The organism is Streptomyces sp. NBC_00727 (assembly GCF_045161745.1).
Classification (GTDB): Bacteria; Actinomycetota; Actinomycetes; order Streptomycetales; family Streptomycetaceae; genus Streptomyces.
In genome coordinates this window covers 3,149,376-3,606,529 of sequence record NZ_CP108981.1, presented here as the reverse complement: position 1 = coordinate 3,606,529, position 457,154 = coordinate 3,149,376, and the positions used below count along the sequence as shown (strand labels likewise).

Genomic DNA, 457,154 nt, shown 5'->3' with positions numbered 1-457,154 from the left:
AGCCGGGCCCGTTGAGCGCGGCGACGGCGACCCGCTCCCCGAGGAACGGAGCCACCTCCTCCTCGGTGGCCTGGACGGCGATCATCGCGCCCCCGGCCGGGAGTTCCTGCATCAGCCGGCCCCGGGCGCCGACGAGGATCGCCGCGTCCTCCAGGTTCAGCACCCCGGCGACATGGGCGGCCGCGATCTCCCCGATGGAGTGGCCGGCGAGGAAGTCGGGCCGGATGCCCCACGACTCGACGAGGCGGAACAGGGCGACCTCGACGGCGAACAGCGCGGTCTGCGCGTACCGCGTCTGGTCGAGCAGGGCCGCTTCCCGCGAGCCCTCCTCGGCAAACAGGACGTCCCACAGCGAGAGGTCGAGCTGCAGGTCGAGCCAGCCGATGGCGTCGGCGAGAGCGTCCGCGAAGACCGGGAAGGCGTCGTACAGGCGGCGGCCCATCGCGAGGCGCTGGCTGCCCTGGCCGGTGAAGAGGAACGCGAGCCGGCCGGCGGGCAGCGTGCCCGTGTGCGTGTCGGTGATGGCGGTGCCTTCGCCGAGTGCGCGCAGCTTGTCGAGCAGTTCGTCGCGGCCGTCCGCGACGACGGCGGCGCGGTGTTCGAGTGCGGCGCGGCCGGTGCCGAGCGCGTGCCCGAGGTCGGCGGCGGTGAGCTCGTCCCGCTCCGCCAGGAAGTCCGCCAGCCGGGCGGCCTGGGCGCGCAGCCCGTCCTCGGAGCGCGCGCCGACGGGCACGAGCACGGGCCCGGCAACGGACTCCCCGGCGACCGGACCCTCGTCCTCGGCCGGCGGTTCCTCCACGATCACATGGGCGTTGGTGCCGCTGATCCCGAAGCCGGAGACGCCCGCCCGGCGCGGCCGGTCCTCCGTCTGCGGCCACGCGACGGGCTCGGTGAGCAGTTGCACGGTCCCGGCGGACCAGTCGACGTTGCCGGTAGGGGTGTCGACGTGCAGGGTGCGGGGAAGGACCCCGTTCCGCATCGCCATGATCATCTTCATCAGCCCGGCCACTCCGGCGGCCGCCTGGGTGTGCCCGAGGTTCGACTTGACCGAGCCGAGCCACAGCGGCCGGTCCCCGGGCCGGTCCTTGCCATAGGTGGCGATGAGGGCGCTCGCCTCGATCGGGTCGCCGAGGGTGGTGCCCGTGCCGTGTGCCTCGACCGCGTCCACCTCGGCGGGGGTGAGCCCGGCGTCGGCGAGGGCCTGGGCGATGACGCGCTGCTGGGCGGTGCCGCTGGGGGCGGTGAGGCCGTTGCTCGCGCCGTCCTGGTTGATGGCCGAACCCCGGACGACGGCGAGGATCTTGTGGCCGTTGCGCCGCGCGTCGGAAAGCCGTTCCACCACGAGCAGCCCGACACCCTCCGCGAAGGAGGTCCCGTCGGCGCCGTCCGCGAACGCCTTGATGTGCCCGTCCGGGGCGAGACCGCGCTGCCGGCTGAACTCCGTGAACAGGCCGGGCGTGCTGAGGACGGTGACCCCGCCCGCCAGCGCCATCGAGCACTCGCCCCGGCGCAGCGACTGGACGGCGAGGTGCAGGGAGACCAGGGACCCGGAGCAGGCGGTGTCGACGGTGAGCGCCGGACCCTCAAGGCCGAGCGCGTACGCGACCCGCCCCGAGGTGACACTGAGCGCGCCACCGGTGACGAGGTACCCGGTCAGGTTCTCGGGCGCGTCCTGCACCCGGGGCCCGTACTCGGAGGGACCGGCGCCGATGAACACGCCCGTACGGCTGCCGCGCAGCGAGGTCGGGTCGATCCCCGTACGCTCCAACGCCTCCCAGGCCGTCTCCAGGAGCAACCGCTGCTGCGGGTCCATGGCCAGCGCCTCGCGCGGGCCGATCCCGAAGAACTCGGCGTCGAACTCGGCGGCATCGTGCAGGAACCCGCCGGTTTGCGTGTAGCAGGTGCCGGGAACGGTGGGGTCCTCGTCGAACAGCGCGTCCAGGTTCCAGCCCCGGTTGTCGGGGAACGGACCGACGGCGCTCGCACCCGCGTCGACCAGGTTCCACAGGTCCTCGGCCGAACGGATCCCGCCGGGGAAACGGCCGCTGATCCCGACGACCGCGATGGGCTCACCGTCGAAGGCCGGTGCCGGCTCCGCGACGGGTGCGGCGGCTGCCCGCCCGGCGGGTGTGCCGAGCAGCTCGGTACGGACGCGGTCGGCGAGCAGTTCGGGGCTCGGGTGGTCGAAGGCGGCGGTCACGGGCAGCGCGAGCCCGGTCGCCGCGTTGATGCGCGCGTGCAGGTCGACGAGGGCGATGGAATCAAGCCCCAGTTCCCGGAAGGAGGTTTGGGCGACGACCACCGGCTCACTGTCGGGGCGCACCTTGCACAGGCACTCCGCGGTCTGCTCGCAGACGAGGTCGGTCAGGAGCCTGGACTGCTCGCTCCCCGGAAGCCCGGAGAGCCGGCCGGCCAGGGCGGCCCCGGGGTGCTCCCCCGGACGGACCTCCGAGCGTCCCTCCGGGCGGACCTCCGCGCCGGACATGTCATCAGCGACAGGATCGAAGCCCGCGGACATCTGCACGCTCCCAGCTCGTATCGAATCCCCCGAGTCATTCCAGCCACGGGGTGTCCGCACGCTAGGTCGCCCGCGGAGGACGGCGACACCCCTATCCCCCCAGGTGTTGACCCTGCCCGCGCGACCCCCGCGCCCCTGCGAAACCGCCGGTGGCAGGGGTTGTGGCGGACGAGATGCCTGTTGGGCCGGGGTCCTGCCGGGCCGGGGAGCGGTCAGGGGGGTGGTCGGTGTTCTCCACGCACGCCCCGGGCCCTTCAATGACACGCACTGCCCAGGGCGCCGCCATCGGCGGGCCCGATGGCCGAAGAGACGGGTGGATCATGACCGTTGCCGATGTCAGTGTCCGAGTGGCCGAACGAGGAGCGATCAAGGAGGCCGTGGAGCTGGGCCCTTCGCCGAGCGCCACCGAGGCGCAGCGCGCGCGGGGCAAGCTCACGGTGCGCGAGCGGCTGGACCTGCTGTTCGATCCGGGTACCTTCCGCGAGATCGAACAGCTGCGCCGCCACCGCGCGGCGGGATTCGGCCTTGAGGACCGCAGACCGCACACCGACGGCGTGGTGACCGGCTGGGGCCAGGTCGAGGGCCGGAGGGTGTTCGTGTACGCACACGACTTCCGGATCTTCGGCGGCTCACTCGGTGAGGCGCACGCCCAGAAGATCCACAAGGTGATGGACCTCGCGCTGGCGGCCGGTGCCCCGCTGGTGTCGCTCAGCGACGGCGCGGGCGCCCGTATCCAGGAGGGTGTGACCGCACTCGCCGGTTACGGCGGCATCTTCCGCCGCAACGTCGCCGCGTCCGGGGTGATCCCGCAGATCAGCGTGATGCTCGGCCCGTGCGCCGGCGGCGCCACGTACTCCCCGGCGCTCACGGACTACGTGTTCATGGTCCGCGACATCTCACAGATGTACATCACGGGCCCCGACGTCGTGCAGGCCGTCACCGGCGAGAAGATCACGCACAACGACCTCGGCGGCGCGCAGGTGCACTCCACGGTGTCGGGCGCGAGCGCGTTCCTGTACGACACCGAGGAGGAGTGCCTGGAGGAGGTACGCCACCTGCTCTCCCTCCTCCCGTCCAACAACCGCGAACTCCCGCCGGTCGTCCCCTGCGAGGACCCGGTCGACCGCCCCGGCGACACCCTGTCCCGGCTGGTCCCGGCCGACCCCAACCTCTCATACGACATGCGGGCCGTGATCGAGGAGATCGTCGACGACGGCGACCTCTTCGAGGTGCACGCCAACTGGGCGACCAACATCATCTGCGGTCTGGCCCGCCTCGACGGCCATGTGGTCGGCATCGTCGCCAACCAGCCCGCCTCCCTCGCCGGCGTCCTGGACATCCACGCCTCCGAAAAGGCCGCGCGCTTCGTGCAGACCTGCGACGCGTTCAGCATCCCGCTGGTCACCCTGGTCGACGTGCCCGGCTTCCTGCCCGGCAGCGACCAGGAGCACAACGGGGTCATCCGCCATGGCGCGAAGCTCCTGTACGCCTACTGCAACGCGACGGTCCCCCGCGTACAGGTCATCCTGCGCAAGGCGTACGGCGGCGCGTACATCGTGATGGACTCCCGGTCCATCGGCTGCGACCTGTCCTTCGCCTGGCCCACCAACGAGATCGCCGTCATGGGCGCGGAGGGCGCCGCCAACGTCGTCTTCCGCCGCGAGATCGCCGCCGCCGACGACCCGGAGGCGGCCCGCGCCCAGCGCGTCAAGCAGTACCGCCAGGAGCTGATGCACCCGTACTACGCGGCCGAACGCGGCCTGGTGGACGACGTCATCGACCCCGCCTCCACCCGCCAGGTGCTGGCCGACGCCCTGGACGTCCTGCGCGCCAAGCACGTGCCGCTACCCGAGCGCAAGCACGGCAACCCTCCGTTCTGACATGGCCGACTCCTCCATCCGCATCGAAGGCGGAAACCCGACCCCCACCGAACTGGCCGCCGTCCTCCTGGTCCTCCTCTCCGCGACGAGGACCCAGGAGGCGCCCGAGAACCCCGCCGCCCCACCCCGGTCCAACTGGGGCCCCACAAGAGGCTGGCACCCCCCGGGCACCTGGCCGGCGGCCCGATGACAGCACTGCGTAAGGACACCGCACCCAGATGACCACCTCAACGCGCCCCGCCACGAGCTGGCTACGCCGCTTCCACCCGGCCGAACAGGCCCCCGTACGCCTCTTCTGCCTGCCCCACGCGGGCGGATCGGCGAGCTACTACTTCCCGGTCTCCCGAGCCCTGACCCCGGCCGCGGACGTGATCGCGGTCCAGTACCCCGGCCGCCAGGACCGCCGCAACGAACCGTGCGTGGACGACGTCCGCCGCCTGGCCGACCTGGTCACCGCCGAAATGCTCCCCTGGTGCGACCGCCCCATCGCCCTCTTCGGCCACAGCCTCGGCGCGACCCTGGGCTTCGAGGTCGTCCTCCGCCTGGAGGCCGCCGGCACCACCCCGCGCGTCCTCTTCGCCTCGGGCCGCCGCGCCCCTTCCCGCCCTCGCGAGAACGAAAACGTCCATCTCTCCCCGGACGCCCAACTCCTGACCACCATCCGCCGCATGAGCGGCACCGACCCCGCGGTCCTGGCCGACGACGAACTCCTCCGCTCCGTCCTCCCGGCCATCCGAGCCGACTACAGAGCCGCAGAAACGTACCGCTACCAGGGCTCAACGCCTCTGAACTGCCCGATCGAGGTCCTGAACGGCACAGAAGACCCCGAGGTAACCGACGAGGAAGCCACAGCCTGGACCACCCACACCACGTCAACGACCACCTTCCACACCTACAAGGGCGGCCACTTCTACCTGAACGACCACGCCCCCGCGGTCATCAACCTGATCCGCGAACGCCTGGCGTAGAGAAGCGCGGTGGAGGCCCCCGGGGCATGCGCCTGAGGGCCTTCACCGTGGAAGCTCTACGATCACCCCGTCTGAAGGCGCGACCGGGCCAGTACACGACAGGGAGCTGAACGATGCCAGGCGATCTCGACTTCAGCTGGGAACTCAGCGGATCGGGCTGGGCCACCTGCCGCATAGCAGACAGCACGTCCGAGACGAAGCACGTCGTCAGCTACTGCACCGACGCTCTCGCCGACCTGATCCGTCGCGTAGCGGGCCTCTACGACCCCGCACCCTCCGTCCAGCGAGTCTCCTTCGACCTCGAACCCATCGAGATGAGGTGGGTCCTTCGCAGCCAGGACGCCGACGTGACCATCGCGATCTACGAGTTTCCCGACATGGACGCGAGCTACGACAAGCCCGACTCAGCCGGAAAGCTCGTATGGCGGTCGAAACAGCCCCGCGCCTTTCTGACCCACGCCATCACGGAGGCGGCACAGAACCTGCTGCGCCTGTACGGCGAGGACGGATACCGAGCCAAGTGGGTACAGCACCCCTTCCCCACCACCGCCCTGCATGACCTCCGGATCCTTCATATGAAGCACGACGCGTGCAAGCTCCCGCACGACGCAGCGACTCCATGAGAACGGGGGCCGGCGCGCCACTCCCGCAGCAGCTCCCCGAAAACGCCTGAGGCCCCGGCCCATTGTCACAGCCACTTGCTAGCTTGCCAGTGGATAGAGACCGGTCAGAGAACCTTCGAGGTCCGCGGTCAAGAGGGGCGGGCACAAAGGTCCCCGGGAGCCACCTCGGGACTATGTTGCAGGCCGTGGATCCCCGCCCCTCTCATCCTCCAAGAGGCCGACGGTCGGCACCTTCACTGAGCCGCAGTCCCGGGCAGACTCCCCTTCGCTGCTGTTCGGGAAACGCCAGGGGCCGGGATCGGTCTGCGATGGTCACACCGGCCGCTGCGAGGCCCCGCATGAGCGCTATCGGTCAGGGTCGGTTGCTGAGGTTGCGGTATGGAGTTGCTGTACGGACGCCCCTTCATCCCGCAGCGGCTCCGCGCTCGATCCGACGCGATTCGGGCGGAATTTGACGCCCCCAACGGAAAGTCCGTTCGCGAGGCGCCTCCAGTTGTCGTGGCGACGCGAGTTCTGCTCGGAAGGCTGCTTCCAGCTCTTCCATCGCGTCTTCGACGCTCTTGAGCGGCCAGCCGTCCCTTTCGTCAGGCCGCCTGAGAATGATGGGCTGGGCGTCATGCATGAAGGACCGCTGCACTTTTACGAGTGCTGAGCGGACATCGTCGTTGGCTATGAGCGAGGCTTCAATGGACCACTTGTAGGCAGCCGTGCGATGCTCGGCCAGATCGCTGCCATCCTCGTTCTTCCAGATGGCGACCAGAGAGTCGTGCCACCCGTGCAGAGCGATCGTGAGATCGCGATAAAGAGGCTTCTTCTCACCTAGCCACCTCACCTGTTCAGCGTGCACACGCTGCTCGCGTTGAAGCCGTACCTGCCCACGCTGAGCCAGCCAAGCGCCCGCAAAGCCTGCGAAGGCACCCACGGTTGTACCTCCGAGTCCGACAAGCGCAGCATCCATGCCTGTTTCCTAGCAGAGAGTCACCTCAGCAAGCAGGGAAAGGGCCAGGTCCGTTACCCGGGTCCAGATGGGACATCCAGCTCAGCGTCTCTCACCGTCCGTTAAAAAAGTCAGGTGCACTTGGCCACCGTGTACGCGGTCGGCCCTGTGAGCCTGGCTCCGGAACTGTCCATCATGTCCAGGACCTCGAAGCCGGCCCGCTCCGCGTACTGTTCGAGCTCCCTCGGAAAGAGGACGCGTCTGCGGATCTCGTCCTGGGCCTCGTCCCCTGAGGGGAGTGCCCAGTGCCGGTGCATGGTGTTGATCTGGGTTTGCAGGTCCCACTCGTGGCGGATCGTGACGGTCGCCAGGCCGCGCGGGGTGTCGACCGTGGCGGTCACCGGTTCGGTACGCGTGATGGGTGCGACGGGGGAGCAGAGAATGAGCAGGCTGCCCCGGTGGGCGTGGGCCGCGAACGTGGCGAAGACCTGGGTGATCTCGTCGTTGTCGTGGACGTAGGCGAGGCTGTTGCCCAGGCAGGTCACGACGTCCACGCACCGCCGGAGTCGCGCGGTGCGCATGTCTCCGATGCGGATGTCCAGCTTCGGCCGGACCTGGCGGGCGTAGTCGACCATGCCGGGCTGGAGGTCCAGGCCGGTGCACTCGTAGCGCTTCGCCAGGATCTCCAGGTCCCTGCCGGTGCCGCATCCGAAGTCGAGCAGCGTCCGGGCGTCCGGCCGATGCGTATCGATCAAGGTCTGACACATGTCGGCGCCGGTGCTGTCGGACTGGATCACGTCGTACAGGGCCGGGTCCCGGTAGAGGAGGTTCGTCGCTTCCACTGGTTCCGCTTCCGTGTCGTGGCCGGTCACATGAGGCTCCGCAGTCCGACCTCAAGGGCGAGGACATCGCACAGCAGATCAGGGACGGTCAAAGCGGCACCGGCGTCCCTGCGGGCCTGAGCGAGTGCCTTGCCGTCAACGTAGCCGAGATCGACCAGGGCGGATTCCTTGAGCATGTCGTCCAGTACGGGTAGGCCGTAGGAGCGCAGCCCCTTCTCCAGGACAGCCAGGAAGTTCTCCGGTTCGGCCGGTGACGCCACCGACTCCGGCAGTCCTGCCCGCCTGATCCGCTCTCGGAACAGCGCCTTGCCCCGTTTGTACTCGTGAGGCAGCTGCTCCATGAACCGGACGATCCGCGGGTGTACGAGCGGGCTCACCGGCCAGACGCCGACTCGCAGGAAGCCGGGATTGTGCATGCCGAATGCCATCAGGGTCGGCACGGGCAGGACGGGAATGGGCGCCAGGTGCTCGTTCACCTCGCCCAGGGCGCCGACCGCCTTCGGACCGAGCCACGGAACGGCTTCCGGCGTCGGCAGCTCCGCGGACGTCCTTGAGTGGTGGGCGTTGACCTCGTCCCCTCCACCGCCGGTGAACATGATCTCGCACCGTCGGGTGGCTGCCTGCTCGCGTACGGCGTCGAAGGCTTCCTGGTAGAACGCCCCCGCCGGATCATGCGGGCGGCGCAGAGCGCGTACGCCGCCGGGGCAGAACGGCGGGTACCGCAAGGCGGGAATGGCCACATCTCTGAAGCCGCAGTGATCGGCGTACGCGTTGCGGCGCTCGCTCTGCTGCCTGCCGATGCTTCCCCCGACCAGTAAGCCGAAGCTGTGCACCTGCGGAATGCGCGCCGCCTTCACGGCCAGGGCTACGTTCCCGGAGTCGGCGCCACCCGACAGTTCGAGGCCCACACACCCCGTAGCGCTCGGCGCTTCACGGATCACGTCGGTCAGCAACTCGTCGAGCATGGCGAGTGGATCGACACCGGGACGCAGCGCGCGGGGCTCCAGGACGTGTTCGGCAGGTTCCGGGTAGCGGATGCCGATTCCGGCAGCGGTGAACGTGGCCGACGCCCGCTCCGTCAGACGGTGGACACCCTCGAACAGCGTCTCGGATGTGTAGCGATGCTGCCTGGTCAGCGTCCGCGCCACAACACGCGGCGCCAGGCGGTCAGCCGACAGGTACGGCCCCAGTGCTGCCACGTCCCATGAGGCGTGCAGCTCGCCGGCCTTCTCCAGCAGGTACAGCGGGGCTGTCCCGAAGGCGCCCGCTGTGAGTCGGGCTTCGCCGGTCGTCATGACGACCTCAACGAAGTCGGCCTCGCCCCTCTTGCATTCCTTCACCCTCATCCGCACACATGACGCCTGGTCGTCGCGTACCTCCATGACCAGCGTGGGCACGTTCGCGGGCTCGATCCAGCTCTCGCCGTTGACCCAGCGGCCTCCTTCCGGTTTCCATCGCGGCTGCTGGAGATCGGCCAGGCGCAGACGCATCGACAACATGTCGTCCCTTTCGAAGTCATGCGGCGGGGCGGGGCCGCGAACGACCCCGCCCCGCCTGGCTCAGCCCTCGGCTACTTGGAGCAGTGGTCGCCGTTGTTGTCGCCACCGCCGGGCATCTTGTCGAGCAGCGTGGCCTCGACGGCCGGGACGCCGGTGATCAGATCCCCGGTGAACAGTTCGTCCACGTTCATCGTGTTCTCCTCTTACGGTTGAAACGGGCCCCGCGGCTGATGCTGCGGAGCTGAGCCCGTCCGGCTGCCGGCCCTGACGAAAGAAGGCGGCCGGACGGGTGCCCACCCCTTTCGGCAGTGGGCCCTCCCTCGCCACACGTGGAACTGAATGTGTGGGGAGGGAGGAGTCAGGTGGGGGTGGAGGCAGATGTCACGCCTAGGACGAAGCCGATCGACGCGGAGACGGCGATGATCAGCAGCGCTGCGGCGTGACGGCCGACGACTGCGGATAACTGCCTCACAGCCGCTCGCCGCGACTGCGCTCGTTCGCCTCGCGCACTGCGATGCTCAGCCCAGCCGCAGCGTCCTGAGGATCGGGACGGCTGTGCAGCGGGCACTCGCACAGGGGGAACAGGTTCGAGCCCGGCGGCGGGTCCGCGCCCTCGTAGGCGCCGATCCTCAGCGCCCCGTCCACTCCACGCTCTTCGATCAACTGGGCCAGTCGGGCCCGCGCTTCGCTCTTCATCCCTCAGTCCCTCAGACGTTGGCTGCGGCGAGGTCTCGCCGTCCCCTACTGCCTCTACGCAACCGTGTGACCACGCACAGCGGTACCGTTGGAGCGACGCCGGGACTTGAAAGCCTTGAAAGTTCGCAAGGGCACGGGGAGTTGAGGGCATGGCCGAGCGTGAACCGAACGGGGCGCTCGGGCGTCTGCTCACCGAGAGCCGCTGGACTTACCGCCAGTTCGCTCGGGCGGTGAACCGTGTGGGAACCGAGATGGGCACACCCCTGCGATACGACGAGTCGGCAGTGAGTCATTGGCTGGGCGGCACCGTGCCTCGCGGGGCCGTGCGGGTGTGCGTACTGGAAGCCCTCTCTCGGCGTCTGGGGCGGCCCGTAACGCACGCTGAGGCCGGTCTGCCCGTTCCCCGCGATCACTCCCCGACAGCCGCGGATACCGTGGAGGGGCTGATCGACCTCGGGAGGCAGGACATGGACCCATCGCGCCGCAGCGTCCTGGGGGCCGGCCTGTTCTCCGTCGCCCTCACGATTCCCGGGTGGCCGGATGTCATCGGCCGTGCCGAAGCGGTCCAGTCCGGCCGCGTCCGCCGGATAGGCATGAATGAAGTGGACATGGTCATCGCCATGACCGAGCGCGTCTCGGAACTCGACGACCAGTTCGGTGGTCGCCACGCACGCCCCATGGCCGCCTCGTTCATGGTGAACACCGTGGCGTCCTATCTGCGCGCCGACGCCCCCGAAGACGTACGGAAGGCCATGCTGTCCGCAGCTTCGGACCTGCTGTACCTGACCGGTTACATGGCCGTGGACGAGGGGCTGCACGGCCTCGCACAGCGCTACTACGTCAAAGCACTGGAACTGGCGGGCACCGCCGAGGACCACTTGACCTACTGCACTACTCTGCGCGGCATGAGCGTCCAGGCCATCGACCTCCGCCACGGGGGCAAGGCCATGGAACTGGCAGACGCCGCAGCAGCCGCCTCCCCTAAAGCAGGACCTCGCATGCTGGCCTTCCTCGCCGGCCAGCAAGCACACGCCGCCGCACAGACCGGCGACCGAACCCGGGCACTGCGGTACATCCGGGAGGCCGAGACCGCCATGGACCGTGCCGAGTCGCGCGGCAAGGCATTCGGCTCGTACGACCCAGCGTCACTCAACTACCACATCAGCCAGGTGCGTTACGAACTCGGCGACGTCACCGGCGCCATCGAAGCCATGCAGCAGTCCGACAAGGTGCGCTACAGCGTCTATCGCCGTGCCCGCGTCCGACACCGCGCCATGCTGGCCGAACGGCAACTGGAGGTCGGCCACCTGGAAGCGGCCTGCGACACCTGGCATCAGGCGCTCGACGACTACCCCATGGTGCAGTCCGGCCGAGCCGACGACCGGGTCAGAACCATGTTCGGCCTTCTCCGGCCGCATCTGAAGAACGCCACCGCGCGAGACCTCTACGACCGCGGACGAACGATCGCGCCGCCTTCCCTGGTCAGCTGAGCCGTGCCGTTGGCGACCTCAGCCACAGAAGTCAGCCACGACGGCAGGTGCGCCGACCGATGCCTGCGGAAAGACGACGACATGAAGTAAGCGAGTAGACGGAGGCGAAACAGAAGCCGGGAACCTCACCGATCGAGATCCTCGTCGGCTAGGGGGTGAGTCCCGCCTGACGTCGGCGAGGTGAACCACTCTTCATTTCTGCGAGGGGACCAGCACGATCGAAGCGGTGGCGGTCAATCACTGCCGTCACGACATACGACAGAGACCCCCGGGATTTCTCCCGGAGGCCTCTCGTCTGCTGTGCACTCGGCAGGATTCGAACCTGCAACCTTCTGATCCGTAGTCAGATGCTCTATCCGTTAAGCTACGAGTGCTTGTGCTTCTGGGGTTTTTTCTGCCCCGTCGGCGTTGCGAGAACAACATTACATGACCTGCGCCGGGACGCGAAATCCATTGCCCGGACCCGGCCTGAGCTGGGAAGACGCCGGGAACGGGCGAAGCCCCGGTCCTGGGGACCGGGGCTTCGGTGGTGGTGCGGAGGCGGAGGGATTTGAACCCTCGATGGGGGGTAAGCCCCAAACCGCATTAGCAGTGCGGCGCCATAGACCGGACTAGGCGACGCCTCCAGCGCAGCGCCCGCGCGAGCGCGGGTGGTGCGTGCAGATGATGACACAGCTGCACGCTGCGCCACCAATCGCGGCCTACGGTACTAGGCGGTCGGCCAGGAGGGCAAAGCGGTTGCCGTGCGCAACGCCGGGGCGGGTGGCGCGTTAGGCAGGGCGGGGGCGCCGCCCCCGCAGGTTCTTCCGCCACAGGAGTCCGCAATGATGCGCCGTCTCGCTCTCACCGCTGTCGCGTCCCTCGCCGCGCTGTCCGCCGCCGCGCCCGCCGCCACCGCCGCGTCCGGGCCCCTCCCGTTGCCGCTGTCCCTGCCCCTGCCGCTCCTCCAGGACGACGGCGCGGGCACCCGGCTCACCGTCGTCGTTTCCGGCTCCGGCAACCCGGAGGCCGACGGGAGGTACGAGCTGGAGTGCGGGCCGGCCCGCGGGACCCACCCGGTCGCGGCGCAGGCGTGCGAGCGGCTGGGGCAGCTGGAGGGGGAGGGGGCGGACCCGTTCGCACCCGTGTCCAGGGACGCGATGTGTACGCAGCAGTACGGCGGGGAAGCGACCTCCCGCGTCACCGGGACCTGGCACGGGCGCCACGTCGACGCCTCGTTCAGGCGGACCAACGGGTGCGAGATCGCCCGGTGGAACGGCCTGCGCCCGGTCCTGCCGAACGTGCGGTGACCCCGCCCGAGGCCCTGCGGCGGGTCCCTGCGGGGCCCGGCGCGGGTCGGAGCCGTACACCGAATGCACCAAACCTTGGTGAGAGCTCCCCCTCATCCGCAGCCCCACGCCCCTCCCCTGCCTTTAGACTCCTTCAGTGACAGCCTGAGGCCCGAGGGGCAAGATGGGGCCCGCTGTCGGCAAGGTGCAGTAATCAGGGAGGAAGCGTCGTCGTGAGCAGCAGGCCATCCCGAGGCGCTGCTCGCCTCGCAGCCATACTCGATGCCCTTCCGGACGGGCTTCTGCTCGTCAATTGCAACGGTACGGTCGTCAACGCCAACACCATCGCCCTCGAAATGTTCGAGACGCCGGGCACCGCGCTCGTCGGTCGCGGGCTGCTCGATCTGCTGCCGGAGTTCGACTCCAAGCTGATCCCGGGGTCGATGCGCCGGCCGGAGGCTGCGGACGAGCGGGGCCGTACGAAGCCCACGCGCATGATCGCGCGCCGTACCGACGGCAACGAGTACCCCGTCGAGGTGACGAGCGCCAGCCTGGAGGACGGGCAGGCGGCGTACAAGGACGTCCAGGGCTCCTACGGGGGCAGCTACACGGGTGACGAGCTGCTGATGCTCGTCGTGCGCGACCTCTCCGGCACCGTCGACACCGAGGCCGAGCTGGCCCGCTCGCAGCGCCAGACCGAGATGATCCTGCGGGCCGCGGCCGAGGGTGTCGTCGGTACGGACACGGACGGCCGGGTCGTCCTGGTCAACCCCGCCGCCGCGCAGATCCTCGGCTTCCGGGCCAGCGACCTCGGCGGCCAGGAGCTGCACCCGCTGATCCTGCATTCCCGTGCGGAGGGCGAGCCCTTCCCGTACGAGGAGTCCCCACTCGCCGACACGCTGAAGTCGGGACGCAAACATCGGGTGCGCGGGCAGGTTCTGTGGTCCAAGAGCGGGGAACAGGTGCCGGTCGACCTGACCACCGCGCCCGTCCGCGACGGTGACCAGCTCGTCGGTGCCGTGATGACGTTCACCGACCGCCGCCCCTACGAGGAGCTGGACAAGCAGCGCAAGTCCGAGGTCACCGAGCTGACCGCGAGCCACACCGCCGAGGTCACCGAGCTCACCGAACGGCACGCCGCCGAGCTCGCCGCTCTCAAGGAGGCGCACGCCGCGGAGCTGGCCGACCGCACCGAGCGGTACGCCTCCGAGCTGGAGGAGCAGACCGAGCGGCTGACGGACCTCACCGCCCGGCACACCCAGCTCACCGCCGTGCTCGGCGAGTCGCTGCGCGGGCCCCTGGAGGAACTGCGCGGGGAACTCGCCGCACTCGCCGCCGACCCCGCCGGCCAGCTGTGGCCCGAGGCGAACCAGATCCTGCACCACCTGGCCGCGGGCTACGCGCGTATGACGACGCTCATCGACAACGTGCTGGGCTACCAGCGCCTCGACGGCGGCGCGGAGGCGCTCGTCAAGACGCGGGTGCTGCTCGACGGGGTCGTCACGGCCGGTATCGACGCCTCGGTCGAGCTGATCGGGCCGGGGCGCGCACAGTTCGCGGTGCACGCCCCGCCGATCGAGGCGGAGGTCGACGCCGGACGCCTGGTGACCGCCCTCGCCCATCTCGTCGCGGATGTCGCCGGCGTCGATTCGACCGGCAAGGCACGGCTCGTGCCCGGTGGCGGTTACGTCGACTCGACCATCGTGGTCGCCGCCGCCCAGCGCGGTGAGGTCGTACGCATCGAGGTGCGCGGGCCGTTCGCCGGGGGAGACCCGGTGCACGTGCCGATCGTCAGCGGCATCGTCCGTGCGCACGGCGGTGTGCTCCAGACGCACGAGATGCCGGGCATGAGCGGCAGTGCGTACGTCCTTGAGGTGCCGATCGGCGCCGGGGCGGGCACGGTGGCGCCGCCGGAGCCCCAGGTGGAGGCGGCTCCTCCGGTGGCGCCCGAGTCCGATCATGCGGGCCCCGCGCCGGCGGTGTCGGACGCCCCCGAGGCGGGAAGGGGCCGGCGCCGGGCGCGGCGTTCGTCCACCGATGCCTTCCTGGACAGCCCCGTGGGCGGCTCCGACGGTACCGGCGAGCTGGAGGCGGCCCCCGGGGACACCGGCGCGGCCGCGCCGACCGGGCGCCGGCGTGCGCGCCGTGCGGCCCCCGCTCCCGAAGCCGCCCCGAACGAGCTGATCCCCGCACAGCAGGCCACCCAGGGCTCCGGACGCCGTCGCGGGCGCCCCAGCCCCGCCGAGACGGGCCCCGGCTCCGCCGTCGCGGGCGCCCCGGGGCAGGCCCTCGCGCTGCCCTCGGCCGCTCCGTCGGAGGGGTCCGTGGTGACCGCCGCCGAGGGTGCGCAGGGCGTGGGTGCCCGGCCGCAGCGCGGGCAGACCGTGCCGCCGCAGGGCGTCCCGGCCGAGGCGCAGGTCCCGGTGGCGGCCGGCGGACACCGGAGGAACCCGGGCGAGGAGGGCCGGCTGGCCCTGCCCCCCGTCGTGAACGCCGTCGAGTCCACCGCCCCCGCCGCCTTCTCGAACCTCGACCAAGCCGCCCGTCCGGCTCCCGGCGCGATGGCCCCTTCTCCGGAGCTGCCCGCACCGGCACCGCAGCCGTCCGGCCGACGCGCCCGCCGCGCGCTGGCCGCCGCCCAGGACCGCGCCGCCGCCGACGCCGGCCCCCGCGTCCCCTTCGCCCTGCCGCCCGCCGACGCGGACCGCGCGCCGGCGGAGGGCGGGGAGCCGGAGGGCGGGGAGCCGGAGGGCGGGGAGCCGGAGGGCTCGGGGCTCGCTGGCGGTACCCGTGGAGCCTCCAGCGGTTCGTACGAGGTCGGCGTGGGTACGCGTGAGGCTTCCGGCGGTACGTACGAGCCCGGGGCCGGGGCGCCTGGTACGCCCGACACCGCCGCGCCCGATGCTCTGGCTGTTGCGCCGGAACACGCCCCCGTTCCGCCGCAGGCGCAGCCCGCGCCCACCGGCCGGCGGCGCGCCCGCCACGGGGACACCGGTGCGCAGGAGGTGCCGCCGGCGCCGTTCGCACTGCCTGGGCAGATGGCGGGGGCCCCGGGGGCTCCGTCCACGCCGGCGGCCCCGGGGGCTCCGTCCACGCCGGCGGCCCCGGGCGCCCCGTCCACGCCGGCGGCCCCGTCCGCGCCGGGCGCCCCGGTCGTGCCACCGGCCCCGGGCATCCCGGTCGACCGGCCCGCGCCCTTCCCGCATCCCGCGCAGGCCACACCGCCCGCAGGCACACCGATTGCGCCGCCCGCAGCGAACACCCCGGGCGCCCAGGCCATGCCCTTCCCGCATCCCGCGCAGAGCACATCGTCCGCAGGCACCCCGGTCGCCCCGGCCGAACCGGACGCCCCCGGCGACCCGGGCCTCGGCGCGCCCGACGCGCCCCCCGCACACCCCGGCGCCTGGGACGACGACGCCTCCGGGCAGGGCCCCGCCGCGCCGGAGACGCAGAGCACCGGCGCGACCGCCCACACCACCGGTGCGGTGGCGCCCACCGCGGCCGCGCCCGCCGCACCTCCGGCCCGCCCCCGCACGCTGGCGCCCGCACCCGACGCGCGGCGGCAGCCGTTGCCCGACGAGGCGCCCATGCCGGGGTCGCCGGACTCGACGCAGGGGCGCGCGTTCAGCGTGCGCACGCTCGGGCAGGGCGTGCCGTTCGCCCAGCACATCGCCCACCAGCAGAACCAGACACTCGGCGGCAGCAGCAGCGTCGGGCGGCGCCGCAAGCTGGCCGCGCCGCCCGAGCCCGAGGCGGGCCAGGAGGAGCGCCCCGCGCTCACCGGCCCCGCGCCCACCACGCCGGCTCCTGCCGCCCCCCAGCCCGGCCCAACGGCCCCGGCGACCGGCGGCACCGTGCACGGGCAGGGGTCGGGGCAGCTGATGTCCGCGCCGCCCGCCGAGGGACGCGCGTACGCCATCGGGGCGCCCGACGAGGGCGCGGCCGAGGGACCCGAGCCGCTGGACGGCCCGGGTGGCGCGGTCGAGGTCGCCAACCGGCCCTCCCCGCAGCCCGTCGACGACGAACTGCCCCCCGAGCCGCTGGACAACCCGCGCCGCCTGCTCGTCTGGCCCGCGCCCGACGTTTCCACGCAGCAGGCGCTGAGCGACCGCGGTTACCGGCCGGTGATCGTGCACTCGCGCGAGGAAGTGGACGCGCAGATCGCGGCGTTCCCCGCCGCGCTGTTCGTAGACCCACTGACCGGGCCGATCACCCGAAAGGCGTTGCAGTCCCTGCGACAGGCGGCGGTGGCCGCCGAGGTGCCCGTGCTGGTGACGGCCGGTCTGGGGCAGGCCTCGCGGGAGGCGGCGTACGGCGCCGACCCTGCCGTACTCCTGAAGGCGCTCGCACCGCGCGACAGCGAACAGCACCCGCCGCGCGTCCTGCTGATCGAGGAGCACGAGGACATCGCGGCCGCGCTGACGGAGACGCTGGAGCGACGGGGCATGCAGGTGGCGTGCGCCGCGACGGACAGCGAGGCCGTGTCACTGGCGACCCGGATTCGGCCGAACCTCGTGGTGATGGACCTGATGCAGGTGCGCCGCCGCCGGGCCGGCATCGTCGACTGGCTGCGCGCCAACGGACAGCTCAACCGCACCCCGCTGGTCGTCTACACCTCGGCCGACATCGACCGGTCCGAGCTGCCCCGGCTCGGCTCGGGCGAGACCGTGCTGTTCCTGGCGGAGCGCTCGACGAGCGACGAGGTGCAGTCCCGCATCGTCGACCTGCTCGCGAAGATCGGCACGAACTGACGGCGTACGCACGGGGTGCGCCCCGCGTGCACGCCAGCTGACCGGCGTACCGAGGCATACGGCGAGGGCGGTACGGGAACGCACCCGTGCCGCCCTCGCTCTGTCCGGACAGTGACTCAGAGCTGCGTGATGTCCAGCTCGCCCTGCGCGTACTGCTTGCGGATGACCTTTTTATCGAACTTTCCGACGCTCGTCTTCGGCACGGACGGGATGACCGACCACCGCTCCGGCAGCTGCCACTTCGCGATGCCGGACTCGGCGAGGAAGGCGCGCAGCGACTCGTAGTCCGCGGTGGCGCCCTCCTTGAGGACGACCGTCGCGAGCGGGCGCTCGCCCCACTTCTCGTCCGGGACGGCCACGACGGCGGCCTCCGCGACGTCCGGGTGCGCCATCAGGGCGTTCTCCAGCTCGACGCTGGAGATCCACTCGCCGCCGGACTTGATGACGTCCTTGGCGCGGTCGGTGAGCGTGAGGAAGCCGTCCTCGCTGATGACGCCGACGTCACCGGTCTTCAGCCAGCCGTCCTCGCTGAACTTGTCCGCGGGGCGCAGCGCCTCGCCGTCCGCGCCGCCGTAGTACGCGCCCGCGATCCAGGTGCCGCGTACCTCCAGCTCACCGGCCGACTCGCCGTCCCACGGCAGGTGCTCGCCGCCCGGGCCGGCCAGGCGTGCCTCGACGCCGGCGGGGAAGCGGCCCTGGGTGATGCGGTAGGGCCACTCCTGCTCCTCCGTCAGGCCGGCGGGCGGGTTGGCCATCGTGCCGAGCGGGGACGTCTCGGTCATGCCCCAGGCGTGACAGAGGCGCACGCCGAGCTTGTCGTACGCCTCCATGAGCGAGGGAGGGCAGGCCGCGCCGCCGATCGTCACGTTGGCCATGGAGGTGAGGTCGCGCGGGTTGGCGGTGACCTCGGCGAGCAGGCCCTGCCAGATGGTGGGGACGGCGGCGGCGTGCGTCGGACGCTCGCGCTCGATCATGTCGGCGAGCGGGGCGGGCTGGAGGAAACGGTCCGGCATCAGCATGTTGACGCCTGACATGAACGTCGCGTGCGGCAGGCCCCAGGCGTTCACATGAAACTGCGGGACGACGACGAGGGTGGTGTCCTTGTCGGTCAGACCCATCGACTCGGACATGTTGACCTGCATGGAGTGCAGGTAGATCGAGCGGTGGGAGTAGACGACGCCCTTGGGGTCGCCGGTCGTGCCGGAGGTGTAGCACATGGCGGCGGCCTGCCGCTCGTCCAGCTCCGGCCAGTCGAAACTGGTGGAGCGGCCGGCGAGCAGCTCCTCGTACTCGTGCACACGCACCGACGCTCCGTCCAGGACGGAGCGGTCGCCGGGACCGGACACGATGACGTGTTCGAGCGACGTCAGCTGGGGAAGCAGCGGCGCGAGGAGCGGCAGCAGGGAGCCGTTGACGATGACGACCTTGTCGTCGGCGTGCTTGACGATCCAGACCAGCTGCTCGGCGGGGAGGCGGAGGTTGAGCGTGTGGAGGACGGCTCCCATGGACGGGATGGCGAGGTACGCCTCCACGTGCTCGGCGTTGTTCCACATGAGGGTCGCAACGCGCTGATCAGCGTCGATGCCGAGTTCGTCGCGCAGGGCGTTGGCGAGCTGCGTGGCACGCCGGCCGATCTCGGCGAAGCTGCGCCGGTGCGGCTCCGGCTCTCCGGTCCAGGTCGTGACCTGCGACTTCCCGTGAATGGTCATCCCATGCGTCAGGATGCGGGTGACAGTCAGCGGTACGTCCTGCATGGTGCTGAGCACGGCGTCCTCCCGGTGGGCGCTACGCGGCAGTAGGGTTCCGCTGATTCTGCGCACATACCAAGTGGTATGTCACTACTCCCGAGGGTACGAATCGATGTCGTCCCGCAATGTCACACCGGCCGGGGCGGTGGGGGACGGGTCGATTCCGTTTGCGTGGGGCTCGTGTACGGGGAGACTCGGCGGCCGCACTCGGAGTCAGCGGACCAGGGTCAGCTCGGGGTCCTGCCGCAGCTTGCCGAGCGCCCGGGAGACCGCGCTCTTGACCGTGCCGACGGACACCCCGAGCACCTCGGCGGTCTGCGCCTCGCTCAGATCCTCGTAGTACCTCAGGACGACCATGGCCCGCTGCCGGGTCGGCAATTTCAACACCGCGCGCCACATCGCGTCGTGCAGCGACTGCTGCTCCGCGGGGTCGGGGCCGGGAACGGCCTCCTGCTCGGGCAGTTCGTCACAGGCGAACTCGTCGACCTTGCGCTTGCGCCACTGCGAGGTCCTGGTGTTCAGCAGGGCCCTGCGCACATAGCCGTCGAGGGCCCGGTGGTCCTCGATCCGGTCCCAGGCGACGTACGTCTTGGTGAGCGCCGTCTGCAGCAGGTCCTCGGCGTCGCTGGGATTGGCGGTGAGCGAGCGCGCCGCCCGCAGCAGCACCGGGCCGCGCGCCTGCACGAACGACGTGAACGAGGGGTACGGGAGGTGCGGCGCCGCCGACGCGCGCACACCGTGCGAGGCGCGGGCGCCCGGCGTGCGTACCGGGCCGGATGCGCGCGCCGGCGCGAACGTGCGTACCGCAGCCGACGTGCAGGCCGGCGCGGCTCCCCCGGAGGTCCTCGTGCGGACTGGCGTGGTCATGGCTCCACGCTAGGAGCGGGGCCCGTCGCCCGGATCGCCCCCAAGTCCCGAAACCGCGTCCGCCTCAGGGTGTAGGACCGGGCGCCCGTCCACCTCCTGTAGGTGGAGGGCGCCGCACTCCAGGAGTCGGGGTCACCCCTGAGGTGCGCACCCCGTGCGCGGTCCGGCCCCCCGACCGGGCCGCGCACGGGGCCGGGACTCACCAGAGGTTGGTGAAGTTCACCGCCAGGTTGTACGTGGACTGGTCGATGTCGGTGAAGCCGGAGCCGTTCACCTGGGCGGAGTTGCTCTGGTTCGACGCCCCGGCACCGGTCGCCTGCTGCTGCGAGGTCGACGAGTTGCCCGCGTTGTCCCTGCCGACCCCGCTGCCGCTGATCGTGGCCACGCCCGCGTTCGATCCGTTGCTCGCGAACGAGCCGTTGTCCGCCTGGGCCACTCCGCCGAGGAGAACGGCGGCGAGAGGCAGCGCGGCGACGACGGCGAGGGCACGAGCGGTACGGATGCTTGCCATGTCTGTTCCTCCAGGAACCGGAATTAGGGCTGAGGCTGAACCCGGGCGGGCGGCCGCCCGCCCGGGTGTCGATCACGACGTCGCGGACCAGAACTGCCCACCGCCCCACCGCCGAACCACCCACAGCTTCCGATTCCCCCGCAAGCGTGAGGAACGAAAAACAAACCCCTGACCTGGGGCGAACCATGCGCCCGACGCACGCGTAAGCGCCCCTCGAAGCGGGAAAGGCGGAGGCGGAGCCGACCGGATTCGAACCGGCGTCCTCACGGTTTTGGAGACCGCGCGCGACGACCTCTGCGCTACGCCCCCGCCCCCGCAGGCCATCCTAGAAGCCCTGCGCACACGACGACGGCCCCCTACCGGTTCGCCCGGTCGGGGGCCGTTCACCCGCGGTGGGTGTGGGATTTGAACCCACGGTGACTCGCGCCACGACGGTTTTCAAGACCGTTCCCTTAGGCCGCTCGGGCAACCCACCCCGCGCCGGCGCGGTCGGTGAGGACCGGTTCGGCGCGGGAACAGCCTAGCCGGTCAGCTGTCGCCCTTGCGCTGCCCCAGGGTCACTTCGGCCGTCGCCGACTTGCCGTCGCGCTCGTAGGTGAGGGTGACGCGGTCGCCCGGCTTGTGGGTCCAGATCTCGCCGATCAGGGTCGGGCCGCTGTCGATGGGGGTGTCGTTGAACTTCGTGATGACGTCGCCCGCGCGCAGGCCCGCCTTGGCCGCCGGGCCGTCCTTCGTGACCGCGTCCGTGCCGCCCGTACCGCGGTCCGAGATGACGGCGCCGCCGCTCTTCTCGTCCATCGTCACCGTGGCGCCGATGACCGGGTAGACCGGCTGGCCGGTCTTGATCAGCTGCTGGGCGACGGTCTTCGCCTGGTTGATCGGGATCGCGAAGCCGAGGCCGATGGAGCCGGCCTGGCTCTGGCCGGAGCTGCCGGTCGACTGGATCGCCGAGTTGATCCCGATGACCGCGCCGCCCGAGCTGAGCAGCGGGCCGCCGGAGTTGCCCGGGTTGATCGACGCGTCGGTCTGCAGGGCGCTCATGTACGAATTGCTGCCGCCGCTGGCGTCACCGGAGGCGACCGGGCGGTTCTTCGCGCTGATGATGCCCGTGGTGACCGTGTTGGACAGGCCGAACGGGGCGCCGATCGCGATCGTCGAGTCGCCGACCGCCACCTGGTCCGAGTTGCCCAGCGGCAGCGGGGTCAGGGACTGCGGCGGGTTCTTCAGCTTGATGACGGCCACGTCGTAGCCCTGGGCCCGGCCGACCACCTCGGCGTCGTACTTCTTGCCGTTCGAGAACGTCGCCGTGAGCTGGCCGCTGTCCGCCGCGGAGGCCACCACGTGGTTGTTCGTGAGGATGTGGCCTTCCTTGTCGTACACGAAGCCGGTGCCCGTGCCGCCCTCGCCGTCACCGCCCTGCGCCTCGATCGTGACCACGCTGGGCAGCGCCTTGGCGGCCACACCGGCGACCGTGCCCGGGTCGCGCTTGAGGTCCTGCGGGTTGGCCGAGGCCGAGACCGTCGTCGAACCGGAATCGTCGTTCCTGTCCGCCGCCCAGAATCCGAGGGCGCCGCCGATGCCGCCGGCCACGAGTGCCGCCACCACCACGGCCGCCACCAGACCGCCCGCGCCCCGCTTGCGCGGCGCCTCGGGCGTGTGCGTTCCGCCGGGCGGGCCCCAGACCGGGCCGCCGCCACCGCCGCCGTGCGCGCCATGGGCGTACGCGGGGACAGCGGGCGGAGGCGGGGGCCAGCCCGCTTCGGCCGCGGACTGCGGCGGGGCCGGGGGCGCGTACTGCGGGGACGTCGGGAACGCGGCAGTCTGCTCCGGCGCGGGCGCCGGAGCGGCGGGCTGCTGCTCGGGCGCGGGGTGGACCGGCTGCTGCCGGGTCTCCGTGGCGTCCGGGTGCGACGCGGCGGGGGGCGTGTCCTGCGGGTGCGCCTGGGGAGCGTCGGCCGGCACGGGAGGTGCGGACGGAACGGACGAGGCGGACTCGGCCCCGGTGCCCTCGTTGCCCTCGTTCTCTGTGCTCACAGCTCTTTACTCCTCGGTTCCACATCAGTCATTCGGCAAGAGATCCGCTGTGCACGTGTCTGGAGTCAGCTTTTCCCACAACACGTCAGGCCACTGTAAACAGGAGCTGTGCATCTGCGCACGACCCTTACATCGGACAAAACGGCCCCGCGTCGCAAGGTGCGCACGGCCGTGTTCCCGCGGTGACACCATGACCCGGGTGAACCGAGCACGGCAGCAGCACCCCATCCAGGTCATCGCCCACCGGGGCGCGTCCGACGAGGCCCCCGAGCACACGCTCGCCGCGTACCGGAAGGCCATCGAGGACGGTGCCGACGCCCTGGAGTGCGATGTACGCCTCACGGCCGACGGCCACCTCGTCTGCGTACACGACCGCAGGGTGAACCGTACGTCCAACGGCCGCGGCGCGGTCTCCGCCCTGGAGCTGAACGCGCTCGCCGCCCTCGACTTCGGCTCCTGGAAGGACCACGACGAGACGGAGTCGCCGGACTGGGACCCGGTGCCGGGCGAGCTCACCTCCGTACTCACCCTGGAGCGGCTGCTCGAACTGCTCGTCGAGACGCGGGCGGCCGGGCGGCCCCTCCAGCTGGCCATCGAGACCAAGCACCCGACGCGTTGGGCGGGGCAGGTCGAGGAGCGGCTCCTGCACCTGCTGAAACGCTTCGGGCTCGACGCGCCCCCACCGGCGGACATGCCCGCCCCGGTACGCGTCATGAGCTTCTCGGCCCGCTCCCTGCACCGCGTCCGGGCGGCCGTACCCCACCTGCCCACCGTGTACCTGATGCAGTTCGTGTCGCCCCGGCTGCGCGACGGGCGGCTGCCGGCCGGTGCTCGGGTCGCCGGCCCCAGCGTGCGGATCGTGCGCAGCCATCCCGGTTACGTCGAGCGGCTGCACCGGGCCGGGCACCGGGCGCACGTCTGGACGGTCAACGAACCGGAGGACGTCGAGCTCTGCGTACGGCTCGGGGTCGAGGCCATCATCACCAACCGCCCCAAGCAGGTCCTGGCCCAGCTGGGCCGTTCGTAACATCAGCGGACCGTTACATATGCGCATCTGTGCATGAACCCATGTGCGCATCACCGGATCAACTACGGGGAGTACACCGGCGCACTCGGACTGTGCCCGTTCGTGTCGAGTGCGTCACTGGCAGACCATTGGCCGGTTTCCGGCACAGCTCAGGAGGGCATCCACTCCGTGGCGTGGGGGCAAAGGAGGTCTCGGGGGTGGCGTTGGTGGTGGCACAGGAGGTGCCCACGTCGTCGAGCATGGCCGTTCCCCATGGTCCTGCGGGCGTGGGCCAGGCGCGACACCGGATGCGCGAGCAGTTGCGCAGCCACGGGGTGTCGGATTCGGTCGTCGACGATGCAGTGTTGATTCTTTCCGAGCTGCTCAGCAATGCCTGCCGGCACGGCAGACCGCTGGGGTGGCAGACCGAGAGGGGAGACGGCGCCGTGCGCGCCGCCTGGCGCGTCGACAGGACGGGCGGGCTGACCGTCGAGGTGACGGACGGTGGCGGCCCTACCCGGCCGGTTCCGGCCACGCCTTCGGTGACCGCCCGCGGCGGCCGGGGGCTCAACATCATCGGCGCGCTGGCCGAGGAGTGGGGCGTACGCGACGACGCCTCGGGCGAGGTCACCGTCTGGGTGCTCGTCGACGGGGGTCACGGCTCCCACGGGGGCCACGGCTCCCACGGGCGCCCCGGCGAACGACGCGGCAACGGCCGGACAGCCGGTATCGGCGGACTGCCGAGTGCGCAGCGGGCCACCGTCGTCCCGGGCTTCGACGGGCTGGATTTCTCCAGCGCGTTCGATGACGCGTTCGACGACGTGGGCTGACGAAGCGGACCGGGCCGGGCGGGCCCGAGAAGGCCGGTGACGCGGGCCCGGACGGGCGTGTGTCCGAGTGGTGCGCCGGTGGGCGGCCGGGCGGCTAGGCTCGCGGGCCAGACCGCACTGTCGCAATCGGGAGTATGCCCACCATGGCGAAGAAGCGCCCTCAGACCAAGGCCGGGAAGCAGCAGCTCAAGGACGGCGAGATCCCGGTGGTCGGGGCTCGTGAACCCTGCCCGTGCGGTTCGGGCCGCCGCTACAAGGCGTGTCACGGCCGCGCCGCCGCCCAGGCCGTGACGGAGCTGGTCCAGCGCCCGTTCGAGGGCCTGTCCGGGGAGTGCGACTGGGTCGCGCTGCGCGAGCTGGTCCCCGCGGCCACGGCCGAGCTGACGCTCAAGGGCGGCCTGCCCGACGGTGTGCCGTCGGTGACGCTGGCGACGGTCCTTCCGATGGCGTGGCCCGCGCTGCGCCGCGACGACGGCTCCGTCCTGCTCGCCCTCCAGAACGACACCTCCTCCGGCGACCTCAGCCGGGACCTCGCGGACACCCTGCAGCGCGCACTGGATTCGGAGCCCGGTTCGCCCGTCGCCGCCCGCCGCGTGCCGGCCGACGGGCCCCGGCTGCAGGACCTCCTGGACGCCGACGCGCCGTTCGAGCCGGTCGTCCACTCCGGCTTCGAGTTCTGGGTGCCGGACGCGGAGAACGCCACGGCCGAGGTGACCGCGTCGCTGGAGCGCGCGAACGACGCGGCGATCCCGACCACCCTGCTCTCCGGGGTGGACGCCGCGTACTGGTGCGAGACGCCGGAGAAGAACCACCTGCGCTGGGTCATGCCGCACGCCGAGGAGCAGCTCCTCGACGCGCTCGCCCGGCTGCACGCCGCGGGCGAGTCGTCGCTCGGTGACGACACCCGGCTGGTCGGCTCGTTCCGGGCGCACGGGCTGATGGTCCCGGTCTGGGACCTGCCGAGCTCCATGGGCGCCGAGGACTGCGAGAAGCCCGCCGCCGCGTTCGCGGAGCGGCTCGCGACGGCGCTCGCTTCGGACGCGCCGCTCACCGCCGAGGAGCGCCGGGCGCGCGGAGGGCTCACCAACCGTCAGGTGACGCTCAGCTGACCGTGACCACCACCCGGGCCGGACGGTGACTCCCGTCACAACTCGCCGTACTGGCAGGTAAATCGCTGTCCGGATACGCGAGATCGAATTTGCGAACGGCAGATCTCTTGTTACGGTTCTAGAAGCCCGGTCGCTGGTGCATCCCCCGTCGCCAGCGATCGGGCGTCCTCATTTCCGGGTACGGCGCGTACCGCGCACCTGGGGACGCGCAGGCCCGCGTACGGGCCCCGCACAGGCGGTGCACAGACCCGCCGCCCCTCCTCCCGCCCGGGCCCCCTCCGCTTCCTCCCGCACGATGGCTTGCCGTCAGCCCTGCTGCTGATGACGCCGGTTGGGCACGCGGCCGTCGGGGAACGCCGCCCGAAGCCCAGCAGAAAGCCTGAACGGCGCCCGTTTTTCGGCCGACCGAATTCACGCGCCGACCCCTCGCGGAACAAACGGATGACACACGAGCAGTCCGGTCGTTTACGCGGAAATCGTGAAGCGGAGGGAAGAGAGCGGGGGAAGAACGTGAGGGTTTCGCCGGAGATCGGACAAGGAAGCGACAGAACTCCGTATTGAATGGCGCCCGAAAGAACAAGTGCGCATCAGGTTCTGGCCGACTCCGACGCCAATCGCTCAATGGGCGAGTCTGCTGCCGCCGTCCGGGGCACTCGTGCTCGCCTCGACCAGCGCGTCCAGCACAACCCCCACGTCCGGCAGCCAGGGCGACGCGGCGGCGCGCTCACGGCGCGGGCCGGTAGCGCGCCCCGGCGCACGCTCCCAGCGCACCTGTCCCGTACCGACCTCCGAGGGCGGCAGGACGACATAGCCGCCCTCCCCGTGGAATCGCAGCGAGCTGGGCACCCAGTCCTGCGCGTACAGCAGCTCACCGAGCCGTTCGAGGGTGTACGGAGCGACCAGCAGCGCCCACCGGGTGGGCGTCGCCACCACGGGCCCCAGCCGCAGCCCCGCCCGGTCGAGTGCGGCCAGTGCGCGTGCACCGGCCGCCGCCGGCAGGCTCAGCGCGCACGGTGCCTGCCCACCCGTCGCCAGCAGCACCGGCGCGGCGGGCCGGTTCGTCCACCACCAGCGCACCATGCGGGCGTCGGTCGTCGCGGCGAGCAGTCCGGGGTCGAAGGGGTGCGCGCCTGGTACCGCGCAGTCGGGATCGGGGCACGCGCAGCAGCGGTCGCGGTCACCGCGGCCGCCCGCTCCCCGCAGCCCCGCGCCGGGGACCACGGGCCACTGCCACTCCATGGCGCAGGTCAGGGCCGCGTCGAGCCGGGCGGAACCGCCCCTGCGGCCGAGCCTGCGTCGCCTTCCGAGGATCTCGCGCATGAACGCTCGTTCCTTTCCGTTGAACGCCGAGGGTCCGCCTCGCATCGTGCGCGGTCACACCATGCCTGCGGATCTTCTGGGTGTACGTGCTCGTCGAGCCTGCGGTACGGGCTGTCCGTCGGTACCGAGCGTGAGCTGTGCTGAGCCGGATCGAGCTGCTTGCAGTCGACAACGTGGCGAGTGCGGGGCGCACGGCGCGCCTGCCGTCCGTACGGCCTCACCACTCAGGGGTGGGGCGCGGCCGTCACAGGAGAGGACGTCCGGGCCTGCTGCCAGGTTCCGGGGGCGGGCGGGGCCACCCCTGGCCATCCACAGAATTACGTACCCAGCATGCCCGGAATGACGCTCCCCCTGGGACTCCACCCGGAGGCGTACCCCCGTCGGGCAGACCCAGTCGACCTCCAATGGTCACCGCAGGGTGCGGTTTTTGGCCAAGTTGATTAAGGCACGGACACCGCGTTTCCCGAGGTGACAATGCTGGACATCGCCTCACTTGTACGTGTACATGTGGATGCACTGGTAGCGGCGCAAAATGACATGGGGGTTTGCGATGCTATTCGACGGAACACACCGCTCGGAAAGCCGACGACCATGAGCGCTCCGCACCTGCCAAAAGTGGCTGGAATCGATCCGACAGTTCCGGTTTCGGCGCAGACTGCAGCGCCGATCGACGAGGCCCCCGCAGCACCCGGCGTCTTCATCCAGGACCGGCTGGCCGGCTGGGTCTCCGACCTCACCACCCTCCACGAGCTCACCGAGCGGCTGGCCAGAACCAACACCCTCGACGACGCACTGCACGAGTTCCTCGACGCCGGGGCCGCCCTGGTCGGCGCCCGCCGGGGACTGGCCGCCTTCGAACCGTCCGACCGCCGCGGCCCCGTCTCCACCATCGGGCTCGGCCTCGCCCACGCCGAACTGGGCCAGATCCAGACCGTGCCGCGCAGCGCCACCTCCTACGGCCGCGTCCTGGAGGGCCTGCCCAACCCGGACGGCCCGCTGACCACCCCCGACCTGCTCGGCGACAGCAGCCTGGACCCCCGCAGACGCGAGGTCGCCGCCCGTCTCGGCTATGCCGCCAGCTACGCGCTCCCCCTCACCACCGACACGACCGGCCTGCTCGGCGCCGCCGTCTGGCTCTACGACGAACCCGCCGAACCGACGGAGCGCCAGCGCCATCTCGCCGGGCTCTACGCCGGATACGCCTCCGAGCACCTGGCCCGCCTGCTGGAACTGGAACGGGCCAGGACGGATGTCGCCACCGTGACCGAGGAACTCCTGCCCACCCGGCTGCCCCGGATCCCCGGCGTCCAGCTCGCCGTCCGCCATGAGGTGGCCCCGCAGGGCGGCAACGACTGGTACGACGCGCTGGCCCTCCCCGAGGGCGCGCTCGGTCTCGCCGTCGGCTCGGTGGACGGCTCGGGCCCCACCGCGCTGGCCGCCATGGGACGGCTGCGCGCCGGACTGCGCGCGTACGCGGTCATGGAGGGCGAGGACCCGGTCGCCGTACTCTCCGACCTCGAACTGCTCCTCCGGCTGACCGAACCGGCCCGGTCGGCGACCGCGCTCTTCGCGTACTGCGAACCGGCCCGCCGCAAGATGCTGCTGGCCGGCGCCGGGCACACCCCGCCGCTGATCATCGGCGAGCGCCGCACCTCGTACGTGGAGACCACGCTGTCCGCGCCGCTGGGCATGCTGTCCTGCTGGGAGGCGCCCAGCGTGGAGGTCACCCCCGCGCCCGGCGAGACGGTTCTGCTGTACACCGACGGGCTGCTGCACCGGGCGGGCGACTCGATGGACCGCGCGTACGCCCGGCTCCACGCGGCGGCGGCGAGCGTCCCGAGGGCGCTGCGCCGGGACGCCGCGGCGGTGGCCGACCACGTGGTGCGCACTGTGCTGCCGCAGGGCGCCGGGCGTGCGGACGGCGCCGAGGACGTGGTGGTGCTCGCGGCCCGGTTCGACTGAGCCGCGCCCACAGGCCCCTTCCCGTGTAAGAGGTCTTCCGGCCCTGGGCCCCCTTCCGTACGCCCGTACGATGGAGGAGGTCCAGTGTCGTATCAAGGAGAACAGTCGTGTCTGAGGAGTTCCCGGAGACCCCGGAGACCGAAGAGACAGAGCCGGTCAAGCAGCGGAAGAACGGCCTGTACCCGGGCGTTTCCGATGAGCTCGCCGCCAGCATGAAGTCCGGCTGGGCCGACACCGAGCTGCACGGTCTTGAGCCGATCGCCCAGGCCTCTCACACCGCCGGCCGCCGCGCCGCGCTGTCCGCGCGCTTCCCCGGCGAGCGGCTGGTCATTCCCGCGGGACGGCTGAAGACCCGTTCCAATGACACCGACTACGCGTTCCGCGCCTCCACCGAGTACGCGTACCTCACCGGCGACCAGACGGAGGACGGCGTCCTCGTCCTGGAGCCGACGGCCGACGGCCACGAGGCGACGATCTACCTGCTGCCCCGTTCGAACCGGGAGAACGGCGAGTTCTGGCTCGACGGCCAGGGCGAGCTGTGGGTCGGCCGCCGCCACTCCCTCGCGGAGGCCGAACAGCTGCTGGGCATCCCCGCCAAGGACGTGCGCGAGCTGTCCGCCGCGCTCGGCGAGGCCACCGGCCCCGTCCGCAACGTCCGCGGTCACGACGCCGGCATCGAGGCCGCGCTCACCGACAAGGTCACCGCCGAGCGCGACGAGGAGCTGCGGGTGTACCTCTCCGAGGCGCGCCTCGTGAAGGACGCCTTCGAGATCGCCGAGCTGGAGAAGGCCTGCGACATCACCGCGCGCGGCTTCGAGGACGTCGTGAAGGTCCTCGACAAGGCCGAAGCCACCAGCGAGCGCTACATCGAGGGAACGTTCTTCCTGCGCGCCCGCGTCGAGGGCAACGACATCGGCTACGGCTCGATCTGCGCCGCAGGACCGCACGCGACCACCCTGCACTGGGTGCGCAACGACGGCGCCGTCCGCTCGGGCGAACTGCTGCTGCTCGACGCCGGGGTGGAGACCAACGACCTCTACACCGCCGACGTGACCCGCACCCTTCCCATCAGCGGCACGTTCACACCGCTCCAGCGCAAGATCTACGACGCGGTGTACGAGGCGCAGGAGGCGGGTATCGCCGCGGTCAGGCCCGGCGCCGAATTCCGCGACTTCCACGATGCCGCGCAGCGCGTGCTCACCGAGAAGCTCGTCGAGTGGGGCCTGCTCGGCGACCTGTCGGTGGAGAAGGTCCTGGAGCTGGGCCTCCAGCGCCGCTGGACCCTGCACGGCACCGGCCACATGCTCGGCATGGACGTCCACGACTGCGCCGCCGCGCGGACCGAGACGTACGTGAACGGAACGCTGGAGCCGGGCGTCTGCCTCACCGTCGAGCCCGGTCTCTACTTCCAGGCCGACGACCTGACCGTGCCGGAGGAGTACCGCGGCATCGGCGTCCGGATCGAGGACGACATCCTGGTCACCGAGGACGGCAACCGGAACCTCTCGGACAAGCTGCCCCGGCAGGCCGACGAGGTCGAGGCGTGGATGGCCCGCCTCAAGGGCTGACCCCTCGCCCGCCGTACGTACGCGAGGGCGCCCCGCTCAGGACACCATGAGCAGGGCGCCCTCGCGCCGCTTCAGGACCTTGTCGAAGCTCACCACCGCGCCGGCGCACCCCGGACGGTTGCCGAAGTGGACGTGGTCCGCGAGCTGTTCGATCAGGCACAGACCCCGCCCCTCCTCGGCGGTGACGGGCGGATACGACGCGTACTGCGGGTCCGGCAGCCCGCTCACGGGCTTCCGCTTAGACGTGTGCGACCCACCCGCGGTGGGGAAACCGGGCCCCGAATCGGCGACTTCGATACGGCACTTCTCGCCGTCCAGATACGCGGTGACCCGGTACTGGCCACTGGCCGTGGCCGACGGCTCCTCCCAGGCGTCCCGGCCATCGCCGGTGCCGCCCGGGGTGCCGTCGTGCTCCCCGCCGTGCTCGACCGCGTTCGCACAGGCTTCGCTGAGCGCGAGAGACAGGTCGAAGGAGATGTCCGGGTCCACGCCCGCGGATTCCATCGTGCCGAGCAGGAACCGACGGGCGAGCGGGACACTCGCAGCATCGCGCCGCAAATGGAGTGACCACCAGATGCTCATGCTCCGGCCTCCTGGCTGCGGCTAGACATACCGATACGTATTGCCGCACCGGGGCGGTCGTAAGCACACGTGCGCCCTGATACCGCTCAATCGGCGGATAGCCGGATGCGCCACACCGGTGTAGCCCCGCCCCACCGGTCCGTCCCGCCTCACCCGCGCCCCTCCTGAACCCGCCCCAACAGCCCTGGTCACACCCAATCCACATAGAAGACGACCTTCCGGACCTGCCGTACGGGGGCGGGGGGCCGGGTGCGATGATGGGCCCGCCATGTCTGTGTCTGTGGGACGCGCCGGAGCCGGTCTACGGCTACTGAGGGCCGCGGTGTTCGCCGCGGTCTGCGTCGCGTTGTCCGCGGCCGGGCATGCGCTGGCGGCCTGCGCGACGGTCCCCTGGTGGAGCCTGCTCGCCGCGTTCGCGGGTGTCCTCGCCGTCGCCGTCCCCCTCGCGGGGCGCGAACGTTCCCTGCCCTCCATCGCCGCGGCCCTGGCCGGCGGACAGCTCGCACTGCACACCCTGTTCGGATTGGGCTCGCACACCACCACCGCGTCCGCGGCCACGGGGGGCGAGGACGCGCTGATCCGGTTCGCGGCGAGCCTCGTCTGCGGCGCCGGACCCCATCAGCTGAACGCCGCCGACGCGCGGCACATCGTCGGCACCGCGGGCATCGACCCGGCGACGGTGACCGTCCAGGCGCACCAGCACCTGGCCGCCGCCCCGTCCGGCGCCATGTCCGGCTTCTCCAGCACGCTGCCCAGCCTGCCCATGCTGCTCGGGCACCTGCTGGCGGCCCTGGCCACCGGCTGGCTGCTGCGGCGGGGCGAGGTCGCCCTGTTCCGCCTCGCCCGGCTGTCGGCCCACGGTGCCCAGCAGGTGGCGGCCGGGGCCAGGCTCCGGGCGCTGCGGGACGCCTTCCGTCTCGTCGCCGCCCTGCGCGCCGGACTGCCCGGCGGGCCGACGACCGGGCCGCGCACCCCTCGTACCGCCGTGGACGCGCCGCGCCCGGCCACCGGGGACCCGCTGCAGCACATGGTGACCAGGCGCGGCCCGCCCTCCGCACTCGCTCTCGCAGCCTGACGCGACACCCTCGACGCGATGCGTACCGGCCTCTCCGTACAACCACGGGCCCGGCACGCGTCCCACACGTACGGGAGTGGTGTCGCGATGCCGGTGCGCATCCGCGCGCCGGAGCACCTTCCCTTCGTGCCTCTGTGGAGTGATCCCTGTCATGAACGTTTCCCGCATCGCCCTCGCCGGCGGCGTCGCCGCTTCCACCGTGCTGCTGCTCGCCGGTACGGCCTCCGCCCACGTCAGCGTCCAGCCGCAGGGCGAGGCCGCCAAGGGCGGCTACGCCGTCATCAACTTCAAGGTCCCCAACGAGCGTGACAACGCCTCGACGACCAAGCTGGAGGTCAGCTTCCCGACCGACCACCCGCTGGCGTCCGTCATGCCGCAGCCGGTGCCCGGCTGGGACATCGAGGTGACGACGAGCAAGCTGGCCAAGCCGCTGGAGATGCACGGCAAGACGATCAACGAGGCCGTCTCCAAGGTCACCTGGACCGGCGGCAAGATCGAGCCCGGCCGCTTCCAGCAGTTCCCGCTCTCCGTCGGCCAGCTCCCCGAGGACGCCGACCAGCTGGTGTTCAAGGCCGTCCAGACGTACTCCAACAAGGAGGTCGTCCGCTGGATCGAGGAGCCGAAGGAAGGCGCCGAGGAGCCGGAGACCCCCGCCCCCGTCCTGAAGCTGACGGCCGCGGCCGGTGACGCGCACGGCGCCACCGCCGCATCCGGCTCCGACTCCTCGAAGACCTCGGCCTCGTCCGAGAAGAAGAGCGAAACGACTGCTTCGTCCTCCTCCCAGGACGGCACCGCCCGGGTGCTCGGCATCGTCGGCATCGTCATCGGTGTCGCCGGCGTGGCCTTCGGTGTCCTGGCCGGGCGCCGTCGTACGACCTGACCGGCTCCAAGGGGCCGGGACTCTTCCCGGCCCCACCCCCTCCACCGACCCACCAGGAAAAGTGCTCCATGGTTAAGAAGATCGTGCCGGCCGCGGCGCTCGTCGTCGCGGCCGCGCTCGCCCTGTCCGCCTGCGGCGGCAGTGACAACGACAGCAAGAAGCCCATCGCCGATGTGTCGGTGGAAGCGAAGACGCAGGCCGCGACGGTGCTCGACCAGCCGTTCACCAAGCCGGCCCTCGTCCTGACCGACACCCACGGCAAGAAGTACGACCTCCGCAAGGAAACCCAGGGCAAGCCGACGCTCATCTACTTCGGCTACACCAACTGCCCCGACGTCTGCCCGCTCATCATGAGCAACATCGCCGTCGCCAAGAAGTCCCTGCCCGAGGCCGACCAGGACAAGCTCCGGGTCGTCTTCGTCACCACCGACCCGGAGCGCGACACCCCCGCCTCCCTCGGCAGCTGGCTCAAGGCGCAGGACCCCTCCTTCATCGGGCTCACCGGCGACTTCCCGGCCATCCAGGCGGGCGCCCGGCAGATCGGCATCGGCATCTCCGCGCCGAAGAAGGAGAAGGACGGCACGGTCGTCTCGATGCACGGCTCGCAGGTCATCGCGTTCTCCCCGAAGACCGACAAGGGGTACGTGCTGTACAGCGAGGACACCACGCCCGACGACTACACCAAGGACCTCCCCAAGATCGTCAAGGGGGAGAATCCGTGAACCACCGCACGGCCCTCGCCGGCGCCCTGGCCCTGACCACGGGGCTGGCGCTGGCAGGGTGCTCGTCCTCGTCGGACAGGCCCGAACTGAAGGTCATCGGCGGCTTCATGCCGCAGCCCGTCAACGACATGGCGGCCGGCTTCCTCGTCGTGCAGAACCACGGCACCGGGAACGACCGCCTCACCTCGGTCACCAGCCCGCTCTCGGACGACGTCACGATCCACGAGACGAAGGACCAGGTCATGCGCAAGGTGACGTCCTTCGACGTACCCGCGGGGGGCGAGCTGGACCTCGAACGCGGTGGCAGCCACATCATGTTCATGAAGCTCAAGCGGCAGCCCAAGCAGGGCCAGAAGGTGTCCGTGGAACTGCACTTCGAGAAGGCCGGCGCGATCGAGGTCGACCTTCCCGTGAAGGAGACCACCCACAACCCGAAGAAGCAGTGAGGGACTGACACGCCATGACCGCCACCGCCCCGCCCTTCGGACCGCCCCCGTCAGCCCTGCGACGGCCGCTCACCGCGGCCGGACTCCTCACCGCGCTGCTCGGCGCGGTGTTCGGGCTGCTGCTGGCCGTCGCGGCCCCCGCGTCGGCCCACGCCGCACTCACCGGGAGCGATCCGCAGGATGGGGCGGTGGTCGCCACGGCACCCCAGCAGGTCACCCTCACCTTCTCCGAGCAGGTCGCCCTCGGCGCGGACTCCATCCGCGTCCTGGCCCCGTCGGGCAAGCGCGCCGACACCAACACCGCCCCGCGCGACCTGCACAGCGGCTCCACCGTGAAGTACGGCGTCGCCCTGCGCGGCGGCCTGCCCGACGGCACGTACACCGTGGCCTGGCAGGCGGTCTCCGCGGACAGCCACCCGGTCTCCGGCGCCTTCACCTTCTCGATCGGGGCGCCCTCCGAGACCAGCGTTGCCCTCCCCGGCACCGAGGCCGGCGGCGGGGTCGTCGGCACGCTCTACGACATCGCGCGCTACGCCGCGTACGCCGGATTCATCGTCCTCGCGGGCGGCGCCGCCTTCGTCCTGGCCTGCTGGCAGCGCGGTGCGGGGGCGCGTCCGCTGCAGCGCCTGGTCGTACGCGGCTGGATGACCCTCACCGCGGCGACCCTCGCGATGCTCCTCCTGCGCAGCTCGTACACCGGTTCCGGAAAGCTCGGGGACGTCACCGACCTCGACGGCCTCAAGGCGGTGCTCGACACCAAACCCGGCGCCGCGCTGGTCTCCCGGCTCCTGCTGCTCGGCGCGAGCGCGCTGTTCGTCGCGGTGCTGTTCGGTACGTACGCCAAGCGCGAGGACCCGCGCGAGAAGAAGGACCTCACCTTCGGCCTCGCCATCGGCGGCGCGGTCATCGCCGCCGGAATCGCCGGCACCTGGGCACTGGCCGAGCACGCGTCGACCGGCATCCAGCCCGGCATCGCCATGCCCGTCGACGTGCTCCATCTGCTGGCCGTCGCCGCCTGGCTGGGCGGTCTTGCGGCACTGCTGACCGCGCTGTACCGCACGCCCGACCTGACCTCGGAGGCCGTACGCCGCTTCTCCACGATCGCCTTCGTCAGCGTGGTCGTCCTCGTCGCGACGGGGATCTACCAGTCATGGCGCCAGGTCGGCACGTGGTCGGCGCTGACCGGTACGGGTTACGGGCAGCTGCTGCTGGTCAAGGTGGGGCTCGTCGCCGTCCTGGTGGGGATCGCGTCCATGACGCGCCGGTGGACGGGGCGGCTCGCGGCGGGCAGCGGTGCCTCGGCCTCGGTGGCGCCCGAAGCCGACGAAGAGCCCGAGGCCGAGGCGGAGGCCACCGAGGCCCCCGAGCGCGCCGCCCAGCTCGCCCGGCAGCGGGCCGCCGTGGCCACCGCCGAGAAGAAGCGGATACGCGACGCCGACCCCGGCCGGTCGGGGCTGCGCCGCTCCGTGCTGGCCGAGGTCGGCGTCGCGGTGGCGCTGCTGGCGGTGACCACGATCCTCACGTCGACCGAGCCGGGCCGTACGGAGGAGGAGGCGGCGCGCTCGTCGGCGGCGGCCGCGCCCGTGCAGAGCGGCCCCGTCAGTCTCGCCCTGCCCTTCGACACGGGCGGCGAGAACGGCAAGGGCACGGTACGGATGGACATCGACCCGGGACGCACCGGCGCCAACGTGATCCACCTGTGGATCGAGGACCCGGACAAGAAGCCCATGGACGTACCCGAGGTGAAGCTCGCCTTCACCCTCAAGTCCAAGGACATCGGCCCCCTCCCGGCCGTCCCGGTCAGGTTGACCGAGGGCCACTGGACCGCCACCGGCCTCCAGATCCCGATCGCGGGCGACTGGGACGTCGCGGTGACGGTGCGGACCTCGGACATCGACCAGACGACGGTCACCAAGAACGTGAAGATCGGCTGAGCAGGACCGTGAGCGGAACCAGCACACACAGCAAGGACAGCGAGAACAGCGCGGCCGGGGCCCTCACCCGGCGGCGGCTGCTCGGCACCGCCGGCGCGGCCGGGGCCACCGGCCTGGTGCTCGGCGCGGCCGGCGGTGCCACCGGCTATGCCGCGACCCGTGAGGAGGCGCCGACCGCTCTGTCCACGGTCGGCGCCACCGAGGTGATGTTTCACGGGAAACATCAACCGGGGATCACCACTCCGCTTCAGGCCTGCGGCCATCTGATCGCGTTCGACCTCGCCCCCGGCGCCGGGCGCAAGCAGGCCGCCGCCCTGATGCGCCGCTGGTCCGCGGTGGCTCAGCGGCTGATGGCCGGCGAACCCGCCGACGGCGCGGCGGACGGCCCCGGACACGACACCGGTGTCGCGCTGGACGCCGGCCCGTCCTCGCTGACCGTCACCTTCGGCTTCGGCGCCACCTTCTTCGAACGCACGGGCCTCACCAAGCGCCGTCCGCCCGGGCTCGACCCGCTCCCGCCGTTCTCCTCCGACCACCTCGACGCCGGCCGGTCCAACGGTGACCTGTGGGTCCAGATCGGCGCGGACGACTCACTCGTCGCCTTCCACGCCCTGCGGGCCGTCCAGAACGAGGCCGCCTCGACGGCCACCGTGCGCTGGCAGATGAACGGCTTCAACCGCACCCCCGGCGCCACCGCGAAGCCGATGACGGCCCGCAATCTGATGGGCCAGATCGACGGCACCGGCAACCCGAAGCCCACGGACGGCGACTTCGACAAGCGCGTCTTCGTCCCCGGCGGCCAGGACGCGGCGTACGACTGGCTCGCGGGCGGCTCCTACGCGGTGGTCCGGCGGATCAGGATGCTGCTCGACGACTGGGAGAAGCTGTCGGTGGAGCGCCAGGAACGGGTCATCGGCCGGCGCAAGGCGGACGGCGCACCGCTCAGCGGCGGCACCGAGACCACCGAGATGGACCTCGACAAGGCGGGCCCGGACGGCAAGCTGCTGATCCCGGACAACGCGCACGCCCGGATCTCCTCCCCCGAGCGCAACAGCGGTGCGGCGATGCTGCGCAGGCCGTTCTCGTACCACGACGGAATCGCCCCGGACGGCACCCCGGACGCCGGGCTGCTGTTCATCTGCTGGCAGGCCGACCCGCTGCGCGGATTCGTCCCGGTGCAACGCAAGCTGGACCGGGGGGACGCGCTCTCGCCCTTCCTGCGCCACGAGGCGAGCGGCCTGTTCGCGGTACCGGGTGGCGCGTCGGCCGGGGAGTACGTGGGCCAGCGGCTGCTGGAGTCCTGAGCCGCGGCGGACAGGGCCCCGGCCTTCCGGGGCCGTCACCGTGCATTGCCGTCCGGGGCTTCCGGGCCGTCACCGCGCATTAGGGTGACGGTATGTCCGCCACGCGCTACGCCTACCTCGGCCCCGAGGGCACCTTCACCGAAGTCGCCCTCCGTACGCTCCCGGAAGCCGCCACCCGCGAACTGGTCCCGATGGTCTCCGTGCCGGCGGCTCTGGACGCGGTGCGCAGCGGTACGGCCGCCGCGGCGCTCGTACCGATCGAGAACTCCGTCGAGGGCGGCATCACCACCACTCTCGACCAGCTGACCAGCGGCGAACCGCTGATGATCTACCGCGAGGTGCTGCTCTCCATCACCTTCGCGCTGCTCGTCCGGCCCGGCACCAAGCTGTCCGACATCAAGACGGTCACCGCTCATCCGGCCGCGCAGCCCCAGGTGCGCAACTGGATGGCCGCCCATCTCCCGCAGGCCGTCTGGGAGTCGGCGGCGTCCAACGCGGACGGCGCGCGGCTCGTGCAGGAGGGCCGGTACGACGCGGCGTTCGCGGGGGAGTTCGCGGCGGCGACGTACGGGCTCGAACCGCTGGTGACCGAGATCCACGACGCGGAGAACGCGCAGACCCGCTTCGTGCTGGTGGGACGGCCTGCCCGGCCCGCGGCGCCGACCGGTGCGGACAAGACCTCCGTGGTCATCTGGCTGGGCGACGACCACCCCGGCGCCCTGCTGGAACTGCTCCAGGAGTTCGCGGTGCGCGGGGTGAACCTGATGCTGATCCAGTCGCGGCCCACCGGGGCGGGCATCGGCAACTACTGCTTCGCGGTGGACGCCGAGGGCCACATCTCCGACCGCCGGGTCGGCGAGGCGCTGATGGGGCTCAGGCGCATCTGCCCCAACGTGCGGTTCCTCGGCTCCTACCCGCGTGCCGGTGTGACGCCGGCTGATGTCCGTCCCCTGCGCGCGGGCACGTCCGACGCCGACTTCACCGAGGCCTCCGACTGGCTGGCGCGCAACCAGGACGGGCGCGCCTGACAGCATCGCGTTGCCCGGCCGCGCGCGGTCGGGCGGCCGGGCGTCCTGGTGCCTTCGCGACCGGTGAGATCAGCGGATTGTCTTCATCGGAAAGTTATCCACAGGTCTGAGCCGGAACCTGGGGACAAGTCGACACCGCAATCCGACATGGTCGACAAATCAACGCAGCACTCCCAGATCCGTTCACAGAGCTTCGAGTCGCCTCCTGTCAGCCCAATTCCGTTGATCAACCCTTTAGGGCTATCAATTCCCACCCGAACGAGCGCGCGAAGTGGGTTTGAACTCTGAATCCATGTGCTTTCACCGGCCCGCCGGAATGATCTCCTCCACGTCCACAGACTTTCCCCACAGCCTGTGGATAACTTCGCCGAGCCGCCCACTCCTGTGGACAAGCGACGACCAACTGCCCCGCCACGCACGGCCGATGCCTTCAGAGGCCTGCCCCTTCTGCCCCTTTTAGGGGAATAGGGCCCTTTCTTTGCGCACAACCGGCCTCCCGCCCCGTCGACCGCTCCCAGAATGCCAAATGCTGCCAATTCGGGCAAAACTCCACGCTTGTCCCTATCGGTTCAAGTGGGCGAAGCCGACACCGGTAGCCTGGAGCGGTGATTGACCTTCGCCTGATTCGTGAGGACCCCGACCGTGTTCGCGCCTCCCAGCGCAGCCGGGGAGAGGACGTCGCACTCGTCGATGCCCTTCTCTCCGCCGACGAACGGCGCAGGTCGTCCGGGGTGGCGTTCGACGAGCTCCGATCCGAGCAGAAGTCGCTCGGAAAGCTCATCCCCAAGGCCTCTCCCGAGGAGCGCGCCGAACTCCTGACCCGCGCCGAGCAGCTCAAGGGCGACGTCAAGGCGGCCGACGCGGCCCGGGACGAGGCCGACGCGGAGACCAGGAACCTGCTGCTCCGGCTCGGCAACATCGTCCACCCGGATGTGCCGGTCGGCGGCGAGGAGGACTTCGTCGTCCTGGAGACGCACGGGACGATCCGCGACTTCGGAGCCGAGGGATTCGAGCCCAAGGACCACCTGGAGCTCGGCGAGGCACTGGGCGCGATCGACATGGAGCGCGGCGCCAAGGTCTCAGGCTCGCGCTTCTACTACCTGACGGGTGTGGGCGCGCTGCTGGAGCTCGCGCTCGTCAACGCGGCGGTCGCCCAGGCCACCGAGGCCGGCTTCACCCCGATGCTGACCCCGACGCTGGTCCGCCCGCGCGCCATGGAGGGAACCGGATTCCTCGGCCAGGCCGCGGACGACGTCTACCACCTGGACAAGGACGACCAGTACCTCGTCGGCACCTCCGAGGTACCGCTCGCCGCGTACCACATGGACGAGATCATCGACGCGGACACGCTCCCGCTGCGCTACGCCGGCTACTCGTCCTGCTACCGCCGCGAGGCCGGGACGTACGGCAAGGACACCCGCGGCATCTTCCGGGTCCACCAGTTCACCAAGGTCGAGATGTTCTCGTACGTCGACCCGGCGGACGCGGAGGCCGAGCACCTGCGCCTGCTGGACTGGGAGAAGCAGTGGCTCACCGGTCTTGAGCTGCCCTTCCAGGTCATCGACGTCGCCAGTGGCGACCTGGGGGCATCGGCCACCAGGAAGTACGACTGCGAGGCGTGGATCCCGACCCAGGGCAAGTACCGCGAGCTCACGTCCGCGTCCAACTGCGGTGAGTTCCAGGCGCGCAGGCTCTCGGTCCGGATGCGCGACAACCGCGACGGCAAGAAGGTCACGCAGCCCCTGGCCACGCTGAACGGCACCCTCTGCGCCGTCCCGCGCACCATCGTGGCGATCCTGGAGAACCACCAGCTGGCCAACGGTTCGGTGCGGGTGCCCGAGGTACTCCGCCCCTACCTGGGCGGCCGCGAGATCCTGGAGCCGGTCGCCAAGTGACCTTTCCCTACAAGCTCGTCGCCACCGACCTCGACGGCACCCTGCTGCGCGACGACCACACCGTATCCGCACGGACGCGCGAGGCCCTGGACGCCGCCGCCGCGGCCGGTGCGGCGCACATCATCGTCACCGGGCGCGCCGTCCCGTGGACCCGGCACATCCTGGACGACCTCGGCTACGAGGGCCTGGCCGTCTGCGCCCAGGGCGCGCAGGTCTACCACGCGGGTGAGCGCAGGCTGCTGACTTCGCTCACCCTGGACCGGCAGCTCGCCGGGCTCGCCCTCTCGAAGGTCGAGGCCGAGGTCGGTCCGCTGGCGCTGGCCGCGAGCCGTGACGGGCTCGACGGCGATGTGCTGGTCGGGCCGGGCTACCGCGTTCAGGAGGGGCCGCACCCCGCCGTCTTCGTCCAGGAACCGGCCGAGATGTGGGCCGCTCCGCTGAACAAGGTGTACATACAGCATCCGGAGCTCGACGACGACGCACTGGCCAAGGCCGCGCGGGCGGCGGTCGGGAATCTGGTGGACGTGGTCATGGCGGGCCCGGGGGTCGTGGAGATCCTTCCGCTGGGGCTGAGCAAGGCCACCGGCCTCTCGCTGGCGGCGCGCCGGCTGGGCGTGAAGGCGGCGGACACGATCGCCTTCGGCGACATGCCCAACGACATCCCGATGTTCGCCTGGGCCAGGCACGGTGTGGCCATGGCCAACGCCCACGACGATCTGAAGGCCGTCGCCCAGGAGACGACCGCGTCGAACGAGGACGACGGCATCGCGGTGGTGCTGGAGCGGCTGCTCCGGGAGTCGTAGACCGCCCGCTTTCTTCGCGCGGCTCAGGGACCGGGGCGCCGCCTCGGTCCCTGAGCCCTTTTCTACGTCTGTCGGGTCCAGATCAACGCTGGTTGCGCCGGTTCAGCTCCTTCAGATTGCGGGCGAGTGCGTCCATGCGGTCGTCGAGCCGGACGACGTCCTCGGACACCCCGCTCAGCCGCACGCTCATGGCGCCGACGACCTGGTGGGTCGCCTCCAGCCTGCGGTCGAGGCTGTCGAGCCGGTGCGACATCCGGTTGAGGACCGGGCCCAGCTCCTGGAGCGCGGTACCCACGCCTGCCAGATGGCTCTCGACCCGGGTGACGCGGTGTTCGAGCGACGCGTACCCGGCGCGCAGGTCCTGCTCGGCGTCGAGCAGATACGTACGCACGCACCGTGCGACGTCGCTGTCGCGAAGAAGCATGGCGACGTTGAGCACGGTCCGGCGGGTGAACAGACGGAGCTGAGTGGCCGCCTGTGGATAACTTCCGGCACCTTCACCGCCCCATAGGGACAACATGTCCCTATGGAAGGCTTCCAGGTCAGAGCCTCGAAGTGTCCTGAGCCCGTTCTCCTCCAGCTCGACCCGATGGCGGTGGGTCACCTTTTTGACCACCTCTGTGGACACTTCGAAGTAACGAGCCACGTCCGCTGTGCGAAGGTGAATCCCATCCGGGAGCATGACAAGGCTTTTCACCTTGTCCAGGACGTCGACACGCCCCATCTGTTCGACGCGCAGTGAGCGTGATTCGAGCAAGGCGACTTCCGTCGGCATGAGCTGCCTTCCGTTCGTGAAAACTACGCGGAAATGGACAGCCCTCTCCCCGGGCTTCAGGGGCGGAGGACGCTCACGGTTGCCACTCACTCAAGGAACCGACCGGCGGGTGCTACCTCGCCGTATCGGCCATCTGCTCTTTCACGAACGCTACGACGCCACGGATTCCAGTTGCCTCCACGCGCCGTGAACAACGAACCGATAACCGTACAGTTACGCGTAGGACTGTCCGACATGTGAAAACCCCCGGCCGTTCGGCCGGGGGTTTTCACATCGGAAGGGCGGGCACTCACTCCTCGCCGGCGAGCTTCAGCGTGCGCAGCTTCTGCCCCGCGTACCAGGTCGCCGCCACGGTGACCACGGCCAGCAGGATCGTCGCGAGCGGCAGCCCCACGTCCGAGGTGATCGCGCCGTTGCCACCGGTCTTCTCCGCCAGCGCGAGCGACCACTGCTGCACGCTGAGGGTGCGCGCACCCGGCACCAGGCTGCCGAACAGCGCCTCCCACACGAGCGCGTAGACGAGACCCAGCACCACCGCGTGCCGGCTGACCGTGCCCAGCAGCAGGAACAGCGCGCTGTAGGCGATCGAGGCGACCAGGGCGGCGATCGTGTACGCCACCGCGATCTGCTGGCCGTTGCCGTTCAGGATCAGACCGGCGAGCAGAGTCGGGACCGCCGAGAACACCATGGTCACCGCGACAGCGACGATCAGCTTGGTGAAGATGATCGTCGGGCGACTCACCGGCTTGGCCAGCAGGTAGACGATCGAGCCGTCGTCGATCTCCGGGCCGATGGCGCCCGTACCGGCGATCACGCCGATCAGCGGCACCATGGTGGCGATGGCGAATCCGCCCAGCACGTCCGAGGCCACCTGGTCGTCGGCCCCCGCGAACATCCGTACCGCGACCGCGATGACGATCAGCAGCGCGGGCAGGACGAAGAGGATGGCGGCCCGGCGCCGGCCGAGCAGCGCCCGGTAGGTGAGCCGGGCGACTGTGGGGTCGTACATGACGTCACAGCTCCTTGTCGGCCTCAGGCCGCTACGAGATAGGAAAAGACCGATTCGAGGGACTCGTCGGACGGCGAAACGGTCAGAAGACGAATGCCCTGCTCGCGTGCGACCTTGGGCAACAGTGTGGTGAAGCGGCCGAAATCGATCGCCTGGATACGCAAGGCGTTCTCACTCAGGTCCACTTCGATCCCTGCCGTCGACGGATCGGCGATGAGCGCGGCGGCCAGGGCCCGGTCGTCACTGGACCGTACGAGATAGCGGTGCGGGCGGTCCGTCATCAGCCGGCGGATGCGGCGGAAGTCACCGGAGGCCGCGTGCCGTCCCGCGACGATCACCTCGATGTGCGAGGCGAGTTGCTCGACCTCTTCGAGGATGTGCGAGGAGAAGAGGACCGTACGGCCCTCCGCGCCCATCCGGCGCAGCAGTTCCATCAGCTGCATCCGCTGACGCGGGTCCATCCCGTTGAACGGCTCGTCGAGCAGCAGCACGGACGGGTTGTGGACGAGCGCGGACGCCATCTTCACGCGCTGGCGCATGCCCTTGCTGTACGTCGAGATCTTGCGGTCCTGCGCGTACTCCATCTCGACCGTGGCCAGCGCGGCGGCCGCCTCGGCGTCGCCCAGTCCGTGCAGCTCGGCGTTGGCCACCACGAATTCGCGACCGGTCAGGAAGTCGTACATCCCCTCCCGTTCCGGCACGATGCCGATCTCGTGGTACACCGCCTCGTTGCGCCAGATCGGCTTCCCGTCGAGCGTGACCGTGCCCGTGGACGGGGCGAGAAATCCGGCCATCATGTTGATCAGCGTCGACTTGCCTGCGCCGTTGGGGCCGAGCAGACCGGTGACTCCGGGTCCCACGGTCATGCTCACGTCGTTGACGGCGACCACGTTGCCGAACCAGCGGGAGGTGTGGTCGATCTCGATGGTGGTCACAGCCCGACCCTCCGGTAGCGGCGCATCAGCACGGCGTACGAGCCGGCGACGAGCGCGAGAACAACGAGCAGGTAGACGACGCCGGTGCCGGCGCCCGGCCCGTTCCCACCGGGGAAGGCCGACGTCGCCCCGAGGAACGCGGTCTGCACTCCGTCGATCAGCGTGATCGGGGAGAAGAGCCCGAGATACGGCACCGCTCCCTCGGAGCCGGTCGACCAGGCGATGCCCTGGACGGTGGTGACCGCGCCGTACGTGATGGTCAGCAGTGCGATGACCGCCGCGACGCCGAAACCGCGACGCGGCGTCAGCGCCGCCATCACGAGACCGAGACCGGCGAAGAGCACGGAGAGCAGCAGCACGGACACCATCCCCTGGGCGAACCACTCGGTCTGGTCGCCGAAGTCGAACTTCCCCAGCAGCGCGCCGATGTAGAGGATCACGACCGGCGCACCCGTGAGCACGAAGACCGCGGAGGCCATGGCGGCGAACTTGGCGAGGACGTAGTCCCCGTGCTCGATCGGCCGCGAGAAGTACAGCGGTACGGTCTTGAACCGCAGGTCCCTGGAGACCGCCTGCGGTGCCTGAGCGGCGATGAAGAGACCGATGACGGCCTGCAGGTAGATCGCGAACGACGTGTACTTGATCGGAAGTTTCGTCGTCCCCGGCGTGGCAATGGCGACGGCCACGATGATCGCCGCCACGAGGCACATCACGCCGAACAGCAGCATGGGCAGCACCTTGGACTTGGCCGAGCGGCCGAGCCCGAAGGAGCCCCGCAGGGTCTGCGAGTACAGCGAGCGGCGGGCGTAGGCACGCCCGAGCCGTGGTCCGTCGTAGGCGCGGTAGCCGATGTTGTGGATCCGGGAGGTCTCGCTCCCGGCCGCGGCGCCGGTCTCAGTGCTCATCGAGTCCGCTCCCCTTCTGCAGTACGGGTCCGGCCGGCACGGCCGCGGGCCGCGCCTCGTCGCTGCGGAACACCTCGGCGATGTGGTGACGGCGCTGTTCCATCCGTACGAGGCCGAGTCCGAGCCCCGCCACGCTGTCGCGTACCAGGTCGTACGTCTCCTCGCCGGTCGCCTCGATCAGCAGGATGTGGCCGGCGCCGGGCAGTCCCTCGGTGTCCAGCCCGTCCAGACCGACGAGTTTGACGCCCGCCTCGGTGAGGGAACGGCGCAGGGCGCCCGTGCCGTCGGGGTGGGCGTCGCTGTCGGTGACCTCGACCGCGAGCGTCGTGGTGGTCTGCGTGAAGTCACTGGTGGAGCTGGAGCGCAGCAGCGTGCCGCCGTCGATGACGACGACGTGGTCGCAGGTGCGTTCCAGTTCGCCGAGCAGGTGCGAGGTGACCAGGACCGAGATGCCGAAGTCGGTGTGGATGCGGCGGATGAGGCCGAGCATCTCGTCGCGCCCGACCGGGTCGAGTCCGTTGGTCGGCTCGTCGAGCAGGACCAGTTGCGGGTCGTGGACCAGCGCCTGGGCGAGCTTGACCCGCTGCTTCATGCCCGTCGAGTAGCCGCCGATGGGGCGGTAGCGCTCCTCGTACAGCCCGACGTGGCGCAGGGTGTCGGCCGTGCGTTCGCGGGCGGCGGTCGGCGGCAGCCCGGACATGCGCGCCATGTGGACGACGAACTCGGTGGCCGAGACGTCGGGCGGCAGGCAGTCGTGCTCCGGCATATAGCCGACCCGCTCGCGGATGGCGGCCCCGCTGGTCGACACGTCGAGCCCGAGCACCGCGGCCCGGCCCTCGGTCGCGGGCGACAGACCCAGCAGGATCTTGATCAATGTGGACTTGCCGGCTCCGTTGGCACCCACCAGCCCGGTCACACCCGGGCCGATGTCCAAGGAGAGCCGGTCGAGCGCGGTCACCCGGGGGAACCGTTTGCTCAGGCCTTCGGCAGCAATGACATTCACAGGTCCGACGGTAGTGGCGCGGGCCACAGCGGTCGTCAGACCTGACGGCTGGATCGACGTCAGACTCGAGTTGTAGGGGACCCGTAAGGGGACCTCAGGAAGGACTACCCGGATCACCCGGCGAAAGCCGCCGCGGCCTGCACGAAGGGTTGTCCACAGGCCATGTGCGCCCCTTGACGCAGCCGCCGGTCATTGTCACATTCATCAGTGTCACGTTACGAGCACGTACCGCACACGGCAGGGAACGGACGGTCGCATGGCGTCACGAGGAAAAGACCAACGGCCTACGGACACCGGGGAGCCCGGAGGGAGCGGCGACGTGCGTCTGCGTGACCTGCCGGGGGCGCGGGATCGCCGGGTGGCCACGGGCGGCATCGAGCTGTGCGTGGTCGAGCTGGGAGACGCCGAGCGGCCGACGATCGTGCTCGTGCACGGGTATCCGGACAGCAAGGAGGTCTGGACACAGGTCGCCGCACGGCTCGCCGAGGAGTGGCACGTCGTGCTGTACGACGTACGCGGCCACGGCGCTTCGACTGCCCCCAAGCCACTGCGCGGCGGCTTCACGCTGGAGAAGCTGACGGACGACTTCCTGGCCGTGGCCGACGCGGTGAGTCCGGATCGCCCGGTGCACGTCGTGGGGCACGACTGGGGTTCGGTCCAGTCCTGGGAGTTCGCCACGGTCGGGCGTACGGAGGGCCGCATCGCGTCCTTCACCTCGATGTCCGGCCCGTCCCTGGACCACTTCGGCCACTGGATCAAGCGCCGGGTGAACCGCCCCACCCCGCGCCGGGTGGGCCAGCTGCTCGGCCAGGGCGCCAAGTCCTGGTACGTGTACATGCTGCACACCCCGGTCCTGCCCGAGCTGGCCTGGCGCGGGCCGCTCGGCAAACGGTGGCCGGGCATCCTGGAGCGGCTGGAAAAGGTGCCTCAGGGTGACTACCCGACGTCCTCGCTGCCCAACGACGCGGCGCACGGGGCCTGGCTGTACCGGGACAACGTGCGTACCAGGCTGCGCAGGCCGCGCGACGACGCCTACGCGCACGTGCCGGTGCAGCTGATCACACCGACGGGGGACGTGTTCCTCTCGGAAAGGCTCTATGACGGACTCGAGAACTGGGTCCCGCAGTTGACCCGCCGCTCGCTGCCGGCCAAGCACTGGGTGCCGCGCACCCGGCCGGGCCGGCTGGCGTCCTGGATCGACGAGTTCGTGGCGGCCACCGAGGCGGCTCGGGAGACCGGTGCTCCGGTGGAGGTCCGCCCGCAGGGGCCGTACGCGGAGCGGTTCAGCGGTCAGCTCGTGCTGGTCACGGGTGCCGCGGCCGGGATAGGGCGCGCCACGGCCCTGGCCTTCGCCGAGGCGGGGGCCAGGGTGGTCGCCGTCGACCGGAACGCCGAGGGCGCCGAGCGGACCGCGGAGTCGGCCCGGGAGGCCGGGGCGTCCGAGGCCTGGGCCGAGGCGGTGGACGTGAGCGACGAGCAGGCCATGGAGAAGCTCGCCGCCCGGGTGGCCGCCGAGTACGGCGTCGTGGACGTGCTGGTCAACAACGCGGGCATCGGGCTGTCCGGCCCGTTCCTGGAGACCACCTCCGAGGACTGGAAGAACGTCCTCGACGTGAACCTGTGGGGGGTCATCCACGGCTGCCGTCTCTTCGGCCGGCAGATGGCGGAGCGCGGACAGGGCGGCCACATCGTCAACACCGCGTCCGCGGCCGCGTTTCAGCCGTCCCGTGCCCTGCCCGCCTACAGCACGTCGAAGGCCGCCGTGCTGATGCTCAGCGAGTGCCTGCGCGCCGAGCTGGCCGAGAAGTCGATCGGGGTCAGCGCGATCTGCCCAGGGATCGTCAACACCGAGATCACGTCCACGGCACGGTTCGTGGGGACGGACGCGGCGGAGGAACAGCGGCTGCGCAAGCGGGCCGGCAAGCTCTACGGCGCCCGGAACTACCCGCCGGAGAAGGTCGCGGCCGCGGTTCTCCGGGCGGTCGTGCGTAACCAGGCCGTCGTCCCGGTGACGCCGGAGGCCCACACCGCACGCTTCCTGTCCCGCGTCGGCCCCGGCGTGCTGCGGGGCGTCGCCCGGCTGAAGCCGCCGCTGTGAGCCGGGCCGGGACCGGGGGCGGCCCCCTCCCCTCGTCCGGGGGACGAGGCGCTGCCGAGTACCGGATCGAGGGCTTGGCGCAGGCCAGTGGCGCCACGGTCCGCACGATCCGCGCCTACCAGGACCGCGGGCTGCTGCCCGCCCCGGAGCGGCGGGGACGCGCCAATGTGTACGGAGATGCCCATCTCACCCGGCTCCGCCGGATCGCCGTTCTCCTCGACCGCGGCTACACCCTGGCCAGCATCAAGGAGTTGCTGGACGCCTGGGACGCGGGGCGCGGCCTCGGCGGGGTGCTGGGGCTCGTCGCCGAGGTGCACGGTCCCTGGACCGACGAGCGGGCCGACCGCATCAGCCGAGCCCAACTGGCTGCTCGGTTCGGGGGTATCGCCGATGAGCAGGCCATTGCCGAGGCTGTGGAGCTGGGCGTCCTGGAACGTGTTCCCGGGCAGGACGAGTTCGTCGTCCCGAGCCCGCAGGAGCTGGCAGTGGCCGTCGAGTTGTACGCGGCGGGTGTGCCGCTCCACGCAATCGCCGGACAGCTGAGGGAGGTTCGCGGGCAGGTCGAGCAGATAGCCTCCCGGTTCCTGGAGTTCACCACCCAGCACGTCTTCGCGCGATGGCTCGGTCACCGGCCGCCCACCGACGCGGACGCGGCCGATGCGGCGTCGATGGTGCGGCGGCTGCGACCGCTCGCTCAGCGGACGGTCGACGCGGAACTGGCCCGTGCGATGCGCATGTTCGCTACACGCCACCTGGAGGAGCACCTCACTGCGGACGGGCCCTACACCCCGGGTTCCGTCGGCGCGCCCGACGTGCCCCTCGCCTTGCCGGCCGCCACAATCGACGCGGTGGAGAAGCTGGTTGGAAGAGCTCATGTCGCGGCCTTTGTCACGGCTGCTACCCAACGGGAGGTGCAAAAGCGCGCATTGGATGCGCTGGCTGCTTCCACCCACAAGTAGTCACAAGTTGGGCAAAGATCCCATTGCGCAGGTCGGTTGTCCACAGAATCCTCAATCACCCTGTGGATAAGTCGAGTTGGCTGTGGATCAAACCTCCGAGCGAAAATCGTTCCGGTGAAGTCCGGCCGAAATGCGGATGCAGCCGGATCACGTCAGGGGCACGCTGAAGGAATGGATGAAAGACGCACCGTCAAGGTGTCCAAGTACCTCTCCAAGCACCTGCGGCACCAGCCCGAGCGGATCGGGCTCACGCTCGACGCCCAGGGATGGGTGCCGATCGATGACCTGCTGAACGCGGCGGCCCGCCATCATTTCCCGATCAGCAGGGCGGAGCTCGACCACGTCGTGGCCGCCAATGACAAGCAGCGCTTCGCCGTGGCCGACGACCGCATCCGGGCGAGCCAGGGGCACACCGTGGCCGTGGACCTGGGGCTGCCGCCGGCCGAGCCGCCCCCGTACCTCTACCACGGCACGGTCGGCCGGGCCCTGGACGCGATCCGCGTCGAGGGGCTGCGCCCGATGAACCGCACCCATGTGCATCTCTCGCCCGACCGCGAGACCGCCACCCGCGTGGGGGCCCGGCGCGGCCGCCCCGTCGTGCTATCCGTGGACGCGGCCGGGATGCACCGCGCGGGCCACACGTTCTGGGTCAGTGCCAACGGGGTGTGGCTCACAGATGCCGTGCCCGCCGAGTTCCTGCGCCTGCCGGGCTGAGGCGGGGCCCGTGAGCGCGCGGGCCCTGGACCGCTGTCAGCCGGCCAGTTGGGCCGCGCCCCGCACCGCGATCTCCTCGAACAGCTTCTCGTCCGGCGCCGCCGCGTCGAACCCCGGCCCGTCGGCCGGCACCGGCGCGTGGACGACGATCTCGGTGAACCCCAGCTCCGCATGCCTGCCCGCGAAGTCCACGAACGCGTCGACCGAGTCGAGGGGCCGGCCACCGCCCGAGGCGAGGGCCGGGTTGAACTCCGGGGTGAACCCGGTGAGCAGGACCTTGTCGAGCTCCGCCCCGTCCCGCCCGGCATCCGCGCAGGCGCGGGCCAGGCCGTCCAACTGCCGGCGGATGGCGTCGAGCGACTCTGCGGCGCTGCCCGCCTCGTACAGCTTCGGGTCCCCCGTGGTCACCCACGCCTGACCCTGGTGCGCGGCGAGCGCCAGCCCGCGCGGCCCCGTCGCGGCGACGGCGAAGGGCAGACGGGGGCGCTGCACGCAGCCGGGCAGGTTCCGCGCCTCGGTGGCCGAGTAGAACTCCCCCTCGTACGACTTCCCGGCCGGCTCGCGCAGCAGGGCGTCGAGCAGGGTGACGAACTCGCCGAACCGGTCGGCGCGCTGCCGCGGCGTCCACGGCACCTCGCCGCTCCGCAGCAGGGTCGTCGCGTCGAAACCGTTGCCACCCGCGCCGATGCCCAGGGTGACGCGGCCGGCGGAGATGTCGTCGAGCGTGATCAGCTCCTTGGCCAGGGTGACCGGGTGGCGGAAGTTCGGCGAGGTGACGAGGGTGCCCAATCGCATGCTCCGCGTCACCGCAGCTGCTGCCGTCAGTGTGGGGATCGCCCCGAACCACGGCCCGTCGCGGAATGACCGCCACGACAGGTGGTCGTAGGTGTAGGCCGCGTGGAAGCCGAGTTCCTCGGCGCCCTTCCACCTCTCCCGGCCTTCGGCCCAGCGGTGGATCGGCAGAATGACAGTGCTCAGACGCATGGGACGATTCTACGAGCGCCGGACTGCACACCAGCGGCGAAGCGCAACCGTGCCAGTGGTCTCGGAAAGACGGACGACCGAGCACGCACAGGCTCGCTAACCTGGTGGTGTGGACAAGAGGACCGACTCCGAACTGGAAGCGCTCATCGCAGAAGCGACCGTCGACACGTACGACGAGGTCGAGGCGTCAGCGGATTCTTCACGGTCATCGATGAGCACCTGCACGTTCCGTTCACCACGAACGTCCTGGGTGTCGAGGTGACCGTGGCCGAGATCGCCCTCACGAACGACTCCCGCATCATCGCCCGCTGCGTTCGGAATGGGCTCCGGCAGGACATCGGCCTGGCCGAACTGCCCCTGCCTCAACCGTCCCCGAGGGGAGCGCACTGGATCGATGCGTACCGGCGCTGGTCCGGTTGCTGAGCAGCGAGCCGAACGAGGCCCGAAGGGCATGAAAGCACGAAATGAACACGGTCACTGGGCTCGCACATCTTCTGCGCCGTAGCGCCGAACTGAAGGAAGAACTCGTGGCGTTCGGGGAGAGTCGCCCCTTCGAACGTTTCCTCGATCCACTCCTGTCCGAGGCCCTCGGCGTCGAAGGTGTATGGGACGAGGGGACCGCGACCAACGTCATCGACCACTTCCTGCTGCAGTACCGCCTTCCGGACGGCAAGACGGTCGCCGACCGCTTCGTCGCACGGCGAACGGCCCTGACCGATACCGACCGACGGATGATCCTGGCCTGGCGTGACCCCGTGGAGGGGCTCTTCGAGGTGAGGAGCAAGCACGACGACTCGCTGCTCCTGCTCAATCTGCTCGACGACCTCGAGTACCGCGCCTACACCAACGCCGGGCGCACGGCCCTCCGCGCGGTCAGGAAGGGAGGCTTCCTCAGCGCTCGACTGGTAGCGCTGGCACCAGTGCCCGACGTGTGGCTCTTCTCCGGCACGATGTCCTCCTACCCTCGCACCGCCGCGCCGGAGATCGGCGCGGCAGCCCTTGACCTGGCCACCAGCCGACCCGACCTCGTCTTCCGCAACCCTAGGAAAGTCGAGCAGGGATGGCACTCGATGCGTGAGGACCGGGCCGCCTTCGCCGAGTTCTTCGGCAGCGATGAGCTCATCCTCACGCCCGAGGAAGCGGAGGACTCTCTCAACGCCTACTACCGCCATCGGCAGCACGACGCCGCGAACCCGTCCCTGTTCACGTTGGCACCCGAACTGGCGCAGGCGGGGACTGTAGGCGTCATCTACGACCAGGTCGAGGGGCTCAACTTCTACGCGGACTACGGATCGTTGCGGGACCTGTTCGCGAACCCCGGCCTCCCGGGCCGCAAACACCACCAGGACCTGCTCCGCACGTATCTGCGCGAGGAGTCGATCACACCGCTGCCCGTCCGCCGACTGGCCGCCGCACACCCGGAGACCGTAGACACCGTGTTCCAGAAACTCCTGCGGCAGCCCGACTTCACCTGGAGCGAGCACGGCGACGCACTCCTGCGGCGACGCAAGCCCTGGTACGTCGAGTCCGAACAGCGCCCCGGAGTGTCCGTCATCGGTGACCGGCTCAGTGAACTCCTCCGCAGCCGGCCACTCTGAGCATGCACGCCATCACGCTCCCCACCAAGCGGATGCCCGGACTGTGGAGGCCGCCGGACAGCCGCTCAGGTACGTCACCGCGGCACTGCCCGCCCTACGTGGTGCGCGGACGAGGATTGACCGAGGTGACGAGGGTGCCGATGCGCATGCTTTCCGTAGCCGCGGCTGCTGCGGTGAGAGTCGGCACAGCGCCGAACCACGGCTGATCTCGAAAGCTCCGCCCGGACAGGTGGTCGTAGGTGTACGCGGTGTGGAAGCCGAGCTCCTCGGCCCGGCGCCAGACGTTCCGGCCTTCGGCCCAGCGGTGGATAGGCAGGATGACAGTGCTCAGACGCATGCCGTGACCTGAATCCGTGTGGGCGGACGGCTTGTGGCGGTCAGCCGAGCCAACGGACATCGCGCATGCGGTCGAGCAATACGAGACCGACGTCCGCCGCCTGGAACTGGGCATGACCGACGCGGCCGAGACGATGGTCCGCAGCTGTCCGCTGGGCTCATCGCTGCCGCCCGGTCGACACCGGGCGGCAGCAATACCTGTGACCCAGGTCTCAGTCCAGCCGTGCAGCAGATGAGGCGGTGTTCACGTCGAGGAGGGGTGACAGGAAGGGAGGAGCGTATGGAGACGGACTTCCAGGTTTTCGTCGCCGCGAGGTCGACCGCGCTGTTCCGGGGCGCCTTCGTCCTGACGGGCAACCGTGAGGCGGCGGAGGACCTGGTCCAGGAGACCCTGGAGCGGGCCTGCCGCAAATGGCGCACCATCGCGGGGAAGGACGCTCCGGACCTCTATGTGCGGCGGATCATGGTGAACCTGGCCAACGACCGCTGGCGCAGGTTCCGCCGCCTGGGCATGACCTCCGATCCGGAGAGCGGCGACAAGGCCGCCCCTGGAGACGAGTTCGGGCAGGTGGACAACCGGGACCAGTTGGTGCGCGCCCTGCAACAACTGCCCATGCGGATGCGCACGGTCGTGGTGCTGCGGTACTTCCACGACCTCTCCGACACCGAGATCGCAGCCGACATGGGCATATCGCCCAGCACGGTGCGCTCCCAGCTTGCTCGTGGGATCGAGAAACTCAGAGGTCAGATCCCCGTGCTCTCCGCCCCTTCGCCACGGCAGCACACGGAAGGAATCCGATGACCTCGTACGACGACGCATGGCCTTCCGGCTGCACACCTTTCGAAGAGGAACTGATGAACGCCATGAACCGATTCGCGAACTCCGCCGAGGCCCCCGCCTTCGACGCGCCCCAGATCCTGCGCCGCACCCGGCGCAGGCGCACCATCGGCATCGCCGCCGTCGCCGCCACCCTCATCGCGGCGGGCGGGGGCACCGCCCTGGCCACCTCGGTCGCCGGCAGCAGCAGTTCGACCCCGGTGGCTACCAGCAAGGCCACCAACAGCGACGCCACCACCATGCTGTATCTCTTCCCCGACGGCCAGAGCATCCCGATCGACTTCGCGGGCTGGAGCCTGGTCGAGGCCACGGCGTACATGCAGAAGACGCAGACGAAGCTCGGCACCGTCACCAAGAAAGCCGTCAAGGGCTGCAAGCCCGGCTCGGTGCTCGGCGTGTCCCCGCACGCCCCGAAGACCGTCAAGAAGGGCGACACGGTCGCCTTCACCGTCTGCGCCGGCTGACCAGGCCTGAGCCGATACGACGCCCGCCCCTGCGTCAATCAGGGGCGGGCGCCCGTCACAACATCGCACGGGGGCCCCCTCGTGTCAGCGGTGGATCGGCAGAATCACAGTGCTCAGTCGCATGCGGCGACCCTATGAGAGCCGAGAAGGTGCCGCATCGACTCGGCTGCGCGGACGGCGGCGTCACCGCAGCAGTTGTTGAACAGCACATGCACCTCATCGGCCTGCTCGGCCATCCTGCGGATGCGCGGTACCCACTCGCGCAGCTCCTCAGTCGTGTAGGTGTGGCGGAACCTCTCCTCCTTCGTACCGGCCCCCCAGGCGCTGTTGCGGCCGTGCAGCCGCACCAGGGCGAGGTCCGGCCGGGTGACCCGTACGACAGGCGGTACGGAGGTGGGCAGCGTCCGGACCATGTCCACGGCCACGGCGGCCGCGTCCAGATCGGCCAGCAGGGCGGCCGTCGTATTGGCCTGCTCCTCGCGCCACCAGCCCGGATGCCGGAACTCCACAGCCACCGGCCAGCCGGCCGCCCGCTCACGGCACCGGCGCAGGAACTCCTCCGCCGGCCTCCCCGGTACAAGACGGGCAGGGAACTGGAAGACCAGCGTCCCCAGCCGCCCCGCGGCACGCAGCGGTTCCAGGGCCGCGCTGTAGCGCTGCCACACCTCGTCGAGCAGCCCGGGCTCGACGCCCGCCCCGCGTTCGCGCACGAAGGCCGGGCGCAGGTCTGCGGGCAGCGCCTGGGACCGCGTGGGGTGGCCGGTGAGCAGGGAGAACGCCTTCACGTCGAACCGGAAGCCGTCCGGGGTGCGGTCGGCCCACAGGAGGCTGTTGCGGGTGCTGGGCAACCCGTAATACGTGGAGTCCACCTCGGCCACCGGGAACTGTGCGGCGTAGTGCCGCAGCCGGCCCTCCGCGTCGCGGCTGCCCGTGGGGTACCAGCCGCTGGCCACCAGGGCCTTGTCCGTCCACGAGCAGGTGCCGACCCGGATCTCTCCCATCCCGCCCGCCTTCCCCGCACGGGCGAGGGATACGCGGGAATGCGGGACGGGCGGACTCAGGGTCTGGTACGTCCTTCTCGACGCTGTCATATGCCTGTGGAATGTTCGGCAGGTCAGGGGCGCGAGGTCTCAAATGTGCGCCCCTCCGCACGCCCGTGCGCCTGCGTACGCGAGAATGTACGGGTGACCACCGTTATCGAACAGTCCGCCCCCGTCGCTCCCCGGCTGATCGCCACGGATCTGGACGGCACTCTTCTGCGCGACGACAAGACCGTCTCGGACCGCACGGTCCGTGCGCTCGCCGCCGCCGAGGAGGCGGGGGTCGAGGTCTTCTTCGTCACCGGGCGCCCCGCTCGCTGGATGGACGTCGTCAGCGACCACGTCCACGGCCACGGCCTGGCGATCTGCGCCAACGGCGCGGCCGTCGCCGACCTGCACGACGGCGGCCGGCTGCTGAAGATCCGGGGACTGGAGCGGGAGACGGCCCTCGACGTCGTCCACACGCTGCGCGCCGCCGCGCCAGGCACGTCCTTCGCCGTCGAGCTGGCCACCGGCATCCACTACGAACCCGCCTACCCGCCCTTCCACCTCGACCCCGGTGCCACCGTGGCGGTCGCGGAGAAGCTGCTGCACGAGGAGGCCCCCGGCGACGGCGCGCCTGTGCTGAAGCTGCTCGCGCGCCACGGCGAGCTCGACCCGGACGAGTTCCTGGCCCTGTCCCGTGCGGCCGCAGGGGAGCGGGCCACCTTCACCCGGTCGAGTCCCGCCGCGCTCCTGGAGATCAGCGGGCCCGGCGTCTCCAAGGCCAGCACCCTGGAGCTGTGCTGCGCCGAGCGCGGCATCTCGGCGGCCGAGGTCGTCGCCTTCGGCGACATGCCCAACGACGTGGAGATGCTGAGCTGGGCCGGGTCCTCCTACGCGATGGGCAACGCCCACCCGGCCGCCCTCGCCGCCGCCTCCGGCCGCACCGTCACCAACAACGAGGACGGCGTGGCCGTCGTCATCGAGCGCATCCTCGCGGAACGGGCGGAGAGCCTGACGAGGCGCTGAGCCTCGCGGTTGCCCGCGCAACACCGCTGGCGGAAGGCCGCACGCCTACTCACAACGGCGCCTGCCACACAACCGTCGTGCCTCCCCCGCCCTCCCCGATGCCGGGCTCGAACCAGCTGGCCCCGCCCAGCGACCCCGCCCGGCGGGCCAGATTCCGCAGACCGCTGCGCCGCCCTCCCTCCGGCATGCCCACCCCGTCGTCGGCGACCGAGAGCCGCACGGCGTCCCGCCCGTCGTCCAGCGTGACGGTCGCGTCGACGACCACCTCGATGCGCGCCGCACCGGCGTGCCGGAAGGCGTTGGACAGCGCCTCCCGCAGCGCCGCGATCAGGTTCTTGCCCGTCAGCTCGCCCACCAGGGAATCGACCGCCCCCACGAAGCGGTGGGACGGTTTGAAGCCCAGCGGCACGGCCGCCGTGTTGATCTCACGGAGGACCCGGGTGCGCAGCCCGGCCGGCGCCTCGGCCGGCTCCTGCTGGAGCGCGAAGATCGCGGTGCGGATCTCCTGGATGGTCACATCCAGCTCGTCCACCGCCCGGCCGACGCCGGTCTGCACCTCCGGCACGTCCGACCGCCGCTGGGCGCTCTCCAGCATCATCCCGGTCGCGAACAGCCGCTGGATGACCAGATCGTGGAGGTCGCGGGCGATTCGGTCGCGGTCCTCGTAGACCGCGAGGCGCTCCCGGTCGCGCTGGGCGTCGGCCATCATCAGGGCCAGCGCGGCCTGCGAGGCGAACTGGGTGGCGAGCGTCCGCTCCGTCTCCGTGAACGGCCTGCCGCCCCTGGCCCGGGGCGTGGCGAGCGCCCCCAGCACCCGGCCCCCGCTGTGCAGGGGCAGCAGCATGTTCGGCCCGAACGGGTCCGCCAGCCTGGTGATCAGGCGGGTGTCGGTGGCCGAGTCGTCGACGAAGACGGCCTCGCCGCCCAGGAGCATCCCCACCACCGGGCTCTGGGCCGGAACGATCACCCCGAGCGAGTCCGTCGGGTCGTCCGCCGATACGGCGACGATCTCCAGGCCCCCGCCCTCGGCCGGCAGCAGCACGATGCCGGCGGCGGCAGCCGCGAGACGGCGGGCCTGCTCGGCGACGACCGTGAGCGCGTCGTCGGCGTCCCCGCCGGAGAGCAGGGCGGTCGTCACGGCGACCGAACCGTCGATCCACCGCTCGCGCTGCCGGGCGGCCTCGTACAGCCGGGCGTTGCCGATGGCGATCCCGGCCTCCGTCGCCAGTACGCGCACCAGGTGCAGGTCGTAGTCGCTGAACCCGCCGCCGCCGTCCTTCTCGGCGAGGTACAGGTTGCCGAAGATCTCGCCCTGGACCCTGATCGGAACGCCGAGGAAGGTGCGCATCAGCGGATGGCCGGGCGGGAATCCGTCGAACCTCGGATCGGTGGTCAGGTCCGCGAGCCGCAGAGGGCGGGGGTCATGGATGAGGGCGCCGAGCAGCCCCCGGTGGCCGTCCGGCCGTCGGCCGATCTCGCGCGCGACGGGCTCCGGGACGCCATAGGTGACGAAGTCGGAGAGGCCCTCGCCCTCCTCGTCCACGACGCCGATCGCGGCGTACCGGGCGTGGGCCAGTTCGGCGGCCGTCTCGCAGATCCGGTCGAGCGTGGAGTGCAGTTCGAGGCCGGTCCCCACGGAACGCATGGCTTCCAGCAGGCGTGGCACCCGGGCCGTGAGTTCCGTGGACAGGCCCCGCAGACTACGAGTCACCTCGGCCGTCTCCGCTGCTTCCGTCACATCGTCGCGCGCGTCCCGCGAGGGCTCCGAGTCCTTCGAAGGCTCTGCGTCCCGCGAGGGCTCCGAGTCCTTCGAAGGCTCTGCGTGTTCCGGATCCTCCGCTGCCATACCCAGAGCGTAATTAGTCCCATTTACGGGGGAAAGTCGGGAGCCGTGTACCTTCGCGCTCAGAAGTGCGCGCCCACGGCCGCGACCGGTCCGCCCACGCTCTCGCGTTCCCGCGCCAGCATCCGGCGCAGCGGCCCGTCGACAGCCGCCAGTACCTCATACGGGCCCCGCTGCACGATCGCGCCCGCTTCCAGGACCACCACCTCGTCCACCGCTTCGAGACCGGCGAGCCGGTGCGTGATCAGGACAGTCGTACGCCCCCGGGTCGCCGCCAGCAGGTCCCGCGTCAGGGCGTCCGCGGTCGGCAGGTCGAGGTGCTCGGCGGGCTCGTCCAGCACGAGGACCGGGAAGTCGGCGAGCAGGGCCCTGGCCAGGGCGAGGCGCTGGCGCTGTCCCCCGGAGAGGCGGGCGCCGTGCTCACCGACGAGGGTGTCCAGCCCGTCCGGCAGCGCGTCCGCCCAGTCGAGGAGGCGGGCCCGGGCGAGCGCGTCGCGCAGTTCGGGCTCGGTCGCGGCGGGGCGGGCGAGCCGCAGGTTCTCCCGGAGCGAGCTGTCGAAGATGTGGGCGTCCTGGGCGCACAGCCCGACGAACCGCCGGACGGTGTCCCCGTCCAGCGCCGAAGCATCGACCCCGCCGATCCGGTACGTGCCCGTCCGCGCCTCCAGGAAGCGCAGCAGCACCTGGGCCAGCGTGGTCTTGCCGGACCCCGAGGCCCCCACGACGGCGACGCGGCGGCCCGCCTCCAGGGTGAGGTCGACGGAGGTGAGCGCGTCGTGGGCGGCGGCCGCGTACCGGGCCGAGAGCCCCCGCACCTCCAGCGGGAAGGGGCTCGCCGGAGTCGCGGCCGGGGCGGCCGGCTCCCGTACGGGCACGGGGGCGTCCAGCACCTCGTACACGCGCTCCGCGCTCCGGCTGACCCGCTGCCGGTACTGGGCGGCGAGCGGCAGCCCGGTCACGGCCTCGAAGGCGGCCAGCGGAGTGAGGACGACGACTGCGAGCTCCACGCCGGCGAGCCGGCCGTCCGCCACGGCGGGCAGCGCGACCAGGGCGGCGGCCACCACGGTGAGGCCTGCGATCAGTGCGATGAGGCCGCCCCCGAGCGCGGTCGCGGTCGCCGCGCGGGAGGCGATCCGGGTGAGCACGGCGTCGGCCGCGCGCGTCCGGGCCACGCGCCCGGGGAGGGCGCCCGCGACGGTCAGCTCGGCGGTGCCGCCCAGCAGATCGGTGATCCGGGTGGCCAGGTCGGCGCGTGCCGGGGCCAGGCGCCGTTCCGCGCGGCGGGCGCAGGCGCCGCTGACGAGCGGGACGCCGACGCCCGCGAGCAGCAGTCCCGCGGCCAGGACCAGGCCCGCCTGGGGGAGCAGCCAGCCGGTGAAGCCGACGGTCGCGGCGCCCACGAGGACGGCGGTGCCGGCGGGCAGCAGCCACCTCAGCCAGTAGTCCTGGAGGGCGTCCACGTCCGCGACCAGCCGCGAGAGGAGGTCGCCGCGCCGGGCGCCGCTCAGGCCGCCCGGTGTGATGCGCTCCAGGCTCCGGTACACGGCGACGCGCACTTCGGCGAGCATTCTCAGGACCGCGTCGTGCGAGACGAGGCGCTCGGCGTAGCGGAAGACCGCCCGGCCGATTCCGAAGGCGCGGGTCGCCGTCACCGCGACCATCAGATAGAGGACGGGGGGCTGTTCGGAGGCGCGGGAGATCAGCCAGCCGGAGACCGCCATGAGCCCGACGGCGGAACCCAGGGCGAGGCTCCCCAGCAGCAGGGCGAGCCCGAGCCGGCCACGCTGGGCACCTGCGGCGTCCCGGACCCGGGTCAGCACGTGGCCGCGCTCCGCCGCGGTCTCCTCGGGCGCCTCGGCTGCGGGTGCCGGTCCTTCGGTGGGCCGGATGTCCTCGGGCGCCCTCGCGGGACGGGGCGGCTCGGCCAGGGCTGCTTCCGGGGCCGGTTCCGTCAGTGTCACCACCCGGTCCGCGACCGCCAGCAGCGCCGGCCGGTGCACCACCAGCAGCACGGTCCGGCCGGCGGCCAGCCTCCGTACCGCCTCGACGATGCCCGCTTCCGTCTCGCCGTCCAGGCTCGCGGTCGGCTCGTCGAGCAGCAGCACCGGCCGGTCCGCGAGGAAGGCCCGGGCGAGCGCGATCCGCTGACGCTGACCGGCGGAGAGCCCGGCGCCGTCCTCGCCGAGAAGGGTGCGGTCGCCGTCCGGGAGCCCCTGCACGAAGTCGTACGCCCCCGCGTCGCGCAGCGCCGCCGTCACCGCGCTGTCGTCGGCGGCGGGCCGGGCCAGCCTGACGTTCTCCGCGATGGTGCCCGCGAACAGATGCGGCCGCTGCGGCACCCAGGCGGTGTGCTCCCGCCAGCGTTCGAGGGAGAGGCCGGCCAGATCGGTGCCACCGACGCGCACTCGGCCCGCATCGGGTGCGGTGAAGCCCAGGACCACGTTCAGCAGGGTGGTCTTGCCGACCCCGCTCGGGCCGACCAGGGCAACGGTCTCGCCCTCCTCGACGGTGAGCGAGACGGGGGCGAGCGAGGGCTCGGAGCGGCCGTCGTGCCGGACGGTCACCCCGTCCAGCTCCAGCTCCAGCGACGCGGGGACCTCCCCCGTACCGCCGGCGCGGGGTTCAGTCTCCAGGACGGCGAAGACCTCCTCCGCCGCGGAGAGCCCCTCGGCGGCGGCATGGAACTGCGCGCCGACCTGGCGGATGGGGAGATAGGCCTCGGGCGCGAGGATCAGGACCAGCAGGCCGGTGTACAGGTCGAGTTCACCGTGCACGAGCCGCATGCCGATAGTGACGGCGACGAGGGCCACCGAGAGGGTGGCGAGGAGTTCGAGGGCGAAGGACGACAGGAACGCGATCCGCAGGGTGCGCAGGGTGGCCTGCCGGTACTGCGAGGTGATCCTGCGTATCGATTCGGCCTGGGCCCTGGCACGGCCGAACACCTTCAGCGTCGGCAGTCCGGCCACCACGTCGAGGAAGTGACCGGAGAGCCGGGAGAGCAGCTTCCACTGACGGTCCATGCGCGACTGGGTCGCCCAGCCGATCAGGATCATGAAGAGCGGGATGAGCGGCAGCGTGACGACGATGATCGCCGCCGACACCCAGTCCTCGGTGACGACCCTTGCAAGCACGGCCACCGGCACGACCACCGCGAGCCCGAGCTGCGGCAGATAGCGCGCGAAGTAGTCGTCGAGCGCGTCGATCCCCCGGGTCGCGAGCGTCACCAGCGAGCCGGTGCGCTGCCCGCTCAGCCAGTCCGGCCCCAGCTCCGCCGCCCGGTGGAGCAGCCGCCCGCGCAGTTCCGACTTGACCGCCGCACCGGCACGATGGGCCGCCAGCTCGGTGAGCCAGGCGACCAGGGCCCGGCCCAGCGCAACCACCGCGAGCAGCAGGAGCGGCGTACGCAACCCGCCGGCCGTGAGCCCGTCCTCGAAGCCGCCCACCACGATCTCGGCGACCAGCATGGCCTGGGCGATGACCAGCGCCGCTCCGGCCAGGCCGAGAACCACCACGGCCACTATGAACAGGCGCGTGGCACGGGCGTGGCGGAGCAGACGCGGGTCGATCGGTTTCACGTGAAACACCCCATGCGGCTCGGGTCGGTCGGAACACTCACTGCGTCAGTGCGCATCGGCGATGTGCTGGGTGCCGATCCGCTTGCGGAACACCCAGTACGTCCACCCCTGGTAGAGCAGCACGACCGGGGTGGCGATCCCGGCGCACCAGGTCATGATCTTCAGCGTGTACGGGCTGGACGAGGCGTTGGTGACCGTGAGGCTCCAGGCGTCGTTCAGCGAGGAGGGCATGACGTTCGGGAAGAGCGTCAGGAACAACATGGCGACCGCTGCGGCGATGGCCACGCCGGAGAGCGCGAAGGACCAGCCCTCACGCCCCGCCGCGATCATCACGATCGCCCCGACCAGCGCCACGGCGGCGACGATCATCGCGAGCAGGCTCCGTCCGTTCCCGTTGTCAAGCTGGGTCCAGACGAGAAAGGCGAGCGCGAGCACCGCCGTGACGGCACCCAGCTTCAGGGCCATGCCGCGCGCCCGGGCCCGGATGTCACCGGCCGTCTTCAGCCCGGCGAACACCGCGCCGTGGAAGGTGAAGAGGGTGAGGGTGACCAGGCCGCCGAGGAGTGCGTAGGGGTTGAGCAGGTCCAGGACGCTGCCCGTGTACTCCATGTGCGCGTCGATCTTCACGCCCCGCACGATGTTGCCGAAGGCCACGCCCCACAGCACGGCGGGGATCAGCGAGGCCCAGAAGATCGCGTGCTCCCAGTTGGTCTGCCACTTCTCCTCAGGCCGCTTCGCCCGGTACTCGAAGGCGACACCGCGCACGATCAGGCAGAGCAGGATGACCAGGAGCGGCAGGTAGAACCCGGAGAACAACGTGGCGTACCACTCGGGGAACGCGGCGAAGGTCGCTCCGCCGGCGCTGAGCAGCCAGACCTCGTTGCCGTCCCAGACCGGGCCGATCGTGTTGATCAGTACCCGTCGTTCCTTACGGTCCCGGGCCAGCAGCTTGGTGAGGACGCCGATCCCGAAGTCGAATCCCTCCAGGAAGAAGTAGCCGGTCCACAGGACGGCGATGAGCACGAACCAGACGTCGTGGAGTTCCATTTCTCGGCTCCCGCTCTCAGTAGGAGAAGGCCATGGGCCGGTCGGCGTCTTCGTGATCGCCGCCGATCCGGGTGGGCGGGTTGAGGTCGTCGTCCGTGAGCTCCGGGGGCCCGGCCTTGATGTACTTCAGGAGGAGCCGGACTTCGATCACGGCGAGCACCGCGTACAGCACGGTGAAGACGATCAGCGAGGTGAGCACCTCGGCCTGGGAGACGCCGGGGGAGACCGCGTCGCGGGTCTGGAGCACGCCGTAGACGACCCAGGGCTGACGGCCCATCTCGGTGAAGATCCAGCCCCAGGAGTTGGCGATCAGCGGGAAGAGCAGGGTCCACAGGGCGACGATCCAGTAGCACCGGGCGAGGCGTGGACTGAGGGCCTTGTTCTTGAAGAGGACCAGATTCGGCACCTCGTCCTCACCGGTGCGCATCGCCTCGGGCAGCATGAACTTCTTACGGGTGAGCCACAGACCGAGGATGCCGAGGCCGAAGGAAGCCATGCCGAAGCCGATCATCCACCGGAAGCTCCAGAAGGCGACGGGGATGTTGGGCCGGTAGTCACCGGGACCAAAGCGCTCCTGCTCCGCCTTGTTGATGTCGTTGATGCCGGGCACGTACGAGTGGAAGTCGTCGTCGGCGAGGAAGGACAGCACCCCGGGGACGGAGATCTCCACCGAGTTGTGGCCCTTGCTGACGTCCCCGTAGGCGAAGATCGAGAACGGCGCGGAGTTCTGTCCGTCCCACAGCGCCTCGGCGGCCGCCATCTTCATCGGCTGCTGCTTGAACATCACCTTGCCGAGCTGGTCGCCGCTGACTGCGGTCAGGAGGCCGGAGATCACCACGGTGATCAGTCCCAGCCGCAGCGAGGTCCGCATCACCGGGATGTGCTTCTTGCGGGCCAGGTGGAAGGCCGCGATGCCGACCATGAACGCCCCGCCGACCAGGAAGGCGGCGGTGATGGTGTGGAAGAACTGGGCGAGTGCGGTGTTCTGCGTGAGCACGTGCCAGAAGTCGGTGAGTTCGGCGCGTCCGCGTTCCTTGTTGATGCGGTAGCCGACCGGGTGCTGCATCCAGGAGTTGGCCGCCAGGATGAAGTAGGCGGACAGGACGGTGCCGAGGGACACCATCCAGATGCAGGCGAGGTGGATCCTCTTCGGCAGCTTGTCCCAGCCGAAGATCCACAGGCCGATGAAGGTGGACTCGAAGAAGAACGCGATCAGGGCCTCGAAAGCGAGCGGGGCCCCGAAGACGTCACCGACGAACCGCGAGTAGTCGGACCAGTTCATCCCGAACTGGAACTCCTGCACGATGCCGGTGACGACACCCATCGCGATGTTGATCAGGAAGAGCTTTCCCCAGAACTTGGTGGCCCTGAGGTACTTCTCCTTGTTCGTCCGCACCCAGGCGGTCTGCAGGCCGGCGGTGAGCGCCGCGAGAGAGATCGTCAGAGGAACGAAGAGGAAGTGGTAGACGGTCGTCGTACCGAACTGCCATCGCGCCAGGGTCTCCGGCGCCAGAGCTAGCTCCACGTCGTCTTCTCCTTACGTCACCGCCGTCACACCGGCGATTTGTCCGTGAAATCCAACGGATCACGGGAGGAAGCAGGACACGCTTGTGAACGCGTTCACATTCACAAGCAATTATGGCGCACACGTTTTCGGGCCGTTCGACCGGGGTCCCCCGTCACCCGTCGCCCCGAGCGCCGGGCATACGAAAGGGCCCCGCACCTCTCGCGAGGTACGGGGCCCGGTTGCCGGGAGGCGCCGGTTACAGCTCCTTGCGGAACGACTCCGTCACCTTCAGGAACAGGTCATTCGCCTCGTCCTCACCGATCGTGACGCGCACGCCCTCGCCTGCGAACGGGCGGACCACCACGCCGGCCTTCTCGCAGGCCGCCGCGAAGTCCAGGGTGCGGTCACCCAGCCGCAGCCAGACGAAGTTCGCCTGGGACTCGGGCACGGTCCAGCCCTGCCGCACCAGCGTCTCGTGCACCCGGTCCCGCTCGCACACCAGCGAGCCGACCCGGCCGAGCAGCTCGTCCTCGGCTCGCAGCGAGGCCACCGCCGCGTCCTGGGCGAGCTGACTGACACCGAACGGCACCGCCGTCTTGCGCAGCGCCGCCGCCACCGGCTCATGGGCCACCGCGAAGCCGACCCGCAGCCCGGCCAGGCCGTACGCCTTGGAGAACGTCCGCAGCACCGCCACGTTGGGGCGGTCCCGGTAGATCTCGATGCCGTCCGGGACCTCGACGTCGCGGATGAACTCCTTGTACGCCTCGTCCAGCACCACGAGCACGTCGCTCGGCACCCGGTCGAGGAACCGTTCCAGCTCGGCCCTGCGCACGACGGTGCCGGTCGGGTTGTTCGGATTGCAGACGAAGATCAGCCGCGTCCGGTCCGTGATCGCGTCCGCCATCGCGTCCAGGTCGTGCACCTCGCCGTCGGTCAGCGGCACCTTCACCGAGGTCGCGCCGCTGACCTGCGTGATGATCGGGTACGCCTCGAAGGAACGCCAGGCGTAGATGACCTCGTCACCCGGGCCCGAGGTGGCCTGCAGCAGCTGCTGGGCCACGCCGACCGAACCGGTCCCGGTGGCCAGGTGCGACACGGGCACACCGAAGCGGTCGGACAACTCGTTCATCAGACCCGTGCAGGCCATGTCCGGGTAACGGTTGAAGGACGCCGCCGAGGCCGTCGCGGCCTCCATCACTCCCGGCAGCGGGGGATACGGGTTCTCGTTGGAGGACAGCTTGAACGCGGCCGGTCCGTCCGCCGATGCCGGTTTGCCCGGCACATAGGCGGGAACACCGTCCAGCTCGGCACGCAGCTTGGGGCTCGTCTCGCTCACCGCAGGTCCTCCTCGACCATCCGTATACATCAATACTGCTCACCTTATGAGGATTGGGCGCCGCTGCGAACGGGTGGACAGCGGATTCGTCCGGTGGACCCCGGAATGAGGGGGAGCGCGCCCGGTCATGGCGCGCGCCGGTGGCTCACTCCGTGGCGCGCGTCCCTCGAAGAGGTGAGTTGAGACCTCTTCGAGACCTCGCTCCGCCAGCAGGCCCGTCCCGCCAGATGCATGACACATGACGGTGGACCCCACCAACCCCCTTGGGAAGCAATGCCTTTGGCACCCGATGACCTTGCAGAAACGTGCCTGTCAACGGGTGAATATGCGACCGGGCCAACTGTCCTTCCGAGCCCTACTATCGGCTCGCCATGACAGCAGCAGGGAAGCACCAGGTGAGCCGGACGGAGACCCCCCGGCGCGGCGGCAGGCAGGGACGTGCCGGTATCCGGGATGTCGCCGCGGCCGCCGGCGTCTCCATCACGACCGTCTCCGACGCGCTCAACGGCAAGGGCAGGCTCCCGGACGCCACCCGCCGCCATGTCCGCGAGGTCGCAGAGCGCCTGGGCTACCGCCCTTCGGCGGCGGCCCGCACGCTCCGTACCGGCAAGTCCGGCCTCATCGGCCTGACCGTGACGACGTACGGGGATGAACCTTTCACCTTCACCGAGTTCGCGTACTTCGCGGAGATGGCGAGAGCGGCCACCTCCGCGGCGCTAGCCCGCGGCTACGCCCTGGTCATCCTCCCGGCCACCTCGCGCCACGACGTGTGGTCGAACGTGGCCCTCGACGGCACCGTCGTCATCGACCCCTCCGACCAGGACCCGGTCGTCACCGAGCTGGTCCGCCAGGGCCTGCCCGTGGTCTCCGACGGCCGCCCCGCCGGGTCGCTGCCGGTCACCGCCTGGGTGGACAACGACCACCGGGCCGCCGTCCTCGACCTCCTCGACCATCTCGCCGCCGCCGGGGCACGCCGTATCGGACTGCTCACCGGTACCACCACCGACACGTACACCCGGCTCTCCACCACCGCCTACCTGCACTGGTGCGAGCGCGTGGGGCAGGACCCGGTCTACGAGTCCTATCCGGCGCACGACCCGTGTGCGGGCGCCGTGGCCGCCGACCGGCTGCTGGCCCGCCCCGACCGCCCCGACGCCGTCTACGGGCTCTTCGACCCCAACGGCACGGACCTGCTGGCTGCCGCCCGGCGCTACGGTCTGCGCGTCCCCGAGGACCTGTTGCTGGTCTGCTGCAGCGAGTCCACGGTCTACGCGACGACCGAGCCGCCCATCACGACGCTCTCGCTGAAGCCGCGGCGTATCGGCACGGCGGTCGTCCAGCTGCTCATCGACGCGATCGAGGGCGTCGACCAGGACGGCCCGGTGGAGCGGGTGATACCGACGGAGCTCATCGTCCGGACGTCCTCGCAACGCCGTCCGCCCCGCACCACGGTCAGTGCGCCGCGTTCCCCGGCAGGGGATTGATCAGCCCAATTGGGACCAATCGACCGACGAACCTGGCATGCGGAAGGATTCACCACCCCTGGTGCGTCCCAGAGCACGATCCGCATTCCTATGATGGACGCACGACACCGCGGACCAACCCGACCAGCAGGGCCCGTCAGGTGTGCGGCGGCGCGACGGTGGTGTGGAGGGGTCGATGACACAGGGGGCCGGTCAGGAACCCGTGGTGCGGACGGCGACGTTGCGCGACTTCCGCGTACCGCCCTATGCGCAGTCCCCTGCGCCGCCCGCCTCGCCGCACCCGGGAAGCGCCTTCCCGGAGGGCGACGCACCCGAGGGGTACACGCCGACGGCGCGCGACCTTCCCGTCATCAGTGCCGACAAACCCGCCCAGGTGCAGCCCGTACCCGAACCGCGTCCCGTCGCCACACCGGGTCTCGGCCCGCTGTACGTGGTCGGTGACGTCCACGGGTACCTGGACGAGCTGCTCGCCGCGCTCGCCGAGCAGGGCCTGATCGACGCCGAAGGCCGCTGGGCCGCCGGCAACGCGCGCCTGTGGTTCCTCGGCGACTTCACCGACCGGGGCCCCGACGGCATCGGCGTCATCGACCTCGTCATGCGGCTCTCCGCCGAGGCCGCGGCCGCCGGCGGCTACTGCAAGGCCCTGATGGGCAACCACGAGCTGCTGCTGATCGGCGCCAAGCGGTTCGGCGACACCCCGGTGAACTCCGGCGCGGGCACCGCCACCTTCCAGGCCGCCTGGCTCCTCAACGGCGGCCAGAAGGCGGACATGGAACGCCTCCAGGACGTCCACCTCCAGTGGATGTCCCGGCTCGACGCGGTCGTCGAGGAGGACGGGCACCTCCTGATGCACTCGGACACGACGGCGTACCTGGACTACGGCTCCACCATCGAGGACGTCAACGACACGGTGCACGCCATCCTCACGCGCAACGACGCCGACGAGTGCTGGGACCTGTTCCGCAAGCTCACCAAGCGGTTCGCCTTCCGGGACGACCAGGGCCCCGAGGCCGTCCAGGAACTGATGGCGGCGTACGGCGGCCGGCGCGTCGTCCATGGTCACAGCCCGATTCCCTACCTGACCGGCGAGGTCGGCTCCGAGGACAGCGAGGACGGTGCCGGGCCCCAGGTCGACGGCCCCCATGTGTACGCGGACGGGCTCGCCATCGCCATGGACGGCGGAGTGACCATGGCCGGAAAGCTACTGGTCGTCCAACTGCCGCTGCATGACTGACGTTCGGCAGGGAAGACGAATCCCGACCTGACAACGCCGAGCACTGGGCCTATTTCCGGAAACCCTCTGTCACCCCGTGCTGTGCGCGCTCTACCATCGGCGTATCAGTAGCAGGCTCTCCTCCGTTTCCGCCCAACTGCCCGGCCAGAGCGGGCACACAGGCCCGACGGAGCATCGGGGGATGCACATGAACAGCGCTCCGCACCTGCTGACCGAGGACCGGCCCGAGTACGAACGGCTCCTCGACGACGCACTGCGTCACGCTCATGAACGACCGGAACTGGCCGCCGTCGGCGAACGCCTCAACGTCGCCCAGCTCCGCACCATGGCGATGGCTGCCGTCGCCCTGATCACCGCCACGGCCGCCGCCGAGTACGAGCAGTACGTGAAGGCACGTGACGAACTGCGCGCCCCCGAACGTGACGCGGACCCCGGCACCACGCCGGACGGCCTCAGCCAGTCGGGCGCCGGCATAGGCGCGGTCGTCACCGTTCTGGCGCCGATGCTGGCGGGTACGGCGGCGACCATCTTCCTGCTGGCCGGCTACCTCCTGAAGATGCTGGAGCCACCACCGGCGTTCGCCACGACCATGGTCGGCGCGGGCTGGTTCTTCGCCGCCGTCACCGCCGCCGCCATCTTCGTCGCGGCCATCGGCCTGCTCATCACCGCCCTGCGCAACGGCTCTACGTCCCTGACGGCCCGCGAAGCCGGCGAGGACCTGCCCGACGAAGTCGCCCGGGCCAAGGAGGCCTGGCGGCAGGCGCTGCTGGAGCGGGGCATCGTGCCCTTCCTGCGCGACGCGCTCACCGAGCCCGCCGCCGGCCCCACGGCCCCCGCACCGCACCGCCCGGTGGGCCGTCTCCCGAAGATCGGTTACAGCAGGCCGGACTTCGCGGGCCCGGACCAGGGCCCTGCCGCCGCGCCCCGCCCCACGTACAGCAGCCCGGACTTCACGAGCCCCGACTTCGGCGGCCCCGAACACGAACTGGACTGAGCGGGGCTGAGGCGGAGGCGTCCGGACGCGGCCCGGGGAAGGGCCGCGTCCGTCTGCTTATCGGGCCACCACCAGGTCAGTCGGCCAGTGGCAGGTAGACCCGGTTACCACTCGCCGCGAACTCGCGCGACTTCTGGAGCATCCCTTCCGCGACCTCCTCGGCCGTCGCCTCCGCGCTCTCCGGGCCGCCGAACTGCTCACTGATGCTGTGGCTGATCTTCATCGAACAGAACTTCGGACCGCACATCGAGCAGAAGTGCGCCGTCTTGGCAGGCTCGGCGGGCAGCGTCTCGTCATGGAACTCCCGCGCCGTGTCCGGGTCGAGCGCCAGGTTGAACTGGTCCTCCCAGCGGAATTCGAACCGGGCGTCCGACAGCGCGTCGTCCCACTCCTGTGCGCCCGGGTGCCCCTTGGCCAGGTCGGCGGCATGGGCCGCGATCTTGTACGTGATGACCCCGGTCTTCACGTCGTCCCGGTTCGGCAGCCCGAGGTGCTCCTTGGGCGTCACGTAACAGAGCATCGCCGTACCCCACCAGGCGATCATCGCCGCACCGATGCCCGAGGTGATGTGGTCGTACGCCGGCGCGATGTCGGTGGTCAGCGGGCCGAGGGTGTAGAACGGCGCTTCCTCGCAGATCTCCTGCTGGAGGTCGATGTTCTCCTTGATCTTGTGCATCGGGACATGCCCCGGCCCCTCGATCATGGTCTGCACCCCGAACCTCTTGGCGACCGTGTTCAGCTCACCGAGCGTGCGCAGTTCGGCGAACTGGGCCTCGTCGTTGGCGTCCGCGATCGACCCGGGGCGCAGTCCGTCGCCCAGTGAGTACGTCACGTCGTAAGCGGCGAGGATCTCGCAGAGCTCCTCGAAGTGCTCGTACAGGAACGACTCCTTGTGGTGCGCCAGGCACCAGGCCGCCATGATCGAGCCGCCGCGGGAGACGATGCCGGTCTTGCGGCGAGCGGTGAGCGGCACGTACGGCAGGCGTACGCCGGCGTGCACCGTCATGTAGTCCACGCCCTGCTCGGCCTGCTCGATGACGGTGTCCTTGTAGATCTCCCAGGTCAGCTCCTCCGCCCTGCCATCGACCTTTTCCAGGGCCTGGTAGAGAGGAACGGTTCCGATCGGTACGGGTGAATTGCGAAGAACCCACTCACGGGTGGTGTGGATGTTGCGGCCGGTGGAAAGGTCCATGACCGTGTCCGCGCCCCACCGGGCCGCCCACGTCATCTTGTCCACCTCCTCCTCGATGGAGGACGTCACCGCGGAGTTGCCGATGTTGGCATTCACCTTCACCAGGAACCGCTTCCCGATGATCATCGGCTCGCTCTCCGGGTGGTTGACGTTGGCGGGCAGCACCGCGCGCCCTGCGGCGATCTCCTCGCGAACCACCTCGGCCGCCACGTTCTCCCGGACCGCGACGTACTCCATCTCCGGGGTGATCTCGCCCCTGCGGGCGTACGCGAGCTGGGTGACGGGCCGCCCGTCCCGGCTGCGCCGCGGTCGGCGCGGGCGGCCGGGGAAGACCGCGTCCAGGTTGCGCAGCCCGCCCCGTGGCGAGGTGTGCTTCAGCCCGTCGTCCTCGGGACGGGCGGGGCGGCCCGCGTACTCCTCGGTGTCGCTGCGGGCAATGATCCAGTTCTCCCGCAGGGGCGCGAGTCCGCGGCGGACGTCGGTCGCGGTGGCGGGATCGGTGTACGGCCCCGACGTGTCGTACAGCGTCACGTCCTTGCCGTTGGTGAGGTGCACCTGACGGACCGGCACCCGGATGTCCGGGCGCTGCCCCTGGACGTACCCCTTGTGCCAGCCGATGGACTTCCCGGCCTCGTCGCCCTGATTGGAGGCAGGCGTGCGTGTGTCCGATGTGGTCATGAGACCTACTCCCTACGCCGGCATTACCCGGTAACAGGTTCGGCGGTCGGCGCAGCATCACTGCCGTACGGACGTACGGCGGTCAGCGCCCTCTCAGCCCGGTGCTCCGAGCTCCCGCGTGTGCAAAGGTGCCACCACGCTAGCCCCTGGACGGGCGAGCTGAACAGAGGGCCTCTTCCTTCTTGCGATGATCGGCCGGTGACGCCCCCTCATCGCGACCCAGACCCGCAGGGCCATCAGCAGGCCCACGCACACAGCCATGGCCCGGCCGCGCCTGTATCCGCCCATCTGCGCAAGGTGATCGCCGCGGTGCTGATCCCCTTCGCAGCCGCCGTGATCGTCGGTCTCGTCGCGCTATGGCCGGGTGGTGCGCCGGCGCACGAACGGACCGGCGTCGGCTTCGACCGGCAGACCCAGCAGGGAAAGGTGGTGGGTGTCGTCAAGGTGGACTGCAAGGACGTGAACGCCGCCCAGCTCCCCGTCGACGGCGCGACCGACCCGCCCGACGGGGAGCCGAAGGCCGACGGGGGGCTCTGCGAGAAGGCCACCGTCGAGGTCACCAGTGGCCCCGACAAGGGACGCCGGTTCGTCGAGGTGGTCCAGCCGGACGCCCCCAGACAACTGCGGGAGGGCCAGGGAGTGGTGGTGGCGTACGCCCCGGACGCGCCCCATGACCTCCAGTACTCCGTGACGGACGTGAACCGGAAGTTCCCCCTGATGCTGCTGGCCGGGATCTTCGCCCTCGCGGTGGTGCTGGTGGGCAGGATGCGCGGGGTCATGGCCCTGGTGGCGCTCGCGCTGTCGTTCGCGATCCTGACCCTGTTCATCCTTCCGGCCATCCTGCAGGGCTCGAACCCGCTGGTGGTGGCGGTCGTCGGGGCGGGCGCGATCATGCTGATCGCTCTCTACATCTGCCACGGACCGACCGCCCGCACCTCCGTCGCCGTCATCGGCACCCTGGTCTCGCTGCTCCTGATCGGGCTGCTCGGCTCACTCTTCATCGGCTGGGCGAGCCTGAGCGGGAACACCGACGACAACACCGGCCTCATCCACGGCCTGTATCCGCACATCGACATGAGCGGCCTGCTGCTGGCCGGTGTCATCATCGGCTCCCTCGGGGTGCTCGACGACGTCACCGTCACCCAGACCTCGGCGGTCTGGGAGCTGCGCCAGGCGAACCCCACCATGACGGCGAAGCAGCTCTACCGGGCAGGGACCAGAATCGGACGCGATCACATCGCCTCGGTGGTCAACACCCTGGTGCTCGCCTATGCCGGCGCCGCGCTGCCCCTCCTGCTGCTGTTCACGGTCGCGCAGAGCAGCGTCGGCACTGTCGCCAACAGCGAGCTGGTGGCGGAGGAGATCGTGCGCACCCTCGTCGGCTCGATCGGGCTGGTCGCCTCCGTACCGGTGACGACCGCGCTCGCGGCAGTGGTCGTCACAGCGGACCGCACGGGGCTCGGCGCGGAAGCCGGAGCTTCGGCACCCGTGCGGAGCGGCCGGGGCCGACGACGGCGGGCGAGGTCCTGACTGGAACACGGAGCGTGATTCACCCGATCGGCAGGTGTCTTGTTCGAGTGGCATGGAGGGCCCGAGAACACCGGGCTTCTTCAGCCGGCGTTCTGCTCTTCGGCCAGAATGCGCCCCAGCTCCTCCTCCAAGTCGCCGTCGAAGTCATCCAGCGTGCACTCCTGCCCGAGCGGCACCAGCTTGTCCGTACGGTCGAGAAAGGCGACAAGAGGTGCCGTGCCCGCCCGGAAGAGCGCACGGTCGGCGCCCACCTGCAGCCGGATGTGGACATCGGACAGGCCCTCGGGCTCGGTCGGCGCGATGTGCACATCGCCGTCACCACTGGGGCTGTTGAGGCCGTCGAGCAGCAGCTCGCGACCGAAGGCCCAGGTGACGGGGGCGTCGCCGGGCAGATGGAAGGTCATCCGGATCGCGTACGGATCGCACACTTCGTACCGGAGCTCCACCGGGATACGGAATGAGAGCTCCTCGGAGACGAGGAAGCTCATCATGACCTCAGCTTGAACCGACTCACGCATCGTTCAACCCCGCAGTAGATGAATCTGGCCAGGAATGATCCCCCGTGGCCCTATTGACGCCATCGTGGTGCACGCGATAGCAGATCACAAGGAGTGATTTTTCAGATACTGATAGAGAACACGAACGAACGCAAGAGGCTGGCCACTTCAGCGCGTAACCGTTCGACTGCGGGGAGCAACCGTTCTTCCTCGTCGAGGGGGAGAGAAATGGCCATCGCGGCGGCGGTGAATCCGGCCACGATCGGGATGGCCGCACAGACCGTCCCGAGCGCGTACTCCTGTCGCTCGATGACCGGTTCCGTACGCTCCAGCGACCGCAGCCGCGCGAGGAACGCCGAGCGGTCGCGCACGGAATACCGGGTCAGCTGGCGGACCGGGTGCCGGTCCAAGTGGTCCTCGCGGGCCTTCTCGTCGAGCCGGCTCAGCAGGCACTGGCCGATCGCGTGCGCGTGCCCGGTCTCCCGGAAGGCCGCCCACTCGTCCACCGCCGGCTGCTCGGGGGTGTCGGCCACGGCGAGGAGTTCGATCTCACCCTCGCGGTAGATCGCGCAGTACACCGGAGCCCCGACGAGGTCCCGCCAGCGGTCCAGTGACTGGGTCATGGCGCCGCGGCGGCTCTGCAGGGCGCCGTCACCCATCAGCCGTTCGGCGGCGGCGCCGAAGAGGAAGACGCCGTTCTCCCGGCGCAGGTATCCCTCGTGGGTCAGGGTCCGCAGCAGGTGGTAGGCGGTGGGCAGGGGCAGCCCAGCTTCCCTCGCCAGCTGTTTGGCCGGGGCCCCGTCGCGATGGGTGCCCACAGCCTCCAGCAGCCTCAGCGCCCGCTGAACCGACCCGATGAGCGTCGGAACAGCCGTACTCGATGCCGTGGTCAACGGTCACCCCCAGGCGTGGTGACGGGCGGTCAGCCCGCCCGTGGGGGCCGCCCCCACAGGTCCGCCGCGGACCTGGGGGTTCGGAGGCCGGATCCCGTACAAACCACTGGTCGGGGTGGTGACTTACGGTGCTTTTCCCAGGCGGCGGCAGCGGACTTTCACTGTATCGGCAGCCCTGTGACCGGGTGCCGATTCGCCTTTCCCTTAGCTCAGCTGGGCTAATCCCCCGTCGGGCGTGCGGTCACCAGCCGCTACCGGAGGACGACGACAGGAACTTCCGTACGACGAAGACGAGCCCGCCGACCAGGATCACGAAGACCAGGATCTTGAAGAGCAGACCGACCACGAACGCGACCAGGCTGGCGATCAGCCCGCCGAACACGACGATCGCGATGACGGGTACCGCGATCCACTTCACCCACCAGGGCATACCAGCGAATATCTCCCGCACGGCCATCGTCCTACCTCGTCTCTGTGAGTTCCTGCTTCGATGCTAGAGGCGAAGGGGCGGTCACCGGGCCCCGGGAATCCCTTGTCCTCCCCTGAACGATCCCCTAGGGAACCCGGGGAGGCTCCGGGCGCGGACTCATCCCTCGGGCGGGGAGAAGACCACCATCACCCGCAGGTCCTCGGTGATGTGGTGGAACTTGTGGGCCGTTCCGGCGGGCACATACACGACACTTCCTCTTCCCACCTGTGTCGTTTCCATGCCGACAGTGATCGACGCGCGACCACTGACCACGAGATAGACCTCGTCCTGGCCGTGCGGATTCTGCGGGTCGAGCTCTCCGGCGTTCAGGGCGTACAGGCCGACCGACATGTTCCGCTCGCGGAGGAACTGCAGGTACGCACCGTCGTTGGCGGCCCGTTCCGCCTCCAGTTCGTCCAGCCTGAATGCCTTCATACCCGTCCGCCCCTTGCCTCTGTCCAGCCGGTGTTCGCCACCGATCATGTCTGCCACGATCAGACACATGAAGAATTTCGTAGTCAAGACGATCGCCAACGCGGGTGCGCTGGCCGTTGCCATCTGGCTGGTCCAGGACATCACGCTGACCGGCGGCAGCACCGGCCGCAAGGCCCTGACCCTGGTCCTCGTGGCGCTGGTGTTCGGCCTGGTCAACGTCGTGGTCAAGCCCATCGTGAAGCTGCTCACCCTGCCCCTCTTCATCCTCACCCTGGGCCTGATCACCCTCGTGGTGAACGCCCTGATGCTGCTGCTCACCTCGTGGCTGGCCGATGTGCTGGACCTGAGCTTCCACGTCGACGGCTTCTGGACCGCCGTCCTCGGCGGCCTGATCGTCTCGATCGTGTCCTGGGCGCTGAACGTCGTCCTCCCGGACGAGGACTGATCCGCCCGGCGGGGAACGATCCCCCTCCACCTGAAACAGTGCGACCAGGACCGGTGACCGGCCGGGGAGAGAAGCGAGGACGAAGCATGAGCACCAAGGGCGACGGCACCCGGGCGGTACGCGCGGGACTGCCGGAACCGCAGCAGTACGAGCCCACCCTCCCCGGGCCGGTCTTCGCCGCGCACTACCACCTGTCCGGCGAGCCGACCGGCCCCTACACCTACGGTCGGGACTCCAACCCCACCTGGACGCACCTGGAGCGGGCCATCGGGGAGCTCGAAGCACCGGGAGAGGAGGTGGAGACCACCGTCTTCGCCTCCGGAATGGCGGCGATCTCGGCCGTCCTGCTCTCCCAGGCGCGCAGCGGCGACGCCGTCGTGCTCCCCGACGACGGCTATCAGGCACTTCCCCTGCTGCGGGCCCAGCTGGAGGCGTACGGAGTCGGGGTACGGACCGCGCCGACCGGCGGAGACGCACAGCTGACCGTTCTGGAGGGCGCGAAGCTCCTGTGGCTCGAGACACCCTCCAATCCGGGCCTCGACGTCTGCGACGTACGGCGGCTCGTCGAGGCCGCGCACGCCGGCGGCACGCTGGTGGCCGTCGACAACACCCTCGCCACTCCGCTGGGCCAGCGGCCGCTGGAACTGGGAGCCGACTTCTCCGTGGCCAGTGACACCAAGGGCATGACGGGACACGGAGACCTCCTGCTCGGCCACGTGACCTGCCGCGATCCGGAGCTTGCGGCCGGGGTACGACGCTGGCGCAAGGTCGTCGGTGCGATCCCCGGCCCCATGGAGGCATGGCTCGCGCACCGGTCGCTGGCCACGCTGGAGCTGCGGAACGAGCGGCAGTGCGCCAACGCCCTCGCCCTCGCCGAGGCGCTCGCCAAGCACCAGGCCGTGTCCGGTCTGCGCTACCCCGGCCTGCCCGCCGACCCCTCGTACGCGAACGCGGTACGACAGATGCGGCGCTTCGGCTCCGTGGTGTCATTCGTGCTGGCCGACCGGGAGACCGCGGAGCGCTTCCTGTCGGCGCTGCATCTGGTCGAGGACGCCACCAGCTTCGGCGGCGTGCGCTCCACCGCCGAGCGGCGGGGCCGCTGGGGCGGCGACGCCGTACCGGAAGGGTTCATCCGCTTCTCCGTCGGCGCCGAGGACGCCGCCGACCTGGTGGCCGATGTCGAGCAGGCGCTGGCCGCCGCCACCGGCGAGAAGTAGTCCCGCTTCCGTCTCCCGTGGTGCGGTAAGGGCGGTCCGAGCCTCCCCCCTCGTGGCTCGGACCGCCGCGGCCCTTCGCGTTCTCCTCGTGAAGAACCGCCTCGACAAGGCTAGTTGACTCTGCGTCAGTGTCCAATCACAGTAGCGACAGCGACCTATCGACATATTTATAGTTGTCCGGGTCCGATCGGACGCGTCACTGCGCGAGGGCAGGAGGGACGGGACGTGGATCTGGCCCTGCTGCGCACCTTCGTCACCGTCCACCGAGCCGGCTCCTTCACCCGCGCCGCCGCGCTCCTCGGCCTCTCGCAGCCCGCTGTGACCTCGCAGATCCGCACCCTGGAACGACAGCTGGGCCGCCCGCTGTTCCTTCGCAGGGCGCGCGGGGTGACTCCGACGACGATCGGCGACGAACTCGCGCACCGGGCCGCGCCCCATCTGGACGCGCTCGTCGAGATCGCCGAGACCGACCTCGACGAGGACTCGGGCGTACGGACCCTGCATCTGGCGGGGCCCCCGGAATTCCTCTCGTTACGGGTGCTGCCCGCGCTCACCCCGCTGATCGCCCAGGGTCTCGCGCTGCGCGGTTCGTTCTCCGCCGATACGGACGAGACCTTGGACGCCCTCGCCGCCGGGCACCACGACCTGGCTGTCGTGACGGCCCGGCCGCGCGGGGAACTGCTCACCGCCACCCCGCTCTGCGACGAAGAGCACGTCCTGGTCGCCGCCCCGCGCTGGGCCGGCCGCCTGGGGCCGGGGACACTGCGGCGCAACGGGCCCGTGGTCCTGGAGCAGCTGCCCGTGGTCGAGGTGCACGAAAGCCTGCCGCTCGTCTCCCGGTACTGGGCCGCCGTCTTCGACAGCTCGCCCGCGGCCGCCGGTGCCGTCATCGCACCCGACCTCCGGGCGGTGCTCAAGTGCGCGGCCGCCGGTGCCGGGCTCGCTGTGCTGCCGCGCTATCTGTGCGAGGACGCGCTGGAACACGGCGAGGTGGTGGCGCTTCTCGACCCTCCGGTCCCGCCCCTGCGCACGTACTTCCTGGCCGCGCGGACCGGCACGCTCTCCCTGCCGCATCTCTCCCGGGCCCACGAGTGGCTGCTGCGGGCCGCAGCCGACTGGTGACCTCAGGGGCGCCCGACAGCGCCCCGGTGTTTCAGAACGGCTCACGTGGGCCACGCTTCTGCCATGACCGAACGTCCTGTGGTCAAGCGCACCGCACGCGCCATCCTCCTCGACGGCGACGACCTCATCCTCATCAAGCGCACCAAGCCCGGAGTGGACCCGTACTGGGTCACCCCCGGTGGCGGGGTGGAGCCCGAGGACGCGACCGTCGTCGACGCCCTGCACCGCGAGGTGGACGAGGAGCTCGGCGCGAAGATCACCGATGTGGTGCCCTGCTTCGTCGACACCGTGGAACACATCGAGGAGGGCGGGGTGAAGGGCGTCAAGGTTCAGCACTTCTTCGTCTGCCGCCTCGACTCCATGGACGTGTCCCTGCGCCACGGCCCGGAGATCGAAGCCCCCTGCGGGGAGTACGACGTCGTACGGGTGCCCTTCAGCCGGGTCGGCATCGCCGCGGTGCACCTCGTACCGCTGTCGCTGCGGCACTATCTGGACGGCAATATCGAGGGGGTCCGGGCCCTGCACGCCGCCGACCTGGGCTGACATGCCGACTGGTTCACGCGGGCGCGGCCCTCACCTGCCGTGCCGTGTTTCACGTGAAACCGTTCGTTCACCCGGCCTGGGCACAATTTTCGGCTGCGGGTCTCGGCCAGATCCGGTAAAGCGGTGGACGGCGATCATCGCGTCGGACAGCCTGGCCCGTATGCCCAGCTCATTGCCCCGCCCGCTGTCCGATCTGCCCATCCGGCGCCTCACCCGGGACGACTTGATCGCCTGCGCCGACCTCAGCGAGGACCGCGGCTGGCCGCGCGACGAGGAGCGCTGGGCCCTGCTGCTCGCCGCCGGGACGGGCTACGGCATCGACGACCCCGACAGCAAGGGCCTGATGGCGAGCTGCGTGGTGGTCTCGTACGGGCCCGGGATGGCCGCCGTCGGGATGCTGCTGGTCGCCGGACGCCATGCTCGGCGCGGGATCGGCCGGTACGTGATGCAGAGGGTGATCGAGGCTTCCGGGGGCACCCCGCTCAGCCTCCATGCGACATCGGCGGGCCGCCCGCTCTACGACGAACTCGGCTTCGTCCCGGTGGGCCGCGCCGTACGCCTGCTCGGGCAGTTCCGGCCGACGGCGGTCTCCGGGTCGCGGTCTCCCGGCGGCCCGGACATCGTCATCCGGTCTGCTTCCGCCCAGGATCTGCGGGCCCTGGTGCAGCTGGACTCCGTCGTCTTCGGGCTCGACCGTACCCATCTGCTGACCCGGCTCCCGACGTTCGCCGACCACATGCGGGTCGCCGAGCAGGACGGGGAGCTGATCGGGTACGTCACGCTCTCACCTAGCGGCGCCAACCACGCGGTCGGGCCGCTGATCTCCAGGGACACCGCCGTGGCGAAGCGGCTCCTGGCCTCGCTTGCCGAGGTGACGGACCGGCCGTTGCGTGTGGACGTCGATGCCCGCCACGAAGAGCTGCTCGACTGGCTCGGGGGCTGCGGGCTGCGGCCCCGCTCGGAGACCACGATGATGACCCTCGGCGGGCGGCAGCACGGGGACTGGTCCCGGTACTTCGCCCCCCTGAGTCTGGCGACGGGCTGAAGCCCCGGCCCTCCCTCCGATCACACGCGCTGCGGCCCGGAGGACGCGGAAGCCGTGGCTCAGCTCCGGGTCACCGGAACCGCCGTCGGATCCGGGGTATGGGTGGCGGCGAGACGGCTCGGGGTGGCCGTCCGCCGCTCCAGCACGCTGGACACGAGGGCAAGTACCAGCGCCGATGCGGCGAGCGCCGCCCCGACCCAGTTCGGGGCGGTGTAGCCGAGGCCGGCACCGATGACGATCCCGCCGAGCCAGGCCGAGAGCGCGTTACCGAGGTTGAAGGCCCCGATGTTCATCGCGGACGCCAGCGTCGGGGCGTCCACCGCCTGGTCGAGCACCCGCTTCTGCAGCGGGGGCACGGTCGCGAAGCCGAAGGCACCGATCAGGACGAGGGTGACCGCTGCCGCGATCTTGTTGTGGGCGGTCAGGGTGAACAGGGCCAGGACCAGGGCGAGGCCGCCCAGAGACACACGGAGCAGCAACGTGGGGCGGCGGTCGGCGAACCTGCCGCCGGCCAGGTTGCCGCCGACCATGCCGAGACCGAAGAGGACCAGCAGCCAGGTGACGGCGGAGGCCGAATATCCGGCGGTCTCCGTCATCATCGGCGTGATGTAGGTGATCGCCGCGAAGACGCCGCCGAATCCGAGGACTGTCATCGCCATGGCGAGCAGGACCTGCACATTGCGGAAGGCCGCGATCTCCTGCCGCAGTCTGACGCCCTCGGCGCGGGGCTGTCCGGGCACGAGCCGGGCCACGCCGAGCAGGCCGAGGACGCCCAACGCCGCAACGACGTAGAACGTGGAACGCCAGCCGGCGTTCTGCCCGATGTAGGTGCCCACCGGCACACCGATGACGTTGGCGACGGTGAGCCCTGTGAACATCAGGGCGATGGCGCCCGCCTTCCTCTCAGGGGCGACCAGATCGGCCGCCACGACTGCTCCGATGCCGAAGAAGGCGCCGTGGGCAAGTGAGGCGATCACGCGGCCGACGACCATCACTTCGAAGACGGGTGCGGCCGCGGTGACCACATTGCCGACGATGAACAGGCCCATGAGGATCATCAGCATCCGTTTGCGGCTGACCTTCGTGCCGAGCACGGTCATCAGCGGGGCCCCGAGCACGACGCCGAGCGCGTAACCCGTGGCCAGGAAGCCGGCAGCTGGAATGGACACCTGGAATTCGGCGGCCACCTCGGGGAGCAGCCCCATGACCACGAACTCGGTGGTTCCGATACCGAATGCCCCGATGGCCAGGGCGAGGAGTGCGAGCGGCATGGGTTCCCTCCAGATGGTTGCTGCTGCGCCTAACAAGCGTAGACAATAATTGCAGACGCCCTTTAATTGCAAGCGCCGACTATTGCGGCCGTCGGCTACTCTTGACGTAAGCAACTCCGGCACGGAGGAGAGACCATGACAGCCACGGACCCGGCCCTGACCGCCCTCTCCCAGGGCTGGATCGCGCTCTCCCTGCTCCACGGCAAGATCGAGACGCGCATCGAACGGGCCCTGCAGAGCGGCCACCACCTCAGCGTGCGGGAGTACTCCCTGCTGGACGTGCTCAGCAGGCAGCACAACGGGCCGGGCGGGCACCTGCAGATGAAGCAGGTGGCGGACGCCGTCGGGCTGAGCCAGAGCGCCACCACCCGTCTGGTCACCCGCCTCGAAGACCGAAGACTGCTGACCCGGTACCTCTGTGACACCGATCGCAGGGGCATCTACACCGACGTCACCGACAGCGGGCTCGCCCTGCTGTCCGAAGCCCGGCCGACCAATGACAGCGCCCTGCGCGCCGCGCTCGACGAGGCTGCGGCGAACCCCGAGCTGGCACCCCTCGTCAGGGCGGTCGAGGAACTGAAGGCCGTTCCCGTGTAGCAGCGCCCGCCGACTGCGTAGGCTGCGGATCATGAGCGATCTGGACATACGCCGGGCGACCGCCGACGACCTGGCGGAGATAGTGGCGCTGCTCGCCGACGACCCGCTGGGGACCCGGCGCGAGTCGCCCGACGACCTCGCGCCCTACCGGACGGCGCTCGGGCGGCTGACCGACGACCCGAATCAGCACTTGATGGTCGCCGTGCGTGCCGAGCGCGTCGTCGGGACCCTGCAGCTGACCGTGATCCCGGGGCTGTCCCGGCGCGGCTCGACCCGTTCGGTGATCGAAGGCGTGCGCATCCACGCGGACGAACGGGGCAGCGGCCTCGGCACCCGCCTGATCCAGTGGGCCGTGGACGAATCACGTCGGCAGGACTGCCAACTGGTGCAGCTCACCTCCGACGTGTCCCGCACCGACGCGCACCGCTTCTACGAGAGGCTCGGCTTCGTGGCCAGTCATGTGGGCTTCAAGCTCGCCCTCTGACCCTGCCGCCTCCCCGAGGAGCCGACGTGCAACGCATCAGTGACGAACAGCGGCGCATCCGGATCGGCCGCCGCCATCTGCTGGCACCCGGTGTACGGGCCTCATCGCCCGTCGCCGTGGCCGACGCCGTCGTCGGTCTCCATGCGACCGATGCGGCCACCGTCTTCCTCTCCGCCTGCGCCAGGCTCGCCGAGCCCAGCGTCGCCGCAGTGGAGCGGTGCCTCTACCAGGACGTCTCACTGGTGCGGATGCTCTCCATGCGCAACACGCTCTTCGTCGTCTCGGACGAGATGGCTCCACGGGTCGAGGCCGCGAACGCGCGTGCTGTGGCCGCCAAGGAACGCCGCAACCTGCTCAAGCACTTGCGGGAGGACGGCAACGGCCTGGACGAACGCTGGCTCGACGGTACGGAGAAGAGCGCCCTGGCCTTCCTGGACGGAAGTGGACCGGTCTCAGGCAGCGAACTGGCCGCCGGGGTACCCGCCCTCCGCACCAAGATCACGGTCTTCCCCGGAAAGAAGCAGGAGACGGTGCAGGGCGTCGCGACCCGGGTCATCCGCGTACTGGCCGCGGAGGGACGGATCCGCCGGGACCGGCCGCGCGGCTCCTGGACCTCGAGCCAGTTCCGCTGGGCACCTGCCCGCCCACGCCCGCAGGAGGAAACCGGTCCGGCCCAGGCGGAGCTTGCCCTCAACTGGCTCCGGGCGTACGGGCCAGGCACCGAGACAGACCTCAGATGGTGGACCGGGTGGGGAACGCGCGAGGCCCGTACGGCGCTGGCGGCGGTCGGAGCCGTGGAGGTGCGACTCGACAACGGGGCCGTCGCCTGGGTCGCCCCCGGGGACACGGAACCCGACCCCGAACCGGCCCCCTGGGCCGCCCTGCTGCCCGCGCTCGACCCGAGCGGAATGGGCTGGGCGGACCGCGGCTTCCATCTGCCTGCCGAGCACCGGGCAGCGCTCTTCGACCGCTCGGGCAACATCGGCCCCACGGTGTGGTGGAACGGCGGGATCGTGGGCGGCTGGGCACAGCGCGGCAACGGCGAGCTGACCTGGCGGCTGCTGACCGACCCCGGCCGGGAGGCGTCATCGGCGATCGAGGCCGAGGCGGCCCGGCTGGCGTCCTGGGTGGGGGACGCGCGGATCACGCCACGCTTCCGGACCCCGCTGGAACGGGAGTTGACCGCCTGAGCCGCTGGGCTGCCCCGTTTCAGTGAAACGGGAAGGCTCTCAACGCCCCAGCCCGCGACCGCCTTCCGGACCGCGCTCAGTCCCCCAGCCCGCGCCAACCCTCCTCGTCCACGCCACCGGGTACCGCAGCCGTCGGGTCGTACGGCTCACGCGTGAAGACGAAGGACCCGAGATCGAGATGGTTCACACTGCCATCGGCGTTCCGCACGATCCGCAGCGTCTCCCCCGCGTAGTAGCCGTCCAGGCCGACCCACGTGCCGTCGGGACGTGCGGTGAAGCGGGCCCCCCGGCCCTGGCCGTTCGACGGCCGCAACTCAAGACCTCGGTCGGCGGTCAGCCGCAGGACGTTGGGGCGTGTGGCCCAGTACCACTGACCGGTCAGGGCAAGCAGTTCCGCGTCGACCTCCGGCAGCGGGCGCCACGGCTCCGGGATGCGGGGCTCGGCCTCGGCGACGATGTCCACGAGGTCGGCGGCCACCTCGCCGATCGCCACCCCGGAAGTCGCGTTGACGAGCACCACAGCTGCCACGTCGTCCTCGGCACTGACCCACAGGGCGGCCAGGAAGCCGGGGAGCGAGCCCGTGTGTCCGGTGAAGATGCGTCCCTTCCGCCGGACCAACTGCAGCCCCAGGCCGTAGCCGTTGTCCCAGTCGCCGGCCTCCGGAGCGGCCGAGGGGCGCTTCATCTCCTCCACCGAAGCGGCGCACAGCAACCGGTCGTCGCCCTCGGCGAGGAAGGCCGCGAAGCGAAGCAGATCCGCGGTGGTGGACCAGAGCTGTCCGGCAGGCGCCATCAGCCCCAGGTCCTCCGCCGGTTCGGGAAGAATGGCGTCGGCCCACGGGTGCACCGCCCAGCCGCCGGCGTGCGGAGCCTGCGGGAGGGAAGTTGTACGGTGCATACCGAGGGGCTCCAGCACCTCGCGGCGCAGCACCTCGTCCCAGGACGCCCCGCGGACGGCCTCGATCAGCGAACCGAGCAGCGTGTAGCCCGGGTTGGAATAGTGGTGGCGGTGGCCGGGCGGGTGCATGGCGATCTGCTCATCGAGCACGTCCGCGACGGTGGGGCGCATACTGCCGGGAGTCCGCTCCCACCACGGCGCGGTCGTCTCGGCACCGAGACCGGCGTTGTGGCCCAGGAGCTGGTGAATGGTCACGTCGCCCGCACCGGTGCCGGGCAGATGCTTCTCCAGCGGATCGGACAGATCGAGCAGCCCCTCGTCCCGCAGCCGCAGCACCAGCACCGCCGTGAACGTCTTGGTGAGGGAGCCGATCCTGAACTGCGTGTCGGAGTCGGGAGCATGGCCGTCGACACAGCTGCGCGAGCCGTCCCAGACCCTCTGCCCCTGCCGCTGCACGGCAGCGACCAGAGAGGGTGCGCGCCCTTCGGCCTGAGCCGTGGCGACGCGGTGCAGCAGGGCACGCCGGGTTCCGGGAAGCAGCTGTTCAGCAGGAGAAGTCATCGTCAACAACTACCGCCCGCGCGGGCGTATGGCGACTCCATTTCCGGGTCCGCAGCCGGTCAGGTCTGTGCCATGTCCACAAAGCGGGAGTAGTGCCCCTGGAAGGCGACCGTGATCGTGGCCGTCGGGCCGTTTCGGTGCTTGGCCACGATCAGATCCGCCTCGCCGGCACGCGGCGACTCCTTCTCGTACGCGTCCTCGCGGTGCAGCAGGATCACCATGTCGGCGTCCTGCTCGATGGAGCCGGATTCACGGAGGTCGGAGACCATCGGCTTCTTGTCGGTGCGCTGCTCGGGGCCACGGTTCAGCTGGGAGAGCGCGATGACCGGCAGCTGCAGCTCCTTGGCGAGCAGCTTGAGGTTTCGCGACATGTCGGAGACTTCCTGCTGACGGCTCTCGGCGCGCTTGGAGCCACCGGACTGCATCAGCTGGAGGTAGTCGATGACCACCAGCTTGAGGTCGTTGCGCTGCTTGAGGCGACGGCACTTCGCCCGGATCTCCATCATGGAGAGGTTGGGGGAGTCGTCGATGTAGAGGGGAGCCGCGGAGACGTCCGGCATCCGCCGGGCGAGCCGGGTCCAGTCCTCGTCGGTCATGGTCCCGGAGCGCATGTGGTGCAGCGCCACCCGCGCCTCGGCGGACAGCAGACGCATGGCGATCTCGTTCCGCCCCATCTCCAGGGAGAAGATCACGCTGGGGAGGTTGCTCTTGATGGAGCAGGCGCGGGCGAAGTCCAGCGCGAGGGTCGACTTACCCATGGCGGGACGTGCCGCGATGACGACCATCTGGCCCGGGTGCAGCCCGTTGGTCAGGGCGTCGAGGTCGGTGAACCCGGTGGGCACACCCGTCATCTCGCCGCTGCGGGAGCCGATCGCCTCGATCTCGTCGAGGGCGCCCTCCATGATGTCGCCGAGCGGCAGGTAGTCCTCGCTGGTCCGCTGCTCGGTGACGGCGTAGATCTCGGCCTGCGCGGAGTTGACGATGTCGTCGACATCGCCGTCGGCCGCGTATCCCATCTGCGTGATCTTCGTGCCGGCCTCGACGAGCCGCCTCAGGACCGCGCGCTCGTGGACGATCTCCGCGTAGTACGAGGCGTTGGCCGCCGTCGGCACCGACTGGACCAGGGTGTGCAGATAGGGCGCCCCGCCCACCTTGGTGATCTCGCCGCGCTTGACCAGCTCGGCGGCCACGGTGATCGGGTCGGCCGGCTCGCCCTTGGCGTACAGGTCGAGGATCGCCTGGTAGACGGTCTCGTGCGCGGGGCGGTAGAAGTCGTGGCCCTTGATGATCTCCACGACGTCGGCGATGGCGTCCTTGGAGAGGAGCATGCCGCCGAGCACGGACTGCTCCGCGTCGAGGTCCTGGGGCGGCACCCGCTCGAAGCCCGAGGAGCCGCCTTCCCAGTCGTGGCTCTCCCGGCCGCGGTCGTGGCGCTCGCCCCGATCCCGGTCCTCACCCCGGCGCTGGCGGGAGACGGGCAGCCGGTCGCTGGGGCCGGTGTCCGCCCAGGGGTCGTCCAGGGGTTCGGGAATGCTCACCCGGCCACCTCCTCCCGTCCGCTCCGCGGACCTAGCCGTGCTTCTCTTTCTTACGGCACGGCACCGACAAACAAGAGCCCCGACTCCGGTTCCGGTGTGTCGAGTTCTGCGTCGTCGCAGAGCCGAAACGGGGTGGGGGCGCCGGACTACGGTAGGCGGCTCGGCACCGTCAGCCAATCTGGTTATCCACAGGCCCTGTGGACGACGGCCCAGATGCTGTGGAGAACCCCCCGGAACCTGTGCACGGACCGGGGGACAGCACTGTGGACAAACTCATAACCCAGCTGCAAATACGGTCATGACCTGGCCTTTTCCCATCCACGGGCTGTGGGGGAGAAAAATTTCTGCACTCGGGCGAGGATCAGGGCGCGCCCCGCAAAGGAGTTACCCACAGGTGAGCAAATGTAAGGGCTCCAAGCCGATTGCATCTCTTACCTGTGGAAGATTAGATTGGCTGCCATGATCCAGCCACCGGGAACCCCTTCTTCCGGTCGTCGACGGCATGACCGCGAGATCGTCGCGCTCGCCGTGCCGGCCTTCGGCGCGCTCGTGGCCGAGCCGCTGTTCGTGATGGTCGACAGTGCGATCGTCGGCCATCTCGGCACCCCGCAGCTGGCCGGCCTGGCGGTCGCGGCCGCCCTGCTGACGACCGCGGTGAGCATCTTCGTCTTCCTCGCCTACGCCACCACCGCGGCGGTCGCCCGCCGGGTGGGCGCCGGCGATCTGGCTGCCGCGATCCGCCAGGGCATGGACGGCATCTGGCTGGCGCTTCTGCTCGGCCTCGCCGTCATCGCGCTGATACTCCCCCTGGCCCCCTGGCTCGTCGACGTGTTCGGTGCCTCTCCCACAGCGGCCCCCCATGCCGTCACCTACCTCCGGATCTCGAGTCTCGGCATCCCCGCGATGCTGGTGGTCATGGCCGCGACGGGCGTGCTCCGGGGTCTCCAGGACACCCGCACCCCGCTCTACGTGGCCATCGGCGGCTTCGCCGCCAACGCGGCCCTCAACGCCGGCCTCGTCTACGGCGCCGGTCTGGGCATCGCCGGATCGGCCTGGGGCACGGTCATCGCCCAGCTCGCGATGGCCGCCGCCTACCTCGTCGTCGTCGTACGCGGCGCCCGACGGCACGGCGCGTCGCTCCGCCCCGACGCCGCGGGCATCCGGGCCTGCGCACAGGCAGGTGTGCCCCTACTGGTCCGCACGCTGTCACTGCGCGCCGTCCTCCTCATCGCCACGGCCGTCGCCGCCCGGCTCGGGGACACCGACATCGCCGCACACCAGATCATCCTGTCGCTGTGGAGCCTGATGGCCTTCGCCCTGGACGCCATCGCCATCGCCGGGCAGGCCATCATCGGGCGGTACCTGGGAGCAGGCGATACGCGGGGTGCCCGCGAGGCCTGCCGCCGGATGGTGGAGTGGGGCATCGCGTCCGGTGTGGTCCTGGGCGTACTGATCGTCCTGGCCCGCCCTCTGTTCGTGCCCCTGTTCACCAGCGACGCATCGGTCCAGGACGCTCTCCTGCCGGCCCTGCTGGTGGTGGCCGCCACCCAGCCGATCGCCGGCGTCGTCTTCATCCTGGACGGCGTGCTGATGGGGGCCGGCGACGGACCCTACCTCGCCCGGGCCATGCTCGTGACGCTGGCCGTCTTCGCCCCTGCGGCCCTCCTGGTCCCGGCTCTGGGTGGCGGGCTCAGCGCCCTGTGGTGCGCGATGGCACTGATGATGATCGTGCGGATGGCGACGCTCTGGCTCCGTACCCGCTCCGGGAAGTGGCTGGTCACCGGGGCAACCCGCTGACCCTGCCGCGTACCACCGAAACAGCCTGGGTGGTCAAGAGAACCAGCGCCCGCCCCGGCAGCATGTTTCACGTGAAACGGCGAAGGGCCGCACCCGGAGGTGCGGCCCTTCACTGTTCTGCTGAGGTGCGGCCCGATCAGGCAGCAACGACCTCGACGCCGAGCTTCGCAGCGACCTCGGGGTGCAGACGAACGGACACCTGGTGCCCGCCGAGCGTCTTGATCGGCGAACCGAGCTCGACGCGACGCTTGTCGACGTCCGGACCACCGGCAGCCTTGATCGCCGAGGCGATGTCGGCCGGGGTGACGGAGCCGAAGAGCCGGCCGGCGTCGCCGGAGCGAACGGCCAGACGGACCTTGACGGCCTCGAGCTTGGCCTTGACCTCGTTGGCCTGCTCGATCGTCGCGATCTCGTGGATCTTGCGGGCGCGGCGGATCTGCGCCACGTCCTTCTCGCCGCCCTTGGTCCAGCGGATGGCGAAGCCACGCGGAACCAGGTAGTTACGGGCGTACCCGTCCTTGACGTCGACGACGTCGCCAGCGGCGCCGAGGCCGGTGACTTCCTGGGTGAGGATGATCTTCATGATTCGGTCACCCTTCCCTTATCGCGCGGTGGACGTGTAGGGCAGCAGCGCCATCTCACGGCTGTTCTTGACTGCCGTGGCGACGTCACGCTGGTGCTGCGTGCAGTTGCCGGTGACGCGGCGGGCACGGATCTTGCCGCGGTCGGAAATGAACTTCCGCAGCATGTTCGTGTCCTTGTAGTCCACGTACTGGGTCTTGTCCTTGCAGAACGCGCAGACCTTCTTCTTAGGCTTGCGCACAGGCGGCTTCGCCATGGTGTTTCTCCTGTGTGATCAAGAAGTGGGGGTACGAGCTTCCCTAGAAGGGGGGCTCGTCCGAGTAGCCGCCGCCGGAGCCGCCGGAGCCGCCGGAGCTTCCGCCCCAACCGCCTCCGCCTTGCTGGCCCCCGCCCTGGCCGCCGGCCGGCGCGCTCGTGGCCCACGGGTCGTCGGCGGGAGCGCCGCCACCACCCTGCTGGCCACCACCGGGACCGCCGCCCCAGTTACCGCCGCCCTGCTGGCCGCCGCCGTATCCACCCTGGCCGCCCTGGCCACCGCGACCGGTGGTCTTGGTGACCTTGGCCGTGGCGTTCTTGAGGCTGGGGCCGACTTCCTCGACGTCCAGCTCGTAGACCGTGCGCTTGACGCCCTCGCGGTCTTCGTACGACCGCTGCTTCAGCCGGCCCTGCACGACAACGCGCATGCCTCGCGTGAGCGACTCGGCGACGTTCTCCGCCGCCTGCCGCCAGACCGAGCAGGTGAGGAACAGGCCTTCGCCGTCCTTCCACTCATTGGTCTGCCGGTCGAAGATGCGGGGAGTGGACGCGACACGGAACTTCGCGACCGCCGCACCGGACGGGGTGAAGCGCAGCTCGGGGTCGTCGACGAGATTGCCGACGACCGTGATGACGGTCTCGCCTGCCATGGATGAACCTCTCGGCGGGGATTTCTTGGCTGCTTGCTGCTACTCGGACCCGATGACCACTGAGCTAGAAGCTCAGTGGATCTCGGGACGGAGGACCTTGGTCCGGAGGACCGACTCGTTCAGGTTCATCTGGCGGTCGAGCTCCTTGACGACCGCAGGCTCGGCCTGCAGGTCGATGACCGAGTAGATGCCCTCGGGCTTCTTCTTGATCTCGTAAGCGAGACGACGACGGCCCCAGGTGTCGACCTTCTCAACCTTTCCTTCGCCCTCACGGACGACGGAGAGGAAGTTCTCGATCAGCGGGGAGACTGCGCGCTCCTCGAGATCGGGGTCGAGGATGACCATCACCTCGTAGTGACGCATGTGGAACCCACCTCCTTTGGACTCAGCGGCCACGGTCGTTCCGTGGCAGGAGGGTCGTGAATGCGTAAGCATCAGTGTCTCCGAGTGAAACAGCCGCCACTGACAACGCCCGTCTTCGAGAGTCGAGGGGAGCTGTAGTGCTGGCTCAGGGCAGACACCGGTGCAGACCGTACAGACTACCCGCAGAGGTGCTCCCGGTTGAAATCCGGTGTTCAGGGCGCACAATCAAGACAGATGCGGTGTGAGAGGCGCTACATCGCACCGCCCTTTCCGCCAGGAGGTACTCCATGGCACAGACAGTCCGGACTGCTGGCAGCCGACCCGCCCCCAGCCACGTGGCCCATGCCCGCCCGGCCACCGGTTCCCTCTTCGCGACGGATGGCAGGCCGCATCCGCTGCAGGAAGCGCTGATGGTGGTGACGGGGGTACTCGGCATCCTCGCGTTCGTCACGGCGATGTTCCACAGCCTGCATCTGATCAGCTCGTGGGCCGGGCTGATCGGGATCCTCACCGGCCTCTACGGGCAGTACATCTCCAGGACCACCTGGGAGCGTTTCGGCCTGATCATGGGGATCGGCGCCTCCGCCGTCGGCTTCTACCTCGGCATGGCGCACGGCGGCCTCTTCGGCGGCGTCGTCACCTGACCGGCAGATCCGAGGCCGGCCCACACGGTGCACGGCCGGGCAATCCCGCACGGTGGCGCCGGGTCCGGTCCTGACGGGCCGGACCCGGCGCCCCTCGGTCACAGTAGGCTTCGGCGCGAGAGCCGGAGCCCCTGACCGATGGGGACACACCTGCCGAGGAGCGCCCCGCATGAGCCTGACCCTGAGGACCATCAGCCGAGAGCAACACCTGGCCTACATCCAGAGTCTGCCCGCGGCCAGTCACATGCAGGTCCCGGCATGGGCGGATGTGAAGGCCGAGTGGCGCTCGGAGAGCCTGGGCTGGTTCGACAAGACCGGCCAGCTCGTCGGCGCCGGCCTGGTGCTCTACCGGCAGCTCCCCAAGATCAAGCGGTACCTGGCGTACCTGCCCGAGGGCCCGGTCATCAACTGGTACGCCCCCAACCTCAGCGACTGGCTTCAGCCGATGCTGACGCACCTCAAGCAGCAGGGTGCCTTCTCCGTGAAGATGGGCCCGCCGGTGATCATCCGCCGCTGGGACGCCTCGGCCATCAAGGCCGGCATCCAGGACCCGGACGTGAAGCGCCTGCGCGACGTCGAGGCCACCCACATCGAACCGCGCGCCTTCGAGGTCGCCGACCGGCTGCGGAAGATGGGCTGGCAGCAGGGCGAGGACGGCGGCGCCGGATTCGGTGACGTACAGCCCCGCTACGTGTTCCAGGTGCCGCTGGCGAACCGCTCGCTGGAGGACGTCCACAAGGGCTTCAACCAGCTCTGGCGGCGCAACATCAAGAAGGCCGAGAAGGCCGGCGTCGAGGTGGTCCAGGGCAGCTACGCGGAGCTCTCCGAGTGGCAGCGGCTGTACGAGATCACGGCGGAGCGCGACCACTTCCGCCCGCGCCCGCTCGGCTACTTCGAGCGCATGTGGACGGCCCTCAACAGCGAGGACCCCAACCGGATGCGGCTCTACTTCGCCCGTCACGAGGGGGAGAACGTCGCAGCCGCGACCATGCTGATCGTGGGCGGCCACGTCTGGTACTCGTACGGCGCCTCGGCCAACCACAAGCGCGAGGTCCGCCCCTCGAACGCGATGCAGTGGCGGATGCTGCGCGACGCGTACGCCATGGGCGCCACGGTCTACGACCTGCGCGGCATCTCGGACTCACTGGACGAGACCGACCACCTCTTCGGTCTGATCCAGTTCAAGGTCGGCACCGGCGGCCAGGCGGCGGAGTACCTCGGCGAGTGGGACTTCCCGCTCAACAAGCTCCTGCACAAGGCGCTCGACATCTACATGTCGCGTCGCTGATCGGCGCCCCACAGCTGACGAAACCGGCTTCATTCGTTTCAATGGGGCCTGAACACGCTTCTCCCCTCGATTCACCGCAGCCACCAGAAGGGTCCCGGACCGGCCATGGCGCTCTCCCTGTACGTCGACACCGCGCGCTGGCGGGCGCACCAGAAATCCGTTATGGACCAGTTCCCCGGCATCGTTCCGGTCTGCAAGGGCAACGGATACGGCTTCGGCCACGAGCGGCTGGCCGACGAGGCGATCCGCTTCGGCTCCGACATCCTCGCCGTCGGTACCACGTACGAGGCGGCCCGCATCAAGGACTGGTTCAGCGGTGACCTGCTGGTCCTCACGCCCTTCCGGCGCGGGGAGGAGCCGGTTCCGCTGCCCGACCGCGTCGTCCGGTCCGTGTCGTCCGTGGACGGGGTACACGCCCTGGTGGGCGCCCGGGTCGTCATCGAGTGCATGAGCTCGATGAAGCGCCACGGCGTCAAGGAGGAGGAGCTCGGGCTGCTGCACGCCGCCATCGAGGACGTACGCCTCGAAGGCTTCGCCCTCCACCTGCCGCTGGACCGTACGGACGGCTCGGACGCGGTCGAGGAGGTCATCGCGTGGATGGACCGCCTGCGGGCGGCCCGGCTGCCGCTGCACACGATGTTCGTCAGCCACCTGCGCGCCGATGAGCTGGCCCGGCTGCAGCAGCAGTTCCCGCAGACCCTGTTCCGCGCCCGCATCGGCACCCGGCTCTGGCTCGGGGACCACGAGGCGACGGAGTACCGGGGCGCGGTGCTCGACGTCACGCGGGTCGCGAAGGGCGACCGGTTCGGTTACCGGCAGCAGAAGGTCGCGTCCGACGGCTGGCTGGTCGTCGTCGCCGGCGGCACCTCGCACGGCGTGGGCCTGGAGGCCCCGAAGGCCCTGCACGGCGTGATGCCGCGCGCCAAGGGCGTCGCCCGGGCGGGCCTGGCCACCGTGAACCGCAACCTGTCGCCGTTCGTCTGGGCGGGCAAGCAGCGCTGGTTCGCCGAGCCGCCGCACATGCAGGTGTCGATCCTGTTCGTGCCCTCGGACGCCGAGGAGCCCCGGGTGGGCGACGAACTGGTGGCCCACCTGCGCCACACGACCACCCAGTACGACCGCATCGTCGAACGCTGAGCCCGCGCGCCCGCCCCGCTCAGTCGGCGGCGGGCGTGCCGGCCGTACCCCACTCGACCCGCGCTCCGGCCCCCGCGGGAGCCGCCTCGCGGCGCGCGGTACCGGCCTCGACGAGGCGGGACAGCGCGAAGACGTCCTCGGCACCGTCGAGCACTCCGCCCGAGGGATCGTCCGAACCGTCGCGCCGAACCGGGTCGCGTTCCGGCAGCAGGATGTCCCGTACGACGACGGCGCACAGGTACAGCGTGCCCAGCAGGTGCAGCACGATCGCCAGTTGGTAGCCCTCCGTCGGCAGCCCCTGGTGCTTGTCCCCGCTCGTCGTGTACGCGAGGTACATCCAGATCCCCAGGAAGTACAGGACCTCGCACGTCTGCCAGATCAGGAAGTCCCGCCAGCGGGGCCTGGCCAGCGCGGCGAGGGGGATCAGCCACAGGACGTACTGCGGTGAGTAGACCTTGTTGACGAGGATGAACACCGCGACCACGAGGAACGCGAGCTGGGCGAACCGCGGCCTGCGGGGTGCCGTCAGGGTCAGGACGCCGATCGCGGCGCACAGGGCGATGGTGGTCACCGTCGAGACGGCGTTGACCGTGCCGACATCGATGGACTCACCGGTGCGCTGCGTGATGACCAGCCAGAACGACCCGAAGTCGATGCCGCGTTCCTCGCTGAAGGTGTAGAACTTCTTCCACCCCTCGGGCGCGAAGAGCATGACCGGCAGATTGACCACCAGCCAGGAGCCGGCGGCTCCCAGCACCGCGGCCCCTAGCTCGCGCCACTTCCCGGCCCGCCAGCACAGGACGAACGCGGGCCCCAGCAGGAACACGGGGTAGAGCTTGGCGGCCGTGGCGAGGCCGATGAGGACACCGAACGCGAGCGGGCGGCTGCGGGACCACATGAGCATCGCCGCGGCCGTCAGCGCGACGGCCAGCAGATCCCAGTTGATCGTGGCGGTCAGGGCGAACGCGGGGGCCAGCGCCACCAGCAGGCCGTCCCAGGGGCGGCGGCGGTGCGTACGCGCGACGCAGACGGCGATCACGGAGGTACAGATCATCAGCATGCCCGCGTTGACCAGCCAGTAGGCCTGCTCCTGCTCCTGGACGGAGCCGCCCGGCGTCAGCCAGGCCGCGACCTGCATGAACAGCCCGGTGAGAACGGGGTATTCCAGGAATTGCATGTCGCCCGGCAGCCGGTCGAAGTACGGCACCAGTCCGTCGGCGAAGCCGCGTCCGGAGTACAGGTGCGGGATGTCCGAGTAGCACGCGTGGGTGTACTGGGAGCCGGCGCCCCTGAACCACGCCCAGTTGTAGCAGGGCAGCTTCTGGACCATGCCGAGCGCGAACATGCCGATGGCCACCAGGGCGATGGCTCCCACCGGGGTAAGAGCGGCGCTGCCGAGCCGCGACCAGCGCCCCGACCTCCCGCCGATCAGCTCGCTGCCGGCCGCCGCGACCTCGTCCCGGTGCGTGGGCCGTACGACGGAACGTTCCTGGTGCACGCTCGTGTCCTCTGCGCTTGGCATGCCGCACATCCTGCCGTACGGCGCTGTGGAAACGACGAGGGCCGCCGCACCGGGGGTGCCGCGGCCCTCGTCTCGCGTTCGGATCACCTCGCGCGGGGCTGTTCGCCGGGCGCTGGGCGCTGTGCGGGCGCTACCCGCCCGTGCCGCCGAACCAGCTTCCGGTGGTGTCGCCGTTGGTATTACCGCCATTGGTATTACCGCCATTGGTGCCGTTGGTATTACCGCCGGTGGCAGCGCCCCCGTCCGTACCGTCGTCACCGCCGGTCGTACCGGTGGCGGTGCCGGTGTTCGCACCGCCGTCGTTGCCCTGGCTCGTGCCTGTGTTCGCACCGCCGTCGTTGCCCTGGCTCGTGCCCGTGTTCGCACCGCCGTTGTCCTGGCAGTTCCAGCCCCACGTACCGCAGGTGTCGGTCGGGTCTGGGGTCGGGACCTCAGGGGTGGGCGTGGGCGTCGGGGTGGGGGTCGGCGACGTGGTCTCGGACTCGGTCGGGGTGGGCGTCGGGGTCGGCGTGGGCTTCTTGGACGCGCCGCCGCCGTACACCTTCTCGCCGATCGGCTCCGCCTCGGGGAAGTCCTCGGCCTTCACGCCCTTCATGGCCTCGGCCATGAAGTCGTGCCAGACCTGTGCGGGGAACGAGGCGCCATGGATCTTTTCCTTGCCACCGGTGCCGTACATCTTCTCGAACTCGCGGTTCTTGTGCTTCTCGTTGTCGTCCAGCCGGTACATGCTGATCGCCGTCGACAACTGCGGCGTATAGCCGACGAACCACGCCGACAGGTTGTCGTCGGTCGTACCCGTCTTGCCCGCGACCTCACGGCCGGGGAGCTGGGCGGACGTACCGGTCCCCTTCTCGACGACGTTCTTGAGCACGTCCGTGACGTTGTCGGCGATGACGTTGTCGAAGGCGCTCTTGGTGACCACCTTGTGCCGGTAGACCGGCCCGCCCCCCTTCTTCACCTCGGTGACCGAGTAGGGCTCACGCTGCTGGCCCCGGGCGGCGAAGGTGGCGTAGGCACCGGCCATGCTCGTCGCGCTGGGCGAGGACGTGCCGATGGAGAAGGACGGAACGTGCGCGTCCGCCATGTACCGGTCGTCCTTCAGGCCGGCCGCGATGGCCGCCGCCTTCACCTTGTCCGTACCGACGTCCATGCCGAGCTGGACGTAGGGGGAGTTGGCCGACCACTGCATGGCCTCACGGAGGGTGATGGGACCGTACGACTCGTGGTCGTCGTTGGTCTGCAGCCACTCCTTGCCGTTCTCGTCGGTCCAGGTGTCGCCGTTGTACTTCTTGATCTTCAGCTTGTTGGCACCGTTGTAGATGCTGAGCGGCGAGACCTTCGTACGCTGCGACTCGTCCTGCTCCGTGCCACCGGACGGGTCCCGCTTGCCGTACTCCATGGCGGCTGCCAGCACGAACGGCTTGAAGGTGGAACCGACCGCGGCGCCGGTGGGGCCGGCATTGCTCTGGAAGTGCTTGGTCGCGTCCTCACCGCCGTAGATGGCCTGGATCGCACCGGTCTTGGGGTCGACCGACGAGCCGCCGAACTGGACGTGGGTGTCGTACAGCGGGCGCTTCTTCGGGTCGATGTTCTCGTCGTAGACGCGCTTGACGGCCTTGCTGAGCTGATTGACCTTCTTCTTGTCGAAGGTCGTGTGGATCTCGTAGCCGCCCTGGTCGAGCATGTCCTTGGTGATGTCGGTCTTGGCGAAGATCTCGGCCTTGGCGGTGTTGACGAGGTAGCCGATCTGGCCGCCCAGCTGGGCGTTCCGCTTCGGCTTGTCGGGCATCGGGAACTTCGTGTACCCGTCCCGCTCCTTCTTCGTCATGCGGCCGTCCTTCACCTCCTCGTCGAGGATCCACTTCCAGCGCTTCGTCGCCCGCGCGAGGTTCTTCTCCGGAGTCGCCTGCACCGGATCGACCTCCGGCGCGCCGGCCGGGTCGTAGTAGCTGGCGCCCTTGAGGAGGCTGGCCAGGAAGGCGCACTGGCTCGGGTCCAGGTCCTTGGCGTCCTTGCCGTAGTACGTACGGGCCGCGGCCTGAAGGCCGGAGGCACCGCGTCCGTAGTACGAGACGTTCAGGTACCCGGCCATGACCTCCGACTTCTTCATCTCGCTGCCGACCTTCAGCGTGATGAAGAGTTCCTCGAACTTGCGGGTCAGGGTCTGCTCCTGCGACAGCCGCGAGTTCTTGACGTACTGCTGGGTGATCGTCGATCCGCCCTGGGTCTCCCCGCCCTTGGCCATGTTGAACACGGCGCGGGCGATACCCATGGGGTCGATCCCGTGGTCGCTGTTGAAGGACTTGTTCTCCGCGGAGATGACGGCGTTGCGCATCGCCTCGGGGATCTGCGCGTAGTCGATGACCTGACGGTTGACCTCACCGCCGGTGGCCACCATCTGGCTGCCGTCCTTCCAGAAGTAGACGTTGTTCTCCGCCTTCGCGGCTTCCTTGATGTCCGGCTTGGCGACCATCGCGTACGCGAGACCGGCAAGGCCCATCAGCAGGCCGAGGAAGCCGATGCACAGGCTGGAGACCAGCTTCCACGACGGAATCCAGCGGCGCAGGCCCTGTCGGCCGGCCCGCGGGTAGTCGATGAAGCGCTTCTTGGCCGGGCGCCGCCCACCGCGGCCTTCCGGCCCGCCGTCCCCGTCACCGCGGCGCCGGCCACCGCCGCCGCCGGAATCCCCCCGGCCCCCACCGCCTCGCTGGGCCGCCCGTCTCGCGGCGGCGCGGCCCTCGTAGGGGGCTTCCTCGCTCTGCGCGTCGGAAGGTGAGACTGAAGTTACTCCGCGTGACGGTGCCGTGCGGCGTCCGGAGGACTGCTGGGCGGCTCGTCGGGCCGCGGCACGTCCGCCACCTTGCGGTTGCGACGTTTTGCGACGGTGCTCGCTCATCGAACGACTACTCCTCGGGCAGGCGAGAGCGCCTGGAAGCGGCAGGTGAGATCCGGTCCCCCGAATGACGGACCAGCCCGGCGACAGGCCCGTCCGCAGTGCATCCGGCTGGTCCGCGAGCACACACGCACGCGCGCGTCTCGCGGTTCCCGGTGGTCTGCATGCCGCACAGACTACGCACGGTCAAAACCCTCCCGGGACCGAACTTCACCTCAAATAACGCAAGTCGGTTCCTACGAATTGGCGATGTGACGCCGCTCACTGAGGCTCCCCTTGTCGGAGCGGTCGGTCCGATCTATCGTGCTGATGTATCGACTCGATACATCAGCTCGGTACATCGACTCGGTACAAGGGACCGCGAGGGCACTCGGAGAAGGAGGGGCGAGGTTGAGCAGACGTTCCGGCATCCTCGAGTTCGCCGTCCTCGGACTGCTCCGCGAATCCCCGATGCACGGCTATGAGCTGCGCAAACGCCTCAACACCTCGTTGGGCATCTTTCGCGCCTTCAGTTACGGAACCCTCTACCCCTGCCTCAAGACGCTGGTCGCCAACGGCTGGTTGATCGAGGAACCGGGGACTGCTCCGGCAGAGACGGTGCCCGGCTCCGGCCGACCCGTCGCTCCTGCCTCGTCCCTGGCGGGGCGTCGCGCCAAGATCGTCTACCGGTTGACGGCCGAAGGTAAGGAGCGCTTCGAGGAGCTGCTCTCGCACACCGGCCCCGACTCCTGGGAGGACGAGCACTTCGCGGCTCGCTTCGCCTTCTTCGGGCAGACGGAGCACGAGGTGCGCATGCGGGTGCTGGAAGGCCGTCGCAGCCGGCTGGAGGAGCGCCTGGAGAAGATGAGCGCCTCTCTGGCCCGCACCCGCGAGCGCCTCGACGACTACACACTTGAGCTGCAGCGACACGGCATGGAGTCCGTGGAGCGCGAAGTGCGCTGGCTGAACGAGCTCATCGAGAGCGAGCGGTCGGGACGGGATCAGCGACGATCCTCGCCCGAGGGCTCAGCTCAGCAGAAGACCGCAGGAGAGCCTGGCGGCCTGCCCCGGCGGGGAGACAACCCGCCGGATCCGTCCGGCGACACCGCCAAGTGAGTTCACCGCAGATCCGCGGCGGACTCATCAGAAACATCCATTACACACAGGGAGCAACCGGAATGGGTTCGGTTCGCGTAGCCATCGTCGGCGTGGGCAACTGCGCCGCCTCGCTGGTCCAGGGCGTCGAGTACTACAAGGACGCCGATCCGGCCGGCAAGGTGCCCGGTCTGATGCACGTCCAGTTCGGCGAATACCACGTGCGGGACGTCGAGTTCGTCGCCGCCTTCGACGTCGACGCGAAGAAGGTCGGCCTGGACCTCTCGGACGCCATCGGCGCGAGCGAGAACAACACCATCAAGCTCTGCGACGTGCCAAACGCCGGCGTCACCGTCCAGCGCGGCCACACGCACGACGGCCTGGGCAAGTACTACCGCGAGACCATCGAGGAGTCGGCCGAGGCCCCGGTCGACATCGTCCAGATCCTCAAGGACCGCAAGGTCGACGTCCTCGTCTGCTACCTCCCGGTGGGCTCCGAGGTCGCCGCGAAGTTCTACGCGCAGTGCGCCATCGACGCCAAGGTCGCGTTCGTCAACGCCCTCCCGGTCTTCATCGCCGGCACCAAGGAGTGGGCGGACAAGTTCACCGAGGCCGGTGTCCCGATCGTCGGCGACGACATCAAGTCGCAGGTCGGCGCCACCATCACGCACCGCGTGATGGCGAAGCTCTTCGAGGACCGGGGCGTCATCCTGGACCGCACGATGCAGCTGAACGTCGGCGGCAACATGGACTTCAAGAACATGCTCGAGCGTGAGCGCCTGGAGTCCAAGAAGATCTCCAAGACGCAGGCCGTCACCTCGCAGATCCGTGACCGCGAGCTCGGCGCGGACAACGTCCACATCGGCCCGTCGGACTACGTGGCCTGGCTGGACGACCGCAAGTGGGCGTACGTGCGCCTCGAGGGCCGCGCCTTCGGTGACGTCCCGCTGAACCTGGAGTACAAGCTCGAGGTCTGGGACTCCCCGAACTCGGCCGGTGTCATCATCGACGCCGTCCGCGCCGCGAAGATCGCCAAGGACCGCGGCATCGGCGGCCCGATCCTCTCGGCTTCCTCCTACTTCATGAAGTCCCCGCCGGTTCAGTACTTCGACGACGAGGCCCGCGAGAACGTCGAGAAGTTCATCCGCGGTGAGGTCTCCAACTGACTCACGTGAGTCGGTCGGGCAGGTAAGCAGCGGCCACGCTTCTCGGCTGCCGCGCCATTGAGGGTCCCCGGGCAATGCGCCCGGGGACCCTCTGCGTGTGTGACCCTTGCTCCCATGTCCGTCGTGCTTGACCTGCGCGTACTCCTGCGCCTTCGGAACTTCCGCCGCCTGCTGGCCGTGCGGATCCTGTCCCAGTCGGCCGACGGCGTCTATCAGGTGGCTCTGGCCACGCACGTGGTCTTCGCTCCGGAGAAGCAGACGTCCGCAGGCGCCATCGCCTCCGCGATGGCCGTCCTCCTGCTCCCCTACTCGCTCATCGGCCCCTTCGCGGGTGTGCTGCTGGACCGCTGGCCCCGCCGCCAGGTCTTCCTCTACGGCAACCTGCTGCGCTCCGCGCTCGCCTGCTGCACCGCGCTCCTCATCATCGGGGCGGCTCCCGTCTGGCTCTTCTACACCTCCGCGCTCTGCGTCACCGCCGTCAACCGCTTCGTCCTCGCCGGCCTCTCCGCCGTGCTGCCGCGCGTGGTCGACCGGGAGCGCCTGGTGCTCGCCAACTCGCTTTCGCCGACCGCGGGAACCCTCGCCGCGACGGCGGGTGGCGGGCTCGCCTTCGTGGTGCGGCTGCTGCTGGCGGACTCCGACGCCGTCGTGGTGTTGCTGGGCGCCGCGCTCTACCTCGCATCGGCACTGGCGGCGCTGAGTCTGGCGTCGGGGTTGCTCGGGCCGGACCGCGGAGCCGGCCGAGTACCGCTACGGGCGGCGCTCGCCGCCGCCGCCGGCGGACTCCTCGACGGACTGCGGCACTTGACGGAGCACAGGAGCGCCTCCCGCGCGCTGACCGCGATGACGGTGATCCGCTTCTGTTACGGGGCACTGACCGTCATGGTCCTGATGCTCTGCCGGTACGCCTGGGCAGACAGCGAGGACGACGGTCTGGCCCTGCTCGGCCTGGCGGTCGTGGTGTCGGGTGCCGGCTTCTTCGCGGCGGCCGTTCTGACCCCGTGGGCCGCGGCGCGGCTCGGGCGGTTCCGCTGGATGGTGGTGTGCGCGGCGGCCGCCGCAGTCCTCGAACCGGCCCTGGGGCTGTGGTTCGCCCCGGCGCCGATGCTCGTGGCGGCGTTCGTCCTCGGACTCGTCACCCAGGGGGCGAAGATCGCCACCGACACCGTGGTGCAGACCGCGGTGGACGACGCCTATCGCGGCAGGGCCTTCTCGTTCTACGACGTGCTGTTCAACGTCGCTTTTGTCGCCGCCGCGGCAGCGGCCGCATTGATGCTGCCTCCTGACGGGCGGTCGGCCGGGCTCGTGATCGGCGTGGCTGTGCTCTACGCAAGCGCTGCCCTGTACCTGGCGCATTGGAGTCGGGATGAGGATGTCCTATAGCGTGCCCGCGTCAAGCCAGACACGTTAATCACGGGGGCACTCAGATGACTTACCCGCCGCAGCCGGGCAACGGTCCATACGGCCAGCAGCCTGCTCAGCCCTACCCTCCGCAGCAGGGCGGATACGGCTCCCCGCAGCAACAGCCCCAGCAACCGCAGCAGGGATGGGGCGCGCCCCAGCAGCCCTACCCTCCGCACCAGGGGCAGCAGCCGCAGGGGTGGGGAGGCGGCCCCCAGGGGCCCCAGGGCCCTGCACAGCCGTCGGGCGGCAAGAAGGCCTTCCTCGCCACGCGCAACATCATCATCATCGTGGTGGGCCTCGCCGTGCTCGTCGGGCTGAAGTTCGGCCTGGGTGAGATATTCGAGTCCGACGCCAAGGCCGCTTCGGTCGGGGACTGCCTGGAGAACAAGGGCACCAACTTCGACCCGGACATGAAGTCCGTCGACTGCTCCTCGTCCGCCGCCGAGTACAAGGTCGCGGAGGTGCACGACAACACGACCGACACAGACCTCTGTGACGCGGAGAAGTACTCCGCCTACACCGAGAGCTCGGGTCGGCGTAAGAGCGGGAGCAGCGTGGTGCTCTGCCTGACGCCACTCAAGACGGCCAACTGAGCCTCCGCATCAGCCAGCACACCGACCGAGGGCGTTGTTTCACGTGAAACAACGCCCTCGGCGTATGCCTCGGCGCTCATGTTTCACGTGAAACATGAGCGCCGAGGCATCGACCGGAAGCGAGAGCGTCAGCTCTGCCCCTCCCACCACTTCTTCAGTTCCGCGACCGCTTGGTCGTGCTCCAGTGGGCCGTTCTCCAGACGCAGTTCCAGCAGGAACGCGTACGCCTTGCCGATGACCGGGCCCGGCCCCACGCCCAAGATCTGCATGATCTCGTTGCCGTCCAGGTCCGGCCGGATCGCGTCCAGCTCCTCCTGGCTCTTCAGCTGGGCAATGCGCTCTTCCAGCCCGTCGTAGGTGCGCGAGAGAGCGGCGGCCTTGCGCTTGTTGCGCGTGGTGCAGTCCGACCGGGTCAGCTTGTGCAGCCGCTCCAGAAGCGGACCGGCGTCCCGTACGTAACGGCGCACCGCGGAGTCGGTCCACTCACCGTCGCCGTAGCCATGGAAGCGCAGATGCAGTTCCACCAGCTTCGAGACGTCCTTGACCATCTCGTTGGAGTACTTGAGCGCCGTCATGCGCTTCTTCGTCATCTTCGCGCCCACCACCTCGTGATGGTGGAAGGAGACCCGCCCGTCCTTCTCGAAGCGGCGCGTCCTCGGCTTGCCGATGTCATGCAGGAGGGCGGCGATACGCAGAACGAGGTCCGGCCCGTCCTCCTCCAGGTCGATCGCCTGCTCCAGGACGGTCAGGGAGTGCTCGTACACATCCTTGTGCCGGTGATGCTCGTCACTCTCCAGTTGGAGCGCCGGGAGCTCGGGCAGGACCTGCTGGGCCAGCCCCGTATCAACAAGGAGGGACAGCCCTTTCCGGGGATGCGCGGAGAGAAGGAGCTTGTTCAGCTCCTCACGTACGCGCTCGGCGGAGACGATCTCGATCCGGCCGGCCATCTCGGTCATGGCGGTGACGACCTCGGGGGCCACCTCGAAGTCGAGCTGTGCGGCGAACCGTGCCGCGCGCAGCATGCGCAGCGGGTCGTCCGAGAACGACTCCTCAGGCGTCCCGGGGGTGCGCAGGACCCGCCCGGCCAGGTCCTCCAGGCCCCCGTGGGGGTCGATGAACTCCTTCTCGGGCAGCGCGACCGCCATGGCGTTGACCGTGAAGTCGCGTCGCACGAGGTCGTCCTCGATGGAGTCGCCGTAGGACACCTCCGGCTTGCGCGAGGTCCGGTCGTACGCCTCCGACCTGTACGTCGTGACCTCGATCTGGTAGCCGTGCTTCTGCGCGCCCACCGTGCCGAAAGCGATCCCGACCTCCCATACGGAGTCGGCCCACGGCCTGACGATCTTCAGCACGTCCTCGGGGCGGGCGTCGGTCGTGAAGTCCAGGTCGTTCCCGAGCCTGCCGAGCAGTGCGTCGCGGACCGAGCCGCCGACCAGTGCGAGACTGAATCCGGCATCCTGGAATCGGCGGGCGAGGTCGTCGGCGACCGGGGAGACCCGCAGCAGTTCGCTGACTGCGCGGTGCTGCACCTGGGTCAGGGCGCTGGAGTTGTCTTCGTTGGCGTTCGGCACAACAGAAAAGGGTACGTGCCCCCGCCGGTCCGGGCGTCACGCATTTTCTCGCCCCTGCGAGACTCTCACGATCATGCAGCGCACTCCCCAGCACTTAGTCCCCGCGAGCCTCGTTACCATGCGGGGACGCAGCGACGGACAACGATCGACAGCAGCCGACGATGACGAGGGACGGGTACGCGTGGCCGAGGCGGCAGACATCCAGGGGATGCATCCCTCTCCTGCCCGCCGGTGGCTGCGGCGCACAGCCGCCGTGCTCGCCGGGGCTCCGCTCGTCGCCGCCCTGCTGGCCGGAGCAGCCGCCCCGCAGGCCAGGGCAGACGCGCCCGCGAAGGCACCGACGGGTTCCAGCACGGTCACGGTGTCACTCGACGAGATCACGCCCAGCGCTCCCGAGAAGGGGGACACGCTGAGGATCTCGGGCACCCTGACCAACAAGGGCAAGGAAACGGTCACCGACGCGCAGGTCGATCTGCGGGTCGGCCCCCGGCTCTACAGCAGGACCGCCATGGACGCGGCCGCCCGCCGTACGGGATACCTGCCCGGCACCGACCCCTATCCCCTCGGGGGCAAGTACACGGTCGAGATCGACAAGCTGCGTTCGGGCATCAGCCAGGACTTCACGCTGTCGGTCCCGGTCAGCAAGCTGGGGCTCGGGGACGACGGGGTCTACCAGCTGGGCGTCTCGCTGTCCGGGCGTACCTCGCACACGATGTACGACCAGGTGCTCGGCATCAAGCGGACCTTCCTGCCCTGGCAGGACGGGGAACGCGACTCGAGGATCGGCCTCAGCTACCTCTGGCCGCTCATCGCGTCCGCCCACCTCACGGCGGAGACCGGTTCCGACGAGCAGCAGACACCGGTGTTCGCCGACGACGACCTCGCCGCCGAGATCGCCCCGGGCGGCCGGCTCGAACAGATGGTGTCGCTGGGCAGGCAGCTGCCCGTGACCTGGGTCATCGATCCGGACCTGCTGGCCAGCGTGGACGCGATGACCAAGCCCTACCGGGTCAGGTCTGGCGACACCACGGTTGCCGGGACGAACCAGGCGGTGGCCAAGAAGTGGCTCACCTCGCTGGAAGCGGCCGTCTCCGAGGGCAAGGTCGTGGCCCTGCCGTTCGGCGACCCGGACCTCGCCTCGATCGCCCACCGCGGCAAGACCGTCTCGGGCACCCTCAGCCATCTGCAGACCGCCAGTGAGGTCGCCGGGATGACAGTGGAGACGATCCTCCACCTGAAGCCCTCGACCGACTTCGCATGGCCGGTGGACGGTGCGGTGGACCCGTCGATCGTGGACGTCGCCACCTCGGCCGGTGCCCACAACGTGATCGCCCGCAGCGACAGCCTCGAAGAGACCGGGAACCTGGTCTACACGCCCTCCGCCGCCCGCCCGATCGGCGGCGGTACCACGGCGGTCGTCGCCGACGCCCGGCTCTCCACGGCCTTCCAGGGGGACATGGGCAACGCGGGCAGCTCCACGCTCGCCGTACAGAAGTTCCTCGCCCTGACCCTCGCCCTGGCCGAGCAGGACACGGACAAGGGCCGGTCCGTCGTCGTCGCGCCCCCACGCACGCCGACGGTCGCCCAGGCCCAGTCGATGGCCCGCGCCCTCCATGCACTGGACGGCGACCGCTGGACGCAGCCCCAGGGGCTCACCCAGGCCTCGGCGACCAAGCCGGACGCGGAGGCGACCACCACCGTGCCCCCGGCCTCCCGGTACCCGAAGCAGCTGCGTCGCCAGGAGCTGCCGACGCAGGCCTTCCAGGACATCAAGTCCATCCAGTCCTCGCTCGACAACTTCCAGGTCATCCTCACCCACCCCGAGCGGGTGGTGACGCCCTTCGGCAACGCAGTCAACCGGTCCATGTCGACGTCGTGGCGGGGCAGACCGCTGAAGGCCCAGCAGTACCGGGACTCGGTCCGCACCTATCTCCAGGGGCTGGTCGGCGAGGTCCAGCTCGTCTCGAAGTCGGACATCACCCTGTCCGGTCGCAGCGCCACGATTCCCGTGACCGTGCAGAACAGGCTGCTGCAGGACGTCGAGCACCTCGTGCTGCGGCTGAAGTCGGACAACGCGACCCGTCTGAAACTGAACGACGGCGGCAGCATGGCGGAGCAGCCCATCCAGATCGACGCCGGGCACAGCCAGTCGGTGAAGTTCGACGCGGCGGCCAACATCAACGGCCAGGTCCAGATGACCGCGCAGCTCTACACGGAGGACGGAACTCCGTACGGTGAGGAAATGGCCTTCACCGTGAAGGTCTCCGAGATCACCCCGACGGTGCTCCTGGTGATCGCCGGCGGACTGCTGCTGCTGGTCCTGGCCGGCATCAGGATGTATGCACATCGCAAGCGCGCCAACACGGGCGGCGCGGCGGGCGACGACGGCAGTGAACCCGAGCAGCCGAGTGACCCGACGCCGGACACCGGTCCCGAAAGCGCGGAGCCGTCGGGCACGGGTGAGAAAGTGGACCGTTGAGCGATGTCTGTCGTGGCCGGTCGGCCGGGGACGATGAGGTGGGGTTTCGATGAACGCGCCGTACGACGGTGACCGCGGTCAGGGTGCGGGCGGGGCCGGGTACCCCGGCGGCCCTCCGGCACCCCCTGGGCCGGAGCAGGAGCCGGTGCCGGACCCGTATCTGCAGTCCACGTACGACTACGACCCGTACCGGGCCCAGGACCTCTCCGCGCAGGACCCGGTGGACGAGGCGTTGTACGACCGCGCCGCGCACCCGCCACCGCCGCCCGGCACCTATCAGCAGCCGCAGCCGCTGTACCAGCAGCCCCCGGCATCCCAGTACGCCCCCGACCCCCGCATCTGGGCCCAGACCCCACCGCCCGAACCCGCCGGGCCCTCGCGTCACCTCCCGTACGGCGACAACGCCGCGACGACCCAGTTCGTGGGCGTGGACGACCTCGTCACCCAGGCTTCCGCCCACCGCGACGAGCCCGACGCCTTCGCCCACCTCTTCCGGGACCAGGAGGGCCCCGCAGGCCCTGCCGCCTCCCCGGCGCCCGCCCGGCCCGAGCCCGCCCCGGCTCCCGCGCCACCCAAGTCCGCCGGCCGTGCCTCCGGCCTGCTGAAGTCCAGTGCGGTCATGGCGGCCGGCACGCTCGTCTCGCGTCTCACCGGCTTCGTCCGCAGCCTCGTGATCACCGCGGCGCTCGGCGCGGCCGTGCTCGGCGACAGCTTCACGATCGCCTACACGCTGCCCACAATGATCTACATCCTCACCGTGGGCGGCGGCCTGAACTCCGTCTTCGTCCCCCAGCTCGTCCGCTCCATGAAGGACGACGAGGACGGCGGCGAGGCCTACGCCAACCGGCTGCTGACCCTGGTGATGGTCGTCCTCGGCCTCATCGTCGCCGTGGTGGTCTTCGCGGCACCGTGGCTCATCCGGTTGATGTCGTCGACGATCGCGGACGACCCGGCGGCCAACAACGTCGCCGTCACCTTCGCCCGCTACTGCCTGCCCACCATCTTCTTCATGGGTGTGCACGTCGTGATGGGCCAGATCCTCAACGCCCGCGGGAAGTTCGGCGCGATGATGTGGACCCCGGTCCTCAACAACATCGTCATGATCTTCACGTTCGGCATGTTCATCTGGGTCTACGGCACGTCCCACGAGTCCCACATGGGCGTGCAGACCATCCCGCCGGATGGCGTGCGGCTGCTGGGCATCGGCACTCTGCTCGGGCTGGTCGTCCAGGCGCTGGCCATGGTCCCGTACCTGCGCGAGGCCGGCTTCCGTTTCCGTCCGCGGTTCGACTGGAAGGGCCACGGTCTCGGCAAGACGGTCAAGCTGGCCAAGTGGACGGTCCTGTTCGTCTTCGCCAACCAGGCCGGCGTACTGGTCGTCACCCAGCTCGCCACCTCGGCCGGCAAGGCGTCCGGAAAGGACGGCGCGGGCTTCCTGGCCTACTCCAACGCCCAGCTGATCTGGGGCATGCCGCAGGCGATCATCACCGTCTCGGTCATGGCCGCCCTGCTGCCCCGGATCTCCCGGGCCGCGCACGACAACGACCCGGGCGCCGTCCGCGACGACATCTCGCAGGGGCTGCGCAACTCCGCCGTGGCCATCGTGCCGGTCGCCTTCGCGTTCCTGGCCCTGGGGGTGCCGATGTGCACCCTGCTCTACGCGTCCACCGGCCCCGAGGCCGCCCGCTCCATGGGCTTCATCCTGATGGCCTTCGGCCTCGGCCTGATCCCGTACTCCGTGCAGTACGTGGTGCTGCGCGGGTTCTACGCGTACGAGGACACCCGCACGCCGTTCTACAACACGGTCATCGTCGCCCTGGTCAACGCGGCCGCCTCGGCCCTCTGCTACGTGGTGCTGCCCGCCCAGTGGGCCGTGGTCGGCATGGCCGCCTCGTACGGACTGGCGTACGCCGTCGGCGTCGGGATCGCCTGGCGCCGACTGCGCAACCGCCTGGGCGGCGACCTGGACGGCGCCCAGGTGGTCCGCACCTACGCCCGGCTGTGCCTGGCCGCACTTCCGGCCACCGTGGTCGGCGGAGCGGTGGGCTTCGGGCTCCTGAGCGTGCTCGGGGAAGGCGCCTTCGGCTCGCTCGTCGCGCTGATCTGCGGCGGCATCATGCTGCTGGGAGTGTTCTTCGTCGCGGCCAAGAGGATGCGGATCGAGGAGATCAACGGCATGGTCGGCATGGTCAGGGGCCGACTCGGCCGCTAGGACGGCCGGCCCGCACAACCATCGCCGGCCTCCGCGTGTCGTGCATAGCGCCGGAGTGTGGGCACAATTGGCGTGACTGTGCAGAGCTGGCTGGCATCGCGCAACGGATGGGGAGGCAGGAACGACGGTGGCGGAACGTAGCACGGCTGCCGTCGACGTGGCCGACAACAGCGGGGACGATCCGCTGACCGCCAAGGCGGACGAGGCCACGACCGACGGTACGGCAGAAGCGCAGGACGCGGCGGACACGGACTCCGCGAAGGAGGACGGTGACAAGGCCGCTCCCGAGCCCTCCCCGGCCACCCCGGACCTGCACAGCGGACACAAACTGGCCGGCCGGTACCGGCTGGAGGAGTGCGTCACCCGTCTGGACGGGTTCAGCAGCTGGCGGGCCGTCGACGAGAAGCTGCGTCGGGCGGTCGGCGTACACCTCCTTCCCGCGGACCACCCACGGGCGCGCTCCGTCCTGGCCGCAGCCCGGTCCTCCGCGCTGCTGGGCGACCCCCGCTTCGTACAGGTCCTCGACGCCGTCGAGGAGGACGACCTCGTCTACGTCGTCCATGAATGGCTGCCCGACGCCACCGAGCTCACCGCCCTGCTGGGCGCGGGCCCGATGGAGGCCCACGACGCGTATCAGCTAGTCGGCCAGGTTTCCCAGGCCATGGCCGCCGCGCACCGGGAGGGACTGGCCCACCTCAGGCTCACGCCGGGGGCCGTGCTGCGCAGTTCGTCGGGCCAGTACCGCATCCGCGGCCTCGCGGTGAACGCCGCACTCAGGGGCATCGCCTCGGACAGCCCCCAACGAGCCGACACGGAGGCCATCGGCGCCCTGCTGTACGCCGCGTTGACGCAGCGCTGGCCGTACGAGAGCGACGCGTACGGGCTCACCGGCCTGCCCAAGGGCATGGGACTCCTGCCGCCCGACCAGGTACGGGCAGGAGTCCACCGGGGGCTCTCCGAGATCGCCATGCGGGCCCTCGCCAACGACGGCGCCACGGCCTCCCGCCAGGAACAGCCGTGCACCACCCCCGACGAGCTCGCCAAGGCCGTCGCGGCGATGCCTCGCATCCGCCCGCCCGAGCCCGTCTTCACCGCCCCGCCCGAGTACCAGCAGACCACCTACCAGCAGGGCACATACGGCAGGCCGGCCGTGCCCGGGGCCGCCGTGACCCAGCCCGTGGTGCCGGTGCCCCCCGCGCCCTTGCAGAGCCGCACCGGCAAGGCCCTGAAGTGGGCCGTGTCCGCGCTGCTGATCGCCGCCCTGGGCCTGGGCAGCTGGCAGCTCGCGGAAACGATCATCGACCGCGACAACAACTCGGGCGGAGGCCCCGGCACTACCCAGTCCAACCCGGAGAACAACGACCCCCCGCCGGTCGAGAAGAGCAAGCCCGTCCCGATCGTCGGCGCCCAGGACTACGACCCGCTCAGCGACGACGGCAGTGAGAAGCCGCAGAGCATAGGCAAGGTCTACGACGACGACCCGAGCTCGTACTGGTACACGGACTGGTACGCGACGGCCGGCTTCGGCAATCTGAAGGACGGCGTCGGCGTCGTCCTCGACCTCGGCACGACACAGCGCGTCGGCGAGGTGGACGTGTCCTTCCTCGGCGGCGCCACCTCGGTCGAGCTGCGGACCACCGACGGCTCCACGGTGCCGACCAGGCCCACCGGCTTCGACACGGTCGCCCAGGGGTCGGGAACCCAGGTGTCGCTGAAGCCCGTCAAGCCTGTCCAGGCGCGGTTCCTGCTCGTCTGGCTCACCAAGCTCCCACCGAGCGGCGAGGGGAACTTCCGGGGGAAGGTCTCGGACATCAAGGTCACCAGCTGACAGCGCCGAACACAAGAATGGGGCTGGGCCGGATCCTCCGATCCGGCCCAGCCCCATTTCCTTGCCTGCGAGCCGATTCAGCGGTCAGTACGAAGGCGTCTTCGAGTGGAGGCTCACGTTGTCGTACTGGGACCAGCCTTCCGCGTATGCGGAGAGCGGGTCCTTGTCGTAGACCATTGCCGTGTAGCAGGTATAAGTGCCGAGCGACGAGCTGTAGGAAAGCTTCGTGCAGTCATAAGATCTGCCGTCCGAGTTCCGCACGATCTGGGCCTTGCCCCACACGTCCTCGGAGAGGCTGATCCGTGCCCACGCGGTGTGGCACTTGACGCTGTACCTCAGCTCAATGGCGCCGAGCGTCCAGCTGGAGGTACCGATCAGCGCGCGCTTCACGGTGGCGGCGTCGCCGGAGCACCCGGCGGAAATGGGGTTCTTCCCGTCCATCGAATAGGTGGCCGCCTGTGCGCTCCCCGGGAGCAGCGCCACGAGCACGGGTGCGGTGAGAACGGCCGGGAGCACCTTTCCCAGGTATCGCTTCACATGCTTCTGCATCACATGGTCCCCTTTCTGATTTCCCTCAATATAGGGCGGCCAGAGGACCTCCGAAGCACGATCGAATCGCGCCTTTTATCATTCATACAATCCAACCGACCTCGCCATTTACTTCCCGGCGTGGATCGGTTTGAATACACGGATGGCGACAGCTGAGGGGGGAGACCGCGAGCACCACGGTGCCGATGCCGACGCACCGAGCGACGCGGACCTTCTCGCCAGCCATGTGGCCGGCGACCCCGACGCCTTCGGCGAGCTGGCACGACGCCATCGCGACCGGCTGTGGGCCGTGGCCCTGCGGACTCTGGGCGATCGTGAGGAGGCGGCCGATGCCGTACAGGACGCCCTGATCTCCGCCTTCCGGGCCGCGCACACCTTCCGGGGCCAGTCCGCCGTCACCACCTGGCTGCATCGCATCACGGTGAACGCCTGCCTCGACCGCGTCCGCAAGGCCGCGTCCCGGAGGACCTCGCCGGTCGACGACCCGGAACGGCTCGACCAGCTTCTGGAGCCCCACGAGTCGGCGGAGGCTCCGGCAGAGCGCCACGACCTCCACCGTGAACTCCTCGCCGCTCTCGCCACACTCCCCGCCGAACAGCGCGCGGCGCTCGTCCTGGTGGATATGCAGGGGTACCCGGTGGCAGAGACCGCCCGCATCCTTGAGGTGCCCGTGGGCACGGTGAAGAGCCGTTGCGCGCGAGGCCGAGCGCGCTTGGCTCCTCTGCTGGCCCATCTCCGAAGTGACGGCGGCGGCGAGGAGATGCCCGACACGGAAGGGAACCGGACACCCAGAGCATCCGTCCCACCGGCAGCCGGGCCACGAGATGCGGCCGGCGACCCCACAGCGACGAAGGGCGGAGGTGGACACCGATGACATCAGCAGCCGACATGACCCAGCACCCGGATGTCTCGGAGATCTCCGACCTGACCGAGGGCCTGCTCACCGAGTCCCGTGCCGCCGAGGTCCGCAGCCATACGGACACGTGCGACCTCTGCGGTGACGTCCTCGCCTCGTTGGACGAGATCCGCGACTTGCTCGGCGGCCTCCCCCCTCCTCAGCCCATGCCCGAGGGCATCGCCGACCGTATCGATGCCGCGCTCGCCGCCGAGGCGGTGTCCCGCCGCACACAGGCCGATGCGACAGCCGAGGTTTCACGTGAGGCGACAGATGTTTCACGTGAAACAGAGCCCGAGTCCATAGCCGCAGCCGTTTCACCACAGCCCGGCCCCCCGGACCGTCCCACCGGGCACGCCCGTGCGGGCACAGGCCCCGGTCGGCACCCCGGCCGGAGGCGGCGCCGCGCCACCGTGCTCGCCACCGCGCTCGGGGCCGCTGTCCTGACCGGCATGAGCGTCTTCCTGCTGCAGAGCGTCCCGGCGTCACAGAGCAGCAGCGACACCGGCGCGATGAGGAAGGATGCAACGGCCCCGGAAAGCCGCTCGCGGGTGTACTCCCAGGCCACCCTTGAGGGCCGGGTGGACGCGCTGCTGAATGGACGCACCGATGCGGCCAGCCCCCCGGGCCCCGGCGTCAAGGAACAGGCGCCGTCCATCGGTTCCAAGTCCTCGCCCCAGTCCGAGCCCTCGGACTCCGTGTCTCCCGAGGCCCCCCTCCGCGCACCCGCGGTGCCTGTCCCCGCCTGTGTGGAAGAGGGCATCGGGCGGAACAGCGACGCCCTCGCCATCGAGAAGGGCTCGTACGAGGGCACCGACGCGTACCTCGTCGTCCTGCCTCACCCCACGGACCCGGCCAGCGTCCAGGCCTATGTCGTCGCCGCGGCCTGCGTCGGCGCCGAGCCCCCCGCCAAGGGGAAGCTGCTGCTGACGCACGCCTACAACCGTCCCTGAAAAGCACGCCGCCAGCCGCCCCGGCACGTCGGGAATGCATCCCCCGTAGGATCCGTTGGGTGGGGTGAGAGTCGTTGAACCGGCCCCAGTAGGCGTGGACAGTAGGCAGTCTGCAGAGACGAGGAAGAAACCCGTGAGCGACGTGCGTAATGTGATCATCATCGGCTCCGGCCCGGCCGGCTACACAGCCGCCCTTTACACCGCGCGCGCCTCGCTGAAGCCGCTGGTCTTCGAGGGCGCCGTCACCGCCGGTGGCGCGCTCATGAACACCACCGACGTGGAGAACTTCCCGGGTTTCCAGGACGGCATCATGGGACCCGAGCTCATGGACAACATGCGCGCCCAGGCCGAGCGCTTCGGCGCCGAACTGGTCCCGGACGACGTGGTCTCCGTCGACCTCACCGGTGACATCAAGACGGTTACCGACACCGCCGGTACCGTCCACCGCGCCAAGGCGGTCATCGTCACGACGGGCTCCCAGCACCGCAAGCTCGGTCTCCCCAACGAGGACGCCCTCTCCGGACGCGGCGTCTCCTGGTGCGCGACCTGCGACGGCTTCTTCTTCAAGGACCAGGACATCGCCGTGGTCGGCGGCGGCGACACCGCGATGGAGGAGGCGACCTTCCTCTCGCGCTTCGCCAAGTCGGTCACGATCGTCCACCGCCGCGACACGCTGCGCGCCTCCAAGACCATGCAGGAGCGCGCGTTCGCCGACCCGAAGATCAAGTTCGCCTGGGACAGCGAGGTCGCCGGGGTCAACGGCGAGCAGAAGCTCTCCGGCGTGACCCTGCGCAACACCAAGACCGGCGAGACGTCCGAGCTGGCCGTGACCGGTCTGTTCATCGCCGTCGGACACGACCCGCGCACCGAGCTCTTCAAGGGCCAGCTCGACCTGGACGACGAGGGCTACCTGAATGTGGCCGCCCCCTCGACGCGCACCAACCTGAGCGGTGTCTTCGGTGCGGGTGACGTCGTCGACCACACCTATCGCCAGGCGATCACCGCAGCCGGCACGGGCTGCTCCGCCGCCCTCGACGCAGAGCGCTTCCTTGCCGCGCTCGCCGACGACGAGAAGGCCGCTCCTGCGGCCGCCGTCTGACCCACGCCTCATTCACGTCCCCACACACCCCGCGAAGCTAAGGAGGCCGCCGTGGCCGGCGCCCTGAAGAACGTGACCGACGACTCCTTCGAGGAGGTCGTCCTCAAGAGCGACAAGCCCGTACTGGTGGACTTCTGGGCCGCCTGGTGCGGTCCGTGCCGCCAGATCGCCCCGTCGCTGGAGGCCATCGCGGCCGAGCACGGCGAGATCGAGGTCGTGAAGCTCAACATCGACGAGAACCCGGCCACCGCCGCCAAGTACGGCGTCATGTCCATCCCGACGCTGAACGTCTACCAGGGCGGCGAGGTCGCCAAGACCATCGTGGGCGCCAAGCCGAAGGCCGCTATCCTGCGCGACCTCTCGGACTTCATCTCCGAGTAAGGCTTCGCGGAGTAAGACGCAGCCTGCGTCTGCTGTTTCACGTGAAACGGGCCCGTCCTCCCCAGGACGGGCCCGTTTCGCATGCACTGGTGACTGCGCCTCACAACGGCCGCAGTGCAGGCTCCTTCTGCACCGCGCCCAGGAGTCGGTCCAAGGCCATTTCGACGTCCTCCTTCCAGGAGAGCGTCGTACGCAGCTCCAGCCGCAGCCGGGGGTTCACCGGATGCGGCCGCACCGTCTTGAACCCCACGGACAGGAGATGGCCGGCGGGCAGTACACAGGCCGGCTCCTTCCACCGCGCGTCCCCGAAGGCCTCGATCGCCTTGAAGCCCCGCTGGATCAGGTCCTTGGCGACGGTCTGCACCATGACCCGGCCCAGTCCCTGCCCCTGGTATCCCGGCATGATCAACGCAGTCATCAGCTGGACGGCATCGGGGGACACGGGGCTCGTCGGAAAGGCGGTCGCGCGCGGGACGTACGCGGGAGGCGCGTAGAGCACGAAGCCGGCCGCTACGTCATCGACATAGACCACACGCCCGCAGGAGCCCCACTCCAGAAGAACACCGGAGATCCAGGCTTCCTTCTCCCGGGCGGCTGTTCCGCCCTTGACGGCGGCCTCGCCACTGACCGGGTCGAGTTCCCAGAACACACAGGAGCGGCAGCGCCGGGGGAGATCGGGAAGGTTGTCCAGCGTGAGCGGTACGAGCCGACGCCCCATGAAGGCTGTTCCTCACTTCTCTCGCCCACGTCCTGGACCGAAATGCCCTGCCAGAACGCATCGTAACCACCACCCGATCAAGCCGACACCGTGACAATGCAAAGGGCGGGCTGTATCCGTGAACCGGATACAGCCCGCCCTCGGCGATCGGCGGGTCAGCTCTCGTCGCCCTCTGCCGACTCCTCGGACTGGGCGCGGTCCAGCACACGGCCCTCGCCCGGCGCGAAGGTGCCGAGGATGCGGTCCAGATCCTCCATCGAGGCGAACTCGACGACGATCTTGCCCTTCTTCTGACCGAGGTCGACCTTCACTCGGGTTTCGAACCGGTCGGAAAGCCGCGATGCCAGGTCGGTGAGGGCCGGAGAGAGCCGGCTTCCCGCGCGGGGCCCCTTGGCCTTCTTGGCGCTCGTGGGCCTGGAGCCCATGAGCGTCACGATCTCCTCGACCGCACGCACAGAGAGCCCCTCGGCCACGATGCGATGCGCCAGCTTGTCCTGCTCCTCCGAGTCGTCCACCGACAGCAGGGCGCGCGCGTGGCCTGCCGACAGCACTCCGGCTGCGACCCGGCGCTGCACCGGAGGCGACAGCCGCAGCAGACGCAGGGTGTTGGACACCTGCGGCCGGGAACGTCCGATCCGGTCGGCCAGCTGGTCATGCGTGCACTTGAAGTCCTTGAGCAGCTGGTCGTAAGCGGCCGCCTCCTCCAGCGGGTTCAGCTGAGCCCGGTGAAGGTTCTCCAGGAGGGCGTCCAGGAGCAGCTTCTCGTCGTCGGTGGCCCGGACAATGGCGGGGATACGCTCCAGGCCGGCCTCCCGGCAGGCCCTCCAGCGCCGCTCGCCCATGATGAGCTCGAAGCGGTCGGCCCCGGTCTTGCGCACCACGACCGGCTGGAGAAGGCCGACCTCCTTGATGGAGGTGACCAGCTCCGCCAGCGCGTCCTCGTCGAAGACCTCGCGGGGCTGACGTGGGTTCGGCGTGATGGAGTCGAGCAGCACCTCGGCGAAGTACGCACCGGCCACCTCGTTGGGAACCGTCGACTCGGCCCCCAGGGGCGTGCTCGGCTCCGGAACAACGGGGTTGGACCCGAGCGTCGTCACCTTCGCGGCGGCCACGCCCCGCTCCGTGGTGAGGACGGGAGCGGAAACCCCGGTCCCGGTGGACGACAGCTGCTTCTCCTGCGGAGCGGCTGGGATCAGGGCACCGAGCCCTCGCCCCAACCCTCGACGACGCTCACTCACTGGATCCCCTCCGAATTGCTCTGCTGACTGATCGAACCGCCCGTGTGGGCGTGCTGTCCCTCGTAGTGCACCCCGACTCCGCGCAGCGCGATCTCCCGGGCCGCTTCGAGGTAGGAAAGCGATCCACTGGAACCGGGGTCATAAGTGAGCACGGTCTGCCCGTAGCTCGGCGCCTCGGAGATGCGGACCGACCGGGGGATGCTGGTCCGCAGCACCTCCTTGCCGAAGTGGCTGCGGACCTCCTCCGCCACCTGCGACGCCAGCCTGGTCCGGCCGTCGTACATGGTGAGCAGGATCGTGGATACGTGGAGGGTGGGGTTCAGATGGCCCCGCACCAGTTCCACGTTGCGCAGGAGCTGGCCCAGGCCCTCCAGCGCGTAGTACTCGCACTGAATGGGGATCAGCACCTCAGCGCCGGCCACCAGTGCGTTGACCGTCAGCAGGCCCAGCGAGGGCGGGCAGTCGATCAGGATGTAATCCAGCGGCTGCTCATACGCCTGGATGGCGCGCTGGAGTCGACTCTCCCGCGCCACCAGCGACACCAGCTCAATCTCCGCACCGGCGAGATCGATGGTCGCCGGGGCGCAGAAGAGACCTTCGACGTCCGGGACGGGCTGAACCACGTCGGAGAGCGGCTTGCTCTCCACCAGGACGTCATAGATCGAGGGAACTTCGGCGTGGTGATCGATACCCAGAGCCGTGGAGGCGTTGCCCTGCGGGTCGAGGTCGACCACCAGGACCCGTGCACCGTGAAGTGCCAGCGACGCGGCGAGGTTGACCGTCGAGGTGGTCTTGCCCACCCCGCCCTTCTGGTTCGCCACGACCATGACGCGGGTCTGCTCGGGCCGCGGCAGTCCCTCGCCGGCTCGGCCGAGGGCCTCCACCGCCAGCTGGGCCGCGCGACCGATGGGTGTGTCGTCCATCGGCGGCGGTGTTTCACGTGAAACACCGTCCCCCGCCGATTCGGTTCGGGGGCCGGGGACCGGATCGGTCATCGGCCCCGCGATGTTGGCGTCGGACCGCAAGGATTCACTCTCCTCGACTTCAGGCTCGCAATGAGCAGAGCCTGTCATGGTTTCGGGGTCGTGAACCAGCGAGGCCCGCTCTTCTGTGGATGAAACCACTTCTGTGGACAACTCCGTAGCCCTAACGGGCCTGCGATGGGGTGGGGCGGCCGCCTCATGACCGCGGCCGATGATTCCATGCAGCAGAGAACGACGTTTCACGTGAAACACGATGCCTCCGCAGCGTAGCTACAAAGGCACGACACTCCGCGCAGAGCGCGTCCGGCTCAGCGGCGACGACGCGTCCGGCTGGTCCGCGCGGCCTTGGCTCGCTTTGCGGCGAACCTCACACCCCCCGGGCTCTCACCGACCACCACGCGCACCACGGTGGACATCGGGTCGACCACGCCCTCGCCGACGTGCAGCACCTCGGTGTCCACCACACCGAGTTTGCTGAGCGCCGCACGTGCGCCGCTGATCTCTTCCTCGGCGGTGTCTCCCTTGAGCGCGAGCATCTCGCCGTACGGCCGCAGCAGGGGCACGCCCCAGCCGGCCAGCCGGTCCAGCGGGGCAACCGCCCGAGCGGTCACCACGTGCACCGGCTGGAGGGAGCCGAGGACCTCCTCGGCCCGGCCGCGGACGACCGTCACATGGTCGAGCCCCAGGAGCTCGACGACCTCCTGGAGGAAGTTCGTCCGGCGCAGCAGCGGTTCCAGCAGGGTGATCTTCAGGTCTGGGCGCACCAGCGCCAGGGGAATCCCCGGTAGTCCGGCCCCCGAACCCACGTCGCAGACCGTGACCCCCTTGGGAACCACCTCGGAGAGCACCGCACAGTTCAGCAGGTGCCTCTGCCACAGACGCGGAACCTCACGCGGACCGATCAGCCCGCGCGTGACCCCCGCGTCCGCCAGCAGTTCCGCGTACCGGACAGCCTCGGGAAAGCACTCACCGAACACTTCCCGGGCCTCGTCGGGCGCCTGGGGAAGCGCTACTTCCTCCGTCACGGGGGACCGTCCTTCCATACCGCACTACCGCACCATGGTGGCTGTCTATCAGGCTGACAAAGATCGGCCCCGTCTGCGAACAGACGGGGCCGACAGGTAAGGAGCCGGTCAGGCCGGCAGGACGACGACGAAGCGCTGCGGCTCCTCGCCCTCCGATTCGCTGCGCAGGCCCGCGGCCGCGACCGCGTCATGCACGACCTTGCGCTCGAACGGCGTCATCGGGTCCAGCTTCACCGGCTCACCGGTGCTCTTGACCTTGTCCGCCGCCTCGGCACCCAGCTCGGCGAGCTCCGTGCGCTTCTTGGCCCGGAACCCGGCGATGTCCAGCATCAGACGGCTCCGGTCGCCGGTCTCCCGGTGCACGGCGAGCCGCGTCAGCTCCTGGAGCGCCTCCAGGACCTCGCCGTCGCGCCCCACGAGCTTCTGCAGATCGCGCGCCGATTCGCTGATGATCGAGACCGCGGCCCGGTCCGCCTCGACGTCCATGTCGATGTCACCGTCGAGGTCGGCGATGTCGAGCAGGCCCTCGAGGTAGTCCGCTGCGATCTCCCCTTCCTGCTCGAGGCGGGTCAAGGTGTCGCTGCCCTCAGCGGCCGTGGAGGTGGTGCCTTCCGTCACGGATGGACTCCTTCTTACTTCTTGGACGGGTGCTTGGGCCGCTGCGGGCCCTTGCGCTGTCCGGACTTGGCTTGGCGTGAGGAGCCGGACGCGGTCTTGCCCGCCGGCTTCGACTTGTCGTCCCGAGCTGTGCTCTTCTGCAGGGAGGTCTTGGGCTCCGACTCATCGGAGTCGCCGTCCTTGGCTCCACCCTGCTGGGCCGCACCGGTGTGGCGCTGCGACTTCGTCTGCCGCTTGGGCTGCTGGCGTCGCTGCGAAGCGCCACCCTCCGCTTCGGCGACGGCGGTGTCACTCTTGACCACCGTGCCGTCCTCCTGCGGAGCGAGCCCGAGCTTGGCAAGTGCGACCACGAACTTCCGCTCGATGTCATTGCGGTCCGGGCCCTTGGCCACGATCCGCTTGACGGTGTTGCGCCGGGTCCGGCCGCGGACCTCGCCGTGCGCGGTGACGCTCTTCAGAAGCCGTCCGAGGTACTGCTCCTGGGCCTTGCTGCCCGGCGTCGGGTTCTGGTTGATCACGTACATCTGCTGACCCATGGTCCAGACGTTGGTGGTCAGCCAGTAGACGAGGACACCGACGGGGAAGTTGATACCCATGACCGCGAAGATCAGCGGGAAGATGTACATCAGCATCTTCTGCTGCTGCATGTACGGCGTCTTGACCGTGAGGTCGACGTTCTTCGTCATCAGCTGGCGCTGCGTGAAGAACTGCGAGGCCGACATCATCACGATCATGATCGCGGTGACGACCCGGACGTCGGTCAGCGAAGCGCCGAGGGCGTCGACCTTCTCCGCGCTGTCCATGAACTTGGCAGCCAGCGGAGCGCCGAAGATGTGGGCCTGACGGGCGCTGTCCAGCAGCGACTGGTCGATGACGCCGATCTTCTTGTTCGAGGCGATCGCGGAGAGTACGTGGTACAGCGCGAAGAAGAACGGCGACTGCGCGATGATCGGCAAGCACGAGGAGAGCGGGTTGGTACCCGTCTCCTTGTACAGCTTCATCATCTCTTCGGACTGACGCTGTTTGTCGCTCTTGTAGCGCTCCTGGATCGCCTTCATCTTCGGCTGGAGCAGCTGCATGTTCCGCGTCGACTTGATCTGCTTGACGAACAGCGGGATCAGACAGATGCGGATGAGCACCACGAGGGACACGATGGACAGGCCCCAGGCCCATCCCGTGTCGGGGCCGAAGATCGCCCCGTACAACTTGTGGAACTGGACGATGACCCAGGAGACGGGCCAGGTGATGAAGCTGAACAGACTGGCAATCGTGTCCACTAATCAGGCTCCTTGAGCATTGGGCGAAGTCTCTGCGGCCGAACTCGGGAGCTCGGTGGCCGAGCCCCCGGGAGGCACGTCAGCGGCGGAGTCCCCGCCCTTGCTGCCGCGTAGCGCGCTGCGCAGCATTTCGTGCCAACGCGGACGTTTGCGTGGTGGTACGTAGTCCACGCCGCCGGGTGACCACGGATTGCATCGCAGGATGCGCCAGGCCGTCAGCGCCGTTCCCTTGATCGCTCCGTGCCGGTCGATCGCCGTATATCCATAGTGGGAACACGACGGGTAGTAACGACAGACAGGCCCGAGAAGGGGGCTGATTGTCCACTGGTACAGCTTGATGAGAGCCAGCAGCGGGTACTTCATCGCACGCCCCCTCCCAGCAGCCGCTGCAACGCGGCGTCCAGGTCTCGGGCCAGCTGTTCATGGCCGGCGTCGCCCGCTCCGGGCAACGCTCGTACGACAACCAGGCTACCGGGGGGCAGCAGGGCGAGTCGTTCTCGGACCAGGTGGCGAAGCCTGCGCTTCACCGCTGTGCGGACGACCGCACCACCCACGGCTTTGCTGACAACGAAACCCGCACGCGGCGGGGGAACGTTCTCCCCAGTCACGTGCGGGCCGGTTGCACCGCTTCGTAGATGGACGACGAGGAGCGGGCGACCGGCCCGGCGTCCTCGTCGTACTGCGGTCGCGAAGTCCTCGCGCCGCCTCAGCCGATTCTCGGAAGGCAGCACGTCATGACGACCTGTACGCGATCAGGCGGACAGGCTGGCGCGACCCTTGCTGCGGCGGGACGCGAGAATCGCGCGGCCGGCACGGGTGCGCATCCGCAGCCGGAAGCCGTGGGTCTTCGCGCGACGACGATTGTTCGGCTGGAAGGTGCGCTTGCTCACTCGGGGGCTCCAGAAAAGACTCGTGTGTTGGCGGGACATCGCCTGGCTGTCACCGTGCGCCCACGAGAGACTCGCGTAAACGCTCTAGTGCACCGCTTCACGATCACAGATCGTGATCTTTGCCCATCGGAGGCAGGCGGCAGCAGCCATCGACAACTCGACCTGGTCACGGTACGCGCGGCTACGCCATCCGGTCAAACCGACCCTGTCGGGCCCCCCATTGTGCACAGCCTGTGGACAACGACTTGAACCACGCGGGTCGGGCTGACTACCGTGGCTGAACCCCGGTTCTTTTTCTTCCCGCCTGCCGGTCCTCACCCACCCCGACCCATACCGTCCCGAGAACCACACATTCGTGGGACCAGCGAGAGAGCGTGCCTTGTGGCTGACGTACCTGCCGATCTTGCCGCAGTGTGGCCGCGAGTGCTGGAGCAGCTCCTCGGGGAGGGGCAGCAGGGCATCGAGCCCAAGGACAAGCAGTGGATCGAACGCTGTCAGCCGCTCGCCCTGGTAGCCGACACCGCACTGCTCGCCGTCCCCAATGAATGGGGCAAGCGCGTCCTCGAGGGCCGCCTCGCCCCCCTCATCAGCGAGACGCTGAGCCGCGAGTGCGGGCGCCCCATCCGGATCGCGATCACCGTCGACGACTCCGCGGGTGAGCCGGCCGGTCCTCCGGCGCCCCCCATGCACCAGTCGCCGCAGCCGCCCCACCGCTACCAGGGCCATCGGCACGACGAGGACCGGCCCGGCGACGCGTACGAGAACTACGGGGCCCGGCCCTCGGACGACGGCATGCCGACCGCGCGGCCCGCCTACCCGGACTACCAGCAGCAGCGCCCGGAGCCCGGCGCCTGGCCGCGCACCCAGGAGGACCTGTCCTGGCAGCAGCCCCGGCTCGGCGGATTCCAGGACCGCGAGCCGTCTGCCGACCAGTGGCGCGAGCCGTACGGCGGCCGCTCCCCGCAGCACGACTACCGTCAGCAGCCGCCCGAGCGCCAGGGGTACCAGCCCCAGCACACCGAGCGCTCCCGCCCCGAGCGCCACGAGCTCCCGGAGCCGCAGCACCGCACGGGCGCCGGCACCGGGAGGCCCGGCGGAGGAGCCCACGGGCCGATGGGCGCCCAGCCCGCACCGGCCCCCGGCCCCGGCGAGCCGCACGCCCGGCTGAACCCGAAGTACCTCTTCGACACCTTCGTCATCGGGGCCTCGAACCGCTTCGCGCACGCCGCGGCCGTCGCAGTGGCCGAGGCGCCCGCGAAGGCGTACAACCCCCTGTTCGTCTACGGGGAGTCGGGGCTCGGCAAGACCCATCTGCTGCACGCCATCGGGCACTACGCGCGGAGTCTGTATCCGGGGACCCGGGTGCGGTACGTGAGCTCCGAGGAGTTCACCAACGAGTTCATCAACTCGATCCGTGACGGCAAGGGCGACACCTTCCGCAAGCGGTACCGCGATGTCGACATCCTGCTCGTCGACGACATCCAGTTCCTGGCGAGCAAGGAGTCGACCCAGGAGGAGTTCTTCCACACCTTCAATACGCTCCACAACGCCAACAAGCAGATCGTGCTCTCCTCCGACCGGCCGCCGAAGCAACTGGTCACTCTGGAGGACCGGCTGCGGAATCGTTTCGAGTGGGGGCTGACCACCGACGTACAGCCCCCCGAGCTGGAGACCCGCATCGCGATCCTGCGCAAGAAGGCGGTGCAGGAGCAGCTCAACGCCCCTCCGGAGGTGCTGGAGTTCATCGCCTCCCGCATCTCGCGCAACATCCGTGAGCTGGAGGGCGCTCTCATCCGGGTCACGGCCTTCGCCAGCCTCAACCGCCAGCCCGTGGACCTGGGGCTCACGGAGATCGTGCTGAAGGATCTGATCCCGGGCGGCGAGGACACGGCTCCCGAGATCACGGCGACCGCCATCATGGCGGCGACCGCGGACTACTTCGGGCTGACGGTCGAAGACCTCTGCGGATCGTCGCGCAGCCGCGTGCTGGTGACGGCCCGGCAGATCGCCATGTACCTGTGTCGCGAGCTGACCGACCTCTCCCTGCCGAAGATCGGTGCGCAGTTCGGCGGCCGGGACCACACGACGGTGATGCACGCGGACCGCAAGATCCGGGCTCTGATGGCCGAGCGGCGCTCGATCTACAACCAGGTCACCGAGCTCACCAACCGCATCAAGAACGGCTGACGGCGCCCCGCGCCGACTCCCGCACGCGTACCTCGAGGGCGCTGTGCGGACTCGTCAGGAGTCCGCACAGCGCCCTTCTGCGTTCCCCGAAAAGCAGCTCGCAACCCCTCACAACGGCTTCGGACAGCGGCCGGCCGTCCACCGCGGCCTCTCCCGGAGGCCCCGGCCTGTTCGATTAGTTGGGAGGACACGGGTGTTCTCCACAGATCCGGGCACTTTTTTCCCTCCACAGCCTGGGGATCCAAAAGTTGTCCATACTGCATCCACAGGCAGAACCACCGGGAGGGCATCAGGGCAGCTCAGAGGGCTGGGGATTTGTGGTCAACGATGATCCACAGGCTGTGGACAAGATTTTCGTCCACAGGGGCCTCGCCGCGTTGTCCACCGACTGCCCACAGGTCTGGGGCTGTTTTCCCCAGCGGGGGGCCGCTTCTCCACACCGCTGTCCACTGTTCGGCAACACAACAGTCCCTGTCACCGCCCCGAGTGAAAGGCGTCACACCAAGAGGCGGGGTCGGCCTGTGGGGAACGGGGCTAAAGCTGGGGACAGACCTGGGGAGAAACTCCCCTCTCCTGTGTACGGGTTGTGCACAACTTCCGGGTATCCACAGAAAGCCCGGGTTGTCCACCGGTGCCACCCACAGGGCCGGTGGATAAAAAACGGGCCCTGACCTGCGAAAACGGGGTTATCCACGGTTTCCACAGGCCCTACTACTACCACCACTCATAGTTAGCCCGGAATCCGTTTCGAAGTGGGGCCTGTGCACAACTCGGCCTCGGAGCGCTCCGGGGCTCCCGCCGCGATTTGACCCCGAGCAGCACCGAGTGTCGGTGCGGTGCGTCAGACTGGTCCCCGGCGTCCTCCCCGTCTTCGGCGGAGCGACCCGACCAGACGACGAAGGCCAGCAGGGCGAGAACAGCAGGAGGCGGTTCCGGTGAAGATCCGGGTGGAGCGCGATGTACTCGCGGAGGCGGTGGCCTGGGTGGCCCGCAGCCTTCCGGCCCGTCCGCCGGCGCCCGTTCTCGCGGGCCTTCTGCTGAAGGCCGAGGACGGAGCGCTCAGCTTCTCCAGCTTCGACTACGAGGTCTCGGCGCGGGTCTCGGTGGAGGCCGAGGTCGAGGAGGACGGCACCGTCCTCGTCTCCGGCCGGCTGCTCGCCGACATCTGCCGCGCACTTCCCAACCGGCCGGTGGAGATTTCCACAGACGGTGTACGGGCGACCGTCTCCTGCGGCTCCTCGCGATTCACACTCCACACCCTTCCTGTGGAGGAGTACCCGGCACTGCCGCAGATGCCGACCGCGACCGGCACCGTGCCCGGTGAGGTCTTCGCCTCCGCCGCCTCCCAGGTCGCCATCGCCGCCGGCCGCGACGACACGCTGCCCGTCCTGACCGGTGTGCGCATCGAGATCGAGGGCGACACCGTCACCCTCGCCTCCACCGACCGCTACCGCTTCGCGGTCCGCGAGTTCCTGTGGAAGCCGGAGGACCCGGAGGCCTCCGCCGTCGCGCTGGTGCCCGCCAAGACGCTGCTGGACACCGCCAAGGCCCTCACCAGCGGTGACACGGTCACCTTGGCGCTCTCCGGCTCCGGCGCGGGCGAGGGGCTCATCGGTTTCGAGGGCGCCGGACGGCGTACGACCACCCGACTGCTCGAAGGCGACCTGCCGAAGTACCGGACGCTCTTCCCCACCGAGTTCAACTCGGTCGCCGTGATCGAGACCGCCCCCTTCGTCGAGGCCGTCAAGCGCGTCGCCCTGGTGGCCGAACGCAACACCCCGGTCCGGCTGACCTTCGAGCAGGGCGTCCTGATCCTGGAAGCGGGCTCCAGCGACGACGCACAGGCTGTGGAAAGGGTCGACGCCGTGCTGGAGGGCGACGACATCTCGATCGCCTTCAACCCGACCTTCCTGCTCGACGGCCTGAGCGCCATCGACTCCCCGGTCGCCCAGCTCTCCTTCACGACCTCCACCAAGCCGGCGCTGCTCAGCGGCCGCCCGGCCGTGGACGCCGAGGCGGACGACGCGTACAAGTACCTGATCATGCCGGTCCGCCTCTCCGGCTGACCTCCCCCGGCCCCGCCCCGGCGGGGCCCGACGGGCGTGTTCAGCGCCGAGCACGCCCGGCGTCCTGTCCCCTTCCGGGCGTAGGCTCGGACTTGGGTACGAATCGGCACAACGCTAAGGAATCTCTGATGGAGCTCGGTCTCGTCGGCCTCGGCAAGATGGGCGGCAACATGCGCGAGCGCATCCGCCGCGCAGGCCACACCGTCATCGGTTACGACCGCAACCCGGATCTCGCCGATGTCCACAGCCTGGAAGAGCTTGTGGGCAAGCTCAAGGGTCCCCGGGTCGTGTGGGTGATGGTCCCGGCCGGAGCCGCGACCCAGTCCACGGTCGACGAGCTGGCCGAGCTGCTCTCGCCCGGCGACATCGTCGTGGACGGCGGGAACAGCCGCTGGACCGACGACGAGAAGCACGGGGAGGAGCTGCGCCGCAAGGGCATCGGCTTCGTCGACTGCGGCGTCTCCGGCGGCGTCTGGGGCCTGGAGAACGGCTACGCGCTCATGTACGGCGGCGACGCCGAGGACGTGGCGAAGGTCCAGCCGATCTTCGACGCGCTCAAGCCCGAGGGCGACTTCGGCTCGGTCCACGCGGGCAAGGTCGGTGCCGGCCACTTCGCGAAGATGGTCCACAACGGCATCGAGTACGCCATGATGCAGGCCTACGCCGAGGGCTGGGAGCTCCTGGAGAAGGTCGACTCCGTCACCGACGTGCGCGAGGTCTTCCGCTCCTGGCAGGAGGGCACGGTCATCCGTTCCTGGCTGCTCGACCTGGCGGTCAACGCCCTGGACGACGACGAGCACCTCGACCAGCTCCGCGGCTACGCCGCCGACTCGGGCGAGGGCCGCTGGACGGTGGAGGCCGCGATCGACAACGCCGTTCCGCTGCCCGCGATCACCGCGTCGCTCTTCGCGCGTTTCGCCTCGCGCCAGGACGACTCCCCGCAGATGAAGATGATCGCCGCGCTGCGCAACCAGTTCGGCGGTCACGCGGTCGAGAACAAGAAGTAACCCGCAACGGGGAGCGGGAGGGGCCGCCCCTCCCGCCCGCCGGAGCACGAAGCAGGAAGCCGGGAAGGTCGGCGCACATCATGCACGTCACGCATCTGTCGCTGGCCGACTTCCGCTCGTACGCCCGGGTCGAGGTGCCTCTCGACCCGGGCGTCACCGCGTTCGTGGGGGCCAACGGCCAGGGCAAGACGAACCTCGTCGAGGCCGTCGGCTATCTCGCCGCGCTCGGCAGTCACCGCGTCTCCTCCGACGCCCCGCTCGTACGGATGGGCGCCGAGCGCGCCGTGATCAGGGCGGCCGTCACCCAGGGCGAACGCTCACAGCTGGTCGAGCTCGAGCTCAACCCGGGCCGGGCCAACCGCGCCCGCATCAACAGGTCCTCGCAGGTCAGACCGCGTGACGTGCTCGGCATCGTGCGGACGGTGCTGTTCGCGCCGGAGGACCTGGCCCTGGTGAAGGGCGACCCCGGCGAGCGGCGGCGGTTCCTGGACGAGCTGGTCACCGCGCGGTCGCCCCGGATGGCCGGGGTGCGCTCCGACTACGAGCGGGTGCTGAAGCAGCGGAACACCCTGCTGAAGTCCGCGGCGATGGCCCGCAGGCACGGCGGCCGCTCAATGGACCTGTCCACGCTCGACGTGTGGGACCAGCATCTGGCCGGAGTCGGCGCGGAGCTGCTGGCCCAGCGCCTGGACCTGATCGCCACGCTCCAGCCCCTGACCGACAAGGCGTACGGGGACGTGGCGCCGGGCGGAGGGCCTGTGACGCTGGACTACCGCAGCTCCGTCGGCGCCGAAGCGGGCCCCGCGCGCACGCGCGAGGAGCTGTACGCCCAGATCGTCGAGGCCCTGGCCGGCGTCCGAAAGCAGGAGATCGAACGCGGAGTGACGCTGGTCGGCCCGCACCGCGACGACCTGGTGCTGGGCCTGAGATCGATGCCCGCCAAGGGGTACGCGAGCCACGGGGAGTCCTGGTCGTACGCGCTGGCGCTGAGGCTGGCCTCGTACGAGCTGCTGCGCGGCGAGGGGAACGAACCGGTGCTAGTGCTGGACGACGTCTTCGCCGAGCTGGACGCGCGCCGCCGGGAGCGGCTGGCGGAGCTGGTGGCACCGGCCGAGCAGGTGCTGGTCACCGCCGCGGTGGACGACGACGTGCCCGGAGTGCTCGCGGGGACGCGGTACGCGGTGAGCGCCGGTGAGGTGGAGCGGGTGTGAGCGGCGACGGCGAGGGGAAGGCCCCGGACGGCGACCGGGCGAAACCGGCGGAGCCGTCCGGCGTGGACCTGGCGCGGGTGGCCCTGCGCGCGGCGAAGGAGCAGGCACGGGCCCGCGGCGCGGCGGCGCAGCAGAAGAGGCAGGCGAGGCGAGGCGGCGGGCTGCGCTCCGGGGCGCGGGCGGACGGCCGTGATCCGCTGCCGCTGGGCGCGGCCATCAACCGGCTGATCACCGAACGCGGCTGGGAGACCCCGGCCGCGGTGGGCGGGGTGATGGGCCGCTGGCCGCAGATCGTCGGTGACGACCTCGCCCTCCACTGCGTACCGGTGCGGTACGACGAGGAACCGGACCAGCGCGTGCTGACGGTGCAGTGCGATTCGACGGTGTGGGCGACACAGCTGCGGCTGCTCGCCCCCCAGCTGGTGGCCCGGCTCAACGCGGACCTGGGCAACGGCACGGTGCGGATGATCAAGGTGCTGGGGCCGGGTGGCCCCCCGCGCCGGTTCGGCCCGCTGCGGGCCCCCGGAAGCACGGGCCCGGGCGATACCTATGGCTGACCCGGCCTGACCTGGGCTTTCCGTATCCATGGGCGCTCGCTCGCCGGTGTACTCACCGTGTTCCGGGCGCTTCGGACCGCGATTACGTGGTGGTTGAAACCAGGTGGCGGTGAGCGGACGTCCCTCACCGTAGTGGGAGGCTGACAGGCCGAAGCGCTCAACGCCCTCGTGAGCCTCCTGAGGCCCCTTCCCGGATATGGGGAGTCGTCAGCCGCTCATTCAGGGCGGCACATGCGGACTCAGGTGCCCGCAAACCCCCATTCGGGTCGTCGCTACCGGTAGACTGATGAACAATCCCGCGTCTGGCGGGAGTCGTCGATACAAGCCGAACGACGCAGCCGCTCCCGCCTGCCCGGAGAACGGCCTGTGCTGTGCCAGAAAGGGCGCTTCGTGGCCGATTCCGGCAACCCCAACGAGAACATTCCGTCCACCCAGGGCGAGGGCGACGCCGCTCCCGCCATGGCCGAGGCGAAGGCCTCGTACGACGCCAGTGCGATCACCGTGCTGGAGGGTCTGGACGCGGTCCGCAAGCGACCTGGCATGTACATCGGCTCGACCGGTGAGCGCGGTCTCCACCACCTCGTGCAAGAGGTCGTCGACAACTCCGTCGACGAGGCCATGGCCGGGCACGCGGACTCCATCGACGTCACGATCCTCGCCGACGGCGGGGTGCGTGTGATCGACAACGGCCGCGGTATCCCGGTCGGCATCGTGCCGTCCGAGGGCAAGCCGGCCGTCGAGGTCGTGCTCACCGTCCTGCACGCGGGCGGCAAGTTCGGCGGCGGCGGCTACGCCGTCTCCGGTGGTCTGCACGGCGTCGGCGTCTCCGTCGTCAACGCCCTGTCCACGCGGGTGGCCGTCGAGGTGAGGACGGACGGCTACCGCTGGACCCAGGACTACAAGTTCGGTGTCCCGACCGCCCCGCTGGCGCGTAACGAGGCCACCGACGAGACCGGCACCAGCGTCACCTTCTGGGCCGACGGCGACATCTTCGAGACGACCGAGTACTCCTTCGAGACGCTCTCGCGCCGCTTCCAGGAGATGGCCTTCCTCAACAAGGGCCTCACCCTCAAGCTGACCGACGAGCGCGAGTCGGCGAAGGCGACAGCCGGCGCGGACAGCGCCGAGGCGGTGGACGTCCCCGAGGAGGAGACGACCCGCACGGTCACGTACCACTACGAGAACGGCATCGTCGACTTCGTCAAGTACCTCAACTCCCGGAAGGGCGATGTCATCCACCAGTCGGTGATCGACATCGCGGCCGAGGACAAGGACCGGCTCCTCTCGGCCGAGATCGCCATGCAGTGGAACACGCAGTACAGCGAGGGCGTCTACTCCTTCGCCAACGCGATCCACACGCATGAGGGCGGTACGCACGAGGAAGGCTTCCGTGCCGCGCTGACCTCGCTGGTCAACCGGTACGCGCGCGACAAGAAGCTGCTGCGCGAGAAGGACGACAACCTCACCGGCGAGGACGTCCGCGAGGGTTTGACGGCGATCATCTCGGTGAAGCTGGGCGAGCCGCAGTTCGAGGGCCAGACGAAGACCAAGCTGGGCAACACGGAGGCCAAGACCTTCGTGCAGAAGGTCGTCCACGAGCAGCTGACGGACTGGTTCGACCGCAACCCCAACGAGGCGGCCGACATCATCCGCAAGGGCATCGCCGCCTCGACCGCCCGTGTGGCGGCCCGCAAGGCGCGCGACCTGACCCGGCGCAAGGGCCTGCTGGAGAGCGCCTCGCTCCCCGGCAAGCTCAGTGACTGCCAGTCGAACGACCCCACCAAGTGCGAGATCTTCATCGTCGAGGGTGACTCCGCCGGTGGTTCGGCCAAGTCCGGCCGCAACCCGATGTACCAGGCGATCCTGCCCATCCGCGGCAAGATCCTGAACGTCGAGAAGGCCAGGGTCGACAAGATCCTGCAGAACACCGAGGTCCAGGCGCTGATCTCGGCGTTCGGCACCGGGGTCCACGAGGACTTCGACATCGAGAAGCTCCGCTATCACAAGATCATCCTGATGGCGGACGCCGACGTCGACGGCCAGCACATCAACACCCTGCTGCTGACGTTCCTGTTCCGCTTCATGCGCCCGCTGGTCGAGGCCGGCCACGTCTACCTGTCGCGTCCCCCGCTGTACAAGATCAAGTGGGGCCGCGAGGACTTCGAGTACGCGTACTCGGACCGCGAGCGCGACGCCCTGGTCGCACTCGGCAAGCAGAACGGCAAGCGGATCAGGGAAGACTCGATCCAGCGCTTCAAGGGTCTCGGCGAGATGAACGCCGAGGAGCTGCGCGTCACCACGATGGACGTCGACCACCGGGTGCTCGGCCAGGTCACGCTCGACGACGCGGCGCAGGCCGACGACCTGTTCTCGGTGCTCATGGGTGAGGACGTCGAGGCGCGGCGCTCGTTCATCCAGCGCAACGCCAAGGACGTCCGCTTCCTCGACATCTGAGTCGGCCGTACAAGCAAGCCGCAGCGCGAAAGGACTTTGACCAGCAATGGCCGACGAGAACAACCCTGTCCCCGTGACGCCCGAAGAGGTTCCGCCCGTCGAGGGCGTGGGTATGCGTGTCGAGCCCGTCGGGCTCGAGACGGAGATGCAGCGCTCCTACCTCGACTACGCGATGTCCGTTATCGTCTCGCGTGCGCTCCCCGACGTACGGGACGGCCTCAAGCCCGTCCACCGCCGGGTGCTGTACGCGATGTACGACGGCGGCTACCGGCCCGAGAAGGGCTTCTACAAGTGCGCCCGCGTCGTCGGTGACGTCATGGGTACGTACCACCCGCACGGCGACTCCTCGATCTACGACGCCCTGGTCCGCCTGGCGCAGCACTGGTCGATGCGCATGCCGCTGGTGGACTCCAACGGCAACTTCGGTTCCCCGGGCAACGACCCGGCCGCCGCCATGCGGTACACCGAGTGCAAGATGATGCCGCTGTCCATGGAGATGGTCCGGGACATCGACGAGGAGACCGTCGACTTCCAGGACAACTACGACGGCCGCAACCAGGAGCCGACGGTCCTGCCGGCGCGCTTCCCGAACCTGCTGGTCAACGGTTCCGCGGGCATCGCGGTCGGCATGGCGACCAACATCCCGCCGCACAACCTGCGCGAGGTCGCGGCCGGCGCGCAGTGGTACCTGGAGAACCCGGAGGCCTCGCAGGAGGAGCTCCTGGAGGCCCTGATCGAGCGGATCAAGGGCCCGGACTTCCCGACCGGCGCGCTGGTCGTGGGCCGCAAGGGCATCGAGGAGGCGTACCGCACGGGACGCGGCTCGATCACGATGCGCGCGGTCGTGGCGGTCGAGGAGATCCAGAACCGCCAGTGCCTGGTCGTCACGGAGCTTCCGTACCAGACCAACCCCGACAACCTCGCGCAGAAGATCGCCGACCTCGTGAAGGACGGCAAGATCGGCGGCATCGCCGACGTGCGCGACGAGACCTCCTCGCGTACGGGCCAGCGCCTCGTCGTCGTACTGAAGCGGGACGCGGTCGCCAAGGTCGTACTGAACAACCTGTACAAGCACACCGACCTGCAGTCGAACTTCGGCGCCAACATGCTGGCGCTGGTGGACGGGGTGCCGCGCACCCTGTCGATCGACGCGTTCATCCGCCACTGGGTGACGCACCAGATCGAGGTCATCGTCCGGCGCACGCAGTTCCGCCTGCGCAAGGCGGAGGAGCGCGCGCACATCCTGCGCGGCCTGCTGAAGGCCCTGGACGCCATCGACGAGGTCATCGCCCTCATCCGGCGCAGCAACACCGTGGAGATCGCGCGGGAGGGCCTGATGGGCCTGCTGGAGATCGACGACATCCAGGCGAACGCGATCCTGGAGATGCAGCTGCGCCGGCTGGCCGCGCTGGAGCACCAGAAGATCACCGCCGAGCACGACGAGCTCCAGGCGAAGATCAACGAGTACAACGAGATCCTGGCCTCGCCCGTGCGGCAGCGGCAGATCGTCAGCGAGGAGCTGGCGGCGATCGTCGACAAGTTCGGCGACGACCGGCGCTCCAAGCTGGTGCCCTTCGACGGTGACATGTCCATCGAGGACCTGATCGCCGAGGAGGACATCGTCGTCACGATCTCCCGCGGCGGCTATGTGAAGCGCACGAAGACGGACGACTACCGCTCGCAGAAGCGCGGCGGCAAGGGCGTTCGGGGCACGAAGCTCAAGGAAGACGACATCGTCGACCACTTCTTCGTGTCGACGACGCACCACTGGCTGCTGTTCTTCACCAACAAGGGCCGGGTCTACCGCGCCAAGGCGTACGAGCTGCCGGACGCCGGCCGGGACGCGCGCGGCCAGCACGTCGCGAACCTGCTGGCCTTCCAGCCGGACGAGCGGATCGCGCAGATCCTGGCGATCCGCGACTACGACGCGGCGCCGTACCTGATCCTGGCCACCAAGGGCGGCCTGGTGAAGAAGACCGCGCTGAAGGACTACGACTCCCCGCGCTCCGGCGGTGTGATCGCCATCAACCTGCGTGAGACGGCGGATGGCTCCGACGACGAGCTGATCGGCGCCGAACTGGTCTCATCCGAGGACGATCTGCTGCTCATCAGCAGGAAGGCGCAGTCGATCCGGTTCACCGCCACGGACGAGGCGCTGCGTCCGATGGGCCGCGCGACATCGGGCGTGAAGGGCATGAGTTTCCGCGAAGGAGACGAACTGCTGTCGATGAATGTCGTCAGGCCCGGTACCTTCGTGTTCACTGCCACCGACGGCGGGTACGCGAAGCGGACCGCGGTCGACGAGTACCGAGTCCAGGGTCGGGGCGGCCTCGGAATCAAGGCCGCCAAGATCGTGGAGGACCGGGGCTCGCTGGTCGGCGCGCTGGTGGTCGAGGAGACCGACGAGATCCTCGCCATCACGCTCGGCGGTGGTGTGATTCGTACGCGAGTCAACGAAGTCAGGGAGACGGGCCGTGACACCATGGGCGTCCAACTGATCAATCTGGGCAAGCGCGACGCCGTCGTAGGCATCGCTCGCAACGCCGAGGCGGGCCGCGAGGCCGCAGAGGTCGACGACTCCGTCGACACCGACGCCGAAGGCGGGACGACCGCGGCAGCCGAGGCCACCACGGCCGAGGCGGACGCCGGCAGCACGGTCGACAGCAATGTCGAGGACACGTCGTCCTCGACCGGGGAGCACGAGGAGTAGAGCGTGAGTGGAGCCACGGGCGCCGGTTCGGCCGCTTCCGGAGCGGGAGGTAACGGTGCCCGTGGCCCCGCCACGGACTCCCAAGGGGGCACTGTGACGGATACCCGGGGCCCTCAGCCCCAATACGAGGGTTACGCGACCGGGCCGCTGCCCGGTGAGCGGGAACCCGCACCGGGCCAGGCGGGCCCGTACCACCCGCCGCAGGCGTACCCCTCGCCGCCGGGCGGGACCGAGGGCGGCGGCCGTACCTACGGCGGCCAGCAGCAGGGCATGGGGCCGGCGCAGACGGCCCGTAAGCCGCGGACGGGGGCGCGGACCACTCCGCGTACCCGCAAGGCGCGTCTGCGCGTCGCCAAGGCCGATCCGTGGTCGGTGATGAAGGTCAGCTTCCTGCTGTCCATCGCGCTCGGCATCTGCACGGTGGTGGCGTCGGCGGTCCTGTGGATGGTGATGGACGCGATGGGCGTCTTCTCCACCGTGGGCGGCACCATCAGCGAGGCGACCGGTTCGAACGAGGGCAACGGTTTCGACCTGCAGGCGTTCCTGTCGCTGCCGAGGGTCCTCGTCTTCACCTCGGTCATCGCGGTGATCGACGTGGTCCTGGCCACCGCGCTGGCGACGCTGGGCGCCTTCATCTACAACCTGTCGGCCGGTTTCGTGGGCGGTGTCGAGCTCACGCTGGCCGAGGACGAGTAGCCCGGCAGGTATCGATTTTGGGACTGGCCCCGACGTGCGCTAATCTTCAGAAGTCAGCGCGACGCAAAAGCGCGGCGGGGCTATAGCTCAGTTGGTTAGAGCGCATCCCTGATAAGGATGAGGCCACAGGTTCAAATCCTGTTAGCCCCACCAGCACGAAGGCCCCTCACCGGTAACGGTGGGGGGCTTTCGCCGTTCCGGGACGGCGTCCCGAGAATGCGGTGTCATCTCGTGGCCGTGCGGCGCAGGCGGCCGTGCGGTGTCTCGGTGAGCGCGCCGATGACGAACGACTGGACCAGGGCGCTGACGACGAGCCCGCCGGTCGGGAGGAAAGGCCGGACCCGACGAATCCGGGGTCCCAGAACGTCGCGACGAGCCCTTGCGGCGAGCGGTCTTCCGGGCGTGAGTTCACCTACTCATTCGGTGTGTGTGGATGCGCGGGCGCACGGGAAAGCTCCCGTCCGGTGTGTACCGGGCGCGGGCGCACGGGAAAGCCCCCGTCCGGTGTGTACCGGCCCGGGGGCTCAGGGGATCAGCGGCGGCGCTGTCACGGTGGGAGGAGCGAGGCGTCCTGCGCCGTGGTGCCGTGTGAGGTGCGGGCGGTACCGGTGGTGTTCACGGTGTTCTTCGCGTCGGACGACAGGTGCCGGGTGGCGGGTGAGGAGCCGTGGGCCTCGGCCCGGATGCGCTGCTTCATCGTCGGCGGCAGGGCCCGGTCACGCGGAAGGGTCCATCGCACCGAAGGACCGGTCGCGGTTGCGCGGGCCGCGGGGGTGTGCTCCTGGGTCGTCGCCGCCGGCTCCGTGTTCGTGGTCGTGGTTTCCGCGGCGGCGGCGGCGGTGGAACCCGCGAGGCCCAGGGAGGCGAGGAGGGCGAAGAAGGCGGTGATGAAGGCGGTCCAGATGCTCTTGGCCTTGAAGGTACTCATGGCCCCTCACTTTCGGGTGGTCCGGTTTGCTTACCTTTCCGATGATGTGGATCCGGCCCGCGATTTCGTGGACCGACGCCGCGCAAGCGCCGATCTTCAGATGAACACCACTCTTATGGTTCAACCGGCCGCCACCGGCTTCCGGGAGGCGGCTCGCGCGGCGGTCGTACCGGTACGCACAGGGCGGCGCCGACCGCACTTCCACAGGCGCCAATTGGGTTGCGGGGAGGTCACCGGCCGATATCGGCCGGTGTGTATAGTCGGGCGGCAGAAGTCCCCTACGCCAACGAAAGACGAGGTCGCGCGGTGAAGAAGCTTCTCCTGGTCGCACTGGCCGCCATCGGCGGGCTCCTCGTGTACCGCCAGATCCAGGCGGATCGCGCCGAGCAGGATCTGTGGACGGAGGCGACCGACTCCGTGCCCGCAGGTTCGGGTGTCTGAGACGGAACAGCCTGATACGAGCCCCGGTCGCTGACGCGGCCGGGGCTTCGTGCTGTTGCGGGACCGTGACAGCTGTGCTCTTGAGTTCACTCAAGCAAATCAATAGCTTGCTTGAGCAAAGAGTATGGCGGTCCGGTCGAGGGGGGCACGGGTGGGGACAGGTCATCACCGCGGCGGTGTGCGGACGGGGACATTGATCGGCGGGGCACTGTTCGCCCTGGTGGCGAGCGTGCTGCCGGCCCTGGCGGGACCGGCGGACGCCCAGGGGGCACCGGCGGCCGCGCGGTCCGGTGGGCACGGCAGCCTGGTGATGGTGCTCGACTCCTCCGGCTCCATGGGGGACGACGACGGCACCGGGCACACCCGGATGGAGAGCGCCCGTGCGGCGGTCTCCACGGTGGTGGACGGGCTGCCGGAAGGATTTCCGACCGGGCTGAGGGTCTACGGCGCCGACAGGCCGCGCGGCTGCACGGACACCAGGCTCGTCCAGCCGGTGCGCAAGCTGGACCGGGGCGCGCTGAAGCGGGCGGTCGGGGCGGTGCGGCCCCGGGGCGACACCCCCATCGGGCTCTCGCTCCGCAAGGCGGCCGACGATCTGCCGGAGCCGGCGGACGGCGCCATCGGCACGCGCACGATCCTGCTCGTCTCGGACGGCGAGGACAACTGCGGTGCACCGGAGCCCTGCGAGGTTGCCGAACAGCTCGGCGGGGAAGAGCTCGGGCTGCGGATCGACACCGTCGGCTTCCAGGTGAAGGGCCCCGCCCGCGAGCAGCTGGAGTGCATCGCACACGCGGGCAACGGCCGCTACTACGACGCGCCGGACGCCGATGCGCTGGCCCGTCAGCTCCAGCGAGCCGCCCAGCTCTCCGCGGACGGCTACCGGCTGAAGGGCCGCCGGGTGACCAGTGCGGCCACCGCCGACCGGGCACCCGTACTCGCGCCCGGTCAGTATCTCGACACCATCGGGCCGGGCGAGAAGCGGTACTACGCGGTGGACCTCGGCGACGCCTCCACGGCGGACTTCGCCGCGACGGCGGTCCCGCAGCCGGGGGCGGCCGTCGACACGTTCGACGCGCTCACCACCAGGATCGAGCAGGCCGGACACGGGTACTGCGCCACGGACACCGAGAGCTTCTCGCAGAAGGAGGGCGCGGTTCCGCTGACGGCCGCCGTCGCCCGCATCCCCTCACCGGACGGCGGCCGTGCCTGCGACCGCGCGGGGCGCTACCTGCTCGTGGTGGAGCGGGCGAGCAAGAAGGGCTCCGACGCGGCCCGTTGGCCGCTGGAGCTGGTGTTCGGGGTCGAGGAGGCGCTGGCGGACGGTGTGACGCCCGCCCAGTCGGAGGCGGAGTACGGCGAGGGCGGGAGCGCCACGCTGCCCACCGGTGACCCGCGCGACGTGCGGGGCGGCACCGGATTCAACGACGCGCGGGAGCTCGGCCGGGGAGTGTGGCGCGACCGGATCCTGCCGTCGCAGACGCTCTGGTACAAGGTCCCGGCGGGCTGGGGCCAGCAGGTCGTGTACGGCGTGGAGTTCGCGAACGAGCCCACGGTCGACCGGCCCGGCTCCACCTACTCGTACGGTGCCAGCCGGCTCTACACCCCGGCCCGCTTCCCGCTCGGCGGGGGCGGTGGATTCCGGGCGAGCACGATGTACGACGGCCGCCCCGCGGAACTCCGGATGGGCGGCGTCCCGGTCGCCTGGACCAACCGCTACGAGAGCCGGTCCGAGGTCCAGCCGGTGCACGTCGGGGGCGACTTCTACATCTCGGTGACCCTGGGCGCCCGCGCCGCGGAGATCGCGGAGAACCCGGAGATCGGTGTGGTGCTGCGCGTCGCGGTGCTCGGCGAGGAACGCTCCGGGCCGGGCCGGGACGCCCCGGCGGTTACGGGGACGCCGGGCGGGAACGCCGACGGCGACCGGGGCTCCGGTGCGGACAACGGGGGCGATTCGGCCGCCTTCGCAGACAGCGGCGGTACGGGAGGGGCAGGATGGGCGGTCGTTGCGGCCGCGGGCGCGGGGGCCGCCGCCATGGCCGTGGTTCTGGCCGTGTTCGTATATGTACGCGGCCGCCGCGCGGCAGCCGCCCGGATGACGAGGGGAAGCGCGTGATGAGGCGGCGCAGCAGGATGCGGGGGGCGCTCGCGGCGGTGGCGGCGGTGTTCGCGGTGGCGGCGCTGCCCGGGCAGGCGTACGCGGCGGGCGAAGCCGGCACGTACACCTTCGATCCGGACGCCGAGTCGGTCACCGGTGCGGAGGTCAGCGCCGACGCCGTGGCGCTGAAGCCCGACACCGTCTACAAGAGCGCGATCTCGGGCACGCAGAAGCTTTACTACCGGCTGAACCTGGACGCGAAGACGAACGCGTATGTCTCCGCCGTGGTCGTGCCGAAGGGCGCCGGCAAGGTGTCGTACGCGGACGGCTTCACGGTGAGCATCCGGGACAGCTCGGACGCCGAATGCAGCTCGCAGGACACCATGTTCGGGCCCGCGGAGTACCCGCGTCCCCTCGCCGCCTACGCCTCCCGGCGGATCGAAGAGGACGGCAACTGCCAGGACGCCGGAACGTATTACGTGCTCGTCGAGCGGGACAGCAAGGCGACGTCCGACCAGGGGGAGTGGGACCTGGAGCTGCGTTACGTCTCCGAGCCGGAGCTCGCGCACCCCTCCTCCGGGCCGACCGACGCCCCCACGTCCTGGCCGTCCGCCTCACCGCCGCCGCCCGCCGCGGCCACGGACAACACCAGGCGAGGGGGCGCCGGTTACTACGACGCCACGAGTCTGGAGACCGGGGAGTGGAAGGACCGCATCGAGCCCGGGCAGACCCTCTTCTACCGGGTCCCGGTGGACTGGGGACAGCAGTTCTTCGCCACGGCCGGGCTGAGCAACAGCACCTCCACGAAGAACCCGTACGTCAGCAGCGCGCTGGCGATGTCCCTGGAGAATCCCGCGCTGGGGCACGTCGGCGAGGTGTCGCCGATGTCGTATGCGGGAAAGCCGGCCTCCGTCTCCTTCGACCCGCTGCCACCGGTGGCGTACGAGAACCGCAACGACTCCAGCGACGACGTCAGGGGCATGAGGTTCGCAGGCTGGTACTACCTCACCGTCTCGCTGAGCCCCGCCGTCGCGAAGGAGTACGGCGACAAGCCGATCACGCTGACGCTCCAGATCAGCGTGAAGGGACAGGCCGCCAAGACGCCGTACAAGGGTGACGCCGGGATCTTCGCCGTGACGCAGGGCGACAAGGACGCGGCGCGGGAAGGGCAGAGCGGTGCGCAGGCCGCGGCCGACAGCGCGAGCAGCGGAACGATGAAGCTCGTCGCGGCTGCCGGGATCGGCGCCGGTACCGTGCTGGTGCTCTGGATGGGCGTGTGGACGGTGATCGCGCGGCGCCGCGCGGCCGCCGTACCCGCCGCGCCCCCGGGCGGGGGGCAGTACCCGTACGGAGGACCGCCCCAGGCCTGGTAGCTCTCAGGCCTGGGTCAGCGCCCAGATACCCACGGCGAAGCAGACCAGCGCCACCAGCAGGACCGGGACCGCCACCTTCGGGGACGGTCCCGGACGCGTTCCCGGGGCGGTCGCCGATGGCTGCACGGGGGCCCCCGGCTGCGGGGCGGTGTAGGGACGGGTGAACGCCTGGTCGTGCGGGCCGGGAGCCGGTGCGTGCGCCGGGTCCCCGTAGGGGGCGGAGTATCCAGCCGCTGCGGGGCCCGGATAGCCGTACGCACCACCCGGAGCGGCGGTTTGCGGGGCGTGGTGGGCGGGAACGGCCGGCTCGGGCGGCGGGAGGTGGAAGCTGCCCGTCTCGGACATGGAAGCGGGCGCGGAGGGGTAAGGCTGCGGCTGCTGTACGCCGGGGTGCGGGGCGAACTGCCCGCCGGTGTCCGGCGCATTGGTCTGGGGCGCCGAGGGCTGCGGAGCGGGGGACTGCGGAGCCGGAGCGGGGACTTCCGGGGACGGGAGGGGGCCTTCGGGTCCGAAACCCTCGGGCAGCGGGCCGATCTGGTCGAAGACCTCCACCGGTTCCTCGGCGTCCGAGGGGTCGGGCAGCATCTCCACAGCGGCGTTCAGCGCCTTGCGCGCGCCCGTGGCAGTACGGAAACGGTCCTGCGGGTCCGGCTGCAGCAGCCCCGCGATGACCTGCCACAACGGCTCCGGGACGCCGTCGGGGGCGCTCGGCGTGCCGTGCGCGGCGAAGTGCTCGATGAGCGCCTGGGAGTCGGGCTTGGTGCCCTGGAGCAGATACAGGGCGACCAGGCCGACCGCGAAGAGGTCCGCGGGGAAGTCCGGTTCCGCGCCCATCATCTGCTCGGGCGCGAAGTAACCGAGCGTCCCCACCACGTAGTTCGTCTCGGTGAGACGGGGCTCGCCCTTGCGCATGGAGATACCGAAGTCGGACAGCCGCAGATGCGGCCGGCCCCGGCCGGTGGCCTCCATGAGGATGTTGGCCGGTTTGATGTCCCGGTGCACGACGCCCTCGGCGTGCACCGTCGAGAGGCCGGACAGCAGCTGGTCGAGCAGGGTGCAGACGAACCGTGGGGGCAACGGGCCGTAGTCGCCGATGACATGGGCGAGCGACCCGCCGCTGACGAGGTCCATGGTGAACAGCACCTGGTCGTCGTCGGCGGCCCAGCTGGCCGGTGCGAGAACATGCGGGTGCTCGATGCGCAGCGCCTGTTCACGGACGAAGCGCAGCAAGGTGTGCGCGTCGCTCTGCTGGAGCACCTTGGCCGCCACGTAGCGGCGGCGCCGGTGGTCCCAGGCGCGCCAGACGGCACCGACCCCACCGCGTCCGATCGGATCGACCAGTTCGTACCGTCCGGCGAAGACCTCACCCATGGCGCTGCGCTCGCTCCCCGTTCCTGTTTCGGCCCGTGCCCCCGTATCGCGAGGGCCTAGGGGGTGTCTGACACCCCCTAGTTCTGGTGGCTCTCGTAGTGCGCCACCGCTTCCGCGGTGCGCCCTGCCCCGTACACCCTGAGGAACTCTGCCAGTTCCGGGTGGGTCGGGGCGAGGGAGTCCGCCGCATCGATGATGTCACCGGCGGCCGCGACCGAGCGCAGCAGCGACTGGATCTCCCGGACCACCCGGCGCACGGTGGGCGCCCCGCCGCTCGACGTGGTCTGGCCGGTGGCCGAGAGCACCGAGCCGCCCTGGGACTTCTTGATCTCCTCCATGCGGTCGGTGGCCTCCCCGGCGCTGACGCTGCCGTCGGCCACCTGACCGGCCAGTTCCTGGAGTGCCTGGACGCGCTGGACGACAGCCGGGTTGCCGATCTTCGCGCGCTGACCGCTCATGAGCTGGGAAAGCATGGGGGCGGACAGCCCGAGTGCCGCGGCGAGCCGCGCCTGGTTGAGACCGAGATCGTCGATCAGACGGCGGAAGAGCGCGCCCAGCGGCTCTCCGTACCAACTGCGCTGAAGCTCTCTGGCTCTGGCCGTAGCCTCTTGTTGCGCTGCATCCATTGCGTCTCCCCTTCGCATGAGCTTCGCTGCTGCGAACCTCGACCAGCATCTTACGGAGCGTGGTCGCGCACGGGGAGTCCCCGTAATTTTGCAGGATCACGGGGGTGAGCCGGTACTCTGTTCTGCGGCGGTGGCCCGAACGTCGAGGCGTTCGGGGCTGCGTGCTGTCGGGGCCTTAGCTCAGTTGGTAGAGCGCTGCCTTTGCAAGGCAGATGTCAGGAGTTCGAATCTCCTAGGCTCCACATTTCAGATCCCCCCTGACCTGCGAAAACGCGGGTCAGGGGGGATCTTTTCACGCGCCCGTGCCCGGGCCGGGGCGGGTCAGGGGCGGTCGTCCAGATCGGTGCCGCCCACGGCGTCCGGGCCGTCCTCGCCCGCCGCCTCGGCGTCCGCCTGCTTGGCCTCGACCTCCGGGTCCAGGATCGCCGAGGCGCTCGGGCTGCCGTCGACGGAGGAGAGCGGGGCGCGGTCGTCGACCTCGGTGGGGGCCGGCGGCTCCACCAGCCACTCGGGGTTGGCCTGCTTGTCCCACCAGCGCCACACGGCGTACCCGACGCCCGCGAGGATGCCGGTCACGGCCAGGCCCTTGAACGCCTTGCCGGCCCTGGCGCGCCGCTGCTGCTTCCGGGCGAGCTTGCGGATCTGCTTCGCCGTGACCTGGCCGCGCAGGGCGGCCACCGCGGCGGCACTGCGGGCCGCGGCTTCCTCGGCCACCGGCTGGGCGGCGGCCCTGGCGCTCTCGATGCGCGGGACGGTGTAGTCCGCGGCGCTGCGGGCGGCCTGACGGGTGGCGAGCGCGGCGCGCTGCGCGACCTCGTCGACCTTCGGGGGTACGTGCGTACGAGCGAGTTCGATACGGGGGGCGACGTGCGCGCCGTACTGGACACGGGCCTGCTTGGCTGCCTTCGACACCTTCGGCGCGAGCAGCGTGCGGGCCTCGTGCGCATAGTGAACGGCTTGGTCCTTGGCCGAGTCGGCGTAGGGCGCCACCACGTCCGCGGCGTGCTGCACGCTGTCCCTCGCCGAGTCGGTTGCGGCACGCACGCTGTCGATGCGGGTCACGGGATCCTCCTCCTTGGTGGCGGGTTGGTACTCCGCCTTTCCACCCATTTCGAGATCATGCCTGCGCGGTGCCGGTGGGGCACGTGGGGCGGGCATCCGGGTCATACCGCGAACAGAGGATGTCCCGGGCGATGTGGTGCAAGGGGAGCCTTCCGCCGACCATGCCACGCATCGGCCCGCCGCGCGCCGGTTCGGCACGCACGTGGCGGCAGGTTCGGCACGCGCATGGCGGCATCGGTTGCGCCGGGCGGCACGGAAGGGCACCGGCGCTCGCCTCGGACGCCGTGGGGGCGGTGCGTGCGAGTATCGGGGCGTCGGGGCCGGCCGGTTGCCGGAGCGGGGCCGACGCGCAGCGCGGCTGCGCAGAGCACATGTGCAGACTCACGGAAGGCAGATCGTGGCCGAGCAGCTTTACGCCACCTTGAAGACCAACCAGGGCGACATCGAGATCCGGCTCCTGCCGAACCACGCTCCCAAGACGGTCAGGAACTTCGTCGAACTCGCCAACGGCGAGCGCGAGTGGATCAACCCCGAGACCGGCCAGAAGACGGCGGACCGGCTGTACGACGGTACCGTTTTCCACCGTGTGATCAGCGGTTTCATGATTCAGGGCGGGGATCCGCTGGGGAACGGCACGGGCGGTCCGGGCTACAAGTTCGCGGACGAGTTCCACCCCGATCTCGCCTTCACCAAGCCTTATCTGCTCGCCATGGCCAACTCCGGCCCCGGTACCAACGGCTCGCAGTTCTTCATCACGGTCTCGCCGACGGCCTGGCTGACCGGCAAGCACACGATCTTCGGTGAGGTGGAGGGCTCCAAGAGCCGGGAGGTGGTGGACGCCATCGCCGGCGCCGCGACCAACGCGCGTACCGACCGCCCGGTGCAGGACGTCGTCATCGAGTCCGTAGCCGTCGAGAAGCGCTGAGCGCCCTTCGTCACTTCTCGATCACTCTCCGGCTTCACGTTCGGGAACCAACCGCCCCGCTCGTCCGTATCTCATGACAGAACGGACACGCGGGGCGGTGTCGTGTGCGTCGCCGCGACGAGGACCGAACGACGAGGACCGAGGGGACCGGGAAGCCATGGGACCGATGGACCAGCAGCCGCCGGGTGCGTCCGGACCGCGCCCGCCCGTCGAGGGGCCGCCCGTCTGCTACCGCCACCCTGACCGCGAGACGGCGGTCCGGTGCGTCCGCTGCGACCGCCCCATCTGCCCGGAGTGCATGGTCAGCGCATCGGTCGGCTTCCAGTGCCCCGACTGCGTCCGCCAGGGATCCGGTACGGGACACGGCGCGTCCGTCACGCAGCCGCGCACGCTGGCCGGCGGCGTCGTCGCGGCCGACCCCCGGCTGATCACCAAGATCCTGCTGGGGATCAACGTCGCGGTGTTCGTCGCGGTATGGGTGAACGACGCGCTGCTCGACAGGCTGGTGCTGCTCGGCCGGGCCAGTTTCTACTACGGCGGGCCGCCCGAGGGCATCGCCGAGGGCCAGTGGTACCGGCTGGTGACGTCGATGTTCCTGCACCAGGAGGTGTGGCACATCGCCTTCAACATGCTGGGGCTGTGGTGGCTGGGCGGACCGCTCGAAGCGGTGCTGGGCCGCGTCCGCTACCTGGCGCTGTATCTGCTCTCAGGGCTGGCCGGCGGCGCGCTGACCTACTGGCTCGCGGAGCCGAACCAGCCCTCGCTGGGAGCCTCTGGCGCCATCTTCGGTCTGCTGGGCGCGACCATCGTGCTGATGCGTCGGCTGAACTACGACATGCGCCCGGTCTTCATGATCCTCGCGCTCAACCTGGTGATCACCTTCAACCCCTGGGGCGGGATCGCCTGGCAGGCGCATGTCGGGGGACTGGTCGCCGGAATGCTGATCGCGATCGGCATGCTGCACGCCCCGCGCGAGAGGCGTGACCTCGTGCAGTTCGGGGCCTGCGCCCTGGTCCTGCTGGCCACCGTCCTGATCGTGGTGACCAGAACGGCCGCCCTGACCTAGAGGCCGCCTCCGGCATCCTCCGCAGGGCGGTTGTGGACCATTTGTGACCGAAGTTGTCCACAGGGTTCCACTGCGTGATCCCGATCTTGTGCATAGTGGGGGCACAGCTGTGCCCCTTGTCCCTGAGCTGGCTTTTTCCAGTCGGGACAAGGGGCGTGCCGCCCCCGGGCGGGAGCGGCTGCAGTCACACCGGCGTCAACGGCCGGAGAGTTATCCACAGATCGTCTGACCTTTTCCCCCACCTGTGGATAACGCTGTGGGTAACTCAGGGCAGGGGTTGCGCGGCAGCGCCGACGTGTGGTCTACCGGGTCGTGCGGGCTACTTCCACTGGGTGGAGACGCCGAAGCCGCCGGCGATGAAGCCGAAGCCGACGACGATGTTCCAGTTCCCCAGCGACTTGACCGGCAGGTCGCCGTCGGTCACGTAGAAAACGACGATCCAGGCCAACCCGATCAGGAACAGCGCCAGCATTACGGGCGCGACCCAGCTGCGGTTGGTCAGCTTTATGTTGGTCGCCTGCTTCGCCGGAGGCGGCGTGAAGTCGGCCTTCTTGCGGATACGTGACTTCGGCACGAGGAACTCTCCTGTCGATGCGCTGCGTGACCGCGCAGGGAACTGTGGCTGGCGCCGGGGCGGGGCGCGAGGGGGAATGTGGCCTCCCCCGGGCGTCCGTTAGCGTAGTGCTTCCGTGGCACCGAAGGAGATAAGGGTACGTTGAGCAATTCTGCCGACTCTCCCCCCGGGCCGGTCCGGCGCACCTTCCGGCACCCGGTCAGAGTGCTCACGGCTGCCGTTTTCGCCCTTGCCGGTCTTATCTTCGTGACCAGCGCGAATACGGCGAAGGGCACCAATATCCGCACCGACGCCTCGCTGCTGAAGCTCTCCGACCTCATCCAGCAGCGCAGCGAGAAGAACGCCGCCCTTGAGGAGTCCGCCGCCTCCGTGCGCGGGGACGTCGACAGCCTCGCCCAGCGCGACAACGGCAGCACCAAGGCGGAGGCCGCCAGGCTCAAGGCGCTGGAGCGGACCGCAGGCACCACCGAGCTGTCCGGCCGGGCGGTGTCCGTCACGCTCAACGACGCCCCGCCGAACGCCACCGCGAGCCCCGGCTACCCCGACCCGCAGCCCAACGACCTGGTCATCCACCAGCAGGACCTCCAGGCGGTCGTCAACGCCCTGTGGCAGGGCGGCGCCAAGGGCATCAAGGTCATGGACCAGCGGCTGATCTCCACCAGCGCCGTGCGCTGCGTCGGCAACACCCTGATCCTCCAGGGCCGGGTCTACTCACCCCCGTACAAGATCACCGCGGTGGGCGATCCCGGGGCGCTGCGGCGGGCGCTGGACGCCTCGCCGGCGATTCAGAACTACCTGCTGTACGTGAAGGCGTACGGGCTCGGCTGGAAGGTCGACGAGCACGGGGCGGTGACGCTTCCCGGCTACTCCGGCACGGTGGATCTGCACTACGCGGAGCCGGTGGAGTAGCAGAGGGCTTTCGGCCGCCGCACAGCTTTCCACAGGCTGCCCACGCCGGGCCCCCGGCCCTTTAGTCTGGTCCCGTACCGAATGGAGGGTCTGGATGTACAGCTGGATCTGGCGGCATCTGCCGGGCAACGTGTGGGTGCGTGCGTTCATTTCGCTCGTGCTCGCCGTGGCGGTCGTCTATGTGCTGTTCCAGTACGTCTTCCCCTGGGCGGAACCACTGCTTCCGTTCGGTGACGTGACGGTCGACGGCGCGAGCGCGGCGACGGGAGCCGGCCGATGAGCGCCCGCATCCTGGTCGTCGACAACTACGACAGCTTCGTCTTCAACCTCGTCCAGTACCTGTACCAGCTGGGTGCCGAGTGCGAGGTGCTGCGCAACGACGAGGTCACCACGGCCCACGCCCAGGACGGCTTCGACGGCGTCCTGCTCTCCCCCGGCCCCGGCACCCCGGAGCACGCGGGCGTCTGCATCGACATGGTGCGGCACTGCGCGGCGACCGGCGTCCCGGTCTTCGGGGTCTGCCTGGGCATGCAGTCCATGGCGGTGGCGTACGGCGGTGTCGTCGGCCGCGCCCCCGAGCTGCTGCACGGCAAGACGTCCCCGGTGCTCCACGAGGGCACGGGCGTCTTCGCCGGTCTTCCCTCGCCGTTCACCGCGACCCGCTACCACTCGCTCGCCGCCGAACCGGACACGGTGCCCGACGAGCTGGAGGTCACCGCGCGGACCGCCGACGGCATCATCATGGGCCTGCGCCACCGGGAGCTGGCCGTCGAGGGCGTGCAGTTCCACCCCGAGTCGGTGCTCACCGAGCACGGCCATCTGATGCTGGCCAACTGGCTGGTGCGCTGCGGGGACACCGGAGCCGTCGAAAGGTCGGCGGGGCTCGCTCCGGTGGTGGGCAAGGCCGTCGCGTGACCCCACCCCGCCACGGAGCCGGGGCCGGGCAGGACGACCCGCACGATCCGCGGTCGTACGAGGACCCGGGCGCGTTCGAGGCGGCGGTCCACGGGCTGTCGGACCCGCTGAACGACCCGCTGCCGGGGGCGGGCCCCGTGCCGCCGCCCCAGCAGGCCCCGTACGACCCCCAGGGCCCTCAGCAGGCCCCGCAGGAGTGGTACGACCCCGAGGGCTACCAACGCGACTGGTACGGCCCCCAGGGGCCCGTACAGCCACCCGCGCCCGTACAGCCGCTCCCGACCGGTCCGGGGCCGGTGGCCGACCCGTACCCCCCGGCCGGCGAGGCCGTGGAGCCGGCCACCGAGATCCTGGGGCGAATAGACGCGGACGACCTGTCCGTGCCGGCGCCTCGCCCGGACGCGGGGAGGGCCGACGAGCCCGACGGGGCCCCCGCGCCGCCCACCGGCGGTCGCGCCGAGCGCCGACGGGCCGCCAAGGGCCGTGGCCGGCGGCGGCCCGCGCCGCTGCCCGGGCCCGAGAACGCGGACCCCGCGAAGCCCATGACCCGCATGGAGGCGCGCCGGGCGGCCAAGGCCGCCAAGGACAGCCCCGCGGTCGTCATCAGCCGGGGCATCGGTGAACTGTTCATCACGCTCGGCGTCCTGATGCTGCTGTTCGTCACCTACCAGCTCTGGTGGACGAACGTGCGCGCCGACCAGATCGCCGGCCGGGAGACCCACAAGATCCAGGACGACTGGGCCAAGAACGAGAACCCCCCTGAGAAGCAGGCGGCGTTCGAGCCGGGGCAGGGCTTCGCCATCCTCCACATCCCCAAGCTGGACGTCGTCACGCCCATCGCCGAGGGCACCAGCAAGGAGAAGGTCCTCGACCGGGGCATGGTCGGTCACTACAGCGAGAAGCCGCTGAAAACGGCGATGCCCTCCGCCAAGGAGGGCAACTTCGCGCTGGCCGGCCACCGCAATACCCATGGCGAACCGTTCCGGTACGTCAACCGCCTGAAGCCCGGTGACCCGATCGTGGTCGAGACCCGGGAGGCGTACTACACGTACGAGATGACGAGCGTGCTGCCGCAGACCTCGCCCTCGAACGTCTCCGTGATCGCGCCGGTGCCGAAGCAGTCCGGGTTCACCAAGCCCGGCCGGTACATCACCTTGACGACGTGTACGCCGGAATTCACGAGTACGTACCGATTGATCGTCTGGGGCAAGATGGTCGACGAACGGCCGCGCAGCAAGGGGAAGCCCGACGTGCTCGCGGACTGAACGGGCCCCACGCCATGACGACAGGGCGGTGCTATGACAGCGACGACCGAGGACCAGGAGCGGACCGACGAGTCCGCGCCACCCGCGCGGAAGGGCGGCCGGCACCCCATCGCGACCGCCGTCAGCGTCTTCGGTGAACTCCTCATCACCGCAGGTCTGGTGCTCGGCCTCTTCGTCGTCTACTCCCTGTGGTGGACGAACGTGCTCGCCGACCGCGAGGCCACCAAGCAGGGCAACACCGTCCGCGACCGCTGGGCCGACGGGCCCGGCGCGCTGGACACCAAGGACGGCATCGGCTTCCTCCATGTCCCGTCGATGAAGAACGGCGAGGTGCTCGTCAAGAAGGGCACCGACACCGAGACGCTCAACGACGGCGTCGCCGGCTACTACACCGATCCGGTGAAATCCGCGCTCCCCTCCGACAAGGAGGGCAACTTCTCGCTGGCCGCCCACCGGGACGGGCACGGGGCGAAGTTCCACAACATCGACAAGGTGCACGACGGGGACGCGATCGTCTTCGAGACGAAGGACACCTGGTACATCTACAAGGTCTTCAACGAGCTGCCGGAGACGTCCAAGTACAACGTCGACGTGCTGGGCCCCGTCCCGAAGGGCTCCGGCGTGAAGAAGGCCGGCCGCTACATCACGCTGACGACCTGCACCCCGGTCTTCACGTCGAAGTACCGCTACATCGTGTGGGGCGAGCTGGTCCGTACGGAGAAGGTCGACCGCGACCGTACGAAGCCGGCTGAGCTGCGCTGACGCGGGCGATACGCAGAGGGCCCCGGTCACCTTCGCGGTGACCGGGGCCCTCTGTTCTTGCGGGGTACGGAGCGGGTCAGTGGCCCCCGCCGCCGCCGTTCGGCCCGCCGAAGATTCCGTCGCCGCCCACCGTGGTGAGAGTGACCGTGGTGGTGGCCGGGTCGGACTGTGTGCCCGGCTGCGGGTCGGCGTTGGTGACCATGGCGTTGTCGTCCTGCGAGCTGCCTTCGGCGAACTGGATGTTCGTGAAGCCGGCCTGGGTCAGCATCTGCTTGGCCTCGGAGACCTTGTGGCCGCGGACCTCGGGGATGGCGACCGTCGGGGGCTGCGTCGGGCCCTTGGAGACCTTGAGGATGATCGAGGTGTCCTTGCCGGCCTTCGTGTTCGCCTCGGGGTTCTGACCGAGCACCTCGTTCGCCGGCTTGTCGGAGTCCTCCTCGGACTTGCCGATGTTGGTGAAGCCGACGCCCTTCAGCTGGTTCACCGCTTCCTCGTAGGAGCGGCCGGCCACGGGAGGAACGGTGAGCAGCTTCTCCGTGGCGATCTTGAGCTCGACCTCGGAGTTCTCCTCGACTTTCGAGCCGCCCTTGGGCGACTGCTCCAGGACCGTGCCGGGGTCGGCCTGGTCGGACTCGACCGACGTGACGTTGACCGTGAAGCCCCTGTCCTCCAGGGCCTTGCGGGCGCTGTCCTCGGACTTCTCCGTGACGTCAGGGACCTCGACCTTCGGCGGACCGGTGGAGACGAAGACCGTGACGGTCTCCTGCTCCTTCATCTGCTCCTTGGCCGTCGGCGTCTGGCGGCAGATCTTGCCCTTGGGCTGGTCCTCGCACTCTTCCTTCGGACCGATCTCGAGCTTGACGTTCGCGTTGTCGGCGAGCGTCTGAGCGTCCTTGACGGTGATGCCGACCATGTTGGGCACGTCGAACGCGCCCTCGTCGCCGCCGTCCCCGCCGAAGACCGCCTTGCCGATGAGGATCGCGCCGATCAGCACCAGGATGCCCGCGATGACCAGCAGGATCGTCGAGGTGTTGTTCTTCTTCTGCCTGCGGCGGTCCGGGCGGTCGTCATAGCCGTAGCCGCCGTCGTCCGGGTTGACCGGCGGCAGCATCGACGTGCGCTCGCCGTTCGGGTCGGCGGTGCGCAGGGCGGTGGTGGGCTGGTCGTTGTCGTACCCGCCGCCGTAGCCCCCGTAACCCGCCGCACCCATCGCGGCGGTGGCGGCGACCGGCTGGCCGTCGAGGCACGCCTCGATGTCGGCGCGCATCTCGTCGGCCGACTGGTAGCGGTAGTCGGGGTCCTTGGTGAGGGCCTTCAGCACGATCGCGTCCATGGCGGGCGTGATCTCGGGGTCGAAGTTGCTCGGCGGCTGCGGCTCTTCCCGTACGTGCTGGTACGCAACCGCGACCGGCGAGTCCCCGACGAACGGCGGCCGGACCGTCAGCAGCTCGTAGAGCAGGCAGCCGGTCGAGTAGAGGTCGGACCGCGCGTCGACCTGCTCGCCCTTGGCCTGCTCGGGAGAGAGGTACTGGGCGGTGCCGATGACGGCCGCGGTCTGGGTCATCGTCATGCCGGAGTCGCCCATGGCGCGGGCGATGCCGAAGTCCATGACCTTGACCTGTCCGGTCCGGGTCAGCATGACGTTGGCCGGCTTGATGTCCCGGTGGACGATGCCCGCGCGGTGCGAGTACTCCAGCGCCTGCAGGATGCCCACGGTCATTTCGAGCGTGCGCTCGGGCAGCAGTCTGCGCCCCGAGTGCAGCAGCTCCCGGAGCGTCGAGCCGTCGACGTACTCCATGACGATGTACGGGATGGAGACCCCGTCGACGTAGTCCTCGCCGGTGTCGTACACCGCGACGATCGCCGGATGGTTGAGCGAGGCGGCGGACTGGGCCTCACGGCGGAACCGGGCCTGGAAGGACGGGTCGCGGGCGAGGTCCGCCCGGAGCGTCTTCACAGCGACGGTGCGGCCGAGCCGGGTGTCGTGGGCGAGGTAGACCTCGGCCATGCCACCACGGCCGAGCACCGAGCCCAGCTCGTACCGGCCGCCTAGGCGACGCGGCTCTTCCATAACTGTTCCAGCCCTCTCCGTCAGTCCTGACCGCACCGGTGTGCGGTCCGGCGGTGTGCTGTTCGCGCATACGCTACCGGCCGCGCATCAGCTGATCGGCCCGCAGGCAATACCTGATATCCGACCGGTATCCGCCGGGGCGCATTTGCGGCCGGATGTGAGCGGTATCACTTTTCGCTGTCGATGACCGCCTTCATGACCGCCTTCGCGATCGGGGCGGCCAGGCCGCCACCGGAGATGTTCTCGCGGGTGGCGTTGCTGTCCTCGACGACGACGGCCACGGCCACCGGCGAACCGCTGTCGGTCTTCGCGTAGGAGATGAACCACGCGTACGGGTTGCCCTTGTTGTTCAGGCCGTTCTGGGCGGTACCGGTCTTGCCGCCGACCGTGACGTTCGGGATCTGGGCGTTGGTGCCCGTGCCCTCCTTGACGACGGTCTCCATCATCTGCTGGAGCTTCTGGGCGTTCTCCGCCGAGAGGGGCCGGCTGAACTCTTCCTTCTCGTGCGTGTAGATCACGTCCAGGTTGGGCGCCTTGCGCTCGGCGACCATGTACGGCTGCATGAGCTTGCCGTCGTTGGCGACGGCGGAGGCGACCATGGCCATCTGGAGCGGGGTGGCGCGGTTGGACGCCTGGCCGATGCCCGCCATGGCGTTCTGCGGCCGGTTGTCCTCGGGGTACACGCTGGCGTTCGAACGGACCGGGGTGAATATCTCCTCGTTGAAGCCGAACTTGTTGGCCTCGTCGATCATCTTCTGGTTGCCCAGGTCGTCACTGATCTTGCCGAAGACGGTGTTGCAGGAGTACCGCAGCGCCTTGCGGAGCGAGGCGTTCTTGCACGGGATGTTGCCCTCGTTGGGCAGGTCGTCGGACGACTGCGGCAGGCGCCAGGGCAGCGGCGACTTGGTGTCCTCGTCGATGTCGGTGTAGAGCCCGTTCTCCAGGGCGGCGGCCGCGGTGACGACCTTGAACGTCGAGCCGGGCGGGTAGGTCTCGCGCAGCGCCCGGTTGAGCATCGGCTTGTCCTTGTCCTTCAACAGGGACTGCCACGCCTTGGTGTCGGATGCGCCGTTGCCCGCGAAGGTCGAGGGGTCGTACGAGGGGGTGCTGGCGAGCGCCAGGATCGCGCCCGTCTCCGGGTCGAGGGCGACGGCGGCGCCCTTCTTCTTGCCGAGGCCCTCGAAGGCGGCCTTCTGGGCGGCGCCGTTGAGCGTCGTGACGACGTTGCCGCCCGTCTCCTCGTCGCCGGTGAACATCGACATGGTGCGGTTGAAGAAGAGCTGGTCGTCGTTGCCGGTGAGGATGCCGTCCTCGATGCTCTCCAGCTGGGTGGCGCCGAACGCCTGTGAGGAGTAGCCGGTGACGGGGGCCCACATGGGGCCGTCCTTCCAGACCCGCTTGTACTTGAAGTCGCTGTCCTTGGTCTCGGTGGACCCGGTGACGGACTTGCCGTCGACGATGATGTTGCCGCGCTCGTGCGCGTACCGCTCGATGCGGACCCGGCGGTTCTCGTCGCGGGTGTTGAGCGAGTCGGCCTTCACGTATTGCAGGTAGTTGGTCCGCGCGAGCAGGGCGAAGATCAGGACGCCGCAGAAGATCGCGATCCGGCGCAGTGGCTTGTTCACGGGCGGACCACCTGGGTCATCTCGGCGTCGGTCGAGGGTGCGGGGGCGGGCGCGGGGCGCCGGGCGGTGTCGCTGATGCGGATGAGGATGCCGATGAGGGCCCAGTTGGCGATCACGGACGAACCGCCGGCCGCGAGGAACGGCATCGTCATACCGGTGAGCGGGATGAGGCCCATGACACCGCCGGCGACGACGAAGACCTGGATGGCGAAGGCACCGGAGAGGCCGATCGCGAGGAGCTTGCCGAAGGGGTCGCGGGCGGCGAGCGCCGTGCGGACACCGCGTTCGATGATGAGGCCGTAGATCAGTAGGACGGCCATCATTCCGGCGAGGCCGAGCTCCTCTCCGACGGTGGAGAGGATGAAGTCGGCGTTGGCGGCGAAGCCGATCAGGTCGGAGTTGCCCTGGCCCCATCCGGCGCCGAGCGTGCCGCCCGAACCGAAGGACATGATGGCGTTGCCGATTTGCTCGCAGGAATTGTTTGTGTGGAAGCACTTGAAGGGGTCCTGCCAGGCCGTCACACGTGCCTCGACGTGCGACTCGAAGCTGGCGACACCCACGGCTCCGGCCGCCGACATCAGCAGGCCGAAGACGATCCAGCTGGTCCGTTCGGTTGCCACGTACAGCATGACCACAAAGAGGCCGAAGAACAGCAGCGATGTTCCGAGGTCTGTCTCGAAAACGAGGATCAGGATCGACAGCGCCCAGATGACGAGGATGGGGCCCAGGTCGCGTCCACGCGGGAGGTACATCCCCATGAAGCGTCGGCTGGCCAACGCCAGCGCGTCGCGCTTGACCATGAGGTAGCCCGCGAAGAAGACCGCGATGATGATCTTCGCGAACTCGCCGGGCTGGATCGAGAACCCGGCGATGTTGATCCAGATCCTGGCGCCGAACTTGGCCGGGAAGAACATCGGAAGGATCAGCAGGACCAGCGCCACCACCATGGAGATGTACGTGTAGCGCTGCAGGATGCGGTGGTCCTTGAGCAGCAGCAGTACGCCGACGAACAGCGCTACACCGATCGCGGAGTACATCAGCTGACGCGGGGCGGACGGGGTGAAGACGCCGTAGATGTTCTTGGCGCTCCTGATCAGCCGCGGCGACTGGTCGAGGCGCCAGATCAGCACCAGCCCCAGCCCGTTCAGCAGCGTGGCCAGCGGCAGCAGCAGCGGGTCCGCGTACGGGGCGAACTTCCGCACCACGAGATGGGCGACACCGCCGAGCAGGATGAGCCCCGCTCCGTAGCCGAACATGCCGGACGGCAGCTTGCCGTCCAGGGCCAGGCCCACGTTGGCGTAGGCGAACACCGAGATGGCGATGGCGAAGACCATCATCATCAGTTCGGTGTTGCGCCGGCTCGGCGCGTTGATCGCGCCGATCGTGGTCGTGTTGGTGACAACGCTCATGGTGCTGAAGGCCCCCTACGGCTCTACTTCTTACCGCACTGCGGGACCAGCTTCTTCTCTTCCTCCGAGAGGCTGGGACCAGGAGTGGGAGTCGTGGAAGTCTGCTCGGACGTGGTGTCGCCACCGGATGTCTTGGTGGACTTGGACGCCTTGGTGGCGTCGGTGTCCGTGCCCTGCGCCTGGCCCTCGTCGCCGTGCTCCTTCTCCGCGGCACGGCGCTGCTCGTCCTTCTTGCAGGCGGATGCCTGAGTGGAGAGCTCGCTGATTTTCTCGCGGGCGTCGGCGAGGCTGCCCTCGGCGATCGTCGCCTCGACCTTCTTGCGCTGGTAGGCGGGGAGGTACTTGAGTTCGATCTCGGGATGGTCCGTCTCGACCTTCGAGAGCGAGAGCCAGCCCAGGTCCTGGCTGATGCCGCGGTACAGCGCGACGTTGTCGTTCTTCGCGCCGACGTAGAACTGGGTCTGGGTCCAGCGGTAACCGCCGTACAGACCGCCGCCGACGACCGCCAGCGCGAGCACGACGTACAGGGACCGCTTCAGCCACTTGCGGCCGCCGTGCTTGACGAAGTCGTCGTCCGTGTAGGACGAGAAGGACCCCTCGGGCATGTCGCCGTAGTCGCCGTCGTCACCGCTGCCGGGAGGGCCGAAGCTGCCCGAGGGCGGCGGTACGGGACGGCCGAGGCCGGCCGCGCGTCCCGCGGGCGTCTGCATCGCGCCGCCGTCGTTCAGCTGGGCCGCCTGGTTCTCGGCGACCGCGCCGACGACGACCGGGGTGTCATTGAGCCGCCCGGCCAGGGTGTCGTTGCCGTCGACGTCGAAGACATCGGCGACGATGCAGGTGATGTTGTCCGGTCCGCCGCCGCGCAGGGCGAGCTGGATCAGGTCCTGGATGGTCTCCTGGGGGCCCTGGTAGCTGGCGAGCGTCTCCTCCATGGTCTGGTGGGAGACGACGCCGGAGAGCCCGTCGGAGCAGATCAGGTAGCGGTCGCCGGCCCGGACCTCACGGATGGAGAGGTCGGGTTCGACGTGGTCGCCACTGCCCAGCGCGCGCATCAGCAGGGAGCGCTGCGGGTGGGTGGTGGCCTCCTCCTCGGTGATGCGGCCCTCGTCGACCAGGCGCTGGACCCAGGTGTGGTCCTGCGTGATCTGGGTCAGCACGCCGTCGCGCAGCAGGTACGCGCGCGAGTCGCCGACGTGGACCAGGCCGAGGCGCTGGCCCGTCCAGAGCAGGGCGGTGAGCGTGGTGCCCATGCCCTCCAGCTGCGGGTCCTCCTCGACCATCATCCGCAGCTGGTCGTTGGCCCGCTGGACCGCCGTACCGAGCGAGGTGAGGATGTCGGAGCCCGGGACGTCGTCGTCGAGCTGGACGAGGGTGGAGATCACCTCGGAGCTGGCGACCTCACCGGCCGCCTGCCCGCCCATGCCGTCGGCGATCGCGAGAAGGCGGGGACCGGCGTAGCCGGAGTCCTCGTTGCCTTCCCGGATCATGCCCTTGTGCGATCCGGCGGCGAAGCGCAGGGACAGACTCATGCGCACCTCACCCGTCGGTTCGGGGTACAGCCGGTCTCGAGCCACACTGCCCACCCTCCGGTCGGGAGCCTGGCCGGATCCGATGCCCGGACCCCCGCGGCTCGCTCGCTCCGCTCGCTCATTGTCGTACTACTTCCGCAGCTCGATGACGGTCTTGCCGATCCGGATCGGCGCGCCCAGCGGAACAGGCGTCGGGGTGGTCAGACGGGTCCGGTCCAGGTAAGTGCCGTTGGTGGACCCGAGATCCTCGACGATCCACTGGCCGTCACGGTCGGGGTAGATCCTGGCATGCCTGCTGGACGCGTAGTCGTCGTCCAGCACGATCGTTGAATCATGCGCCCGGCCCAGCGTGATCGTCTGCCCCTGGAGCGCCACCGTGGTGCCGGTGAGCGTGCCCTCGGAGACAACCAGCTTGGTCGGGGCTCCCCGGCGCTGGCGGCCGGGCTGCTGGCGTTGCTGCGGCGGTGCCGCGTTGTTCTGGCGCGCCTGTGGCGGACGTGCTTCGGACGCGGTGCGGCGCGAGCCGCGCTGCGTGACGCGCGTTCCGAACAGGTCGCTGCGAATGACCTGGACGGCCACGATCACGAACAGCCACAGAACAGCCAGGAATCCTAGCCGCATGACCGTCAGGGTCAGCTCTGACATTGCCCCCGCTTCACCCTTCGGCTTGCCGGTAAACGATGGTGGTGCTGCCCACGACGATCCGCGAGCCGTCGCGGAGCGTAGCGCGGGTGGTGTGCTGCCCGTCTACCACGATGCCGTTGGTAGACCCGAGATCCTGGATCGTCGAGGGCGTTCCGGTCCTGATCTCACAGTGCCGGCGGGAGACGCCGGGGTCGTCGATCCGCACGTCGGCTTCGGTGCTGCGGCCCATGACCAGCGTCGGGCGGGAGATCTGGTGGCGGGTGCCGTTGATCTCGATCCAGCGCCGTACCTGCACGTTCGGCACGGAGGTGGGGGTGGCCGGCGGGCGGCGGTCCTGGCCGCCGTGGCGCCCGGCACCCGGCGGCGGGGCCGCGGGCATGGGCGGGGCGGAGGACGGCGGGTAGCCGTAGCCGCCGGGCGCCTGCGGGGCGGGCCGGCCGGGCTGGTTCGGGTAGCCCTGCTGGGGGGACTGGGCGCCGTAGCTCTGGCCCTGCCCCTGCCCCTGACCCTGTCCCTGTCCCTGCCCCTGTCCCTGTGACGAACTCGACGCCATGGTGCGGCTGCGGACCCGGTAGAGACCGGTGTCGAGGTCCTCGGCCTTCTCCAGGTGGACCTTGATCGGGCCCATGAAGGTGTACCGCTGCTGCTTGGCGTAGTCCCGGACGAGGCCGGAGAGCTCGTCGCCCAGCTGGCCGGAGTAGGGGCTCAGGCGCTCGTAGTCGGGCGCGCTGAGCTCGACGATGAAGTCATTGGGGACGACGGTGCGCTCGCGGTTCCAAATGGTGGCGTTGTTGTCGCACTCCCGCTGGAGGGCGCCCGCGATCTCGACCGGCTGGACCTCGGACTTGAAGACCTTGGCGAAAGTGCCGTTGACCAGACCTTCGAGACGCTGCTCGAAACGCTTCATCACTCCCATGGGGCACCTCCTCCGGTGTCATCGTCCCTGTACTGCTTACTGATCGTATCCACGCGTCGGGAAATCGGCTGGTTCCCCTCGTCTGCCCTGGGGATGAGTGTCCCCCCTCACACGGATCGTAGAGGTGGCCTCCTCACAGTGTCCCGCACGTCGGGCGCACTCAGGAGGAGTGGGGGGCGACCGCTCCGGGTTCCCGGTTTCTTTCGGACGTTCATGGACATCGGTCGAGCGTGCGGCGAGTGCCCGCCGAGCGGGGCGGCGAAACAACGGATGTGAATCCACCCTGTCCAGCGTGCTAATCTTCCGGATGTCGCCAGGCGCTCGCACCGCAAAGTGAGAGAGTCTGGAAACACCACTCATGCGCGAGTGGCGGAACGGCAGACGCGCTGGCTTCAGGTGCCAGTGTCCTTAGGGACGTGGGGGTTCAAATCCCCCCTCGCGCACAAGAAGGAAGCCCCCCAGGCCTTGGCCCGGGGGGCTTCTTCGGTTCGGTCGGTCGTCTCCGCGGGTGTGCTTTGTTTCACGTGAAACGCCCGATTTACGACCGCGCGGCGTCGCCCGTCGCGTTGTAGCGCAGGAGGTACGCGGCGAACCGGGAGAGGTCGTCCGCCGTCCAGTCCGCGAGGCGCTCCTGGTAGGCGGCCCGACGGCTGGCCTGGGTGGCGGCGAGGGCCTGCGTGCCGGCCTCGGTGGGGTGCAGGACCTGGATGCGGTGGTCGTCCGGGTCCGGGTGGCGCTCGACGAGGCCGAGTTTCTCCAGGGCGCCGATCTGTCGGCTGACCGTGGACTTGTCGAGCATGTAGTGCGCCGCCAGATCGGTCGCGCGGCATCCCTGCTGGTCGTCGATGTGGGCCAGCAGTGTGTACGAGACGAGCGGCAGCTCCGGGTGGAGCCGGGCCGCCGCGGCCCGCGCGCGGCGGGCGAAGGCGGTCAGTTCGCGCTGGATGACGTCTAGCGACTCCTCGCGTTCTCCGGGGGTGCCTGACACGGGGTTCGCCTTCCTCTGAAGCTCAGTTGTACAGTACAACGGAATTGAAGTTGTAAAAGCCAACCAGTTGAGTTGTAAAAGCCAACTGTTTGCCGGTCGTCTGGAGCCCTCATGTCCGCAGGCCCGAGCGCCGCCGCCGGTTCACCGGCGGGCGCGCTGCGTCACGTACTGAGTCATCTCGTCACACCCCTGCTGATGTGCATCGGCATGGGGCTCGCCTACCTGGGCGCCTTCCACGCGCCGCAGCCGCACGACCTGCGGGTGGACGTGGTCGGCTCGGGGCCGAGCGCGCAGGTGCTCGCGCAGACGCTCCAGGACAAGGGGGACGGGGCGCTCAGCGTGCGTACCGTCGCCGACCGCGCCACCGCGGCCGAACACCTGCGCACGCAGGACAGCTACGGCGCCTACATTCCCGGCAGGGCCCCCGAACTGCTCGTCGCCAGTGCCTCCTCCGACACCAGCGCGACGGTGGTCGAGAAGGTCTTCACCCAGGTCGCGGCCGGACAGGGCGCCCCGCTGAAGGTGACGGACACGGCGCCCACGGCGGACGGAGACCCGACCGGCCAGGGGATCTTCTTCCTGCTGGTCGCCGTGAGCATCGGCTCGTACGCGTCCGTCGCCGTGATCGGCGGAGCCGGGGCGGTCCTGCGGCTGCGGGTGCGGGCGGCGCTGGCGGTGGGCGCCTCGCTGGTGGTGAGCGCCATCGGGGCCGTTTTCGCGGGGCCGCTGTTCGGTCTCGTGGACCACGGGCTCGCGGGCCTCTGGGCCATGGCGTGGCTCTACTCGGCGGGCATCCTGCTGATCGGTGTGGGCCTGCACACCTTCCTCAAGCGCTGGACCACGCTCGGCGTGATGGTGCTGTTCGTCATGCTCAACTTCACCAGCTCCGGCGGGATCTTCCGCCCCGAGCTGCAACCAGGCTTCTTCGGGGCGCTGCACTCCTTCTGGAACGGTTCGGGATTCGTGGAGGGCGTACGCAGCCACGTCTACTTCGGCGGCCACGCGCTGGGCGGGAACGTGCTGGTGCTGGCGCTCTGGTTCGCCGCGGGCCTGGCGATGATCGGCCTCGCCGGCCTGGCCGAGGGGAAGCGGCGGTCGGCGGCCGCGCTTGCGGCCGCCCCCTCCGCACGGCCGGCGGCCGGGCACGAGGCCGAGGCGTCGGCCGAGGAGGAAGAGGAGATGGAGGAGACGGTGGGGGTCTGAGGAGGCCGCGGTGCTGAGGGGCTGACCAGCGAGGGGAGCCCCGCACGGGGTTATCCACAGGGGGAGACGGCGGTTGGGGTACGGCGGTACCGTCGGCGGCAGTTGATGTTGGGCGGGACCCGGCGGCCGCGCCGGGCGGGGGAGGCTGGCGCCATGAACGGAATCGAGACGGCACCGCCGCCGGTGCGAGGGGAGGAGCCGAGCGGCGTGGAGGCGGTGGCGGGGGCCCCGCTCCCGGCCGGCGCGGGTGGGCCGCGGATACCGGTCGTGCCGGGGTTCGCGCGCCGTACGGGCAGGGCGTACGCGCAAGCCGCGGAGGCCCCCAAGCAGAGGGGCAAGGCGCTGCGTGCGCGAGTGCCCCGCTCCGCGCACGCGACACCGGCCCTGCGTGCGGATCGGCCCGACGCGGTGCGCGCGGTCGAGGAGTCCAACCGGGGCCGGGTGCCGGGGCTGACGCCGATACGGGTGGGCCGGATGGCGGCCACACCCTTCGCCTTCCTGCGCGGTTCGGCCGGGCTGATGGCCCACGACCTGGTGGGCACCCCCGTCACCGGAGTGACCGCCCAGCTCTGCGGCGACGCTCACGCGGCCAACTTCGGGCTGTACGGCGACGCCCGGGGCGGCCTGGTCATCGACCTGAACGACTTCGACGAGACCGTGCCCGGCCCCTGGGAGTGGGACCTCAAGCGCCTCGCCACGTCCCTGGTGCTCGCGGGCCGAGAGGCCGGCGCCGACGAGGACACCTGCCGCAAGGGCGCGTACGACACCGTGGGCGCCTACCGGCGGACGATGCGGCTGCTGGCCAGGATGCCCGCGCTCGACGCGTGGAACGCCATCGCGGACGAGGAGCTCGTCTCCCACGCCGACGCGCGGGACCTGCTCGGCACCCTGGAGCGGGTCTCCGAGAAGGCCCGCAACAACACCAGCGCCCGTTTCGCCGCGAAGTCCACGGAGGACTGCGAGGACGGCGGCCGCCGGTTCGTCGACGCGCCTCCGGTGCTGCGCCGGGTACCGGACGCCGAGGCCGCGGCCGTGGCGGAGGGGCTCGGGGCCTATCTGGGCACCGTCTCCGAGGACAGGCTGCCGCTGCTGGCCCGCTACACGATCCACGACGTTGCGTTCCGGGTGGTCGGCACCGGCAGTGTGGGCACCCGCTCGTACGTGGTGCTGCTGCTGGACCACCGCGGGGAGCCGCTGGTGCTCCAGGTGAAGGAGGCCAGGCCCTCGGTCCTGGCGCCGCATCTGGCCGCCGCGGGGTTCGAGGTGCCCGAGGTCGCGCACGAGGGGCGTCGCGTGGTGCTCGGGCAGAAGCGGATGCAGGTCGTCAGTGACCATCTGCTGGGCTGGACGACGGTGGACGGCCTGCCCTTCCAGGTGCGGCAGTTCCGGAACCGCAAGGGCAGCGTCGATCCCGCCGCCCTGGCCGCCGATCAGGTGGACGACTACGGCCGGATGACCGGGGCGCTGCTGGCGCGGGCCCATGCGCACAGCGCGGACCCGAGGCTGCTCGCGGGCTACTGCGGCAAGAACGACGAGCTGGACGAGGCGGTGGCGGACTTCTCGGTGGCGTACGCGGACCGCACTGAGGCGGACCACGCGGAACTGGTGCGGGCGATCGGGGCGGGGCGGATAGCCGCGGAGCACGGGGTGTGAGGGCGGGCGCGGCCCGTCGGGCGCGGACGCGGCCGGCCGCCGGGGAGGAGGCGCGGGGTCTGCCAGGCCGACCGTGGGTCCGCGGTGGGCGGGCCGGGGCCATACGCTGGACGGGTGACCCACGAAGCCCCCGGGGTGCCGATCTCCCGGAACGACGATGACCTGCAGGACGAGGCACGGCCGGCCGCCGGCCGTGAGGAGGCGGCGGCGTCCGCGGGGCAGGAGCGGCCCGAGGCGCGGCTCGCGCGCGCCGTGCGGGTGGCCGAGCAGGCGCTGATCGAGTTCGAGATCGCGGTGGAGACGTTCCGGGTCGAGGTGGAGAACTTCTCCCGGCTGCACCACCAGAGGCTGGGCCCGATGTACGCGCGGCTCGACGAGCTCGACGCGCAGATCGCCGAGGCACGGGCGGCGAAGACCGGTGACCCCGAGGACCTCCGCAAGGCGGAGGAAGCACGGTCGGTCGTGATGCCCATGCCGGGCGTGGACGAGCTGTTCCACGACTGGATGGACGGCGACGGGCTGTCCCCGGAGGCGTCGGCCATGCTGACCGATCAGCCGGTCCGGCCGCCCAAGCGGGTCCGGCCGACCGAGGAGGCCCGCAAGCTCTACCGCGACCTGGTCCGCCGGGCCCACCCGGACCTGGCTCAGGACGAGGCGGAGCGGACCAGGCGCGACGAGTTCATCGCCCGCGTCAACGCCGCCTACGGGCGAGGGGACGAGGTTCTCCTGAAGGAGCTGGCCGAGGAGTGGGCGGCCGGACCGGTCGCGCCGCAGACGGAGCTGAGCGAGGCCGACGAGCTCTACGCCCGGCTGGAGTGGCTGTCCCGCCGCAAGGAGCTCCTCACCGAGGTCGCCCAGGACCTGGAGGAGAGCGCGATCGGCGCCATGCTGCGGATGGCCCCGGACGACCCGGACCACCTGCTGGAGGAGATCGCCGAACAGCTGCTGGGCGAGGTCTCACAGCGCGAGGCGGAACTCGCGGCGCTGGTGCAGTAGCGTTTTCGGTGACTCCGGAGCGCACTGACGAGAGAAGGCATGACTCATGAATTTCGGCCCGCTTCCCACGGTCGACGTCGCGTCCGTACCGGCGGACGGCCTCGTGCTGGACGTCCGGGAGAACGACGAGTGGGCGGCCGGGCACGTCGACGGTGCCCTGCACATCCCGATGAGCGACTTCGTGGGCCGCTTCGGTGAGGTGACCGAGGCCGTGGAGGACGGCCGGCGCGTGCACGTGATGTGCCGGGTCGGCGGCCGGTCCGCCCAGGTCACCCAGTACCTGGTGCAGCAGGGCATCGACGCCGTGAACATCGACGGCGGCATGCTCGCCTGGGACGGCGCGGGCCGTCCGATGGTCACCGACAACGGCGCGCCGGCGTTCGTCGCCTGATGCCGGGCGGAGCCCCGGGCCGCAGCCGCAGCCCGGGGCCGGTCGCCGGCCGTCAGCGGTCGAAGTCGAGTTCGACCTCCTTGGTCACCGGATGCGACTGGCAGGCCAGCACATAACCCGCGTCCGTCTCCTCCGGTTCCAGGGCGTAGTTGCGGTCCATCCGCACCTCGCCCGAGACCAGGAACGCCCGGCACGTCCCGCAGACGCCGCCCTTGCACGCGTACGGGGCGTCCGAACGGCTGCGCAGCACTGTCTCCAGCAGCGATTCCCCTTCCTCCACCGGCCACTTGCCGGACCGGCCGTCGAGGGTCGCCGTCAGCGTGCTGCCGACGGGCGTCTCGACCCGGGGTCCGGCGGGGGCGGTCGGCCCGTCCTCGACGTGGAAGATCTCCTGGTGGACGCGGGAGCGGTCCACGCCGAGGCCGTGCAACGCGCCCTCGGCGGCCCGGACCAGGCCCAGCGGCCCGCACAGGTACCAGCCGTCGATCGCGGCCACCGGCAGCAGCGCGGGCAGCAGTGCGGAGAGCCGCTCGCCGTCCAGCCGGCCCGCGGGCAGTCCGGCCTGCTGCTCCTCCCGCGACAGTGCGGTGACGAGCTGGAACCGGTCCGGGTAGCGGTCCTTCAGGTCGGCGACCTCGTCCAGGAACATCGTCGAGGCGGCGGTCCGGTCGCTGCGGAGCAGGCAGAACGTGGCGTCCGGCTCACGGGCGAGCAGGGTGGCCGCGATGGACAGCACCGGGGTGATGCCGCTGCCCCCGACGATCGCCGCGAACCGGCCGGCCCGGGGCTCAAGGACGAAGCGGCCCATCGGCGGCATCGCCTCGATCGTGTCCCCGACCAGCAGTTCCTTGAGGGCGTATGTGGAGAACGCGCCCCCGTCCACGAGGCGGATGCCCACGCGCAGCGTCGGACCGTCCGGGGACTCGGTGGCCGGTGCGCAGATCGAGTACGAGCGGCGGACCTCCTCGCCGTCCACGGTGTAGCGCACATTGAGATGCTGGCCCGGCTTGTGCCGGAAGGTCTCGCGCAGGTCCGGCGGGACGGCGAGGGTGACGGCCACCGAATCGTCCGTGAGCCGCTCGATCCCGCTGACCCGGAGCGGATGGAACATCTACAACTCCTTGAAGTGGTCGAACGGCTCCTGGCACGCCACGCAGCGCCGGAGCGCCTTGCAGGCGGTGGAGGAGAACCGGCTCAGCAGCTCCGTATCGGTGGAGCCGCAGTGCGGGCAGCGCACGGACAGAGCGAGCGGCACCGGCCCGCCGGACGCGGCGTCGTGGGGCCGGGGCGGCGCTATGCCGAACTCCGCGAGCTTGCGGCGCCCTTCGGCGCTGATGTCGTCCGTCGACCAGGCCGGGGACAGGACCGTCCGCACGGTCACCTCGGCCACGCCGTGGTCGTGCAGCACGCGCTCGATGTCCGCGGACATGGCCTCGATCGCCGGGCAGCCGGTGTAGGTCGGCGTGAGACGGACCGTGACCCGGCCCTCCGGGTCGCTCACGTCCACGCCCCGGACCACGCCCAGCTCCTCCAGGGTCAGCACCGGGAGCTCCGGGTCGGGGACCGAGCCCGCCAGGCTGAGCAGCTCCTCCTCGACGGAGGTCCAGGTCACCATGACGCCCCCGGGTGACTGCGGTGCAGATGCTGCATCTCGGCGAGCATTCGCCCGAAGGACTCGGTGTGGATGCCCTGCCGGCCCGCCCCCGCCGTCCAGGCGCCGGACTGCGGGCCCGTCGGCACGGTCAGGGTCGCCCGGCCGAGGACGTCGGTGACGGTCTCCAGCCAACGGCTGTGCAGCGCCTGCCAGTCCACGTCCACGCCTTCGACCGGCTGGAACAGCTCGCCGGTGAAGCGCCACAGCGCGTCCACCGACCGCTGCATCCGCTGGTGGCTCTCGTCCGTTCCGTCACCGAGACGCAGCGTCCACTGCTCGGCGTGGTCCCGGTGGTAGGCCACCTCCTTGACCGCCTTGGCCGCGATGCCCGCGAACGGGCCGTCCCCGGCGGCCAACTGCTCGTACAGGCCCTGCTGATGGACGGAGAAGTAGAGCTGCCTGGCGATGGTGTGGGCGAAGTCGCCGTTCGGCTGCTCGACCAGCTGGGCGTTGCGGAAGGCGCGTTCCTCGCGCAGGTAGGCCAGTTCGTCCTCGTCGCCCACGAGCGACAGCAGCAGCCGGGCCTGGCCGAGCAGGTCGAGGGCGATGTTGGCGAGGGCCACCTCCTCCTCCAGCACCGGGGCGTGGCCCGCCCACTCCCCCAGCCGGTGCGAGAGCACCAGCGCGTCGTCGCCCAGGGCGAGGGCCGCGGTCACAGGTGCTTCACCCCGTCCGGGATCTCGTAGAACGTCGGGTGCCGGTAGGGCTTGTCGCCGGCCGGCTCGAAGAAGGAGTCCTTCTCGTCCGGCGAGGACGCCGTGATCCGGTCGGACGGCACGACCCACAGGGAGACGCCCTCGGACCGGCGGGTGTAGAGGTCGCGCGCGTTGCGCAGGGCCATTTCGGCGTCCGGCGCGTGCAGGCTGCCGGCGTGGGTGTGCGAGAGCCCGCGCCGCGAGCGGACGAACACCTCCCACAGCGGCCAGTCCGTCGAGCTGCTCATGCTGTCGCCTTTCCATTCGGTACGGCCGGGCCGGCGCCGGACGTGTGCTTGCGGGCGTACACGGCGGCGGCCTCGCGGACCCAGGCGCCTTCCTCGTGGGCGCGGCGGCGCTGGTCGAGGCGCTGCTCGTTGCACGGCCCGTTGCCCTTCAGGACCTCCTGGAACTCCGTCCAGTCGATCGCGCCGAAGTCGTGCCGGCCGCGTTCCTCGTTCCAGCGGATGTCCGGGTCGGGGAGGGAGAGGCCGAGCGCTTCGGCCTGGGGGACGCAGATGTCCACGAAGCGCTGCCGCAGCTCGTCGTTGGAATGCCGCTTGATCTTCCAGGCCATCGACTGGGCCGAGTGGGCGGAGGCGTCGTCCGGCGGGCCGAACATCATGAGGGAGGGCCACCACCAGCGGTTCACCGCGTCCTGGGCCATCTCGTGCTGTGCGGGGGTGCCGTTGCTCAGCGCGAGGAGCAGCTCGTAGCCCTGGCGCTGGTGGAACGACTCCTCCTTGCAGATGCGGACCATCGCGCGCGCGTAGGGGCCGTAGGAGCAGCGGCAGAGGGGGACCTGGTTGGTGATCGCGGCGCCGTCCACGAGCCAGCCGATCGCGCCCACGTCCGCCCAGGTCAACGTCGGGTAGTTGAAGATCGACGAATACCGCTGGCGGCCCGCGTGGAGCTTGTCGAGCAGCTCCTCGCGGCCGGTGCCCAGGGTCTCGGCGGCGCTGTACAGATACAGCCCGTGGCCCGCCTCGTCCTGCACCTTGGCCATGAGGATGGCCTTGCGGCGCAGCGAGGGTGCGCGGGTGATCCAGTTGGCCTCCGGCTGCATGCCGATGATTTCCGAGTGGGCGTGCTGAGCCATTTGCCTGACCAGCGAGGCGCGGTACGCGTCCGGCATCCAGTCGCGCGGCTCGATGCGCTCGTCGGCCGCCACCGCGGCGTCGAAAGCCCCCTGCCGGGCGGCCTCCGGCCCTTCCGCACTGCCCGCTGCCGCCTGCGCTGTCTGGCTCGCAGTCCCTGCCGCCATCCCGGACTCCCTACCGACCGATCGTTCGGTTCAACGTCTTCAATGGTGTGTCCGGGGCCCGTAGGGTGTCAACCCTGTGGATAACTGACGCGAGCGGGGCGGGGATGGATTCGGACGACGACAGGGGCGCCGGAGCCGGGTGCGGACCCGCTCCCGCCGCCGAGGCCCGAGAGGATGCGCCCACCCCCCACGAGGCGTCTCCGCCGGTCGGCGGGATGGCCGGACTCTCGCTTCCGTACCAGCTCATTGCCGCTGTGGCGCTCGCGGCCTTCGGTGTACTGGCCTGTACGCAGGTGGCCATGGTCTTTCTGCATGTCGCGCCTTCCAACACGCTGACCAAGCAGCACGGCGCGGCCGTCGACGAATGGGTCTACCCCGAGTTCGAACAGAACTGGAAGCTCTTCGCGCCCAATCCGCTCCAGCAGAACGTCGCCGTGCAGGTGCGCACCGAAGTGGCCGGCCCCGACGGTCCTCACACCATGCCCTGGCGGGACCTCTCCGCCGAGGACGGCCGGGCCATACGCGGCAATCTGCTGCCGTCCCACGTCCAGCAGAACGAACTCCGCCGGGCCTGGGACTTCTACGTCGGATCGCACGACGACAAGAACCGGGCCAACGGCCTGCGCGGCACGCTTTCGGAGAAGTACGTGCGCCGCCTGGTGATGCTGCGCCTCGGCGCCTCCCATGACGGCCAGACCGTCCTCAGAATCCAGGTCAGGTCCGAGGTGCGGGCCGTCGCGGCGCCCGAGTGGAGCGACGAGAAGATCAGCACCAGCCCGTCCTACCGGGTCCTGCCCTGGTGGAAGATCACCGCGGACGACCTGCCCGAGGACGCCGCCGGTTCCGAGGAGGCCGGACAGTGAGCATGCCCCGCCCGGACCGCGGGCTCGCCCGTGGCATCCAGCGCGCCACCGCCTCGGCCCTGGGGCCGTACCAGAGCGCCGTCATCCGGATCGGCTTCTCCGCCACCTTCCTGCTGTTCCTGCTCCGCGAGCTGCCCCACCGGCACGAGATGTACGGTCCCGACGCGCCCTGGCGCTGGGACCTGGCGCAGCAGCTGATATCCGGAAACCAGGCCTTCACGGTCCTCATGTGGTCGGACAGTGCGTTCTGGTTCGAGATCGTCTATGCGCTGGCGCTGATCTCGTCCCTCCTGCTGATGCTCGGCTGGCACACCCGCGCCGTCTCCGTCCTCTTCATGGCCGGAGTGCTCTCGCTGCAGAACCGCAGCATTTTTATAGGCGACGGTGGTGACAACGTCATCCACCTGATGGCCGTCTACCTGGTGCTGACGCGCTGCGGGCAGGTCTGGTCGCTGGACGCCCGGCGGGCGCGGCGCCGCGAGGCCGCGGTGGGGGACGGCGGGGAGGCCGTGGGGCGGCGGGTGCCCGGGGAAGCGGGCGGGATCGTGCTGTGGGTGGTCCTCGGGGCCGTTCTCGTCGGTGCCACGGTGGCGGGCGGCCTGGGCGGAACGGTATGGCTGCGGCTCCTCCTGTGGGCCCTCTGGTCCGGCCAGGGCGTTTGGTGGGCCGTGAACCGGTACGCGCCGCGCAGCGAGCTCCGTACCCTCCTCGACGTCATCGCCAACCTCGCCCACAACGCGACCCTCGTCGTGATCATGGCGGAGGTCTGCCTGATCTACGCGACGGCCGGCTGGTACAAGATCCAGGGCTCGCGCTGGCAGGACGGCACCGCGCTGTACTACCCGCTCAAGCTCGAGTACTTCACCCCGTGGCCCGCCCTGTCGGACCTCCTCGCCTCCAGCGGCGTCATGGTCATGGTGCTCTCGTACGCCACGGTCATCGTGCAGGTGGCCTTCCCCTTCACCCTCTTCAACCGGCGCGTCAAGAACTTCCTGCTCGCCGCGATGATCTGCGAGCACGCGGGGATCGCGCTGCTGCTGGGGCTGCCGTTCTTCTCGATGGCCATGATCGCCGCGGATGCCGTCTTCCTGCCGACCGTCTTCCTGGTCTGGCTGGGCGGCCGGGCGAGCCTGGGGCGGCAGCGGCTGTTCCGGCGGCGCGGCCGGGTGCCGGCGCCACGCGCCGCCGCCGACGGCGTGGAGGCGGCGGAGCCGGGCGACGCCGGGGCACCTACCCTCGTCGGGTGAGCAGTGAGACCGGCAGCACCGGTACCAGCAGGAGCGGGGGGCCTCTCGGTGAGCCCCTCGGTGAGCCCCTCGGTGAGCCCCTCGGCGGGCAGCCCGTCGGCGACGAGCCCGCGCAGTACGACGAGGGGTTCGGGACGCAGGTCGGGGTCGGGCCGCATCCACTGCCCTGGCCCGAGGACGAGCGCTACGACCCCGAGCTGCTGGCCGGCGGCGACCGGCGCAACGTGGGTGACCAGTACCGCTACTGGACCCGCGAGGCGATCGTCGCCGACCTCGACTCGCGGCGCCACGACTTCCACGTCGCCGTGGAGAACTGGGGCCACGACTTCAACATCGGGTCCGTCGTGCGGACCGCGAACGCCTTCCTGGCCAAGGAGGTGCACATCGTCGGGCGGCGGCGCTGGAACCGGCGCGGGGCGATGGTCACCGACCGCTACCAGCATGTCCGGCACCACCCCGACACCGATAGCCTGACCGCCTGGGCGGCGGCCGAGGACCTGCCGATCATCGGGATCGACAACCTGCCCGGAGCGGTGCCGCTGGAGCGGACGGAGCTGCCTCGGCGGTGTGTGCTGCTGTTCGGGCAGGAGGGGCCGGGGCTGACGGAGGAGGCGCGGCGGCGTTCGGCGATGGTGTGTTCGATTGCGCAGTTCGGGTCTACGCGGTCGATCAACGCGGGGGCGGCGGCGGCGATCGCTATGCACGCGTGGGTTTCGCGGTATGCGGTGATTTCTGGGTGAGGTGGGGGTGGGTGCGGGTGGGTGCGGGTGGGGCGGTGCGCCTGCGGCGGGCCTTGTCCCCTACCCGCCCCTTCCCGTAACCGGGGGCTCCGCCCCCGGACCCCCGGTCCTCAAACGCCGGACGGGCTGGGTTGTCCTCAAGCGCCGGACCGGCTGGGGACGGCTCCGGCCCCCGAGCGGCGGGCTGGTTTTACTTCTGGCGGCGGACCTCGATTGTGCGGAAGCGGTTCGAGACGAAGGCGCCGTCGCAGAGGGCGGCGTTGGCTGCGGGGTTGCCGCCCGAGCCGTGGTAGTCGGAGAACGCTGCCGTCTGGTTGACGTAGACGCCGCCGGTGAGGTTCAGGGAGAGCTGGGCGGACTCGTCGAAGCAGACGTCCTCGATCGCTCGCTCCACCTCCGGGGACGTGGTGTACGCGCCGACCGTCATGGCGCCCTTCTCGCGGATCGTACGGCGCAGCAGCTGCAGGGCGTCCGACGTCGAGTCGACCGCGACCGCGAAGGAGACGGGGCCGAAGCACTCCGAGAGGTAGGGGGGCTCGTCCTGCGTCTTGGCGGCGTCGAGCTTCACGATCACGGGGGTGCGGACGACGGCGTCCGGGAAGTCGGGGTTGGCGACCTCGCGTGAGGGCAGGGCCACGTCGCCCAGCTGGGACGCCGCCTCCAGGCGGGCCTTCACGGCCGGGTTGACCAGGGCGCCGAGCAGGCCGTTGGCGCGGGCGTCGTCGCCGAGGAGGCCGGTGACCGCGGCGGCGATGTCGCCCACCACGTCGTCGTACGTCTTGTCGCCGGCGTCCGTGGTGATGCCGGCCCGGGGGATGAGCACGTTCTGCGGGGTGGTGCACATCTGGCCGCTGTACAGGGAGAACGAGAACGCCAGGTTGGCGAGCATGCCGCGGTAGTCGTCCGTGGAGTCCACGACGACGGTGTTGACGCCGGCCTTCTCCGTGTAGACCTGGGCCTGGCGGGCGTTGGCCTCCAGCCAGTCCCCGAACTCCGTGGAGCCCGTGTAGTCGATGATCTTGATCTCGGGGCGGACCGCCAGGGCCTTGGCGATGCCCTCGCCCGGGCGCTCGGCGGCCAGGGCGACGAGGTTGGGGTCGAAGCCGGCCTCGGCCAGCGCCTCGCGCGCCAGCTGGACCGTGAGGGCGAGCGGGAGCACCGCGCGGGGGTGGGGTTTGACGAGGACCGGGTTGCCCGTGGCGAGGGACGCGAAGAGGCCCGGGTAGCCGTTCCACGTGGGGAAGGTGTTGCAGCCGATGAGCAGCGAGATCCCGCGCCCCGCCGGGGTGAACGTCTTGTGCAGCGCGAGCGGATCGCGCTTGCCCTGCGGCTTGGACCAGTCGGCGGCCCGGGGCGCGCGGAGCTGCTCCTCGTACGCGTAGGCGACGGCCTCCAGACCGCGGTCCTGCGCGTGCGGGCCGCCGGCCTGGAACGCCATCATGAAGGCCTGGCCGCTGGTGTGCATCACGGCGTGGGCGAACTCATGGGTGCGGGCGCTGATCCGCGCCAGGATCTCCAGACAGACCAGGGCCCTGGTCTCGGCGCCCGCGTCCCGCCAGGCGGGCATTCCCGCGCGCATCGCCGGGAGCAGCACGTCCAGGTCCGCGTGCGGGTACTCGACGGCGAGCTCGGGGCCGTACGGGGAGACCTCCCCGCCCGTCCAGCCGTCGGTGCCCGGCTGGCCGAGGTCGAGGCGGGTGTGCAGCACGGCGTCGAAGGCGGCCTTGCCCTCGGCGGCCCCGAGGCTCCCGGGAGCGCCGCCCTCCCCGTACGCCTTCGGGTGCTCGGGGTGCGGGGACCAGTAGTCCCGCGTGCGGATCGCTTCGAGGGCCCGGTCCAGCGTGGGGCGGTGCCTCTCGGACAGCAGGTGCGGGGAGAGCTCGGCGGCCATGGCGGACCAACTCCTCATCGAGCTGGGCAGGGACGGGCGGACAGAGTTAGAGTAACCGAACGATCGGTCGGGACAAGGGGGCCCACGAAACCTGTGGACAACTCGTAGGGGAGGATCGCGGACATGACCACGGCCAAGCGGGACACGTACACACCGGAGACACTGCTGACCGTCGCCGTCCGTGTCTTCAACGAGCGCGGCTACGACGGCACGTCCATGGAGCATCTGTCGAAGGCGGCCGGCATCTCCAAGTCGTCCATCTACCACCACGTCGCGGGCAAGGAAGAGCTGCTGCGGCGTGCGGTCAGCCGGGCCCTCGACGGGCTGTTCGAGATCCTCGACGAGCCGGGGTCGATGCGGGGCCGCGCGGTCGAGCGGGTCGAGTACGTCACGCGCCGGACCGTCGAGATGCTGATAGCCGAACTGCCCTACGTCACCCTGCTGCTGCGGGTGCGGGGCAACACGAAGACCGAGCGCTGGGCCCTGGAGCGGCGCCGCGAGTTCGACCAGCGGGTCGCCGAACTGCTCAAGGCGGCCGTCGCGGACGGGGACCTCCGCTCCGACGTGGACATACGGCTCGCGACCCGGCTGCTGTTCGGGATGGTCAACTCCCTGGTGGAGTGGTACCGGCCGCTGCCCGACGGAGGTGCGGAGGGCGAGAAACTCGCCGACACCGTGGTGCAGCTGGCCTTCGACGGCATGAAGTCCGGTTCTGCGGGCCGGTGACCGGCGCTTGCGTTCCGCGTGCGCTCAGGTGAGTTCCGTGGGGCGCTCAGGGCCGGGCGCCAGATCCGTTTCCTCGAACACCAGCAGCGTGCGGGTGGACAGCACCTCCGGGATGGCCTGAATCCGGGTCAGCACCAGCTCGCGCAGCGTCCGGTTGTCCGGTGTGTGCACCAGGAGCAGCACATCGAAGTCGCCGCTGACCAGGGCGATGTGCGTCGCTCCCGGCAGAGCCTGGAGCTGTTCGCGGACGGTTCGCCAGGAATTCTGGACGATCTTCAGCGTGATGTACGCGGAAGCGCCCTCCCCCGCCCGCTCGTGGTTCACACGCGCGCTGAAGCCCCGGATCACGCCGTCTTCGACGAGCCGGTTGATCCGGGCGTAGGCGTTGGCGCGGGAGACGTGGACGCGGTCGGCCACCGACCGTATCGAGGCGCGGCCGTCCGACTGGAGCAGTCGCAGGATGGCGCGGTCGATCGAATCCAGCGGGCGCGCCGGAGGAACCCGGCCCGGCTCCCCGGCTCCGTCGGCCATTTGTTCAGCTGCCATCTTCCCGCGCCTCCCCGTCCTGGACGACCTGTTCCCATCCCAGGCTGTGGAGAACCGTTTGTCCACAGGCTGGCGGTGCCTGTAGCCAAAATGCGCTCGCGACCGAACAATCGGTAGGTGAGGCACGCCACACCTGTGCCCCACGCTGTTCTCGATATATCACCATATGTCGACACTCCTCGATGCTCGGAGGTGCCTGTCATGACGGTCCAAGAGCTGCCCGGTGCGGCCGCCTACCGGCCCACGCCGCCCCCGGCCTGGAAGCCGCTCACCGATCCCGCGCCGCTGCTCCCGGACCCCGAGCCCTACCGGGTGCTCGGTACGGATGCCGTGGCCGACGTGGACCCCGAGCTGCTGCTGCGGCTCCACGCCGAGCTGGTGCGCGGGCGCCGGTACAACGCCCAGGCGACGGCCCTGACCAAGCAGGGCAGGCTGGCGGTCTATCCGTCGAGCACGGGCCAGGAGGCGTGCGAGATCGCGGCCGCCCTGGTCCTGGAGGAGCGGGACTGGCTCTTCCCCAGCTACCGCGACACGCTCGCGGCCGTGGCGCGGGGCCTGGACCCGGTCGAGGCGCTGACGCTGCTGCGAGGCGACCGGCACACCGGTTACGACCCGCGGGCGCACCGCATCGCCCCACTCTGCACCCCGCTCGCCACCCAGTTGCCGCACGCGGTGGGGCTCGCCCACGCGGCCCGGCTCAAGGGTGACGACGTGGTCGCGCTGGCCATGGTGGGCGACGGCGGCACCAGTGAGGGCGATTTCCATGAGGCGCTGAACTTCGCGGCCGTGTGGCGGGCCCCGGTGGTCTTCCTCGTACAGAACAACGGCTTCGCCATCTCCGTGCCCCTGGCCAAGCAGACGGCGGCGCCGTCCCTGGCGCACAAGGCGGTGGGGTACGGCATGCCGGGCCGGCTGGTCGACGGCAACGACGCGGCGGCGGTGCACCAGGTGCTCTCCGAGGCGGTCGAGCGGGCCAGGAGCGGCGGCGGTCCGACGCTCGTCGAGGCCGTCACGTACCGGATGGACGCCCATACCAACGCCGACGACGCGACCCGTTACCGCGGCGACAGCGAGGTCGAGGCGTGGCGCGACCACGACCCGGTCCAGCTCATGGAGCGCGAGCTGACCGCGCGCGGGCTGCTCGACGACGAAGGCGTGGAGGCGGCGCGGGCGGCAGCCGAGCGGATGGCGGCTGCGCTGCGCGAGCGGATGAACGCGGACCCGGTGCTCGAGCCGATGGACCTCTTCACCCATGTGTACGCGGAGCAGACGGCGCAGTTGCGGGAGCAGGCGGCCCGGCTGCGCGAGGAACTGGCCGCGGAGAACGACCAGCACGGCACGCACGACGGGGGAGCAGCGCGATGACCACGGCAGCGGCGACGGCCGGGGAGCGGACGGCGAAGGCCAAGCCCGCCACCATGGCACAGGCACTGGGGCGCGCCCTGCGCGACTCGATGGCCGACGACCCCACGGTTCACGTCCTCGGTGAGGACGTCGGGACGCTCGGCGGGGTCTTCCGGATCACCGACGGCCTGGCGAAGGAGTTCGGCGACGAGCGCTGCACGGACACTCCGCTGGCCGAGGCGGGCATCCTCGGGGCGGCGGTCGGCATGGCGATGTACGGGCTGCGGCCCGTCGTCGAGATGCAGTTCGACGCCTTCGCCTATCCGGCGTTCGAGCAGCTCATCAGCCATGTCGCCAAGATGCGGAACCGGACCGGGGGCGCGATGCCGCTGCCGATCACCGTGCGGGTGCCGTACGGCGGCGGCATCGGGGGCGTCGAGCACCACAGCGACTCCTCGGAGGCGTACTACATGGCGACCCCGGGTCTCCATGTCGTCACGCCGGCCACGGTCGAGGACGCGTACGGGCTGCTGCGGGCCTCGATCGCCTCGGACGATCCGGTGGTCTTCCTGGAGCCCAAGCGGCTGTACTGGTCGAAGGCGGACTGGTCGCCGGAGCACCCCACCGCCGTGGAGCCCATCGGCCGGGCGGTCGTACGCCGTCCCGGCCGCAGCGCCACCCTGATCACGTACGGGCCGTCCCTGCCCGTCTGTATGGAGGCCGCGCAGGCCGCGGTCGAGGAGGGCTGGGACCTCGAAGTCGTCGATCTGCGCTCGCTGGTGCCGTTCGACGACGAGACCGTCGCCGCCTCGGTCCGCCGCACCGGGCGCGCGGTCGTCGTCCACGAGTCCACCGGCTTCGGCGGGCCCGGCGGCGAGATCGCGGCCCGGATCAGCGAGCGGTGCTTCCACTACCTGGAGGCGCCGGTGCTGCGGGTCGCCGGGTTCGACATCCCCTACCCGCCGCCGATGCAGGAGCGTCACCACCTTCCCGGTGTGGACCGGGTGCTCGACGCCGTCGCGAGGCTCCAGTGGGAGGCGGACAACTGATGGCTCAGGTTCTTGAGTTCAAGCTGCCGGACCTCGGCGAGGGCCTGACCGAGGCCGAAATCGTGCGCTGGCTGGTGGAGGTCGGGGACGTCGTCGCCATCGACCAGCCGGTCGTCGAGGTCGAGACGGCCAAGGCGATGGTGGAGGTGCCCTGCCCGTACGGGGGTGTGGTCACCGCCCGCTTCGGCGACGAGGGCACGGAGCTCCCGGTCGGGGCGCCGCTGCTGACCGTGGCCGTCGGATCGCCCGTGGAAGCTTCCGGGGACGTCCCGGTCGCGGATTCCGGTACGGAGGATTCCGGGTCGGGGAACGTGCTGGTGGGGTACGGGACCGGGGCACCGCCCGTGCGGCGCCGGCGGGTACGGCCTCAGGGGCTGAAGGCGGCGGTCGCGGTGCCGGCGGTTCCCGAGGGCTCGGCCCCCGCGCCCGTCGCAGGGCCGGTCGCTGTCGTGTCCCCGCTCGTACGCAGGCTGGCGCGGCAGCACGATCTGGACCTGCGCCGGCTCGCCGGGTCGGGTCCGGACGGGCTGATCCTGCGGGCCGACGTCGAGTCGGCGATCCGGTCGGCGGCCGAGGCGCCCGCGCCTGAGGCCGTGGCGGAGCCCGCCGTGTCCTCCGCGTTCTCCGCTTCCGCCGGCGAGCGGGTCGCGCTGCGCGGCGTCCGGGGCGCGGTCGCCGACAAGCTGTCCCGCAGCCGGCGCGAGATTCCCGACGCCACCTGCTGGGTCGACGCCGACGCGACGGAGCTGATGGCCGCGCGGGCCTCGATGAACAGCGTCGCCGGTCCCGGGACGCCGAAGGTCTCCGTCCTCGCGCTCCTCGCCCGTATCTGCACGGCGGCCCTGGCCCGCTACCCCGAGCTCAACTCGACGGTGGACCAGGAGGCGCGCGAGATCGTACGGCTGCCGCAGGTCCACCTCGGGTTCGCGGCCCAGACCGACCGGGGCCTGGTCGTCCCGGTCGTCCGCGACGCCCACGCGGGCACCACGGAGTCGATCGGCGCGGAGATCGCCCGGCTGACCGAGGCGGCCAGAACGGGGACGCTGACGCCGGCGCAGCTGACCGGCGGCACGTTCACGCTCAACAACTACGGGGTGTTCGGGGTCGACGGGTCGACGCCGATCATCAACCACCCCGAGGCCGCGATGATGGGCGTCGGCCGCATCGTCCCCAAGCCGTGGGTGTACGAAGGGCAGCTCGCCGTCCGTCAGGTCGTCCAGCTCTCCCTGACCTTCGACCACCGCGTCTGCGACGGCGGGACCGCCGGGGGCTTCCTGCGGTACGTGGCGGACTGCGTGGAGCGGCCGGCGTTGCTGCTGCGGAGTCTGTAGGGGGCGGGGCCGGTCGGCGCGGGTGGCCGGGTGCCCCCGGTGGTCCGGCGGGAGCCTGCCCGGACCACCGTCCGGCGGGGCCCGCATACTCGGGACATGACCGCCTACGACGCCATCGTTCTCGCCGGAGGGGCCGCCAAGCGGCTCGGCGGTGCCGACAAGCCCGGGTTGCGGGTGGGCGGCCGGGCGTTGCTCGACCGGGTGCTCGCCGCCTGCGCCGGCGCCGGGGCCACCGTGGTGGTGGGGGACCGGCGGCCCACCGTGCGCGCGGTGACCTGGGCGCGCGAAGTTCCCCGGGGCGGCGGGCCGTTGGCGGCGCTCGACGCGGGGGTGCGGCACACCTCCGCGGAGCGCTTGCTCGTGCTCTCCGCCGATCTGCCGTTCCTCGGCGCCGACACGGTCCGGGCGCTGCTGGCGGCCGCGGTTCGGGGCGAGGGCGTCGACGGCGCCCTGTGTTCCGACGAGGACGGGCGCGACCAGCCGCTGGTCGCCGCCTACCGGGCCGAGCCGCTCCGTCGCGAACTCGCGCTTCTCGCCGCGGAACACGGCGGTCTGGCCGGGCTGCCGCTGCGACTGCTCACGGAGGAGCTGACGCTGCGCCGGGTGCCGGCCGGTCCGCTCGCCTCGTTCGACTGCGACACCTGGGAGGACATCGCTTCGGCCCGGGCCCGGATCAGGGACCATGGGACGGTGCTGGACGAATGGATCACCGCAGTCAAGGAAGAACTCGGCATCGAACTCGACGTCGACACCGGCCTCCTGCTCGACCTCGCCCGTGACGCCGCTCACGGCGTCGCCCGGCCCGCCGCGCCCCTGACGACCTTCCTGGTCGGGTACGCGGCGGGGAAGGCGAGCGGCGACGGGCCCGAGGCGGTGGCCGAGGCCACCCGCAAGGCGGTGGCGCTCGCGCTTCGCTGGGCGGACGAGAACGAGACGCCGTGACGGGGCCCGGGGGCCCCGAAAACCTCGGGCGCCCCGCCTCCACCGGAGACCCCGCCTCCCCCGAAAGCCCCGCCACCACGGGCGGGCGGCCCACTGCCGCCGACGGACGTCCCGCCGAGGGCGAGCACCGCGTAGCCGCGCCGACGGGTGCCGCGGCGCTGGACCGGGCGGATGGGGAGCGGGCGGATGAGGACCGAGCCGATGAGGAGCGGGCCGTCGCCCAGGCCCTGGCCCTGGTGAGCGCGCAGGCGTCCCGGAACGCGGAGGGCGCGCCCACGGGCGGGCCGTCCGGCCGGTCCGCCGCGTCGTCGGCGGGTCCGGCCTCCCCTGTGCCGAACGACTGGCTCACCGGCTTGCAGAACGACTGGCCGGATGCCCCGTCCGCCGGCGAACCGTCCCGCCGCCCTGCCGACGAGCCGCACGCCCAGCACCCCGCTCTGCCGGGCGGCACCCCGGCCACCGGCGGCCCCGCCCCCCGCCCCGCCGGCGACCCGCCCCGCCCTGCCGCCGAGGGCACCCCGGCCACCGGCGGCCCCGCCCCCCGCCCCGCCGCCGCGCCGGGCGCCCCCGCCCGCACCCCCCGCCACGCCGCCCTCCCCTGGCGGGCCGCCCGGCGTATCGCCGAGCGGGCCGGGGAGACCGGGTCCGTGCGGGTCGAGCGGGTGGGGCTCGGGGGTGCGGTCGGGCGGGTGCTCGGGGAACCGCTGGCCGCGCTCACCGACTTGCCGTCCTTCGATACCTCGGCCATGGACGGGTGGGCCGTCGCCGGGCCCGGGCCCTGGCGCATCCGGGGCGACGGCGGCATCCTCGCCGGCCACGGCGCCCCCGCCGCGCTGTCCGACGGAGAGGCCGTCCGAATCGCCACGGGCGCCCGTATCCCCGCCGAGGTCACCGCCGTCATCCGCAGCGAACACGCGCACGCCGACGAGGCCAAGGGGCTGCTGTACGCGCAGCGGTCCGTGAGCCAAGGGCAGGACATCCGGCCGCGCGGCCAGGAATGCCGGTCCGGGGAGCACCTGCTCCCCGCCGGAGCGGTCGTCACCCCCGCCGTGCTCGGCCTGGCCGCGGCCGCCGGGTACGACGAGCTCCCCGTACGCGCCCGGCCGCGCGTCGACGTCCTCGTGCTGGGCGATGAACTGCTGACCGCCGGGCTGCCGCACGACGGGCTGATCCGTGACGCGCTGGGGCCCATGATCGGTCCCTGGGTGCACGCGCTGGGCGCCGAGGTCTCTCCGCCGCGCCGCATCGGCGACGACGCGGAGGCGCTGTGGAAGGCGCTCACCGGCTCCGGCGCCGACCTGATCATCACGACCGGGGGCACCGCGGCCGGGCCCGTCGACCATGTCCACCGCGTCCTCGCCCGGATCGGGGCCGAGCTGCTGGTCGACGGTGTCGCCGTGCGCCCCGGCCATCCGATGCTGCTGGCCCGGCTCGACTCCGCCGGGCCCTATCTCGTAGGGCTGCCCGGCAACCCCCTGGCCGCCGTCTCCGGACTGCTCACGCTGGCCGGGCCGCTCCTGGGCGGACTGGCCGGCCGCACCCCCGCCGACCCCTACCGGGCGGCCGTGCGCGACGATGTGCACGGGCATCCGCACGACACCCGGCTGGTGCCCGTGGTCCATCGGGCGGCCGGAGAACCCGGAACCGCAGGCGGGGCGGAGCACGTCGTACCACTGCATTACAACGGTCCCGCCATGCTGCGCGGGATCGCCGCCGCGGACGGGTTGGCCGTCGTGGAGCCGGGCGGGGTACGGTCCGGCACCGAGGTGGAGATCCTCGATCTACCGTGGGCCTCGGCGACGCCGTGGACTGAAGGGTGTTTCACGTGAAACTTCCCGGCCATGACGCGATGGCCAGGCGGGCCGACGAACAGGTCGTCCCCACCCGGGTGATGCTTCCGCGCCGGGTCGTGGACGGACCGGCGCGCCAGGTCGCCAAGCGGCTGATGATGGCTCTGATGGTGCTGGCCATCACCGTGTTCATCGTCTGGATCGACCGCGACGGCTACCACGACGCGGCCGACGGCAAGGTCGACCTGCTGGACGCGGTCTACTACGCGACGGTCACCCTCTCCACCACCGGGTACGGCGACATCACCCCGTACAGCGACGGCGCCCGTCTCATCAATGTGGTGCTCGTGACACCGCTGCGCGTGCTCTTCCTCATCATCCTGGTCGGCACCACCCTTGAGGTCCTCACGGAGCGGACCCGGGAGGACTTCCGGCTGAAGCGTTGGAGAACCAACTTGCGTGACCACACTGTCGTCGTCGGCTTCGGTACGAAGGGCCGCTCGGCCATCCAGACCCTGTGCGCCACCGGGCTGAGCAAGGAACAGATCGTCATCGTCGACCCGGCGTCCAAGGTGATGGAGATCGCCAACGCCGAGGGCTTCACCGGGGTCGTCGGGGATGCCACGCGCAGCGATGTGCTGTTGCGGGCCGAGTTGCAGAAGGCCCGTCAGGTCATCATCGCCACCCAGCGCGACGACACCGCGGTGCTGGTCGCGCTGACCGCCCGCCAGCTCAACCGGAGCGCGAAGATCGTGGCCGCGGTGCGCGAGGAGGAGAACGCCCCGCTGCTGCGGCAGTCCGGTGCGGACGCCGTGATCACCAGTGCCAGTGCGGCGGGCCGGCTGCTCGGCCTCTCGGTGCTCAGCCCCAGCGCGGGCACGGTCATGGAGGACCTCATCCAGCAGGGCAGCGGCCTCGACCTCGTCGAACGGCCGGTCATAAAGAGCGAGGTCGGCAAGAGCGTGCGGGAGACGGAGGACCTCGTCGTCAACGTGCTGCGGGGCCACCGGCTCCTCGGCTACGACGACCCGGCGGCGAGCCCGCTGCAGCTGACGGACCGCCTGATCACCATCGTCCGCGCCTCGAACGAGCCGCCCGCTCACCCGCCGCACCAGGGCGTCCCGCGTTCCTGAGACCGCTCCGTCCACGGAGTAGCCTCGCGGCCATGCATGCGATCACGATCCCCGAACCCGGTGGCCCCGAGGCGCTCGTATGGGCCGAGGTACCCGATCCCGTAGCCGGCGAGGGCGAGGTCCTCGTCGACGTCGTGTCCAGCGCGGTCAACCGGGCCGACGTGCTCCAGCGGCAGGGCTTCTACGCCCCGCCGCCCGGGGCCTCCCCCTACCCGGGCCTGGAGTGCTCGGGCCGGGTCTCGGCGCTCGGGCCCGGGGTCACCGGCTGGGCCGTGGGCGACGAGGTGTGCGCGCTCCTCTCGGGCGGCGGTTACGCGGAGAAGGTCGCCGTCCCGGCCGGCCAGCTGCTCCCCGTACCCGAGGGGCTCGACCTGACGCAGGCCGCGGCGCTGCCCGAGGTGACGGCCACGGTCTGGTCCAACGTGTTCATGGTGGCCCATCTGAGGCCCGCCGAGACGCTGTTGGTGCACGGCGGGTCCAGCGGCATCGGCACGATGGCGATCCAGCTCGCCAAGGCGGTCGGGGCGCGGGTCGCCGTGACGGCCGGCAGCCCCGAGAAGCTGGCGCGCTGCGCGGAGCTGGGCGCGGACATCCTGATCGACTACCGCGAGCAGGACTTCGTCGAGGAGATCCGCGAGACCACGGCCGGCGCGGGCGCGGACGTCATTCTCGACATCATGGGCGCGAAGTACCTCGACCGGAACGTGCAGGCGCTCGCCGTCAACGGCCGGCTCGCCATCATCGGGCTCCAGGGTGGTGCCAAGGGCGAACTCAACCTCGGCACGCTGCTGAACAAGCGGGCGGCCGTCACGGCGACCTCGCTGCGCGGGCGCCCGCTCGCCGAGAAGGCGGCGATCGTCGCGGCCGTCCGCGAACACGTGTGGCCGCTCGTCGCGGACGGGATCGTGAAGCCGGTCGTCGACCGCACGGTGCCGATGCAGGACGCGGCGGAGGGGCACCGCGTCATGGAATCCAGCGCCCACATCGGCAAGGTGCTGCTCCAGCCGCCCACGGCCGCCTGAGCGCACGCGAGCGTACGCGAGGGGCCCGGCACACAACGGTGTGCCGGGCCCCTCCCGTACGTGGTCGGTTACAGGTAAGGCCCCGAGCGGGCCGGGCCGTGCGGGTCGATCCCGCCCTCCTCCTCCGGGCCGCTGCCGGGCGGCAGCGCGCGGCGCATCTGCTCCAGCTGGGCGCGGGCCGCCATCTGCTGGGCGAACAGAGCGGTCTGGATGCCGTGGAAGAGGCCCTCCAACCAGCCCACGAGCTGGGCCTGGGCGATCCGCAGCTCCGCCTCGGAAGGGACGGAGTCCTCGGTGAACGGCAGGGACAGCCGTTCCAGCTCCTCCACCAGCTCCGGCGCGAGGCCGTCCTCCAGCTCCTTGACCGAACCGGTGTGGATCTCCTTGAGACGCACCCGGCTCGCCTCGTCGAGAGGAGCGGCCCGCACCTCCTCCAGGAGCTGCTTGATCATGCTGCCGATGCGCATGACCTTCGCGGGCTGCTCGACCATCTCCGTCACCGGAACCTCCCGCGACTCGTCGTCATTGCCACCGCCGCCGATCGCCATTCCGTCCTGCCCCACTACGAGGACCTGGGGGTGCTCCTGCGACCGTTCATTCCTCGGCATCTCCATGCCGCCATTGTCTCGCACACACGGCGTTCACCACTGTGGTGCCCCCGAAAACGGTTGATCCACCGCCCCCGGGGGCACCGAACAGCTCAGCCGCTCAGCCGGCCCGGCGCGCCAGGGCCACCCGGGAGCGGGTGAAGGCCGCCGCGAGGCCGCCCGCCAGCAGCGGAACCGCCACGGCCAGCAGGCCGATGGTCGCCCAGGGCAGCACGATCGGCGTGTACGCGGACTCCATGGGCTGCTGCCGCATGTACTCCATCGCTTCGCGCAGATCGACCAGCCGAAGCGCCACCGCGGGCACCAGACCCGCCGCCGTCCCGAGCAGCACCCCGGTCAGCGCCACCACCAGGCACTGGAAGCCGGAGAGCGTCCGCCGCACGCGCGGGGGCGCGCCGACCGCGCTGAGCGTGGTGAGGTCGGCCTCCGCGTCCGCCTTGGCGAGACCGGTCGTGATCGCGGCGGCGCCCACGGTCACCACCCCGGCGAACAGGGTGAGGATCAGCAGGATCGTGCTGTCCCGTTCGTTCGCCCCCGAGTTGCTCTGCACCCAGAGACCGCCCCCGGCCTGGTCGATGGCCGCCGAGGTCCGCTGGCTCTCCGCGTCCGTGGGCTCGTGGCTGACGGTGTACACGCTGCCGAGCGGCTGCGTGTGCAGGCCGAGGCGTTCGGCGGTCCGCTGCGGGAGGATCATGCGGATGCCGGGAGTGGTGGCGTACTCGGCCTTCGCGACGTACACCTTCAGCCGGTCCGTCGTCTTCCGGGCGGCGCCGGGGTGCAGCTTGCGGTTCTTCGTGTCCTTGGCGTTGTAGGTGTGGACGGCCTTCAGGGTGACCTCGCCGCTCTTCGCGTACGCCTCGTTGAGCAGGACGGGGGTGCCGGCCTTCAGCGCGGCGGCCGCCGCCGGGTCGTCCAGCTTCACGTAGGTGTCGAGCAGCGCCGCGTCACCGATGACGATGTTGTCGGAGTCGTAGCTGAAGGTCCCGGTGGAGTTGTGCACGTCCACGCAGGCGGGGGTCCGCATCATCGCGCGGTGCTCGTCGGCGGAGAGCCGCGCGGCCAGCTCCTTGGCGCCCTTGGTGTCGAGCGGGCAGGTGTGTCCCTTTCCGGTCGGCTTGACCAGCGAGAGGGAGCCACAGCCGCCGTTCTCGTCCTCGTAGTAGACGGTGCAGTCGCTGCCCGCCCAGACCCGGGATATGTCGGCCCGGCCGCCGGTCACCGCCATGTTGTGCTCGACGGCGGCGCGGGCCGCCGGAAGCCGCTCGGCGGTCTCGGTGTCGCCGGCCGTCAGGGCGATCGTGCCCTCGGTCAGCATGGGCGTGTAGGCGTAGTCGGACTCGGCCATGTTGCTGGCCATGTAGGTGGCGATGGCCACCGAGCCCGCGACCGCCGCCATGACGGCGGCCACCGCCGGAGCGGTACGGCCCCGGTTCCGGGCCGCGTCCCGCAGCGCCATCCGCGGCGAGAGCGGAAGCCTGCGCCCGAGCCGGCCCAGCAGCCCGACGATCACCGGGATACAGGCCAGCAGGCCCAGCTCGGCGACGACCGAGCCGCCGGCGACCATCGCGGAGTCGCCGCCGGTGCCCCCGTAGACGGCGACGAGCACACCGAGCGCGAGCACGCAGGCGCCCGTGATCGGCAGCACCCGGGAGCTGCGGCGCACCCCGCGCCGGCCGGTCAGCGACTCCAGCACGGACTGCCGCCCGGCCACGATCGCCGGGGCGAACGCCGCCAGCAGCCCGGTGACCAGGCCGAGCACGGCGATGACCAGGAGTTCCGTGGGGTGCAGCGCGAGGGAGCCGAAGCGGTGACCGGCCCAGCCCTCGATCAGCGGCCGGAACACCACCGTCAGCAGCAGGCCGGTCACGACACCGACGACCGCGCCGACGCCGCCGAGGACGAGACCGCCCCCGAGCACGACCGCACGGACCTGGCTCCGGTCGCCGCCGCACGTGCCGAGCAGGCCCAGCTGACGCCGGGAGCGGCGGGCGCCCACGGCGAACGCGGGTCCGGCCAGCAGCACGACCTCCAGGAGCGCCATCGCGACGACGGTGATCAGGGCGGCGCTGGTCTCGCCGGATGCGAAGGTCCGGGACTCGGCGTACTGCGGGTTCGACCGCAGCAGCGGGATCTCGGAGTCCGGCGGCGGGTTCTCGGAGACCTGCCGGGAGGTGACGAGAGCGCCGGCCTTGTTGGCCGCCAGCACGTCCTTCCAGACGATCCCGGCCTCCCCGGCCCCCTCGACCAGCCACCGCGTGTCGCCCGGATGCGGCGCCGGAACCTTCTTGTCGCGGTCGGCCAGCGCCTGCCAGGGAGCGATCACCGCGCCCGGCTCCGCGTACAGCTGCTTCGTCTCCAGGTCGGCGGGCAGTTCGACCGCGCCGGTGATCGTGTACTTCTTGCCGGAGGTCGTCACCGTGACGTCGGAGCCCACCTGCAGGCCCGCCGACTTCAGGAACGCCTCGGTGGCCACCAGCTCGTCCGCGCCGCGCGGGAACGCGCCCCCGACGAGGTCGATCCGCCCCCGGGCCATCGGGTCCGAGGTCTTCAGCTCGATGACCTCTGTGCTCGCGATCCCGTACGAGGTCGAGACGGTGGCCGACACGGACTGCTCGCTGATCACCCGCGCGTCCCGGGGGAGGACGGCGTGCATGTCGATCGGCGGCACGTCGTCGTCGGGAGTCTTCACGCCGTTGTACATGGTGCCGTCGGGCATCTGCTCGATCGGCCCCAGGCCGACGTCGCTGTACACCGCGTCGGCCGAGCCGATCTCGGCCGTCAGCTGCTCGGCCGGGCTCAGGTCCGCGCTGCGGTACGTGATGTCGGCGGCCGTCACCCCGAGGACCGGCAGCGCGATCATCGCGACCACCAGGGCGCTGCGGCCCTTGGCCCGCAGGGCGTCGCGGCGGGCTATCCGGAGGGCGGCGCGCCACCCCGTGAAGAGGCTCACTCGGCTCCCCCGGCGGCCAGCAGCGAGTCGGCTCCGGCCGTCAGCGTCTGGTCGACGATCGAACCGTCCCGCAGGAAGACGACCCGGTCCGCCCAGGCCGCGTAACGCGGTTCGTGCGTGACCATCACCCCGGCCGCGCCCTGGTCGCAGCGGTTGCGCAGGAGCGCGAGGACGGCCTCGCCGGTCTCGGAGTCGAGCGCGCCGGTCGGCTCGTCGGCGAGGACCAGGCGCCGGTCGCCCACCAGCGCGCGGGCGATGGCGACGCGCTGCTGCTGGCCGCCGGACATCTCGTCCGGGAAGCGGTCCGCGATCTCCAGGAGGTTCATCTCCTCCAGCGCGGCGCGGGCCTCCTTGCGGGCCTTGCGGACCGAGACGCCGTCGAGCTCGCGGGGCAGGGCGATGTTCTCGGCGGCGGTCAGGGCGGGGATCAGGTTGTAGTCCTGGAAGACGTAACCGACGCTGCGGCGGCGCAGGGCGGCGAGGCCCTTGCGGCCGAGCGTGGAGATGTCCTGGCCCTCGATGACCACCTGGCCGCCGCTCGCGGTGTCGAGGCCTCCGGCGAGGGTGAGCAGGGTGGACTTGCCGGAGCCGGACGGGCCCATCACGGCGACGAGTTCACCGGCGTGCACCGACAGGCTGATGCCGCGCAGCGCGTGGACCTCGGCGATTCCGGTGCCGTGGGTGCGGGTGAGCGAGCGGAGTTCGAGCACCGGTGCGTCCACCGTCAGGGGCGGTGCGGCTGGGGACGGGACGTGCAGGGACATGGTTCCCTCTCGGAACGGGTGGGTGTAAGGGGTGCCGGACTCAGCGGCGCGTGCGGGACCGGCCGGCGGGCCGGGCGGCGGGCCGGGCGGCGGGCCGGGCGGCGGTGCGGGTGGCCGGGCCAGGCGGCGGGCCCGGCTCCGGCTCCGTGGCGGCGGCCTCGGCGAGGCGGATCAGCCGGGCCTCGCAGTGGTCCAGCCAGCGGGCCTCGGCCTCCGCCTGGAAAATCAGCTGCTCCACGACGAGCAGCCAGGCCACCTCGTCGCGGTTGGCGGGCGCCTGGGCGAGGGACTGCGCCTTGAGGCGGGTGTAGTCCTGCATGGCCTTCACGGTGTGGTGCCGCTGGGCCTGGATGACGGCCCTGATGTCGACGCCGGGCGCCCCGACCGCCATGGCCAGCTTGATGGCCAGCTCGTCACGGGGCGGGTTGCTGCGGTCGACCGGCGTCTCGAACCAGGCGCGCAGCTCCGTGCGCCCGGCGTCGCTGATCGAGTAGAGGGCGTGGCCCTGGTCGTCCTCGCCGTCCTGGACGACCAGGCCGTCGCGCTCCAGCCTGCTCAGCGTCGTGTACACCTGCCCGACGTTGAGCGGCCAGGTGGAGCCGGTGCGCGACTCGAATTCGGTGCGGAGCTGGGAGCCGTAGCGCGGTCCGCGCTCCAAGAGGGCCAGAAGCCCGTGACGGATCGACATACTGAGTATGTATACCGAGTATGTTGATCACCGCAAGTCTCGTGGACGCGGTTCGGAGGGAGCCCCGTACGGTCAGCGGGCGCGGCGCATCCGCAGCGCGAGGAAGCCGAGACCCAGCCCGACCAGGGCGATCCCCGCCCCGAGCGACACCTGCTGCACCCGCTCGACGGTCGCCCCGTCCAGCGCCTGGCGCCCCGCCGGAAGCGGACCGGGGAAGTCGTCCGGATCGGGCGTGAAGGCCGGCACGGCGGCCGGCGCCGTCTCCTCGGCCCGCTGCTCCCGGTCCTCCCGCGCGTCCTCCCGGGCCACCTCGGCGGCCGACCGCCCGGGCCGCTCCCGCCCGGCCCCGGCGGGCCAGCCGGCGAGCGGCGACTGCATCTCCCCGGCACGCGGCGAACCGCTGGCGGAAGGGGAGGGAGAGGGCGACCCGGAAGCGCCCGGGGTCGGCGCCAGGGTCGCGATCAGGTCGGTGCGCGCGCATTCCTCGGCCGCATGTGCCGGGACTCCGGCCGTCGCGGCGAGCATTGCCGCAGTCGCGACCACCATGGTCGCCCTCCGCATGAAGACTTGCGATACGCACACTGCTCGAGTCATGGCGTCAGCGTCACATGGGGGTGAGGGACCGGCACTTAGAGCGGTGCAATCTGGTGAATCGAGATATGAGTTCGATCGGCCAGTCGTCATCAGTGTCGTTGCTGGGTTACCGGAATCGAGGCGCGTGGAAATGAAGCGGGTGCCGGCAACTTTTCTTTGTCGACACCAGCGCTTTCTTATTCGTTAGGCGTAGTAATTTGCTTTCCATGCGCTGTACGCGCAATTGAGGATTTCGTTGTCCTCTGCTCTGCATACTTGAAGGCGGACCTTTGCGATCCCCTTGGGGTCTTTGAGGGTAGTTACCCAGGTGTCCTGGAAACCCGCGCCGCCGTAGTTCTTTCGCCATCCCCAGTAGGCGACCGTGCCATCGTCGTGTTTGGTCATGAGGCGCAGTCGCGCGTTATGGCCATCCGAGACAGTGTCGACGGACCTTAGTTCGATCTTGCTGGCGTACGTGTGGCTGGCGAAAGTCACGTATGCCTCGCCGAACGCGCCGGTCGTCTCAGCGGACACTACGGCACCGTGCGCGGCCCATGCTGAATTCATCGAGAACGCGCTCAGGAAAGCTGTCGTAGCGGCCGTGAAGAGTATTGATTTGCCACGCATGTGCATAAGGGTCCCCCTTGCCGGTGTAAAGAGCAAGGAAATCCTAGCTTGTTTCCATTGTGTGCGGGTCATGAAATTTGAGCCTTAGTTGGCTTGTTCCGGCCTTGAACTACGCCGGGTCGCCCGTGGCGATCTCCAGCTCGAAGTGGGCGCCGGTCTTCGGGACCGCGGCTCCGGACGACGGGAACTGGTTGACGACCTGGTCCTCCGCGTACGCGTTGCCCGGGACCTTCTTCACCTTGAGCGTCCAGCCTGCCGCGTCCGCGCAGGCGCGCACCGAGAGGATGTCCTTGTACATGAAGTTCGGGGCGTCGACCTTCTGCGGGTCGTCGGTGTCCTCGTACGCTTCCGAGCAGTCGTCGGGGTCGATCGTCCGGTTCCGCTCCGGATCGCGGTGCTCGCCGGCCGGGGACTCGCTGGCCTTGGCCTCCGTGCCGCCCTTCTTGTCGTCGCCGTTGAGCGCGATGACCGTGATCAGGCCGCCGATCGCGACCAGCGCGACGACGATCGAGCCGATGATCACCGGCATGTTCCGCTTGGAGCCCCCGCCGGAGGCAGGGGTCGACGCCGTCTGCGGGGAGATCGTGTACGGCGTCGGCGTCTGGTGCTGGAGGGGTGCCTGGTTCGCGTAGGCCGGGACGCCCGTCTGCGGGTAGCCGTACGACGGGTTCGTGGCGGGGGCCGGGGTGGCCGGGCCGTACGGGCCGGGCTGGGGCTGGTAGGGGCCCGGCTGGTACGGCGTCTGGACGCTCTGCGGGGCGGGCGCGGACTGGTCGACCGGCGGGAAGACCGCCGAGCCGACCCCGGAACCGCTGTTCGCCGGGACGCTGCCGTCCCCGACGATCACCGGCGCGCCGGTCCGGCCGCCCGCGCTCAGCACGCGCGCGATCTCGTCCTGCATGGCCGCCGCGCTCGGGAAGCGCTCGTTGGGGTTCTTCTTGAGCGCGCGGGCGACGAGCGCGTCCATCGCCGGCGTCAGCGAGCGGTTGATCGTCGACGGGGCGACCGGCTCCTCCTGCACATGCGCGTACGCGATGGCGAGCGGGGAGTCCGCGTCGAAGGGGAGGCGGCCGGTCAGCAGCTGGAAGAGCATGATGCCGACCGAGTAGAGGTCGGAGCGCGCGTCCACCCCGCGGCCCAGGGCCTGTTCGGGGGAGAGGTACTGCGGGGTGCCGACGACCATGCCGGTCTGCGTCATCGACGTGACGCCGGACTGCATGGCGCGGGCGATGCCGAAGTCCATGACCTTGACGATGCCGCGCTTGGTCACCATGACGTTGCCCGGCTTGATGTCGCGGTGCACCAGGCCCATCTCATGGCTGGTGTCCAGCGCGGCCAGCACGTCCGAGGTGACCTTGAGCGCCTTGTCGGCCGGCATCGCGCCCTGGGTGCGGATGTCCGCCGCGAGGACCGAACCGAGCGGCTGCCCCTCCACGTACTCCATGACGATGTACGGCATCAGCGCGCCGCCGAGCTCGTCCTCGCCCGTGTCGAACACCGAGACGATGTTGGTGTGCTGGAGCTTGGCCACGGCCTGCGCCTCGCGGCGGAAGCGCTCGCGGAAGGACTGCTCACGGCCCAGCTCGGTGTGGAGGGTCTTGATCGCGACCTGCCGGTCGAGGGCGGAGTCGTACGCCAGGTATACGGACGCCATCCCGCCTTCGCCGAGCAGATCACGCAGCTGGTAACGGCCGCCGGCGACCGAACCGCCCGCGTAGCGACCCTGCGTACCGTGTCCGCCGTCCTGGCTCATGACTTGCTTCCCCCTCGGCGCGCGACTCACGCGAACTCTGCGTGCCACTCACGCGATGATCCGTATTACTGGCCAAGTCTGCCCGAGGGGTACGACACGTCAAGCCGGGTGCCCGTTCCGTGACCGTACGCGCTGGAAGCGTCTCGCAAGCGTTACAGGATCAGCATGGAATTTGCGTCGGCGGCGCGCCAGCCGATTGGATGGCCGGTCCGGCGCCGGATCGGCCTGTCGTACAGAGGCTGTAGCGTGACGGGGCAACGCGGCCGGCAGTGCAGCCGGCAACGCGGCAAGGCACCGTGAGACCCCGCGGACGCGCGGACAGAGCGGACAGATACGACGGCGAGGACTGATGGCACCCGAACCCGAAGCAAACGGCGGCGGAGTTCCGGATGGCACCGAATCCTTCGGCATCGGCGGGGTCGTCGGCGACGGACGGTACCGGCTGACCCACCGCCTCGGCCGGGGCGGCATGGCCGAGGTGTTCGCGGCGGAGGACGTCCGGCTGGGCCGCACGGTCGCGGTGAAGCTGCTGCGCTCCGACCTCGCCGAGGACCCGGTCTCCAAGGCCCGCTTCACGCGCGAGGCGCAGTCGGTCGCCGGGCTCAACCACCATGCGGTCGTGGCGGTCTACGACTCCGGCGAGGACACCGTCGCCGGCCAGACCGTCCCGTACATCGTGATGGAGCTCGTCGAGGGCCGCACGATCCGCGACCTGCTGCTCAACGCCGAGGCCCCGCCGCCGGAGCAGGCGCTGATCATCGTCTCCGGGGTGCTGGAGGCGCTCGCCTACTCGCACCAGCACGGCATCGTGCACCGCGACATCAAGCCCGCCAACGTGATCATCACCCACTCCGGTGCGGTCAAGGTGATGGACTTCGGCATCGCCCGCGCGCTGCACGGCGCGCAGTCCACGATGACGCAGACCGGCATGGTCATGGGCACGCCGCAGTACCTCTCCCCCGAGCAGGCACTGGGCAAGGCCGTCGACCACCGCTCCGACCTGTACGCCACCGGCTGCCTGCTGTACGAACTGCTGGCGCTGCGGCCCCCGTTCACGGGCGAGACGCCGCTCTCCGTGGTGTACCAGCACGTGCAGGACATCCCGGTCCCGCCGTCGCAGATCCTGGACTCGGTGCCGCCGGAGCTGGACGGGCTCGTCATGCGCTCGCTGGCGAAGGACCCGGACGACCGCTTCCAGAGCGCCGAGGAGATGCGCGGGCTGGTCCAGTACGGCCTGCAGATGCTCCAGGTGCAGGGCGGCCACACCGGGACGTGGAACACCGGCCAGGTCGTCCTCAACGACGGCCCCGGCACCCCGCCCCGCGGCATGACCGGCGCCACCCGCGCCATGGGCGGCTACCCGCAGCACGGGGACACCTCGCAGGCCCCGATCCTCCCGCCGATGAACCCGGACGACGGGGGCTACGACGGCGGCAGCACCCGGCAGGGCGGCGGCGGGCGCGGCAAGCTGTTGCTGTTCGTCGTGCTCGCCCTGATCGCGATCGGCGCGGGCGTGGCCATCGCGCTCAACGCGGCGGACGGCGGCGGCAAGAAGCACGAGAAGCAGCCGACCGAGACCTCCAGTTCGCCGACGCCGACGGAGGACTCCCCTACGCCGACGCCGGAGGAGACCGAGAGCAACACCCAGCAGCCGGGCAACAGCACCGGCGACGGCTGGGGCGACGACACCCGGAAGCCTTCGTACACGCCGAGCCAGACGTCCGAGCCCCCGTCCTCCTCCTCGCCCCAGCCGGGCACGGGCGGCACGGACGGCGGCGGCACGGACGGCGGTGACACCAGCGGCAGCGGGTCCGGCGGGGACGGCGGCAACGGTACGAGCGACGGCGGTACGGGGACCAACGGCGACACCGGCACGACCACCGACGGCGGCAATACGGGTACCACCGACGGCGGCAATACGGGTACCAGCGACGGCGGCAGCACCGGCACGAGCGAAGGCGCGTCCGAGGGCTCGGACGGGGCCGCCAGCGGTGCCGCCGAGGGCGCTACCACCGGAACCGCGGTGGGCGCGACCGGCACGACCACCGGCTGATCCCCCCGCTCATCCCGTGAACGCCGCGCGCACCGCCTCGTACTCACGGGTCCACCAGACCGCCAGGGCCGACACCGCGGGGAACTGCGGGTCGGCCCTGCGGTCGTCCAGGCAGTAGCGCCAGCGCAGTATCCAGAAGTCGTTGAGCCGCTCCCACCAGACCCGGTGCACCGCGGCCGCCAGTTCCGCCGCGTCCGCCCCGGCCGCCCGCCGGTAGGCCCGGGCGTAGGCGCGTACCTTCGTCAGGTCCAGCGCACCGGCCGGCTGGACGAAGAAGATCGCCGCCGCGCGCACCGCCTCCTCCGCCCGGGGCTGGACGGCCAGCCGGTCCCAGTCCAGGATCGCGACCGGGTTCGCGCCCCGGTAGAGCACGTTCAGCGGGTGGAAGTCGCCGTGCACCCAGCCGGTGGCGGGCGCCCCCGGGTCCGGCGGCCGGCGGTCGGCGTACCGTTCCAGCAGGACGCGCCGCTCGCGCAGCCGGTGCTCGGCCAGCTCGTCGAAGGCGTCCCGGCTCCCGCGCCCGCGCGCGGCGGCGAGCAGGTCGCCGATCAGCGCGAAGGTGTCGGCCGCCTGCGGACTCGCGTAACCGGGCGGCCGCCCGCCGCCCGTCCCCGTATCGTGCTCGGTCCCCATGACCTGCTCAAGACCCGTGTGTACGGCTCCGAGGAGCGTCCCGAGACGCATGGACTGGGCGAGGGTGAGCTGGGCGCCGCCCCGGTGCAGGCCGTCGACCCAGGGGTGGAGGGCGTAGCGGCGGCCGGCGATCTCGGTGACGGTCTCCCCGTCGCGGGCCCCCAGCGGCGGGGCGACGGGCACTCCGAGTGACTGGAGGCGTCGCGTCGCGCGGTGCTGGCGGACGATGGTGGCGCGGTCGCGGGTGGCGTCGTCCGAGTGGTGCTTGAGGAAGTACGAACCCCGCGTGGTGGACACCCGGTAACCGTGGTTGAGCAGGCCCTGGGAGAGCGGGGTGCAGGTGAGCGGCTCACCGGCGTCCGGGTAACGGCGAAGCACCTCGCCGACCGGCGGGACCGGCGGGGAGGCGACAGATGAGCGCGACACGCTTCAGATGTTAGATCACGCTGCGTTGCGGATCTGCTGAGTTGCGTGGAAGTCCAGAGTGTGCACCGTGACGAAGTGAGGTTCGAGCCAGAGGTACGACGGGGCGAACGGCTCGCCGTTGACCTCGACGGGGGCGGGTCCGAAGAGCTCGCGCTGGGCGGGGGTCGGATCGACGATCCGGGCGGGCCCGGTGAACTGCACGGACCACAGGTCCTCGGTCCCGGCGGGGGCGGTGTTGAAGTTGTCCGCGCCGTAGGCCACGACCGCCCCGTCGCAGGCGCCGTGGTGCCCGAGACCGCTGTGCATGCGCAGCACGACGCGGCCGTCGATGACGATGTGCCGGGCCACCGTCAGCATCGGGAGGGCCCGCATGCTGGTCGCCAGCCGGCCGTAGGGGACCCGGCCGAGCAGGTCGATCGCGTGGAGTTCCTCGTGGGACATGTCCTCCACTGTCGGCCACGGCGTGAGGGCCGGATAAGAGGCCGGGGCCCCCGTTTCGCCGGGACCAAAGTCCTGAGGGGGCGTCTTGCCCCCTCAGCGCTTCTCCGCCTGGAGCCGTGCCACGTACGCGGCGGCCTGCGAGCGGCGCTCCATGCCCAGCTTGGACAGCAGGCTGGACACGTAGTTCTTGATCGTCTTCTCGGCGAGGTGCAGCCGTTCGCCGATCGCCCGGTTGGTCAGGCCCTCGCCGATCAGGTCGAGGATCCTGCGCTCCTGGTCCGTGAGGGTCGCGAGCTTCTCGTCGCCCTGCCCCCTCTTCCCCTCGCGCAGCCGCTCCAGCACCCGCGCGGTGGCGACCGGGTCGAGCAGCGACTTGCCGGCCGCCACGTCCCGTACGGCCGTCAGCAGTTCGTTGCCCCGGATCGCCTTGAGCACGTATCCCGCGGCGCCCGCCATGATCGCGTCGAACAGCGCCTCGTCGTCGGCGTACGACGTCAGCATCAGGCAGTGGACGGAGTCGTCCTGGGACCGGATCTCGCGGCAGACCTCCACCCCGCTGCCGTCCGGCAGCCGCACGTCGAGCACGGCCACATCGGGGCGGACCGCCGGAATCCGCACCAGCGCGTCCGCCGCCGTGCCGGCCTCGCCGACCACCTCGATGTCGTCCTCCATCGACAGCAGCTCATGGACCCCGCGCCGGACGACTTCATGGTCGTCGAGCAGAAAAACAGTGATTTTTCCATTTACGCGCACAATCGCAGTCTCACACATTCACCCCTTCCCTGCCGCTGTCCGGCGGGATAACGTGCCGTTGTTCCGGCGGCCTGCGAGGCTGTGATCAGTGCTGTGACCAGCGAGACTCCCCGAATTCCTCGATTTACTTGGATATCCAAGCAAAATCGCAGGTCAGGAAGGGTTTCGCAGTTACGGGACCCACTGGGTAACGTGCCTTGAACAGGGCGCTCGCCGGGGCACCTGTCACGCCTGTTTCCCGGACCGAGCGGCACCCACCCCGTGCACGGGTACGGACACAGGCGAGCCGCACTGGTCTCCCGGCAGACCCCGGGGGCCGGACCGACGGAGGAGCACGCACGTGACCGTGGAGAGCACTGCCGCGCGCAAACCGCGACGCAGCAGCAAGCGGACCAGCGCCGCGAAAACGCCCGCGAAGACGCCGGAGGGTTCGACGCCCGAGCTCGTACAGCTGCTGACGCCCGAGGGCGAACGCGTCGAGCACCCGGACTACTCGATCGACCTGAGCGCGGAAGAGCTGCGCGGCCTGTACCGGGACATGGTCCTCACCCGCCGCTTCGACGCCGAGGCCACCGCCCTCCAGCGCCAGGGCGAGCTGGGCCTGTGGGCCTCCCTGCTGGGCCAGGAGGCCGCCCAGATCGGATCGGGACGGGCCCTGCGCGACGACGACTACGTCTTCCCGACCTACCGTGAGCACGGTGTGGCCTGGTGCCGGGGCGTCGACCCGACCAACCTGCTCGGAATGTTCCGCGGTGTGAACCACGGCGGCTGGGACCCGAACAGCAACAACTTCCACCTGTACACGATCGTCATCGGCTCGCAGACCCTGCACGCCACGGGTTACGCCATGGGCGTGGCCAAGGACGGCGCGGACTCGGCCGTGATCGCGTACTTCGGGGACGGCGCCTCCAGCCAGGGCGACGTCGCGGAGGCGTTCACCTTCTCCGCCGTCTACAACGCCCCGGTCGTCTTCTTCTGCCAGAACAACCAGTGGGCGATCTCCGAGCCCACCGAGAAGCAGACCCGGGTGCCGCTCTACCAGCGCGCCCAGGGCTTCGGCTTCCCCGGCGTCCGGGTCGACGGCAACGACGTCCTGGCCTGCCTGGCCGTCACCCGGTCCGCCCTGGAGCGGGCCCGGCGCGGCGAGGGCCCGACCCTGGTCGAGGCGTTCACGTACCGCATGGGCGCGCACACCACCTCCGACGACCCGACGAAGTACCGGGCCGACGAGGAGCGCGCGTCCTGGGAGGCGAAGGACCCGATCCTGCGCCTGCGCACGTACCTGGAGAGGGAGGGCGCGGCCGACGAGGCGTTCTTCACCGCCCTCGACGAGGAGAGCGAAGCCCTCGGCAAGCGCGTCCGCGAGGCCGTACGGGCGATGCCCGACCCGGACCGGATGGCGATGTTCGACCACGTCTACGCCGACGGCAACCCGCTCGTCGACGAGGAGCGCGCCGAGTTCGCCGCCTACCAGGCATCGTTCGCCGAGGAGGGCAAGTAACCATGGCCGTGGAAAAGATGTCCCTCGCGAAGGCGCTCAACGAGTCGCTGCGCAGGGCCCTCGACACCGACCCGAAGGTCCTCATCATGGGTGAGGACGTCGGCAAGCTCGGCGGCGTCTTCCGGATCACCGACGGCCTCCAGAAGGACTTCGGCGAGGACCGTGTCATCGACACCCCGCTCGCCGAGTCGGGCATCGTCGGTACGGCGATCGGCCTCGCGCTGCGCGGCTACCGGCCCGTCGTCGAGATCCAGTTCGACGGCTTCGTCTTCCCGGCGTACGACCAGATCGTCACGCAGCTCGCGAAGATGCACGCCCGGGCGCTCGGCAAGGTCAAGATGCCCGTCGTCGTGCGCATCCCGTACGGCGGTGGCATCGGCGCCGTCGAGCACCACAGCGAGTCGCCCGAGGCGCTGTTCGCGCACGTCGCGGGCCTGAAGGTGGTCTCCCCGTCCAACGCGTCGGACGCGTACTGGATGATGCAGCAGGCCGTCCAGAGCGACGACCCGGTCATCTTCTTCGAGCCGAAGCGGCGCTACTGGGACAAGGGCGAGGTCGACACCGAGTCCATTCCGGGGGCGCTGCACGCCGCGTCCGTCGCCCGCACCGGCACGGACCTCACGCTCGCCGCGTACGGCCCGATGGTGAAGGTCTGCCTGGAGGCCGCCGCGGCCGCCCAGGAGGAGGGCAAGTCGGTCGAGGTCGTGGACCTGCGCTCGATGTCCCCCATCGACTTCGACACCATCCAGGCGTCCGTCGAGAAGACCCGCCGCCTGGTCGTCGTCCACGAGGCACCCGTCTTCTACGGCTCCGGGGCCGAGATCGCCGCTCGCATCACGGAGCGGTGCTTCTACCACCTGGAGGCGCCCGTGCTGCGGGTCGGCGGCTACCACGCCCCGTACCCGCCGGCGCGGCTGGAGGAGGAGTACCTGCCGGGCCTGGACCGGGTGCTCGACGCCGTCGACCGCTCGCTGGCGTACTGAGGAGAGAGGAGCGTGACCACGATGACCGACACTTCCAACGCTGCTCGCTTCCGTGAGTTCAAGATGCCCGACGTGGGCGAGGGACTGACCGAGGCCGAGATCCTCAAGTGGTACGTCCAGCCCGGCGACGCCGTCACCGACGGCCAGGTCGTCTGCGAGGTCGAGACCGCGAAGGCCGCCGTCGAGCTGCCGATCCCGTTCGACGGCGTCGTCCACGAACTGCGCTTCCCCGAGGGCACCACGGTCGACGTGGGCCAGGTGATCATCGCGGTGGACGTGGCGCCGGGGTCCGACTCCGGTGCTGAGGCGCCCGAGGCCGCCGCCGCCCCCGAGGCCGCTCCCGAGGCCGAGGCGCCGAAGGGCCGCCAGCCCGTTCTGGTGGGTTACGGCGTGGCCGAGTCCTCCACGAAGCGCCGGGCCCGCAAGGGCGCCGAGACCGCACCCCCGGCGGCCGCCCCCGCGGCGGTCCAGGCCGAGCTGAACGGCCAGGGCACGGCCGCGGTTCCGGAGGCCCGTCCGCTGGCCAAGCCGCCGGTCCGCAAGCTCGCGAAGGACCTGGGCATCGACCTGGCGACGGTCACCCCGACCGGCGTGGGCGGTGTGATCACGCGCGAGGACGTGCACGCGGCGGCGACGCCGGAGACACCTGCGGTGCCTTCGGTGCCTGAGCCGTCCGTCGAGGCCCCGGCCCCCGTACAGGCCGTCGCTCCCGTCCCGGCCGGCGCCCGCGAGACGCGTATCCCGGTCAAGGGCGTGCGGAAGGCCATCGCCCAGGCGATGGTCGGCAGCGCGTTCACCGCCCCGCACGTCACCGAGTTCGTGACCGTCGACGTGACGCGCACGATGAAGCTCGTCGCGGAGCTGAAGGAGGACAAGGACATGGCGGGGGTGCGGGTCAATCCGCTCCTCATCATCGCCAAGGCCCTCCTGGTCGCGATCAAGCGGAACCCCGGGGTCAACGCGGTCTGGGACGAGGCGAACCAGGAGATCGTCCAGAAGCACTACGTGAACCTGGGCATCGCCGCCGCCACTCCGCGCGGCCTGATCGTCCCGAACATCAAGGACGCCCACGACCGGACGCTGCCGCAGCTGGCCGCGTCCCTGGGCGAGCTGGTCGCCACGGCCCGGGACGGCAAGACGTCCCCGGCCGCGATGGCGGGCGGCACGGTGACCATCACCAACGTGGGCGTCTTCGGCGTCGACACCGGTACGCCGATCCTGAACCCGGGCGAGTCCGCGATCCTCGCGGTCGGCGCGATCAAGCTCCAGCCGTGGGTCCACAAGGGCAAGGTGAAGCCCCGCCAGGTGACCACGCTGGCCCTGTCGTTCGACCACCGTCTGATCGACGGTGAGCTGGGCTCCAAGTTCCTGGCGGACATCGCCGCGGTCCTGGAGCAGCCGAAGCGGCTGATCACCTGGGCGTAGGTGTGCGTTCACGAGGGGCCCGCGCGACGTCCGCGCGGGCCCCTTTCCATGTCCGCCGCAGCCCACGCCGGTCGGGATGAAACGGTCGTCCAACGGCTGTGTAACAGGGGTGTATGAGACACCGGTCGGGCGCAACGTACCCCCGTTCCGGACAGTTCTTGCTGATCAGAACTGTCAACGGATACCGAGGACGAATCGATGCGCGCTCACAAGATCACCTTCGCCGCCCTGGTCGTCGCCGCGGGCCTCTCGCTCACGGCCTGCCAGAACGACGACGACGCCGCGGCGCAGACCGACCCGTCGTCCGTGGCGACCGCGTCCCCGTCCAGCGACGGTCCGGGCTCGGCCGGCTCGGACGCGGCTTCCCCCGGGGCGGGTTCCGGCGGGAAGGACACCGCTGCCGGTGCCGGGGCCGACGAGCAGAGCAAGACCGCCAAGTGCCGCACCGACGGGCTGAAGATCACGGCGATCGACAACTTCATCGACGGCGACCCGGACGGGACCGTCGCGGTGGAGATGAAGAACAGCAGCGGCCGGGACTGCGTGATCGCCGGGTTCGCGGGCGTCGACCTCAAGACCAACGCGGGCTCGATCTCCGCCGAGCGCAAGGGTGAGCCCGCAGACCCGTACGTCCTCAAGAACGGCAAGACGATCGCCTTCGCCATCAACTACCCGCTCAACGAAACCGGGGGCTCCGGCGTCCGCATCACCGGGCTGGTGGTGACCCCGCCCAACGAGACGAAGTCGGTCACCCTCGCCTGGCCGGGCAAGGGTTCGCTGCCCGTCACGGACGGGTCCGGCTCCCCGGTGACGGTCGGCCCGATCGGTAGCGCCGGCCAGGGCGGCTGAGCGGTACGTTCCGTGCCCGTGGGCACACCGACGAGGGGCCCGGCGTCGTGCGGGGCCCCTCGTCCGTGTGCCGGCCGGGTGCCCTCAGGGGGCCGTGGACTCCCAGGCCGCCTCGATCATCCCGAAGATCTCGTCCACCGCGGCCTCCGGATCGGCCGCTTCGCGGGCCAGCGCGTACGCGTCGACCACGAACCTGGCGATCGTCCGGCAGGCCGTCGGGGTCCGGGACAGCCGGGGGTCGGCGGCGATGGCCGTCGCCAGTGACTCCGCGTGCCGAAGCCTCATCGATTCCTCGTACTCCCGCAGCGAGGTCGATCCGTCGATCATCCGCCAGATGGGGGCGGCGCCGTCCGCCGTGCAGTGCCGGACCATCGCGTGGATCTCGCGGCGCAGCGCGGGCATGAGCGGCTCGTCCGGTGCGCGGCCGGTGGCCGCCTGCGCGAGCCGGTGCTCGAAGTCGGCGTCCTGCTCGAACACCAGGGCCTCTTTCGAGGCGAAGTGGGAGAAGAGCGTGGTCACGGCCACGTCTGCCTCGGCGGCGATGTCGCGGATGCCCACCGCGTCGTATCCACGTTCCAGGAAGAGCCGCAGCGCGGTGTCGGCGATCTTCTGACGGGTCGCGGCCTTCTTGCGCTCGCGGCGCCCGGACTGCACGGTCATGCGCTCACGCTAGCAGGTACGTATCCATAACGGTTTCAAAAGACTAACCGTTAGTGTTACGTTCTCCGTCATGAAGAAAGTGAGCTTCGCCGAGTTCGGCGGCCCCGATGTCCTGCGCCTCATCGACGCCGAGGAGCCCCACGCGGGCCCCGGCCGGATACGTATCGCCGTGCGGGCGGCAGGCGTGAACCCCGTCGACTGGAGAGTCCGTGAGGGCCAGATCCTGGGCGCCCATCCGACCGAGTTGCCCTCCGGCGTCGGACTGGACGCCGCCGGGATCGTGGACGAGGTGGGTGAGGGCGTCGAGGGCGTGGAGACCGGCGACCGCGTGTTCGGCGAAGGGGCCGACACCTACGCCGAGTTCGCCGTGCTGTCCGCATGGGCTCGGATGCCCGAGGGGCTGACGTTCGGGGAGGCGGCCGGGTATCCGTCCGTGGTGGAGACCGCCCTGCGCATCATCGGCCAGGTCGGCGTACGGGCGGGCGAGACGCTGCTGGTGAGCGGGGCGTCCGGGGGTGTCGGTTCGGCGGTGCTCCAGATCGCCCGCGACCGGGGCATCGCGGTGATCGGCACGGGTGGCGCCGCGAACCAGGACTACCTGCGCGGGCTGGGCGCGCTCGCCACGACGTACGGGGAGGGCTGGGTGGAGCGGGTGCGGCGGCTCGGCCGGGTCGACGCGGCGCTCGATCTGGCCGGCTCGGGTGTGATCCCCGAACTCGTCGCGCTGACGGGGGACCCGGGCAAGGTGATCACCATCGCGGACCTCGGTGCGCCGGAATTCGGCGTCCGCTTCTCCGGCGTGGCCGGGAGCGTGCCGGACGCGCTCGCGGAGGCGGTGGACCTCATCGAGCGGGGGAGGCTCGACATCCCGGTCGAGAAGTCGTACACCCTCGCGGAGGCGGCGCAGGCGCACGTCGACAGCAGGGCCGGTCACACGCGTGGCCGACGGGTGGTGGTGGTCCGGTCGGACGCCTGACGGCTCGTGCCGAGCCGGTGCGGGCCCGTCTGTAGCGCGCGTTCGGCGAACACGGTCTTGCCGACGGTGCGCGGCTCGACGCCCCACCGGTCGGCGACCGCGTCCACGAGGACGAGCCCGCGCCCGTAGCACTCGTCCGGGTCCGCCTCGCGGAGCCCCGGCAGCCGTTCCCCTCGCGGGTCGCTGACCTCGATACGGATGGCTCCGCCCGTGAGGGTGAGGTGGACCCGGAAGAGCCGGCCGCGCAGGCTGCCGTGGATCAGGGCGTTGGTGGCCAACTCGCCGACCAGCAGGGCAACTTCGTCGGCGCGGTCGGCGTGCCCCCATTCACCGACGAGCCGCGTGGCACGTCGGCGGGCGAGGGTGACGCTGCGGGCGGTGGGAGTGTAGTCGAGGCGGTCTTCGTGGAGCGGGGGGTTGTCTTGGGGGGCCTCGGCGGGTGTGGACATGGGTGAGCCTCTCCGGGGTGTGGGGCGGTGGCATTGCCGCCGTGAGCCCGTGCGGGCAGGGCGGTGCGCTTCCGCTGCGCGGTGCCGGTGCGTGACCGGTGTTTCGCCGAACGTAGCGACCTAGAGGTCTGAGGTTCAAGTCTCTGAGGCATATATTCCCCCTACCGAGTGCGAGGGCATACCTGAGAGCAAGTAGCTGCCACACTGGTGCCGTTCACCGGGAGGTCGATGTGCAGGAATCTGGCAGGAGAGCAAATGGCAACCGGGTCTCGACCGTCCTCGGTCGCCGCCTGGGCGGAGAGCTGCAGCGCCTTCGGGTAGCGGTAGGCAAGACACAGCGCGAAGCGGCCGAAGTCCTGAGCGCGACGCAGACCAAGGTCGTGAAGATGGAGAGTGGATGCGTTCCGGTGCGGGACCCGGACATCCTCGCCCTCTGCGCGTTCTATGGAGCTGACGAGCCCCGCGTCGTCTCACAACTGCTGGGACTGGCCAAGACTGACCGGGAGCGAAGGAAGATCAAGGGCTGGTGGAACGACGGGCTGGTCCCGGGAGCAGCGTCGTACATCGCCATGGAGGATGCGGCGACTCGCAACAGGCAATGGCAACTTGCCCTGATCCCTGGCTTGTTTCAGACGGCGGAGTACATCAGGGCGATGGGCGTGGCCGACTCACTGTGGGAGGACTTGGACCAGGTCGAAGCGGTGGTGTCGACTCGTGCCCGACGGCAGCAACGACTGTACGGTGACAGCCCATTGATCATGCACGCTGTGATCTGGGAAGCAGCCCTGCGGCAGGCTGTCGGTGGTGCAGAGGTCATGAGACGGCAGCTCAACCACCTGTGCGACCTGGCTGAACTATCAAACGTGCATATCCAGGTACTCCCGTTCCGCGCCGGTGGGCACAGTGGCGTTGGCGGCCCGTTCAATATCTTGTCGTTCGGCGAGGATGAGGCTATGGATGTGGTCCACATGGACACGCCACGTTCGGAGATCTGGATCGAGGACGCGGAACGCAGCAGCGTGTACGTCGAGATGTTCAACAGCCTGTCGCGCTCCGCGCTGGCCCCGTACGACTCGATGCAACTCATGCACAGCATCGGTAAAGGAATGAGCGAGTGAAGGTGTTCCAGTTCGTCAAGTCCAGCTACAGCACCTTGGAGAAGGACTGCGTCGAGGTCGCCCGCAACGTCCCCGGCGCCGTCGCCGTCCGCGACTCCAAGCGCGCCGCCGGCCCCGTCCTCGTACTCACCCCCACCGCGTGGGACGCCTTCCGCGCTTCCCTGTCGCCGGTGCGGTAGCGGCGGCGGCGCCGCATCGCGTACCCGTCAGTCCGCGTCCGGGTGCACCGTGGGGCCGGGGAGTTCCAGGCCGGTGCAGCCTCGGCGTTCGGCCTGGTCCGTCGTGAACGCGTTCAGGAGTTGCCGTACCTCGCTCATCGGGAGCGCCGACGCGTCGCGCGTCGGTGCGTAGCTGGTGGCGAGGAAGTTCGCGGATTCCCCGGCGCACCGGGCCTTGGCGCGGCCGAGTGTCCTGCCGAGCAGCGCATCGTTCGGGCTGCCCTTCTCCGGGATCCGCACGTTGCCCGAGATCAGCCTCTCGAACGGCTTGTCCGACCAGTCGCCGTACCAGCCGGTGAGGTTCACGGCCGGCTCGCCGGTCCCGGAGTCGACGAGCGAGCAGTTGGTGATCGAGGCGTCCTCGTTCGTGGGCGCGAGCACCTGCCACTCCTTGCCGGACGGGCTCGCCGGCAGGCCGGCCCGGGAAAGCCATCCGCACATCGTGCTCTTCGCCCGGCCGAGGGTCAGGGCCCGGGAGGGCTCGACCCGGCCCGGCAGCGGCAGCGAGCCGGCTCCGCAACCGGTCTCGGTGTTGGCGCCGTTGGCGATACGCACGGCGGTGCGCAGGGACTCGGGGGATGCGGTGCTCTCCACTCCGTGGGTGTACACCTTGGTGACGAGGCGCCGAGTGCGGCCCTCCGCGTCACGGCCGAGCTTCGGGCACTCCTGCACGATCACCGGCCCGAACTTGCCGTAGAACCCGGGGACCGAGCTGCTGAAGACGTAGTGAACGTCCCGCGCGGCGGTGAACTCCATGCCCAGCGGGCCCAGCGGCTCGCCCGTGTCGAGCTGCGACTCGATATGGAGGACGAAGTGACGGCCGTCGTTCTCGTCGACCCCGCACCTGAGCAGGTCCTGGCCGGAGCCGAAGGTGTCCCGGGCCGCCCGGAGCCGTTCCCTCGGCAGCAGTTCGGCGAGATCGCCGCCCGACAGGTTGCCCCCGCACAGCGTCGCCGCGTACCACCAGGGCTGCCACAGCGGCTTCGCCGCCCAGCCGCTGCCCGCAAGGACGGCGAGCACCACCGCCGTCACGCCGAGCGCTCGCTTGCCGGGCAGCCACCGAGCCCATGTCCCCGTTGCCATGACCTGCGGCCTTCCCCCCGTTGGCGTCTTCGACGCGCGCAGCCTACGTGCTGCTCGGACCCGGCGATCCGCAGGGGCGGGCAGGGCCTCCGTCGCGTACTGGGCGAGGGCCTGTTCCGACTACTGGTGGGCGGGAACGTCCAACGGTTCCCTTTCCTGCCCCCGGCCGCTTGGGTAGGGGCATGCCCTACGTGAACCTCGCCGCCTCCGGCTCGCCGTACTTCATACCGCACGCGGTGATCGTGTTGGGGGTGGCCGGGATCGTGGCCCGCTTCGCCGGGGAGGCGTATGCCCTGCGGAGCCGGGGCGTCCGGGCCCGGGGGGTCTGCGTCAGGCATACGTACGCGAAGAACGGCGTCTCCGTCGTGGCACGGTTCCAGACCGCGTCGGGGGAGACGTTCAGGGCGCTGGGCCCCGCCGGCGCGGTCGCGAGTGCCCGGGTGGGGGATCCGGTCGACGTGGTCTACGACCCGCGCAAGCCGAAGAACGCCAAGGTGGAACCGGCGAACCACAGCGATGCCCACTGGCTGGCGTTCGTGGCCCTGGTCCTCGCGGTTCCGGGGGTGTGGCTGCTGTGGTGGGTCCTGGTCGGGTGAAGGGCCCGCCCGGCGCGGTGGCGGCCTTGAAGCATCCTGTCATTGCTCCTTCCGGCTGACCCGCACCACCAGCACCGCCACGTCGTCCCGGTGAGGGACCTCCGCGAGGCCCTCGGACAGGGCCTCCAGGAGGAGGGGCAGGGGCTTGTCGGCGTGGCGGGCGAGCACGGCGGCCGTGTGCGCGGTGCCGGCGTCGATGTCCGCGTCTCGGCGTTCGACCAGGCCGTCGGTGTAGAGGAGGAGCACGCTGCCCGGCGGGAGGTCGCGGGTGTGGTCGTGGCGGGGCGGGTCGTCCGACGCGCCGAGGAGGATCAGGTCGTGGTCGTCGAGGGACGAGACGCCGCCGTCCGGGGTGTGCAGGAGCGGCGGAGGGTGTCCGGCGTTGGACCAGGTCAGCCGCCGGTGTCCGTCGTCGAGGTCGAGGCGGGCGTGGACCGCCGTGGCGCCGGGGCCCAGGGGCAGGGTGCCGATGGCCCGGTCGATGGCGTTGAGGGCGGCGGCCGGCGAGTGGGCCGGGTCGTCGAGGCTGGCCTGACGGAGCATGCTGCGGATCTGGCCCATCACGGTGGCGGCCTGGACGTCGTGCCCGATGACGTCACCGATCGAGATCATGAGAGCCGTGGGCAGCGGATACGCGTCGTACCAGTCGCCGCCCACCATGTCCTGGTCGGCGGCGGGCAGGTACAGGGCCGCCATCTCCAGGCCCGGCACGTCCGGCAGGTCGGTCAGCATCGCGGCCTGGAGCTGCTCGGCGGTGCTGAGGCGGTTCGCGACGAAGCGGGTGCGCTCCACCGCCTGGCTCACATAACCGGCCACCGTGGTGAGGACGGCCTCCTCGGTCGGCGCGAGGACGTGCGGGCGGGACCAGCTCCAGGTCAGGACGCCGTGCCGGTTCGGCAGGGGGACGCACAGGACGGATTCGAGGCCCAGCGAGTCGTACCCGGCGACGGCCTCGGGTCCGAAACCGCGCAGGAGCCCGGTGCGGTCCGGCACGAAGACGGTGCGCTGTTCGCGCATGGCCAGGGCGCTCGGGAAGGCCGCGTCCCGCTCCAGCCGGTCGATGGTGTTCTCCACCGGCCGCGCGTCGTCCGGGTCGATGACCCGCCACAGCTTCTCGCCCTCCGCGAGCAGCAGGCCCACGAACGCGGGCTCGGCCGGCCCCTGGAACAGGTGGCGCAGGTGCCGGGTGAGATCCGTGAGATCGCGGGCGTGGGCGAGCTCGATGGCGGCGCGCAGAAGAATTCCGGCGTGGTCACGGTCCCGCTGGATCAGCTCCGAGGCGATCCGCAGCCGCAGCTCCATCGAGCAGGCGGCGGTCAGGTCCTCCAGATCGCGCAGCTCGTCCGCCGTCCACGTCCGGGGCTGGTGGTCGATGGCGCAGAGCGACCCGAGGACGTGTCCGTCGGCGTCGGTGAGCGGCATGCCGGCGTACGCGATCACCCGGAGGTCGGGAATGGCGAGGCTGGCGCAGGTACGGGGGTGCACCCGGGCGTCGCTGAGGATCAGCGGCTCTCCGTCCGCGACGACGTGCTGGCAGAAGGAATGGGTCAGGGGGGTCTCGCGCCGGTCCGCCCAGAAGCCGGACATCCCCACCATGCCGGGGAACACCTGCCGGTCGGCCTCCAGCAGCGAGACCAATGACACCGGGACGCGCAGGACGCGTGTGACCAGCCGCGCGAACCGGTCCATGCCGGGATCGGCCGCCGCGGTCAGCCCGGCCAGCCGCAGCGCTTCCAGCCTTCCGGGGTCTTTCACCCCGGGGCCTGCGTGGGCGTGGGGAGGAGGACGGCCGCGATGCTAATCAAGCGCATTGTCTGAATATAGAAGAAAATGGGCGTGATGTCCTGTGTCGGGCTGGGCCCCGCTACCCCCGCCGGGCCCCGGTGCCGCCGTTGACGGTGCGCAGGGTCAGCCGGTGCGTGTGGTCCGAGGGCTCGGAGGCCGGGGGCGGGGGTTCACCTGCGGCGAGGGAGCCCCGCGGAGGGCGCCCGTCAGGGCGCACCCCGTGCGGGGCCCCGCGTCAGGCGGGCGGCGCCGTGACCAGCCGGCGGATGGTCATCGGCTCGGCGAGGATGGCGTCGAGGACCTCGCGCACATGATGGAAGTGTGCTGTGGCGAAGTGCTCGGTGAGTGCCCCGGCGTCCTCCCATTCCTCGACGATCACCATGCGCGCCCCGTCGTTGGGGTCGGCGTAAGGGCGGTAGGCGAGGCACCCGGCCTCATCGAGGGACGGCTCGATCATCGCCTCCAGGGCGGTTCGGAGCCGGTCCTCCTGTCCAGGGGCGGCCAGGCACTCGGCAACGACGGTGAGGGACATGGGTGCTCCTGTACGTAAGGGAGTTGGCAGGTCCGCCGGAGCGGAACCTTTCCGGTGACAGCCACTCTGGCCGCCCGGCGCCTCCCCACCCAGGGCCATCCTGTGCCTGGGCACGGCGTGACCAGGCTGGAGCGGTGACGCGGCCGACGCGCCGGGGATACTTGGCTCATGGCACTGGACAGGCGCGCGGAGCTGGGCGAATTCCTTCGGTCCCGGCGGGCCCGGCTGAGCCCCGCGGAGGCCGGGCTTCCGGATTACGGCGGTCAGCGCCGGGTTCCCGGACTGCGCAGGGAGGAGCTGGCCCGGCTGGCCGGGGTGAGTGTGGACCACTACGTACGCCTGGAGCAGGGGCGCACGCTGCACTTCTCCGAAGCGGTGCTCGACGCCGTCGCCCGCGCCCTGCGCCTGAGTGCGGTGGAGCGCGGACATCTGTACCGGCTGGCCCGGCCGTGGTCGGACGCGGACCGGTCGGCGGAGGAGCCGGGGGCCCAGCGGGTGCGGCCGGGGCTGCGCCGGCTGCTGGACTCGGCGGCCGACGTGCCCGCGTACATTGTCGGGCGCAACGTGGACGTCCTGGCGTGGAACGGGCTCGCGGCGGCGTTGATCACCGACTTCGGGGCCCTGCCGCCCCGGCAGCGGAACCTCGCCCGGCTGGTGTTCCTGGACGAGGGGACGCGCAGCCTGTACGCGGACTGGCGTGCCAAGGCCGGTGACGTGGCCGCGTATCTCCGGCTTGATGCCGGACGCCATCCGGACGACCCGCGCACCGCGGAGCTGATCGAGGAACTCTCGTCCGCCAGCCCGGAGTTCCGGGACGCGTGGGCGGAGCACCGGCTCAAGGACAAGACCCACGGGCGGTACCTCTACCGGCACCCGGTGGTCGGTGAACTGGACCTCGGCTTCGAGACCCTGCGGCTCCCCGACGACCCGGACCAGGCGCTCGTCGCGCACACGGTGGAGGAGGGCTCCCCCTCCGAGACGGCGCTGAGACTGCTGGCGGCGTGGACCAGGGAGAACATGCCGGTGGACGGCACGCTGGGGGCGGCATCCCGGTAGTGCGTGCCGTCACCGTTCGTTCGGTGTGACCCGGATGACGAGCACCGCGACGTCGTCGCGTCGGGGGATGTCCGGCACTGGACCAGGTCAGGCGCCAGCGGCCGGCGTCGCGGTCGTCCTGGCCTGAAGTCGCCCCCTGCCCCCGGCCGGGAGACCCGTGCCGCCTCAGGTGGAAGGGGCCATCCGTCGCGCGGAGGTCGTCACATCAGTGCGCGCTGATGTGACATTATCAGCGCATGCTGACTTCAGTGGATCCTGATGTGATCCGGGCGCTGAGCGATCCGCTCCGTCTGAGGATCGTGAACCTGCTGGCACGCGAGACGCTGTGCACGACCCACCTGGCCGAGGAGACCGGGGCCCGGCAGACGAACCTGTCGAACCATATGAGGGTGCTGCGCGAGGCCGGGATCGTGGAGACCGAGCCGTGCGGCCGCTTCACGTACTACAAGATCAGGCCCGAGGTGCTGGCCGGCCTGTCCGAGCAGTTCGCCGCGCTGGCCGCATCGGCGCGCGGGGCCGTCGAGAACAAGAGGGCCTGTCCGTGACCACCGCAAACCCCTCGGTCGTCGGGAAGCTCTCCGTCCTCGACCGCTACCTCGCCGTGTGGATCCTGCTGGCCATGGGCGTCGGGCTGGGCCTAGGCCGGCTGGTCCCGGGCATGGGCGACGCGCTCGCGGAGATCGAGGTCGGCGGCGTCTCCCTGCCGATCGCGCTCGGTCTGCTGGTCATGATGTACCCGGTGCTGGCCAAGGTCCGTTACGACCGGCTCGACCGCGTGACGGGCGACCGCAGGCTGATGGTGTCGTCGCTGGTCGTCAACTGGATCGTCGGGCCCGCCGTGATGTTCGCGCTGGCGTGGATCTTCCTGCCGGACCTGCCCGCGTACCGCACGGGTCTGATCATCGTCGGGCTGGCCCGCTGCATCGCCATGGTGATCATCTGGAACGACCTCGCCTGCGGCGACCGCGAGGCCGCGGCCGTGCTGGTCGCGCTCAACTCGGTGTTCCAGGTGGTCGCGTTCGGTCTGCTCGGCTGGTTCTACCTCGATCTGCTGCCGAGGTGGCTGGGCCTCGGCGACGGGCAGGGCCTGGACGTGTCCGTGTCGCACATCGCGCTGAACGTCGTGGTCTTCCTGGGCATCCCGCTGCTGGCCGGCTTCCTGACCCGCCGTGTCGGTGAACGGAAGCTGGGACGTGCCGATTACGAGGAGACGTTCCTGCCGCGCATCGGGCCTTGGGCGCTGTACGGGCTGCTGTTCACGATCGTCGTGCTCTTCGCGCTCCAGGGGAAGACGATCACCTCGCAACCGCTGGACGTCGTCCGGATCGCGCTGCCGCTGCTGGTGTACTTCGCGGTGATGTTCTTCGGCACCTTCCTGCTCGGCAAGGGCCTCGGGCTCGCGTACGACCGCACCGCGACCCTGGCGTTCACGGCGGCCGGGAACAACTTCGAGCTGGCCATCGCGGTCGCCATCGCCACCTTCGGCGTCACCTCCGGCCAGGCGCTGTCCGGGGTCGTCGGCCCGCTCATCGAGGTCCCGGTGCTGATCGGCCTCGTGCACGTCGCGCTCGCCTGGCGGCGGAGGTTCACGGCCGGCGCGGTGGCGACGGCTCCCTGATTCCGGGCGGCCGCCGGCCCCGGAGTCAGGTGATCGCGGGGCTGCGGCGCTCCACGAGGACGACGTCGCGCCAGACGCCGTGGTGGCGCCCGATCCGTTCCCGGGTGCCGATGACCCGGAAGCCGGCGCGCCGGTGCACGGCGAGGCTGGCGGCGTTCTCCGGGAAGACGCCGGACTGGACCGTCCAGATCCCGGCCCGGTCCGTGGAGTCGGTCAGCGCCCCGAGCAGCGCGGAGGCGACCCCGCGGCCTCGGGCGTCCGGGTGGACGTAGACGGAGTGCTCGACCACCCCCGCGTACGCGCACCGGTCCGAGACCCGGCTCGCCGCGACCCAGCCCAGCACCCCTCCCGCCTCGTCCAGGGCGGCGAAGCGGTGCCCGGGCAGCCTGCCGGTGTCGAACGCCGCCCAGGACGGGGCCTCGGTCTCGAAGGTGGCGTTGCCCTCGGCGATCCCCGCCCGGTAGATCGCGAGCACCTGCTCCGCGTACTCCGCCGTCAACGGCACGATCACCGTGCTCAACGGCTTCCTTCCGGCGAGGGCAGCGTGAGCAGCTGACCCATGCCGGCCAGCACGGACGGCTCGACGCGGTAGTAGACCCAGGTGCCGCGCCGCTCGGAGGTGAGGAGCCCGGCCTCCTTCAGCTTCTTCAGGTGGTGCGAGACGGTCGGCTGCGAGACACCGACGTCCGAGATGTCGCACACGCACGCCTCGCCGCCCTCGTGCGAGGCCACGGCGGAGAACAGCCGGAGGCGGACCGGGTCGCCCAGCGCCTTGAACATCTGCGCGGCGGTCTCCGCCTCCAGGGCGGTCATCGGGCGCTCGGCCAGCGGCGGGCAGCACGGCGCCGCGTCCCGGGCATCGCCTTCGAGCAGCGGCAGCACCTTCGTGTTCGACATGTGTCTATGTTGACACATGTCGAAACAGATTGCTGGTTTGATGTACGTCTATGTTGACGTTCGTCGATACAGGTGTCATCCTGGGTCGAGTAAGCCATCGACAGGTGTCGAAACAAGCAGGGAGTCGCCGTGTACGAGTCCGCCACCGCCGAGTTGCCCGTCGTCGTGGTCGGGGCCGGGCCCGTGGGCCTCGCCGCCGCCGCCCATCTGGTCGACCGGGGCATCGAGCCCGTGGTCCTGGAGGCCGGGCCGACGGCCGGGGCCGCCGTGCGCGCGTGGTCGCATGTGCGCCTGTTCTCCACCTGGGCCGAGGTGGTCGACCCGGTCGCCGAGAAGCTGCTCGCGCCCACCGGCTGGGTCCGCCCCGACCCGGCCTCCTACCCCTCCGGCGGCGACTGGGCCGACCGCTATCTGCGGCCGCTCGCCGATGTCCTCGGCGACCGTGTCCGCCTCGGAGCCACGGTCACCGGTGTCTCCCGCGCCGGCCGGGACCGTGTCGTCGACGCCGGCCGCGAGCGGCAGCCGTTCGTCGTCCACGTCGCCCACGCCGACGGCCGCGAGGAGCGCGTCCTCGCCCGCGCCGTCATCGACGCGTCCGGCACCTGGGCCGCCCCGTCGCCGGCCGGCGGCAGCGGTCTCCCCGCCCTCGGGGAGCGGGCGGCGGCCGACCGGATCAGCTACCGCGTCCCGGACCTGGAGGACCCCGCCGTCCGCGCCCGGTACGCGGGCAGACGCACCGCGGTCATCGGTTCCGGCGCCTCCGCCTTCACGGCTCTCGCGTACCTGGCCGGCCTCGCCAAGTCGGACGACGGCGCGGGGACGAAGGGCGTGTGGGTCCTGCGCCGGGGCATCTCCGGCTCCACCTTCGGCGGCGGCACCGCCGACCAGCTCCCCGCGCGCGGCGCCCTGGGCCTCGCGGCGAAGGCCGCCGTCGACGAGGGACACGCGGACGCGGTCACCGGTTTCCGCACGGAGGCCGTGGAGCGGGACGCCGGGGGCCGCGTGGTGCTGGTCGGTGAGGACGGACGCCGGCTGGACGCGGTCGACGAGGTGATCGTGCTGACCGGCTTCCGCCCGGACCTGTCCTTCCTCGGCGAACTCCGCCTGGCCCTGGACGACCGCCTTCAGGCACCCACCGCCCTCGCCCCGCTCATCGACCCGAACCAGCACTCCTGCGGCACGGTCTACCCGCACGGTCACCGCGAGCTCGCCCACCCCGAGCAGGGCGTCTACCTGGCCGGCATGAAGTCCTACGGCCGGGCCCCGACCTTCCTCGCGATGACCGGGTACGAACAGGTCCGTTCCGTCGCCGCCGCCCTCGCCGGCGACACGGAGTCCGCCGACCGCGTCGAACTCACGCTGCCGGAGACCGGGGTGTGCGGCGGCGCGGGGCTGTTCGACGCCCCGGCCCGGGACGAGGCGGACAGCGGCGGCTGCTGCGCGCCCGCCCCACAGCTCGTCCAGCTCGGCGCGCCCGCCCCGGCCCGCGAGGAGCAGGCGGCGGACGGCGGTTGCTGCGGCTCGTAACCGACGGGATGCGACGCGCTCGCGGCGGCCTCCACCAGGGTTCGGTCACGCCTCACGGGCGAGCGGCTTCTCGAACCAGTGGTGGGCGTACGGCTCGTCGTTGAAGGCCGGGATCTCGGTGTAACCGCTGCCGCCACGGGTGATGCGCGGAGCTCGCGGAGGCCGGGGCCGTCCTCCGCGAGATCGCGCGCGTCGAGCGTGAGGCGATGGAGGCGTTGCGCCGTATCGGCTAGCGGGCGCGCAGCGCCTCCGTGCCCGCGTACCGGGCGTTGGTGCCCAGCTCCTCCTCGATGCGGATGAGCTGGTTGTACTTGGCCGTGCGGTCCGAGCGGGAGAGGGAGCCCGTCTTGATCTGGCCGCAGCCCGTGGCGACCGCGAGGTCCGCGATCGTGGTGTCCTCCGTTTCGCCGGAGCGGTGGGACATGACGACCGTGTACCCCGCGCGGTGGGCGGTGGAGACCGTGGTCAGCGCCTCCGTCAGGGTGCCGATCTGGTTGACCTTCACCAGGATCGAGTTGGCGACCCCGGAGGCGATGCCCTCGCGGAGCAGGGCGTCGTTCGTGCAGAACACGTCGTCGCCCGTCAGCTGGCAGCGGTCGCCGACCCGGGCGGTCAGTTCGCGCCAGCCGTCCAGGTCGTCCTCGGCCATCGCGTCCTCGACCGACACGACGGGGTAGGCGTCGATCAGCTTGACCAGGTAGTCCGCGTGCTCCGCCGGGCTGCGGCGTACCCCTTCGCCCGCGTAGTCGTACACACCGTCGCGGAAGAACTCAGACGTCGCCGGGTCCATCACCAGGCCGATGTCCGTGCCCGGCCGGTACCCCGTGCGCTCGATCGCCGCCACGACGAAGTCCAGCGCCTCCTCGGCCGTACGGAGGGACGGCGCGAAGCCGCCCTCGTCGCCGACGCCCGTGGAGTGGCCGGCGGCGAGCAGGTCGCGGCGCAGGGTGTGGAAGATCTCCGAGCCCATGCGGACCGCCTCGGCGAACGACTCCGCGCCGATCGGGGCGATCATGAACTCCTGGAAGTCCAGCGGATTGTCCGCGTGCGCACCGCCGTTGACGATGTTCATCATCGGTACGGGCAGCAGCCGGGCGTCCGCACCGCCCAGGTAGCGGTAGAGCGGCAGGCGGTGCGCGGCCGCCGCGGCCTTGGCGGCGGCCAGGGACACGCCCAGGATCGCGTTGGCGCCCAGCCGGGACTTCGTGGCGGTGCCGTCCGCCGCGACGAGCGCCGCGTCCAGCCCGGCCTGGTCCTCCGCGTCCCGGCCGGTAACGGCCTCGGTGAGCTCCGTGTTGACGTGGTGCACGGCCCGGTCGACGCCCTTGCCGTGCCAGCGGGCCGGGTCGCCGTCGCGCAGTTCGACGGCCTCTCGGGCGCCGGTGGAGGCGCCGGAGGGGACCGCGGCGCGGCCGAGCGAGCCGTCCGACAGTTCGACGTCCACCTCGACGGTGGGGTTGCCCCGGCTGTCCAGGACGCGGCGGCCGGTGACGGAGGTGATGGCGGTCATGGGAGTGGTCCTTCCCGTTGTCGCGTGCCGCGGTCCGGCTGCGACGACGGTGGCGCTGGACCCGGCGAGAACGACTCTACAGCAATGCTGTTCAGTGTGGCTGTTTAGCTGTGCTGAACAGCTCTGCTGTTCAGTCTGCTGTCCTGTTTCCGCCCCGCGTTAAAGTGCGGTATGCCCCTCCCGGAATCCGCCTCCATCGCCGCCGAGCTGCGCACAGCGATGGGCAAGCTCACCCGCCGCGTGAAGCTGGAGGACCAGATGCCGCTCGGCCAGGTGGCCGTCCTCGGTGAGCTGGACCGCAACGGCGCCATGACCACCAGCGAGCTCGCCGCCGGCCAGCGGGTGCGGCCGCAGTCCATGGCGCGGGCCGTCGGGCTGCTCATGGACCAGGGGCTCATCACACGCCGCGCCCACCCCACCGACGGCCGCAAGAGCCTCGTCGAGCTGTCGGACGCCGGGCGCACGCTCCTGGAGGAGGAGCGGGACCGCCGGGCCGACTGGCTCGCCCGCGCGATCGACGCGGAACTGAGCGAGGAGGAGCGGGGGTTGCTGGCCCGCGCGATCGGGCTCGTCGGACGGCTGGCGGCACACTGAGAGCGGGGGCCGGTGCCCTTGCGGGGACCGGCCCCCCGTTACGCGACCCCGCTCACCGCTTCAGCAGGAAGCCGAAGTCGCCCGTGACCCTGCCGGTCAGGCGCGTCGCCGAGACGAGGTTCCCCTCGGCCAGCAGGCGTTCCGTACCGGCCCGTGAGAGGCCGAAGCCGTCCGCGATCAGGCGCAGCGGACGGACCGGTATCCGGGCCCCGAACCGGACCGACACGTCGACCGCCTCGCGGTCGGGGTGGGTGTCGCCTCCGGTGTCCAGGCGCCAGGCGCCCGTCCAGTCGAGGGCGACGTGGTTGCGGCGCAGGACGACGCCGTCCTGGAGGAGCCCGGCCGCCAGGGCCGGGTCGTTGTCGTGCATCCGCTCCAGCAGCTCGGGAGGCACGGAGCGGACGTGCGCCCGCTCCAGGACCGTGAGCTTCGTGGTGTCCCCGCACCCCGTACAGAGCGCGAGGAGCCAGGCGTCGAGCAGCTTGTGGTTCGCGTTGACGCGGAACTTGCCGTACGGGCGGAAGCTGCCGGACGCGCACGCGTGGCAGCGGCGCAGGACGAGGGGCAGGCGTGTGGGCATGACGGCCCAATGGGTGAGCACAGGAGTACACCGGTTTCAGTGTGAGAAATCCGCAGCGGGAAGCAGCACGGCGCACAGGGTGCGACGCGCGACCGATCAGCAGTGGGGAGGTCTCACGCGATGTACAACGGACGCCCTTTCGTGGACGGCAGACGCGGTGGGCGTGCCGCGTACGGCAACGGCCCGGCTGGACGGTAGCGGGGCCGGCCGGCGGGCTGCCACCGGTTTTTCGGCCGGGCGGCAAGCGAGAAGGGCCCCGCACACCGTGGTGTGCGGGGCCCTTCTCCGTACGAGAGGCCTACTTCTTGAAGCCGTAGTCCATCAGCTTCTTCGCGTCCGCCGTGCGGTTCGCCTCGGACGACGAGGTCAGGACCGTGCCGATCACCGTCTTGCCCTTGCGGGTCGCGGCGAAGACCAGGCAGTACTTGGCCGCCGGGCCGGAGCCCGTCTTCACGCCGATCGCGCCGCTGTACGAGCTCAGCAGCTTGTTGGTGTTGGTCCACGCCATGTAGCGGTAGCCACCGCTCTTCGTCGTGACCTTCTGCTTCGTCGACTTCGTCTTCACGACCGTGCGGAACGTGGAGTACTTCATCGCGCTGCTCGCGAGCTTCGTCAGGTCGCGCGGGGTCGAGTAGTTGGACCCGTTCCCTATGCCGTCGAACGAGTCGAAGTGCGTGTTCTTCAGGCCCAGCGTCTTGGCCGTGCTGTTCATCTTGCCGATGAACGACTTCACCCGCGCCGAACGCGTCTTGCCGGAGCCGAACTTGTCGGCCAGCGCGTAGGCGGCGTCGCAGCCCGACGGCAGCATGAGGCCGTAGAGCAGCTGGCGGACGGTGACCTTGTCGCCCACGATCAGACGCGCCGAGGACGCGCCCTTGGAGACGATGTAGTCGCTGTACGCCTTCTGGATCGTGACCTTGGAGTTCAGGTTCAGGCCCTTCTGGGCCAGCACCACGCGCGCGGTCATGATCTTCGTCGTCGAACCGGTGGAGCGGCGGGTGTCCGCGGCCTTGCTGAACAGCGTCTTTCCGGTGCCGTTGTTCATCACGAAGCCGCCCTTGGCGACGATCGAGGGCGCCTTGGGCGCGGCGGCCTGTGCCGTGGAGGCGAACGCGCCGCCCGCGATCAGGGCGCCCGTCGTGAGGGCCACCGTGGCGGTCGCGGACCCGCGCCTTATGCCCTTAATGCCGAATTTCAACTTGAACGCTCCAAATGCCCCTGGTATGCGGCCACATGAGGGTGCCGCGCGCTGGTAAGACGGGTGACCGCGCCTCTTGGTTGTAATCCACGAGGGGGTGATTTTTTACGACATCCGGGCCCGGGGGACGGGCCTCCGGCATCCGGAGGGCGATTGCGCCATGTGGCCAGGGGCTACCATCGGCGTCACATCCGAGCCCCGGTGCGCGTGGTACGGCACGGGGATCGGCGAGCCGGCCCGACGTACCGCGACGACAGGTGCGCCGAGCGCCCCAGAGGCCGGAGGTAACCGTGGACGATGTCGTGCGTGCGCAGGAGTCCGTCAGGGCATACGGCGAGCTCCTCGCCCTCGCCGAGCGCCTGGAGGCGTTGCGGCAGTTGGGGGAGGACGGGGTCGAGGCGCATACGACGGCCGCGCTGCACGCGGTCCGGTTCGCCGCGACGATCCTGTGGCGGACCGTGCCGGACGTGCCGTCGCCGGACTACCGGCAGGACGACGAGCGCCTGCTCGAACTGGCCGCGCACTGGCGCGAGGCGGCGCTCGGACTCGGCGAGTTCGCCCCGCAGCGCCCGACGTTGCGGCTGGTGGAAAACGACGGGCCGTCCGCGTAGGAGCCGGGATAGCGTCCCCCGGCATGACGCCTTCCCTGCGCAGCGAACGCCTGGTGCTCGAACCGTACGTCCCGGCCGACGAGGAGGACTTCGTCGCCCTCTTCGCGGACGACCGGGTCTCCCGCCACATGGGCGACGGCCCCGAGCCCGAGGAAAGTAACCGCGCCCTCTTCGCCCGCGTCTTCACGCACGTGTACGAGCCCGAGGCCTTCGACGTCTGGGCCGTCCGCCGGGACGGCCGGATGGTCGGACACGCGGAGATCAAGCCGTCGAAGGCCGTCGAGGGGCATGAGCTGATCTACGCCCTCGCGCACGAGGCGTGGGGGCAGGGCCTCGGCACCGAACTCGCGCGCAGGATCGTCGCGTACGGCTTCGAGACGCTGGGCCTGGAGCAGGTGTACGCGACCGTGGCGGAGCCGAACACGGCCTCGCTGGCGGCCCTCCGCAAGGTGGGTTTCCAGCACGTCCGGGACATCGCCGAGGAGGACGGGAGCACGACCCTCCTGCTGGTCTGCGGGCGGTAGCGGACGGGCTCCCTCGCTCACATCCGCCGGGCCTGCGGGCGCCGGCCGCCCGGCCACCTCGCTCACATCGTGGACGCGGGCGGCACTTGCGTGCATGTTGTATCTATGCTGTACGCATGCCAGCCCCCGCCCCCGCCGCATCACCCGGTCGCGCCCCCGTCCCCCCGCCCGCGAAGCAGCCCCCGGCCGCCGAGCGCGTCTACGCACACGTCAAGGACGCGGTCCTGGACCGCCGCTACGAGGGCGGCACCCTGCTGACCGAAGGCGGCCTCGCCGAGGCCGTCGGGGTCTCGCGGACACCGGTGCGCGAGGCGCTGCTGCGCCTTGAGGTCGAGGGGCTCATCAAGCTCTACCCGAAGAAGGGCGCCCTGGTCCTCGCCGTCTCCGCGCAGGAGATCGCGGACGTCGTGGAGACCCGGCTGCTCGTCGAGGAGTTCGCCGCCCGCAAGGCCGTGCCCGCCTCCCCGCAGCTGATCAGCCGGCTCGAAGGGCTCCTGGAGGAGCAGCGGCGGTTCTCCGAGGCCGGCGACCTGGCCACCGTCTCCGTGAAGGACCGGTGCTTCCACGCCGAGATCGTCCGCCACGCGGGCAACGAGATCCTCTCCCGCCTCTACGACCAGCTCCGCGACCGCCAGCTGCGGATGGGCGTCGCCGTCATGGAGGCCCACCCCGACAGGATCGCCGCCAACATCGCGGAACACAGCGAGCTGCTGGAGGCGATCAGGGCCGGTGACGCGGAGGGCGCCGCCCAGGTCGTGCGCCGCCACGTCGGCCGGGTCAAGGTGCTGGTCCGGGGTGAGGACCGGTGAGTTCCGCCGCCGCGCCCACCCTGCCCCTGCCCGGTGACCCGCCCGGCGGCCGGCGTGCCGTCAGGATCTGGGGCATCGGCGTCGCCGTCTACTTCGTCGCCATCATCTTCCGCACCAGCCTCGGCGTCGCCGGACTCGACGCCGCCGACCGGTTCGACGTCAACGCCTCGGCGCTCTCCACCTTCTCCATCCTCCAGCTGCTCGTCTACGCGGGCATGCAGATACCCGTCGGCCTGATGGTCGACCGGCTCGGCACCAAGAAGGTCCTCACCCTCGGGGCCATCCTGTTCACGCTCGGCCAGCTCGGCTTCGCGCTCTCCCCCTCGTACGGCACCGCGCTCGCCTCCCGCGCGCTGCTGGGCTGCGGCGACGCGATGACGTTCATCAGCGTGCTGCGGCTGGGGACGCGCTGGTTCCCCGCCCGGCGCGGGCCGCTGATCAGCCAGGTCGCCGCCCTCTTCGGGATGGCGGGCAACCTGATCTCCACGCTCGTCATCGCCCGCGCCCTGCACGGCTTCGGCTGGACGACCACCTTCGTCGGCAGCTCGCTGGCCGGGGTCGTGGTGCTGGTGCTGCTCCTGCTCTTCCTGAAGGACCACCCCGAGGGGTACGAGCCGCCGCCCGTGCAGCACGCCGGCGGGGCGTACGTGCGCAAGCAGATCGCCGCCGCCTGGCGGGAGCCCGGCACCAGGCTCGGGATGTGGGTGCACTTCACGACGCAGTTCCCGGCCATGGTGTTCCTGCTGCTGTGGGGCATGCCGTTCCTGGTCGAGGACCAGGGGCTCGGCCGGGGGACCGCCGGTGAGCTGCTGACCCTGGTGGTGCTCTCCAACATGACGCTGGGGCTCGTCTACGGGCAGGTCATCGCCCGCCACCAGGCGGCCCGGGTCCCGCTCGCGCTGGGCACGGTCGGGACGACGGCCGCGCTGTGGGCCGCAACGATCTTCCACCCCGGGGACCACGCGCCCATGTGGCTGCTGGTCGTCCTGTGCCTGGTGCTCGGGGCCTGCGGGCCCGCCTCGATGATCGGCTTCGACTTCTCCCGCCCGGCCAACCCGCCGGAGCGCCAGGGCACCGCTTCCGGCATCGTCAACATGGGCGGCTTCGTCGCCTCGATGACCACGCTCCTGGCCGTCGGCGTGCTGCTGGACGCGACCGGCGACAACTACCGGGTGGCGTTCTCGTCCGTCTTCTTCCTGGAGGCGCTGGGCATCGCGCAGATCCTGCGGCTGCGCGTGAAGGCCGCGCGCCGGGAGCGCGAGTACCACGTGGTCAGCCGGGTGGAGGCCGTGCACGTGCCCGCGTGATCGGGTCCGGAACCGCGGCGCGCCCGTCCCCCTCGTGGGGGCGGGCGCCGCTGTGTGCCGGGGTTGTCTTCGCCGTTACGGGGTGACGCCGAAGTGCTGGAGGATGGCGTCGGCCAGCTCCTGGTCGCCCTCGGTCTTGATCCGGTCCGCGACCGCGGCGGGCCGCACCCGGCCGCAGGCCAGCCGTACGTACGTCTCCCAGTCCATGGACAGCGTCACGACCGGGCCGAGCGACGGGGCGACGTCCAGCGAACCGCGCCCGTCGGCGTCGACCCGTACCGTACGCATGAACTCCAGCGGCCCGTGCACGTCCAGCACCACCGCCGAGTTGGCCGGTGCGCCCGCGCTCTTGGCCACCACCTTCGGCAGCCCCAGCAGCAGGACGTCGCGGGCGACCACAGCGCCGGGGGAGTCCAGGTTGCCGGGCCTGCCCAGGGTCGTACGCAGGTCCTGTTCGTGCACCCAGACGTCGAACGCGCGCATCCGCAGCGCGGTCTCCAGGGTCTGCTCGGCGCCCAGCGGCGCCCGCACCTTCGTCTCCGGGTCACGCGACTCGTTGCGCAGCTGCCGGGCGCGGCGAATGATCGTGTACTCCAGCTCGGAGGTCATCTCCGGCGCGGTGTGGTGGCGCCTGACGTCGACCTGCATCTCCATGTAACGGGCGAAGTCGCTCTGCACGTGGAAGAGGTCGCGCGGCAGGGTGTGGATCGGACGCGGGTCGCCGAGCTGTTCGCACTCCATGCCGATGATGTGCGACACGATGTCGCGCACGGACCAGTTGGGACAGGGCGTACGGCCGTTCCACTCCCCCTCGGCGAGCGGGCTCACCAGCTCGGCTATCGACTCGATGGAGTGGGTCCAGGCGTCGGCGTAGGTCTGGAGGCTGGGATGGACGGTCACGGGACCCCTCGTGCGGTTCTGCGGTGCATGGGCGACTGGGCGCGGACGGTCGGGCTGCGGGCTGCGAGCGGCGATGAGGTTCGGTGGCTAAGTTACGCTGCGAGCAGGCACCCCGGCAGTGCTTTCGTGTGACGATCGTAGGCCCGTGTTGACGGCTCGAATGCCAGGACGGTGGTAGTGTGCGCGCCTCCCTCATCCAGATCGCAGTAGACCCGGACGAACCCGCCGATTCCCGCAGGCAGCGCGCTGCTTCCCTGGTCGTGGCCCAGCGGGGCGCCGATCTCGTGGTGCTTCCCGAGCTGTGGCCGGTGGGAGCCTTCGCCTACACGGCGTTCGAGGACGAGGCCGAGCCCCTGACGGGCCCCACGCACGAGGTGATGGCCAAGGCCGCAGCTGAGGCCGGGGTCTGGCTGCACGCCGGCTCCTTCGTCGAACGGGCCGCCGACGACACCCTCTACAACACGACCCTCGTCTTCTCCCCCGAGGGCGTACGGGCCGCCGCCTACCGCAAGATCCACCGCTTCGGATTCGACCAGGGCGAGGCGGTCATGATGGGCGCCGGTGAGGACCTGGTGACCGTTCCGCTCCCGCAGACCACGCTCGGCCTCGCCACCTGCTACGACCTCCGCTTCCCCGAGCTGTTCCGGGGCCTGGTCGACGCCGGCGCCGAGACCCTGGTCGTCGCGGCCGGCTGGCCGGAGCGCCGCCGCGCCCACTGGACCCTGCTCGCCCAGGCCCGTGCCGTCGAGAACCAGGCGTACGTCCTGGCCGTCGGCTCCGCCGGCACCCACGCCGGCATCCAGCAGGCCGGGCACTCCCTCGTCGTCGACCCCTGGGGCGAGGTGCTCGCGGAGGCGGGCGCGGACGAGGAGGTGCTGACCGTGGAGCTGGACCCGGCCAAGGTCGCCACGACGCGGGAGCAGTTCCCGGCACTGAAGGACCGGCGGCTGGGGCGGACCCCGTAGCAGGACCTCATACGAAGGGCCCGTGTTTCACGTGAAACACGGGCCCTTCGTATGCGCCGTGCGGTCAGTCCTCGTCGTCCTTCTCCGCGAGCACGATCACGCACACCGCGACCGCGATCAGCAGCGACGCGTCGGCGTCGTCCCGCACGATGTCGATGCCGTACGTGTCCCGGATGGACAGCCAGCGACGGGAGATCTGGGCCAGCAGTTCGCCGTCGTAGTCGATGGCGAACTCGCGGTCCAGGATCTTGCCGCTGACATCCAGCTCGGTGCCGTCCGCCAGGGTCACGCGGTAGTGGTTGCGGAGCAGCGACAGATGCTTCTTCTTGACCTTGGCGAGCTGTTCGCCGTCCCGCTCGATCAGCATGGTGTCGCGCAGGCTGAGCAGCTTCTGGCGGATCTCGACGAGGATCCGGCCCTGCGCGTCCTTCAGCTCGAAGGTGTCGCGCACCCGCATGGCCTTGCCGTCGACCAGGAAGACCTTGCGGCCGTCCGCGTCCTCGATCCAGTAGTCGTCACCGATGCCGAAAATGCGCTCGCGCACGAGAAGTCTCATGGCTCCCAGGTTCCCCGAGGTACCTGCGGAATGCGGGGACGCCACGGTGATGTTGACTGGTCTCATGGCAACACGTGCGCGCGTCAGGGCCCCCGAACTCATCGGCAAGGGCGGCTGGCTCAATACAGGCGACCGGCAGTACACCCTCGCTGACCTGCGAGGACGCATCGTGATCCTCGACTTCTGGACATTCTGCTGTGTGAACTGCCTGCATGTTCTCGACGAGCTCCGCGAGCTGGAGGAGAAGCACCGCGACACCGTCGTGATCATCGGCGTGCACTCGCCGAAGTTCGTCCACGAGGCGGAGCACCAGGCCGTCGTGGACGCGGTGGAGCGGTACGAGGTGCACCACCCGGTGCTCGACGATCCCGAGCTGGCCACCTGGAAGCAGTACGCCGTACGCGCCTGGCCCACGCTCGTCGTCATCGACCCCGAGGGCTATGTCGTCGCCCAGCACGCCGGTGAGGGGCACGCCCACGCCATCGGGAAGCTGGTCGAGGAGCTGGAGGCGGAGCACGCGGCGAAGGGGACCCTGCGGCGCGGGGACGGGCCGTACGTGGCGCCGGAGCCGGTGGCCACGCATCTGCGGTTCCCCGGCAAGGCGCTGCTCCTGGCGGACGGCGGCTTCCTGGTCTCCGACACCACCCGGCACCGCCTGGTCGAGCTGGACCCGGACGGCGAGACCGTGCGCCGGCACTTCGGGACGGGGGAGCGCGGGTTCGCCGACGGCGGGCCGGAGGAGGTCCGGTTCAGCGAGCCGCAGGGCCTCGCCCTGCTGCCCGACGGGCGGATCGCGGTCGCCGACACGGTCAACCACGCCATCCGCGCGCTCGACCTCACGACCGGGGCCACCACCACCCTCGCCGGGACCGGCCGCCAGTGGTGGCAGGGGGCGCCCACCAGCGGCCCGGCCCGCGAGGTCGACCTCTCCTCGCCGTGGGACGTCGCCTGGTTCGGCGGCAGGCTCTGGATCGCCATGGCCGGGGTGCACCAGCTGTGGACGTACGACCCCGAGGGCAACGCCGTACGTGTCTCGGCCGGGACCACCAACGAGGGCCTGGTCGACGGGCCCGGCGACGAGGCGTGGTTCGCCCAGCCGTCCGGGCTCGCCGCGACCGAGGAGCGGCTGTGGGTCGCGGACTCCGAGACGTCGGCGCTGCGCTGGGTGGACCGCGAGGGTGCCGTGCACACCGCCGTCGGCACCGGTCTCTTCGACTTCGGCCACCGGGACGGGGCCGCCGAGCAGGCCCTGCTCCAGCACCCGCTCGGCGTGACCGCCCTGCCCGACGGGTCCGTGGCCGTCTGCGACACGTACAACCACGCCCTGCGCCGCTACGACCCGGCGAGCGGCGAGGTCACCACCCTCGCCACGGACCTGCGGGAGCCCAGCGACGCCGTGCTGGTCGACGGCGACCTGGTCGTCGTCGAGTCCGCCCGGCACCGGCTGACCCGGCTGCGGCTGCCCGAGGAGGCGGTGCGTGTCGCCGAGCAGGCCCACCGCACGCAGCGGGCGGCCACCGAGATCGCCCCCGGCGCGCTCCGGCTCGACGTCGTCTTCCAGGCACCGGCCGGCCAGAAGCTCGACACCCGGTACGGCCCGTCGACCCGGCTGCTGGTCTCCTCGACCCCGCCCGAGCTGCTGGCCGAGGGCGAGGGCGCGGGCACCGACCTCTTCCGCGACCTGGTCCTCGCGGACGGCGTCACCGAGGGCGTCCTGCACGTCTCCGCGATGGCCGCGTCCTGCGACGACGACCCGGCGAACGAGTACCCGGCCTGCCACGTCCACCAGCAGGACTGGGGCGTCCCGGTCCGTGTCGTGCCCGGCGGGGCGAGCCGGCTGCCGCTGGTGCTGGCCGGGATGGACGAGGACGGGGACGCCACGGGCTGAGCCGGCCGCCCGGGCCGGGGACGGGTCAGCCGTCCGCCGTGAGGCGGCGGGCCGCTTCGGCGTGGCGGCGTACGTAGTCCGGGCCCGCCGTTACGCGGAGCAGCGCCTCCAGGGCGCGGACCGCTCCCTCGTCGTAGCCGGCGGCCTCCGCCTCCGTGGCGGCCTCGTCCAGGAGGCGGATGCCCTCCTCCTCCGCGCCGAGGGCCAGGTGGGCCTCGCCGCTCACGGACAGCAGCAGGACCCGGCGGGCCGTCTCCTCGTGCTCGGGGCCGAGGTCGAACGCGGTGCGGGCGGAGTCCAGGGCGTCCTGCGGGCGGCCCGCCGTGAGCTGCATCCGGGCCAGGTGCTGGAGCGCGAGCATCTCCGTGTGGGGGTCGGGCTCCTTCCCAGCCAGTTCGAGGGCGCGCTCGCAGCCCTCCATCGCCTCGTGCAGGCCGCCCTGTTCGGCCTGTACGAGGGCCAGGTTGATCAGCGCGGTCGCCTCGCCGAGCCGGTCGTGGACCCGCCGGGCGAGACCGGGCGAGGGTGCGAGCACGGCGACGGCCTCGCCGGTCCTGCCCTCCTCCGTCAGGACCCAGCCGAGCAGATTGCGGACCCGGGACTCGGCGTACGGGTCCTCGCGGGCGACGGCCGCCGCCAGGGCGAGCTCCAGCATCGGGGTCCAGCCGTCCCGCACCCGCCACACCACGTGCGGCCACTGGAGCAGGATGATCCGCCAGGCCCGGTCGTCGAGCCCGGCGGCCCGGGCGGCCGCAGCGGCCAGGGTCAGGTCCTCGCGTTCGGCGGCCAGCCAGCTCATGGCCGCCGCCCGGTCCGTGAAGTCCCGGGTCGCGGCCGGCCTGCGGAAGTCGTCGGGCAGCACGAAGCAGGGCTCGCCGCCCGGTTCCGCCGTGTCGGCGGCGGCGAGCGCGGTGGCGATGTAGTGGTCGAGCACGCCCATGAGCGCGTCCGGCCCGGCCGCCGGGTCGAGCCCTCGCGCGTACAGCCGCACCAGGTCGTGGAGTATCCAGCGCCCGGGCCCGGCCTCCGAGGCCAGATGGGCGGCGGCGAGCCGTTCCAGCGCGGTCGCGGCGGTGACCGGGTCGCTGCCGGCGAGTGCGGCGGCGGTGTACGGGTCGAAGTGGCCGCCCGGGTGGTGGCCGAGCCGGCCGAGGTGGTGGACGGCGTCCGGCGGCAGCTGCTGCACGGTGAGCCGCAGGGCGGCGGAGACGCCGGTGTCCTCCACGTCCAGGTAGGACAGCCGGCTGCGCTCGTCCGCGAGTTCGTCGGCCATCGCGGCCAGTGTCCACTGCGGACGGCCGGCCAGCCGGGCGGCCGTCACCCGCAGGGCGAGGGGCAGTCCGCCGCAGAGTTCGGCGAGCCGCCGCGCCGCGACCGGTTCGGCGAGGACCCTCTCCTCGCCGAGGACGCCGGCCAGCAGCGCGGTGCCGTCCGGTGGTTCGAGTATGTCCAGGGGGACCGGGACGGCTGCGTCCGAGGCGATGAGCCCTTCGAGGCGGCGCCTGCTGGTGACCAGCGTGACGCAGTCCGCGCCGCCCGGCAGCAGCGGCCTGACCTGGGCGGAGTCGCGGGCGTTGTCGAGGACGACGAGGAGGCTGAGCCGGTCGGTCAGCGAGCGGAACAGGGCCGCCGCGCCCGCCGCGGACTCCGGCACCCGGCGGGGTGCGACGCCGAGCGCGAGCAGGAACTCCCGCAGCACTTCGAGCGGGGTCGGCTCGGCGGTGTCCCCGAATCCGCGCAGGTCCGCGAAGAGCCGCCCGTCCGGGAACGCGGCGGGGGTCCGCCGCGCCCAGTGCAGCGCCAGCGCCGTCTTGCCGACCCCGGCCGGCCCGGTGACCAGGCACACGGGTGCCTCCCCGGCCGCGGCGCGGGAGAGCGCGGTCAGCTCGGCGCCCCGCCCGTGGAACCCGCGCGGCGCCCGGGGGAGCAGATCGGCGGCGGGCGCGGGTGTGCCTCCGGCGTGCGGGGTGCCTCCGGCGTGCGGGGAGTGCGGGGCGGGCGCCGGGGGTGTCCGGGGCGCGGGCGGACTCACCGGCTCGGCGAGGCCGTCGGCCCCGCGCGGCGTGCCGACTGCGGCTCCCGCCGGGGCCCCCGGGTGTCCGAGGACGCGCGGGGCTCCCGGGGCGGGGGCCGGGCGGGCCGGTGTGCCCGGGTCCCCGCGCAGGATGCGCGCATACGCGTCCGCGAGCTCGCGGCCGGGGTCGATGCCCAGTTCGTCCGCCAGCAGGCGGCGGGTGCGGTGGAACCAGTCCAGGGCCTCGGACTGGCGGCCCGAGAGGTACAGGGCGGTCATCAGGCCCGCCGCCAGGGATTCGCGCATGGGGTGGGCTACGGCCTCCGCGCGCAAGGCGGCCGCCGCTCGGTGGTGTTCGCCCAGCTCTCCATACGCGCGGGCCAGTTGCTCGACCGTCGAGAGGCGGGACTCCTCCAGCGCGTGGGCGGCGGCCTGGAGGGGGGCGCTCGCGCAGGTGCCGGTGAGGGCGGGGCCCTGCCAGAGGGACAGGGCCTCCTTCAGCATCAGCACCGCGTCGGCGGGGTCCCGTTGCTCGCGGGCGAGCATCAGCAGTTCCTCGAACCGCTGGGAGTCCAGCAGGGTTTCCGGCGCCCGGAGCACGTACGCGTCGCCGAGCGTCGCCAGCTCGATCCCGTACGCCTGGGCGTCCGCGCCTACCAGCAGGGCGCGGAGCCGGGAGACGTGCCCCTGGATGACCGTGCGGGCGTGGAGCGGCGGTTCGTCGTCCCACAGGCAGCCCGTCAGGCGCGCCATGGATACCGGGGTGTTGGCGTGCAGCAGCAGGGCCGCGAGCAGGCTGCGGCGCTTGGCGGGGCCGAGGGGCAGCGGCCCGGTCAGCGTGTCGACGCAGACGGTGCCGAGCAGCCGGAACTCCACGAGCGGCTCCCCTTCCGGGTCTGACGCGCCCGGTGCCGGGTCACGGACAAGTGCCCAGAATATCGGGGATTCCGCCGTGGCGGTTCGGGGGTGTGGCCGGATCGCACCCGGTCACAGGTGCCGTTCGTCGTCGGACACGACCGTCGTGGTGGGCGGCACGACCATGCGGCGGCGCCGGATGACGCTCGCGTAGACGAAGACACCGATGATCCCGACGATCATCATGATCCAGCCGACCAGGCCGACATTGACGCTGTCCATGTGCCAGTCGGTCGCGAAGGCCAGGATCGCCCCCGCGCCGATGAGGAGAATGCATCCGCCGAGTCCCATGAGTTCCGCCTCCCAGGCGGCCCGGGACCTCCGGGCCGTGTACGGAGCGCGTACCCGGCCCGGCAACGAGCATGCCTGGGTGGGAGGTTGGCACGGGCTCCCGCCTGGGGCGGTCAGCCCGCCAGGAACGCCGCCAGCGCGTTCGCCAGCAGGTACGGGTCGTCGGCGCCGCACAGCTCACGGGCGCTGTGCATGGACAGGATGGCGACGCCGATGTCGACGGTCTTGATGCCGTGCCGGGCGGCGGTGATCGGGCCGATCGTCGTGCCGCAGGGCATCGCGTTGTTGGAGACGAACGTCTGCCACGGCACGCCCGCCTTCTCGCAGGCGGCGGCGAACGCGGAGCGGCCGCTGCCGTCGGTCGCGTACCGCATGTTGACGTTGACCTTGAGGATCGGTCCGCCGTTGACGACCGGGTGGTGCGTGGGGTCGTGGCGCTCCGCGTAGTTCGGGTGGATCGCGTGGCCGGTGTCCGAGGAGAGGCAGACCGTGCCGGCGAAGGCGCGGGCGCGGTCCTCGTAACCGCCGCCGCGGGCGAAGACCGAGCGCTCCAGGACCGTGCCGAGCAGGGGTCCGTCCGCGCCGGTGTCGGACTGCGAGCCGTTCTCCTCGTGGTCGAAGGCGGCCATGACCGGGATGTACGGCAGTTCCGCGTCGGGCTGTCCGGCGACGGCGGCCAGCGCGGCGGTCGCCGCGTGCACGGAGAGCAGGTTGTCCATGCGCGGACCGGCCACCAGCTCGCGGTCGCGGCCCAGGTAGGACGGCGGCTCGACGGGGTGCGGCATCAGGTCCCAGCCGGTGATGTCCTCGGCGTCGACGCCCGCCTCCTCGGCGACGAACCGGATGAGGTCGCCCTCCTCGACGTCCCCGAGCCCCCAGATCGGCTGCATGTGCTTCTGCCGGTCCAGCTTGAGCCCGTCGGTGTTGGCCGACCGGTCCAGGTGCACGGCGAGCTGCGGTACGCGCAGCAGCGGCCGGTCGATGGAGACGAGCCGGTCGCTGCCATCGCGCAGCGAGATCCGGCCGGCGAGACCGAGGTCGCGATCCAGCCAGGTGTTGAGCAGGGTGCCGCCGTAGATCTCCACGGCGATCTGGCGCCAGCCGTACGCGCCGCTGTCGGGCAGCGGCTTGACCCGAAGGTTCGGGGAGTCGGTGTGCGCGCCGGCGATCCGGAACGGTGTGTGCGCCCCGGCGCCCTCCGGCACGTACCAGGCGACGATCGCGCCACCGCGCAGAACGTACTTGCCACCCGTGGTTCCGTCCCAGGCCGCGGTCTCCTCCACCTGGCGGAATCCGGCCTTCTCCAGTCGCGCGGCGGCGCTCGCCACGGCGTGGTACGGGGAGGGGGAGGCCATCAGGAAGGCCATCAGATCGTCGGTGTGCCCGCGGTCGAAGCGGGGGGAGGAACTCATGTTCTTCACTGTAGCCAGACGTGGCCGAAAGGATTCCCTGTCGCCCCCCGGCCCGGGCCGCTCATCGTACGGCCGCCGCCGCCAGGACGGGGTCCGGGCGGCGGCGGCCGTCAATCGTGCGAAAGCGTCCTGGAACGCGTCCTAGAACGCGGCCTCGTCCAGCTCCATCAGGGAGTTGTCGACGGCCTCGGCGAGGGCGCGCTCGGCGCCGACGCCGGGGAGGACGTTCGCGGCGAAGAACTTCGCGGCGGCGATCTTGCCCCGGTAGAAGGGGACGTCCTTCGCGGAGGCCGCCGGCAGCTTCTCGGCGGCCACGGCCGCGCCCTTGAGCAGCAGGTAGCCGACGACGACGTCGCCGGAGGCGAGCAGCAGGCGGGTGGTGTTGAGGCCCACCTTGTAGATGTTCTTGACGTCCTCGCCGGTCGCGGTGAGGTCGGTGATCATCGTGCCGACGATCGCCTCCAGGTCCACCGCGGCCTTGGCGAGGCTGTCCAGCGCGCCGGACAGCTCCTCGTTGTCCTGGGCGCCCGCGAGGAACTTCTTGATCTCCTCGGAGAGCGCGTTGAGCGAGGCGCCCTGGTCGCGGACGATCTTCCGGAAGAAGAAGTCCTGGCCCTGGATGGCCGTGGTGCCCTCGTACAGGGTGTCGATCTTGGCGTCACGGATGTACTGCTCGACCGGGTACTCCTGGAGGTACCCGGAGCCGCCGAACGTCTGGAGCGACTGCGCCAGCTGCTCGTACGACTTCTCGGAGCCGTAGCCCTTGACGATCGGGAGCAGCAGGTCGTTGAGGCCGTGCAGCGCCTTGGCGTCCTCGCCCGCGGCCTCCTTCTCCTGGATCGCGTCCTGGACCGAGGCGGTGTAGAGGACGAGGGCGCGCATGCCCTCGGCGTACGCCTTCTGCGTCATGAGGGAGCGGCGCACGTCGGGGTGGTGCGTGATGGTGACCTTGGGCGCCGACTTGTTCATGAACTCGGACAGGTCGGTGCCCTGGACGCGCTCCTTGGCGTACTCCAGCGCGTTCAGGTAACCCGTGGAGAGCGTGGCGATGGCCTTCGTGCCGACCATCATGCGGGCGAACTCGATGATGCGGAACATCTGGCGGATGCCGTCGTGCTTGTCGCCGATGAGCCAGCCCTTGGCGGGGTGGCGGTCGCCGAACGTCATCTCGCAGGTGTTGGACGCCTTCAGGCCCATCTTGTGCTCGACGTTCGTCGCGTACACGCCGTTGCGCTCGCCCAGCTCGCCGGTGGTCCAGTCGAAGTGGTACTTCGGGACCAGGAAGAGGGAGAGGCCCTTGGTGCCGGGGCCGGCGCCCTCGGGGCGCGCCAGCACGTAGTGGAGGATGTTCTCCGACATGTCGTGCTCGCCCGAGGTGATGAAGCGCTTCACGCCCTCGATGTGCCAGGAGCCGTCCTCCTGCTCGACGGCCTTCGTGCGGCCCGCGCCGACGTCGGAGCCGGCGTCCGGCTCGGTCAGCACCATCGTCGAGCCCCACTGCTTCTCGACGGCGATCCCGGCGACCTTCTTCTGCGCCTCGTTGCCCTCCTCGAAGAGGATGCCGGCGAACGCCGGGCCGGAGGAGTACATCCAGACGGCCGGGTTCGAGCCGAGCAGCAGCTCCGCGTAGCCCCAGATCAGGGAGCGGGGCGAGGTCGTGCCGCCGATCTCCTCGGGCAGGCCCAGGCGCCAGTACTCGGAGTCCATGAAGGCCTGGTACGACTTCTTGAACGTGTCCGGGACCGGGGCGGTGTTGGTCTCCGGGTCGAAGACCGGCGGGTTGCGGTCGGCGTCGGCGTAGGAGTCGGCGAGCTCGTTCTCCGCGAGGCGCGCGACCTCGTCGAGGATGCTCTTCGCGGTGTCGACGTCCATCTCCGCGAACGGTCCGGTGCCGTACAGCTTGTCGCGGCCGAGCACCTCGAAGAGGTTGAACTCGATGTCGCGGAGATTCGACTTGTAGTGCCCCATGGGAAGGCTCCGTAATCAATAGCAGTGGCGCGCAGCGCCCCGTGGAGGGGTGGCCCGGACGTATCAGCTGACCTCTACGATGATGCTACCCGTCAGTAATAAGGCGCAACCCCCCGAGCCTCACATGTGGCCGATTACTCTTTGCTCCATGTACGGCTACGACCAGAACCAGGGCGCACAGCAGCCGATGGGGGGCGGCTACGGCGAGCAGCCGCTGTATCCCGAACCCTCGCCGCCCTCGCTGGGCGACGCGGTACGGGCCTTCACGACCGGCTCGCTGTCCGCCGAGGACTTCCAGCAGATCTTCGCGACCTCGAAGGTCTATTGCCCGCGCGGCGACAATCCCGGCTTCCTCGCGCTGCACAACACCCAGCAGCCGGTGATCCCGATGTTCACCACGCTCAAGGAGCTGCGGCTCTACGCGGGCAAGGAGTCCAAGTACTTCGTGATCACCGGCGCCGAGGTGATCGACCTGCTGCCCACCGGCTACGGCTTCGTCCTGGACATGGAGGGCGAGCACCGCATGGTCTTCGACGCGAAGGCCGTCGAGCAGATGGTCGACTTCGCGATGCGCCGCATGTATGGCTAGACGCCATTGCTGCGCAGACGGCTGATCCGCCACATTTCCAAGGCTTCCGGAAGGGGCCCGTACCGCCGTCGGTACGGGCCCCTTCCCGCTGTCCGGGGCCGTTCGGGAATGAAGGCCGCCTTGCAGGATGTTCACCATTCAACTAAATTGATGGCAGCACAGTCCCCCACGGAGGTGGCTCCCATGCCCGCAGTGACCGTCGAGAACCCGCTGACCCTGCCGAAGGTGGCCGCTTCCGGCGACGCCGCGGCCCGCCCCGTGCTCGCCGTGACCACGGCGCCGAGCGGCTTCGAGGGCGAGGGCTTCCCCGTCCGCCGCGCCTTCGCGGGCGTCAACTACAAGTACCTCGATCCGTTCATCATGATGGACCAGATGGGTGAGGTGGAGTATGCGGCGGGCGAGCCGAAGGGAACCCCCTGGCACCCGCACCGCGGCTTCGAGACCGTGACGTACCTGATCGACGGCAGCTTCATCCACCAGGACTCCAACGGCGGCGGCGGCACCATCGGCAACGGCGATACCCAGTGGATGACAGCAGGTAGCGGGCTGCTCCACATCGAGGCGCCGCCGGAGTCCCTGGTCATGTCCGGCGGCCTCTTCCACGGCCTCCAGCTCTGGGTGAACCTGCCCAGGTCCGACAAGATGATGGCCCCGCGCTACCAGGACATCCGCGGCGGCCAGGTCCAGCTGCTCGCCTCCCCGGACGGCGGCGCGCTGCTCCGCGTGATCGCCGGTGAGCTCGACGGCCACGAGGGCCCCGGCATCACGCACACCCCGATCACGATGATCCACGCCACCGTGCGCCCCGGCGCCGAGGTGACGCTGCCCTGGCGCGAGGACTTCAACGGCCTCGCGTACGTGCTCGCCGGACGCGGGTCCGCCGGTGCGGAGCGCCGGCCGGTCCACATGGGCCAGACCGCCGTCTTCGGCGCCGGCTCCTCGCTGACCGTGCGCGCGGACGAGAAGCAGGACGGCAACACCCCGGACCTGGAGGTCGTCCTGCTCGGTGGCCGCCCCATCCGCGAGCCGATGGCGCACTACGGACCGTTCGTGATGAACAGCCAGGCCGAACTGAAGCAGGCCTTCGAGGACTTCCAGGCCGGCCGCCTCGGCACCGTCCCCGCCGTCCACGGCATGTGACCGGCGCTCCCGCTCCCGCCGCCGTCGTGTGACGCACCGTCACTCGTACGGCGGCGCGGGCGGGACACCGCACCCGCGCCGTGATCGGCTGGCAGGGTGCAGACCCAGAAGCCACTCCTGCCCGACGGTGCCCGGCGGACGGCCGCCTGGTGCGGTGTCGTCCTGCTGGTCACCGGTGTCGCCGCCGTCGCCGTCTGGCTGTGCGTCGTCTTCAAGACCGCTGTCACACCCGTGCTGCTCGCGCTGCTCGGTACGGCGCTGCTCGGCCCGGTCCACCGCCGGATGACGAACCACGGGGTGAACCGCTCGGTGGCCGCCGGAGTCACCTGCGCGCTGCTGCTCGCCGTCGTCGGCGGCGCCGGCTACATCGTGGTCTCCGCGCTCGTCGAGACCGGCGACCAGATCGTCCAGTCGCTGAAGGACGCCGGGCAGTGGGTCATCGACCACTTCCAGGTCGCGGACGACATGAACGTGGACGACCTGGAGGCCAACGGCCGCAAGCTCGTCGAGAAGTTCGGCGCGAGCGCCGCGGGCGGGCTCATCACCGGGATCAGCCTCGTCGGCTCCCTCATCGCCACCAGCGTCCTCGCGCTGCTGCTGACCTTCTTCTTCCTGCGCGACGCCGACCGGGCCGCGGGCCTCGCCCACTCCGTCGCCCCGCGCGGCACCGGGGACGTGGTCGAGGCGATGGGCCGGCGGGCCTTCGGGGCCGTCGAGGGCTTCATGCGCGGCACGACGCTCATCGCCCTGATCGACGCCGTCTGCATCACGGTCGGCCTGCTGATCCTGGGGGTGCCGGGCGCGGTGGGGCTCGGCGCGCTGGTGCTCGTCGGCGCCTACATCCCGTACCTCGGCGCGTTCATCTCCGGGACCGTGGCGGTCCTGGTGGCGCTCGCGGACCGGGGATTCGCCATCGCGCTCTGGGCGCTCGGCGTCGTCCTCGCCGTGCAGGTGCTGGAGGGCCACATCCTGCAGCCGATGATCCAGAGCCGTACGGTCCAGATGCACCCCGCGATGATCCTGATCGCGCTGACGGCGGGCGCGAGCGTGGCGGGCATCCTCGGCATGCTGCTCGCGGTCCCGCTCTGCGCGGCGGCCTTCGGCATCCTCGGCGAACTGCGCAAGGGCGGCCGTCCGGACGCTCCGGAACAGACCGCCCAGGGCATCGGTCCGTGAGGCGGCCCCCTCAGTCCGCCGAGGAATCACCGGAGCCGCCGAACAGCCGGTACAGCAGGTAGAGCACCGCCACCCCCGGGATCACGAAGATGAAGACGGGGAACTCGTAGGTGCCCGTCGTCTGGTTGGCGACGTAGAAGCCGTACCCGGTGAAGATCGCACCGCCGAACAGGGCGTAGAGGCGGTCCTTGAAGGAGAGACCGGGGGCGAAGGCAGCCCCGAGCAGGATCAGCCCGGAGATGACGGAGAAGATTTCGTACGCGGACCACTGCATGGTGATGTCCTTCCGAGGTGGAACGGTCATGGAGGAGGGGCTTACCGGCTCAGCGCCGCCACCAGCGCGGCGTGCGGGCCCCGCCGTCGATGCGCAGGTCGCGTCCGGCGACGTTGGCATGGGGGCCGAGGCGCAGGTCGCCGCCCGCGCTCAACGAGACACCGCCGGACCGGGGTTCGTCCGCGTCGGGCCCGGCCGGACGCGGAGCCGCCTGCTCGGCGATCCGGCGGGCCGTGTCCGGGTCGCCGGGGACATGGAGCCAGGCGCGCAGCGACGTCTCCTTGACGTGGACGTCGACCGCGTGGAACGACTGCGGGGTGACGTTCGGGTAACCGCCGCGGACCACGTCCTCGTGGATGGTGCCGGACACCAGCAGCGCGAGGTCGCCGCGGGTCGTCGCGAGGGCCTCCCGCAGCGGCTCGCTGTCGCACATCCGGAACGTCCTGATCACGGCGTGCCCGCCGATGCCGTTCCCGTCGAACCGGACGTCACCGGCATGGACGGCGATCCGCATCCTCAGCGGCGGATCGCTCCGGAGGCGCCGCCCGAGCACGGCGTCGAGGCGGGGCAGGAACTCGCTCAGCACGACCGACTTGGGGATCTGCTGCGGAACGACCACCAGCAGGCCGTCCCCGCGGTCCTCGTGCGGACACGAGGCCCAGACCGGCTCGGTGAACGCTTCGCGGAACGCGCCGTACATCGCCTCGCGGGTACGCATCTGGTCCGCGCCGTCCCGTGAGCTGAAGCGTTCGATGTCGGCGACCAGGAGGGTGGCGTGGGCGGGTGGCCCCGCGGCGGCGGGGCCTTCGGAGGGGAGCTGCCGGGGCCGGTCGCCGTTCATGACGGGATCGGGATTCCGCCGAGCTTCAGGTTGCCCTCCTGAGCGTCCACCAGGGAGAGGAAGACACCGCCCCCGAGCTTGACCAGGCCGTAGTTCCCGTTGCCGAGCTGCCACCGCCCGCCGGACCACTCGAGAGGGATGGTGCCCTGCTTCTTCCCCTTCCAGCTCAGCGGGACCTCGGCGTCGGTGTCGGTCGCGGTGGCCTTGCCGATGGTGACGGCGTCGACCTTGTCGCGGTAGTCCTGGCTGCGTTGGGCGAACGCGCCCGCCATGCTCTTCTCGCACCCGCCGTCCGAGGGCGCCACGAGGGTGCACCACGCGGCAGCGTCGGCGACACGTTCCGCGACGCGGATCTCCTCGGCGGTGCGGACGGCTCCGGCGGCGCCGGGCTGGTCGACCACCGACACGTCGACCTTGCTGCCGCCGGAGGTCGCGATATCGACCACGCCGTAGGTCGAATACCCCCCGACGAGGGCAATGACGGCGGCGATGGTCACCGAGATGACGGGGTGGTTGCGTGAGTAGTTCTTGATCTTGGTGATGGTGACGTTGCCGCCGGCGAAAATCGACTTCTTGGCGCGGAAGTCTCGACCGACTCGAATGTTCAGGCCATTCGGGCCCCTGGCATCCTGGTCGACCCGTGGATCTTGCTGGTCAGTCACGTGCTTCTCCTGGGACCGCTCCGGTAAGTGGGAGCATGCAACCAGGTGAATGGAGAGCAAAAAGCGTCATCTGACGCCTAGTTGGCACGCAGGGCCCATAGTTACTTCATGGCAATCTCACGTTTCTGGGACATGCTGGACGATAGGGAGAAGACGGTCCTGCTTCGCGCGGGCCGTCCGCGTTCCTACCGGGCGGGGCAGCGGCTCGTGGCCGAGACCGACGCGGACTGCTGGACCGGTGTCATAACCGAGGGCACCTGCCGGGTCACGGGTGCCCGGGAGGACGGCAGCCGTTCCTATCTGGCGGCCCGGAGGCGCGGGGACATCATCGGGGAGATGGCGGCCGTGCGCGGCGCCCGGCGGTCCGGTGAGGTGACGGCGGTGACCCGGATGGTCGTGCACGTCTTACCGGCCTCGAAGTTCCAGTGGCTTCTGCAGACGCACCCGTCCTTCACCCGCCATCTGCTGACCGTCGCGCTGGACCGGCTCCAGGAGGCCGACCGGCGCCGCTCCGAGTTCGCGGTGGCCGCGACCGAGGTACGCCTGACCCGGCTGCTGGTGCGGCTGGCCCGTACGGAGGGGATCGCCGTCCCCGACTCGCGGAGCGTGGTCCTGTACGGGATCGCGCAGACGGACCTGGCCGAGTGGTGCGGGATGAGCCGGGCGTCGGTGCAGCGGCAGCTGCGGCGCCTGGGGGCGGAGGGCCTGCTCCGGGCGGGCCCGCGACGGCGGGAGCTGACCGTCCTCGACCCGGACGAACTGATGGCGGCGACGGCGCGGACGGAGAGCGGCTGAGGGGCGGGCGCCCGGAGGGACATCCCACGGGCCCGCTGAGGTCTCGCCCGGCGCGTCCTCGGCGGGCGGTAGCCTGGGAGGGCTATTCAGCCCCCAACCGCGAAGACTGGATGAACGACGATGCATCGGTACAGGTCCCACACCTGCGGCGAGCTCCGCGCCTCTGACGTCGGCACCGACGTCCGGCTGAGCGGCTGGCTGCACAATCGCCGAGACCTGGGCGGCATCCTCTTCATCGATCTGCGCGACCACTACGGTCTGGTGCAGCTCGTCGCCCGCCCCGGCACCCCGGGCAACGAGGCCCTGGCGAAGCTGACCAAGGAGACCGTCGTCCGGATCGACGGCAAGGTCTCCGCGCGCGGCACCGAGAACGTCAACCCGGACCTGCCGACCGGCGAGATCGAGATCGAGGTCTCCGAGGTCGAGGTGCTGGGCGAGGCCGGTCCGCTGCCCTTCACGATCAACGCCGAGGACGGCGTCAACGAGGAGCGGCGCCTGGAGTACCGCTTCCTGGACCTGCGCCGCGAGCGCATGCACCGCAACATCATGCTGCGCTCCGCCGTGATCGCCTCGATCCGGTCCAAGATGGTCGCCCTCGGCTTCAACGAGATGGCGACGCCGATCCTCACCGCGACCTCCCCCGAGGGCGCCCGTGACTTCGTCGTCCCGTCCCGGCTGAACCCCGGCAAGTTCTACGCGCTGCCGCAGGCCCCGCAGCAGTTCAAGCAGCTGCTGATGATCTCGGGCTTCGACCGCTACTTCCAGATCGCGCCCTGCTTCCGCGACGAGGACGCCCGCGCCGACCGTTCGCCCGGCGAGTTCTACCAGCTCGACGTCGAGATGTCCTTCGTCGAGCAGGAGGACGTCTTCCAGCCGATCGAGAAGCTGATGACCGAGCTCTTCGAGGAGTTCGGCAACGGCCGTCACGTCACCTCGCCGTTCCCGCGCATCCCGTTCCGCGAGTCGATGCTGAAGTACGGCAACGACAAGCCGGACCTGCGCGCCAAGCTGGAGCTCGTCGACATCTCCGACGTCTTCGCGGACTCGGGGTTCAAGGCGTTCGCCGGCAAGCACGTCCGCGCCCTGCCGGTGCCGGACACGGCGGGCCAGTCCCGGAAGTTCTTCGACGGCCTCGGCGAGTACGCCGTGGAGCACGGCGCCAAGGGCCTGGCCTGGGTCCGCGTCGGCGAGGACGGCACGCTGGCCGGCCCGATCGCCAAGTTCCTCACCGAGACCGACGTCAAGACGCTCACCGAGCGCCTCTCGCTCGTCCCGGGCCACGCCGTCTTCTTCGGCGCCGGCGAGTTCGACGAGGTCTCCAAGATCATGTCCGCCGTCCGCGTCGAGGCCGCCAAGCGGGCCGGCCACTTCGAGGAGGGCGTCTTCCGGTTCTGCTGGGTCGTCGACTTCCCGATGTACGAGAAGGACGAGGAGACCGGCAAGATCGACTTCTCCCACAACCCCTTCTCGATGCCCCAGGGCGGCCTGAAGGACCTGGAGGAGAAGGACCCGCTGGACATCCTCGCCTGGCAGTACGACATCGTCTGCAACGGCATCGAGCTGTCCTCCGGCGCCATCCGGAACCACGAGCCCGAGCTGATGATCAAGGCCTTCGAGATCGCCGGCTACGACCGCGAGACGGTCGAGAAGGAGTTCGCGGGCATGCTCAAGGCCTTCCGCCTCGGCGCCCCGCCGCACGGTGGCATCGCCCCGGGCGTCGACCGCATCGTGATGCTGCTGGCCGACGAGCCCAACATCCGCGAGACCATCGCCTTCCCGCTCAACGGCAACGCCCAGGACCTGATGATGGGCGCGCCGACCGTCCTGGAGGAGAACCGGCTGCGCGAGCTGAACATCCAGCTCCGCAAGCCGGCCGCGCCGGCGAAGGACGCGCAGAAGTAATTCCGCTCTGTTTCACGTGAAACAGCCCCCGGCCGCCGCTGGCCGGGGGCTGTTCGCGTGACGGGCCGCGGCCGGTTCCGAATAGGCACACGAATCACCTGAACGGCTACGGCCGGATGGGCTGCGCCACGGATTGGGCGGGGGCGCGGGCGGCAATGACTGGGTGGGCCGACACCGGCGCATTGACTGCTGAGGAGCCTCCGTGCCCGTGCCCCCTTCGCGTGCTCCCCTGCGCCTGCCACACGTCGTCTGCTCCCTGGTCCTGCTCGTGCTGCTCGCCGGGTGCGGCGCGGGCGGCCTCGCCGGTACGGGGCCGAGCGGCGCCACCACGGGGCGCGCGCCGGTCAACGGCGTACCGGGCCCGCCCGGGGCCGCCGCGTCCGCCGCCGGGGCGCCGTCGGGCGCGGTGTCCGCCCTGCCCTCGGTGCCCGCGCCCTCGCCGCCGCGCACGGAGATCCCGGGCCTCGGGCCGAAGACCCGGGCCGCGATCCCGGCCACGGCGCGGCAGGCGTTCGTGGTGACCGGTGAGTCGCCGGACTCCAACCGGTCGACCGCCGTCCTCTACGCTCTGGACGGGCCCGCCGGACCGGGCTGGCGCCCCGCGCTGGGGCCCTGGCCCGCCCACAACGCCCTCAACGGCTGGACCGGCGAGCACTGGGAGGGCGATCTGCGCTCACCCGTCGGCGTCTTCACGCTGACCTCTGCCGGCGGCCGCCTCGAACCCCCGGAGACGGCGCTCCCGTACGAGCTGAGCCCCGACTTCGCCGTGACGGGCGAGGGGTTCCACGGGGAGCCGCTGGAGGGCTCCTTCGACTACGTCGTCGCCATCGACTACAACCGGGTCCCCGGCACCTCCCCGCTCGACCACACCCGCCCTCTCGGCGAGGAGCGCGGCGGCGGGATCTGGGTGCACGTCGACCACGGAGGCCCCACCCAGGGCTGCGTCTCCGTCACCGAGGACCGGATGAAGGAACTCCTGGGGGCGCTCGACCCGGAACAGCGGCCGGTCATCGTGATGGGCGACGCGGAGTCGCTGGGCCGCTGACCCGCCCGGGCCGGAGAGCTTTGCGAAACGTCCCTTCCCGTATCAAGGACGCATCCTGGGAGGGAGTGGACACGCATGCGCGAGGCAAGGGACATCACGATGCGGGTACTGGTCGCCGAGGACGAGGAAATCCTCGCCGAGCCGGTCGCCACCGGGCTGCGGCGGGCCGGCTTCGCCGTCGACACGGTGTACAGCGGTGATGCCGCCCAGGCCTACCTCGGGCTGCACCACTACGACGTGGTCGTCCTCGACCGCGATCTGCCCCGGGTGCACGGCGACGACGTGGCGCGCGGACTCGTCGCCTCCGGCTCCCGGACTCGTCGCCTCCGGCTCCCGGACCCGGATCCTGATGCTGACGGCCGCCGGGTCTCTCCGAGCACACCCTCCACGAGCGGATCGCCTCCAGCGGACCCGACGACGAGCTGAAGGAGCTCGGCGACACGCTCGACGCGCTGCTCGCCCGGCTGGAGCGGGCCTTCGACAGCCAGCGGCGGTTCATCGCCAACGCCTCGCACGAGCTGCGCACCCCGCTGGCCACCCAGCGCGCCGCGATCCAGACCGGTCTGGACGACCCCACACCCGAGGACCTCGTACGCACCCGGCAGACCCTGCTGGACAACAACCGGCGCAGCGAACGGCTCATCGAGGGGCTGCTCGTCCTGGCGCGCAGCGAGCGGGGGCTCGCGAAGAGCGAGCGGGAGCCGGTGGACCTGGCCAGGGCGGTGGCCGAGGAAGCGGCCCGGCACCCGGGCGTCCGGCTCGACACCCGGCCCTGCCCGGTGCGCGGGAACCGGCTGCTGCTGGCCCAGCTGGTGTCGAACCTGCCGGCCAACGCGGTGACGTACAACGTGCCCGGCGGGAGCGTCGACGTGTCGGTGGTCCCGGCCGGCGGCGGGGTGCTCCTGGAGGTCCGCAACAGGGGGCCCGTGATGGAAGCGGCGGACATCCCCGGGCTGTTCGAGCCGTTCCCGCGGGGCGAGGGCAAGGACCGGATGGGGCCGGGATCGGGGCTCGGTCAGTCCATCGTGCGGTCCATCGCGGTGGCCCACGACGGTACGGTCACGGCGGTGCCGGGCCCCGGGGGCGGGCTGGCCGTGACCGTACGCCTGCCGGCGGCTCAGGAACGCGCGGCCACCCACGCGGGGAGCGCCGCCAGCAGCTCGCGGTAGAACGCGGTGTCCGGGACCTCGCGGGGGGCGGGGCCCGCGTGCAGGAAGCCGGTGTTCGGGGCGTCCAGCTTCCGCAGGAAGTCGAAGCCCTTGGCGTCCTTCTCGCCGAACGCGACGAACTGGAAGAACAGCGGCAGCCTGGCCGCCGCGTCGATGGCCTGACGGGCTGCCTGGCGGACGTCCGGCGGACCGTCCGTCTGGAAGACCACCAGCGCCGGACCGGTCGATCCGGACGCCTCGTAGTGCGCGACGACCTCCTCGACGGCGCGGTGGTAGTTCGTCCGGCCGAGCCGGCCGAGGCCCGCGTTCAGCTCGTCGATCCGGCCCGCGTGGCCGTCCAGCTCCACCGTGCCGGTGCCGTCGATGTCGGTCGAGAAGAACACGACCCGCACGGTGGCGCTCTCGTCGAGGTGCGCGGCGAGCGCGAGCGTGCGGTCGCCCAGGTGCTGGGCGCTGCCGTCCTTGTAGAACGGGCGCATGGAGCCGGAACGGTCCAGCACCAGGTAGACGGTGGCCCGCAGCCCGGTCAGCCCGTGAGCCTTCAGCCCGGCCTGCGCCGCCTTGTACGCCCCGGCCAGCTCGGGGGCGCGTGCCTTGACCTTGGCGAGGGTGAGGGCGGGGGCGGCCGGGGCCGCCGGGGCTGCCGGGGCTGCTTGGAGGGGTGCCGGGTCGGGCTCCGGGTCCATGTCGATGATGATCGCGGCGGGGGCGGCGGGCTCGGGCGCGGGCTCGGGCTCGGGGGCCGCGACCGGCTCGGCCTCGACGGCGGCCTTCGGCTCGGGGGCCGCTACGGGCTCGGCCTCGACGGCGGCCTTCGGCTCGGGCGTTGCCACGGGCTCCGGTTCGGCGACCGGCGCGGGCTCCGGGGTTTCGGACGCGGCGACCGGCTCCGGGGCCGCTACGGGCTCGGGGGCCGGTTCGGCGGCGGGGGCGACCGGGTCGGGCGTCTCGACCTCGGCGGCCGGCTTGGGCGTCTCGGCCTCCGGCTCCTCGGTCTCCGCGACGGGCGCGACGGGCGAGGCCGGTTCGGTCGCCTCCGGCTCCGCTACCGCGACCGGCTCCGCTACCGCCTCCGGCTCCGCGGGAGCCGTCCCGCGCGGCCGCGTCCCCTGGGCGGGGACCGTCGGCGTGGCGGGGTTGTCGAAGGCCGCCGCCACCAGGTCCGGCGCCTTGGCGTCCGCGTCCGACGCGCTCGTGTCCTCGTCCGAGGTCGCGGGGGCCGGTACCGAGATCCTGGCGGGCGGTTCGCCGTCCGCTGCGGGCTCGTCCACCGCCACCGACTCGGACTCCGCGGGCCGGGAACGCTCGCCCTGGGGCGGGACCGTGGCCGTCGTCGGCTCGTCCTGTTCCGTGTGGTCACGGCCGAACACCTTGCGCAGCAAGCTCCGAATGCCCATGGGCGAGGCCTTTCGCGTGAGTTGGGTGCGATGAATGTCCGTACTGCGGGAATTGATCCCTGGCCAGGGCGGATACGTAAGGTTAGCGGCCGGATCAGGCCTGTCGGCGGCATGCCCCGCCCGTGGGACAACTGAGCCGCAACCGAGCCCTGACCGAGTCCTGGGCGCCCGCACGGACGTTCACCGCAGCCGCGGTTCACCTGCGCCGCAGGGGCGGCGAGTTGACGCGGGGACGTACCGCCCCGCCGTACGGCATACAGTCGGACGCATGGTTTCCGGAGAGGCTCCGCAGACGGAGGGCAGCGTCCGGGTCGATGTCTGGATCTGGTCGGTCCGGCTCACGAAGACCCGTGCGCAGGCCGCTGCCGCCTGCCGGGCGGGTCATGTGAAGGTCGCAGGCGAACGCGCCAAGCCCGCGCAGCCGGTGCGCGTCGGTGACGAGGTACGGCTCCGGCACGCGGGCCGGGACCGGATCGTCGTCGTGTCGAAGCTCGTGAAGAAGCGGGTCGGGCCGCCCGTGGCCGTCGAGTGCTTCGTCGACAACAGCCCGCCCCCGCCGCCCCGCGAGGCCGCGATCCAGGTGCCGGTACGGGACCGGGGCGCGGGCCGGCCGACCAAGCGGGACCGGCGCGAGATGAACCGGCTGCGCGGGACGGGCCCCGGCCCGGCGGAGTAGCGAGGCGCCTCAGTGGTGCCCGGGTGCGTGCAGCACGATCACGGTCTTGCCGCGCGCACCGCCCGCCCGGTTGCGCTCCAGGGCCTGCGGGGCCTTCTCCAGCGGGAGTTCGGCGTCGACGAGCACGCGCAGGACGCCGTCCGCCGCACCCGCCGCCAGCACGTCCAGCAGGACCGGGCTCGGGTCGAGCCGGAAGTCGACGCCCCTGACGCCCTCCGGCAGCCGGGCCCCGGCGGCGGCGCCCCGCGTGGAGAGCGCGATACCGCCCGGCCGGACCGCGGCGGCGTGCGCGGCGAACTCGTCCGGTGTCGCCGACGCCAGGTCCACCAGCGCGTCGATGTCGTCCGGGCAGGCGTGCGCCAGCGCGTCGGCGGGCGGACCGGCCGTCAGGTCGACCGTCGCGGCGGCGCCCAACGACCCCATCCTGGACCGCTCGTCACCGCGCACCGCCGCGATCACCCGGACGTCCCGGGCGCGGGCGAGCTGGGTCAGGCAGCAGCCGGTCCCGCCCGCCGCCCCGACGACCAGCAGGGTGTCGTGGCCGCGCGGCTCCACCGCCTCCAGGATCTGGGCGGCGGCCATCCCGGCGGAGGGCAGCGCGGCGGCGGCCCGGGAATCCAGCCCGCGCGGGACGAGGGTGATCGCGGAGTCCTGCGGCACGCACAGGTACTCGCCGTACGACCCGCACGTGTCCGTCACCCCCGCCCGCCCGAACACCGCGTCGCCGACGCGGAAGCGGTTCCCGCCGCCGCCGATCATGTCGACCCGGCCCGCGTAGTCGACGCCGACGACGAACGGGAAGGACGGGGGAGCCGGGGCGAGGGCCCCCGCCGAGCCGTCCACGACCTGCCAGTCCAGCGGGTTGAGCGAGGCGTACTCGACGCGGACCCGGACCTCGCCGGGCCGGGGCTCCGGCTTGGGCAGCTCGACCAGCACCGGGCCGGCCCCGGGCTCGCTCACGGCGATCGCTCGCATCCGTACACCTCTCAGTCGTGCCGCTCCGTCAGGAACGGCCGCGTCACTCCGCCGGTCCGGCCATCGCGGGCGCCGGCAGCACCCGCTGGGCCCAGATCCGGGCCGCCACCGCGCACACCGCGACGGCCAGGCCCAGGCCGAGGACGACCCACACCGTGGTGCGCAGCGAGGAGGTCAGCGCGTCGTAGACGGCCGCGGCGGCGCCGGTGTCGCTGTCCGGGACCTCGTCCAGCACCCGGTCGCGGGCCAGTGCCAGCACCCCGCGCAGCACCAGCGCGCCGAGCGCGAACCCGGCACCGGTCACGGCGGTGGCGGACAGCGCGGCCAGGGCCCGGAACCGGCGGCCGGGTCCGCCGCGCACCCAGGCGAGGGCGATCGCGAGCAGCGCGAACACCAGGGTGCCGACGGCCGGCCACACGCTCGCGGCGCGCAGCCACCGGAAGCTCTGCCGCAGCTGGTCCGCGCGGTCGGCGGAGACCAGCCGGATGTCGGTGTGCTGGACGGGGATCCGGTCGGCGAACGGCACCCCGTTGTCCACCAGGTTCTGCTTCACCTGCTCCGTGACGGGCGCCAGGTCGATCGTGACGCTCTCGCCGCTCTGCCCGTCCAGCGCGGCGGTGACCGTCTCGTGCGCGGTGCGGTTGGCGGCCGTCCAGGCGTCCTGGAAGGCCTCGGTGGTGGTGAACGACCGCACGGCCTGGTGCAGGAAGTCGCGGACGGTGCTCCGGAGCGGCCCGACGTCGATCTGCTTCATCGCGTTGTCGGTGATCAGGTCGGCGACGGTGTTCTGCACCTCGGGGTCGTCGGCGAGCGGGGAGACCGCGGCCACGTAACGGTCCGTGTCGTCGATCTCCAGGTCGACCCACGCGGACAGCGCGCTCAGCGGCACCAGGACGGCCAGCAGCACCACCAGGACCGCCGAGAGAGCCACCGAGAGATACGTCCGCACCCCTCCAGGGAATCCCGGATGGCGCCGGGGCGCCCCGGGCCGTGGGCCATCCGAGTTGCCGGGCGGCGCGACCAGGTGTGCCCTGGAGGGAAAGCGGGGGCGACGGAAGGAGCTCTCTGCCATGGCCGCACACGCTTCGGTGCCGGCACGCGGGAGGCATGCGACGCCCGCCCGGCACCGCCCGGTCCTCAGCTGGGCGATCCCGGCCACGCTCGGCCTGATCATGGGTTGCTACGCGACCGCCATCGTCCGTGGCGGCGGTGTGCTCACGGGCACCCGGCTCGCCCTCGGACTGGTCTCCGGCGCCGTGCTCGCGGTGCTCTGCTTCGGGCTCGGCCGGATCCAGAACCGGCTGCCGCGCGAGCTGCGGGCCGCCGCGTACGGGGTGCTGACCGGCGGCTCGATCGGCTTCCTCTACAGCCTCTCCGGCGCGAGCATCCTGTCCGCTTCGGTGATCGGCCTGATCCTCGGCCTGGGCGGACTGCTCGTCTCGTACTACTACTTCTACACGCGGGAGTGACGCCCGCGCCCACCCGCGCGTCGTCGGTCCTTGACCTTCTCCACGGGGGAAGGCCAAGGATCGAGTGTGCCGGGGCGGGAAGTCCGCCCGGTATGAGGAGGCGTGCGGTGACGACGGACGACGGGCAGGGGCGGGGTCCCGGCGCGGCACTGGTGACGATCGGGGCGTTCGCCCGGCTGTCCCGGCTGTCCGCCAAGGCGCTGCGCCGCTACGACGAGCTCGGTCTGCTCCCGCCGGCCCTGGTCGACCCGGTGAACGGCTACCGGTACTACGACCCGGCGCAGGTGCGGGCGGCCCGGCTGGTGGCCTGGCTCCGCCGGATCGGGATGCCGCTCGCCCGGATCAGGGAGGTGATCGCGCTGGAACCCGGCGCGGCCGCCGCCGCGATCCGGGTGTACTGGGCGCGCGTCGAGGCGGAGACGGCGGCCCGCCGTGATCTCGCGGCCTTCCTCATCGACCAGCTGTCGACGGAGGACGTCATGACATCGGTGGGCACACTTGGAATCCGCTACGCGGCCGGCACCGACACGGGAGCGGTGCGGGAGACCAACCAGGACGCGGTGTACGCCGGTGCCCGGCTGCTCGCGGTCGCCGACGGGTTCGGCGCGGGCGGCGCGGGGGCCAGCACGGCGGCGATCGAGGCGCTGAAGCTGCTCGCGCCGGGCGCGGTACCGGCGGCGGAGCTGCTGAACATCCTGCACGACGCGGCGGAGCGGGCCGCGCTCGCGGTGCGGGACGCGGTGGCCGGGAGCGGGGCGCCGGAGGAGTCCGGGACGACGCTCACGGCGATGATGTGGACGGGGTCGCGGCTGGGCCTGGTGCACATCGGGGACTCGCGGGCGTATCTGCTGCGCGGGGGCGAGCTGTTCCGGATCACGCACGACCACAGCCTGGTCCAGTCGATGATCGACGACGGTTCGCTCACGGAGGAGGAGGCGTTCTCGCACCCGCAGCGGGCGATGCTCCTCAAGGTGCTCTCCGGTGACGGCCCGTACGGCAGGCTCGATGTGGACGTCCGGGACGCGCTGCCCGGTGACCGCTACCTGCTCTGCTCGGACGGGCTCTCGGCGGTCGTCGACGGCGGTGAGCTGGCGCGGGTGCTGGCCGGGGCGGACGGGCCCGGCACCGCCGTGCGCGGGCTGATCGCCCTCGCGGAGGCGGCCGGCGCGCCGGACAACGTGGCGTGTGCGGTGGCGGACGTCGTGGAGCTGTGAGTACGCGGGGGCCCCGCACCACGCGTGGTGCGGGGCCCTCCCTTGCGTACCGGGTCAGGTGCGGACGACGGTCACCGGGCACGAGGCGTGCTGGGTGACGTGCAGGCTGACCGAGCCGAGCAGGGTCGCCTTGAAGCCGCTGTACCCGCGCGCGCCCACGACCAGCAGGTTCGCGCCCTCGGCCCGGTCGAGCAGGGCCTGTGCCGGGTTGCCGATCACGACGACCTTGGAGACGGCGGCGGCGCCCTGGGCGCCCAGCGCCTCCTCCAGCGTCTCGGTCAGCGACACCGTGGCCATGGCCTGCGGGTCGAAGTCCTCCGGCAGGCCCGGCATCATCGACGCCCAGCTGGTGGCGGGGTACTCCCAGCTGTTGACGGCCTCCACGGTGTCACCGGTCAGCTCGGCCTGGCGTACGGCCCAGTGCAGTGCCTTGACCGACGACTCGGAGCCGTCCACGCCCACCACGATCCTGCCCATCTCTGCCTCCAGCTGGGTTCTGCGGTTGTGCTCGGTTCGTGCTCGCGTCACGTATTCCCGTACGACTCTAGTCAAAACGGGCGGAACGGCGATTCCCGCGGGTCCGGCCGGTCCGGTCAGGCCGGGCGCAGTGCGGCGAGCTGCTGCTCGAAGGGGACCACCTCGTCGTCGAGGCCGGGGGTGCGTGACGCACCGGAGACGGCGCGGCCGCCCGAGACGGCCCCGGCCAGCTCCCCGCCCGCGCGCCGGATGCGGGCCGGCAGGCCGTCGGCGTACGCGTCGCCCGCCGCGCCCCAGTCCTCCGACGCCGCGTACACCGAGGTCGGCAGCGTGACGGCGCGCAGGTAGGCGAAGAGCGGGCGCATCGCGTGCTCAAGGACCAGCGAGTGCCGGGCGGTGCCGCCCGTCGCTGCGACGAGCACGGGCCTGCCGGTCAGGGCGGTGTTCTCGACCAGGTCGAAGAACGACTTGAACAGACCGCTGTACGAGGCGGTGAACACCGGCGTGACCGCGATCAGCCCGTCCGCGCCCGTCACCGCCGCGAGCGCGTCCTCCAGAGCGGCCGACGGGAAGCCGGACACCAGGTGGCCCGCGATGTCGACGGCCAGGTCCCGCAGTTCGATCACCCGGACGTCGACCGGGCGGTCCTGCGCGGCCTCCAGCTGCTCCCGGGTGGTGGCGGCCAGCCGGTCGGCCAGCAGCCGGGTCGAGGACGGGTTGCTGAGGCCGGCCGAGACGGCGACGATCCTCAGGGGTTCGGTGGCGAACACGGTCAGCTCTCCTTCGTGAGGGTGGCGGCAAGGGCGGGGTGCAGCGGCGCGGTCTCGGGGACACCGGCCGGGCGCAGGGCGGCGAACTCCTTGCGCAGGACGGGGACGACCTCCTCGCCGAGGATGTCGAGCTGCTCCAGGACCGTCTTCAGCGGCAGTCCCGCGTGGTCCATCAGGAACAGCTGGCGCTGGTAGTCGCCCACGGCGTCCCGGAAGGTCAGCGTCCGCTCGATGACCTCCTGGGGCGAGCCCACGGTCAGCGGGGTCTGCTGCGTGAAGTCCTCCATCGAGGGGCCGTGCCCGTAGACCGGCGCGTTGTCGAAGTACGGACGGAACTCCCGTACCGCGTCCTGCGAGTTCTTCCGCATGAACACCTGGCCGCCGAGGCCGACGATCGCCTGCTCGGCGGTGCCGTGCCCGTAGTGCGCGTACCGCTGGCGGTACAGGTGCACCATCTTCTTCGTGTGCTCGATGGGCCAGAAGATGTTGTTGTGGAAGAAGCCGTCGCCGTAGTACGCGGCCTGCTCGGCGATCTCCGGGAATGGGGTCTCCCCTGCTCCTTAAGAGCTTGGGGAAGGATGGAGCCGTGCCAGACGAACGGCGGTACGCCGTCCAGTGGGCGCGGCGTCGCCGTGAACGACTGGAGCGGCGTACGGAACTTGCCCTCCCAGTCCACGACGTCCTCCCGCCACAGCTTGTGCAGCAGGGCGTAGTTCTCGATGGCGAGCGGGATGCCCTGGCGGATGTCCTTGCCGAACCACGGGTAGACCGGGCCGGTGTTCCCGCGCCCCATCATCAGGTCCACGCGGCCGTCCGCGAGGTGCTGGAGCGTCGCGTAGTCCTCGGCGATCTTCACCGGATCGTTGGTGGTGATCAGCGTGGTCGAGGTCGACAGGATGATGCTCTCCGTCTGCGCCGCGATGTAGCCGAGCGTGGTGGTCGGTGACGAGGGGACGAACGGCGGGTTGTGGTGCTCACCGGTCGCGAAGACGTCGAGCCCGACCTCCTCGGCCTTCCGTGCGATGGCGACGGTGGCCTTGATCCGCTCGTGCTCGCTCGGCGTCGTACCGGTGGTGGGGTCGGCGGTGACGTCCCCGACGGTGAAGATCCCGAACTGCATGGCGCCCGCCTCCTGCTCGCCGATTGTTGAACGTTGAACTAACTGGACGCATCGTACAACGGGGGGCGGGGGCGGGGTATTCCTTCCCGGCGCACCGGGCATACCCAGCCCGTCCGGCGTTTGAGGACGGAAGCCCGGGCCCCGGACCGGGGCACCCTCAGCGCCGCGTGAGCGCCCGGCGCCCCAGTAGCTCCGCGAGGCCCCTGCGCGTCGCGGCGATGATCACGCGGTCCGTCGGGCGGAGCACGTAGCCCGGGTGGACGTTCCAGACGAGGGAGCCCGGGGCCACGTCCAGGGCCAGGACGCGCCACGCGCCCGCGCGGAACGCCTGGTCGACCGTGCGGCCCTCCAGCTGGGGGTGGCCGCCGACCTCGACCGCCGCGAACAGGAGCACCTTGCGTTCGACCGGGATGGCGCCCAGGATCTGCCGGCCCATCATCGCGACCGCGAAGGAGGGGCCCGCCAGGTGGGAGACCGAGCGGGAGCGGGTGATGGCCTGCGGGTGCGCCGTGCGCAGCGTGCGGTAGACCGCCGTGGCGAACTCGTCGTCGAAGAGGCGGACCGTCACCCGCAGGTTCGGCTTGAGCGAGCGGGCGTACAGCGCGGCCTCCAGGTTCGTCGTGTCGATGCTGGTCAGCGCGAGGAGCCCGCGTGAGCGGCTGATCTTGGCCGCCTCAAGCACCCCTTCGTCCGTGACGTCACCGAGCACCACCGGCACGTGCAGCCGCCGGGCGAGCGGGATGCCCCGCGCGTCCGGGTCCTCCTCCACGCAGACCACCGGGATGCCCAGCTCCCGCAGGTGCACCAGGACCCGGGTGCCGATCTTGCCGAGCCCGAGCAGCACCACGTGCCCGGACAGCCCGCGCGGCGGCCGCCGCAGCGAGGAGGCGCTGCGCAGCGAGCCGAACGCCTCCAGGACCCCCGCCACCAGCAGCGGCAGGAGCATCAGGCCGGCGATGCCGGAGAGGATCTGGATCACCTGGCGGGCGGTGGGCTCACCGATAGCCGGGTCTCCCATCGCGAACAGGTCGAGCAGGGTGAGGTAGGCCGCGTGCAGCGGATCGTCGCCGGTGGTGAACGAGGACGCCACCGCGAGCCCGAGCACCGCGAGCCCGACACCGAGCGCCGACCACCGCAGCCGCCGCGAGAAGAACTGGCTCAGCGGCGCGCTCCGGCCGCTCATCCGGACCTTCGGGGCGGCCGGCCCGGACTGTGTGACGGCCTCCAGGACGACCGTCCCGCGCCCGGTCGCGGCGGCGATCTCCGCAGGCCCGGGCAGCAGTTGCGGCCCCTCAGCGCCGCTGCTGTCGGAGCCCTCCGCACCGGCCGGGTCATGGGTGGTGGAGGAGAGCAGGGCCAGCGTGCACAGCCCGGGGTCGGCGACCTGGCCGCCCCTGGGCGGGTTGCGCTCGGCGGCCCGCAGGAACAGGCCCTCCGCCCGGATCACCCGGGTCGACCCGGCGAGCGCGGTGGCCGCGAGGGCGGGCGCGGCGGTGTCGGCGTCGGACAGGACCGTGGTGGAGGCGTCGATCGCGGCCTGGTCGAGCCCGGGGGACGCGACGGCGGCGGCCTGGTCGAGCAGGGTCTCCAGATGCTGGCCGAGCTTGCGGTTGTAGAGCCGGATCACCAGCCGGACGCGGGGGTTGAGCCGGCGCGCGGTGAGCGCGGCGCGGATGTTGCGCTCGTCGTCGTCGTAGACGAGGGCGACCGCCGACGCCCGGGCGATGCCCGCCTCCTCCAGCGTCCCGTCGGAGGGTTCGGCCGCCTGGAGGATGCGCACCGCCTCGACGCCGGCGTTGGTGTCCCCGTCCGAACCGTGCGGCAGCCCGCCGCCGTTGCGGTTCATCGCGGACGCCATCCGCCCGAACAGCGCGGCGGCCCGCCCGCGCCCGCTCAGCGGCTCGTCCGGCCCGGCCGCGCCCGGCTCCGGCGGCACGACGAGGGTGACCCGCTCCCCGTACACGTAACGCAGCTCCACGGCGAGCCGCTGGGCGAGCGCGTCGTCTCCGCAGACGACCATGTGGCCGTACAGCGGCGAGGGTTGGGGTTGCTGGGGCAATGAGGAGGACACGTGTCCCAGCATGCCCTGCTCCCTTCCGGTGATCGAGGACGGTCAGCGGTCGTCGTGCGGCCTGGACAGCAGGTGCCGGGGGTCGGCGGCGCGCCCGATCGCCGTCTCGACGGCCGCGATCCGGTCCGCGAGCAGCCCCAGCGCGGCCACCGCACGGGTCATCGGATCGCCCTCAGGACCGCCGAGCGCCTGGGTGCGGACATACGAGGAGCACAGCACCGCCCAGCGTTCCGCCTGCGCGGGCGTGAGCGTCCCGCGCAGGGCGGCCAGCTTCAGCAGGGCCGCCTCGGCGCCGTTGGTCAGCGTCTGCGCCTCGCCCGCGTAGTGGTCCTCGACCACGGCGGACAGCTCGGCGTCGTTCATCACGGGTGCGATCCGCTCCGCGATCCGGTTCATGTTGCGGTACGAGCCCTGGAGCCGGAACGGCGGTTCGGTGCGGGTGGCGTCCGTCTGCGCGGCGGACGCGATGTACGCGGCGTTGACCGCGAGCACCGTGTCCCGCGCGCGCAGCAGATGGCGCAGGACGGCGGTGATCCGGTCCACCTCGGCGGGCGCGTAGGGGTGTTCGAGCTGTTCCGGGCGGGCCGTGGGGTCCTCGGCGGCGAGCCGCAACAGCAGCGCCAGGTCATCGCGGGAGCGGCCGGCGAGCGGGGCGAGGACCGGGTTGGCGGTCAGCGCGTTCTCGACGAAGCTCAGCGCGAAGACGTCCTCGCGGCCGGACAGCACCTCACCCAGGTTCCACACGTCGGCCCGGTTGGCGAGCATGTCGGGCACCTGGAAACGCGCGCCGGACTCGGTGTATGGGTTGCCCGCCATGCACACCGCGAACCGCTTGCCCCGCAGGTCGTAGGTGCGCGGCTCGCCGTCCCGTACGCCCTCGACGCGGCGGGTGGCGTCGCAGAGCGGGATGAACTTCTGGAGGAGTTCCGGCGAGGTGTGCTGGATGTCGTCGAGGTACAGCAGCGTGTTGTTGCCGGCCTCCAGCGCGAAGTTGATCTTCTCGATCTCCTGGCGGGCGGTGGCGCTGCCCGCCCGCGCGGGGTCGAGCGAGGTCACGTCACGGCCCAGGTTGGGGCCGCTGATCTTGACGAGGACGAGCCCGAGCCGGTCGGCGACGTACTCCATCAGCGTCGTCTTGCCGTAGCCGGGCGGGGATACGAGCAGCAGCAGGCCCTGCGAGTCGGTGCGGCGGCCGGCGTCGGCGGTGGAGAGCTGCTTGGCGAGGCTGTCGCCGATGAGCGGCAGGTAGACCTCGTCGAGCAGCTGGTTGCGCACGAACGCGGACATCACGCGGGGGCGGTGGTCGTCGAGCCGCAGCCGGGCCCGCTCGGCGGCGACCAGGGAGGTCCGCCGGCGCTGGTAGGCGCGGAAGCCGGGCACGACGGAGGTGCGGAACTCTGCGGTGCGGGCGAGGAGTTCGTCGATCCGTACGGTGAGCCGGCCGCGCTCGATACGGGGGTGGACGCCGAGGAGCCCGTCGACGGTCTCGGTGAGCGGGGCGTCGGCCTCGTAGCGGGCGAGCAGCGGTTCCGGGCACAGCTCCACGGCGACGGCCTCCGCGAGGTCGCCCGGGTCGATGCCGGTGCCGCTCGCCCCGGCGTACGAGGTGAGCCAGCCCTCCACGAGCTGGCGGCGGGCCGGCAGGTCGTCCGCGAGGGCGGCGAGGTCGTCGTCGTACGCCGACGTGCCGGTGGCGTGCCGGAACTTGTCCAGGAACGCGCGGACGGAGGCGCCCGTCGCGAAGCCCTCGGGGCCGCCGGTCAGCTCCTCGAAGAGGTACGCGGCGACGGCCCGGGTGCCTTCGCCGGGGATCTCCCGCGCCCACTCCTCCTGGAGCGCGGCGACCGCCGGAGTCAGCCCGAAGGTCGCCCGGGCCCGGGCCAGCGAGCGGGCGCGGCGCGTCCAGGAGGTGCGGCGGGCGTCGTCCGCCTCGTGGGCCCAGAACAGCTGGGCGGCGGCCCGGACGGCAGGCGGGAAGCGCAGCAGCCCGGCGCCCGCGTGCAGCCGCAGCAGCGCGGCCAGGATCGCGGCCGCGTCCTCGTCGTGGACCCCGCGCTGGTGGCCCTCGTCGTACGCGGCTGCCGCCGACTCCCTCACCAGCCTGCCGAGTTCGGCGTCGTCCAGGGCGGACAGCCGGTCCGCGCCGTGCTCGTCGAGGAGGCGGGCGGCCAGGTGCTCGCCCCGGTAGACGGCCGGCGACTCGGAGGCCAGCGTCTGGTCCCAGTACGGGCGGGTCGCGGCGAACTCCGGGTCGGTCACCGGCATCCGGTAGTCCGTCCCGGTCACGGCGAACGAGAGCCCGTCGTCCTGCGGGACCAGCGTCAGCTCGAACGGCTGGGTGTTCACCGCGAACCGGTGCCGGCCCAGCCGGATCACGGACCCGCCGTCCGCGTACAGCTCGCTGCGGTCGCGCAGGGCCCGGCCCGCCTCCTGACGGGCGGCGAGCAGCTGCCCGTCCAGCTCCTCCGCGCGCACGGTGTCGCCGAGCGCCCGCAGCTCCTCGGCGGTCCGGCGGATCTTGGCGACCATCGGGTCGGAGGCGAAGTAGGTGTGGACGGCGTCCGCGTCGGGAAGGGCGGCGCTGCGGCGGGCGACCGTCTCCAGGACGCGTGCGGCGGACTCCGCGAGGCGCTCGGTGCGGCGGGCCAGGGCGTCCTGGAGGCCCTGCCTGCGCGCCGAGAACGCCTCGTACACCTCGGTCCGGCGCTCGCCCAGCTCCGCCAGGAAGTCGTCGAACTCCGCGAACCGCGCCTCCAGGTTCTCCAGCTGGAGCAGCAGCCTGGCCAGCTGCTCGTCGCAGGACTCGGGGGTGTCGGCGGCGGCCAGCGCGGCCGTGACGGCCTGCCCGAGCAGCGCGGACTCGGCGGCGAACTCGGCCCGGCCCTCGTGGTCGGCCAGGGCGCGGCGGCGGGCGTCGAGCGTGGCGCGGGCCCGGTTGACGGCGCCCAGCACCTCCGCGATGCGCTCCAGGATCGACGTACGGACCACACCGTCGCCGATGTCGAGACCGGCCACGACGTCCGTGACCGTGCTCAGGCCGTCCGTCATGCCGGCCAGCCGGTCCCCGAGCGCGGCGGCGTCGGTGACGGAGGCGAGCTCGGCGGCCTCCTCGGTGAGGCGGGCGATGTCCTCGTGGTACCCGGCGAACGCGTCGTCCCTGGCCAGGAAGGCGACCGCGCGGCGGGCGGCCGCCTCGATGTCCTCGGCGGTGGCGGCGGTGAGCTCCGCGATGCGCTCGGTGTCCGCGTACCGCATCTCGGTGAGGGTCGCCAGGTGGCCGTGCGCGCCGCGCAGTTCGGTGAGCCGCTCGACCCAGTCGGCGGCCGTGCGCGGGGCCTCGCCACGGACCCGGCGGACCAGGGTGGTGATGCGGTCGGCGGTCTCGGTGAGCGCGTCGGCGGCCTGCCGGGTCAGCTCCTGGACCGCCTCGAACTCCGCGACCACCTGGCGCGCGGTCTGCCGCAGCTCGCCCAAAGGCTCGGCCAGGCCGCCCAGTTCGGCGTCGTCCAGCCAGTGGTAGCGGTCGCCGGCCCGTACGCAGTCGGCGACCAGCCGGTCGTACACGGCGGCCGTCGGCGTCGTCTCGGACGCGGCGTGCGCGAGGGCCAGGCAGTCGGAGATCCCGCGCACGAGGTCGGCGTTGCCGACCCGGGCCAGCGGTCCTTCGCCCGCCGGGCGGGACGCGGCACAGGTGTCGGAGACGTACGGGGTCTGCCAGCGCTGCAACGGGTGGACGCGCGCAGCGCCGTCCTCCACAGGGTCGCGCAGCACGACCAGCGTGCCGTCGTCGAGCAGCGCGTGCCCCCGGCCCTGGAGCGGGGTCGCCACCTCCTGGCGGATCACGTTGTACGGAAGCAGCAGGCTGCGGCCGTCCTGGCGGGAGCGGAAGACGTAGAGCACGTCCTCGCCGTTCGGGGAGCGGACGGCCTCCTCGAAGACCGGGTCGGTGAGCGGCTGCGCGATGTCGAAGGTCCTGGCCTCGCCCGTGGTCAGGTAGAAGCCGCCGGGGAAGATGATCCCCTGGTCCTCCGGCAGCCGCCGGCAGGCCGGGCCGATGCCGTCGAGGCGGGTGACGGTCCCGAGCAGCGCGTTGAAGACGAGGTGGCGCCGCGTCTCCTCCTTGTACGGGCGCACGCGCAGCAGCACGAGCGGGCCCAGCTCCGCGTACTCGACCTCGGCGTCCGCGAGCGACTGGAGCGGTTCGGTGACCGGCTCCTCGTAGATCCCCTCCGGGGTCTCCGTGTCGTTTGCGGTCTTCACCGTGAGCGTGCCGCCGAGCGTGTCCACGTACAGCTCGGCCTGGCAGCCGATGGCGATGTGCGGGTGGCGGCCCGTGACGTGGGACTCGCGGCCGGCGGTCGTCCAGGTGAAGTCGTGCGACGGCGGGAACACATGGTCGCGCTCGCCGCGCGCGTCGAGGAACGCGCCGGGGGAGCCGTCCGGGTTGAGCTCCCAGCGCAGCACCCGGATGTCCTTCGCGGTGTCGCCAGTGCGGAAGACCGCCAGCAGGCGGCCCTCGGTCCGGCGCAGCCGCAGCAGCCGGGCGTCCCGGAAGTACCGGTGCAGGCCGTCGAATTCGCGGACGAAGAAGGCGTCCGTGAGCGGGGCGCCCGTGCCGGGCGCGAGGTCGGCGGCGTACAGCGCGAACACGTCGTCGACGGCGGGCGCGTCCTGCCGGCCCGGGCCCCGCTCGAAGCCGAACAGCAGCTCGCCGCCGAGTGCGACGAGGTCGCGGGGGGTGGAGGGGCGGGCGGTCCGGATCTGCTCGCTGCCGAGCAGTTGGAGCCCGGTCGCGCCGAACGCCTCGGTGCGGCGGGCGTTGAGGTCGGTCGCCCGGCGGGCGAGCTCGGTGGCGTGGGTGCGGAGGCGGCGCCGCAGGACGTCGTAGTCCCCGGCGGTGGGAGGGGTCACGGTGTCCACTGGGTGCTCCTTGCGGTGTGGCTTGCGGCGGTGTCCTCAATCGCCGGACGGGCTCGGACTTGCCGTCCGGGCGTTCTCAATCGCCGGACGGGCTTGATTGGTCTGTGGGTCGGCTTTGCACGTGCCGTTCAGGCGTCCTCAATCGCCGGACGGGCTTGGACTGCCGCCCGAGCGGCCGGGTCAAAGCGGCGGCCAGGCCCCACCCAGCCCGTCCGGCGATTGAGGACGGACGGGGCTGGGGTGGGCGTTCAGGCGGCGTGTACGGGGCGCGCGTTCAGGCCGCGGCCACCTCAGGACACCGGCGTACCGTTCAGGCCGGCCGGCGCCAGGCCGCTCACCGGGACATCCGCGAGCCCCAGCGAGCGCGCGTGGTCCAGCAGCGCGCGGACCTGGTCCGCACTGACCCCGGACGACGGCGCGGCCATCATCCGCATCAGCAGCGCCGACACCGTCAGGTTCTGCACGTCACCCGTGGACACCGAGGACAGCACCCGCGTCAGATCCTCCGTGAACGAGGACTCGCCGTTCAGCCACGGACCGGCCAGCGCCTGCGCCGTGTCCGAGTTGGCGACGAAGCCGTCCAGGCTCTTGCCCATGGAGATGGACGAGACCAGCCGGTCGAAGAAGACCGACTCGCCGCCGACGATGTCGATGTCGGCGTTCTCCAGACCCGTGGCCAGGACCGTCGCCTGCGCCTCGGCGACCTGCCGCTGCACGTCGAGACCTGCGAGCCGGATCTCCTTCTCGGCGGCCAGCCGCAGCCGGTACTCCTCGTGCCCGCGCGACGCGTCGTCCAGGGCCGCCATCGCGGCCGCCTTCTCCGTGAGGCCGGCGGCCTCCGCCTTCAGCTTCTCGCCGATCATCGCCGCGTCGGCCGTCGCCTGCGCCTGCGTACCCTCCGCGTTCGCGAGGGCCTTGAGACGGGCGCCCTCCGCCTCGGCGCGGAGCCGTGCGGACGTGGCCTCGGCCTCGGCGAGCCCCGTCTTCTCGATCACCTCCGCCGCCGCGTCCCGCACCTGGACGTCCGCGAGGCCGGGCGCCGCCGACTCCGCCCGGATGCCCTCGGCCAGCCGCAGCTTCGCCTGGGCGTCGAGGTCGGCGGTCTTCAGCCGGGCCTCGGCGAGCGTGAGCTGCTCGGCCGCCCGGTGGGTGGCCGCGGCCTCCGCCGCCTCGGCCGCCTTGATGTCCTTGACCAGCTGCTCCTGCGCCTCCGCCTCGGCGGCGATGATGACGGACTTGCGGGTGCGCTCCGACTCCTCGACGGACCGCAGCGTCTTGATGGACTCCTCCTGCTCGGCGACCGTACGGTCCACCGCGATGCGCTCGCGGATGACGTCGGCGACCTCGCGGCGCTCCGCCTCGACCTCCTTCGTCGCGGCGATGCGGTTCAGCTCGGTCTCGCGCTCGCGCCCGATGACCTCCAGCATCCGGTCCTTCTCGATGCGCTCGTTCTCCACGGCGATGACCCGCTCGCGGTTCTTCTGCGCGACGGCGATCTCCCGGGCCTGGTTCTCCCGCTGGATGCCCAGCTGCTCCTCCGTCCTGATGAACGCGGCCTGGGAGCCGAGGCGTTCCTCCTCCTGGACCCGGGCGGTCACGGCCTCCTCGCGGGCCCGCAGCGTCTCGACCTCGCGGCGCTGCTTGATCTCGGCCTCGGCCTGCCGGCGCTCCAGCTCCAGGATCGTCTCCCGGGCGTCGACGTCCTGCCGGGTGATCTCCTTCTGCTCGGTGCGCTGGAACTCGTTGGTGCGCACGTGCTCGATCGCGGTCAGTTCGGTGATCTTCCGGATGCCCTGGGCGTCCAGGATGTTGGCGCCGTCGAGCTGCGCCATCGGCGTCTGCTCCAGGAAGTCGATCGCCGCGTCGTCGAGGTGGTAGCCGTTCAGGTCGGTGCCGATGACGCGGATGATCCGGTCCCGGAACTCCTCGCGCTTGGTGTACAGGTCGACGAAGTCCAGCTGCTTGCCGACGGTCTTGAGCGCCTCGGAGAACTTCGCGGCGAAGAACTCCTGGATGGCGACCTTGTCGCTGGCGCGCTCCGTGCCGATGGCCTGGGCGACCTTGATGACGTCCTCGACGGTCTTGTTGACCCGCACGAAGAACGTGATGTGGATGTCGGCGCGGATGTTGTCCTGGCAGATCAGGCCCTCGCGCCCGGTGCGGCGGATCTCGATGGTCTTCACCGAGATGTCCATGGATTCGGCCTTGTGGAGCACCGGCAGGACGACGGCGCCGGTGAAGGTCACGTCGACCTTCTTGGTCTTGGAGATGATGAGCGCCTTGCCCTGCTCCACCTTGCGGAAGAGCCGGGTGACGATCAGCAGCACGGCTACGGCGATGAGCAGGACCACGGCGATGAGCAGGCCGAGGCCCAAGGAGATGGCTTCCATGACAGTCCTTGGCGGCTGGGATTACGGAAATGAGCGGTTTCACGTGAAACACGGCGCGGCGGCGCACAGCGTCCGGCCAGGCCGGACGGGCACACCGTGCCGGTGCGAGCGGTGATTCAGACGGCGGGGCCGGAGGCCTTCCGGCCGTGCGGCGGCAGCGCGGCGGGCGGCGGACCCGGGTCGAGCGCCTGGTCGTAGGCGGAGACCCAGAAGAACTCGCCGGCCTCGTCGTACGCGTACAGCAGCCCCGAGCTCCCCGAGGTCAGTTCCGCGTCGGCGGGCTCCAGCTGCCGCACCTGGACGATGGCGGTCGACCCGTCGGCCGCGGTCACCTCGGCCTGGCCGAAGTCCGTGCCGACCGAGCCGGTACGGACCGTGCAGATCCGGCCCAGGAAGTCCTGGCGCGATGGTGGGGGCTGGTCGGGGAAGAAGCGCCGGAAGTGGTGGACGAGCAGCCGCACCGCGCCCCAGGCGAGCAGCAGCGCCCCGGCGAGCACCGCGCAGGCGAGCGTGGCGCGGACGGGCCCGGTGGTGCCCGAGCGGTGCACCAGGACCGAACCGGTGAGGGCGGTGAACCAGCCGACCGCGACCATCAGGGACACCGAGACGGTGACTGGTACGCCGCCGACGCCCGCGAGGTCGGTGTCGAGGTCCGTGTCGAAGGAGTGGTGGTCGGCCGCGCCGACCAGGACCAGCAGCCAGAAGGCGATGACCACGACGAGCGCCGCGGCGAAGAGTACGGCCGGGAAGGACAGAGTCGCGTCCAGGAACTCCCGCATCGGTTTCCACCCCCTGCCGGTCCCGCCGGCAGTACTGCCGGCGCCCTGTGCGCGGGCCGGTGGTGACCCCGGTGCCGCGGTGTCGCCCAGGGCGACACCGCGGCATCCGGGCCTTCCCCCGATCCCCCGTGCACCCCCTGAATCCCCCGTGGTCCCCCGGTTGGTGCTGACAGGATCGTGTCATCCGGGGACGCCCGATCGCATTGCCGGAACGCGGCAACGTTCGGCACTTCTGGATGCCGGGCACCGGCACCGGTCCCCGAGCGTTGGGCAGGTGTCGGTAAGGAACAGGAACGGAGGCGGACGCGTGACGGAACCGGAGATTCCCGACAGCTTTCTGGAGGGTTACGCCCGGATACTGGGCGAGGCGGCCGTCTCGGGACGGCGGCTGACCCGCGAGGAGCTGGACGCCCGCCGCGCCTTGGGCCGGCAGGCCGCCGAGGCCGGACACCAGCTCCGCGCCCTGGTCCGCATGCACCTCGCCGCCACCCGCACCGACTGGCCGGCCCCCGCCCCCGGCGCGACCCCGGCCGCCGTGGCCGCGTCCGCCGAGAGCGTGCTGGCCGCGGCGGAGCAGGCGGTCGACGCGTTCGCCGACGGCTTCGAACGCGCCCAGCGCCTCACCGTGCGCCGCGAGGAGGCGGCCAGGCGGGAGTTCATCGACGACCTGCTGTACGGGCGCAGCGACCTGGGCCGCCTCGCCGAACGGGCCACCCGCTTCGGGCTGCGCCTCTCCCGCGCCCACGCCGTCGCGGTGGCCACGGGGCCGGAGGCGTACACCGAGACCGACCAGGTGCCGCGGCACGTGGAGTCGGCGCTGCTGGCCCGGTTCAGCGGGCGCAAGATCCTGCTCACGACGAAGGACGGGCGCATGGTGTGCATCGCGCCCGGCAGCCAGCCCGACGTCCTGCGCCACTTCGCGAAGCAGGCGCACGCGGCGACCGACGGCGGCCGGGTCGCGGTCGGCCGCGCCCACCGCGGCCCGGGTGGCGTCGTCCAGTCGTACGACGAGGCGCTGGACGCGCTGGACCTGGCGGACCGGATGGACCTGGAGGACCCCGTGCTGTACGCCGGCGACCTGCTGGTCTACCCGGTGCTGACCCGGGACCGGCAGGCCATGGCCGATCTCGTACGCAGTGAGCTCGGCCCGCTCCAGAAGGCCAGGGGCGGCGCCGAACCGCTCCTGAAGACGCTCTCGGTGTACTTCGACGCGGGTTGTGTCGCCGCCGAGACCGCCCGCCGCCTCTCGCTGAGCGTCCGGGCCCTGACGTACCGGCTGGAACGCATCCACCAGCTGACCGGCTCCGACCCCACCGACCCCATGCACCGCTACACCCTCCAGACCGCGGTGATCGGCGCCCGGCTCCTCGACTGGCCCGCCAAGGAGGTCTAGGGCCTTTCGTCTGGATCAGGCCGGGCTCGCGGGCGCTCCGCATGCGGGGACGGCGGCCTCCGCCTAGCGTGATCGTCCGGGGGGTTCCGGCGGTGTGCGCAGCGAGGGAGATCCGCAGCATGGCCCGTGAAGCAGTCGCCCGCAGAGCCAGTCCCCGCGAGGCGGGCCCGTCCCACCGCTGGTGGGTGCTCGGGGTGATCGGCCTGGCCCAGCTGATGGTGGTGCTCGACGCGACGATCGTGAACATCGCGCTGCCCTCCGCCCAGCAGGACCTCGGCTTCAGCGACGGCAACCGGCAGTGGATCGTGACGGCGTACGCCCTCGCCTTCGGCTCGCTGCTGCTGCTCGGCGGACGCGTCGCCGACCTGGTGGGCCGCCGGTTGGTCTTCCTGACCGGCCTCGTCGGCTTCGCGGTCGCCTCCGCGATCGGCGGCGCCGCCCCGAGCTTCGAGATCCTCGTGCTGGCCCGCGCGCTCCAGGGCCTGTTCGGCGCGCTGCTGGCCCCGGCGGCGCTGTCCCTGCTCACCACGACGTTCACCGTGCCGAAGGAACGGGCCAAGGCGTTCGGGATCTACGGCGCCATCGCCGGGGCCGGCGGCGCGGTGGGGCTGCTGCTCGGCGGGGTGCTCACGGAGTACCTGGACTGGCGCTGGTGCCTCTACGTCAACCTGCTGTTCGCGTTCGTCGCGTTCACCGGCGGCTGGCGGCTGCTGACCGCCGGTGCGCCGGCCGACCGGCCCCGGCTGGACATCCCGGGGACCGTGCTGGTCTCGGCCGGGCTCTTCTGCATCGTCTACGGCTTCTCACAGGCCGAGTCGCACGCCTGGAGTTCGCCGCTGACCTGGGGATTCCTGGTGGCGGGCGCGCTGCTCGTGGCGGCGTTCGCGTGGTGGCAGACCCGGGCGGCGCATCCGCTGCTGCCGCTGCGGGTGGTGCTGGACCGGGACCGGTCGGCGTCGTTCCTCGCCATGTTCATCTCCGGCGGCGGGATGTTCGGCGTCTTCCTGTTCCTCACGTACTACCTTCAGAAGAGCCTCGGCTATTCGCCGGTCTCCACCGGTCTCGCTTTCATCCCGATGGTCGCCTGCATGATCGCCTCGTCGGTGACGACGACGAATGTGCTGCTGCTGCGGTTCGGCGCGAAACCGATCGTCCCGACCGGGATGGGTATCGCGGCCGCCGCGATGGTGTGGCTGACCGCTCTGAACCTGAACAGCAGCTACGCCGCCCATGTGCTGCCGCCGTTGCTCTGCCTGGGCATCGGCCTCGGCGCCGTCTTCGCGACGGCGATGAACCTGGCCACCGCGGGCGTCGGGGCGCGGGACGCCGGGGTGGCCTCGGCGATGGTGAACACCAGCCAGCAGGTCGGCGGCTCCATCGGTACGGCCCTGCTGAACACCCTCGCCACCAGCGCGGCCACGAACTACCTGGTGGGCCGCAGGCCGACGCGGCCCGCCGTCGCCCAGGCGCAGCTGGAGAGCTACTCCACCGCGTACTGGTGGTCGGCGGGCTTCTTCGCCCTCGGCCTCCTCGTCACCCTGTTCCTGTACCGGCCCGGCGCACCCCGCCCGCACCTCGCGGAGGAACCGGAACCGGCGCGGGCCTAGCGCTTCGCGCTCGGCGTGCGCCTAGCGCTTCGCGCCCTCGGTGAGCCGGACGAACGGGATCGACTCGCCCACCCGCCGGTAGTCCTCCGCGCTGCCGTCCACCGTGAACCCCATGTACGCGGAGAGCCGGCGGGCGACCCTGGGGTGGCGGGGGGCGTACCGCGCCATCAGCTCGCCGCCCTCCTCGGCGGTCAGCACCTGCGCGGTGACCGCGTGGTACCGGCGGCCGACCTGGACCGTGGCGTGCGGGGTCTGCCGCAGGTTGCGGAACCAGTCGGCGCCCGGCCCGAAGCCCGACGCCACGGTCCAGCACGCCCGGCCCTCGTGGGTGCCCGCCTCCACGACCTCGATGGCGGTCCGGCGGGGGAGGCCCGAGACGCGGCCGGTGTGCACGAGCAGCAGCAGCCGCCCTCCGAAGAGCGGCCCGAGCCCCATGCGGAACATGTGGATGGGCAGCCGGAAGGCGGCGCGCCGCCAGCCGGTCGGCGGATCCGGGCGCCGGGGAGCGGGCGTAGCCGCGGGTTCGTGCGTCACTGTGCAAACGTTGCACAATCCAAAGGTTGGTGCCAGCGCTCACCGCTGTCGTTCCGGTACCGGTTGGGCGGCGTTTCGGCATCGGATCGGGGCCGGTTCGAGTAAGACGTTCCCGCGCGGTAAAAAGGGGCATGGCCGCGCACGGACAGGCACCCGATGATCCACCGACCGCCCCGGACCGGGACGACGTCGACGCGGTGACGCGCGCGGTGCTGACCGCGTCGAGACTGCTGGTCGCCGTGTCCGCCCGGTCCCTCGCGGCGGTCGAGGACCGGGTGACGCTGCCCCAGTTCCGGCTGCTCGTGGTGCTCTCGACGCGCGGGGAAGCCAAGCTCGTGACGCTGGCCGAGCGCCTCGGCGTGAACCCGTCGACCGCGATGCGGATGCTGGACCGGCTGATCGCGGCGGGCCTCGCGGAGCGTCAGGTCAACCCGGCCAACCGCCGCGAGACGGTGCTGCGGGTGACGCCCGAGGGCCACCGCCTGGTCGAGGAGGTCACCGCCGGCCGCCGCCGGGAGGTCGCCACCATCGTCGAACGCCTCGCGCCCGGGCAGCGCGCCGCGTTGATCGACGCGCTGCGGGCGTTCACGGACGCGGGCGGCGAGGCGGCGGCCCCGGCGGAGGGCACGGACGCGTATCCGCTGGGCTGGGCCCCGGACCTGCCGGCGGGGGCCTGACCCCCCACGGCTACTCGGACGAGGCGGAGACCTCTTCCCGGGCCGGGGGGACCGGGGCGGTGCCGGAGTCGGCGGATGCCGCGTCCTTGCCGCGCCACTTCTGGACGCGTTCGACCACCGGCTGGGTCCAGCGCGCGGTGAGCGGGCCGACGATGACCAGGATCAGGACGTACGCGGTGGCGATGGGGCCGATGCGGGGCTCGGTCGCCACGGCGAGACCGGCGATCACGATGGAGAACTCGCCGCGCGCCACGAGCGTGCCGCCCGCCCGCCAGCGCCCGCGCGGTCCGATGCCGGCGCGCCGGGCCGCGTACCAGCCGGTCCCGATCTTCGTGAGGACGGTGACGACGGCGAGCAGCGCGGCCGGCAGCAGCACCGGCGGGATCTCGGCCGGGTTCGTGGAGAGCCCGAAGAACACGAAGAAGACGGCGGCGAACAGGTCCCGCAGCGGGGTCAGCAGCTTGCGCGCGCCCTCCGCGACCTCGCCGGACAGCGCGATGCCGACGAGGAACGCGCCGACGGCGGCCGACACCTGGAGCTGCTGGGCCACCCCGGCGACCAGGACGGTCAGCCCTAGCACGACGAGCAGCAGCATCTCCGGGTTGTCCGAGGACACCGCGCGGCTGATGAGGCGGCCGTGCCGGAGCGCGAGGTAGAGCACCAGCCCGACCGTGCCGAGCGCGATCAGCAGGGCCACGCTTCCGCCGGCGAGGCCGACGCCCGCGAGCATCGCGGTGAGCAGCGGCAGGTAGACGGCCATCGACAGGTCCTCGATGACCAGCACCCCGAGGATGACCGGGGTCTCCCGGTTGCCGAGGCGTCCGAGGTCGGCGAGGACCTTGGCGATCACACCGGACGAGGAGATCCAGGTGACACCGGCGAGCGCGACGGCCCCGACCGGGCCCCAGCCGAGCATCAGCGCGGCGACCGCGCCCGGGGTCGCGTTGAGCACGAAGTCCACGGCCCCGGACGGGTACTGCGTCTTCAGGCTGGTGACCAGCTCGGACGCGCTGTATTCGAGGCCGAGCAGGAGCAGCAGCAGGATGACGCCGATCTCGGCGCCGACGGCGGTGAACTCCTCACTGGCGCCGAGCGGCAGCAGCCCGCCCTCGCCGAAGGCGAGCCCGGCCAGCAGGTACAGCGGGATCGGCGAGAGACCTATCCGGCCGGCGAACCGCCCGATGATGCCGAGTCCCAGGATGACGGAGCCCAGCTCCACCAGCAGTGCGGTCGTGTCGTGCACGGTCAGCCCTCCGCGATGATCTCGGAGAGCGTGTCGACGCCCTCGCGTGTTCCGACGGCGACGAGCGTGTCGCCGATGGCCAGCCGGAAGTCCGGCCCGGGTGACGGATGCGCGCTGTGGGTGCGCAGCACCGCCACGATCGAGGCGCCGGTCCGGGTCCGCGCCTTGGTGTCGCCGAGCAGCCGGCCGCCGTACGGCGAGCGGGTGCCGAGCGGGATGTGCTCGGTGACCAGGTCGATGCCCTCGGTCCGTACGGCGTCGATGGGCGCCGCGTCGATGAGGTGGGCGAGACCCGTCGCCTCCTGTGGTGTCAGGGGTACGGAGAGCCGGCACGAATCAGGGTCGTCCTGGTCGTAGAAGCCGATGAACCGCCGCCCGTCGTGGTGGACGACCACGGAGATGTGCTGCCCCGACTCGGTGGTGTAGTCGTACTGGACGCCGACTCCGGGCAGCGTGGTGCGGTGGGTTCCCATGGCTTCCTCCCGAGGGGCGCGGTACGCGCGAGGCTCTTGGTGATCTCTTTAGACTCGCATTACCTTATCCGGAGGCTTCGGCCACCCCGGAGGGGCGAGTTCCGGCCACCGCTCCGTCAGCGGTCCGGGGCCCGGCACACGAATGCCCGGCCGGTTGCGCAACCGGCCGGGCACGCGTGTCTGGTTCCGCGGTGGATCAGTCGCTGATCTCGATCTTTCCGTTCTTCTCGGCCGTGGCCGCCGGGGCGACCGGCTCCGCCGGCTTCGGCACCGCGCCCTTGAGGTTCTGGAGCAGCGCGCCGAGGTCGACCCCGGTGGTGGAGCTGAGCAGCTCCATGCCCTGGGCGACGTTGTCCGTGACCGTACGGGACAGCCGGCTCGCGCCGTCCGTGGAGATGACGGTCATCTTGTCGATCGCGCTCAGCGGCTCGGCGGCCTTGGCGACGACCTGCGGCAGCACCTCGACGAGCATCTGCAGGACGGCCGCGTCGCCGTACTGGGCGAAGGCGTCGGCCTTCTTCTGCATGGCCTCGGCCTCGGCCGAACCGCGCGCCGCGATGGCGGCGGCCTCCGCCTCACCCTCGATGCGCACCGCCTCGGCGAGCGCGGAGCGGTGCAGCTTCTCGCCCTGACCGGTCAGCCGGGCGCGTTCGGCGGCCGCCTCGGCCTCCTTGACCTGGGCGATGCGGCGGGCCTCCGCCTCCTGCTCGGCCTGGTAGCGGGCGGCGTCGGCGGGCTTGCGGACCTTGGTGTCGAGCTCGCGGTCGGTCAGCGCGGCCTGGCGCTCGGCGACCTTCTCCTGCTCGGTGAGCACTTCCTGCTGGCGGGCGGCCTCGGCGAGCGGACCGGCGGCGTTGGCCTTGGCGGCGGCCGCCTCGGTCTCCGCCTTGATCTCGGCCTGCTTCAGGTAGAAGGTCCGCTCGGCGATCGCGATCTCCTCGGCGGCCTTCAGCCGGGCCTGCTCCGAGGCGCGGCGGGCGATGGCCTCCGCGATGTCCGCCTCCTGCTTGGCGCGGGCGGCCTCGGGGCGGCCGAGGTCCTCCAGGTAGGAGCCCTCGGTGGTGATGTCCTGGATCTGGAAGGCGTCCAGGATCAGGCCCTGGCCGGACAGGCTCGCCTCGGCCTCCTCCGCCACCTGGCCGGCGAACGCGGCACGGTCGCGGATGATGTCCTCGACCGACATCCGGCCGACGATGGCGCGCAGCGCACCGGAGAGCACTTCCTGGGTGAAGCCGACGATGCCGTCCTGCTGGCGCAGGAAGCGCTGGGCGGCGGCCCGGATGGCGTCCTCGCTGCCGCCGACCTTGACGATCGCGACGCCTTCGAGGTGCGCCTTGACGCCCCGCAGGGTGACGGCGCCGCGCACGGCGACCGGGATGTGCCGGCTGGACAGGTCCAGGGTGAACTTCTGCTGGACGAACGGCACGACGAAGACACCGCCGCCGACGACGACCTTCTGGCCGCTGTTGTCGATGCTGGTCCGCCCGGTCACCGGATCGACGGACTTCTTGCCCCGGCGGCCGGTGATGATGAACGCCTGGCTGGGGCCGGCCACCTTGTAACGGGTGATGACGGCGAGGGCGAGCAGGAAGAGGAGTACGACGACTCCGACGATCGCGATCATTACGGGACTCATGCGGTTTCCCCCTCTGCCTCCGGACGGAGGCAGTTGTGAGACGAGCGGTGGTGGGGCGCGGCGTACCGGGTCAGCGTTCGACGGGACGGACCGAGACCGAGGTGCTGGAGAGGGCCGCCTCGACCCAGATCTCCGCGCCCCGGGCGACCGGCACCGTGCTCCTGGCCGACAGCTTGACGAGCTGCCCGCCGAGGCGCAGCAGGACCTCGCCGTAGCCGTCGGCCGGAATGGCGGTGACCACTGATCCGGACGTGCCGACCAGGTCCTCGTTGCGCGGGGTCGCGTCGGTCTGGTCGCGCATCAGGGCCCGGCTGAACTTCCAGGTCAGCACGGCCGCGACCAGTCCGGCCGCGACCCCGGCCACGGTGGCCACGAGGGTGCCGGCGCCGGTCGTGCCGAGCACGATGGCGCCGCCGAAGCCGAGCATCGAGAGGAAGCCCGCGATCACCGGAAGGGAGACGAGCCCGCCGAACAGGCCCTCCAGGAGGCCACCGAAGAGGCCCTCCAGAATCCCGTCGAAGACCAGGGACAGAGCGAGCAGGGCGACCCCCGCGATGCCGAGACCGAGAAACAAGGTCATGTGATCACCCCTCCCGGCCCCGTCGGCCCCGCGCTGCTTTTCCGTCGAACTGGCTGGATGGTCCCATACGCACCCCCGAGGCGACATTGCCGGAACCCGGCACTCTTTTACTTGTTGTTGATGCCGGAGAGACGGTCGGCCAGGGTGTCCAGGGACTGGAACGTCGCCCCCAGCAGCGCCACGTGCTTCCACCGCAGCACCCCCTCCGCGTCGATCAGGAAGACCGCGCGCCGCACCCCGATCCCGGGCGCCGCGACGCCGAAGGCCCGGGCGGTCTCCCGGCCCGGGTCCGCCAGCAGCGGCATGCGCAGCCCCTGGGCGCGGGCGAACGACTCGTGGCTGTCCACACCCTGGGGACTGATCCCCCACACCTCGGCGTCAAGCTTCTCGAAGGTCTCCATGCCCGAGGAGTACGAGCACAACTGCTTGGTGCACACGGATGTGTTGTCGCCCGGGTAGAAGGCGAGGACCAGGGCCCGGCCGCGCGCGTCCGCGAGCGAGTAGTCGCGCCGCTCGAAGGCGTCCCCGGCGAGCACGCCGCCCGGGAGCGTGAAGTCCGGTACGGCCGAGCCGAGTTGCGGTGACGATCCCATGGGCGTGCCCTTCGGTGTGCTGTGCCCGGACGGCGGTGGTGCCGCCCGTGTCGCGTACAGCATGCCTCCGTGACAGGGGACGGTCAGCGACCCGGGGACGGTTCCGGCTCGGTGAGGAACAGCCCGAGGAACAGGGCCAGTACGGGAACGGCGCACAGGATCGAGAACACGCCCTGCGGTCCGTACGCCTGCGCCGCCGCGCCCAGCGCCGGGGCGATCAGGCCGCCGATGCTGACGGCGAGGCCGAGCGTGACCCCGGCCGCCGTGCCGGGGCGCCCCGGCAGGTAGTCCTGGCCGAGCTTCACCAGGACGGCGAACGGCACGTTCAGCGCGAGCCCCGCCAGGACCGCGAACACCAGCGGCAGCAGGGTGCCGGGGGTCACCCTCAGCGCGATCAGGGCGGGCACGGCGGCGACACCGCCCAGCTGGACCGTACGGACCATGCCGACGCGGTCCGCGATCCGGCCGCCGAGCAGCGTGCCGGCGACCCCGCCGACCAGGAAGCAGGCGAGCGCGACGCCGGCGACGCCCCGGCCTGAGTGCAGATGGCGGATCCAGAACAGCTCGATGAAGGTGATCGCGCCGAAGAACGCCACCGAGCGCACCACCTCGATGCCGGTCAGGAAGAGGAACGGCCGCCACCGGTCCCGCCCCGTCCGCCCGGCCTCGCGCACGGGCGCGGCGGCCGGGCGGTACCGGAGCAGGACGAAGGCCATCAGGACGGCGGGCGGGACGAACAGGGCCGTCGCGCCCACCCCCATCGCGACGAGCGCCGGGGTCGCGAGCACCGGGGCCAGGAAGAACCCGACGCTGCCGCCCGCCGCGAAGACGCTCATCGCGGACGCGCTGTCCCCGGCCGCCTCCCGGGCCGCCTTGCCCGCCGCCGGGTGGAACATCGCCACGCCGAGACCGGACAGCAGGATCAGCAGCCAGACGGCGGCGTACGGCTGCACCAGACCGGACAGCCCGAGCCCGGTCCCGGCGACGGCGAGCCCGGCGGGCGCCAGCCGGGGCAGCCGGTAGCGGTCCACCGCGAGGCCGATGAAGGGCTGCGGCACCGAACTGCCGAGCGCCGCCGCGAGGGTCAGCCCGGAGGCGGCCACATAGCTGTAGCCCCGGTCGAGCACGAAGTACGGGACACAGGCGGGCACCAGGCCCTGGTAGAGGTCGTCGACGGCGTGCGCGGCCCCCCACATCCGCATCCGCCGCCAGGCGGAGGCAGGGGCGGCGGCGGGCGGGCTCTCGGTCCGCGGGGCGTCGTCGGGCGGGGTCTGCCGGGAGGCGGGACCGGTCATGAGGGCGGCTCCTTGCTGAGGTCCCTTCGAGGATTCCGGCCGCCCCGGGCAGCGGGCTAGCGATAATCTGCCTACTTATGTCGCCGAACGGCCGTACCCTGCACGGCCCCGCCCGGGTCCCGCTCGCGCACCAGGAGCGCATCGGGAGCCACCACCACCTGGAGCACCAGCTCGTCTGTCCCTCGCGCGGGGTGCTGGAGGTCGCCACGCCGCTCGGCGTATGGGCCGTGCCCCCGCACCGCGCGGTCTGGGTCCCGGCCGGCGTCGTCCACGCCCACCTGGCGTACGGGCCGACCGAGCTGCGCGCGCTCAGCTTCGCCCCGGCCGACAACCCGCTCCGGCTCGACCGGCCGACCGTCCTGGCCGTCACCCCGCTGCTGCGGGAGGTCGTGGCCTGCCTGACCGACGACACGGAGCTGACCGGAGACGCACGGCAGCGGCGGAACCTGGAGCGCGTCGCGCTCGACCAGCTGCGCCGGGTCGAACCGCTCGGGGTCTGCCTGCCCTCCCCGGCCGACCCCCGGCTGCGGGACATCGCCCGCATCCTCCGGGACGACCCGGCGGACGGGCGGACCCTCAGCGAGCTCGGCGCGGCCGTCGGCGCGGCGCCCCGCACCCTGAGCCGGCTGTTCCGCGCGGAGACCGGCATGTCGTTCCCCCAGTGGCGGACCCAGCTGCGGCTGCACCACGCGCTGACGCTGCTGGCCTCGGGCGGCTCGGTCACCTCGGTGGCCGTGGCCTGCGGCTACAGCGGGCCGAGCGCGTTCATCCAGTCCTTCCGGCACGCCTTCGGTACCACCCCGGGGTCCTACGCGGGGTCCTGGGCGGGCGCGATCCCGGCGCGCTGAGCCGCGCGGCCGGAGCCGCTGCGGATGCGGGAGCGGGCGGGGCGTCCGAGGATGAAGGGCCGGGCAGTGTGGCGGCCCGCGCCCCGCCCCAGGAGGTTTGCCTTGCCGGTGCACGCCGACCATCCGCCGTCCATCGACGTCACGGCGCTCGCCGCCGTGCTCGACGGCACGACGGCGGGTGTCGCCGTGTTCGACACCGAACTGCGCTACCTGTACGTGAACCCCTCGCTCGTACGCCACAACGGCATCCCGCCCGCCGCGCACATCGGCCGCCGCCCCAGCGAGGTCATGCCCGACATCGACGCCCGCGAGGACCTGATGCGCGCGGTCCTCGCCGACGGACGGGCCCGCGAGGTCACCTCCAGCGGCCGGCTGCCCGCCGCCTCCGGGACCGCCCGCTGCTACTGGCACGGGGCGTACCACCGGCTGGAGCTGGACGGCCGGGTCGTCGGCGTCGTCGGGATCGTGCTGGAGGTGGTGGCCTCCGACGAGGAGCAGCGGCAGCTCGCCCAGGCCCAGCGCCACCTGTCCCTCCTGGACAGCGCAAACACCCGCATCGGCACCACCCTCGACATGGACACCACCTGCGCCGAGCTGGCCGACCTCGTCGTCCCCGGCCTCGCGGACGTCGCCGTCGTGGAGATCTTCCCGAGGGACGTCGCCCCGCCGGTCCGCCCGTCCCCGCCCGGCGTCGTCCGGCTGCGGCGCGCGGCGATGTCGGCGGTACGCGGCCTGAGCGGGGGGATCGGCCGGTTCGGCACGGCCGGCGCCTACGTCGACCACCAGGAGGGCGCCTCCGTACCGCGCTGCCTGGCCACCGACCAGCCCGTCGTCGAGAACCTCACCGACGACGAGCAGGTGAACCGTTCCGCCCCCACCCCGGAGCTGGCCGACGCGTACCGGGAGCTCGGCCTGCACTCGGTGGTCGTGGTGCCCGTCTCCGTGCGCGGCGCCCCGATAGGAGTGCTCGCGCTGTTCCGGGCGGGCGGCTCGCCCGTCTTCTCGGACGACGACGTGGTGGTGGCCCGGGAGCTCGCCGGCCGGGCCGCCGTCCACCTCGACCACGCGCGCCGCTTCACCCACGAGCACACCATCGCCCTGGAGCTCCAGCGCTCCCTGCTCTCCGAGCCCCGGCCGCCCCACCCGCACATCGAGGTCGCCACCCGCTATCTGCCGGCCGACCGCAGCGTCCTGGTGGGCGGCGACTGGTTCGACGTCATCCCGCTGCCCGACGGGCGGCACCTCAAGGCCATGGGCGACGTCATGGGGCACGGCGTCGAGGCGGCCGTCGCCATGAGCCACTACCGCTCGCTGCTGAGGCTGCTGGCCGACGAGGAGCTGCCCCCGCACCGCATCCTGGAACAGCTGGACCGGATGGTGGAGCGGTCCGGGATCGACCGGGCGGCGACCTGTCTGCTGGCCGTGGTGGACGCGGACGGCGAGATGTGCGAGGTGGCGAGCGCGGGCCACCTGCCGCCGGTGTTCCTCGACCCGGGCGAGGCCGGCACCCGGATCTGCGACGTCCCGGCGGCCCCGCCGCTCGGCACCGGCTTCGGCGGCTACCGGTCCACGGTGATGGAGTGCGGCCCGGGCACGGTGCTGTTCATGTACACCGACGGGCTCGTGGAGCGGCGCGACGAGGACATCGACGCCTGCGTCGCCCGGCTCGGCGAGCTGACCCTGCCATCGAGCGGCGACCTGGAGACCCTGCTGGACCAGGTGCTCGAACGCTTTGCGCCCGGCGCCGAGGACGACATCGCGGTCATGGCCTCGCGGACCCGCTGCGACGCGGACGACATCGGCTGAGAAGCCGCCCGGTCACCCCGGCAGAAGCCCGGAACGGACCGCCCGCGCCGGGCCCGTTCAACGGCGCCCGGCACCGCTCACCCGAACAGGAACGCGCCCGCCGTCGCCGCTCCCAGCGCCGTCCCGGCCGTCACCTGGCCGACCGTGTGATAGCCGAGGGCCACCCGCGACCAGGCCACGGCGGCCGTCATCGCGTACCCGAACAGCCACCACGGGGAGTGCACGGCGGCGAGCAGGGCGACCACGGCCGAGGCCACGGAGGCGTCCACGGAGATCTTCCACACCGTGTTGACGGCCAGCAGCACGACCGTCATCGCCCACAGCGCGAGCATCGCGGTCAGGATGCCGGTGGGCGCCCCGCCCAGCAGCATGACCGCCGAGCCGACGCCGATCGAGCCGAGGATGACGAAGAAGATCGGCGCCCGCTTGGTGCGGTCCACGACATGCCGGTCGCCCCAGGTGCCGCGCCCGCGCTCCCACTCGATGTACCCGGCGGGCACGATGCCCGCGCACAGCGCGCCGAGCAGCCCCCAGAGCAGCCCGGTCCACTCCCCGGCCGCCGCGAGGCCGATCGCGAGCATGCCGACGAGCAGCACGTTGCGCGGCTGGAGGACGTCGGTCACCGTCCGCGCGAGGGCGTGGTCGGGCGCCGGTGTCGTGTCGGTGGTGCTCATGCCGGCTGCTCCTTGCCCGTTGCGGAAGAGGATTCCAGGATCCGGCGCGCCCGCTCCGGGGTGACCGTGCGGTACGCCGTCGCGACCCGGACCAGCCAGGCGACCTCGCCGTCCTGGTCGGTGGCGTGCTGGGTGGAGACGGCCGCCGCCTCGCCCGCGGGAGCCCCGTCGTCGCGGGCGAGCAGCGCCGCCTTGATCCAGTACGCGTCGGCGAGCGGCGGCCCGGAACCGGCCCCGGCGGCCGCCTCGGCGGCGGGCAGCAGCGTGTCCGGCACGTAGTGGCGCAGCTTCTCGACCGCGTCCGCGATGTCCGCCGCCCAGCGGTCGACGCGCAGGTCGGCGGGGGTGTCGAAGCGGGTCAGCTCGCGCAGCAGCGGGGCCGGGGGCTCGAACGGCTGGTCCGGGAAGGCCGTCATCAGCTCGTACCAGAGGCCGTGCAGCCGCACCTGCGCCCGCCAGAGCTTGGCCCGGCGGCGGACGTTGCTCAGGGCCGGGATGGAGGCGCCGACCGCGAAGAAGAGGAAGAGGACGACCTGGGCGGCCTCGGTGACCTCGTCGAAGTCCAGCGCGAAGGACTCGCTCGGCCGGTCCACGACGCTGCCCCAGAGGAACAGCGTCCGGCTGACGGTGTAGCCGACGCCGATGAACATCGCGAACGTCATCATCCCGAGCCCGACGCGCAGATGACGCATCCGCGCGCTGCCGGTGGCCAGCGCCCACTGGTACGCGCAGACGGCGGACGCCGCGCCGAGGTAGAGGTAGAAGACGCTCATGTACAGCGTGGCGCCCCACTGCCCGGCGTGGTCGGCCACGAAGCGGTCCGAGGGCGCGGAGCGGTCGACGACGGTGAAGAACAGCACGGTGAGCAGGACCAGCGTGGCGACCGACGCCTTGGCGGCGACCTGCTGGATCAGCCGGGCGAACCGCACGTGCCGGGGGATCGCCCCCTCGTCGGCGTACTGGCCGTAGATCGCCACGATGTAGCTGAGAATGGCCAGAATCGCCAGGGTCGCCGTGTAGTGCTTGATGAGGACGGAGAGGTCGGTGACCGGGCTGTCGTTGAGCCCGACGCGCACGAACCGGGTCTTGGTCCACAGCGCCAGCGCGAATCCCGCGTAACACCCCCACAGCGCCCGGCGGCGCCGGTCCTCCTCGTCACCCCACAGGGCGGCCGGCATGCGCCACAGGGCGACGGCTGTCATCAGGCCGGCTATGAGATAGCCGGCGAGGTCGAGCGGGGTCACGGCAGACGTCCTCGGTGCGGGGTGAGCGGGATCGTGCGATACGGGTCCTACGTACGCCGGAACAGGCCCCCGCGGCGGTGCGCGACCGGGCGCGAGAGCGAGTTCGCGAGCCGACCCACCATGTCATCGCTCGTGACGTCCCGGGCCATCCGGGGGATGAGCGAGGCACCGAATTCGGCCATGCGTTCGTCGTGGGTGTTGTACTGCGCGCGTGCCTGCACGGCATCCGGGGCCAGAGCCGCGTCCGGGCCGACCATCCGGGAGATGAGCGAGGTGTCGAAGACGGGCAGCAGCCGCTGGAGCTGCTCCGCGTCCAGCGAGGTGCCGTGGTCGAACCACTCGTGGCACAGCTCGTGCAGGACGACGTGCTGGGTCTGGTACTCGGTGGGGCGCCGGCGGTAGAGCACGAAGCTGGTGTCGCCGGTCTTCAGCCGCAGCCCGCAGGCGGCGTTGACGCTCGCCAGCCGGTCGGGCATCTCGTGCAGCACGATGGTCCGGCCCCGCGCCGCCTCCATGTTGGCCACCAGACCGGGTACGGAGAACGGCGAGGGCAGCGGCAGCTCCGCGAGCCCCTCCTCGCACTCCCTGCGCAGCTTCCGCATGGACATCGCTCAGCCCCGCTGTCCGTTGCCGGCCGGGGGCCTGCGGTCCTCGGCGTCCTTGAGCAGGGAGAGCGCGAACCGCAGCAGCTCCGGCGGCAGTCCGTCCTCGTCGAGCCCCCGCCCGGCGAGACCGCTGATCTCGCCGGTCCGCCGCTTGGCCAGGAACTGCAGCCCGGCCACGACGTCGTCGACGACCTCGGACTCCTCCTTGAAGAACCGCCAGTCCACGCCGAAGCCGAGGCCCAGCGCCTTGAGGATCTCCTCGGACGGCTGGGTCACCTTGCCGGCCAGGATGTTGGAGAAGTAGCTGTGGGAGAGCGATCCGCCGCGCTCCTTGACCAGGTCGGCGAAGAACCGGCCCGAGATCCTCCGGCCGGGGAAGGTCTTCTCGACCATGTACTCGACCTTCTGGCGCAGCGTCCGCAGCTCCGGCGCGCGCTCTTCGCCGTTGTCCATCCGGCCCCCACGTTCACGTCCGCCGCAGGCCCCTGTCCGGTCCCGGGCGGCGCTCGATTCGGTCAACGGGCTCGTACTGTAACGAACCCCCGACCACCCTTCCGGGGGCGGGAGCCGGGAGGCGGCGCGAAGCGGAGCATTCTCATCCGGTGTCCGGAGCGGGCTTGCGCAAACACTCTACGTCACTGTTAACTCGAAAAAACATGGGCAGGGGGCCACGAGGGGAGTCCCTTGCCCGTGAAGACGCCGACGCGCGCCGCCGCGGGCGCGCGCGAAGGGGTGTAGCCCTTCACGACGGGGGATGCGTGAAGGGCTACCCGTGCATTATGGCCCCTGCCCCCGGCAGTCATCAACTGACCGGCCGGTCAGTGTCCTTGCCCGGGCCCGCCGCAGGTTGCCGGGTCCCGGCAGCCGCCCGCCGTCGTACGGTCACGCGCCGATTCCTTCCCTCGCCGGTGCAGGAAATCTGTCGCGGCTATGCTGGAGGCGATGGCTCGCACAATGAGAGATTCTCTGCACGGTGACGACGTCGGTGAGACGCGGCAGGAGACCCTGCCCTCCGAGACGCCCCGGCATGCCGCCGACCGTCTGGACGACGACGACTACCCCGCCTACACCATGGGCCGTGCCGCCGAGATGATCGGCGCCACCCCGCAGTTCCTCCGCGCGATCGGTGAGGCCAGGCTGATCACCCCGCTGCGGTCGGAGGGCGGTCACCGCCGCTACTCGCGCTACCAGCTGCGTATCGCGGCCCGGGCCAGGGAACTGGTCGACGGGGGCACGCCGATCGAGGCCGCGTGCCGCATCGTGATCCTGGAGGACCAGCTGGAGGAGGCGCTCCGGCTGAACGAGGAGCTGCGCAGGCCCGCCCGGGACGGCGACGCGGGCTGAGGCGGCCCCGCGGGAAGCGCTCCGGCGGCTCATGAATATCTGCAGGCGTCAGCGCAGGTTTTATTGCGATACGCGGCGAGGATTTGTGCCGTGCCGAGCGGAGTGAAATTACTCGACGCACCCGGACGCTTTCATTGTGCTACGGTGGTTTCAGTTGCAGTTGTGGTTCCCGAATTCCGAATGCTTTCGACGGCCGAATGGCCGACGAGTGTGCTGAATGTTCATCCGGCTTCATATCCGGACGGGGTAATCATCGCGGCGATGCGGGACTGGCGCAGTGCCAGTTCCGGGGATCTGCCCCAGAAGGAGAAAAAAATGGCTACTGGCACCGTGAAGTGGTTCAACTCGGAAAAGGGTTTCGGCTTCATCGAGCAGGACGGTGGCGGCGCTGACGTCTTCGCCCACTACTCGAACATCGCGTCCTCCGGCTTCCGTGAGCTGCAGGAGGGCCAGAAGGTGAACTTCGACGTCACGCAGGGCCAGAAGGGCCCGCAGGCGGAGAACATCACCCCCGCGTGAACCTGATCACGTCGGCGCCGGTGCGCTGAGCGTGTATCCGGGCTGGGGCCCGCACCTTGGGTGCGGGCCCCAGCCTGTTGTGTTTTTCGGTACTGCGCCGCCCCGTGCCGTGCCGGTACCATTGCGGTGAGCGCCCCCGAGGGCGCCTCGTCGTGCTCCACCGTCTCCACCGAGGGACGGATGATCCGCCTCCCCGGACGCAACGGTCCGGCGGAGCCCGCGACGTGACCCGCAGGCCCGCTCCACGGGCCGGCCCTTCACGTCCTTCGCGAAGCACCGGACCCGGCTCAGGCCCGGCCCGTATCGGCCAACGACCGGCCGTCGGCTTCGTTCACGTATGCCAACGGCCCGTTCTTACGCTTTCCACGCCGCTCACCGGCGCCGGAAACGAGTCGATACGCGCCCCGCCCAGCCGAGGAAAGGCCCCGCTTGAACCGCGACCGCACACCCCGTTCCACCGACCGATATTCCCGCACCCGTGGCGGAGCGCCGGATTCCGGCTCCCGTTCCGGCGGCGGAATCCGCACCCGGGGCGCGGCCCGCTCGGGACAGGCCCGTTTCGGCGCCTCCGACCGGCGTTCCGGCGGGTACGGCCGCAGGCCCGTCGCCCGGCAGGGCGAGTTCGAGCTGCCCAAGACCGTCACCCCGGCGCTGCCGCCCGTCGAGTCCTTCGCCGACCTGGACCTGCCCGACGCGGTGCTGTCGGCGCTGACCGCCCAGGGCGTCACCGAGCCGTTCCCGATCCAGGCGGCCACCCTGCCGAACTCGCTGGCCGGCCGCGACGTGCTGGGCCGGGGCCGTACCGGCTCCGGCAAGACGCTCGCCTTCGGCCTGGCCGTGCTGACCCGCATGGAGCGCCGCCGCGCCGAGGCCCGCCACCCGCTGGCCCTGATCCTCGTCCCGACCCGCGAGCTCGCCCAGCAGGTGACCGACGCGCTGACCCCGTACGCCAAGCCGCTGCGGCTGCGGATGGCCACCGTCGTCGGCGGCATGTCGATCGGCCGCCAGGCGGCCGCGCTGCGCGGCGGCACCGAGATCGTCGTCGCGACGCCGGGCCGCCTCAAGGACCTCATCGAGCGCGGCGACTGCATCCTGGACCGGGTCGAGATCACGGTGCTCGACGAGGCCGACCAGATGGCCGACATGGGCTTCATGCCCCAGGTCACCGCACTGCTGAACCAGGTCCGCACGGACGGGCAGCGCATGCTGTTCTCGGCGACCCTGGACCGCAACGTCGACCTGCTCGTCCGCCGCTACCTGCACGACCCGGTCGTCCACTCGGTGGACCCGGCCGCGGGCGCGGTGACCACGATGGAGCACCACGTGCTCTACGTGCGCGGCGCCGACAAGTACGCCACCACGACGGAGATCGCGGCGCGCGACGGCCGCGTGATCATGTTCCTGGACACCAAGCACGCCGTGGACCAGCTCACCGACCACCTGCTCAGCAGCGGGGTCCGGGCGGCCGCGCTGCACGGCGGCAAGTCCCAGCCGCAGCGCAACCGCACCCTGGAGCGCTTCAAGACCGGGCACGTCACGGTCCTGGTGGCGACCAACGTCGCGGCGCGCGGCATCCACGTCGACAACCTCGACCTCGTCGTCAACGTCGATCCGCCGAGCGACCACAAGGACTACCTGCACCGCGGCGGGCGCACCGCCCGGGCCGGCGAGTCCGGCAGCGTCGTCACGCTGGTGCTGCCCAACCAGCGCCGCGAGATGACCCGGCTGATGGCCGACGCGGGCATCACCCCGAAGGTCGCCGAGGTCCGCTCCGGCGAGGCCGAGCTGAGCCGCATCACCGGCGCACAGGCGCCCTCCGGCGTGCCCGTCACCATCACCGCGCCGCCCTCCGAGCGGTCCGCGGGCAGCTCGCGCGGCCGCCGCGGACGCCCGGCGCAGGCGCGCCGCGGCTCGGCCCCGGCGGCTGGGAACGGCGCACCGCGCCGTTCGTCCGGCAAGCACACCGGCTGACGCCCCGGTCCGGAGCCCGGCCTCCCCGACGGGGGGCCGGGCTCCGGCGTGCGCGGGGGGGTCAGGCCCAGAGCGCCCCGGCGAGCTCGACGCCCGCGAAGGCCGCGCCGAGGCCCAGGACCACGCTCGCCACGACGTTGGCCGCCGCGTAGGACCCGGCCCCGTCCTCGGCCAGCCGCAGCGTCTCGTAGCTGAACGTGGAGTACGTGGTCAGCGCCCCGCACAGCCCGGTCCCGAGCAGCAGTTGCAGATGCGAGGAGGCGGCCCCGGCCGCCACCGCGCCGGTCAGCAGGCCCAGGATCAGGCAGCCGGCCATGTTCACGGTGAACGTCCCCCACGGGAAGACGGTGTCGTGGCGGGACTGCACGGCCCGGTCGGTCAGATAGCGCAGCGGGGCGCCGACCGCCGCGCCGGCGATCACGAGGAGCCAGTTCACCCCTGCTCCCCCCGTATCCCCGGGCCCCGGCTCGTCACGATCTCGCAGGCGTCCAGGGTGACCGGGCAGCCGTCGGTCAGCTCGGCGATCCGCGGCAGGAACGCGCGTACCGCCTCCTCCGCGTCCACGACGATCACCGCCACCGGCAGGTCCTCGCTCAGCGAGAGCAGCCGCTGGGTGTGGATCACCGACGAGGCGCCGAAGCCCTCGATGCCCCGGAAGACGCTCGCACCGGCGAGCCCGGCGGCGTGCGCCCGGTGCACGATCTCGGTGTAGACGGGCCGGTGGTGCCAGCTGTCGGACTCGCCGACCAGCACGGTCAGCCGCATCCCGGGTTCGGTCACGGGTGTCGTCATGCCTGCCTCCACGCCAGTGCGCGGCGCGTCAGCCACACCGCGCTCCACACCGCCGCGAGGGCCGCGAGCAGTGTCACTCCGAGATAGACCAGTCCGGTGCCGGCCCGGCCCTTCGACACGAGCCGTTCGATGTCCACCGCGTAGGTGGAGAAGGTGGTGAACCCGCCGAGCACCCCGGTGCCGAAGAACGGCCGGACCAGCCGGTGCGCCGCCCACACCTCGCTGATCACCACCATGAAGACGCCGATGACCGCGCAGCCGATGACGTTGACCACGAGCGTCGTCCAGGGGAAGCCGCCGGTCGCTGCGGGCCAGAGCAGCGAGGCGCCGTACCGGGCGGAGGCGCCGGTCGCACCGCCCAGCGCGACCACGGCGACGACCGCGGTCTGCGGGTTCTTCGTGAATGAGCCGGGCATACGTCTCCTACCTGCCGGGGCGCCCGCTGGTCGTGGGCGCGCGTCTGCGCAAGTAGGGACCGTTGGCGGGCGCGCTCGCGTCCGCGGTTCGGGTACGGCGGGCCCCACCGCCGCGCAGCGGCCGTGACCGGCCCTCTGCCGCCCCCAGGATATCGCCGGAGCGGCCCGGCCCGGACGTGGCCCGGGGATATTCCTCGCCGGGGCGTTTTCACCCGATCGGCCACCTCATCTGCGCCCCGGGCGGTATAGCCGCAGGGTGGAAGCCATGTGGCCCCATCGAATATGGCTGGGTGCCGCGGTCCTCCCGCTGGCTCTGCTGGTCCCGCGGGACGCCCCGGTGCCCCACATCCTGGCCGAGCCGCCCGCCGCGCCCGCCCGTGACCGGGTCGGGACGGCGCCGCAGCCCGTGATCGTCACCAGGGCGGGCTGGCACGCGGACGAGTCCATCGTCCGGGAGCACGCCGTCTACACGGGCGCCGTACGGGCGGTCTTCGTCCACCACACGGGGGAGACGAACGACTACGACTGCGCCGAGGCGCCGGAGCTGATCCGGCACGTCGAGGAGGCGCACATCAAGGACCGGGGCTGGGACGACATCGGCTACAACTTCCTCGTCGACCGCTGCGGCACGATCTACGAGGGCCGGGCCGGCGGAGTCACCCGCTCGGTGCGCGGGGCGCACACCACCGGCTTCAACGCCGACAGCGTGGGCATCGCGGTGCTCGGCGACTACTACGACGGCGAGAAGGTCCCGGCCCCCGTCGTCCGGGCGCTGGCGGCGATCGCGGCCTGGAAGCTGCTGCCGGGCGAGGACCCGCGCGGCAAGGTGCGGCTGCGGTCGACGAACGACGCGAGCAGGTACCCCAAGGGCGAGGTGGCCGCGCTGAACGTCATCTCCGGCCACCGAGACACGTACCGGACGAGCTGCCCCGGCCAGGCGTTGTACGACAAACTGCCCGAGATCCGGACCATGGCGGCGGCCATGCGCGCGGCGGCCGGACAGGACGGCCGGACGGACACGGAGGACGCGAGCAATACGCACTAGTGCATAATCTGTTTGACGCTAGTACGTACGAGGTAGGGTGTCTCCATGCCCGCCACGAGCCCGCTCCCCGTGACCCTGACCGGCCGCCACGTCCGCGTCGAACCCCTCGCCCCCGCCCATCTCGACGACCTCTTCGCCGCCGGCGGTGGCGACGACGAGGTGTGGCGCTGGCTCGGCACCCCGACGCCCCGCACCCCGCAGGAGATGGAGGCCCTGCTGGCCGCCATGCTCACGGACGCGTCGTACGTCCCGTTCGCCGTCGTCCACCGGGCGAGCGGCCGGGCCATCGGCTGGACCACCTACCTGGACGTCGACGTGGCGAACGAGCGCCTGGAGATCGGCTGGACCTGGTACGGCCGCGCGTACTGGCGCTCGGCGGTCAACACGGAGACGAAGCTGCTCATGCTCACCCACGCCTTCGAGGACCTCGGCATGGGCCGCGTCCAGTTGAAGACCGACCACCTCAACGAGCGCTCCCAGGCCGCGATAGCCCGCCTCGGCGCCCAGCGCGAAGGCGTCCGGCGCCGCCACCGCCGCCGCCCGGACGGCAGTTGGCGCGACACGGTGTACTTCTCGCTGCTCGCAGAGGAGTGGCCGGAGGCGAAGGGGCGGCTGACGGCGTGGCTCTGACGCGAGTGCGCCCGGCCGGGTGCGGGTCCACCGACCGGTGGACACCCGGTTCCACCGGTCGAGGCTGCCGGGCGCACCGTTCCTATTCAGTGAGCAGGAGTGAGTCCTGGATCCATTCCTGTTCGCTGCGGACATCCCGAACGGTTTTGGGTGTCCTGGTTGCCCGCGTTCTCGCCGCGTCCGGTGGCACGGATCGTGTCCGTGGTCCGGGGGTGCGGGGGCGGGGTCCCTCACGCCCTGGGGTACCTGGTGCGGCCTGGACGGTCCGATGCCCATGCGCATCGCTCTGGTGCGCACAGGGCGGTGTCGTCCGACGCCGGATCGGGTGTCCGAGGGCGCGTCTCCCGATCGCGATGCCGGCGGCATCGTGACGGGACATCTTCCGGTGGGGTGTGGTCAGTGGCTTCTGCCAGTGCTGAGCACCCCACATCGAGGTGTAGGCCGGGTCGACCGCGATGATCGCGAGACCGTGTTCGGCGGCCATGGAGACAAGGCGTGCCTTGAGCTTGCCGGTGGGCAGGCCGGAGATCAGCTGCCGGAATCGCTTCCTCCGGCCGTGCTTCTCCCGCGTCTTCTCCGCGCTGAAGTCGAGGTCCTCGATGGCGATCGCGGTGACGCCGGTCCGGCGGGCCCAGTGCAGGAGGCGGGTGAGCGCGTGGCGGACCTGCGCGTCACGATGCCCTGCCGACCCCCTGAGGTCGTACGGAAAGCGGTGGGGTTCACCGACCGGGTTGCCGTGGAGGTCGAGGCGGTAGGCGGCGAAGTGGTCGGCGTTGGTGTCCACCCCGATCACACCCCCGGCCCTCGCCGCCTTCAACGGGACTGTCCGCCCGATCGGTTTCTGCCAGGACGCGGTCAGGTACCAGCGCCCTCGGCCGGTGTCGTAGTGGATGCGGTAGGCCACGAGGTACTTGAGACGGCCCCGCACCGCCACCCCGGACGGCCCGGGCACCACGAAAGACGCCGCCAACTCCCGCACATCGCCCACCACCGCACCCCCCGACCCACGACCGGCGCACCACATCACCCGTAACAACGAGCAACCCTCCACAAGGTCACCCATTCGATCCCAGAACTCATATCCCCCCACGCACACCCACCCCGCCCCGCTCACTCCCGAGCACTACAGCTCACCTATGTGCGCTCAGCCCACAGCAGTTCAACACCCCCGAACCCCTGCGCCTCATCCTGGCCGACGACCACACCGTGATGCGTGCGGGGCTGGTCGCCCTGCTCGGTTCCGAGCCGACGCTCGACATCGTCGGCGAGGCGAGCGACGGCCGCGAGGCCGTCGTCCTGGTCGAACGGCTCCGTCCGGACGTCGCCCTGCTCGACCTGCGCATGCCGGTCCTCGACGGCGTCGGCGCAACCACCGAGATCGTCGCGGGCCCCGCCCCGACCTGGGTGCTGATCCTCACCACGTACGACACCGACGCGGACATCGAACGCGGCGTGGAGGCGGGCGCCACCGGCTATCTGCTCAAGGACGCCACCCGCGAACAGCTGGTGGACGCCATCCACGCGGCCTCCCGCGGCGAAACCGTCCTCGCCCCGCGCGTCGCCCAGCGCCTGGTCGCCAAGATGCGGCGCCCCGCACCGGTCGCCCTGACCGCCCGCGAGTCAGACGTCCTCGAAGCGGTCGCGGACGGCCTGTCGAACGCGGAGATCGGCCGCCGGCTGTTGATCGGCGAGGCCACGGTGAAGACCCACCTGCTGCGCATCTTCGCCGAGCTGGACGTCAACGACCGCACGCGCGCGGTGGTGGTGGCGCTGGACACGGGGCTGCTGAAGCGCCGTTGAGGGCGGCGGACGCCTGCGGCGCCCGGTGGCCTACAGGGCGTCCGGCCCCCGCTCGCCCGTGCGGACCCGGATCACCGTCTCCACGTGCTGCACCCACACCTTGCCGTCGCCGATGCGGTCCGTCCGGGCGGCGCGGACGATCGCGTCGACGGCCGCCTCCTCGTCGGCGTCGGCCACGACCGCCTCGATCCGGAGCTTGGGCACCAGGTCCACGCGGTATTCGGCGCCCCGGTACACCTCGGTGTGCCCGTGCTGGCGGCCGTATCCGCCGGCCTCGGTGACGGTCAGGCCCTGGACGCCGGTCTCGCGGAGCGCGGTCTTGACCTCGTCGAGGCGGTGCGGGCGTATGACGGCGGTGATGAGCTTCACGGAGCTGTCTTCCTGTCCCTCGGGAGCGACGCCGACTGCGGGGCCGCGTGGCCCAGCGCGCCGTGATCGTAGGCGCTCTCCGCGTGCAGCGTCTGGTCGAGGCCCGTGACCTCCTCCTCGGCGGTGGCCCGCAGCCCCATCAGCCGGTCGACCGCCTTGCCGATCCCGTACGTCACGAGAAACGTGTACGCCGCCACCGCGACCACGGCGACCGCCTGCCTCAGGAGCTGGCCCGCCCCGCCCCCGTACAGCAGGCCCTCCGCGCCGCCGGTCATCGAGGCGGTCGCGAACAGGCCGATGAGCAGGGTGCCGACGACGCCGCCGGCGAAGTGGACCCCGACGACGTCCAGTGAGTCGTCGTATCCGAAGCGGAACTTCCACGCGACGGCGTACGAGCAGACGACACCGGCCGCGAGCCCGACGGCGGCGCCGCCCAGGATGGAGACCGTGCCGCACGCCGGGGTGATCGCGACCAGTCCGGCGACCGCGCCCGAGGCGGCGCCGAAGGTGGTGGGGTGTCCGTCGCGCCGCTGCTCCACGAAGAGCCAGCCGAGCAGTCCGGTGCAGCCCGCGACGATCGTGTTGAGCATCGAGGCGGCGGCGAGGCCGTTCGCGGCGAGGGCGGAACCGCCGTTGAAGCCGAGCCAGCCGAACCAGAGGAGCCCGGCGCCCAGCATCACCATCGGCAGGTTGTGCGGGCGCATCGCGTCCTTCCGGAACCCGATGCGCGGCCCCACCACGAGCGCAAGCGCCAGCCCGGAGGCGCCGGAGGCGATCTCCACGACGAGCCCGCCCGCGAAGTCCAGCGCGCCCAGCGAGTCCTTGACCCAGCCGCCGGGCCCCCAGACCCAGTGCGCGACGGGCGCGTATACGAGCAGCGTCCACACCGGTACGAAGACGAGCCAGGCGGCGAACTTCGTACGGTCCGCCACCGCGCCGCTGATCAGGGCCGCCGTGATGATCGCGAAGGTCAGCTGGAAGGTGGAGAACAGCAAGGTGGGCACCCCGCCGGTCAGCGCGTCCGGCCCGATGTCCGCGAGGCCCAGGTGCGCCAGGTTCCCCACCAGCCCGCCGAACGCGTCGTCGCCGAAGACCAGCGAATAGCCCGCGACCAGCCAGACCACGGTGACCAGCGCGATCGAGACGAAGCTCATCATCAGCATGTTGAGGACGCTCTTCGTGCGGACCATGCCGCCGTAGAACAGTGCCAGCCCGGGGGTCATCAGCAGGACGAGGGCGGTGGCGGCGAGCAGCCAGGCGGTGTCGCCGGAGTCCAGGCCGGCCGCGGCCGTGGTCACGGGGGTCACGGGAGAGTCCCTCCTCGGGGCGGGGTGCGGTGGGAGCGACTGCGAGCGTGACCGGCTCGCGTTTCGCCGAGGGACCCCGTGTGTTTCCGCCGCATTTCATTGCCCGGGTGTTGCCGGGATCTCACGGACCGTGGGAGGGCGCGGGCCCGCCCCGTGGCGGCGGACCGCCCGGTCTCAGCAGCCGCCTCCCGTGAAGCGGGCGAGCCCGTACGCCGAGTCCAGCCGGTACGTCCCCGCCTTCCGCACGGTCAGCCGCGTCCACTCCCCGTCCTGCCGCAGACAGGCCCCGGCCGGCCCGTGCACCCGGAGCCAGGGCGAGTGGGCGAGGCGTACGGTCACCGAGCCCGGGCGCTCCATGCGCAGGGTCAGGTCCGCGTCTCCACTGCCGGTGACGGTGGCCGGCGGGGGCGCGAGCGGGGTGGCGTCCCGGACCCGGTAGACCGTCCAGCCGTCGTCCTCCCACACCTGGTCCAGCCACGGCAACCCGCCCCTGAGCAGCGCCGCTTCGGCCTCGGCGGGCCCGTCCGGCTCCCCGTGGTGCAGGACGACGAGGCCCACGGCCCAGCGGTCGAGCCAGGCCCGGTAGCGGTCCGGGGTGAGGCGGCCCTCGTAGAAGAGGCGGCTGCGCTCGACGTCGAGCTGGCGGTTCCAGCCCCGGGCCATGTTGACGTGCGGGGCGAGGAGGGCGGCCTCCCGGTGGCTGCGCGCGGGGACGACCTCCACGCGGACCCGGCCGGCGCCCAGCCGGTCGAGCGCGGCGACGACGCCCTCCGTTCGGGATGCCCAGGCCGGCACGGGGGCGGAGGCGCGCAGGTCGTCCAGGGTCCTGTCGACGAGCCAGAGCCCGGAGAGCACGAGGACGGCGGCCAGCGCCCCCGTACGCACCCATGCCCTGGACCGGAACGTGGCGAAGGCGGCCGCGCACAGCACGGGCGCGGCGAGGAGGCCGAGCAGCCGCTCCACGTTCGTGCCGACGGGGGATGCGACGAGGAACGTGAGCAGCACGCCGACGGCGTACACGACGGCCCCGTACCGCGTCACCCGCCACTCCCGCGCACGCGGGGCGGCGCACGCGAACACCGCGCAGACGAGGACCGGCAGCCACAACCGGTCGGCGTGCATGGGCTGTTCGCCCCGGAACGGGAACAGCAGCGTGGTGGCCCCGACGACCGCGAAGAACGGGACCGTCAGCGCGATCCCCGCCCGCAGGCGGCGGTCCAAGAGGTACGCCGCGCCCGCCACGACCAGGAACAGCCCCGCCACCGGGCTCGCCATCGTGGCGAGCGCCCCCGCGACGACGGCCACCAGGGCCCGGTCGGCGTACCGGCACGCGACGAGCCCGATGGCGACGCCGAGCGCGAAGGTCGTACGCCCCGAAGCGACGTTGCACCACAGGGCGGACGCGGCGAGCAGGGCGGGCACGAGCGCGTGGCGCATCCCCGTACGCACGAGGAGGCCGGCCATGACCCAGGTGGCGGCGAGCCCGGAGAGGACGGAGACCGTGCGGACGCCGATGAGGGCCATCACGTACGAGGAGAGAACGCTGTAGTTGGCGGTGTGCATCCCGCCGTACCAGGAGAGGTTGTACGCCGATCCCGGGTGGCGCGCGGTGAATCCGGCCCAGGCCAGCTGCGCGGCGAGGTCACCGCCACCGGTGGCCAGGGCGGCGGCCCACACGGCGTACAGCGGCAGCACGGCCGCGACGCAGATCAGCGGCACGCGGTGGACCCGCCACCAGGTCCGCCACCAGGCCTGCCACCACACCCGCCGCCCCGGCTGCCGCTCCGACCCGCCCGCGTCAGCCCGCACCTCTTCACCGACCACCACGTGCCAAACCCTAGGCCGTGCCCTACCGGTCGGGGCCGCGTCCGCCGGGGTGCCGTGCCGTTCTAGAGGATCGGCGGCCGGCCCAGGCGGGTCATGCGCCACACGGTCCGCCAGCGCATCGGCGCACGCCGCCCGGCCGGCGTCCGGACCCCCTCGGCGAACCCGCCCCACCACGCCTTCAGGCCGGTCAGCGAGCGCATCCGCAGCATGGCCAGCGTGATCCACACGCCGAGGTAGACGGGGATCAGCGGCGCCGGGAGCCGTCTGCGCGCGAGCCACACCCGGTTCCGCGCGGTGAACCGGTAGTAGACCGCGTGCCTGGCCGGGGACGTCCGCGGGTGCTGGAGGACGAGCGTCGGCTCGTAGTGGATCTCCCAGTCTCCGTCGAGCGCCCGCCACGCGAGGTCGGTCTCCTCGTGTCCGAAGAAGAACTCGCCGGGCCACAGGCCGATCTGGCGGAGCATGGGCACCGAAAAGGCGTGCCCCCCGCCCAGGAACGCGGTCACCGGACCCCCGCGCATCGGATCGCCCGCCCGCAGCCGGGGCACCCAGCGCCGCTCGGTCCGCCCGTGCTCGTCGGCGACCCGGAACCCGATGATCCCGAGACGCGGGTTCTGCTCGAAGTGCCGCCGCACCTCGCGGAACACGTCCGTCGCGACGAGCAGCCCGTCGTCGTCCAGCTCGACGACCACATCGACCTCGCCCGTGTCGCGGAGCACCTCAAGCCCCACGTTGCGTCCCCCGGGGCACCCGAGGTTCTCGGTGAGCGGCACCCGGGTCACGACGGTGGCGCCGGGCGTCCCCGCCGCGTCCAGGACGTCGGTCGAAACGTCTTCGAGCGAGGTCGCGTTGCCGACGATGACCACCTGGGCGGCCGGCACGTCCTGCTTCGCCACGGCCGCGAGCAACGCCTCAAGCTCCCGGGGGCGCGTCCCCATGGTCACGATGACGACCCCGATACGCGGCGACAAGGTCATGGCGGCTCACTCCAGTGATCGGCAGGCCCCGATGGTAGGTCAGAGGCCGTGAGCCGTACCGTCGATGGCCGGGCCGGCTCCCTCCGGCAGGTTCGCGGCGATCAGGCCGACGGCGTCCCCCGCGGTGTCGGGCTCGTCCCGAGCGGCCCGCGGACCGTCGGCGGCAGGCCGGTGCCCTGACCCCTTCGGCGGCCCCCTTCAGGCCGACGCCCCGCTGTCGATGACCAGGTCCGTGCCGACCACCGCGCCGGCGGCGGGTGAGGCGAGGTACAGGACCGCGGCCGCCACCTCCTCGGCCTGCGTGAGCCGGCCGAGCGGGTTCTGCGACTTGACCCGTTCCGCCCGGTCGGCCTCGGTCTCGCCCGGGCGAAGGGACATGGGCGCGTCGGAGGTTCCCGGGCTGACGGCGTTGATGCGGATGCCCTCGTGGACGTGGTCGAGCGCCGCGGCGCGGGTCAGCGCGGAGACGGCCGCCTTCGAGGTGATGTAGGCGGCGGCGTTCGGTATCCGCAGGTGGGCGCCGAGGTTGGAGGCGATGTTGACGATGACGCCGCCCCCGTTGGTGCGCATGTGGGCGATCTCGTACTTCATCGCCAGCCAGACGCCGGTGACGTTGGTCCTCAGCACCGCGTCCCAGTCCTCTGCGCTCACATCCGCGGCCGGGGCCGAACCCCGAAGTATCCCGGCGTTGTTGACCGCCATGTGGAGCCCCCCGAAGCGGGCCGCGCTTTCCTCGACCAGGTGGCGGACCTGCTCCGATTCGGTGACATCGGCGACCACGGCGGCTGCCGTGCCCCCGGCCGCCTCGACGAGGCGCACCGTCTCGTCGAGGGAAGCCCGGGTGCGCCCCGCGACCACCACGGACGCGCCTTCGGCGGCGAAGGCGAGCGCGGTGGCACGGCCGAGGCCGGAGCCGGCGCCTGTGACGAGGGCGGACCTGCCGGTGAAGCGGTTCACTTGCACAACTCCTCTGTAGGGCGGGCAGCGCACTGAAAGCTCATATTGGATCGCTCGGTCCAATATGGCGGCGTGCGGGGTCTCCCCGGCTGGCGTCGGGGTGTCGAGCCGTTCGGCCCGGCAGGGGTCGGTAGGGCGGGGTGGCGGCGTTCAGTCCAGCAGGGCCAGGGCCTGCTCGGTGGCGTCCCGTACGCGGGCGGGATCGCTGGACGCCTTGCCGACGACTCGCACGCCCTGGAGCAGGACGAGCAGCATGCGGGCCAGTGCGCGCGGCTCGCGGCCCTCCGGCAACTCGCCCTGGGCCTGGGCCCGTATGAGCGCGGAGTGCAGCGGGGTCTCGAGATGCTCCCAGCTGGTCTCGACCCGGCGGGCCGCCGCCGCGTCGTGGGGTGCCAGCTCGGAAGCGGTGTTGGTGATGAGGCATCCGTGCAGCCGCGCCTCCAGGGAGGTGGCCTCTTCGGCGAAGCGGCGGACCACGGCCCGGACGGCGGGCAGGGCGGGCCCCGGCTGGGACAGCTCCGCGAGAAGGGACGGGTCGCGCCCCTCCGCGTAACGGTCCATGGCCTTCAGGAACAGCTCGTGCTTGTTGCCGAAGGTGGCGTAGATGCTGGCCCGGCCGATGCCGAGGTGCTCGACGAGGTCGGCTATCGACGTCGCTTCGTAGCCGCGCTGCCAGAACAGCTCAAGGGCCGACTGCAGCGCGGCCTCCGGATCGAATTCCTTGGTCCTGGCCACATGTAAGAGCGTAGGTTGTATTGGAACGATCGGTCAATTACTCGTTCGAGTGATCCCTGGTCGGGCTCGCCCCGCCTTCGCATCGGCATCCACCCGCGTCCCCATGTCCACCCGGATTCCTTCGCACCATCATCACGGATTCATCACTTGCGGAAGACCTGCCTCCCGTCGGGTCGGAGTGCGCGGATACGGTCATGCCTCCGTGAAACACACCTGGGGGACGAATGAGTTGGAACAATGACACCCAGCAGCCTTGGGGCCCGGCCGCGGAGAAGCCGTCGGCTTCGGCTTCCGGCCTGCCGGGCTGGGCGCGCAAGCGCGTCGTCATCCCGTCGGCGGCAGGCCTGTTCCTCGCCGGGGCCGTCGCCGGTAGCGCGGGCGGAGGTGGCACCGCCAACGCGGGTGGCGCGACGCCCGCGCCCACCGCGACGGTCACCGTAACGGCGTCGCCCAGGGGGCCCGTCACGTCGGACAACGAGCCGCCCGCGCCGAAGGGGACGAGCCGGCCCGCCGCCGATAAGGCCGATGGGAAGGTCTCCGTACCCGACTTCGTCGGCATGGGCCTCCAGTCCGCACAGGACGCGGCCCAGGCCAAAGGCCTCTACGTCCTGACCTCGCACGACAGCCTCGGGCGGGACCGGATGCAGGTGCTCGACCGGAACTGGAAGGTCTGCTTCCAGAGCATCCGGGCGGGCAAGTCGGTCGACAGGAAGACCGAGTTGGACTTCGGGTCCGTGAAGACCGAGGAGAGCTGCCCCGCCAGGGACCAGGAGCCTCCGGAAGTCGTGGGCGGCAAGATGCCGGATCTCGCGGGCAAGTCCGTGAAGGCCGCGCGCGGCGCACTCGACTCCGGGACCTCGCTCGAAGTGAAGGACGCTGCCGAGGACCGCATGGTGCTGATGGAGAGCAACTGGAAGGTCTGCACCCAGTCACCCGCCGCGGGAACCGCCCTGAACGGACAGCCGGTCGAGCTCACCGCGGTGAAGTTCGACGAGAGCTGCCCGTAGCGCGGTGGCTCGCGCCCCTCGGCGGAAGGCGGGCAATCCGCGTCGGCGAAGGTCAACTCCTCGACGAAGTAGTGCTCAAGGTGTTCGAGCCCGCACGCGGAGGCGGCCCGGAACTCGTCCCGTAGAGGCACCGGGCGTGCTCGGTCAGGCTGCCGTGCATGGAGGGGGTTACGGCCCCGCCCGCTTGCCGTTTCAGTCCCCGCCGCCGTCCCCGCCGTCACCGTTTCCGCCGAAGATCCAGTCCAGCGGGTTCCAGCCCGTGCCCTCGGCGATCGGCTCGGCGCCGTTGCGGGGGCGGGGCGCCGGACCCTGGGCCTCGCGCACCAGGTCGCGTACGCATCGGGCTATCGGGTCGTGCCTCGCGGCGGACGCCAACTCGTCGCGCGGCCGGAACTCCTCGTCCCCGGGCAGCACATGCCGGGCCAGGTCCGTCGCACCGACGAGCGCGGCCAGCAGCCGGGCGCGCTCGTCGGTGGACGTGCCGTGGGCCACGGCGGCCACCCGTTCGCGCGCGGGGGTGGTCCGGTCGTCCGGGCCCACGGGGTGGCGCCGCTGCGCGATGACCACCAGGGACCGGGTGCGTGCCTCGCGCAGGGCCCCGCGCGTGACGAGCCGGTGGCGCCACACCTCGTCGGCCCGGCCCGCGGTGGTCTTCAGACCCGCGGTGTCGCGCACCCAACGCGGCAGCTTCTGCCCCTTGCGCCGGCCGGCGAGACGCGTCAGCGCCGCGTCGAGCACGGAGTCACCGAGCGGCGGCCCGCCGGTGGCGGTGATCCGGCCGTCCCGCACGGTGACCCGCCCCGCGAGCATCAACTCCGCGGCGAGCGCCCCCGCCAGGCCCAGCCGCAGATGGTGGGGCCGGCACCGGACCCGCCCCTCCTCCGGATCGTGGGCGAGCAGCAGTAGCTCCTCGGGAAGGGTGAAGTGCTGCACGAACACGACGGCGTGGCCTCCCCTGGGCGCGACGGACAAGCGGCCATGGTCGCACGCGCCTGCGAGGACCGTCACCGTGAGCCGTCGGCCGCCTTGGCCGGCGAGCCGGGCGGCGTACCGGTCGAGGAGCTTGTCACGTGACCTCGGGCCGGTGCATAGCCGCGAGGAAGGGACGGAGGTGCTGGTCGGGCCAGGACGAACGCGATCCGGAACAGTACGAGCGGGGGCGGGGATTCGGCCGGGACGCGCCTGCGTCACGGAGCCGGTGCGTTCGTCACGTCCGGCGGGGCCGGGTGATCAGCCACGTACCACCGATGACGAGCAGCGCGAACAGCGCGTGGGCCGCGCCCCAGGCGCCGATGAGCAGGAGCCGGTCGCGCAGGGAGAAGTCCCCGGTCAGCGTCACCTGCAGCGACCCGACGGCGAAGGCGATGACGGACGAGAAGAGGGCGACGAGTTCGACCGCGCGCACGTGGTTGGCCCGCGCCGATTCCTCGCTCGCTCTGAGGGCGCTGCTCAGCTGCTCGTCGCGTCGGCGCATCTCCTCCTCCGAGCGTGCCCATCGCTCCTGGTGGCGCGCCTCCCGGTCGGCGAGCCGCTGCCGGTGCCCGGCGTCGAGCGCGGCTCGTTGCCGGCCCTCCATGATCACCTCCCGCTTGGTGAGGTACTGCTCCTGGAGCAGCTTGTGGCTGCCCCGGGAGCCGACGGCGGGGAGCAGGCGGAGTGCGGTGTCGATGCTGCTCAGCGCGGCGTCGTGGTCGCCGGTCATGTGGAGGCCGGTGGCGAGCCGGAAGCGGAACATGTGGTCGCCGGGGTGGTCGCGTACGGCCTCGGCCGCACGATCGCGCAGCAGCTCGCCGTGCCCGTCGAAGGGGGTCGCGAACTGGATGCCGTTGAGGCAGATATCGACGACGTGCCGGGTGCGGTCGGTGGAGCGCCACGCCTGATCGAGAAGACCGACGGCATGCTCGGTGGTGACGGCCGGACTGCCGAACGCCGCGAAGGACCGCAGTGCCGTGAAGAGGGCGGACTGCCGGTGTGTACCGGCGGCGAGCGCGAGAAGCGAGGCGTCGAGGAACCGGTGGAGCTCCTCGAAGAGGAAGTCCGAGCGCAGCTTGCCCGCGTGGTACAGGGCGGCGAAGTGGGCGACGTCTCCGGCCGAGGTGTCGTGGGAGACGATCTCCTCGGTGCCCTGGGCGAGTTCGACGGCGGATTCGACGCTGTCCTTGGTGATGAAGGCGTATCCGAGGGCCCACTTCTCCAGCACCTCGACCCGCGCCTCGCGCGAGACGTGCGCGCTGATCCAGAGGGAACACGCGGCGGCGGTCCGGATGCTAGGCCGTTCCAGTAAGCGCAGCCGCCAGTAACGGTCGGCGCAGATCAGATACGGATCGGCGGCGAAATCCGACGACGCCACGTCGAAGGGCGGCTCCGCACCGTCCCGGTGCAGGGCGAGCGCGACCTCCTCGCACACGCGGTCCAGCTCCCGGGAGTCCGACACGACCACCTGGTTCAGGCGCGCTGCGTACGACCCCGAGTCCATGCGTTCCCCCTGCTGCTCGACAGTGCCCTGCACGTGCCTATCACGGCAGGGCGGAGTGAGGGGGCCATATGATCGGAACATGCAGGCAGACGTGGTGACGGCCGTGCACGCCTCCCATGCGGCCTTCCTCCCGGCGACATGGCGGTCACTGGTCGACCAGAGCCATACGCGGTGGCGCTGGCTGGTGCAGATCGACGGCCCGGCGGACGAGGCATGGGCGGTTCTGAAGTCCTGCGGCGCCATGGACGACCCAAGGGTGTCCGTCGCCTCCCACGGCACCTCCGAAGGCCCGGCGGTCACGCGCAACATAGCCCTGGGCCGTACCTCCGCCCCCCTCGTCCAGAACGTCGACGCGGACGACGAACTCGAACCCGGCGCCCTGGCAGCCCTCGCCACCGCCCTGAGCGACCACCCGGACGCCGGATACGCCGTGGGCCGCGCCCGGGACCTGATGGGCGACGGCCTCCTGATCGACCATCCGCTGCCGGTCCTGCCCGGCATCCTGCCCCGGGGCGCACTCCTGCCCGCCTGGAGGACGACCCCCACCGACTACCGGGTGCCGGTCCACCCGGCGGGGGTGATGTGGAGACGCCCTTTGCTCCTGGCGCTCGGCGGGTGGTCCGCCCTCCAGGGGATGGAGGACACCGGAGTCCTCATGGCCGCCTCGGCGGTCGCGGAAGGAGTCCTGGTCGACGCGGCGACCCTCCGCTACCGCCGGCACGCCGCCCAGATGTCGAAACAAGCCTCGAAATTCGCCGGGGGGGGGGGGGAACAGATAGCGCTCATCCGGCAGCGCGCGGCGGTGCTGAGATCACTCCCGTCGTGGAGTCACGCCCCCGAACCTCCCTGAGACGCGTGTTTCAGGTGAGGACGACCCCACAGAACTTCCGCCTCCTCCCGGCGGGCCGATGAGGTGTCGTTGTCAGTCACCAAATCAGTATCTCGCCCAAAGCGGCCTGCTGGCCCACGGTGGGCCGCATCAAGTACGGGATGCAGTCCGCCCAGCTTAAGGAGATCCGGGCGTTCGACCCCGAGCGGCACGGCCGGTGGTCGTTCAGCTCGCAGCAGGCAACGCTTCGCCGCTTGGACAAGGCGTTCGCCGCGTTCTTCCGCCGCATCAAGGCCGGGGGCACGCCCGGCTATCCGCGTTTCCGTGGAGTGAACTGGTTCGACACGGTCGACTTCCCCAAGGACGGTGACGGCTGCCGTTGGGACTCCACCCCGCACGACCCCGTCACCCGCGTCCGCTTCCAAGGCGTCGGGCACGTCAAGGTCAACCAGCACCGTGCCGTGGTCGGCAAGGTCAAGACGGTGTCCGTCAAGCGCGAAGGCCGTAAGTGGTTCGTTGTGCTGACCGCTGAACAGGGAGTCGGATGCGAGCGTGCGTGTCCAGGCAAGGACCAGTGGAGCGGTCACCGGCTCCTCGTCCTCGTCCGACAAAGGGACTTCATAGGCGACCAGTTCGTGTGGTGCCACCACGTCGGCGGCTCCGGTCACGACCCGGACCGCATCCCGCGCCGGCAGCACACCGCGGAGGAAGGTCCCCCCGGCAAGGGGCACCGCTGTGTAGTCGAGGAGGAAGCGCGTGATGTACGCCTGCTGCTCGGCTGTATCCCCGCCGGGGTCGTTCACTCGTTGATCCAGTCCGGGCACCTGTTCATGCCTTTGCAGCAGGCGGTGATGACGCCGATCTTCTTGCCCCTGCCCGCGTCGTACTCGCCATCGGCCGTGCGGCGCGCGTACTGCATGACGACCACGATCTTGACCAGTCTGGTCTGGTTGCGGGCGACCCCGTAGTACTCGAGTCTGCCCCCGTTCTTCTTGTCGGCCATCCCGGCCAGGGCCGCGTCGACCACCCGGCACTTCTTGATGTTGTGCTTGCCGGAGAAGTGATTCCAACCGAGATCGGCGTTGCCGTAACGCGTTGGGATCACCCGTCCCTCGGGGTCGGTCTCCCCACACTTCACGTTCTTGTTCCAGTGCGGCGCCGCTGATGCCTCGCCCACGGGGGCGGCACGGATGGGGCACGAGGGCGGCGATACGGCGGACCCTGCCAGTGGTGTGCTCGGGGTGGGCCGGCGCGTCAGAGGGGGATGACGCGGACTTGGTTGCCGCAGAGCTTGGTCATGTCGTCGCTGTCGGAGGTCAGGAGGGCGACGGGTTTCGGCTGGCGCAGGGCGACCTCGGCGACTGTGGCGTCGATGGCGTACTTGTGCCCGTGCAGTCCGGCACCTTTGAGGAGTTCCGCTGCTGCTTTCGCCGCCTGTTCGGTGACGGGCTCCACCTTGACGCGGGACAGGGCCCAGTGCAGGCGGGGCATGTTGGTGCGTGAGTGGCTGACTTCCACGATGGTGTTCGCCCCGATCACCAAGTCGGCTCCCATGTCGTGGAAGACCTGAAGCATCGCGAGCAGCTTGCGGTCCTGCGCGATCCAGGCGGAGAGCCCTTCCGAGTCCAGGACGACGGTTTCGATGCGTTCGCTCACGCGGCGTCCGCGTCCTTGGAGGTGCCGCCGACGCCGAAGATCTTCGAGCGGGCCTCGGCTAGCTCCTGGTCGCTGAAGGGGCCGTGCTCCTCCTCGTGGCGGCGGAGGTCGTCGCCCAGAAGCTGGTGCCGGATCTGGCGGGCTACCGCTTCCGCCACGTAGCCGGAGACGTTGTCCGTGAGCTTGCGGAGCTCCGCCACCTGGTCGCTGGGGAGCGTGACGGTGATGCGAGTCGTTGAGGACATGCAGCTAGCATACTGGAGTATGCAGGTGGGGGCTTGTGTTCTTGGCATCGTCAGTCGGGGTCGCATGATCGAAGGGGCGCGGCCCGCGGCACCTCGGATATACGCAGCGCGGTGAGACCGACAGGCTTTCCTGGTAGGTGAGCGAAAAACCTGGCCTTTGCAGGGTCCTATAGCGTCGCGCAACCCCGAAGCCTCAGGTCACAACCACAACCTGTTGTCTCTACCGAACCCGGGGCGGTTCACACCTTGTCCAGCACCCTGCGGGTGGCGGCCCCGCGCTGGGCGGCGCGCAGGACGGCGTAGCCGAGGAGACCACCGACGGTGTTGGCGATGAGGTCGTTGACATCGACGGCGCGACCCATGGCGAAGACGATGTACTGGAGCAGTTGGACGGACTCGATGCCCAGGCTGATGAGCGCGCAGGCCAGGACGGTGCGGCTGCGGTTGAGTCGGGGGAGGAGCAGCGGCAGCATGAAGCCGAGCGGCATGAACATGATCACGTTGGGGACCATGGTCATGTCGGCCAGGAGCAACGGAATCGGCTGGATCTGCCCGATCCATTCTGCCTGGTTCCGATAATCCCCGCCGTAGATCCACAGAGGGAAGAAGGTGAGTGAGGCGACCGCTGCGGCGTAGAGCGCGGTGATGACGCGCAGCACCAGCGAGCCGCCTTGCCAGTCGGGGGAGGCGCGTCGGTGGCGTACCAAGGCCACGAGGGCGAAGACGGCGAGCGCGGGCCCGAGGATCGCGGCGGTGGGAATGTGGATCTGGAAGTTCATGGGTGCTCCTGAGGCTCGCGTACCGATCGTCTTGAGCGATCGTCGTCCCTTGAGGCGCCAGGGCGGATCTACCGAAGGAAGGAGCGCGCGTGGAGCACTACGACTTTTGACAGAGGGGCTCCCAGCCCCGGATACGTACGCTGCCCGTATGGATTCCCCGCATTTCGGCAGACGCTTCTCCCGGATGCGTCGTGTCCTGTTCCGCCTCGGCGTCGTTCTCGTCGGGGCGGCCTTGGTGTTGGCGCTCGCCGCGGACTACCGCACCGGTGTCTACGGGACCGTCCTCGCACCCCAGGCCCTCCTCTCGGCAGCCGCACCCGTTCTTGCCCTCTCGGTCGGGGCGGTGCGCCGGTGGCGGCGAATCGATCCACGGCTCGTAGCGGGGGCCGGCGCACTGGCAGGGGCCGTGTCCCTCGGGTGCAGTGCGTGGATGCATGTCACCGCCGGGTCGCCGGAGGCGCCGGCGCGGCACGCCGATGCCTACACCCTGTTCGAGATCACAGCACTCATCGTGGTGCTGGTCCTCACGGTCCGGTACGGTGCCGCCCTGCCTGCCGTGGGGGCGTCCCTCCTGTTGTGTCTGGCTGCGGTTCTGCGCCCGGTAGCAGTGGAGGCGACGGAGAACAGCCTCGTCCTGGCGCTGCTCTGCACGTTCGCCGTCTGTGCGGGGTTGACCGGGGCGCTCGTGGCCCGACTGGCAGCCGCTGACCGGCGGCGTCACGCTGAGCAGGTGCGCTTGGAGCAACGGCTCACCTTCGCCCGGGACCTGCACGACTTCGTCGCGCATCATGTGACGGGCATCGTCGTGCAGGCCCAGGGGGCCCAGGTGGTCGCGGCGTCCGATCCGCAGATGACGGTTTCGGCACTGGGGCAGATCGAAGGGGCGGCCTCGGCGGCACTCAGGGCTTTGCGGCACATGGTGAGTGGGCTCCGGACGGCGGCCCCGCTCGTACCGGCGGGCGAAGCGAAACATCTGCGAGCTCTGGTGGCGACCTTCGCGCTGCGAGGCGGCGGACCTGCCCGCCTTGAGGAGGAGGGGCCCGTCGACAGTCTGCCGACAGCGCCCATGGCGGCCGTGCACCGGGTCACCATGGAGTCCCTGACGAATGTGCGTAAGCACGCGCCGGACTCCCGGCACGTCTCCGTGGTGCTCCGAGTCCTCCCCCGATCCGTGGAGATCGACATCACCAACGATCTGCCCGAGGCCGGGGCACCGACGGCGCTGGGGTACGGTCTCGTCGGACTTGAGGAACGCGTCACCGCCGAAGGCGGCGTCTTTCGGGCGGGTCCGGACGGCGGCGGACGCTGGCGGGTGCACGCCCGAATCCCCTTGCAGAGCGCGTGGAGGGACGGCCCGTGATCCGGGTGTTGCTCGCGGACGACCAGGAGATCGTCCGCACAGGCATGTCCATGATTCTTTCCGCCGAGGACGACATCCACGTCGTCGCCCAGGCCCAGGACGGCCTCCAGGCCCTGGAGATGGCTGAACTGCACCGGCCGGACGTCGTTCTGATGGACATCCGGATGCCCCGCCTGGACGGTCTGGATGCCCTGCGCCACCTCACCCGGCCCCATGCTCTGTACCGGCCCCAGGTCGTGATGGTGACGACCTTCGACGATAAGGACTACTTGGCCCGCGCGGTGGCAGCGGGGGCCAGCGGATTCATCCTCAAGGACTCCGGCCCGCGTTTGCTGGCCGAGGCGGTCCGTGCGGCTGCGGTCGGCGACTCGCTGGTCAGCCCCTCGATCACCGTGCGGCTCCTGAAGCAGTTCCGAACGGCGCCCCACGGTCCGGGGCCTGCCACCAAGCTCTCGCCGCGAGAGAAGCAGGTAGTCGTGTTGCTGGCCGAAGGTATGACCAACGCCGAGATAGCCGCGGCCCTGTCCATCACCGTGGGAACGGTCAAGACGCACCTCACCAATGTGCAGTCCAAGCTCGGAGCAAGAAACCGCGTGGAGATCGCGGCCTGGGCCTGGCGCAGCGGTCTGATCGAACGCGGAGCCTGAAGTGTCGGCGCTTCGTGTGGAGGTCAGGTGCGTGTGGGCAAGGAAAGGGCCCCGGTCACTGACCAGGGCCTTCATCGAAGAGCGGGTGACGAGAATCGAACTCGCGCTCTGAGCTTGGGAATCAACGGTTCTTGAACGACTGTAGTGGCTCTGACCTGCATGTTCGGCTGGAGCGGTCGAGGCTGGTGTGGTCTCTGGCCACCGTACTTGACCGCTGCTGTCCGCTCCGAAGGGCACGGACGGGGCACGAGGGTGATCGATGCTGCCGTGCCGTGCCGTGAGTGGGGAAGCATTACCGCGCTGGATCAGGCGCTTGCCGTCGTGCGATTTCATCCCTGGCGATACGGGCGGTCGGCGGACTGCGTCTCATGTGGTTACCAGCAACAAGACCCCATCATGAGGTACTAAGGTACCGTGGATGCGGAGGTGGGATTTATGACCACGGCTTCAAAGCCGCCCCGTCAGTCGCCGCTCAAGGTGGACCCGGCGACGGACAAGCTGATCAGCCAGGGCGCGCATTTCCTGGGACTGACGAAGAAGGACCTGGTCGCGGAGGCGGTACGGGTATACCTGGACCAGAGGCGTGAGGATTTGCGCGAGGGCATGGTGGAAGCGCTCAGCGTCCTGGACGGCTCCTTGAAGTCGGACGTCATGCTCCTGACCGGTCTGACCGCGGAGGAGATCGACGCGGTCGGCGGGATCGACGAATGACTCTTCACACTGCGATGCGTCCCGCCAGGCCCACCCTGCGATGCCTGCGCGATGACCTCGGTCTGCCCCTACCGGCGGTGACCGACCCCCTGGACGAGATCGAGCACTCGATCCTGGCGAAGGCCGCCGAGCAGTTCGCGGCGGACGATGCCAAGCATGAGCGCATCCGCGCTATCGATGACCAGTGTTGTTCAAGGTGAAGGTTCAGCGCTGGCGCGGGGCGGTCTGGGTGGACGCCGATCTTCCGTGGCTGGTGGCGGCCGGCCGCCGCGAGGACGGCTCCACCGACGACTTCTACGCCCTCGAAGCTGACGGCAAGACCGCCCGAACCCGCTACAACGCCGGCAACACCGACGCGCTCAAGTCCGCCACGTACACCGCTCACTTGCTCCCCGCTCGCGAGGACCACGTCCGCTATCGCGCCGAAGCTGGAGTCCGTTTCGTCCGGCGGCTCCGGACCACGGTTCTGACTCTGAGCCGTGCCACCCTCCGGGACGGTCAGGAGCACACGGTGGATTTCGACACCTTCACCGTCGGCCTTCAGGTCCGCGCCGACGACGGCCACGAGACCTACCTCGCGGTGCGGATCACGGGTTCGGTCCCGCCTGAAGTGACCCCTCAGGTCCCGACACTTCCGTTTTATGCCGCGAGGTCCAGCCGTTGATGGCAGCGGACCCTCGCCTGGTACGGCGTGATGTAGCCGATGGTCGAGTGGATCCGCTCCCGGTTGTAATGTTCCGCGATCCACCGGAAAACGTCCTGTCGGGCCTGCGCCCGGGTTTCCCAGGCGGTCGTACCGATCTCTGCTTTCAGGACGGCGAAGAGTTCTTCCGCTTTGCCACCTTGGATCACTTCCCCTGGATGACGAAACATCCAGCGTCCAGGTGTCGGAATTTCGGGGGTCACTCCACTGACCACCCAGCCCGCGTCGTCGTACACATAGCGGAACGTAGAGTCGTTGCGGTCGGTCCAGGACGTGATCCGAGCATCCACGGCGTACGTGACGGAGTCGTCAACTCCTCAGGAATTCCACTTCGTTTCACTTACTTTCGAGATGAGGGGCGCCTCGCCGGCTTCGGTGAAGAAGAGGGAGATATATGCATCCCTTCGAATATCACTGAAATTCTCGTGCACCTTCCGAAGGCAGTTGCACGCGTCGGTCATCAAAATCCATCGGTACGCTCCATGGTTTTTCGTACCGCATCCATCAGCTCTTCATCCGATAGGTCGTCAGGATCTTTGAGGGCCGGATCGATGGAATAGTCTTCCAACAGTGAGAAGATCTGATCGAGGGCCGTAAGGAGTGGGTCGCGGAGCCTCTCGCCGTTATTCTGGGATGTGCGGCGGGCGTCCAGCCAGCTGCGGGCGAAGTCCGCTCCGCTGATGGTCCCCGCGGTGAAGGCCTGCATCAGATTCACCTGACGAGCAGCGCCTGTTCCGGCGGGAATTTCCCGTGCGCGGGCCCAGGCAATGTGGCGGGGGGGAAATGACTGCGAGATTTCCTTGAGTTCTGGCCATCGCTTGGCTGCGGTGCGGACGTATCGTCCGAAGCGGGCTCGCCCTCCGTCCACCCCTTCCGGGACCGCGCCCTTCAGAAATCCTGCTGTTCCTGCTACTAGCACGTACCCAGGGCGGGGAAACAGAATCGCACCCTGCCGGTCCGACGAGGCAAGAAGGAGGGGAGGGCCGAATTCAACCAATTCCGATGCCGCTATGTCTGGTGCAATCAGACGCCAGGTTCGGCTAGCAGTTTCGGACCCGATCGCCATCACTAGTACAGCGTCCGCTCCTCCCGTGCGGCAGCCTTCGGTGATGCGCTGGACCAGAGTGTCGTCCACGCACGAGCCGGCAGGCACCGGAACGACGAGCTTGGCGCCGACGGCCAGCCAGGCCGAGTTGTAATCCCCGAGGCTGGACAAAATCCCCAGTTGATCGGGGTTTGCTTCGCCCGGGATGTTGTAATCAGTCACCAAAGGAATCCCTTGTCGATGATGTCTTTAAATTGTTTGTCTCCCAATTTCCAGGCCGACCAAAATTTCCCGTCCGCGTGGAGCATCACCATTTTTTGGGTGGCTGGATTAATGAAACCCACGGCTGGCCCCTGGCCTCTGTAATCAAAGCGGTAAATCTTTGTCCCGTCTGCGGTTATATGGGAGCGCATGCTTTCTTCGAATCGCTTCAGGTTTGCTCCATTTAGATTGCCTTTCGTGTCCAAAAAATCGTCGCCATGTGCATGAAACTTCTTGCTCATTACTTTCTGACTCGAGAAGTCTGCCTTCTTCTCCCAGCCGCCGCGAGGGCAGGGGGCGAGGCCGAGTGGGTCGGACGATGAGTGGGGGTTGTGAACATAGGTGAATGCGTTGGGTGCCGGTGTGAGGCCGAGTGGATCCGGGGTGAGATAGCGGGCAGCCTCAGGGTCGTAGTGCCGGTTGAGATTGTAGTGGAGGCCGGTCTCGGGGTCGTGGTATTGGCCGGGGAACCGGAGTGGGGTGAAGTGACCCCTCAGGTCCCGACACTTCCGTTTTATGCCGCGAGGTCCAGCCGTTGATGGCAGCGGACCCTCGCCTGGTACGGCGTGATGTAGCCGATGGCCGAGTGGATCCGCTCCCGGTTGTAATGTTCCGCGATCCACCGGAAAACGTCCTGCCGAGCCTGCGCCCGGGTTTCCCAGGCGGTCGTACCGATCGCTGCTTTCAGGACGGCGAAGAAGCTCTCCGCGGCGGCGTTGTCGAAGCATGAGCCGGTGCGTCCGGCGCTCTGCCGAATGTCCAGCTCACCCAGCAGAGCGCGGAATTGATGGGACGTGTATTGCGACCCGCGATCCGAGTGAAAGATCGCGTTGCCTGCCGTGTGCCCGCCCGCATGGGCCATCCGGATGGCGTCCGCAACCAGCTCGGTGCGCATGTGGTCGGCCATCGACCAGTCCACGACCTCCCGCGTGCACAGATCGATCACCGTCGCCAGATACAGCCAGCCCTCCGCCGTCGGCAGGCAGGTGATGTCCCCGACGAATTTCAGGCCCGGCATCGGCGCGGTGAAGTCGCGCAGGATCAGGTCCGGTGCGGGCGGCGCCGTGTGGTCCTGCTTCGTCAGCGACCGCGACTTCCGTCGCGTTATCCCGGCGATCTCGCGCTCCCGCATGATCCGTGCGACGCGTTTGCGGTTCACCACGTGCCCCTGGTCCCGGAGTTTCCGGGTGATCCGCAGGGCCCCGTAGGCACCCCGGGAATCGGTGTGGATCTCCTGGATGCGGCGGGCCAGCCCCTCTTCCTCGTCGGCCTTCTCCTGCCGTGCCTCCTTGTTCTGGTGCCAGGTGTAGTAGCCGGAGCGGTCCCAGCCGAGAACATCACACATCCGCTTCACCCTGTGGGCGCCTCTGTGCTCGTCGACGAAACGGAAGCGGATCACCGTGTCGTCTCCCGCGCGAAATAGGCGGCGGCTTTCCGGAGGATCTCGTTGTCCTCCTTCAGCCGGGCGTTCTCCCGCCGCAAGCGCCTGAGCTCTTCTTTCGCGTCAGGGGTCATGCCGGCGTCACCCCCGCCGCCCGCTGCCTGGGCGCGGGTCCGGTCCTCCCGGACCCACTTGCGCAGGGTCTCCAGATGGATACCCAGGCCGTGGGCGATGTCGGTGAGGGAACGGTCTGGCGAGGAGCGCACCAGGTCCACCGCGTCCCGCTTGAACTCTTCGGGATAGTTCTTCCGCTTTGCCACCTTGGATCACTTCCCCTGGATGACGAAACATCCAGCGTCCAGGTGTCGGAATTTCGGGGGTCACTCCACGCACGGGCAGCACCCGTTGGGTGGCACTCAGAAGCTGGTGAGGCACCGGGGAGACCTCGTGCGGTCCGGACAACAAACAAGGCCCTGGTCTCCGACCAGGGCCTTCATCAAAGAGCGGGTGACGAGAATCGAACTCGCGCTCTGAGCTTGGGAATCACGGGTGTTTGAGTGGATGGGGTGGCTTTGACCTGCACGGTTGTCGCGAGCGGGGTAGTCGCCTGTATCCGCCGGGGACCGTACGTGACCGCTGTTCTCCGTTCTGAAGGGCACGGATGGGGCACGGCGACGGCAGGTCATCGATCTGAGGTGATTGCCGGAGCGGGGGCAGGAAACCGCCCGTGGTGCAGACACCGCGTCGGCGCAGGCGCAAGGCCCAGAAGGCTTCGCTGACTACGATTTGTGGGTCGGCGTGGCGGCGCATGAAGGTGTAGATGAGCCAAAGCGACCGTCGGCCACTCGCCTCCCGAGGAAGCGGCAGCGCTCCACATCAGCTGTGGGAGTCGGCTCTGTGCAACCGGACCAGCCCCAGTGAGTGCTGCCCGGGTGATGACAGGAAGAGGGGGAGAACTGCGGAGGCTGGCTGCGTGCAGGTGCTGGCAGGACGTCGAGCCTGTGAGTCGTTCGCGTCCCTGGTTGTCGCTGGCCAGGGACGGATCTTCTGCAAAGAGGGCCCCAGCACCAAGGGATCATAGAGATACTGGCCGTATGGCGCGCAACTACAGCGATCTCTCTCCTCACGATTTCGAGGTCTTGGTGAGAGATCTCCTCCAGGCAAGTCATGGCGCACGTATGGAGACGTTTCCGCCAGGCCGGGACGGGGGAGTCGATATTCGACTCCATCGAGACGGCAAGGAAACCCTCATTGCCCAATGTAAGCATTCGCCGGGACGGACTTTTGCTCAAATCAGAGGCCAGCTCGAAGCTGAGGCAAAAAAGATCGGCAACCGTTTTTCGTGTCGATACATTTTGGCCACCTCGGCATCGCTGACACGCCAGAACAAGCAAGAAATCGCAACCATGTTCGCCGGGGTCAGACTGGAAGTCGATGACATTTGGGGCGTGGATGATCTCGATAACCTACTGAGGCTGCATCCCCGTGTGGAGATCAATAACTTCAAGCTATGGATTACTTCGAGCGCCGTTCTGGGTCATCTACTCCACCCTGATCTGTATCGGCGGAGCTCGGGACTCGTAGACCGGATCGTCAAGCGGCGCAGGCTTTATGTTCATAGCGAAGCCTATTCGGATTCGTTGAGGATTCTGGGCGAGCATCATGTCTGCGTCATTTCCGGAGAGCCAGGAATCGGTAAAACGACTCTCGCTGAGACACTACTCATCAAACTTCTGTCGGACGGATGGGAAGTTCATTCTGCCTCCAGTGACGTGACGGACATCGAGAAGGTATGGAAGCCGGGAGTCAGGCAAGTATTTCTGTATGACGATTTCCTGGGTCAAAATTCATTGCTCGACAACCTGAATAAGAACGAAGACGGCAGGATTGCGAGTTTGGTTGAGCGTATTCGTGATGTGGACGATAAAATTCTGATCATGACCACGCGCGAGTATATTCTCCAACAGGCGCGGCAGGTCCACGAGCGCCTACAGAGTTCGCGAGCGCTAGTCGATGGCAAGGTGATTCTGGACCTCTCGCATTACACTGCGGAACAAAAAGCCAGAATCTTCTATAATCACATTCACTTCGCTGAGCTCTCTCACGTTGCGCGCGAGTCAGTCTTGCGGGAAAGAAGGTATATGGACGTCATTCAGCATGCCAACTTCAACCCCAGGATCATCGAGCTTGTTACGGCGAACTTCGGGAACTCCGGAGTCAAGGATGAACTCTTCTTTGACTACGTGCTGAATTCACTTGACGATCCCCGCGAGCTGTGGGAAAGGATCTTTGAGAGCCAGCTCTCTGTGGCAGAGAGGAGTCTGCTGCTGGTTCTAGCCACCATCCGTACGCGCGTCGAACTCAGAGACCTCCATCGTGCACTAAATTATTACGAGCATATTAATAGAGGGCAGCGTACGGATCTGCATAGGTTGCGACTACTTCTCAAGAAGCTGGAAGGCACCTTTATTCAGGTTACCGCAAACATGGCACTTGATGATCAGGTGAACGGGTTTCACCCAAAAAATCGGGCGTCACTCATTCAGCTAGCTAACCCCTCCTTTGTTGACTATGTCTCGTCGTACCTAACGACTCACCCTGATGAAATTCATCAGATGGCCTGTGGTTGTCTCTTCTTTGAGCAAGCGGAAACGCTTGCGCTCTGGGAGCTAGGGGAAGCTTCCCATGCTCAAGTCATCAGGATCGCATTCGATGCATTCTTCGGGGCGGCGCCGCGGGGTCGGCGGCTTCCTCGGCTCGCTCCTGGTCATCAGAGAGTGCTGATGGCTGCTTTGACTCGACTGGCATCCGTGGACTCGTGTACCTGGGTGGATAGCCCTCGATATTATGGAATTGCCAATCGACGTGAGGTTTCCGCCAGGAATCGACATCTTGTTATGCTGATTCTTGACCATAAATATGGCCGAAGTCTGCTTGGGGAGGATTCTCTGGTCGGCATCGTGCAAGAGCTGTCCGAGCGTCTAGCTCAGACAGATGTGGGACTTGTGCAGCGCGAATTCCCACTCATGCGATATCTATCCAGATACGAGACCGTAGAGGGGCAGGTTGTCGCGGCTCGTGACATTGCAGCAGCCAGGCTGTTGAAGGTCCTAGAAGATCCTGAGCACTTTCAGGCAGCCCTTTCTGTCTTTAGGGAACTCAACATCAAGCCTTCACGCTGGTCTGAGCAAAGCGAGATAGTACTCCGGCAGCGCTTCTCTTCTTTTGCGCCGAAGTGGGACGCGGTGGAGGCCGGGAGAGTCAATGACGTTGCAGAATGCGAGAATTCACTCTCCTCGCTTCAGGAGGCACTGGCAGATTTCGAACTTCATGAATCAATTGAGCCGGTCGCTCTTGCAGACCGGCTGTCGATGCTTCAAGACGAAGTGGCTCAGGATCTGGATTTCAGCGACGAAGAGTTGGATGAATCGGACCCCGGTGAGCGTGAAAGGGAAGAGCGCAATGAGGGGGATGCTCACTCTGGTGGGCAGCCTACTGATCCGATCGATGACCTTTTTCAAACGCTTACCTAACGGCGGGCCGGAGGGTTTTGGAAGATCTCCGGATGGTCCGGGCCGGCCGATCCTCCGAGCGGGCGCAACTGATCTATCAGCAGGCCGCCAGAGAGCATCAGCGCCGGCTCGCCGCCAACATCGAACCCGATGTACGCCTGCTAGCAGTCGGCTACAGCTTCAGGGAGTGGCAGCGAGACCGTGCACTCACTGACCCGCGCCCGCTGGAGGAGGTCTCGCGATGCAGGACCCGGTAGTGGAGCGTAGCCCTGCGGGTGACGGACCGCGCGAAAGGGCAGGGGTCCTAAATGTGGTCTAGACAATAGCCTAAGGCAACGCGTACAGAGGGCTTAAGGCCGTCCGACCTGCAGCCCCAGACGAGTCGTAACGTGATCAGCGGGGCATCCAGCAAGGCTTGGTAGTTCAGGTCGGCAATGTGGGCTCGCTCAGCTGTCTCCGAGCTACTCGACGCCGGCGCTGGGGTGGAGGTGCACCCACCTTGCCAGATCTGTCGCGCTTGAGGAAACAGCGGCCAAAACTCGCCCCACTCATTAACATATGGGCAAGACTCCCCGCTGAGAGGCGTACGTGGCTAACACTCGTAACCAGCAAGTACTGGCAGCGCATAGGGCAAAGTTTGAGCAACGAGTCCCCGGCGGAAGAGAGTTTAACAAGCTTCTGCGGGATATGGGCGCAGAGGCGTATCGTTTCAAAGAGGATCAATCGGACAGGGCGCGCTGGTGGATATATATCACGCTGCCCACCAATGTTGGAGAGACCTTCGATCTGCGTCTCGATGTCCTTTGTCTTTCTGCCTCGTATGAGAGGGTGGAACCGCGAATTCTCACCCTGGTCGCGGAGCGACTGCATGACCGTGACGCCCGGGTTGACCCGGACTTCGCGATCCTGCTGACGTCAGATCCAGCTGCGGCCGACCTCGTAAAGCGGCGGCGTGGCCAGCTCGCCATTCTGACAATTAACTCGGACGACTTGATCAGTGGGTCGGGAACAGGGCTCCGTGATCGCATTGCGGAGATTATGGTCACTCACGACCACTATGACCTAACGCGCCCCATTACCGAACCCGCAGCGTTCTACGGTCGGCAGGCCGAGGTGGCGGAGCTCGATTTCGCCTTGGACAGGGGGCAGTCCGTCGGGATCTTCGGACTCCGTAAGGCCGGTAAGACCTCGCTGCTGAACTTTGTGGCTCGACAGCATGAACGTGTCGGCAAGCCAGTGATCTGGTTGGACATCAGTGTGTTGCAGACAGCTGAGGCATTCCAGTTTGACTTGCTGGAGAAGTGTCACAAGATCGTTCGCCAACTGGGGCAAAAGGTTCCGCGGCTGATGACGCTGACCAGGCACGGCATCCCCAATCCGACAGTTCAGACGAGCGGCTACTGGATTCGCGATCTCAACGTCCTCTTGGACGCGCTGCCAGAACGCTTGGAACTGTTCATTGACGAGATTGACCAGGCGTGGCCTAGCCGCTCGAATCTCGGTGTGGAACAGGCGGCTGCGGTGATGAGGTGTCTCATCCAGTTGCGCGGTGTGGTCCAGAGCCGCGAGGCCGAAGGTAAGCATGGCATCGGCATTGTCTGTGCCGGGGTGGACCCCGCCATTTTTGAAAGGCCGCTCCTCGACGGGCGTGACAACCTGTTGTATAAGTTCGCGAGACTGGCCTTTCTTTCCCCGATGAAGCGGAGCGAGATGGGAGAAATGGTCCGCAGTCTTGGTAAGCGCATGGCGCTGCGCTACTCGGACCATCACGCCATCGACTTCCTCTTCGAGGAGTTCGGTGGCCATCCCCTCCTCACCCGGAAGGCATGTTCTGTTGCGGCCCGCAAGCGCCCCCGGGATGAGATTCCCTGGCACGTCACGCTTTCCGCGCTGGAAGAGGCGTCAAAAATGCAGGGTCCTAATACGCCGCAGTCAGAGGTGGCGGACGTATTGGCTTCCTTTACCGAATGGTTCGGAGACGAAGCCGCCATGCTTCCTCTGTTGTGGTCTGATGACCCGCAGGAGAGCGCAGATGCGAAGGAATGGGCTCGGAATGAGCCAGACATGGCCACGCACCTGGTGTCGTACGGAATTACTGACGAGAATTGGGCACCGCGGATCCACGCCATGCGGGCATTGGTGGTGAAATGAGGCTCTTGCCCTCGCAGCGGCAATGGGTTCAAACTGTATGCGAATACCTGATCGATGGGGAGATCGTGATCGTCCGGGGAATACCCGGATCGGGCAAGACCACTTTGCTCAACGCGGTGGGGCGGGAGTTGGGGGACACCAGCGTGTCCACCAGGGGGCGGAGTTACACCGAGCTGGACCAGGATACGCGTGGTGAGGACTTCCAGAAGCGGGTCCGCGAGGCGCTCGACAGGCGCGGTACGGCACATCTCCTCTTTGATGACTACCCACACGCCCTTCGCCGGTCGCACGGACTGCGACTGCAGCGGCTGCTGCTGCATCTGCTGATCGACGGCGAGGGGGCGGTAGACATCGGCGCCTTGCTGACGGGACGCTGGGCGCGAAGCATGCACCTGGTCAGCAGTGGTTCTCCCCTGGTGGCGCGTGCTCGAGTGGTGCCTCTGCCCAGCACTGCAGAGGTCGACTTCAAGGCTGCCGGTTGCACCCAGTCGGTGGATGCCGTCGCGGCTGTGGGCAGCAATGCCGCGTTACTGGGGATGGTGACCTCGGTCCTTGGTAGGCCAGCCCTCCATCAGGTCCGTGAGGCAGCTGAGTTGCGTGCCCCTAACTGGATCCAAGATGTGCCGTGGGATGCCGCCCAATGGATTAAGGAGGTGGTGCGCGGCGGGCCTGCCACGCTACCTCCAAACGACTTCGCGGCCGAAGCCCTGGCCCCCTTGGTCTTCTCGGCCGGAGACGGGCTCTATGACGTGGTGAGCGCACTGCGGTCTAGCGCGGCTCTCGCCGCGCTGGAGGGTCGCGCTCCTACCTGGCCTGACCGCTGGGCGGATTCTGTCAGCGCTTTTTGCGGGCTTCTCTCAGGTGCACCCGCGGTCGTGTGGGTGGACCGCTACTTGGCCAACGACCCACCAACGCTGTTGCGGTTCATTCAGGCCGTCCGTGCAACCTGCAGCACACGCATCCGGATGCTGATTGCCAAGGATCAGGTCCAGAGGGTCGACACCTCAGTGATTGCTGCCTTCACTGGGCTGGACTGCGTGATCAAGACAATGCATCCCGGAGATCGCAAGCAACTTCACGACCGGCACCTCATCTTTCTCGGTGGTCGTCAAGGCGGGGTGGTTATGCCGACGGGCGGGGTCGTGCTGTGTAAGGATCCACCCGGATCGGCTATGGCCGTTCAGGCCCCACTGCTCGACCAGAACCTGATACGGGACGCCTGGGACAGAGGCCGCGAGCTTGGGGCACCGTGAAGCCCGACCCGCGCCGTCCGGGGCGGTGGGTCTCTTTTGCCGTGGCTAATGCCTGAACTGAGCTGTCGGCCGCACCCGGTAGGTGCGGCCGACAGCGTAGGCGGGGTTTTCAGACTGCTGTAGCGGCCTCGCGCCCTCTACGCGTCCTGCGGTGGAGGATCTCATCGAAGTCGGCGCGGGCGCCCGTGGGGTCGATGTAGTGCATGGCCAAGAGGGCGGCGATGACGGCGCCGACGAGGTCGTTCTGGACCTCGGACCAGCGGTGGTCGTCGCCGGCCTCCTCGGCGACTTTGCCGACCTGGAGGGCCTTGAGCTCCTCGTCAGGCAGGTGGGCGCCAGCCGCCCGGCAGACGGCGGAGAGCTTCTCGATGTTGTCCCACAGGGCGTCCACGTCGGACCTCCGATCGATGGGTTCGGTTATTCCTGTGCGGGTCGTCCGAGCTGGCGTACGGTCCATCCGGCCATGCGCCAGGCGTCGGCGTCGATGAGGTTGCGGAGGTCGACGAGGACCTGGTCCACGACCAGTGGGGCGAGGGCCTTGGGGTCGGCCTCTCGGAAGTGGGGCCATTCGGTGGCCAGGACGATCAGTTGGGCGCCCTGGACGGAGTCGTCGAGGGCTTCGGCGTAGTCGAGCTCCGGGTGCCGGCGCAGTGCCGTGGGCACGGCGTGCGGGTCGTGGACGGTGACGGTCGCGCCGCGCTGGTGCATGAGCGCGGCGATCGCCAGGGCCGGGGATTCGCGGACGTCGTCGGTTCCGGCCTTGAAGGAAGCGCCCCAGACGGTGATGCGTACGCCGTCGACGGGGTGGCCGAGGGTCTGCTCAATGAGCTTCAGCGCAGCGGTGGGGCGGGATTCGTTGACCTGCTCTGCCGCCCGCAGGAGGGTTGCTGCCTCGATGGCCCCGAGGGTGCTGGCTGAGGCTGTGAAGGCGCGGACGTCCTTCGGGAGGCAGCCGCCACCGTAACCGGGGCCAGCGTTAAGGCCGCCGCGTCCGATACGGGGGTCCAGGCCGATGGCCTCGGTGAGTTGCTGGACGTCGGCTCCGGCAGCGGTACACATGTCGGCGACGCCGTTGATGAAGGAGATCTTCATGCCGAGGTAGGCGTTGGCGGCGCCCTTGATGAGTTCGGCGGTGGCGGGGTCGGTGACGAACAGCGGGATCCCGTTCGCCAGGAGAGGTGCGTAGATCTGGCGTACGGCGTCCTCCGCGCGGGCCGAGGGGACGCCGACGACGATCCGGTCGGGTCGCAGGGTGTCGTCGATGGCGTGGCCCTCGCGGAGGAACTCCGGGTTCCAGACCACCTCCACGTCCTCACCGGCCGGGGAGAGACGCGCGAGAAGTGCGCCGAGGTCGCGTGAGGTGCCGACGGTGACGGTGGACTTGCCGATGATCACCGTCGGGCGAGACAGGTGCGGGGCCAGTGCGCGGGCGGCACCGAACACCTGCCCGGTGTCGTAGCTCCGCCCGTCCGCGTCGATCGGCGTACCCACGGCAAGGAAGTGGACGTCCGCGAACTCGGCCGCCTCGGCGAGGCTGGTGGTGAACCGCAGTCGTCCAGTGGCGGTGTGGGTGGCGAGGAGCTCGGGCAGGCCGTCCTCGTAGATGGGGCACTCGCCGGCGTTGAGGCGGTCGATCTTCGCCTGGTCCAGGTCCACGCCGATGACCTCGTGGCCGATCTCGGCCATGGCAGCGGCGTGGGGGATGCCCAGGTGACCGCAGCCGATGACGGATACGCGCATGGGGTCGACGCTCCTTTCCTTGCCTCTCGCCCGCCCGGTGAGTCCGGGCCGGCCGGGTGCGTCACGCTAGCGTCACCACCCGGCGCGGCCCTCTTCGTGCAGGTGAATCAACCAGCGTGCTGCTTCAGGAGATTGACGAGTGCGGGCAGCGCCTCAGCGGCGGTTGCCCGGCACACCAGATCACCGTCCTGGGGCCCCTCCAGCGGGTAAGGCATGAACTGGCCGTCGTGCCAGAAGCCCTCCGGGTCGAGGTAGACGATCTGCATGCCGCGAGCACGGGCGCGAGCCTGGACCTTGCGTCGGTCGGCGTGCAGGCCGACGACGAGGAGTGCCTTGGCGCCGTCGACCCACTCGACGTCGGGTACGGCTTGGTCGTAGCGGCGCATGAAGCACTCGTCGAGCCCGGCCCGCGCGGCGAGCACGTCGAAGTTGTTGGTGATGACCGGACCGACGAGGTGCCCGGCGTCCTTCAGTTCCTTCAGTGCCCACATGGCTGGGGTCGGCTCGGCCAGGAAGCAGGCACGGAACATCTCCACGAATTCCGCCGTCTTCTCCTCCGGCTCCGTCAGCACCTCATGGAGGAGTGTGTCCGCTGTCGGGGAGAGGGTGAAGCGGTGCTCCCGCGGCTCGTGGCCCTGGCGGTCGGTGACCCGGTAGATCTCGTGGAGCCGGTGCAGGGGCGGGATGCCCGCCTCGACCGACGTACCGCATCCCATCTCCACCTGGAACGGTCGCAGGTTCGCGAGGACAGATAGGTCCGGCACGCGGGTCGGCGTGCCGGGGCGGTCTTTGAACCGGATTCCGGTGGAGAGCACGTTCCACGGCAGTTGCCGGACAGCGGGCGGCGGCGCGTAGGCCACGGAGGCGATCTGCACGTCCAGGCTCCGGTAGCCGGCTGGGAGGGTGCGGCCCGCAGAGGTGTCCTGAGGGTGGACGTCGTACTCGGTGATCCGGCACTTCAGATCCCGTCGGGTCCATAAGAATCCACCAGGAGCCTCCTTCCAGCCGCCAGCGGCGAGCGAATCCCACAGGGCGTCGTGGTGCGCGGCGACCTCGTCGGCCGGGGCGGACGCGGAGTGATAGAGGTACAGGTCGGTCAAGCCGATGGCCGGCGCAGCCGTGGTGGGCACCAGGCCGTACCGGTAGCGGTAGTGGATGATCCGCCGCCGTGCGTCGTCGGAGGCCGCCCAGCCGGACTGGCCGGCGGTGGCCTTCTCCTGGGTGCGGCGCCAGATGCCTTCTTCGATGTAGCGGGGGCGGTCGGCGTCGCCGAAGTACGTCTTCCAGACCTGCTGCTGGTCGGGGACGAGCTGGTCGATGACGATGTACGGGATGTCCATGATCCCTCCCTGGGGAATCACGCGTGGATGTTCCAGATGGCTGACGAGGTGCAGGCCGTCCCGCCCCGGGCAGCCGAAGCCGCGCTGAGCGGGGCGGTTCTTCAGCGCCGCTCGACGAGAGAGCAGCGTGGGAGGCTCCGGCGGTCGAGCGCGGGCAGACGGCGGCGGTGCCGGGAAGGGCCTCAGCGGTCGGAGGGCAGGCTCGCGTCCGGTGCGACGGCGGTGGGGCGATGGCCGGCTCCTTCAAGGAGCGGGGCGGCGTGCTCACGCAGTGCCCAGGCCGGGCCGACCAGGCCGGCGACGGCCAGGAACGTGAGCGCGATTCGACCTCCGTGGTCGGCCCGTGCGGTTGTGGACGCGGCGATTCGGGCATGGCGGCGCCGTGCCCCGGTCACGAGGTGCCGCCGAGGGCGCGTTCGTGTGCATCCAAGAGGCGGCTGGTCTGCGCGTACAACCGCTCCAGCTCCGCCGTGGTGAGGATGAGGGCGCCATTGAGGGTCGAGCCGTCATCGAAGTGGAACTCGACGGGAACTGACCCTTGCCGGGCCCTCGGGTCGTAGACCGCGTCCCGGCCTGCCAGCAGCGTGGCGTGGGTGGCCTTCACCGGCACGGGCCTGAGCGTCGTCCCGTCGGCGGGCGCGGACCACTGGGTCCCGCCCCCAGGCGGGCGCAGGTGGTAGGTCGTGGCGGAGCCCTCACCGGGGAGAGCGACCACGACCCCCACACGGTCCTCGCGGGCGCTGTCGGTGGCGAGGTCGCCAAGCTGGGGAACGAAGGGAGCTGCGGTACCTAACCTCGCGCTTTCATGAAGCGGGGTGTCCGGCAGGCGGGCAGGAAAGCAGAAAGTGCCTCTGACCAGCAAGAATGAGGATTGTCGAGGTCCTTGTTCCTGCCACCGCCGGAGGCACTTCCCAGGTGAAGCACTCTATCGGGTCCTATCCCCGTGTCCGCGTCCAGGACGGCGGTCGCCAGGTCGTCTCCCAGGCCGGGTCGGTCCTGCTCGTGGAAACGGTCCGCAAGACCGGTCTTGACCAGGCCATATCGGCAGCTCTGGCGCCGTGGCGCAAGCCGCGGGCCGTCCACGATCCCGGCAAGGTCCTCCTGGACGTGGCCTTGGCGGTCGCACTGGGCGGGGACTGCCTCGCGGACGTCGCATTGCTGCGGTGCGAGCCGGCCGTTTTCGGTCCGGTCGCCTCCGACCCGACCGTCTCCCGCCTGATCGGCACCCTCGCCGCCTCCGACGAGAAGGCGTTGCAGGCGATCCGGTCCGCACGCTCCGAAGTCCGTCACCGTGTCTGGTCGTTGGCCGGTGAGAACGCCCCGGACACCGACGGCCAGGTCGTCGTCGATCTTGACGGTGTCCTCGTGATCGCGCATTCCGACAAACAGGACGCGGCCGCGACCTGGAAGAAGACCTACGGCCATCACCCTTTGACGGCCTTCGTGGACCACGGACCGGGAGGAACCGGTGAGCCCGTGGCCGCCCTCCTCAGGCCGGGGAACGCGGGCTCCAACACAGCAGCCGACCACATCACCACCGCCCAGCTCGCCTTGGCCCAGCTGCCCAAGCGCTACCGGCGAGGGCGGCAGACGCTGATCCGCACGGACTCCGCGGGCGGCACTCACGACTTCGTGTCCTGGCTCGCCCGGCGAGGGCGATGGCTGTCCTACTCGGTCGGCATGACGGTCACCGAGCAGGTCCACGAGCACGTGCTGAAGGTCCCCGCCTCGGCCTGGACGGCGGCCGTCGAGACCAATGGTGAGGTCCGTGACGGGGCCTGGGTCGCCGAGCTCACCGGCAAGCTGCTGGACGGCTGGCCGAAGGGGATGCGGCTGATCGTCCGAAGAGAACGGCCGCACCCCGGTGCCCAGTTGAGGATCACGGACGCGGACGGGATGCGGATCACGTGCTTCGCGACCAACACCGCCGGCCGGCCGATCGCCGAACTCGAGCTCCGTCACCGGCTTCGGGCCCGGGCAGAGGACAGGATCCGGGCCGCCCGGGCCACCGGCCTGCGCAACCTGCCCCTGCACACCACAGCCCAGAACAAGGTCTGGCTCGAGATCGTCCAGATTGCTCTCGACCTGCTGGCCTGGATGCCCATGCTCGCCCTCACCGGAACAGCCCGGCTCTGGGAGCCCCGCCGTCTGCGGTTCCGCCTGTTCTCCGCGGCCGGACAACTCGTCACCACCGGCCGCCGGCGGATCCTCCGCCTGGCCCGGCACTGGCCCTGGACCGGCCACATCACCGCCGCACTCGAACGGCTCGCACTCCTGCCGAACCCCGGCTGACCAGCGAACTCACCCGTCCCCACGACAGCCCTTCACCAACCGGAGCAGTGGAACCCGGCGCCACCCCGAGACGACACTCGGGCCCTCAGCCTGCCCACCCTCAGCTCACAGCACAAAAACGGGCCACCGACTCCGTCGGCAGCCCGTCAAGAAAGATCGAGGCTAACCCGGATCCCTGCGAGGGAAGGTGGGGAGAACGTCGTCGCGTCATGCCCTGAAGTTAGGGACAGGGCAACCCTCGAATATGAGCCGGAGGAATACGACCCCTATCCGTCCAGGTGAAAACGGTCGGACATGCGCCGCAGCTTCTCTCGCGTGGCTGCTCGTTCCGCGTAGACGATGCTGCGAAGCGTCGAGCGGGCGATGGGGTGGTTCCGTACGAGCTGGGGCGCGATCCGCTCGGCTGTCTCCAGTTCGGCCAGGGCCTTTCCCCGGTTCCCGTCCCACAACCAGGCTCGCGCGACATCCATGTGGTGGTGTCCCTGACGGGAGTTGGGCAGCGACCCGACCAGGTCTGGGCTGGTACGACGGTTTATCTCCAGCGCCTTGCCCTGCTTGCCCATCTCCAGGGCCACGCTGATCGCGTGGATCTGCACGTTCCCGGCGGAGAACGTCAGCGAATGCCGGTCGTACACCGGTGCCCCGACATACGCGTCCATGCGCTCGGCAGCGGCCCTCGCGTGTCCGATCCGGTCCTCGGCCTCCGAGGCTCGGCCGGCTCGGGCGGCGGAGACCGCAGCCCGTAGCTGCAGCGTGCCCCAGGCCCGCACGGCCAGCGGCTCACCACGGTCGTACTCCTGCTCCACCGAGGTGATCGCCTTGTCCGAGAGCGTCAGAGCGTCGGCCCAGTCAGCCGTTGCCCACATGTCCCAGACCCTCATCCAGTCGGCGACAGCGGGCAGCACCGGATCTCCCGACAACCTGGCTGACCATGCGGCCCGCTCGCAGGCCATGGCGACCAGTTCGGGGTGCCCGAGGGAGTGGGCGGCGGTGTGTGCGAACTTGCAGCACACGGCGTAGATGGCATACGCCTCCTCCCGCTCGTGCCCCTCCGACTCCTCAGCCAGGGCGCGCGCCTCGCGGAACAGGTCCGGGAGAACGCGGAGAATCGCCACGTTGGAAGCGGTGTCCCGCAAGCGGTGTAGCCGGGTCACCTCACGCCACAGTTGTGATGCGGGCCGCGGAGCCCCGTCGAAGACGGGGACGAGGTCGTAGCGGCGCAGCTCGCGCAGGATCGACGAGGCGGCAACCTGCCACTGGTTGTCGTCCGGGGAACTGCTGTACGGCCGCCCGATCAGGTCGTTCGGATGGACATGCAGCTCCGCGGCCACTTGGTTGAGTAGCCCGACCCGGTCGAGCTCGATCAGGCCACGTTCCATCTTCGAGACCCAGCCCTGCGACTTCCCCAGGGCCGTCGCCAGGTCGGCCTGCGGCATACCCAACCGCAGCCTCGCCCTGCGGACGCGCTTGCCGATCTCCTCGGCTTCCTCCAGCATCAGGACACCTCCCGGCCGCCGGACGATCCGGCGCGATCGCCGGTCTGTCCGTACAGAGTTCGTCTCCAGCACGGTACCCATGACGCGGCTTGCGCGTGAGTCCCGCTGTCGGGACAGGGATGCCACAGCCGCGTTCCCTGCTTCGCCATGAAGTGCCGACACGAGGCAAGGGGACTTGTGCCCTATCGGCGGCCGGCCCGTCCGAGCCAGGTGCCCAGTCCTCCGCCGTTCCACGACAGCGGATCATGTTGATGAGGAACACACCACGTCGCATTTCGCCGGAGGCAGCCAGTGACCGTCGTGACCGTCTTGCACCCGGGATCCATGGGCGCGGCAGTCATCGCTGAGTTAGTCGCCGGCGGCCATGAGGTGCTGTGGGTACCCAAGGAGCGCAGCGAGAACACGTGGCGCCGAGCGAGGGAGGCCCGCGCCACACCTTGCGACTCGCTCGCGGAAGCGCTGTCCCGTAGCGCGGTGGTTCTCTCGGTCTGCCCACCGCAGGCGGCGGAGGACGTGGCAGCGGCCGTGGCTCCGCACGCCTTCGCGGGAGTGTACGTCGATGTCAATGCCATCAGTCCCCAGCGCGTGCGGCGCATCGCCGACGAGATCCGTCCCGGCTCCGAGGTCGTCGACGGCGCCGTCTTCGGTCCGCCGCCAGGTGAAGGGCGTACGGCACGGCTCTATCTCGCAGGGGCTGGCCCCGCCGTCGACCTGGTGGAGCCGCTGTTCGCGAACTCTTCGCTGGATGTGCGCCGGGCAGGCGAGGCCATCGGTTCCGCTTCCGCCCTGAAGATGGCCTTCGCCAGTTACCAGAAGGCCGCTCGTACTCTCGCAGGCGTCTCCCACGCGCTCGCACACGCCCATGGAGTCGGCGACCAGCTCACGGCTGAAGCCGAGATCATGGTCTCGGCGATCCTCTCCGATCCGGGATTCCTGCCGAGCGTGGCTGCCAGGGCCTGGCGCTGGGCGCCCGAGATGGAAGAGGTCGCCGATACCCTCCGGGCGGCCGACCTGCCCGCCGACATGGCCGAGGCCACGGCTCGGGCCCTTTCGTTCTGGGAGCAGGACAAGGACCAGTACGACTTGCCGGTCGCGCAGGTCCTCTCTCAGCTCCGGTCGGGAAGAACTGCTTGACCTTGCTCCCGCTGAGAGCGCCTGCCCAGGGCTGATCACCTACGCCGAGGCCGAGAGGTAGCGGTGGGTGCGGCCGGTGCCGCAGGCTGCGGGAGAGCTACGGGGCGTAGGACGCTGCTGCGTGCCTGTGCCGCCTGAGCTTGCCGGCTTGGAGCGGGCCTCTGCGAGAGCCGTTGCACGCGCCAGGCCAGTGTGCGTGCTGGGGAGCGGGCGTCGTCGAGGGCGCGTTTGTCTGCCGCCTGCTGCAACAGGCGTCCGGGATCGTGGCCTGCGGTCTCCGCGGCGGCCAAGGCGGTAGTCAGCGCATCGGTGGCGGGGTCGGCGAGGATTTGGTCAGCGTGTGCGGGGGCGGTCTGGCGGATGAGCTGGGCGTACCGGACTGCGACCTTCTGAGGCGGTCGGTGCTGGCCGGCGGCGAGCAGGTGCCCGGATGAGGTTCGTTCGTAGGCGGCCTGGAGGTGGAGCAGAGTCTGGTGGGCGGCTGCGGCCTGCTGGTTGTGCTGTTGTTGGTCGTGCCAGCGGGCGGCGGCGATGACGGCCAGGAGCGCGGCATCGAGGAACATCGCCAGGAGAGCTCCGTCCTTGGGTGATGGCTCGCGGAGCATAGATTTCACTGCCCCGCGCAGGGCACGGGCGTGGTGGTGTTCGGCATGAATACGTGAACGGGTTGCCCGTTCGAAGGCAGAGGCTGCCGCCCGAAGTTCACTACGGATGTCCGGTGGTGCGGTGAGGGCCACGGCGTCGAGTGCTTCGCCGAGGGCGGCCAGGTGGGCCTGGGCGGCTTCGGTGGCCGGTCGGCCGAGGTGGTGAGGGATGCGCTCCGTGGCTGCGGTGGCTTGGTGCCACGGGTGCGGCCGTAGATGCCCGTTGGGATTGCCGGCAGGGATGTCTGCTGCGGTGAGACGGCTCTGGATCTTGGGGAGGGAGAGGTCCGGTGACAGCGTCGAGCCGGAGAACCACACCGGTTTTCCTTCGGTGTTCGTGTCGTGTTCCAGGGCGACTTTGTAGCCGCGGGGTTCTCCGGAGGGGAAGTGCAGGACCTCGACGAGGACGCCGTTGGTGCGGGTGAGTAGAGCGAGGAACTCCTCGGTGTTGGTGGCGGCAGCCGCTGCTGTGCGGACAAGGGTGCGCAGGCGTATGCGGGCGGGCTTGTCGTGGCCGGTGCGGCGGGCCTTCTCCTGCTCGGCGCGGGTGGGCCGTTTCGCGGCGGTGCGGTCTCCGCGTACAACTTGGAAGAGGCCGTATTCCTTCTCGATGGCTGCGAGTTCGCGGTCGGCGGTGAGGTAGTCGTTCCAGTGGCGCGCGGTGCGCAGGTCGCCTCGGATCTTGGTGGCGGCGATGTGGATATGGTCGTCGGCATGCCGGACGGCGACCCATCGGCAGCCGTCCGGATCGTCTGTCGGTGCGATGCCGGTCGCTGTGACGACACGGCGGGCGATGTCCGCCCATTCGGCGTCGTCGAGGATGCGGTCGCCGGGTGCGGCGCGGACGGAGCAGTGCCACACGTGCTGCTTCGGGGCCCGGCCGAGTCGCCTGGCCTGCTGGACGCGTAGGTCGAGGTCGGCCACGAGGAGCTTCTTCGTGGCGGCGGTGTCGTCGGTGCGGCCGGGGTCGGGTGCGAAGCCGTCCCAGGAGGCGACGAGGTGCGGGTCGGTGTGCTCGTTGGCCCGGCCGGGGCCGTAGAGGTAGCGGATGAGGCCGGCTGTGCTCTTGCCGCTGCTGATCTTCGCGATCACCGTGGCCCCTTTGTGGCGGCGGCCTGAGTGGCGGCTGCGGCGATGTGGCCGATGGTGGTGCCGACCGTGCCGAGGGCGCGTTCCGCATGGTCGAGGAGTGCGGTGTCCCCATGGTGTGGACGGTCGCCGGAGTTGAGCTTCTTGGCGATCTGGTTGACGTTGTGACCGATCTTGGCGACCTCACCGCGAAGGGCTGCGAGTTCGTCGATGTAGTCGTCGAGCTGGGTGCGCTGACCGGGCAGGGCGAGGTCCCCGTGGATGTGGGCCATGACGACGGCGCCGACGTAGTGGGCGGCGGCGATGTTCAGCGAGCGGGCCACGGTGAGGATCGCTGTTTTCTCGTCGGTGCTGTAGCGGACGTCCACGCGTTCCTTGCGCTGGGTCTCTTTGCGCTGACGGCGGCGTGCGACTCGGCGCAGTGCGGCGGCTTGGGCGGCGCGCTGCGGCAGCGCAGTGCGGGTGGTGGTGTCGACGGGCTTGATCCGGTCGGGCGCCCCCTGGCGCCCGAGCTCCTCCGCCACCCCCGGGGCGGAGGCATCTGCGTTGGACCGGCCCGTGGACGGTCCAACGCCATACCTTGCTCCGCCTGATACCGGGGTGGAGGTGGTCTGCTGCTGCGCCGACGAGGGCTCGTGGACGGGCCTGTGCATGAGGGCTCCTGCAAGCGGTGGTGGAGGGAGAGGGCCCGTTCCCCCCCCGTGCTGATTCATGGGAGGAGCGGGCTGGGGTGACGTGGAGTGCGAGGTTCAGTCGGTGCTTGTGGTGACGGCATCGAGCTCGGCCTGCAGCAGGTCCTTGACCTTGTCCAGGCGGGCACGTGACATGCCGAATCCGTTGTCCCGGATCGCCTTCTCGACGTTGCGGCGGGAAATGCTGCCGCCTCGTCCGAGGGGAGCCGTGCGGCCGAGGGCCACGGCCTGCTCCAGGGAAACGCTCGACTGCTTGCCTCCCGGCTTACCGGGCTGCTGCGGCACATCGGTGTCCGTGTCCGTGGTGTGTGGCGGCGCGAGCTCACCGATGGTGTGTTCCGCACCGGGTTCGTGGCGGTCGTCGCTGTTGTGGCGGTCGGTGGCTGTGGGGCGTCGGGCCACGAGGAGGTAGAAGTGGACGGCTCCGGCCAGGGCGAGCGGGGCGATGGCGGAGATGACTCCGACGGTGATGTTGTCGAGGGCGAGGTTGGTGTGGCGGGTCTGCTGGTTGAGGCGGACGGCGTGCAGGACGTTGGCCCAGATGCTTGTGGCGGTGGCGACGCCGACCAGGGCGGAGACGTAGAGGCGGGCGGACAGGGGTGCGGTCCGCAGGATGAGCAGGGCGCCGATCCCGATGGCGATGAACCCGTCGATGACGAGTGGGAAGGCATAAGTGAGCGCCCGGTGGATGTGGCTGGCGGCGGCCATCTGACGCAGCGCGTCGTAGGACAGTGCGAAGGCGGCCACGGCCAGCAGCGACACGCCCATGCGGATCGCGGTGGCCAGTGGCAGCGGGGCAGACGGTGCCGTGGTGATGGCGGGGGAGGACAAGGGAAATGCTCCAGGGTGCGGGTGCGGCTGAGGTGGCCCTGAGGGCGGGGGACCCGTCACGACTCGTCGCGTGCCTGGTCAGGGCCGGTACGAGTGCGGCGGTAGTGACGAGTCGACTCGTCACCGGACCGCGACTCGTCACCGCGCTGACCTGCGCGGAGACGGGTCGTGACGGGTCGTGCCGGGTCAGGCCCCGGTCGCCGTTTCGGGGGTGGGCTCGGGGCAGTAGCGCGCCCAGGAGTCGGCGAACTGCAGGCGGGTGAAGCCCCTGGCCTGGACGTTGCCGTGGAAGCGGCGGGTGACCGAGCTGATGTCGTACTCCTTGAGCAGGAGTTGCAGACCCCGAGGGGTCAGTCCGTGGGTGGTGTACTCCGCCCAGGGCATCTCGTCGTCCTGATTGAGGATGTCGAGGAGCCGGCTGGTGCGAAGTGCCGGCGGGTTACCTTCGGTGGTGAAGGCGCGGCGGATGTCGGCCAGGAGGCGGATGCCCAGGCTGCTGCGGTCCTGGTCGTGCTCGGCTTCGTGCTTGGCCATGATCTGGCAGGCGGTGCGCGCGAGGTCCGGCCATGCTCCGCCGGCGAGATCGGCGACGCTCACCAGCGGCTGCCAGGTGTCGGCTGCCCGGTCTTCGACCGGCATGGCCGGTGTCAGTTCCATCGCCTCGGCGTGCAGGGGAGTCAGCCAGGCGACGAGCCGGTCACGTAGCGCGTGGAGGGGCGGGGTGTCACGGAAGGTGCGGAACTCCGCTACCTTCTCGCCCGGCCTGCGGCGCCGCATCCGGATGACGATCGACCGGTCCATGATCGTGTCCGGCAGGTCGCCGATGCCGGCGAGGGCCGCCATGGCGAAGGTGGGGAACTTCGATACCTCGTGGTTGGGTCCGGAAACCCGCAGGGTGGGGCGGTTGCGCTGGTGCCCCGCGTTGAGCAGACCGCGCATCTCCTCGTTCTTCTCCGCGACCTTCGCGGAGCCGAAGAGTGTGTCGGCCTCGTCGACCAGCAGGGTGGGCGGCGTGGCGGTGATCGACCGGAACACCGCGGCGGCCGACGCGTTGACCGTGATCAGCGGATCGTGAACGCTCTCGGTGATCACATCCAGCAGCCGCGACTTGCCGCACCGCTTCGCCGGCCCCACGACGGCCAGTCGCGGAGCGTGCTGCCACGCCGTCTGCAAGTGCGTAGCCGCAACCCACAGGGTCACGGCTGTGAACGCCTCCCCGCTCGGCAGTACGACGTAGCGGCGAATCTGCTCCCGCAGCTCCGCGAGCACCGCCTCGCCCTCGGACGACGGAGCGGGTTCGGGCTCCCCTGCGGGCGGCGGTACGGGCTCGGCGGGGCGGCCGGGTATGGCCACCGGCGGCCATAGGGCGGCGGTGTTCGGAAGGGATGGCGTGCTCTGGGCGGGATCGTCCATACTGGACATGTAGCTCCTCCGCTTGCGGGCCAATGGGACGGCAATCCCGGCCTCGCAGGTCAGTCGTTCAGGGATGGGCGGCATGAGGTTTGCGCTCTGAGCCCCTCGGTGTTGGGTCACCGGGGGGCTTTTTGTATGTCGGGGGCTGGTTGAAGGCATGCCTCAGCGGACCGGTGCGGTCTGCTGGGGTGCTCTACAGTACCACGGACTATGCGGATCGCATAGCGCTATGCGATCCGCAGAACGGATGCTAATCTTGTTCCATGCCGCACAACCGGCGGTACACGCAGCGAACGGGAGGAGGGGGCGATGCCGGACGACGAGGGAAACTCTGAGGGTGTGCTCCTCAGCGGCGAGGAGAACGCCGCTGTGCGGGTCAAACTGGAGCGCGAGAAACGCAGCTGGAGCACCACCACGCTGTCCGACCGCATGAACGACGTCGGCTTCGACATGAACCCGTCTGCGGTCTGGCGCATCGAGAACCGCAAGCGCCGGATCAACCTCGATGAGGCCATCGGCTTCGCCGAGATCTTCGGCATCCCGCTCAGCAACTTCGTCGGGCCGCCCAGCCTGGCGACCATGGGCCGGGCCATGGAGCTGATCGACAACGTCGTCGCCGCCTACAGAGCCTCCAACCGTGCCAACCACGAGGCACGCAAGGCCCGCGACCAGCTCGACGCCTATCTCGCCGACCACCCGGACATCCGCGAAGAGGCTGACGTGATGGTCTCCAACGCCATCGCCACCGAACTGATGAAGAGCAACGAAGAGTACGGGCCCGCCTCGGACTCATAGCGGCCCACACCACGTGGCGCAGCGGGAACGCAAACCCCCGCTGTGGCCGTCCTGCCCATCCCATCCCTGAACGACATGAGGCCAGGCCCGGGGTTGCCGCCCCATCCGCCGGCCAGAACCGGAGCACTCACTTGCGCCCTTCGGCGATACCGCACGCCCCCGTTAAGCAATCGCGACCGCAGGGGGAGGTGACCACTACCGATACCCTCCTCACCGTGGAGCAGGCTGCCGAACGCCTCGGCACCGGCGTGCGCTTCATCCGGCGACTCATCCAGGAGCGCCGCATCCGCTACGTCAAGCTCGGCAAGCCCGTACGGATCCCTGAGAGCGCCATCGCCGCGTACATCGAGGAGCGCACCGTTCCGACTCTCGGCGACGCGCGTTCCCGCTTCGGGAAGGCCGCCTGATGGCCGCCCGGAAGCCGCAGCGGCGACGTGAATTCGGCACCGTCCGTCAGCTCCCGTCGGGACGGTGGCAGACGCGCTACTGGGCTCCGGACGGCAGCCGTCGTACCGCCCCGGAGACCTTCGAGACGCGTACCGAGGCCCAGACCTGGCTCACGCTCACCCAGGCCGACATCGAGCGCAAGCACTGGGTTGATCCCGACGCCGGCTCGATCAACTTCGAGACGTACGCCATGAAGTGGGTCGAGGAGCGCGGGCTCTCCGCCACCACGGAGGAGCTGTACCGAAGGCTCCTGCGCCTGCACCTGCTGCCCGCATTCGCTTCGGTGAATCTGGATGACATCACGCCGCCGGGCGTGCGCACCTGGCGGGTCGAGCGGCTGGGGGCTACCGGTGCGACGACTGTCGCCAAGTCTTACCGCCTTCTCAAGGCCATCATGGAGACGGCGGCCGACGACGAGCTGATCCGCCGCAACCCCTGCCGGATCAGGGGCGCCGGCAGCGAGAACGCCAAGGAACGCCCAACGGCCACTGTCGAACAGGTCGACGCGCTCGCTGACGCCATGGGACCGAGGTGGCGGCTGATGGTCTACTTCGGCGCCTACGGGCCCATGCGCCCGGAAGAACAGGCCGCCCTCCGGCGCCCCGACGTCACTCTCGAACCTCTCGCGGTCAAGGTCCGTGACGCCGCGCCCGAGCTGACCAGCGGCCGTCGCGTCGAGGGCGACACCAAGTCGGCCGCCGGAAGGCGAACCGTCTTCCTCCCGGCCTTTATGCACATCGAGGTGAAGCGTCACCTCGACTGGTACGCCGAGAAGGAACCCGACGGGCTCCTGTTCGTCGGGGAGAGGGGCGCCCCCTTCCGCCGGTCTACCTTCGGCCGCAAGTGGCGCAGGGCTCGGACCAAGGTCGGCCTGCCGGAGGGTTTCCGCTTCTACGACCTCCGGCACACCGGCCACACCCTGTCCACCCAGTCGGGCGCCACGCTCAAGGACACGATGGTCCGCGCCGGCCAGTCTTCGGAGAAGGCCGCCCTGATCTATCAGCACTCCGATGGTGAGCGGCAACGGGAGGTCGCCAGGGGTATCGATGCTCGCGTCCAGGCCGCCCGCCAGTGTCCGGCGCGCGAAGCCTGAATTGGCCGCAGGGGCGTGTGGCACCACACCGCGCGCCCTTGCGGCCCGGGCGATAGATCTTGGCGGCGTGGAAGATTCGTCGAAAGTGCAAGATTCGCGTGATCGACTAAAGTTCCTGCGGTAGCATCCTCGGAGTAACGCAAGCTGTCGTGGATCGGAGTGATGCGTGGACGCGAACGTCGACGGGCCTATGCCGTCTTGGGCCAGTGGTCGATTTGGGGAAGATGTCGCCGGCCTTCGACTCGCGATTCAGATGGGGCTCCTCGACACGGAGTCGGCGATGCTCGAGTCGCATCTGGCTGGTCGGTCCAAGCACAAGTTCGCTGCTGGGGCGGCGCGCATGACCAATCAGTACGACCGGATTGCTGAGCACGTGCTTGACCTTGGCATCCCCGGGACCGAACTCATCAAGCCTGGCACGTTCTACGAGCTTGTGTTGGTGCACAACACCATCCTCTGCCCCTACCGCGTGGACTCGGTCGACGGCTTTGAGCCGGGCGACAAGTGGCCGAAGAAGCTGTCTCTCGTGATGCGGGAGCTGTTCGCCCTTACCGATGCGCCAGCACCCCGATGGATCGCGGATCCTCTGGTTGAAGTGGAAGGCCCGGAGCTGCTTCTTCGGCGCTCACTGGCTGATCTTGCGCAGAGGGACCCCCGCCCCGGCCTGGTCCTCATCCCGTACGAGATGAACATGAGTGGTCTGCAGCGCGCCTGGTGGGGCCAGGCGAATCTCTTGGACGATGCTGGGAACCTGCAGTGGGTGACCGAGAAGTCTCTGCTCACGACCGGTGCCGAGAGCCGTATCTACGCTGTACCGAACCAGCGCGCAGGGGATAACTTTGCCTCTGGTGATCTTCCTGAGGTTGCGCTTTCCACACGCAGCGAGGCGGCCCGTGCCACGGGAACTCCGCCGCAGAGTGAGACCGAGTACGAAGCGTTTGTGAACGCTGCTGAGGACAATGAACATTGAGCAACCACTACTGCCGGGGACGAGCCTGGGCGGTACTTCGCCGAGGGCAGTCTGGGACGGTTTCCACGCACCTAGGCTGACTCAGGCACGTCGCCTTGCCGGCCTCACCAAGCGCGAGGTCGCGGACGGTATAGGTGTGTCGGCAGCTGCTGTTGGCCAGTACGAGGCGGGTACCAACCGTCCTCGCCCTGAGCTCATTCCTCGGTTGGCCGACGTGCTGGACGTGCCCATTCAGTTCTTCGTCGCAGGCCGCCCGATGGGTAAAGTCGATAGCTCCATGGCTCACTTTCGGGCCCTGCGTTCCACATCCGGGGCGCAGCGAGAGCGGGCCCTCGGCTTCGTCGAACAGGTTTGGGAACTCACTCACGCGCTGGAGAAGCGCGTGCAGCTTCCTCTCGTGAACCTTCCCGGCTTCACAGGAGGCGAGGTATGCCCCGGCGCCGAGCTACCTGACGACCCCGTGGGCGCTGCCCGAGCGCTCCGGCATCACTGGGGGCTGGGTGACGGCCCTGTGCGCCACCTAGCTCGCCGGATGGAAGCGAATGGCCTCATCGTCGTCGCGCCGGCGGAAGCCGAGGAGGCTGCGGCTAAAGTCGATGCTTTCTCCAGCTCCGGGCTGTTGAGACCCGTTGTAGTTCTCACGCCAAATCGCGCCGACGATGTCTACCGATACCGCTTCAGCGCGGCCCACGAACTCGGGCACCTGGTTCTCCACGCGGGTGCTACTGGCGACAGCCGTTTGGAGCGCGAAGCAGATGCGTTCGCTGCCGAGTTCCTCACCCCTCGGGAATCGATCCATCCGCTGCTACCGCAGAGGGTGGACCTTGCGCGGTTGGCCGGCCTGTCGCAGACCTGGGGCGTCTCGGTGAAGTCGCTCGTCTACCGGTACCGCGAACTTGGGCTCGTCTCTGATGCGACGATCAGTCGTGCGTACCAGCGGTTGCGAGGGCTCAGCGCGCAGCCCGGTTTCGCCCCGCAATCGGTACGTGGGTACCCCGGCGAACAGCCGGTAATGCTCAGTAAGGCATTCGAGCTGGCAGAGCAAGACACGGGACTGACGATACGTGCGCTTGCTGCGGAACTCGCGTGGAAGCCGGCGAGGGTACGTGAGCTGCTGGGGATGCCCGACAGCCGCCCTGTACTGAGACTTGTCTGACGAGTGGCTGGGGGAAGGGACTTGCATCGCTTCCCCCAGCGACTGCCAGTCCATTGCCGAGGGGCGAGGGTCACAAATCCATCAAGAGCCCGCATTCTCGACGTACGTGATGACGTAAGGGGTCCCATCGCTTGAGTGACGTAGAGACTGCCCTGGCCATCGCCACGCGCGTGCTGGTGCTGGGCGTCATTGGCGCGGTGCCGACCATCGCCTTCGCCGCCGCCGAGTCCAAGGTGGGCCGGTGGCGGCGGAGACAGGCCGACAGAGTCCGCACCCTCCGCAGACGGCTGACCGTCCGCTTGGCACGGCACACGCTCACCCGGGCCGACGAGGCGATTTCCCCGGTGCTCCCCGACAATGGACTGCACACCAGGCCGTTGATCGAGCAATCCATCACGCGCTGGTGGCACGAGGCCGTGATCGGCCTGCCCGCCGGCCTCATCTTCATGGCCTTCTTCGGCTACCTCGCCTCGTACGTGGTGGAGGTCTCCGAGGTCATCCGCCGACCGCTGTCCCCACCGAACGCGAACCCGCAGGAAGGGGAAGGGGCGTACAGCGGCCTCGATCCTCTCGCCAGCCTCTACGCCGGGACCAGGGACGCGGTCCTGTTCCTCGTAGACCAGGCGGAGGATCTGGTACACCGCCTACAGAAGCTGTGGGGCCAGCCGTGGGAGAAGCCCTGGGACACGGCCACCACGCTCGTGTTCCTGATGCTCGTATTCGTCGTGATTGACATGGCTCGCCGGATACTTCCCGCGATCCTCGCCGCCCTCGGGGTAGCCCACAGGAAGAATGAGTCGACCGGTGGCCTGCCGCCGTCGCTGCGCTCTGGCCTCGGTGTCGTGTTCGCCCCAGCCGTCGACAACCATAACGAGCAGCAGCACCGGCCGGTCGCAGTGATCCTCAGCTACGCCACTGGCGTCGCCCGAGCCCATCAGGAGATGGGTGAACGGTCCCCTCTGGACGCCCGGCGAGTCTCGGTGCGCGGCGTCGAACGTGTCATACGGCGGGCCTGGAAGGTCCGCCACGGCAAGCCCAAGCCGCCCCACCGTCGTGAACTCAAGACCCACGCCGCGAAGGTCGCGGGCGCGCTGCGCCGGGCCGAGGAACGCCAGTACACCGACGAAGACCCGGGCATGGCGTTGAAGGACCTCACCGAGATGCTGCTCACCATCGCTGAGCGATACGCGGAAGGCCGCACCGGACAGCTCTTGGACGACGTCGACGAGATCGAGCCGGTGACCGACCGGACCGCGCTCCGCGTGGCTGGCGCTGTCGCCGTGTTTCTCCTCATCCTGTTCGGCGCCCCCAAGCTCGGCCTGCCGGACTCCGTCACAGGATCACTCCAAGGGATCGCCGCTATCGCGGCCGTTGCCCTGTTCTTCAACCACCGGTACAACGCTACAGATCTGGTCGACATCTTCCGAGGCGCCGACCGTAAGTGAGAGGGGCGGCCCGCATGGCAGTTCCTCCGCAATTCGCCAGCTTGGCTTCTGGACCTGTCCCCCACCTGGTCCATCAACAACACGGCAGCGGCCTGGCTCAAATTGGCGCTGAGAGCAGTGCCCGAACCACGGAGGCTCGAGCGACTCCGCATCTGGACGGTCTGACAGCAGTAGCTCCGAGCGTCACGGCATCGATTCCCTGTGATCAGCGGAGACCACGGGCTAGGCGGTTTCGTTTGGATCATCTGGCGGACCAGAGGAAGATGCCCGCGACGTGTAGTCCGGCCAGGTAGATGGCCGCTGTCTTCTCGTAGCGGGTGGCGATCCCGCGCCACTGTTTCAAGCGGTTGATGCAGCGTTCAACGGTGTTGCGCTGCTTGTATGCCTCGCGATCGAAGGCTGGTGGCCTGCCACCCCGGCTGCCGCGCCGCAGGCGGTGGCCGCGTTGATCGGCCGGAACGGGGATGACCGCCCTGATGCCTCGCCGCAGAAGGTGCTCACGGATGGCCCGTGACGAATACGCCTTGTCGGCCAGGACGGCCTCTGGCCGGGTCCGGGGCCGTCCACGCTCTCGGGGGACACGCAGGCGGGCCATCACAGCAGCGAAGGCGGGCGCGTCACCGGCCTGTCCGGCGGTGAGATGGAAGGCCAGGGGTCGGCAGTTGCCGTCGGCCGCGAGATGGATCTTCGTGGTCAGCCCGCCGCGGGAACGGCCGATGGCGTGGTCGTCCGGCTCGCCGGCTGGGGCCCCTTTTTGCGGGCTCCGGCCGCGTGCTGGTGGGCTCGCACGATCGTGGAGTCCACCGAGACGACCCAGTTCAGCTCGTCATCGGCGTCGGCCTGTGCCAGAAGCGCGGTGAACACGCGCTCCCAGGTGCCGTCGGCGGACCATATCCGCAGCCGGTTGTAGACGCCCCGCCAGTTGCCGTATTTCTCCGGCAGCTGCACCCACTGCGCCCCTGTCTGGAACTTCCAGGCGATGGCGTCAATCACCTCTCGGTGGTCCCGCCACCGGCCACCCCGCTTCGGTTTGCGGTCCGGCAGTAACGGCTCGATCCGCGCCCACTGCGCATCAGTCAACGGCACACCTGGACCAACGAGCAGACGATCCGGAGGGAGCGGCTACACGCCGCGGATGCCATCGGCCTTGCCGGCGACTGTCCACCAGGAGATCACTCGGGCCGCCATCGCTTCCGGCTCTGACGGCAGGGGGGTGAGACCGAAGTGATCCTCCAGCTCGTGCCGCAGGAACTCGCCGATCTCTGTCTGGTCGGCGCCACCCCGGAGCCGCTGGAGCAGAGGGACGAGCATGCAGTCGTATTCGTCCTGCACCTCGTCAGCTACGCCGATCGGATCCCAGTCATTGAGCAGATGCCGCAGGCTGTTCTCGGTGGCGTCGGTTCCAGGTCGCATCGGTCCAGGGTGCCACCCGGAACCGCCCTCCTCGCTCACCCCTACCTTGATCCAAACGAAACGGCCTAGCTAACGCAGGCCATACGCGTGGTTGTAAGGCGCTTCTGCGTCGGTGGCCCGGAGGAAGTGAGGCTGCTTCTTGGGCCTGCCGCCACCCGTACGGCAAGCGACTCCAACCGGGGCGCCGCAGTCGCGGCATTCCCAGCCGAGGGCCTCCGCCAGCCCTTGTGCCTTGATCTCGTCGAGCACTGCCGTGCGCTGCTTCCACCAGGCTTCCCTCTCGGGCCCTGTTGCCGGCAGCTCCGAGTCTTGAAGCTGACGGAACGCTCGCTGGCGCTCGGGATCGGCGAGGGGGCCAGACAGGGGTTTGGTGACGACGGCGGCCTGGGCGGCCTTCTCGCCCGTCTCAAGTTCCGCCTCCAAGACGTCGACCCGCTTACGCAGGTGGTGCTCGAAGTCAGCGAGCGTTGCCTCAGGATGCATTCCGGAGAAGTTCAAGGTCTCCAGGTGGAAAGCGCGCAGAATGCTGAGCGTTTGCTGCGCTCTGTGGTTGGTGAACTCGCGCATCGCGGTACCGGTGGTCCTCTCGTTTGCCGGCCGGGTGGGTGAGAGCTCAGAGGTACCGGCCGAAGGCCGTCTCCAAGCGCTCGATGGCATCGTCGTGGGCGCTCAAATGCGGCTGCAGAACCCACAGGTCCTCGCGAAAGGGCTCGAACCCCAAGGACTGCCAGGTGCGTTGGATTACCGCCTTCTCCCGCGCCTCCCGTGTCCTGTCGTCCCGTTCGTCGACAGGGATGTCGATCGGATACGGATGCGTCGCCACGAGCGCCGCCTGGCTGGTCACCCAGCGGAGCATGCGTCCGATCAACAGCCGGCCGACGCCGCCCAGGCCACGCCAGGCCGGCGCGATCCGTGCCCGATCGATGATGACGACGTGGGTGCCGTTAACCAGGCAGTCCTCCAGGTCGCCATGAAGGCCGAGATCGCCGGACTTGTCGAAGAGGGGGGCGAAGTGCTCGTAGTCGGCGTCGCGCGAGTCCAGCGACGCGTAGATGTGGCCGATGCGCCACAGGTCCAGCGTGAGCCCGGACATGGAGAGGATCGTCAACTCCTGGCGCTGGCCCTGAAACGCCTGGGCCAGCGACATGCCCTGGCCGAGAAGGCGGGCGTTGTCTGCCCGGGCTTCCTCGTCGTCCGGCTCCCACAGAGGCAGAACGGCACGGCAGCCCCATTCCAGTGTCGCGGGGTCGTCGTGGGCGTCCGATGCGACAAGAGATGCGGCGGAATCGAAACGTAACTCCAGACGATTCAGGCACGTCAGAAGCTCCACCCCTGCGGGTGCGGCACCAGTCATGTGGTCAAACGCTAGCCACTGGTCCCGCTGCCTGTGGGGCGTTTCCTGATACCAGCGACGTCCCTCTGTCCAAAGGGAGAGCCTTGGCCTTGCCCGCGGCAATGAGCGCGCCGGGAGGCGGGCAAGTGGCCCGGATCACGGACCAGCGTCCCGCCGTCGGCCCCGGGTGCAGCCTGAGGTGGTGCAGGATGGTGCGCCGCGTGCGCTCCGAGCTGGGTATTTCCGGGAGATAGGGCACGTGGAGGGCACGGCAGGTCGTGAGAGGTCTAGACAACGACGAACCCCCAGGTCGATGACCTGGGGGTTCGTAAAAGAGCGGGTGACGAGAATCGAACTCGCGCTCTGAGCTTGGGAAGCTCATGTTCTACCATTAAACTACACCCGCGAAAATGCCGGACGCTGTCTCCAGCGACGCATCCTGGGACACTGTACCCCATCGCGATCGCGACGCGGCGTCGTCGCGGGAGCGGGCGCGGGGGAGTGGTGCGGGGAGGGTGATGTGGGTGTCGGGGGCGGGAGTTGGGGGCGTAGCGTGGGTGGTCGGAGTGCCGCGTGGAGTGGCGTCCTGTTCATCCCCTAATGTGGCGGTCTCGTCCACGGCTTGATGGGGAAGGGACTTGATGGACTCCATGGAGCGCACCGTCGTCCGCTGTGCCGAAGGGCACGTTTTCGCTACCACCTCGTTTCCGATGCAGCAGCTCGGGGCAGGGCGGATCGGGCCCGGGCGGCTCATCCGGTGTCCTCGCTGTGCTCGGTTGAGGCATGCCGTGCCCGTGGTGTTCGAGCAGCGGTAGGGAGCGGCGGCGACAGGCGCGCGGGGCGGCCCGATGAGGGTGGGTCCGCGCGTTCTGCGTATCCTCGGTGGGTGCTTCTCTCAGACAAGGACATCCGCGCCGAGATCGACGCCGGACGCGTACGCATTGATCCATTCGACGCGTCGATGGTGCAGCCCTCGAGTATCGACGTGCGGCTCGACCGCTACTTCCGGGTGTTCGAGAACCACCGCTATCCGCACATCGACCCGGCCGTCGAGCAGGTGGACCTGACCCGGACCGTCGAACCGGAGGGGGACGACGCGTTCATCCTGCACCCCGGGGAGTTCGTGCTGGCGTCGACGTACGAGGTCATCTCGCTGCCCGACGATCTCGCGTCGCGGCTGGAGGGCAAGAGTTCGCTCGGCCGGCTCGGGCTGGTCACGCATTCCACGGCCGGGTTCATCGACCCCGGTTTCTCCGGGCACGTGACCCTGGAGCTGTCGAATCTGGCGACGCTGCCTATAAAGCTGTGGCCGGGAATGAAGATCGGCCAGCTGTGCATGTTCCGGCTGAGTTCTCCGTCCGAGTTCCCGTACGGCTCCGAGCGGTACGGGTCGCGTTATCAGGGGCAGCGCGGGCCGACCGCGTCGCGCTCCTTCATGAATTTCCACCGGACGCAGGTGTGAGGGCCCGATGACTGACGACGTGCGGGAGAACCTGACGTACGACGGCTTCGGGCACGCCGTACGCGAGCTGGCGCAGGCCGTGGCCGACGACGGGTACGAGCCGGACGTGGTGCTGAGCATCGCGCGCGGCGGGGTGTTCGTCGCGGGCGGTCTGGCGTACGCGCTGGACTGCAAGAACATCCACCTGGTGAACGTGGAGTTCTACACGGGTGTGGGCACCACCCTGGAAATGCCCGTCATGCTGGCACCCGTACCGAACGTCATCGACTTCTCGGACAAGAAGGTCCTGATCGCCGATGACGTCGCCGATACCGGGAAGACGCTGAAGCTGGTGCGCGATTTCTGCGTCGACCACGTCGCCGAGGTGCGGTCCGCGGTCATCTACGAGAAGTCCCACTCGCTCGTGAAATGCGAATACGTGTGGAAGAAGACCGACAACTGGATCAACTTCCCGTGGAGTGTGGAGAAGCCTGTCGTCCGCCGCAGTGGGCAGGTTCTCGACGCGTGACCGCCTCATGAGGCGAAAGGGCCCCGGGTGACCGGGGCCCTTTTTTTACGTACGTGCGTACCGCGCAGCCGTCAGATCGTGCCCAGCTTCAGGATCGACACCAGCGCCAGCAGCTGGATCGCCGACGCGCCCAGCGCCTTCGGCCACGGCAGGTCGTGCGACTTGCTCACCATCGAAGTGAGGAGCGCCGCCGCTGCGAGCCAGGTGACCCAGCCGAGGCTGACGACCAGCGCGTTCTCGCCGCCCAGGAACATCGCGAAGACCAGGCGCGGCACGTCCGTGATGGACATGATCAGCATGGACAGGCCTACCGTCGGCTGCCACGCGCCGTCGCCGCCGAGCTGGCGGGCCAGCGTGTGGGTGACGGCGCCCAGGACCAGGCCGCCGAGCACGAAGCAGACGCCGGTGAGGATGACGTAGGGGACGGCGCTGGAGACCGGGGCGTGGATCGCGTCGTCGCGGGCCTGGTCGAAGCCGAAGAGGGCCAGCAGGCCGTAGAGGAACGTCACGGTCAGGGCCGGGCCCCAGACCGGGTAGTCGCGCATCTGCCAGAACGTCGCGCCCGGGCGGGTCACGATGCCGCTGAGGAGCTGTTTCCAGTGCAGGCGCGGGCCTGTCGGCGCCGCGGGGGCGTGGCCGGCGCGGTAGGCGCTGCCGTCGCTGTACGGCTCCTCGTCGATGCGGAACGCCTCCGTGTGGCCGGGGCTGTTGGCGTACGGGTCGCCGTGGGGCGGGCCGCCCTGCGGGGGGTACGGGTCGCCGAAGTACTCGGGCTCGTCGGGGCCGCCGCCCCGGTAGCCGCCGCCGGCCGGGTAGCCGCCGTCGTGGTAGCCCGGTGCGGCGTGGTGCGGGGCGCCCTGTCCGCCCGTCGGCGGCCATTGCTGCTGTCCGTACGGCGGCGGCGGTGCCTGATTGCCGTACGGCTGCTGCCGCGGTTGCTGTTGCCCTTGCTGCGGGGTGCGGTTGTCCCGGCCGCGTCCGATCCTGAATCCAGCCACTCATCGAACGTACCTGGTCCGCCGGTTACGGGGGCCCGGGGCCGGGGAAGTACCGGCCTTTGACGCGTAGATGTGACATCCCCTAAGGGAACCCCGGGGGGCTTTCCCCACCATGGGCCGGGGGGAACGCGGAAGCGGCCGGTCCTGCCCCCGAGGCAGGTCCGACCGCTTCGCCGCGCTGTGACGCCGGTCCGGTTACTTCACCGGTTCCGGCTCCGGTTCGTCCGCCGATTCCGGGTCGCCCGCCGGGTCGGCCGGGGTCTTCACGGATTCGAGCAGCAGCTGCGACACGTCCACGACCTGGACGGACTCCTTCGCCTTGCCCTCGTTCTTCTTGCCGTTGACCGAGTCGGTCAGCATGACCAGGCAGAACGGGCAGGCGGTGGAGACGATGTCCGGGTCGAGGGAGAGGGCCTCGTCGACGCGCTCGTTGTTGATGCGCTTGCCGATCCGCTCCTCCATCCACATCCGGGCACCACCGGCGCCGCAGCAGAAGCCGCGCTCCTTGTGGCGGTGCATCTCCTCGTTCCGCAGACCCGGGACCTTCGCGATGATCTCGCGCGGGGGCGTGTAGATCTTGTTGTGACGGCCCAGGTAGCAGGGGTCGTGGTACGTGATCAGGCCCTCGACCGGGGTCACCGGGATCAGCCTGCCCTCGTCGATGAGGTGCTGGAGCAGCTGCGTGTGGTGGATGACCTCGTACTCGCCGCCGAGCTGCGGGTACTCGTTCGCGATCGTGTTGAAGCAGTGCGGGCAGGTCGCGACGATCTTCTTGGAGGCCTTGGCCTTCTTGGTCGAGTCGTCCTCGTCGTCTTCGCCGAACGCCATGTTCAGCATCGCGACGTTCTCCGCGCCGAGCTGCTGGAACAGCGGCTCGTTGCCGAGGCGACGGGGCGAGTCACCGGTGCACTTCTCGTCGCCGCCCATGATCGCGAACTTGACGCCCGCGATGTGCAGCAGCTCCGCGAAGGCCTTGGTGGTCTTCTTGGCGCGGTCCTCCAGGGCGCCGGCGCAGCCGACCCAGTAGAGGTAGTCGACCTCGGTGAGGTCCTCGACGTCCTTGCCGACGATCGGGACGTCGAAGTCGACCTCCTTGGTCCACTCGACGCGCTGCTTCTTGGCGAGCCCCCAGGGGTTGCCCTTCTTCTCCAGGTTCTTGAGCATGGTTCCCGCCTCGGACGGGAACGCCGACTCGATCATCACCTGGTAGCGGCGCATGTCGACGATGTGGTCGATGTGCTCGATGTCGACCGGGCACTGCTCCACGCACGCACCGCAGGTGGTGCAGGACCAGAGGACGTCCGGGTCGATGACGCCGCCCAAGGCGGAGCCGTTGACCGATGCAGCCTCGACCGTGCCGATCAGCGGGCGCTCGGCCTCCGCGAGGGCGGCCGCGGGAACGTCCTTCAACTGCTCCTCGGTCGCCTTCTCCTCGCCCTCCATGTCCTTGCCGCCGCCGGCCAGCAGGTAGGGGGCCTTGGCGTGCGCGTGGTCGCGCAGGGACATGATCAGGAGCTTCGGCGAGAGCGGCTTGCCGGTGTTCCAGGCAGGGCACTGCGACTGGCAGCGGCCGCACTCGGTGCAGGTGGAGAAGTCGAGGATGCCCTTCCAGGAGAACTGCTCGACCTGGGAGACGCCGAAGACGGCGTCGTCGGCCGGGTCCTCCCAGTCGATCTCCTTGCCGCCCGTGGTCATCGGCTGCAGCGCGCCCAGCGCGACCGCGCCGTCGGCGTTCCGCTTGAACCAGATGTTCGGGAAGCCGAGGAAACGGTGCCAGGCGACACCCATGTTGGTGTTGAGCGAGACCGTGATCATCCAGATCAGCGAGGTGCCGATCTTGATCATCGCGACGAAGTAGATGAGGTTCTGCAGCGTGCCGAGCGCCAGCCCCTTGAAGGCGAGGACCAGCGGGTACGAGACGAAGTACGCGGCCTCGTAGCCGTCGACGTGGTGGATCGCGCCCTCGAGACCGCGCAGGGTCAGGATCGCGAGGCCGATGACGAGGATGACGTACTCGACGAAGTACGCCTGCCAGGCCTTCGAGCCCGCGAAGCGGGACTTGCGGCCCGCCCGGGAGGGGAGGTTCAGCAGCCGGATGGCGATCAGCACGAGGATGCCGACCGTCGTCATCAGGCCGATGAACTCGATGTACAGCTCGAACGGCAGCCATTCACCGATGACCGGCAGGACCCAGTCGGCCTCGAACAGCTGCCCGTACGCCTGGAGCAGCGTCGGCGGCAGGGTCAGGAAGCCGATGGCGACGAACCAGTGCGCGAAGCCGACGATCCCCCACCGGTTCATCCGGGTGTGGCCGAGGAATTCCCTGACCAGGGTGATCGTGCGCTGCTTCGGGTTGTCGGTGCGACTGCCGGCGGGGACCGGCTGTCCGAGCGTGACGAACCGGTAGATCTGCGCGACGGCTCGGGCGATGAGCGCAACGCCGACCACGGTCAGCACCAGCGACACGATGATCGCGGCGAGTTGCATTGGGGGCTCCTCGGGCCTGCGAGGTGGGATCGATCCAGCGTCTACTGGCGAGTACTGCGCCTTCCAGTGACCACCGGGACTACGAGTATCGCTACTACTAAGCAGTAACTTAATCAGTCCGTGCCGACACTACCCACTTATTCCGCCGTCCTGTAGCCGGGCAGGCGGTGATCTGTGTCGCTCAGGCGTGCCTTGCCGCGCCACGGCAGTGCATGGACCGCTTCGCGCACGGGTACGCGTACGGCCTCGGCGAGGACCGCCAGGTCCAGCCGCAGTCCCTGGTGCTCGGCGTAGTGCTGGTCCAGGAGCTCCGCGTCGTCCCACGGCATTCCCGAGCGGTGCCGGACCTGTGCCAGGCCGGTCAGGCCGGGCTTCAGCTCCAGCCGCCAGTGTCGCGCACCGTGCGTTCCGTTCCGTACGTCGCCCGGGGCGAGCGGGGCCGGCCCCACGAGGGAGAGCTCGCCGCGTACCACGTGGTGCAGGCGCGAAACCACGTCCAGCCTCAGCCGTCGGGTGTGCAGTGAGCGCAGGACCAGGGGTCTGCCGTGCAGCCCGGTGCGCGGGGAGTGTGTCGTCACCCGGCGGCCCCGTACGGCGAGGGCCAGGGCGGCGCCCGCCAGTAGAGGGGAGGCGAGGAGCAGCAGGAACGAACCCAGGACCAGATCGAGGGTGCGTTTGGCGGTCGGGCGGGGAAGGGGTGTGGGGGCCAGGGCGCGCAGGGATGCGCGTGAGGCCGCGAGGCGGGACGCCGGCGGGGGGCGCCAGGGGTGCGGCCGGGGTCCTCTTCCCCACTGTCCCTGCGTACGCATCGTTCGCACCTGCCCGGAATTCGGCGGATCGGATGCCGGTTTTGCGCTGCTCACGGCATTTTGTGACAGAACGATCCCATGCGGCCATGATGGGGAGGGGCTGCGCGGCGCATGAGGCGCCTGGTGTCGCCGATGGCGCGGGGTGCGTGCACGTAAGTTGAGCCGTAGTGACTCAGGTCTGTTGACTCCGTGACGGGAGTCGTGCATCCTTGAGTCAGATCCACTCAAGTAGTCAGTTGGAGGAATCGAAATGGCACGTGCGGTCGGCATCGACCTGGGCACGACTAACTCCGTCGTCAGCGTTCTCGAAGGCGGCGAGCCCACCGTCATCACCAACGCAGAGGGCGCCAGGACCACGCCGTCCGTCGTCGCCTTCGCGAAGAACGGCGAGGTGCTGGTCGGCGAGGTCGCCAAGCGCCAGGCAGTGACCAACGTCGACAGGACCATCCGCTCCGTCAAGCGCCACATGGGCACTGACTGGAAGATCGACCTGGACGGCAAGAGCTTCAACCCGCAGCAGATGAGCGCCTTCATCCTGCAGAAGCTGAAGCGCGACGCCGAGTCGTACCTGGGCGAGAAGGTCACCGACGCGGTGATCACCGTCCCGGCGTACTTCAACGACTCCGAGCGTCAGGCGACCAAGGAGGCCGGCGAGATCGCGGGCCTGAACGTCCTGCGCATCGTCAACGAGCCGACCGCCGCCGCGCTGGCGTACGGGCTCGACAAGGACGACCAGACGATCCTCGTCTTCGACCTCGGTGGCGGCACCTTCGACGTGTCCCTCCTGGAGATCGGCGACGGCGTCGTCGAGGTGAAGGCCACCAACGGTGACAACCACCTCGGTGGTGACGACTGGGACCAGCGCGTCGTCGACTACCTGGTGAAGCAGTTCGCCAACGGCCACGGCGTGGACCTGTCCAAGGACAAGATGGCTCTCCAGCGTCTCCGCGAGGCCGCGGAGAAGGCGAAGATCGAGCTGTCCTCCTCGACGGAGACCACGATCAACCTGCCGTACATCACGGCGTCCGCCGAGGGCCCGCTGCACCTGGACGAGAAGCTCACGCGCTCGCAGTTCCAGCAGCTCACCGCGGACCTCCTGGACCGCTGCAAGACCCCGTTCCACAACGTCATCAAGGACGCGGGCATCCAGCTCTCCGAGATCGACCACGTCGTTCTCGTCGGTGGCTCCACCCGCATGCCGGCCGTCGCCGAGCTCGTCAAGGAGCTGACCGGCGGCCAGGAGGCCAACAAGGGTGTGAACCCGGACGAGGTCGTCGCCATCGGCGCCTCGCTCCAGGCCGGTGTCCTCAAGGGCGAGGTCAAGGACGTCCTGCTCCTCGACGTCACCCCGCTGTCCCTCGGCATCGAGACCAAGGGCGGCATCATGACCAAGCTGATCGAGCGCAACACCACGATCCCGACCAAGCGCTCCGAGATCTTCACGACGGCCGAGGACAACCAGCCGTCCGTGCAGATCCAGGTCTACCAGGGCGAGCGCGAGATCGCGGCGTACAACAAGAAGCTCGGGATGTTCGAGCTGACCGGTCTGCCGCCGGCCCCGCGCGGTGTCCCGCAGATCGAGGTCGCGTTCGACATCGACGCCAACGGCATCATGCACGTCGCCGCGAAGGACCTCGGCACCGGCAAGGAGCAGAAGATGACCGTCACCGGCGGCTCCTCGCTGCCGAAGGACGAGGTCAACCGGATGCGTGAGGAGGCCGAGAAGTACGCGGAGGAGGACCACGCCCGCCGCGAGGCCGCCGAGTCGCGCAACCAGGGCGAGCAGCTCGTCTACCAGACGGAGAAGTTCCTCAAGGACAACGAGGACAAGGTCCCCGGCGACGTGAAGACGGAGGTGGAGACCGCGCTCACCGAGCTGAAGGAGAAGCTCAAGGGCGAGGACACCGCCGAGATCCGCACGGCCACCGAGAAGGTCGCGGCCGTCTCCCAGAAGCTGGGCCAGGCGATGTACGCCAACGCCCAGGCCGAGGGCGGCCCGCAGGACGCGCAGCCGGGTGCCGAGCAGGCGCAGGGCGACGCCCAGGACGATGTCGTCGACGCCGAGATCGTGGACGACGAGAAGGACTCCAAGGGCGGTGCGGCGTGACCGAGGAGACTCCGGGCTTCGAGGAGAAGCCCGACGTCCCCTCCGGCGCCACCCCTGACGACGCCGAGCCGAAGGCCGCCACCCCCTCCGAGGAGGCGGCGGCCCCGGCCGGGGACGACGCGAACCGGGTCACGGCCCTGACCGCGCAGCTGGACCAGGCCCGCACGGCGCTCGGCGAGCGCACCGGCGACCTCCAGCGGCTGCAGGCCGAGTACCAGAACTACCGCCGCCGCGTGGAGCGGGACCGGGGCACGGTCAAGGAGATCGCCGTCGCGAACCTCCTGTCCGAGCTGCTGCCCGTGCTCGACGACGTCGGCCGCGCCCGGGAGCACGGTGAGCTCGTGGGCGGGTTCAAGTCGGTGGCCGAATCGCTGGAGACGGTCGTCGCGAAGCTGGGCCTCCAGCAGTTCGGCAAGGAGGGCGAGCCCTTCGACCCGACGGTCCACGAGGCCCTGATGCACAGCTACGCGCCGGACGTCACGGAGACGACCTGCGTGGCGATCCTGCAGCCCGGCTACCGGATCGGCGAGCGCACCATCCGCCCCGCGCGGGTCGCGGTCGCCGAACCCCAGCCGGGGGCGGCTCCCGCGGCCGCGAAGGAAGAGAAGGCAGACGACGAGGAGAGCGGTGGCGGCGAGGAGGTCTGACATTCCGTCCGATCACCTGGCAGCACACCGCCCGGCCATCAGGACCTTCCGTCCGGCCGGTGCCAGGGCCTGCGGGCCCGGCGCCGGCCGGACGGGGGGCTCCCGGCCGGTCGTCCGGAAGGAGGGACGTCGATGAGTACGAAGGACTTCGTCGAGAAGGACTACTACAAGGTTCTCGGCGTCCCGAAGGACGCCACCGACGCCGAGATCAAGAAGGCGTACCGGAAGCTCGCCCGCGAGTTCCACCCGGACGCCAACAAGGGCGACGACAAGGCGGAGGAGCGCTTCAAGGAGATCTCCGAGGCGAATGACGTCCTCGGCGACGCCAAGAAGCGCAAGGAGTACGACGAAGCGCGCGCCCTCTTCGGCAACGGCGGCTTCCGCGCCGGGCCGGGCGGCGCCCAGGGCAACTTCAACTTCGACCTGGGGGACCTCTTCGGAGGCGCCCAGGGCGGGGGCCAGGGCGGCGCCGGCGGTTTCGGCGGCGGCGGACTGGGAGACGTGTTCGGCGGCCTCTTCAACCGCGGCGGCGGCGCCGGTACGAGGGTGCAGCCGCGGCGCGGTCAGGACATCGAGTCCGAGGTGACCCTCAGCTTCACCGAGGCGGTCGACGGGGCCACGGTCCCGCTCAGGATGTCCAGCCAGGCGCCCTGCAAGGCGTGCTCCGGCACCGGCGACAAGAACGGCACCCCCAGGGTCTGCCCGACCTGCGTCGGCACCGGCCAGGTCTCGCGCGGCAGCGGCGGCGGTTTCTCGCTCACCGACCCGTGTGTGGACTGCAAGGGCCGCGGCCTCATCGCCCAGGACCCCTGCGAGGTCTGCAAGGGCAGCGGCCGGGCCCGCTCATCGAGGACCATGCAGGTCCGGATTCCGGCGGGCGTCTCGGACGGGCAGCGCATCCGGCTGCGCGGCAAGGGCGCCCCGGGCGAGCGCGGCGGACCGGCCGGCGACCTCTACGTCGTCGTCCACGTCGACGCCCACCCGGTCTTCGGCCGCAAGGGCGACAACCTCACCGTCACGGTGCCCGTCACGTTCACGGAGGTGGCCCTCGGCGGCGAGGTGAAGGTGCCGACGCTCGGCGGGCCCCCCGTGACGCTGAAGCTTCCGGCCGGTACGCCGAATGGGCGTACGATGCGGGCCCGCGGCAAGGGCGCCGTCCGCAAGGACGGCACCCGGGGCGACCTCCTGGTCACCGTCGAGGTGACCGTGCCCACCGGCCTCGGCACCGAGGCCAGGGACGCGCTCGAGGCCTACCGCAAGGCGACCGCGGACCAGGATCCGCGGGCGGAGCTGTTCCAGGCGGCGAAGGGAGCTTGAGGTGGACGGCCGAAGGCGTAACCCGTACGAACTGACCGACGAGTCACCGGTGTACGTGATCTCGATCGCGGCCCAGCTCTCGGGCCTGCATCCGCAGACGCTGCGCCAGTACGACCGCCTCGGCCTGGTCTCCCCCGACCGCACGGCCGGACGCGGCCGACGCTACTCGGCCCGCGACATCGAGCTGCTGCGTACGGTGCAGCAGCTGTCGCAGGACGAGGGCATCAACCTCGCCGGCATCAAGCGCATCATCGAGCTGGAGCACCAGGTCGCGGCGCTCCAGCAGCGCGTCGCCGAACTCTCGGCTGCCGTGGACGGAGCCGCGGCGGCGATGCAGCAGCGCGAGGCCCAGGTCCACGCGTCGTACCGGCGCGACCTGGTCCCGTACCAGGATGTCCAGCAGACGAGCGCCCTGGTGGTCTGGCGCCCGAAGCGGCCGAAGGACTGAGCGCTGCTCGCTGTTTGCTGCTCGCTTCTGCGCGGCCCGTCACTCCGGAGTGACGGGCCGTTCTGCTGTGTGCGGCGGTAGGGGGCCCTCCACGACGCCGGACCGGATGAGCAGGGCGCCGAGGTGGGTGCGGGTGGTGGCGCCGAAGGTGGCCATGAGCTTGGCGATGTGGGCGCGGCAGGTGCGGATGCTGATGCCGAGCTTTTCGGCGATGTTCTGGTCGGTGTTGCCCTCGATGAGGAGGCGGGCGATGCTCTGTTGGACGGCGGTGACCGAGGTGTGGGGTGCGGCGCTGCGCAGCGGCTGGGCGAAGGGGGTGGCGCCGGCCCAGAGTGTTTCGTACAGCTGCGCCAGGTAGCGGACGACGGCGGGGTGGCGGATTTCCAGGGCCGCGGTGCTTTCGACGTCGGCGGGGAGGTACGCGACGTCGCGGTCGAAGATCATGAGGCGTCCGATGGCCTGCTCCATGGTGCGGACCTGGAGGAGGTCGCTGGGCAGCTGGGCCACGTAGGCCTTGAGGTCCGGGCCGTAGCGCGCCGAGTGCTGGTAGATGTGCCGCACCCGGACACCCCTGTCGGCCGTGGGCAGCGTTCCGGCCAGCGCGATCTGAAGCTTGTGCAGAGGCCTCGTGCTGCCGGGCTGCAGGGTCAGGATCTCTTTCCGGACCTCGCGGGCGGCGCCGTTGATGGACGCCTGGATCGTCGCCCCGCCGTCGAGCACGGTGACGGTGCGAGAGGGATGTTCCTGCGCTGTGGAGGCGAGCGGGACCAGTGCCTTGGCCAGGACGTCGATCGCGCGTACCTGGTCCAGTACCCGGCGGGCGAGCGGGTGCAGCAGTTGTGCCAGGGCTGCCGAGGGAGGCGTGGGGCGCAGCCAGAGACTGTCATCGGGGTCGGGGCTGAGCAGGACGCCGTCCAGTAGACAGGGCACGGTCGCGGTGGTGGCCCGGGCGATGCGGCCATGTGCCAGGGCCTGTGTGTAGAGGCCGAGGGCTTCCTCGCACAGCTCGTCGTTGCTGTGGCCGTGTTCGTGTGACGGCATTACCGGTCGAGCTCCACGACGCCGGAGCGGACGAGCAGGGCGCCGAGGTGGGTGCGGCTGGTGGCGCCGAGGGTCTGCATGAGCTTGGCGATGTGGGCCCGGCAGGTGCGGACGCTGATGGCCAGTCTGCGGGCCACGATCTGGTCGGTGTTGCCCTCGACGAGGAGGCGGGCGACGCTCAGTTGGGCGGCGGTGATCGGCATTTTGTGCGCCGGTGCCTGGAGGGGCGTCGAGAGGGGCTTGGCCTGGGCCCACAGCACCTCGTACACCTGGATCAGGTAGCGGACGAGTGCCGGGTGGCGGATCTCCAGGGCGACGTCGCGGCGGGCGCTGGCGGGGATGAAGGCCACGGTGCGGTCGAAGACGAAGAGGCGTTCGACCGTCTGCTCGATGGTGCGCACCTGGATGTGGCTCGGCGGCACATCCTGCACGTAGGCCTTGATGGCCGGGCTGTGGCGGGCGGGGTGCTGGTAGATGTGGCGCAGGGTCACGCCTCGCTCGGCCATCGACAGGGCGCGCTCCAGCGCCTTCTTGAGCTGGTCCACGGGGCGGCTCCCGCTGGGCTGCAGGGTCAGGACCTCCTCCCGCGCACCGTCCGTGGCGTTCTGGATGGCCGCCTCGATCAGCGGAAGGCCTTCGAGGACGGTGATGGCGAGGTTGGGGTCGGTGCTGGCGACGGACGCCAGTGGGGCCAGGGAGTCGGCCAGGGCGGCGGAGAGCCGGATGCGCTCGTGGATCTCCCGGGTGACGGGCTGCAGCAGATGGGTCAGGGCGGCGGAGGGCGGCACCGGGCGGATCCAGTCCTCGTCCTGGGGATCAGGGTGGACGAGCGCCAACTCGATGAGACAGGCGGCGGGTTCGAGCGCGGAGCGCGGCAGACGACCGGCCTTGAGTGCCTCGGTGTAGGTCCTGAGGCCGGTCTCGCACAGTTCCAGCTCACCGTGCGGGTGGTGCGATATGTCCTCGTCCTCGCTCATTCGTGACCCCCCACTTTCGGCAATGCAGCAAGATGACGGTGGTGGAAACGTGGTTCCCCGGCGACTCTGGGTGTGTCGGGGGAGCCGGGAACTCCCCCGGCTGATCAGGGGCGCGGCCATGCTCTCCCCCGTTGCGTGGTGCGCCCGCCGGCCCGGGGGGTGGGGAATTCGGGGCCGATCCCGGTCAGGAATCCTGATCAAGGATTCCTGACCGGGCGATCAGATAGCCGAGTTGGGCGCGGCTGTTGCTGCCGAGGATGACGGACAGCTTGGCCACGTGGGCCCGGCAGGTGCGGACGTTCATGCCCAGGCGGCGGGCTATGGCCTCGTCCACATGGCCTTCCACGAGGAGTTGTGCGATGGAGTGCTGAACACCGCTGACACCTTTGGGAGCCGGCGTGTACGGAAGCTCACCCAGGAGAGGGGACGCGCGGCTCCAGAGCTGTTCGAAGACCTTGATCAAGTAGTCGACCAGTCCGGGATGACGCAACTCCAGGGCTACTTGGTCGTCGCTGCGCGCAGGAATGAAGGCGACTGTCCGGTCGAAGACGATCAGTCGGGCGATGAGTTCCTCGAGTGTGCGTATTTCCACCTTGCCGTCGGCCAGTCGCTCGGCGTAGGCGAGCGTCCCCTGACTGTGCCGGACGGTGTGCTGGTAGAGGGTGCGCATACTCACTCCTCGGTGCACCACCAGAAGAGCGCGCTCCAAGCCCTCCCGGAGACGGTCTTCTCCGCGGTCGCCTCCTGGCTGGACCGTGAGGACTTCCGTGCGGCACTCGGCGGTGGCCAGGTCGAGGGCGGCATTGATCCGGTGCTTCCCTTCCAGCACGGTAATGGCGTGAGTGGTGGGGGGTACCTGTGCGCTGATGTCCATGAACGGCTCGAATGACTCCGTCAATTCGAGGGAGCGTCGTCGGCGTTCCTGGATCTCGCGTTCGATGGGATGAAGACGCTGAGCGAGCGCTGTGGACGGCGGCAGCGGCCGGAGCCAGTCCGGGTCGTCAGGGTCCGGATGGAGAAGGGCGAAGTCCATCAGGCAGGGGGCCGAAGTCGCCTCTGCCCGGGAGATGCGCCCCGAGCGCAATGCGCTGGCGTAAAGACGCCCTCCGTCGGCGCAAAGATCAGTGATCCCGTGGTGATGTGTCCTCTTTGAGTCGCTTGTGGTCATATCCGCACCCCCCAGGTTCCTGAACATGCAGGAACATGATGCATCGACTCAGTGGTGTTCGTGTGCCCAGGTGAGACATCGTCTTAGGTGCGGGGGAGAAGAATCCACAAGTGAGGACGAAGCTGACTATGTATAAGCGACTGCTTCGCTCGGCGCTTGCCGCCTCGTTCGTCGCTGGCCTGGGCTACGGCGTTCTGGGTGGCGCCGGCGAGATCGGTGCGGGTGCTGAGAAGCCCGCCGGCCCCAGTGAGATCAGCTGGAGTGTCGAGGCTGTTGGATCATCCGGCGAGATCAGCTGGCTCTCCCAGGCGTCGGTCGCGTCGAGTGAAATCAGCTGGAATTCGCTGCCGACCCGGGCGGGCGCCTGACATGACCACCCCGCCGGACGACCGCACCTTCAGGCGGGAGATGGCGACCGCCTACCGGTCAGGGTGGCATTTCATCGATCTCGTCACGGCGCTGCCCCACCGTGGTGACTCGTTGATGGTCACTCTGTTCGGCGACCCGGTCGTCGTCGCCCGCGAGGACGACGGAGAGGTACGCGCCTACCGTTGCCTGCGCAAGCCGCGGGGCGCGCCGCAGCCGGTGCGCTGCGCCATCCGGTACGACATGATCTTTGTGAATCTCGCACAGCGTGACCACCAGCTGTTCGAACCTGAAGCCATTTCCGCCACCCCCCGCAGTGCCTGAGCGATCCCCCGTCGTTTTACGTCGCTCAGTCACTTCCCCCACACAACGGCGCCACCGTGACCTGAACACGGTGGCGCCGTTGTGCTTTCTCCGGACGGGCGGCGCGTTCAGCCGCGGCCGAGCGCCCGGTCCAGGGTGATCTCGATGACGACCCGGTCCGGGTTGGGCGAGGGCACCCGGTCGTAGCGCTCCGTGTGGCGGCGTACGGCCTCCGCGACCCTTTCCGGGTCCGTGCTGATCCGTGCCACGCCCTCCAGGGTCGCCCAACGGCGGCGGTGCACCTGGCACGCAGCGACGCGGGCGCCCTCCGGGCCGGCGGCCAGGATGTTGGCGACCTTGCGGCTGTGCTTGTTGGTGATGACCCGGGCGAGGCCGGCCTCGGGGTCGTACGTCACGCACACGGGGACCACGTGCGGCGTGCCGTCGGGGCGGGGCGTGGTGAGCGTGCACACGTGGCTCTCGCGCCAGAACGCGAGGTACTCGGGGCTCGGCTGGTGTACGTCGACTGCCATGGGCCCCAGCGTAAGCGGGGTCCCGCGCGCTGCGGTGGCGGGGACCGGGGGCGGCCGCTTCACTCGGAGGAGGAGCGAGGCCGCGTTCGCCTTGAGTGGAAAGCGCTCTACTTTGCCACGCGCCGCCTTGAGTGGAATAGACTCAACTTTGTGCACGTTGACCGTGTCAGTAGTGGGAACGGACTCGTCATCGCAAGGAGGAGACAGCGCACGTGGACGCCGAGCTGACCAACAGGAGCCGGGACGCCATCAACGCGGCCACCAGCAGGGCCGTGAAGGACGGGCACCCCGATCTGACCCCGGGGCATCTGCTGCTGGCGCTGCTCTCGGGTGACGACAACGAGAACCTCATCGATCTGCTGGCCGCCGTCGAGGCCGACCAGATCGCCGTACGCACCGAGACCGAACGGCTCCTGGGCGCGCAGCCCAGCGTGACCGGGTCGACGGTCGCACCGCCCCAGCCCAACCGCGAGCTGCTCGCCGTCATCGCGGACGCCGCGCAGCGCGCCAAGGAGCTGGGCGACGATTACATCTCCACCGAGCACCTGCTGATCGGGATCGCCGCGAAGGGCGGTCGTGCCGGTGAGATCCTCGACGGGCAGGGTGCCGGCGCGAAGAAGCTGCTGGACGCGTTCGAGAAGAGCAGGGGAGGGCGACGGGTGACCACTCCCGACCCGGAGGGCCAGTACAAGGCCCTGGAGAAATTCGGCACCGACTTCACCGCCGCCGCGCGCGAGGGCAAGCTCGACCCGGTCATCGGGCGCGACCAGGAGATCCGCCGCGTCGTCCAGGTGCTCTCGCGGCGCACCAAGAACAACCCGGTGCTCATCGGTGAACCGGGCGTCGGCAAGACCGCCGTGGTCGAAGGGCTCGCCCAGCGCATCGTGAAGGGCGACGTTCCCGAGTCCCTGAAGAACAAACGGCTCGTCTCGCTCGACCTGGGCGCCATGGTCGCTGGCGCGAAGTACCGGGGCGAGTTCGAGGAGCGCCTGAAGACCGTCCTCTCCGAGATCAAGGAGAGCGACGGCCAGATCATCACGTTCATCGACGAGCTGCACACCGTCGTGGGCGCGGGCGCCGGCGGGGACTCCGCGATGGACGCGGGCAACATGCTCAAGCCGATGCTGGCGCGCGGCGAGCTGCGCATGGTCGGCGCGACGACGCTCGACGAGTACCGCGAGCGGATCGAGAAGGACCCCGCCCTGGAGCGCCGCTTCCAGCAGGTGCTGGTGGCGGAGCCGTCCGTCGAGGACACCATCGCCATCCTGCGCGGACTCAAGGGCCGTTACGAGGCCCACCACAAGGTGCAGATCGCGGACGCGTCCCTGGTCGCCGCCGCGACCCTCTCCGACCGCTACATCACCTCCCGCTTCCTCCCCGACAAGGCCATCGACCTCGTCGACGAGGCGGCCTCCCGGCTGCGCATGGAGATCGACTCCTCGCCCGTTGAGATCGACGAACTCCAGCGCTCCGTCGACCGTCTGCACATGGAGGAGCTGGCCCTCAGGAACGAGAGCGACCCCGCCTCCAAGCAGCGCCTGGACAAGCTGCGCCGCGACCTCGCCGACAAGGAGGAGGAGCTTCGTGGCCTCAACGCCCGCTGGGAGAAGGAGAAGCAGGGCCTCAACCGCGTCGGTGAGCTGAAGGAACGCCTCGACGACCTGCGCGGCCAGGCCGAACGCGCCCAGCGCGACGGCGACTTCGACACCGCCTCCAAGCTGCTCTACGGGGAGATCCCGGGCCTGGAACGGGAGCTCGCCGAGGCCGCCGAGGCCGAGGAGGAAGCGGCGAAGGAGCCCAAGGAGACCCTGGTCAAGGAAGAGGTCGGGCCGGACGACATCGCCGATGTCGTCGGCGCCTGGACCGGCATCCCGGCCGGCCGCCTCCTGGAGGGCGAGACGCAGAAGCTGCTCCGCATGGAGTCGGAGCTCGGCAAGCGCCTGATCGGGCAGACCGAGGCCGTGCAGGCCGTCTCGGACGCGGTGCGCCGCACCCGCGCCGGCATCGCCGACCCCGACCGTCCCACCGGCTCGTTCCTGTTCCTCGGCCCGACCGGTGTCGGCAAGACCGAGCTGGCGAAGGCCCTCGCGGACTTCCTCTTCGACGACGAGCGGGCCATGGTCCGCATCGACATGAGCGAGTACAGCGAGAAGCACAGCGTCGCCCGTCTGGTCGGCGCCCCGCCCGGATACGTCGGTTACGAGGAGGGCGGCCAGCTCACGGAGGCGGTCCGCCGCCGCCCGTACACCGTCGTCCTGCTGGACGAGGTCGAGAAGGCCCACCCCGAGGTCTTCGACATCCTGCTCCAGGTCCTCGACGACGGCCGGCTCACCGACGGACAGGGCCGGACGGTGGACTTCCGGAACACCATCCTGATCCTGACGTCCAACCTCGGCAGCCAGTTCCTGACCGATCCCCTGGCCAAGCCGGAGGAGAAGAAGCGCCAGGTACTGGAGGTCGTACGGGCCTCCTTCAAGCCGGAGTTCCTCAACCGGCTGGACGACCTGGTGGTCTTCTCCGCGCTGTCCGGCGACGAACTGGCGCACATCGCGGGCCTCCAGATCGACCGGCTCGCCAAGCGCCTGGCCGACCGCCGGCTCACCCTGGACGTCACACCGGAGGCCCTGGCCTGGCTGGCCGAGGAGGGCAACGACCCGGCGTACGGCGCCCGGCCGCTGCGCCGCCTCATCCAGACGGCGATCGGCGACCGGCTCGCCAAGGAGATCCTGGCGGGCGAGATCAGGGAGGGCGACACGGTCCGGGTGGACCGGTTCGAGGACGGCCTGATCGTCGGCGCTGCGACCTGAGAGGGCCGGCCGGGGGGAATGTGACACCCGAGAAGTCGGGTGTCACATTCGTCTGCCCGGTGTGATCCATTCTTCAACATCGGTATCGAGCCAAACGTCGCGCTCGGCCCCCGGCGGGTCAACTCCTGCCCAGGAGCCGTCCTGTCCCTCTCGCACCCCTTCTGGCAAGGGAGTTCGGAAGGCGGGGCCAGGCTGTCCGGCCCGGGGCGCGCGCATAAACAGGACACCATTCCTCACCTGCGGCAACCTTCCCGTGGCTGGGGTTAGAGGCCGAATCGGGTGGCCGGTAGCGTGCCCGCATGAACGAGCGGATTGGCGATGAGATAACCGACGGACCCAAGAAGTCCAGACCTGACAATCTCTTTCACCTTGGCGAATTCCGTACCCTTTGGGCTGCTTATGCTCAGTCGATCCTGGGCGACCAGCTGGCGCGCGTGGCGCTGTCGTTGCTTGTCTTCGAACGTACGGACTCGCCGGGATGGACCGCGGCGACCTATGCCCTGACCACCCTGCCGGCCCTGTTGTCCGGGGTGCTGCTCTCCGGGCTGGCGGACCGGTTCCCCCGGCGCACGGTCATGGTCAGCTGCGACCTGACCCGGATGGTGCTCGTCGGGCTGATGGCGCTGCCGGGGATGCCGCTGCCGCTGCTCGCCGGACTGCTGGTGCTGGCGCAGCTGGCCGAGGCGCCCTTCGGCGCCGCCCAGGGCGCGCTGCTGCCCACCGTGCTCGGCGCCGAACGCTACGAGCGCGGCCAGCGGATCATGCAGATCACCCATCAGGTCGGCCAGCTGGTCGGTTTCGCCGGGGGTGGGCTGCTCGCCGCGTGGCTGGGCAGCAACCGCTCGCTGGCGGTGAACGCGGCGACCTTCCTGCTCTCGGCGGCCCTCATCCGGTTCGGGGTGAAGGCCCGCCCGGTCGCGAGCGCCGAGGCCCGTACGGCGAAGCTCGGCGCCCAGGTCGGCGGTGCCGCGGCACTGATCTGGTCGGACCGCAGGCTCCGCTCGCTGCTCGGACTGGGCTGGCTCGCGGGGTTCGTCGTCCTGCCGGAGGGGCTGGCCGCCCCGTTCGCGGACGAGGCGGGCGGCGGGGCGTACGCGGTGGGGCTGCTGCTCGCCTCGCATCCGGCGGGCATGGTGCTGGGGGCGGCCCTGCTGGGGCGGTCGGGGGTCGGGGACGAGACCCGGCGCCGGCTGCTCGGCCCGCTGGCGGTGGCCGCGAATCTGCCCCTGGTCGTCTACTTGCTCGATCCCAGTACGGAAGCGGCGATGCTCCTGCTGTTCGTCGCCGGGGTGTGCTCGGCGTACCAGATCACCGCCGGGGCCACCTTCGTCCTGCTGACTCCGGCCGACCGGCGGGGCCAGGCACTGGGGCTCGCCCGGTCCGGGATGATCGCCATGCAGGGCATCGGCGTGGCCTCCGGGGGCGCGGTGACCGAGCTGACCGGGTCCTCGGCGAACACCATCGGGGCCGCCGGGCTGCTCGGGGTGGTCTGCGCCGTCCTGGTCGCCGTCGCCTGGGCCCGGGCCCAGGGAGCGGGCGCCGCGATGATTCCCGGGAAGGCGTAGCCCGGGCGGTCTACGCCCCGGAGGCCAAACGCGGCTAGGGTCGTCGGCAGGAAACCACGAGATCCACAGGAGTACCGGCAATGTCTATCGACCCGTCCTCGATTCCCAACTTCGGGGGTCAGCCCGAACCGCAGGCGGCAGGACCGGAGGGCCCCGTCGTCCCCGACCAGGACCTCGTCAAGCAGCTGCTGGACCAGATGGAGCTGAAGTACGTCGTCGACGACGAGGGCGACCTCGCCGCGCCGTGGGAGGAATTCCGCACGTACTTCATGTTCCGCGGCGAGGGCGAGCAGCAGGTCTTCTCGGTCCGTACGTTCTACGACCGCCCGCACGCCACGGACCAGCGCCCGGTCCTGCTCGACGCGATCGACGACTGGAACCGCCGCACCCTGTGGCCCAAGGTCTACACGCACACCCACGAGCCCGAGGAGGGCTCCGAGGAGACCGGCACCTCGGTCCGCCTGATCGGTGAGGCGCAGATGCTCATCGGCACCGGCGTCTCCCTGGAGCACTTCGTCTCCTCGACGGTGAGCTGGGTGCGTGCCTCCATCGAGTTCGACAAGTGGCTGCTGGAGCGCCTGGGCCTGGCCCCGGCCGAGCAGAAGGCGGAAGGCGTGGAGCAGGACGCTCCGGACGCCTGAGCGCCCGCACGTTCGACGAGGCCCGGCACGGGGAACCCGTGCCGGGCCTCGTCATGTGTCACAGCTGCTTGAGCCGGGCAACGGCCTCCTCGAGCACTTCCGTCCTCTTGCAGAAGGTGAAGCGGACGAAGGGCGCGCCCTGGTCCCGGTGGTCGTAGAAGACGGCGTTGGGGACGCCCACCACCCCGCACCGCTCCGGCAGCGCCCGGCAGAACGCGATGCCGTCGCCGGTGGCGTCGAGCGGGCGGATGTCGGTGGTGACGAAGTACGTGCCGGCCGGGCGGTACACCGCGAACCCGGCCTCCGTGAGCCCCGCGCACAGCAGGTCCCGCTTGGCGCGCAGGCCGTCGCGCAGCTCCTCGTAGAAGCTGTCGGGCAGCCGCAGCGCCTCGGCGACCGCGTACTGGAGGGGGCCGCCGGAGACGTACGTCAGGTACTGCTTCGCCGAGCGGACCGCCGTCACCAGCTCGGGACTCCCGGTGACCCAGCCGATCTTCCAGCCGGTGTACGAGAACGTCTTGCCGGCGGACGAGATGGTGACCGTCCGCTCGCGCATGCCGGGGAAGCCGGCCAGCGGCAGGTGTTCGCCCTCGAAGACGAGGTGCTCGTACACCTCGTCCGTGACGACGAGCAGGTCGTGCTCGCACGCCAGCTCGGCGATCGCGTGCAGCTCCTCGCGGCTCAGGACGGTGCCGGTGGGGTTGTGCGGGGTGTTGATCAGCAGCAGCCGGGTACGGCGCGTGACCGCCGCGCGCAGTTCGTCCAGATCCAGCCGGTAGGTGTCGGCGGAGGTGTCGGGACGCAGGGTCACGGGAACGCGTGTGGCGCCCGCCATGGCGATGCAGGCGGCGTACGAGTCGTAGTACGGCTCCAGCGCGACGACCTCGTCGCCGGGCTCCAGGAGCGCCAGGAGCGAGGCGGCGATGGCCTCGGTGGCGCCCGCGGTGACCAGAACCTCTGTGTCGGGGTCGTACGCCAGTCCGTAGCGCCGCTGCTGATGTGCGGTGATCGCGGTGCGCAGCTCCGGGACGCCGGGGCCCGGCGGGTACTGGTTTCCATGCCCGGCGCGCAGGGAACGCACCGCGGCTTCGCGGACCTCCTCCGGGCCGTCGGTGTCCGGGAAGCCCTGGCCGAGATTGATGGCTCCGGTGCGCACGGCCAGCGCGGACATCTCCGCGAAGATCGTCGTTCCGAACTCGGCGAGGCGGCGGTTGAGCAGCGGTCGTCCGTGTGTCATGGCCGCCATCCTGCGCGCAAGCTCTGGATTTGCTCAAGTGTGCTTTGGCCGTACGGGGGCGAGGGAATCTCCCCTGCACGCCGCAAGGGGCGCGGAGCGGGGGGCCTCGCTTCGGGGGACGGAAGGACGTGAGGTCATGGGCGGTGTGCTGGTCGGGGTGATTCTGGTCGTGCTGGTCGTGGTCCTCGTCGCGACGGCGGCGGGGGCCGGCGGGCGGGGGCGCGCGCCGTCGCGCAGCAGGCGGCGGGGTACGGCGGGCGGTTCGGCGGCCGGGGGCAGCTGGTGGGCCGGTGGCGGGGACGGGGGCTCGTCCTGCGGCAGCGGCGATTCCGGCGGGGGCGGGCACTCGGGCGGCCATTCCTGCGGCGGGGGCTCGTCGTGCGGCGGGGGTTCCTCCTGTGGTGGCGGGGGCGGATGCGGCGGAGGCAGCTGACACGGGGCAGTTGGTCCGCGAGGGCGTGTCCCCGGACACGCCCCGGAGCCCGGCGGGACACCTGGTGCACGCACCAAGTCCCGCCGGTCACCTTTTTGTTGAGCGATGCGGCGGGTCTGCGGTGAACAGGTGAACGGGTGGCCCCCGAGGGGATGGAAACCCCGGCAAGTTGGTCAAAAACGCTGTGAGTGCGGCGTAGTTCGTGATTCCCTCGTTGGAGAGAACATTCAGCCCTCGGACCCCAGTCGGACCTGATCGGGCGCTTCCCACCTCCCACGCGCACGACGCGGGGGCGCCCCCTGTCCACGTGTCCACGCGTGTTTGCGGAGCCGACCCATGCTCACGACCCTTCATACGGCCTATTCCGACACCCGTGCCGCCGACCTGGCCTGGGCGCTGGGGCGCGAACCGCTCCCCGCGCTGGCCGTCCTCGACCTGGAACTCGCCGGTGCGACGATGCAGTTGCGGCTGCTCGGCGCCTCTCACCAGGTCCTCCTGGAGGAGGAGCGCGGCAGCTGTTCCGAGACCGTCGCCTGCATGCCCGGCAGCAGCACCCCGCTGCCCCTGGGCGTGGCCAAGCGGATCGGCGACTGGGAGTACGAGTTCGCGGCGCGCGTCGAGACGCTGGGCGCGGGCTCCTTCGCCGGCCGTGCCCAGGAGCTGCTGGCGCTCGTCGCCGACCACCCGCACGGACTGGCCGGTACCTTCCCGGGCAGCCCGCACGCCTTCACCGCCATGCTCGCCCAGCGGACCGAGGGCCAGGTGCGGTGGCGCACCTGGCACGCGTACCCGCAGGAGGGGCAGCTCGTGGTGACGCGGACCCGGGTGGGCGTACGCATGCCGGCGGCGGCACTGTGACGCGGGGCGACTGCGCCTCGGGTGCGCCAGTTACACCCTTGTGGGTGACAAACGGCGAGCAGTCAGTGACGTAGCGTTCGCGGCATGATCGACCAGCAGGTGTCGCTGCGAGGGGGCGCGGCGCGGCTTCCCGTCCGGCCGAGGACCGGTCGGTACCTCGTGCTGGCCGCCGTCTTCGTGTGTGCCGCCTGCGGACTGGTGTACGAACTCGAACTGGTCGCCCTCGCCTCCTACTTGATCGGCGACTCGGTCACCCAGGCGTCCGTCGTGCTCTCCGTGATGGTGTTCGCGATGGGGATCGGCTCGCTCCTCGCGAAACGTTTACGCAGCCGGGCGGCGGTGGGCTTCGGGCTGATCGAGGCGGCGCTCGCCCTGGTCGGGGGCTTCTCGGCGCTGGTGCTCTACGCGTCGTTCGCCTGGTTCGGCGAGTCGAGGTACGCGCTGGTCGGGTTCTCGCTGACGATCGGCATCCTGATCGGCGCGGAGATTCCCCTGCTCATGACGCTGATCCAGCGGGTGGACCGGCAGGACGCGGGCGGGGCCGTGGCCGATCTGTTCGCGGCGGACTACGTGGGGGCGCTCGTCGGCGGCCTAGCCTTCCCGTTCCTGCTGCTGCCGATGCTCGGCCAGCTGACCGGCGCGCTGCTGACCGGCGCGGTCAACGCGGCGGCGGGCGGGGCCCTGGTGCTGTGGGTGTTCCGGCGGGACATCGCGCCCCGGTCCCGGTGGCTGCTGGTCGCCGCCAACGTGACGGTGATCGCGGTGCTCGCCACGGCCGCGCTGCTGGCCGACGACTTCGAGCGGGCGGCGCGCCGCGCGGTGTACGGGGACCAGGTGCGGGTCGCCGTGCAGACCGAAGTGCAGGAGGTCGTGCTGACCGGGGCCGGCGGCAGCTCCCTGGACCTCTACCTGGACGGGCGGCTGCGGGTCAGCGCGCGCGACGAGTACCGCTACCACGAGGCGCTGGTGCACCCCGCGATGAACGGGCCGCACGCCCGGGTCCTGATCCTGGGCGGCGGCGACGGCCTCGCGGCACGGGAGGTGCTGCGCTACCCGGACGTGCGGAGCGTGACGCTGGTGGAGCTGGACCCCACCGTCACCCGACTGGCCCGTACGGACCGGGCCCTCTCCGCGCTGAACGCGCACGCGCTGGACGACCCCCGCGTGACCGTCGTGACCGGTGACGCGTTCACCTGGCTGCGGACCGCCCGCGGCCGCTACGACGTGGTGATCTCCGACCTGCCCGACCCCGGTATCTCGGCGAGCACGAAACTCTACTCGGCGGAGTTCTACGGCCTGGTCTCCGAGGCCCTCGCAGCGGACGGCCGCCTCGTGGCGCACGCGGGCCCGCCCCTCGGCCGGCCGCGCACGTTCTGGACGGTCGACGCGTCGATGCGGGCGGCCGGACTGCACCCGCGCCCCTATCGGATCAGCGGGCGTTCCCCGGGTTTCGCGGTGGGCCCCGACCGGGCCGGAGGCGGTGCGGACGGGGGCAGCGGCTGGGGGTTCCTGCTGGCCGGTACGGCCACGAGGCCCACGCTCGGCCTGGCACCGGACGGGCCCGCGCTGCGCTCGCTGAACGTCCCGGTGCTGCTGGACGCGGGGCGCCGGGCGGAGACCGGGCGGCTGCCGGGCCTGGCACCGTCGACGCTGGTGCACCCGCGCTACTGGGAGGAGCGGTGAGGCGGTCGCGGGACCGCGGGGTGCGGAAGCGCTGACGTGTCGGCCGGGGCTGAGTAGGCTCGGTTCCCATGGAGCATGAGGTGTTCGTACCGGTTCCGGTCCCGGCCCTGCGGCGGACGCTGGGTGACCCCGCCCGGGTCGCCCGCTGCGTACCGGGGTTCCAGCAGGACGCCGACGCGTCGGCGGGTCCCCTGACGGGCCGGCTCAGAATCCGGGCCGGCGGCCACACCATCACCTACCGGGGGACGCTGCGCCTCACCGCGCTGCCGGGCGACCCGGACGTGGACTCCGTGCACGCCGTCCTGGTGGAGGGCGAGGGCGCGGAGGCCCGGGGCGGCGGCTCGGCGAAGCTGTCGCTGACCCTCCGGCTGACGGAGGGCGACGAGGGCACGTCGATCGCCTTCGAGGGCACGGTCAACGGCGACGGGCGCCTGCTCGACCTCGACCCGGCGGCCGCGCTGTCCACGGCACACCGCCTGCTCGACCGGTTCGCGCAGCAGCTCGTGACGGAGTCGCTGGCCGCCCAGGGCGAGGGCGCGGCCGACGAGGCGTGGGGCGGTGCCGCCACGGTTTCCGGCGACGCGGCCGACGCCTCCGGCAGCGGGGCCACCGATGAGGAGCCGGGGGCCGCCGAGGTCTGCGCCGACGAGCTGGCGGTCGGGGAAGCCGTCGAGCAGGCGCTCGAAGAGGCCGCCGAGGAGGCGGACCAGACCGGCCCCGAGCCCGCGGCCGGCTCCCCGCTCAGCGGGTCCGGACCGCTGAGCGGCGCCGACGAGACGCTGCCCACCCACGAGGCCGCCCCCGACGAGGCTCCGGGTGCCGAGCAGCCGGGGGAGCCGGGCGGGGAGGAGTCATCGGACCGGGAGTCCCTGTTCGACGCGCCCGTCCCGCTGTCGTCGCTGGACCCGGTCGCCGGGATCGAGTTCACCGTGCCGGACGGCCCGCCGGCCGAGGCCGCGCACGCCCGGCGCACCATGATCGGGCGCAGCGCGGAGGAGGTCGACCACGCCCCGCCGCGCGGCCGGTACGCCCCCGTGCCCTCGCCGGATTCGGGCGGTGCGGGCGCCACATTGCGCTGGGTCGCCCCGGCCGCGGCGCTGGCCCTCGCCTCGGCGGTGGTCGTCAGCCGGGCGTTGCGGCGCCGGAGGTAGCGGCGCCAGTAGGGTCGTCCCGTGAGCAGCAGCGAGAAGGACGTCCGGCTCTCCGTCGGCGACACAGAACTGACCGTGAACCCCGCCAACGGCTGCCGTATCAGCAGCCTGCGGATCGGCGGTACCGAACTGTTGCGGCAGGGGGAGCGGTACGGCTGCTTCCCGATGGTGCCGTGGTGCGGCCGGACCGAGAACGGGCAGTTCCGCGACGGCGGCGTCGTCCACCAGCTCCCGCTGACCGCTCCGCCGCACGCCATCCACGGCACCGGCCGCGACACGGCCTGGCACACCGCCCTGGAGAGCGGGACGCAGGCGTCGTTCTACTACGACCTGGCCGACCCCTGGCCCTACCCGGGCCGGGTCACCCAGACCTTCGAACTGGCCGAGGACTCCCTCACGTTGGCCTTCGGCATCGAGACGTACGGGAACTCCTTCCCGGCGCAGGCGGGCTGGCACCCGTGGTTCCACCGCCGTCTGGACGGCGGCGAGGAGGTCCGTATCGACTTCGACGCCGCCTGGCAGGAGGAGCGCGGCGAGAACCACCTGCCGACCGGCCGCCGGATTCCGCCCCTGCCCGGTCCGTGGGACGACTGCTTCGGGATGCCGGACGGCGTCGACGTCACGCTTACCTGGCCGCAGCAGCTGGAGCTGACGGTGAAGAGCCGGTCCGAGTGGGTCGTGATCTACGACGAGCAGGACGAGGCGGTCTGCGTGGAGCCGCAGTCCGGCCCGCCGAACGGGCTGAACACCGACCCGCGCTACGTCACCCCGATCGAGCCGCTGGAGATCGCCACCACCTGGAGCTGGCGCCGGCTCTGAGCGCGGAAGCCGGCCGGCGGGCGCACACCGGTTCCGGCGGGGGCGGCCACGGGAAGCGCGCGCCTTATCCTCGTAGCCATGACTGACGTACGCGCTGAGCTGCTCCAGCAGATCAAGGACAAGGCCGTGGTCCACGGCAAGGTGACGCTCTCCTCCGGCCTGGAGGCCGACTGGTACATCGATCTGCGCCGCATCACGCTTGACGGCAAGGCCGCTCCCCTGGTCGGTCAGGTCATGCTCGACGCGACGGCGGAGCTGGACTACGACTGCGTGGGCGGCCTGACGCTCGGCGCCGACCCGGTCGCCACGTCGATGCTGCACGCTTCCGCCGCCCGTGGCCAGGAGCTGGACGCCTTCGTCGTCCGCAAGGCGCAGAAGGCCCACGGGATGCAGCGCCGGATCGAGGGCGCGGACGTCAAGGGCCGTCGCTGCCTCGTCGTCGAGGACACCTCGACGACCGGCGGCTCCCCGCTGACCGCCGTCGAGGCCGTGCGCGAGGCCGGTGGCGAGGTGGTCGCCGTGGCCGTGATCGTGGAGCGCGGTGCGGCTCCGGCCATCGCCGAGGCGGGCCTCCCGTACGTCCACGCCTACACGGTTCCGGACCTCGACCTGGCGTGACCTGCGGGTTTCTCCGGAGGCGGTCGGTTTCACGTGAAACCGACCGCCTTTGTCGTAGTCCCTGCGAACGGGAACCGCCGATCCTGGGGGCACCGCCAGGTGGAGCCGGAACCAGAGTCTGGGAGGATGGGGGCGACGATGACGTCGCCCCCAGGTCAGGGACCCAGCACGCACACCCGCACATCCCAAGGAGCGGACAGATGCCCATCGCAACCCCCGAGGCATACGCCGAGATGCTCGACCGGGCGAAGGCAGGCAAGTTCGCCTACCCGGCCATCAACGTGACGTCGACCCAGACCCTGCACGCCGCCCTGCGCGGCTTCGCGGAGGCCGAGAGCGACGGCATCGTGCAGATCTCGACCGGCGGCGCGGAGTTCCTGGGCGGCCAGTACAACAAGGACATGGTCACGGGCGCCGTCGCGCTGGCCGAGTTCGCGCACATCGTCGCCGCCAAGTACGACATCACCGTCGCGCTGCACACCGACCACTGCCCCAAGGACAAGCTGGACGGCTACGTCCGCCCGCTGATCGACGTCTCCGCCGAGCGCGTCGCCAAGGGTCTGAACCCGCTGTTCCAGTCGCACATGTGGGACGGCTCGGCCGAGACGCTGGCCGACAACCTGGCCATCGGCCAGGAGCTGCTGGCCAAGGCCGCCGCCGCCAAGATCATCCTTGAGGTCGAGATCACCCCGACCGGTGGCGAGGAGGACGGCGTCACCCACGAGATCAACGACGAGCTCTACACGACCGTCGACGACGCGCTGCGCACCGCCGAGGCGCTCGGCCTGGGAGAGAAGGGCCGCTACCTGCTGGCCGCCTCCTTCGGCAACGTGCACGGCGTCTACAAGCCGGGCAACGTCGTCCTGCGTCCGGAGCTCCTCAAGGACCTCCAGGAGGGCGTCGGCGCCAAGTACGGCAAGACCTCCCCGTTCGACTTCGTCTTCCACGGCGGCTCCGGCTCCACCGCCGAGGAGATCTCCACCGCGCTGGAGAACGGCGTCGTGAAGATGAACCTCGACACCGACACCCAGTACGCCTTCACCCGCCCGATCGTGGACCACGTGTTCCGCAACTACGACGGTGTGCTGAAGGTCGACGGCGAGGTCGGCAACAAGAAGGTCTACGACCCGCGCAGCTGGGGCAAGTCCGCCGAGGGCGGCATGGCCAAGCGCGTCACGGAGGCCTGCGCCAACCTGCGCTCCACCGGCACGAAGCTGAAGTAGGTCCGTACGGATGTGTGGCGTGGGCCCGGCACCCCTCGGGGAGCCGGGCCCACGGCATGTCCCGGCCCGGCACGCACGATCTGAGGAAACAGCTGTGAGCACGTCCTACGACTTCGACACCGTGATCGACCGCCGCGGAACCTGGTGCGTCCAGTGGGACGGGGTCGCGGACCGCTTCGGCGTGGACGGCCTGCTGCCGTTCACCATCTCCGACATGGACTTCGAGACGGCTCCCGAGGTGCTGGCCGCCCTCCGGGCCCGGCTCGACCACGGCGTGTTCGGCTACACGGACTGGCGACAGGACGACTTCCGGTCCGCCATCGCCCACTGGTACGCGACCCGCTACGGCACCACGATCGACACCGGCCGGCTGGTCTACGGGCCGTCGGTGCTCAGCCAGTTCTCCCAGCTGCTCCAGATGTGGACGGCGGAGGGCGACGGGGTGGTCCTGCACACCCCCACGTACGACGGTTTCCGCAAGGCGATCCTCGGGCTCGGGCGGGAACTGCGCGGCGTACCGCTCGGGGACACGGACGCGCTGGAGCGGGAGCTCGCGCGGCCGGACAGCAAGGTCCTCGTGGTGTGCTCCCCGCACAACCCGTCCGGCCGGGTCTGGACGGAGGCGGAGCTCGCCGGGATGGCCGCGCTCGCCGCGCGCCACGGGGTGGCGGTGATCAGCGACGAGATCCACGCGGACTTCGTGCACGACGGGCGCCCGCACGTGCCGTGGACCCGGGTGGGCGGCGACGAGCGCTGGGCGGTCATCACCTCCGCCTCGAAGTCGTTCAACTTCCCGGCGCTCACCGGCTCGTACGGGCTCATCGGGCGGCCGGAGGACCGGACCGAGTACCTGCGCCGCATGGAGACGGCGGAGGGCCTCGCCTCACCGGCCGTGCTCTCGCTGACCGCGCACATCGCCGCGTACCGGGAGGGCGGTCCGTGGCTGGACGCGGTGCGCGCGTACGTCGCGGGGAACCTGGCCCTGGTCGCCGAGCGGCTGAACACCGCGTTCCCCGAACTCGCGTGGGAGCCGCCGCAGGCCGGGTACCTGGCCTGGATCGACCTGCGGCGCGCGGGCGTCCGGGACGACGAGGCACTGCAGCGGGTGCTGATCGAGCGGGAACGGGTCGCCGTGATGCCGGGCAGCACGTACGGGGCGGAGGGCTTCGTGCGGCTGAACGTGGGGTGCGCGCGGAGCAAGGTCGAGGCGGGGCTCGACGCGTTGATCCGGGGGGTCGAGGCGGTGCGGGGCGCCGCGTAGCGTCGGATGCGGGTGTTTCGGGGACTCTGCCCCCGGACCCCCGCTCCTCAATCGCCGAAGAGGCTTGGAGCGCGGGCTTGAAGGGGGCGCCGGGCCAGGCACACTGGGAGCATGTCGATCCACGAGAACCTGCTCGGGGGCCCGCCCCCGACCCACCTGCCCGACGACCCGGAGCCGCGCGAGCTGCTCGCCGCGGGCACGGCGCCCACCGATGTCGCCGCGAAGTACCCGACCTCCTCGCTGGCCTGGGCACAGCTCGCCGACGAGGCGTTCGAGGGCGGCCGGGTCATCGAGTCGTACGCCTACGCCCGCACCGGCTACCACCGCGGCCTCGACGCGCTGCGCCGGGCCGGCTGGAAGGGCCACGGCCCGGTGCCGTTCGAGCACGAGCCGAACCGCGGCTTCCTGCGTGCCCTGCACGCCCTCGCGCGGGCCGCGCAGGCGATCGGTGAGCAGGAGGAGTACGAGCGCTGCTCGACGTTCCTGCGCGACTCCTCGCCGACCGCCGCCGAGACCCTCGGCTAGCCCACGCCGTACCGCAGGCCCCGCAGCCACGCACCAGCGGCCGCGGGGCCTGCGCGTGTCCGGGGGTGGCGTTTAGGATGCGAACAGGGGACCGGAGCTCCACTTCCTGATGGAAGGGGCGGACCGCTACCCGGAAGCTCGTGTCGAGGAGACAGCGATGTCGACGATTCCCCCCGACCCCGAAGCCACCGGTGCGGCGACCCCGCACCTCGACTTCGCGGGCACGACTCCGTACGAGGACTATGTCCAGGCGGATGTCCTGACCCACCTCCAGCACCTGCGCTCGGACGATCCCGGCGAGATGGTCTTCCTGGTCACCACCCAGGTCATGGAGCTGTGGTTCACCGTCATCGTCCACGAGTGGGAGGCCGCCGCGCACGCGATGCGCGAGGACCGCCTGGACGTCGCGCAGGACGCGCTGAAGCGGTCCCTGCGCGAGCTGGAGGCCCTGAACGCCTCCTGGACGCCGCTCGCCCAGCTCACCCCCGCCCAGTTCAACTCCTACCGGTCCTCGCTCGGCGAGGGTTCCGGTTTCCAGTCGGCGATGTACCGGCGGATGGAGTTCCTGCTCGGTGACAAGTCCGCGTCCATGCTGGTGCCGCACCGGGGCGCGCCCCGCGTCCACGCCGAGCTGGAGAAGGCCCTCGCGGAGCCGGGCCTGTACGACGAGGCCCTCGCCCTGCTCGCCCGGCGCGGGCACGCGATCCCCGAGTCCGTGCTCGGCCGGGACCTGACCCGGAAGTACGAGCCGTCGCCCGAGGTCGAGGCCGTCTGGGCGGAGATCTACGCCAACCCCGACCAGAACGACGAGCTGGTCCGCCTCGGCGAGGTGCTCACCGATGTCGGCGAGCTGGTCTGGCGATGGCGCAACGACCACCTGCTCGCCACCCGGCGGGCCATGGGCTCCAAGACCGGCACCGGTGGCTCGGCCGGCGTGGCCTGGCTGGAGAAACGCGCCACGAAGAACGTCTTCCCCGAGCTCTGGACGGCCCGCAGCCATGTCTGACCTGAAGGAGCGCGCACAGGCGCTCGACACCGAGGACGCCCTCGCGCCGCTGCGCGACCTGTTCACCCTCGACGACACCGTCTACCTCGACGGCAACTCGCTCGGCGCGCTGCCGCGCCACGTGCCCGCCCGGGTGCAGGAGGTCATCACCCGCGAGTGGGGCGAGCTGCGCATCCGGTCCTGGGGCGAGAGCGGCTGGTGGACGGCGCCGGAACGGATCGGTGACCGCATCGCCCCGATCGTCGGTGCGGCGGCCGGCCGGATCGTCGTCGGGGACTCGACGAGTGTGAACGTCTTCAAGGCCCTCGTGGCCGCGACCCGGCTGGCGCCGGAGGGCCGCGACGAGATCCTGGTCGACGCGCAGACGTTCCCCACCGACGGCTACATCGCCGCTTCGGCGGCCCGGATGACCGGCCACCGGATCGTCCCGGTCGCCCCCGCCGACGTACCGGACGCGCTGAGGCCGCGGACCGCCGCCGTCCTGCTCAACCACGTCGACTACCGCTCGGGCCGGCTGCACGACCTGCCGGGGCTGACCGCCGCGGTGCGGGCCGCGGGCGCGATCGCCGTCTGGGACCTGTGCCACAGCGCGGGCGCGCTCCCCGTCGGCCTGGACGAGCACGGCGTGGACCTGGCGGTCGGCTGCACGTACAAGTACCTCAACGGCGGTCCCGGTTCGCCCGCCTACCTGTACGTCGCCGAGCGCCACCAGGCGGCCTTCGACTCGCCCCTGCCGGGGTGGACGTCGCACGCCGACCCGTTCACGATGACGCCCGGCTACACCCCGGCCGACGGCGCGGTCCGGGGCCGCGTCGGCACGCCCGACATCCTGTCCATGCTGGCCCTGGAGGCGTCCCTCGACGTCTGGGACGGCGTCGGGATCGACGCGGTCCGGGCGAAGTCCCTGGCCCTGACGGACTTCTTCCTGGAGTGCGTCGAGGCGTACGCCCCCGAGGGCCGGGTCACCTCGGTGACCCCGGCCGCCCACGCGGAACGGGGCAGCCAGGTCGCGCTGCGGTGCGACGACGCCGAGGCCGTGATGGCCGAGCTGATCGCGCGCGGCGTCGTCGGGGACCTGCGCCGGCCGGATGTGCTGCGGTTCGGTTTCACACCGCTGTACGTGGGGTTCGCCGACGCCGAACGCGCGGCACGGGTGCTCGCGGAGGTTCTGGGCGCTCCGGCGGCGTAGGCTGCCGCATCCGTCCGGTGACCGGCTCGCCCCGGTCACCGGACGGCGCCGTGCGGGGCCGGCGCGTGAGGGCTTCGGCGCGGCGCCCGGGGAGCCGCTTCCCGGTGCGCGGGCCCGGCTCCCGTACTGGTACCGTCCCCGCAGGTCAGGCCAGTTGGGCCGGATGACAGGGAGGGTGGGAGCAGGATGTCGGACTCTGCCGCGCGCGAGCGGGACGCCGCCGAGACCGAATCGGCCTTCTCGCATCCGGCCGTCGCCCCGGACGCCTCCGCCGCCTACGGCAGCCACCCGGACCAGGTCATCGACTTCTACGCCCCGCGCGGGGGCCGCACCGGGGCGCCCGTCGTGGTCCTGCTGCACGGCGGCGCGTGGCGGGCCCCGTACGACCGGGCCCATGTGTCGCCGTTCGCGGACTTCCTGGCCCGGCGCGGGTTCGCCGTCGCCAGTGTCGAGTACCGGCGCGGCAGCGAGCTTCCGCAGCAGCGCGGGACCGGGCCCGTCGCGGGGCGCTGGCCGGAGACCTTCGACGACGTCGCCGCCGCGATGGACGCGTTGCCGGAGCTGCTGGCCCGGGAGCTGCCGGCGGCGGACGGCCGCCGGATCGTCGTCACCGGGCACTCGGCGGGCGGACAGCTGGCCCTGTGGGCCGCCGCCCGGCACGTCCTGCCGGAGGGGTCGCCGTGGCGGCTGCCGAGGCCGCCCGCGCTGCGCGGTGTGGTGGCCCTCGCGCCGATCGCGGACTTCGCCTCGGCGGCCGCACTCGACGTGTGCTCGGGGGCGGTCGGGCAGCTCCTGGGGCCGGCGGGGGACTTCGCCGAGCGGAGCGCGTACGCGGACCCGGCGCGGCTGCTGCCCACGGGCATCGCGACCGTCGTCGTCCAGGGCACCACGGACCTGACGGTGCCGACGGCCGTCTCCGAGGCGTTCGTGGACACCGCGGCGAAGGAGGGCGAGACGGTGGGGCTGACGCTGCTGCCGGACGTCGGCCACTTCCCGCTGATCGACCCGGCCGCCGACGCGTGCGCGGTGGTCGCGGAGGAGATCGCCCAGCTCGCCTGGTAGGCCGCGCGGTGCCCGTACGGTGCGCGTGTAGTACTTGCGACGGACGGCCGGGAATCCGTATCGGGGCCGACGACCCGGCCCGCCGGTCCGCCTACCGTGGAGGCGTGACCGAGACCAAGACCAGAAGCCCGGAGTTCCGGCTCGCCGAGGGTGCGATCGAAGACCTGCGGCAGGACCTCTTCCAGGAAGCGTTCGCCTACCGGTCGATGGCGCCGATGCGCACCGACGGGCGCCTGACCCGGCGGCTGCCGGGGCGGCTCGGGGCCGGGGCCGTGTGGATACCGCACGCGATGGTGCTGGGCGCCGCGCTGATCACCTTCATGGCGGGGTTCACCGATACGGGCAACGCCGGCGTCCTGCTGTCCGGGCTGCTGCCCGCCATCTGTGTGGCGATGACGCTGATCAGGCCGGTCGGGGCGTTCTGGATGTCCATGGCGCTGATGCCGGTGAGCGCGGTCCTGGGCGGCGAAGGGCCGTGGGGGGCGAGCACCTTCTTCTCCCACCTGGTGGTGCTGTTCGTCGTGGCGGCCAGGACCCGGCCGCGCACCGCTGCCTGGATGTGGGCGCTCACGCTGCTGCTGGGGCTCGTCGTCGAGTGCGTCGTCACCGGCGGGAGCGGCGGGTCGAGCACCGCGGGCATGGCGGTGGCCTCGGCGTTCGCGCTGCTCGTGGTGAGCCTGGTCCAGATCCGGCGGGAGGCGCAGCGCGAGGTCACCGTGCAGCGCACCGTGACCGCCGTCGAGCGCGACCGGCGGACGCTGCTGGAGGAGCGCACCACGATCGCCCGTGAACTGCACGACGTGGTCGCCCACCACATGTCCGTCGTCGCCATCCAGGCCGAGGCCGCCCCGTACCGGGTGGAGAACCCGCCGCCGGAGCTGGAGCAGGCCTTCGTCACGATCCGGGAGAACGCCGTGGCCGCGCTCACCGAACTGCGCCGGGTGCTCGGCGTCGTCCGGGCCGACGACTACGAGGCACCGGACGCGCCGCAGCCCACCCTCGCCGACCTCGACCGGCTGCTCGCCAACGTCGGGGACGCGGGCCTGGTGACGGAGAAGGCGGTGACCGGCGCGGTGCGCGAACTGCCACAGGGCGTCGAGCTGTCGGCGTACCGGATCATCCAGGAAGCGCTCAGCAACAGCCTGCGGCACGCCCCGGGCGCCACCGCGAGAGTCGAGATCGGCTACGTCCTGGGCGGCCTCGGCCTGCGCGTCGTGAACGGGCCGCCGACCGCTCCGGTGAAGCCGTCGCCGGGGGCCGGGCACGGCATCACCGGGATGCGGGAGCGGGTCGCGATGCTGAACGGTGAGATGACCGCCGAGGCCACCGCGGAGGGCGGTTACGAGGTCACGGCCTTCATACCGGCTCAGCCCACCGGGTCCGACGCGTCCGGCGCCGCAGTGGAGCAGGCATGACGACGCCGCCCACCGCCCCGATCCGGGTCCTGATCGTCGACGACCAGATGATGGTCCGCGAGGGCTTCTCGGTCCTGCTCAACGCCATGCCGGGCATCGAGGTCGTCGGCGAGGCGGTGAACGGCCGGGAGGCCGTCACCCGGGTCGCCGCACTCCGCCCCGACGTGGTGCTGATGGACATCCGTATGCCCGAGCTCAACGGCATCGAGGCGACCCGCGAGATCGTCGCCGCCGACGGGGACGCGAAGGTCCTGGTCCTCACCACCTTCGACCTGGACGAGTACGTCTACCAGGCGCTGCGCGCGGGCGCCTCCGGCTTCCTCCTCAAGGACGCGTCGGCCCGCCAGCTCGCCGACGGCGTACGCGTGGTCGCTTCCGGCGAGGCGCTGCTGGCCCCGACGGTCACCCGGCGCCTGATCACCGAGTTCTCCAGACTGGCGTCGGCCCCGCGCCCCCCGGCCCTCGCCCGGATCGGTGACCTCACCGAACGCGAGACGGAGGTGCTCGTCCTGATCGCCCAGGGCCTCTCCAACGCGGAGATCGCCGCACACCTGATCGTCGCCGAGTCGACGATCAAGACCCACGTGAGCCGCATCCTGGTCAAACTCGGCCTCCGGGACCGCACCCAGGCCGCCGTCTTCGCCTACGAGGCGCGCCTGGTCACGCCTTCCTGAGCACGGCGGCCCCGGCCCCGGCGGCCCTGGCCCCGGCGGGGCTGGCCCGCTCCGGGGCGGCCGGTTAGCGTCGGACCATGGAACAGCCCAGCGCCTCCCCCGCCCCGTTCGACCCCTGGTCGGCGGCGTTCGTCGCCGATCCGTACCCCGCCTACGCCGAACTGCGGGCCACCGGCCGGGCGCACTACTTCGAGGCCACCGACCAGTGGCTCGTCCCGCACTACGCCGACGTGTCGGCCCTGCTGCGTGACCGGCGGCTGGGGCGCACGTATCTGCACCGGTTCACGCACGAGGAGTTCGGCCGGACGCCGCCTCCCCCGGAGCACGAGCCGTTCGAGACGCTCAACGGGCAGGGGCTGCTGGATCTCGAACCGCCGGACCACACCCGCATCCGGCGCCTGGTGTCCAAGGCGTTCACCCCGCGCACCGTCGAACAGCTCGTCCCCACCGTCCAGCGGCTGGCCGCCGGACTCGTCGACGATTTCGTCGAGCAGGGCGGGGGCGACCTGCTCTCGGCCGTCGCCGAGCCGCTGCCCGTCGCCGTGATCGCCGAGATGCTCGGCATCCCGGAGTCCGACCGTGCACCGCTGCGACCCTGGTCCGCCGCGATCTGCGGGATGTTCGAGCTCAACCCGTCCGAGGACACCGCCCGCGCAGCCGTCCGTGCCTCCCTCGAGTTCTCCGCGTATCTGCGCGAGCTGATCGCCGAGCGGAGGGCGAACCCGGGCCCGGACCTCATCTCCGCCCTCGTCGCCGCCCACGACGAGGGCGAGCGGCTGACCGAGCAGGAGATGGTCTCCACCTGCGTCCTCCTCCTGAACGCCGGGCACGAGGCGACGGTCAACACCACGGTCAACGGCTGGTGGACGCTGCTGCGCCACCCCGAGCAGCTGGCCGCCCTCCGGGCCGACCACGGGCTTCTGCCCACGGCGCTGGAGGAGCTGATGCGGTACGACACCCCCCTGCAGATGTTTGAGCGCTGGGTGCTGGACGACATCGAGATCGACGGCACGGTCATCCCGCGGGGCTCCGAGGTGGCCCTGCTCTTCGGCTCCGCCAACCGCGACCCGGCCCGCTTCACCGACCCGGACACCCTCGACCTCGCCCGGCGGGAGAACCCGCACATCACCTTCGGCGCCGGCATCCACTTCTGCCTGGGCGCCCCGCTGGCCCGTGTCGAGCTGGCCGCCTCCTTCGGTGAGCTGCTGCGTAAGGCCCCCGGCCTGCGACTGGCCGCCGAACCGGAGTGGAACCCGGGCTACGTCATCCGGGGTCTGAAGGAGCTGCGGGTCGAGGTGTGAGCCCGGGGGCGGCGAACCTGCCCCCGCCCCGCTACCGCGCCGGAAGCATCAGCCCCCAGGCCCCCGCCCGTACCGTCCACGTCCGCGTCCGCACCGGCCCCGCGACCTGTATGTCCGCCCGGTAGCGGAAGTCAGCCCCCGAGACCGTGACGGCCTTGGCCTCCGTGGTGACCGGGGCGGCGTCCGGCGCGTCGATGGTCACGGCCGCCACGCCGTCGTCACCGCACCCGGAGGTCACCGTCACCGAGGCGACCGGGCGGTCCAGGTCGTTCAGCACGACGCCGTCGGCCTCCACACGCAGCCGGTGCGTCGGGGACGCGGCGGGCGGTTCCGGGGGCGCGGGGCGTACCAGGGTGCGCACCAGGGAGCGGCAGGTGTCCCAGACGGCGGTCACACCCGAGCGGTCGGTCCCCGTGCCCGGGGCGCTGTTCAGCGCGGGGATGCGCAGCGCGCCCAGGACCACGCCGTCGCTGTCGTCGACGAGCAGGTCCAGCCGGCGCACCGCCCCGTCCAGCGCCGTGCGCGCGGCCGCGACGGCGCCGTTCGGTACGCCGAGCGAGTGAGCCAGTTCCAGGGCGTCCGAGGCGCCGACCGGGACGAGCGACAGCGCGCTCATCGCAGGTTCCCGCTCCCGGTGCAGCAGGGACACCGCACGTCGCAGCGCCCGGTCGTCGCCGATCACCACCGGCCGCCTGCCGCCCCGGCGGGCCAGCGCCCGGGCGAATTCCCCGGGGCTGTCCGGGAAGCAGATCTTGGCGTGCGAGCCGGCGCTCAGCACGTCCTTCGCGATGCGTACGGATTCGCCGTCCGTGCGGCGGGCGACCGGATCGACCACCACCAGCAGATGGGGCGCGCCGTTACCGGGGGGCTGGGCAGCCGACACCTCGGACCTTCCTCGGGTAGCATCTTGGTGCAAGAGCCCCTTGCGCTATTGCGCCAGGGGTTTCGTCTATTCCGGGGCACCCGGTTCGACGGTTCGGACTGTGCCGTACAACGACGTACGGCACGTACGGCGTTTTCGTACGCCCCCTGACCTTGGACATGCCCCGCCCGGAAGGGGTGTACGCCTGTGCCCGCACTTGTGCTGCTCGGTGCTCAGTGGGGTGACGAGGGCAAGGGAAAGGCCACCGACCTGCTCGGTGGATCCGTGGACTACGTGGTGCGCTACCAGGGCGGCAACAACGCCGGCCACACGGTCGTCGTCGGCGACCAGAAGTACGCACTGCATCTCCTCCCCTCCGGCATCCTGTCACCGGGGTGTACCCCGGTCATCGGTAACGGTGTCGTCGTCGACCCGGCGGTCCTGCTCTCCGAGCTGAGTGGGCTCAACGACCGCGGCGTGGACACGTCCAAGCTGCTGATCAGCGGCAACGCTCATTTGATCACCCCGTACAACGTCACCGTCGACAAGGTGACGGAACGGTTCCTCGGCAAGCGCAAGATCGGCACCACCGGGCGCGGCATCGGCCCGACGTACGCCGACAAGATCAACCGGGTCGGCATCCGCGTCCAGGACCTCTACGACGAGTCGATCCTGGAGCAGAAGGTCGAGGCGGCCCTGGAGCAGAAGAACCAGCTTCTGGCCAAGGTCTTCAACCGGCGCGCCATCGAGGCCGGCAAGGTCGTCGAGGACATGCTCCAGTACGCGGAGCAGATCAAGCCGTACGTCGCCGACACGACGCTCGTCCTGAACAACGCCATCGACGAGGGCAAGGTCGTCCTGTTCGAGGGCGGCCAGGGCACGCTGCTCGACGTCGACCACGGCACATACCCGTTCGTGACCTCGTCGAACCCGACCGCGGGCGGCGCCTGCACCGGTGCAGGCGTCGGTCCGACCAAGATCAGCCGGGTCATCGGCATCCTCAAGGCGTACACCACCCGCGTCGGCGCCGGTCCGTTCCCGACGGAGCTGCTCGACGAGGACGGCGAGGCGCTGCGCCGGATCGGCGGCGAGCGCGGTGTCACCACCGGCCGTGACCGCCGGTGCGGCTGGTTCGACGCGGTCATCGCGCGGTACGCGACCCGGGTCAACGGCCTCACCGACTTCTTCCTCACCAAGCTGGACGTGCTGACCGGCTGGGAGCAGATCCCGGTGTGCGTGGCGTACGAGATCGACGGCAAGCGCGTCGAGGAGCTCCCGTACAACCAGACCGACTTCCACCACGCGAAGCCGGTCTACGAGATGCTCCCGGGCTGGTCCGAGGACATCACCAAGGCGAAGACGTTCGCCGACCTGCCGAAGAACGCGCAGGCGTACGTGAAGGCGCTGGAGGAGATGTCCGGCGCCCCGATCTCCGCGATCGGTGTCGGCCCCGGCCGTACCGAGACCATCGAGATCAACCCGTTCCTGTAGACACGCGGGTACGCGGGAGGGCCGGGGCGGCGATTGAGCCCCGGCCCTCCCGCACGTGCGGTCACGGCGACTCCGGCTGGTCTAGACCTTGACAGGTCCAGACCAGCGGCGGTTGGGTGCAGGGATGCCTGCACGGCCCGCCCGCCGAGGTGTGCGGCGAGCCATGCCCGTCCTCGTCGAAGGAGTGAGCAGCGCTGAACCGCATCAAGAGCATCCTGACCGTACTGGGCGCAGTCGTCGCGACGGCGGTCTTTCTGCCCGGGGCCGCCACCGCCGCGCCGGCCGCCGCAGACACCGGCGGCTCCGCCTCGTGCGCGCCCCTGTGGGACTCCTCGACCGCCTACTCGGCCGGTGGCGCGGTCTCGCACCACGGCCGCAACTGGACGGCGAAGTGGTGGACGCGGAACGAGAATCCGGGTGCCGCCACCGTCTGGGCGGACGCGGGCGCCTGTACGGGAGGGGTCTCGGACTTCGTCATCAGTGAGGCGGAGTTCGACGAGATCTTCCCCGAGCGCGACCCCTTCTACACGTACCAGGGCCTGATCGACGCGCTGCACGCGTACCCGCGGTTCGCGAACACCGGGACCGAGCAGACCAGGGCCCGGGAGGCCGCGGCCTTCCTGACGCACGCCGACTTCGAGTCGGTCGGCCTGCGGTACGTGAAGGAGATCAACGAGGCCAACTACTGGATCAAGTGCGACTACAGCCAGCTGTTCGGCTGCCCGGCCGGTCAGTCCGCGTACTACGGGCGGGGGCCGATCATGTTCAGCTGGAACTTCAACTACAAGGCGGCCGGGGACGCCCTCGGGCTCGACCTGCTCAACGACCCGTGGATGGTGGAGCGCGATCCGTCGGTCGCCTGGCAGACCGCGCTCTGGTACTGGAACACCCAGAACGGTCCCGGGACCATGACGTCCCATGACGCCATGGTCGGCGGCGCGGGCTTCGGCGAGACCATCCGTTCGCTCAACGGCTCGCTGGAGTGCAACGGCGGCAACCCCGGCTCGGTGCAGGCACGGGCCGCCAAGTACGAGCACATCACCGACGTCATCGGCGTCGACCCGGGCTCGCGACTCACCTGCTGACGCCTGCTCAAACCTCGGGGCCGCCGCCATCCCGCATCGTGGACAGGTCCCGGGGTTCTTCCCTCGGGAGTGCCCTCATTGTTGGTCTAGACCTTGACAGGTTCAGACCAACCGCGCTTGAGTGACGGCAACCCCCCACAGCGGTGTACCGCGACGACCGGTGCGCCGCGCCGAAGGAGTGTGCAGATGTTCCGACGCATCATGGGCCTGCTCGCCGCGCTGGGCGCGGTCGTCGCCGGGCTCGTCGTACTTCCCGCCACCACCGCGTCGGCCGCCGACTGCGCGGCCGCCTGGAACGCCTCGTCCGTCTACACGGGCGGGGGCTCCGCCTCGTACAACGGGCACAACTGGACCGCCAAGTGGTGGACGCAGAACGAGAAGCCCGGCAGCTCCGACGTCTGGGCCGACAAGGGAGCGTGCGGAAGCGGCGGCGGCACGGACCCGGGTGACCCGGGCTCGTCCTCCGGCTTCGTGGTCAGCGAGGCGCAGTTCAACCAGATGTTCCCCGGCCGCAGTTCCTTCTACACGTACAGCGGGCTGGTCGCCGCCCTGGACGCCTACCCGGGCTTCGCCAACACCGGCAGCGACACCGTCAAGAAGCAGGAGGCCGCGGCCTTCCTCGCCAACGTCAGCCACGAGACCGGCGGACTGGTGTACATCGTCGAGCAGAACACCGCCAACTACCCGCACTACTGCGACAGCAGCCAGCCCTACGGCTGCCCGGCGGGCCAGTCCGCGTACTACGGGCGCGGACCGATCCAGCTCAGCTGGAACTTCAACTACAAGGCCGCGGGCGACGCCCTCGGTATCGACCTGCTGGGCAACCCCTACCTGGTCGAGCAGAACGCCGCCGTGGCCTGGAAGACCGGCCTCTGGTACTGGAACACCCAGAACGGCCCCGGCACCATGACGGCCCACAACGCCATGGTGAACGGTGCCGGCTTCGGCGAGACGATCCGCTCCATCAACGGCTCGATCGAGTGCAACGGCGGCAACCCCGCCCAGGTCCAGAGCCGTATCAACAAGTACCAGGCGTTCACCCAGATCCTCGGCACCACGCCCGGATCCAACCTGAGCTGCTGACCAGCGCTTTCATCCGGCGAATTCACACGTGTGGGGGACGCCCCCGGCCTCGCGGCCGGGGGCGTCCCCCGCCTCGTTGTCAGTGGTGGCCTCTAGCGTCGCCATCGTCGGGACCGCAGGCGGTCGGCGCACGAGGAGAGGTCACCACGATGGAGTTCCGGATCGAACGAGGCGAGCTGACGGACGCCGTCGCCTGGGCCGCCCGCGTGCTGCCCACCAGATCGCCCGTGCCCGTCCTGGGCGGCCTGCTGCTGGAGGCGGCGGACGGCAGGCTGAGCATCTCCGGCCTGGACTACGAGGCGTCCGCCCGCATCGAGATCGGGGCCCGGACCGAACGGGCCGGGAAGGTCCTGGTCATGGGCCGCCGCCTGCTCGACGTGTGCAAGGTGCTGCCCGACGGGCCGGTGGAGTGCGCGGTCGAGGGCTCGCGGTTCACGGTCACGGGCGGCGGCGCCGGATTCGGCCTGTCGGTCCTCCCGCTCGACGACTACCCCGCGCTGCCGCCGCTGCCGGAAGTCCTCGGCGAGGTCGACGGGCAGGAGTTCGCGGCAGCCGTCGCCGATGTCTCGGTGGCCGCCGGCCGGGACGACACCCTCCCCACGCTCACCGGGATCCGTCTGGGGCTCGACGGCGAGCGCATGACCCTGGCCGCCACGGACCGCTACCGTTTCGCGGTCCGTACGCTCGGCTGGCGGCCCGCCACGCAGGGCGTCACGGCCGACGTCGTCGTCTCGGCCCGTCGGCTCAGCGAGATCGCCCGCTCGGTCGGCGCCCGCCCCGGCGCGCTCCGCCTCGCCCTGGACAGCGGCTCGGCCGGCTTCGAGCGCGAGTCCATGCGCACCACGGTCCGGCTGCTCGACGGCCGGCTCCCGCGCCACGACAAGCTGTTCGTGCTGGACAGCCCGGTCAAGGCGGTGACGGAGCGCGAGCCACTGGTCGAGGCCGTGAAGCGGGTCGCGGTGGTGGCGGACGGCGACAGCCCGCTCCAGTTCGCCTTCGAGGCGGGCTCCGTCCTGCTCCGGGCCGGTTACGAGGACGACGTGGCCTCCCAGCGCCTGCCCGCCGGACTCCTGGGCGCCGAAGAGATCACCGTCGCGTTCAACCCGTCGTACCTGATGGACGCGCTGGCCTCGTTCGACACCCCGGTCGTCCGCTTCCAGCTCATCGGCCAGGGCCAGCGCGCCATGATCACCGGGCACCCGGACCACGAGGACGCGGCGGCCGCGGCGGACGGCGTGGGGGACACGGTCCACCAGCACCTGCTCATGTCCGTGCGACCGATGGTTCAGTGAGCACGACGGCTGCGGAGCCGGGGAAGGCTGCCCTCCCCGGCCCCGCGTTCACAACGTCCGGGAAACCCGGATCACTTGGTGAAGATGAAGTACTTCCACGCGCCGTGCGTCGTCGTGTTCACGTTGTCGCCCGACGAGTCGTTCACGTAGGACGCGCGGACCCGCATCCGGTAGCCCGTCTCATGGGTGCCGGTCAGCGTCACGTTGGTCCTCCCGGCGGTGCCCAGCTTGAAGTACTGCGAGCCCGCGTCGTACCACTTGCCCTGGTAGTAGAGCTCCAGGGACAGGCGGAACTTGCGGTTCTTGTAGTAGCTCATCGTCGTGGCGAAGACCGGGTTGGTCTTCTTGTGGAAGTAGGCGTACGACTGCGAGCCGATCTTCGCCGTCCGGTACTGCTTGGAGACCGAGGTCGAGACCTTCACCTTCGCGTAGGCGACCGAGGCGACCGTCTTGGACGCGGAGCGGCCGTCGCCCTTGAAGACGGCGGTGACGGTCGTGTCCCGGGTCATGTCGACGGTCGTGGACAGGTTGCCCTTGGAGTTGACCTTGCCGGTCTTCACCAGCTTCTTCGGCTTGTCCTTGCCGTACGGGTCCACCCAGAGCTCGACGGTGCGGTTCTTGTACGTCTTGCCGAGGTGCGCGGTGAACGAGACGTCGGTCCCGTAGGAGTAGACCGCCTTGTTGCGGTTCAGCGTCAGCGAGGTGGCTGTCCGGGAGACGGCGACCTTGTCGCTGCCCGACGCCGCGGAGTGCGCGGCGTCCCCGGCGTAGGAGACCTTGTACGTGACCGTGCCGCCCGCGGACGGGGTGTCACCGAAGGAGAACGTGCCGTCCGACTTCAGCTTCACGGCGGCCAGCGCCTTGCCCTTGGGGGACTCGATGTCGGTACGCGTCACCTTCGCCACGGCGCCCGACGCGAAGGCACCGTCCGACTTCACCTTGCCGGTCACGGTGAGCTTCTTGCCGCGGGTCGCCTTCGCCGGAGCGCTGACCGTCACCGTCGTCCGGTACTTGACCGGGTCGGTGAGCACCCGCAGCGAGCGGACGCCCGCGCTGTTGACCGTGACGGCGAACAGCCTGCTGGTGTCCGGTGCCCAGGCCAGGCCGGACGGGTCCAGGGTGTCCGAGCCGCTGCTGTTCCCGGTGTTGGGGAAGTCGTACGTCCGGACCGGCTTCTTGGTCGAGCCCTGCTTGTAGATGTACACGTCCGGCTCGTACCAGCCGTCGATGCCGGCGGCGACCGTCCCGTCCGGGGCGATGTCGACCGCGTTGGGATACGCGTCCGACGGATAGGCGATCGTCGGTGCCAGGTCCGTGGTGCTGTACGCCTGGTGGACGTACGGGGCGCCGCTGGCGACCAGGAGCTGGGTCCCGTCCGGGCTGAGCGCGAGGTCGTGCATGTTGGCGCCGTTTGTGCTCGTCGACGCGGTCCGGACGGCCGTCCCCGAGGCCACGTCATAGACAGCCAGGTCGGTCGGGCTCTGGGTCTCGATACCGGCGGCCAGCACATCGGGCGCCCCCGGGGTCGAGGCCAGTGTCGGCGCCGCGTACCAGGTGCCGTTGGTGTCCTGCTCCAGCGCCACCACCGGCTCGGCGCCGGACAGGTCGAGCGACCCGATGTGGCCCTGGCCGGCGGAGCCGTAGCCGAACCAGAGCTTGCCGCCGGCCAGCGCCGGGAACTTCGGGTCCGTGCCGTCCCCCGTCGCGTACCGGGCGGACACCTTGAGTGCCGCCGTGTCGATCGTGACGATGGCATCGGAGCCCGGTACGGCGGCGTACAACGTGTCCGAGTCCGCGGACAGTTCGAGTCCGGTCACCCCCGGCAGTGAGTTGATCTTCGCGATGACCGTGCCGCTGTAATCGGCGACGACGACCTTGCCCCCGGCCGGGTCACTGATGAAGACGCGCTTGTGCACGCCGTCGGCGACGATGTCGCCGACGGATGCGGCGGCGATGACCTTGCTGGAGTCGGCGGCGGCCGGGTTGGCCGCGCCACCGATCAGTACAACTGAGCTGAAGAGCACCGCGATCGTGGTCGCGGCGGAGATTCTGCGCGTACGCAAGATGGTGTCTACCCCCACGGTGAAGGGACCGCCCGGCACCTGGAGACGAGAGAGGTGCGCGGTCCGGATCGCAGGTTATGACATGCGGGTGACAACTCGTACGCGCGGCCGGATTTCGACCGGCCCGCAGTCGCTCCCGGAGCACCGCGGAACGTCCTGTCAGCCCGTCTTCGTGTACGTGAGCTTCTCGCCGCTGGACGTGTTCTCCCGGCTGAGGCTCCCGTCCGGGAGCAGGGTGAGCGTGGTCGGGGCGCCGGGGGTGCAGGAGGCCGCCGGCTCGCCCTCCGTCACGGTGGAGGGGCCGATCCGCACCGCCTCGCCCTCGGTGGCCTCGGCCGTCAGGGGGGCTTCGAAGACGCAGCGGTAGGAGCCGCCACTGTCGAGCGGGCCCTCGGCGGTCAGGGTGAGGACGGTGTCGCCCGCCTCGCCCTGGCGGATGACCAGTTCACGGGTGGAGTGGCCGGTGGCGTTGTCGATGCTGCCGGACCAGGAGCCGAGGTAGCCCTCAGGGACACCGCCCTCCTCGCCGTTGGCCCCGTCGTCGCTGGGCGAGGGGTCGGGGGAGACGTCGGGGGAGGGGGAGTCGTCGATGGCCTGCGACGGGGAGGGGCCGGCCGAGTGGGTGGGCTTCGCCGTGGGCGTCCCGCCCTTGTCGTTCATGAGCGCGTAGACGGACCCGCCGGCCCCGATGGCGACCAGTACGGCGACCACGATCAGGGCGATGGTGGAGCCGCTGCTCCTGCGGGCCGGTTCCGGGGCGGGGGCCGGGTGCTGAGTGCCGGCCGGGTAGCCGGGGCCGTACGGAGGAGTGGCTCCGGGGCCGGGCTGCTGCGGGTAGCCGTACGGGTAGCCGTGGTCCGGGCTCGGCTGCTGCGGATAGCCGTAGGGCAGGCCCTGGTGGGGCTGCTGCGGGTGGCCGTAGCCCTGGACGTGCTGTGGCTGGGCCGGCTGGTGCGGGTAGCCGTAACCGGGCGGGGGAGGCGTGGCCGGGTGCCCGCTCGCCGGGGGCGTGACTCCGGCGGCACCGGCGGCCGCGGTGGGGAGCGAGTGGACGGGGCCGGGCGCGGGCTGCCCGGGGGAGGGGAGCGGGGCGGTCGGCCCGGTGGGGGCGTCGAGTATCTCGGTGGGCGGCTCGGGGCCGGGGTCGGCGGGGGCGCCGGCTGCCGCGGCCACAGGGGCGGCCGGCTTGGTGAGGGGGACCGCGCCCTGCGGCATCCCGTCCTCCGGTTCGGCACCCGGTCCCGCACCCGGTCGCACGCCCGGAACCGCGTCGGCCGGGGCTGCCTTCTCCGGCACCGCGTCGGCCGGCACCGCGTCCCCCGGCACCGCGTCCCCCGGCACCGCGTGCTCCGGGTCCTCCGAGTCGAGCAGTTCCACGGCATGGCGGCCGAGTTGGGCGATGAGCGCGCCCGGCAGCCAGGGCTCCGCGCTGTCGTCGCCGTCCGCCAGCAGGCCCAGGATTTCGTCCGTGGACGGCCTGGCCTGCGGGTCCTTGTGGAGGCAGCCCCGGATGAGGTCGTCGAGGCCCGCCGTGACCCCGGTCAGGTCCGGGTCCTCCTGCGCGATGCGGAACAGCAGGGCGTGCATCTCGTTGGCCGCGGCGCCGAAGGGGAGCCGCCCGGTCAGGGCGTACGTCAGCACCGACCCCAGGCAGAACACGTCGCTCGCCGCGCTCACCCGCTCGCCCCGCACCTGCTCCGGGGACATGAAGCCGGGCGAACCGACCAGTGCGCCGGTGCGGGTGAGGCCGCCGTCGGTGACGGTGTCCAGGGCCCTGGCAATCCCGAAGTCGATGACGCGTGGACCGTCGATCGTGAGCAGGATGTTGGAGGGCTTCAGGTCCCGGTGGATGAGGCCGGCCGTGTGGATGGCCTTCAGGGCATGCGCGAGACCGGCGCCGAGAATACGGACGGACCGTTCCGGCAGCGGGCCGAACGTGCCGGGGGCCGGGCCGGATCCGGTGTCGGACCGGCCCGAGACGGTCGCGTGGAGAGAGGGCCCCGCCACATATCCGGTGGCGACCCATGGCACGTCGGCCTCGGTGTCGGCGTCCAGCACGGGCGCGGTCCAGGTGGAGCCCACCCGGCGGGCGGCCCGCACCTCCTGGCGGAACCGGTCGCGGAACACCTGCTGCGCGGCGAGTTCCTCGCGTACGAGTTTGAGCGCGACCGTACGGCCGCGGTCGGAACGGGCCAGATAGACCTGGCCCATGCCGCCCGCGCCGAGTCGCCCCAGCAGGCGGTACGCGCCGATGCGCTGAGGATCGGTGGACCCGAGCTTCTCCATGGTGTGCGGCCTCCCCCGTACGACAACACGCCGGACGGGGACGAGAATAGCGGCGTGGTCCGTCCCGCCGGGGGCCTCGGGGGCTCCTGACCGGTCCGGAGCCGGTCTAAGGTGACCCGGAACCGAATCGGGGAGGGGCGCCATGTGCGCGAGCGGAGCCGTCACCCGCAGCACCCTGCGGCAGCAGATCGCGGACGCGCTGCGTGACGAGGTGCTCGCCGGGCGTCTGCTGCCGGGACGTGAGTTCACCGTCAAACAGATCGCCGAGCAGTACGGGGTCTCCGCGACGCCCGTCCGCGAGGCGCTGTTCGACCTGTCCGCGCAGGGCCTCCTCGAATCCGACCAGCACCGCGGCTTCCGGGTGCACCAGTTCACGGTCGCGGACTACCGGGCGATGGTGGAGGCCCGCGCCCTGGTCATGGACGGGGTCATCCGGGGCGTCTTCCACGACCCGGTCCCCGCGCCGCGCGCCGACTACCGGGACGCGCTCGTGTCCGTACGCCGACGTGCCGAGGAGGCCGCCCGCGCCGCGCGCTCGGGGGACCTGGACATCCTCATCGGCTACGACCTGCGCTTCTGGCGCGAGCTGGGCGGCCTCATCGGCAACGGCTACATCAGCGACTTCCTGCACCGGCTGCGCGTCCAGGCATGGGTGTTCGCCGTGCCGTACCTGCGGGGCGACGCGGACATGCGGGACTGGCTGTGGAACGGCCACGCCGAACTGGTCGCCGCGATCACGCAACGGGACCGCGAGGCCCTGCGCGCGGTGATCGACGGCTACAACGGCCACGCGCTGAGCTGGGCGGACCGCCTGGCCGGTCCGGAGCCGGCCGCGGAGGAGGACCAGGGGCGCTCCTGACCCCCGCGGGCACCGGCCGCCGCCCCACCGCGCCCCGGGCCGGTCGTGAGCGACCACTGTGCGCGCGGTGCCTGCCGCATTACGCTGGCCCGACCACCGCACGCCCCCGTTGGAGAGCGAGACTTCGTGGCCTGTGACCTGTGGCTGGTCCCCCTCGTCGATGTGCTGTGCCACAGCCCCGACAACCCCTTCGCCGAAGAGATCGCCCTCTACGACAAGGCCCTGGGCGAGGCCGGACTGCCGCCCGTCCCCGTCTACGCGTACATGCCGGGACTGACCGGGGACGTGGCCCCGGTCGCGGGCTTCGACTACGAGGCCCTGCACTTCCTGCGCCGCGCCTATCTGCTCCAGCTCAGCGGCCTCGCCGTCACGCCGGTCGACGAGCTGGGCGGGGACTACGAGCAGTTGCTGGAGATGTTCGAGCAGACCGCCCGCCAGTCGCACCTGGTGTGGCACTTCGACCACGCGGGGGCGTACGTGCCCCTCGACTTCGCCGCCCCGGTCTCCACCGACGACCTGCTGGCGGGCGGCGGCCCGCTCGGTTCGGCCCATGGGCTGCTGCGGGAGCTGGAGTTCGTCGCCCCGGCCATCGGCATCGATCCGCTGAACCCGCCGCCCGCCCCCCTGCCGCCCGCCGCCCCCACCGAGCTGGAGGAACCGGCGAGCTCCGTCCCGTACGACGACAACCCCTTCGCCCGGGAGCGCCACGTCTGGCTCGGCCTGCACGCCGCGGCCACCCGCAGCCTCGCCCAGGGGTCGATGATCGTCTTCAGCTGACGCGGCCCCGGTGTCCCGCGCCGGACCCCGCACCGGCCGGTGAACGGTCAGCGCGGGGACTCCGGCGGCCGCTGCCGCGGCATGTTCGGCCGGCCCATCGACTGGAGCGGGAAGCGGCCGGGCGCGCTCCCCGGCTCCGGGCGCCCGTTCCCGGAGCCGCCGGAGACCAGGGCCTGCATGCCCAGCGGCGCTGGGCCGGCACGGAACTCCACCATCCAGTCGGCGGTCTCCGACCGTACGAGCTCCGTGATGTCCTCGGAGAAGCGCCGCAGCACCCCCAGGCACCGCTCGGTCGCCTCGCTCGCCGTGCCCTCGGCCGGGCCGAGCACCTCCCGTACGCACTCCGACGCCCAGTCGAACCGGAGCACCTGGAGCCGCCGCTGCACGGCCTGCGCGGTCGCGAGGTTCCTTATCCAGCCCGAGGTCAGGCCGAAGTACCGGTCGCACGCCATGCACGCGGCGCCCAGCAGCAGCGACAGATACCCCCAGCCGGCCGCACCGTGCAGCGCGCCGGTCAGGTCGAGCAGCGGCAGGGCGGCACCCGCGACCACCCCGGCCGCGGTGCCCGTCCGCAGCGCCCTGGCCGCGCGCCGCTTCCAGAGCCGGTCGTTCAGATACCAGTCGGCGGTGCGCAGCGCGTCCGCCTCCAGCCACCGGTAGAGCTCGTCCAGCCGCGGGGCGGGCTCCCCCCAGTCGCCCAGCGGGAACGGCTCGCCGGTCAGGTCACGGCCCCGCCCCGCACGGTCCTCGGTGCCGGAGCCCGTACCGGAAGGAGCGGCCGCACCTGCCGGGCCGGACGCGCCGGACTTGCGGGGCGGCACTTCGGGCTGCATCTCCGGCTGACTCACCGGGGTACTCCTCTGCATGCTGCATAGCGACGCGTGCTCACGACCGCGTACTCGACGACGGGGCGGATCTCTGCTCCCTGGCTGCTCGGTGCCCCTGGACGCGACGGGCAGTCCCCCGTGCGTAACCATGCGTGACGGGAAGTATGCGCGTGCGTACCGGGACGCATGCCCTTCCTACCGCCGAATGGTGGGCCATGGGGTCGAAATCGCGGTATTCCCGGGTGCGCACGGCCTCTGGTCAGGTATAGGAGTCCCGGCACCGCTCTCCCGATCTCACCCGAAAGAGTTGCGCCTCGGCGGGTAGGGCGCGTCGCCCGGGGACAACGTAGGCTCGGCGTACCGAAACATTTGTCGTCGAAATGCCTGGAGTGACCGTGATTCCCGGTGGTGGTCAGCCCGATATGCAGCAGCTGCTGCAGCAGGCCCAGAAGATGCAGCAGGAGCTCGCCCAGGCCCAGGAGGAGCTCGCCAGGACCGAGGTCGACGGCCAGGCGGGCGGCGGTCTGGTCAGGGCGACGGTCAACGGCTCGGGCGAGCTGCGCGGCCTGGTGATCGATCCGAAGGCGGTGGACCCGGAGGACACCGAGACCCTCGCGGACCTCGTCGTCGCGGCGGTCCAGGCGGCCAACGAGAACGCCCAGCAGCTCCAGCAGCAGAAGCTCGGCCCGCTGACCCAGGGGCTGGGCGGTGGCATGCCCGGCCTGCCGTTCTGACCGGCCGCATACCCAAGACCGTACGTACCCCCTACGGTACGTACCACGACTCAGCCGACTCAGTCAGGAAGGCGTTCCGTTGTACGAAGGCGTGGTTCAGGACCTCATCGACGAACTGGGCAGGCTGCCCGGCGTCGGTCCCAAGAGCGCGCAGCGGATCGCCTTCCACGTGCTGCAGGCGGAGCCCACGGACGTACGGCGCCTGGCCCACGCCCTCCTGGAGGTCAAGGACAAGGTCCGCTTCTGCGCGGTCTGCGGCAACGTGGCCCAGCAGGAGGAGTGCGGCATCTGCCGCGACCAGCGCCGCGACCGGTCGGTCATCTGCGTGGTCGAGGAGCCCAAGGACGTCGTCGCGATCGAGCGGACCCGTGAGTTCCGGGGCCGCTACCACGTACTGGGCGGGGCGATCAGCCCCATCGAGGGCGTCGGTCCGGACGATCTGCGCATCCGCGAGCTGCTGGCCCGCCTCGCCGACGGTTCCATCACCGAACTGATCCTGGCGACCGACCCCAACCTGGAGGGCGAGGCCACCGCGACGTACCTGGCGCGGATGGTCAAGCCCATGGGGCTGCGCGTCACCCGGCTGGCCAGCGGTCTGCCGGTGGGCGGCGACCTGGAGTACGCGGACGAGGTCACTCTCGGCCGCGCCTTCGAGGGGAGGCGACTGCTGGATGTCTGACGGTTCCCCCGGCACTCACGAGGGCTTTACGTTCGGCGCGGTTATCTTCTACTCACCGTCTCCGACCGTGCACACGGGAGGTCTCCTCGATGTCTGACGCCACGTTGAACACCGTCACGCAGGACCCCGGCGATTTCGCGGTCCAGATCGCGGACCAGATCAAGACGTTCATCGTCGCGGTCACCGAGGTGTCCAGGGTCAAGGAGCCGGAAGAGGCCGTTCCGGTCCTGCTCCTCCAGGTCTCCCAGCTGCTGCTGGCCGGCGGCCGGCTCGGCGCGTACGAGGACATCGTCCCCGACGAGCGCTACGAGCCGGACCTGGGCGCCGAGCCGGACGCCGACGGCCTGCGCGAGCGCTTCGCGGCCCTCCTGGAGCCGATCGACGTCTATTCCGAGGTCTTCGACCCGTACGAGCCCCGCAAGTCCCCGGTCCCGGCCCGCATCTCCGACGACCTGGCCGACCTCGTCACGGACCTGCGCCACGGCCTGGCCCACTACGAGGAGGGCCGCACCACCGAGGGCCTGTGGTGGTGGCAGTTCTCCTACTTCTCCAACTGGGGCTCCACAGCTTCCGCCACCCTGCGCGCTCTCCAGTCCCTGATCGCCCACATCCGCCTCAACCAGCCCCTCCAGGAGCTGGACGGCCTGGACACCGACCAGGACGCGGGCGACGACGATCTCGCCGAGGAGGCGGGCCGCGTCATGTTCGAGGAGATCGCGGGACCGCTGGGACTGCGCCCCGCGAAGTAGGCGGGGCCTCGGTCGGCCCGGCCACGTGTGGGCTGGGCCACAAAGGGGAATGGGTACGTGTTCGGTGGGCAGCAGCGCGGTACGAGCGGTTCGGAGGCGACGCGCCGATGATCACTTGGTGAGCGGGACATCTCACCATGTGGTATCGGCGGGGCGTTTCCGGGCTGCTCGATAAACTGAGCCGACCGCAGTAATGGACTGAGCGAGGAGCGCACGTGGGCCTTGTCGTGCAGAAGTACGGAGGCTCCTCCGTAGCCGATGCCGAGGGCATCAAGCGCGTCGCCAAGCGAATCGTCGATGCCAAGAAGAACGGCAACCAGGTGGTTGTCGTGGTGTCAGCGATGGGCGACACGACGGACGAGTTGATCGATCTCGCCGAGCAGGTATCCCCGATACCGGCCGGGCGTGAGTTCGACATGCTGCTGACCGCGGGAGAGCGGATCTCCATGGCGCTGCTGGCCATGGCGATCAAGAACCTGGGCCACGAGGCCCAGTCGTTCACCGGCAGCCAGGCAGGCGTCATCACCGACTCGGTCCACAACAAAGCGCGCATCATCGATGTGACGCCGGGCCGTATCCGTACGGCGCTGGACGAGGGGAACATCGCGATCGTCGCGGGGTTCCAGGGTGTGTCCCAGGACAAGAAGGACATCACCACCCTCGGCCGCGGCGGGTCCGACACCACCGCCGTCGCGCTCGCGGCCGCGCTGGATGCCGAGGTATGTGAGATCTACACCGATGTGGACGGCGTTTTCACCGCCGACCCGCGGGTCGTGAAGAAGGCCCGCAAGATCGACTGGATCTCCTTCGAGGACATGCTGGAGCTGGCCGCGTCCGGCTCCAAGGTGCTGCTGCACCGGTGCGTCGAGTACGCACGCCGTTACAACATCCCGATCCACGTCCGCTCCTCCTTCTCCGGACTGCGCGGCACCTGGGTCAGCAACGAGCCGCAAGGGGACCAGCAGGTGGAGCACGCCATCATCTCCGGAGTCGCCCATGACGTCTCCGAGGCCAAGATCACCGTCGTCGGCGTGCCCGACAAGCCGGGCGAGGCCGCCGCGATCTTCCGTACGATCGCGAACGCCGAGGTCAACATCGACATGGTGGTGCAGAACGTCTCCGCCGCCTCGACCGGCCTGACGGACATCTCGTTCACGCTCCCCAAGTCCGAGGGCCGCAAGGCCATCGACGCCCTGGAGCGCAACCGTGGCGTGATCGGCTTCGACTCGCTGCGCTACGACGACCAGATCGCCAAGATCTCCCTGGTCGGCGCAGGTATGAAGACCAACCCCGGGGTCACCGCGGGCTTCTTCGAGGCGCTCTCCGACGCCGGCGTGAACATCGAGCTGATCTCGACATCCGAGATCCGCATCTCGGTGGTCACCCGCGCCGACGACGTCAACGAGGCCGTCCGCGCGGTCCACACCGCCTTCGGCCTCGACAGCGACTCCGACGAGGCAGTCGTGTACGGGGGCACCGGCCGATGACCGCACGCCGCCCTTCGCTCGCGGTCGTCGGTGCGACCGGGGCGATCGGTGGCGTCATGCTCCAGATCCTCTCGCAGCACGCGGACGTCTGGGGCGAGGTCAGACTCGTCGCCTCACCGCGCTCGGCCGGCCGCAAGCTGGTCGTACGCGGTGAGGAGAGCGAGGTCCTCGGACTCACCGAGGACGTCTTCGAGGGCGTCGACGTGGCGCTCTTCCTGGTGCCCGCCGAGGTCTCCGCGCAATGGGCCCCGGTCGCCGCGTCCAAGGGCGCCGTCGTCATCGACGACTCCGCGGCCTTCCGTACGGACGACGACGTTCCGCTCGTCGTGCCCGAGATCAACCCGCACGCCGTACGGATGAGACCGCGCGGCATCGTCGCGAACCCGAACTGCACCACGCTCGCGCTGATCGTCGCGGTCGGCGCCCTGCACGCCGAGTTCGGCCTGCGCGAGCTGGTCGTCTCCTCCTACCAGGCCGTCAGCGGCGCCGGGCGCGACGGAGTCGCCGTCCTGCGCGAACAGCTGTCGATGGTGGCCGGCACCGAACTCGGTACGAAGCCGGGCGACGTGCGCCGCGTGGTGGGCGACACCCAGGGCGGCCCGTTCGCCGCGCCGGTCGCGCTCAACGTCGTCCCCTGGGCCGGGACGGACGCCGGGGACGGCTGGTCGTCGGAGGAACTGGCCATCCGCGAGGAGTGCCGCAAGATCCTCGGCCTCCCGGGCCTGCGGGTGTCGGCGACCTGCGTCTACGTACCCGTCGTCGCCACCCACTCGATGTCCGTGCACGCCCGCTTCGAGAACGAGGTCGCGGTCGACCGGGCCCACGAGATCCTGGCGACCGCTCCCGGAGTGGTGCTGTACGACAGTCCGGGCGCCGGCGACTTCCCCACCCCGTCCGACGTGGTGGGCACCGACCCGACCTGGGTCGGCCGGGTCCGGCGCTCGCTGGACGATCCGCAGGCGCTGGAGCTCTTCGTCTGCGGCGACAACCTCCGCAAGGGCGCGGCGCTCAACGTGGCGCAGATCGCCGAATCGGTGGCCGCCGAGTTTCCCCGGTCCTGAACGACCGTGATCACGAGGTCCGGATCGAACCCTTTTTGTACTTTCTGTGCACGATCTGTGAGCAACTTGCTGGTCTGAACCTCTTGAGCTGGGCAGTCGCCGTGACAGACGATGACCTTTCGGTTCGTTGCAACCGCGGATCGGGCGCCAGGCGTCTAAGCGGTCACTTCTTGCGCGGCGGGGCGCATGTGCGGGGCATCTGGGGAAGAGCGGGTACGTATGAAGGCATATCGCAGGGCTTCAAACGCGGTGCCGTATGCGTACAACCCTGACGGGGGGAAGCGTGTCCAACTGGCGTGGCAGAGGTTCTCGATATCACAGTGGTGGGCCCCTTGCGCGGCGCTTCGGTGCGACCGCTCCGACGGGCCCGCGCAGCCGGCGGCATGCCGGTGATCGCGCCCATGCCCGCCGCGCGTCGGACGGGGCTGCCGGCGCAGCGCGAGGGCGCTGAGGAGAGCGTGGCAGCCGGAACCACCGTCGACCATCTCACCGAGACCTACCGCGCCCACTACCGTTCGCTGCTCGGCCTCGCGGCCCTGCTGCTGGACGACACGGCGTCCTGCGAGGACGTCGTGCAGGAGGCGTTCATCCGCGTGCACTCCGCGCGCAGCCGGGTCCGCGAGCCCGAGAAGACTCTCGCGTACCTGCGCCAGACCGTCGTCAACCTCTCCCGCTCCGCGCTCCGGCGCCGCATCCTCGGGCTGAAGCTGCTCTCGAAGCCGATGCCGGACATGGCGAGTGCGGAGGAGGGCGCGTACGACCAGCTGGAGCGGGACGCGTTGATCAAGGCGATGCGCGGGCTGCAGAGGCGCCAGCGCGAGGTGCTGGTCCTGCGCTACTTCGCGGACATGACCGAGGCCCAGGTCGCCGAGACGCTGGGGATATCCCTGGGCTCGGTGAAGGCGTACGGGTCGCGCGGCATCGCGGCCCTGCGCGTGGTGATGGAGGCGCAGGTATGAGCCGGCGCGGTGACCACCACGAGCACGAGCATGAACAGGCCCCGCGGCTAGGAGGCCGGGGCACGGAGGACGGCGACACGGTGGGCTTCACGACCCCGGCCGGCCCGTTCGGCGTGAGCGACCCCTTCGGCGACGGCGACGACGGGGACGCGCTGCGCCGCATGATGCACGGCGTGGTGCAGGGCCTGGAGCCGAGCGAGGGCAGCCTCGACCGGCTGCACCGTGCGGTGCCCGCACGGCGTGCCCGGCGACGGCAGGCCCTGGTCGGGGCGGCGGCCGCCGCGCTGCTGATCGGCACCGCCGTCCCCGCGTTCGTCCACGTCGCGAACTCGGAGGGTTCGAGCACCGCCAGCCCTGCCATCGTCGGACACGGCGAACAGGCGCAGGGCGGCAACGGCGACGACCCCGGCGCGGACTCCGGCAACGGAGGCGGTGGCGAGAGCGGCGGCGGACACCCGGACGGGGGCCAGGGGCTCCCGGAGAGCACCGCGAGTCCGTCCGACAGCAGCGGCCAGGGGCAGGACGGTGACACGACCGGCGCGTCCGCCGACCCCGCCGCCAGCGCGGCGGGCGGCCTGCCCGCGTGCGACCCGGGTCAGCTCGGCGTGAGGTCGGCGACGACCGGCGCCGCGGGTGCCGACGGCACGGTGTACGGGGCCTTCCGCATCGCCAACGTGTCCGGCACGGACTGTTCGGTGAGCAGCGGGGGCACCGTGGGGTTCGAGGCGATGGGCGCCGCCGACCGGACCCGGATCGACGTCGTCCGGCACACCGAGGGCGATCCCGCGTCCGGTCTGCCCGACCCGGCCACCGAGGAGTCCACCGTCCTGCTGAAGCCGGACATGGCCTACGAGGTGCAGTTCGCCTGGGTCCCCAAGGAAACCTGTCCGTCCACCGGCGGCTCGCCCTCCCCGACGCCGACGGACAGCACGGCGGGCGCGGGCAGCGGCGGCTCCGCCGGGGTTGCGGCGGCCGGCGGCACGGGGGAGACCGAGACGGCTACGGAGCCGCAGTTCGGCACCGCCGACGGCACGGGTACCGCACAGGGCAGCGTCTCCGTGCAGCACACCCCGGAGCCGGGTGCCCCGGTCGCCGCGACGAAGATCGACAACGCCTGCGCGGGGACGATCTACCGGACGGGCGTCCTGGAGCCTTCGTCGCCGTAGAAGTGTCGGAGCAGGAGCAGGAGCAGGAGCAGGAGCAGGAGCCGTCGCAGGAGCGGGAGGGGGCCGGGCGCGGAGCCGGGCGGGGCCGGTCTGCGGCCCCCTGGCCCCTCAAGCCCCGGGACGGGCCTCCGCCTCGGCGCCCGGCGCCTCCGCCTCGGGGACCAGTCCCAGCTTCAGGTCCCTGGCCGCCTCGGCCTCGCGGCGCAGCAGGCGGAACCACATGAAGACCACGAACGCGGCGAAGACGAACCACTCACCCGTGTAGCCGAGGTTCTGGAAGGCCTTGAGGTCGAGCCCCCCGCCCTCCGGCGCGGCGGCCGGCACCGGGCGCAGCGCGGTCGCTCCGGCCCGGGCGGCACCACCGGCCGCCTCCGTCGAGGTGCCTTCGCCGCTCTTCGGGAGCGTCACCCAGGCGTCGTACACGTCGTACGGCACGAGGTTGACCAGCGACGCGGCGCTGATCATGCCCACCTGGCCGTCCGGCAGCCCGCCCGTCACGCCCACCCCCGCGGTGCCCGCGTTCTCCGAAGCCTGGAGGTCGCCGGTCACCGTGACCCGGCCGGCCGGCGCGGGCGGCACCTGGGTGTGTCCGGGCTTCCCGGGCAGCCAGCCGCGTACCACCGGCAGGGCCTTGCCGCTGTCGGTGCGCAGCATGTCCAGGACGTAGAAGCCCTTGCGGTCGTCCAGCTCGCGGCCGGGCACCAGGAAGCGGTCCGCGTACCGGCCGCTCGCGGTGGCGGGCCGGCCGGAGGTCTCCGTGTCAACGGGCAGCAGCTCGTCGAGCGGCTCGGCGGCCCGGGTGCCCGGGGCGGGCTGCTTCTCGGCGGCCTCGTGCGTGTGCACGCGGTCCTCGAAGCGGCCGAGCTGCCAGGTGCCCATGAACACGCAGAACGGGATGGCCAGCACGACGAAGAGGTTGATCCCCCACCATCGCGGGGTCAGCAGGAACCGGTACACCCCTCCACGGTACGGTCCCCGCTCCGTCCGGCCGGAGCGGGGGCACCCGAAAAGCCTCCCTTTATTCGGCCCCTACGCGTCGCCGCCCGGGGCCCCCTCTTCCGGACCAGTGGGGTCGCCGGGCCCCGCGGGCGAGAGCCCCGCCAGGTGGCGCCGGGCGAAGCCGAGCTCCAGCCGGACCTGCTTGATCCGCTCCTCCACGACGAGCGAGCCGTGACCGGCGTCGTACCGGTAGACCTCGTGCACCGCGTCGCGTTCCTTCAGCCGGTCCACGTAGTTCTCGACCTGGCGGATCGGGCAGCGCGGGTCGTTGACGCCGGCCGAGATGTAGACGGGGGCCCGCACGGCGTCGACGTACGTCAGGGGCGACGATGCCTCGAACCGCTCGGGCACCTCCTCCGGCGTCCCGCCCAGCAGTGTGCGGTCCATCGCCTTCAGGGCCTCCATCTCGTCGTGGTACGCCGTCACGTAGTCCGCGACGGGGACCGCGGCCAGGCCGAGGGCCCAGTCACCGGGCTGCGTACCGAGGCCGAGCAGGGTGAGGTAGCCGCCCCAGGATCCGCCGGACAGGACCAGCGCGGCCGGGTCCGCGAGGCCGGACTTCACCGCCCACTCCCGCACCGCCGCGATGTCCTCCAGCTCGATCAGCCCGACCCGGTGCTTGAGCGCGTCCGTCCACGCCCGCCCGTATCCGGTCGAGCCGCGGTAGTTGACCCGGACGACCGCGTAGCCGTGGTCCACCCAGGCGGCGGGCCCGGCCGCGAAGGCGTCGCTGTCGTGCCAGGTCGGGCCGCCGTGGATCTCGAAGACTGTCGGGAACGGCCCCTCGGCGGGGGCGGCCGGGCGCTGGACGAGCGCGTGGATACGGCCGCCGGGGCCCTCCACCCACACGTCCTCGACCGGCATCGACCCGGGTGCTTCGGCACCCGGCGGGTCCAGCACCACCGCACCGGTCGTCGACCGGACCACCGGCGGCTCGGCCGCCGACGACCAGAGGTACTCCACCGTCCCGTCCGGCCGGGCCGTGGCGCCCGAGACCGTACCGGTGGGCGTCTCCACCCGCACCAGCCTGCCGTCGGACGCGGCGGGCTCGTACCGCCAGAGCTCGCTGCGGGCCTCGAAGCCGTGCTCGATGAGGAGCGCGGAGCCGTCCGGATACCACTCGGCGCCCACATCGCCCGGCAGATCGATGGCCAGGTCCGTCTGCGTGCCCGCCACCGGGTCCCAGATCATCGGCTCCCAGCGCCCACGCCTCTGGTGCCCGACCAGCAGCCGGGTGTCCCCGGCGACCGGGGCGAAGCCGAGGACCGCGAGGCCCAGCTCCTTCGTACCCCCCGCGGTGTCGTCCAGCTCCGCGACCGTCGTCCCGTCCGGCCGCACCACGCGCAGCGCGGAGTGCATCGCGTCCCCGTGCTCGGTGTGCTCCAGGGCGATCAGCGTCCCGTCGTGCGACAGGTCCCCGACCCCGGCCGACTCGCGGTGGCGGTAGATCTCGACGGGGTCCGCGCCCGGCCGTACGACGTGGACCGTCGTGCCGTCCTCGTCCGTCGAACGGCCGATCACCGCCGTGTTGTCCCGGCCGATCGCGAGCCCGGCCGGGTAGGAGGGTGCGAGGCCGGGGGCGGCAGGCTCGTTCGCCGTCTCGACCCCGCCGTGGAACGGCCGCCGCATCCACACACCGAACTCGTCCCCGTCGGTGTCGTCGAACCACCACACGGCCTCGCCGTCCGGCGTCAGTACGCCGTCCGTCGTGCCGTTCGGCCGGTCGGTCACCTGGCGCTGCTCGCCGGTCGCCCGGTCCCATGTGTACAGCTCGTAGGTGCCCGTAGCGTTGGACACGAACAACGCGCGGTCCGGCGCGTCCTCGGCCCAGTCGGGCAGCGATACCCGGGGAGCCCGGAAACGCTGCTCCCACAGCGGGACGGATGCGTTCGTCGACGAACCTGTTGCCTCAGTCATGACCCCATTCTGCGTCGAACGCCCGACAATCCGTTCGCTTCGTCCGCAGCCTGTGGATAACCTCGCCGACATGTCCACCGCTCCGATACCGCCCGACTGGCGCGAGGCCAACCGCAGGCTGTGGGATGAGCGTGTGCCCATCCACGCCGGCAGTGACTTCTACGACCTCGACGCCTTCCGTACCGGGAAGGACGCCCTGCGGCCCTTCGAGCTGGCCGAGGTCGGTGACGTGACCGGCCGGTCGCTGCTGCACCTGCAGTGCCACATCGGACTGGACACGCTCTCCTGGGCACGGCACGGCGCCGCGCAGGTCGTCGGCCTCGACTTCTCCGAACCGGCCGTCGAGACCGCCCGCGCCCTCGCCGAGGACCTGGGGCTCGGCCCCGACCGCGCGGCCTTCGTCGCCGCCGACGTGTACGACGCGGCCCAGGCCGTACCGGACTCCTCGTACGACATCGTCTACACGGGCGTCGGCGCGCTGAACTGGCTGCCCGACATCGGCCGCTGGGCCGAGACGGTCGCGTCACTGGTGGCGCCGGGCGGCTTCCTGTACCTCGCGGAGTTCCATCCGCTCACGGACTGCCTCGACGACGAGACGGGTTCGCGGATCGTGCACGACTACTTCAGCCGCGAGGCATGGGTGGACGAGACGCCGGGTACGTACGCGGACTTCGACGCCCCGACCGTCCACAACCGCAGCGTCGAGTGGCAGCACCCGGTGGGCAGTGTGGTGTCCGCGCTGGCCGCCGCGGGCCTGCGGATCGAGTTCCTGCACGAGCACGACGCCTCGCTCTTCGCCCGTTTCCCGGTTCTGAAACGCGGAGCGGACGACTTCTTCCGCTACCCGTCGGACCGGCCGCGCATCCCCTTGATGTACTCGCTCAAGGCGACCCGTCCGGCAGCATGACGGAGGGGCGGCACCGCCGAGACGGTGCCGCCCCTCGTCTGCGCTCTTCCGCCTTACGCCGCGGAGCGGAACGCGGGCAGGTAGCCGCCCGACTGGCCCTCGGGCTTCGGGTGGTACGAGTTGTAGACGGGGATCGAGACGCTGTGCAGCCACGGATCGCCGGAGCAGATCTCGTGTCCGGTGAACTCGTCGGCGACCCCGGAGAAGGTGAACCCGGCGTTCGCCGCCTGCTTGGCGATGACGCCGTTCAGCACGTCGGAGGCGTTGTTGATGGCCGTACGCGCCTTGTCGGACAGGCCGACGAGGCAGCTCCCGCCGATCTTGTAGAAGCGGGGGTACCCCAGCACCACGACATGAGCCTGCGGTGCCCTGGAGTGGATGGAGGAGTACAGCGAACTCAGCCCGGACGGCAGCGTGTTGTTCATCTTCCCGACGGCCGTGTCCACAGCCGCGATGCACGCGGACTCGCCGGACAGCACGCAGTCCTGCATGACGTCGGCGAACCCGACGTCATTTCCGCCCGCAGTGACGCTCACCAACGAGGTGGACGTGGTGAGCGACCCCAGCTGGCTGCCGGAAACGGTGCTCGTGGTGGCGCCCGAACAGGCGACGAAGGTGAACGACGACGGCGAGTTCGCCGCCGCCCAGAGGTACGGGTAGGCCTTGGTGCTGCGCCGGCAGTCACCGCTGTCGGACAGATAGCTCCCCGCGCCGACACCGGACGAGTACGAGTCGCCCAGAGCGACGTACCCGCCGGCGGCGGCCGAGGGGGATGCCGAAGCCGGCTGGGCCAGACCCAGTGCGGCAGCGGCGACGAGGAGCAGAGTGGATGCGGACGCCCAGAATCTCCGTACTGACATAGCTGTCAGCCCTCCGAAGTGTGGGGGGTGGGTGGGGGGTTGAGTGAGCGTCCCCTGTTGTAGCAGCTGCCGGTACCGGTCGGTAATAGTTGTGCGAGAACCCGCCGGAATTGCCCGAATGATCAGTCGGGGGTCATAGCTCCGCGCGTAGACCGACCGCCAACTCGTCCTGGAACGAAGGTTTTAGAGCTCGTAACACGATCACGAGCGGAGCGCTTCGGAATCCTCGTGGGCTGCGCGCCGCGACGGGCGTGGCATCGTCGTACAGATGAGCCACGTGAACAACGCTGTCCGTTCCTCCGAAGGCGCCTGGGTCTTCGGCCTGGAGGAGATAGCCGCCGCTGACGCGAGCGAGGACGGCTCGATGCATCAGGTCGCTCCCGCCTTCGGTAGGACTCTGATCAGGGCCCCCGAGGACACGCCCCAGGCTTTGCGATGGGCAGCGGAGGAGTTTGTTGACCAGTGCGGGCCTGACTGGGCAGTCTCGTCTCTGCTCCTGCAATGGCTCAAGATCGAGGCCGGCGACGAGCTGCTACTTGGCGTGGAAAGCTGCGTCCTGGAGCGCGTCTCCGACGATCAGATCCGCCTTCACGCCAACTACAACCAATGGGACGATCTGGTCGTCCCTGTCTCAGTTGTTCGACGCATGCTGGTCGACATGGCTCACTTCATCGTCACGGAGGCCCGCCACCCGCTCCCTGCCTGGCGAATCAGGCGACTGGGAGTTCGGGACCGGAGCCGCAGGCGCGATGCCAAGTAGGTCGACATGTGCGGGCTTGGTCCAATTCCTTCCGTTGTGGTGATCACTCACTTCTCTTCTTGAGGCGTCGGTAGCAGATGAGGCTGCAGGCGAGGGAGACGAAGGCGTCGTGGAGTTCGGTGCGGCGTTCCCAGCGGACGGCGAGTCGTTTGAAGTGGTGGAGCAGGGTGAAGGTCTGCTCGACGACGTATCGCAGCTTGCCGATGCCTTTGATGTTCGGTGATCCCTTGCGGGAGATGACGGGCAGGATCCGTCGGCGACGCAGTTCGTCACGGTTGGGATTGGAGTCGTAGCCCTTGTCGCCGAGCAGGGCCTCGGGCCGTCGTCGGGGCCGGCCGCGGCGGCCCGCGACGGGTGGGATGCCGTCGACCAGGGCGAGGGTCTGGGTGACGTCGTTGACGTTGGCCGCGGTCGTGATCACCTTGAGCGGGGTGCCGCGTCCGTCGCAGATCAGGTGGTGTTTGCTGCCCGTCTTCCGCCAGTCGACCGGCGACGGGCCGGTGTCGGGTCCCCCTTTTTCGCGCGGATGTGGGAACCGTCCACACACGCACGCGACCAGTCGAGTTCGCCGGCCGCATTCAGCCTGGCGAGCAGGATCCGATGCAACTGGTCGAAGACTCCCGCCTTCTGCCACCGGTCCAGCCGGCGCCAGCACGTCTGCCCCGATCCGAACCCCAGCTCCAAGGGCAGGAGTTGCCAGGCTATGTCGTTGTAGAGGACGAACAGGGTGCCCTAGAGGCAGAGCCGGTCCGGCACCGGTCTCGGCCCTGGCGACCGCTCCGGCCATGGCGGCAGCAACGGCTCGACCAGAGCCCACAACGCATCGTCCACGATCCACGGTCGGGTGCCCACACCTCACGAACGGCCGAATCATCACACCGGTAACGGCCTACCAGGACGATTCAGCAAGATCGTGTTACGAGCTCATAACCCGTTCCCGCGCAGCGCGCGGATTCGCTCAGCGCCAGCTGGCCGAACGAGTGACTGCGCTCGGCCGCCCCATGACCATCACGATGCTGTCCCGCATCGAATGCCGGCAGCGCCGCTGCGACGTCGACGACCTCGTCGCCATCGCAGCCGCCCTCGACGTCTCGCCGCTCACGCTGCTCGCTGAGACGAGTTAGCACCGTCAGCCGAACGGCAGGATCACCAGTGGAACCTGGCGTAGGGCGCTCAGGGTGAGCGGGAGGCCGGCCAGAGCGCAGATGGCACGCATGGTGATGGAGCTGTCGGCCTCGCCCGGCTTGAGGCCTTCCTCCTCCACGGTGCCGGCGGCTTCGAATGCGGCGCGCAGTTCGGCGGGCATACGGGGAAGATCCTCCTCCAGGGCGAGACCGTCGACGTCGACCCAAGCGACCTGCTCGCCGTCGACGGCATAGGTGAGGCTGGCGTCCCCGTTGATGCTGAACACGCTCGTGGCCGCCGTCCGTCCATCGGCGGACAGTGCCTCCGCCGCGTCCTCGAAGGTGAATCCGGAGTCGTCGTAGACGAAGGTCCACTCGCCGACGCGTCCCGCCAACAGCGCCGCAGACGATCCCGGGTCCATACCGAGAGCCGCGCACGGCAGTGACGTCCACTCGTCCGGCCTGCTGTCGGGCAGTGCGCAGGGCTGCATCAACCTCGTTTTGGCGCCGAGCCTTTCCAGCGCCTCCGCCGGTTCGATGCCGTGCACGACGTGGAGGATGTGGTGCGGGGCGTCGGAGGCCAGATCACTGATCCATATCGGCGTTCCTTCGGGGTCGAGCGTGTGCGGCGGGAAACCGGGCGTGGGCATCGTGGACCTCATTCCTCAGTGGCGCGCGTGGCCTCGCCGGCAGCGGTGCCGCAGGTGACGCCGGGAGGACCTACGCCTGGCAACGCTCCGATCGGGGAACGACGACCGTTACCGTAGCCCCCGCCCCCTCTCGCCACGGGGCCTCCCTCTGAGTGGTGGACACGCTGATACTGGATCTGCTTGATCCGGAGGAAGCGAGAAGACCGCCGATGGCGATGAAGGACTACTCGGACGAGTTCAAGGCCGATGCCGTGGCCCTGTTCGAGTCCACACCCGGGGCGACCTACAAAAGCATCGCCACTGACCTGGGCATCAACAGGAACACCCTGCGGAACTGGGTGCTGCGGGGCCGTGAACGCCGCAGCGCCGGCCCGGACGCGGGCCGGGACACCAGGTCGGCGACCCGGGCCCCTCAGACGACCCCGTCCTCGGAACCGGACGAGAGGATCCGGCAGCTGGAGGCCAGGGTCGCCGAGCTCGAGGCAAGTGAGCGCAAGCTCGCGACCGAACGGGTCATCCTGCGCAAGACGGCCAAGTATTTCGCCGGGGAGACGAACTGGTGAGGAGCCGCTTCCAGTTCGTCGACGACCACCGGGACGCCTTCGAGGTGAAGCGGCTCTGCCAGGTCCTGGAGGTGAACAGGCCCAGCTACTACAAGTGGCGGGCCGGCCGCGTGGCCCGGGCTGCCCGGCAGCGGGCCGACCACCGCCTGGCGGCGAGGATCCGTGAGGTCCACGACGAGTCCCGCGGCGCTTACGGCTCCCCGCGAGTGACCGCCGAACTCCGCGACCAGGCCTGCGGGTCAACGAGAAGCGGGTCGCCCGCGTCATGCGAAGGTTCTCCATCACCGGCATCCGTTTTCACGCGTCCCTCAAACGCGAGACCCTGTGGGGCGCCCGCGACTACGGCGACCCGGCCACCTGCAGGGCCAGGGTCTTCGCTTGGCTGACCCGCTACAACACCCGCCGTCGGCACTCCGCCACCGGCCACCTCAGCCTCAACGAATACGAACGCCGACACCACGCGGCTAAGCTCACGCTCGCCGCGTGATCAACGAAGCGTGTCCATCATCACGTGGGAAGGCCCTTCCTCGCTGTGAACCGGACCAAGACTGGGTGACCCGGTTCAAACGAAGGAAGGGAACCTTATGCAGAAGCAAGCAGCGCAAGTCGCACCCGAGGGAACCCATGGAGGCGAGAAGGCCAAGGTGTAGTGGTGAAGGAGCCGAGCGACGTGTTGGCGGACTTGGTGCTGGGAGACCCGCCGGACGCGACGGCCGATGTCCTCCATCTCTACAGGGTTGGAAACTGGGCGCCGAAGGACGGGTGGCGGAGCGACGAAGAGGTCCTCACGGAGCTCCTGAAGCTTGCTGCCGTCGACATGAAGGGCGTAGTGGAGGACATCTCCTCGGCTTCTGCCTCGCGCTGGCCGCCGGCACCGAGCACGAGGGCCGGGAGCCGGATGAGAACGGTTTGTTCTATGTCGGCACGGATGCGGGACCGGTGTGTGGCCCGGGGACAGCGCTCCTCGGCGCTCTCATGGTCCAGCGCTTGGGGCGGCGTCCGGGAGACTGCGCTTTCAGACTCCTCGACCCGCCGGAGGATTCCGCCCCAGGGGTGGAGTCCGCTGCTTGACCGCGGGGAGGCTCTGCCGGGCGTCCGTCCCGTAAGTGTCGCGTCGAGGTTCTGCTCGGCAGGCTCAATCGCGGCTCCCTGGGAGCCAACTCCTGAGATCGGCTCCCAAACGGCTCCCAAGACGCCCCCGGAAACCACTCAGGGGCCTGATCCACCAAGTGGATCAGGCCCCTGACCTGGTCTTACGGCTGTCGGGGTGGCGGGATTTGAACCCACGACCTCTTCGTCCCGAACGAAGCGCGCTGCCAAGCTGCGCTACACCCCGATCGCCGCCGGTCTCCCGGCGACATGGACAACTCTAGCCCACCGGCGCCCCGAGACGAAATCCGGTTTTTGTCGTGATCGGCGGGGGCGGCCCGGTCAGGCGTCCCGGGGCGTCAGGGTGAGCAGGGTCGCCTCCGGGGGGCAGGCGACGCGGACCGGGGCGTAGCGGCTCGTACCGCAGCCGGCCGAGACGTGGAGGTAGGCGCGGTTGCCGCCCGAGGTGTGGGTGGAGAGGCCCTTGACGCGGTCCGTGTCCAGGTCGCAGTTGGTGACCAGGGCGCCGTAGAAGGGGATGCAGACCTGGCCGCCGTGGGTGTGACCGGCGAGGATCAGGGGGTAACCGTCCGTGGTGAACGCGTCGAGGGAGCGCAGGTACGGGGCGTGGACCACGCCGATCGAGAGGTCGGCCCCCGTCTCGGGGCCGCCGGCGACCTCGGCGTAGCGGTCACGCTTGATGTGCGGGTCGTCCAGGCCCGTGAAGGCCAGCTCCAGGCCGTCCAGCTTGAGGCGGCCGCGGGTGTTGGACAGGTCGAGCCAGCCCGCCTCGTCGAAGCTGTCGCGCATCGGCTCCCACGGGTTGTGGACGGCGCCGGTCGCCGGGGCGTTGCCGTTGAGCCCGTGCTTGCCCGACGTCTTCTCGAAGAGGTAGCGGACCGGGTTGCGGAGCTTGGGTCCGTAGTAGTCGTTGGAGCCGAACACGTACACCCCCGGGAACTCCATCAGCGGGCCGAGCGCGTCGAGCAGTTCCGGCACCGCCTCGGGGTCGGAGAGGTTGTCCCCGGTGTTCACGACGAAGTCGGGGCGCAGGCCGGCCAGCGACTGGAGCCAGGCCCGCTTCCTGCGCTGTCCGCTGACCATGTGCACGTCCGAGATCTGCAGGACGCGCAACGGGCGTGCTCCTCGCGGGAGCACCGGGACCGTGACCCTGCGCAGGCGGAACGAGCGGACCTCGAAGCCTGCCGCGTAGGCGAGACCGGCGGCGCCGGCCGCGGCGGTGACCGCCGTGATTTTCAGGGGTACTCCGTAGCGTGCGCGCATGCGCCCATCGTCGCAGACGGCGCGCACCCGCAGGAAAACAGGCGGGCGCCGAGCGCCCCGCACCTGCCACAATCTCCCCATGACCACGCTCAAGTCCAAGCTCAAGGAAGACCTCACCACGGCCATGAAGGCGCGTGACGAGCTGACCTCGTCCACGCTCCGGCTGACCCTCACCGCGATCACCAAGGAGGAGGTCGGCGGCACGACCGCCCGCGAACTCTCCGACGACGAGGTGCAGAAGGTGATCGCCAAGGAGGCGAAGAAGCGCCGTGAGGCTGCCGATGCCTTCGCCAAGGGCGGCCGGACCGAGCAGGCGGAGCGGGAGAAGAAGGAGGGCGAGATCCTCGACGCGTACCTCCCGCAGCAGCTGAGCGACGAGGAGCTGACCGCGCTCGTGGCCTCCGCCGTCGACGAGGCGAAGTCCGCCGGGGCCGAGGGGCCGCGCGCGATGGGCGCCGTCATGAAGATCGTCAACCCGAAGGTCGCGGGGCGCGCCGAGGGCGGCCGGGTGGCCGCCGCGGTGAAGAAGCTCCTCGCGGGCTGAGCGGAGCGGGGCTCTGCCCCGTACACACGAGGGCGGGGCGCCCCCGATCACTCGGGAGCGCCCCGCCCTCGTACGTGTGACGACCGCTCAGGGGCCGTTCGTGCCGTTGTTCTGACCGCGGCCGTGGCCGTTGTTCCCGCCGAGGATGTCCGGCGGGATGGTGACGCCGGGGAACGGGTTGTCGTCGCCGGGCTTGTTGTCGCCCGGCTTCTTCTTGTCCCGGTCCTTCTTCTTGTCCTTGTCGTCCTTCGGCTTCGCCCGCGGTACGTCGACCGGGTTGAAGGACGGTGTCTCGGAGGAGCTGAGGGAGCCGGTCATCGCCGTCTTCCAGATCGGGCCGGGCAGGCAGCCGCCGCAGACCTTGTCGTAGTACTGGCCGCCGATGACGATGTCGGTCATCTTGTTCTGGTGGGCGCCGTCGCTGCCGACCCATACCGCCGTGGACAGGTTCGGCGTGTAACCGACGAACCAGACGTTCTTGCGCTCGTCGGTGGTACCGGTCTTGCCCGCGTTGTCCCGGTCGCTGAGGCCGGCCTGCGCGCCGGTTCCGTCCGCCACGACACCCTTGAGCATCTGGTTGATCGTGTCGGCCGTGTGCTCGCTCATGGCGCGGTTGCACTGCGACTTCGGTACGTCGATCGGCTTGCCGTCCGGCTTGGTGACCGAGAGGAGCGCGATCGGGGTGCAGTACGTGCCGCGGTTGGCGAAGGTCGCGTACACCGACGCCATGGCCAGCGGTGTCGACTCCTGGCTGCCGAGGGTGGTGGTGGGGATCTGGAGCAGCGGCTTGTTGTCGCCGCGGTTGTAGCCGACCTTCTTGGCCATCGCGAGCGTCTCGCAGAGGCCGGCCTTCTCCTGCAGCTTGGCGAAGTAGGTGTTGATCGACTTGCCCAGCGCGCTGGTCATGTCGAACATGCCCTTCTCGGCCTCCGTCTCGTTCTCCACGTTCCACGCCTTGTCATCGGCGGGGGCGCCTTCGCAGGTGCGGTAGGCGTCGGCGGGGAGAGTTATCGAGGAAGGGGTGTCGAAGCTCTGCGCCGGGCTGATGCCCTTCTCCAGGGCCGCTGCCGCGGTGATCGGCTTGAAGGTCGATCCCACCTGGAAGCCGGCGTAGCTGCCGCCCATCGCGTGGTCGACGGAGAGGTTCAGCATGGTCTGGTGCTTGGACCCGTCGAGGCCGTACGGCCGGGACTGGGCCATCGCCAGGATGCGGCCGGTGCCGGGCTGGACCTGGACGACCGCGTCCGCGACCTTGTCGTCCTTGTTGACCCGGGAGACCGCGGCCTCGTTGGACGCGGCCTGCGACCTCGGGTCCAGGGTCGTCTTGATGGTCAGACCGCCGGTCGCCCAGAGCTTGGCGCGCTCCTTCTCGGTCTTGCCGAAGGCCGGGTCGGTCTTGACGATCTTCGAGACGTAGTCGCAGAAGAACCCGGCGCCGCTGACGGCGGTGATGCAGCCGTTCCGCGGTCGCTTGACCTTCAGCTTGATCGGGGTGTTCTTGGCCTTGTCCGCCTGCTCCTGCGAGACCTTGCCGATGTCCGCCATCCGCTGGAGCACGGTGTTGCGGCGCTTGGTCGCTTCCTCCTTGTCGTTGATGGGGTCGTAGCGGCTGGGCGACTGCACGATGCCGGCCAGCAGCGCCGCCTCCTCAAGCTTCAGGTCCTTCGCCGACTTGGAGAAGTAGCGCTGGGACGCCGCCTCGACGCCGTACGCCTGCTGCCCGAAGAAGGTGATGTTGAGGTAGTTCTCCAGGATCTTCTTCTTGCCGAGTTCTTCCTCGACCTGGATCGCGTACTTCAGTTCCTGGACCTTGCGGCCCAGCGTCTGCTGGGTGGCCTCGGCGACCTTGGCCGGGTCGTCGCCCGCCTCCTCGACGAAGACGTTCTTCACGTACTGCTGGGTGAGGGTCGACGCGCCCTCCGCGGTGCCGCCCGCCTGAACGTTGCGGTTCATCGCGCGCAGGATGCCCTTGAGGTCGACCGCGCCGTGCTCGTAGAAGCGGGCGTCCTCGATCGCGATGATCGCGTTCTGCATGTACGGGGAGATGCTCGTCAGTGGCACCACCGTGCGGTCGCGCGAGTAGACCGTGGCGATCAGGCTGCCCTTGTTGTCCAGGATCTTGGTGCGCTGGCTGAGTGGCGGAGTCTTCAGATTGGCCGGGATCTCGTCGAACCCGTCGACCGTTCCCTTGGCGGCGAGACCCAGTGCTCCGGCGGCCGGCAGCGCGATGCCCGCCAGGACCACTCCGGAGAGTGCGGCGACACCGAGGAACTTGGCGGCCTGCTGGGTCGTCGTGAGACCCCCGCCCGAGCGCTTCTTTGGCATGGGGGCAGCCTAATCCGTAGATATGAGCGTTCCGTAGGACCGGGTGGCTCTCGGAGCGTTCCCGTACCGGACCGTGACATTCAGCGGCGGCGTGTACGCCCCGGCTCGACGGCCGGACCTGGTGGCATGGCAACGCGGGACGGCTGCGTTCCCATTCGCCGGACACAGGGATATGCCTTGGCCTAAGCTGCTCTCAACTGTCACAGCAGTCCGGTTCCGTATCAACCCCCGTGCACGATCCGGCCACCCGCGCGGCGCTCCCGAAATCGCCCCGTATGTCACCGGACGTCCGTTGTGGTTCTGGTGGACTGTCCCGGTATCGACGGTATGGTCCCGTATGTCCTCACCTCACTCCCCTGGGTGATCTGCCGCATACGCATAGTCCGTTCGGGCCATTCAAGATTGGGCCCGAAGGGGGTGTTGTGCTGTCGCCACCTTCCGTAACGTCCTCAACTGGCAGCGGTGAATATGCCGCTGCCGCCGTGGGGGAGCCTCGATTCGGGAGAGGACGGCGCCGGGATGGGCTGGGTAACCGACTGGAGTGCGCAGGCAGCCTGCCGCACTACCGATCCGGATGAACTGTTCGTACAAGGGGCAGCGCAGAACAGGGCCAAGGCGGTGTGCACCGGATGCCCGGTGCGGACCGAGTGCCTGGCCGACGCGCTGGACAACCGCGTCGAATTCGGCGTGTGGGGCGGGATGACCGAGCGGGAGCGCCGCGCACTGCTGCGCAGACGGCCGACGGTGACGTCTTGGCGCCGGCTGCTGGAGACCGCCCGCAGCGAGTACGAGCGGTCCTCGGGCATCCTGCCCGTGGCGATCGGGCTGGAGGACGACGAGCTGCACGAGACGTTCGCCGCCGTGGGATAGACCGGCGGCGCGTACGTACGTCGTACGGCTTACGAAGTACGAGGGGCTAGGCAGCTCCGGCCGGTGCGGAACCGGTCGCGAGCCGGTCCCCGATGGTGCGCAGGCCCGAGAGGTCATGGACGTCTCCGGGCAGCGCGGCCACGGCCGTCACGGCCACTTCGGGATGCCGCGCGGTGAAGCGGTCGCGGGTGTCCTGCTCGCGCGCGACCATCTGCATCCGCTCGGCATGCAGACGGAGCAGGCCGGCGGTCAGCTCTTCGGTTGTGACGGGCCGACGTGCCGCCTCGGCTTCGGGAGGGGCGGTTCCGGTGGCGTCCGTGGTGGGTGCGTGCCCGGCCGCGGGGGAGTCGGCGGGCTCACGAAGTCCAGCCTTCCCGGCCGCCTGATCCACAATGCCGCCGTTTTCAAGATTTTCTGCTTCCAGGTTTTCCGCGGCGGTCATGGCCTGCTCGGCGGAGAGCCGGGCGGCCTCACTGCCGTGGACCCGGTTGAGCACCAGCCCCGCCAGGGGCATGTTCTCAGCGGCCAGGCGTTCCACGAAGTACGCCGCTTCGCGCAGCGCGTCCCGCTCCGGCGTCGCGACGACGAGAAAGGCCGTGCCGGGCGCCTGAAGCAGTTTGTACGTGGCATCGGCCCGGGTACGGAACCCGCCGAACATGGTGTCCATCGCGGCGACGAAGGTCTGTACGTCCCGCAGGAACTGACCGCCGAGCAGCTTGCCCAGCGTCCCGGTCATCATCGACATGCCCACGTTGAGGAACTTCATCCCCGCGCGGCCGCCCATCTTCGCCGGGGCCATCAGGAGCTTGATGAACTTCCCGTCCAGGAACGAGCCCAAACGCTTAGGGGCGTCGAGGAAGTCCAGCGCGGACCGCGACGGCGGGGTGTCGACGACGATCAGGTCCCACTCCTCGCGCGCCCGGAGCTGGCCGAGCTTCTCCATCGCCATGTACTCCTGCGTGCCCGCGAATCCGGCCGACAGGGACTGGTAGAAGGGGTTCTCCAGAATCGCGCGGGCCCGTTCGGCGTCGGCGTGCGCCTCGACGATCTCGTCGAAGGTCCGCTTCATGTCGAGCATCATGGCGTGCAGCTCGCCGTCGCCCTCGATGCCCTTCACCCGGCGCGGGACGTTGTCCAGCGAGTCGATGCCCATGGACTGGGCGAGCCGGCGGGCCGGGTCGATGGTGAGGACGACGACCTTGCGCCCGCGTTCCGCGGCCCGCACCCCGAGCGCCGCCGCGGTCGTCGTCTTGCCGACGCCACCGGAACCGCAGCAGACGATGATCCGGATGTCCGGGTCGTCGATCAGGGCGTCGGTGTCCAGGGCGGGCACGGCTTCTGCACGCGTACCACCGTCCGCCCCCGCCTTCGTACGCGCTGTCATGAACCCGCCCCTCGTCCGGACTCCCCTTGTCCCGCGCCCTGTTCGCGGAGCGCGGCCGCCAACTCGTCGAGCCCGGCCCGGTCCACCCCCTCGCCGAGCAGCGGAAGCTCGTAACCAGGCAGGCCGAGGCCGGTCAGTACGGTGCGCTGCTCGCGCTCCAGGGCGACCCGCTGGGTGTGTTCGGCGGCCTGTTCGACCAGGGGGCGTACGAGCCCCGCCGAGCCGGTCACGCCCGCCCGCGTCAGCGTCTTGGCGATCTCCTTGCGCCGGCCACCCGAGGCGGCACGCAGCGCTTCCCCGTCCAGCAGCTGCGGCCGCACCATGTTCACGATGACCCGGCCCACCGGCAGTTCGGCGGCGCGCAGTTCGCCGATGCCGTCCGCGGTCTCCTGGACCGGCATCTCCTCCAGCAGGGTCACCAGGTGCACCGCGGTCTCCGGGGACTTCAGCACCCGCATCACGGCCTGCGCCTGATTGTGTATCGGGCCGATCCGGGCGAGCCCCGCCACCTCGTCGTTCACATTGAGGAAGCGCGTGATGCGGCCGGTCGGCGGGGCGTCCATGATCACGTAGTCGTAGACGAACCGGTTCTGCCGGTCCTTGCGGCGGACGGCCTCGCAGGCCTTGCCCGTCAGCAGGACGTCCCGCACGCCGGGCGCGATCGTGGTGGCGAAGTCGATCGCGCCGAGCTTCTTGAGCGCCCGGCCCGCGCTGCCGAGCTTGTAGAACATCTGGAGGTAGTCGAGGAGCGCCAGCTCCGCGTCGATCGCGAGTGCGTATACCTCGCCGCCGCCCGGGGCGACGGCGATCCTGCGCTCCTCGTAGGGGAGGGAATCCGCCTCGAAGAGCTGGGCGATGCCCTGTCTGCCCTCGACCTCCACGAGAAGGGTGCGCCTGCCCTCGGCCGCGAGGGCGAGCGCGAGGGCGGCGGCGACCGTGGTCTTACCGGTACCGCCCTTGCCGCTGACGACCTGGAACCTGCTCACGTATTCGAGCCTAACCAGTCACACCGCAGGCTACGCACGAGGCTGCGCGTGCCCGGGATCGTGCAGGCATTACAGTCGGGCCATGACCAAGTGGGAATACGCGACCGTGCCCCTTCTCGTGCACGCGACCAAGCAGATTCTGGACACCTGGGGCGAGGACGGCTGGGAGCTGGTCCAGGTCGTTCCCGGCCCGAACAACCCCGAGCAGCTCGTGGCGTACCTGAAGCGGGAGAAGCCGTAGTGGCGGGCGCCGTCGAGGCGAAGCTCGCCGAGCTGGGCCTGCCGCTGCCGGCCGTCGTACCGCCGCTGGCCTCGTACCAGCCGGCCGTGCAGTCCGGGGTGTACGTGTACACGTCCGGCCAGCTGCCCATGGTGGACGGCAAGCTCGCCGTGACCGGCAAGGTCGGCGCCGAGGTCACGGCCGACGAGGCCAAGGAGCTGGCCAAGACCTGCGCGCTGAACGCCCTCGCCGCCGTGAAGTCGGTCGCGGGCGACCTGGACCGGATCGCACGGGTCGTGAAGGTCGTCGGCTTCGTCGCGTCGGCCACCGACTTCACCGGCCAGCCCGGCGTGGTCAACGGCGCGAGCGAGCTGCTGGGCGAGGTCCTCGGGGACAAGGGTGTGCACGCCCGCAGCGCCGTGGGCGTCGCCGTGCTGCCGCTGGACGCACCGGTCGAGGTCGAGATCCAGGTCGAGCTGACCGGAGTCTGATCCGTCCCGCCTCAATCCCTGGTCCCGCCCGGTCATGACGACCGGGCGGGATCACGTGTGTACGGGGCAGGTACGGGCCGGAGGCCCCTCGAACATCGTCGCGGTTCCGGATAGCCTCCGGCCATGTCCAATGGTCAGTGGTACCCCCCGGAATGGCCCGGCCGGATCAGGGCCCTCGCCGCAGGCGAGCTGACGGCCGCCATGCCCCGGCGGGCCGCCACCGTGATGCTGCTCCGGGACGACGCCACCGGCACCGGGGGCGCGCCCGCCGTCCACATGCTGCGCCGGCGCACCTCGATGGCCTTCGCCGGAGGGGCGTACGCGTATCCGGGCGGCGGCGTCGACCCGCGCGACGACGACCGGCTCGTCGGCTGGGCCGGGCCCGCGCTGGAGATCTGGGCGCACCGGCTGGGCGTCGGTTCGCCGGCCGAGGCGCAGGCGATCGTCTGCGCGGCCGTCCGCGAGACGTACGAGGAGGCGGGGGTCCTGCTCGCCGGGCCGACGCCGGACACCGTCGTCACCGACACCACGGGCGACGACTGGGAGGCCGACCGCGCGGCGCTGGTCGCGCGGGAACTGTCATTCGCCGCGTTCCTTGAGCGGCGCGGGCTGGTGCTGCGCTCGGACCTGCTCGGCGCGTGGGCGCGCTGGATCACGCCCGAGTTCGAGCCGCGCCGCTACGACACGTGGTTCTTCGTCGCCGCGCTCCCCACGGGCCAGCGCACCCGGAACGCCTCGACGGAGGCCGACCGCACGGTGTGGATCACTCCGGGCGACGCGGCCGACGGATACGACCGGGGCGAGCTGCTGATGATGCCCCCGACCGTGGCGACGCTGCGGACACTCCGGCCGTACGGCACCGCCGCGCAGGCGCTGGAGGCGGCCGCGGACCAGGACCTGACCCCCGTACTCGCTGAGGCCCGTCTGGACGGTGGCGAGCTGGTGCTGAGCTGGCCGGGACACGAGGAGTTCACCAAGCACATTTCCACGGCCGGCCCGGGCGAAACGCCCCGCGGGCAGAAATCGGACGACGCGGCAGGCGGTGCGGCATGAGCGACGCCGCGGCACTGCCCGGACAGCCTCGCGGCGGTGTGCTGTCCGGTCCCGCCACGTCCCGTACGGTCAACGTCCTGGCGCCCAACCCCTCGGCGATGACGCTGGACGGCACCAACACGTGGATTGTCGCCGAGCCCGACTCGGACCTGGCGGTGGTCATCGATCCGGGTCCGCTGGACGATGCGCATCTGCGGGCCGTCATCGATACCGCCGAGCGGGCGGGCCGCCGGATCGCGCTGACGCTCCTCACCCACGGCCACCCGGACCACGCGGAGGGTGCGGCGCGGTTCGCGGAGCTGACGCGGACGAAGGTGCGGGCGCTCGACCCGCAGATGCGGCTCGGCGACGAGGGCCTCGGCACGGGTGACGTGATCACGACCGGCGGCCTGGAGATGTACGTGGTGCCGACGCCGGGCCACACGGCGGACTCGCTGTCGTTCCACCTGCCGGCCGACCGGGCGGTGCTGACCGGGGACACGATCCTCGGACGCGGGACGACGCTGGTGGCGCACCCGGACGGGCGGCTGGGGGACTACCTCGACTCGCTGCGGCGGCTGCGCTCGCTGACCGTCGACGACGGGGTGCACACGGTGCTGCCGGGGCACGGCCCGGTGCTGGACGACGCGCAGGGCGCGGTCGAGTTCTATCTGGCCCACCGCGCGCACCGGCTGGCCCAGGTGGAGACGGCCGTTGAATCCGGCTACCGGACCTCGTCCGAGGTGGTGGCCCATGTCTACGCCGACGTGGACCGTTCGCTGTGGCCGGCGGCCGAGCTGTCGGTGCGGGCGCAGCTGGAGTACCTGGCCGAGCACGGGCTGATCTGACGGCACATGCGTGAGGGGGCCCCGCCGATACCCGGCGGGGCCCCCTCACGCATTGCGTACGACGGTGGGTCAGCGCGAGCGCTTGGCGAGCCGCTCCACGTCCAGGAGGATCACCGCACGGGCCTCCAGGCGCAGCCAGCCGCGGCCGGCGAAGTCGGCGAGGGCCTTGTTGACCGTCTCGCGGGAGGCGCCGACCAGCTGGGCCAGCTCCTCCTGCGTCAGGTCGTGCACCACGTGGATGCCCTCCTCGGACTGGACGCCGAAGCGGCGCGACAGGTCCAGGAGGGCGCGGGCGACACGGCCGGGGACGTCGGAGAAGACCAGGTCGGACATCTGGTCGTTGGTCTTGCGCAGGCGCCGGGCGACGGCGCGCAGGAGGGCCGTGGCCACCTCGGGGCGCGCGTTGAGCCAGGGCTGCAGGTCGCCGTGGCCGAGGCCGAGGAGCTTGACCTCGGTGAGCGCGGTGGCGGTGGCGGTGCGGGGGCCCGGGTCGAAGAGCGAGAGCTCGCCGATCAGCTCGCCGGGGCCGAGGACCGCCAGCATGTTCTCGCGGCCGTCGGGGGAGGTGCGGTGGAGTTTCACCTTGCCCTCGGTGACCACATAGAGGCGGTCGCCCGGGTCACCCTCGTGGAACAGCGCGTCGCCGCGCGCGAGGGTCACCTCACTCATCGAGGCGCGGAGCTCCGCGGCCTGTTCGTCATCGAGCGCCGCGAAAAGCGGGGCGCGCCGCAGAACGTCGTCCACGAGTTCTCTCCTTGTCGGCCTGTTCAGGGAACCGTGGTCCCCATCATGCCGGACGGTAAAACAGTGCGATCAATCACAAACCAGTTTGACGCACGTGCGTCCCGAGGGGTACGGCAGGGGGCTGATTGGGGGTGGATCAATGGTGACCGGGGCGGATGTCAGTGGCGGGCTCTAGGCTGGCCGGGTGTCCAGAATGCCGGTGAGAGCGCAGGCCAAGGGGGCTGATGGAGTGTCGGAGGGCCGTGATTCCGCTGTGGGCGAACAGGGTGCGAGCAACGGGAAGAAGCTGAAGAAAACGGCGGAAAGCCGGTCCGCATCGGCGAAGAGCCGCTCCGCCGGGACCGTCGGCTCCGGATCGGCCAGGAGAGCGAAGCGGGACGGTGACGAAGCGGCCGGTGCGCCGAAGAAGAAGCCGGGGCGGCCGGAGTCGCACCTGGCCATGGTCCGCCGCGCCCGCCGGATCAACCGCGAGCTCGCCGAGGTCTACCCGTACGCCCACCCGGAGCTGGACTTCCGGAATCCGTTCGAACTGCTCGTGGCCACGGTTCTCTCCGCCCAGACCACCGACCTGAGGGTCAACCAGACGACGCCCGCCCTCTTCGCCGCCTGTCCCACCCCCGAGGACATGGCCGCCGCCGTCCCCGAGGAGCTGGAAGAGCTCATCCGGCCGACCGGCTTCTTCCGGGCCAAGGCGAAGTCGCTGCTCGGCCTGTCCGCCGCGCTCCGGGACGACTTCGGCGGCGAGGTGCCGGGGCGGCTCGCGGACCTCGTCAAGCTTCCGGGCGTCGGCCGCAAGACCGCCAACGTCGTGCTCGGCAATGCCTTCGGAGTCCCCGGAATCACCGTGGACACCCACTTCGGGCGGTTGGTCCGGCGGTGGAAGTGGACCGAGCAGGAGGACCCCGAGAAGGTCGAGGCGGAGGTCGCGGCGATCTTCCCCAAGAGCGAGTGGACCATGCTCTCGCACCGCGTCATCTTCCACGGCCGCCGTGTCTGCCACTCCCGCAAGCCCGCCTGCGGCGCCTGCCCGATCGCCCCGCTGTGCCCTTCGTACGGTGAGGGCGAGACGGACCCGGAGAAGGCCCGCACACTCCTGAAGTACGAGATGGGCGGCCGGCCGGGCCAGCGGCTGAACCCGCCGGCGGACTACCCGGGCAGCCCGGCGCCTCCGCTGGGCACCGACTGACGCGGACCGCTCTGCGGAACGAATCGCGGGTCGACAGGCGTTGTGAGACGGAGGGGTGCCCATGAAGACGCATGAATCCGGCACGGAGCAGCATGGCGAGCAGCAGTACAGCGGCCCGGAACGCGCTGACGCGCAGCGCCGTGGGGCGGGGCAGTGCGGCGGCGCGGAGTACGGCGGTGCGCGCGGCAGCCGTACGGATGTCGTGACCGCCGACGCGGACGGTGGCGGCGTGTCAGTCACCGTATCGGCCGACGGGCTGCCGGAATGGCTCGATCCGGTGGTGAGCGCCGCGCGGACCGTGCGGCCGCAGCAGCTCAGCCGCTTCCTGCCGCCCGAGAGCGGCGCGGGGCGTCAGTCCGCCGTGCTCGTCCTGTTCGGCGAGGGTGCCCGCGGACCCGAACTCCTTCTGATGGAACGGGCCGGGAGCCTGCGTTCCCACCCGGGACAGCCGTCGTTCCCCGGCGGCTCGCTCGACCCGGAGGACGGCGACCAGGCGACGACCGGGCCGCTGAGGGCCGCTCTGCGGGAGGCCGAGGAGGAGACCGGCCTCGATCCGCGCGGGGTGCAGATCTTCGGCGTGCTGCCCCGGCTCTACATCCCGGTGAGCAGCTTCGTGGTGACGCCCGTCCTCGGCTGGTGGCGTACGCCCAGCCCGGTCGGTGTCGTCGACCCCGGTGAGACGGCGCGGGTCTTCACGGTCCCCGTGGCGGATCTCACGGACCCGGCCAACCGGGCGACGGCCGTCCATCCCAGCGGCCACCGGGGTCCGGCATTCCTGGTCGAATCGGCGCTCGTCTGGGGGTTCACGGCCGGGGTGATCGACCGGATCCTGCACTTCGCGGGCTGGGAGCGCCCGTGGGACAGAGCCAGGCAGGTGCCGCTCGACTGGCGCGCATGACAGGCTGACTTCCGTGTTCCGCCGCTCCGGCCCTGCCCGGATCACGGAGACGTAGGGGCCCGGTGACGAATCTGCGAGGCTATAGACGGTGAACGTGCTGGACATCCTGCTGCTGGCCGGCGCCGTGTGGTTCGCGGTCATCGGCTACCGCCAGGGGTTCGTCGTCGGCATTCTGTCGGTGATCGGGTTCCTGGGCGGCGGTCTCGTCGCCGTCTATCTGCTGCCGGTCCTGTGGGACCAGATGACGGACGGTTCGGAGGTGTCCTCCACCGCGGCCGTCGTCGCGGTCGTCATCGTGATCGTGTGCGCGTCGATCGGACAGGCCTTCACCACCCATCTGGGCAACAAACTCCGCCGCCACATCACGTGGTCGCCCGCGCGGGCCCTGGACGCGACCGGCGGCGCCCTGGTCAACGTGGTGGCGATGCTCCTGGTCGCCTGGCTGATCGGGTCCGCCCTGGCGGGCACCTCGCTACCCACGCTCGGCAAGGAGGTGCGCAGCTCCTCGGTGCTGCTGGGCGTCTCCCGGGTGATGCCGCCCCAGGCGTCCACCTGGTTCACGGACTTCTCGTCGGTCCTCGCGCAGAACGGCTTCCCGCAGGTCTTCAGCCCGTTCGCGAACGAACCGATCACCGAGGTCAGGGCCCCCGACCCGGCGCTCGTCGGCAGCCCCGTCGCCGCGCGCGCCAAGCAGTCCATCGTGAAGGTCGTAGGCACGGCTCCGAGCTGCGGCAAGGTCCTCGAAGGCACCGGGTTCGTGTTCTCCGACCGCCGGGTGATGACCAACGCCCACGTCGTCGGCGGCGTCGACGAGCCGACCGTCCAGATCGGCGGCCAGGGACGCCTGTACGACGCCAAGGTCGTCCTGTACGACTGGCGGCGCGACATCGCCGTACTCGACGTCCCGGACCTCGACGTGAAGCCGCTGCGGTTCGCGGACACCGAGAGCGACGCGGAGACGGGCGACAGCGCCATCGTCGCGGGCTTCCCGGAGAACGGCGCGTACGACGTACGCTCCGCGCGCGTGCGGGCCCGCATCGACGCCAACGGCCCCGACATCTACCACCGGGGCACGGTCCGCCGCGATGTGTACTCCCTCTACACCACGGTCCGCCAGGGCAACTCCGGCGGCCCGCTGCTGACCCCCGAGGGCAAGGTGTACGGGGTCGTGTTCGCGAAGTCGCTCGACGACCCGGACACCGGCTACGCGCTGACGGCGGACGAGATCCGCGACGACATCACGCAGGGCCGTGCCGCCAACCAGCAGGTCGACAGCCAGGGGTGCGCGCTCTAGAGGTCTGCGGGGGGTGCCGCCCGCGGGGGACGTCAGTTGCGGGGGTGGCGCAGCCGCGCCGAGACCCAGCGGGCCCTGCGGCGGAGGATGCGTGAGATGCCGAGCCGAGGATCATGCATGACGTGCAAAGCGTGCACCCGGCCATGGAGGCCGTCCCCCTCATGAATGCCCGGAACCGCCGTGGCGGTCGAGCGACGGTTGCGTGCTGCGTCACCGAAGTCGTGCGTCCAGCCCATACCCGGACGTCTGCCCGTGCCTCATGGTCCGTAACCGCCCATCCGTCAGCCAATTGGCCTATGCGTCAGGCACGTGGCTGTTCGTCGGACACACGTGCCCACGGGGTCAGCGATCCGGCTCGGAATCCTTGAGCCAGTTGATGAGTTCGGCCGAGAACCCGGCCGGATCCTCCTCATGCGGGAAGTGGCCGAGACCGTCGAAAAGTCGCCAACGGTAGGGCGCCTCTACGTACTCGCCGGAGCCGGCGGAGCTCCGGGTGCGGACCGCCGGATCGAGTGAACCGTGCAGATGCAGCGTCGGCACCCGAACGGGCCGTTTCATGCGCCGGTTGAACTGGATGCCGTCCGGGCGAGCCAGCGAGCGCACCATCCAGCGGTACGGCTCGATCGAGCAGTGCGCCGTCGAGGGGATGGACATGGCGCGCCGGTACACGCCCAGCGTGGCCGCGTCCGGGAAGTCCGCCTTGCTGGGCCCAGCCCAGTCACTGATGAGTCGCGCCACCAAGGCCGCGTCGTCGGCGACGAGCTGACGCTCCGGCACCCACGGCCGCTGGAAGCCCCAGATGTACGAGCCGGCCCGGGACTGCGCGAAGTCGGAGAGCATCGAGGACCGCCACCGCCGCGGGTGGGGCATCGAGGAGACGACCAGCCGGCGCACCAGCTTGGGGCGCATCACGGCGGCCGTCCAGGCCAGGTAGCCACCCATGTCGTGGCCGACCAGGGCGGCGTCCGGCTCGCCGAGCGACCGGACCACGCCGGTGATGTCCAGCGCCAGGTTGGCGGGATCGTAGCCCCGGGGTGTGCGGTCGCTGCCGCCGACGCCGCGCAGATCCATCGCCACGGCCCGGAAACCGGCCTCGGCGAGCGCGGGCAGCTGGTGGCGCCAGGTCCACCAGAACTGCGGGAAGCCGTGCAGGAGGAGGACCAGCGGCCCCTCACCCATCTCGGCGATGTGGAAGCGGGCACCGTTCGCCGCGACGTCCCGGTGGGTCCAGGGGCCGTCGAGGCGGACGGGGCCGCCGGCCGGGGCGAACGGCGCGGATGCGGAGTCCGCCGGGCCGGCCGGTACTTCGTGGCCCGCCCGGTCGTCCGGGGCCGGGGGGCCGGATGCGCTGGATTCGGGGACGGTCATGTGGACGAGCGTGCCACAGCCGACGCCTTGTCCTGGACCGGTGCGGCTTCGAGGGCCCGGTCCGCGCGGGTGCTGCCGCCCACCGGGAGGATCGCGTCGGCGGCGATCTCCGGACGGGGGTGCGGCTTGACGCCCTGAAGTACGGCGGCGGTCTGCTTGGCGGACGCGATGGACTTCTCCGGCGGCTTGACCTTCTTGATCTTCGCGTACCCGAAGAGCGCGAGCAGGATGCCCAGCAGGATGAACGCGCCGCCCACGATCAGGAACGACCAGGCGAGGCCGAGCCCCAGGTTGTGGATTCCGTACGCTGCAGCGAAGCTCAGCACCGGGATCGCGAACAGGATCAGCACGCCCGTGACGATGAACGCCACACTGCCGATGACGCCGCGCTTGACGTCCTGCCGCACCTCGGCCTTGGCCAGGGCGATTTCGTCGTGCACCAGCGCCGACAGTTCGGCCGTCGCCGACGCGACCAGCTGGCCGAGACTGCGGTCGGCGCTGCCCGCGTAATTGCCGGGGTCGCTCATCCCTGACTCCCTCTCCTGTTCAACACGTCCGATGTCAGATCATGCCGGACTGTCCGGCTTGTTGCTCGCTGCCCCCGCCAGTCGGGCAAGGCGGCGGTGCTCGGCCGCCTTCTCCTCGTGGATGGCGGCCATCCTCAGGTGGTACGCCGGGTCGTCCTGTTCGTAGACGTCCGGCACTCCGGAGCCGTCCTCGTCGAGTTCTTCGGCGTCGGACAGCGCCCTGTATCTGCGTACCCGGAGTTTGAGCAGTACACCGGAGAGTACGGCGGCAATCAGGGAGCCGAGCAGAACCGACGCCTTGATCTCGTTGATCATGTCGTCGTCACCGGCGAAGGCGAGCTCCCCGATCAGCAGCGAGACGGTGAAGCCGATGCCGGCGAGTGTGGCGATCGCGAAGACGTCCGCCCAGGCCAGGTCCTTGTTCAGTTCGGCCTTGGTGAGCCGGGTGGTCAGCCACGTACCGCCGAAGACACCGATCGTCTTGCCGACGATGAGTCCCAGGACGACCCCGAGCGTCTCGGGCCGGTCGAAGACACCGGCCAGCGCGCCGCCGGAGAGGGAGACGCCGGCGGAGAAGAGCGCGAAGACCGGCACCGCGACGCCCGCCGACAGGGGGTGCACCAGGTGCTCGATGCGTTCGCCGGGCGAGTGCTCCTCGCCCTCGCGCCGGGTGCAGCGCAGCATCAGCCCCATGGTGACACCGGCGATGGTGGCGTGGATGCCGCTGTTGTACATCAGTCCCCAGATGACCAGGGCGAGCGGTACGTAGATGTACCAGCCGCGCACACCGAGGCGAAGCAGCAGGTAGAAGAGGCCCAGGCCGAGGAAGGCGCCGATGAGCGCGAGGAAGTCGATGTCGTCGGTGAAGAAGACGGCGATGATCAGGATCGCGAAGAGGTCGTCCACGACGGCGAGCGTCAGCAGGAAGGCCCGGAGCGCGGCCGGCAGTGAGGTGCCGATGACGGCGAGAACGGCGAGCGCGAAGGCGATATCGGTGGCGGTGGGAACCGCCCAGCCGTCCGTGGAACCGTCACCGAGCACGTTCACCAGCGTGTAGACGATCGCCGGGACGGCCATGCCGCAGAGCGCGGCGGCCACGGGGAGCGCGGCGGCCTTGGGATCGCGCAGCTCGCCCGCCACGAGTTCTCGTTTGAGTTCGACGCCGGCGACGAAGAAGAAGACCGCCAGCAGCCCGTCGGCGGCCCAGTGCTCGACGGAGAGGTGAAGTCCGAGAGTTTCGGGCCCGATGTGGAAGTGGCTGACGGCCGAGTAGCTCGAACCCGCGGTGTTCGCCCAGACCAGCGCGGCCACGGCGGCGACCAGCAGGATGACACCACCGACCGTCTCCGTACGCAGGGCGTCGGCGACGTAGTTGCGCTCGGGAAGCGGCAGGCGCCCCAGGAAGGTGCGGCGTGGGCCGGTGGGCGCGGGGGTGGGACTGGCCACGGGGGAGACCTCCGGGTCGGTACGGCAGCGATGGCATGGCTGATGCACTTGCCGACCAGACTTCCCGGCACCCCTGTGGAGATTTTCCTATCGTGTTGTCGATCAACTGCCACTGTACCCGTGGGGCGTGGCGCCGGGGTGTGAGGGAGCGGTGATCTTGACCCTAAATGCCCGAAGGGCACCCGGCGCGTTGCCGGGTGCCCTTCGGGTTAGCGGTCTCAGTCCTCGGAGGAGGCGGTCGGCAGCTGGCTCTGGATCAGATCCATGACCGAGGAGTCGGTCAGGGTCGTGACATCGCCCAGGGCCCTGTTCTCCGCCACGTCGCGCAGCAGACGCCGCATGATCTTGCCGGAACGGGTCTTCGGCAGCTCGGCCACCGGCATGATGCGCTTCGGCTTGGCGATCGGGCCGAGTGTCGCGCCGACGTGGTTGCGCAGTTCCGCCACCAGCTCGTCGGAGGCGGTCGCCGTGCCCCGCAGGATGACGAAGGCGACGATGGCCTGGCCGGTCGTCTCGTCGGTGGCGCCGACCACGGCGGCCTCGGCGACCGAGGGGTGCGAGACGAGCGCCGACTCGACCTCGGTGGTCGAGATGTTGTGCCCGGACACCAGCATCACGTCGTCGACCCGGCCCAGCAGCCAGATGTCGCCGTCCTCGTCCTTCTTGGCGCCGTCGCCGGCGAAGTACTTGCCCTCGAAGCGCGACCAGTAGGTGTCGAGGAACCGCTGGTCGTCGCGCCAGATGGTGCGGAGCATCGACGGCCACGGCTCGGTGAGGACCAGGTAGCCGCCTCCGCCGTTCGGGACCTCGTTGGCCTCGTCGTCGACGACGGTCGCCGAGATGCCCGGCAGGGCGCGCTGGGCGCTTCCCGGCTTCGTCTCGGTGACGCCGGGCAGCGGCGAGATCATCATCGTGCCGGTCTCGGTCTGCCACCAGGTGTCCACGATCGGGCACGTGTCGGCACCGATGTGCTTGCGGTACCAGATCCAGGCCTCGGGGTTGATCGGCTCACCGACCGAACCGAGAACGCGCAGGGACGACAGGTCGAACTTGGCGGGGATGTCGTCCCCCCACTTCATGAACGTACGGATCGCGGTCGGCGCGGTGTAGAGGATCGTGACCCCGTACTTCTGGACGATCTCCCAGAAGCGCCCCTGGTGCGGGGTGTCCGGGGTGCCCTCGTACATCACCTGCGTGGCGCCGTTGGCCAGCGGCCCGTAGACGATGTACGAGTGGCCGGTCACCCAGCCGATGTCGGCGGTGCACCAGTAGACGTCGGTCTCCGGCTTGAGGTCGAAGACCGCGTGGTGCGTGTACGCCGCCTGGGTGAGGTAGCCGCCGGAGGTGTGCAGGATGCCCTTGGGCTTCCCGGTCGTGCCCGACGTGTAGAGGATGAAGAGCGGCTGCTCCGCCTCGAAGGCCTCGGGGGTGTGCTCGGCGGACTGCCGGCCGGTGATCTCGTGCCACCAGACGTCGCGGCCCTCGGTCCACGCGGTGTCCTGGCCCGTACGGCGGACCACGAGAACGTGCTCCACGCTGTCGATACGGGAGACGGCGTCGTCGACCGCGGGCTTGAGCGCGGACGGCTTCCCGCGGCGGTAACCGCCGTCGGCCGTGATGACGACCTTCGCGTCCGCGTCCTCGATGCGGGCGGCGATGGCGTCGGCGGAGAACCCGCCGAAGACCACCGAATGCGCGGCACCGATGCGGGCGCACGCCAGCATCGCCACGGCGGCCTCGGGGATCATCGGGAGGTAGACGGCGACCCGGTCGCCCTTGCCGACGCCGAGCTCGATGAGGGCGTTGGCGGCGCGGGAGACCTCGTCCTTCAGCTCCGCGTAGGTGATGGCTCGGCTGTCGCCGGGCTCGCCCTCGAAGTTGATGGCGACGCGGTCGCCGTTGCCCGCCTCGACGTGACGGTCCACGCAGTTGTAGGCGACGTTGAGCTTGCCGTCCGCAAACCACTTCGCGAAGGGCGGGTTGCTCCAGTCGAGGGTCTCGGTCGGCTCGGTGGCCCAAGTCAGGCGGCGGGCCTGCTCGGCCCAGAAGCCCAGCCGGTCCGCTTCGGCCTGCTCGTACGCCTCTGCGGTGACGTTGGCGTTGGCGGCCAGCTCGGCAGGCGGAGCGAACTTCCGCTCTTCCCGAAGCAGGTTGGCCAGACTCTCGTTGCTCACGACTTCTCCCAGTCCCAGGGTGTCCGTTGTGTCCCGGGGCATAGCTCATCAGTCCCGAGGCCGGGTGACAAGTGTCTGCCAGGAATTGGTTTAGACCTGTGTCTCGTGTATAGAGGCATGATCCCGCTTCCGCTCCGGGGTGGCGCGGTGGATCGCGGCGCCGGTGTGGCGGCTCGGCGTGTGCTGCCTCGCCGCCGGGGTGAGCGGTACGGGGGAAACGCGGAAGCGGTTTCACCAGGTCTCACGGACGCGAGGGCCTGGAGGTTCAGGCGCCCGTACGTGCCGGTTCGGCCGGATGGGCGGGCGCGATCGGGTCGAACACGTCAACCGGTCGGCTTTCGGCTCTCCCTTCCTCGGTCAGCAGATACGACTGGGCCTCCGCCACGTGGAAGTACATGCCGTGCAGCTGCAGGGTGCCTTCGGCGATGCGGCGCGCCACCGAGGGGTGAGCCCTCAGGTGGTCGAGCTGCTGGACCACATTGCTCAGGCACAGCCGCTCCACCACGTCGGCGGGTGGCCGGCCGGAGAGCCGGACCCGGGTGTCGTCGGCCGAGGTCGCCCGGCCCAGGCTGGGGAGCCCGTGCCGGAGCCAGCGCCACAGCGATGTGTCCGGGGCGTCCGGCGCACCTTCGAGCAGTGCGTTCATCGCGCCGCAGTCCGAGTGGCCGCAGACGGTGATGGACTCGACGCCGAGCACGTCCACCGCGTACTCGATCGCGGCCCCCACCGAGTGATCCCCCGCCTCGGCGTCCGGGGGCGGCACCAGGTTGCCGATGTTGCGCACGGTGAACAGGTCGCCCGGGCCGCTGGCCGTGATCATGCTCGTCACCAGGCGGGAGTCCGCGCAGGTGATGAAGAGCTGGGAGGGGCGCTGGCCCTCCCTGGCGAGCCGCGCCAGTTCGCTGCGGACCAGGGGCGCTGTGTCGCGCTGGAACGAGCTGATGCCTCGGACCAGCCGGTGATCGCCGCCCGCGCGCGGGGGCCGGTCGGCGCGCGCATGTTGTCGGAGGGAGGGGGCTTCTGGGGCGGGCACCTCGTGGGGTGCGAGGGCTGCTTGTGTGGTGGGCGCGGTTTGCGAGGGAGGTGGGGGCTGCGAGAGCAGCGGGCGCGACTGTGGCAGCGCGCCGCTGCCACTGTGCGGCCGGGCGAGGGCGGGAGCCTTGCCGTCTGTGTCCGGGCCCTTGGCCGCGGTGAGCACTGCGGAGGTGTCGGCGGTGTCGGTGGCGTCAGCGGTGTCGGCGGTGACCAGAGAGAACGGTCGGTTGGCGGGGGGCCGCACGGGAGGGGCGTGCTCGGGCTGGTCGTGGCAGTGATGGTTGCGCCACGGAGTCCACGGACGGCAGCAGGAGTGAGCTGCTGCGGCGGGCTCCGCGATCCTGCCGCCGAAGCGGCCGGCGAAGGCGACCTGGCCTCCGTGCGCCGTATGGGCGTTACTCCAGTCCTGAATCGCCTCGTACGCGGCGTGATCCATGAAGAAGCCGTCCAATTCCAGTACGACATCGGCGCTTTGGGGAAGCCGGCCCAGCACGCGGCTGAGGCGAGGTACGGCCAGAAACGTCAACTGACCCCGCGCGACGACGAGATGCTGCCCGTTTCTTTCGGACACCGAGATCCGGGTCCTGGCCAGCCGGTGCAGCGCGACGATCACCGCGACGGCGATCCCGATCGCTACGCCCTTGAGGACACCGACGAGCAGAACACCGGCGATCGTCGCGCCGTACACAAGGAATTCCCGATGTTTGTGGACGTTGCGGATGTGGGCGAGGCTCACCATCTTCAGGCCGACCATCATCACCAGCGCCCCCAGGGCCGCCAGCGGAATGCGCTCCAGGGCTGTGACGAGCAGGCCGGAGGCGAGGAGGATCCACACGCCGTGCAGCACGGTGGAGGCGCGGCCGGTCGCCCCGGCTCTCACATTCGCCGAACTGCGCACGGCCCCGCCGGAGACCGCGAGTCCGCCCAGTAGACCCGAGACCGCGTTGGCGATGCCTTGTGCGCGGAGTTCCCGGTCCAGGTCGGAGCGTTTGAGTGGCGGCGCCAACCGGCTGCGGCCGGCCGGCCCGGCCGGGGCCTCGGCTTCGGAGGCGGGCGTCGCCGGGGTGACGGGATGGTCGCCATCCTCTCCCAACTCCTGTGTCGGACCGGGAGTCGTGGTTTGTACCTTCCCGGCCCCGGCAGGGGAATCCGTAGGGCGAGAACGGTTCCGTTCGGCGGCCAGCTTGTCCACGGCGACAGCGGCGAGCAGCGACTCCAGGCTGGCCACCAGCATCATCGTGAACACGGCGGTGGCCAGGCCGAGCACGGGGCCCTCCGGCATTTCGGGCAGGGCGTGCGAGCGCCAGGAGGGCAGATCGACCCTGGCGATCGACGGTGCCGCCCACGCTGCCACGGCCGTGGCAAGGCCCACGGAAGCCAGGGCCGCCGGAGCGCGACGTAGAAGCCGGCCCCCTCGCCCGGGCAGCAACGGCCACAGGACGAGAATGGCTACGGTGAGCGCGCCGATCAGCGGAGCGGCGGGACTGACACGTGCCAGTTGGTCGGGAAGATGCAAAACGTTGGAGATGGCGGAGCTCTGTGGTGAGCCGCCCAGCACGATGTGCAGTTGAGCGAGCGCGATGGCCACGCCGATGCCGGCGAGCGTGCCGTGGACGACGGCGGGACTGACGGCGAGCGCGCTGCGCGCCGCCCGTAGGGAACCGAGCGCGAGCTGAAGCAGGCCCGCCCCGATGGTGATGGCGCAGGTGGTGCGCCAGCCGTAGATCTGGATCGTCTCGGCTGTCACGACGGTCAGTCCGGCGGACGGGCCGGAGACCTGGAGCGGAGTGCCGCCGAGGAGCCCGGCGACGATGCCGCCGACCGCGGCGGAGATGAGGCCCGCCTCCAGAGGTGCACCCATGGCGACGGCGAGACCGAGCGACATGGGGATGGCGAGCAGAAAGACAGTGATGGACGCCGATACGTCTGCGCCCGCGATACGGAATCGGCCGCGGCGAGACGGCGGGGGCGGGCTGTGTGGTCGTTTGACTCCCGAGGACCGGGAAGGGCGAGAACTGCGCGATGAGTGGTCGTGGCGAGTGGGTACGCAGGCAGACATTTGTCCCGTCTCCTCCTGGGCAGCGCGGTCGCGAAATTCGGTGACGCGGCCGTGGGTCACGGCGTGCAGCGGCGGGATACCTCAACTCTCGGTAAACAGATAGTAATGGAGAGTAAAGAACCGTGTCCAGGATTAAGGGCAAATGGGCCATTCAGTCACCCATTCCGGTGAATAAGCAGCTTTTCATTCGGCCTGTCGCGCCAGCTCTTCGACCGTGCGTGCGACCTTGGCGGCGCCGTGTCGGCACTCGGCGCAAGCTACCTGCGAGAAAGAGGTGGGCGGATGATGGCCGCCACGAAAAGGATCGCTCTGGGCGTCATGGCTGTTGCGATGGTCGTGGGGGCGGCCGGCTGCTCGGGAGCGGGCTCCGGCTCGGGGAACACCGGCCTCGGAGCTGTGAACGGCGCCGCGGGCGAGAAGAAGAAGGCAGCGAAATCGGCGCCCAAGTCGGTGTTCCGGGCCCTCGGTGACGGTTCCACCGCGTTCACGGGAATTCAGCCCAAGCAGCCGGTGGTGCAACGCCTGACAGCCGGCCAGAAGCCGCCACAGTTCGTGGTGTTCTCGTGGGACGGAGCAGGAGAGGACAGCCAGCGGCTCTTCTCGCACTTCCGCGAGGTGGGCAAGAAGTACAACGCCTCAATGACGTACTTCCTCAGCGGCGTGTACCTGCTGCCGGAGGGGAAGCGGACGCAGTACGACCCGCCCAAGCACAACGCCGGCAGCTCGGACATCGGCTTCAACGACACCAGGGGCATCCGGGACACCCTCATCCAGCTCCGCGGTGCCTGGCAGGACGGCAACGAGATCGGCACCCACTTCAACGGCCATTTCTGCGGCAAGGACGGCGGCGTCGGCACCTGGTCCGTCGACGAGTGGAAGAGCGAGATCAGCCAGGCGAAGTCCTTCGTCAAGAGCTGGAAGACGAATGACCCCGTTCTCAAGGGTGAGAAGCCGCTGCCCTTCGACTACGACAAGGAACTCGTCGGCGGCCGCACCCCGTGCCTGGAGGGCCAAAAGAACATGGTGGAGGCGGCACGCACCATGGGGTTCCGCTACGACTCCAGTGGCGTCAACGATCAGGTGTGGCCCCAGAAGAAGAACGGAGTCTGGGACCTCTCCATGCAGCTCGTCCCTGTCCCGGGCCGGGGCTTCGAGACGCTCTCAATGGATTACAACTTCATGTTCAACCAGTCCGGAACCACCCAGGGTGACCCGGACAAGCACGAGTACTGGGGAAACCAGATGCGTGACGGCCTGCTCCAGGCCTTCGACCGCGCTTACGAGGGCAACCGGGCGCCACTGATCATCGGCAACCACTTCGAGTCCTGGAACGGCGGCACCTACATGCGCGCCATCGAGGAGACGATCGCAACGGTCTGCACCAAGAAGGACGTCCGCTGCGTCTCGTTCAGGCAACTGGCGGACTGGCTCGACGTACAGGACCCGGCGACGCTGGCGAAGCTCCGGACCCTGAAGGTCGGCCAGGAGCCGAAGGCCGGCTGGCCGGCGCTCCTCAAGGCCGGTGTGGGCCGGGACCAGGCCGCCTCGAAGGCGCCTGCCGCAGCAGCGGGAAATCCGGCCGGCCGCTAGGGGACCGTTCCGTACCCCTGGGCGCCGGGCAGGGGACGCACCCGGCGCCGTCCGGTTCGTACACCGAGGCATCGGCGATGCCGTGGCCGGCCCCCCGAAGTCTCGGTCCCTCAGGCCGGCTGGCCGGCTTCGACGCGAATGAGGCGCTCGTCCAGCACGAAGGCCGGGTCGACCTGGGCGGCCAGGTCGGCCCCGGTCTTCTCGTTTCCCCAGCTCTCCGCGTTCCTCAGGTGGAAATGCACCATCTGACGCGTGTAACGGCCCCAGTCCCGCCGCTCGTACGAGTCCTCCGCTGCGTTCTGCAAGGCCTGCAGGGCCATCCTGTTGTCGGCTTCCAGCAGCTCGAAGCGCGCAGGGCGGCCCTTCTCCATGGCCCGCACCCAGTCGGAGTGGCCGACGGTGACCAGCAGGTCGTCGCCCACCTCGGCGCGCAGGAACTCCAGGTCGTCCTCGCCCTGCACCTTGTTCCCGACGACCTTCAGGTCCACGCCGAAGTCCCGCGCGTACTCCTTGTACTGGCGGTACACCGAGACACCCTTGCGCGTCGGCTCGGCGATGAGGAACGTCATGTCGAAGCGGGTGAAGATCCCTGACGCGAAGGAGTCCGAACCAGCGGTCATGTCGACCACCACGTATTCGTCCGGGCCGTCGACGAGGTGGTTGAGGCACAGCTCGACCGCGCCGACCTTGGAGTGGTAGCACGCCACGCCGAGGTCGGACTCCGTGAACGGCCCCGTCGCCATCAACCGGATGTCCCCGTCGTCGAGCCGCACCGTGCGGGCGCAGGCGTCGAAGATCGGGTTGTCCTCGCGTACGCGCAGCAGACGCGAGCCCTCGCCCGGCGGCGTTGTCTTGATCATCGTCTCTGCCGAGGCGATGCGCGGATTGCTGCCGCGCAGATACTCCTTGATCAGAGGCAGCTGCGCCCCCATGGCGGGCAGCGCCGCGGCTTTGTCCTCGTCGAGGCCGAGCGCGGCTCCGAGGTGCTGGTTGATGTCGGCGTCCACCGCGACGACGTGGGCTTCATTGGCGGCGAGGTGGCGGATGAAGAGCGAGGACAGCGTGGTCTTGCCGCTGCCGCCCTTCCCTACGAAAGCGATCTTCATGTTCACCTAGGGTAGTCGATCGATAGCAATGTGTTGTCCGGTCTCGTGAAGAAGACCACTTTCCGGCGGTAGACAGGTGTGAGGCGCGTAGCCTCGCTACTTATGAGTACGACTTCCTCGGACCCGCTCGTCGCTCTGAGCGCTCTGCCGGGTGTGACCGACGCGGTGGACTCCGTACGCAGGGCTGTCGACCGGGTGTACGGGCACCGCGTGATGCGGCGCCGCAGCAATGAAGTCACCGCGGAGGCCGCTCTGCGGGGCGCCCGCGGGTCGGCCGCGCTGTCCGGTGCCGACTGGAACCTCGAAGAGGTACGCCGGCGCACCGACTTCAGCGGTGACGACGAGGCCCGTGTCGTCGGGTCCGCCCTTCGTCTGACCGCGGAGGCGGGACAGCTTCTTTCCATCTGGCGACAGTCGCCGTTGCGCGTTCTCGCCCGGCTCCACCTGGTGGCCGCGGGTGGCGCCGCCCCTGAGGACGCTGTCGGGCGGCCCCGGCTCGCGGGCGAACCGGTGGACGGATCGCTGATCGAGGCGCCGCTGCCGGATGCGGACGAGGTCGCGGGCCGACTGGACGGACTCGCCCGGCTCATTCTTTCGGGGAGCGAGGCGCCCGCTCTGGTGACCGCCGCCGTCGTCCACGGCGAACTGCTGGCGCTCCGCCCCTTCGGGTCGCACAACGGGCTGGTGGCGCGGACCGCGGAGCGGATCGTGCTGATCGGAAGCGGGCTGGATCCCAAGTCCATCTGCCCGGCCGAAGTCGGACATGCCGAGCAGGGGCGGGCGGCCTATGCGGCGGCCTTCGACGGCTATCTGTCCGGCACGCCGGAGGGTATGGCCGTCTGGATCAAGCATTGTGGGCGCTCGGCGGAGCTCGGGGTCAGGGAATCCACGGCAGTGTGCGAGGCCCTTCAGCGAGGCGCCGCGTAGTAGCGCGCCGGCTTGCAGCCGCGGCGTTCCCGGGCGGGCGCGCTGTGCCGGTGAACATGGTTGCGGCGGTACCGGTCTCGGTACCGCCGCTGGCATGTCCGCCCAGTTACCAAGCGTCCTCGTTATGTGCCCATCAGGTCGGGGTCTTTGCCCGCTCCTGGTGTGGCTGGCCCGTAATCGACGGGTCGACGTCGCGTGGGTGCCGGGTTTTCATGCGCGGTCCGTGGGGCCTTGCTGCGTAATTCAGGTCATCCTCGCGGATGTCCTTGGTCTCGCGGGCCGTTGAGTCCTTTGTACTCCAGGGGCTGAGTGAGCGGTAGTGCTGGCCGCACTTCTTTACTTTTGGGTTCAATTACGGACGAGTTGGTGCAATCGCCGATGTCAGGCGGACGCCGCGCCGGCCCTCCGGCGGGCGGTGTACCAGACGACTCCGGCGGTGAGGGCGGCCGCGCTGACCGCTGCCGCGGCCATGAGTGCCGGCCGCGGCGGCAGGGAGAACGCCGAGAGGCGCTGTTTGAGCCGGACGGGCCGGTCGAAGACGAGAATCGGCCAGTCCCGGAGGGTCGCCTCCCGGCGCAACGCCCGGTCCGGGTTGACCGCGTGCGGATGGCCGACGGACTCCAGCATCGGCACGTCGGTCGCCGAGTCGCTGTACGCGTAGCACCGGGCCAGGTCGTAGCCCTCGGAGACCGCGAGCGCCTTGATGGCCTCGGCCTTCGTGGGCCCGTATGCGTAGTACTCCACCTCGCCCGTGTAGCAGCCGTCGTCGCCGACGACCATGCGGGTGGCGACGACGCGGTCCGCGCCGAGGAGCTCGCCGATCGGTTCGACCACCTCGGCGCCCGAGGTGGAGACGATCACGACGTCGCGTCCGGCGGTGTGATGTTCCTCGATGAGCGTCGCCGCTTCGTCGTAGATGATCGGGTCGATCAGGTCGTGCAGGGTCTCGGCCACCAGTTCCTTGACCTGTTGCACGTTCCAGCCCTTGCAGAGCGCCGAGAGATATTCGCGCATCCGCTCCATCTGGTCGTGATCCGCGCCCCCGGCGAGGAACACGAACTGTGTGTAGGCGGTGCGCAGCACGGCGCGGCGGTTGATCAGCCCGCCGTGGTAGAAGGACTTGCTGAAGGCCAGTGTCGAAGACTTCGCAATGACCGTCTTGTCCAGGTCAAAGAAGGCGGCTGTACGCGGCAAGAAGCGGTTTTCCACATGGCAGAGCATAGGGGCCCGCCATTCGGCGTAAACCCCGGCGCGTGGGTTTGCCTGAGAAGGGCCTCGGGTACACCATGGAAGTCACGGATCGTTCGCGACCGTGCTAACCGCGGTCCGGCTCCTCCCCCCCCGAGTCGGCCGTGGGGACGACCCCCGCTCTCCCCCCCGGCGGGGGTCGTCGCATGTCCGGACGCGGTTTTACGCGCGGAATCGACCATTTCTCCTCCTCTTGCCCCATGGTGGCCGCTCTCCGCGGCCGGCTCACTTCAGCGTGCAACGTGACGCTCGGTAGCGAAAGGGTCGCTCCGGGAAGTCACCGGTATGAGCGACGAAGTTATTCACAACCGCCGAGCTGTCCACAGTTTTTGAGCAAGATCCACATCATTTCCGGAAGCACCGCACCGTGATTCCACCCGTGAAGTCCACGGGGGCCGGAATCGCCGGTCTCGGACGGGCTCCGAGACCGCTGTGAACGGCGGCGAAGGTGAGTGGTGAAGGGGTGGAGAGTGTGGCTGAATCCAGCGCACAGGATCGTTTGGCGACTGCCGGCGCAGGACGGGGCCGTCCACTGATCGTGACCGAAGATGTGGACCTGCTCGACGATCTGCTGAGGTTGTGCGCGGCTGCCGGTGCGGAACCGGAGGTGCGCCACACGCTGCCCGACGGCCGCGGAGGCTGGGAGCAGGCACCCGTGGTCCTCGTGGGCGACGACGCGGTGGCGCGGTGCCGCGGAGCGGCGCGCAGGCGCGGCGTCATGGTCGTGGGCCGGGGCCGGGAGGCGCCCGATGTCTGGCGCCGAGCCCTCGAGATCGGCGCCGAGTACGTGCTTCGACTGCCCGATTCCGAGAACTGGCTCGTCGACCAGATCGCCAACGCTGCGGAGGGCGTCGGCCGCCCCGCGCTCACGGTGGGAGTGATCGGGGGCCGGGGCGGTGCGGGTGCGTCGACACTGGCGTGCGCCTTGGCGGTGACCGCGGCGAGGGCCGGGCAGCGGACCATGCTCATCGACGGCGATCCGCTGGGTGGCGGAATCGACGTGCTGCTCGGCGGAGAGCGGGCCGAGGGGATGCGGTGGCCTGATTTCGCCCATTCCAAGGGGCGGGTCGGCGGAGGGGCGCTGGAGGAAGCGCTGCCCGCGTTGCACGGGCTGCGGGTCCTCAGCTGGGGCCGCGACGACTGGGTGGTCATTCCACCGCCCGCCATGCGCGCGGTACTGGCCGCCGCCCGCAGGCTCGGTGGAGTGGTGGTGGTCGATCTGCCACGTCGGGTCGACGAAGCGGTGGCCGAAGCCCTTGCCCAGCTAGACCTGGGGCTGGTGGTCGTTCCCGGCGAACTGCGCGCGGTCGCGGCGGCGAAGCGGGTGGTGTCGATGGCCGGCATGGTGCTCGACGACCTGCGGGTCGTGTCACGGGGGCCGTACGCGTCGGGGCTCGACGAGCAGTGGGTGGCCCGAGCCGTGGGCCTGCCGCTGGCCGGTGAAGTGCCGCTGGAAAGAGGTCTGGCAGCCGAACAGAACGTGGGCGAACCGCCCGGGGGCAACACACGTGGGCCGCTTGCCAGGTTCTGCGCCGCCTTCTGGGAACAGGCGCTCATGGCGGAGAGCGCCAACACCCCGGTAGCTGGAGGCACCTCATGACTGAGGCGCTGCTCGACGCCGTCAGGCAACGGCTCGCGCACAGCGGCACTGCTCCGACCCCGGCCGGGGTGGCCGCCGCGCTGCGTGCGCAGGGGCGTCTGCTCGGCACGGCGGAAGTGCTGGGCCGTGCGGACGAGTTGAGAGGAGAACTGATCGGGGCCGGGGTACTGGAACCGCTTCTGGCCGACCCAGGTGTCACGGACGTCCTGGTGTCCGCACCCGACCGGGTCTGGGTGGACCGGGGCCGAGGGCTCGAACTCACCGAGGTGGCCTTCGCGGACGCGGCTGCGGTTCGCAGACTGGCGCAACGGCTCGCGGCCGTGGCAGGGCGCCGACTCGACGACGCAAGGCCTTGGGTGGACGCCAGGCTTCCTGACGGCACCCGTATGCACGCCGTGCTGCCCCCGGTATCGGTCGGATCGACGTGCCTGTCGCTTCGGGTTGTCAGGCCCAGGGCCTTTTCCCTGTCGGAGCTGGTCGAAGCGGGAACCGTACCGCCCGGCGGTGACCGAGTGCTGGCAGCTCTGGTGGAGGCGCGGGTCTCGTATCTGATCAGCGGTGGGACGGGGGCGGGCAAGACGACGCTCCTCGCGAGCCTGTTGGGAGCGGTGGGCGATCGGGAGCGGATCGTACTCGCCGAGGACTCGTCGGAGTTGCGCCCCGACCACCCGCACGTCGTAAGGCTGGAGTCACGCCCCGCGAACCAGGAGGGTGCCGGGCTGGTGACCCTCCGGGACCTGGTGCGCCAAGCCCTGCGGATGCGCCCCGACCGGCTGGTGGTCGGTGAGGTGCGAGGCAGCGAGGTGACCGAGCTTCTGGCAGCCCTAAATACTGGTCATGAGGGAGGCTCCGGAACTGTCCATGCCAATGCTGCGGGCCACGTCCCGGCGCGGTTGGAGGCGCTTGGAACTGCGGCAGGGCTGGACCGATTGGCGCTCCACAGCCAGCTGGCGGCGGCCTTGTCGGTTGTGGTCCACCTCGTACGGGACCGAACCGGACGCAGACGGATCGCGGACATCCATGTGCTGGAGCGGGACGCCGCGGGGCTGGTGAGGACGGTTCCGGCGCTGCGCTGGGGCGCCATGGGCTTCGAGCGGGAACGGGGCTGGGAGCGGCTGCACGAGCTCATCGGGAGCGCCTTGTGACCGGGGGGCCGGCGTCTGCCGGGACCCCGGAGGCTGTGCGTGCCGCAGCGCTGTGTGCGGCGATGGCGGCATGGCTGGTCCTGATGGGGCGGGGGCGGCGGACGCTGCTCTCCGGCGGTAGTGAGCAGTCGGGGGCCCGGGAGAGGTGGGGGAGGTCGCGCAACCGGATCGAGAAGGGGCTGCGGGGGCGATGGGAGTGGCTCTGTCTCCCGGTGGCTTCGGCCCTGGTGGTGCTCGGGCAGTCCGCACTGCCGTTGCTTGCGGGAGCCGTCGCGGTTCCTGTGGTGCGGCGGTGGCTGCGGAAGAGGCAGTCGCGCAGGGACCGGGAAGCACGGGCGGACGGGGTGGTGGTCCTGTGCGGTGCGCTGGTCGGTGAGCTGAGGGCCGGCCACGAGCCGGGGCAGGCGCTGCTCGTCGCGGTGCGGAGCACGGAAGTGCTGGGCGAAGCAGGGGCCCGGGTGTCGGCCGCGGCGCGGTTCGGCGGCGATGTGCCGAGGGCGCTGGTGCAGGCGGCGGGTGAGCCGGGGCTGGACGGGCTGGCCGGAGTGGCCGCCTGCTGGCGGGTGGCGGTGGGCAGTGGGGCCGGTCTCGCAACGGGTCTGGCCCGGTTGGAAGGCGCGCTGCGAGCCGAACGCCGTCAGCGCGAGGAGCTGCGGGCACAGCTGGCGGGAGCGTGGTCGACGGTTGCGGTGCTCGCCCTGATGCCCGCGCTCGGGATGGGGCTCGGCGCCGCGCTCGGAGCGGATCCGCTGAGGGTGCTGCTCCACAGCACGGCCGGGCTGGTCTGTCTGGCGACGGGCGGGCTGCTGGAGGTGTGCGGCCTCCTGTGGGCCGCCCGGATCGTCCGGGTGGGAGAAGCTGGATGAACGCATCAGCAGGCGGGGCCGTTCAGACGGCGGAGGCTGTCGGGGTGGCACTGGCGCTCTACGCCCGAGTGGTTCTGCCCTTGGCCCGGCGCCGAGTGGGCCGGCGGGTACGGCGCCGAGGTGATCGGCTCCTGGCGGTGTCGCCGGCTGTGCCTGCTGTGCGGTCGGGCACGCCCCGGTGGCCCGGCCCCCGAGCGGGCCGGACGGTCTTCGCCGGCCCGGTCAAACAGTGGGCGGCGTTGGCGGCAGTCGTGTTGACCGGTTGGTTCCTCGTGGGCGGATCCGTGGGGTGGGTGGTCGGTCTGGTCTCGGCGTACGGCGGCCGGCGGTGGTGGCGGACACGGCTCGGGGAAGACGCGGAGCTCGCCTCGGAGGCGAAGGCGCGGACTGCGGAGGCCGCACGGCAGCTGCCCATGGCGGCTGATCTGCTGGCGGCCTGCATTTCCGCCGGTGCAGGTCCGGTGGAGGCGGCCGAGGCGGTGGGCGAGTCGCTGGGCGGACCGGTGGGCGAGCAGCTCGCCCGCACGGCGGCGGAAATCCGGCTCGGTGGCGACCCCGCTGTGGCCTGGGGGCGGTTCGGCGCGATACCGGGGGCCGATGCCCTGGCGCGCTGCCTGGACCGGGCCGGCTCGACCGGTGCTCCGGCGGCGGAACCGGTCACCAGGATGGCCGAGGCGTTGCGGGCCGAGCGGGCGAGGGCGGCCGTGGCGCGGGCTCAGAGGTCCGCCGTGATGATCACCGCGCCGGTCGGGCTCTGCTTCCTCCCCGCATTCCTGGCGGTAGGGGTGGCGCCCGTGGTGATCGGGCTGGCCGGCGGCCTGCTTCAAGCGGCGTGACCCGAGATCGAAGGCGCAAGAGCAGTTTCAGTTGTTTCTGTACGTAACTGGCATATCGGGGGTCTGAGAATGATGCGCAAGATCAAGAACTGGATGGGGTCCGTGGTTCGCCGTGCCCGTTCGGGGGCGGACGGCGGCATGACGACGTCGGAGTACGCGGTGGGCACGATCGCGGCATGCGCCTTTGCCGCGGTGCTCTACAAGGTGGTGACGAGTGCGGCGGTGATGTCCCAGCTGCAGTCGCTGCTGAAGGGCGCGCTCGATGCGAAGTTCTGAGGACGGCGCGGAGGGAACCGGCCTCGGGGCTGTGCCCCGGTTTGGGCGGGGTGTGCGCGAGGGCCCGGTCGCGGGCGTCGGGTGCGGGGGTGACCGAGGCGCGGTGACTGCGGAGGCCGCCATGGTGCTCCCGGTGCTGGCGGTGTTCGCCCTGGCTCTGCTCTGGGCGTTGATGGCCGCGTCGGCCCAGATCCGGTGCGTGGACGCGGCGCGCGCCGGAGCTCGGGCGGCGGCGCGTTCGGAACCGGCGGAGCAGGTGCGGGAGGCCGTGCTCTCCGCGGCGCCCGATGGGGCTTCGGTCGCCGTGGAACGCGCCGGAGCGCTGTGGCGGGTGAAGGTGGCCGCCCCGACGCCCGGGCCGGGGCACCTAGCCGTGACGCTGAGGGCGGAGGCTGCCGCGGCGGCGGAGGACGCTCCGGTGCCGGCCGCTGCGACGGCTCCGGGCGCGCCGGGCGCCACGGCCCCGGACGCGCCGGGCGCCACGGTGAGAGAGGAGGAACGGTGAGGGGCCGCGGTTGGCGGGACGGGCGGCCGTGGCGGCGTCGGGCGCCGGTGGGGGATCAGGGGCTGGCAACCGTATGGGCGGCACTGACCACAACAACGCTGTGCACCGTGTTCGCGGTGGTCCTGGCGCTCGGGCAGGTGGTGGCCGCTCGGCACCGTGCCGGGGGTGCGGCCGACCTGGCGGCGCTGGCTGCGGCGGACCGGGCCCTGGAGGGCGCGGCGGCGGCCTGCGAGTCGGCGGAGAAGGTGGCCGGGGCGCAGGGGGCGGAGGTGGTGCGCTGCGCGGTGCAGGGGGAGGTCGCCGACGTGACGGCCAGGGTGCGGTTCGGGCCGTACGCGCCGGAGGTCAGGTCCCGGGCGGGCCCTGCGGCGGACGCTCCTCCGCCCCGGATGGGCCGGTGGAGTCCGGCTCGCCCGGAGCTCCCGGAGCGCACCGGAGGAGTTCCGTGAGGAGGCGGACGGCGCCTCGTTTGTGCAGGGGGTCGTTGCCGTTGCCGCACTTGGGGGACTGGATGCAGGACGGGCATCCAGCGTCGCACTCGCAGGACGCGATGGCCAGGCGCGTGGCCGACAGCCACTCGCGGGCGGTGTGGAACGCGCGTTCGGCGAACCCGGCGCCGCCCGGATGGCCGTCGTACACGAAGACGGTGGGCAGCAGGGTGTCGGGGTGCAGGGGGACGGAGACCCCGCCGATGTCCCAGCGGTCGCAGGTGGCGAAGAGCGGCAGCATTCCGATCGAGGCGTGCTCGGCGGCGTGGAGCGCGCCGCCGAGAATCTCCGGGTTGATGCGTGCGGCGTCGAGCTGGTCCTCGGTCACCGTCCACCACACGGCTCGGGTGCGCAGGGTGCGGGGCGGCAGGTCCAGTTTGCTCTCGCCGAGCACCTCCCCGGTGATCAGCCTGCGGCGCAGGAAGGAGACGACCTGGTTGGTGACCTCGACGGACCCGTAGCAGAGGCGCCCGTCCCCCCATGGGATCTCCGTGTCGGTGTCCAGGACGGCGATGGAGGTGGTGTCGCGGGCGGTGGTCGAGTACGGCGGGTCGGCCTGCTCGACCAGGGCCACGGAGTCGTCCAGGTCCAGTTTCCGGACCAGGTAGGAGCGGCCCTGGTGGAGGTGGACGGCGCCCTCGTGCACGGCGCTGTGGGCGGCGGACTCGTCCACGGTGCCCAGCAGCCGACCGGTGCCCTCCTCGACGATCTGGACGGGTCGGCCGCCCTCGCCCCGGATGTCGGTGAGGTCGGCGGCCCGCTCGCGCCGCGTCCAGTGCCAGCCGGACGGTCGTTTGCGGAGCAGTCTGGCGGTCTCCAGCTGGGGGAGCAGCCCGGGCGTGGCCGGGCCGAAGAGCTGGAGATCGGATTCGGTGAGCGGCAGCTCTGCGGCGGCGGCGCAGAGATGGGGGGCGAGGACGTACGGGTTGTCCGGGTCCAGGACGGTCGACTCCACGGGCTGCTGGAACAGGGCCTCGGGGTGGTGGACCAGAAAGGTGTCCAGCGGGTCGTCGCGGGCCACCAGGATGGCGAGGGCTCCCTGGCCCGCCCGGCCGGCCCGGCCCGCCTGCTGCCAGAGGGAGGCTCTGGTGCCCGGGTATCCGGATATGACGACGGCGTCCAGGCCGGACACGTCGATGCCCAGTTCGAGGGCGGTGGTGGCGGCGAGGCCGAGGAGCCGGCCGGAGTGCAGTGCGCGTTCGAGGGCGCGGCGTTCCTCGGGGAGGTACCCCCCGCGGTAGGCGGCGACCCGGGGCGGCAGGGTGCGGTCGACCTCGGCGAGGCGCTCCTTGGCGATGACGGAGATCAGTTCGGCGCCACGCCGGGAGCGTACGAAGGCGACCGAGCGGACGCCCTGGACGGTGAGGTCGGTGAGGAGGTCGGCGGTCTCGGCCGTGGCGGTACGGCGTACCGGCGCACCCTTCTCGCCGTGCAACTCGGTCAGCGGGGGCTCCCACAGGGCGAAGACCAGTTCGCCGCGCGGGGAGGCGTCGTCGGCCACCTCGGTGACGGGGAGGCCGGTGAGGCGGCCCGCCGCGAGGGCGGGCTCGGCGGAGGTGGCGGATGCGAGGAGGAATACGGGGTCGGAGCCGTAGCGGGCGCACAGGCGGCGCAGTCGGCGGACCACCTGGGCGACGTGGGATCCGAAGACACCCCGGTAGGTGTGGCACTCGTCGATGACGACGTAGCGCAGGGAGCGCAGGAAGGAGGACCAGCGGGCGTGTGACGGGAGGATCCCGCGGTGCAGCATGTCGGGATTGGTGAGGACGTAGTTGGCGTACTGGCGTACCCACTCGCGCTCCTCGACGGGGGTGTCACCGTCGAATACCGCAGGCCGGATGCCGTTGCCCAGCGGAGCCGCGAGCGTTTTGACGGAACGACGCTGGTCGGCTGCCAGGGCTTTGGTGGGGGCGAGGTACAGGGCGGTGGCGCCGCGTCCGTTGGGGGCTTCGGAGCCGTCCAGGAGGGCGCTGAGCACCGGGGCGAGGTAGGCCAGCGACTTACCGGACGCCGTTCCGGTGGCGATCACGACGGAGGTGCCGTCCAGGGCGTGCTCCGCGGCGGCTGCCTGATGGGCCCAGGGATGGTCGATGCCGGCCTTTTGGATGGCGGCGATCACTTCCGGACGGATGCGATCGGGCCAGACGGCATGGGTTCCCGCGCGCGGGGGCAAGTGCTCCGTATGAGTGATGCGCGCGGACCGTCCCGCCCCTGCGGCGAGCCGGTCGAGGACCATGTCCGGAGAGGGGCGGGAGCCCCCACTCTCCGGGGGTCGACTGGGGCATTGATTCTTGGCCATCGGCATCGAGTGTGTCACTGGCAGGACGGACAATGGTCCCAAGGCGTCGTGCATGGCTGCCAGTAAGTGATTGAATGCCATCGCGGCTGGCGATCCGTCCCCCGGCTCCGTCGGGGAGACCGAGGGGCGACCGCTCGATAGCAAGGTGCTGGAGGATCCGTGGACCTGTCCTTGTCGACTCGCAATGTGTCCGGCCCTGGTGGCGACCGTACGGTCGTCGAGGTCGGTGGCGAGATTGATGTGTATACCGCGCCCAAGCTGCGCGAGCAGTTGGTCGAGTTGGTGAATGACGGCAGCTACCACCTGGTTGTCGACATGGAAGGCGTCGACTTCCTCGACTCCACCGGCCTCGGCGTGCTCGTGGGCGGCCTGAAGCGTGTGCGCGCCCATGAGGGCTCGCTGCGCCTGGTGTGCAACCAGGAGCGCATTCTCAAGATTTTCCGGATCACCGGTCTGACCAAGGTGTTCCCGATCCACACGACGGTCGACGAGGCCGTCGCGGCCACCGACTGACATCCGGCCTGTCGCCGGGCCGGTTACCCGCCGGCCCGGCGACGGTCCCGGCTGCGGCGGCTCCGGTGGGAGACCGCCGGGGCGGCAGCCTCTGTTCCGCCGTGGCCGGTGAGCCCCGGCCGGCTTTCGGCGGCTGCCGGATCACCCGGTCGGCGGTCCATGGCTGACTTAATTGTCAGCTGTCCGACTCGCCCGGACGAGATCGTCCTGCGGGCCGGGATCAGCGGGCTCGCAGACAGCGCCACGGGCCCTGGACCATGGGACCCGTGCCTGGCATGCACATACGTACGTTCGAGGGGGATCGCATGGCCACCGTTGAACTCCGCTTCAGCGCCCAGCCCGAACACGTCAGGACCGCCCGTCTCGTGGCGGCGGCCGTGGCGCGCAGGGCCGGGGTCGACGAGGCCGTGCTCGACGAGGTCCGGCTCGCCGTGGGTGAGGCGTGCAGCCGGGCCGTCGGCCTGCACCGCAGCCATGGCATCACGGCTCCTGTCACGGTCGTCCTGATCGAGGAGGAGAAGACGTTCGCCATCGAGGTCGGTGACGAGGTCCCTGGCCCCGGCGCGGACGGCTCCGTTCCGGGCGGCGTCTCCGGGCGACGTGCTGCCACATCCGGTGGAGGGCTCGGCGAGCCGGAGGCGGACGACGAGGACGAGATGGGCCTCGCGGTCATCAGTGGCCTCGTCGACGACGTCGAGGTCAGATCCGGTGCGGACGGTGGCGTCATCCGGATGAGCTGGCCCAAGACACCGGTCGCGGTTCTTCCCTGACCGGTCGGCCTGCGGTGTCTCCGCGGGGCGCATGTCCCCCGGTCGAGTGATGTGGGCTCAGTTCGCTTTCCTGTCGTGCTGTCTGACGGCCCGTACGCCGGAAGGCTTCTCGTGCGAGTGGGGAATCGCTCGCGTGTTCCCATCGGGGAGGGCTGTCCGGGTGAGTTGTATATCCCTCATTTCCCTTGGTGCAAATGGCTGCAAAAGCCCGCCCATTGGACGCCCGGCACCCGGATGGAGGGCGTTCGGCGTGTAAGTTCCGGGGCCGAAGAGCCTTGGAAGGGACCAAACCGGTGAACAAGAAGCTTGCAGCCGCGCTGTCCGGCGGTGCGGTACTCGTACTGGCACTGTCGGGCTGCAGCGACGACAGCGACGACAAGGTGAACGACTGGGCCAAGAAGGTCTGCGACCAGGTCCACCCGCAGCTGCAGAAGATCGCGAACGCCAACGCGTCCATCCAGCAGCAGACCGCCGACAACAGCAAGCCCGCCGACGTCCAGGAGACCGACTCGGCCGCCTTCCAGCAGATCTCGCAGGCGTACAAGGCGCTGGGCTCGGCCGTCGACTCCGCCGGTCCGCCGCCGGTCGACGACGGCGAGACCACGCAGAAGGAGGCCGTGAAGGAGCTCAACGCCTCTTCCGCGGCCTACGCGAAGCTGCAGGAGAAGGTCGACGCCCTGAACACGAAGGACCAGGGGAAGTTCGCCGACGGCCTCAAGGGCATCGCGGACGAGCTGAACAAGATCAGCACCAGCGGTGACCAGGCGCTGAAGAAGCTCCAGTCCGGCGAGGTCGGCACCGCGATGGCCAAGCAGGAGGGCTGCCAGAAGCCGACTGCCTCGGCGTCTCCCTCGGCCGGCAAGTCGGACGACTCCGAGCCCTCGGCCCAGCCTTCGAGCGAGCCGTCGAAGGAAGCGTCCCCGTCGGCATCCGCCAGTAAGAAGGCGTAACGGCGCGGTAGGCCGACGGCCTGCACGTATCGGAAGAGCGGCCCGGCACACCCTGGGGATACCTGGGCGTGGCCGGGCCGCTGCCGTTGTCAGTGGGAGCCGTCACAATGGGGCACGTGAGTAAGACCAGCCTTTTCGCAGCAGACCTTCCCTCGGCGGACCGCGCCCCGCAGCTCCGCGAGGCCCTGCTCGCGGCCGCGTTCACGGCCGACGGGCTCCTCGACCTGCTCGGTGCGTCCGCCTACGCCGCGCTGGCACGCAGCGAAACGGTGCCGGCTCTGCGCGCCACGCGGGGCGAGTCGCGGCTCGACACGCTGGTGCGCCTCTTCCTGCTCCAGCGGGCGGTGCCCGCCGAGCGGGTGGCGACCGTGCTCCCCCTGGCGGAGTGCGTGGCGGACGGCTGGCTGACCGAGACGGCCGGCGAGGTCCGGGCGACCGCCGATGTGCGGCCGTACGGCGGGCCGGACGGCGAGGACTGGTTCATCGTCTCCGACCTGGGCTGCGCGGTGGGCGGCGCGGGCGGGATCGGCTCGCGCGAGAAGGGCGTCGTCCTCGGCATCGGCGGGGCCTCCACCACCCTGGCCGGGATCACCGTCCGCGAGCCCGTCGGCTCCGCCCTCGACATCGGTACGGGCTCCGGCATCCAGGCGCTGCACGCCGCGCAGCACGCCACCAGGGTCACGGCCACCGATCTCAATCCGCGCGCCCTCGAATTCGCCCGGCTCACCCTCGCCCTGTCCGGCGCCGCCCCGGCCGATCTGCGCGAGGGCTCCCTGTACGAGCCGGTCGATGCCGAGACCTTCGACCTGATCGTCTCCAATCCGCCGTTCGTCATCTCGCCCGGCGCCCGGCTCACCTACCGCGACGGCGGCATGGCCGGTGACGACCTGTGCCGGACCCTGGTGCAGCAGACGGGCGACCGGCTCAACGAGGGCGGCTTCGCGCACTTCCTGGCCAACTGGGAGCACACCGAGGACGAGGAATGGCAGGACCGGCTGCGCGCCTGGGTTCCGGCGGGCTGTGACGCCTGGATCGTGCAGCGCGAGGTGCAGGACGTCGCGCAGTACGCCGAGTTGTGGCTGCGCGACAGCGGCGACCACCGCACGGACCCGGCGGAGTACGAGGCGCGGTACGACGCCTGGCTGGACGAGTTCGAGGCCCGCCGGACGAAGGGCGTCGGCTTCGGCTGGATCACTCTGCGGAAGTCCGCCGCCGCGGCCGCCGCAGACCCCTCGATCGTGATCGAGGAGTGGCCGCACGCGGTGGAGCAGCCGCTCGGCACCGCCGTCGAGGCGCACTTCGCCCGCCAGGACTATCTGCGCGAGCAGGACGACGCGGCGCTCCTGGCCGCCCATTTCACCCTGGCCACCGAGGTGGTCCAGGAGCAGGTCGGGCTCCCCGGGGCGGAGGACCCGGAGCACGTGGTGCTCCGTCAGAACCGCGGCATGCGCAGGGCCACGAAGGTCGACGCGGTCGGCGCCGGATTCGCCGGGGTGTGCGACGGCTCGCTGCCCGCCGGGCGCATCCTCGATGCCATCGCGCAGCTGATGAACGAGGACCCGGTGCTGCTCCGCGACCGCACCCCGCAGGCCATCCGGCTGCTCGTCGAGGAGGGCTTCCTGGAGCCGCTGCCCCCGGGCGGACGGGTGGCCGGGTGATCCGGATCGAGCTGGACGAGGCGTCGCTCGGCGCGACCCGCATCGCGATCAGCCCGCTGTGGGACGCCTTCTGCAGCCTCCATCTCGCGATGCCGCACCGCCATCCCTCCCGCCCTTACGAGGAATGGGTGGTGCGGGCCCGGGAGGTGCTGCGCGAGGACGACCGGACGCATGCGCTCCGGCTGCTGATCGACGGCCCGCACCAGTTCCCCGACTTCCTGCTGCCCCGGCCCGTCGGGGCCACGTCCGTCGAGGCGGAGCTCGACGCGGTCCGCGCCACCCCGGCCGACGTCGTACGGGCCGGAGTCGCCGAGCACTACGCCGGGATGGAGGACCACCCGCACGTGCGGCCGTATCTCGACGATCCCGGGGCCGCGTGCGAGGCGCTCGCCGATGCCTACGCCGCGTACTGGGAAGGTGCGCTGGCCGCCCATTGGCCCGTCATGCGGCGTCTCGTCGAGGACGAAGTGCTCATACGGGCACGGACGTTCGCCACCGAGGGTGTGGACGCGCTCTTCACCGGCCTGGAGAGCCGGGCCAAGTGGGAGCCGCCCGTGCTGGAGCTGACCAAGCACATCGACGCGGAGTACCGGGCGGGCGAGCGGCGGCTGCTTCTCGTGCCCCTCGTCTTCGCGGAGGGCTGCCGGCTCTACTCCACCGACGACCCCGAGGTCCTGACGGTGTCCTTCCAGGCGCGCGGTGCGGGTGCCCTGCGCGAGCGGCAGGCGGAGCGGGCCGACAGCGGCGACCGGCTTGGGCTCCTGCTGGGCCGGGGCCGGGCCTCGGTCCTGCGCCAGCTCGGGGGACCGCTCACCACGGCCGGGATAGCCGACCGGCTAGGCCTCGCGCCGAGCACGGTCTCGGAGCACCTGTCCGTCCTCGCCGAAGCCGACGTCGTCACCCGGCACCGGATCGGGCGCAGTGTCTACTACCAACTCACCGACACCGGCCGCGCTCTCCTCGCGCTGCTCTCGGGGGAAGACGTGCTGCGCGCGGTGTCGTGAGACGCGGCGGAACGGCACGGACGATTCGGGGGGCTCCGAATCAATGGCGGGGGCGGCGGAGGCGGACCTAGCGTCCGGGCCATGCTTGCGATCGAGGCGAAGAACCTGCGCCGCACCTACACCAGCCGGACCGGCTTCCTGCGTCCGCGCCGCACCAAGACCGAAGCCGTGCGGGGGATCACCTTCGAGGTGGCGCGCGGCGAGCTCTTCGGGCTCCTCGGGCCCAACGGCGCGGGCAAGACCACCACCATCAAGATGCTCAACACCCTGCTGCTGCCCACCTCCGGCACGGCCAGGGTGCTGGGGCACGACGTGGCGTCCGACCCCGTCGCCGTACGCCGCCGGATCGGTTACGTCTTCGGCGGCGACCGGGGTCTGTACGACCGGCTCTCCGCCCTCGACAACCTGCGGTACTTCGCCGAGCTGTACGGCGTCGAGCCGCGGCACCAGAAGCGGCGGATCGGCGAACTGCTCGACCTGGCCGGCCTCGCCGGGCGGGAGAAGGAACGCGTCGAGGGGTATTCGCGGGGCATGCGGCAGCGGCTGCACATCGCGCGCGGTCTGCTGCACAGGCCCGACGTGCTGTTCCTCGACGAACCGTCCATCGGCGTCGACCCGGTGGCGGCGCGCGACCTGCGCCGCACCGTCGCCGACCTGCGCGCCGACGGCACCACGGTGCTGCTGACCACGCATTACATGGCGGAGGCCGACGAGCTGTGCGACCGGATCGCCGTCATCGCGGGCGGCACCATCCGGGCCCTCGGCACCCCGGACCGGCTCAAGTCGCGCGTCCAGGAACGCGGCATCCTGGAGATCGAGGCGTACGGGGCGGGCGAGGACCACCTCGAACGCATCCGCGCCGTGGCGGGAGTGCACGGCGTGGCGGCCGAGGACCGGGGCAGCCGACAGGCCGTCATCGTGCAGACGGAGCGCGGCGCCGACCTGCACGGACAGGTCCTGGCAGCGCTCGACGGGGTTCGCGTTGGACGGGTCGTCACCCGGGAACCCACGCTCGAGGACGCCTACATCGCGATCGTGGAGGAGGCGGACGAGCCGGCGCCCGCGGACGAGCCCGCCCCCGACGGACCCGCCTCTGCCCGGACCGCCCCCGACGGACCCGCCTCTGCCCGGGCCGTCCCCGGCGACAGCGAGGTCGCGGCATGACGTTCGCCAGGGCCCTGCGCCTGATCGTCGTCGGCGTGCGGACGCACGTCTCGTACATGAGCCGCTCGCCGCTCGAAATCACCTTCGCCGTCCTCGTTCCCCTGGTGTACGCGACCCTCTCCGTCTACCTTTTCCGCGCCGCCGACGACCCCGGCCGGCTGCTGACCGCGGCGGTCGGGGCCGGGCTGATGGGCATCTGGTCCTCGGTGCTCTTCGGTTCGGGCGGTGCTGTCCAGAACCAGCGCTGGCTGGGCACGCTGGAGACGCTCGTCGCCTCGCCCACCCCGCTCTCCCTCGTCCTGCTGCCCATCACCCTGGCCACCGCCGTCATCGGCACCTATGCCATGGGCGCGACGGTGCTCTGGGGCGCGGTGCTGTTCGACGTGCCCCTGGACTTCGCGCATCCGCTGCTCTTCCTGGCCGCCGTCCCGGTCTGTGTGCTCTCGCTCGGGATGATGGGGCTGCTGCTCGCCGCCACCTTCGTCCTGCTGCGCAATGCGAACGCGCTGGCCAACCCGCTGGACGCGCCCGTGTGGCTGCTGTCCGGGATGCTCGTGCCCATCACCGTGCTGCCGGACTGGACGCGTCCGGTTTCCTGGGCGCTCCCCACGACCTGGGGCTCCCGTGCGGTGCACGCCGCCACCTCCGGCGGGGCCGGAACCGGTGAGGTGCTGGTTCCCATGGGGGTCGCCCTCGGACTCGGGGCGTTCTACGCGCTGCTCGCCGTCCTCGTGCTGGGACGCGTCGAACGGCGCGCCCGGGCCGCCGCGACCCTCGCCCTGGCCTGACCTGCCGAGCGAGCCCGTCCCGCCCCGCCGCGCAGGCCCGCGCCCCGCCCCCGTTCCCGCTGCACCCCAGGAGTTGGCCGAATGCCCACCCGTACCCCTCACACAGATTCCGGTTCCGTCCCCGGCCCGTACCGCCGAACCGTTTCCGCGCTGCGGCTCGTGGTGATCGGTGGGGCCCTCTCCTACCGGGCACTCTTCAACTGGACGACACCGCCGATGTTCATCGGCACCCTGCTCGTCGGCCCGCTGCTGCAACTCCTCTTCTTCGTCTTCCTCGGACGGCAGCTGCACGTCGCCGACGACCGCTTCTATCTGCTCGGCAACGCCGTCATCTCCGCGTCCACAGCCTGTGTGTACGGGGGCACGATGGCCGTCGCCAACGAGCGGCGGTACGGGACGCTCGGCGCGGTTCTGCTCAGCCCCCGGAACCGGGCTCCGCTCTGGTTCGGCCGGGCGATCCCGTACGTGCTGAACGGCCTCGTCATCAGTGTCTTCACGCTCTCCGCCGCCTGCCTCCTGCTCGGTCTGCGCATTCCGGTTGAGGCGCTGCCGGGGCTCGGTGCGGTTCTGCTCTCCGCTGCGGCCGGATGCTCCGCCTTCGGCCTGGCGCTGGGGGCGCTGGGGCTGCGTTTCCGGGATGTCTTCCTCGTATCGAACGTAGCCAGTTCCGTACTCCTGCTCCTGACCGGCGCGAACGTGCCGCGGGAGACCCTGCCGGGATGGATGCGAGCCGTCGGGGACGTACTCCCGCTGACTCACGCCGCCGACGCGGCACGTCAGTTGTCCGCCGGTGGCGGTCTCGACGGCCGGGGTCTCGCGGCCGAACTCCTGACGGGAGCGGGGTACGCGCTGCTCGCCGTCGTGCTGCTGGCCTTGTTCGAACGCGGGAGCCGGCGGCGCGCGACGCTCGACGTGATGTGACGGTCCTGCCGTTCACCCCGTGTTGGCGTCCGCGACGCTCCGCGGTGGGAACCTCCCCCCGTCAGCCGAGGAATCGGCAGGAAGAGGGAGGCGTACGGGATGGAGAGCGGACCCGCTGTCTTCGCCGGAACGACGTTCGCACTGTTCGGGGTGGCGCTGCTGCTGTGGACGGGGGCGTGCGTGCTGCACCGCGCGCCGGTCGCGTACCGGGTGAGCCCCGCCCTCTCCACCGCACTCGCCACTGTGTTCGGCGTACTTTTCCTCGTCCTCGGGGTGTGGTGCCTCGGCCGTGTCTGAGCACGCCTCCGCGTCATGCGTACGAGGCCGGCCCGGTCCCGGCAGCCCCGCGCGGCGCCGGGAACACGCCCGGGCCGCCCGCCCCTGGCTCGCTGCCCCGGCAGGGCGGCCGGGGCGCCGCCGAAACCCGCAGGCAGCGGGCGTGCGCGAAGCGGACTGAGCGGGCCGGGCGGCAGGAATGGCGGAAGTCGGGTTACCGTTCGAGTGGCCGTTGCGGGCTTTTGCCGTTTGACACGGGGGCGGGTTGTACCGTCACACTCCGCAGCGACAGCACTGTCGGCAGCGTTCTCACGCTGCCCGGATGCCCACCGAGCGTCGACCGGAGAGAAGAGCGAAGTTGTCCCCGACCAGCGAGACCGCACAGGGCGGCCGCCGACTCGTCATCGTCGAGTCGCCTGCCAAGGCGAAGACGATCAAGGGCTATCTCGGCCCCGGATACGTCGTCGAGGCGAGCGTCGGGCACATCCGCGACCTCCCGAACGGCGCCGCCGAGGTACCGGACGAGTACACCGGCGAGGTGCGCCGCCTCGGCGTGGACGTCGAGAACGACTTCGAGCCGATCTACGTCGTCAACGCCGACAAGAAGGCCCAGGTCAGGAAGCTGAAGCAGCTGCTGGCCGAGTCCGACGAACTCTTCCTCGCCACCGATGAGGACCGCGAGGGCGAAGCCATCGCGTGGCACCTGCAGGAAGTCCTGCGCCCCAAGGTGCCGGTCCACCGGATGGTCTTCCACGAGATCACCAAGGACGCGATCCGGGCCGCCGTCGCCAACCCGCGCGAGCTGAACCAGCGCATGGTCGACGCCCAGGAGACCCGCCGCATCCTCGACCGTCTCTACGGCTACGAGGTATCGCCGGTCCTGTGGAAGAAGGTCATGCCGAAGCTCTCGGCGGGCCGCGTCCAGTCCGTGGCCACCCGCCTCGTCGTCGAACGGGAGCGCGAGCGCATCGCCTTCCGGTCCGCCGAGTACTGGGACCTGACCGGAACCTTCGCCACCGGCCGCGGCGTAGCTGGGGGGAGCGCAGCGACTTCGCTTGAGGGTGGTGGTGGGCGACGGGAGGGCGCCTCCGACCCGTCCACGCTCACCGCCCGGCTCAGCGCCGTCGACGGACGCCGCATCGCCCAGGGCCGCGACTTCGGTCCGGACGGGCAGCTCAAGTCCGCCTCGGGCCAGACGCTGCACCTGGACGAGGCGAACGCCCGGGCGCTGGCCGCCGCGCTCACCGACTCCGCGTTCGCCGTGCGGTCCGTCGAGTCGAAGCCGTACCGCCGTTCCCCGTACGCCCCGTTCCGGACGACGACCCTCCAGCAGGAGGCGAGCCGCAAGCTGGGCTTCGGGGCGAAGGCCACCATGCAGGTCGCGCAGAAGCTGTACGAGAACGGCTTCATCACCTATATGCGTACGGACTCCACGACCCTCTCGGACACCGCGATCGTCGCGGCCCGGGCGCAGGTCACGCAGCTGTACGGGGCCGACTACCTGCCCGAGAAGCCGCGCACCTACGCCGGCAAGGTCAAGAACGCGCAGGAGGCGCACGAGGCGATCCGCCCCTCCGGCGACCGCTTCCGCACCCCTGCCGAGACGGGCCTCACCGGCGACCAGTTCCGGCTGTACGAGCTGATCTGGAAGCGGACCGTCGCCTCCCAGATGAAGGACGCGACCGGTAACTCGGTCACCGTCAAGATCGGCGGCCGGGCGAGCGACGGCCGCGACGCCGAGTTCTCCGCGTCCGGCAAGACGATCACCTTCCACGGCTTCATGAAGGCGTACGTCGAGGGGGCCGACGACCCGAACGCGGAGCTGGACGACCGCGAGCGGCGGCTGCCGCAGGTCACCGAGGGCGACACGCTGTCCGCCGACGAGGTCTCGGTCGACGGCCACGCGACGAAGCCGCCGGCCCGGTACACCGAGGCCTCGCTGGTCAAGGAGCTCGAAGAGCGCGAGATCGGCCGCCCGTCGACGTACGCCTCGATCATCGGGACCATCCTCGACCGCGGCTACGTGTTCAAGAAGGGCACGGCCCTCGTGCCGTCGTTCCTGTCGTTCGCCGTGGTCAACCTGCTGGAGAAGCACTTCGGCCGGCTCGTCGACTACGACTTCACGGCCCGCATGGAGGACGACCTCGACCGCATCGCACGCGGTGAGGCCCAGTCCGTGCCGTGGCTGAAGCGGTTCTACTTCGGTACGCAGGAAGGGGACGACGCGGCCGGTGCGGGTGCGGCGTCCGACGCGGGCAACGGCGACGGCGACCACCTCGGCGGGCTCAAGGAACTCGTCACCGACCTCGGCGCGATCGACGCCCGCGAGATCTCGTCCTTCCCCGTCGGCAACGACATCAAGCTTCGCGTCGGCCGCTACGGCCCGTACATCGAGCGCGGCGAGAAGGACTCCGAGGGCCACCAGCGCGCGGACGTCCCCGAGGACCTGGCGCCCGACGAGCTGTCCGTCGAATACGCGGAGGAGCTGCTGGCCAAGCCGAGCGGTGACTTCGAGCTCGGCGCGGACCCGGTCAGCGGGAACCAGATCATCGCCAAGGACGGCCGCTACGGCCCGTACGTCACCGAGGTGCTGCCCGAGGGCACGCCGAAGACCGGCAAGAACGCGGTGAAGCCGCGGACGGCTTCGCTGCTCAAGTCGATGTCGATCGACACGGTGACGCTGGCCGACGCCCTCAAGCTGATGTCGCTGCCGCGGGTGGTCGGAGTGGACGCCGAAGGCGTCGAGATCACCGCGCAGAACGGGCGCTACGGGCCGTACCTGAAGAAGGGCACGGACTCGCGGTCGCTGACCTCCGAGGACCAGATCTTCGACATCACCCTCGAAGAGGCGCTGGCGATCTACGCGCAGCCGAAGCAGCGGGGGCGGGCCGCGGCGAAGCCGCCGCTGAAGGAACTGGGCACGGATCCGGTGAGCGGGGCTCCGGTCGTCGTGAAGGACGGGCGGTTCGGTCCGTACGTCACCGACGGCGAGACGAACGCGACGCTGCGCACCGGGGACAGTGTCGAGGACATCACGCCGGAGCGGGGGTACGAGCTGCTCGCCGAGAAGCGGGCCAAGGGGCCGGCGAAGAAGAAGACGACGAAGAAGGCTCCTGCCAAGAAGGCGCCTGCGAAGAAGGCTGCGGCGACGAAGAAGGCTGCGGCGACGAAGAAGGCTGTGGCGAAGAAGACCACGGCGAAGAAGGCTGTTGCCAAGAAGGCGTCTGCGGCGAAGAAGGCTGCCGCGGAGGATTAGTCGTCTCAGGCGGGGCCTGGGGCGGGGCGCGCCTGCGGCGGGCCTTTCCCCTCCCCGCCCCTTCCCGAAACCGGGGCTCTGCCCCGGGCCCCGCGCCTCAAACGCCGGGGGGGCTGGGGGGTGTGGCGGGGCTTTGCCCCGGGCCCCGCGCCTCAAACGCCGGGGGGGCTGGGGGGTGTGGCGGGGCTTTGCCTCGGGCCCCGCGCCTCAAACGCCGGGGGGGCTGGGGGTGTGGCGGGGCTTTGCCTCGGGCCCCGCGCCTCAAACGCCGGCGGGGCCGGGGGTGTCCGCCAGCGGGCTGGGTGGGGGGCCGACGGTGGCAGGGTTGGGTGTTTGTTCGGGTGGGGACACGGTGGGTGGTGGTGGGCCGTTAGGCTGGGCGGATGACGCGAGCCGAGCAGCCTACGGTCGTGAGCCCCACCTCCGACACACTTGCCGCAGACTCACGCGAGCGCGCCGTACGAGCCCTGTTGCGTGTTCCCCCGCTGAAGCGGTTGTGGAGCGCACAGCTCGTCGGCGGTACCGGCGATGCACTCGCCCTTCTCGTGCTGGTGTTGCTGTCGCTGCAAGCGGCGGTCCTTGAGGGCTCATTCGGGTCCGGATACCGCGGAGCGGCGTTCGCCGTCGCCGCCGTGTTCGGGGCCCGGACCATTTCCACCTTGCTCTTCGGAGCCGTACTTCTGGGGCCTTTGACGTCCCTCACCGCACCGGGCGGGCCGATCGACCGGCGGTGGCTGATGATCGGGGCCGACGGGCTGCGACTCGCGCTACTGGTCGTCGCGCCGCTGTGGATCGACTGGACGCCGTCCAACGCGCTTACCATGATCCTCGTCACCGTCTTCGTGACCGGCGCCGCCGAACGTTTGTGGACGGTCGCCAAGGAGAGCGCGGCCCCCGCGCTGCTGCCCGCCCCGCCGATCGAGGGCGCCGCTGTGCGCCCGCTGCCGGACCATCTCGACGCGCTGCGCCGGCTCTCCCTGCGTACGGACTTCGCGGCCGTCCCCCTCGCCGCGGCCGTTCTGCTGGTCGCCACGGTCATCGGCAACCTGCTGGGCTCCGGCCTCGACTGGTTCTCCTTCCACCAGGCGGCCCTCGGTTCGTACGTCGCGGCCGGGCTGTTCTCCGCCTCCATCTCCACCCTGTACTTCCTGGAACTGCCTGGTACGCAGACGCCCCGCCCGCGCTCCCCGCTGGAGGGATTGCGGCGCCCGTCCGCGGGGAACGGCCCCGACAAGGGGCGTACCGGTGCCATCCCGCTGATCGTCGCCACCTGCGCCGCGGTCGCCGGAGCCATCGCCGCGGCGGCCGCGGTCGCCGTACTGCACGCCAGCGACCTCGGCGGCGGCCCGGTCACCCTCTCCCTGCTGATCCTCGCTCTCACCGGCGGTACGGGTGTAGGTATCCGTACGGCGGGGAAGGTGCTGCCCACGCTGTCGCGGCGGCGGATGCTGTCGCTCGCCACCGCCATCACCGGTATCGCCCTCCTGGCGATGGGCCTCGTCCCGGACACCGCCACCGTCGTCCTGCTCGCCACCCTCGCCGGGTATGCGGCGGGCGTCGCCGCGAACACCGGTCATGTCCTCGTCGACCAGGAGACCGAGGAAGCCCGCCGGACCAGGACCACCGAACACCTCCAGGCCGTCGTCCGGGTCCTGATCGCGCTCGGTGCGGTCGGCGGCCCCCTGGTGGCCGCGGCCATCGGCACCCACCGGCTGACCACGGGCGACTTCGTCTTCGCCCACGGCGGCGCGGCGTTCACGCTGATGCTCGTCGGTGCCCTGCTGCTGCCGGTCGCGGTCATCGTCCTCGCGAAGACGGACGACCGCTCCGGCGTGCCGCTGCGGCGTGACCTGCGCGAGGCCCTGCGCGGCGGCGACCCGGCGGTCGCACCCGCCGCGAACGGCTTCTTCATCGCCCTGGAAGGCGGCGACGGAGCAGGCAAGTCCACCCAGGTCGACGCGCTCGCCGAGTGGATCCGGGCGAAGGGCCACGAGGTCGTCGTCACCCGTGAGCCCGGCGCGACCCCGGTCGGCAAGCGGCTGCGGTCCATCCTGCTCGACGTGTCGTCGGCCGGACTGTCCAACCGGGCCGAGGCCCTGCTGTACGCCGCCGACCGCGCCGAGCACGTCGATTCGGTCGTCCGCCCGGCTCTGGAGCGCGGCGCGGTCGTCATCTCCGATCGCTACATCGACTCGTCCGTCGCCTACCAGGGCGCGGGCCGGGACCTGGCGCCCACCGAGATCGCTCGCATCTCGCGCTGGGCGACGAGCGGACTCGTACCGCATCTGACCGTGCTCCTGGACGTCGCGCCCGAGGCCGCGAGGGAACGGTTCACCGAGGCGCCCGACCGGCTGGAGTCCGAGCCGCCCGAGTTCCACGCCCGGGTGCGCTCCGGCTTCCTGACCCTGGCCGCCGCCGACCCGACGCGCTACCTCGTGGTGGACGCCGGGCAGGAACCGGAGGCCGTCACCACGGTCGTACGCCACCGCCTCGACCAGGTCCTGCCCCTCTCCGAGGCCGAGATCAAGGCCCGCGAGGAGGCCCGCAAGGCCGCCGAGGAAGAGGCCAGGCGCCGCGCCGAGGAGGAGGCCGCCCGCAAGGCGGAGGAGGAGCGCCTGGAGCGCGAGCGGCAGGAGCAGCTCGCCAAGCTGCGGGCCGAGGAAGAGGAGCGCAAGCGCCGCGAGGAGGAGGAAGCACGCCGCCGCGAGGCCGAGCGCCAGGCCGAGGAGGCCCGGCAGCGCGCCGAGGAGGAAGCCCGAAAGCGCGCCGCGGAGGAGCGGCAGCGTGCCGAGGAGGCACGCCGCGTCGCCGAGGCCGAGCGCGTCCGCCGCGAGGCGGAGGAAGCCGCGCACGAGGCCGAACAGGCCCGGCTGCGCCGACAGGCGGAGGAGGAGGCCCGGCTGCGCAAGGAGGCCGAGGCCAAGCGCCTGGAGAAGCAGCGCCAGGCCGAGGAGTCCCTCCTGCGGGCCGAGGCCGCCCGCCGTCAGGCGGAAGCGGAGGCTCAGACGAAGGCCCGGGCCGAAGCGGAGCGTGCCCGTGAGCGGGCTGTCCGCGAGGAGGAGGCGCGTGCCCTGGCCGCGCGTCAGGAGGCCCGCACCCGGGCCGTTCAGGAGGAGTCCCGGCTGCGGCAGGACGCCGGTGACTCGTCGGATTCCGGAAGCGCTGACGAGCCGTCCGGTTCGTCCGAGCGCCGCGGGGCCGGCGACGAGCCCTCCGAGCCCTCCGAGCCCTCCGAGCCCGACAACGAGCTGACGGTGCCCACCCCGATCGTCGATCCGAACGAGATCACCCAGCCGGTGCCCTCGCCCACGGACCGGGCGTCGGGCTCCGACCGCCCGTCGGGCTCCGACCGGCCGCGTGGCGGCTCGTCGGCACCCTGGCCGTCCGACCAGGACGAGACGACGGTGATCCCCAAGTTCTCGGACGCGTCCGAACCCTCCGGTGCCTCGGACGAGACGACGGTGCTGCCGGCGATCCAGGACACCGGGCACGGTGCGGTTCGGGATTCCGACCCGGCCGGCCGGGTGCCGCGCGGCATCTTCCGGGACGAGCGGACGGCGGAGGGCGACAACGAGCGCACCCGTGAGCTGCCGCAGATCACCGACCCCCACGCGGGCCCGGGGCAGGCCGAGGAGCAGCAGGGCGCTCGCCGTTCCCGGCGCCCCCGGCCCGACTGGGCGGAGGAGACCCCGCTGGACGACCTGCCCAGCCTGGCCGACGAGCTGCTGGGCCGGCACGACGACGAGGGCCCGGAGTCTTCGGGCGGCCGGGGCCGGCGGCCGCGCCGCTGACCGGAAGACCCTTACGGCCCGGACGCGCCCAGTGTCCGGGACGCCCTTACGGGACGACGCAGATGGCCCCGCACCTTTCCCTGGTGTGGGGCCATCGGCGTCCGCGTTGTCGTACCCGTCCCGCACAATGGGAGGCCGGATCGACGAGAGCCACACGTCGTGCGAAGCGGAAGGCGGTGCCCCATGTCCGTATGGGACGACCTGGTCGGCCAGGACCGGGTGCAGGAGCAGCTGGGCGCCGCCGCCCGGGACGCCGACGTGCTGGTCACCTCCGACGCGGCGGGGGAGCCGGTGCCGTCCGGGTCGAAGATGACGCACGCCTGGCTGTTCACCGGACCGCCCGGTTCGGGGCGCTCGACCGCCGCCCGGGCCTTCGCCGCGGCCCTTCAGTGCACGAGCCCGGACCGCGCGCTGGGCGGGGCGCCGGGCTGCGGCTTCTGCGACGGCTGCCACACCAGCCTCATCGGTACGCACGCCGATGTCGACGTGATCCGCACCGACCTGCTCTCCATCGGTGTGAAGGAGACCCGTGAGCTGGTCCGCCGCGCCCAGCTCTCGCCGGCCGTCGGGCGCTGGCAGGTCATCGTCATGGAGGACGCCGACCGCCTCACCGAGGGCGCGGGCAACGTCCTGCTGAAGGCCGTCGAGGAGCCCGCCCCGCGCACGGTGTGGCTGCTCTGCGCGCCCTCGCTGGAGGACGTGCTGCCGACGATCCGGTCCAGGTGCCGCCACCTCACGCTGCGGACGCCGCCGGTCGACGCGGTCGCGGACGTCCTGGTCCGCAGGGACGGCATCGATCCGGAGCGGGCCGCCGCCGCCGCCCGCGCCACCCAGGGGCACATCGGCCGGGCTCGTCGCCTCGCCACGGACGAGCGGGCCAGGGCGCGGCGGGCCGCGGTGCTGAAGCTGCCGCTGCGCGTCGAGGACATCGGGGGGTGCTTCAAGGCGGCGCAGGAGCTGATCGACACCGCGACCGAGGACGCGAAGCAGGCATCCGAGGAGGTCGACGCCAAGGAGACGGAGGACATGAAGACGGCGCTCGGGGCCGCCGCCGGGGGCCGGATGCCGCGAGGGACGGCCGGGGTGATGAAGGAGCTGGAGGACAAGCAGAAGCGCCGCAAGACCCGCACCCAGCGCGACAGCCTCGACCTGGCGCTCACCGAGCTGACTGGCTTCTACCGCGATGTTCTCGCCCTGCAGTTCGGTTCGCGGATCGCCATAGCCAACGCCGACGCGCAGGACTCCCTGGACCGCGTCGCCCGCGCGTCCACCCCGGAGCGCACGCTGCGTCGGATCGAGGCGGTGTCGGCCTGCCGTCAGGCCCTGGACCGCAACGTGGCGCCGCTGCTGGCGGTGGAGGCGATGACGATGGCCCTGCGCGCGGGCTGAGGGGCAGCACGGCGCGCCGTCGGATGCCCTGCGGGGCCTGCCGAATCACCCGAAAGAGGAAGGAATCGGGTGAGCGGTGAGGTGGCGGCTACGCTCCGGGCATGGACTCCAGGCGCCCGTTCCGCACTCTCGCCCTCGCGCTGGGCACTGCCGGCCTGCTCGTCTCCGGGTGCAGCAGTGGCAGCTCGTCGTCAGGTGCCTCGTCCCCCGCCGAGGCGGCGTCCGCCTCGCCCTCGGCCGTGCCGGCGGCCCTGAAGCCGTTCTACTCCCAGCACCTCAGCTGGCGGGACTGCGGGGTCAGCGGCTTCCAGTGCACGACGATGAAGGCGCCGCTCGACTACGCGAAGCCGGACGGCGGCGAGATCAAGCTGGCCGTGTCCCGCAAGAAGGCGACCGGCCCCGGCAAGCGGATCGGCTCCCTCCTGGTGAACCCGGGCGGCCCCGGCGGATCGGCCATCGGCTACCTCCAGGGCTACGCCGCGATCGGCTACCCGGCCCAGGTGCGTGCCCGCTACGACATGGTGGCCATCGACCCGCGCGGGGTGGCGCGCAGCGAGCCCGTCCAGTGCCTGACCGGGGCGCAGATGGACGCGTACACGCAGGTGGACCAGACCCCGGACGACGACGCCGAGGTGACGAAGCTGAGGGGGGCCTTCAAGAAGTTCGCCGCCGGCTGCGAGAAGCGGTCGGGGGAGGTGCTGCCGCACGTCTCGACCGTGGAGACGGCTCGCGACATGGACATGCTGCGGGCCCTGCTCGGCGACGAGCACCTGAACTATGTGGGGGCGTCGTACGGGACGTTCCTGGGGGCGACGTATGCCGAGCTGTTCCCCGGCCGCACCGGCCGCCTGGTCCTCGACGGGGCGATGGACCCCTCGCTGTCGTCCGTGGAGATGAACCGGGACCAGACGGCGGGGTTCGAGACGGCGTTCCAGTCGTTCGCGAAGGACTGCGTGAAGCAGACGGACTGCCCGCTCGGCACCACGTCCGCCTCGGATGCGGCGGACCGGCTGAAGAAGCTGTTCACGCGGCTGGACGCGGACCCCATTCCCACGGGCGAGTCCCGCGAACTCGGCGAATCCCTGGCCACGACGGGCGTCATCGCCGCCATGTACGACGAGTCGGCCTGGCCCCAGCTCCGGAGCGCGCTGACCGCCGCCGATTCGGGTGACGGTTCCGGCCTGCTGTCCCTGGCCGACAGCTACTACGAGCGGGAGCCGAGCGGCAAGTACACGAACCTGATGTTCGCCAACGCCGCGGTGAACTGCCTCGACCTCCCGCCCGCCTTCTCCGGCCCCGAGGCCGTGGACAAGGCCCTCCCCTCCTTCGAGAAGGCGTCCCCGGTCTTCGGCAGGGGCTTCGCCTGGGCGGCCCTGAACTGCGCCTACTGGCCCGTCCCCGCCACCGGCACCGCCCACCGCATCAAGGCCGAGGGCGCCGCCCCCATCGTCGTGGTCGGCACCACCCGCGACCCGGCCACCCCGTACCGCTGGGCCGAGTCCCTGGCGGACCAGCTCTCCTCCGGCACCCTCCTCACCTACGAGGGCGACGGCCACACCGCGTACGGCCGCGGCAGCGACTGCATCGACACGGCGATCAACACGTACCTCCTGGAGGGCACCCCGTCGGCGTCCGGCAAGAAGTGCCGCTGACCTGCGTGAACGCCTCCGAACCGGGCTGGTACGGAGCACCCCCCGAAACTGTGTAGACTTGGCGTCGCTGCTGATCGCATCATGGTGCGAACAGGGCGGCGCCGCCTTAGCTCAGTTGGCCAGAGCAACGCACTCGTAATGCGTAGGTCTCGGGTTCGAATCCCGAAGGCGGCTCGGATTAACCCCAGGACTCACTCGCCGTGACCTGGGGTTTTTTCATGTCTGGGCATGCCGGTCCGGACGATGAGGTGGCCACGGAAGTGCTTGCACGAGCGATGCATGAGCGGCGGGCCGCCGTCTACCGCCGATGTGTCGACGCGGTGAGTTGGAGTCTCCCGGCCACCCCACTACCAGGTGGCGGGGTTCTCCGCTGTGGTAGGAGGTGTGCCGAGGGCTCGCTGCACGGCGACCGTGAAGCGAGTCCGACTTAGTTCCCTCGCGGCCTTGTTTTTGGTGAGAGTGCTCACCACCGTGGCTGCGTGTTCCGCAGCGTCCGCGAGTTGCTGCGCATCTACTCTCAGCGCCTGCAGTGCTTCCTCGGAGGCTCGCCGGTACAGCTGGCCGGTTCTCATCGCCTCCACCAGCTTGGGATGGCCATCAAGGTCTCGCAGGCTTCCGCCTTGACCGGAGTTTGCTTGCAGAAGCGCGGTAACCGCCTCCGTGCGCCTCACGAACTCATTGGTGGTCTGTTCGAAAGCGTCCTCTGGCCTGGGTGAACTGTCGGTCGCCGCAACCGTGACTTGCACCACCTCGAAGAACTTGGTGGTGACCGCGACATCGCTCTGCATCGTCTCGGTCAGCTGGTCCGCTGCACGCGTGACTTCCTCGGGGCCGAGGAGTGCGATGCGTCGCGAGCGCTCCGCCATGCGGCCGGCCTGCGGCGCTCTTGAGGTGTACGAAGCCTGCCGGATCTGGATCAAGATCTTCAGCGGACTCCTGAGTGATCCTGAGGCACTCGTCCCACGCGGCGAGGAAGCTCTCGTAGGTGTCGAAACGCTGCTGTCTCAGCCAGTGGCCGTGCTCCACAGCCCCCTGGTCACGTACCTGTCGTCGTGCCGATTCGGCGTTGCGCTCCGCACCGACCTTGGCTGACCGAGCTCCAATGAGAGCGCCCACGGCCGTAGCGGCCAGTCCGACGACTGCAATTGCGAGGGGTATCACGTAATCCTTCACGACAGCTCATCATGGCAGCCTGCCGCCTCCCGAGAAACCCGATGAGGAGTACGCGAAGTAGTGAAGCCGTAGACCTACTTCTTGGGCCGACCCGGATGCGCGGGAGGTCTACCAGAGCGTCCTCGGATCGCAATGACGGCAGGGTCACGCGGCCCCGCGGTCGGGAGACTGGGCGCCTGCGAGGATCAAGCGGCTGCGGGCCGCTTGAGGCCGGAGGAGGCTGAGGGCCTCTCGGACATTTGCATTCCGGTGCCTCTACTGCCCGCAACTACCGGAAATGACGTCTCGTGACGGACAAGGCGTAAAGCTCCAACGACCGCTGTCCCCACTACTTCGACCCCGAGACGGGCCTCCACTACAACTACTTCCGGCACTATGACCCGGAGACGGCCCGCTATCTCAGCTCGGACCCGCTCGGCCTTGCTCCCACTGTTCCCGACCCGAGCGAGAAGATCTTCTATGAACGCCTCTGAGGGTGCTGCCGAGAGCAGCCCGGAGCTCCCGCCGCTGTGCGCGCACGACGTCCTGAGCAACAGCGACCTCTTCTACGTTCACTTCGATGAACGAGGCTGCTCAGTCATCCTCGGTTTCTCCCGTGTGCACGGTGGCGAGGGTGTCGAGTTCCTTCTGCGCTTCCACGATGTACGGGATGTGCACGTGCGGGGTTGGGGCGCCCCGGGGCAGAAGGACGTACACGTCGAAAGAGCGACTGACGGCACAGTTCTGGTCTCCGCTTCCTCCGACGGATCGTCGTTGCGGTTCCGCTCCGCAGACGTCACCCTGTCAAGCACGCGTAATTTCCGAGCGGCGCCAAGCAGTTGAGCAGCATCTCGGCCGACGAACTGCTGCGGGTGCGGTGACGCCGCGGCCTGCATCGAGGCCATGCGGCTGCGCCCGCCTGACCCGGAAGAACATCTGCGCCGTGAGCTCGGTCCATGAATGGGAGCCGTGCGCCGGTCGAAGCAGTTGTCGCACCGGGTTCCGCTCTCGGTCTCGTCACGCGTAGGTCTCGGGTCCATGGTCTTGCCGTAGCGGTCTATGCGGTCGAGGGGCAGGAGGCCAGGGGCCGTGGCCGCGTCGGCGGGCGCGGCATCGTCAGCTCCCCGCAGGCTGCCGGGCAGTGCGTTCGTCGGCGGCGGCCAGCCAGAACCAGATCGGTGGCAGGGCCAGTTCGATCGCGGCCAGTACCACCTGGAACGCGTCCGGCCATCCGTGTGCGGCCAGGGACAGCAGTCGGCCCACGCCGCCCAGCAGGAAGACCGCCGCCAGCCACCGGACCGCGTGCGCCGGGACGGGGTGCTGGCGGGCCGCCCAGAGCCAGGCCAGTCCGTAGCCGGTGAAGATCGCGCCGAAGAAGCGGCCCAGGCTGTCGATCGTTGGGCCCGCGTCGGACTCGCCCGGGATCGCGGCGTTGCCGGCGATCACGTGGAACAGGCCGATCGCCACGCACGCGACCCCTGTCGCCCAGGCGAACATCCGCAGTGCTCTGCTCATGGCTTCCCCTGTGTTAGTTGACATGTGTCTACTTAGGGTCAGCCTAGGGGGCGTTGGTAGACGCGTGTCAAGTAAGCTGTGCCAGTGCCGACCCGTCGCCGTCTGAATCCCGCCGACCGCCGCGCCCAGCTGCTTGCCGTCGGCGCACGCCTCTTCGCCGCATCGCCCTATGACGATGTGTTCATGGAGGACGTCGCGCGGGAAGCCGGGGTGTCCCGTGCCCTGCTCTACCAGCACTTCCCCAGCAAGCACGCTCTCTTCGCGGCGGTCTACCAGCAGGCGGCCGAGCAGCTGCTCGTGGCGACCCGGTTCGATCCCGGGGCCTCGCTCGTCGAGCAGCTCACCCAGGGGCTGGACGCCCACCTCGACTACTTCGTCGCGAACCGCCACGCCGTGCTGGCCGCGAACCGTGTACTGGCGGGGGACCCGGTCATCCAGACGATCATGACGAACGAGCTGGACGCTCTGCGCTCACGCCTGCTCGGTGTGCTCCCGCTCGCCGACGAGCGCGTGCGTGACGCGGTGTCGGCCGCGCTGAAGGCGTGGCTGGTCTTCGTGCAGGTGCTCTGCGTGGACTGGCTCACCCGGGAGACCTGCACCCGCACCGAGTTGCGCGACACCTGCGTCGGGGCCGCCGTGGGGGCCCTGCGCCCGCTCCTCCCCGCCGACCCCGACCCCCTCAACCCCTAGACGTCCAGCGGCTCGTACGCGAACCAGTCGAAGTGCACCGTCCCGCTCGCCGCGTACAGGCCGATCACCCGGCCCGTGAAGCCGCCGGTCACCTCCGTGGAGAGGTAGCGCCCGTCCAGGGCGCCGAGCACCGTGAACGTGCCGTCCGGTTCCTCGAAGCCCAGGGACACCGTGTCCGGGCCGGTGCACGGGTCGAGGGGCGGTTGCGTGCGTACGACGTCGATGCCGAGGACCACCGGGCCCGCCGGCGCCGGGCGGGCCGCGACCACCTGGCGGAGCGGGCCGATCCGGGCGGTCAGGCGGATCTCGTCGCCGCCCGCCTCGACGGCGTAGTGGTGCGCCTCGTCGAGCCGGACCGCGAGGCCGCCGTGCCCGTCCGCCGCGTCCACCAGGGTGCGGGCGCGGCACGACAGGTGCTGCTGGCGGCGGCCGGTGAACACCGCGTCCGGGTCGTCCAGCGTGCCGCCCCGGCCGTGCAGGGTCAGCCAGCCGGGGCGCTCCTTCGTGCCGGCGCGGCCGGCGGTCGAGCGGCGGGGCGAGATCCAGTACGGGCGCGGCTCGGCCAGGTCGAAGTCGTCCCGGGCCGGGGCGGCGGGGGAGGGGGTCAACGGCCAGGGCGGCGCCGCGAGTTCGGTGGTCACCTCGCCGACGACGGGCCAGCCGTCCACCCAGGTCACCGGGGCCAGGAAGGTCTCCCGGCCGAGCACGTGCCAGCCGGGGGTGCCGCCGCCCGGGCGCACGCCGAGCAGCACCAGCCACCAGGAGCCGTCGGGCCCCTGCACCAGGTCGCCGTGGCCGGTGTTCTGGACGGGGTGCTCGCGGCCCCGGTGGGTGAGCACCGGGTTGTCCGGGCACGGCTCGAACGGGCCGGCGGGGGAGGGGCCGCGCGCGATCGAGACGGCGTGGCCGCGCTCGGTGCCGCCCTCCGCGATGACCAGGTACCAGTGGTCGCCGATCCGGTAGAGGTGCGGGGCCTCCGGCGCCTTCGCCCCGGGGGCGCCGGACCAGATGCGCCGGGGTTCGCCGAAGGCCTCGCCGGTGTGCGGGTCGACGCGGACCTGGGAGACGCCGGCCACGGTGCACCAGCAGTTGCCGTCCTCGTCCCAGGCGAGGTCCGGGTCGATGCCGGGGACGCCGGGGAGCGGCACCGGGTCGGACCAGGGGCCTGCCGGGTCGGTCGTGGTGAACAGCAGGTTGCCCACCTCGACGTTGGTGACGATCAGCCAGAACCGGCCGTCGTGGTGGCGGAGCGTCGGCGCGTAGATGCCGCCGGAGGCCCTGGTGTCCGGGGTCAGGTGCAACTGCTCCGGGCGGTCCAGAACGTTGCCGATCTGCGTCCAGTGGACGAGGTCGCGGCTGTGGAACAGCGGGATGCCCGGGAAGTACTCGAAGCTGGAGCACGCCAGGTAGTAGTCCTCGCCGACCCGGCAGACGCTGGGGTCGGGGTGGAATCCGGGGATCACCGGGTTGCTGACGGTCGTGCCCGTCTGGTCTCGGACTGGCATGGCATCCGTTCCTGTACGTCGCGCGCGCTGCCGGAGGAGGGCCGAAGCATCTCTGTCGAAGCGCTTCGATACCGGGTGACCCTAGTAACTCGGTGCGCGCGCGACAAGGGGCGACTTCGGCCTGCTACGCCGACCCGCCGTTGCTCTTGAGCAGCTGGCCGTTGACCCACTGGCCCTGCGGCGAGCAGAGGAAGTCGACCAGGTGCGCGGTGTCCTGCGGGGTGCCCAGGCGGCCCAGCGGGGTGTCCCGGCGGATCAGGTCCGCCAGTTCCTCGCTCATCCAGCCGGTGTCCACCGGCCCGGGGTTGATGACGTTGGCGGTCACCCCGAGGTGGGCCAGTTCGCGCGCGGCGGCCAGGGTGATGCGGTCCAGGGCGCCCTTGCTCGCCCCGTACGGCAGGTTGCCGACCGTGTGGTCGCTGGTGAGCGCGATGATCCGGCCGGTCCCCGCGGGGGCACGGAAGCGGAGCGCGTACTCCCGGATCAGCAGCCAGGTGGCGCGGGCGTTCACCGCGAAGTGGCGGTCGAAACTCGCGAGGGTGGTGTCGAGGAGACCGGAGTCCACGGACTCGGCGTGGCTCAGCACGAGCGCGGTGACGGGCCCGATCCGGCGCTCGGCCTCGTCGAAGATCCGGGTGGGGGCGTCCGGGTCGATCAGGTCCGCCTCGATCGCTGCGGTGCGGGCGCCGTGCGCGGCGAGCGACGCCTCGATGGCCGCGGTCCCGCCGCGCTCCTCGCCCCAGGCCATGCGGCGGTCGTAGGGCGTCCAGTAGGTGAAGGCGATGTCCCAGCCGGAGGCGGCCAGCCGGCGCGCGATGCCCGCCCCGATGCCGACCGTGCGGCCGACGCCGGTGATCAGCGCGAGGGGCCGGGGCGGGGTGGCCGCGGGCGGGTCCACCACGGGCTGCTCCGCGGTGGGCAGTACGGCGGCGAGCTCGTCGGCGACGGACGGTGCGGCGGACGGTGCGGCGGGGGGTGTCTCAGCGGTGGTCACGGGGTCCGATCCTGCTGGACGGACTCGCCCCCGGGCAATGGGATTCGGGGTCGTACCCCTGGCCGGTCGAGGAGCCCGTACGGGCAGTGCGTACGGGCAGGTCCGCAGGCCACCTCGCCCGGGCAGCCCGAAGAGGGATCTGCCGGGGCGGCGGGAAGCCCGGCAGGCTGAAGTCATCGAACTTCCCCTCCCCTTCTGCTCCGAGGAGTCCTCCCATGGCACTGACCGCCGACCGGCCCACCACGACGAAGGACACGACGGCCCCGCGGGCCACCGGCCGGCCGGACCTCGCCGTCCGCTCGCGGCTGGCCGCGCTCAACGCCTTCCTGATGAGCGGGCTCACCCTGTGGCTGGGCCTCGTCACGCTCAACAACGTCAACGACTTCGGCACCAACAAGGCGCTCATAGGCTCCATGCTGACCATGCGCGACCTGGTGAAGGACCCCGTCCGGGGCAACGGCCTGGAGTGGCGCGCGATGCCCGAGTCCATGGCCACACCGGCGCTGATCGGCGTCATCATCTACGAGGTGCTGATCGTGGCCCTGCTGGCGCGGGCGGCGTACGGCCTGTGGCGCCGGGCGCGCGGCCAGGAGACCGGGATCGTCGTGACGCAGCGCGCCAACATCGCGCTGGGCGCCTTCGCCGGGCTGTTCCTGCTCTTCCTCTCCGGCGGCATGTTCTTCGGCTACTGGATCTACATCGGCGCCGCGCAGCAGGTCCACTTCACCGGCCTCATCATCGGCCTGCTCGCCGCCCTGCTGGTCAACCTCCCCTCGGTGACCGGCGCCCAGCAGGAACGCTGATCCCCGCCCCGCCAACTCCCCCCACAGCCCCCACATCCCCCCACGCCAACTGCCCCGTCGGCGGTCCTTCCGATACGGCCCCTTCCCCAAAAGGGGTATCGGAACGCCCGCCGATGGGGCATGTGTGTGTCCGGTGCCCGTCATTAATGTCCCTGGCCATGGGGGCATACACAGCGCAGATCAATTCCGGTACACCGACTTCCACCCTGCGGATCGCAGGTGCGGCACGCGCCGCCGTCCTCTTCGTCGAAGAGGCGCGCGTCTGTGTGCAGATCGTCTTTCTGATGCGTTTCCTGGCCGCCGCCGCGGTCACCGCCGGGGGCCGGCTCGCCGGGATGGGGCCGGAACTGATCGCACCCGGCGTCAGCTGGGTGCTGGCCACCCTCTTCACGTACGGCATCAACGGGGTGTCGGACGTCCAGGAGGACCGGCTGAACCGGACCGGGCGGCCGATCGCCCGGGGCGACCTCTCGCCGACGGCCGCCGCCCGGCTGACGTGGCTCTCCGCCGCCGGGTCCGTCGTCACCGCGTTGGCCTGCAACAACATACTGCTGATCACGTTCGTCCTGGCGTTCCTCTTCCTCGGCTACGCCTACTCGGCGGCGCCCTTCCAGCTCAAGCGCAGCGCGGCCGGCACCTCCGGGTCCGTGCTGTTGATGGGGCTGCTGACGTACGCGGCGGGCTGGACGGCCGCGGGGGAGGGCCGGCCGCCGGGGGCGATGCTGGTGCTGGCCGCCGCGATGTCGCTGTGGATGTGCGTGGTGGGGGCCGTCACCAAGGACTTCTCCCATGTGCGGGGCGACGCGGCGGCGGGCCGGCGTACGTCGGTGACCGCCTGGGGCGACACCACCGCCCGGCTGGTGGGCGGGGCGGGCGCCCTCCTGGTCGGCGGGGGCTTCCTGGCCGCCGCGCTGACCGGCTGGGCGGCCCTGCTGGGTCCGGCGGCCGCGGTCCTGGCGGGCGGGGGTCTGGTGGTGGCGGTGCTCTGCCGGACCACGCGGGGCGACGCGGACCGGGGCCGTACCCCGTACCGCGCCTTCATGGTGACCCAGCACCTGGTCCATCTGACGCTGTTCGCCGGGCTGTTCGTCGCCGCCTGACGACCCGACGCGCAAGACCGGCCGCCCCGCACACCTCACCGTGTGCGGGGCCGAGCCGTTTCAGAAGCGGCGGCGGGGCGGGTCGGGCTGGGGGAGCAGGCCGCGCTCGACGGCCTTGTTGACGGCGTCGATCCGGGAGACGGCGTCGAGCTTGGTGAAGATGTTCCGCATGTGCCGCTTGATGGTCCCCTCGGCGATGCCGAGCTTCACCGCGATCTGACGGTTGCTCATGGCCTGTGCCACCAGGGTCAGTACCTCGGCCTCGCGGTCGGAGAGGCCGCCCGCGCTGTCGGGCACGGGCTGGGGAGCGCGCAGGCTGTCGGGGGACACGGAGACGGTGACGGTCCGCAGCTCGCCGCCCTCGCGGGAGCGTACGGCGGAGATCAGGGTCTCGCGGCCGGTGCTCTTGTGCAGGTAGCCGCTGATGCCGAGGTGCAGCAGCTCCTGGACCAGCTGCTGGCCGTCGTACATGCTCAGCACGATGATCCGCAGGCCGGGATCGCCCTGGAGGAGCCGGCGCACGGTCGCCGGGGGGTCGTTGCGCGGCATCTCGATGTCGAGCAGGACGACGTCGGGGCGGTGCGCGGCGGCCAGCCGGATGGCGTCCTCGCCGTTGCCCGCCTGGGCCACGATCTCGAAGCCGGGTTCGGAGCGCAGCAGGTCGCACAGGGCCTCGCGCAGCAGGGTGTGGTCGTCGGCGACGAGGATGCGGACGGATTCGGGGGTGTCGGGGGCGCTCATCGGAGGGCCTGGTCCTCCTTGATCGGTATCCACATGGTGACGTGCGTGCCCCGGCCGGCCGATGAGCCGATGTGGAGCGTGCCGCCCAGCAGGTCGGTGCGTTCCTGGAGGCCGGTGAGGCCGTTGGTGCGGCCGCCGGCGAGCACCTGTTCGGTGTCGAAGCCGAGGCCGTCGTCGATGATCTCGCTCTGGATCTCGTGCGGGGCGATGTCGATGTGGACGACGATGTTCCCCGCCTCCGCGTGCCGGAAGGCGTTGCGCAGGCACTCGCGGACCATGACGAACACCTCCTCGGCGACCGGGGCCGGAATCCACTCGTCCAGACCCCGCACCCACAGCTGTACGGGGACGCCCTCGTCCCCCATGGACGCGACGAAGTCGGCGAGCGCCGCCTCCAGGCAGCCGGTGATGGCGGGGCGGCGCAGCTCGGTGACCAGCTCCCTGGTGTGGGCCAGGGTCTCCAGGATGGCGTCCTGGGCCGCCCGCACCTCCTTGGGCACGTCGGCGTTCTGCCGGGCCACCTGGAGCTCGTACAGCTCCAGCTGGCGCATGGCGAGGCTGAGGGAGTTGCCGATCTGGTCGTGGATCTCGCGGGCGAGCTTGCGGTGGCCCTTGTCGTGCACCTCGCGGACCCGGGCGAGCATGAACGAGTCGTACGCGATCGAGCCGACCTCCAGCCGGCGGCCGATGCCCTGCTGGAGGGCCCGGATGGCCGCCGCGTACGCCTTGTCGGCGCCCTTGATGCCGGCGGTGCACTCCAGGAGGCGTTCCAGGACGGTGTCGAAGAGGATGACACCGGCCCGCACCGAGTGCGTGAGGTGGACGCCCTGCTGGACCCGGGCGCTGCCGAGGTCGACGACCTCGGCGATATGGCTGTCGGAGACCTCGGTCAGGCCGGCCGCCAGGCTGTCGGCGCAGTCACGGAAGACCCGGCGGCCCTGTAACTCGCACTGCGCCCATACCTCCCGGTCGGCGGCGAGCGGGCTGCTGATCCCGCGGAGCCGGGCGTGGTAGAGGGCGATCACCTCGTCCTCGTACGCCCTGAAGCGTTGCACGGGCGGGCCGCCCTGGCGGCTGCCGAGGCGGCTCTGCGCCGGTTCTCTCATCACGCTCTCCTCCCCCGGGGCTCAACTGCTTCTCAAGCGCTGAACCGGTGCAGGATAAGCCGATTTGCGGACTGAGTGGCGGTGATGGCTGGAATCAGCCAGGTGCCCCACGGCTCAGCGGCGACGGCGCAGGACGGCGGCGCGGACCTTCAGGAGGTTCGGCACCAGCGTGTAGACGACGGCCGGCACGACGATCCCGGTGATCACCAGGGTGCGCAGAAGCATCGGGAAGCCCTTCACGTAAGGGCCGACGACCAGCTGCACGACGGTGAGGGCGGCGAAGACCGCGAACCAGGTGAGCAGGGCACGCATGTGCACGGAGGGCAGGGCGACCGGCTGGGCGGGGGCGGCGGGCCGGGGCTGATTCCGGTCGGCGGCGGCGGTGGCGGAAGCGGCGGCGGGGCGGGCGGCGGTGGTCATGAGAAGTCCCATCCAGGTTGGTGTGCGGTGCGTACGGAAGGCGGTGCTGTCGCTGGTCCTGTCCTGGGGCCTGGGCGGTGGTGCTGCCCTCGGCGACGTGTTCCACTCTGCCAACCAACTAGTTGGATGTCAACCATCCAGTTGGTTGGCATCTGCGGGAACCCGTTCTACGCTGGTGTCATGACCTCGGACACGACCCACACCAAGGAACGGCTCCTCGCTGCGGCGAAGGAGGAATTCGCAGCTCACGGCATTGCCGGGGCGCGCGTCGACCGCATCGCGGAGCTGGCCGGCGTGAACAAGGAACGGATCTACGGCTACTTCGGGAACAAGCAGAAGCTGTTCGACGCCGTCGTGGGGCGTGCGCTGGACGAGCTCGCCGCGGCGGTCCCGCTGAAGGGGGGCGACGACCCCGCCGAGTACGTGGGCCGGGTGTACGACTTCCACCGCGACAACCCGGTCCTCGTCCGGCTCTTCTTCTGGGAGGGCCTGCACTACCGTGACGGCGTCCTGCCCAACGAGGAGGGCCGCCGCGGTCACTACGAGGAGAAGATCGCCGCCCTGGCCGAGAGCTTCGGGACCGAGGCGTCGCCGCAGGTCGCGGCCTGTCTGCTGAGCCTGATCGGGCTCGCCGCCTGGCCCAACGCGGTGCCGCAGCTGGCCCGGCTGATCATCGGCCCCGACGCGGAGACGGCCGGCGGCCTCGACCTGCGCGCCCACGTCGTGGCCTTCGCCCGGCAGGCCCTCTCCGACGTCCCGCTCGCGGCCCCGGCGGCCTGAAGCGGTCCCTGTCCCGCACTCCCGAGCAGCCGGATACCCCCGAGGTATCCGGCTACTACTTTCGGTCCGCGGCCACCCGGACTAGGAGGCAGTGACGGCCTCCGCGGCCCTTCGCGCGTCTAGCGTTCCTTGCATACGGGTGGCCCCAGCGGTCACCGACAAGGACCCCTGGGGGTAAGGGCATGTCGCAGAACCGCGCGGCTCTAGGCCGTGTCCGCAAAGTCCCGTCTGGCCCGCGACGCCTGGCACGCACTCTCGCCGCACCGGCCGAAATCCCGAGTACGTCCAGTACGAGGGATTCCGGCCAGCACGCCGAGGAGTGGGGTGTCCCCTGTTCGAGCGAAGCCGAGAACTTGGGGATGCACCAGACGCCGCAGGCCACGCCCTCCGGGCGTACGACGGGACTTTGCGGACACGACCTGGCAGTCGCCTCTCCGCCGGTACGTTCCACTTCGTCGCCGCTGATCCCGCAGCAGGCGACCCACGTCATCCTCTCCGTCCGCGACGACCTGCAGCGCTACGGGCTGGAGCGCATGCTCGGTGCCGTGGACTCCGCCGGCACCTGCCGGGCCTTCGCGGAGCTCTCGGCCGCCGTGGACGCCGTCCACGACCCGCGGACCGACCTCCTGCTCATCGTCCCCGAGCCGGCGGACCTGGACGGCGACTCCGTACTGCACCGCGTCGCCGCGTACGGGGTGCGCGTGCTGCTGCTCCTGCCGGACACCCGGTCCGTCGACCTCGACCGGGTCGCCTCCGTGGCGGGTGCCTCGCTGCTGTTCTCCGACGGCCTCGACGCCGCGTCCCTCGGCGACATGCTCGGCGCGATGCGGGCCGGTGAGGTCCGCATACCGGCCGCCCTGACCCGGCCCCTCCTGGAGCTGGCCGGGCGCGGCGTCCGCGAGGTTCCGGCCGCGCCCCGGCTGACCCCGCGCGAGCGCGAGGCGCTGACGCTCGTCGTGGACGGCCTCAGCAACAAGCAGATCGGGCGCCGGCTGCGGATCTCCGAGCACGGGGCGAAGCGGCTGGTCGCCAACATCCTCGCCAAGCTCAACTGCCCCAACCGCACGCTCGCCGCGGCCCGCGCCCTGCGCGAGGGCCTGTGCGGCCACCCGGCCGCCGCCCCGCGCGGCCCCCTCGCCCCGCCGGCCGCCACCCACGCGCCGGCATCCCCCTACGAAACCGGCTGGTGAACGACGTGACGAACCCTGTGAACGGTGCCACCCGCGCCGCCTTCTTCGACGTCGACGAGACGCTGATCAACACCAAGAGCATGTTCGATTTCCTGCGGTTCTGGATGGCCCGCCACGGCGACGACGGCTCAGGCCACGCGGCCGTGATGGCCGGCGTCCGCGAGGCCGCCGCCTCCGGCGTGCACCGCTCGGAGGTCAACCGCCGCTACTACCGCCGGTTCGCCGGGATCGCGATGGAGGAGCTGCGCACCGCCGGGCGCGAGTGGTACGAGGAGTACCGGCGCGGGCCCGCCGCCGTCACCGTCGCCACCTGGGCCGCCGCCAGCCGGCACCGGGAGGCGGGGGAACTGGTGGTGCTGGTCTCCGGCTCGTTCCGGGGCTGCCTGGACCCGCTGGCCGAGGACCTGGGGGCCGACCTCATCCTCTGCTCGGAACCGGTGGTGGGGCCCGACGGGCTGCTCACCGGTGAGGTGGTCCGCCCGATGATCGGCTCCGTGAAGGCCGACGCGGTCCGCGAGACCGTCGCGGAACTCGGCCTGGACGCGGGGGAGTCCAGCTGTTACGGGGACCACGCGAGCGACCTGGACATGCTCCTCGCGGTCGGCCGCCCCGTGGTCGTCGGCGGCACCGACCGGGTCCTGATGGAGCACGCCCAGCGGCTGGACTGGCCGGTCCTCTCGGCGGCCCCGGGCCAGCTGCGTACGGCTGGGGCCTGGGCGGCGGCGGAGCTGACGGGCCTCGCGGACCGGGGGGCGCTCACCGCCGGGGCCTCCGCGCTCACCGCGGGGGCCTCCGCGCTCACCGCCGGGGCCTCCGCCATCACCGCCGGGGCCTCCGCGCTCACCGCCCCCGCCGCAGCGCGATCGCGGTGAGCACCAGCCCCTCGCGCACCGCCCAGTGGCCGGTGAACCAGCCGAGGCGGGCGCCGTCCACCACGGGCCCGGGCACCATCAGCCGGGCCCGGAAGGTGCCGGCCTCCGGGTCGAACGCCAGCCGGGCGTCCCGGAAGCCGAGCCAGCGGCCGGTGAGCGGGTACCACGTCTTGTAGACGGTCTCCTTGGCGCTGAACATCACGGTGGGCCAGTGCACTTCGGGCCTCAGCCGGGCCAGCTCGGCCAGATGCTCGCGCTCGGCCGGCACCGAGATGTGCCGCACCATCGACTCCTCCAGCGGCGCGTGGCGCTCCGCGTCGATCCCGACGCTGTGGAACCGGTCGCTGCGGCTCAGCGCCGCCGCCCGGTAGCCGTCGCAGTGCGTCATGCTGCCGGTCACCCCGGCGGGCCAGCGCGGTTCGCCCTTGGCACCCGGGAGGACCGGGGCGGGGGCCACTCCGAGCGCCGACATGGCCGTGCGGGCGCAGTGCCGGGTGGTCGTGAACTCCCGGCGCCGGTGCTCCACGCACTTCGCGAGCAACGGCTCCTCCTCCGGGTGGAGCCGGGCCTCGGGGAG

Annotated in this window: 411 protein-coding genes, 10 tRNA genes, 10 pseudogenes and 1 riboswitch (2 of these 432 cut by a window edge); of the genes and pseudogenes, 233 read left to right on the top strand and 198 right to left on the bottom strand. The window is 70.5% G+C overall.

All coding sequences use genetic code 11. From position 1 onward, the window contains the following. Positions 1-2,518: the 5' end (the start) of an SDR family NAD(P)-dependent oxidoreductase gene (locus OG242_RS16265; protein WP_405901629.1), read on the bottom strand. The gene continues 13,703 nt to the left of window position 1, outside the view; only the first 2,518 of its 16,221 coding nucleotides appear in the window; the start codon lies at positions 2,516-2,518; the stop codon falls past the left edge of the window. A 320-nt stretch (positions 2,519-2,838) separates the two neighbouring features. Between OG242_RS16265 and OG242_RS16260 the strand changes: the two genes are divergently transcribed. From OG242_RS16260 to OG242_RS16245, 4 genes are all read left to right on the top strand, one after another. Next, the gene (locus OG242_RS16260; RefSeq protein WP_405898848.1) at positions 2,839-4,398 is read left to right on the top strand and encodes an acyl-CoA carboxylase subunit beta; all 1,560 of its coding nucleotides are present in this window, start codon (positions 2,839-2,841) and stop codon (positions 4,396-4,398) included. Between the two features lies 1 nt (position 4,399). Continuing rightward, on the top strand, positions 4,400-4,588 hold the full coding sequence (locus tag OG242_RS16255) for an acyl-CoA carboxylase epsilon subunit (protein ID WP_405898847.1): 189 nt from the start codon (positions 4,400-4,402) through the stop codon (positions 4,586-4,588). A gap of 28 nt (positions 4,589-4,616) precedes the next feature. Beyond that, on the top strand, positions 4,617-5,366 hold the full coding sequence (locus OG242_RS16250; protein WP_405898846.1) for a thioesterase II family protein: 750 nt from the start codon (positions 4,617-4,619) through the stop codon (positions 5,364-5,366). A gap of 113 nt (positions 5,367-5,479) precedes the next feature. Next, a complete protein-coding gene (locus tag OG242_RS16245; RefSeq protein WP_405898845.1) occupies positions 5,480-5,989 on the top strand; it encodes a hypothetical protein in 510 nt (169 codons plus the stop codon). Between the two features lie 403 nt (positions 5,990-6,392). On the opposite strand, the gene OG242_RS16240 is transcribed toward OG242_RS16245, so the two are convergent. The 4 genes from OG242_RS16240 to OG242_RS16225 form a co-directional block, all read right to left on the bottom strand. Next, entirely contained in the window at positions 6,393-6,911 is a 519-nt protein-coding gene (locus OG242_RS16240; RefSeq protein ID WP_405898844.1) for a hypothetical protein, read from the bottom strand. A gap of 146 nt (positions 6,912-7,057) precedes the next feature. Further along, positions 7,058-7,768, bottom strand: a complete 711-nt coding sequence (locus OG242_RS16235; RefSeq protein WP_405898843.1) for a class I SAM-dependent methyltransferase — start codon at positions 7,766-7,768, stop codon at positions 7,058-7,060. Positions 7,769-7,794: 26 nt separating this feature from the next. After that, positions 7,795-9,267, bottom strand: coding sequence for an asparagine synthase-related protein (locus OG242_RS16230; RefSeq protein WP_405898842.1), 1,473 nt, complete (start codon positions 9,265-9,267; stop codon positions 7,795-7,797). Positions 9,268-9,735: 468 nt separating this feature from the next. Continuing rightward, complete coding sequence (locus OG242_RS16225; RefSeq protein ID WP_405898841.1) at positions 9,736-9,963, bottom strand: hypothetical protein; 228 nt, start codon at positions 9,961-9,963, stop codon at positions 9,736-9,738. A 149-nt stretch (positions 9,964-10,112) separates the two neighbouring features. Here OG242_RS16225 and OG242_RS16220 point away from each other — a divergent pair, with 149 nt between their 5' ends. Beyond that, positions 10,113-11,453: a tetratricopeptide repeat protein gene (locus OG242_RS16220; protein ID WP_405898840.1), complete on the top strand. Its 1,341-nt coding sequence runs from the start codon at positions 10,113-10,115 to the stop codon at positions 11,451-11,453. 301 nt (positions 11,454-11,754) lie between these two features. Here the strand turns inward: OG242_RS16220 and OG242_RS16215 are convergent. Together OG242_RS16215 and OG242_RS16210 are read right to left on the bottom strand one after the other, a co-directional pair. After that, positions 11,755-11,827, bottom strand: a tRNA-Arg gene (locus OG242_RS16215). 161 nt (positions 11,828-11,988) lie between these two features. Further along, positions 11,989-12,079, bottom strand: a tRNA-Ser gene (locus OG242_RS16210). A gap of 198 nt (positions 12,080-12,277) precedes the next feature. Here OG242_RS16210 and OG242_RS16205 point away from each other — a divergent pair. Together OG242_RS16205 and OG242_RS16200 are read left to right on the top strand one after the other, a co-directional pair. Next, positions 12,278-12,742, top strand: coding sequence for an SSI family serine proteinase inhibitor (locus tag OG242_RS16205; RefSeq protein ID WP_405898839.1), 465 nt, complete (start codon positions 12,278-12,280; stop codon positions 12,740-12,742). Positions 12,743-12,954: 212 nt separating this feature from the next. Next, complete coding sequence (locus OG242_RS16200) at positions 12,955-17,472, top strand: PAS domain-containing protein (protein ID WP_405898838.1); 4,518 nt, start codon at positions 12,955-12,957, stop codon at positions 17,470-17,472. Between the two features lie 116 nt (positions 17,473-17,588). Here OG242_RS16200 and OG242_RS16195 read toward each other — a convergent pair whose 3' ends face one another. The 6 genes from OG242_RS16195 to OG242_RS16170 all read right to left on the bottom strand — a co-directional run bounded on the left by OG242_RS16195 (position 17,589) and on the right by OG242_RS16170 (position 22,632). Continuing rightward, entirely contained in the window at positions 17,589-19,238 is a 1,650-nt protein-coding gene (locus tag OG242_RS16195) for a long-chain fatty acid--CoA ligase (RefSeq protein WP_405898837.1), read from the bottom strand. A gap of 195 nt (positions 19,239-19,433) precedes the next feature. After that, positions 19,434-20,087 (bottom strand): SigE family RNA polymerase sigma factor, encoded by a 654-nt coding sequence (locus tag OG242_RS16190; protein ID WP_405898836.1) that lies wholly within the window; start codon positions 20,085-20,087, stop codon positions 19,434-19,436. 199 nt (positions 20,088-20,286) lie between these two features. Continuing rightward, on the bottom strand, positions 20,287-20,598 hold the full coding sequence (locus tag OG242_RS16185; protein ID WP_132900458.1) for a hypothetical protein: 312 nt from the start codon (positions 20,596-20,598) through the stop codon (positions 20,287-20,289). Between the two features lie 234 nt (positions 20,599-20,832). Then, a tRNA-Trp gene (locus OG242_RS16180) sits at positions 20,833-20,907 on the bottom strand. 81 nt (positions 20,908-20,988) lie between these two features. Then, a tRNA-Ser gene (locus tag OG242_RS16175) sits at positions 20,989-21,073 on the bottom strand. A gap of 53 nt (positions 21,074-21,126) precedes the next feature. Beyond that, positions 21,127-22,632, bottom strand: a complete 1,506-nt coding sequence (locus tag OG242_RS16170) for a S1C family serine protease (RefSeq protein ID WP_405898835.1) — start codon at positions 22,630-22,632, stop codon at positions 21,127-21,129. 190 nt (positions 22,633-22,822) lie between these two features. Here OG242_RS16170 and OG242_RS16165 point away from each other — a divergent pair, with 190 nt between their 5' ends. The 3 genes from OG242_RS16165 to OG242_RS16155 all read left to right on the top strand — a co-directional run bounded on the left by OG242_RS16165 (position 22,823) and on the right by OG242_RS16155 (position 25,577). Then, entirely contained in the window at positions 22,823-23,659 is an 837-nt protein-coding gene (locus OG242_RS16165) for a glycerophosphodiester phosphodiesterase family protein (RefSeq protein WP_405898834.1), read from the top strand. Between the two features lie 197 nt (positions 23,660-23,856). Continuing rightward, positions 23,857-24,468, top strand: coding sequence for an ATP-binding protein (locus OG242_RS16160; protein ID WP_405898833.1), 612 nt, complete (start codon positions 23,857-23,859; stop codon positions 24,466-24,468). Positions 24,469-24,611: 143 nt separating this feature from the next. Continuing rightward, positions 24,612-25,577, top strand: a complete 966-nt coding sequence (locus OG242_RS16155; RefSeq protein ID WP_405898832.1) for a DUF5926 family protein — start codon at positions 24,612-24,614, stop codon at positions 25,575-25,577. Positions 25,578-26,195: 618 nt separating this feature from the next. Here the strand turns inward: OG242_RS16155 and OG242_RS16150 are convergent. Then, positions 26,196-26,897 carry a bifunctional DNA primase/polymerase gene (locus OG242_RS16150; protein ID WP_405898831.1) on the bottom strand — a complete coding sequence of 234 codons (702 nt, stop codon included), beginning with the start codon at positions 26,895-26,897 and terminating at the stop codon, positions 26,196-26,198. Positions 26,898-27,371: 474 nt separating this feature from the next. Here OG242_RS16150 and OG242_RS16145 point away from each other — a divergent pair, with 474 nt between their 5' ends. Both OG242_RS16145 and OG242_RS16140 read left to right on the top strand, forming a co-directional pair. Next, a complete protein-coding gene (locus OG242_RS16145) occupies positions 27,372-28,859 on the top strand; it encodes a PP2C family protein-serine/threonine phosphatase (RefSeq protein WP_405898830.1) in 1,488 nt (495 codons plus the stop codon). Between the two features lie 107 nt (positions 28,860-28,966). Beyond that, positions 28,967-30,427, top strand: coding sequence for an aminopeptidase P family protein (locus tag OG242_RS16140; RefSeq protein WP_405898829.1), 1,461 nt, complete (start codon positions 28,967-28,969; stop codon positions 30,425-30,427). A gap of 36 nt (positions 30,428-30,463) precedes the next feature. On the opposite strand, the gene OG242_RS16135 is transcribed toward OG242_RS16140, so the two are convergent. Next, positions 30,464-31,009, bottom strand: a complete 546-nt coding sequence (locus OG242_RS16135; RefSeq protein ID WP_405898828.1) for an ATP-binding protein — start codon at positions 31,007-31,009, stop codon at positions 30,464-30,466. A gap of 268 nt (positions 31,010-31,277) precedes the next feature. On the opposite strand from OG242_RS16135, the gene OG242_RS16130 reads away from it, so the two are divergent. From OG242_RS16130 to OG242_RS16090, 9 genes are all read left to right on the top strand, one after another. Then, positions 31,278-32,084 (top strand): hypothetical protein, encoded by an 807-nt coding sequence (locus tag OG242_RS16130; RefSeq protein WP_405898827.1) that lies wholly within the window; start codon positions 31,278-31,280, stop codon positions 32,082-32,084. Positions 32,085-32,235: 151 nt separating this feature from the next. Continuing rightward, positions 32,236-32,964 (top strand): YcnI family protein, encoded by a 729-nt coding sequence (locus OG242_RS16125; protein WP_405898826.1) that lies wholly within the window; start codon positions 32,236-32,238, stop codon positions 32,962-32,964. A 68-nt stretch (positions 32,965-33,032) separates the two neighbouring features. Then, positions 33,033-33,686, top strand: coding sequence for an SCO family protein (locus OG242_RS16120; protein ID WP_405898825.1), 654 nt, complete (start codon positions 33,033-33,035; stop codon positions 33,684-33,686). Then, positions 33,683-34,132: a copper chaperone PCu(A)C gene (locus tag OG242_RS16115; protein ID WP_405898824.1), complete on the top strand. Its 450-nt coding sequence runs from the start codon at positions 33,683-33,685 to the stop codon at positions 34,130-34,132. The genes OG242_RS16120 and OG242_RS16115 overlap by 4 nt, the downstream gene beginning before the upstream one ends. A 14-nt stretch (positions 34,133-34,146) precedes the next feature. Continuing rightward, the gene (locus OG242_RS16110; RefSeq protein ID WP_405898823.1) at positions 34,147-36,066 is read left to right on the top strand and encodes a copper resistance protein CopC; all 1,920 of its coding nucleotides are present in this window, start codon (positions 34,147-34,149) and stop codon (positions 36,064-36,066) included. Between the two features lie 8 nt (positions 36,067-36,074). Then, positions 36,075-37,370 carry an iron uptake transporter deferrochelatase/peroxidase subunit gene (gene efeB, locus OG242_RS16105; RefSeq protein WP_405898822.1) on the top strand — a complete coding sequence of 432 codons (1,296 nt, stop codon included), beginning with the start codon at positions 36,075-36,077 and terminating at the stop codon, positions 37,368-37,370. A gap of 92 nt (positions 37,371-37,462) precedes the next feature. After that, on the top strand, positions 37,463-38,398 hold the full coding sequence (gene pheA, locus OG242_RS16100; RefSeq protein WP_405898821.1) for a prephenate dehydratase: 936 nt from the start codon (positions 37,463-37,465) through the stop codon (positions 38,396-38,398). A gap of 605 nt (positions 38,399-39,003) precedes the next feature. After that, the gene (serS, locus tag OG242_RS16095) at positions 39,004-40,293 is read left to right on the top strand and encodes a serine--tRNA ligase (protein WP_405898820.1); all 1,290 of its coding nucleotides are present in this window, start codon (positions 39,004-39,006) and stop codon (positions 40,291-40,293) included. Next, the gene (locus OG242_RS16090; protein ID WP_405898819.1) at positions 40,290-41,096 is read left to right on the top strand and encodes an HAD family hydrolase; all 807 of its coding nucleotides are present in this window, start codon (positions 40,290-40,292) and stop codon (positions 41,094-41,096) included. Before serS ends, OG242_RS16090 begins: the two co-directional genes overlap by 4 nt. Positions 41,097-41,178: 82 nt before the next feature. Here OG242_RS16090 and OG242_RS16085 read toward each other — a convergent pair whose 3' ends face one another. From OG242_RS16085 to OG242_RS16065, 5 genes are all read right to left on the bottom strand, one after another. Further along, a complete protein-coding gene (locus OG242_RS16085) occupies positions 41,179-41,871 on the bottom strand; it encodes a hypothetical protein (protein ID WP_405898818.1) in 693 nt (230 codons plus the stop codon). A 289-nt stretch (positions 41,872-42,160) separates the two neighbouring features. After that, positions 42,161-42,880: an ABC transporter permease gene (locus OG242_RS16080; RefSeq protein WP_405898817.1), complete on the bottom strand. Its 720-nt coding sequence runs from the start codon at positions 42,878-42,880 to the stop codon at positions 42,161-42,163. A 23-nt stretch (positions 42,881-42,903) separates the two neighbouring features. Then, entirely contained in the window at positions 42,904-43,815 is a 912-nt protein-coding gene (locus tag OG242_RS16075) for an ABC transporter ATP-binding protein (RefSeq protein WP_405898816.1), read from the bottom strand. Next, complete coding sequence (locus OG242_RS16070) at positions 43,812-44,720, bottom strand: ABC transporter permease (RefSeq protein ID WP_405898815.1); 909 nt, start codon at positions 44,718-44,720, stop codon at positions 43,812-43,814. The genes OG242_RS16075 and OG242_RS16070 overlap by 4 nt, the downstream gene beginning before the upstream one ends. After that, positions 44,710-45,723 carry an ABC transporter ATP-binding protein gene (locus tag OG242_RS16065; protein WP_405898814.1) on the bottom strand — a complete coding sequence of 338 codons (1,014 nt, stop codon included), beginning with the start codon at positions 45,721-45,723 and terminating at the stop codon, positions 44,710-44,712. Before OG242_RS16065 ends, OG242_RS16070 begins: the two co-directional genes overlap by 11 nt. Before the next feature lie 325 nt (positions 45,724-46,048). On the opposite strand from OG242_RS16065, the gene OG242_RS16060 reads away from it, so the two are divergent. The 3 genes from OG242_RS16060 (at position 46,049) to OG242_RS16050 (ending at position 49,494) form a co-directional block, all read left to right on the top strand. Then, positions 46,049-47,821 carry an SDR family oxidoreductase gene (locus OG242_RS16060; protein ID WP_405901628.1) on the top strand — a complete coding sequence of 591 codons (1,773 nt, stop codon included), beginning with the start codon at positions 46,049-46,051 and terminating at the stop codon, positions 47,819-47,821. Then, the gene (locus OG242_RS16055; protein ID WP_405898813.1) at positions 47,818-48,780 is read left to right on the top strand and encodes a MerR family transcriptional regulator; all 963 of its coding nucleotides are present in this window, start codon (positions 47,818-47,820) and stop codon (positions 48,778-48,780) included. Before OG242_RS16060 ends, OG242_RS16055 begins: the two co-directional genes overlap by 4 nt. A gap of 171 nt (positions 48,781-48,951) precedes the next feature. Next, a complete protein-coding gene (locus tag OG242_RS16050) occupies positions 48,952-49,494 on the top strand; it encodes an RNA 2'-phosphotransferase (protein WP_405898812.1) in 543 nt (180 codons plus the stop codon). Positions 49,495-49,530: 36 nt separating this feature from the next. Here the strand turns inward: OG242_RS16050 and OG242_RS16045 are convergent, their stop codons facing one another. Then, positions 49,531-50,478, bottom strand: coding sequence for an LLM class flavin-dependent oxidoreductase (locus OG242_RS16045; RefSeq protein WP_405898811.1), 948 nt, complete (start codon positions 50,476-50,478; stop codon positions 49,531-49,533). Between the two features lie 527 nt (positions 50,479-51,005). Between OG242_RS16045 and OG242_RS16040 the strand changes: the two genes are divergently transcribed. Next, positions 51,006-52,076 carry a hypothetical protein gene (locus OG242_RS16040; RefSeq protein WP_405898810.1) on the top strand — a complete coding sequence of 357 codons (1,071 nt, stop codon included), beginning with the start codon at positions 51,006-51,008 and terminating at the stop codon, positions 52,074-52,076. Between the two features lie 97 nt (positions 52,077-52,173). Here OG242_RS16040 and OG242_RS16035 read toward each other — a convergent pair. After that, a pseudogene (locus OG242_RS16035) lies at positions 52,174-52,413 on the bottom strand (LLM class flavin-dependent oxidoreductase); the annotation flags it as partial. 279 nt (positions 52,414-52,692) lie between these two features. On the opposite strand from OG242_RS16035, the gene OG242_RS16030 reads away from it, so the two are divergent. Both OG242_RS16030 and OG242_RS16025 read left to right on the top strand, forming a co-directional pair. After that, positions 52,693-53,214, top strand: a complete 522-nt coding sequence (locus OG242_RS16030; RefSeq protein WP_405898809.1) for a SigE family RNA polymerase sigma factor — start codon at positions 52,693-52,695, stop codon at positions 53,212-53,214. Positions 53,215-53,267: 53 nt separating this feature from the next. Next, positions 53,268-53,714, top strand: a complete 447-nt coding sequence (locus OG242_RS16025; protein WP_405898808.1) for a PASTA domain-containing protein — start codon at positions 53,268-53,270, stop codon at positions 53,712-53,714. 113 nt (positions 53,715-53,827) lie between these two features. Here OG242_RS16025 and OG242_RS16020 read toward each other — a convergent pair whose 3' ends face one another. Further along, a complete protein-coding gene (locus OG242_RS16020) occupies positions 53,828-54,715 on the bottom strand; it encodes a DUF72 domain-containing protein (protein ID WP_405898807.1) in 888 nt (295 codons plus the stop codon). 183 nt (positions 54,716-54,898) lie between these two features. On the opposite strand from OG242_RS16020, the gene OG242_RS16015 reads away from it, so the two are divergent. Then, entirely contained in the window at positions 54,899-55,765 is an 867-nt protein-coding gene (locus OG242_RS16015) for a Cof-type HAD-IIB family hydrolase (RefSeq protein ID WP_405898806.1), read from the top strand. 49 nt (positions 55,766-55,814) lie between these two features. On the opposite strand, the gene OG242_RS16010 is transcribed toward OG242_RS16015, so the two are convergent. From OG242_RS16010 to hisC, 5 genes are all read right to left on the bottom strand, one after another. Next, positions 55,815-57,611, bottom strand: a complete 1,797-nt coding sequence (locus OG242_RS16010; protein WP_405898805.1) for a GAF domain-containing sensor histidine kinase — start codon at positions 57,609-57,611, stop codon at positions 55,815-55,817. A 59-nt stretch (positions 57,612-57,670) separates the two neighbouring features. Beyond that, on the bottom strand, positions 57,671-61,183 hold the full coding sequence (gene cydD, locus OG242_RS16005) for a thiol reductant ABC exporter subunit CydD (protein WP_405898804.1): 3,513 nt from the start codon (positions 61,181-61,183) through the stop codon (positions 57,671-57,673). A gap of 45 nt (positions 61,184-61,228) precedes the next feature. Continuing rightward, positions 61,229-62,230, bottom strand: a complete 1,002-nt coding sequence (gene cydB, locus OG242_RS16000; RefSeq protein ID WP_405898803.1) for a cytochrome d ubiquinol oxidase subunit II — start codon at positions 62,228-62,230, stop codon at positions 61,229-61,231. A 16-nt stretch (positions 62,231-62,246) separates the two neighbouring features. Continuing rightward, positions 62,247-63,755 (bottom strand): cytochrome ubiquinol oxidase subunit I, encoded by a 1,509-nt coding sequence (locus tag OG242_RS15995; RefSeq protein WP_405898802.1) that lies wholly within the window; start codon positions 63,753-63,755, stop codon positions 62,247-62,249. Between the two features lie 238 nt (positions 63,756-63,993). After that, entirely contained in the window at positions 63,994-65,073 is a 1,080-nt protein-coding gene (gene hisC, locus OG242_RS15990; RefSeq protein WP_405898801.1) for a histidinol-phosphate transaminase, read from the bottom strand. Between the two features lie 371 nt (positions 65,074-65,444). On the opposite strand from hisC, the gene OG242_RS15985 reads away from it, so the two are divergent. From OG242_RS15985 to OG242_RS15975, 3 genes are all read left to right on the top strand, one after another. Further along, positions 65,445-66,557: a LacI family DNA-binding transcriptional regulator gene (locus OG242_RS15985; protein ID WP_026242993.1), complete on the top strand. Its 1,113-nt coding sequence runs from the start codon at positions 65,445-65,447 to the stop codon at positions 66,555-66,557. Positions 66,558-66,732: 175 nt separating this feature from the next. Then, positions 66,733-67,791, top strand: a complete 1,059-nt coding sequence (locus OG242_RS15980) for a metallophosphoesterase (protein WP_405898800.1) — start codon at positions 66,733-66,735, stop codon at positions 67,789-67,791. A gap of 181 nt (positions 67,792-67,972) precedes the next feature. Next, complete coding sequence (locus tag OG242_RS15975) at positions 67,973-68,785, top strand: hypothetical protein (RefSeq protein ID WP_405898799.1); 813 nt, start codon at positions 67,973-67,975, stop codon at positions 68,783-68,785. 76 nt (positions 68,786-68,861) lie between these two features. On the opposite strand, the gene thiC is transcribed toward OG242_RS15975, so the two are convergent. Next, entirely contained in the window at positions 68,862-70,655 is a 1,794-nt protein-coding gene (gene thiC, locus OG242_RS15970; protein ID WP_405898798.1) for a phosphomethylpyrimidine synthase ThiC, read from the bottom strand. After that, positions 70,648-70,783: riboswitch (TPP riboswitch) on the bottom strand. Its footprint overlaps the gene before it by 8 nt. A 70-nt stretch (positions 70,784-70,853) precedes the next feature. Between thiC and OG242_RS15965 the strand changes: the two genes are divergently transcribed. Continuing rightward, positions 70,854-72,185, top strand: a complete 1,332-nt coding sequence (locus OG242_RS15965) for a YibE/F family protein (protein WP_405898797.1) — start codon at positions 70,854-70,856, stop codon at positions 72,183-72,185. Between the two features lie 80 nt (positions 72,186-72,265). Here the strand turns inward: OG242_RS15965 and OG242_RS15960 are convergent, their stop codons facing one another. From OG242_RS15960 to OG242_RS15945, 4 genes are all read right to left on the bottom strand, one after another. Next, a complete protein-coding gene (locus OG242_RS15960; RefSeq protein ID WP_405898796.1) occupies positions 72,266-72,703 on the bottom strand; it encodes an SsgA family sporulation/cell division regulator in 438 nt (145 codons plus the stop codon). Between the two features lie 101 nt (positions 72,704-72,804). Then, positions 72,805-73,575, bottom strand: a complete 771-nt coding sequence (locus OG242_RS15955; RefSeq protein WP_405898795.1) for an IclR family transcriptional regulator — start codon at positions 73,573-73,575, stop codon at positions 72,805-72,807. A gap of 241 nt (positions 73,576-73,816) precedes the next feature. Next, on the bottom strand, positions 73,817-74,032 hold the full coding sequence (locus OG242_RS15950; protein ID WP_165946136.1) for a DUF5326 family protein: 216 nt from the start codon (positions 74,030-74,032) through the stop codon (positions 73,817-73,819). A 129-nt stretch (positions 74,033-74,161) separates the two neighbouring features. Further along, positions 74,162-74,479, bottom strand: coding sequence for a cupin domain-containing protein (locus OG242_RS15945; protein WP_405901627.1), 318 nt, complete (start codon positions 74,477-74,479; stop codon positions 74,162-74,164). Positions 74,480-74,546: 67 nt separating this feature from the next. Between OG242_RS15945 and OG242_RS15940 the strand changes: the two genes are divergently transcribed. The 5 genes from OG242_RS15940 (at position 74,547) to OG242_RS15920 (ending at position 78,851) form a co-directional block, all read left to right on the top strand. Further along, on the top strand, positions 74,547-74,924 hold the full coding sequence (locus OG242_RS15940; RefSeq protein WP_405898794.1) for a phage holin family protein: 378 nt from the start codon (positions 74,547-74,549) through the stop codon (positions 74,922-74,924). 86 nt (positions 74,925-75,010) lie between these two features. Next, positions 75,011-76,141, top strand: a complete 1,131-nt coding sequence (locus OG242_RS15935; RefSeq protein WP_405898793.1) for a cystathionine gamma-lyase — start codon at positions 75,011-75,013, stop codon at positions 76,139-76,141. A gap of 225 nt (positions 76,142-76,366) precedes the next feature. Beyond that, the gene (locus OG242_RS15930; RefSeq protein WP_405898792.1) at positions 76,367-77,263 is read left to right on the top strand and encodes a LysR family transcriptional regulator; all 897 of its coding nucleotides are present in this window, start codon (positions 76,367-76,369) and stop codon (positions 77,261-77,263) included. 63 nt (positions 77,264-77,326) lie between these two features. Continuing rightward, on the top strand, positions 77,327-77,806 hold the full coding sequence (locus tag OG242_RS15925) for an NUDIX domain-containing protein (RefSeq protein ID WP_405898791.1): 480 nt from the start codon (positions 77,327-77,329) through the stop codon (positions 77,804-77,806). A gap of 160 nt (positions 77,807-77,966) precedes the next feature. Next, positions 77,967-78,851, top strand: a complete 885-nt coding sequence (locus tag OG242_RS15920) for a GNAT family N-acetyltransferase (RefSeq protein WP_405898790.1) — start codon at positions 77,967-77,969, stop codon at positions 78,849-78,851. A gap of 59 nt (positions 78,852-78,910) precedes the next feature. On the opposite strand, the gene OG242_RS15915 is transcribed toward OG242_RS15920, so the two are convergent. After that, positions 78,911-80,122, bottom strand: a complete 1,212-nt coding sequence (locus tag OG242_RS15915) for an MFS transporter (protein WP_405898789.1) — start codon at positions 80,120-80,122, stop codon at positions 78,911-78,913. A 135-nt stretch (positions 80,123-80,257) separates the two neighbouring features. Between OG242_RS15915 and OG242_RS15910 the strand changes: the two genes are divergently transcribed. The 3 genes from OG242_RS15910 to OG242_RS15900 are packed head-to-tail and all read left to right on the top strand — an operon-like array spanning position 80,258 to position 82,393. Next, positions 80,258-80,719 carry a MarR family winged helix-turn-helix transcriptional regulator gene (locus tag OG242_RS15910; RefSeq protein ID WP_405898788.1) on the top strand — a complete coding sequence of 154 codons (462 nt, stop codon included), beginning with the start codon at positions 80,258-80,260 and terminating at the stop codon, positions 80,717-80,719. Between the two features lie 31 nt (positions 80,720-80,750). Next, positions 80,751-81,203, top strand: a complete 453-nt coding sequence (locus tag OG242_RS15905) for a GNAT family N-acetyltransferase (protein WP_405898787.1) — start codon at positions 80,751-80,753, stop codon at positions 81,201-81,203. A 26-nt stretch (positions 81,204-81,229) separates the two neighbouring features. Next, positions 81,230-82,393, top strand: a complete 1,164-nt coding sequence (locus tag OG242_RS15900) for a winged helix DNA-binding domain-containing protein (protein WP_405898786.1) — start codon at positions 81,230-81,232, stop codon at positions 82,391-82,393. Between the two features lie 76 nt (positions 82,394-82,469). Here the strand turns inward: OG242_RS15900 and OG242_RS15895 are convergent, their stop codons facing one another. After that, on the bottom strand, positions 82,470-83,852 hold the full coding sequence (locus OG242_RS15895; RefSeq protein ID WP_405898785.1) for a serine hydrolase domain-containing protein: 1,383 nt from the start codon (positions 83,850-83,852) through the stop codon (positions 82,470-82,472). 59 nt (positions 83,853-83,911) lie between these two features. Then, the gene (gene dnaB, locus OG242_RS15890; protein WP_405898784.1) at positions 83,912-85,390 is read right to left on the bottom strand and encodes a replicative DNA helicase; all 1,479 of its coding nucleotides are present in this window, start codon (positions 85,388-85,390) and stop codon (positions 83,912-83,914) included. Positions 85,391-85,849: 459 nt separating this feature from the next. Between dnaB and OG242_RS15885 the strand changes: the two genes are divergently transcribed. Then, on the top strand, positions 85,850-87,187 hold the full coding sequence (locus OG242_RS15885) for an MATE family efflux transporter (protein ID WP_405898783.1): 1,338 nt from the start codon (positions 85,850-85,852) through the stop codon (positions 87,185-87,187). A 136-nt stretch (positions 87,188-87,323) separates the two neighbouring features. On the opposite strand, the gene rplI is transcribed toward OG242_RS15885, so the two are convergent. The 4 genes from rplI to rpsF form a co-directional block, all read right to left on the bottom strand. After that, positions 87,324-87,770 (bottom strand): 50S ribosomal protein L9, encoded by a 447-nt coding sequence (gene rplI / locus OG242_RS15880; RefSeq protein ID WP_018101870.1) that lies wholly within the window; start codon positions 87,768-87,770, stop codon positions 87,324-87,326. An 18-nt stretch (positions 87,771-87,788) separates the two neighbouring features. Continuing rightward, positions 87,789-88,025 carry a 30S ribosomal protein S18 gene (gene rpsR, locus OG242_RS15875; RefSeq protein WP_003967857.1) on the bottom strand — a complete coding sequence of 79 codons (237 nt, stop codon included), beginning with the start codon at positions 88,023-88,025 and terminating at the stop codon, positions 87,789-87,791. A 43-nt stretch (positions 88,026-88,068) separates the two neighbouring features. After that, positions 88,069-88,674, bottom strand: coding sequence for a single-stranded DNA-binding protein (locus OG242_RS15870; RefSeq protein ID WP_329027263.1), 606 nt, complete (start codon positions 88,672-88,674; stop codon positions 88,069-88,071). Positions 88,675-88,746: 72 nt separating this feature from the next. After that, positions 88,747-89,037: a 30S ribosomal protein S6 gene (gene rpsF, locus OG242_RS15865; protein ID WP_018101872.1), complete on the bottom strand. Its 291-nt coding sequence runs from the start codon at positions 89,035-89,037 to the stop codon at positions 88,747-88,749. A gap of 287 nt (positions 89,038-89,324) precedes the next feature. On the opposite strand from rpsF, the gene OG242_RS15860 reads away from it, so the two are divergent. From OG242_RS15860 to OG242_RS15850, 3 genes are all read left to right on the top strand, one after another. Then, complete coding sequence (locus OG242_RS15860) at positions 89,325-89,681, top strand: hypothetical protein (RefSeq protein ID WP_402336227.1); 357 nt, start codon at positions 89,325-89,327, stop codon at positions 89,679-89,681. A gap of 169 nt (positions 89,682-89,850) precedes the next feature. Then, the gene (locus tag OG242_RS15855) at positions 89,851-90,969 is read left to right on the top strand and encodes a lipid II:glycine glycyltransferase FemX (RefSeq protein ID WP_405898782.1); all 1,119 of its coding nucleotides are present in this window, start codon (positions 89,851-89,853) and stop codon (positions 90,967-90,969) included. 105 nt (positions 90,970-91,074) lie between these two features. Continuing rightward, positions 91,075-92,106: an alanine racemase gene (locus OG242_RS15850; protein ID WP_405898781.1), complete on the top strand. Its 1,032-nt coding sequence runs from the start codon at positions 91,075-91,077 to the stop codon at positions 92,104-92,106. Between the two features lie 19 nt (positions 92,107-92,125). On the opposite strand, the gene OG242_RS15845 is transcribed toward OG242_RS15850, so the two are convergent. Together OG242_RS15845 and OG242_RS15840 are read right to left on the bottom strand one after the other, a co-directional pair. After that, entirely contained in the window at positions 92,126-93,628 is a 1,503-nt protein-coding gene (locus OG242_RS15845) for a glycosyltransferase family 87 protein (protein WP_405898780.1), read from the bottom strand. Positions 93,629-93,758: 130 nt separating this feature from the next. Then, on the bottom strand, positions 93,759-96,524 hold the full coding sequence (locus OG242_RS15840; RefSeq protein WP_405898779.1) for a transglycosylase domain-containing protein: 2,766 nt from the start codon (positions 96,522-96,524) through the stop codon (positions 93,759-93,761). Between the two features lie 387 nt (positions 96,525-96,911). Here OG242_RS15840 and OG242_RS15835 point away from each other — a divergent pair, with 387 nt between their 5' ends. The 4 genes from OG242_RS15835 (at position 96,912) to OG242_RS15820 (ending at position 100,758) form a co-directional block, all read left to right on the top strand. Continuing rightward, positions 96,912-97,616: a helix-turn-helix transcriptional regulator gene (locus OG242_RS15835; RefSeq protein WP_405898778.1), complete on the top strand. Its 705-nt coding sequence runs from the start codon at positions 96,912-96,914 to the stop codon at positions 97,614-97,616. Positions 97,617-97,678: 62 nt separating this feature from the next. Then, positions 97,679-98,761 carry an inositol-3-phosphate synthase gene (locus OG242_RS15830; RefSeq protein ID WP_405898777.1) on the top strand — a complete coding sequence of 361 codons (1,083 nt, stop codon included), beginning with the start codon at positions 97,679-97,681 and terminating at the stop codon, positions 98,759-98,761. A 114-nt stretch (positions 98,762-98,875) separates the two neighbouring features. Next, on the top strand, positions 98,876-100,144 hold the full coding sequence (locus OG242_RS15825; RefSeq protein WP_405898776.1) for an MFS transporter: 1,269 nt from the start codon (positions 98,876-98,878) through the stop codon (positions 100,142-100,144). 44 nt (positions 100,145-100,188) lie between these two features. After that, positions 100,189-100,758, top strand: a complete 570-nt coding sequence (locus OG242_RS15820) for a hypothetical protein (protein WP_405898775.1) — start codon at positions 100,189-100,191, stop codon at positions 100,756-100,758. Between the two features lie 128 nt (positions 100,759-100,886). Here OG242_RS15820 and OG242_RS15815 read toward each other — a convergent pair whose 3' ends face one another. Beyond that, the gene (locus OG242_RS15815; protein ID WP_405898774.1) at positions 100,887-102,329 is read right to left on the bottom strand and encodes a CCA tRNA nucleotidyltransferase; all 1,443 of its coding nucleotides are present in this window, start codon (positions 102,327-102,329) and stop codon (positions 100,887-100,889) included. A gap of 181 nt (positions 102,330-102,510) precedes the next feature. Between OG242_RS15815 and OG242_RS15810 the strand changes: the two genes are divergently transcribed. The 3 genes from OG242_RS15810 (at position 102,511) to OG242_RS15800 (ending at position 108,848) form a co-directional block, all read left to right on the top strand. Then, positions 102,511-104,808: a DUF6049 family protein gene (locus OG242_RS15810; protein WP_405898773.1), complete on the top strand. Its 2,298-nt coding sequence runs from the start codon at positions 102,511-102,513 to the stop codon at positions 104,806-104,808. A gap of 49 nt (positions 104,809-104,857) precedes the next feature. Next, positions 104,858-107,020 (top strand): murein biosynthesis integral membrane protein MurJ, encoded by a 2,163-nt coding sequence (murJ, locus tag OG242_RS15805; RefSeq protein ID WP_405898772.1) that lies wholly within the window; start codon positions 104,858-104,860, stop codon positions 107,018-107,020. A gap of 127 nt (positions 107,021-107,147) precedes the next feature. Next, positions 107,148-108,848 carry a protein kinase family protein gene (locus tag OG242_RS15800; RefSeq protein ID WP_405898771.1) on the top strand — a complete coding sequence of 567 codons (1,701 nt, stop codon included), beginning with the start codon at positions 107,148-107,150 and terminating at the stop codon, positions 108,846-108,848. Between the two features lie 84 nt (positions 108,849-108,932). Here the strand turns inward: OG242_RS15800 and OG242_RS15795 are convergent, their stop codons facing one another. Further along, positions 108,933-109,397, bottom strand: coding sequence for a DUF2690 domain-containing protein (locus tag OG242_RS15795; protein ID WP_405898770.1), 465 nt, complete (start codon positions 109,395-109,397; stop codon positions 108,933-108,935). Between the two features lie 142 nt (positions 109,398-109,539). On the opposite strand from OG242_RS15795, the gene sigM reads away from it, so the two are divergent. From sigM to trxA, 4 genes are all read left to right on the top strand, one after another. Then, complete coding sequence (gene sigM, locus OG242_RS15790; RefSeq protein WP_405898769.1) at positions 109,540-110,271, top strand: RNA polymerase sigma factor SigM; 732 nt, start codon at positions 109,540-109,542, stop codon at positions 110,269-110,271. After that, positions 110,268-111,245 carry an anti-sigma factor family protein gene (locus OG242_RS15785; protein WP_405898768.1) on the top strand — a complete coding sequence of 326 codons (978 nt, stop codon included), beginning with the start codon at positions 110,268-110,270 and terminating at the stop codon, positions 111,243-111,245. Before sigM ends, OG242_RS15785 begins: the two co-directional genes overlap by 4 nt. Positions 111,246-111,378: 133 nt before the next feature. Continuing rightward, on the top strand, positions 111,379-112,344 hold the full coding sequence (gene trxB, locus OG242_RS15780) for a thioredoxin-disulfide reductase (protein ID WP_405898767.1): 966 nt from the start codon (positions 111,379-111,381) through the stop codon (positions 112,342-112,344). Between the two features lie 51 nt (positions 112,345-112,395). Then, a complete protein-coding gene (trxA, locus tag OG242_RS15775; protein ID WP_405898766.1) occupies positions 112,396-112,725 on the top strand; it encodes a thioredoxin in 330 nt (109 codons plus the stop codon). A 100-nt stretch (positions 112,726-112,825) separates the two neighbouring features. Here the strand turns inward: trxA and OG242_RS15770 are convergent, their stop codons facing one another. From OG242_RS15770 to rpmH, 9 genes are all read right to left on the bottom strand, one after another. Next, the gene (locus OG242_RS15770; protein WP_405898765.1) at positions 112,826-113,443 is read right to left on the bottom strand and encodes a GNAT family N-acetyltransferase; all 618 of its coding nucleotides are present in this window, start codon (positions 113,441-113,443) and stop codon (positions 112,826-112,828) included. A 155-nt stretch (positions 113,444-113,598) separates the two neighbouring features. After that, the gene (locus OG242_RS15765; protein ID WP_405898764.1) at positions 113,599-114,681 is read right to left on the bottom strand and encodes a ParB/RepB/Spo0J family partition protein; all 1,083 of its coding nucleotides are present in this window, start codon (positions 114,679-114,681) and stop codon (positions 113,599-113,601) included. Next, complete coding sequence (locus OG242_RS15760) at positions 114,678-115,754, bottom strand: ParA family protein (protein ID WP_132900810.1); 1,077 nt, start codon at positions 115,752-115,754, stop codon at positions 114,678-114,680. The genes OG242_RS15765 and OG242_RS15760 overlap by 4 nt, the downstream gene beginning before the upstream one ends. A 218-nt stretch (positions 115,755-115,972) precedes the next feature. After that, the gene (gene rsmG, locus OG242_RS15755; RefSeq protein ID WP_405898763.1) at positions 115,973-116,689 is read right to left on the bottom strand and encodes a 16S rRNA (guanine(527)-N(7))-methyltransferase RsmG; all 717 of its coding nucleotides are present in this window, start codon (positions 116,687-116,689) and stop codon (positions 115,973-115,975) included. Positions 116,690-116,797: 108 nt separating this feature from the next. Further along, entirely contained in the window at positions 116,798-117,307 is a 510-nt protein-coding gene (locus tag OG242_RS15750) for a R3H domain-containing nucleic acid-binding protein (protein ID WP_018522088.1), read from the bottom strand. Between the two features lie 14 nt (positions 117,308-117,321). Continuing rightward, positions 117,322-118,584, bottom strand: a complete 1,263-nt coding sequence (gene yidC / locus OG242_RS15745) for a membrane protein insertase YidC (RefSeq protein WP_405898762.1) — start codon at positions 118,582-118,584, stop codon at positions 117,322-117,324. A 3-nt stretch (positions 118,585-118,587) separates the two neighbouring features. Further along, a complete protein-coding gene (yidD, locus tag OG242_RS15740; RefSeq protein WP_405898761.1) occupies positions 118,588-118,947 on the bottom strand; it encodes a membrane protein insertion efficiency factor YidD in 360 nt (119 codons plus the stop codon). Beyond that, entirely contained in the window at positions 118,944-119,315 is a 372-nt protein-coding gene (gene rnpA / locus OG242_RS15735; RefSeq protein ID WP_405898760.1) for a ribonuclease P protein component, read from the bottom strand. The genes yidD and rnpA overlap by 4 nt, the downstream gene beginning before the upstream one ends. 21 nt (positions 119,316-119,336) lie before the next feature. After that, positions 119,337-119,474 (bottom strand): 50S ribosomal protein L34, encoded by a 138-nt coding sequence (rpmH, locus tag OG242_RS15730; protein ID WP_006348049.1) that lies wholly within the window; start codon positions 119,472-119,474, stop codon positions 119,337-119,339. A gap of 381 nt (positions 119,475-119,855) precedes the next feature. Between rpmH and dnaA the strand changes: the two genes are divergently transcribed. The 9 genes from dnaA to OG242_RS15685 all read left to right on the top strand — a co-directional run bounded on the left by dnaA (position 119,856) and on the right by OG242_RS15685 (position 132,515). Next, complete coding sequence (gene dnaA, locus OG242_RS15725; RefSeq protein ID WP_405898759.1) at positions 119,856-121,661, top strand: chromosomal replication initiator protein DnaA; 1,806 nt, start codon at positions 119,856-119,858, stop codon at positions 121,659-121,661. 935 nt (positions 121,662-122,596) lie between these two features. After that, the gene (dnaN, locus tag OG242_RS15720) at positions 122,597-123,727 is read left to right on the top strand and encodes a DNA polymerase III subunit beta (RefSeq protein ID WP_405898758.1); all 1,131 of its coding nucleotides are present in this window, start codon (positions 122,597-122,599) and stop codon (positions 123,725-123,727) included. 128 nt (positions 123,728-123,855) lie between these two features. Continuing rightward, on the top strand, positions 123,856-124,734 hold the full coding sequence (gene gnd, locus OG242_RS15715) for a phosphogluconate dehydrogenase (NAD(+)-dependent, decarboxylating) (protein ID WP_405898757.1): 879 nt from the start codon (positions 123,856-123,858) through the stop codon (positions 124,732-124,734). Between the two features lie 80 nt (positions 124,735-124,814). Next, positions 124,815-125,945, top strand: a complete 1,131-nt coding sequence (gene recF, locus OG242_RS15710; protein WP_405898756.1) for a DNA replication/repair protein RecF — start codon at positions 124,815-124,817, stop codon at positions 125,943-125,945. Beyond that, positions 125,942-126,502, top strand: a complete 561-nt coding sequence (locus OG242_RS15705) for a DUF721 domain-containing protein (RefSeq protein WP_405898755.1) — start codon at positions 125,942-125,944, stop codon at positions 126,500-126,502. Before recF ends, OG242_RS15705 begins: the two co-directional genes overlap by 4 nt. 366 nt (positions 126,503-126,868) lie before the next feature. Continuing rightward, the gene (gene gyrB, locus OG242_RS15700; RefSeq protein WP_405898754.1) at positions 126,869-128,956 is read left to right on the top strand and encodes a DNA topoisomerase (ATP-hydrolyzing) subunit B; all 2,088 of its coding nucleotides are present in this window, start codon (positions 126,869-126,871) and stop codon (positions 128,954-128,956) included. A 46-nt stretch (positions 128,957-129,002) separates the two neighbouring features. Further along, complete coding sequence (gene gyrA, locus OG242_RS15695; RefSeq protein ID WP_405898753.1) at positions 129,003-131,666, top strand: DNA gyrase subunit A; 2,664 nt, start codon at positions 129,003-129,005, stop codon at positions 131,664-131,666. A gap of 93 nt (positions 131,667-131,759) precedes the next feature. Then, positions 131,760-132,362, top strand: a complete 603-nt coding sequence (locus OG242_RS15690) for a DUF3566 domain-containing protein (RefSeq protein WP_405898752.1) — start codon at positions 131,760-131,762, stop codon at positions 132,360-132,362. Positions 132,363-132,438: 76 nt separating this feature from the next. After that, positions 132,439-132,515 (top strand) — tRNA-Ile (locus OG242_RS15685). 394 nt (positions 132,516-132,909) lie between these two features. Here the strand turns inward: OG242_RS15685 and OG242_RS15680 are convergent. Further along, positions 132,910-133,290 carry a DUF6344 domain-containing protein gene (locus OG242_RS15680; RefSeq protein ID WP_405898751.1) on the bottom strand — a complete coding sequence of 127 codons (381 nt, stop codon included), beginning with the start codon at positions 133,288-133,290 and terminating at the stop codon, positions 132,910-132,912. Positions 133,291-133,596: 306 nt separating this feature from the next. Between OG242_RS15680 and OG242_RS15675 the strand changes: the two genes are divergently transcribed. The 3 genes from OG242_RS15675 (at position 133,597) to OG242_RS15665 (ending at position 137,199) form a co-directional block, all read left to right on the top strand. Continuing rightward, the gene (locus OG242_RS15675; RefSeq protein WP_003958712.1) at positions 133,597-133,731 is read left to right on the top strand and encodes a DLW-39 family protein; all 135 of its coding nucleotides are present in this window, start codon (positions 133,597-133,599) and stop codon (positions 133,729-133,731) included. A gap of 193 nt (positions 133,732-133,924) precedes the next feature. Beyond that, a complete protein-coding gene (locus OG242_RS15670) occupies positions 133,925-135,844 on the top strand; it encodes a vWA domain-containing protein (RefSeq protein ID WP_405901626.1) in 1,920 nt (639 codons plus the stop codon). 17 nt (positions 135,845-135,861) lie between these two features. Then, positions 135,862-137,199 (top strand): hypothetical protein, encoded by a 1,338-nt coding sequence (locus OG242_RS15665; RefSeq protein WP_405901625.1) that lies wholly within the window; start codon positions 135,862-135,864, stop codon positions 137,197-137,199. Between the two features lie 3 nt (positions 137,200-137,202). On the opposite strand, the gene OG242_RS15660 is transcribed toward OG242_RS15665, so the two are convergent. Next, complete coding sequence (locus tag OG242_RS15660) at positions 137,203-138,570, bottom strand: serine/threonine protein kinase (RefSeq protein ID WP_405898750.1); 1,368 nt, start codon at positions 138,568-138,570, stop codon at positions 137,203-137,205. Between the two features lie 77 nt (positions 138,571-138,647). Beyond that, positions 138,648-139,196, bottom strand: coding sequence for a DNA-binding protein (locus OG242_RS15655; protein WP_405898749.1), 549 nt, complete (start codon positions 139,194-139,196; stop codon positions 138,648-138,650). Between the two features lie 169 nt (positions 139,197-139,365). On the opposite strand from OG242_RS15655, the gene OG242_RS15650 reads away from it, so the two are divergent. Further along, positions 139,366-139,438, top strand: a tRNA-Ala gene (locus tag OG242_RS15650). 79 nt (positions 139,439-139,517) lie between these two features. Here the strand turns inward: OG242_RS15650 and OG242_RS15645 are convergent. Beyond that, positions 139,518-140,258 (bottom strand): DUF5324 family protein, encoded by a 741-nt coding sequence (locus OG242_RS15645; protein WP_405898748.1) that lies wholly within the window; start codon positions 140,256-140,258, stop codon positions 139,518-139,520. A 397-nt stretch (positions 140,259-140,655) separates the two neighbouring features. Here OG242_RS15645 and OG242_RS15640 point away from each other — a divergent pair, with 397 nt between their 5' ends. Then, positions 140,656-141,183: a peptidylprolyl isomerase gene (locus OG242_RS15640; protein WP_405898747.1), complete on the top strand. Its 528-nt coding sequence runs from the start codon at positions 140,656-140,658 to the stop codon at positions 141,181-141,183. A 166-nt stretch (positions 141,184-141,349) separates the two neighbouring features. Then, positions 141,350-142,249 (top strand): rhomboid family intramembrane serine protease, encoded by a 900-nt coding sequence (locus OG242_RS15635; RefSeq protein ID WP_405901624.1) that lies wholly within the window; start codon positions 141,350-141,352, stop codon positions 142,247-142,249. Between the two features lie 319 nt (positions 142,250-142,568). Here the strand turns inward: OG242_RS15635 and crgA are convergent, their stop codons facing one another. Next, positions 142,569-142,823: a cell division protein CrgA gene (crgA, locus tag OG242_RS15630; protein ID WP_093707936.1), complete on the bottom strand. Its 255-nt coding sequence runs from the start codon at positions 142,821-142,823 to the stop codon at positions 142,569-142,571. 141 nt (positions 142,824-142,964) lie between these two features. Here crgA and OG242_RS15625 point away from each other — a divergent pair, with 141 nt between their 5' ends. The 5 genes from OG242_RS15625 (at position 142,965) to OG242_RS15605 (ending at position 146,674) form a co-directional block, all read left to right on the top strand. Next, positions 142,965-143,732 (top strand): DUF881 domain-containing protein, encoded by a 768-nt coding sequence (locus OG242_RS15625; protein ID WP_405898746.1) that lies wholly within the window; start codon positions 142,965-142,967, stop codon positions 143,730-143,732. A 94-nt stretch (positions 143,733-143,826) separates the two neighbouring features. Further along, a complete protein-coding gene (locus tag OG242_RS15620; protein ID WP_405898745.1) occupies positions 143,827-144,012 on the top strand; it encodes a hypothetical protein in 186 nt (61 codons plus the stop codon). After that, on the top strand, positions 144,009-144,647 hold the full coding sequence (locus OG242_RS15615; RefSeq protein WP_405898744.1) for an aminodeoxychorismate/anthranilate synthase component II: 639 nt from the start codon (positions 144,009-144,011) through the stop codon (positions 144,645-144,647). Before OG242_RS15620 ends, OG242_RS15615 begins: the two co-directional genes overlap by 4 nt. Next, positions 144,644-145,912 carry a class E sortase gene (locus tag OG242_RS15610; RefSeq protein ID WP_405898743.1) on the top strand — a complete coding sequence of 423 codons (1,269 nt, stop codon included), beginning with the start codon at positions 144,644-144,646 and terminating at the stop codon, positions 145,910-145,912. The genes OG242_RS15615 and OG242_RS15610 overlap by 4 nt, the downstream gene beginning before the upstream one ends. Before the next feature lie 33 nt (positions 145,913-145,945). Next, on the top strand, positions 145,946-146,674 hold the full coding sequence (locus OG242_RS15605) for a class E sortase (protein WP_405898742.1): 729 nt from the start codon (positions 145,946-145,948) through the stop codon (positions 146,672-146,674). Between the two features lie 76 nt (positions 146,675-146,750). Here OG242_RS15605 and pknB read toward each other — a convergent pair whose 3' ends face one another. The 6 genes from pknB to OG242_RS15575 form a co-directional block, all read right to left on the bottom strand. After that, complete coding sequence (gene pknB, locus OG242_RS15600) at positions 146,751-148,745, bottom strand: Stk1 family PASTA domain-containing Ser/Thr kinase (protein ID WP_405898741.1); 1,995 nt, start codon at positions 148,743-148,745, stop codon at positions 146,751-146,753. 167 nt (positions 148,746-148,912) lie between these two features. Further along, the gene (locus OG242_RS15595; protein WP_405898740.1) at positions 148,913-150,370 is read right to left on the bottom strand and encodes a peptidoglycan D,D-transpeptidase FtsI family protein; all 1,458 of its coding nucleotides are present in this window, start codon (positions 150,368-150,370) and stop codon (positions 148,913-148,915) included. Next, a complete protein-coding gene (locus tag OG242_RS15590) occupies positions 150,367-151,779 on the bottom strand; it encodes an FtsW/RodA/SpoVE family cell cycle protein (RefSeq protein ID WP_405898739.1) in 1,413 nt (470 codons plus the stop codon). Before OG242_RS15590 ends, OG242_RS15595 begins: the two co-directional genes overlap by 4 nt. Positions 151,780-151,802: 23 nt before the next feature. Beyond that, positions 151,803-153,308, bottom strand: a complete 1,506-nt coding sequence (locus OG242_RS15585; RefSeq protein ID WP_405898738.1) for a Stp1/IreP family PP2C-type Ser/Thr phosphatase — start codon at positions 153,306-153,308, stop codon at positions 151,803-151,805. Between the two features lie 129 nt (positions 153,309-153,437). Further along, the gene (locus OG242_RS15580) at positions 153,438-153,953 is read right to left on the bottom strand and encodes an FHA domain-containing protein (protein ID WP_405898737.1); all 516 of its coding nucleotides are present in this window, start codon (positions 153,951-153,953) and stop codon (positions 153,438-153,440) included. A gap of 10 nt (positions 153,954-153,963) precedes the next feature. Then, positions 153,964-154,869 (bottom strand): FhaA domain-containing protein, encoded by a 906-nt coding sequence (locus tag OG242_RS15575; protein ID WP_405898736.1) that lies wholly within the window; start codon positions 154,867-154,869, stop codon positions 153,964-153,966. Positions 154,870-155,229: 360 nt separating this feature from the next. Here OG242_RS15575 and OG242_RS15570 point away from each other — a divergent pair. Then, positions 155,230-155,312, top strand: a tRNA-Leu gene (locus tag OG242_RS15570). Between the two features lie 95 nt (positions 155,313-155,407). Here the strand turns inward: OG242_RS15570 and OG242_RS15565 are convergent. Beyond that, positions 155,408-155,857 carry a MarR family winged helix-turn-helix transcriptional regulator gene (locus tag OG242_RS15565; protein ID WP_405898735.1) on the bottom strand — a complete coding sequence of 150 codons (450 nt, stop codon included), beginning with the start codon at positions 155,855-155,857 and terminating at the stop codon, positions 155,408-155,410. 111 nt (positions 155,858-155,968) lie between these two features. Here OG242_RS15565 and OG242_RS15560 point away from each other — a divergent pair, with 111 nt between their 5' ends. The 4 genes from OG242_RS15560 (at position 155,969) to OG242_RS15545 (ending at position 160,100) form a co-directional block, all read left to right on the top strand. After that, the gene (locus OG242_RS15560; protein ID WP_405898734.1) at positions 155,969-157,060 is read left to right on the top strand and encodes a hypothetical protein; all 1,092 of its coding nucleotides are present in this window, start codon (positions 155,969-155,971) and stop codon (positions 157,058-157,060) included. Between the two features lie 153 nt (positions 157,061-157,213). Continuing rightward, positions 157,214-158,713, top strand: coding sequence for a DUF2252 domain-containing protein (locus tag OG242_RS15555; protein WP_405898733.1), 1,500 nt, complete (start codon positions 157,214-157,216; stop codon positions 158,711-158,713). 114 nt (positions 158,714-158,827) lie between these two features. Then, on the top strand, positions 158,828-159,709 hold the full coding sequence (locus OG242_RS15550) for a hypothetical protein (RefSeq protein ID WP_405898732.1): 882 nt from the start codon (positions 158,828-158,830) through the stop codon (positions 159,707-159,709). A gap of 46 nt (positions 159,710-159,755) precedes the next feature. Further along, positions 159,756-160,100: a rhodanese-like domain-containing protein gene (locus OG242_RS15545; RefSeq protein ID WP_093707949.1), complete on the top strand. Its 345-nt coding sequence runs from the start codon at positions 159,756-159,758 to the stop codon at positions 160,098-160,100. 52 nt (positions 160,101-160,152) lie between these two features. On the opposite strand, the gene OG242_RS15540 is transcribed toward OG242_RS15545, so the two are convergent. Genes OG242_RS15540 through paaA form a run of 5 tightly spaced genes read right to left on the bottom strand, consistent with a single transcriptional unit; the run spans position 160,153 to position 163,713 of the window. Beyond that, positions 160,153-161,211, bottom strand: coding sequence for a 2Fe-2S iron-sulfur cluster-binding protein (locus OG242_RS15540; protein WP_405898731.1), 1,059 nt, complete (start codon positions 161,209-161,211; stop codon positions 160,153-160,155). Further along, complete coding sequence (gene paaD / locus OG242_RS15535; RefSeq protein ID WP_405898730.1) at positions 161,212-161,715, bottom strand: 1,2-phenylacetyl-CoA epoxidase subunit PaaD; 504 nt, start codon at positions 161,713-161,715, stop codon at positions 161,212-161,214. It lies immediately after the preceding gene. Further along, positions 161,709-162,410: a 1,2-phenylacetyl-CoA epoxidase subunit PaaC gene (gene paaC, locus OG242_RS15530; RefSeq protein ID WP_405898729.1), complete on the bottom strand. Its 702-nt coding sequence runs from the start codon at positions 162,408-162,410 to the stop codon at positions 161,709-161,711. The genes paaD and paaC overlap by 7 nt, the downstream gene beginning before the upstream one ends. Beyond that, positions 162,407-162,697 carry a 1,2-phenylacetyl-CoA epoxidase subunit PaaB gene (gene paaB, locus OG242_RS15525; RefSeq protein WP_093707953.1) on the bottom strand — a complete coding sequence of 97 codons (291 nt, stop codon included), beginning with the start codon at positions 162,695-162,697 and terminating at the stop codon, positions 162,407-162,409. The genes paaC and paaB overlap by 4 nt, the downstream gene beginning before the upstream one ends. Beyond that, a complete protein-coding gene (gene paaA, locus OG242_RS15520; protein WP_405898728.1) occupies positions 162,694-163,713 on the bottom strand; it encodes a 1,2-phenylacetyl-CoA epoxidase subunit PaaA in 1,020 nt (339 codons plus the stop codon). The genes paaB and paaA overlap by 4 nt, the downstream gene beginning before the upstream one ends. Before the next feature lie 104 nt (positions 163,714-163,817). Here paaA and OG242_RS15515 point away from each other — a divergent pair, with 104 nt between their 5' ends. Genes OG242_RS15515 through OG242_RS15505 form a run of 3 tightly spaced genes read left to right on the top strand, consistent with a single transcriptional unit; the run spans position 163,818 to position 166,563 of the window. Next, positions 163,818-164,576, top strand: coding sequence for a DUF5819 family protein (locus tag OG242_RS15515; protein ID WP_405898727.1), 759 nt, complete (start codon positions 163,818-163,820; stop codon positions 164,574-164,576). Next, entirely contained in the window at positions 164,573-165,823 is a 1,251-nt protein-coding gene (locus OG242_RS15510) for an HTTM domain-containing protein (protein ID WP_405898726.1), read from the top strand. Before OG242_RS15515 ends, OG242_RS15510 begins: the two co-directional genes overlap by 4 nt. Then, positions 165,820-166,563: a TrmH family RNA methyltransferase gene (locus tag OG242_RS15505; RefSeq protein WP_405898725.1), complete on the top strand. Its 744-nt coding sequence runs from the start codon at positions 165,820-165,822 to the stop codon at positions 166,561-166,563. Before OG242_RS15510 ends, OG242_RS15505 begins: the two co-directional genes overlap by 4 nt. Positions 166,564-166,753: 190 nt before the next feature. On the opposite strand, the gene paaN is transcribed toward OG242_RS15505, so the two are convergent. After that, a complete protein-coding gene (paaN, locus tag OG242_RS15500) occupies positions 166,754-168,454 on the bottom strand; it encodes a phenylacetic acid degradation protein PaaN (RefSeq protein ID WP_405898724.1) in 1,701 nt (566 codons plus the stop codon). A gap of 123 nt (positions 168,455-168,577) precedes the next feature. Here paaN and OG242_RS15495 point away from each other — a divergent pair, with 123 nt between their 5' ends. Further along, positions 168,578-169,180, top strand: a complete 603-nt coding sequence (locus OG242_RS15495; RefSeq protein WP_405898723.1) for a TetR/AcrR family transcriptional regulator — start codon at positions 168,578-168,580, stop codon at positions 169,178-169,180. A gap of 24 nt (positions 169,181-169,204) precedes the next feature. On the opposite strand, the gene OG242_RS15490 is transcribed toward OG242_RS15495, so the two are convergent. Further along, positions 169,205-169,711, bottom strand: coding sequence for an Lrp/AsnC family transcriptional regulator (locus tag OG242_RS15490; protein ID WP_405901623.1), 507 nt, complete (start codon positions 169,709-169,711; stop codon positions 169,205-169,207). A 216-nt stretch (positions 169,712-169,927) separates the two neighbouring features. Here OG242_RS15490 and pdhA (OG242_RS15485) point away from each other — a divergent pair, with 216 nt between their 5' ends. The 7 genes from pdhA (OG242_RS15485) (at position 169,928) to OG242_RS15455 (ending at position 178,337) form a co-directional block, all read left to right on the top strand. Beyond that, positions 169,928-171,091, top strand: a complete 1,164-nt coding sequence (gene pdhA / locus OG242_RS15485; RefSeq protein ID WP_405898722.1) for a pyruvate dehydrogenase (acetyl-transferring) E1 component subunit alpha — start codon at positions 169,928-169,930, stop codon at positions 171,089-171,091. Next, the gene (locus OG242_RS15480) at positions 171,088-172,119 is read left to right on the top strand and encodes an alpha-ketoacid dehydrogenase subunit beta (RefSeq protein WP_405898721.1); all 1,032 of its coding nucleotides are present in this window, start codon (positions 171,088-171,090) and stop codon (positions 172,117-172,119) included. Before pdhA (OG242_RS15485) ends, OG242_RS15480 begins: the two co-directional genes overlap by 4 nt. Then, positions 172,119-173,450, top strand: a complete 1,332-nt coding sequence (locus tag OG242_RS15475; protein WP_405898720.1) for a dihydrolipoamide acetyltransferase family protein — start codon at positions 172,119-172,121, stop codon at positions 173,448-173,450. The genes OG242_RS15480 and OG242_RS15475 overlap by 1 nt, the downstream gene beginning before the upstream one ends. Before the next feature lie 96 nt (positions 173,451-173,546). Beyond that, complete coding sequence (locus tag OG242_RS15470; RefSeq protein WP_405898719.1) at positions 173,547-174,392, top strand: DUF6457 domain-containing protein; 846 nt, start codon at positions 173,547-173,549, stop codon at positions 174,390-174,392. After that, entirely contained in the window at positions 174,389-176,221 is a 1,833-nt protein-coding gene (locus OG242_RS15465) for a molybdopterin-binding protein (protein WP_405898718.1), read from the top strand. Before OG242_RS15470 ends, OG242_RS15465 begins: the two co-directional genes overlap by 4 nt. A 20-nt stretch (positions 176,222-176,241) precedes the next feature. After that, positions 176,242-177,315, top strand: coding sequence for a potassium channel family protein (locus tag OG242_RS15460; RefSeq protein ID WP_405901622.1), 1,074 nt, complete (start codon positions 176,242-176,244; stop codon positions 177,313-177,315). 32 nt (positions 177,316-177,347) lie between these two features. Further along, the gene (locus tag OG242_RS15455; RefSeq protein WP_405898717.1) at positions 177,348-178,337 is read left to right on the top strand and encodes an NAD(P)H-quinone oxidoreductase; all 990 of its coding nucleotides are present in this window, start codon (positions 177,348-177,350) and stop codon (positions 178,335-178,337) included. Positions 178,338-178,405: 68 nt separating this feature from the next. Here OG242_RS15455 and OG242_RS15450 read toward each other — a convergent pair whose 3' ends face one another. From OG242_RS15450 to OG242_RS15420, 7 genes are all read right to left on the bottom strand, one after another. Beyond that, the gene (locus OG242_RS15450) at positions 178,406-178,951 is read right to left on the bottom strand and encodes a bacterial proteasome activator family protein (RefSeq protein WP_405898716.1); all 546 of its coding nucleotides are present in this window, start codon (positions 178,949-178,951) and stop codon (positions 178,406-178,408) included. 94 nt (positions 178,952-179,045) lie between these two features. Continuing rightward, on the bottom strand, positions 179,046-181,895 hold the full coding sequence (locus tag OG242_RS15445; protein ID WP_405898715.1) for an FtsX-like permease family protein: 2,850 nt from the start codon (positions 181,893-181,895) through the stop codon (positions 179,046-179,048). Continuing rightward, a complete protein-coding gene (locus tag OG242_RS15440) occupies positions 181,892-182,659 on the bottom strand; it encodes an ABC transporter ATP-binding protein (RefSeq protein WP_405898714.1) in 768 nt (255 codons plus the stop codon). Before OG242_RS15440 ends, OG242_RS15445 begins: the two co-directional genes overlap by 4 nt. Before the next feature lie 40 nt (positions 182,660-182,699). Continuing rightward, positions 182,700-183,347, bottom strand: a complete 648-nt coding sequence (locus tag OG242_RS15435; RefSeq protein WP_405898713.1) for a PadR family transcriptional regulator — start codon at positions 183,345-183,347, stop codon at positions 182,700-182,702. 72 nt (positions 183,348-183,419) lie between these two features. Then, positions 183,420-183,893, bottom strand: a complete 474-nt coding sequence (locus tag OG242_RS15430) for a hypothetical protein (RefSeq protein WP_405898712.1) — start codon at positions 183,891-183,893, stop codon at positions 183,420-183,422. 231 nt (positions 183,894-184,124) lie between these two features. Beyond that, a complete protein-coding gene (locus OG242_RS15425) occupies positions 184,125-184,454 on the bottom strand; it encodes a hypothetical protein (protein WP_405898711.1) in 330 nt (109 codons plus the stop codon). Positions 184,455-184,656: 202 nt separating this feature from the next. Then, complete coding sequence (locus OG242_RS15420) at positions 184,657-186,300, bottom strand: protein kinase domain-containing protein (RefSeq protein ID WP_405898710.1); 1,644 nt, start codon at positions 186,298-186,300, stop codon at positions 184,657-184,659. A gap of 349 nt (positions 186,301-186,649) precedes the next feature. On the opposite strand from OG242_RS15420, the gene OG242_RS15415 reads away from it, so the two are divergent. Next, positions 186,650-188,353: a protein kinase domain-containing protein gene (locus OG242_RS15415; protein WP_405898709.1), complete on the top strand. Its 1,704-nt coding sequence runs from the start codon at positions 186,650-186,652 to the stop codon at positions 188,351-188,353. Between the two features lie 9 nt (positions 188,354-188,362). Here OG242_RS15415 and OG242_RS15410 read toward each other — a convergent pair whose 3' ends face one another. From OG242_RS15410 to OG242_RS15400, 3 genes are all read right to left on the bottom strand, one after another. Then, on the bottom strand, positions 188,363-189,364 hold the full coding sequence (locus OG242_RS15410) for a phosphotransferase (RefSeq protein WP_405901621.1): 1,002 nt from the start codon (positions 189,362-189,364) through the stop codon (positions 188,363-188,365). Positions 189,365-189,427: 63 nt separating this feature from the next. Beyond that, a complete protein-coding gene (locus OG242_RS15405) occupies positions 189,428-189,853 on the bottom strand; it encodes a pyridoxamine 5'-phosphate oxidase family protein (protein ID WP_405898708.1) in 426 nt (141 codons plus the stop codon). A 93-nt stretch (positions 189,854-189,946) separates the two neighbouring features. Beyond that, a complete protein-coding gene (locus tag OG242_RS15400; RefSeq protein ID WP_405898707.1) occupies positions 189,947-190,606 on the bottom strand; it encodes a response regulator in 660 nt (219 codons plus the stop codon). A 340-nt stretch (positions 190,607-190,946) separates the two neighbouring features. Here OG242_RS15400 and pdhA (OG242_RS15395) point away from each other — a divergent pair, with 340 nt between their 5' ends. The 4 genes from pdhA (OG242_RS15395) (at position 190,947) to OG242_RS15380 (ending at position 195,364) form a co-directional block, all read left to right on the top strand. Continuing rightward, positions 190,947-192,107 carry a pyruvate dehydrogenase (acetyl-transferring) E1 component subunit alpha gene (pdhA, locus tag OG242_RS15395; RefSeq protein ID WP_405898706.1) on the top strand — a complete coding sequence of 387 codons (1,161 nt, stop codon included), beginning with the start codon at positions 190,947-190,949 and terminating at the stop codon, positions 192,105-192,107. A gap of 2 nt (positions 192,108-192,109) precedes the next feature. Then, positions 192,110-193,090, top strand: coding sequence for an alpha-ketoacid dehydrogenase subunit beta (locus OG242_RS15390; protein ID WP_405898705.1), 981 nt, complete (start codon positions 192,110-192,112; stop codon positions 193,088-193,090). Positions 193,091-193,102: 12 nt separating this feature from the next. Then, entirely contained in the window at positions 193,103-194,515 is a 1,413-nt protein-coding gene (locus OG242_RS15385; protein ID WP_405898704.1) for a dihydrolipoamide acetyltransferase family protein, read from the top strand. Positions 194,516-194,713: 198 nt separating this feature from the next. Beyond that, complete coding sequence (locus tag OG242_RS15380; protein ID WP_405898703.1) at positions 194,714-195,364, top strand: DUF4232 domain-containing protein; 651 nt, start codon at positions 194,714-194,716, stop codon at positions 195,362-195,364. A gap of 84 nt (positions 195,365-195,448) precedes the next feature. On the opposite strand, the gene OG242_RS15375 is transcribed toward OG242_RS15380, so the two are convergent. After that, positions 195,449-196,024: a TetR/AcrR family transcriptional regulator gene (locus OG242_RS15375; RefSeq protein ID WP_405898702.1), complete on the bottom strand. Its 576-nt coding sequence runs from the start codon at positions 196,022-196,024 to the stop codon at positions 195,449-195,451. Between the two features lie 70 nt (positions 196,025-196,094). On the opposite strand from OG242_RS15375, the gene OG242_RS15370 reads away from it, so the two are divergent. After that, a complete protein-coding gene (locus OG242_RS15370; RefSeq protein ID WP_405898701.1) occupies positions 196,095-197,000 on the top strand; it encodes an NADP-dependent oxidoreductase in 906 nt (301 codons plus the stop codon). Here OG242_RS15370 and OG242_RS15365 read toward each other — a convergent pair. Continuing rightward, positions 196,955-197,449, bottom strand: coding sequence for an ATP-binding protein (locus OG242_RS15365; protein ID WP_405898700.1), 495 nt, complete (start codon positions 197,447-197,449; stop codon positions 196,955-196,957). The two genes, OG242_RS15370 and OG242_RS15365, sit on opposite strands and share 46 nt — an antisense overlap. A gap of 230 nt (positions 197,450-197,679) precedes the next feature. On the opposite strand from OG242_RS15365, the gene OG242_RS15360 reads away from it, so the two are divergent. Together OG242_RS15360 and OG242_RS15355 are read left to right on the top strand one after the other, a co-directional pair. Next, positions 197,680-198,567 carry a helix-turn-helix domain-containing protein gene (locus tag OG242_RS15360; protein ID WP_405898699.1) on the top strand — a complete coding sequence of 296 codons (888 nt, stop codon included), beginning with the start codon at positions 197,680-197,682 and terminating at the stop codon, positions 198,565-198,567. Beyond that, complete coding sequence (locus tag OG242_RS15355; RefSeq protein WP_405898698.1) at positions 198,564-198,746, top strand: DUF397 domain-containing protein; 183 nt, start codon at positions 198,564-198,566, stop codon at positions 198,744-198,746. Before OG242_RS15360 ends, OG242_RS15355 begins: the two co-directional genes overlap by 4 nt. Positions 198,747-198,773: 27 nt before the next feature. Here OG242_RS15355 and OG242_RS15350 read toward each other — a convergent pair whose 3' ends face one another. Beyond that, positions 198,774-199,868: a hypothetical protein gene (locus OG242_RS15350; RefSeq protein ID WP_405898697.1), complete on the bottom strand. Its 1,095-nt coding sequence runs from the start codon at positions 199,866-199,868 to the stop codon at positions 198,774-198,776. A 182-nt stretch (positions 199,869-200,050) separates the two neighbouring features. On the opposite strand from OG242_RS15350, the gene OG242_RS15345 reads away from it, so the two are divergent. Then, entirely contained in the window at positions 200,051-200,464 is a 414-nt protein-coding gene (locus OG242_RS15345; RefSeq protein ID WP_405898696.1) for a DUF3592 domain-containing protein, read from the top strand. Between the two features lie 39 nt (positions 200,465-200,503). Here OG242_RS15345 and OG242_RS15340 read toward each other — a convergent pair whose 3' ends face one another. Both OG242_RS15340 and OG242_RS15335 read right to left on the bottom strand, forming a co-directional pair. After that, the gene (locus OG242_RS15340; RefSeq protein WP_405898695.1) at positions 200,504-202,219 is read right to left on the bottom strand and encodes a GAF domain-containing SpoIIE family protein phosphatase; all 1,716 of its coding nucleotides are present in this window, start codon (positions 202,217-202,219) and stop codon (positions 200,504-200,506) included. Between the two features lie 265 nt (positions 202,220-202,484). After that, on the bottom strand, positions 202,485-202,781 hold the full coding sequence (locus tag OG242_RS15335; protein WP_405898694.1) for a putative quinol monooxygenase: 297 nt from the start codon (positions 202,779-202,781) through the stop codon (positions 202,485-202,487). A 168-nt stretch (positions 202,782-202,949) separates the two neighbouring features. On the opposite strand from OG242_RS15335, the gene OG242_RS15330 reads away from it, so the two are divergent. The 3 genes from OG242_RS15330 to arsB all read left to right on the top strand — a co-directional run bounded on the left by OG242_RS15330 (position 202,950) and on the right by arsB (position 205,455). Continuing rightward, positions 202,950-203,837: a helix-turn-helix transcriptional regulator gene (locus OG242_RS15330; protein ID WP_405898693.1), complete on the top strand. Its 888-nt coding sequence runs from the start codon at positions 202,950-202,952 to the stop codon at positions 203,835-203,837. Positions 203,838-204,073: 236 nt separating this feature from the next. Further along, the gene (locus OG242_RS15325; protein ID WP_405898692.1) at positions 204,074-204,382 is read left to right on the top strand and encodes an ArsR/SmtB family transcription factor; all 309 of its coding nucleotides are present in this window, start codon (positions 204,074-204,076) and stop codon (positions 204,380-204,382) included. Beyond that, positions 204,379-205,455, top strand: a complete 1,077-nt coding sequence (gene arsB / locus OG242_RS15320; RefSeq protein WP_405898691.1) for an ACR3 family arsenite efflux transporter — start codon at positions 204,379-204,381, stop codon at positions 205,453-205,455. The genes OG242_RS15325 and arsB overlap by 4 nt, the downstream gene beginning before the upstream one ends. 25 nt (positions 205,456-205,480) lie before the next feature. On the opposite strand, the gene OG242_RS15315 is transcribed toward arsB, so the two are convergent. Beyond that, complete coding sequence (locus OG242_RS15315; RefSeq protein ID WP_405898690.1) at positions 205,481-205,975, bottom strand: GNAT family N-acetyltransferase; 495 nt, start codon at positions 205,973-205,975, stop codon at positions 205,481-205,483. Further along, positions 205,972-206,352 (bottom strand): ArsR/SmtB family transcription factor, encoded by a 381-nt coding sequence (locus OG242_RS15310; RefSeq protein WP_405898689.1) that lies wholly within the window; start codon positions 206,350-206,352, stop codon positions 205,972-205,974. The genes OG242_RS15315 and OG242_RS15310 overlap by 4 nt, the downstream gene beginning before the upstream one ends. Before the next feature lie 129 nt (positions 206,353-206,481). Here OG242_RS15310 and OG242_RS15305 point away from each other — a divergent pair, with 129 nt between their 5' ends. Then, positions 206,482-207,879 carry an NAD(P)-binding domain-containing protein gene (locus OG242_RS15305; RefSeq protein ID WP_405898688.1) on the top strand — a complete coding sequence of 466 codons (1,398 nt, stop codon included), beginning with the start codon at positions 206,482-206,484 and terminating at the stop codon, positions 207,877-207,879. A gap of 229 nt (positions 207,880-208,108) precedes the next feature. Here OG242_RS15305 and eno read toward each other — a convergent pair whose 3' ends face one another. After that, positions 208,109-209,389, bottom strand: a complete 1,281-nt coding sequence (eno, locus tag OG242_RS15300; protein ID WP_405898687.1) for a phosphopyruvate hydratase — start codon at positions 209,387-209,389, stop codon at positions 208,109-208,111. A 171-nt stretch (positions 209,390-209,560) separates the two neighbouring features. Between eno and OG242_RS15295 the strand changes: the two genes are divergently transcribed. Further along, a complete protein-coding gene (locus OG242_RS15295; protein WP_405898686.1) occupies positions 209,561-209,983 on the top strand; it encodes a MarR family winged helix-turn-helix transcriptional regulator in 423 nt (140 codons plus the stop codon). A 52-nt stretch (positions 209,984-210,035) separates the two neighbouring features. Here the strand turns inward: OG242_RS15295 and OG242_RS15290 are convergent, their stop codons facing one another. Together OG242_RS15290 and OG242_RS15285 are read right to left on the bottom strand one after the other, a co-directional pair. Then, the gene (locus tag OG242_RS15290; protein WP_405898685.1) at positions 210,036-210,584 is read right to left on the bottom strand and encodes a DUF1062 domain-containing protein; all 549 of its coding nucleotides are present in this window, start codon (positions 210,582-210,584) and stop codon (positions 210,036-210,038) included. A gap of 277 nt (positions 210,585-210,861) precedes the next feature. After that, positions 210,862-211,761 (bottom strand): D-alanyl-D-alanine carboxypeptidase family protein, encoded by a 900-nt coding sequence (locus OG242_RS15285; RefSeq protein ID WP_405898684.1) that lies wholly within the window; start codon positions 211,759-211,761, stop codon positions 210,862-210,864. Positions 211,762-212,051: 290 nt separating this feature from the next. Here OG242_RS15285 and OG242_RS15280 point away from each other — a divergent pair, with 290 nt between their 5' ends. The 4 genes from OG242_RS15280 (at position 212,052) to OG242_RS15265 (ending at position 215,012) form a co-directional block, all read left to right on the top strand. Continuing rightward, positions 212,052-212,372: a hypothetical protein gene (locus OG242_RS15280; protein WP_164634264.1), complete on the top strand. Its 321-nt coding sequence runs from the start codon at positions 212,052-212,054 to the stop codon at positions 212,370-212,372. Between the two features lie 23 nt (positions 212,373-212,395). Next, positions 212,396-212,896, top strand: a complete 501-nt coding sequence (locus tag OG242_RS15275; protein WP_405898683.1) for a GNAT family N-acetyltransferase — start codon at positions 212,396-212,398, stop codon at positions 212,894-212,896. A gap of 116 nt (positions 212,897-213,012) precedes the next feature. Then, a complete protein-coding gene (locus tag OG242_RS15270; protein ID WP_405898682.1) occupies positions 213,013-213,705 on the top strand; it encodes a GntR family transcriptional regulator in 693 nt (230 codons plus the stop codon). Beyond that, positions 213,702-215,012: a nitrate/nitrite transporter gene (locus OG242_RS15265; RefSeq protein WP_405898681.1), complete on the top strand. Its 1,311-nt coding sequence runs from the start codon at positions 213,702-213,704 to the stop codon at positions 215,010-215,012. Before OG242_RS15270 ends, OG242_RS15265 begins: the two co-directional genes overlap by 4 nt. 75 nt (positions 215,013-215,087) lie before the next feature. On the opposite strand, the gene OG242_RS15260 is transcribed toward OG242_RS15265, so the two are convergent. Next, entirely contained in the window at positions 215,088-215,912 is an 825-nt protein-coding gene (locus OG242_RS15260) for a maleylpyruvate isomerase family mycothiol-dependent enzyme (protein ID WP_405898680.1), read from the bottom strand. A gap of 179 nt (positions 215,913-216,091) precedes the next feature. Between OG242_RS15260 and OG242_RS15255 the strand changes: the two genes are divergently transcribed. Next, positions 216,092-216,877 carry a carbon-nitrogen family hydrolase gene (locus OG242_RS15255; RefSeq protein WP_405898679.1) on the top strand — a complete coding sequence of 262 codons (786 nt, stop codon included), beginning with the start codon at positions 216,092-216,094 and terminating at the stop codon, positions 216,875-216,877. A gap of 64 nt (positions 216,878-216,941) precedes the next feature. Here OG242_RS15255 and OG242_RS15250 read toward each other — a convergent pair whose 3' ends face one another. Beyond that, complete coding sequence (locus tag OG242_RS15250; protein ID WP_405898678.1) at positions 216,942-217,433, bottom strand: LURP-one-related/scramblase family protein; 492 nt, start codon at positions 217,431-217,433, stop codon at positions 216,942-216,944. A 64-nt stretch (positions 217,434-217,497) separates the two neighbouring features. Here OG242_RS15250 and OG242_RS15245 point away from each other — a divergent pair, with 64 nt between their 5' ends. Next, on the top strand, positions 217,498-219,321 hold the full coding sequence (locus OG242_RS15245; RefSeq protein ID WP_405898677.1) for an NHL domain-containing thioredoxin family protein: 1,824 nt from the start codon (positions 217,498-217,500) through the stop codon (positions 219,319-219,321). A gap of 25 nt (positions 219,322-219,346) precedes the next feature. On the opposite strand, the gene OG242_RS15240 is transcribed toward OG242_RS15245, so the two are convergent. The 4 genes from OG242_RS15240 to OG242_RS15225 all read right to left on the bottom strand — a co-directional run bounded on the left by OG242_RS15240 (position 219,347) and on the right by OG242_RS15225 (position 225,921). Beyond that, on the bottom strand, positions 219,347-222,211 hold the full coding sequence (locus OG242_RS15240) for a BTAD domain-containing putative transcriptional regulator (RefSeq protein ID WP_405898676.1): 2,865 nt from the start codon (positions 222,209-222,211) through the stop codon (positions 219,347-219,349). 111 nt (positions 222,212-222,322) lie between these two features. Next, entirely contained in the window at positions 222,323-222,541 is a 219-nt protein-coding gene (locus tag OG242_RS15235) for a DUF6458 family protein (protein ID WP_405898675.1), read from the bottom strand. Positions 222,542-222,654: 113 nt separating this feature from the next. After that, positions 222,655-223,953, bottom strand: a complete 1,299-nt coding sequence (locus OG242_RS15230; RefSeq protein ID WP_405898674.1) for a M18 family aminopeptidase — start codon at positions 223,951-223,953, stop codon at positions 222,655-222,657. A 141-nt stretch (positions 223,954-224,094) separates the two neighbouring features. Beyond that, complete coding sequence (locus OG242_RS15225) at positions 224,095-225,921, bottom strand: acyl-CoA dehydrogenase (RefSeq protein WP_405898673.1); 1,827 nt, start codon at positions 225,919-225,921, stop codon at positions 224,095-224,097. A gap of 148 nt (positions 225,922-226,069) precedes the next feature. Between OG242_RS15225 and OG242_RS15220 the strand changes: the two genes are divergently transcribed. The 3 genes from OG242_RS15220 to OG242_RS15210 all read left to right on the top strand — a co-directional run bounded on the left by OG242_RS15220 (position 226,070) and on the right by OG242_RS15210 (position 228,826). Beyond that, positions 226,070-226,510: an SseB family protein gene (locus tag OG242_RS15220; RefSeq protein ID WP_136207169.1), complete on the top strand. Its 441-nt coding sequence runs from the start codon at positions 226,070-226,072 to the stop codon at positions 226,508-226,510. Between the two features lie 183 nt (positions 226,511-226,693). Next, positions 226,694-227,650, top strand: a complete 957-nt coding sequence (locus OG242_RS15215; RefSeq protein WP_405898672.1) for a pirin family protein — start codon at positions 226,694-226,696, stop codon at positions 227,648-227,650. 96 nt (positions 227,651-227,746) lie between these two features. Continuing rightward, a complete protein-coding gene (locus tag OG242_RS15210; protein ID WP_405898671.1) occupies positions 227,747-228,826 on the top strand; it encodes an AI-2E family transporter in 1,080 nt (359 codons plus the stop codon). Between the two features lie 10 nt (positions 228,827-228,836). On the opposite strand, the gene OG242_RS15205 is transcribed toward OG242_RS15210, so the two are convergent. From OG242_RS15205 to OG242_RS15195, 3 genes are read right to left on the bottom strand one after another with little or no spacing between them, the layout of a single operon-like run. Next, positions 228,837-229,130 carry a hypothetical protein gene (locus OG242_RS15205; protein WP_405898670.1) on the bottom strand — a complete coding sequence of 98 codons (294 nt, stop codon included), beginning with the start codon at positions 229,128-229,130 and terminating at the stop codon, positions 228,837-228,839. Positions 229,131-229,149: 19 nt separating this feature from the next. Further along, positions 229,150-229,941 carry an adenylate/guanylate cyclase gene (locus OG242_RS15200; RefSeq protein ID WP_405898669.1) on the bottom strand — a complete coding sequence of 264 codons (792 nt, stop codon included), beginning with the start codon at positions 229,939-229,941 and terminating at the stop codon, positions 229,150-229,152. Then, a complete protein-coding gene (locus tag OG242_RS15195) occupies positions 229,938-230,603 on the bottom strand; it encodes a hypothetical protein (RefSeq protein ID WP_405898668.1) in 666 nt (221 codons plus the stop codon). The genes OG242_RS15200 and OG242_RS15195 overlap by 4 nt, the downstream gene beginning before the upstream one ends. Before the next feature lie 108 nt (positions 230,604-230,711). Here OG242_RS15195 and OG242_RS15190 point away from each other — a divergent pair, with 108 nt between their 5' ends. The 5 genes and pseudogenes from OG242_RS15190 to OG242_RS15170 all read left to right on the top strand — a co-directional run. Further along, positions 230,712-231,398, top strand: coding sequence for a Crp/Fnr family transcriptional regulator (locus OG242_RS15190; protein ID WP_405898667.1), 687 nt, complete (start codon positions 230,712-230,714; stop codon positions 231,396-231,398). 120 nt (positions 231,399-231,518) lie between these two features. Further along, complete coding sequence (gene aspS, locus OG242_RS15185; protein WP_405898666.1) at positions 231,519-233,300, top strand: aspartate--tRNA ligase; 1,782 nt, start codon at positions 231,519-231,521, stop codon at positions 233,298-233,300. Positions 233,301-233,502: 202 nt separating this feature from the next. Then, entirely contained in the window at positions 233,503-234,345 is an 843-nt protein-coding gene (locus OG242_RS15180) for a L,D-transpeptidase family protein (RefSeq protein ID WP_405898665.1), read from the top strand. Positions 234,346-234,444: 99 nt separating this feature from the next. After that, a pseudogene (locus OG242_RS15175) lies at positions 234,445-234,678 on the top strand (response regulator); the annotation flags it as partial. Between the two features lie 35 nt (positions 234,679-234,713). Continuing rightward, positions 234,714-235,514, top strand: a pseudogene (locus tag OG242_RS15170) (sensor histidine kinase); the annotation flags it as partial. On the opposite strand, the gene OG242_RS15165 reads toward OG242_RS15170, so the two are convergent. After that, positions 235,463-236,911 (bottom strand): VWA domain-containing protein, encoded by a 1,449-nt coding sequence (locus OG242_RS15165; RefSeq protein WP_405898664.1) that lies wholly within the window; start codon positions 236,909-236,911, stop codon positions 235,463-235,465. The pseudogene OG242_RS15170 and the gene OG242_RS15165 overlap by 52 nt on opposite strands. 268 nt (positions 236,912-237,179) lie before the next feature. Here OG242_RS15165 and OG242_RS15160 point away from each other — a divergent pair, with 268 nt between their 5' ends. Further along, positions 237,180-237,587, top strand: coding sequence for an RNA-binding S4 domain-containing protein (locus OG242_RS15160; protein WP_405898663.1), 408 nt, complete (start codon positions 237,180-237,182; stop codon positions 237,585-237,587). A gap of 9 nt (positions 237,588-237,596) precedes the next feature. On the opposite strand, the gene OG242_RS15155 is transcribed toward OG242_RS15160, so the two are convergent. Then, positions 237,597-238,562, bottom strand: coding sequence for an NADP-dependent oxidoreductase (locus tag OG242_RS15155; protein WP_405898662.1), 966 nt, complete (start codon positions 238,560-238,562; stop codon positions 237,597-237,599). 43 nt (positions 238,563-238,605) lie between these two features. Then, positions 238,606-239,511, bottom strand: coding sequence for a hypothetical protein (locus OG242_RS15150; protein ID WP_405898661.1), 906 nt, complete (start codon positions 239,509-239,511; stop codon positions 238,606-238,608). 121 nt (positions 239,512-239,632) lie between these two features. On the opposite strand from OG242_RS15150, the gene OG242_RS15145 reads away from it, so the two are divergent. Both OG242_RS15145 and OG242_RS15140 read left to right on the top strand, forming a co-directional pair. Further along, a complete protein-coding gene (locus OG242_RS15145) occupies positions 239,633-240,031 on the top strand; it encodes a hypothetical protein (RefSeq protein WP_405898660.1) in 399 nt (132 codons plus the stop codon). 92 nt (positions 240,032-240,123) lie between these two features. After that, positions 240,124-241,245: a MerR family transcriptional regulator gene (locus OG242_RS15140; protein ID WP_405898659.1), complete on the top strand. Its 1,122-nt coding sequence runs from the start codon at positions 240,124-240,126 to the stop codon at positions 241,243-241,245. 54 nt (positions 241,246-241,299) lie between these two features. Here OG242_RS15140 and OG242_RS15135 read toward each other — a convergent pair whose 3' ends face one another. The 7 genes and pseudogenes from OG242_RS15135 to OG242_RS15105 all read right to left on the bottom strand — a co-directional run bounded on the left by OG242_RS15135 (position 241,300) and on the right by OG242_RS15105 (position 253,772). Continuing rightward, a complete protein-coding gene (locus OG242_RS15135) occupies positions 241,300-241,722 on the bottom strand; it encodes a universal stress protein (protein WP_405901620.1) in 423 nt (140 codons plus the stop codon). A gap of 116 nt (positions 241,723-241,838) precedes the next feature. Next, positions 241,839-242,492 carry an FMN reductase gene (locus OG242_RS15130; protein WP_405898658.1) on the bottom strand — a complete coding sequence of 218 codons (654 nt, stop codon included), beginning with the start codon at positions 242,490-242,492 and terminating at the stop codon, positions 241,839-241,841. Positions 242,493-242,494: 2 nt separating this feature from the next. After that, a pseudogene (locus tag OG242_RS15125) lies at positions 242,495-243,612 on the bottom strand (LLM class flavin-dependent oxidoreductase). 157 nt (positions 243,613-243,769) lie between these two features. Further along, a complete protein-coding gene (locus OG242_RS15120; RefSeq protein WP_405898657.1) occupies positions 243,770-245,695 on the bottom strand; it encodes an NAD-binding protein in 1,926 nt (641 codons plus the stop codon). A gap of 30 nt (positions 245,696-245,725) precedes the next feature. Next, positions 245,726-250,603 (bottom strand): DNA repair ATPase, encoded by a 4,878-nt coding sequence (locus tag OG242_RS15115; RefSeq protein ID WP_405898656.1) that lies wholly within the window; start codon positions 250,601-250,603, stop codon positions 245,726-245,728. A 290-nt stretch (positions 250,604-250,893) separates the two neighbouring features. Continuing rightward, on the bottom strand, positions 250,894-252,993 hold the full coding sequence (locus tag OG242_RS15110) for a flotillin family protein (RefSeq protein WP_405898655.1): 2,100 nt from the start codon (positions 252,991-252,993) through the stop codon (positions 250,894-250,896). Positions 252,994-253,109: 116 nt separating this feature from the next. Then, entirely contained in the window at positions 253,110-253,772 is a 663-nt protein-coding gene (locus OG242_RS15105) for a hypothetical protein (RefSeq protein ID WP_405898654.1), read from the bottom strand. Positions 253,773-254,079: 307 nt separating this feature from the next. Here OG242_RS15105 and OG242_RS15100 point away from each other — a divergent pair, with 307 nt between their 5' ends. Beyond that, positions 254,080-255,165 (top strand): PucR family transcriptional regulator, encoded by a 1,086-nt coding sequence (locus OG242_RS15100; protein WP_405898653.1) that lies wholly within the window; start codon positions 254,080-254,082, stop codon positions 255,163-255,165. A gap of 119 nt (positions 255,166-255,284) precedes the next feature. Continuing rightward, the gene (locus OG242_RS15095; protein WP_405898652.1) at positions 255,285-256,772 is read left to right on the top strand and encodes an MFS transporter; all 1,488 of its coding nucleotides are present in this window, start codon (positions 255,285-255,287) and stop codon (positions 256,770-256,772) included. A gap of 21 nt (positions 256,773-256,793) precedes the next feature. Here the strand turns inward: OG242_RS15095 and OG242_RS15090 are convergent, their stop codons facing one another. Next, complete coding sequence (locus OG242_RS15090; protein ID WP_405898651.1) at positions 256,794-257,306, bottom strand: nitroreductase family deazaflavin-dependent oxidoreductase; 513 nt, start codon at positions 257,304-257,306, stop codon at positions 256,794-256,796. A gap of 131 nt (positions 257,307-257,437) precedes the next feature. Here OG242_RS15090 and OG242_RS15085 point away from each other — a divergent pair, with 131 nt between their 5' ends. Continuing rightward, on the top strand, positions 257,438-257,983 hold the full coding sequence (locus OG242_RS15085) for a MarR family winged helix-turn-helix transcriptional regulator (RefSeq protein ID WP_405898650.1): 546 nt from the start codon (positions 257,438-257,440) through the stop codon (positions 257,981-257,983). 10 nt (positions 257,984-257,993) lie between these two features. Here the strand turns inward: OG242_RS15085 and OG242_RS15080 are convergent, their stop codons facing one another. The 6 genes from OG242_RS15080 to OG242_RS15055 all read right to left on the bottom strand — a co-directional run bounded on the left by OG242_RS15080 (position 257,994) and on the right by OG242_RS15055 (position 263,803). Continuing rightward, positions 257,994-259,226 (bottom strand): cation:proton antiporter, encoded by a 1,233-nt coding sequence (locus tag OG242_RS15080; RefSeq protein WP_405898649.1) that lies wholly within the window; start codon positions 259,224-259,226, stop codon positions 257,994-257,996. A 2-nt stretch (positions 259,227-259,228) separates the two neighbouring features. Further along, positions 259,229-259,699 (bottom strand): cation:proton antiporter regulatory subunit, encoded by a 471-nt coding sequence (locus tag OG242_RS15075; RefSeq protein WP_072487793.1) that lies wholly within the window; start codon positions 259,697-259,699, stop codon positions 259,229-259,231. A gap of 196 nt (positions 259,700-259,895) precedes the next feature. Continuing rightward, positions 259,896-261,335 (bottom strand): flotillin family protein, encoded by a 1,440-nt coding sequence (locus tag OG242_RS15070; RefSeq protein ID WP_405898648.1) that lies wholly within the window; start codon positions 261,333-261,335, stop codon positions 259,896-259,898. A 70-nt stretch (positions 261,336-261,405) separates the two neighbouring features. Beyond that, positions 261,406-261,915 (bottom strand): hypothetical protein, encoded by a 510-nt coding sequence (locus tag OG242_RS15065; RefSeq protein ID WP_405898647.1) that lies wholly within the window; start codon positions 261,913-261,915, stop codon positions 261,406-261,408. Positions 261,916-262,022: 107 nt separating this feature from the next. Further along, positions 262,023-262,508 carry a peroxiredoxin gene (locus OG242_RS15060; RefSeq protein ID WP_405898646.1) on the bottom strand — a complete coding sequence of 162 codons (486 nt, stop codon included), beginning with the start codon at positions 262,506-262,508 and terminating at the stop codon, positions 262,023-262,025. A gap of 83 nt (positions 262,509-262,591) precedes the next feature. Further along, complete coding sequence (locus tag OG242_RS15055) at positions 262,592-263,803, bottom strand: MFS transporter (RefSeq protein ID WP_405898645.1); 1,212 nt, start codon at positions 263,801-263,803, stop codon at positions 262,592-262,594. A 77-nt stretch (positions 263,804-263,880) separates the two neighbouring features. On the opposite strand from OG242_RS15055, the gene OG242_RS15050 reads away from it, so the two are divergent. Together OG242_RS15050 and OG242_RS15045 are read left to right on the top strand one after the other, a co-directional pair. After that, on the top strand, positions 263,881-264,651 hold the full coding sequence (locus OG242_RS15050; RefSeq protein ID WP_405898644.1) for an AraC family transcriptional regulator: 771 nt from the start codon (positions 263,881-263,883) through the stop codon (positions 264,649-264,651). Positions 264,652-264,753: 102 nt separating this feature from the next. Continuing rightward, positions 264,754-266,457, top strand: coding sequence for a SpoIIE family protein phosphatase (locus tag OG242_RS15045; RefSeq protein WP_405898643.1), 1,704 nt, complete (start codon positions 264,754-264,756; stop codon positions 266,455-266,457). A 77-nt stretch (positions 266,458-266,534) separates the two neighbouring features. Here OG242_RS15045 and OG242_RS15040 read toward each other — a convergent pair whose 3' ends face one another. From OG242_RS15040 to OG242_RS15025, 4 genes are read right to left on the bottom strand one after another with little or no spacing between them, the layout of a single operon-like run. Further along, positions 266,535-267,131, bottom strand: a complete 597-nt coding sequence (locus tag OG242_RS15040; RefSeq protein ID WP_405898642.1) for a hypothetical protein — start codon at positions 267,129-267,131, stop codon at positions 266,535-266,537. After that, positions 267,128-268,375, bottom strand: a complete 1,248-nt coding sequence (locus tag OG242_RS15035; RefSeq protein WP_405898641.1) for an MAB_1171c family putative transporter — start codon at positions 268,373-268,375, stop codon at positions 267,128-267,130. Before OG242_RS15035 ends, OG242_RS15040 begins: the two co-directional genes overlap by 4 nt. Positions 268,376-268,422: 47 nt before the next feature. Further along, positions 268,423-268,983 (bottom strand): toxin, encoded by a 561-nt coding sequence (locus OG242_RS15030; RefSeq protein WP_405898640.1) that lies wholly within the window; start codon positions 268,981-268,983, stop codon positions 268,423-268,425. Positions 268,984-268,986: 3 nt separating this feature from the next. After that, complete coding sequence (locus tag OG242_RS15025; RefSeq protein WP_405898639.1) at positions 268,987-269,433, bottom strand: hypothetical protein; 447 nt, start codon at positions 269,431-269,433, stop codon at positions 268,987-268,989. A 552-nt stretch (positions 269,434-269,985) separates the two neighbouring features. On the opposite strand from OG242_RS15025, the gene OG242_RS15020 reads away from it, so the two are divergent. The 3 genes from OG242_RS15020 (at position 269,986) to OG242_RS15010 (ending at position 272,814) form a co-directional block, all read left to right on the top strand. Beyond that, positions 269,986-270,324, top strand: coding sequence for a MerR family transcriptional regulator (locus OG242_RS15020; protein ID WP_405901619.1), 339 nt, complete (start codon positions 269,986-269,988; stop codon positions 270,322-270,324). Between the two features lie 315 nt (positions 270,325-270,639). Next, entirely contained in the window at positions 270,640-270,843 is a 204-nt protein-coding gene (locus OG242_RS15015; protein ID WP_018522223.1) for a cold-shock protein, read from the top strand. 429 nt (positions 270,844-271,272) lie between these two features. Next, a complete protein-coding gene (locus OG242_RS15010) occupies positions 271,273-272,814 on the top strand; it encodes a DEAD/DEAH box helicase (protein WP_405898638.1) in 1,542 nt (513 codons plus the stop codon). Positions 272,815-272,875: 61 nt separating this feature from the next. Here the strand turns inward: OG242_RS15010 and crcB (OG242_RS15005) are convergent, their stop codons facing one another. Genes crcB (OG242_RS15005) through crcB (OG242_RS14995) form a run of 3 tightly spaced genes read right to left on the bottom strand, consistent with a single transcriptional unit; the run spans position 272,876 to position 274,022 of the window. Further along, positions 272,876-273,250, bottom strand: a complete 375-nt coding sequence (crcB, locus tag OG242_RS15005) for a fluoride efflux transporter CrcB (protein WP_405898637.1) — start codon at positions 273,248-273,250, stop codon at positions 272,876-272,878. Continuing rightward, positions 273,247-273,606, bottom strand: a complete 360-nt coding sequence (locus OG242_RS15000) for a DUF190 domain-containing protein (protein WP_405898636.1) — start codon at positions 273,604-273,606, stop codon at positions 273,247-273,249. Before OG242_RS15000 ends, crcB (OG242_RS15005) begins: the two co-directional genes overlap by 4 nt. Next, positions 273,603-274,022 (bottom strand): fluoride efflux transporter CrcB, encoded by a 420-nt coding sequence (gene crcB, locus OG242_RS14995; RefSeq protein WP_405898635.1) that lies wholly within the window; start codon positions 274,020-274,022, stop codon positions 273,603-273,605. The genes OG242_RS15000 and crcB (OG242_RS14995) overlap by 4 nt, the downstream gene beginning before the upstream one ends. A 265-nt stretch (positions 274,023-274,287) precedes the next feature. Here crcB (OG242_RS14995) and OG242_RS14990 point away from each other — a divergent pair, with 265 nt between their 5' ends. Both OG242_RS14990 and OG242_RS14985 read left to right on the top strand, forming a co-directional pair. Then, complete coding sequence (locus OG242_RS14990; protein ID WP_405898634.1) at positions 274,288-275,067, top strand: peptidoglycan recognition protein; 780 nt, start codon at positions 274,288-274,290, stop codon at positions 275,065-275,067. Between the two features lie 45 nt (positions 275,068-275,112). Beyond that, on the top strand, positions 275,113-275,697 hold the full coding sequence (locus tag OG242_RS14985; RefSeq protein ID WP_405898633.1) for a GNAT family N-acetyltransferase: 585 nt from the start codon (positions 275,113-275,115) through the stop codon (positions 275,695-275,697). Positions 275,698-275,779: 82 nt separating this feature from the next. On the opposite strand, the pseudogene OG242_RS14980 reads toward OG242_RS14985, so the two are convergent. Further along, positions 275,780-276,601 (bottom strand): annotated as a pseudogene (locus OG242_RS14980) (IS200/IS605 family accessory protein TnpB-related protein); the annotation flags it as partial. 272 nt (positions 276,602-276,873) lie between these two features. Here OG242_RS14980 and OG242_RS14975 point away from each other — a divergent pair. Further along, positions 276,874-277,497, top strand: a complete 624-nt coding sequence (locus OG242_RS14975) for a response regulator (RefSeq protein WP_405901618.1) — start codon at positions 276,874-276,876, stop codon at positions 277,495-277,497. 30 nt (positions 277,498-277,527) lie between these two features. On the opposite strand, the gene OG242_RS14970 is transcribed toward OG242_RS14975, so the two are convergent. The 6 genes from OG242_RS14970 to OG242_RS14945 all read right to left on the bottom strand — a co-directional run bounded on the left by OG242_RS14970 (position 277,528) and on the right by OG242_RS14945 (position 283,669). Further along, positions 277,528-277,866: a P-II family nitrogen regulator gene (locus OG242_RS14970; RefSeq protein ID WP_405898632.1), complete on the bottom strand. Its 339-nt coding sequence runs from the start codon at positions 277,864-277,866 to the stop codon at positions 277,528-277,530. Then, positions 277,863-279,173 (bottom strand): ammonium transporter, encoded by a 1,311-nt coding sequence (locus tag OG242_RS14965; protein ID WP_405898631.1) that lies wholly within the window; start codon positions 279,171-279,173, stop codon positions 277,863-277,865. The genes OG242_RS14970 and OG242_RS14965 overlap by 4 nt, the downstream gene beginning before the upstream one ends. A 174-nt stretch (positions 279,174-279,347) precedes the next feature. After that, positions 279,348-280,892: a hypothetical protein gene (locus OG242_RS14960; protein WP_405901617.1), complete on the bottom strand. Its 1,545-nt coding sequence runs from the start codon at positions 280,890-280,892 to the stop codon at positions 279,348-279,350. 170 nt (positions 280,893-281,062) lie between these two features. Then, entirely contained in the window at positions 281,063-281,977 is a 915-nt protein-coding gene (locus OG242_RS14955; RefSeq protein ID WP_405898630.1) for a glycosyltransferase family 2 protein, read from the bottom strand. A gap of 198 nt (positions 281,978-282,175) precedes the next feature. Then, on the bottom strand, positions 282,176-282,934 hold the full coding sequence (locus OG242_RS14950) for an SDR family NAD(P)-dependent oxidoreductase (RefSeq protein ID WP_405898629.1): 759 nt from the start codon (positions 282,932-282,934) through the stop codon (positions 282,176-282,178). Between the two features lie 150 nt (positions 282,935-283,084). Then, positions 283,085-283,669, bottom strand: coding sequence for a TetR/AcrR family transcriptional regulator (locus OG242_RS14945; RefSeq protein ID WP_405898628.1), 585 nt, complete (start codon positions 283,667-283,669; stop codon positions 283,085-283,087). Between the two features lie 224 nt (positions 283,670-283,893). Here OG242_RS14945 and OG242_RS14940 point away from each other — a divergent pair, with 224 nt between their 5' ends. Further along, positions 283,894-284,676: a hypothetical protein gene (locus tag OG242_RS14940; protein ID WP_405898627.1), complete on the top strand. Its 783-nt coding sequence runs from the start codon at positions 283,894-283,896 to the stop codon at positions 284,674-284,676. 192 nt (positions 284,677-284,868) lie between these two features. Here OG242_RS14940 and OG242_RS14935 read toward each other — a convergent pair whose 3' ends face one another. Together OG242_RS14935 and OG242_RS14930 are read right to left on the bottom strand one after the other, a co-directional pair. Continuing rightward, complete coding sequence (locus tag OG242_RS14935) at positions 284,869-285,648, bottom strand: GPP34 family phosphoprotein (protein ID WP_405898626.1); 780 nt, start codon at positions 285,646-285,648, stop codon at positions 284,869-284,871. Between the two features lie 235 nt (positions 285,649-285,883). After that, complete coding sequence (locus OG242_RS14930) at positions 285,884-287,152, bottom strand: hypothetical protein (RefSeq protein ID WP_405898625.1); 1,269 nt, start codon at positions 287,150-287,152, stop codon at positions 285,884-285,886. A 79-nt stretch (positions 287,153-287,231) separates the two neighbouring features. Between OG242_RS14930 and OG242_RS14925 the strand changes: the two genes are divergently transcribed. Continuing rightward, the gene (locus OG242_RS14925) at positions 287,232-288,002 is read left to right on the top strand and encodes a glycosyltransferase family 2 protein (protein WP_405898624.1); all 771 of its coding nucleotides are present in this window, start codon (positions 287,232-287,234) and stop codon (positions 288,000-288,002) included. Between the two features lie 128 nt (positions 288,003-288,130). Continuing rightward, positions 288,131-288,517, top strand: a pseudogene (locus tag OG242_RS14920) (RNA-guided endonuclease TnpB family protein); the annotation flags it as partial. A 263-nt stretch (positions 288,518-288,780) separates the two neighbouring features. Here OG242_RS14920 and OG242_RS14915 read toward each other — a convergent pair. The 4 genes from OG242_RS14915 to OG242_RS14900 form a co-directional block, all read right to left on the bottom strand. Beyond that, positions 288,781-289,086 carry a hypothetical protein gene (locus tag OG242_RS14915; RefSeq protein ID WP_405898623.1) on the bottom strand — a complete coding sequence of 102 codons (306 nt, stop codon included), beginning with the start codon at positions 289,084-289,086 and terminating at the stop codon, positions 288,781-288,783. Positions 289,087-289,235: 149 nt separating this feature from the next. Further along, entirely contained in the window at positions 289,236-289,637 is a 402-nt protein-coding gene (locus OG242_RS14910; RefSeq protein WP_405898622.1) for a DNA-binding protein, read from the bottom strand. Next, a complete protein-coding gene (locus tag OG242_RS14905) occupies positions 289,634-289,882 on the bottom strand; it encodes a hypothetical protein (RefSeq protein WP_405898621.1) in 249 nt (82 codons plus the stop codon). Before OG242_RS14905 ends, OG242_RS14910 begins: the two co-directional genes overlap by 4 nt. Positions 289,883-290,121: 239 nt before the next feature. Then, on the bottom strand, positions 290,122-290,661 hold the full coding sequence (locus OG242_RS14900; protein ID WP_405898620.1) for a VanZ family protein: 540 nt from the start codon (positions 290,659-290,661) through the stop codon (positions 290,122-290,124). Between the two features lie 184 nt (positions 290,662-290,845). On the opposite strand from OG242_RS14900, the gene OG242_RS14895 reads away from it, so the two are divergent. The 5 genes from OG242_RS14895 (at position 290,846) to OG242_RS14875 (ending at position 294,043) form a co-directional block, all read left to right on the top strand. Beyond that, positions 290,846-292,021, top strand: coding sequence for a sensor histidine kinase (locus OG242_RS14895; RefSeq protein WP_405898619.1), 1,176 nt, complete (start codon positions 290,846-290,848; stop codon positions 292,019-292,021). Beyond that, the gene (locus OG242_RS14890) at positions 292,018-292,668 is read left to right on the top strand and encodes a response regulator (protein WP_405898618.1); all 651 of its coding nucleotides are present in this window, start codon (positions 292,018-292,020) and stop codon (positions 292,666-292,668) included. Before OG242_RS14895 ends, OG242_RS14890 begins: the two co-directional genes overlap by 4 nt. A 435-nt stretch (positions 292,669-293,103) precedes the next feature. Then, the gene (locus OG242_RS14885; RefSeq protein ID WP_136314796.1) at positions 293,104-293,379 is read left to right on the top strand and encodes a hypothetical protein; all 276 of its coding nucleotides are present in this window, start codon (positions 293,104-293,106) and stop codon (positions 293,377-293,379) included. 77 nt (positions 293,380-293,456) lie between these two features. Further along, positions 293,457-293,579 (top strand): hypothetical protein, encoded by a 123-nt coding sequence (locus OG242_RS14880; protein ID WP_405898617.1) that lies wholly within the window; start codon positions 293,457-293,459, stop codon positions 293,577-293,579. Then, the gene (locus tag OG242_RS14875) at positions 293,564-294,043 is read left to right on the top strand and encodes a hypothetical protein (protein ID WP_405898616.1); all 480 of its coding nucleotides are present in this window, start codon (positions 293,564-293,566) and stop codon (positions 294,041-294,043) included. The genes OG242_RS14880 and OG242_RS14875 overlap by 16 nt, the downstream gene beginning before the upstream one ends. On the opposite strand, the gene OG242_RS14870 is transcribed toward OG242_RS14875, so the two are convergent. The 6 genes and pseudogenes from OG242_RS14870 to OG242_RS14845 form a co-directional block, all read right to left on the bottom strand. Then, the gene (locus tag OG242_RS14870) at positions 294,019-294,252 is read right to left on the bottom strand and encodes an integrase core domain-containing protein (protein ID WP_405901616.1); all 234 of its coding nucleotides are present in this window, start codon (positions 294,250-294,252) and stop codon (positions 294,019-294,021) included. The genes OG242_RS14875 and OG242_RS14870 overlap by 25 nt on opposite strands. A gap of 290 nt (positions 294,253-294,542) precedes the next feature. Next, positions 294,543-295,349 (bottom strand): colicin immunity domain-containing protein, encoded by an 807-nt coding sequence (locus tag OG242_RS14865; protein ID WP_405898615.1) that lies wholly within the window; start codon positions 295,347-295,349, stop codon positions 294,543-294,545. Beyond that, complete coding sequence (locus OG242_RS14860; protein WP_405901615.1) at positions 295,346-295,630, bottom strand: colicin D domain-containing protein; 285 nt, start codon at positions 295,628-295,630, stop codon at positions 295,346-295,348. The genes OG242_RS14865 and OG242_RS14860 overlap by 4 nt, the downstream gene beginning before the upstream one ends. A 42-nt stretch (positions 295,631-295,672) precedes the next feature. Continuing rightward, a pseudogene (locus OG242_RS14855) lies at positions 295,673-295,873 on the bottom strand (RHS repeat-associated core domain-containing protein); the annotation flags it as partial. Positions 295,874-295,902: 29 nt separating this feature from the next. Then, positions 295,903-296,787 (bottom strand): IS3 family transposase, encoded by an 885-nt coding sequence (locus tag OG242_RS14850; protein ID WP_405898614.1) that lies wholly within the window; start codon positions 296,785-296,787, stop codon positions 295,903-295,905. Beyond that, on the bottom strand, positions 296,784-297,089 hold the full coding sequence (locus OG242_RS14845) for a transposase (RefSeq protein WP_405898613.1): 306 nt from the start codon (positions 297,087-297,089) through the stop codon (positions 296,784-296,786). The genes OG242_RS14850 and OG242_RS14845 overlap by 4 nt, the downstream gene beginning before the upstream one ends. Before the next feature lie 774 nt (positions 297,090-297,863). On the opposite strand from OG242_RS14845, the gene OG242_RS14840 reads away from it, so the two are divergent. The 3 genes from OG242_RS14840 (at position 297,864) to OG242_RS14830 (ending at position 303,685) form a co-directional block, all read left to right on the top strand. Next, positions 297,864-300,302, top strand: a complete 2,439-nt coding sequence (locus tag OG242_RS14840; RefSeq protein ID WP_329869506.1) for a restriction endonuclease — start codon at positions 297,864-297,866, stop codon at positions 300,300-300,302. A gap of 567 nt (positions 300,303-300,869) precedes the next feature. Then, the gene (locus OG242_RS14835; RefSeq protein WP_329869504.1) at positions 300,870-302,432 is read left to right on the top strand and encodes an ATP-binding protein; all 1,563 of its coding nucleotides are present in this window, start codon (positions 300,870-300,872) and stop codon (positions 302,430-302,432) included. Next, complete coding sequence (locus OG242_RS14830) at positions 302,429-303,685, top strand: hypothetical protein (RefSeq protein ID WP_392250041.1); 1,257 nt, start codon at positions 302,429-302,431, stop codon at positions 303,683-303,685. The genes OG242_RS14835 and OG242_RS14830 overlap by 4 nt, the downstream gene beginning before the upstream one ends. Before the next feature lie 109 nt (positions 303,686-303,794). On the opposite strand, the gene OG242_RS14825 is transcribed toward OG242_RS14830, so the two are convergent. The 4 genes from OG242_RS14825 to OG242_RS14810 form a co-directional block, all read right to left on the bottom strand. Next, positions 303,795-304,076 carry a hypothetical protein gene (locus OG242_RS14825; RefSeq protein ID WP_405898612.1) on the bottom strand — a complete coding sequence of 94 codons (282 nt, stop codon included), beginning with the start codon at positions 304,074-304,076 and terminating at the stop codon, positions 303,795-303,797. Positions 304,077-304,102: 26 nt separating this feature from the next. Further along, a complete protein-coding gene (locus tag OG242_RS14820; RefSeq protein WP_405898611.1) occupies positions 304,103-305,425 on the bottom strand; it encodes a UDP-glucose dehydrogenase family protein in 1,323 nt (440 codons plus the stop codon). Between the two features lie 107 nt (positions 305,426-305,532). Further along, positions 305,533-306,765: a hypothetical protein gene (locus tag OG242_RS14815; protein ID WP_405898610.1), complete on the bottom strand. Its 1,233-nt coding sequence runs from the start codon at positions 306,763-306,765 to the stop codon at positions 305,533-305,535. A gap of 391 nt (positions 306,766-307,156) precedes the next feature. Next, entirely contained in the window at positions 307,157-307,480 is a 324-nt protein-coding gene (locus tag OG242_RS14810) for a hypothetical protein (RefSeq protein WP_244167327.1), read from the bottom strand. A 200-nt stretch (positions 307,481-307,680) separates the two neighbouring features. Between OG242_RS14810 and OG242_RS14805 the strand changes: the two genes are divergently transcribed. Continuing rightward, entirely contained in the window at positions 307,681-309,057 is a 1,377-nt protein-coding gene (locus tag OG242_RS14805; protein ID WP_405898298.1) for an IS1380 family transposase, read from the top strand. A gap of 266 nt (positions 309,058-309,323) precedes the next feature. Here the strand turns inward: OG242_RS14805 and OG242_RS14800 are convergent, their stop codons facing one another. Continuing rightward, entirely contained in the window at positions 309,324-310,553 is a 1,230-nt protein-coding gene (locus OG242_RS14800) for a helix-turn-helix domain-containing protein (RefSeq protein ID WP_329230462.1), read from the bottom strand. Between the two features lie 291 nt (positions 310,554-310,844). Here OG242_RS14800 and OG242_RS14795 point away from each other — a divergent pair, with 291 nt between their 5' ends. After that, entirely contained in the window at positions 310,845-311,687 is an 843-nt protein-coding gene (locus tag OG242_RS14795; RefSeq protein ID WP_405898609.1) for a DUF1932 domain-containing protein, read from the top strand. Positions 311,688-311,722: 35 nt separating this feature from the next. Here OG242_RS14795 and OG242_RS14790 read toward each other — a convergent pair whose 3' ends face one another. From OG242_RS14790 to OG242_RS14775, 4 genes are all read right to left on the bottom strand, one after another. Then, entirely contained in the window at positions 311,723-313,423 is a 1,701-nt protein-coding gene (locus OG242_RS14790) for a relaxase/mobilization nuclease domain-containing protein (RefSeq protein ID WP_405898608.1), read from the bottom strand. Beyond that, positions 313,420-313,944: a plasmid mobilization relaxosome protein MobC gene (gene mobC, locus OG242_RS14785; protein ID WP_402018896.1), complete on the bottom strand. Its 525-nt coding sequence runs from the start codon at positions 313,942-313,944 to the stop codon at positions 313,420-313,422. The genes OG242_RS14790 and mobC overlap by 4 nt, the downstream gene beginning before the upstream one ends. A 225-nt stretch (positions 313,945-314,169) precedes the next feature. Then, positions 314,170-314,943, bottom strand: coding sequence for a DUF2637 domain-containing protein (locus tag OG242_RS14780; protein ID WP_405898607.1), 774 nt, complete (start codon positions 314,941-314,943; stop codon positions 314,170-314,172). A gap of 186 nt (positions 314,944-315,129) precedes the next feature. Then, positions 315,130-316,356 carry a DUF3631 domain-containing protein gene (locus OG242_RS14775; RefSeq protein WP_405901614.1) on the bottom strand — a complete coding sequence of 409 codons (1,227 nt, stop codon included), beginning with the start codon at positions 316,354-316,356 and terminating at the stop codon, positions 315,130-315,132. A 309-nt stretch (positions 316,357-316,665) separates the two neighbouring features. Here OG242_RS14775 and OG242_RS14770 point away from each other — a divergent pair, with 309 nt between their 5' ends. The 6 genes from OG242_RS14770 (at position 316,666) to OG242_RS14745 (ending at position 322,262) form a co-directional block, all read left to right on the top strand. Beyond that, positions 316,666-317,151, top strand: coding sequence for a helix-turn-helix transcriptional regulator (locus OG242_RS14770; protein ID WP_311655900.1), 486 nt, complete (start codon positions 316,666-316,668; stop codon positions 317,149-317,151). 188 nt (positions 317,152-317,339) lie between these two features. Next, positions 317,340-317,558, top strand: coding sequence for a helix-turn-helix domain-containing protein (locus tag OG242_RS14765; RefSeq protein ID WP_014046958.1), 219 nt, complete (start codon positions 317,340-317,342; stop codon positions 317,556-317,558). Continuing rightward, positions 317,558-318,691, top strand: coding sequence for a tyrosine-type recombinase/integrase (locus OG242_RS14760; RefSeq protein ID WP_405898606.1), 1,134 nt, complete (start codon positions 317,558-317,560; stop codon positions 318,689-318,691). The genes OG242_RS14765 and OG242_RS14760 overlap by 1 nt, the downstream gene beginning before the upstream one ends. Positions 318,692-318,857: 166 nt before the next feature. Beyond that, entirely contained in the window at positions 318,858-319,661 is an 804-nt protein-coding gene (locus tag OG242_RS14755; RefSeq protein ID WP_362549997.1) for a hypothetical protein, read from the top strand. Then, a complete protein-coding gene (locus OG242_RS14750) occupies positions 319,651-320,817 on the top strand; it encodes a helix-turn-helix domain-containing protein (RefSeq protein ID WP_405898605.1) in 1,167 nt (388 codons plus the stop codon). The genes OG242_RS14755 and OG242_RS14750 overlap by 11 nt, the downstream gene beginning before the upstream one ends. A gap of 131 nt (positions 320,818-320,948) precedes the next feature. Next, complete coding sequence (locus OG242_RS14745) at positions 320,949-322,262, top strand: hypothetical protein (protein ID WP_405898604.1); 1,314 nt, start codon at positions 320,949-320,951, stop codon at positions 322,260-322,262. 241 nt (positions 322,263-322,503) lie between these two features. Here OG242_RS14745 and OG242_RS14740 read toward each other — a convergent pair. From OG242_RS14740 to OG242_RS14720, 5 genes are all read right to left on the bottom strand, one after another. Further along, positions 322,504-323,366, bottom strand: a protein-coding gene (locus OG242_RS14740; protein WP_405901613.1) for an IS5 family transposase whose coding sequence is annotated in 2 segments (ribosomal slippage) — positions 322,504-322,989 and positions 322,992-323,366 — 861 coding nt in all. Because the reading frame shifts where the segments join, the coding sequence is not laid out codon by codon here. Between the two features lie 18 nt (positions 323,367-323,384). Then, complete coding sequence (locus tag OG242_RS14735) at positions 323,385-323,675, bottom strand: hypothetical protein (protein WP_405898603.1); 291 nt, start codon at positions 323,673-323,675, stop codon at positions 323,385-323,387. Positions 323,676-323,744: 69 nt separating this feature from the next. Beyond that, positions 323,745-324,242 carry a hypothetical protein gene (locus tag OG242_RS14730; protein ID WP_405898602.1) on the bottom strand — a complete coding sequence of 166 codons (498 nt, stop codon included), beginning with the start codon at positions 324,240-324,242 and terminating at the stop codon, positions 323,745-323,747. 46 nt (positions 324,243-324,288) lie between these two features. Next, positions 324,289-325,029: a hypothetical protein gene (locus OG242_RS14725; protein ID WP_405898601.1), complete on the bottom strand. Its 741-nt coding sequence runs from the start codon at positions 325,027-325,029 to the stop codon at positions 324,289-324,291. A gap of 314 nt (positions 325,030-325,343) precedes the next feature. Then, positions 325,344-325,414 (bottom strand) — tRNA-Gly (locus OG242_RS14720). 480 nt (positions 325,415-325,894) lie between these two features. On the opposite strand from OG242_RS14720, the gene dcd reads away from it, so the two are divergent. Together dcd and OG242_RS14710 are read left to right on the top strand one after the other, a co-directional pair. Next, the gene (dcd, locus tag OG242_RS14715; RefSeq protein ID WP_018102070.1) at positions 325,895-326,470 is read left to right on the top strand and encodes a dCTP deaminase; all 576 of its coding nucleotides are present in this window, start codon (positions 325,895-325,897) and stop codon (positions 326,468-326,470) included. 7 nt (positions 326,471-326,477) lie between these two features. Beyond that, positions 326,478-326,978, top strand: coding sequence for a phosphoribosyltransferase (locus OG242_RS14710; RefSeq protein WP_405898600.1), 501 nt, complete (start codon positions 326,478-326,480; stop codon positions 326,976-326,978). 71 nt (positions 326,979-327,049) lie between these two features. Here OG242_RS14710 and OG242_RS14705 read toward each other — a convergent pair whose 3' ends face one another. The 3 genes from OG242_RS14705 to OG242_RS14695 all read right to left on the bottom strand — a co-directional run bounded on the left by OG242_RS14705 (position 327,050) and on the right by OG242_RS14695 (position 331,272). Then, positions 327,050-327,976 carry a Yip1 family protein gene (locus OG242_RS14705; RefSeq protein ID WP_405898599.1) on the bottom strand — a complete coding sequence of 309 codons (927 nt, stop codon included), beginning with the start codon at positions 327,974-327,976 and terminating at the stop codon, positions 327,050-327,052. 195 nt (positions 327,977-328,171) lie between these two features. Beyond that, a complete protein-coding gene (locus tag OG242_RS14700) occupies positions 328,172-330,463 on the bottom strand; it encodes a (Fe-S)-binding protein (protein ID WP_405898598.1) in 2,292 nt (763 codons plus the stop codon). 137 nt (positions 330,464-330,600) lie between these two features. Continuing rightward, entirely contained in the window at positions 330,601-331,272 is a 672-nt protein-coding gene (locus OG242_RS14695; RefSeq protein WP_405898597.1) for a sugar transferase, read from the bottom strand. A 250-nt stretch (positions 331,273-331,522) separates the two neighbouring features. On the opposite strand from OG242_RS14695, the gene dnaK reads away from it, so the two are divergent. From dnaK to OG242_RS14675, 4 genes are all read left to right on the top strand, one after another. Further along, positions 331,523-333,379 (top strand): molecular chaperone DnaK, encoded by a 1,857-nt coding sequence (gene dnaK, locus OG242_RS14690; protein ID WP_018522255.1) that lies wholly within the window; start codon positions 331,523-331,525, stop codon positions 333,377-333,379. Beyond that, positions 333,376-334,026 (top strand): nucleotide exchange factor GrpE, encoded by a 651-nt coding sequence (grpE, locus tag OG242_RS14685; RefSeq protein ID WP_405898596.1) that lies wholly within the window; start codon positions 333,376-333,378, stop codon positions 334,024-334,026. The genes dnaK and grpE overlap by 4 nt, the downstream gene beginning before the upstream one ends. A 132-nt stretch (positions 334,027-334,158) precedes the next feature. After that, positions 334,159-335,343 (top strand): molecular chaperone DnaJ, encoded by a 1,185-nt coding sequence (gene dnaJ / locus OG242_RS14680; RefSeq protein ID WP_405898595.1) that lies wholly within the window; start codon positions 334,159-334,161, stop codon positions 335,341-335,343. Between the two features lies 1 nt (position 335,344). After that, positions 335,345-335,791 carry a heat shock protein transcriptional repressor HspR gene (locus OG242_RS14675; RefSeq protein WP_405898594.1) on the top strand — a complete coding sequence of 149 codons (447 nt, stop codon included), beginning with the start codon at positions 335,345-335,347 and terminating at the stop codon, positions 335,789-335,791. Between the two features lie 39 nt (positions 335,792-335,830). Here OG242_RS14675 and OG242_RS14670 read toward each other — a convergent pair whose 3' ends face one another. From OG242_RS14670 to OG242_RS14660, 3 genes are all read right to left on the bottom strand, one after another. Continuing rightward, positions 335,831-336,832 carry a LuxR C-terminal-related transcriptional regulator gene (locus OG242_RS14670; protein WP_405898593.1) on the bottom strand — a complete coding sequence of 334 codons (1,002 nt, stop codon included), beginning with the start codon at positions 336,830-336,832 and terminating at the stop codon, positions 335,831-335,833. Further along, positions 336,832-337,809 carry a LuxR C-terminal-related transcriptional regulator gene (locus tag OG242_RS14665; RefSeq protein WP_405898592.1) on the bottom strand — a complete coding sequence of 326 codons (978 nt, stop codon included), beginning with the start codon at positions 337,807-337,809 and terminating at the stop codon, positions 336,832-336,834. Before OG242_RS14665 ends, OG242_RS14670 begins: the two co-directional genes overlap by 1 nt. 184 nt (positions 337,810-337,993) lie before the next feature. Then, positions 337,994-338,977 (bottom strand): helix-turn-helix transcriptional regulator, encoded by a 984-nt coding sequence (locus OG242_RS14660; protein ID WP_405898591.1) that lies wholly within the window; start codon positions 338,975-338,977, stop codon positions 337,994-337,996. Between the two features lie 110 nt (positions 338,978-339,087). On the opposite strand from OG242_RS14660, the gene OG242_RS14655 reads away from it, so the two are divergent. Both OG242_RS14655 and OG242_RS14650 read left to right on the top strand, forming a co-directional pair. Then, positions 339,088-339,345: a hypothetical protein gene (locus tag OG242_RS14655; RefSeq protein WP_405898590.1), complete on the top strand. Its 258-nt coding sequence runs from the start codon at positions 339,088-339,090 to the stop codon at positions 339,343-339,345. Position 339,346: 1 nt separating this feature from the next. Continuing rightward, positions 339,347-339,667: a hypothetical protein gene (locus OG242_RS14650; protein WP_018522262.1), complete on the top strand. Its 321-nt coding sequence runs from the start codon at positions 339,347-339,349 to the stop codon at positions 339,665-339,667. Positions 339,668-339,774: 107 nt separating this feature from the next. On the opposite strand, the gene OG242_RS14645 is transcribed toward OG242_RS14650, so the two are convergent. After that, on the bottom strand, positions 339,775-340,179 hold the full coding sequence (locus tag OG242_RS14645) for a pyridoxamine 5'-phosphate oxidase family protein (RefSeq protein WP_383292796.1): 405 nt from the start codon (positions 340,177-340,179) through the stop codon (positions 339,775-339,777). A gap of 212 nt (positions 340,180-340,391) precedes the next feature. Between OG242_RS14645 and clpB the strand changes: the two genes are divergently transcribed. From clpB to OG242_RS14630, 3 genes are all read left to right on the top strand, one after another. Continuing rightward, positions 340,392-342,986, top strand: a complete 2,595-nt coding sequence (clpB, locus tag OG242_RS14640) for an ATP-dependent chaperone ClpB (protein ID WP_405898589.1) — start codon at positions 340,392-340,394, stop codon at positions 342,984-342,986. 299 nt (positions 342,987-343,285) lie between these two features. Continuing rightward, complete coding sequence (locus OG242_RS14635) at positions 343,286-344,551, top strand: MFS transporter (RefSeq protein WP_405898588.1); 1,266 nt, start codon at positions 343,286-343,288, stop codon at positions 344,549-344,551. Between the two features lie 80 nt (positions 344,552-344,631). Beyond that, the gene (locus tag OG242_RS14630) at positions 344,632-345,192 is read left to right on the top strand and encodes a YbjN domain-containing protein (protein WP_405898587.1); all 561 of its coding nucleotides are present in this window, start codon (positions 344,632-344,634) and stop codon (positions 345,190-345,192) included. A gap of 58 nt (positions 345,193-345,250) precedes the next feature. Here the strand turns inward: OG242_RS14630 and OG242_RS14625 are convergent, their stop codons facing one another. Then, positions 345,251-346,429 (bottom strand): pyridoxal phosphate-dependent aminotransferase, encoded by a 1,179-nt coding sequence (locus OG242_RS14625; protein WP_405898586.1) that lies wholly within the window; start codon positions 346,427-346,429, stop codon positions 345,251-345,253. A gap of 769 nt (positions 346,430-347,198) precedes the next feature. Between OG242_RS14625 and OG242_RS14620 the strand changes: the two genes are divergently transcribed. From OG242_RS14620 to OG242_RS14555, 14 genes are all read left to right on the top strand, one after another. Next, complete coding sequence (locus OG242_RS14620; protein ID WP_018522268.1) at positions 347,199-347,720, top strand: DUF2617 family protein; 522 nt, start codon at positions 347,199-347,201, stop codon at positions 347,718-347,720. Positions 347,721-347,804: 84 nt separating this feature from the next. Then, positions 347,805-349,403: a polyamine aminopropyltransferase gene (locus OG242_RS14615; RefSeq protein ID WP_405898585.1), complete on the top strand. Its 1,599-nt coding sequence runs from the start codon at positions 347,805-347,807 to the stop codon at positions 349,401-349,403. Positions 349,404-349,483: 80 nt separating this feature from the next. Beyond that, positions 349,484-350,554, top strand: a complete 1,071-nt coding sequence (locus tag OG242_RS14610; RefSeq protein WP_405901612.1) for an SRPBCC domain-containing protein — start codon at positions 349,484-349,486, stop codon at positions 350,552-350,554. Between the two features lie 21 nt (positions 350,555-350,575). After that, a complete protein-coding gene (locus OG242_RS14605) occupies positions 350,576-351,373 on the top strand; it encodes an aldose 1-epimerase (protein WP_405898584.1) in 798 nt (265 codons plus the stop codon). A gap of 78 nt (positions 351,374-351,451) precedes the next feature. After that, positions 351,452-351,991: an orotate phosphoribosyltransferase gene (gene pyrE, locus OG242_RS14600; RefSeq protein WP_405898583.1), complete on the top strand. Its 540-nt coding sequence runs from the start codon at positions 351,452-351,454 to the stop codon at positions 351,989-351,991. 200 nt (positions 351,992-352,191) lie between these two features. After that, positions 352,192-353,214, top strand: a complete 1,023-nt coding sequence (gene fbaA / locus OG242_RS14595) for a class II fructose-bisphosphate aldolase (RefSeq protein WP_405898582.1) — start codon at positions 352,192-352,194, stop codon at positions 353,212-353,214. Positions 353,215-353,308: 94 nt separating this feature from the next. Then, on the top strand, positions 353,309-354,475 hold the full coding sequence (locus tag OG242_RS14590) for a MalY/PatB family protein (protein ID WP_405898581.1): 1,167 nt from the start codon (positions 353,309-353,311) through the stop codon (positions 354,473-354,475). 111 nt (positions 354,476-354,586) lie between these two features. Further along, on the top strand, positions 354,587-355,000 hold the full coding sequence (locus tag OG242_RS14585) for a DUF3151 family protein (protein WP_391264739.1): 414 nt from the start codon (positions 354,587-354,589) through the stop codon (positions 354,998-355,000). 157 nt (positions 355,001-355,157) lie between these two features. Beyond that, on the top strand, positions 355,158-356,006 hold the full coding sequence (locus OG242_RS14580; RefSeq protein ID WP_405898580.1) for a tryptophan 2,3-dioxygenase family protein: 849 nt from the start codon (positions 355,158-355,160) through the stop codon (positions 356,004-356,006). Further along, positions 355,999-357,195 carry a kynureninase gene (gene kynU, locus OG242_RS14575; RefSeq protein WP_405898579.1) on the top strand — a complete coding sequence of 399 codons (1,197 nt, stop codon included), beginning with the start codon at positions 355,999-356,001 and terminating at the stop codon, positions 357,193-357,195. The genes OG242_RS14580 and kynU overlap by 8 nt, the downstream gene beginning before the upstream one ends. 186 nt (positions 357,196-357,381) lie before the next feature. Continuing rightward, complete coding sequence (locus tag OG242_RS14570) at positions 357,382-358,257, top strand: alpha/beta hydrolase family protein (protein ID WP_405898578.1); 876 nt, start codon at positions 357,382-357,384, stop codon at positions 358,255-358,257. Between the two features lie 104 nt (positions 358,258-358,361). After that, a complete protein-coding gene (locus OG242_RS14565) occupies positions 358,362-359,672 on the top strand; it encodes a sensor histidine kinase (protein ID WP_405898577.1) in 1,311 nt (436 codons plus the stop codon). Further along, positions 359,669-360,346 carry a response regulator gene (locus OG242_RS14560; protein WP_405898576.1) on the top strand — a complete coding sequence of 226 codons (678 nt, stop codon included), beginning with the start codon at positions 359,669-359,671 and terminating at the stop codon, positions 360,344-360,346. The genes OG242_RS14565 and OG242_RS14560 overlap by 4 nt, the downstream gene beginning before the upstream one ends. Before the next feature lie 77 nt (positions 360,347-360,423). Continuing rightward, entirely contained in the window at positions 360,424-361,647 is a 1,224-nt protein-coding gene (locus tag OG242_RS14555) for a cytochrome P450 (RefSeq protein ID WP_405898575.1), read from the top strand. A 31-nt stretch (positions 361,648-361,678) separates the two neighbouring features. On the opposite strand, the gene OG242_RS14550 is transcribed toward OG242_RS14555, so the two are convergent. Beyond that, the gene (locus OG242_RS14550) at positions 361,679-362,530 is read right to left on the bottom strand and encodes a diacylglycerol kinase (protein ID WP_405898574.1); all 852 of its coding nucleotides are present in this window, start codon (positions 362,528-362,530) and stop codon (positions 361,679-361,681) included. Positions 362,531-362,716: 186 nt separating this feature from the next. Here OG242_RS14550 and OG242_RS14545 point away from each other — a divergent pair, with 186 nt between their 5' ends. From OG242_RS14545 to dnaN (OG242_RS14530), 4 genes are all read left to right on the top strand, one after another. Beyond that, positions 362,717-364,000, top strand: coding sequence for an adenylosuccinate synthase (locus tag OG242_RS14545; RefSeq protein WP_405898573.1), 1,284 nt, complete (start codon positions 362,717-362,719; stop codon positions 363,998-364,000). A gap of 194 nt (positions 364,001-364,194) precedes the next feature. Further along, the gene (locus OG242_RS14540) at positions 364,195-365,085 is read left to right on the top strand and encodes a glycoside hydrolase family 19 protein (RefSeq protein ID WP_405901611.1); all 891 of its coding nucleotides are present in this window, start codon (positions 364,195-364,197) and stop codon (positions 365,083-365,085) included. A 186-nt stretch (positions 365,086-365,271) separates the two neighbouring features. After that, the gene (locus tag OG242_RS14535; RefSeq protein WP_405898572.1) at positions 365,272-366,168 is read left to right on the top strand and encodes a glycoside hydrolase family 19 protein; all 897 of its coding nucleotides are present in this window, start codon (positions 365,272-365,274) and stop codon (positions 366,166-366,168) included. A gap of 149 nt (positions 366,169-366,317) precedes the next feature. Beyond that, a complete protein-coding gene (dnaN, locus tag OG242_RS14530) occupies positions 366,318-367,460 on the top strand; it encodes a DNA polymerase III subunit beta (protein WP_405898571.1) in 1,143 nt (380 codons plus the stop codon). 71 nt (positions 367,461-367,531) lie between these two features. On the opposite strand, the gene OG242_RS14525 is transcribed toward dnaN (OG242_RS14530), so the two are convergent. Then, positions 367,532-369,523, bottom strand: coding sequence for a YncE family protein (locus OG242_RS14525; RefSeq protein WP_405898570.1), 1,992 nt, complete (start codon positions 369,521-369,523; stop codon positions 367,532-367,534). Positions 369,524-369,682: 159 nt separating this feature from the next. Beyond that, complete coding sequence (locus tag OG242_RS14520) at positions 369,683-371,809, bottom strand: protein kinase domain-containing protein (RefSeq protein WP_405898569.1); 2,127 nt, start codon at positions 371,807-371,809, stop codon at positions 369,683-369,685. 142 nt (positions 371,810-371,951) lie between these two features. On the opposite strand from OG242_RS14520, the gene OG242_RS14515 reads away from it, so the two are divergent. Beyond that, entirely contained in the window at positions 371,952-372,668 is a 717-nt protein-coding gene (locus tag OG242_RS14515; protein ID WP_405898568.1) for a GntR family transcriptional regulator, read from the top strand. Between the two features lie 126 nt (positions 372,669-372,794). After that, positions 372,795-373,445, top strand: coding sequence for a hypothetical protein (locus OG242_RS14510; protein WP_405898567.1), 651 nt, complete (start codon positions 372,795-372,797; stop codon positions 373,443-373,445). A gap of 47 nt (positions 373,446-373,492) precedes the next feature. Here OG242_RS14510 and OG242_RS14505 read toward each other — a convergent pair whose 3' ends face one another. Then, positions 373,493-374,278 carry an SLATT domain-containing protein gene (locus tag OG242_RS14505; protein WP_405901610.1) on the bottom strand — a complete coding sequence of 262 codons (786 nt, stop codon included), beginning with the start codon at positions 374,276-374,278 and terminating at the stop codon, positions 373,493-373,495. A 389-nt stretch (positions 374,279-374,667) separates the two neighbouring features. Here OG242_RS14505 and OG242_RS14500 point away from each other — a divergent pair, with 389 nt between their 5' ends. From OG242_RS14500 to OG242_RS14470, 7 genes are all read left to right on the top strand, one after another. Beyond that, positions 374,668-375,006, top strand: coding sequence for a YbaB/EbfC family nucleoid-associated protein (locus OG242_RS14500; protein WP_405901609.1), 339 nt, complete (start codon positions 374,668-374,670; stop codon positions 375,004-375,006). Positions 375,007-375,085: 79 nt separating this feature from the next. Beyond that, positions 375,086-375,685, top strand: a complete 600-nt coding sequence (gene recR / locus OG242_RS14495) for a recombination mediator RecR (RefSeq protein ID WP_018514171.1) — start codon at positions 375,086-375,088, stop codon at positions 375,683-375,685. Between the two features lie 89 nt (positions 375,686-375,774). Further along, complete coding sequence (locus OG242_RS14490) at positions 375,775-376,434, top strand: DUF5063 domain-containing protein (protein ID WP_405898566.1); 660 nt, start codon at positions 375,775-375,777, stop codon at positions 376,432-376,434. Positions 376,435-376,649: 215 nt separating this feature from the next. Next, a complete protein-coding gene (locus OG242_RS14485) occupies positions 376,650-377,921 on the top strand; it encodes an aspartate kinase (protein ID WP_360860490.1) in 1,272 nt (423 codons plus the stop codon). Then, positions 377,918-378,982: an aspartate-semialdehyde dehydrogenase gene (locus OG242_RS14480; protein WP_405898565.1), complete on the top strand. Its 1,065-nt coding sequence runs from the start codon at positions 377,918-377,920 to the stop codon at positions 378,980-378,982. The genes OG242_RS14485 and OG242_RS14480 overlap by 4 nt, the downstream gene beginning before the upstream one ends. Before the next feature lie 383 nt (positions 378,983-379,365). After that, positions 379,366-379,941: a SigE family RNA polymerase sigma factor gene (locus OG242_RS14475; RefSeq protein WP_093708096.1), complete on the top strand. Its 576-nt coding sequence runs from the start codon at positions 379,366-379,368 to the stop codon at positions 379,939-379,941. Then, the gene (locus OG242_RS14470) at positions 379,938-381,107 is read left to right on the top strand and encodes a hypothetical protein (RefSeq protein WP_405898564.1); all 1,170 of its coding nucleotides are present in this window, start codon (positions 379,938-379,940) and stop codon (positions 381,105-381,107) included. Before OG242_RS14475 ends, OG242_RS14470 begins: the two co-directional genes overlap by 4 nt. A gap of 108 nt (positions 381,108-381,215) precedes the next feature. Here OG242_RS14470 and OG242_RS14465 read toward each other — a convergent pair whose 3' ends face one another. Further along, complete coding sequence (locus tag OG242_RS14465) at positions 381,216-382,064, bottom strand: SURF1 family protein (protein WP_405898563.1); 849 nt, start codon at positions 382,062-382,064, stop codon at positions 381,216-381,218. A gap of 72 nt (positions 382,065-382,136) precedes the next feature. Further along, positions 382,137-384,023, bottom strand: coding sequence for a S9 family peptidase (locus OG242_RS14460; RefSeq protein WP_405898562.1), 1,887 nt, complete (start codon positions 384,021-384,023; stop codon positions 382,137-382,139). Between the two features lie 70 nt (positions 384,024-384,093). Between OG242_RS14460 and OG242_RS14455 the strand changes: the two genes are divergently transcribed. After that, positions 384,094-384,930, top strand: coding sequence for a class I SAM-dependent methyltransferase (locus OG242_RS14455; RefSeq protein WP_405898561.1), 837 nt, complete (start codon positions 384,094-384,096; stop codon positions 384,928-384,930). Positions 384,931-384,983: 53 nt separating this feature from the next. Here the strand turns inward: OG242_RS14455 and OG242_RS14450 are convergent, their stop codons facing one another. After that, entirely contained in the window at positions 384,984-385,790 is an 807-nt protein-coding gene (locus OG242_RS14450; protein WP_405898560.1) for an SGNH/GDSL hydrolase family protein, read from the bottom strand. A 268-nt stretch (positions 385,791-386,058) separates the two neighbouring features. Between OG242_RS14450 and OG242_RS14445 the strand changes: the two genes are divergently transcribed. Then, positions 386,059-386,550 (top strand): hypothetical protein, encoded by a 492-nt coding sequence (locus OG242_RS14445; RefSeq protein ID WP_405898559.1) that lies wholly within the window; start codon positions 386,059-386,061, stop codon positions 386,548-386,550. 43 nt (positions 386,551-386,593) lie between these two features. On the opposite strand, the pseudogene OG242_RS14440 reads toward OG242_RS14445, so the two are convergent. Continuing rightward, positions 386,594-387,402 (bottom strand): annotated as a pseudogene (locus OG242_RS14440) (IS5 family transposase). A gap of 74 nt (positions 387,403-387,476) precedes the next feature. Between OG242_RS14440 and OG242_RS14435 the strand changes: the two are divergent. Further along, on the top strand, positions 387,477-387,674 hold the full coding sequence (locus OG242_RS14435) for a helix-turn-helix domain-containing protein (protein ID WP_405901608.1): 198 nt from the start codon (positions 387,477-387,479) through the stop codon (positions 387,672-387,674). A 5-nt stretch (positions 387,675-387,679) separates the two neighbouring features. On the opposite strand, the gene OG242_RS14430 is transcribed toward OG242_RS14435, so the two are convergent. Further along, entirely contained in the window at positions 387,680-388,324 is a 645-nt protein-coding gene (locus OG242_RS14430; RefSeq protein ID WP_405898558.1) for a DUF6461 domain-containing protein, read from the bottom strand. A gap of 209 nt (positions 388,325-388,533) precedes the next feature. On the opposite strand from OG242_RS14430, the pseudogene OG242_RS14425 reads away from it, so the two are divergent. After that, positions 388,534-389,374, top strand: a pseudogene (locus OG242_RS14425) (IS3 family transposase). A 775-nt stretch (positions 389,375-390,149) separates the two neighbouring features. Here OG242_RS14425 and OG242_RS14420 read toward each other — a convergent pair. Next, a tRNA-Pro gene (locus OG242_RS14420) sits at positions 390,150-390,223 on the bottom strand. A gap of 95 nt (positions 390,224-390,318) precedes the next feature. Beyond that, positions 390,319-391,260: a metallophosphoesterase gene (locus OG242_RS14415; protein ID WP_405898557.1), complete on the bottom strand. Its 942-nt coding sequence runs from the start codon at positions 391,258-391,260 to the stop codon at positions 390,319-390,321. 79 nt (positions 391,261-391,339) lie between these two features. Between OG242_RS14415 and OG242_RS14410 the strand changes: the two genes are divergently transcribed. Then, positions 391,340-391,804 carry a GatB/YqeY domain-containing protein gene (locus OG242_RS14410; protein ID WP_405898556.1) on the top strand — a complete coding sequence of 155 codons (465 nt, stop codon included), beginning with the start codon at positions 391,340-391,342 and terminating at the stop codon, positions 391,802-391,804. A gap of 87 nt (positions 391,805-391,891) precedes the next feature. Here OG242_RS14410 and OG242_RS14405 read toward each other — a convergent pair whose 3' ends face one another. After that, positions 391,892-394,129 carry a transglycosylase domain-containing protein gene (locus tag OG242_RS14405; protein ID WP_405898555.1) on the bottom strand — a complete coding sequence of 746 codons (2,238 nt, stop codon included), beginning with the start codon at positions 394,127-394,129 and terminating at the stop codon, positions 391,892-391,894. A gap of 519 nt (positions 394,130-394,648) precedes the next feature. On the opposite strand from OG242_RS14405, the gene OG242_RS14400 reads away from it, so the two are divergent. Further along, a complete protein-coding gene (locus tag OG242_RS14400; protein ID WP_018520371.1) occupies positions 394,649-394,999 on the top strand; it encodes a WhiB family transcriptional regulator in 351 nt (116 codons plus the stop codon). 46 nt (positions 395,000-395,045) lie between these two features. Here the strand turns inward: OG242_RS14400 and OG242_RS14395 are convergent, their stop codons facing one another. After that, entirely contained in the window at positions 395,046-396,383 is a 1,338-nt protein-coding gene (locus OG242_RS14395; RefSeq protein WP_405898554.1) for an ArsA family ATPase, read from the bottom strand. Next, entirely contained in the window at positions 396,380-397,369 is a 990-nt protein-coding gene (locus OG242_RS14390) for an ArsA-related P-loop ATPase (protein WP_405898553.1), read from the bottom strand. Before OG242_RS14390 ends, OG242_RS14395 begins: the two co-directional genes overlap by 4 nt. 82 nt (positions 397,370-397,451) lie before the next feature. Between OG242_RS14390 and OG242_RS14385 the strand changes: the two genes are divergently transcribed. The 4 genes from OG242_RS14385 (at position 397,452) to OG242_RS14370 (ending at position 399,960) form a co-directional block, all read left to right on the top strand. Further along, complete coding sequence (locus tag OG242_RS14385; RefSeq protein ID WP_019992579.1) at positions 397,452-397,610, top strand: DUF4177 domain-containing protein; 159 nt, start codon at positions 397,452-397,454, stop codon at positions 397,608-397,610. Next, the gene (locus OG242_RS14380; RefSeq protein WP_405898552.1) at positions 397,610-398,080 is read left to right on the top strand and encodes a RidA family protein; all 471 of its coding nucleotides are present in this window, start codon (positions 397,610-397,612) and stop codon (positions 398,078-398,080) included. The genes OG242_RS14385 and OG242_RS14380 overlap by 1 nt, the downstream gene beginning before the upstream one ends. Positions 398,081-398,203: 123 nt before the next feature. Then, complete coding sequence (locus tag OG242_RS14375; protein ID WP_405898551.1) at positions 398,204-399,133, top strand: NUDIX hydrolase; 930 nt, start codon at positions 398,204-398,206, stop codon at positions 399,131-399,133. Beyond that, positions 399,130-399,960: an MBL fold metallo-hydrolase gene (locus tag OG242_RS14370; protein ID WP_405898550.1), complete on the top strand. Its 831-nt coding sequence runs from the start codon at positions 399,130-399,132 to the stop codon at positions 399,958-399,960. Before OG242_RS14375 ends, OG242_RS14370 begins: the two co-directional genes overlap by 4 nt. A 69-nt stretch (positions 399,961-400,029) precedes the next feature. Here OG242_RS14370 and OG242_RS14365 read toward each other — a convergent pair whose 3' ends face one another. Next, positions 400,030-400,704 (bottom strand): Crp/Fnr family transcriptional regulator, encoded by a 675-nt coding sequence (locus OG242_RS14365; RefSeq protein ID WP_014046869.1) that lies wholly within the window; start codon positions 400,702-400,704, stop codon positions 400,030-400,032. Positions 400,705-400,957: 253 nt separating this feature from the next. On the opposite strand from OG242_RS14365, the gene nth reads away from it, so the two are divergent. From nth to OG242_RS14350, 3 genes are all read left to right on the top strand, one after another. Further along, positions 400,958-401,890: an endonuclease III gene (gene nth, locus OG242_RS14360; RefSeq protein WP_405898549.1), complete on the top strand. Its 933-nt coding sequence runs from the start codon at positions 400,958-400,960 to the stop codon at positions 401,888-401,890. A 61-nt stretch (positions 401,891-401,951) separates the two neighbouring features. After that, on the top strand, positions 401,952-402,788 hold the full coding sequence (locus OG242_RS14355) for an NUDIX hydrolase (protein WP_405898548.1): 837 nt from the start codon (positions 401,952-401,954) through the stop codon (positions 402,786-402,788). A gap of 88 nt (positions 402,789-402,876) precedes the next feature. Beyond that, on the top strand, positions 402,877-404,082 hold the full coding sequence (locus OG242_RS14350; RefSeq protein WP_405898547.1) for a MarP family serine protease: 1,206 nt from the start codon (positions 402,877-402,879) through the stop codon (positions 404,080-404,082). A gap of 32 nt (positions 404,083-404,114) precedes the next feature. Here OG242_RS14350 and OG242_RS14345 read toward each other — a convergent pair whose 3' ends face one another. The 6 genes from OG242_RS14345 to OG242_RS14320 all read right to left on the bottom strand — a co-directional run bounded on the left by OG242_RS14345 (position 404,115) and on the right by OG242_RS14320 (position 412,691). Further along, positions 404,115-404,318 carry a hypothetical protein gene (locus OG242_RS14345; protein ID WP_405898546.1) on the bottom strand — a complete coding sequence of 68 codons (204 nt, stop codon included), beginning with the start codon at positions 404,316-404,318 and terminating at the stop codon, positions 404,115-404,117. Between the two features lie 106 nt (positions 404,319-404,424). Then, positions 404,425-405,450, bottom strand: a complete 1,026-nt coding sequence (locus OG242_RS14340; protein WP_405898545.1) for an alpha/beta fold hydrolase — start codon at positions 405,448-405,450, stop codon at positions 404,425-404,427. Beyond that, positions 405,447-405,977, bottom strand: a complete 531-nt coding sequence (locus OG242_RS14335) for a phage holin family protein (protein ID WP_405898544.1) — start codon at positions 405,975-405,977, stop codon at positions 405,447-405,449. Before OG242_RS14335 ends, OG242_RS14340 begins: the two co-directional genes overlap by 4 nt. Before the next feature lie 39 nt (positions 405,978-406,016). After that, a complete protein-coding gene (gene nhaA, locus OG242_RS14330; RefSeq protein ID WP_405898543.1) occupies positions 406,017-407,423 on the bottom strand; it encodes a Na+/H+ antiporter NhaA in 1,407 nt (468 codons plus the stop codon). Between the two features lie 218 nt (positions 407,424-407,641). Further along, positions 407,642-409,639: an acetate--CoA ligase gene (gene acs / locus OG242_RS14325; RefSeq protein WP_405898542.1), complete on the bottom strand. Its 1,998-nt coding sequence runs from the start codon at positions 409,637-409,639 to the stop codon at positions 407,642-407,644. Positions 409,640-409,862: 223 nt separating this feature from the next. Then, a complete protein-coding gene (locus tag OG242_RS14320) occupies positions 409,863-412,691 on the bottom strand; it encodes a bifunctional SulP family inorganic anion transporter/carbonic anhydrase (protein ID WP_405901607.1) in 2,829 nt (942 codons plus the stop codon). Positions 412,692-412,973: 282 nt separating this feature from the next. On the opposite strand from OG242_RS14320, the gene OG242_RS14315 reads away from it, so the two are divergent. Then, on the top strand, positions 412,974-414,281 hold the full coding sequence (locus OG242_RS14315) for a hypothetical protein (RefSeq protein WP_405898541.1): 1,308 nt from the start codon (positions 412,974-412,976) through the stop codon (positions 414,279-414,281). 110 nt (positions 414,282-414,391) lie between these two features. On the opposite strand, the gene OG242_RS14310 is transcribed toward OG242_RS14315, so the two are convergent. Next, a complete protein-coding gene (locus OG242_RS14310) occupies positions 414,392-415,387 on the bottom strand; it encodes an ATP-binding protein (protein ID WP_405898540.1) in 996 nt (331 codons plus the stop codon). Positions 415,388-415,489: 102 nt separating this feature from the next. Here OG242_RS14310 and OG242_RS14305 point away from each other — a divergent pair, with 102 nt between their 5' ends. Beyond that, positions 415,490-416,314 carry an oxidoreductase gene (locus tag OG242_RS14305; protein ID WP_405898539.1) on the top strand — a complete coding sequence of 275 codons (825 nt, stop codon included), beginning with the start codon at positions 415,490-415,492 and terminating at the stop codon, positions 416,312-416,314. A 381-nt stretch (positions 416,315-416,695) separates the two neighbouring features. Here OG242_RS14305 and OG242_RS14300 read toward each other — a convergent pair whose 3' ends face one another. Continuing rightward, positions 416,696-417,535: an HAD family hydrolase gene (locus tag OG242_RS14300; protein ID WP_405898538.1), complete on the bottom strand. Its 840-nt coding sequence runs from the start codon at positions 417,533-417,535 to the stop codon at positions 416,696-416,698. Between the two features lie 565 nt (positions 417,536-418,100). Here OG242_RS14300 and ssd point away from each other — a divergent pair. The 7 genes from ssd (at position 418,101) to OG242_RS14265 (ending at position 423,239) form a co-directional block, all read left to right on the top strand. Beyond that, positions 418,101-419,162, top strand: coding sequence for a septum site-determining protein Ssd (gene ssd, locus OG242_RS14295; protein ID WP_405898537.1), 1,062 nt, complete (start codon positions 418,101-418,103; stop codon positions 419,160-419,162). Continuing rightward, positions 419,159-420,307, top strand: a complete 1,149-nt coding sequence (locus tag OG242_RS14290; RefSeq protein WP_405898536.1) for a TadA family conjugal transfer-associated ATPase — start codon at positions 419,159-419,161, stop codon at positions 420,305-420,307. Before ssd ends, OG242_RS14290 begins: the two co-directional genes overlap by 4 nt. A gap of 62 nt (positions 420,308-420,369) precedes the next feature. Continuing rightward, positions 420,370-421,173 (top strand): type II secretion system F family protein, encoded by an 804-nt coding sequence (locus OG242_RS14285; protein ID WP_405901606.1) that lies wholly within the window; start codon positions 420,370-420,372, stop codon positions 421,171-421,173. Further along, a complete protein-coding gene (locus OG242_RS14280; RefSeq protein WP_405898535.1) occupies positions 421,170-422,009 on the top strand; it encodes a type II secretion system F family protein in 840 nt (279 codons plus the stop codon). Before OG242_RS14285 ends, OG242_RS14280 begins: the two co-directional genes overlap by 4 nt. Before the next feature lie 69 nt (positions 422,010-422,078). Next, complete coding sequence (locus tag OG242_RS14275) at positions 422,079-422,285, top strand: DUF4244 domain-containing protein (RefSeq protein ID WP_405898534.1); 207 nt, start codon at positions 422,079-422,081, stop codon at positions 422,283-422,285. A 103-nt stretch (positions 422,286-422,388) separates the two neighbouring features. Beyond that, positions 422,389-422,790 carry a TadE family type IV pilus minor pilin gene (locus OG242_RS14270; protein WP_405898533.1) on the top strand — a complete coding sequence of 134 codons (402 nt, stop codon included), beginning with the start codon at positions 422,389-422,391 and terminating at the stop codon, positions 422,788-422,790. Next, positions 422,787-423,239: an Rv3654c family TadE-like protein gene (locus OG242_RS14265; RefSeq protein ID WP_405898532.1), complete on the top strand. Its 453-nt coding sequence runs from the start codon at positions 422,787-422,789 to the stop codon at positions 423,237-423,239. The genes OG242_RS14270 and OG242_RS14265 overlap by 4 nt, the downstream gene beginning before the upstream one ends. On the opposite strand, the gene OG242_RS14260 is transcribed toward OG242_RS14265, so the two are convergent. Next, the gene (locus tag OG242_RS14260; RefSeq protein ID WP_405898531.1) at positions 423,136-425,658 is read right to left on the bottom strand and encodes a DEAD/DEAH box helicase; all 2,523 of its coding nucleotides are present in this window, start codon (positions 425,656-425,658) and stop codon (positions 423,136-423,138) included. The genes OG242_RS14265 and OG242_RS14260 overlap by 104 nt on opposite strands. Before the next feature lie 78 nt (positions 425,659-425,736). Between OG242_RS14260 and OG242_RS14255 the strand changes: the two genes are divergently transcribed. From OG242_RS14255 to OG242_RS14190, 14 genes are all read left to right on the top strand, one after another. Continuing rightward, on the top strand, positions 425,737-426,090 hold the full coding sequence (locus tag OG242_RS14255) for an STAS domain-containing protein (protein ID WP_003967428.1): 354 nt from the start codon (positions 425,737-425,739) through the stop codon (positions 426,088-426,090). Between the two features lie 305 nt (positions 426,091-426,395). Next, positions 426,396-426,860 carry an ATP-binding protein gene (locus OG242_RS14250; protein ID WP_405898530.1) on the top strand — a complete coding sequence of 155 codons (465 nt, stop codon included), beginning with the start codon at positions 426,396-426,398 and terminating at the stop codon, positions 426,858-426,860. Between the two features lie 293 nt (positions 426,861-427,153). After that, positions 427,154-427,810 (top strand): small secreted protein, encoded by a 657-nt coding sequence (locus tag OG242_RS14245; RefSeq protein ID WP_405898529.1) that lies wholly within the window; start codon positions 427,154-427,156, stop codon positions 427,808-427,810. A gap of 107 nt (positions 427,811-427,917) precedes the next feature. After that, on the top strand, positions 427,918-429,468 hold the full coding sequence (locus tag OG242_RS14240; protein ID WP_405898528.1) for a methyltransferase: 1,551 nt from the start codon (positions 427,918-427,920) through the stop codon (positions 429,466-429,468). Continuing rightward, entirely contained in the window at positions 429,465-430,472 is a 1,008-nt protein-coding gene (locus OG242_RS14235; RefSeq protein ID WP_405898527.1) for a winged helix-turn-helix domain-containing protein, read from the top strand. Before OG242_RS14240 ends, OG242_RS14235 begins: the two co-directional genes overlap by 4 nt. Positions 430,473-430,553: 81 nt before the next feature. Continuing rightward, positions 430,554-431,636 carry an ATP-binding cassette domain-containing protein gene (locus OG242_RS14230; protein ID WP_405898526.1) on the top strand — a complete coding sequence of 361 codons (1,083 nt, stop codon included), beginning with the start codon at positions 430,554-430,556 and terminating at the stop codon, positions 431,634-431,636. Continuing rightward, the gene (locus OG242_RS14225; protein ID WP_405898525.1) at positions 431,633-432,424 is read left to right on the top strand and encodes an ABC transporter permease; all 792 of its coding nucleotides are present in this window, start codon (positions 431,633-431,635) and stop codon (positions 432,422-432,424) included. Before OG242_RS14230 ends, OG242_RS14225 begins: the two co-directional genes overlap by 4 nt. 159 nt (positions 432,425-432,583) lie before the next feature. Next, complete coding sequence (locus OG242_RS14220) at positions 432,584-433,345, top strand: ABC transporter permease (protein ID WP_405898524.1); 762 nt, start codon at positions 432,584-432,586, stop codon at positions 433,343-433,345. Positions 433,346-433,444: 99 nt separating this feature from the next. Further along, entirely contained in the window at positions 433,445-433,642 is a 198-nt protein-coding gene (locus OG242_RS14215) for a hypothetical protein (protein ID WP_405898523.1), read from the top strand. 337 nt (positions 433,643-433,979) lie between these two features. After that, complete coding sequence (gene topA, locus OG242_RS14210) at positions 433,980-436,877, top strand: type I DNA topoisomerase (protein ID WP_405898522.1); 2,898 nt, start codon at positions 433,980-433,982, stop codon at positions 436,875-436,877. 383 nt (positions 436,878-437,260) lie between these two features. After that, entirely contained in the window at positions 437,261-440,668 is a 3,408-nt protein-coding gene (tmk, locus tag OG242_RS14205) for a dTMP kinase (protein WP_405898521.1), read from the top strand. A gap of 183 nt (positions 440,669-440,851) precedes the next feature. Beyond that, positions 440,852-442,057, top strand: a complete 1,206-nt coding sequence (locus tag OG242_RS14200; protein WP_405898520.1) for a DNA polymerase III subunit delta' — start codon at positions 440,852-440,854, stop codon at positions 442,055-442,057. A gap of 101 nt (positions 442,058-442,158) precedes the next feature. Further along, positions 442,159-443,709 carry an alpha/beta hydrolase gene (locus OG242_RS14195; protein WP_405898519.1) on the top strand — a complete coding sequence of 517 codons (1,551 nt, stop codon included), beginning with the start codon at positions 442,159-442,161 and terminating at the stop codon, positions 443,707-443,709. A 100-nt stretch (positions 443,710-443,809) separates the two neighbouring features. Continuing rightward, positions 443,810-443,883, top strand: a tRNA-Thr gene (locus tag OG242_RS14190). Between the two features lie 173 nt (positions 443,884-444,056). Here the strand turns inward: OG242_RS14190 and OG242_RS14185 are convergent. Beyond that, a complete protein-coding gene (locus tag OG242_RS14185) occupies positions 444,057-444,629 on the bottom strand; it encodes a hypothetical protein (protein WP_405898518.1) in 573 nt (190 codons plus the stop codon). Positions 444,630-445,211: 582 nt separating this feature from the next. Between OG242_RS14185 and OG242_RS14180 the strand changes: the two are divergent. Continuing rightward, positions 445,212-445,328 (top strand): annotated as a pseudogene (locus OG242_RS14180) (RHS repeat-associated core domain-containing protein); the annotation flags it as partial. Positions 445,329-445,977: 649 nt separating this feature from the next. On the opposite strand, the gene OG242_RS14175 reads toward OG242_RS14180, so the two are convergent. Beyond that, on the bottom strand, positions 445,978-446,376 hold the full coding sequence (locus OG242_RS14175) for a DUF4345 domain-containing protein (protein WP_405898517.1): 399 nt from the start codon (positions 446,374-446,376) through the stop codon (positions 445,978-445,980). A gap of 84 nt (positions 446,377-446,460) precedes the next feature. Between OG242_RS14175 and OG242_RS14170 the strand changes: the two genes are divergently transcribed. After that, positions 446,461-447,066, top strand: a complete 606-nt coding sequence (locus OG242_RS14170) for a TetR/AcrR family transcriptional regulator (RefSeq protein ID WP_405898516.1) — start codon at positions 446,461-446,463, stop codon at positions 447,064-447,066. Here OG242_RS14170 and OG242_RS14165 read toward each other — a convergent pair. Then, a complete protein-coding gene (locus OG242_RS14165; protein WP_405898515.1) occupies positions 447,063-448,571 on the bottom strand; it encodes a glycoside hydrolase family 43 protein in 1,509 nt (502 codons plus the stop codon). The two genes, OG242_RS14170 and OG242_RS14165, sit on opposite strands and share 4 nt — an antisense overlap. A 124-nt stretch (positions 448,572-448,695) precedes the next feature. Continuing rightward, on the bottom strand, positions 448,696-449,565 hold the full coding sequence (locus tag OG242_RS14160; RefSeq protein ID WP_405898514.1) for an SDR family oxidoreductase: 870 nt from the start codon (positions 449,563-449,565) through the stop codon (positions 448,696-448,698). 215 nt (positions 449,566-449,780) lie between these two features. Between OG242_RS14160 and OG242_RS14155 the strand changes: the two genes are divergently transcribed. Both OG242_RS14155 and OG242_RS14150 read left to right on the top strand, forming a co-directional pair. After that, positions 449,781-450,368, top strand: coding sequence for a DUF2165 family protein (locus OG242_RS14155; protein ID WP_405898513.1), 588 nt, complete (start codon positions 449,781-449,783; stop codon positions 450,366-450,368). Between the two features lie 158 nt (positions 450,369-450,526). Continuing rightward, entirely contained in the window at positions 450,527-451,468 is a 942-nt protein-coding gene (locus OG242_RS14150; RefSeq protein ID WP_405898512.1) for a UbiA family prenyltransferase, read from the top strand. Positions 451,469-451,528: 60 nt separating this feature from the next. Here OG242_RS14150 and OG242_RS14145 read toward each other — a convergent pair whose 3' ends face one another. From OG242_RS14145 to OG242_RS14135, 3 genes are all read right to left on the bottom strand, one after another. Further along, positions 451,529-452,209 (bottom strand): response regulator transcription factor, encoded by a 681-nt coding sequence (locus OG242_RS14145; RefSeq protein WP_093708180.1) that lies wholly within the window; start codon positions 452,207-452,209, stop codon positions 451,529-451,531. Beyond that, the gene (locus OG242_RS14140) at positions 452,206-453,315 is read right to left on the bottom strand and encodes a sensor histidine kinase (protein WP_405898511.1); all 1,110 of its coding nucleotides are present in this window, start codon (positions 453,313-453,315) and stop codon (positions 452,206-452,208) included. Before OG242_RS14140 ends, OG242_RS14145 begins: the two co-directional genes overlap by 4 nt. 114 nt (positions 453,316-453,429) lie before the next feature. Then, positions 453,430-453,747, bottom strand: a complete 318-nt coding sequence (locus OG242_RS14135; RefSeq protein WP_405898510.1) for a hypothetical protein — start codon at positions 453,745-453,747, stop codon at positions 453,430-453,432. 168 nt (positions 453,748-453,915) lie between these two features. Here OG242_RS14135 and OG242_RS14130 point away from each other — a divergent pair, with 168 nt between their 5' ends. The 3 genes from OG242_RS14130 (at position 453,916) to OG242_RS14120 (ending at position 456,577) form a co-directional block, all read left to right on the top strand. Then, on the top strand, positions 453,916-454,515 hold the full coding sequence (locus OG242_RS14130; RefSeq protein WP_405898509.1) for a TetR family transcriptional regulator: 600 nt from the start codon (positions 453,916-453,918) through the stop codon (positions 454,513-454,515). 359 nt (positions 454,516-454,874) lie between these two features. Continuing rightward, on the top strand, positions 454,875-455,705 hold the full coding sequence (locus tag OG242_RS14125; RefSeq protein ID WP_405898508.1) for a LuxR C-terminal-related transcriptional regulator: 831 nt from the start codon (positions 454,875-454,877) through the stop codon (positions 455,703-455,705). A gap of 5 nt (positions 455,706-455,710) precedes the next feature. Next, positions 455,711-456,577: an HAD family hydrolase gene (locus OG242_RS14120; RefSeq protein WP_405898507.1), complete on the top strand. Its 867-nt coding sequence runs from the start codon at positions 455,711-455,713 to the stop codon at positions 456,575-456,577. Here OG242_RS14120 and OG242_RS14115 read toward each other — a convergent pair. Next, a protein-coding gene (locus OG242_RS14115) for a 4'-phosphopantetheinyl transferase (RefSeq protein ID WP_405898506.1) crosses the window boundary here: on the bottom strand, positions 456,546-457,154 show its 3' portion. The gene runs 54 nt beyond the window's last position; only the last 609 of its 663 coding nucleotides appear in the window; its start codon lies beyond the right edge, outside the window; it ends in the stop codon at positions 456,546-456,548. The two genes, OG242_RS14120 and OG242_RS14115, sit on opposite strands and share 32 nt — an antisense overlap.

Coding starts and splice junctions, on each gene's coding strand:
- OG242_RS16260 (WP_405898848.1), top strand. CDS start 2,839: ATGACCGTTGCCGATGTCAGTGTCCGAGTGGCCGAACGAGGAGCGATC.
- OG242_RS16255 (WP_405898847.1), top strand. CDS start 4,400: ATGGCCGACTCCTCCATCCGCATCGAAGGCGGAAACCCGACCCCCACC.
- OG242_RS16250 (WP_405898846.1), top strand. CDS start 4,617: ATGACCACCTCAACGCGCCCCGCCACGAGCTGGCTACGCCGCTTCCAC.
- OG242_RS16245 (WP_405898845.1), top strand. CDS start 5,480: ATGCCAGGCGATCTCGACTTCAGCTGGGAACTCAGCGGATCGGGCTGG.
- OG242_RS16230 (WP_405898842.1), bottom strand. CDS start 9,267: ATGTTGTCGATGCGTCTGCGCCTGGCCGATCTCCAGCAGCCGCGATGG.
- OG242_RS16225 (WP_405898841.1), bottom strand. CDS start 9,963: ATGAAGAGCGAAGCGCGGGCCCGACTGGCCCAGTTGATCGAAGAGCGT.
- OG242_RS16220 (WP_405898840.1), top strand. CDS start 10,113: ATGGCCGAGCGTGAACCGAACGGGGCGCTCGGGCGTCTGCTCACCGAG.
- OG242_RS16205 (WP_405898839.1), top strand. CDS start 12,278: ATGATGCGCCGTCTCGCTCTCACCGCTGTCGCGTCCCTCGCCGCGCTG.
- OG242_RS16190 (WP_405898836.1), bottom strand. CDS start 20,087: ATGACCACGCCAGTCCGCACGAGGACCTCCGGGGGAGCCGCGCCGGCC.
- OG242_RS16185 (WP_132900458.1), bottom strand. CDS start 20,598: ATGGCAAGCATCCGTACCGCTCGTGCCCTCGCCGTCGTCGCCGCGCTG.
- OG242_RS16165 (WP_405898834.1), top strand. CDS start 22,823: ATGACCCGGGTGAACCGAGCACGGCAGCAGCACCCCATCCAGGTCATC.
- OG242_RS16155 (WP_405898832.1), top strand. CDS start 24,612: ATGGCGAAGAAGCGCCCTCAGACCAAGGCCGGGAAGCAGCAGCTCAAG.
- OG242_RS16150 (WP_405898831.1), bottom strand. CDS start 26,897: ATGCGCGAGATCCTCGGAAGGCGACGCAGGCTCGGCCGCAGGGGCGGT.
- OG242_RS16145 (WP_405898830.1), top strand. CDS start 27,372: ATGCTGGACATCGCCTCACTTGTACGTGTACATGTGGATGCACTGGTA.
- OG242_RS16135 (WP_405898828.1), bottom strand. CDS start 31,009: ATGAGCATCTGGTGGTCACTCCATTTGCGGCGCGATGCTGCGAGTGTC.
- OG242_RS16130 (WP_405898827.1), top strand. CDS start 31,278: ATGTCTGTGTCTGTGGGACGCGCCGGAGCCGGTCTACGGCTACTGAGG.
- OG242_RS16125 (WP_405898826.1), top strand. CDS start 32,236: ATGAACGTTTCCCGCATCGCCCTCGCCGGCGGCGTCGCCGCTTCCACC.
- OG242_RS16120 (WP_405898825.1), top strand. CDS start 33,033: ATGGTTAAGAAGATCGTGCCGGCCGCGGCGCTCGTCGTCGCGGCCGCG.
- OG242_RS16110 (WP_405898823.1), top strand. CDS start 34,147: ATGACCGCCACCGCCCCGCCCTTCGGACCGCCCCCGTCAGCCCTGCGA.
- pheA (WP_405898821.1), top strand. CDS start 37,463: ATGTCCGCCACGCGCTACGCCTACCTCGGCCCCGAGGGCACCTTCACC.
- OG242_RS16085 (WP_405898818.1), bottom strand. CDS start 41,871: ATGCCGACGGAAGTCGCCTTGCTCGAATCACGCTCACTGCGCGTCGAA.
- OG242_RS16080 (WP_405898817.1), bottom strand. CDS start 42,880: ATGTACGACCCCACAGTCGCCCGGCTCACCTACCGGGCGCTGCTCGGC.
- OG242_RS16070 (WP_405898815.1), bottom strand. CDS start 44,720: ATGAGCACTGAGACCGGCGCCGCGGCCGGGAGCGAGACCTCCCGGATC.
- OG242_RS16050 (WP_405898812.1), top strand. CDS start 48,952: ATGGATGAAAGACGCACCGTCAAGGTGTCCAAGTACCTCTCCAAGCAC.
- OG242_RS16045 (WP_405898811.1), bottom strand. CDS start 50,478: ATGCGTCTGAGCACTGTCATTCTGCCGATCCACCGCTGGGCCGAAGGC.
- OG242_RS16030 (WP_405898809.1), top strand. CDS start 52,693: ATGGAGACGGACTTCCAGGTTTTCGTCGCCGCGAGGTCGACCGCGCTG.
- OG242_RS16025 (WP_405898808.1), top strand. CDS start 53,268: ATGAACGCCATGAACCGATTCGCGAACTCCGCCGAGGCCCCCGCCTTC.
- OG242_RS16020 (WP_405898807.1), bottom strand. CDS start 54,715: ATGGGAGAGATCCGGGTCGGCACCTGCTCGTGGACGGACAAGGCCCTG.
- OG242_RS16010 (WP_405898805.1), bottom strand. CDS start 57,611: ATGGCAGCGGAGGATCCGGAACACGCAGAGCCTTCGAAGGACTCGGAG.
- cydB (WP_405898803.1), bottom strand. CDS start 62,230: ATGGAACTCCACGACGTCTGGTTCGTGCTCATCGCCGTCCTGTGGACC.
- OG242_RS15985 (WP_026242993.1), top strand. CDS start 65,445: ATGACAGCAGCAGGGAAGCACCAGGTGAGCCGGACGGAGACCCCCCGG.
- OG242_RS15980 (WP_405898800.1), top strand. CDS start 66,733: ATGACACAGGGGGCCGGTCAGGAACCCGTGGTGCGGACGGCGACGTTG.
- OG242_RS15975 (WP_405898799.1), top strand. CDS start 67,973: ATGCACATGAACAGCGCTCCGCACCTGCTGACCGAGGACCGGCCCGAG.
- thiC (WP_405898798.1), bottom strand. CDS start 70,655: ATGACCACATCGGACACACGCACGCCTGCCTCCAATCAGGGCGACGAG.
- OG242_RS15960 (WP_405898796.1), bottom strand. CDS start 72,703: ATGCGTGAGTCGGTTCAAGCTGAGGTCATGATGAGCTTCCTCGTCTCC.
- OG242_RS15950 (WP_165946136.1), bottom strand. CDS start 74,032: ATGGCCGTGCGGGAGATATTCGCTGGTATGCCCTGGTGGGTGAAGTGG.
- OG242_RS15945 (WP_405901627.1), bottom strand. CDS start 74,479: ATGAAGGCATTCAGGCTGGACGAACTGGAGGCGGAACGGGCCGCCAAC.
- OG242_RS15940 (WP_405898794.1), top strand. CDS start 74,547: ATGAAGAATTTCGTAGTCAAGACGATCGCCAACGCGGGTGCGCTGGCC.
- OG242_RS15935 (WP_405898793.1), top strand. CDS start 75,011: ATGAGCACCAAGGGCGACGGCACCCGGGCGGTACGCGCGGGACTGCCG.
- OG242_RS15925 (WP_405898791.1), top strand. CDS start 77,327: ATGACCGAACGTCCTGTGGTCAAGCGCACCGCACGCGCCATCCTCCTC.
- OG242_RS15920 (WP_405898790.1), top strand. CDS start 77,967: ATGCCCAGCTCATTGCCCCGCCCGCTGTCCGATCTGCCCATCCGGCGC.
- OG242_RS15915 (WP_405898789.1), bottom strand. CDS start 80,122: ATGCCGCTCGCACTCCTCGCCCTGGCCATCGGGGCATTCGGTATCGGA.
- OG242_RS15910 (WP_405898788.1), top strand. CDS start 80,258: ATGACAGCCACGGACCCGGCCCTGACCGCCCTCTCCCAGGGCTGGATC.
- OG242_RS15905 (WP_405898787.1), top strand. CDS start 80,751: ATGAGCGATCTGGACATACGCCGGGCGACCGCCGACGACCTGGCGGAG.
- OG242_RS15895 (WP_405898785.1), bottom strand. CDS start 83,852: ATGACTTCTCCTGCTGAACAGCTGCTTCCCGGAACCCGGCGTGCCCTG.
- OG242_RS15885 (WP_405898783.1), top strand. CDS start 85,850: ATGATCCAGCCACCGGGAACCCCTTCTTCCGGTCGTCGACGGCATGAC.
- rplI (WP_018101870.1), bottom strand. CDS start 87,770: ATGAAGATCATCCTCACCCAGGAAGTCACCGGCCTCGGCGCCGCTGGC.
- rpsR (WP_003967857.1), bottom strand. CDS start 88,025: ATGGCGAAGCCGCCTGTGCGCAAGCCTAAGAAGAAGGTCTGCGCGTTC.
- OG242_RS15870 (WP_329027263.1), bottom strand. CDS start 88,674: ATGGCAGGCGAGACCGTCATCACGGTCGTCGGCAATCTCGTCGACGAC.
- rpsF (WP_018101872.1), bottom strand. CDS start 89,037: ATGCGTCACTACGAGGTGATGGTCATCCTCGACCCCGATCTCGAGGAG.
- OG242_RS15860 (WP_402336227.1), top strand. CDS start 89,325: ATGGCACAGACAGTCCGGACTGCTGGCAGCCGACCCGCCCCCAGCCAC.
- OG242_RS15855 (WP_405898782.1), top strand. CDS start 89,851: ATGAGCCTGACCCTGAGGACCATCAGCCGAGAGCAACACCTGGCCTAC.
- OG242_RS15850 (WP_405898781.1), top strand. CDS start 91,075: ATGGCGCTCTCCCTGTACGTCGACACCGCGCGCTGGCGGGCGCACCAG.
- OG242_RS15845 (WP_405898780.1), bottom strand. CDS start 93,628: ATGCCAAGCGCAGAGGACACGAGCGTGCACCAGGAACGTTCCGTCGTA.
- OG242_RS15840 (WP_405898779.1), bottom strand. CDS start 96,524: ATGAGCGAGCACCGTCGCAAAACGTCGCAACCGCAAGGTGGCGGACGT.
- OG242_RS15830 (WP_405898777.1), top strand. CDS start 97,679: ATGGGTTCGGTTCGCGTAGCCATCGTCGGCGTGGGCAACTGCGCCGCC.
- OG242_RS15825 (WP_405898776.1), top strand. CDS start 98,876: ATGTCCGTCGTGCTTGACCTGCGCGTACTCCTGCGCCTTCGGAACTTC.
- OG242_RS15820 (WP_405898775.1), top strand. CDS start 100,189: ATGACTTACCCGCCGCAGCCGGGCAACGGTCCATACGGCCAGCAGCCT.
- murJ (WP_405898772.1), top strand. CDS start 104,858: ATGAACGCGCCGTACGACGGTGACCGCGGTCAGGGTGCGGGCGGGGCC.
- OG242_RS15795 (WP_405898770.1), bottom strand. CDS start 109,397: ATGCAGAAGCATGTGAAGCGATACCTGGGAAAGGTGCTCCCGGCCGTT.
- sigM (WP_405898769.1), top strand. CDS start 109,540: ATGGCGACAGCTGAGGGGGGAGACCGCGAGCACCACGGTGCCGATGCC.
- OG242_RS15785 (WP_405898768.1), top strand. CDS start 110,268: ATGACATCAGCAGCCGACATGACCCAGCACCCGGATGTCTCGGAGATC.
- OG242_RS15770 (WP_405898765.1), bottom strand. CDS start 113,443: ATGGGGCGTCGGCTCGTACCGCTCACGCTGGACAACCTTCCCGATCTC.
- OG242_RS15760 (WP_132900810.1), bottom strand. CDS start 115,754: ATGACAGGCTCTGCTCATTGCGAGCCTGAAGTCGAGGAGAGTGAATCC.
- yidD (WP_405898761.1), bottom strand. CDS start 118,947: ATGAAGTACCCGCTGCTGGCTCTCATCAAGCTGTACCAGTGGACAATC.
- gnd (WP_405898757.1), top strand. CDS start 123,856: ATGGAGCTCGGTCTCGTCGGCCTCGGCAAGATGGGCGGCAACATGCGC.
- recF (WP_405898756.1), top strand. CDS start 124,815: ATGCACGTCACGCATCTGTCGCTGGCCGACTTCCGCTCGTACGCCCGG.
- gyrA (WP_405898753.1), top strand. CDS start 129,003: ATGGCCGACGAGAACAACCCTGTCCCCGTGACGCCCGAAGAGGTTCCG.
- OG242_RS15680 (WP_405898751.1), bottom strand. CDS start 133,290: ATGAGTACCTTCAAGGCCAAGAGCATCTGGACCGCCTTCATCACCGCC.
- OG242_RS15665 (WP_405901625.1), top strand. CDS start 135,862: ATGCGGGGGGCGCTCGCGGCGGTGGCGGCGGTGTTCGCGGTGGCGGCG.
- OG242_RS15660 (WP_405898750.1), bottom strand. CDS start 138,570: ATGGGTGAGGTCTTCGCCGGACGGTACGAACTGGTCGATCCGATCGGA.
- OG242_RS15655 (WP_405898749.1), bottom strand. CDS start 139,196: ATGGATGCAGCGCAACAAGAGGCTACGGCCAGAGCCAGAGAGCTTCAG.
- OG242_RS15635 (WP_405901624.1), top strand. CDS start 141,350: ATGGACCAGCAGCCGCCGGGTGCGTCCGGACCGCGCCCGCCCGTCGAG.
- OG242_RS15620 (WP_405898745.1), top strand. CDS start 143,827: ATGTACAGCTGGATCTGGCGGCATCTGCCGGGCAACGTGTGGGTGCGT.
- OG242_RS15615 (WP_405898744.1), top strand. CDS start 144,009: ATGAGCGCCCGCATCCTGGTCGTCGACAACTACGACAGCTTCGTCTTC.
- OG242_RS15605 (WP_405898742.1), top strand. CDS start 145,946: ATGACAGCGACGACCGAGGACCAGGAGCGGACCGACGAGTCCGCGCCA.
- pknB (WP_405898741.1), bottom strand. CDS start 148,745: ATGGAAGAGCCGCGTCGCCTAGGCGGCCGGTACGAGCTGGGCTCGGTG.
- OG242_RS15590 (WP_405898739.1), bottom strand. CDS start 151,779: ATGAGCGTTGTCACCAACACGACCACGATCGGCGCGATCAACGCGCCG.
- OG242_RS15585 (WP_405898738.1), bottom strand. CDS start 153,308: ATGAGTCTGTCCCTGCGCTTCGCCGCCGGATCGCACAAGGGCATGATC.
- OG242_RS15580 (WP_405898737.1), bottom strand. CDS start 153,953: ATGTCAGAGCTGACCCTGACGGTCATGCGGCTAGGATTCCTGGCTGTT.
- OG242_RS15575 (WP_405898736.1), bottom strand. CDS start 154,869: ATGGGAGTGATGAAGCGTTTCGAGCAGCGTCTCGAAGGTCTGGTCAAC.
- OG242_RS15560 (WP_405898734.1), top strand. CDS start 155,969: ATGTCCGCAGGCCCGAGCGCCGCCGCCGGTTCACCGGCGGGCGCGCTG.
- OG242_RS15555 (WP_405898733.1), top strand. CDS start 157,214: ATGAACGGAATCGAGACGGCACCGCCGCCGGTGCGAGGGGAGGAGCCG.
- OG242_RS15545 (WP_093707949.1), top strand. CDS start 159,756: ATGAATTTCGGCCCGCTTCCCACGGTCGACGTCGCGTCCGTACCGGCG.
- OG242_RS15540 (WP_405898731.1), bottom strand. CDS start 161,211: ATGTTCCATCCGCTCCGGGTCAGCGGGATCGAGCGGCTCACGGACGAT.
- paaD (WP_405898730.1), bottom strand. CDS start 161,715: ATGGTGACCTGGACCTCCGTCGAGGAGGAGCTGCTCAGCCTGGCGGGC.
- paaB (WP_093707953.1), bottom strand. CDS start 162,697: ATGAGCAGCTCGACGGACTGGCCGCTGTGGGAGGTGTTCGTCCGCTCG.
- paaA (WP_405898728.1), bottom strand. CDS start 163,713: ATGGCGGCAGGGACTGCGAGCCAGACAGCGCAGGCGGCAGCGGGCAGT.
- OG242_RS15515 (WP_405898727.1), top strand. CDS start 163,818: ATGGATTCGGACGACGACAGGGGCGCCGGAGCCGGGTGCGGACCCGCT.
- paaN (WP_405898724.1), bottom strand. CDS start 168,454: ATGGCCGCCGAGCTCTCCCCGCACCTGCTGTCCGAGAGGCACCGCCCC.
- OG242_RS15495 (WP_405898723.1), top strand. CDS start 168,578: ATGACCACGGCCAAGCGGGACACGTACACACCGGAGACACTGCTGACC.
- OG242_RS15490 (WP_405901623.1), bottom strand. CDS start 169,711: ATGGCCGACGGAGCCGGGGAGCCGGGCCGGGTTCCTCCGGCGCGCCCG.
- pdhA (WP_405898722.1), top strand. CDS start 169,928: ATGACGGTCCAAGAGCTGCCCGGTGCGGCCGCCTACCGGCCCACGCCG.
- OG242_RS15480 (WP_405898721.1), top strand. CDS start 171,088: ATGACCACGGCAGCGGCGACGGCCGGGGAGCGGACGGCGAAGGCCAAG.
- OG242_RS15475 (WP_405898720.1), top strand. CDS start 172,119: ATGGCTCAGGTTCTTGAGTTCAAGCTGCCGGACCTCGGCGAGGGCCTG.
- OG242_RS15470 (WP_405898719.1), top strand. CDS start 173,547: ATGACCGCCTACGACGCCATCGTTCTCGCCGGAGGGGCCGCCAAGCGG.
- OG242_RS15460 (WP_405901622.1), top strand. CDS start 176,242: ATGGCCAGGCGGGCCGACGAACAGGTCGTCCCCACCCGGGTGATGCTT.
- OG242_RS15455 (WP_405898717.1), top strand. CDS start 177,348: ATGCATGCGATCACGATCCCCGAACCCGGTGGCCCCGAGGCGCTCGTA.
- OG242_RS15450 (WP_405898716.1), bottom strand. CDS start 178,951: ATGGAGATGCCGAGGAATGAACGGTCGCAGGAGCACCCCCAGGTCCTC.
- OG242_RS15440 (WP_405898714.1), bottom strand. CDS start 182,659: ATGTCCCTGCACGTCCCGTCCCCAGCCGCACCGCCCCTGACGGTGGAC.
- OG242_RS15435 (WP_405898713.1), bottom strand. CDS start 183,347: ATGTCGATCCGTCACGGGCTTCTGGCCCTCTTGGAGCGCGGACCGCGC.
- OG242_RS15430 (WP_405898712.1), bottom strand. CDS start 183,893: ATGGTGGTCGCGACTGCGGCAATGCTCGCCGCGACGGCCGGAGTCCCG.
- OG242_RS15420 (WP_405898710.1), bottom strand. CDS start 186,300: ATGAGCCAGGACGGCGGACACGGTACGCAGGGTCGCTACGCGGGCGGT.
- OG242_RS15415 (WP_405898709.1), top strand. CDS start 186,650: ATGGCACCCGAACCCGAAGCAAACGGCGGCGGAGTTCCGGATGGCACC.
- OG242_RS15405 (WP_405898708.1), bottom strand. CDS start 189,853: ATGTCCCACGAGGAACTCCACGCGATCGACCTGCTCGGCCGGGTCCCC.
- OG242_RS15390 (WP_405898705.1), top strand. CDS start 192,110: ATGGCCGTGGAAAAGATGTCCCTCGCGAAGGCGCTCAACGAGTCGCTG.
- OG242_RS15380 (WP_405898703.1), top strand. CDS start 194,714: ATGCGCGCTCACAAGATCACCTTCGCCGCCCTGGTCGTCGCCGCGGGC.
- OG242_RS15375 (WP_405898702.1), bottom strand. CDS start 196,024: ATGACCGTGCAGTCCGGGCGCCGCGAGCGCAAGAAGGCCGCGACCCGT.
- OG242_RS15370 (WP_405898701.1), top strand. CDS start 196,095: ATGAAGAAAGTGAGCTTCGCCGAGTTCGGCGGCCCCGATGTCCTGCGC.
- OG242_RS15365 (WP_405898700.1), bottom strand. CDS start 197,449: ATGTCCACACCCGCCGAGGCCCCCCAAGACAACCCCCCGCTCCACGAA.
- OG242_RS15350 (WP_405898697.1), bottom strand. CDS start 199,868: ATGGCAACGGGGACATGGGCTCGGTGGCTGCCCGGCAAGCGAGCGCTC.
- OG242_RS15345 (WP_405898696.1), top strand. CDS start 200,051: ATGCCCTACGTGAACCTCGCCGCCTCCGGCTCGCCGTACTTCATACCG.
- OG242_RS15335 (WP_405898694.1), bottom strand. CDS start 202,781: ATGTCCCTCACCGTCGTTGCCGAGTGCCTGGCCGCCCCTGGACAGGAG.
- OG242_RS15330 (WP_405898693.1), top strand. CDS start 202,950: ATGGCACTGGACAGGCGCGCGGAGCTGGGCGAATTCCTTCGGTCCCGG.
- OG242_RS15325 (WP_405898692.1), top strand. CDS start 204,074: ATGCTGACTTCAGTGGATCCTGATGTGATCCGGGCGCTGAGCGATCCG.
- OG242_RS15310 (WP_405898689.1), bottom strand. CDS start 206,352: ATGTCGAACACGAAGGTGCTGCCGCTGCTCGAAGGCGATGCCCGGGAC.
- eno (WP_405898687.1), bottom strand. CDS start 209,389: ATGACCGCCATCACCTCCGTCACCGGCCGCCGCGTCCTGGACAGCCGG.
- OG242_RS15295 (WP_405898686.1), top strand. CDS start 209,561: ATGCCCCTCCCGGAATCCGCCTCCATCGCCGCCGAGCTGCGCACAGCG.
- OG242_RS15275 (WP_405898683.1), top strand. CDS start 212,396: ATGACGCCTTCCCTGCGCAGCGAACGCCTGGTGCTCGAACCGTACGTC.
- OG242_RS15270 (WP_405898682.1), top strand. CDS start 213,013: ATGCCAGCCCCCGCCCCCGCCGCATCACCCGGTCGCGCCCCCGTCCCC.
- OG242_RS15250 (WP_405898678.1), bottom strand. CDS start 217,433: ATGAGACTTCTCGTGCGCGAGCGCATTTTCGGCATCGGTGACGACTAC.
- OG242_RS15245 (WP_405898677.1), top strand. CDS start 217,498: ATGGCAACACGTGCGCGCGTCAGGGCCCCCGAACTCATCGGCAAGGGC.
- OG242_RS15235 (WP_405898675.1), bottom strand. CDS start 222,541: ATGGGACTCGGCGGATGCATTCTCCTCATCGGCGCGGGGGCGATCCTG.
- OG242_RS15230 (WP_405898674.1), bottom strand. CDS start 223,953: ATGAGTTCCTCCCCCCGCTTCGACCGCGGGCACACCGACGATCTGATG.
- OG242_RS15225 (WP_405898673.1), bottom strand. CDS start 225,921: ATGGGGCACTACAAGTCGAATCTCCGCGACATCGAGTTCAACCTCTTC.
- OG242_RS15220 (WP_136207169.1), top strand. CDS start 226,070: ATGTACGGCTACGACCAGAACCAGGGCGCACAGCAGCCGATGGGGGGC.
- OG242_RS15215 (WP_405898672.1), top strand. CDS start 226,694: ATGCCCGCAGTGACCGTCGAGAACCCGCTGACCCTGCCGAAGGTGGCC.
- OG242_RS15205 (WP_405898670.1), bottom strand. CDS start 229,130: ATGACCGTTCCACCTCGGAAGGACATCACCATGCAGTGGTCCGCGTAC.
- OG242_RS15200 (WP_405898669.1), bottom strand. CDS start 229,941: ATGAACGGCGACCGGCCCCGGCAGCTCCCCTCCGAAGGCCCCGCCGCC.
- OG242_RS15190 (WP_405898667.1), top strand. CDS start 230,712: ATGGCAATCTCACGTTTCTGGGACATGCTGGACGATAGGGAGAAGACG.
- aspS (WP_405898666.1), top strand. CDS start 231,519: ATGCATCGGTACAGGTCCCACACCTGCGGCGAGCTCCGCGCCTCTGAC.
- OG242_RS15165 (WP_405898664.1), bottom strand. CDS start 236,911: ATGGGCATTCGGAGCTTGCTGCGCAAGGTGTTCGGCCGTGACCACACG.
- OG242_RS15160 (WP_405898663.1), top strand. CDS start 237,180: ATGGTTTCCGGAGAGGCTCCGCAGACGGAGGGCAGCGTCCGGGTCGAT.
- OG242_RS15155 (WP_405898662.1), bottom strand. CDS start 238,562: ATGCGAGCGATCGCCGTGAGCGAGCCCGGGGCCGGCCCGGTGCTGGTC.
- OG242_RS15145 (WP_405898660.1), top strand. CDS start 239,633: ATGGCCGCACACGCTTCGGTGCCGGCACGCGGGAGGCATGCGACGCCC.
- OG242_RS15140 (WP_405898659.1), top strand. CDS start 240,124: ATGAGGAGGCGTGCGGTGACGACGGACGACGGGCAGGGGCGGGGTCCC.
- OG242_RS15135 (WP_405901620.1), bottom strand. CDS start 241,722: ATGGGCAGGATCGTGGTGGGCGTGGACGGCTCCGAGTCGTCGGTCAAG.
- OG242_RS15120 (WP_405898657.1), bottom strand. CDS start 245,695: ATGCTGGGACACGTGTCCTCCTCATTGCCCCAGCAACCCCAACCCTCG.
- OG242_RS15110 (WP_405898655.1), bottom strand. CDS start 252,993: ATGGAAGCCATCTCCTTGGGCCTCGGCCTGCTCATCGCCGTGGTCCTG.
- OG242_RS15105 (WP_405898654.1), bottom strand. CDS start 253,772: ATGCGGGAGTTCCTGGACGCGACTCTGTCCTTCCCGGCCGTACTCTTC.
- OG242_RS15095 (WP_405898652.1), top strand. CDS start 255,285: ATGGCCCGTGAAGCAGTCGCCCGCAGAGCCAGTCCCCGCGAGGCGGGC.
- OG242_RS15085 (WP_405898650.1), top strand. CDS start 257,438: ATGGCCGCGCACGGACAGGCACCCGATGATCCACCGACCGCCCCGGAC.
- OG242_RS15075 (WP_072487793.1), bottom strand. CDS start 259,699: ATGGGAACCCACCGCACCACGCTGCCCGGAGTCGGCGTCCAGTACGAC.
- OG242_RS15070 (WP_405898648.1), bottom strand. CDS start 261,335: ATGAGTCCCGTAATGATCGCGATCGTCGGAGTCGTCGTACTCCTCTTC.
- OG242_RS15065 (WP_405898647.1), bottom strand. CDS start 261,915: ATGACCTTGTTTCTCGGTCTCGGCATCGCGGGGGTCGCCCTGCTCGCT.
- OG242_RS15060 (WP_405898646.1), bottom strand. CDS start 262,508: ATGGGATCGTCACCGCAACTCGGCTCGGCCGTACCGGACTTCACGCTC.
- OG242_RS15055 (WP_405898645.1), bottom strand. CDS start 263,803: ATGACCGGTCCCGCCTCCCGGCAGACCCCGCCCGACGACGCCCCGCGG.
- OG242_RS15050 (WP_405898644.1), top strand. CDS start 263,881: ATGTCGCCGAACGGCCGTACCCTGCACGGCCCCGCCCGGGTCCCGCTC.
- OG242_RS15040 (WP_405898642.1), bottom strand. CDS start 267,131: ATGAGCACCACCGACACGACACCGGCGCCCGACCACGCCCTCGCGCGG.
- OG242_RS15030 (WP_405898640.1), bottom strand. CDS start 268,983: ATGTCCATGCGGAAGCTGCGCAGGGAGTGCGAGGAGGGGCTCGCGGAG.
- OG242_RS15025 (WP_405898639.1), bottom strand. CDS start 269,433: ATGGACAACGGCGAAGAGCGCGCGCCGGAGCTGCGGACGCTGCGCCAG.
- OG242_RS15015 (WP_018522223.1), top strand. CDS start 270,640: ATGGCTACTGGCACCGTGAAGTGGTTCAACTCGGAAAAGGGTTTCGGC.
- OG242_RS15000 (WP_405898636.1), bottom strand. CDS start 273,606: ATGACGACACCCGTGACCGAACCCGGGATGCGGCTGACCGTGCTGGTC.
- crcB (WP_405898635.1), bottom strand. CDS start 274,022: ATGCCCGGCTCATTCACGAAGAACCCGCAGACCGCGGTCGTCGCCGTG.
- OG242_RS14990 (WP_405898634.1), top strand. CDS start 274,288: ATGTGGCCCCATCGAATATGGCTGGGTGCCGCGGTCCTCCCGCTGGCT.
- OG242_RS14985 (WP_405898633.1), top strand. CDS start 275,113: ATGCCCGCCACGAGCCCGCTCCCCGTGACCCTGACCGGCCGCCACGTC.
- OG242_RS14955 (WP_405898630.1), bottom strand. CDS start 281,977: ATGACCTTGTCGCCGCGTATCGGGGTCGTCATCGTGACCATGGGGACG.
- OG242_RS14940 (WP_405898627.1), top strand. CDS start 283,894: ATGAGTTGGAACAATGACACCCAGCAGCCTTGGGGCCCGGCCGCGGAG.
- OG242_RS14930 (WP_405898625.1), bottom strand. CDS start 287,152: ATGGACTCGGGGTCGTACGCAGCGCGCCTGAACCAGGTGGTCGTGTCG.
- OG242_RS14925 (WP_405898624.1), top strand. CDS start 287,232: ATGCAGGCAGACGTGGTGACGGCCGTGCACGCCTCCCATGCGGCCTTC.
- OG242_RS14905 (WP_405898621.1), bottom strand. CDS start 289,882: ATGTCCTCAACGACTCGCATCACCGTCACGCTCCCCAGCGACCAGGTG.
- OG242_RS14900 (WP_405898620.1), bottom strand. CDS start 290,661: ATGAACTTCCAGATCCACATTCCCACCGCCGCGATCCTCGGGCCCGCG.
- OG242_RS14895 (WP_405898619.1), top strand. CDS start 290,846: ATGCGTCGTGTCCTGTTCCGCCTCGGCGTCGTTCTCGTCGGGGCGGCC.
- OG242_RS14885 (WP_136314796.1), top strand. CDS start 293,104: ATGACCACGGCTTCAAAGCCGCCCCGTCAGTCGCCGCTCAAGGTGGAC.
- OG242_RS14870 (WP_405901616.1), bottom strand. CDS start 294,252: ATGTTTCGTCATCCAGGGGAAGTGATCCAAGGTGGCAAAGCGGAAGAA.
- OG242_RS14860 (WP_405901615.1), bottom strand. CDS start 295,630: ATGAGCAAGAAGTTTCATGCACATGGCGACGATTTTTTGGACACGAAA.
- OG242_RS14840 (WP_329869506.1), top strand. CDS start 297,864: ATGGCGCGCAACTACAGCGATCTCTCTCCTCACGATTTCGAGGTCTTG.
- OG242_RS14830 (WP_392250041.1), top strand. CDS start 302,429: ATGAGGCTCTTGCCCTCGCAGCGGCAATGGGTTCAAACTGTATGCGAA.
- OG242_RS14820 (WP_405898611.1), bottom strand. CDS start 305,425: ATGCGCGTATCCGTCATCGGCTGCGGTCACCTGGGCATCCCCCACGCC.
- OG242_RS14815 (WP_405898610.1), bottom strand. CDS start 306,765: ATGGACATCCCGTACATCGTCATCGACCAGCTCGTCCCCGACCAGCAG.
- OG242_RS14800 (WP_329230462.1), bottom strand. CDS start 310,553: ATGCTGGAGGAAGCCGAGGAGATCGGCAAGCGCGTCCGCAGGGCGAGG.
- OG242_RS14775 (WP_405901614.1), bottom strand. CDS start 316,356: ATGGACGATCCCGCCCAGAGCACGCCATCCCTTCCGAACACCGCCGCC.
- OG242_RS14770 (WP_311655900.1), top strand. CDS start 316,666: ATGCCGGACGACGAGGGAAACTCTGAGGGTGTGCTCCTCAGCGGCGAG.
- OG242_RS14760 (WP_405898606.1), top strand. CDS start 317,558: ATGGCCGCCCGGAAGCCGCAGCGGCGACGTGAATTCGGCACCGTCCGT.
- OG242_RS14750 (WP_405898605.1), top strand. CDS start 319,651: ATGAACATTGAGCAACCACTACTGCCGGGGACGAGCCTGGGCGGTACT.
- OG242_RS14735 (WP_405898603.1), bottom strand. CDS start 323,675: ATGCGACCTGGAACCGACGCCACCGAGAACAGCCTGCGGCATCTGCTC.
- OG242_RS14730 (WP_405898602.1), bottom strand. CDS start 324,242: ATGCGCGAGTTCACCAACCACAGAGCGCAGCAAACGCTCAGCATTCTG.
- OG242_RS14725 (WP_405898601.1), bottom strand. CDS start 325,029: ATGACTGGTGCCGCACCCGCAGGGGTGGAGCTTCTGACGTGCCTGAAT.
- OG242_RS14710 (WP_405898600.1), top strand. CDS start 326,478: ATGACTGACGACGTGCGGGAGAACCTGACGTACGACGGCTTCGGGCAC.
- OG242_RS14700 (WP_405898598.1), bottom strand. CDS start 330,463: ATGCAACTCGCCGCGATCATCGTGTCGCTGGTGCTGACCGTGGTCGGC.
- OG242_RS14695 (WP_405898597.1), bottom strand. CDS start 331,272: ATGCGTACGCAGGGACAGTGGGGAAGAGGACCCCGGCCGCACCCCTGG.
- dnaK (WP_018522255.1), top strand. CDS start 331,523: ATGGCACGTGCGGTCGGCATCGACCTGGGCACGACTAACTCCGTCGTC.
- dnaJ (WP_405898595.1), top strand. CDS start 334,159: ATGAGTACGAAGGACTTCGTCGAGAAGGACTACTACAAGGTTCTCGGC.
- OG242_RS14670 (WP_405898593.1), bottom strand. CDS start 336,832: ATGCCGTCACACGAACACGGCCACAGCAACGACGAGCTGTGCGAGGAA.
- OG242_RS14665 (WP_405898592.1), bottom strand. CDS start 337,809: ATGAGCGAGGACGAGGACATATCGCACCACCCGCACGGTGAGCTGGAA.
- OG242_RS14660 (WP_405898591.1), bottom strand. CDS start 338,977: ATGACCACAAGCGACTCAAAGAGGACACATCACCACGGGATCACTGAT.
- OG242_RS14650 (WP_018522262.1), top strand. CDS start 339,347: ATGACCACCCCGCCGGACGACCGCACCTTCAGGCGGGAGATGGCGACC.
- OG242_RS14645 (WP_383292796.1), bottom strand. CDS start 340,179: ATGGCAGTCGACGTACACCAGCCGAGCCCCGAGTACCTCGCGTTCTGG.
- OG242_RS14635 (WP_405898588.1), top strand. CDS start 343,286: ATGAACGAGCGGATTGGCGATGAGATAACCGACGGACCCAAGAAGTCC.
- OG242_RS14630 (WP_405898587.1), top strand. CDS start 344,632: ATGTCTATCGACCCGTCCTCGATTCCCAACTTCGGGGGTCAGCCCGAA.
- OG242_RS14625 (WP_405898586.1), bottom strand. CDS start 346,429: ATGACACACGGACGACCGCTGCTCAACCGCCGCCTCGCCGAGTTCGGA.
- OG242_RS14620 (WP_018522268.1), top strand. CDS start 347,199: ATGCTCACGACCCTTCATACGGCCTATTCCGACACCCGTGCCGCCGAC.
- OG242_RS14615 (WP_405898585.1), top strand. CDS start 347,805: ATGATCGACCAGCAGGTGTCGCTGCGAGGGGGCGCGGCGCGGCTTCCC.
- pyrE (WP_405898583.1), top strand. CDS start 351,452: ATGACTGACGTACGCGCTGAGCTGCTCCAGCAGATCAAGGACAAGGCC.
- fbaA (WP_405898582.1), top strand. CDS start 352,192: ATGCCCATCGCAACCCCCGAGGCATACGCCGAGATGCTCGACCGGGCG.
- OG242_RS14585 (WP_391264739.1), top strand. CDS start 354,587: ATGTCGATCCACGAGAACCTGCTCGGGGGCCCGCCCCCGACCCACCTG.
- OG242_RS14580 (WP_405898580.1), top strand. CDS start 355,158: ATGTCGACGATTCCCCCCGACCCCGAAGCCACCGGTGCGGCGACCCCG.
- kynU (WP_405898579.1), top strand. CDS start 355,999: ATGTCTGACCTGAAGGAGCGCGCACAGGCGCTCGACACCGAGGACGCC.
- OG242_RS14570 (WP_405898578.1), top strand. CDS start 357,382: ATGTCGGACTCTGCCGCGCGCGAGCGGGACGCCGCCGAGACCGAATCG.
- OG242_RS14560 (WP_405898576.1), top strand. CDS start 359,669: ATGACGACGCCGCCCACCGCCCCGATCCGGGTCCTGATCGTCGACGAC.
- OG242_RS14555 (WP_405898575.1), top strand. CDS start 360,424: ATGGAACAGCCCAGCGCCTCCCCCGCCCCGTTCGACCCCTGGTCGGCG.
- OG242_RS14535 (WP_405898572.1), top strand. CDS start 365,272: ATGTTCCGACGCATCATGGGCCTGCTCGCCGCGCTGGGCGCGGTCGTC.
- dnaN (WP_405898571.1), top strand. CDS start 366,318: ATGGAGTTCCGGATCGAACGAGGCGAGCTGACGGACGCCGTCGCCTGG.
- OG242_RS14520 (WP_405898569.1), bottom strand. CDS start 371,809: ATGGAGAAGCTCGGGTCCACCGATCCTCAGCGCATCGGCGCGTACCGC.
- OG242_RS14515 (WP_405898568.1), top strand. CDS start 371,952: ATGTGCGCGAGCGGAGCCGTCACCCGCAGCACCCTGCGGCAGCAGATC.
- OG242_RS14505 (WP_405901610.1), bottom strand. CDS start 374,278: ATGCAGCCCGAAGTGCCGCCCCGCAAGTCCGGCGCGTCCGGCCCGGCA.
- OG242_RS14490 (WP_405898566.1), top strand. CDS start 375,775: ATGTCTGACGCCACGTTGAACACCGTCACGCAGGACCCCGGCGATTTC.
- OG242_RS14480 (WP_405898565.1), top strand. CDS start 377,918: ATGACCGCACGCCGCCCTTCGCTCGCGGTCGTCGGTGCGACCGGGGCG.
- OG242_RS14475 (WP_093708096.1), top strand. CDS start 379,366: ATGCCGGTGATCGCGCCCATGCCCGCCGCGCGTCGGACGGGGCTGCCG.
- OG242_RS14470 (WP_405898564.1), top strand. CDS start 379,938: ATGAGCCGGCGCGGTGACCACCACGAGCACGAGCATGAACAGGCCCCG.
- OG242_RS14460 (WP_405898562.1), bottom strand. CDS start 384,023: ATGACTGAGGCAACAGGTTCGTCGACGAACGCATCCGTCCCGCTGTGG.
- OG242_RS14455 (WP_405898561.1), top strand. CDS start 384,094: ATGTCCACCGCTCCGATACCGCCCGACTGGCGCGAGGCCAACCGCAGG.
- OG242_RS14450 (WP_405898560.1), bottom strand. CDS start 385,790: ATGTCAGTACGGAGATTCTGGGCGTCCGCATCCACTCTGCTCCTCGTC.
- OG242_RS14445 (WP_405898559.1), top strand. CDS start 386,059: ATGAGCCACGTGAACAACGCTGTCCGTTCCTCCGAAGGCGCCTGGGTC.
- OG242_RS14430 (WP_405898558.1), bottom strand. CDS start 388,324: ATGCCCACGCCCGGTTTCCCGCCGCACACGCTCGACCCCGAAGGAACG.
- OG242_RS14415 (WP_405898557.1), bottom strand. CDS start 391,260: ATGCGCGCACGCTACGGAGTACCCCTGAAAATCACGGCGGTCACCGCC.
- OG242_RS14410 (WP_405898556.1), top strand. CDS start 391,340: ATGACCACGCTCAAGTCCAAGCTCAAGGAAGACCTCACCACGGCCATG.
- OG242_RS14405 (WP_405898555.1), bottom strand. CDS start 394,129: ATGCCAAAGAAGCGCTCGGGCGGGGGTCTCACGACGACCCAGCAGGCC.
- OG242_RS14400 (WP_018520371.1), top strand. CDS start 394,649: ATGGGCTGGGTAACCGACTGGAGTGCGCAGGCAGCCTGCCGCACTACC.
- OG242_RS14395 (WP_405898554.1), bottom strand. CDS start 396,383: ATGACAGCGCGTACGAAGGCGGGGGCGGACGGTGGTACGCGTGCAGAA.
- OG242_RS14385 (WP_019992579.1), top strand. CDS start 397,452: ATGACCAAGTGGGAATACGCGACCGTGCCCCTTCTCGTGCACGCGACC.
- OG242_RS14375 (WP_405898551.1), top strand. CDS start 398,204: ATGTCCAATGGTCAGTGGTACCCCCCGGAATGGCCCGGCCGGATCAGG.
- OG242_RS14370 (WP_405898550.1), top strand. CDS start 399,130: ATGAGCGACGCCGCGGCACTGCCCGGACAGCCTCGCGGCGGTGTGCTG.
- OG242_RS14355 (WP_405898548.1), top strand. CDS start 401,952: ATGAAGACGCATGAATCCGGCACGGAGCAGCATGGCGAGCAGCAGTAC.
- OG242_RS14345 (WP_405898546.1), bottom strand. CDS start 404,318: ATGGGCTGGACGCACGACTTCGGTGACGCAGCACGCAACCGTCGCTCG.
- OG242_RS14340 (WP_405898545.1), bottom strand. CDS start 405,450: ATGACCGTCCCCGAATCCAGCGCATCCGGCCCCCCGGCCCCGGACGAC.
- OG242_RS14335 (WP_405898544.1), bottom strand. CDS start 405,977: ATGAGCGACCCCGGCAATTACGCGGGCAGCGCCGACCGCAGTCTCGGC.
- acs (WP_405898542.1), bottom strand. CDS start 409,639: ATGCCCCGGGACACAACGGACACCCTGGGACTGGGAGAAGTCGTGAGC.
- OG242_RS14320 (WP_405901607.1), bottom strand. CDS start 412,691: ATGTCTGCCTGCGTACCCACTCGCCACGACCACTCATCGCGCAGTTCT.
- OG242_RS14315 (WP_405898541.1), top strand. CDS start 412,974: ATGATGGCCGCCACGAAAAGGATCGCTCTGGGCGTCATGGCTGTTGCG.
- OG242_RS14310 (WP_405898540.1), bottom strand. CDS start 415,387: ATGAAGATCGCTTTCGTAGGGAAGGGCGGCAGCGGCAAGACCACGCTG.
- OG242_RS14305 (WP_405898539.1), top strand. CDS start 415,490: ATGAGTACGACTTCCTCGGACCCGCTCGTCGCTCTGAGCGCTCTGCCG.
- OG242_RS14300 (WP_405898538.1), bottom strand. CDS start 417,535: ATGCTCTGCCATGTGGAAAACCGCTTCTTGCCGCGTACAGCCGCCTTC.
- OG242_RS14290 (WP_405898536.1), top strand. CDS start 419,159: ATGACTGAGGCGCTGCTCGACGCCGTCAGGCAACGGCTCGCGCACAGC.
- OG242_RS14285 (WP_405901606.1), top strand. CDS start 420,370: ATGGCGGCATGGCTGGTCCTGATGGGGCGGGGGCGGCGGACGCTGCTC.
- OG242_RS14280 (WP_405898535.1), top strand. CDS start 421,170: ATGAACGCATCAGCAGGCGGGGCCGTTCAGACGGCGGAGGCTGTCGGG.
- OG242_RS14275 (WP_405898534.1), top strand. CDS start 422,079: ATGATGCGCAAGATCAAGAACTGGATGGGGTCCGTGGTTCGCCGTGCC.
- OG242_RS14260 (WP_405898531.1), bottom strand. CDS start 425,658: ATGGCATTCAATCACTTACTGGCAGCCATGCACGACGCCTTGGGACCA.
- OG242_RS14250 (WP_405898530.1), top strand. CDS start 426,396: ATGGCCACCGTTGAACTCCGCTTCAGCGCCCAGCCCGAACACGTCAGG.
- OG242_RS14240 (WP_405898528.1), top strand. CDS start 427,918: ATGGGGCACGTGAGTAAGACCAGCCTTTTCGCAGCAGACCTTCCCTCG.
- OG242_RS14230 (WP_405898526.1), top strand. CDS start 430,554: ATGCTTGCGATCGAGGCGAAGAACCTGCGCCGCACCTACACCAGCCGG.
- OG242_RS14225 (WP_405898525.1), top strand. CDS start 431,633: ATGACGTTCGCCAGGGCCCTGCGCCTGATCGTCGTCGGCGTGCGGACG.
- OG242_RS14215 (WP_405898523.1), top strand. CDS start 433,445: ATGGAGAGCGGACCCGCTGTCTTCGCCGGAACGACGTTCGCACTGTTC.
- tmk (WP_405898521.1), top strand. CDS start 437,261: ATGACGCGAGCCGAGCAGCCTACGGTCGTGAGCCCCACCTCCGACACA.
- OG242_RS14200 (WP_405898520.1), top strand. CDS start 440,852: ATGTCCGTATGGGACGACCTGGTCGGCCAGGACCGGGTGCAGGAGCAG.
- OG242_RS14195 (WP_405898519.1), top strand. CDS start 442,159: ATGGACTCCAGGCGCCCGTTCCGCACTCTCGCCCTCGCGCTGGGCACT.
- OG242_RS14175 (WP_405898517.1), bottom strand. CDS start 446,376: ATGAGCAGAGCACTGCGGATGTTCGCCTGGGCGACAGGGGTCGCGTGC.
- OG242_RS14165 (WP_405898515.1), bottom strand. CDS start 448,571: ATGCCAGTCCGAGACCAGACGGGCACGACCGTCAGCAACCCGGTGATC.
- OG242_RS14155 (WP_405898513.1), top strand. CDS start 449,781: ATGGCACTGACCGCCGACCGGCCCACCACGACGAAGGACACGACGGCC.
- OG242_RS14150 (WP_405898512.1), top strand. CDS start 450,527: ATGGGGGCATACACAGCGCAGATCAATTCCGGTACACCGACTTCCACC.
- OG242_RS14145 (WP_093708180.1), bottom strand. CDS start 452,209: ATGAGCGCCCCCGACACCCCCGAATCCGTCCGCATCCTCGTCGCCGAC.
- OG242_RS14140 (WP_405898511.1), bottom strand. CDS start 453,315: ATGAGAGAACCGGCGCAGAGCCGCCTCGGCAGCCGCCAGGGCGGCCCG.
- OG242_RS14135 (WP_405898510.1), bottom strand. CDS start 453,747: ATGGGACTTCTCATGACCACCGCCGCCCGCCCCGCCGCCGCTTCCGCC.
- OG242_RS14130 (WP_405898509.1), top strand. CDS start 453,916: ATGACCTCGGACACGACCCACACCAAGGAACGGCTCCTCGCTGCGGCG.
- OG242_RS14125 (WP_405898508.1), top strand. CDS start 454,875: ATGCACCAGACGCCGCAGGCCACGCCCTCCGGGCGTACGACGGGACTT.